Raw genomic sequence first — 461373 nt, 5'->3', positions numbered from 1 at the left:
TTTGAATAGAATTGATTAATTTTACAATAATATTTAGAATTATCATTAATATTTTTTGTAACGATAGAACCTGCTCCAATCATAGCATTTTCCCCTATAGTAACTCCAGGTAAAATAGTAGCATTTGCTCCAATGCTAGCACCTTTTTTAATAATAGTTTTTAAAAATTCTTTAGGATATTGCTTTGATTTTGGATATTTATCATTGCAAAATGTCACATTAGGTCCTATAAATACATTATCTTCTATTTCTATACCATCCCAAATTTGCACCCCGCATTTTATGGTAACATTGTTACCAATTTTTACATTATTTTCTATAAAACAATGTGAACATATATTGCAATTATCTCCAATAATAGCATTTGGTAAAACTACACAAAACTGCCATATGTTTGTATTAACTCCTATGTTTTTACTTTGCACATCTGATAAAGAATGTATCACTTTGCAACCTTTAAAAATTCATCATAGTTATAAATATATTCATTTTTATCATAGTAAGTATTAGCTAGTACTAATAAAATGCAGTCTTTTGAAAAATCATACATTTGTTTCCACAACATTTTATCTAAAAACAATCCTTGTTTTGGATTGTTTAGTAAAAAAATATTTTGTTTGTTACCATCGTCAATTTTTATCTTGCACTCTCCTTTTAGAGCAATAAAAAAGAATTGAGAATTTATGTTTGCGTGATTACCTCTAACGGTATTTTTTGGTACGTCAAAAATATAAAAAATTCTTTTTATTTCAAAAGGACAGTTGATATTCTTTTCACATGCTATTAATGTTGATTTTTTATCGTTGAAATATTCCAAGTCTATAAGTTTAAAAGTCATCTTTAATCCTCTTGAGATATGATTTTAATTAGTTTAGCAGGATTTCCACCTATTAAGGAATTTTCTTTAAACGATTTTGTAACTACGCTTGAATTTGCAACAACACAACCTTTTCCTAACTTAACTCCTTTTAGTATTGTTACATTATTTCCTACAAAACAGTCATCACCAATTATAATATCTGCACTTAAAATTTTTTCTGGATTATTACGATTATTAATAGTAATACCATGAAAATCTGAATTAATTGCTGAAAAATTTGTTCCTATTAAACACCTTTCGCCAATAATAATTTTATGCTTATAAGAAATTAAACTAAAATTATTATTGAGGTATGTATCTCTTTTTATAATGCATAAACCCAAGTCTCTAACATCTATATGATTATAGCAAGAATAAAAATGTGGCGATGGAAAATATCCTAAATTAACATTTTTTTCTATATTAATTTGCCCCATATTAAAACTTTGAAATAATGTTGGAGAATTTATTTTAAATTTACCCTTTATATGTATATTTGACAAAACATATCGATAGAATAATATTCGGCATTTTTGATAAAATTTACCAATAAAGATCATTGAGCGTCCTTATATTTTTCTATATACCATTTTATAGTTTTTTTCAAGCCACTCTCAAAACTTTCTTTTGGTTTCCATTGTAGAGTATTTTTAAGCTTGCTTGAATCTATAGCATATCTTCTATCATGCCCAGCTCTATCTTTTACAAAAGAAATTTGTTCTTTGTATGAGTGTTGTTTTGGTAAAATTGTATCTAAAAATGAGCAAATTTTATAAGCTATGTCTATATTTTGCCATTCTTCGTTTCCGCCTATATTGAATGTATCAAAAAAAGTGTTTTTAGAATTTTTTAAAGCATAGTGTAAAATTTGCTCTATAGCTTCGCAATGATCTTGTACAAAAAGCCAATCTCGGATATTTTTACCATCTCCATATATTGGGATAGAGTTGTCATTTAATGCGTTTCTTATGATGGTTGGTATGAGTTTTTCATCGTGTTGATTTGGGCCATAGTTGTTAGAACAATTTGAGATTATAGTATTTAATCCATAAGTATGATGGTAACTTCTTACGAGCATATCTGAGCTTGCTTTAGAAGCAGAATAAGGCGAATTTGGAGCATATGGTGTTTTTTCTGTGAAATAACCATCTTCTCCAAGACTTCCAAAAACCTCATCTGTGCTAATATGATAAAAAAGAGTTTTGTTAAATTTTGGATTTTTCACAAATGGCTCTAAAAACCAATGTTTATAGGCATTGTGTAAAAGATTAAAAGTTCCATTGATGTTGGTTTTTATAAAAATATCAGGATTTTGTATGGAATTATCTACATGTGATTCTGCTGCAAAATGAATAACTATATTAATAGAATGTTTTTGAAAAATATCACAGACTAGATGTTGATCACAAATATCTCCCTTGTAAAAAGTATAGTTAGGATGATTGCTACTTGCTTGAAGGTTTTGTAAATTTGCTGCGTAAGTTAATAAATCAAGATTGATGATTTTATCTTTTGGATGATGTTGTAAATAATGATTTATAAAATTACTCCCTATAAAACCCGCTCCACCGGTAATTAAGATATTATTCATTTAAAAACCTTGTAAAATTTTTTGAAGATAGCTTCCATAGCCACTTTTTTCTAATAATTTAGCTCGTTTTAAAAGCTTAGTCTCATCAATCCACCCATTTCTAAAGGCTATTTCTTCTAAGCAGGCTATTTTATAACCTTGTCTTAATTCTATTGTTTGCACAAAAGAACTTGCTTCTATGAGACTATCATGTGTTCCGGTATCAACCCAAGCAAAACCCCTTCCTAGAATTTGAGATTTTAGTTTTTTTAGTTTTAAATATTCTATATTTACATCAGTTATCTCTAGTTCGCCTCTTTGACTTGGTTTGATATTTTTAGCTATGTCTATAGCCTGATTATCATAAAAATATAATCCTGTAACAGCATAGTTGCTTTTAGGTTGCTGAGGTTTTTCTTCTATGCTTAAAACTTCTCCATTTTTAGAAATTTCTGCTACCCCAAAACGCTCTGGATCTTTTACATGATATGAAAATATACTTGCATAATGTTTTTTTGCATCTTCTTTTGCGGTTTTAAGTATATCTGTAAAGCCTTGTCCGTAGAAGATATTATCTCCTAAAATTAAAGCTATGTCATCATTTTTTATAAAATCACTAGCAAGTATTAAGCCTTGTGCTAATCCTTCAGGTTTTTCTTGAATACAATAGGATATATCCATCCCAAGCCATGATCCATCTTGAAAAAGTTCTTGAAATTTTACTATGTCTTTTGGTGTAGATATAATTAAAACTTCTTGAATTTGAGCAAGCATTAACACCGAAAGTGGATAATAAATCATAGGTTTATCATAGATTGGAAGTAATTGTTTACATAAAGTTAAAGTACTAGGATATAGTCTTGTTCCAGAGCCACCTGCAAGTATAATTCCTTTCATGTCTTTCCTTAGATGCATCAGTTTTTACTTGTATGATATAAAAATTTTTTTTCTTTTACTAAAACTTCTAATATTTTTTCATTAAAATACTTATATGGAAAAATATTAGCTAATTTTTTAATGTATTTTAAACTTTGTTTTTTATGCTTGTAATTTTGCCATAAAATTCCTTTATTTTTGTTTTCATATCTACCATTTTCATTAAATTCATAGCGGTATATACATTCTCGCGATACAAAAAAACTCTCACTAATTATAAAATTTATATAATTAAAAAGCACATCCTCCCCATAGCAAAGTCTTTCTTTGAAATCAACATATTCAAAACTTTTTAAAATCAAATTTTTTCTATATACTTTTGCCCAAACACTCCAGCAAAAATGCTTTTGATTGAGTAAGAAATTTAAAAAATCATCTTTATTAAAATATTCATCTTGTTTAAATCTATAAAATTTCTTAAATTTCACCCTATGTACATACGCATCAAACACTACCATATCTACATTTTTAATTTTTTCAAGCCCAAGCTCACAAGCATTAAGCTCTAAATAATCATCAGGATCTAAAAACATTATAAAATCTGATTTTGCATTTAATACACCTATATTTCTACTAGCAAAGGTTCCTAAATTTTCTTCATTATGTATGATTTTTATTCTATCATCTTTACTAGCATATTCTTTAGCTATATCTATACTTTTATCATTGCCAAGGTCATCTACTATAATGATTTCTATATCCTTAAAAGTTTGGTTAATACAACTTTCTAATGTTTTAGCAATATATTTTTCCACATTATAAGTTGGTAGTATGATGGAAATTTGACTCATGTTAACTCTTTAAGTAAAGTGATGATACAATTATAGCCTTTATTTTCAGGAGTATAAATGGTTTTTAGTTCTTATGAATTTATATTTATATTTTTACCTATAGTTTTAATTATATTTTATATGCTTAAAAAATTTAATCATATTCAAAGTGCAAAATTATTTTTAGTCTTAGCAAGTTTATTTTTTTATGCTTTTTGGAAGGTTGAATATGTTTTGATTTTATTGCTCTCTATGGGTGTAAATTTTTATCTTGCAAATTTAATTTTACTTAATAGAAAAAAAGTAAAATTGTTATTTTACAGTGGTGTATTTTTTAATTTAGCTTTACTTGCTTTTTTTAAATACACCGATTTTCTTTTAGAAAATTTTAATGTATTTTTTCAAGTAGCCCGACTAGATTTTAATATTCCTTTGCCACATATATTACTACCTTTAGCTATATCTTTTTTTACTTTTCAACAAATTGCTTTTTTAGTAGATTGTTATAAAAGAACAAATATAGAAAGTTTAAAAAGTGAAAATGCATACAAAATAAATATTTTAGATTATGCTTTGTTTATAACATTTTTTCCTCAACTTATAGCAGGTCCAATAGTGCATCATAAAGAAATGATGCCTCAATTTAAGAGTATGCTTTGGAATAATTCTATTCTTATTAATTGGGAAAATATAGCCAAAGGATTATTTATATTTTCTATGGGTTTATTTAAGAAAGTATATATTGCTGATTCTTTTGCGCTTTGGGCTAATGCAGGGTTTAAGATAGTTGAAAATGGAGGTACTTTAAATATTTTTGAAGCTTGGGTAACTTCTTTATCTTATACTTTTCAACTTTATTTTGATTTTAGTGGCTATTGTGATATGGCTATAGGTATAGCTTTATTTTTTAGTATAAAACTTCCTATTAATTTTAACTCTCCTTATAAAGCATTGAATATAAGTGATTTTTGGAGAAGATGGCATATAACATTAGGTAAATTTTTAAAAGATTATTTATATATACCTTTGGGTGGTAATAGGGTTTCTAAGATTATAAATTTAAGAAATCTTTTTATAGTAGCTTTTGTTAGTGGAGTATGGCATGGAGCTGGATGGGGTTTTGTGATATGGGGAGTGTTGCATGGATTAGCTATGGTACTTCATAGAATATATGCTTTTATAACCCCAAATGTAAAATTTAAAGAAAGCATCATTTATAAAATATTTGCATGGTTTGTAACTTTTAATTTTATTAATCTTGCGTGGATATTTTTTAGAAGCGAAAATCTTCAAGGTGCTATAAATCTTTTAAAAGCTATGTTTGGTATAACTTGGATGGAATTGCCTATAAAATGGCATAGAATGAAAGAATCTTTAGTGCAAATTAGTGGTAGTAATGAAACTTTAATTTACATTATCGTTTGTATGATTTTATGTATTGGGTTTAAAAATAGTATCGAAAAGCTTGAAAAGTTTAAAGCTAGTTATATGAATTCTTTATTAGTTATGCTTTTTTTATATATAGCTTTGATAACTTTAGGCATAGTTCCCTATACTGAATTTATTTATTTTAACTTCTAAGGATAAAAATGTTTAAATCATATAAAAAATTTGTAATTTATTCTTTATTAATACCTTTGCCTTTTGTGTTGTTTTTGGGGAGTTTACTTTATGTGTATGATCCATTGCAACTTTATCATGAACCTTGGCTTAGAAAAAAAACATATTATAATGACGTAATTATTAGCGCTAGAGGAATAATTGATTATAGTAATTTTGATTCTTTAATTATAGGTAGTTCAATGCTACAAAATACTTCGTCTGCAGAAGCATCTTCTAAACTTGGGGGACAATTTATTAATTTATCAATAGGTGGAAGTACTTTTAATCAAAGAAAAATTATTTTAGATTATGCTTTAAAAAAAAGAGACATCAAGCATTTGATAATTTCTTTGGATGAATTTGCTATTATGAATATAAAAAATCATGATACTAGAAATTTTGATTTTTTATATGATGATAATTACTATAATGATTTAAAATTTTATCTCAATAAAAAATTTATTTCATGTGCATTGAAATTTTCTAGTAGCAAAAAATGTGTTGGAAGTGATACTGAGTTGGAAAACTTACCAAAGTGGATTAAAAGTCCGATTGCGCAAAAGCAATTTGGAGGGATTAAAAATTGGATTAAAAATATAGAAGAAGGTGTTCGTAAGGATATTGCAAGTATTATTGATTTATATGAAGGAAGATATAAACATAGGGTATCTTATGATAATTTTGATGATTTAAAACAACATATTCAGCTTTATTTAATTAATTATATTGAAAAATATCCAAATATTAAATTTTCTTTAATTTTGCCAACATATAGCAGAATTTATCATAGAATGATGCAAGCTGAAAATCAATATTATAATAAGTGGTCAAAGTTAATAAAATATATTGTTTTGCAGATTAGACCTTATGAAAATGCTAAAATATATGGATTTGATGATTTAGATTATGCAGATGATATTGCAAATTATAAAGATTTAAATCATTATAATATTGATATGAATTCAATTCAACTTAACGCTATAAAAAATCAGACCCATATTATAAATTATCAAAATATCGATAAATATTTAAAAACGATTGAAGATAAAATTGAAATATTAAATTTAAAGCCTTTATACGATCAAATAAAGCAGAATTAACAATTGGAGTCTTATGAATATTTTTATCAACCTTCCTACTTGGCTTGGCGATGCGGTGATGGCTAGTGCGGCTATTTATGCTATAAAAGAAAAGTATCCCCAAGCTAAATTTACTTTTTATGGTTCTTTTGTGAGTACAGAGCTTTTTAAACGCTTTGAAAATGCTCAAATTTTAGTAGAAAATAAAAAACAAAGATATAAGCAAATTTTACAAGCTAGAAAAAACCTTGGTAAATTTGATCTAGCTTTTTCGTTTCGCTCGGCATTTTCAAGTAAGATCATTTTAAATCTAATTAAAGCAAAAAAAAGATTTTATTTTGATAAAAATATTCTAAAAGAAGAACATCAAGTCTTAAAGTACTTAAATTTCATAGAAAAAGCCTTAAATTTTAAAGCCACTTCAAATTCTTTAAAACTCCCTATAAAAGCAAAATCAACTCAAAAAATTTTAGGTATAAATCCAGGTGCACATTTTGGAAGTGCTAAAAGATGGGAGGCGAGTTATTTTGCAAGGGTAGCAAAAGAATTTAGCTCCACGCATCAAATTTTAATCTTTGGAGTAGAAAGTGAGAGAGAAATTTGTGATGAAATTGAACAATTTCTTCTAAAAGAAGGCATAAGGGCAAAAAATCTTTGTGGTAAAACTAGCATTTATACTTTATGTAAAAATATTTCTATGCTTGATTTACTAATCACAAACGATAGTGGTCCTATGCATATAGGCGCAGTTTATGGAGTGAAAACGGTGGCTGTTTTTGGCTCTACTAAATTTAGTCAAACCTCACCTTGGCAAGAAAATGCTAAAATAGCACACTTAAATTTAGTTTGTATGCCTTGTATGCAAAAGGTCTGCCCTTTAAAACATCATAAATGTATGAAAGACTTAAAGCCTGATGTGGTAATAAATTTAGCAAAAAATTTTTCAGGAGTATAAATGGTTTTTAGTTCTTATGAATTTATATTTATATTTTTACCTATAGTTTTAATTATATTTTATATGCTTAAAAAATTTAATCATATTCAAAGCGCAAAATTATTTTTAGTCTTAGCAAGTTTATTTTTTTATGCTTTTTGGAAGGTTGAATATGTTTTGATTTTATTGCTTTCTATGGGTGTGAATTTTTATCTTGCAAATTTAATTTTACTTAATAGAAAAAAAGTAAAATTGTTATTTTATAGTGGTGTGTTTTTTAATTTAGCTTTACTTGCTTTTTTTAAATACACTGATTTTCTTTTAGAAAATTTTAATGTATTTTTTCAAATAGTCCAACTAGATTTTAATATTCCTTTGCCGCATATATTACTACCTTTAGCTATATCTTTTTTTACTTTTCAACAAATTGCTTTTTTAGTAGATTGTTATAAAAGAACAAATATAGAAAGTTTAAAAAGTGAAAATACATATAAAATAAATATTTTAGATTATGCTTTGTTTATAACATTTTTTCCTCAACTTATAGCAGGTCCAATAGTGCATCATAAAGAAATGATGCCTCAATTTAAGAGTATGCTTTGGAATAATTCTATTCTTATTAATTGGGAAAATATAGCTAAAGGATTATTTATATTTTCTATGGGTTTATTTAAGAAAGTATATATTGCTGATTCTTTTGCGCTTTGGGCTAATGCAGGGTTTAAGATAGTTGAAAATGGAGGTACTTTAAATATTTTTGAAGCTTGGGCAACTTCTTTATCTTATACTTTTCAGCTTTATTTTGATTTTAGTGGCTATTGTGATATGGCTATAGGTATAGCTTTATTTTTTAGTATAAAACTTCCTATTAATTTTAACTCTCCTTATAAAGCATTAAATATAAGTGATTTTTGGAGAAGATGGCATATAACATTAGGTAAATTTTTAAAAGATTATTTATATATACCTTTAGGTGGTAATAGAGTTTCTAAGATTATAAATTTAAGAAATCTTTTTATAGTAGCTTTTGTTAGTGGAGTATGGCATGGAGCTGGATGGGGTTTTGTGATATGGGGGGTGTTGCATGGACTAGCTATGGTACTTCATAGAATATATGCTTTTATAACCCCAAATGTAAAATTTAAAGAAAGCATCATTTATAAAATATTTGCATGGTTTGTAACTTTTAATTTTATTAATCTTGCGTGGATATTTTTTAGAAGCGAAAATCTTCAAGGTGCTATAAATCTTTTAAAAGCTATGTTTGGTATAACTTGGATGGAATTGCCATACAGATTTTATTCAAGATGGAAACATACTTTGGCTTCCATCAATGGTAGTAATGAAACTTTAATTTACATTATCGTTTGTATGATTTTATGTATTGGGTTTAAAAATAGTATCGAAAAAACTAATGTTATGAAACCCAATGTATTTTATATTTTAGTTGTTATATTTTTCTTATATACATCTATATTTATTTTAGGTGTAATTCCCTATACTGAATTTATTTATTTTAACTTCTAAGGATAAAAATGTTTAAATCGTATAAAAAATTTGTATTAAAGGTTTTATTTATACCTTTACCTTTTATTTTTTGCTATCTTGTTTATATGTTTATATACGATCCTCTAATGCTTTATCATAAACCTTGGTTTAGAGCAGAAAGCTTTGATAAGGATTCTAGATTAGCTAACCAAGGAATAATTAAAAATTATAGTTTTGATAGTATTATCATAGGTAGTTCAATGCTGGAAAATACTTCTCCTAAGAAAGCCAATACTCTTTTAAACGAACGGTTTATTAATATATCTTCCCCAGGACTTTATTTTAATGAAAGGGCTATTTTTTTAAATTATACTTTTTTAAAAAATAAAAATATCAAACGCGTGATTTATTCCTTGGATCTGACAATGATTTTAGATTTAGCTACAAGAGATACGAAATACTTTGATTTTTTATATGATAATAATTATTATAATGATATATTAGTTTATTTACAAAAAAGATTTTTGTTTTGTATTTTAAATATTAATGATGATTGTTACAAGAACAAAGATTTGGACTCAAGAACTTTTTGGATAAATGATGTGGGGCATAGGTTTGGTGGTTTTGATAATTGGTTGAAATCTTCAAAACACTACAAAGGGACAGATTTTGCCTTTGAAAAAATACGACATTCAAAATTTATAATAAAAAATAATTATAGCGAAACGCAAGTAAAAATGAAACAAATGCAAAATATTTTAAAAGTTTATTTGTTGGAAATAATTGAAAAAAATCCTCAAATTAATTTTGATATTTTAATACCATCTTATTCTCGTCTGTTTTATTCAATTGACAATGGAGACAGGGGATTGTATTTTAGTAGGATCAAATCTATTCTTCATTGGATTGTTTTAGAGACAAGTAAATATCAAAACGTTAAAATATATGGATTTGATGATTTAGATTATGCAGATAATATTGCAAATTACAGAGATTTAACACACTACAATATCGATATGAATGAGATACAACTTATAGCAATAAAGAACCAAACAAATATTCTCACTAAGACTAATATTGAAGAGTATCTTGAAAATTTTGAAAATAAAATTAGAAAATATAATATTGATGAATTTATAAAAGCTGTAAAAAAATATTTTCCAGATGCAAACAACGAAAATTAGTAATTATATGCAAAACCTCTTGCAAAAGCTTGATAAATGTGTTAAACTTAACAATCATTTTTAATCAAGGAGCTTTTTATGACTAAAGCAGATTTTATTTCTCAAGTTGCTCAAACTGCTGGGCTAACTAAAAAAGATGCAACTGCAGCTACTGATGCAGTAATCGCTACTATTACTGATGTATTAGCTAAAGGTGATAGCATTAGCTTTATCGGTTTTGGTACATTTTCTGTAGCTGAAAGAGCTGCTAGAGAAGCTAGAGTACCAAGCACTGGTGCTACTATCAAAGTACCTGCTACTAAAGTTGCTAAATTTAAAGTAGGTAAAAACCTTAAAGATGCAGTTGCTGCTGCTAAAACCGCTAAAAAAGCTAAAAAATAATTCTTTGCGCAAAAGTTTCTAACTTTTGCGTTTTTCTTCATAGATTAAGTATTAATTTTCTTTTGATATTGTTTTTAAAAAATTACAAGGAAAGCAATGTCAGTTTATAATAATATTTTAGATTGTATAGGTAATACTCCGATTGTTTCTTTAAAAGAATTTGCTCCAAATCTTTATGCTAAATGTGAGTATTTTAATCCAAGTCATTCTATAAAAGATAGAGCGGCTGTAGAGATGATAAAACAAGCTTTAAGTGAGGGTAAGATCAATCAAGAAACAACTATTATAGAAGCCACTAGCGGAAATACTGGCATAGCTTTAGCAATGATTTGCGCAAGCTTAAAGCTTAAACTTATCATAGCTATGCCTGAGTCTATGAGTATTGAGCGTAGAAAAATGATGAGTTTTTTTGGTGCAAAGCTAGAGCTTACTCAAACAAGCAAGGGTATGCAAGGAGCACTTGATAGAGCTAATGAGCTTTTGAGTGAAATTCCAAATTCGTTTATGGTAAGTCAATTTGAAAATATCAACAACAAAAACGCACATAGAAAAAATACTGCTTTAGAAATTTTAAAAGCTTTGCCTGACCTTGATATTTTTTTAGCAGGTTTTGGCACAGGTGGGACTATAAGTGGGGTAGGAGAAATTTTAAAAGAACACAATCCTAATATCAAAATCATAGCTTTAGAACCTGCAGCCTCACCACTTTTGAGTCAAAATACCGCTGCAAGTCATAAAATTCAAGGTATAGGTGCAAATTTTATTCCTAAAATTTTAAATCAAAAAATTATAGATGAGATAGTTTGTGTAAGTAATGAAGATGCTATAAATACAGCCTTAGAGCTTGGTAAAAACGGCATAATGGCAGGAATTTCAAGTGGTGCAAATATATATATGGCTAGAAAAATCGCTTTAGAAAATCCCGATAAAAAAGTCTTAACTATGTTAAATGATACAGCAGAGCGATATTTATCAACTGATTTATTTGCAAATTTATAATTTGGAGTATGTATGAGTTACAATAATGAGCATTTTGATTTAGATCTTGAAAGGGCGATTTTAAGTTCTTGTATATTCAGTGAGGATTCTTTTTTTAGTATTTCTTCAGATATTGAGATTAATGATTTTTCACTCAAAGCTCATCAAGATATTTACAAAGCGATTTTAGCTTGTGTGAATGCAGGCGAGCCTATAAGTGCAAGTTTTATAAGAAAACATAAAAAAGTAGATGAGCAAATTTTAGCTGAAGTTTTAGCCACTACCTCCATAGCAGATGTGAGCAAATACGCTTATGAACTAAGGGAAAAGTCCATTAGACGCCAACTTTTAAATTTTGCTTATACTATACCTACAAGGGTAAATGAAGATAAAAGCATTTCTCAAATTTCAGATGAAATAGGCAAAGAGATTTTTAATCTTACCAACCGTGTAAATAGTAATAGTATTAAGGATATGACTATGGTGATGTCTGAACTTATGGATGAGTTTAAAAAGCAAAAAGAAGCAGAAAACAAAGATATTTTGGGACTTGATACAGGTTTTAGTGAGCTTAATAAAATGACAAAAGGCTTTAAACCTGGTGATCTTGTAATCATCGCAGCACGCCCTGGTATGGGAAAAACTACGATTTGTTTAAATTTTATAGAAAAAACACTAAGGCAAAATAAAGGCGTTGTGATGTTTTCACTAGAAATGCCTGCTACACAAATCATGCAAAGATTAATCAGCGCAAAAACCTCTATTCCTTTGCAAAAAATTCTAATCGCAGATTTAAATGATGATGAGTGGAGTAGGGTGGGTGATGCTTGTAATGAATATGCACAACAAAATCTTTATATTTACGATAGCGGTTATGCTAGCATAGCAGATATTCGTTCAATTTTACGCAAAATCAAAGCCCAAGATGAGAGTATTGAACTTTGCGTAGTTGACTACATCGGTCTTATGATGAGTAATTCAGCTTTTAATGATAGGCATTTGCAAGTGAGTGAAATTTCAAGAGGTTTAAAACTTTTAGCAAGAGAATTAAATATGCCTGTGGTCGCTTTATCTCAGCTTAATCGTTCATTGGAAAGTAGAGCAAATAAGCGTCCTATGCTTAGTGATTTAAGAGAAAGTGGTGCTATAGAACAAGATGCAGATACCATTTTGTTTGTATATAGAGATGAGGTTTATAGAGAGCAAGAAGAAAAAGAAAGAGAAAATAAAGCAAAAAATGAAGGCAAAACTTATGAGAGAAAATTTATGCCAAATCCTATGCAAGAAAAGGCTGAGCTTATTATAGGTAAAAATAGAAATGGTCCTGTAGGGCATGTGGATTTGCTCTTCTTAAAAGAAAAATCTTGCTTTATTGAAGCTCCAAAAGAAGATTTTGTGGTTACAAACTTTGAAGGTTAATTCAAAGGGTAACCATAATTTTTATGCATAAAAAGCTCTAAATCCTTAAAATCAATTTTTCCCATTAATTCTTCCACAAGTTGCTTATATACTATTTTTCCGTCTTTGACTACAAAGGCTGCTCTTGCTAATAATCCTGCAAATACACTATCGCCTATTAAAACTCCATAGTTAATACCAAAATCTTTAAAAGCAAAATCACTTGCTACAATAATATCATCAACTCCTTCGGTAGCGCAAAAACGATCCATAGCAAAAGGTAAATCCATGCTAATGGTGATAACCTCAATATTTTTCATTGAAGTTAGTCTTTTGTTGGTTTCTTTGGCTTGCTTTGAGCATACTTGAGTATCTAAACTAGGAAAGGTTAGTAAAATTTGAGTTTTTCCAGGGGGTGCTATTTCTACTGGGGCGAGATTTTTAGTTCTTAGAGTTATTCTTGGAGCATTATCACCAACTTCTAGCTGATCTCCTATGAGTTCTATTTCTTGGTTTTTATATGTGATGCTTGCCATAATTTTCCTTTTTTATAATAAAATCATTTTTGCTAAAAGTAAAAAACTAAAAAATCCCAAACCATCGGTAATTGCAGTAATTACTACACTTGAGCCTACTGCTGGATCAATTTTAAATTTTTTCAATGTTAAAGGTACAAAAGATCCTACAAAGCCTGCTAAAGCTAGATTAATTAACATTGATAATGCTATAACAAGCCCCAAAAGAGCTGTTTTAAACCATATAAAAGCTATGATACTCATAATACTAGCAAATATAAGCCCATTAAGTAAAGAAATTCCACTCTCTCTTAATATAACTTTTTTAGCGTCTTTAAATTCTACTTCATTGAGTGAAAGTTTTCTAACTGTTACTGCTAAAGCCTGTGATCCTGTATTGCCTCCCATAGAAGCTACGATAGGCATAAGTACTGCTAAGGCTACAAGTTGTTCTATTTCGCCTGAAAAAAGGCTAATGATATTAGCTGAGATTAATGAAGTAGTAAGGTTGATCATAAGCCAAAAAGCTCTTGCTTTGGCTGCTTTAAAAGCACTTTCTTCTTCAGCATCCTCATCAACTCCGGCTAAGTTGTAAATTTGCTCTGTTGCATTTTCTTGGATTAAATCATGAATATCATCATAAGTAATTCTACCTAAAAGCACTCCATCATCACTTACAACCGCTAAAACACTCAAATCATAATCTTCTACTATATCGATAGCCTTTTGTATATCTTCATGATCTTTAATGCTATAGCATTTATATTTTTCATTATCATTTTTTATAATATCTGCAAAACTTAGTTTAAAATCCCAAATCAAAAGATCGCTTAAGTTGATAGCATTGCAAAGCTTTCCTTGATTATCTATGATATAAACTTGAAAAATTTGATCCACTTGTCCTGAGTGTTTTAAAATTCTATATCTTTTAATAGCCTTTTCTATACTCTCATCAATAGAAGCTGTGAAAATTTCTGTTTGCATATAAGCACCAGCTGTATTTTCATCATAGTTTTTAAGGCGTAAAATTTCTTCTTTATCTTCTGAACTTAAGCGGTTTAAAATAGCTAAGGTTTTTTGTAGATTTAGTTCTTCAAAACGCTTAATCAAGTCAGTTGCATCATCACTTTCAAGCTCTTCTACCGCTTTTGCGATCTTTATAATGCTTAGGTGTTCTAAAATATCTTCTAATATATGTTCAGGCGTTATAGTAGCTACATTTGCAAGTGTGTAAGTATCAAAAGATTTAAGAGTTTGCAAATAAAGCTCTTCGTTGTATCTTTTGATAGTTTTTAAAGCTTCATTAATTTCATAGGTGCTTTGATCTTTGGGAATATTTTTTAAAAGTTCTTGTGCTTCTAAAAAATCATTCATCATCTCAAAGCTCCATAGAATTTTCTATATTTTGTTCTTTTGGTGGATTTTTATAGTTTTCATCAATGCTTTGCAAGCGGTTTTCATACTCTTTTGCCATTTTTAAAAATTCTTCTTTGTTTTTACCACTTAGGCTTGATTTTGGAATTTTCACTATGGTTTCAGGATTAATTGCTTTGTTATTTAGGTAAAGTCCAAAATGTAAATGTGGCCCAGTGCTCATACCAGTAGAGCCTACATAAGCAATCACTTGACCTTGTTTAACTTTTTGACCACGTTTGATTTTTGCAAAACGACTAAGATGAGCATATAAAGTCATATAACCTGATACGTGTTTTACTTGCACAACTTTGCCATAACCACCTTTTGTCCCAACAAAACTAATCGTTCCATCTCCTGCACTCTTAACTGGAGTACCCGTTGGAGCTGCATAGTCGATACCTAAGTGAGCTCTATAGCGTTTTAAGATAGGATGATATCTTGCTCTAGTAAAGCGATCTGAAATTCTTGTGTATTTAACAGGTTTGGTTAAAAAGAAATTTTCAAGTTCTTTTCCCTGAGCATTATAATAAGAATCTTTATATAAAAACACAGAATATTCTTTACCTCTAATGTTAGCTAAAGCTGCTTGGATGTTAATGTCGCCAAAAAGTCTTCCTAGTCTTCTTTTTTGCTCATAAATTAATACTACGCTATCGCCTTTTCTGACATTTTTAAAATTAACACTATTTTTAAAAGCTCTCACCATAGCTCTTGCTAAGGTTACACTACCACTTTCATCATAAACATCTTGATAAGCTGAGTTGTTAATAGCTACGCGAATGGTTCTTTTTTCTTTAGTGTAAGAAATAGGGGTAAAACTCAATACGAATTTGTTTTCATTATTTTTGTAAATATGAATTTGTAAATCATCACTAATTGGGATTAAAACTTGCTCAAGTTCACCTTGCTCATCTTTTAGCATTTGGTATTTAATGCCACTTGCAATTTCTGCGCTTAGTTCTTTATCTTCGGTGTCAAGATTATAATATAAATTAAGTGGTATAGAATGATCTTGTAAAAAATCAAGTAAAGTTTTGCCATTTTCCCAAGAAAGTTCTTCAACACTTGAAATAGCAAAAAGTTTTATGGATATAAGTAAAGATATGAAAATTTTTTTCATGATAATCTAAAGCCTTCTAAAATTTAAACATAAATTTGTATTTTACTTAATTTTTCTTACAATTTTGTAAGGAAAAAACAATATAATTTATTTTTTACACTTTTTAAGGAGTATAAATTGTCAAGAATTATCTTAGTGCTTTGTTGTTTTTTAGCATTTTTACAAGCTAAAAATTTTGATTTAATACAAACAAAACTTGAAAAAGTAGATGATATTTATGGTTATATAAAAGATGATCCTAGGATTTTATTGCACTCAAGTGGTATAGTTGTACATGAAATTGATACACAAAAATCTATCATTGCAAGAGCTAGTGTGATAGGGCGCGAAAATGGTTTGGTTAAATTACAATTTAAAGTTTTTGATATGCTAGCCCAAGATGCTATGCCTTTACCAAATGTATTGCCACAAGTAGGCGATAAAATAGTTTTGAATTATTTATACGATAGAGCTTTGATTATAGCACCTGATAAAAGTGTGTATGATTTTATCGCACAAAAATTAAATGGAATTTATTTTTTACACCCTGATTTATTTGGTGCTCATATGATACAAGAATACCGCCAAACTCCAAGAAGATCAGATTTTAGATCTTTTTGCTCAAAAAATGCCGTTGGACTTTTGGTGGTAGCTTTGGAAAAGAAAGCTGAGATAGTTGATTGTCAAGATTTTGGTAAGATTGAAGAATTTAACATACCTCAAGCTCAAAGTTTGCAAATCCCATTTTATTCAAGAATTACGGGTTATAAAAGCGATATTTTTAGCTTAAATGATGAAGCAATTGGAAATTATTATGTATATTATGAAAAACTAATTAGCTTAACTAGAGAAAAATAATGCAAGAAATTCATCAAAAATTCTTTCAAGAACTTTTAGGGGTTGAAAATGCACATTTTGATCCTATCCATAAAAGAGCGTATAGCTATGATGCTACTAAAAAGCATTACTTACCCGATGGAGTGCTTTTCCCAAGAGATGAAAATGATATTAGTCAAATTCTAAAATATTGCAATGAAAATAAAATCATCGTTATTCCTAGGGGTTCAGGTAGCGGATTTACCGGTGGAAGCTTGGCTATTAATGGTGGAGTGGTGCTAAGCTTTGAAAAACATATGAATAAAATTTTAGAAATCGATCTTGAAAATTTAGTTGCAGTAGTGCAGCCTGGTGTGATAAATATGGCTTTACAAGAAAAAGTAAAAGAATATGGCTTATTTTATCCACCTGATCCTGCTAGTATGGAGTATTCTTCTTTAGGGGGAAATGTAAGCGAAAATGCAGGGGGTATGAGGGCTGCTAAGTATGGTATAACTAAAGATTATGTAATGGCCTTAAGAGCAGTTTTACCTAATGGAGAAATCATTAGAGCAGGTAAAAAAACCATAAAAGATGTAGCGGGTTATAATCTAGCTGGAATTTTAATAGCAAGTGAGGGATCTTTGGCTGTGCTTAGTGAGATTACTTTAAAACTAGTAGCTTTGCCAAAGTTTAAAAAGACAGCTATGGGGATTTTTAATAGTATTGATGAAGCGATGAATGCAGTTTATAAAACTTTAGCTAAAGGTGTAACTCCTGTATCTATGGAATTTTTAGATCAACTAAGCATACAAGCATTAGAGCAAAAATTCCAAAAAGGCTTGCCTATGGATGCGGGTGCGATTTTAATCGCTGATGTAGATGGTAATGTAGAAGAGGCTTTGGAAGCGGATTTAAAAATCTTGCAAGAAAGTTTTTATGAATCTGGTGTAAGAGAGTTTAAAATAGCAAAAGATGAGCAAGAAGCAGCTAATATTTGGTTTGCTAGAAGAAATTGCTCTCAAAGCATAGCAATGTATGGAAATTTAAAACTTAATGAAGATATTACAGTGCCACGTTCAAAACTACCTGAGCTTTTAAAAGGCATAGCTGAAATTTCTAAAAAATATGGCTTTAAAATCCCTTGTTTTGGTCATACTGGCGATGGGAATGTACATACTAATGTAATGGTAAGTGATAAAAACAATCCTGAATTAGTTAAAAAAGGTTATGAAGCTGTGGAAGAGGTGTTTAAGCTTACGGTCTCTTTAGGTGGGACTTTAAGTGGAGAGCATGGCATAGGCATTTCAAAAGCTCCTTTTATGAAGCTTGCTTTTAGTGAAGCTGAAATGAACTTAATGAGAAATATCAAAAAAGCATTTGATCCAAATAATATACTCAATCCTTTCAAAATGGGACTTTGATGAGTTTTAAAAACTTATTTAAAATTCTTTTAGCTTTAAGAGATAAAGAAATTTTAAATTATGCTGCGGCTTTGAGCTTTTATACCATCTTATCTTTAATACCACTTTTGTTTTTGTGTTTTTGGGTTTTTACCCAAATTCCAAGTTTTGAAATTTATCAAGAAAGAATTAAAAATTTAATTTTTACTTTTTTAATCCCAACTCAACAAGAATTAATCATACAGTATATCAATACATTTTTAAAAAACAGCGTAAATTTAGGACTTATAGGGCTTTTTGCTATGGCTTTGACTTCTTTGGCGTTTTTTTCAGGTTATGATTATGTGATTAATAAGCTTTTAGATGAAGATTCTAAAAGTCTTTGGCACAGTATAAGTTCTTATTGGACTTTAGCAACCTTAACCCCACTTGGGCTTGGAGTGAGTTTTTATATTTCAGGTTTTATACAAAAAACCTTAGACGATTTTAATATTGCTTTAAATTTTTTTGAGATTTTACCTTATGTGATTATATGGGCTTTGTTTTTTGTTTCTTATTCAAGTTCGGTAAGCAAAAAAGGTGATTTAAAAACTTTACTTATTAGTTCTTTTGGTGCTTCTGTAATTTGGTATATTTCTAAGATGATTTTTGTATATTATGCTGTATATAATAAAACTTATTTAAATGTATATGGTTCTTTTTCTGTAATATTATTTTTCTTTTTGTGGATTTACATTTCTTGGATTATTTATCTTTTGGGATTAAAGGCTTATTTGCTTTTAAATCAAGAAAATAAAGGGAATAAACCCAAGAGAAACTACAAAAAGAGCTAAGTATTTATTAAATATAGCGATTAAAGATAAAATTAAATAAATACAATAAAACACAAAAGGTATTGATAGATTAATCGCATGCATTTTAAACTCAAAAAAATGCATTAAATATAAATCTAATAAATTTCCATAAGAAAAAATATGCAAGATCAAAACCAAAGGATAAAATACTACAAAGGCTAAACTTAAAGGTATGGCTAAAAATTGCTGAAAACTAAGTAAAGGAAAAAAGTATAAGACAGGGATAATCATTGCTAAAAAAGTCCAGATATTTAGTAAAAAAACATGAGTAAAATTTGAAAATTGATCTTTAAAATGATTAAGATATAAATAAATATAAAAAACTCCTAAAATAGAAAATAAAAACCCAATGCTAAAAAGAAGTTTTGGAAAAATGCTAATGCAAAATGCTATACTTAAAAATAAAAATTTAAAACTGAGTATTTTAATATTTTTACTAAATAAATAAAAAGCAAAAAGACTCATTAATAAAGCTCTTGTATAAGAAGGGCTAAAGTCTATTAAAAATATATACAAAATTAAAAGCAAGAAAGCAAAAATGCTAATATCAAGTTTTAAACTTCTATAAGGAAAATATCGTTTATGAAAAAAAGCGTATAAAGGAGTAAAAATCAAAAAGCAAAAGCTCAATAACAAGCCCAAATGATACCCGCTAATAGCGATTAAATGTGCGATATTATAAAAATTTACATCATTTCTAAGCTCACTTGATACATTTTTGGCGAAAAATAAAGCTCCATAAAATTCTTTGATCTTTTCATTTTGATGTTGATTTAAAAAATACTTTATTAAGGTATTTTCTTTTTGTGTTTTGGTTTTGTTAAAATCATAACTTGGTGCATAAAAACTTTTGCTAAGATAATCTTTAAAGTTAATATTTTTAGTAATTATTCTAAGATTTATTACATCATTTTTACTTAAATTTAGATCTTTAAAACTAGTGGTGTAAAAAATAAAATCAGAATTTTTAAGTTTTAAAACTTGATATTTTTTACCTTTTTTATTAGTTTTTTCATAAGAAGATAAAATGATGTTATCTTTAAGTAATAAATGCTTACTAAGTTTAAAATTTTGATATTTTTTATACTCATAGATGAGATTTAAACTAAAAATCGCTAAAAAACATAATAATAAAATAAAAAATTCTCTATAAGTTTCTTTTATAGAGAATTTTAAACTCATTTTTTCTTAGAAAAGCGTGATAAATATAACCATATAATAAAAATTAAAGTGATTATAAAAGCAGGAGCTATATAAGGATAATTGGCAAATACTTCAAAAGTTTCTTTTAGGGTATTTCCAAAAATAAAACCAGCATAACCTAAAACAACAGCCCAAATTAAACTAGCTAAGGTATTAATGATAAAAAATCTTACAAAGCTAAATTTACAAAGACCTGCCGCTATAGGAATGATAGTTTTTACTCCATAGATAAATTTTTGCACCACTAAAAGCAAATCCCCGTATTTTTTGATTTTCATCATAGCAAGAGCGATTTTTCTTCTATGATTTTTAAAATAAGGCATTATGTCTTTTTTATAGTATTTTCCCAAGATAAACAACAAGGTTGAACCTATGGTATTAGCTAAAAAGGCTAAAAATATACATAAATGCAAATCAAGTTTAGTAGAACTTGCACAAAGTACTCCTGCAGCAAGTATAGCAACCATACCTCCACCAAAGGAATAAAAAAATAAAATTAAATAGCCATAAGTGCTTAGATTATCTATCATTTCTTGCATGAAAAACCTTATCTTGCAAAATCAATAGCTCTAAGTTCTCTGATGACATTGACTTTTATTTCACCAGGATATTGTACTTTTTCTTGAATTTCTTCAGCTATTTCTTTAGCTAAAAGCACAGATTCATCATCATTGACTAATTTTGCATTAACAATAACTCTAATCTCCCTACCAGCATTAATAGCATAAGCTTTTTTAACCCCTTCTTTGCTCTTTGCTATATCTTCAAGCTCACTCACTCTTTTTAAGAAGGCTTCTAAAACCTCACGTCTTGCACCAGGACGCGCAGCGCTTAGTGTATCTGCTGTACAAACTGCAGCTGATTCTATGCTAATAGCTTCTTCATGCCCATGATGAGCATAAATTGCATTAATCACAACAGGATGTTCTTTATATCTTTTGCAAAGTTCAGCTCCTAAATCTACGTGAGAACCTTCAAATTCATGCGTTAAAGCCTTGCCTATATCGTGTAAAATCCCAGCTCTTCTTGCTAGTTTTTCATCCCCGCCACACTCAGCTGCTATGATTCCAGCTAAATGTGCCACTTCTAAAGAATGCGCTAAAGCATTTTGGCCATAACTTGCTCTATATCTTAATTTTCCTATTAATTTAACAATTTCAGGATGGATATTATTAAGTCCTAAATCCATTACTATAGTTTGACCTTCTTCTAAGATATTATCTTCAAATTCTTTGCAAACTTTTTCATGAATTTCTTCTATTTTTGCAGGTTGTATTCTGCCATCTTCAACTAAAAGTTCAATCACTTTTGTAGCAATGGCGCGTCTATATAGATTAAAACAACTTACTATAATTGCCCCAGGCGTATCATCGATGATAATATCAACACCTAAAACCATCTCTAAGGTTTTAACATTTCTTCCTTCTTTACCTATAATACGACCTTTTAGCTCATCATTTTTGATATTTACTACATTGATTAATCTTTCAGCGGCAAATTCCCCTGCAAATCTTGAAGTAGCCTGCGCTAAAATAAAATTAGCCTTTCTTTTTGCTTCATTTCTAGCTTCTTCTTCGTATTTTCTAACAATATGAGCAATCTCAGCTCTTGAGTTTTCTTCTATTTTTTGTAAAACTATATTTTTTGCTTCTTCTTGTGTAAGACCAGCTGAATGTTCAAGTATTTTTAATACCTCACTAAGCTTTGCTTCATAGTTTTGTTTTAAATTTTCATTTTCCTCATGTAAAGCTTTTATAGCTTGTTGCTCTTTTGCTAATTTGTTTTTATTTTCCTCATGAAGTTTTTCTTGATAATGAAGGTTTTGTTCTTTTTTATTAAGCTCTTCTAGTTTAATAGAATGCTCTTTTTGTAGTTTTTGAATTTTTTCATCAAATTTTTTCTTTGCCGCAAATTCAGCTTCAGTAACTGAATTTTTAGCATCTTTAAGTGTTAGTTCAGCTTCATATTCAATGGCTTTTGCTTTTGCTTTTGCTTGCTCTAAAAAGATATTGAAATTTGCATCATTAATCTTTTTGGCGACTATATACCCAATCCCTCCGCCTATAAAAACGGCTATTAATGCGACTAATATTTCTATCATTGTTTTTAACTTTCCTAAAGTATTTTTTATAAGGGTTTATATAAAAATTTCCTTTTATATCATGATCTTGGCTAAAAAATTGATCAGATTTTGCATCTATCATTTGTGTAAAAATAACCAAAGGTTTTTTATAAGAAATGCTTTCAAAAAACCTATCGTAAAAACCCTGACCATGACCGATTCTTCCTAATTTTGCATCTACACCTATTACAGGGATAATCGCAACATCAATGTGAGTTTGCAAAAAAGAATCTTTTGGTTCATATACCCCAAAGCTCTTTTTTTCAAGAGCTAATCTTAATTTTACTACCTTTAAACTTTTATCTTGCATAAACGGGACGAAAATTTGATATTTTTTTGTTAAAAAATGTCTGAATTTATAAAGATTAATTTCATATTTTAAAGGGATATATATGAGGATATTTTTGCAATTTTTGCATAAATTTAGAATTTTCATTATTTCTTGAAAAACTAAAAAATCCCTTTTGTATTGATACTTTAATTTTAAATACATTTTGGATTTTTGTTTTATTCTAAAATTGTTTTTTATCAAGGCTTTCCTTAAAGTTTTTAACTTTTTATGTTATACTTTTAAGCTTAAAAAATTATAAGGATAAGAATTGAAATTTAAAATTTTTTTAGTAATTTTTATCGCGATATTTTTTATTTCATGCTCGAGCGATAAAGAAAATTCTAGTGCTGAAAATACAAATAATGCAAGTTTGACTCAAAGTGAAAACACTGATTTTACTTTGAAATTTTTAGATGGTAGAAAAATGTATGTGAAATATCATGAGCAAGCATTCAATTTTGATGATACAGCCAAAGCTAAGTTGTTTGTTTTTTTTACAAGTTGGTGTGCACCTTGTAAGGCTCAAATTCCACATTTAAATAATCTAAATAAAAAATATCAAGACAAATTTGAAGTAATAGCGCTTTTTTTAGAAGAAAATAAAGAACAAGAAATATTAACTTTTATAGAAGATGAAAAAATGAAATTTCCAGTGGCTATAGGGGGGAATAATTTTGTTTTTTCCAAGATTTTAAATGTCAGTTCTATTCCAACAATGGTATTATTTAATGCAAAAGGCGAAAAGATTAAAGAGTATTTAGGGGTAATCCCTGAAGAAATGTTAGATATAGATATACAAAAAGCGATAATGTAATGTTTGGATTTTTAAAAAATGGTTTGAAAAAAACCTTAGAAAGTATTCATTTAGTTAAGGCTTCAAATAAAATCATTACTAAAGATTTGCTTGAAGAAATGCTTTTAGAAGCTGATGTGGCGTATGAAATAGTTGAAGAGATTATTTATTATCTTCCTCCAAATGATGAGGTTAAAAAGGCTGACTTAGAGCGTGTTATGGGGACTTATTTTATTTATGATAGACCAGAGCTTGCTAATACCAAGCCTTTTGTGGATTTGATTTTAGGTGTAAATGGGGTAGGTAAGACTACAAGCATTGCTAAAATGGCGCATTTGTATAAAGAAAATGGTGAAAAAGTTATACTTGGAGCTTGTGATACTTTTAGGGCAGGAGCTATAGAGCAGTTAAAATTATGGGCGCAAAAATTAGATATAGATATCATAGCTACTTCACAAGGACACGATCCTTCGGCAGTTGCTTATGATGCTATTTCTAAAGCTTTAGCAAAAAACTATGATAGGGTTATTTTGGATACAGCAGGACGCTTGCAAAATCAAAAAAATCTTGCTAATGAGCTTGAAAAAATCGTTCGCATAAGCAATAAAGCCATGCAAGGAGCTCCTCATAGAAAAATCCTTGTGCTTGATGGTACTCAAGGTGTAGCAGGAATTTTACAAGCAAAAGCTTTTAATGATTTAGTAAAACTAGATGGAGTGATTATCACAAAACTTGATGGAACTGCCAAAGGTGGAGCTTTATTTAGCATAGCAAGAGAGCTTGAACTTCCTATTTTATATGTAGGAGTAGGGGAACAACTAGGACAAATTCATGAGTTTAACCCTAATGAATATGTTAAAACTTTAGTTGAAGAGATTTTTGCATAACTTATGGCTAAAAAACATATTTTATTTGAATGTCAAGCTTGTGGAAATCAGCAAAGTAAATGGCTAGGCAAATGTCCTGAATGTGGTTCTTGGGATAGTTTTGTTGAGTTAAAGCAAGAACAAATTAAGGTTTTAAAAGAGTTAAATTCACTCTCAAACACTCCAAGTTCTGCAGTGTGTATCAATGATGTTATAGCAGAAAATTTCGCACGCATTAGCACTGATGATGATGAGCTTGATTTAGTTTTAGGTGGCGGGCTTGTTGTGGGTTCTTTGGTGTTAATTGGGGGTTCACCTGGAGTTGGAAAATCCACACTTTTATTAAAAATTGCTTCAAATTTAGCTAAAAGTGGTAAAAAAGTACTTTATGTAAGTGGAGAGGAAAGTAAATCTCAAATCAAACTGCGTGCAGATCGCTTGAATGCAAATTGTGAGAATTTATTTTTACTTACTGAGCTTTGTTTGGAAGATATTTTAAGCGAGCTTTCTAAAAAAGATTATGAAATTTTAATTATTGATTCTATTCAAACTTTATATTCTAATAAAATTACTTCAGCAGCAGGTAGTATCACTCAAGTTAGAGAAATTACTTTTGAGTTAATGCGCTATTCTAAGGCTAATAATATTAGCACTTTCATCATAGGTCATATTACTAAAGATGGGGCTATAGCTGGACCTAGAATTTTAGAGCATATGGTAGATGTAGTGCTTTATTTTGAAGGTGATACCAATAAAGAAATAAGAATTTTAAGAGGTTTTAAAAATCGTTTTGGAAATATTTCTGAAGTTGGTATTTTTGAAATGACTTCTAAGGGTTTAATTAGCGCTAAAGATATAGCTAATAGATTTTTTACGCGTGGTAAGGCAGTAAGTGGTAGTGCTTTAAGTGTAGTGATGGAAGGAAGCAGAGCTTTAGTGCTAGAAATTCAAGCCTTAGTTTGTGAGAGTGTTTATCCAAAACGTAGTGCAACAGGCTATGAAAAAAATCGTTTAGATATGCTCATAGCTTTACTTGAGAGAAAGCTTGAAATTCCTTTGGGGCATTATGATGTTTTTGTTAATGTAAGTGGCGGGGTGAAAATCAGTGAAACTGCGGCAGATTTAGCTGTGGTTGCAGCGATTATTTCAAGTTTTAAAAACCGTCCTTTAAGCAAAGATAGTGTTTTTGTCGGTGAGCTTAGTTTGAATGGTGAGATCAAAGAAGTATTTTCGCTTGATGTGCGTTTAAAAGAAGCTAAAATGCAAAAATTCAAAAATGTCATAGTGCCGGTTAAACCTATGGAAGATCTCGGTTTAAAATGTTTTGTTGCCAAGGAGTTGCGTGAGGTTTTAGAGTGGATGTAGAATTTGATGTAATTATTATAGGTTCAGGTCTTGGAGGCTTAAGTGCAGGTGCTTTTTTAGCTAAAGATAAAAAAAGTGTTTTAGTCTTAGAACAGCATTCTTTAATAGGTGGTTGTGCTACTTGCTTTAAAAGAAAAGGCGCTTTGATTGATGCGGGGCTTCATGAGATGGATTGGGGTGAAGCAAAAACTGACATGAAGCATTTGGTTTTTGAAAAACTTGGCATAAAAAATAAAATTGAAATTTTACCTTTACCAAGTGCTTGGAGTATTAAAAGTAAAAATTATAATCTAACTTTGCCTCATGGTATAGAAAAAGTAAAAGAGATTTTGAAAAAAGAATTTCCAAAAGAAACTAAAGGTATAAATAAGTATTTTAAAGCTATAAGATTACAAGCTTATGCTATTCGAAGATTTCCTTGGGATTTAAAATTAAGTGAATTATTATTATTTCCATTTAGCACTTCTTGGATATTTATTAAAAATAGATTGTTTAATAAAAAAGTTTATGATGTTTTAAATGCTTATATTAAAAATGATAAGCTAAAAAAGATTTTAAATGCAAATATGAGTTATTATCATCATGATAGTAAAGAATTTATTTTTTCTTATCATGCTATGGCGCAAAAACATTATTATGATGGCGGAGTATATATTAAAGGTGGTTCGCAAGCTTTAAGTGATGCTTTGGCTGAGGTTATCAAAGAAAATCAAGGGCAGGTTTTAGCTAAGGCTGAAGTTATTAAAATACTCACAAAAGATCAAAAAGCTTATGGAGTAGAATATATCCAAAACAATAAAAAATACACCATCCATGCACAAAATATCATTGCAAATTGTGATCCTTTAATCGTATATAAAGACTTGCTTAAAGATTTAAATTTAACCCAAGAAATTAAAACAATAGAATCTAAAAAGCGTGCTTGTTCTTTGGTAAGTGCTTATTTTATTTATGATAAAGATATTTCTAAAATTTATGAAAATATGGATTATTGTAATTTTATATTTGAAGATGATTTTTTAAATAGTTCATATGAAAATACTAATATTTTGAAACTAGATATCAAAAAAAGACCTATGGCTTTTGTGAATTATTCTAAGATTGATAGTGGCCTAGCTAGCAATAAATATATAGGTGTTGTAGCTTTTAGTTCAAATTATAGTGAGTGGGATTTAAATAAGCAAGATTATAAAACTAAAAAAGAAGAAGTGTTAAAAGCTATAATACAAAGACTAGATGAGATTTTTCCAAATTTAAGTTCACACTTAATCCATCAAGAATTAGCCACTCCAAAAACTATACAAAGATATACTAAAGCTTATGAGGGTGCAATTTATGGATTTTCTCAAGATCAAGAAGGGATTAAATATAGATTACATTATAAAAGCAAAAGTATAGAAAATTTATATTTTGCTAATGCTTTTATATTTCCTGGTGGTGGTTTTACAGGTGCGATTTTGGGTGGATATTTTTGCGCTAATAAAATGAATTTTCATTAAAATATAAGCAATTTTTTTTTATAATATTAGCTTTGAAATATTTATTCTGCTAAGGATTTTTAATGAAAGATTTATTTTTATTTAGTTCTTTTATAGATTCTAGTCACACTTTTGCATACTTTTTTCATTTGGGTATAGTGGTTGTGATTTCTTTGATTTTAGCAAAACTTGCTACAAGATCCATGCAAATTGTCCCAAGAGGTAGTCAGAATTTAGCTGAAGCTTATATGGAAGGCATTTTAAGCATGGGTAGAGATACCATGGGTAGTGATGAGGCTGCTAGAAAATATTTACCTTTGGTTGCAACTATAGGTTTTATTGTGTTTTTTAGTAATATTATAGGAATTATCCCAGGTTTTGAAGCTCCAAGTGCTAGTTTAAATTTTAGTGCAACTTTGGCTATTATAGTATTTGTATATTATCATTTTGAAGGCATTAGAACTCAAGGATTTTTTAAGTATTTTGCACATTTCATGGGACCTGTGAAAATTCTAGCGCCTTTAATGTTTCCTATAGAAGTGGTTTCTCATTTTTCAAGAGTTATTTCTTTATCTTTCCGTTTATTTGGTAATATTAAAGGAGATGATTTATTCTTAGCAGTTATTTTAGCTCTTGTGCCTTGGGTTGCACCACTACCTGCTTATATGCTTTTAACTTTTATGGCATTTTTGCAATCTTTTATTTTTATGATTTTAACTTATGTTTATTTAGCAGGTGCGACTGTAGTTGATGAACATCATTAATTTATAAAAAGCAAAAAATATTTTTTTGCTTTTTTCTTTTTTAATATTCCTCTTTTATTCTTTTTTAAACTCTTTTTGAAATAAAAAACGCTAGAATAATCAAAAAATTCTAAGGAAAATTTTAATGTTTGAAGTTGTTATAGGACTTGAAGTTCATGCACAATTAAATACAAAAACAAAAATCTTTTGCTCATGTGCAACTTCTTTTGGAGAAAAATCAAATACTAATGTATGTCCAACATGTTTAGCTTTACCAGGCGCTTTGCCTGTATTAAATCAAGAAGCAGTGAGAAAAGCTATAGCATTTGGAAAAGCAGTTAATGCAACTATAAATAAAAAAAGTATTTTTAATAGAAAAAATTATTTTTATCCTGATTTGCCAAAAGCTTATCAAATTTCGCAATTTGATATTCCTATAGTAGAAAATGGTGAGTTATTTATCAATGTAAATGGAGAAAATAAACGTATAGGTATTACTAGAGCTCATTTAGAAGAAGATGCAGGGAAAAATATACATGAGAGTAATTTTTCAAAAGTAGATTTAAATAGAGCAGGTACACCTTTGCTTGAAATTGTTAGTGAACCTGAACTTAGAAGCTCTGATGAGGCAGTGGCTTATTTGAAAAAGTTACATTCTATTATAAGATTTTTAGATATTTCAGATGCAAATATGCAAGAAGGTAGTTTTAGGTGTGACGCTAATGTTAGTATTCGTCCAAAGGGTGATGATAAGCTTTATACTAGAGTGGAGATTAAAAACTTAAATTCATTCCGTTTTATCCAAAAGGCGATTGAGTATGAAGTAAAACGCCAAAGTGAAGCTTGGGAAGATGGAAAATACGACCAAGAAGTTGTACAGGAGACAAGATTATTTGATACGGTTAATTTAGTTACTAGAAGTATGAGAGGTAAAGAAGATTCTGCTGAATATAGATATTTCCCTGATCCTGATCTTTTACCTGTAATTTTAGATGATGAAATGCTAAGTCAAGATATACCAGAACTTCCTGATGAGAAAAAAGCTAGATTTGTTAGTGAATTAGGTATTAAAGAAAGTGATAGTGAAGTGATTGTTTCTTCATTAGAGCTTTGTAGATATTTTGAGTATCTAATAAATCAAAAATTAAACCCAAAACTTTGTGTTACTTGGCTTACGACTGAGTTAATGGGGCTTTTAAAAGGCGAATTGACCATAGAAAACTCACCTGTAAAACAAGAAAAATTAGCTATTTTAATCAAACGCATAGAAGAAGGTGTTATTAGTGCTAAAGCAGGTAAGGATATTTTAGCTTATGTGTTTGAAAATACAGAAGTTGAAATTGATGATACTATTGAAAAACTTGGTTTAAAACAAGTAAGCGATGATGGCGCTATTGAAAAGATTATTGATGAAATTTTAGCAAACAATGAAGATAAAGTGACTGAATATAAAAGTGGTAAAGACAAACTTTTTGGTTTCTTTGTTGGTCAAGCAATGAAAGCAGGTAAAGGTGCATTTAATCCTGCTAAGGTAAATGAAATTTTAAAAGCAAAACTTGGTTAAATATGAAAATAGCAGTTGTTGGTGCAGGAAAATGGGGAAGTGCTTTATATGATGCATTGAGTGTTAAAAATGAATGCGTGATAACTTCTTTTCATGAAAAAGATCTTTCTTATTTTGTTAGCACCAAAGAAGCTTTAGAATATGAATATTTAGTTTTTGCTTTATATGCTCAAGGAATACATGAGTGGCTTGCAAATAATTTTAAAGATTTAAATCAAAAAATTCTTGTAGCTTCTAAGGGCATTGATTGTAAAAGTTTAAAATTTATGGATGAGGTTTTTAGCGAGTTTATAAGTAGTGATAGACTTTGTTTTTTAAGTGGTCCTTCTTTTGCAAGTGAAGTGCTAGAAAAAAAACCTTGTGCTTTGGTTGTTAGCGGTAAAAATCAAGCACTTTGCAATCAATTTGCAAGTTTTTTTCCAAATTATATTAAAACTTATACAAGTTCTGATGTTAAAGGTGTTGAGATTTGTGGTGCATATAAGAATGTTTTAGCAATTGCAAGTGGAGTTTGCGATGGTTTAAATTTAGGTAATAATGCAAGAGCTTCTTTGGTTTCAAGAGGCTTAGTTGAAATGCACCGTTTTGGGCAATTTTTTAACGCTAAAGAAGAAACTTTTTTAGGACTTAGTGGGGCCGGAGATTTATTTTTAACAGCTTCAAGCAATCTATCAAGAAATTATAGAGTAGGTTTAAGTTTGGCTAGTGGTAAAAATATAAAAGATATTTTAATGGAACTTGGCGAGGTAGCTGAAGGAGTGCAAACTGCTTATGCTATACATTCTTTATCAAAACAATTTCAAATTTATACCCCGATTGTTAACGAAGTAGTCTTAATGCTAGAGGGTAAGAATGCTTGGGAATCTTTGAAAGATTTGATGTCATCAAAGGAGGAAATATCATGATTATCAAAAATGCAAAAATTTATGGTGAGCAAAAGCTTGATCTTAAAATAGAAGATGGAAAAATCACTCAAATTGCTAATGATTTAAATGATGATGAGCATATTGTTGATATAGAAGGTAAGACTTTACTTCCTTCGTTTATTGATTTAAATGTTAGTTTACTTGATAATGAATTTAGTATAGATAAATTATATAATCTTGAAAAAGCATGTTTAAAAGGTGGAGTGGGGACTATTGTTTTAAAAGATAGTTTAGAAGCTAACACTCAAGGCTATGCGCTTTATTATGATAAATTAAAATCTTTAGATATTAATGTTTTACCTACTATTAATGTATTAGATAAAATAGGAAAATTAAAAAATATTGCTACCTTAATTGATATGGGTGCAAAAGGTTTAGAGCTTACGAGTACTTTAGGTGCAAATTATTTAAGACAGTGTATGCAATATGCTAGTATGAAGTCAAGCCCTATATTCTTAAAATGCTTTGATGAGAGTTTTGATGACCATGGGGTTATGAATGATAGTAAGATGAGCTTTGAATTAGGACTTATAGGAATTAGTGATATAGCTGAAACTAGTGAAGTAGCAAAAATGAAAGAGTTAGTAGAATTTTATGGAAATAATGCTTGTTTTGGTGCTTTAGGTGTTATAAAATCTTTTGAACTTTTAGAGAATTATCAAAGTGAAATTTCAATCCACCATTTAATTAAAGATGAAAATTCTTGTGAAAATTTTAATACTTATGCAAAAATTCTACCTCCTTTAAGATCCAAAAATGAACTTTCATATCTTATAAAAATGCTTCAAAAAGGAAAGATTACTTTTTTAACATCATTACATACACCTAGCAAAAAAGATCTAGCTTTTGATGAAGCAGATTTTGGAGTTAATGCCATAGCTATGTATATGAGTTTATGCTTTACGTATTTAATAAAAGAAAATGTTTTAACTTGGAAAGAATTATGTGATTTTACAAGTTATAATCAAGCGCAATTTTTAGGATTAAATAAAGGAAAAATAGAATCTGGTTTTGATGCTGATTTGGTTGTGTTTGATGAAAATTATTCTTTTAATGGAGAAGGTTTATATATAAATGATATCTTGCAAGGCAAGGTAGAAAAAAGCTTTATAGCAGGAAAAGTTTTTAGCATTTAAGCTAAAAACTTTTATTTATTTTGCATAGCTTGTGCTACTTGAGCAGAGCTATTTCTAATTTTTTCCATACACTCTCTAGCTTCTTTGGCTAAATCTACACTTTGATTTACGCCACTTAAGCCATCTTTGATACTTTGTACTACTTCAGCTGTTACATTTCTAATAGAATTGATCGTAGTTGTGATTTCATTCACTGAATGTCCAGTTCTTTCAGCTAGATTTCTAACTTCATCAGCAACCACAGCAAATCCCCTACCATGTTCACCTGCACGAGCTGCTTCTATAGCTGCATTTAGCGCTAAAAGATTTGTTTGATCTGCTATATCGCTAATGGTTTGAATAATGTTTTTTATTTCCTCTGATTGCTCATTTAATGATGATACAAGATTGCTGCTATTGTTCATCATATCAGCAATGCCTTGAATATTTTGAACTGTATTTTCTATAACACTATCACCTTCTTGAGTTAAATTATCATTTTGTTCTGCTAATTCACTGATGAGTTTTAATTTCTCTTCATCTCTAACTATTTGGTCTGTGATATCTGTTGCAAATTTAATAACCTTATAAATTTCGCCATCATCATTTTTGATAGGATTGTAACTTGCCTCAAGGTGAATTAATTTATTGTTTTTACCAAATCGTATGAATTTTCCTGATTGAAATTTACCACTTCTTAGCTCTTCCCAGAAAATTGTATATTCTTTTGAATTTCTAAATTTTTCTTCACAGAACATACTATGATGTTTTCCTTTAATTTCACTAAGCGAATAACCCATGGTTTGAGTAAAGTTTTCATTTGCATTTAGAATTTCTCCATAAGGGTTAAATTCAATAATAGCCATAGAACGATTAGCGGCATCTATGGTATTTTTTAAATCAAGCATTTCATAGTGTCTTTGAGTGATATCGTTAGCAAATTTAATAACTTTATATACTTCATTATTTTGATTAATAATTGGTAGATAATTAGCTTCAAGATAAATATCTTTTCCACCTTTTGCAATACGTCTAAAAAGACCATTTCTTGATTTACCACTTTTTAAATCTTTCCAAAAATCAACATAACGCTGTGATTTTACAACTTCGGGCAAGCAAAACATACTATGATGCTTTCCTTTGATTTCATCTAGAGAGTAATTCATGGTTTTTAGAAAATTTTCATTAGCACTAATAATAGTCCCATCCGTTTGAAATTCTATCATAGCCATAGTTTTGCTGATAGCATTTAGTATATCCTGAAAAGCTTGATTAGATTGCTCTAATTGAGTAATTTGTTCATTGAATTTTTTCTTACTTGTAAACACAATAACTCCTTAGTTATTTTTATAGTACTTAATTTATAATTATATAACTTTTTTTTAAAATAAATAATTTAATTATATTAGTTTTTTGTTAAATTAGAGAATTTCTTATGTAAAGAATTTCTTATTTTATCGTTTATTTTTTCACTATCATTTAGATATTTTTTATTAAGATTTTCAAGTTCTTTTAAAAAATCAAAAAGAGTTTCTTCCCATAATGCGTTACTTTTTTTACTCAGATTCATAGTTTGAATATGATTAATTTTTCTACTCATGTCGCTTAAATTTTCCAAAAAAATATCTTTGTAATTTTCATTTTGCAGTGTAAAAGTGTTTTGCAAAAGATTATTTTTTATATTTCTTATTTCTTCATTAATGAGATCACAAAATTCCGGGTAAATATTATTTTTTATAGGTTCAAGTAAAGCTTGCTCATCTAATTTTAATGTATATTTTTTAATAGCAAAAAAAAGAATCAAAAAAGCTATTGCACTAATTAAGAGATAAAAAACCATTTTTTAAATTCCTTAAATGGTGCGGTTAGCGAGATTTGAACTCGCACACGCTGAGCGCACCACCCCCTCAAGATGGCGTGTCTACCAATTCCACCATAACCGCATAAAGCCCTAAAAGGGCTTTTATAATCAAGCTGCTACTAATGCTTGGAATGGATTAGCATAAAGAGCAATAAGAGCAATAACAAGTGCATAAATAACTTGAGCTTCAATCATCGCCAAAGCAATAAACATAGTAGTCATTAATTTACCACCAAGACCAGGGTTTCTAGCAGTACCTGCTATAGTTGCTGCTGCAGTGTTACCCATACCGATAGCTCCACCCAAAGCTGCAACACCAAGTCCTAAGCCTGCTGCTAAGATAGAAAAAGAAGCTAACCATTGGTTCATAGAACCTTCAGCTGCAAATGCAAAACCACTTAAAGCTAGCATCAAAAATACGATTTTTTTCATAGTTATTCCTTGTAAAAATTTAAATCCTTTCGGATTGCGTATCCCTACTCGCGATTTATAAAAGCCAAATTATATATCAATATAGCTTTAAAATTATTGAAATTTAAATTAATACATCTATTTTAAAACAAATTAAAGTTTTTTTTAGCTACATTAAAAATTTTTTATAGTTTTATAAATTTTAAGGTTATTTTTATGAATGAAAAATTTTCTAAAATAGGTTTTGTATTAGCAGTGGCAGGTTCAGCTGTTGGGCTTGGAAATGCTTGGAAATTCCCAACTTTGGTAGGACAAAATGGAGGCTCAGCATTTGTGCTTTTGTATTTATTTTTGACTTTAGGTGTAGGTTTTGTAATATTTTTAGCAGAACTTAGTATAGGAAAACTTAGTGAAAAAGACCCAGTGAATGCTTATTATACCTTAGCACCAAAGTATAAAAGAGCTTGGTCTATAGTTGGTTTTTCTTTAATAGGCGCTATTTTGATTGTTTCTTTTTATAGTGTGATTATAGGATGGATTGTTAAATATGCCTATTTTGGATTTTTTCCTTTACCAAAAAGCATAGAAGAAAGTGGTGCTATTTTTGGAAATTTACTTTCTAATGATGTTTTATCTCAATTTATATGTTTTACTTTTGTATTTATAGTGATTTTTTATGTAGTATCAAAAGGTGTTAAAAGTGGTATAGAAAAACTCAATGTTTGGATGATGCCAAGTTTATTTATACTACTTATTTTAATGCTTGGATATTCTTTTAGCATGGATGGTTTTTCTAAAGCGAGTGAGTTTTTATTTTCTCCGGACTTTTCTAAGCTTAGCGTAGGGGCTTTTTTGAGTGCATTAGGACTTGCTTGTTTTTCTTTGTCTATTGGAGTGGGTTCGATTATAACTTATTCTGCAAGTTTATCGGATAAAACAAATTTCATTACAAGTACTATTAATATCATAATTATCAACATAATCATTGGTATCATGATGGGACTTATTGTATTTACTTTTATATTTGAATTTAATGGAGATCCGGCTCAACAAGGCCCAGGTTTGATTTTTGTATCTTTAATGAGTTTGTTTTCAAATATTGATCCAATCGGTTTTTTACCTTTAGGAAATATTTTAGCTGTAGCTTTTTTCATTGCATTGTTTTTTGCAGGGATTACTTCAGCAGTTTCCATGATAGAACCTTTAACTTTTTACTTAATCAATTCTTATAATTTTACAAGAAAAAAAGCTTTGATTTTTATAGCTTTCATTGTATATTTTTTAGGAAGTTTATGTATTTTATCAGGGATTGAGTGGAGTAAAGATTCTTTAGAGTTTTTTGGAAAAAGCTTTTTTGATATATTAGATTTTGTAGCTTCAAATTTAATGATGCCTTTGGGTGGATTATTCGGTGCAATCTTTGTAGGTTTTGTGCTTAAAAAAGAAGCTTTACAAACTTTATTTTATCCTTATATGAGGGGTAAATACTTTGAGTGTTGGTATTTTTTTGTAAGATATATTTCGCCTTTAGCGGTGATTTTAATCATGGTAAAACAATTATTTTTTTAAGGTTAAAAGATGAATGAAAAATTTTCTAAAATAGGTTTTGTATTAGCAGTAGCAGGTTCAGCTGTTGGGCTTGGAAATGCTTGGAAATTTCCAACTTTAGTAGGTAATAATGGCGGATCAGCTTTTGTAGTGGTGTATTTGCTTTTAACCTTAGGTGTGGCTTTTGTGATATTTTTAGCCGAACTTAGCATAGGAAAACTTAGTGAAAAAGATCCTGTAAATGCTTATCATACTTTAGCACCAAAGAACAAAAAAGCTTGGTCATTTGCGGGATTTTTTATGCTTGGTGCTATTATTTTAGTGTCTTTTTATAGTGTTGTTATAGGTTGGATAGCAAAATATGCTTATTTTGGGTTTTTTGAACTACCTAAAGATACAAATGAAGCAGGCGCTATTTTTGGAAATTTACTTTCTAATGATGTTTTATCTCAATTTATATGTTTTACTTTTGTATTTATAGTGATTTTTTATGTAGTATCAAAAGGTGTTAAAAGTGGTATAGAAAAACTCAATGTTTGGATGATGCCAAGTTTATTTATACTACTTATTTTAATGCTTGGATATTCTTTTAGCATGGATGGTTTTTCTAAAGCGAGTGAGTTTTTGTTTGTGCCTGATTTTTCAAAATTAAGTGTTAATTCTATATTAGATGCGCTAGGGCTTGCATTTTTTAGTATGTCTTTGGGTGTTTGTGTGATTTTAACTTATGCAGCAAGCTTGCCCGATAAAACAAATTTTATAAGTAGCGCTTTAAATATTATTATTATTAATACTATCATTGGCTTAATGATGGGGCTTATTGTATTTACTTTTATATTTGAATTTGGAGCTGATCCTACCCAACAAGGTCCAGGGCTTATATTTATATCACTAACTACACTTTTTGCAAAATTAGGATTTTTCGGAAATGTTTTAGCTATAGCTTTTTTTATAGCTTTATTTTTTGCAGGAATTACTTCGGCTATTTCCATGATAGAACCTTTTACTTTTTATCTTATAAATCGTTATCAAATTTCAAGAAAAAAAGCTTTGATTTTTGTAGGTGTGATTGTTTATTTTATTGGAAGTTTATCTATACTTTCTTTTTATCATGTAAGTGCGCCAAGTTTAAATTTCTTTGGAAAAAGTTTTTTTGATATTTTAGACTTTTTCATACAAAATTTATTAATGCCAATTTCTGCTTTAATTACAGCATTTTTTGTGGGTTTTGTGCTTAAAAAAGAAGCTTTACAAATTTTATTTCAACCATTTATGCGCGGGATATATTTTGAGATTTGGTATATCTTTTTAAGATATATTTCTCCACTAGCAGTGATTTTAATCATGGCTAGACAGCTTTTTTTCTAAGGCATTAATATGAATGATAAATTTTCTAAAATAGGTTTTGTATTAGCTGTTGCAGGCGGAGCTATAGGACTTGGAAATGCTTGGAAATTTCCAACTTTAGTAGGCCAAAATGGAGGCTTTGCCTTTGTGCTTTTATATTTGCTTTTGACTATTAGTGTGGGATTTTGTGTATTTTTGGCTGAAATTGCTATGGGAAGATTAAGTCAAAGTGATCCTGTTAATGCTTATAAAAGCTTGGCAACTAAATATGCTCAAAAATGGAAATTTGCTGGATTTTTTATGCTCGGTGGAATTTTTGTATTATCTTTTTATCTTGTTATTATGGGCTGGGTTTTAAAATACATGATAACTTCTATTTATTATCTACCTAGCAATACCCAAGAAGCTGGAGCTTTATTTGGAAATTTAATACAAAATAGTATTTTAGAAAGTAGTTTATATTTTTTAATTGCTTTTTTTCTTACTTTATTTGTTGTTTCAAGGGGGGTTAAAAGTGGCATAGAAAAACTTAATGTTTGGATTATGCCAAGTTTATTTATTATGCTTGTTTTAATGCTAGTATATTGTTTTTTTCAAGATGGTTTTAAGGAAGCTTTTGTTTATTTGTTTTATCCTGATTTTACCAAGCTTAGTTTGAATTCGGTTTTAACGGCCTTGGGTCTTGCTTTTTTTACTTTATGTTTGGGTATAGGTTGCATTACCACTTATGCAGCTTCATTAAAAGATGACACAAATTTAATTACAAGTTCAATTATAATTGTGCTTTTAAATATCAGTATAGGCTTAATGATGGGACTTATTGTTTTTACTTTTATATTTAAATTTAATGCTAATCCCGCAGAAGGTGCTGGACTTGTATTTATATCTTTAACAACTTTATTTTCTAACTTAGGTGCTATCTTTGGGCATTTTTTAGCCTTTTATTTTTTCTTGGCTTTATTTTTTGCAGGAATTACTTCAGCAGTTTCTATGATAGAACCTTTTACTTTTTATCTTGTGAATGAATATAAAATTTCAAGAAAAAAGGCTTTGGTTTTTATAGGTTTTGTGGTTTTTCTTTTAGGAATGAGTTGTATTTTATCTTTTAGTGCTAGTTATGGGGCTAGTTTTAGCTTTTTTGGTCTAAGTTTTTTTGATATTTTGGATAAATTAACTTCTAATTTTATGCTCCCGCTTGGAGCTATTGCTAGTGCTATTTTTGTAGGATTTTTTGCAGATAAAATAAAAATCTATAATTTGTTTTCTAAATTTATGAGTAAAAGTATTTTTGAAATATGGTATTTTTTACTCAGATTTGTTGCACCTATTGCAATTATTATCATTATGTTAAATCAAATTTTATAAATTTATTTTTTAAGAAAGTAGAGTTATAATTGCAAAGATGTAAAAATAAGGAAAAATTATGGCTAAAAAGTTAATTGATGTAATGGACACCACATTTAGAGATGGTTTTCAATCTGTTTATGGTGCTAGAGTTTTAATGAATGACTTTTTACCTGCTTTAGAAGCAGCTAAAGAAGCAGACATTAAACACTTTGAATTTGGCGGTGGAGCTAGGTTTCAAAGCCTATTTTTTTATTTAAACGAAAATGCCTTTGAAATGATGGATAAATTTAGAGCCATTGTTGGAAAAGAAGCAAATTTACAAACTCTTGCAAGAGGGGTTAATACCGTAGCACTTGATACAGGTAGTAAAGAAATTATCGATTTACATGCAAAAATGTTTGCAAAACATAGCACAACCACCATAAGAAATTTTGATGCATTAAATGATGTAAATAATTTAAAATTTAGTGGAGAATGTATAGTTAAGCATGGTTTAAAACATGAAATTACCATTACTTTAATGGATTTACCTCCAAAATGTAAAGGTGCTCATGATGTACCATTTTATGAAAGAATTTTAAAAGAAATTCTACAAGCTCAAATTCCTTTTGATAGTATTTGTTTTAAAGATGCAAGTGGAACTTCAAATCCAAATAAAATTTATGAAATTATTAAAATGGCTAGAAAAAACTTGCCTGAAAATATGCATATAAGATTACATACGCATGAAACTGCAGGGGTGAGTATAGCATGCTATTTAGCAGCTTTAGAAGCAGGTGTTGATGGTATAGATTTAGCTGCAGCTCCTGTTAGTGGTGGTACTTCCCAACCTGACATTTTAACCATGCTTCATGCTTTAAAAGGAAGTAATTTTGATCTTGGTTTGGATGAAGAAAAAATTTTAAAATATGAAGAAGTGCTAAGAGATTGTTTAAAAGATTATTTCTTGCCGCCTGAAGCAACAGCGGTAAATCCTTTAATACCTTTTTCGCCTATGCCAGGTGGAGCACTAACTGCTAATACACAAATGATGAGAGATAACAATATTTTAGATAAATTTCCTCAAGTTATAAAAGCTATGCAAGAAGTGGTAGAAAAAGGTGGCTACGGTACCTCGGTTACTCCTGTATCGCAGTTTTATTTTCAACAAGCTTTTAATAATGTAATGTTTGGACCTTGGAAAAAAATTGCAGATGGATATGGAAAAATGGTTTTAGGATATTTTGGAAAAACTCCTGTTGCTCCAGATCTTGAGGTAATTAAGCTTGCAAGCGAGCAATTAAAATTAGAACCAACTACAAAATTAGCAACAGACATTGCTGATGCAGATGAGAGTAAAAGTATAGCTTATATTAAAAAATTATTGGAAAAAGAAAATTTAGAAACAAGTGAAGAAAATATTTTTATTGTTGCAGCTTGTAAAGAAAAAGGCATAGCTTTCTTAAAAGGCGAAGCTAAGGTTAATGTTAGAAAAAATAGCAAATTAAAACCAAGTCTTGTTAATGAAAATCAATTTACTGTTTCAGTTAATGGTAATAAATACCATGTGGAAGTAAGTGCAGGTTTTGATAGAGATGTTAATGTTAAAAGTGCTGTCAAGGTAAATTCAGACAAAACAGAAGTGAAAAAGGCACAAGTAGATGATAGTGCTAATGCCATCGTTGCGAGTATGAATGCAAATGTATTTAAAATTTTAGTCAAAGAAAATGATAGTGTAAAAGCAGGGCAAGTTGTAGCTGTACTTGAAGCTATGAAAATGGAGATTGAAGTTAGTGCAAGTAAAGATGGAAAGATTGCAGAACTTTTAGTAAATGCTGGTGAGAGTGTAAGTGAAGGCCAGGCTTTAATGACTTATAAATAAGGAGGCAAAAATGATAGGTTTAGAAAATTTAGGTTTAGAAAATATCGGACAAGTTTTTCATAATCTTAGTTATGATGAGCTTTTAAAACACGAAAAAAACAATAATGAAGGTGTATGTACTAAAAATGGTACCTTTAGTGTGGATACGGGAATTTTTACCGGAAGAAGCCCTAAGGATAAATATTTTGTAAAACAAGATCCTTCGCAAAAATATATTGCTTGGGGTAAGATTAATCAGCCTATTAGCGAGGAATTATTTGAAAAACTTTTAGCAAAAGCTAAAAAGCAACTTAGTAATAGTGATATTTATATCCAAGATGCATATTGCGGTGCTTCGTTGAAAAGTCGTAAAGCTGTGCGTTTTGTAACACAAATTGCTTGGCAAGCGCATTTTGTAAAAAATATGTTTATTCGTCCAAAAGAAGAAGAGCTTAGTGAATTTAAACCTGATTTTGTGGTGTATAATGCTTGTAAATGTGTAAATGAAGACTATGAAAAAGATGGTTTAAATTCAGAGGTTTTTGTCATTTTTAACATAGAAAAAAATATAGCAGTAATTGGTGGAACTTGGTATGGTGGAGAGATGAAAAAAGGAATTTTTTCTATGATGAATTATTGGCTTCCACTAGAAAATAAACTTTCTATGCATTGTAGTGCTAATGTTGGAGAAAATGGCGATGTGGCACTTTTTTTTGGGCTTAGCGGTACAGGCAAAACCACTCTTTCAACCGATCCAAAAAGAAAATTAATAGGCGATGATGAGCATGGTTGGGATGATGAGGGTGTGTTTAATTTTGAAGGAGGTTGTTATGCAAAATGTATCAATCTTGACCCTCAAAGTGAGCCAGAAATTTATGGAGCTATAAAGCAAAATGCACTTTTAGAAAATGTAGTTTTAAAAGATGATTTAAGTGTTGATTTTAATGATGGTTCTAAAACTGAAAATACTAGAGTTTCTTACCCGATAGAACATATTTTAAATCACGAATCAAGCCTTAGTGCAGGTCATCCTAGTAATATCATTTTCCTTTCAGCGGATGCTTTTGGTGTTTTACCTCCAGTTAGTAAACTTAGTAAAGAACAAGCAATGTATTATTTTCTAAGTGGTTATACTGCTAAAGTAGCAGGAACCGAAAGAGGTATTACTGAGCCTGTTGCGACTTTTTCAGCTTGTTTTGGGGAAGTATTTTTACCATTACACCCAACTGTTTATGCAAAACTTTTGGGTGAAAAAATCAGCAAGCATAATGTTAATGTTTATCTAGTCAATACCGGTTGGAGCGGTGGAGCTTATGGTGTAGGCAAGAGAATGAGTATTAAAGCTACTAGAGCTTGCATTAATGCAATTTTAGATGGTAGCATACAAAATTGTGAGTTTGAAAACTATGATTTATTTAATCTTGCAGTTCCAAAAGAATTAGCAGGTGTAGAAAGTAAGCTATTAAATCCTATTAATACTTGGGAGAATAAAAAAGCTTACGAAGAAACCAAATTAAAGCTTGCTAAAATGTTCATAGAAAATTTCAAACGCTATGAAGATGTGAAAGAAGGAGCAGAATTTAAATTAGCTGGTCCTGCTATCTAAAAAGAGTTAAGCTCTTTTTAGAATAGTGATTCAGGGTTAATTTGGGTTTCTTTATTTTTTGGAAGCTCAAATCCACCTAACATATGAAAATGTAAATGAAAAACTTCTTGTCCACTATTTTTTCCACAATTTGTGATTAATCTATACCCACTTTTATCAAGTCCTAAAAGAGTGGCTAATTCTTGGATAAATTGTGTCATTTCGCTCATTAACTCAGGTCTTAATTCTTGAAAGTTTTTAAAATGTTCTTTTGGAATGATTAAAATATGTATAGGTGCTTTAGGGTTGATATCATGAAAGGCTAAAAATTTTTCACTTTCTAAAACTTTATTAGCAGGAATTTTTCCTTCTACTATTAGTTCAAATACAGTTTTTTCTCTCATTTGGTAGTCCTTTTTTTATTATTTTTGCTAATTTTAAATAATTTTACATTAGAATGTTTAAAAAAAATTTAGTTGGAGCTAAAATTGCAAGATATGATAGAAAAAATTGCTTCTGCAGATACTTTAGCAGAACTTGAAAATATAAAAGTAAATGTTTTGGGAAAAAAAGGTATTTTGACTTTAGAATTTGCAAAGTTAAAAGATTTGCAAGGTGAAGAAAAAAAAGAATTTGCTAATGGTTTAAATAAAGCAAGAGATGAATTTAATGAAGCTTATCAAATAAAATTAAAAGAATTAGAAGAAAAAGCTTTAAATGAAAAAATGAAACAAGATGTGCAAGATTTTAGCTTTTTTGATGAAACTTCAAATGCAGGTGCTTTACACCCGATTATGCAAACTATGGATAAAATCATAGAATATTTTACAGCTTTAAATTTCAGCATAGAAAAAGGGCCTTTGATTGAGGATGATTTTCATAATTTTGAAGCATTAAATTTACCGCAAAATCACCCTGCAAGAGATATGCAAGATACTTTTTATTTTGAAGATAAAACCTTGCTTAGATCCCAAACTTCTCCAGTTCAAATTAGAACTATGTTATCTCAAAAACCACCTATTAGAATGATAGCACCAGGTGCAGTTTTTAGAAGAGATTTTGATATTACGCATACGCCTATGTTTCATCAAGTAGAAGGACTTGTGGTAGAAGAAGGCGATAAGGTGAATTTTGCAAATTTAAAAGATATGCTAGAGCATTTTTTAAAACATATGTTTGGCGATGTAAAAGTGCGTTTTAGGCCTAGTTTTTTTCCTTTTACAGAGCCATCTGCTGAGGTAGATATTTCTTGTGTATTTTGTAAAGGTTGTGGATGTAGAGTTTGTAAGCAAACAGGATGGCTTGAAGTTTTAGGATGTGGTGTTGTTGATCCTAATGTTTATAAATTTGTTGGCTATAAAAATGTAAGTGGCTATGCTTTTGGTTTGGGTGTGGAGCGTTTTGCCATGCTTTTACACAAAATTCCTGATTTGCGTTCTATGTTTGAAGGTGATTTAAGATTATTGGAGCAATTTAGATGATTATTAGTAGAAATTGGTTAAATGAATGGATTGATTTAAGTGGAATATCAACACAAACTATAGTAAAGACTTTAAATTCTATAGGATTAGAGGTTGATAGTTTCAAAAGTGTTAAAGCTCCTCAAAAAGTTGTAATAGGTAAGGTTTTAGAAAAAGTTAAACATGAAAATTCAGATAAATTAAATATTTGCAAAGTAGATGTTGGGAATGAAATTTTACAGATTGTTTGTGGGGCAAAAAATGTTAATAAAGATCAATTTGTAGCTGTATCTTTAGTGGGTGCAGTACTTCCAAATGGACTTGAGATAAAACCTGCTAAACTTAGAGGGGTTGAATCTGTGGGTATGATTTGCTCTTCTAGTGAGCTTGGTTTTGGAAAAAGCAATGAAGGCATTATGGTTTTAGATGAAAGTATGGGAGAGTTAGTTTTAGGAAAAGCTCTTAATGAATATGATTTATTTAATGATGAATTAATTGAAATAGAACTTACTCCAAATCGCGGGGATTGTTTGAGTTTATATGGTGTTGCTAGAGATTTAAGCGCAGTACTTGATTTAAATTTAAAAGAATTAAATCCTTTAAAAGAAAGTGAAAATAGCGTAGGTATAGGAAGAATACTAAGTGTTAAAAATCAAAGTGATGTTGAAGGGTTTTTTGTTTATAAAGCATTAGAGATTAAAGAAGAATTTAAGCTAAATATTACGATACAAATTCGTCTTGCCTTGATTGAAGCGTATAAAAATAATAACATAGAAAATCTTTTAACTTATGCGACTCATGCAAGTGGGGTAATTTTTTGTGCTTATGATTTTCATAAGCTTTGCAAAGAATGTCAAATTGATGAAAAGATTGTTTTAGAAATTAAAACTCAAAAGCATGGAGAATATGGAGTTTATTACAAAGATGAATTAATTGCTTTAGCGGGTATAGAGCAAGAAGATAAATTTAAAATCAATGATGAAAGTAAAATCATCATTATAGAAGCAAGTTATACTCATCCTCAAACTATAGCAAATGCAATAGCCTTTTATAAAAAGAAAAATGACACCATATACCGTTCTTTAAGAGGTAGTGAGCCTAAGCTTTCTTTGGGAATGGAGTATTTATTTAATGAGTGCTTGAAAATTAGCGCGATGAGTGTTTTTTCTGGAAGTCAACAAGTTTTTAAAGAAAATGAAGCAAATATTATTGGTATTTTTGGTGCAGAGATTGATAAAATCATTGGTATGCCTATAGATAAAAATAATTTAGTAAAAATTCTTAAAAAATTAGGCTTTGAAATAAGTGTAATAAATGATGAGCAATTTAATATCAAAATCCCACTTCATCGTAGTGATATAGCAAATATAGCTGATATTAGTGAAGAGATAGTAAGAATTATTGGCATTGATAATATCCCATCAAAAGCTTTAGAATTTAAAGAAAAAAATCGCTTAAATAAAGTGTATTTTGATTATCAAGAGCTTAAAAATTTAAGATTAAAAGCAAGTAGCAATGGATATTTTGAAAGCGTGCATTATGTTTTAGATAATGAAGAAGAATTAAGTCAATTAGGATTTAAATGTATTAAAAATAAGCTTATCAATCCTATTACCAATGAGCTTAATACTTTAAGAAGTACTTTGATAAATCATCTTTTAAATGCAGCAAGCTTTAATCTAAGAAATTCAAAAAAGAAAATCAAACTTTTTGAATGTGGTAGTGTTTTTGATGAGTTTTCAAATGAGCATGCTAAATTTGCAATGATCTTTAGTGGCTACAAAGAAGAAGCTAAAATCACAAATAAGGCCAAGCCTGTTTTAGTGGATTTTTATACTTTTTTAGCAGAATTAAAAAGCATTATAGGCGAGTTTAGTTTGCAAAAATCAGAATATGCATTTTTAAGTCCATATGAGCAAGCAAATGTATATAAAAATGGCAAGCGTATAGGTTTTGTAGGTAGAGTGCATTTGAGTATAGAAAATGAAAGAGATTTGGTTAAAACTTATATTTGTGAACTTGATTTAGAAGGCTTAAAACAAGACTTTAAAACTGCTAAAGCTTATTCTAAATTTCCATCTATGAGCAGGGATTTAAGTATAGTTATACCTAAGGGTTTTGAATATGAAAAAATCAAACACACTATTGCTAAATTAGATATTGAAAGATTAGAAAGTTTTAGAGTGGTAGATTTATACACAGATGAGAATTTAGGAGATTTTTATAGCTTGACTATTAATTTAGTATTTAGAGATTTTGAAAAAACCTTAGAAGATAATATTATCCTTGAATATATTGATAAAATCATCAAAGCTTTAGATGATGAGCATGGTTTAAAACTTCGATGAAAATCAGTCCTATTAGTTCTTTTACAGCAGAGCTTGAAGATATAGCTTCTGATAAGTCTATATCTCATCGCTTTGCTATCTTTTCTTTGCTTACTCAAGGAACTTGCAAAATTAAAAATTATTTAAAAGCACAAGATACTTTACATACCCTAGCAATCATTCAAGCTTTGGGAGCGGGGGTTGAAGAAATTGATGGATTAATTTGCATTAAAGCTCCAAAATATATAAAATCTCCAAATTGTGTTTTAGATTGTGGAAATTCAGGTACAGCTATGAGACTTTTAATAGGTCTTTTAAGTGCTATTGAAGATGAAATTTTTGTACTTAGTGGGGATTGTTATTTAAATGCTAGACCGATGAAGCGCGTGAGTGAGCCTTTGATGAGTTTAGGGGCTAAAATTTATGGAAGAGCTAATGCAAATTTAGCACCTATTTGTATACAAGGAGCTAAGTTGGATGGTTTTGACTTTAGTAGTAACATTGCCTCAGCTCAGGTAAAATCAGCTTTAATTTTAGCGGCTTTATTTGCTAAAAAAGATAGTTATTTTAAAGAAATTGAGCTTTCAAGAGATCATAGCGAGATTATACTTAATAAAATGGGAGCTTGTATTGAATATTTAAATGAGGAAAAAACTTTTATTAAAATAAATCCTTTAAAAGAAAAATTAAAAGCATTTGAGGTGTGTGTGCCAAATGATCCATCATCGGCCTTTTATTTTGCTTTAGCCGCTTGTATTTTACCTCATTCAAAAGTAGTTTTAAAAAATGTTTTGTTAAACAAAACACGTATTGAAGCTTTTAAAATTTTAGAAAAAATGGGTGTAAAAATCACTTATAGTATTACTAATGAAGATTTTGAAAGTATTGGAGAAATTTGTGTTGAAAGTGCGCCTTTAAAGGCAGTAAATGTGAGTGAAAATATCGCATGGTTGATTGATGAAATTCCAGCTTTGGCCATAGCTTTTGCTTGTGCAAAAGGAAAAAGCACTATAAAAAATGCTAAAGAATTGCGTGTAAAAGAAAGTGATAGAATCAAATCAATTGTATTAAATTTGCAAAAATGTGGCTTAAATGTGAAAGAATTTGAGGATGGTTTTGAAGTAGAAGGTGGTGAAGCTAAAAGTACTAAAATAGAAAGTTTTGGAGATCATAGAATTGCAATGAGTTTTTTAATTTTAGGTTTAAGATGTGGAATGGAAGTAGATGATAGTGAATGTATTAAAACTTCTTTTCCAAATTTTATTGATATTTTAAATCAAATAGGAGCTAAAATTGGAGATTGAACTAGCAAAAAGCTATGGATTTTGTTTTGGGGTAAAAAGAGCTATTAAAAAGGCTGAACAGATTAAAGATGCAGCTACTATAGGTCCCTTAATTCATAATAATGAAGAAATCACAAGACTTTGGAAAAATTATAATGTTAAAACATTAAATGATATCAATGAATTAAGCACGGAAAAAAAAGCCATCATCAGAACTCATGGTATTACAAAGCAAGATTTAGAAAATTTAAAACAAAAAGATATAGAAATTTTTGATGCAACTTGTCCTTTTGTAACTAAACCTCAAAAAATTTGTGAGCAAATGAGTAATGAAGGTTATGAAGTTGTGATTTTTGGAGATGAAAATCATCCTGAAGTAAAAGGGGTGAGAAGTTATGTAAGTACTAAGGCTTATGTAATACTTGATGAAAAAGAATTGCTCGATATTAAATTACCTTCTAAAATTGCAGTGGTATCACAAACTACAAAAAAAGTAGAAAAATTTATGGAAATTGTGAATTTTTTAATGCTTAGGGTTAAGGAAGTACGTGTTTTTAATACCATATGTGATGCAACTTTTAAAAACCAAGAAGCAATTAATGAACTTGCCAAAAAAAGCGATGTGATGATAATAGTTGGAGGAAAAAATTCAGCTAATACTAAGCAGCTCTTTTTGATAGCAAAAAATTACTGCGAAGATAGTTATTTAATCGAAAATGAAAAAGAAATTCAAGAAGAGTGGTTTAATGGTAAAAAAAAATGCGGTATTAGTGCGGGTGCTTCTACGCCTGATTGGGTGATTGATTTGGTTTTGGAAAAAATCAAAGAATACACCAAAATTAACTAAGTTTAAAGAAAACAATACTATAATCAAGAATTAAAATTTAAAACAAAGGACCACGATGAGCGAGGTGAACAAAAAAGTTCAAAACAGACTAGAGGATATTATCATAGAAGAAGATTTTGAGCAAATGCTTGAAGAGTCTTTTAAGTCTGATGAGGAGGCAACTACACAGGGTATAATTGTCGCGATTAAAGGCGATGAGGTATTTGTAAATGTAGGGCAAAAATCAGAAGGTATTTTAGCAATAGAAGAAATTCAAAATGATAAAGGCGATTTTATCTTCAAAGAAGGCGATACATTAGAAGTTGCTATAGTAGGTTCTCGCGGTGGCAGATCTTTACTTTCTCATAAAAAAGCTTTAAGAAAGCAAAAAGTTAAAGAATTTATTGATAACTATAAAGATGATGAAAGTATGTTTGATGTAAAAATCATTGGTAAAAATAGAGGTGGCTTTGTAGCTGTGGATGAAAATGGAGTAGAGTTTTTCTTACCAAAATCACAAAGTAGCTTTAAAGATTCAAACAATATCATCAATAAGACTTTCAAAGTTAAAATCATCAAAATAGACAAAGAAGCTCAAAGTATAGTAATTTCTAGAAAAAAAATAGTAGATGAAGAAAGAAAAAAACGCAAAGAGATTATTTCAAATGTGTTAAATCAAGAAGAAATCATAGAAGGCATTGTCAAAAAAATCACTACTTATGGTATGTTTGTTGATGTAGGTGGTGTTGATGGTTTGGTTCATTATAGTGAAATTTCTTATAAAGGACCTGTAAATCCTAGTTCTTTATATAGCGAAGGTGATAAGGTTCCCGTAAAAGTGATTAAATATGACAAAGATAAAAAACACCTTTCTTTATCTATCAAACTTGCTATGCCTGATCCTTGGGATGAAATTAAAGATGGTTTAGAGGTTGGTGACACCATTAAGGTTACAGTTTCAAATATAGAACCATACGGTGCTTTTGTTGATTTGGGAAATGATATAGAAGGATTTTTGCATATAAGTGAAATTTCTTGGGATAAAAATGCTAAAAATCCAAAAGATTATATTAGTGAAGGTCAAGAGCTTGATGTGGAAGTGATTGAGATTAATGCTAAAGAAAGAAGACTTAGAGTTTCTTTAAAAAATTTATTAACAAAACCTTTTGATGAATTTTTAAAATCACATAAAGTAGGTGATGTGGTAAAAGGTAGTGTTACTTCTGTGACTAATTTTGGTGCCTTTGTAAAAATTGCAAACTTAGAAGGTTTATTGCACAATGAAGATGCTTCGTGGAATAGAAACGATAAATGCAAAGATATGTATAAGGTTGGTGATGTTGTAGAAGTTAAAATCACCAAACTAGATAAAGAAAATCAAAAAATTTCTTTAAGCACCAAAGAATTGCAAAAAAGTCCTGTGCAAGTCTATGCGCAAAAACATCAAGTAAATGATATTATCTCAGGAAAAATTAGAGATATTAAAGATTTTGGAGTTTTTGTAGAACTTGAAGAGGGTGTTGATGCACTAATTCACAAAGAAGATTTAGGCAATATTGACTTTTCAAGTTTAAAAGTAGGTGATACAATAGAGGCTTTAATTGTTTTTATTGATGAAAAGAAAAATAGAATTCGTTTAAGCGTAAAAAGTCTTGCAAGAATGAAAGAAAGAGAAGCGTTAAACGAAATCAATGATAATGATAAAGTAACTTTAGGTGATATTATCAAAGATCAACTTTCATAATAAAAAATGAAAAAATATACCCTTTATGGTATTTTAGGCTTTTTAAGCCTAGTTTTGATTGTTGCTTTTGTTTTTATGGTGAGATATGTAAGTGTTGGAAATTTACCTATCTCACAAAATGTTAAATATTCTTTTGATGAGATAAAAAAAGAATTGCCGCAAACTTGGCAAGAAAAACTTTCAAATCTTAAAATTAATAATTTTTCTCCAGCAGCAAATGAATTTTATATGAGTTTTAATATGGATGATTCTGTAGTAAAGCCAAAACAAAAATTTTATATGCTTGATGTAAATAAAAACGATGTTTATTCTATGTTTTGTTTAAAGCAAACCTTGCATTCTTTTTTTATCAAATACACTTTAACGCAAAGTAAAGATGAGGTGGCTATTTATTTAGATACAAATAACGAAAAAGTTTTAAACGCACTGATTGACAAATTAAAAATTTACAACATAAATGCAAAATTAAAGGAGGTTTGGTTATGAAAAAAATTATTGTATGTGATGCAATATTAGACAAAGGCGTGGAGCTTTTAAGAAAAGCTGATGATGTAGAACTTATTGAAGCGGCACATTTATCTAAAGATGATCTTTTAACAAAATTAAGTGATGTAGATGTAGCTATTACTAGAAGTTCAACGGATGTGGATTTGAAATTTATCAATGCATGTTCTAATTTAAAAGCTTTAGTTAGAGCAGGCGTTGGAGTTGATAATGTTGATATAGATGAATGCTCTAAAAAAGGTATTATAGTGATGAATGTGCCAACGGCTAATACTATAGCAGCAGTCGAACTTACTATGAATCATCTATTATGCTCTGCAAGATCTTTTGTAAATGCTCATAATTTTTTAAAGATACAAAGAAGATGGGAAAGAGAAAAGTGGTATGGTGTTGAACTTATGAACAAAACTTTAGGGGTTATAGGTTTTGGTAATATAGGTTCAAGAGTAGCTGTACGCGCAAAAGCTTTTGGTATGAAAGTTATTGCTTATGATCCTTATGTGGTAGCTTCTAAAATGACTGATTTAGGTATTGAATGTGTAAATTCTTTAGATGTAATCTTAACTCAAAGTGATTTTATTACTATACATACACCAAAAACAAAAGAAACAACAGATATGATTTCTTTTGAAGAAATTTCTAAAATGAAAGATGGTGTAAGATTGATAAATTGTGCTAGAGGCGGTCTTTATAATGAAGATGCTTTGTGTGAGGGGTTAAAAAGTGGTAAAATAGCTTGGCTTGGTATAGATGTATTTAATAAAGAACCCGCAATTAATCATCCATTTTTAGACTTTGAAAATGTTTCTGTTACTTCTCATCTTGGTGCAAATACTTTAGAAAGTCAAGAAAATATAGCTATCCAAGCATGCGAGCAAGCTTTAAATGCTGTAAGAGGAATTTCTTATCCAAATGCTTTAAATTTACCGATTAAAACTGAAGATTTACCAAGTTTTGTAGAGCCTTATATAGAGCTTATTTCAAAAATGGGTTTTTTGGCTGCTCAGCTTGATAAAACCCCTATTAAGGCTATTAGACTTGAAAGTGAAGGGCAAATTGGTGAGTATAATGAATCTTTGCTAACTTTTGCAACAGTGAGTGTTTTAAGAGGAATTTTAGGTGAAAATATTAATTATATTAACGCACATTTTGTAGCTAAAGACAAAGGTGTTGAGCTTTCTTCTTGTATTTTACCAAGTAGTGGCTATAGTAATAAAATTACCATAAAAGTAATTACTGATAACTCTAATCTTTCTATTTCAGGAACTATTTTTGGTGAAAATGAGCAAAGAATAGTGGAATTAAATGGTTTTGATGTAGATTTTAAGCCTAAAGGTAAGATGATTATTTTAAATAATAATGATATACCAGGGGTTATAGCTAATGTTAGTGGAATTTTGGCTAAAAATAATGTCAATATAGCTGATTTTAGACTCGGTAGAAATGGTTTTGGAAAAGCTTTAGCTGTAATTTTGCTTGATACAAAAATTTCAAAAGCTTTGCTTGAAGAATTAAGAGCAGTTGAAGCTTGTATTTTTGCAGAATATGCAGAAATTTAAGGCTTTTTATAAGCCTTAGTTGTTACAATTATTTTTTAATTTTAAAATTAAGGAAAATATATGGCTTCTTATGGAATGGGAGATCTAAAAAAAGGTTTAAAGATAGAAATTGATGGTATTCCTTTTAAAATTGTAGAATATCAACATGTAAAACCAGGAAAAGGTCCTGCTTTTGTGCGTATTAAAATTAAATCTTTTATTGATGGTAAGGTTTTGGAAAAAACTTTCCATGCAGGAGATAAATGCGAATCTCCAAATTTAGAAGAAAAACAAATGCAATATCTGTATGATGATGGTGAAAATTGTCAATTTATGGATACTCAAACTTACGAGCAAGTTGCAATTAGTGATGAAGATGTGGGTGAAGCTAAAAAATGGATGCTTGATGGAACTATGGTAGATGTTTTATTCCATAATGGAAAAGCAATTGGTGTGGAAGTACCTCAAGTAATGGAGCTAAAAATCATCGAAACAGCACCAAATTTCAAAGGTGATACTCAAGGGTCGAATAAAAAACCAGCTACTTTGGAAACAGGTGCAGTAGTACAAATTCCTTTCCATGTATTAGAAGGAGAGGTAATCCGTGTTGATACTGTACGCGGTGAATATATAGAAAGAGCAAACAAATAAGCTAAGTTTATCTTAGCTTATTTAATTGTTTAATCTTTTATTAAGTTGCCACCAGTTTAACTTATAATATAATTCTTGAAATTTTTTGTGGTATTTATCTAAAATAATTTCTTGATTTGTGTTTTTGATTGAAGTGTTACTTTCGAAAAAATATCCCTTGTTTGCAGTATATACACCTTGATTATCAATCCATAATACATCGTTTATTCCAAATTCTAGTTTTTCATTTTCGGTTAAGCCTAACATATTTCTTCCACCCATGCTAATGTATTTTATCTTATTAAGGCTTATGTTGTATAAGGTTGGAAATACATCTTTATGTGATCCTACTCTATTTTTATTATAATTAATATTGTATTGTAGTGCTTTTGGGATATATAAATAAAAAGGAACACCATAAGAAAAGGCTTTTGTATTATATAGGTTATTTTTTAAATCTCTTGTCCTATGATCTCCTGTAGCGGCTATAATGATTTTATCTTTTAACTTACTTTGTTTTATTTTGCTTAAAAATTTTCCAAATTCATTGTTTGCATAAATATATGCTTTTAATATAGCTAGTTGTTTTTTATGATTATATGGAAGAAGTTTTAATAGCTCATTTGGTATTTGATCGTGATTGATTTTTATATTATAATCTAAATATGGTGGATGATTTGATATTGTTAGGGCAATGATTAATGTTTTATGGGGATTATCTTGTAATATCTCATATGCTTTTTTATATAAAAATTCATCAGCTATTCCATAGCCATTTTGTGTTGTTTTGGCTTGAGGATAAGAATTAATTATGCTGTTTTCATCTATAATTTCATCTACTCCTTGTGTTTTTAAATACTCTTTTATATTTTGCCAAGATCCATTTCCTGCACTTATAAAAATAACTTTATAACCCGCTTTTTTATAAATTTCAATAGGAGTAAGAGGCAGTTTTATTGTTTGAAATTTACTAGTTGAAATATTTGAAAATGGACTTATAAATAATAAATTTGTCAAACTAGGTATAGTTCCATTGCTTGATGGTAAAAATCTCTCAAATAAAAAATCTTCCTCAAAATGTTGTTTTAATTCACCTAAAAAGTTTATTTCTTTAGAACTATACTCATTAATTTCTAAACCAAAACTTTCCATTATATTTAAAAAGATACTCGGTTTTATAGTATCTGCTATAGGATTATTTTGACTTATGTCCATATATGGAAACAATTTGCTTTGAATTTCTTTTGCAGTGTTATCGTCAATTGAGGGTATTTTTTGTTCTTCTTTGTATTGTTTATGAGCCCAAGCAAAAGCCATTATAGGATTTAGCATAATATCATTTACAACTTTGAATTCACTAAAAGAATAATTTTGAACATTAATAGCAACATGTTTAAATGGTCCTCTAAGAGCTAAAATGTATATAAAAATTAAAATGATATTTAAAAATAATAAAGTATGAATTTTATAGTTGTTTTTGGTGGTTTTATAATATAAAATTTTTAAATTTAAAAATACACAACATAGAGAAATAAATAAAGCTAAAAGTAAAATTTTTAAGACAGGGTAATCATTATAGATAATATCTAAAATAGTACTAATATTATCATTTTTTATACTAAATAAAAAAATATTAAATTTGTCATTATAAAGTTCATAGTAGTAATATTTTGCAAAAGAAAAAATAACACTTATAATAGCTATAAATGTTATATAAACACTTGAGATAACGCTATATAGTCTATATACCCCCCCCCGCAAATATTACTTTTTTATAGTTAAGATAGGAAAATATCAAGGCAAGAAATCCACAAATTAAAAGTGGTAAAAAAGCAATACTTAAAAATCTTATATCATGGTAAATTCCGTAAAAATACATTTTTACTATATCATAGAAATTACTTTGTATGATTTTTTGAGAAATAAAACCATTTTGCATCAAAAGCCTATTAATAGAAAATATACTTATAAATAAGAAATAAAAGACAACAATTTGTGTGAGTATTTTTTTCATTTTTGCTCCTATAAAATTCTTAGTTTATTAATCTCGTCTCTAAGCATTGCTGCTTTTTCAAATTCAAGATTTTTAGCTGCTTCTAGCATTTGTTTTCTTAGTTCTTTTACTATTTTAGCGCGTTCTTTCGCAGGAATTTTTTCAAGTTCTTTGCCTTTGCGATAAATTTCTCCTTGCTCAAGATCTTGTTTTAAACTCTCTTCTATATTCCTTTTTGCTGAAGTTGGCGTGATATTATATCTTTTATTATAAGATTCTTGCAAGACTCTTCTTTCGTTGGTAGTATCAATGGCTTCTTGCATAGATTTTGTAATTTTTTTGGCAAAAAGCAATACTTTGCCATTTACATTTCTAGCCGCACGTCCCATGGTTTGAATGAGCGCAGTGGTGCTTCTTAAAAAACCTTCTTTGTCTGCGTCCATAATTGCTATGAGAGAAACTTCAGGTAAATCAAGCCCTTCTCTTAAAAGATTAATACCTATTAAAATATCAAAAGCACCACTTCTTAAACCACGGATGATTTCATTACGCTCAATTGCGTCAATTTCTGAATGCATGTATTTTACTTTTAAGCCAAGCTCTAAGTAGTATTTACTAAGCTCTTCAGCCATTTTTTTGGTTAGAACAGTGATTAAAACTCTTTCGTTACGTTCTATAACTTTTTTAGCTTCATCATATAAAATTTCAACTTGATTATCACTATCTTTGACTTCTATTTTAGGATCTAAAAGTCCTGTTGGGCGCATAATTTGATAAAAAATGTTTTTTTTGCTTAATTCTAGTTCCAAAGGTGCAGGCGTGGCTGAAACAAATAAAAATTTGCAATTTTTATTAATAAATTCATCAAACATCAAAGGTCTGTTATCTAAGGCGCTTGGCAAGCGAAAACCATAATCAACTAAAGTTTGTTTTCTACTTCTATCTCCTGCAAACATTCCACGAAATTGCGGTAAAGATACATGGGATTCATCTACAATGACTAAAAAATCTTGGTTTTTAATGGCAAAATAATCAAAAAGAGTATAAGGCGTATCACCGCTTTTAAGTCCTGTTAAATGCAAAGCGTAATTTTCAACTCCTTTACACATGCCAGTGCTTTGAAGCATTTCAAGGTCAAATTCTACTCTTTGTTTTAACCTTTGTGCTTCTACGAGTTTATTTTCATTTTCAAAATAAGCAAGGCGTTCATTTAATTCAGCTTTTATGCCTTTAATAGCTTCTTTAAGCCTAGTCTCACCTACACTAAATTGACTGGTTGGGTAAAGTATGAATTTTTTTAAGTCTTTACCTTTTTTATTTTCTAAGACATTATAATGATACATCGCCTCAAGCTCATCGCCAAAAAACTCAAGTCTAATAGCTTCATCCTCATAATAAGCCGGATATATATCTACTATATCTCCATTTACTCTAAAATCAGCTCTATCAAAGAAATTATCATTGCGTTTATATCCCATATCCACAAGTTTTTTTAAAAGTTCTTTTTGTGAAATTTGCATATTTAGCTCTAAAATTAAAACCATACCTACATACTCACTTGGATTTCCCAAACCATAATTTGCCGAAACACTAGCTATGCAAATAACATCATCATAACTTAAAAGCGAAGCACTTGCGCTTAGTCTTAATCTTTCTAAATCTTCATTAGTAGAGCTATCTTTTTCTATAAAAACATCCGTTCTTGGTATATAAGCTTCTGGTTGATAATAATCATAGTAGCTTATAAAATACTCCACATGATTATTTGCAAAAAAACCTTTAAATTCGCTATAAAGTTGCGCGCATAAGCTTTTATTGTGACTCATGATAAGAGTGGGCATGTTTAAGTTTTTAATGATATTTGCCATAGTGAAAGTTTTTCCACTACCTGTAACACCTAGCAAGGTTTGGTATTTATTGCCTGCTTGAATGCTTTTTACTATACCATCAATGGCTTGTTTTTGATCAGGACTTGGCTTAAAATCACTAGTAAGTTCAAACATAAATTTTCCTAACTTGTATTTTTGCTAATTTTACACAAAATTTTTTGTAAAAATTTAAATTTTAAAACAAAAAGCTATGCAAAATTAAATTTTTTTTTGTTACAATTATGTGTTTAAAATACTCTAAATATAAAATCAATAAAGGCAATAAAATATGTATGATGAAAGAATAATTAACACAATGACAGATAAAGTAAATGAGCTTTTGGCTAAATATAATGAAGTATGTGAAATAAATGAAAATCTAAGAAATGAATTAGTAAGTGTAAAAGCACAAAATGAAGCTAAAAATAATCAAATCACGCGTTTAGAAGAAGAGCTTAAAAATAAAAATATTGAAAGCGAAGATGTGATCAAAAAAATAGAGGCAGTTCTTGGCAAGCAATAATCAAAGAAAAGTTACAATTAATGTCTATGCAAAAGACTTTGTTGTAACATGCAGTAATGAATTTGCAAATCATCTTGAAGATGAGATTGCCTTAATTTCTGGAGGTACAGGTAAGATAGAGCTTGCAAATTTCATTAATGCTTTTGTAAAACTTAGCTACGAAAACTATATCTTAAAAAAAGAACTCAATAAACTTATCAATACTATCGATGAAGAAATAAAATAAATGCAAATAAAAAAAGCTTTTACTTTAATAGAGCTTGTTTTTTGTATGATGATTATTGCTATTCTTAGTGTAATTGCTTATCCGTATTTTTCTTTTGGAAAAAATGATGCTAAACTCATTCAAGTAAAAAGCGAGGTGGAGCTTATCAATGCTTCTTTGTCTTTACTTAGAAATCAGTTTTTGTTTAAAGAAAGTAAGGATTTTCCATCAATTTTAGATGAAGCTTTGATAAATAGTGAAAATCAAAAATTATTTGTATGTTCTAATTCTCAAAATCATAAAAATACAAAACAATGTATCTACAGTGTTTTAGAAAAACCAATCATTTCATCTAAAAAATCATGGATGAAAATAGCAAACACTCAATATAGATTTTTCATAAATACTAAAAATTACATAGATTTTTCTTATAATAGTGAAAAAGTTTTTTTAGAATGTGTGAGTTTAAATTGTAAGGATTATGGGTTTTGAATTTTTATCAACTTGCTATTAAAGGGTATTATTTGGATACCTTAACCTATGAAAGTGAGGAAGAATTTGAGATTTTAGATGAGGTAATAGTTGATCTTGCAAGGAAAAAAAATCTCAAAGCTATAATCTTACAAAAATGTTCAAAGCCTGATTTTAAAACCCAAGCTATAAAAGAAAAAACAGGTTTTAAACTAACACAATACCAATACGAACTTGCTCAATTTATTGCTTATTATTATGCTAGTAAAATAGCTTTTGTTTTGGGTATGTTTGAAGGCATTAAAGAGTATAAAAATGAAAAAATTCATATAGAAAAAGCACCTGGTTTAAGTAAAAATCAACAAGAGGCTTTAGAATTTATAAAAACCAAACAAATTAGTTTGCTATTTGGTGATACAGGAAGTGGCAAAACTGAAATTTATATTAGCCTTATAAAAGAATATCTAGAGCAAGGAAAGCAAGTTTTGCTTTTAATGCCAGAAATCGCTCTAACTCCGCAAATGCAAAAAAGATTAAAAGTGTATTTTGGCGAGCATTTTTTCTTGTGGCATTCTAAAATTACTAAGAAAAAAAAGCAAGAATGCTTGCAAGATTTAGCAAATTCAAAAGCTCTTTTAGTAGCGGGAGCTAGATCAGCTTTATTTTTACCTTTTAAGAATTTGGGTTTGATTATTATTGATGAAGAGCATGATAATTCTTATAAAGCTTCCAATAACCCAAAAATTAATGCTAGAGATTTAGCTTTATTTATAGCAAAAAAAATGCATATAAAAGTTCTTTTAGGTTCAGCTACTCCAAGTGTTGTAAGTTTTTACAAACATCCTTGTTTTAGGCTTAAAGGGACCTTTTTTGAAAGCAAAAAGCAGTTTTTATATGATGAGAGTGAGCTTAGTATTTCATCAAAATTACTTTTAGAATTAAAAATTAGTTTAAGAAATAAAAAGCAATCCGTGGTATTTTTACCTACAAGGGCAAATTTTAGACAAATTTTATGTAAAGAATGTGCTAATACCATCAAATGTCCTTTTTGTTCTATTGCTTTGAGTTTACATAAAAATAAAAATGCATTAAAATGCCATTATTGTAATTTTACTAAAGAAATCGATCAAACCTGCCCAACTTGCAATGGAGTTATGCTTGAAGCTAAAAAAATGGGTACAGCAGAGCTTTGTGAACTTTTAGAAAAAGAATTGGCTGAGTTTAATCCTATCGTAAAAAGATTTGATAGCGATGAGATTAGCAGTGTAAAAAAGCTTGATATGATTTTAAAAGATTTTAATCAAGAAAAAATTGATATTTTAGTAGGTACTTCTATGCTTGCTAAAGGTCATGATTATCACAATGTGGATTTGAGTGTGATTTTGGGGCTTGATGAGTATTTATTTAGACCTAATTTTAAAGCTTTAGAAGAGACTTTGGCTCTTGCTATGCAAGTAGCAGGTCGTGCAGGTCGCAAGGGTGAGGGTAGGGTGCTTTTGCAAACTAAGAATAGATCTTTTTTTGAAAAATATATACAAGATTATGATAGTTTTTTAAAAGATGAATTAAATGCTAGAAACGAGCTTTATCCCCCATTTAAAAGACTTTTAAGACTAATTGTTGAAGATGAGGATAAAAACAAAGCTTTAAATTTGTGTGAATTTATAGCTAATAAAGTTCAAGAATTAAAACAAGTGCAATTAGTAGGCCATGGTACTTGTGGCATTGAAATGCTAAATAAAAAATGGCGTTTTTATGTATTATTACGTGCTAATACCCATCAAGATCTTGTGAAATTTGAGCATTTTGCTTTAAACTTTAAAAATATTACTTGTGATATAGATCCAGTTGATTTTAGTTGATTTTAATTTTTACAAAGTCAAAAAAGTATACAATAAAATAAAAAAGTGAGATTATGATGGGATATCAAAGATACAAAACAAGACAAATAAAAGTGGGTAATGTTTTAATAGGTGGTGATGCTCCTATTTCGGTACAATCTATGCTTTTTACTAAAACAAGAGATATTGAAGGTTGTTTAGAGCAGCTTAACAGACTTTATTTTGCTGGTGCAAATATAGTGCGTTTAGCCTGTTTGGATATGGCAGATGCAAGGGCTTTAAAAGAAATTAAAGCAAAAAGCCCCTTACCTTTAATAGTGGATATACATTTTAATCATAAATTAGCAGTTTTTTGTGCTGAATTTATCGATGGGGTGAGAATTAATCCAGGAAATATAGGATCAAAAGAAAATATCAAAGAAGTGGTGCAAGCTTGTAAACAAAGAAAAATTCCTATTAGAATAGGGGTAAATCATGGTTCTATAGAAAAGCAATTTAGCGATAAATATGGTTATAATATAGAAGCTATGCTCAAGAGCGCTTTATATAATATAAAATTACTAGAAGATTTAGACTTTTTTGATATTAAAATCTCTATGAAAACTTCAGATGTGCAAAATACCATAAAAGCTTATGAAGCTCTAAGACCACTTTGTGATTATCCGTTTCATTTAGGGGTTACTGAGGCAGGAACTAAATTCCACAGTACGGTTAAAAGCTCGATTGCCTTGGGAAATTTGCTTTTAAAAGGTATAGGCGATACAATGAGAGTTTCTATGACAGGGGAGCTTGAAGAAGAGATTAAAGTAGCAAGGGCTATTTTACAAGATAGTGGAGTGCAAAAAAGCGGGGTTAATATCATCTCATGTCCAACTTGTGGAAGAATTCAAAGTGATTTGATTAAAGCGATTAAAATAGTAGAAGAAAAAACTAAGCATATAAAAGAGCCATTAAATATAAGTGTTATGGGTTGTGTTGTAAATGCCTTGGGCGAGGCTAAGGGTGCTGATGTGGCGATTGCTTTTGGAAAAAATCAAGGTTTAGTTATAAGACATGGCGAAGTAGTGGCAAAATTAAAAGAAGATGAGCTTGTGGATAGATTTTTACTTGAAGTAGAAGATGAAGTAAAACTTAGAAAAAAAGATTAATTTTTTTCTAAGTAAGTTTTTTGCGCATTTTGTAATTTTTTAGAAATTTTTACTTTATAAATACTTGAATTTTGAAGCTTTTTTAACTTAAAATTTAAACTATCAAGACTTTTTTTATGATACTTTTTAATATTTTTCAAATTAGGAAGCTCATAAACTAATTTCCCATCTTTAAAAATAATCTCATGTAAATTTTTATATGTATAGCCTTGATAATTTTTGATATTTTCGTCATGTGTGTATAAAACATCAAAACTTGCTTTATTTTCTTTATAATACCTTATAAGTTTTTTAACATGTGGTAAGGTTGTTTTACTTGAGCTTGCACTGATTTTTATTTTAGGGATGATTTGGTTGTTTTTTTCTAATGCAACGAGCTTATAAACAGCTCCAAAAACAGGTGAGCTTGCCGAAGTAATAAGCTTTTCTCCAACACCAAAAGCATCGATTGGGGCTTTGTTTTTTAGTAATTTTTCTAAGATGAACTCATCTAAGGCATTACTAGCTATGATTTTGCATTTTTTTAAGCCAGCAAGATCTAGTTTTTTTCTAATATATTTAGATATTTTAAGCAAATCTCCTGAGTCAATACGGATGGAATAATTAAACATAGAATCTTGCGCATTTAACTCATTAAAAACTAAAATAGCATTTTCAATACCTTTTTTATAACCATATGTATCAATCAAAAGACTTATATTATCTTTATAAATTTGACAATATGCTCTAAAAGCACTTAGCTCATCATCAAACATTTGTACCCAAGCATGAGACATGGTTCCGCTAATAGGAATATTGAATTTTTTTCCAGCTAAAGTACAAGCACTTGCATGAAAACCACCTATAAAAGCAGCTCTAGCACCATTTAAAGCTGCGCTTTCCCCATGAGCTCTACGAGAGCCAAATTCTAAAAGCAATTTTTCTTTTGCAGTTTGAGTAATTCTGCTGGCTTTAGTAGCAATTAAGCATTGATGATTTAGGGTTAAAAGTATGAAAGTTTCTAATAATAAAGCCTCAATTATAGGTGCTTTTATGATCATTAAAGGTGTATTAGCAAAAACACATTCACCTTCTTGGACACTTAGTATATCCCCGCTAAAATTTAAAGTTGAAAGATAGTTTAAAAAATCATCATCAAATTTTTGAGTATTTTTCAAAAAATCTATGTCATCTTTAGAGAAAGAAAAATGGTTAATATGATTTATAATTTGTTCTAATCCACAAAAAACAGCATAAGAAGCATTATCAGGAGCTTTTCTAAAAAAAACTTCAAAATAAACAATTTGCTTATGCATATTTTGTTTAAAATAAGCATAAGCCATACTTAGTTCGTAAAAATCACATAATAATGAAGAATTCATATAAGGATTTTTACTAAAAATTAATCCATTTGGCGACGTAAGAAAGCAGGAACATCAAGCTGAGAAATTACTTCCTCATCAAATCCACCGCTAGCTTTGCGTAAATTCATATAGCTATTTTTTTTACTTTCTTCTTGTTCTTTAGCACTTTCTATTTCAGCTTTATCTTCAAAACCTGTAGCAATGATAGTAACTTCAACGCGATCCCCCATACTTTCATCAGTAGTTGCACCAAAGATTACTTTTGCATTTTCATCTGCTATATCGCTAATGCTTTGAGTAGCTTGTGAAATTTCTATCAATGAGCATTCAGGACCAATTTTATAATGGATAATTACGCCTTTAACGCCTTTCATAGTCATACCATCTAATAATGGAGATTCTATAGCACTTGATAGTGCATCCATAATGGCATTTTCGCCTTCTCCATGACCTACGCCCATTAAAGCTAAACCTCTATGGCTCATAACAGTTCTAACATCAGCAAAGTCAACATTAATATCGCCATCTTCTAAAAGGATAGACACCATACCCCTAACAGCTCTAGCTAAGATATCATCTACTAGTTTAAATGCTTCTTTTATACCTGCTTTTTTTGGAAGTATGCTAAGAAGTTTTTCATTTTGGATTACAATGATAGAATCACTTTCTTTTTTTAATTCAGCCAAGCCAGCTTCGGCTAATTTTTTTCTTTGTTTTCCTTCAAATGCAAAAGGCATGGTCACAACTGAAACAGTTAATGCACCTACTTCTTTAGCAGCTTGTGCTACAACAGGAGCTGCACCTGTGCCAGTTCCACCGCCAAGTCCTGCTGAAATAAATACTATATCGCTTTGACTTAAAGCAGCTTTTACTTCTTCGAAACTTTCTCTTGCGCTTTCTGCTCCAATTTCTGGTTGCATTCCAGCACCTAAACCTTTGGTTTTTTTCTCACCTAGTTGAATTCTAGTTTTTGCTAAAGATTTAGCTATGGCTTGTGCATCAGTATTTGCTGAAATAAGATCAAGATCATGTAAACCCATATTTACCATATGATCTATCATATTACCGCCACCGCCACCGCAACCTATGACTTTTATTTTTGCACCTTTTGCGTGTTGCATTTCTTCTACTAGATATTCGCTCATTGTGTCTCCTATTAGAACTGGTTTATTAATTTATTCCAAAATTTATGCATAAAACCTGATTTTTTATCTTTTTTGGTTTCAGCTTTTGCTAATTCTGTTTTTTCCTCTTCAAAGTCTTTTTGATCTTGGAAAATTTCTTCAAAATCTTTATTTTCTTCTTCGTGCTCTTCTATGGTGAGATTTTGTTTTATCTGCTTATTGATAAATTCAGGTTCTCCTTTGTATCTTAGTTTCTCATTAGAGTCTAATTCATAAGGAGTAAAATGTCCACCACCATATAAGCAAAGACCTATAGCACAGCTATTTTCCGCATCTTCAAAAATTTCTTTAAAGCCATCCATAGTATCTTTTTTTGCGGTCGCTATTCTAACAGCTTTATTATCAAAATAAGCTGAAGCAAGTTTGTCAAGTCCTGCAAATTTTGTCATTCCACCTGTTAATACTATACCTGCTCCTGCTTGATTTGCACAAGCATTATCACTTAGCATTTTAGCTAAAATAATAATAGTTTCTTCAATTCTTGCATAAATAACATTAGATATAACTTCTACTGAAACTTCATTTTTTCTTTTTTCATCACCCATATATGGTATTTGTATGATAGAATTTTCATTTTGCGCTAAAGAAGCGTAGTTTAGTTTTAATTTTTCTGCTTCTTTTGGTGGAGTATGTAAAGCTATAGATAAGTCATTAGTGATATTTACTGATCCAATTTGTAGGCATTCATTATAGCGTATAGAATTACCCGCATGAATGACCATATCACAAACTGCTCCACCCATATCGATTAAAATAGCACCTAATTCTTTTTCGCTATCATCAAAACATGCAATAGAAGAAGCATAACCTGAAAGAACGATATTATCTACTCTAAGATCAGCAAGCTCAACTGCTTTTTTTAGATTTTTTATATGCACTTCTTGTGAGATTACAATATGTGTTGAAACTTCAAGGCGATTTCCGCTCATTCCTAAAGGATCTTCTACATGTTCAAGATCATTGACTTTGAAATTATAAGGCAATACATGAATGATTTCATAACCACTAGGAATATTTGCAGTATGCTTTGCTGTACTCACTGCTCTGTGAATTTCTTTAATACCTATTTCATGATTTGGTATATTAACTACACCTATACTATCCACACTTTTTGCATAAGCACCTGAAATTGATACAATTACTTTATCATAATGCACGCCTGACATCATTTGTGCATCGGCTACTGCTTCTTCTATGGATTTCGAAGCAAGTTCTATATTAGTAATTGCTCCTTTTTTTATACCATTTGATTTTGATTTTCCAAAACCAATGATTTTGAGTCCTTCTTCGCTTTTTTGTGCTAATATGGCACAAGTTTGTATTGAGCCTAAATCAATTCCTAAAATATTCAATTTGTATTTCCTTTGTAATAGCGTTGAATTGGATATAATTCTATAAGTTTTTTTAATAACTCTTCCTTAAGCAAAGCTTGTTTGGTTTGTTTAGCGCTTTGCTCTATGATAAATTTGTAAATTTCTTCCTTATTTTTATTTTCTAAAGTTTGCTTTGTAATTTCATAAACTATTGCTTTATCATCAAACAATACATAAGATTTAGCTTTGTTTGAGTCAAATACATGCATTAAAAACTCGCTAAATTCAGTATCATTCATCATATCACCTACTTTTGTATTTTTGTTTGAATCGCGACTATAAGTTCCTATGTCTATACCTTGGAAATTATCTAAGGCAAGTTTTGCTTTTTCTTCTAATAAGGTTTTGGTTTTTTCTTTGAGATAAAGTTTACTTACCTCGTTTTTAGCCTGCTCAAAAGTCATAGTTTGTATAGGATTTATTTTTATAACTTTTGCAACCATATAGCCATTTTCAAATTTAAAAGGCTTAATAAAATCATTTTCTTTAGCTTTTTGTATATTTTCCAAAGGATAATAAATATCAGCATCGCCGATTGTGATATTTTTATCAAAACTAAGCTCATTTTTTCTTAAAGCTACATAGCTTTCATTGGCTTTAAGTTTAAGTTTAGAAAGTTTTAAGTCTTTGATAACTTTATCTTTGCTTTGTTCTAAGCTTAGAATTTTCCCCGCAAAATCTTTATAATCATTTTTATTTTCTTCATAGTAAGCTTGGATTTCTTTGTCATCAACTTTAATTATATCTGGGTTTAAAAAATAAGTTGCAAGTTCGTAGCTTTTTTGTGTTTTATAAAGCTCTTTATTTTTCTCCCAAGTTTGTTTTAACTCTTTTTCATCAATTGTTATGTTTTTATTGTCAAGTTTTATAGCTTGAACTTTTAAACTATCTTGCATTAAAAAACTTGCACCAAACATATCAAGTTCATTTGGTTTGATTTGTAAATTTAAAATAGCATTGATTTTTTTAAGTAATAACTCATCGTGAATGATTTTTTCATAAGTTTTTGGTGTATAGTTGTTTCTTGCAAGCAGATTATAGTATAAATTTTTGTCAAAAACACCTGAAGCATTATGAAAGATTTTTTGATGTGCTAAATCATAAGCAATCTCTTCCTCGCTTACATTCAAACCTAAGGTTTTAGCATAAGAAAGTAATAGTTTTTCTTGTATAAGCTCATTGATAGCTTGGATGTCTAAGCCATCTTTTTGTGCCTGTTCTTGTGTGTAATTGCCATTGTTTAGCTGAGAATAATAGCCAAATAGTTGAGAATATTTAAGATTAAACTCATCATAACTGATTTTTTCATCGCCTACTTTTGCAACAGAATTTGATCTATCGGTGTTAAAATCATAACTTCCCCAACCAACAAAACCTGCTCCAACAAAAGCAATAACACTAATCCAAATAGTTACAACTAAATATTTTTTATGATGCTGCATCCAAGTGAGCATTTTAACCCCAATCCATAATTAAATAAATTAAACCATAAATTATAGGTAATTTGTGATTAATAAAAAATTAATTTTAAAAGATTATGATAAATTTGTTTCAGCTAAATGGATAATTTTACAAGAATTTTCAATTAAATCTATAATTTTGCCTAATTCATAACTTGTTCTACCATAAGCAAAGATACCATAACCTTTTACAACAACAAAATTTTGTTTTTGCTCTAACATATAGCGATAAATTTCAGTTTGCGATCTATCCTCCCAGTCTTCATAGCTTTTAGGATTATAAACACGAATTTCTTCTAAAAAAATTTCACCAAAATAATCTTGAGGTGTTATAAAATCATGATTTAAACTCATGGATAAGGTATAAGCTGGACAGGCAAAACATATAAATTTAGCTTCAGGTATGTTTTCATATATACTTTTATGGATTTCAGAATCACTGCTAGCTTCATCCCAGCTATAATCTTTTGCAAATTTTAAAATACTTAGATTTTTTTCATCTAGTTGATTTAAAAACGCATTGTTTTTATTGATAATAAATGATCCTTGAGATAATTTAGCTGAAACAGAGCCGTGACAAATTCCAAAAAAATTTTTTTTAAACATTGAAGTAGAAAGTATTTTAATTTGAGAAATGATATTTTCTTTATTCATCAAAAACCTTGTTTTAAACTTAACTAAGATATTATACTAAAAAATATTTTAAAGGTTCATTTTGCAAAGTCCACATATTCCTGTTTTATTGCAAGAAGTTTTAGATGCTTTTGATGATTTTGATACTGGAGATTTTTTAGATTGTACTTTGGGTTATGGAGGACATTCTAAAGCATTATTACAAGCTCATGAGAAACTAAGACTAATTGCTTGCGATAAGGATTTAGAAGCTTTAAATTTTTCTAAAGAATTTTTAAAAAATTTTCAAGATAGGGTAAGTTTTAACCATATAGGTTTTAAAGATATATTAACTCAAATTCCAACGCAAAACTTAAGAGGAATTTTAGCTGATATTGGCGTGTCTTCTTTACAGCTTGATAAAAATGATAGAGGTTTTTCACTAAATTCTGATTTTTTAGATATGAGAATGGATCAAAATAATCCTTTAAGCGCTAAAGAAGTGGTGAATTCTTATAGTAAGGAAGCTTTGGAGCAAATTTTTAAAGACTATGGAGATTTAGCACCTGTTGCTTCAATGCTTGCTCAAAAAATCATCAATACAAGAAGTCAAAAAGAGATTACAAGTGCAAAAGAATTAAGTCAAATTATAGGAAGTGCTAAATTAAAAGGGCGCAATGTGTCTTTGGCTTTGCTTGTGTTTCAGGCATTGCGTATAGAAGTAAATAACGAACTTGGCGAGTTAAAATCCTTGCTTGAAAATATAGAAAAAGCAAAATTAAAAGATTGCAAATTAGTTATTATTAGTTTCCATTCTTTAGAAGATAGAATGGTAAAAAATACTTTTAAAAGATGGGAAAAAGACTGTATTTGTGATGAAAGAGCTATAAAATGTGAATGTGGCAAAAATCATAGTCTTGGGAAAATTTTAAGTAAAAAAGCTATAAGTGCCTCTAAAGAAGAAATAGGTTATAATAGTAGATCAAGTTGTGCAAAAATGAGAATTTTTTATTTTAGGTAAATAATGGTTGAAGATGATTTTCTGAAAGAAAAACAAAATATACGTGAAAAAATGTTGAAATATTCTAGGGCTATAAAAGAAGGTAGGCCTTATGAAGAATATGAGCAAAATTTTAATGAAAGTGATCGTATATTAAAAAATAGAATACAGCGTAAGAAAAGACCTAAATTTACAGATTTTGATGAAGAATATGAAGAAAAACCCAAAAAACAATCCGCTATTTATTTAAAAGAGGATTTGATTAATGTTAAATTAGAAGAAAAAAAGCCTTTCAAGCTTCAACTTAATTTTCTCAAAAAACAAAAAGAAAAATTTGATAAAAAAAATATTGCAAATTCTAAAACGCTTAAAAGTAGCAAATCACCACAAGAAGTAAAAAAAACAGAAAAAAAGCAAGAAAATAAAGATTCTATTCAAATATCTAAAATTCTTACTCAAAGCAATGTTTTTGTCGCTTCAAAATTTCAAGATTTAAAAGAAAAAAGAAAAGAAAAGGCTAAACTCAAGCAAGAATTAAAAGAACAAAAAAAAATCGAACAAGAAAAAATAAGAAAAGCTCAAGAAGAATTAAAAGAAAAAGAAAAATTAGCTAAACAAGAACAAAAAATTTTAGAAGAAAAAGTAAGATTTGAAGAAAACCAAGAATATAATCAAGAGGATAAATACGAGCTTTTAGACAGCATAGTAAGCGAGGAAAATAAAAATTTAAGTCCTAAGAATTTATTATATGCAGGTTTGATGATAGCATTTGCTTTATTGATATTTTTCCCCCAAATTTACATCAGAAATCAAATTTATTATGTAAGTAGAGATATAGCAGATTTAAGATCACAAGAGCTTGTTTTAGACGAAGAAAATAAAGAGCTTAAAAGGCAGCTTGAAGCGCTGTATTTTCAAAATCAAGTTTTAGACTTTTTAGATTAATCTTGTGTTTGAATGATTTTTTCTAAAACATATTGCTCGAGTTGATTTTTTGGAATTTCTTCTTTAATAGCTTGATTATAAATATTTTCTGCTATTTTTGAGTATTTTTCATAAGCAAAGTATGGAAAATGCAAAGCCCAAGCTTTTTTTAATAATCTTTTGCTAATGATTTTCCTAGTATAAATTTTAAAAATATCATAGCCAATAAAAACACAAGCAGTGACAAAAATAGCACTTAAAATACTAATATGAAAATCAATAATTGTTAAAAAATAATGTGTAATTAAAATTAGAGGAATGATAATTAAAGCACAAAAAAATGCATAAATAAGATAAGAATTAAACACCTTAAATTTAAAATTTAATTTCGCAGGATCTATCATCATGCCTTCATTAAGTAAAGCATTTGCTTCTAGTAAATCCTTTAAATTAACAGGTTGGTTTGAAACTTTAAAAATAAAGTTTAAAATAAATTCTTGTATTTTCATTTTTTACCCAGTTAGTTTGTGATTTTTGTGATTTTAACATTTTTGTTTTTAAATAAACTAAAATTTTAAGTCTTGTAAATGAAATCTTGTGATAAAATTTATATTATTTTAATATCAAAACGGAAGAAAAATGGCAGATTCTAGATTTATGATGAATGTAAAAGGTATAGCTAAAAGTTTTATATCTAGAAAAATTTATCAAAATCAATTACAAAATATTTTAAAAGAAATTTTAAATTCAAAAAATATAGATAATATAACTACTCGTTTAAATTATTACAATCTGCAAAATGATTTTTTTGATATAAAAAAATTTGAAAATTACGAAAAAATAGGAAAATTTCCTTTTAAAAAAACTTCCTATGCTTATGATGCTTATGCAATTAGCAAGTATTTTAATGATGATTTTTTATGGATTAAGGGTTTTGGGGATATTAGTTATAATCTTAAATATCCAAGCATAGCTAAATCAAGACCAGTTAAAAATGGTTTTAATAACATCATTTTAAAATTAGATAAAAACAGACATTTTGATTTTATACAAGATAAAAATCAATTTGAAGATAAAAAAGACTTGCTTTTTTTTAGAGGCGCGATTTATCAGCCTCATCGTATTAAATTTTTTGAAAAGTATTTTGATAATCCTCGTTGTGATATTGCTCATGTTGGCGGTAGAAAAATTCAAGCTGAAAAATGGATTAAAAATTTAAATTTTAAAATTAGTAGAGCCTATCAAACCCAATTTAAATTTTTACTTTCATTAGAGGGTAATGATGTAGCAAGTAACTTAAAGTGGGCTATGAAAACAAATTCTTTAGTTTTAGCATCAAAAATGCGTTATGAAACTTGGTTTATGGAAGGAAAGCTAGTTCCAAATGAGCATTTTGCTTTGATTGATGATGATTATGAAAATGTAGAAACTTTACTTGATTATTATTTAGCTAATCCACATAGAGCAAAGGAAATCATACAAAATGCCCATGCTTACATAGAGCAATTTTTAGATGAAAAAATAGAATTTTATATAGGAATTTTAGTTTTAGCTAAGTATTTTTATTATTCTAATCAGCTTGATTTGCCAAAAGATATTGTTGATTTATTCGATTAAAGGAGGACTTATGCAAGAAATGGAAATAGTATTTTTAAATGATGAGTTTGTAAAAGCTAGTGAAGCTAAAGTGAGTGTTTTTGATAGAGGTTTTATCTTTGGAGATGGAATTTATGAAGTAGTTCCTGTGGTAAACGCAAAAATAGCCGATAAGGAAGAATTTTGGGAGCGTTTTGAGCGTAGTTTGGCTCAAATTGAATTAGAAATTCCTTATGCAAAAGAAGAATTTGAAAATATTTTAGAACAATTAATCATTAAAAACTCTCTTAAAGAAGGCGGACTTTATATGCAAGTTACTAGAGGGGTTGCTAGTAGAAATTTTGCTCTTTTAAAGGAGTTAAAACCTACTATTATGGCTTTTGCTTTTGAATGTAAAGTGATTGAGCATGAGCATGCTAAAAACGGGGTAAGCGTTATTTCAACTGCTGATTTAAGATGGAAAAGAAGGGATATAAAATCTATTTCTTTACTAGCTCAATGTCTTGCAAAAGAAGAAGCTATTAAAGCTAAGGTTTTTGAAGCTTTTATGGTAGAAAATGCTTTAGTAACAGAAGCTTCTAGTAGTTCAGCTTTTATTATTAAAGATAAAACTTTAATTACCAAGCCGTTTTCTAACGAAATCTTACCAGGAATTCGCCGTAAAAATATATTAAAATTTGCAAAAGAACTTGATCTTAAAGTAGATCAAAGAGCTTTTAGTATGAAAGAAGTGTATGAAGCTGATGAGGTATTTATTTCCGCAGCTACTTTTTTGATTTTGGGTGTTATAAAAGCAGATAGTAAGGTAATTAATGACGGTAAAGTAGGCTTTTATACCCAAAAGCTAAGAGAAAAATATGTAGAAAAAATTCAAAAAGAGGTTTTTTAATCAAAACCTGCATTTGTAAATTCTTTAGGATTATCAAGAGCGTAGCGGAATTTTTCCCAGTCTATTTGTTTATCCCAAATAGCTACGATTAAAGCTGCTACGCTGTTACCACATAAATTTCCTACTGCACGAATTTCAGACATAAATTTATCCACGCCCAAAAGTATAGAAATAGCAGCCACAGGTAAAACCTCTCCCAAGCTTGCCCCTAAGCCATTATTAGCTTCTGCTATATGCATATTAGATAAAGCCGCCAGCGTACTTCCTAGTATGATAAAACCTGAACCAGTTACACCAACAGCACCTTTTGAGGCTATCATTAGTACGATTAAAATGCTAATTTCATGCATCAAAGAAAGTTCCACATTAAAAGCTTGTGCAAGAAAAATCAAACTCATAGCTAAATAAATATTAGTACAATCAAGATTAAAACTATACCCAGTCGGCAATACTAAACCCACAGTGGCCTTTGAAATTCCTGCTTTTTCAAGTTTTCTCATAAGTGGAGCTAATGCTGATTCGCTAGAGCTTGTAGCAAAAACTATCAAAACTTCTCTTGAAATAAAACGCATAAATTTAAAAATATTAACTTTAGCAATAAAACAAATAAGTCCTAAAACTCCAAAGATAAAAAGCAAAGAAGCAAATAGCATAACAATAAGCAAATATCCTAAATTTAATAAAGAATCAAGCCCATATTTTGCTACTAAAAATGCCATCGCAGAAAAAGCAGCAATAGGAGAAAAATACATAATAATTTCTAGAATTTTAAAAACAAAGCTTTGCATTATTTCTAAGGTTTTTTGTATAGCTTTTCTCTCATCAACCCTCATAAGTGAAACAATAAAAGCACAAGCTAGGGCTATAACTAAGATTTGTAATGTCTTTCCTTCGCTAAAAGCAGTGATAATATCAGTAGGTATAGCATCTTTTAAAATATGTAAAATCTCATTTTGCGCACTTATTTCTATGTTTTTATTAACAAATTGAGCTACGCTATCTTTATCTAAGGTACTTGGATCAAGGTTCATTCCTTTTCCAGGTCCCATGATATTTGCCATAAAAATTCCTATAGCTAAAGCAAAGGTGCTTACTACTTCAAAGTAAAGTAAAGCTTTAGCGCCTATACTTCCAACTTGCTTTAAACTCTCAAGACTAACAACTCCTAAAACAATAGTTAAAAATATAATAGGCCCTATTAAAAATTTTAAAGCTTGTATAAAATAATCTACCCCGATTTTACTAGCTAATGCAAGTTCTTTATCTAACAAACCAAGGCTAATGCCAGCTATTATTCCTATGATTACCCAAAAACCTAAATTTTTTAATATTTTTTTGACTTTACTTGGTTTTTCATGGGTAATTACTATCACAAAAACTCCTTTATAATTTAAAAACGACACATACTAGCAAAGAAAAACTTATTTTTATGATTAAAATAAATAAAAAATAAACAATATTCTTGAAAATAAGAATTTTTTAGTGTATTTTGTATATAAAAGTAGCATTTTATAGTATTTTTATCTGATTTATTATGAAATAAATAATGATAATGTTTATCTAAATTTAAGAAAGCTGGTATTATACTTGCGACTATGATTTTAAAAATGAATATCATTTTTGGAGAAAATAAGTGTTCAGAAAAATAAGTTTATTAATAATCTTTTTATTTTGTTCTATTATTTATGCAAGAGAGATTGATTATCAAAAAGAAGCTCAAGCAATCAAGCAAATTTTAAATGAAAGTATGATTTTATATAAAGAAAATAAAAATTTAGAAGCAAAGAAAAAAGCAGAAGATGCTTATTTTCAGCATTTTGAAACAATGGAAGGATCTATTGGGCGTAATGTTGGCAGAAAAGCCATTGTCATGGAGCGTAAATTTGTTAATTTAAGAAAGCTATATAAAGATAAAGAAGAATTTTCTAAAATAGAAGCTTTAGTTAGTAGTTTGTATTTTGATTTAGATGAAATAGTTCCTATTTTAGAAAAAGGCTTTCAGCTTAAAGCTGAGGCTAGTGATGTAAATTATGATAAAAAAGTAGCTGAAAGTTTATCTTTAAAAGCAGAAAAAGAGCGTCAAGCTCAAGCTGAAGCGATGTTTGCAGCTTTACTTGGAGAAGATATTAAAGAGCAAGCTCCGCAAAACTCAACTCAAAATTTGGTTGCTCAAGAACAAGAAGCTCAAAAAGATGAAACATTGCTAGCCTTGCAAGAAGCTTCGGCTTTGGATGTAAGATTGCAATTTTTAATGGATTCAATGATTTCAAAGCTTGATCAAGCAGCATTGGCTTTTGTAAATAAAGACTATCAAAAAGCTAAAGATCTAATCCAATCAGCATTGTTTGAGGATTATAGAAACTCAAAAGTAGAAGTTTTAGTAGCAAGATACACTAAAGCGGGGATGGATAAAAAAATTCAAACCAAACTTAGAACTATTATAAGAAAAATCAATGCTAATACTTTAGATGAAAAAACTATCAGAGATGAAATTTCAAATATATCAGATTTATTATATGAAGCGTTTTTAGCTTTACCTAAAGAAGAATTAGCTTTACTTCAGGTTAAAGGCTTTAATGAGAGTGCTATGGGTACTAAGAACTATACTAAAGTATATGATGATATGAAAATTGCGCTTAATGATATTTTGCAAAATTATGAGGGATTTAGTTTAAATAGCATTGATGCTTTGCAAAATGTGTATTTGGATATTTTCGAAGCAAGTGGTATGGAAAGTAAAATTGGAGCTATTGATAGTGCTTTAAAATTAAAAATCGAAAGTTATTTTTCAAAAGGTGTTGCACTTATTAAAGCAAGCGCTTCTAAAGAAGAATTAAAACAAAATTTTGACGAGCTTAGTGCCTTGGTAGAAGGCTCTTTGGATAAAATTCAAGAATCCTCGCCTATGTCTTTATTTATATGGGCTTTGGGCATTATTTTAAGAGAGGGTTTGGAGGCTTTAATCATCATTGTAGCTATAGTTTCATACCTAGTTCAAAGTGGTAATAAAAAGCGTTTGAATATAGTATATTCAGCACTTTGGAGCGGGGTGTTTTTAAGTTTTGTAACGGCATTTTTTATTTCATGGATTTTTAAAGAGCAAGCAGGACAAAGCAGAGAGTTTTTAGAAGGTATTACTATGCTTGTGGCTGTTGCATTATTGTTTTATGTGGGTTTTTGGCTTTTATCAAATGCGCAAAATAAAAAATGGGCAAATTATGTAAAAACTCAAGCGGTTGAAGCTATATCAAATAATTCAGCAAAAACCTTATGGTTTAGTGTGTTTTTAGCTGTATATAGAGAAGGTGCTGAAACTATTCTTTTTTATCAGGCTTTATTATTTGATGCAAAAACAAGTACTGATTATAGTTTTATATTTATAGGATTAGCTAGTGGATTAATTATACTTATCATACTTTATTATTTATTAAAAGCTGGTGCTTTAAAAATACCAGTAAAACAATTTTTCTATATAACTTCATACATTATTTTTTACATGGTCTTTGTCTTTACAGGCAAAGGCATTGGTGAGCTCATAGAAGCTAAGGTTATTACACCAAGCTTACTTCCTTTTGATTTTGAAGGAATTTTATGGCTTGGAATTTATCCTTACTATGAGAGCATCATACCTCAGTTTATGGTTTTAATCTTACTCATTATGGGTATTTTTATAACAAAGCAAATTTCAAATAAAAGGGAAAAAATATGAAAAAAACTTTATTAAGTTTAGGCGCAGCAGCTAGTATTTTAGCTAGTTCAGTTTTTGCAGCAGAGGTGCCAATTGGTGATCCTTATGAGTTAAATGGTATGGAAATAGCAGCGGTTTATTTACAACCAATCGAAATGGAGCCAAGAGGGATTGATCTTGCAGCAAGTTTAGCAGATATTCACCTTGAAGCAGATATTCATGCATTAAAGGGCAATAAAAACGGTTTTCCAGAAGGCTTTTGGATACCATATCTAACTATAGCTTATAAACTAACTAATCTTGACAATGGTAAAGTAAAAACAGGAACTCTTATGCCTATGGTAGCAGATGATGGTCCTCACTATGGTGCGAATTTAAAAATGGATACAGGCATAGGAAACTATGAGTTAGTATTTTTAATAGAAAGTCCAGAAAAACAAGGTTTTGGACGCCATGTTGATAAAGAAACAGGTGTTGGTAAGTGGTTTGAGCCATTTTCAGTTAAATATAACTTCAAATACACAGGAAAACCTAAGTGATTTTTTCCCTAGCTTTTTGCTAGGGTTTATTTATGAAATTATTGATTTTATAAATAAATTCTATCAAAGAAGAGCCTATGTCGATTTATTTTGTACATTTTTTTGGAGTATTTTTTTCTTATGCGCTTTTGAGTGCTTTATTTTTTTATAATCTAAAAAATTCTTTAGTGTTTAAACTTGCTTTTGTGGGTTTTGTTTTTTCTTATTTTGCTTTTTTTATTAGTGCTAAAACACTAAGTTATGATTTGTTATATTTTTCTAATGATATTTTATTTGTTTTATTGTTTTTGAGTATTATCGTTTTTTCTTTTATGAAAAATAATTTTTTAAAAGAAAAAATTCAAGCAATATTGCTTTTTTTATTATCTTTTGCTTTTGGTGTAAAATACTTACATATTTCTATAGATTTTCCTATATTAAGCACTAATTTTTTGGATTCTTTAGCCATTAGCTCTTTTGGGCTTATTTTACTTGCTTTTATTATGTGTTTTGGAGCTTATCTTTTTACAAGATGGCTAAGAGAATTTAAATTTAAGTTTTTAAATTTATTTTTATTTATTATCGTGGTTTTTTATCTAAATGAAGCTTTAGCTCAAATTTTATTACACCTTATGAGAGAAGGTGTGATAGAAACAGAAAGCTTGTATTTAAGCTATGTGGCAAAAAGTGTGTATTATGCTAAATTTTATACTTATGTATGGTTTGTGTTATTAGGGCTTTTTATAGTTTTGGCTCTAAAGCAAAGAGTAAGTAAAAATACTAAGAAAAAAGATTTTGATATAGAATTTAGAAAAAATCAAGCAAAAAATTTAACTATAACTAATTTTAGCGCAAGTATTTTTAGTGCTATGATTTTAAGTCTTTGTGTTTTTCTTTTTTATGACTTGCATGCTTCAAGACCGATAACCATAGACGAGCCAACCTATGTAGAGCCAAATGAAAATGATGAATTTGTCTTTGATGTAGCTATTTTAAGAGATAATAACTTACACCGCTTTGCTTATATTAGCGATGAGGGTAAGGTAGTGAGATTTTTCTTAATAAATAAAAGAGAAGATAAAGACTCGCCAGTAGCGGTTTTTGATGCTTGTAGTATATGTGGGGATATGGGATATGTTAAAAAAGGCGGAGAGTTAATTTGTATTTCATGTAATGTTAGGATTTTCTTACCAAGTGTAGGTAAGGCAGGTGGGTGTAATCCTATCCCTATGAAATACAAATTTGAAAATGGCAAAGTTATCATACCTTTTTCAGAAATTTTAGACGGGGTGAATTTTTTCACTCAGGTAGTGGAAAAGAAAGTTTATGATCCTATCGATAGCACTGAATTAATTAATTTAAAAGCACCAAGATCTTATGTTTATAAAGGAAGAACATATTTTTTTGCTAATGAAAAAAACTATGAAGAGTTTAAAAACGATCCTTTAAAATACATCGATATGAATAAAACTTCAAAATATAGAATTCATAATTTATTAGGAAATGACTATGCAAATTAAGATCATAAAAAATTCTATTTTCCAAAATAAAATTCAAAAATCTCTAGCCTTACTAACGATTTTTTTAGCTACTTTACTTATGGCTACTATGTTAAATCTTACTTTGGGTATAGGTAATGAAATCACAAAAGAATTAAGAAGTTATGGATCAAATATTTTAGTTTTACCTAAAGGCGCAAGTTTGAGTGTAGAAGTAGGTAATAAAATCTATGAGCCTTTGAAAAATCAAAATTTTTTAGAAGAAAGCAAACTCCATACTATAAAAGAAATTTTTTGGAGAAATAATATCAACGCCTTTGCGCCATTTTTAGACACCCAGGTAAAAATTCAAACCCCAAGTGCAAATTATGAAAATATCTCTTTAGTGGGAACTTATTTTGATAAAGCTATAAAGGTGCAAGATGATGATGATTTTTATGCAGGTATTAAAGAATTATACAAATATAGTCAAATCAAAGGAAGCTACCCAAAAGATGATAGTTTAGATGAAATAATGCTAGGAAAAGACTTAGCACAAAAGTATGATTTAAAAATAGATGATGAAATCACCCTTGTGCAAAATGATCAAATTTTTAAAACAAAAGTTGTTGGTATTATAGACTTAACTCAAGCCTTTTCAAATAAAATCATTACTTCTTTACTTTTAGCACAAAAACTTTCTAAAAAAGAAGGTTTATTTGCTAAAGCAGAAGTTTCAGCTTTGACTATACCTGAAAATGATTTAGCACAAAAAGCAAGACGTGATGTAGATAGTCTTAATCAGCTTGAGTATGATCAGTGGTATTGTACTGCTTATGTAAGCTCTATTGCTTATCAAATCGCAGAAGATTTTAAAGGTGCTAGCACAAAAGTAGTAAGTGCGATTTCAGATGCAGAAAGTTTGATAGTATCTAAAATTCAATCTTTAATGGCGGTAGTTAGCATTATATGTTTAATCGTAGCTTCCATAGCTATATCATCTTTAATGAGTGCAGATATTTTTAGAAGAAAAAGCGAAATAGGACTTTTAAAAGCTTTGGGTGCTAGCACTTTGCAAATTTATATGATTTTTGTACTAGAAGGGGTTGTGGTAGCTTTAGTTGGAGCAGTTTTTGGTTTTGCTTTTGGCGTTGGGGTTTCAGAAGTTATTGCTCTAAGTATATTTGATCATACTATTGCTATATCTTGGATTATTTTACCAATTTGCTTATTTTTTGCGGTGCTTATAGTTTTTTTAGGATGTTTATTTTCTATCAAAGGAATTTCTAAACTTTCTACTTCAGAGGTTTTATATGGCAAATAATTTTTTTATACAAGAGGTTTTTAAATCTCTTATTTTTTCTTATAAAAGAGTTTGTGTTATTTTTATAGCTGTGTTTATGGGTGCTATGGTTAGTGCTTCATTTTTTAATATTTATTTTGATATTGATACAAAATTATCTAAAGAATTAAAAGCTTATGGGGCTAATTTTATCATCACGCCAAAAGATGATGAGTTTTTAAGCATGGATGAGTTTAATCAAGTCAAAGAAAGCTTAAAAGCAAAAGCTTTAACTCCATTTTTATATGGTTTTTATAATCTTGAAAGTTCAAGTGCGGTAGTGGTTGGTGTTGATTTTGCTAATTTAAAACTTACCAAGCCTTTTATGGAGGTTTTAAAGGGAAGTTTTTCTTTGAGTGATTTTAGTGAAGATAGTGCCTTTGTAGGGGCTGATTTGGCAAAACAATTAGAGCTTAAAATAGGACAAGAATTACAAATTTATAATCCAAGCATTTCTAGAATAGTCAAAGTAAAAATCAAAGCTATTTTAAGAAGCAATGATGAACAAGATGGGGTTTTGATCATTTCTTTAAAAAAAGCTCAAGAGTTAGTGGCTAAAGAAGCGATTAATTATGCTCAAGCTATTTTGCTAGGTGATTATGAAAGTTTAGATCAAAAAGCAAAAGAACTTAGTAAGGGCAATGTAGAAGCTAAAGTTATAACTTCAGTATCTATTAGCGAAGGTGTGATTTTAGAAAAGATCAAAGCTTTGATGGCTTTGATTAGCTTAACGATTTTACTCATTAGCTCTTTGAGTGTAAATACCACTCTTAGCGCAGTGATTTTTTCAAGAAAAAAAGAAATAGCCTTACACCTTGCACTAGGAGCTAAGCATAAGGAAATCATCAAACTTTTTGGAGCTGAAGTGTTTATTTTAAGCTTAAGTGCGAGTTTGCTTGGTGCTTTTTGTGGATATTTTTTAGCAAATATTTTTGGATATTTGATTTTTAATGCAAACATAGATTTTAGATTGCTTTCAGTGTTTTTTGCGGTGTTTGTTTCTTTAATATTTGCTTTTTTTGCAAGTATTTTACCACTAAAAAAAGCTTTAAAAATCAGTGTTTGTGAAAATTTAAAGGGTGAGTAATGAAAAGTATTATAAAAATTTCAAATTTAAATCGTAATTTTAATGAAGTTAAGGCTTTACAAAATATCAACTTAGAAGTAAAGAAAGGTGAATGGATAGCCATTATGGGTCCATCAGGTTCAGGTAAATCAACGCTTTTAAATATACTTTCTTTAATGGATACTCAAAGTAGCGGGGAGTATTTTTTAGATGATAAGGAAGTTGGAAATTTAAGCGAAGAAGAAAAAAGCGTAATTAGAAGGGAAAAAATAGGTTTGATTTTTCAACAATTTCATTTAATACCTTATTTAAATGCCTTAGAAAATGTTATGCTAGCACAGTTTTATCATTCAAGTATAGAACAAAAAGATGCTATAATGGCAATAGAAAAAGTAGGACTTTCGCACAGACTTACGCATTTACCTAGTCAGTTAAGCGGTGGTGAGCAACAAAGACTATGTATAGCAAGGGCTTTAGTGAATGATCCTGAAATTTTATTAGCAGATGAGCCAACTGGAAATTTAGATGAGGCAAATGAAAAAAACATTTTAGAGCTTTTTTGTAAATTAAAACAAGATGGCAAAACTATAGTTTTAATCACTCACAATCCAGACTTAGCCACCTTTGCTGATAGAACTATCATTTTAAGCCATGGAGTAATGAAAAGTGAAAATTAAAAGTATAATCTTAGCTTGTTTGTGTTTGATTTTTTTAAGTGCATGTTTTGAAAACAACAACAAAAATGGTGGTAAAATAGGGTTAAAAACACCAGAAATAGCAGCTAAAAATTTAGAAGGTGAGAAAATTAAATTAGCTGATTTTGACAATCTCATTATTTTAACTTTTGTAGAGCAAGGTTGTGCTTCTTGTTTAAAAGACTTACCGCTTTTGGAAAAACTAGCTAATGAATACCCTAAAAAAATGACTATTTTAGCACTTGATTCTATAGATAAGGGTAAAGATTTTGAAGAATTTGCTACAAAATACAACTATAAAAATATTACATTTTTGCAAGATGATTTAGATATATCGTGGCAAAGATTTAGTGTTTTTGCGGTACCAACAACCTTTATAATAAAAGATGGAGTGGTTCAAGATAAAATTATAGGGGAAAAACCATGGTCGTATTTAAAAGCTTCTATTGCTTCTTGGCTTTGATAAGCATTTTTTTCTTTAGTGCATGTTCAAATAGTGAATTTCAAACATTAAATTCAAGTCAAAACTATACTTTCAAATATGATGGTTTTGAAAAAACCTTAAAAACACAAAATATAAATCAAGCTTATGCTTTATTTTTTTTCACGCAAGATTGTGGTGCGTGTAATGCGCAAATTCCTATGCTTAATGAGCTTTACAAAGAAAGAAATTTTCCTATTTTGGCGGTGTTAAATGGAGTAAAGTCAAAAGAAGAAGCTCAAAAAATTCTTTTAGAAAAAAAATTAGATTTACCACTTTTATATGAAGCTAAAGCAAGCTCATTTTTATCTAAAGCTGTGGGTGGAATTTATGGTGTGCCTGTGATAGTTTTTTATGATGAAAAAGGTAAAATAAATGAAAAATTCATCGGACTTACCCCAAAAAGTGTTTTAGAAAATAAGATTAAATTTTTACAATAGTTATTATTAAAAATATTAATATTGTTATATTTCAGATGTATTTTATCTTAAATATCTTTAAGCTTAAATTTATAAATATAGTATTAACATTTCCAAATTATTATTAATACATTAGTAATGTAATTAAAAAAAAACATTTCATTACTAAAAAACAATAATCAATCAAACACATTAATCATTTTTTGAAAGGACTTTTTCAATGTATATAAACACAGCTAAAAAACGCCTCACGGGGGGGGGATACGATAATTTTCGTTTTAACTCACACTCTTTAAAACGCTATAAAAACTCCAATCTTTTAAAACTTTCTTTACTTACCATTTTTTCACTAAGTTCTTTAGAAGCTGCTACCCAGGCAAATTATGATAAAACTTCTAATGCTTATATAATTAAAAAACACCATTATGAGAACAATGATGTTTATGATTATAATCTTGATACTTATAAATTCTTAAGTGGTAAAAACTTCTATGGTCAAATGGCTACTAATAAAAACCTTTCAAATATCACTTTAATCTATGATAATCCTAAAGATAAAGCTCATGTAAAAATGAATGATTTATACTTTAAACAAGACATACTTACTCCAAGTATTAAAGAAGATATTTTTGTAGTAAATGGTTTTCATAGTTCTAATTCAGACAATACCACCATTAATCAAACTAGCTATATACCTTTTTTAGTTTCTGCTTATACCTTTAATGCAAAAGCTAATAATAATACCTTAGTATTAAAAGCAGGAGAATTATCTTCAGTATATTATCTAAAACCTACTGATAAAGAAGTGATTAATCCTAAAGCTACTGGTTTGGATAATAAATATAATTTTTTAATCACTCCAGCCATAGCTAGAAAAGGTGAAGTAAGTAATAATACTTTAAATTTCTTAAAAGATGCCTATGTCAATATGGGTGTTGAAAACACCTACACCTTACCTTTAAATGGTGCTCCTTATATCTTAGGTGCTTTTGGTGTGGATGCTAATGCTAATAATAATACAGTTGTATTAAATAAAGGCGTAAAGATAGACTTTCATACTACCCCTTATAGACAAAGTGCTTTAGGGAATAATATCTTTGATGAGAGAATGACTCATGTAACAGGAGCCATTACTTATAATGCTAATGCTAAAAATAATAAAGTTATCATAGATGGAGCTTCTTTATTAGTACATGGTCCAAGTGGAGCTTATTCAACATCAGCTGCTACTCACTTAGGAGGAGCTTTTGTGGATGTTAATAATAATCAAAGCTATGAAGTAAGTAATAATAGTGTATTAATCAATGATTTAAAACTAGATTTAAGAGTAGATACTAAAAATACCCCATTAGCTTATAATGCTATCTTAGTAGGGGAAATCTATGGGGGTAAAATCATACAAGGTAATGCTTATAAAAACACTATAGATATAAAAGACTTACAAACCTTATTAGCATTAAATACTAATGTAGAAGTAAAAGCTCTTTTAGACTTTTATGCAGGTATTACTAATAATGGTATAGCTAATGATAATAGTATTAGCATTAATCTAAAAAAACCATTTGAGATTAATTCTAATTTTACAGGTAAAAATGAGTTTAATCTTTATGGTGGGGTAGCTACTAAAGGAGCTAATAGAAATAGTATTCATATCAATGGGGATTTAACCCAAGGCATTACTGTTGAAAACCATCAAGATAAAATTCAAATCATAGCAGCACAAACTCTAAGTTCTAAAGCAAATAACAATAGCATTAATATTAAAAACTCAAACATTGCTATGCCTTTATACTTATATGGAGTAAGCAAGGTTAGTTTAAATGATAAAGATTATTATGCAAGTAGTGCTAATGCTAATAGTATAGTTTTAGATAATGTAAAATCAGGTAGAAATCTCACTGCTATTATAGAAGCAGATAATTTAGAAAAAAACACTATAAAATATAATATGGTGCAATCTTTATCTAATGCTTCTAATATAGATAAAGGTTCTAAAATCATTTTAAGAGCTAATGAAAGTGCTTTAGATAATACTTTAAATATTAAAGATTATTCAAGTGCAGCTAGTTCTAATGTTTATGTTATTAATGCTAATACTGAAAGTGCTAATAATACTTTTATCTTTGATAATCTAGCCCTAGGAACAGCTTCTGATAAAAGAGAAGGGGAAATAGTAATTAGTGCAGGTATAGCTAAAAATACTCATGATAATTATACTCATATAGCTAATTTAAATATAGATGAGTATAAAGATAATTCTACTATCATCATAGCAGCTTCTGGTGTATATAGTGAAAATGATAAAAGCTATAATAATACCTTATATCTAAGTGGTAATACTAATATTTTTAATAATACCAATATAGATGTATTAGCAGGTAGCTTTTTACAAACTAAAGAAAACACTAGCTTTGTATCAAAAGCTCTAGAGCATAAAAATAATACTAATAATCATTTAGTATTAAATACAAGTATAAAAGCAAATACTATTAATAACTTTGATCATTATAGCTTTATCTTAAAAGATGATACTAAAACTTATTTAAGTGCTAAAGAAGCTATTAATCTTTCTAAAGATAGTTCTATTAATGTATATACAAACAATAATATAAAAAATAAAAGTTTTATTTTAATGCAAAGTGAAAAAGGCTTTGTAGATGCAAACAATAAACAACTAAATCAAAAAGACTTACAAAGCTTATTAGAAACTATCACTAAAAACAATCAAAGCTTACATAAAAACATCAAAGCAAAAGTTCAAAAGGCTAAATACACTCTAAGTGTAAGTAAAGACGGAAAAAGCATAGTAGTGAATTTAAATTAAACAACAAAGATAAAACTAAAAAGGATTAATTATGAAAAAGTTAGCAAATCATATCATACTCTCAGGTGTAACGGTATCAATGTTATTTTCTCCACTAATGGCAATTGATCCAAACAAACTACCTAGTGGAGGTAAATTTACTCATGGGACTAGTGGGACTATATCTGGTCCATACTTTGATAAAAATACTGGTAAAAACACTATTGATATCACAGGTAAAACACAAGGTGGAAACCATGTCATACAATGGGGTGGTGGCTTTAGTATAGGTAATAAAGCTCAAGTTAATTTTGGAAAAGGACAAAGTGGGCAAAACTACCTAAACATTGCTCATGGTACAGATAAATCTACCATAGAAGGTGTATTAAATGCAGGTGGTAATAATGTCTTTTTAATTAATCCTAATGGGGTAATCATTACTAAAACGGGAACTATCAATGCTAATCGCTTTGTGGCTTCGACTACTTCTTTACAAGCACAACATTTTGAGGAATTTAAAGCACAAGGTGCTTCTTTTTCCCCTATATTTAAATCACATAAAGCAGGTAATGTAGTAAATATGGGTAATATTAATGCTAATGATGTATTACTTATAGGAAATAAGGTAAGTATAGATGGTGGTAATATCCATGGTAAGCATAATGAAGGTGTTGGTGATGATGCTTTAAAAAATCCAAGTGGTAATACAGCTGATAAAATTCATTTGGTGGGGAATGAAGTCAATATATTAGTAGATGGAATTAAATCAGATTCTATTATAGCTAGTGCTTATGTAAAAGGATCACTACAGCAATCTACTACATCTTATTATAACTATGACAATAATATAGGCAAACTTAACTTTATTACTCAAGAATATGACAACATAGATAAAACAAATTTAGGTAATAAAAAATTAGTAACTAAAGATAAATTTGAAAAACACGCAACTATAGGTTCTGATATAGATTGGTGGCATTTTGCTAAAGGGTGGAATGAAAATAAAAATAATATGAGGGTTTTTTTCGATACCTATAAACTAGTAGATGATATAGATTTTGGGGCTAATTGTAAAAATGGAGTATGCAGTGGTCAAAACTATGCAAATTATTGGGTGGACTTGAACGGTGATGGTGTAAAACAAGATAATGAATTTACTAGTATGATAGTGGGCAATGGGCGTGGTCAATTTGCTAAAACTTTTGATGGACAAGGATATACACTTAAAAATATTAATATAGATATAGATGAGTTAAATTATAATAAAATACTTAATGTGGGAATTTTTGGAGATATCACTGATGGAGCAAGTTTTAAAAATATCAATGTTGATTATATGGGTGGTGGGATAAAATACGATAGTAGTGTCTCAAATAGTGTTTATATTGGAGGATTTATAGGTAGGACATGGTTATCTAGCGATGTATGTAATATAACATTAAAAAATATATCAAAAATTGATATAAATGGTAAAGGTAGACACTATATTGGTGGTTTTGCTGGTGCTTTTGGGGGGAAAATATCTAATGTTTATGTGGAAAATATAAATAGTATTAAAAGTACTTTATCGAGCGGTAATGAGAACCTTACTGGTGGTTTTACTGGTATACTTTATGAAGGAGTATATACAGATATAATAGTGAAAAATATAACAAATATTAGTCAATATAATAAGTTTTCTAATTATGTTATGGCAGAAACAAGTATAGGAGGATTTGCAGCCCTTGCTTATGAAGGAGTGTTAGATAATATATTTGTAAATGTTGGAGATATTTATATGGATCAATATCCAGATAGAGGATATATAGGTGGATTTATAGGCCAACAACTTATATCGTCTGATTCTTCTAATATTTTTAATATAAAATTAGAAATAGGAAGTATTCAATCAGATAAAGCACGTATAGGTGGCCAAGGAGGTTTTATAGGAACTATAACAGCATTAGATGATTACAATGGCCTACCAATATATTTTAAAAATATAGCAATAGAGATTAATAAAGGAATTTTTAATCCATATAGTTTTGGTGCTTTTATAGGTGAGATAAATCCAGATCCGCGTTTTGGTAAAAATGGAAAAATATCAATTGATTTTTCAAATATAAATATATATTTTAATGAAACACCTAATTCTCAATTGACAGGTAAATTTTTTGAAAAACTGAATGATAGGGCAGAATATACTTTTAACAACATCCACATCTACCACCACGAAAACGATTTAACCAATGCAACTAATGATCAAGCTTACTGGAATGATTTTAATAAAAATGGTTATGTTTCAGATAAAATAAACATTCACACTTATAATAACTCTACTCAAAATGGTGCATATGAAGAATTTTTATCTAGGGCAAATACTATAGAAAAACCAACCCCACCAACCAACCCTGATAACCCAAATGATTCTGATGTTGTTTTAGGTAGTGATGATTTATATGAAGATGTTCTTGAAAAAATCATAACTAGTATTAAAAATAACTATATCATTAATATTAATGATAAAGAAAAACTCAAACAAATACTTCAAGCTTATAAAGCTTATAAAGATATAAACAATGATAATAAAGAAGAAAAAGCTAAATTTTTATCTTTGTTCTTATATTCAATGTTAGAAGATACTAATGTTATAGATAAAGAAGAGTTTATGCAAAGTATAGATTTTCTTTTAGCTTATAAAGATAATGGTATATTGAATGAAAACAATGAACATAGATTTGATGATATTAGTGCTTTAAAAGATATAAGAAAAATAATCAATGAACAATTAGATAAATTAGAAAATGATAAGGGGTTAGAGCATTTTATGAGCGAATTAGAAACATTAGTTAAAAATGCAAACGAACAAAAAAAAGAATATGATAAGTTTATTAAAGATCAAGATTATTTTAATAAACTAAACTCTTGGATGAAAGATTATGAAAGTATAGTTAATGATCTTGAAAACAAAGATATGAGCATCCAAGAACAAATGGAAAAAATAGCTAAGTTAGAACAATTAAAAAAAGATATTTTAGATCTTTATCAACAAACAAATGAAAAATATGAACTTGCTAACAATGCTATAGGAAAATTTAATACTCTAAAAGATAAAGCAAATAAGCAAGATAATTTTAAATTACTTGGTGGTTTTATTATTAGTGGAACATTGCCTAATCCAAATAATAGTTTAGTTGATATAGATAAAATAAATATCAAAGATCCTATTGATAAACCTGATATACCAGATAAACCTATTGATCCAATTGAGCCACCAATAGATAATAAACCAGATTTTTCTTTAAGCTTTGAACAAAGTTCTACTTTTAACTCTATAGGTGATGAGGCTATAGATGATGAGGAAGAACAAGAAGAAATAGAAGAAGCTTCATTAAATCAAAAAAATAAAGCTTGTATAGTAAGCGATAATTATAGAACTATGAATCCTTGTGTGGTTGGAGGATTATAAAACACTTTGCTAGGATATAACTATCCTAGCAATAATAATAGTATGAATAAATACTTGCATTAAACAATATTGTGATTAATCAATACAAATATAAAAGCCAAATTAAGAAAAAAAATAAATAAAAATAAAAAAATTAAGGAAAAACCATTATGAAAAAACTCTCTCTTTGCGTTGTAGCACTTAGCTCTTTAGTCTATGCTAATAATGGAAGCATTATCATAGCTAAAAATGATATAGAAAAGGTTATAGAATTATCCCCTGATAGAAACCTCCCTCAAAACAAAGCTATCAAAGAAAATCTAAAAACCAAAGATGATTATATAAAAAGCCAAGAAGCCAAAAAAGACTTTGAAGAAAAAAAGAAAGCTTTAAAAGAAAAACTAAATCAAGAAGATGAAGCTAATAATCAAAGCACTAATACAAACAATGATAAAGCAAATACTAGTGTAAATGATGAAGCTAATAATTCCAACTCAACTAGCAATAATACAAACAATATAAATAATCAAACTAATAATAGTTCTAACACTAACTCTACTAACTCAAGCAATCAAACTAACACTACCACTAAAAAAGTAATAACCAAATATAAATTTGTTATCACTAATGAAAACACTAGCTTTAAAAAACTAGGTATTAAAGAAGAGGATTTACAATTACTTATTAGTGAGTTTAGCACTAGAAAATTTAGCTTGCAAGATTTACAAGATATATCTAATATCATTGCTTATTATTTCCAAGTTAATGGCTATCCTGCAGCAACAGCTTATGTACCCCAACAAGAATTTGAAGATAGTGTGCAAATAAACATAGCCTTAGGAACACTAGGTAAGTATATAATAAAGAATAAAACTACTATAAAAGATCATTTTATAGAAAATAAGCTTAATGAAAGAATCAAAGGTAAAATCATCTCTACTAAACTCATAGAAGATAGTGTGTATAAAGTCAATGAAATGTATGGAGTACAAACCCTAGCAGGTTTACAAGCAGGAGAGAATGTAGGAGAAACTGATGTAGTTATAGAAGTAGTGCCTGATACTAAGGCTAATGTATTATTATATACTGATAATTATGGTATTAAAAGTGCAGGGGAATATAGAGCTGGTATTAGTATGGGATTTAATTCTATATTTAATATGGGAGATTATTATAATTTTTACTTACAATCTAGTGATGAAAGACAAATCAACTATGGAGCAAGTTATACTTTCTTTTTAGGAAATTTAAAAATTACTCCAAGCATATCTCAAGGATCTTATTCTTTAGGTGGAGATTATAAAGAAGTTGGCTTTAGTGGTACTTCTAGAAATATTGGTGTTGATTTTTCTTATCCTGTATGGATTAATACAAATTCCTCTTTATATTTTACTTCTAGTATTTATCATAAGATATTAAAAGATGAACCTTTTTCAAATATATTTGATGATTATAGTATAGATAAACATTCTAATGTAGGTAGTGTAGGTTTAGAAGGTTTATTTAGAGGCTTTGAGAATAATACTTTAAGTTATAGTGCTAAGGTAAGTGTAGGTAAGGTTAATGATGATGGCACTACTATATTTGGAAATACATCTAAAAGTGATGGTAATGGCTTTGGCTGGTTTAGAAAACTCAATGCTAGTGTGAATAATTATTATAGTATTAATGAATACATTACGCATACTTTAAATATAAACTATCAAAAGGTATTAGGGAATTTTGAATTAGATTCTTCTGAGAGTTCATCTTTAGGTGGAGCTTATGGAGTAAGAGCTTATGATAATGGAGAGGGTGATGGAGATAATACCATAGTAGCTAACTTTGGTATAAGAATAAATATACCAAATACGAATTTTTATTTTACTCCTTTTTATGATGTAGGTTATGCTTGGTATGAAAAAGCTTCAGGAAGTAGATTAGCAGATGAGCATTTTTTAGATGCAGTAGGTTTGCAAATACTTTATAATAAGAATAATGCATATTATATAAAGCTTGATGCAGCAAGAGCAGTTCATCAATACAAATATGATGATGATCATAGAATGAAATTATATTTAAGTGGTGGGGTGTATTTTTAACCACCACTTAAAAAATATACTTTGGTGGTTAGGGATTAAACCCCAAAGAAAATTTCAGGTTTTAATCTAAGCATTAAACAATATGCAGCTAAACTAGCTTGTTCTCTTGTGTAGTTTCTTGCCCCTTGTATGTGAATGCATTCTTGTAAAAATGTTCCATCTTTATACATAGCTCCTATATAGATGGTACCTGCTTTGGTATTTTTATCATCTTCTTCACCAGCTACACCACTAAGTGCTAAAGCAAAATCACAATTTGTGGTTTTAAAAATCCCTTTTAGCATAAAATAAATACAACGATCAGAATATTCTCCAACACTTTCTAAGGTATCATTACTCACTCCAAGCCAAGAATTTTTTAAACGATTAGAATAAGTTACCAAAGAACCTTCAAATACGCTAGAAATTCCTGAATTTTCGGCTAATTTTGAAGCGCAAAGTCCAGCTGTGCAACTTTCTGCAAAGGAAATTTTTAAGTTTTTTTCTAAAAGTTTTTTAGCTATAAATTTAATAGGATCATTTCCTAAAAATACTTTACCCGTAAAAAGTTTAAACACTCCTTTTAAAAAGCCTTCTAGTTTGCCATATTGACTAGCGCTTGCTCTAATGCAAATGAGATTATCTAGCAAGGCACTTGAGCTAGTTTGAATTTCAAACGAAGTAGTAAGCGTGCTAAGTAAAATATTTGCACTCATTTCATCTATATCTAAAAGACAAAAATATGCATAATCAAGCTCAGGGTTTTGCAAAATCAAAGGCAATTTTTGCTCTATATTTATATTCAATAAATTAATATGGCATTGTTCAAAAGAGCTTAAAAAGGAATTTTTTTCACGCAAAGCTTTCGAAGGTACTAAAGTATCATTTTCTAAGATTAAAACATCATCATTTAAGGTTGCTATGATTTTAGCTATAGTTGTATAGTATTCGCTAATACTAAAAATGGTTATATAATCATATTCTTTAGAAAGTTTTTCAAGTAAAAAAGGAAGCTCTTTATCAGGTTTGTTTATAAATTTTAGCTCATGAAGTTCTAAAAACTGTTTTTTGTATTCTTCTTGTATATAATGCATATAATTTTCATTAACGATGATTTCGCTACCTATGATGACGATAAGATGTTTCATGATTTTCCTTTTTTTCTTGCGATTATAACAAAAAAATAAGTGCAAATTAAAAGTATTTTAAGTAGAATTTACTATTTTTAAATTTTTCAAGGTGGATTATATGGATTATAAAGATACGCTATTGCTTCCAAATACTACTTTTGCAATGCGTGCAAATTTAGCAGAACTTGAGCCTAAGCGTTTTAGCAAGTGGTTTGAAAACAACTATGCTTATGAAAAAATGAAACAAAAAAGACAAGGGGTAAGTGAGAGTTTTACCTTGCATGATGGCCCTCCTTATGCTAATGGACATTTGCACATTGGCCATGCTTTAAATAAAATTTTAAAAGATATCATCATAAAAATGCATTATTTTCAAGGTAAAAAAGTGCGTTTTACTCCGGGTTGGGATTGTCATGGTTTACCGATAGAACAGCAAGTTGAAGTTAAACTTAAAGATAAAAAGCAAAGTTTAAGCAAAAAAGAAATTCGTGAGTTTTGTAGAGAGCATGCGAGAGAATTTGTAAATATACAAAGAGATGAATTTAAGTCTTTGGGTGTGATTGCTGATTGGGATGAGCCATACTTGACTATGAAAAATGCTTTTGAGGCAGATATTTACAAAGCTTTATGTAAAATCGCTAAAAAAGGACTTTTGTTAGAAAGAAGCAAACCTGTTTTTTGGAGCTGGGCTGCTAAGAGTGCGTTAGCAGAAGCTGAAGTAGAGTATGAAGATAAAGAAGATTATTCTATTTTTGTAGCATTTGAGCTTGATAAAACTTCGGTTGAAAAATTAGGAGTTGAAAAAGCAAAAGCAGTCATTTGGACTACCACACCTTGGACTTTACCAGCAAATCAAGCTATATCTTTAAATCCAAATGAAAAATATGTTATCACTGAAGAGGGTTATATTTTTGCTAAAGCTTTGCTTGAAAATATGATCAATAAAAACTTTACTCAAGGAAAAATTCAAAAAGAACTTTTAGGTTCTGAATTTGAAAATTTAAGTGCTATTAATCCACTCAATCAAAGAAAATCTACTCTTATTCTAGGCGATCATGTTTTAATGGAAGGTGGCACAGGGCTTGTACATACTGCACCAGGCCATGGTGAAGATGATTATTATGTGTGCTTAAAATATGGCATTGAAGTGATTATGCCAGTAGATGATGGTGGGTGTTATGATGAAACACTAAGAGCTAAAGGGCTTTTGTCAGAACACTTGTTAAATGAGTTTATAGGACTTCATATTTTTAAAGCAAATGAGCGTATTTTAGAATTGCTTGGTGAAGCTTTGCTTGAGAGTTCTAAATTTACACATTCTTATCCATTTTGCTGGAGAACGCATAAACCGGTTATTTATAGAGCTACAAAACAATGGTTTATCTTAATGGATGAGAAAAAGTTAGATGGAAAATCTTTAAGAGAGCTAGCACTAGAACAATTAAATAATGTGAAATTTTACCCAGAAAGTGGAGTAAAAAGACTTAGTTCCATGATAGAAAATCGCCCTGATTGGTGTATATCAAGACAAAGAGATTGGGGTGTGCCTATAGCGTTTTTTAGAGATAAGAACACCAAAGAAGTGATTTTTGATGATGATGTTTTAGATCATTTAGTGGGAATTTTTGAAGCAAATGGAGCTGATGCGTGGTGGGATTTAGAAATAAAAGATTTATTACCGCCAAATAGCAAATATGATCCAAATAATTTAGAAAAAGTTTATGATATTTTAGATGTTTGGTTTGATAGTGGTAGTACTTGGGAAGCAGTGTTAAACTCGGCTAGATATGACGCAGGAGAATATCAAGCTTCAATGTATCTTGAAGGAAGTGACCAGCACCGTGGATGGTTTCAAAGCTCGCTTTTAATTTCCACTGCGATTAATCACAAAACCCCATATAAAAACATACTTACTCATGGCTTTACCGTAGATGAGAAAGGTCAAAAAATGAGTAAATCAAAAGGCAATGTGATCTTACCTCAAAATGTAGCTAAAAATTATGGGGTAGAAATTTTAAGACTTTGGATAATGCTTAGTGATTATTCAACGGACTTAAAAATTTCTGATAATATCTTAAAACAAGTAAGCGAGCAGTATAGAAAGATAAGAAATACTATAAGATTTTTACTTGCAAATACTAATGATATGGAATTTTTAGAAACAAAAAATTTCACACTTTTAGATAAGTGGATTTTAATGCGTGCAAAAGTTGCTTTTGAAGCATGTGAAGCTGCTTTTGAAAAATATGAATTTGCAAAAGGCTTTAGTGTGCTTTTAAATTTCTTAAGTGCAGATTTAAGTGGAATTTACTTAGATGTGTGCAAGGATAGATTATATTGTAATGCAAAAGATGATATAAAAAGAGTAAGCGCGCAAAGTGCTATGGTGCTAATAACTAGAAAACTTTTTGCGCTTTTAGCTCCAAGTTTAACTTATACCATAGATGAAGCATTAGAGCATGCAAATGTAGCTATTAAAGAAAATGCTAAAGATGTGTTTGATTTGGTGTTAAAAAATGGATTTGATTATGAATATAAAATCGAGGATGAATTATTTATAAAATCAAGAGAAAAATTCTTTGAGCTTGTTGATGTATTAAAAAAAGACAAAATCATCAAATCAACCCTAGAGTTAAGTTTGCAAACAAGTGCAAATGAGCTTTTGAGTGAAGATATTGAGGAAGTAGCTGATTGGTTTATGGTAAGCTCGGTAGAAAGCTTAGATGATAAAGAAGCTTTGAGTGAGTTTAAAATAGATGATCATAGTTTTAAAATTGTGTGTTCTTCATTGCACAAGTGTCCAAGATGCTGGAAGTTTTTAGCAAAAGAAGAAGAATGTTTATGTCCAAGATGTAATAGTGTGGAAAAAACAAAAAATGTTTGAGCAAGCTTTACCTTTTAGCGTGGTAGTGATTACTTTATTAGGCTTTTTATTTATCACGCTTTTTTTGTTTTATTTGGTTAAAAAATTTAAGGATAAATAATGGTAACTTTAAAAGAAGCTTTAAAATTTTCAAATGAAGAATTAGAAAATCTAAAAAAAGAATTAAATGAAAAAGCATATCAGCAAAAGCATTTAGGTGCTTATGTAGAGCAGTTTTTAAATAAAGACTTAAACACTTCAGGTGTTGGTGTACCAGTAGCTATAAAAGATAATATCAGTGTAAAAGATTGGGAATTGACTTGTGGTTCTAAAATTTTACAAGGCTATGTAGCTCCTTATGATGCAAGTGCTATTGTAAATTTACGCAAAAATAATTTTGCTCCATTTGGAAGATGTAATATGGATGAGTTTGCTATGGGAAGTACGAGTGCGACTTCTTTTTATGGTAAGACTTTAAATCCGCTTGATAATGCTAAAGTCCCAGGTGGAAGTAGCGGTGGAAGTGCTACTGCTGTTGCTGCTGGGATAGCTTTGGCAAGTTTAGGTTCAGATACGGGTGGTTCGGTAAGACAGCCTGCTGCTTTTTGTGGTTGTGTTGGGTTTAAACCAAGCTATGGAAGAGTTAGTAGGTATGGTTTAGCAGCGTATTCTTCAAGTCTTGATCAAATTGGAGTTTTAACACAAAATGTTGAAGATGCTGCAATTTTATATGATGCTATTGCAGGTTATGATGAAAAAGATAGCACAAGTGCAAACATAGTTTTTGAACCAACCGCGCCAAAGCTAAATGCAAATAAAAAGCTAAAAATAGCTGTTATTAAAAACTATGTAGAGCAAACCAATGATGATGTAAAACAAGCCTTATTAAAAACCATAGATATGCTAAAGGCAAATGGCCATGAGATTGTTTATAAAGACTTAATGGATTCTACATTTGATGTTGCAGCTTATTATATCATAGCAGCAGCTGAAGCAAGTGCAAATTTAAGTCGTTATGATGGTGTAAGATATGGCAGAAGAAGCGAAAAATGTGATAATCTTAGTCAAATGTATGTAAATAGTAGAAGTGAGGGTTTTGGAGAGGAAGTAAAAAGAAGAATTTTACTAGGAACCTTTGTTTTAAGTAGTGGGTATTATGATGCATACTATATCAAAGCACAAAAGGCTAGAAGATTTATCAAGCAAAAATATGAAGAAATTTTAAATGATTGTGATTTGATTTTTATGCCTGTTGCTCCAAGCGTTGCTTTTGGTTTTAATGATATTAAAACCCCAGTGCAAATGTATTTAGAAGATGTATTTACTATTTCAGTGAATTTAGCAGGACTTGGTGGTATTAGTGTGCCAGTGGCAAAAAATGAAAACGGACTTAACATTTCTGCTCAACTTATTTGCAAGGCTTATGATGAACAAACTTTATTAGATGGTGCTTTAAGCTTGGAAGAAATGATCAAAAACAAATAAAGGAAAAATTATGAAAATCATCAAACGCGCTTTAACTTTTGAAGATGTTTTGCTGGTTCCTCAATATTCTGAGGTTTTACCTAAGGAAGTAGATATCAAAACAAGGCTTACAAAAAATATTACTTTGAATATGCCTTTAATTTCAGCTGCTATGGATACGGTTACTGAGCATAGAGCAGCTATCATGATGGCAAGACTTGGTGGCATAGGGGTAATCCATAAAAATATGGATGTAGCTTCGCAAGTTAGAGAGATAAAAAGAGTTAAAAAAAGTGAAAGTGGCGTGATTATGGATCCTATTTATATAGGACCTAAAGCAAGTGTGAAAGAAGCATTAGATCTTATGGCTGAATATAGAATTTCAGGAGTTCCTGTGGTAGATGAGAATAAAACTCTAATAGGAATTTTAACTAATCGCGATTTGAGATTTGAAACTAATTTTGATAATCTAGTGGAAAATGTAATGACAAAAATGCCTTTGATTACTGCTAAAAAGGGCTCTACTTTAGATGATGCAGAAAGGATTTTTTCCACCAATAAAGTAGAAAAACTTCCTATTGTGGATGAAAATAACCACTTAGAGGGCTTAATCACTATAAAAGATTTAAAAAAACGTAAAGAATATCCAAATTCAAATAAAGATGCATATGGAAGATTAAGAGTGGCTGCAGCTGTGGGTGTGGGTCAGCTTGATCGTGTAAAGGCTTTAGTGGAAGCTGAAGTTGATGTTATAGTAATGGATAGTGCGCATGGGCATTCTAAAGGGATTATTGATACATTAAAAGCAATTAAGGCTGAATTTAATGTAGATGTGATAGTAGGAAATGTTGCAAGTGCTAAAGCGGTTAAAGATCTGTGTGAGGCAGGCGCAGATGCGATTAAAATAGGTATAGGACCTGGTAGTATTTGTACTACACGCATTGTTTCAGGTGTGGGTGTGCCTCAAATTTCAGCTATAGATGAATGTGCGATAGAAGCAAGTAAATACGGTGTGCCAGTAATCGCTGATGGGGGTATAAAATACTCAGGTGATATAGCAAAAGCTATTGCAGCAGGAGCAAGTAGTGTGATGATAGGTTCACTTTTAGCAGGAACTGATGAGAGCCCAGGTGAGTTATTTACTTATCAAGGAAGACAATATAAGAGTTATCGTGGTATGGGAAGTTTGGGTGCTATGCAAAAAGGTAGTTCAGATAGATACTTCCAAGAAGGTACAGCTCAAGATAAACTTGTGCCAGAAGGTATTGAAGGTAGGGTGCCTTATGTGGGAAGTATAAAAAGTGTAGTGCATCAACTTTTAGGCGGGCTTAGATCTTCTATGGGTTATGTAGGTGCAGTAGATATCAAAGCTTTTCAAGAAAGAGCTGAATTTGTAGAAATTACCGCAGCAGGGTTAAAGGAAAGCCATGTGCATGATGTAACTATCACTGCTGAAGCACCAAATTACAAGGTAAGTAATTAATGGAATTTGAAGATCACATCAAACAAGCTGAGCTTTCTTTGGAAAAACTTAATGATAAAGATTTGGACCTTAAAACCTGCGTAGAAATTTACAAAGAAGGCTTAAAAAGTATCAAACAAGCAAGAATTATGCTTGAAAATGCTAAATTAGAAATCGAGCAAGTAGATGAGTAGTGTTGTAGCTTTACAATTTCCAACTTTGGCTTTGAGTGAATCAAGGCTTGATTATTATCTAAAAGCCGCTAAGGAAAGTGGCGCGAATTTGGTGGTTTTAGGCGAGTATGTTTTAAATAGCTTTTTTAGTGAGCTTAAAACTATGCCAAAAAGTATGATTAAAGAACAAAGTCAAAGCAAAAAAGCAAGCTTGATAAAACTTGCTAAAAAGTATGAATTAAATATCATTGCGCCTTTTATAAGCGTAGAAAATGATGGCTTAAAAAAATTATGTTTAAAAGTAAGCCCACAAAATGTAAAAGTTTATGAGCAACAAATTTTAATGCCTTATACACACTGGAATGAAGAAAAATTTTTTAGCAATAAAAAAACTGATAAGCTTAAACTTTTTGCTTTTACGTATGAGGACTTAAAATGTGCTTTGCTTTTTGGTTTTGAAGCACATTTTGATATCTTTTGGCAAATGATTATGAAAAAAAAGATAGATTTAGTCATCATTCCCACAGCTAGTACTTTTGAAAGCAATCAAAGATGGCTAGAACTTTTAAAAACAAGAGCTTTTTTAAACTCAACAAGTATTTTAAGAGTTAATCGCATAGGCAATTTAAAGCAAGAAAATGATTGGAAATTTTATGGAGATAGCTTTTTTATTAATGCTTTTGGGGAAGTGCAAGAGCAACTCGGTGATCAAGAAGAAATGCTTGTAGTGGAAGTTAGTAAAGCAAATGAAGCTAGAAATTTATGGGGCTTTGATAAGCTTATAAAAAATTACGAAGAATAATCTTTTTAGCAAGAAAATATTATTTAAAGGAGTATAATGAGAAAAATTTTATTACAAATTTTTTCTTTTAGTTTTATTTTTATGGGAATTTTTGCTTTAGTTAGGTTTTTGATGATAAAAAATTTAACTAATGAAAGTGAAAACACCTTAATGGTATATGTATATGGACTAGGTCATGATATGAGAACCTTTAGTACTATTTTTTTACCTTTATTTCTGTGTGGTTTGTTTTCTTATGTAAGTTTGGTTTTTAAAGATAGAAAATATCATACCACGGGGGGGGGTAATCGCTAAATTTTATATTTATCTTTCTAGTTTTTATGTAGCTTTTATAGCTTTTGTTGTTTTAATTTCTGCGTTTATACATTATTATTACTTTCAACTTTATGCGAGTAAAATTGATATTTTTGTTTTTGGCTTAAAAGATGATAATACTAAGGCGATATTTTCTATAGTTTTTTCTGATTATCCCATTGTAAAAGCATTATTATTGGCTGTAATTTTTAGTATATTTTGTTTTTATCTTAATATTAAAATTCTTAGCTTAAAACTAGAGACTATTAAAGTAAGACTAGTATTTTTTTGTTTTATAAACATTTTGCTAATTTATGCTTATATTGTAGCGCTAAGAGGACATTTTACTTATAATGCATTAAGAGCTTCAAGCTATGAATTTAGCACTATAAAAGCTTTTAATGAAATTTCTACAAATCCTTTAATGGCTTTTTCATGGGCATATAAAGAGTATAAAAATCAACAAGAAATTAAAAGCGTAGATATAAAACAGCTAAATCAACTAGAAGAAAAACTTTTTCCTATGTTTGATACTACTTTGACACATCAAAATCATGCTAAAAATCATATTTATATTAATATCATGGAAAGCTTTGGTTTAAATTTAGCTGAGTTTAGCACTGAAAATACTAATCTTTTGGGAAATTTAAAAAAGCACTTTGAGCAAGATATTGTTTTTGCTAGATTTTTATCTAGTGCAAACAATACCATAGAAAGTTTTAATCGTTTAATTTTTTTAAGCCCAAATATTATTTCAAATGGATTGTATCAAAAAGAAAAATTAGCCTTTACACCTTTGCAAATTTATAAAAATGCAGGGTATAAAATAGTTTTTGTTTATAGTGGTAATGCTTCTTGGTATAATCTTGGAAATTATTTTAAAAATCAAGGCGTAGATGAAGTTATAGATGAAAATACACTTATGCAAGATTTTCCACAAGCTAAAAAAACAAAACATAAATATGGTATAGCTGATGAGTTTATGTATAAAAAAATATATTCTATTTTTGAAAATGCTACAAATCCTACGCTTGTTATTTCTCTTAGTATTTCCACTCATAGACCTTATATACACAAAAGCAAAACACAACTTATTAACGAGAATGCTTTAAATGAAAAGGTATTAAATCAATTTATTATCAGTGATTCTATAGGTGCTTTAAATGCTTATGCGTATGCAAATGATGAATTTGGAAAATTTTTAGATTGCATAAAAGAAAGTAGTTTTAGGGAAAATATTATTGTTGCTGCTACAGGTGATCATAGATTTAGAGATATTAAAATGGATATAAAATCCCAAAAAGCTTTTGCTTATAGCGTGCCTTTTTATTTGTATCTTCCAAAGTCTTTGAAAAATGATATTTATTATGATAAAAATCGTGTGGGTTCGCATAAGGATATTTTTCCAACACTTTATAATCTTACTCTTAGCAACACAAAGTATTTAAGCCTAGGTGGAAGAAATATGTTAGCACCTATAAAAAATGAAAAATTAGAATTTGGTTTTAATGAGCTTGTTTGGATTGATCAAAATGGAGTGTATGATGGAAATAATGGTTATTATTTTGAAAATAATACTAGCATAAAAGATACAAATAAAGCTTTTGAGTTAGATTTATATCATAAAAATTTTTCAAAAAAATATAAAGAGTTATTTCAAAAGCAATTAAATTATAGACTAGTCAATCTCAAAATATCAAATGATAGTGATTAGATTTTATCTCTAAGGGCTTTTTATATTTTATTTTTAGTAAATAAATGATAGAATTTTGCCTTAAATTTTCAAAAAATTTGAGGCAAGAATGCAAAAAATTCATTTTATAGGTATAGGTGGTATTGGAATTTCAGCTTTGGCGAGATTTTTAAAAGAGCAAGGCTTTAAAATCAGTGGTTCTGATATCAAAGAAAGTAAAATCACAAAAGAATTAGAAAAAGAAGATATAGATATAAAAATTCCTCATTATAAAGACAATGTCAAAGATGTGGATTTAGTGGTGTATTCAGCTGCTATCAAAGAAGACAATGAAGAATTAATCAGCGCAAAAAAACAAAACATCACAACACTTTCAAGAAAAGAAGCCTTACCTATGATTTTAAAAGACAAAAGAGTTTTTGCAGTTGCGGGAGCTCATGGTAAAAGCACGACTTCAAGCATTTTAGCAAGCTTGATAGAAGCTTCTGTGATTATTGGTGCAGTGTTAAAAGAAAGTGGCACTAATATGCTTTATAAAGAAAGTGAAAATCTCATCTTTGAAGCTGATGAGAGCGATAGTTCTTTTTTAAATTCAAATCCTTATTTAGCTATAGTGACTAATGTTGAAGCAGAACATTTAGATCATTATGGAAACGATCTTGCAAGATTACATAAAGCTTATGAAGACTTTTTGCATTTGTCTAAAATTCAAGTGATTAATGCTGAAGATGAGTTTTTATCAAGTTTAAATTTAAATAACGCTAAAAAGCTTTACCCAAGTAAAGATATCACAAATATTTATATGAAAGTAGAAAATTTTAAGCCAAAAACCTATTTTACGCTTAAAGATTTAGGTGAATTTAGTGTTTTTGGTATGGGTGAGCATGTAGCGATGGACGCTGCTTTGGCTATTTTGGCTGCGAGTGAATTTGTAAATATAGAAGAGCTAAAAACTAAGCTTTTAAAATATCAAGGGATTAAAAAAAGATTTGATATTTTATTTGCAAATGAAAATATGGCTTTGATTGATGATTATGGACACCATCCAACAGAAATCAAAACAACACTTAAAGCAGCAAGTGAGTATGCAAGGCTAGCTGGATATAAAAAAATCATAGCTATTTTTGAGCCTCATCGTTATACACGTTTAAGCGCAAATATAGAGTATTTTAGTAAAGTTTTAGCAAATGTTGATGAGCTTTATATTTTACCTGTGTATGCAGCAGGGGAAACTAAAATAGAAATTAATATGCAAAAATACTTTCCAAAAGCCAAATTTATAAAAGAAATTAAAAGAGAAGAAAGTGCTATTTATCTTGATGATGAGTTGATTGAAAATGGCTTAGTAATTGGCTTTGGTGCGGGAGATATAAGCACAAAGCTTAGGGGTAAGTATGTTTAAGATTTTTTTGTATATCTTAGCTTTTTTTGCGATTTTACTTTTTTTTGTTTTTTTACGTAAAAAAATAGGCAAGATTAGTAATTATCTTTTGATATTAGTATTGATTTTAATGATTGCTTTTGCGATTAAATTTGAGTTAAGTGCCACAAGAAGTGGGGTTTTAAAAAAAGAAACACTCAATGCATTTTTACAAGGACAAAGTTTAATTTGCAAAGATGTTAATGTCACTAAAGAGTATTTTAACTTTGAGCATGGAACACAAAGTTTTATTTCAAATGGCAAAAACAAACAATTTAAAGCCTATGTTTTTGATATAAAAGATTGCAAGGTAAATAAATAATGCAAGAGCAATTTTTTAAAAAGCTAGATTTAGATGGCTATATAGAAGACTTTAGGGGACTTTTTGCAAGAGATAAAGAAATTTTTTTACAAGGTGATAGCAAGCTTCATTATAAAAGGATTAACGAGCTTTCGCTGATTGATTTTAATCCTCCGCCTATGACAGAAGAGTTAAATAGTGCTTTAACTCATCTTAGCAAGCAAGGAATTTTACATTTAAGTCAAAGCTTTGAATTTATTAAAATCTGTATGTATTTTAGATACTTAAAGGGCTTAAAATTTGAAGAAAGCTTAAAAGAATGGCTTTTAAAAATAGAAATTCCACAGGCTATTTTAGAACTTTTTGAGTATTTTGATGAAAAGGGTGAGATTAAAGAAAGTGTTGATGAAAGACTTGTTAATCTAAATTTAGCTCTAAAAATGAAAAAAGAAAGCTTGGTAGCTGAGTTTAAAAAACTTACCTATACTAAAAGTCTTAGTGCGTATTTAATCGATACTCAAATCCATCTTATCAATGGTATGGAAGCTTTGCTTTTACGCGGTGGGTTTAATCATGTCTTAAAAGCAAAAATCATAGGTAGAAGTAGTGGTGGTGGATTTTATGTGGTGCCTTTGAGTGTAGAAAAAATCCAAAGTCAAATAGATGAAATCAAAGATACCAAAGAAGAAATTTTTTATGAATATGCTAAAAAAATCAGCTTGATTTTTTATAAAAATTTGATGTTTTTGAAATTTATCAATAATGCTTTTGATTTATTTGATCATTATAGCGCTAGAGTTTTGATGGCTAAAAAACATGATTATGAGTTTGTTTTAGCTGATAGTTCTAATAATTTAAGTTTATACAACTTCGCACATCCGGCTTTAAAAAATGCAAAAAGCGTTAATATAGAGTTTAATAAAAAAGTTTTAATCATTACAGGTGTAAATGCGGGTGGTAAGTCTATGCTTTTAAAAGGAATTTTAAGTGCAGCTTTACTTGCAAAGCATTTGCTTCCTATGAAGATTAATGCACAAAAAAGCCAAATAGGCAATTTCAAAGAATTTGATGCGATTTTAGAAGATCCACAAAATGTAAAAAACGATATTTCTACTTTTGCAGGAAGAATGTTGCATTTTTCTAAGCTTTTGGGTAAGAAAAATGTTTTATTAGGAGTTGATGAGATAGAGCTTGGGACAGATTTTGAGGAAGCTGCGTGTTTATATACTGAGCTTATTTCTAAGCTTTTAGAGCAAGATAATAAAATCATCATCACAACCCACCACAAACGCCTTGCTATGCTTTTGGCCAAAAATTCACAAGTTGAACTCATCGCTGCTTTGTATGATGAGGAATTATCGCGCCCAAAATATGAGTTTTTAAAAGGCACTATAGGTAAATCTTATGCATTTGAAACGGCTTTAAGATATGGCATAAGTGCAAATTTAGTGCAAAATGCTAAAAAGCTATATGGCGAAGATAAAGAAAATTTAGAAGAAATGGTAAGTAAAAATATCAATCTTGAACTTTCTTTACGTAAGAAAAATCAAGAACTTGAGAAAAAAGAAGCCAAAGTAGATGAAATTTTACTTTCACTCAAAGATCAAAAAGAAAAAAACGATCAAGAATTTAAAAAGCTTATTTCTAATTTAGAATTTAAATATCACAAAGCCATAGAAGAAGCTAAAAAAACGATAAATCTAAAAGATATCAAAGAAAAACAAAGAAGTTTAAACAAAGCCAATGAGCTTAAAAAAAGCATTGCTTTACCAAGTATGGAGCAAAATGAAGAACTTAGAGTTGGGGATTTTGTAAAATATGAAAAAATCAAAGGTAAAATCACTGCAATTTCAAAAAATGATGCGATGATTCAAAGTGATGGTTTGAGTTTGCGTGTGTCTTTAAAGCTTCTTAAAAAAAGCAATCAAACCCCAACACAAAAGGTAAAATCAAGTGTTAGTATAACTCGCCCAAGTGCTTTAAATATGACTTTAGATTTACACGGCTTAAGAAGCGATGAGGCGCTTGAAAGACTTGATAAATTTATCTCTGATGCTTTGATAGTGGGTTTTGATGAGGTGATAGTTTATCATGGTATAGGCACAGGAAAATTAGCTTTTGCGGTAAAAGAGTTTTTAAAAGCTCACAAAAGTGTAAAAAGCTTTAATGATGCGCCAATTAATCAAGGTGGTTTTGGCGCTAAGGTGGTTAAGCTTTAAGTAGAATTATAGTAAAACCTTTAAAATAATAATGAGGTTTATTAAATGAAACAAGTGATGATTTTAAGTGGAGCAGGTTTGTCTGCTCCAAGTGGTATAAAGACTTTTAGAGCTAGTGGTGGGTTATGGGAAGAGCATGATGTGATGGAAGTTTGCTCTGCAACTGGCTTTAGAAAAAATCCTAAAAAAGTTTTAGAATTTTATAATAAAAGAAGAAAAGAACTAGCTAGTGTTAAGCCAAATTATGCGCATAAAATCATCGCTTTATTAAAACAAAAATTTCCAAAACAAATTAGCATTTTAACACAAAATGTAGATGATTTATTAGAGCGAGCAGGCTGTGAAGAAGTAGTGCATTTACATGGCTTTTTACCCGAACTTAGGTGTTTAGAGTGTGAAAATATTTTTAACATAGGCTATGAAAATAGTGATGATAAAATTTGTCCTAAATGTCAAAGCAAAAGTGTAAGGCACAATATCGTGATGTTTGAAGAAATGGCACCAAATTATAAAATTTTATATGAAAAATTACAAAATTGTGATTTATTTGTATGTATAGGCACAAGTGGGCAGGTTTTACCCGTGGGAGAGTATGCAAGAGTATGTAAGCAAAGCATATTAAACAATCTTGATGAGGATAAATATTTAGAAAGCAATTTTACTAAAGTTTATATAGAAGATGTTTGCACAGCCATTGATAAAATCAAAATCGATATAGAAAATTTCTTGGAAGAAAAATGTTAGAAGTAATCTTACAAGGTATAGTTTTAGGTATGGGTGTTGCTGTGCCTTTTGGACCCGTAAATATTTTGATCTTAAATACTGCTTTGTCTTCTTTTAAAAATGCTTTTTGTGTTGGACTTGGTGCTTTAAGTGCTGATATACTTTTTTTGATTTTGATTAATCTTGGGCTTTTAAGCTTTGCAAATAATGAATTTTTTTATAAAATACTAGCAGTTTTTGGCTTTTTCTTTTTGAGTTTTATGGTGTTTTTAATGCTAAGAAAAACAAGAAAAGTCGATCTTAACAAGGTAAATAAAACACATCCTTTAAAGGGTTTTAGCAAAGGATTTTTCTTAAATGTTACAAATCCTTATGTTATAGGTTTTTGGGTGAGTGTAGCAGGACTTAGTATGCAGAGTAAAAACTCTTTTGCCTTGCTTTTTGGTTTGGTAGGTTTTATTGTGTTTTGGATTTTTACTCTATCGTTTTTTGTGTCTAAATTCAAAGCCCTTGTGAAAAATAAACATATATTTTACATTAATCTTTTTTCAGCATTTATTTTAGAGTATTTTGCTCTTTCTATGCTGTATAAAGCTTTTATAGGATAAAACATGCAAGTAGTTGAAATTTTTAAAGAACTAAGTAAATTTAAATCCATCACCCCAGATGATGATGGAGCGTTAAATTATATCGCAGTGGAGTTAAGTGATTTTGAAGCTTTTTTTATAGAAAAAGAAGGTGTGAAAAATCTTTTGCTGACTAAAAAATTTAGTGATGATGGCGAGCATTTAGCTTTTGGCGGGCATGTAGATGTAGTACCTGCGGGAGAGGGTTGGAGTAGTGATCCTTTTGAGCCTTTAGAAAAAGATGGGTTTATTTATGTAAGGGGCGCACAAGATATGAAAAGTGGTGTGGCTGCTTTTATGTGTGCGGTTAAAGAAGTAGAAAATTTCAAAGGAAGAATTTCACTGATTTTAACAAGTGATGAAGAAGGTGAGGCTAAATTTGGCACGCTTGAAGTACTTAAATTTATGCAAGAAAAAGATATGTTGCCTGATTTTGCTGTGGTTGCTGAGCCAACTTGTGATAAAAAATTTGGAGATAGTATTAAAATAGGGCGTCGTGGTTCTATCAATGCAAAATTACTTATCAAAGGTAAGCAAGGTCATGTGGCATACCCACAAAAATGCATAAATCCTGTGCATAATTTTGCTTCTGCTTTGAAATTTTTAGCAGGATTTGATCTTGATCCAGGTGATGAGGCATTTGCACCATCTAAAATCGTTATTACCGATATACGCGGTGGTATGGAAGTGTGTAATGTAACTCCAAATGATTTAAAATTGATGTTTAATGTAAGAAATTCTCCACAAACTAGCTTAGAAGATGTAAAAGCTTATATAGAAAAGACTTGCGAAGGGCTTGATTATGAATTAAGCATAAATCAAAGCTCAAAGCCTTTTTTAACACAAAGTGACTCTAAAATCGTACAAAAACTAAATGAAAGTGTGCAAAAAATCACTCAAGTAGTGCCAGAACTTAACACCAAAGGTGGCACAAGCGATGCAAGATATTTTGCTGAGTTTGGTGTGAAGGTAGTAGAATTTGGTGTGTGTAATGATAGAATTCATGCTATTGATGAAAGAGTGAGTATAGAGGAGCTTGAAAAATTGTATTTAGTTTTTAAAGACTTATTAAAGAATTTTAACTAGGAAAACATGATTATTAATGGACAAAAGCTTGAGTTAAAAGAGCTAAGGTTTATGGATTATGTTAAAGAAAAGCAATTAAAAATAGAGTTTATCGCCTTAGAATTAAACGGAGAAATTATCCCAAGAGATAAATTTAAAAATTTAATTTTAAAAGAAAATGATAAAGCAGAGATTGTTACTTTTGTAGGTGGTGGTTGATGAGAATTAAATTTAATGGTAGTGTGATAGACACGCATTTTAAAAATACTTTGGATTTTTTTCAAAGTGTGAGTAAAAATGAAAATGATGTATGGATAATCAATGGTTTTGCGACAAAAGAAAGTTTGGAGTTAAAAGAAAATGATGAGCTTTTTTGTATAGAAAAAAATACTTTACCACCATATGAAGCTCTTGATGCGATGATGAGGGCAAGACACACTCCAAAGCTTCATAATAAACTTAAAAAGGCAAGTGTAGCAGTGTGTGGGCTTGGTGGACTTGGTTCGCATATAGCTATAAATTTAGCAAGAAGTGGGGTTGGTAGGCTTCATTTGATTGATTTTGATGTAGTTGAGCCAAGTAACCTTAATCGCCAAGCTTATATGGTGGAAGATTTAGGTAAATTTAAGGCTGAAGCTTTAAAAGATCAAATCGCTAAAATTAATCCTTTTATAGAAGTATTTGCACAAGTTTTAAAAATAGAAAAAGAAAATATAGCCGAACTTTTTACAAATGATGATATAGTTTGTGAGGCCTTTGATAGTGCAAAATACAAAGCCCTTTTGGCGCAAAATTTTCACCAATACTATCCTCAAAAAACATTAATTTGTGCTTCTGGTTTAGCAGGATATGGCGATAGCAACAGCATACAAACAAGAAAAATCGCAAAAAACTTTTATGTTTGTGGTGATTTAAAAAATGAGGCAAAAGTAGGCAATGGACTTATGGCACCACGTGTAAATATTTGCGCAGGACATCAAGCAAATTTAGTTTTAGAACTTTTAGCAAGTGAGTAATGGAAAAATTAAAAATAGGAAAATATGAGTTTAATTCTAGGTTTATTTTAGGTTCTGGGAAATTTTCTTTTGAGCTTATAAAATCAGCCATTGAAGAAGCAAAAGTTGAGATTATTACCTTAGCTTTGCGTAGGGTAAATGATAAAGGCATAGAAAATATACTTGATTTTATCCCAAGGCATATTAAGCTTTTACCAAATACTTCAGGTGCAAGAAATGCTAATGAAGCATTGCGTATAGCAAGACTTGCAAAAGAGCTTGGCTGTGGAGATATGATTAAGGTTGAAGTAATTAGCGATAGTAAATATTTATTACCGGATAATTATGAAAGTATAAAAGCAGTTGAACTTTTAGCAAATGAGGGTTTTACACCTTTAGTTTGTATGTACCCTGATTTATACGCAGCGCGTGCTATGGCAAGTGCAGGAGCTGCTGCTATAATGCCTCTTGGAGCTCCTATAGGAAGCAATAAAGGCTTAAAAACTAAAGAATTTATACAAATTTTACTTAATGAAATTAGCTTGCCTATTATAGTAGATGCAGGTATAGGAAATCCTGCACAAGCTTGCGAAGCTATGCAAATGGGAGTAAGTGCAGTGATGGCAAATACTGCCATAGCCCAAGCTAAAGATGTAGCAAAAATGGCAAAGGCTTTTGCTTTGGCTATAGATGCAGGATATAATGCGTATTTAGCAGGCATAGCAAATGAAAGCTTGCCAAGTGCAAGCTCGCCTTTGAGTGGTTTTTTAAGAGATTAAAATGCAAAAATATCCTCATATGCAAAGTATTGAAAGTGAGATTTTAACTAAGGTTTTAAAAGAAGTTGAAAATTTTGATGAAAGTAAATTTAGCGCTTTTGATGTAAAACAAGCTTTAGCTAAAGATTATCTTAACATAGAAGATTTAAAAGCCTTGCTTTCAGGTGCAGCAGAAGATTTCATAGAAGATTTAGCACAAAAATCAAGCAAGATTACTAAAAAATATTTTGGAAATTCCATTTTGCTTTTTACACCTTTATATCTTTCTAATTTTTGCGATAGTAAATGTACTTATTGTGGATTTCAAAAAGGAAATAATATTAAAAGAGCTAAGCTAAATGAGGCTGAAATTTACAAAGAAATGCAAGAAATTAAAAAAAAGTGGTTTGGAAGAAATTTTACTCTTAACAGGCGAGGGCAGGGAATATGCTAGCGTAGAATATCTTGCCAAAGCTTGTGAAATAGCAAAAGAGTATTTTAAAGTCGTTGGGATTGAAGTTTATCCTATGAATGTAGATGAGTATGCACTGCTTCATGAAAAGGGTTGTGAATATGTAAGTGTTTATCAAGAAACTTATAATCAAAAAACTTATTCTAAAATTCATATTGAAGGTGAAAAAAGTGTATTTGAGTATCGTTTTCATGCACAAGAGCGAGCGTTAAAAGCGGGTATGAGAGGGGTTGCTTTTGGAGCTTTACTTGGTATAGATGATTTTAGAAAAGATGCTTTTGCCACGGCTTTACATGCGTATTTTTTACAGCAAAAATACCCTCATGCCGAAATAGCTTTGTCTATCCCTAGACTAAGACCTATTATTAATAATAAAAAAATTCATCCAAAAGATGTAAGCGAAACAAGACTTTTGCAAGTTTTATGTGCTTATAGATTGTTTTTGCCTTTTGCAAGTATTACGATTTCTACGCGTGAAAGAGTAGAATTTAGAGACGGAGTTATTAAACTTGGAGCTACTAAAATGAGTGCAGGTGTGAGCGTGGGAGTGGGTGAGCATCAAGGCGATAAAAAAGGCGATGATCAGTTTCAAATTAGTGATATGCGTAGTGTTGATGAGGTTTTAGCTATGCTAAAAAATGCAAATTTGCAAGCTATAATGAGCGATAGTATTTATGTGGGATAAAAAAATTATTGCTATTAGTGATAGTCAAAATACGCAAGGAGATTTTTTAAATTTTATTGAAAAACTAAGTCAAAGTAGTATTGATGCTTTGGTACTTAGAGAAAAACATTTAGATGAGTTAGAATATGCTAAATTAGCCAAAGAAGTATTAAAAATTTTTAATAAAACTCAAAAGATTTGCTTTTTGCATTATCATTATGAAGCTTGTTTAAAATTAAATCATCAATTTTTTCATGCTCCTTTATTTGTTTTACAAAATTACCCACAAAGCTATAAAAAATTTGAGCTTTTGGGTACTTCCATCCATTCTAAAGAAGAATTAGATTTAGCTTATAAGCTTAAAGTAAGTCATGCTTTTTTTGGGCATGTGTTTAAAAGCTCTTGTAAGACTGATTTAGCTCCAAAAGGTATAAAGAATTTAAAAGATTTATTAGAAGTTTCAAAAATACCCATTTATGCCATAGGTGGCATAAATACTCAAACTATAAACTACTTAAAAGATTTAAATTTAGCAGGTATATGTATAAGAGAAGCTTTGTATAAAAGCGAAAATGTAAAAAAATATATTTTAAGATGTAAAGATCTTTTAGTCCAAAAGGACTAAAAGATTATAACCAGAAGAAATAAGCAATTATTGCAAGGCTAATTGAGCAGAATATATTTAGTATAATTCCTACTCTTACCATTTCTTGTTGTTTAATATGTCCTGTACCAAAAACTATAGCATTTGGTGGTGTAGCAACTGGTAGCATGAAAGCACAAGAAGCACCGATAGCGATGATTAAAGCAAGTCCTAAAGCAGGAACACCTAAAGTATCTGCTATAGAGATAAATAAAGGTACAAGCAAGGCTGCTGAAGCGGTGTTTGAGGTAAATTCTGTTAAAAATACTATAAAAAAGGCTACGATTAAGCCTATAACAAATAAATGTCCATTTTCTATAAATGAAATAATAGTATCAGCCATAACCTTGCTAGCACCTGAATCTTTTAGTACCACACTTAGAGTAATACCTCCACCAAAGAGCATTAATACACCCCAATCGGTATTTTTTTGTATATTTTTCCAATCAATCACCTTAAAAGCACATACTAAAACAGCTGCAAGTAGAGCGATAATCGCATCAAGATTTGCTATTTTATGTCCAAAAATACTTGTAATGATAGGACCTATATTGCCACTAAAAATCCAAGACAATGCAACCACCAAAAAGATTACTAAAGTGATAATTCTAGGTCTTGTAAGTTCTATATTTTCGGTATGTAAATCAACTTGTAGATTAAATTTAGGTTTAAACATAAAATACAAAATTAAAATCATTGCAGGTAAGAAGATTAAAACAATAGGAATACCATATTTTAACCACTGTGCAAAACTAATGTGTAATTGGGTAGCAACAATAGCATTTGGCGGTGTTCCTACTATGGTGCCTATACCACCTATGCTTGCACTAAAAGCTATACCTAAAAGGATAAAAACATAAGTATTTCTATCTTTTTGCGGATCAAGTGAAGCTAGCATACCTATAGCAAGTGGAAGCATCATAGCTGCGGTTGCAGTATTACTCATCCACATAGATAAAAATGCAGTAGTAATAAAAATATACAAGCTTGATAAACCTAAATGTCCTTTTGCTAGGGTTAAAATTTTATGTGCGATCAGTTTGTCTAATTTTTGATGATGCATAGCTGCTGCTAGAGCAAAACCACCAAAAAATAAAAAGATATTTGAATCAGCAAAACCGGTTAAAGCTTTAGCGGTAGGCAATAATCCTAAAATAGCTGCTAAAACAGGTACTAAAATAGCTGTAATAGTAACATGCAAAGCCTCGCTAAGCCATAAAACGGCGATAAAGATTAATAAAGATAAGCCTTGATTTACTTTGGTTTCACCAAAAGGGGAAAAATAAAGTAAAGCGATAAATAACACCAAATCAGCAATGACTATGAGTGTTTTTGTATTTGAACTCATTTAACAACTCCTTTAAAATATTGTAGTTTTGTAACATATTCTAAATGAATTTTCATTTAAATGTCAATTTTTATATAATTTTTTTTATATAAAATTCTTCTTGTGTGAAAAAAAGTAAGTTTTAGTAAATTTTATATGTTTTTGGTATAATTTTTGCTGTTTTAAAAAATTAAGAGATAATTCCTAAAGGAAATAAGATGTTTAAAAAATTATTTGTATTTATCTTGGCTTTGTTTTTTAGTGCTTGTGCCATAAATTCAAAAAATCAAAGTATTGCAAGAGTTAATGAGGTTATAAAAGTTCAAGCAGAGTGCTATGAACCTTCTAATTCTAAGGCCTATGAGGCAAAAATAAAAGGTCTTTTATATATTAGCGATGTTGGGCTAAAATATTGTGGCAACAAAAGAACAATAGACAAAAGTGTTTCTTTGAAAAAAGTATATATTCACAGAGTGTATGATTTAAATGAGAATTTGAAATATGCTTCTTCTAATGGATATAATTATTATATTAATGAAAATTTTAACTATTATTTTTATGTGTTTTTAAAAGAAGAATTAGAAAATAGAGGTATAGTGGTGGTCGAAAATACACAAGATTCTCCTTATGTTTTAAGAGTGGATTTAAGTTTTAACGATTTTTATTCAAAATTTGATTCTAATTCTTTATTTTCAATTATTGCTAGTCAGTTAACATTAAAAGATATTAATACCAATAAAACTATAAATATCAAAACCAAACAGGAAGTTAAAGGTTTTTATAATATTAAAGATCTGCCTTTCTTCACTCAGCTTCTTATTAAACAAGTAGCTAATAAATCTGCAGATATTATCAGTTCTTTGTGAGGTGTTTTAATTGCCATGGATTTTCCTTTGCGAGCTTTTGTCCAGCTTGCAAGGAAGAGCTTTTAGAATATTCTTTGGGTATAAGAGAACTTGAGGGAAATTTTAAAGTTTATTATTTTTATCAATATGAACAAATTAAACATCTAATTTATTTTAAACACAAATTTCAAGGATATTTTGTTTTAAATGCGCTTGCAAAATTAAGCTTTGCTAAATTTAAAGATTTTTTTCAACCTTCTTGTAAAATTAATGCCATAGCCTTAGATGATAAAACATATAAAAACTACTCTCATACTGCTATTTTAACCAAACATTTAAAAACTCAATTTATAAAGCCTATGTATCATACTTTACAAGCTAGTTCGCAGCATAAATATAGTGGAAAAAGTTTGCAATTTCGTAAAGATAATAAAAGAACTTATAAGCTTTTAAAGCGTCCAAAATACCCTGTAATTTTAGTAGATGATGTGGTAACTACGGGTTTAAGTTTGCTTGAAGCAAAAGAGTTTTTAGAAAAAAATAATATCGAAGTGCTTTTTGCTTTAGTTTTAGCTAATGCAAAATTTGATACAATATAGGTATTAATTTTAAGGATTTTTATGGAAAATATTTTTACTAAAGATTCAGATATTGAGAATATAGATATAGAAAGTTCTATAAAAAGTAGTTATTTAGATTATTCTATGAGTGTTATTATAGGCCGTGCCTTACCTGATGCTAGAGATGGGCTTAAACCTGTTCATAGAAGAATTTTATATGCTATGAATGATTTAGGTGTTGGAAGTCGTAGTGCATACAAAAAATCAGCACGTATAGTGGGCGATGTAATCGGTAAATATCATCCACACGGTGATACAGCTGTATATGATGCTTTAGTAAGAATGGCACAAGATTTTTCTATGCGTTATCCAAGTGTAGACGGACAAGGAAACTTTGGTTCTATTGATGGTGATGGTGCTGCTGCGATGCGTTATACTGAAGCTAGGATGACGATTTTAGCTGAAGAACTTTTGCGTGATATAGAAAAAGACACAGTTGATTTTATACCAAATTATGATGATTCTATGAGTGAACCTGATGTTTTACCTGCTAGGGTGCCAAATTTATTACTTAATGGTTCAAGTGGTATTGCAGTAGGTATGGCTACTAATATTCCTCCGCATAGCTTAAATGAGCTTATTGATGGTTTGCTTTATTTAATTGATAATAAAAATGCAAGCTTAGAAGAAATAATGCAATTTATCAAAGGCCCTGATTTTCCAACAGGTGGTATTATTTTTGGTAAAAAAGGTATTATAGAAGCTTACCGCACAGGTCGTGGTAGGGTAAAAGTAAGAGCAAAAACTCATATAGAAAAAAGAGCCAATAAAGATATTATCGTTATAGATGAACTTCCTTATCAAACCAATAAAGCAAGATTGATAGAGCAAATTGCTGAGCTTGCTAAAGAAAAACAAATCGAAGGTATTGCTGAAGTTAGAGATGAGAGTGATAGAGAAGGAATTCGTGTGGTGATTGAGCTAAAACGCGATGCCATGAGTGAGATTGTGTTGAATAATCTTTTTAAATCTACCACTATGGAAAGCACTTTTGGCGTGATTATGCTTGCTATACATAATAAAGAACCAAAAGTTTTTTCTTTAATCGAGCTTTTAAATTTGTTCTTAAATCATAGAAAAACTGTAATTATTAGAAGAACGATTTATGAATTGCAAAAAGCTAGAGCTAGGGCGCATATTTTAGAAGGTTTGAAAATTGCACTAGATAATATCGATGAAGTGATAGCTTTGATTAAAAATTCTCCTGATAATCCAACAGCTAAAAATTTATTGATGGAAAAATTTGGCTTAAGCGAGCTTCAATCAAACGCGATTTTAGATATGAAATTAGGTCGTTTAACAGGACTTGAGAGAGAAAAAATTGACAATGAATTAAGAGAGTTATTAGCAGAAATTGAAAGACTTGATCAAATTTTAAAAAGTGAGACTTTACTTGAAAATTTAATTAAAGATGAGTTAAAAGAAATTAGAACTAAATTTGATGTGCCAAGAATCACCCAAATTGAAGATGATTATGATGATATTGATATAGAAGATTTAATACCAAATGAAAACATGGTAGTTACTATTACCCATCGTGGTTATATTAAACGTGTTCCAAGTAAGCAATATGAAAAACAAAAACGTGGTGGCAAAGGCAAGGTTGCAGTTACTACTTATGATGATGATTTTATAGAAAGCTTCTTTACAGCAAACACACATGATACCTTGATGTTTGTTACTGATCGTGGACAACTTTACTGGCTTAAAGTTTATAAAATTCCTGAAGGAAGTAGAACTGCTAAAGGTAAAGCTGTGGTTAATCTTATTAACCTACAAGCAGATGAAAAAATCATGGCAATTATCCCAACAACTGATTTTGATGAAAGTAAATCATTGTGTTTCTTTACGAAAAATGGTATCGTAAAACGCACAAATTTAAGTGAATATCAAAACATTAGAAGTGTAGGTGTAAAGGCAATTAATCTAGATGAGAATGATGAGCTCGTTACTGCAATCATTGTAGCAAGAGATGAAAATGAAATCGTAAATGTAAATGCAAATGAGAATTTAGAAATAGATGAAAATCTAGAAAATGAAAGCAGTGAAAATAGTGAAGAATTAGAAAATATTACTAGTGGTAAAATGCTTTTTGCGGTAACTAAAAAAGGCATGTGTATTAAATTCCCGCTTGCTAAAGTTAGAGAGATTGGTCGTGTAAGTAGAGGGGTAACTGCGATTAAATTTAAAGAAAAAGATGATGAGGTTGTAGGTGCTGTTGTTATAGAAAATGATGCTCAAGAAATTTTAAGCGTAAGTGCTAAAGGCATAGGTAAGCGTACTGATGCTGGAGAATACAGACTTCAAAGTAGAGGTGGCAAGGGTGTTATTTGTATGAAACTTACTGCTAAAACAAAAGATTTAATTGGTATAGTTATAGTTGATGAAAGTATGGATTTAATGGCATTAACAAGCAGCGGTAAGATGATACGTGTTGATATGCAAAGCATTAGGAAAGCAGGTAGAAATACAAGCGGTGTAATTGTTGTTAATGTTGAAAATGATGAGGTTGTAAGTATCGCTAAATGTCCTAAAGAAGAAGATGAGGAATTAGATGTTGAAACTAATATGGATTTAAATTTAGAATAGTAAAATTTTTGGAATGCTTTTTGCTATTTTAATAAAATCAAATAAATTGAAGGTGTAAAAAATGAAAAAAGTTGTTTTTATGTTTTGTTTGGCTTTGGGTTTTAGTGCATGTGCGCTAGATCAAAGAGGTGTGAATCCAAATCAAACTCAAGCTGCTCAAGCTGCAAATTCTGATGTTGTGATTCAAAAGGTTGATAAAGATGATGTGCGTAATATCATTAGAGAAGAAAAAATGCTTGCAAATGATACAAGTACAGACAATGATCTAACTTTTACGGCAGTAGGTGAAGGTATTGCTCCTTTAAATACAGTTTCAGTTGGTCAAGCTTTGGCTTTAGCTAAAAGAGCAGCAATCACTGATGCTTATAGACAATTAGCTAGTAAGTTATATGGTGTAAGAGTTAATGGTAAAGATACAGTAAAAGACGCAATGCTTAAAAGTTCAACCATCACAGCACAGGTAAATGGTTTGATTAAAAATGCAAGTGTAGTTGATCAAGACTTTAAAGATGGTCTTTATAGAGTAAATGTAGAACTTAAAATCGATGCTGACAAGTGGAAAGAATTGTTTGCTTATTAATCCTTATATTTTTCAATGCCACTGCCCAAGATGAATTTATATTTTGGGCAGAACTCTCTAATAAAAATTTTATCCTCTATCATCAAAATGAAACTATTTCTATGGCTATGACTAAAAGTAAAAATAAAAATTTAGAATATGCTTGTGAGTTGGTTTATACACCAAGTGACTTGAAGTCTTTAGTGCGCAATGATTTTGGTATGATAGATGAAGAGAAAATGACAAAGTTAGATAAATTTAGCTTTTTAAATGCTCATAAAAATGATTTAATTGATTGTTTTTTTAATTCAAAAATAGATGTAAAAGACTTTGTAAAAAGCGAGCAAGCAAGCGCACAAAGTGAAACTTATGTGAGAATTTTGCCTTTAAGATTTATAGTTGAATTTCACAATAATAGCGCCTTTGTATATTATCTTAAATAAATACAAAGCTAGCTTTTATAAAAATCAAGCTAAAATACTTAAAAAAATATTAAGAGTAGAAAATGCAAAAAAGTATCCCTCGTTATTTACTATTTAAATATTTGCGTTTTGATAAAGATCAACCCTTTATCATGCTTTCGAAAATTTTAGCTTTTTTAGGTGTGAGTATAGGGCTTTGTGTGCTTTTAGTTGCAATGGCTATTATGAATGGTTTTGATAAAGAATTTGAGAGAAAACTTTTTACGATGAATTATCCTATAACTATATTGCCACGTTTTGGAGCAAGTATGGATGATAAGTTATTGCAAGAATTAAGAGTTAAATTTCCAAATTTATTATTTAGTCCTTATATTGCTACTCAGGTTATAGCAAGAAATGATTTAAAATTAGAAGGTGGTATGCTTTTTGGTGTTAATTTTGAAGATGAAAAAAAAATTAATGAAGTTGTAGCACAAGCTTTAGAAAATAAAAAATTAGACAATTTTGATATTTTAATTGGCAAGGGTTTAAAGGATGAATTTGGGCTTGATTATAATGAAAAAATAACTCTAATTTTTTCTAATCTTAATGCTAGTGGACTTTCACTTATCCCGCAGGTTAAAAGATTTGATGTTAAGGCTGATTTTTCTTCAGGATTATTAGCTTATGATAAAGCTTATATGTATACAGATGCTAAAGCCTTAGCTAAAATTTTATCATATCCCCAAGGAAATTATGATGGAGTACATGTATATTCAAATAAACCTTTTGAGGATATTAAACAAATTGAAGCTTTTTTGGGTGCAAGGTATGCTAGCATAGGTTGGTGGGAGCAAAATGGAAATTTCTTTGCAGCATTAGCTTTAGAAAAAAGGGCGTTGTTTATTGTGTTGATGTTGATTATTTTGGTCGCAAGTTTAAATATAGTAAGCTCTTTATTGATGATAGTGATGAATAGGCGTAGTGAAATAGCTTTATTGCTTTCCTTAGGAGCTAGTAAATTAGAGATTAAAAAAACCTTTTTTTCTTTAGGGTTTTTAATAGGTGGAAGTGGCATTATAGCAGGTGTGATTCTTGCAGCTATAGCTTTGTGGGTGCTTGGAAATTTTGACATCATTTCATTGCCAAGTGATGTTTATGGTATGAGTAAATTGCCATTAGAGCTTTCTTTTATTGATTTTTGTGCTACGCTTTTTGGTGCTATTGTGATAGTGAGTTTATCTTCTTATTATCCTGCCAAAAAAGCAACGCAAGTAGATATTTTAGATACTTTAAGAAACGAATAAATTGTAAGAATTTATTCGTTTAAGAATTTTTGAATTTCATTGAAAAAGTTTTCATAACTGATATCTTTTATGGTTTTAATAAATTTTCCATTCTCATCAATCAGATAAAATTCGCCACTATGTGCTATAGAATATCCCATAGCAGAATCTTTAAGATTGATTTTTTCATATATCACACCATAATTTTTAGTAACTTTTTCTAATTCTTTTTCATCTTTAGCAACCAAAGCTGTAGAATTTGGATAAAAATATTTTACCCATTGACTAGTTTGAGTTAGATTGCTATCTCTTGCTGGATCTAGTGAGATAAATACCACATGAGCTTTTTCTTTATTTGGCATTTTTTCTAAAACATTAGCAATTAGCGCAAGTTCGCTAGGACAAACATCAGGACAATATGTATAGCCAAAATATACAATTAATTTTTTACCGATAAAGTTTTTTAAACTAAGCATGCCTTTTTCAGAATTTAAGTGAAAATTGTATTTGTTATTTTCAAAATATTGCACTGATATAAAAAATACCCCAAAAATTACTACAATTAGCAAAAAAATATTTATTTTTTTCATATTTCACCTTTTTACATCAAAGTCAAAATAAAAACCTAGTGGAGCTTCATCATCAAAAAGTTCTATTCTAAAACGCATTACATCTAGTGTGCAAGAACTTAAAACTAATTTAGCATGGTAAGTGTTGTTGATTTTTTTAAATTGCGGAACAATATCTCCCATATACATATTAAGTCCATAAACTCTAGCATTTAGTTTTTTAAATTCACCCAAATTAGTGATATTTAAATCAAGCTCATTTAATGTAGCAATAGGCTTTGGATTCAAATTTACTAAGATTTTTTTATCTTTATAGTTATACACACATTCTTGGATATTTAGATCGCATACTAAGGGTGTTAAAGTGGTGATTAATTCTCTTTTTTTTCCAGTATTTGATGAATTAGTATAAACATAAGCCCCGCATATAGCAAAAACTATAGCTAGAGTAAAAATAAGTAGATTTTTCATTATTTTTTAATACTTCTTGACTCGATATCTTTTAGTTCAATCGTGCTGTTATCATCAAAATAAAGCGTCAGATTAGCTTTGGTTTGTGGTGTGATATTTTCTTTGAGATTTAATACCATAATATGCTTACCACCTGGTTTAAGTTCAGTGCTTGAATTAGCTTTTATGGTAATTTGAGGGATTTGTACCATCATTTTTTTACCATTTTCCATGATATGATCGTGAATTTCAGTTGTATCACTTAGTGAGCTTTGAGCTTTTATTAGTTTTATATCTTTATCAGAGTTATTTTTAAGCTCTAAAAAAAATGCTGTGGTTTTAGAATTTGGTGGAGTTTGTCTTACATAAGGAGCATTTATGGTAATTTCATTTGCAATAGCAAAAGCACTTAATATGGTTAAGCTAAGTAATTTTTTCATTATTTTACCTTTATTATTTTTTAATCAATTATAAACATTATACACGGAAAAAATTAAAAATATATTTATTGTAAAAATATTATAATTACTTCTTTGTTGTTTTAAAATTTTGGTAGAAAGGTGAAAATTGTTTAAAATTATATTGGCATTATTCAGTTTAACTATATTTGCAAATGCAAATAATCTTGCAAAAATTTATTTAAATCAAGGTATTGGTGCAGTTGAAAAGGTGCTAGAACAAGAATTAAGTAAAAAAGATTTTTGGCTTAATGAAATAAAAGATAAAAATGTTAGTCTTGGTTATTATGAAGAAAATGTTGCTATTGTTTTAACTAATAAAAGCGATAAAATCATTAGAGTTTATCATTATAACAATGGCAAAGTAGAAAAGAAATTTATTCAAAAAGAAGTTTTAACTGGTTTAGCTGGAGATAAAGAAATAGAAGGGGATTTAAAAACTCCTATAGGTTTTTATGAGCTTGGAAAGAAATTTTACCCTGGAGATCCATATTATGGACCGTTTGCTTTTGCAACGACTTATCCAAATATACTTGATAAAACTTTAGGAAAAACAGGTGGTGGAATTTGGATTCATGGTTATCCTTTAGATGGAACGCGTTTGGATACTTATAAGACTAGAGGTTGTATTGCTGTGCAAAATGATTTGCTAGAAGATTTTAATAAATTAGTGGCTGATAGAAAAACTTATGCAATGACAGAAGAGAAAAATAAAGTCAGGACAAATCATGAAGAAGTAGCTACTTTGTTAGCAAATTTATTTGCTTGGAGAGATAGTTGGCAAAAAAGTGATATCAATAGATATTTATCTTTTTATGATCAAAAAATATTTAAACATCAAAATAAATTTACCTATGAACAGTTTGCAAAAAATAAAGAAAGAATTTTTGCCAAAAAAGAAGAAAAAACTATTAAATTTTCAGATATTAGCATAAGTCCTTATCCAAATGAAAAAAATGAAAAGATTTTTAGAATAGGATTTTATGAAGACTATCGTAGTACTAATTATAAATTCAAAGGGGAAAAAGTTCTTTATGTTAAGCTAGTTGAAGATAAAATGCGAATTTTAGCTGAACAATAATGGCTTATATAAAAATCGATCGCTTAGCTTATGAGTATAATCTTGATTTAATAGCCTCTAAGGCTGGAGGTTATGAAAAAGTAATTTGTGTTTTTAAAGACAATGCTTATGGGCATGGAGCTAAGCTTTTAGCTCCTATAGCTAGAGCAAAAGGTATAAATTTTATAGCAGTAAAAAATGAAGCTGAAGCAAAAGAGTTAGATAGATTTTTTGATAATATTTTAATTTTATCTCATCATCCACATGGTGATGAAAATGAAAAATTTATCTATGTTTTAAATGACAAAAATGATATAAAAAAAATTAAAAAAAATACTAAAATTCATTTATCTATAGATACAAATATGCATAGGAATGGAATTTTACCTGAAGAAATTCAAGAAACTTTGCATGAGTTTAAAAATCATAGTTTGCAACTTCATGGAGTAATGATGCATTTTGCAGGAAGTGATGAAATAGATGCAAGTTACTTTGTGCAAAAGCAAAAATTCCAACATGCTAAAAAAATAATCTATAATTTATTGCAGGAAGAAGCTAAAAATTTAGTGTTTCACTCTCACAATTCTGAAGCTTTGTTTAGAACGAGTATGCTAAAGGATGATGAGTATTGTAGAGTAGGGCTCGTGCAATTTGGTTACGCATATTTTAACAAAAACTTACGTAAGGTTTTGAGTTTATGGGCTGAAAAGTTAAGCCAAAGAGTGTTAAAAAAAGGTCAAAGTGTTGGTTATGGTGGTGTATATAATGCAAAAGAAGATCTTGCAATAGCAACTTATGATTTAGGTTATGCAGATGGACTTTTACGTTATGATGGAAAAAAAGATTTTTTTCTTCCTAATGGAAAAAAAATACTTGGAAAAATGTCTATGGATAGTTTTTCTTGTGAAAATAGTGGTGATGTAATTTGTGTTATGAATGATGCAAATATTATGGCTAATTTTTTTAATACAATTAATTATGAAATTTTAGTCAAACTTTCTCCAAATTTAAAAAGAATTGTAATTTAAGATAAAAAATACTAATATATCTTTAGAAAGGTGAAATATGGCATTTTTAAATTGGGCTATTTTGATTTTATTTTTATTCATAGTGTTTTTGCTGATTAACCGTTATGAAAGAAAAATGAAAATTTTATATAAGAATATAGAAATCTTAAAAAATGAGTGTAAAAAAAATAGCGAAAATATAGAACAAAATAGAATTTTGATAGAAAAAAATAGATCAAAAATTGAAGATATAAAAAATCAAGATTAATAAAAATTAATCTCGAAGTAACTTTGCTATTAATTCTAAAGGGTGTAAGAATTGCGTAGAAATTTTTTCATGCTCTAGCACATTTGAAATTTGCATTCTACAAGCTGAGCATTCTGCGCTAATGATCTCTACATCACTTTTTTGTATGTTTTGAGCTTTTTTTATGCCAACTTGCAAAGCTTTTTCATAATGATCAGTTTGCATGCTAACTCCACCAAAACCACAGCACTCATTTGACTTGATAAGTTCTTTAAAGATATAATTTTGCTTTAGTAAAGCTCTTGGCTCTTTAAAAACTCCTTGCATTTTTCTTGCATGGCAAGGATCATGATATGCAATTTTTGTATTTATTTTTTTCTTTGTTTTTAAGAGTTCTTCTAAATTAGTGTATTCATAAAAATATTTTGTTGCAAGTAATATTTTACTAGAAATATTTTTAGCTCTTATCGCCCATTCTTTATCATTTTGCATATGAAAAAAATGTTCATAATCTATATTAATCATCGCAGAACAGGTCGCTTCTGGGATAATAATATAATCTAGTCTTTTTAATTTTTCCTCAAAATAAATGATATTTTTTTTAGCTAATTTTTCTACACTGTTAAAATCTCCGGTAAAATAATGAGGAGCACCACAACATGATTGATCTTTTAATAAATCAACATTGACTTTAAGATGTTTGCAAATTTCAAGTAAAGCAAAACCTGTATTAGTATAAGAATAATTAGACAAACAACCTATAAAAAGTCCTATGGTTTTTTCACCTTGATTGCTTATAAAATCAGGATTAGAGGCTAAAAAACTTTTTTTAGCTAAAGAAGGAAGCAAACGATCTTTTTTAACTAAAGGTAAGTTAATTTTGGCTTTCATTCCCAAATTTTTGTGTTGCAGACTAAAAGCACAACTTTGAAAAACATAGCCTAATCTTGCTAAAATATCTAAAATCTTTCTGTGTCTTAGAAAAAAGAAAGCAAGCTTTTTATACCATGCTATGCCAAATTTTTGAGCTATATCGAAACGCACTTTTTCAATAGCACTATCTACTCTTAAATGACTTGGACAAACTTCAACGCAATTTGTGCATAAAAAACATGATTCAAAAGTTTTTTTAAGATTTTTATCAAGTTCTAGTTCTTGGTTTTTATAAGCACTAATTAAATCCAAAAAACCACGAGGAGAAGTACTCTCATCGCGGTTTATCTCATGTATAGTACAAACTGGTATGCATTTGCCACATTTTACGCAAGCATTAGAAATTTCATTAATATTTAGCATATTAAACCGTTTTAGAAAATACTTTTTTATCTTCACTAATGCGTTTTAAATATTTATCAAAACACATAGCAATATTACGTATTAAAAGTACTCCTGTTTCATTAACTTTGATATAATTTTCATCTATAGTAACAAATTCGTTAAGTTCTTCAAGTTCTTTTAAATCTTGTTGAAAATATTCAAAAAAATCAATCTTAAATTTATCTTCTATATTTTTTATATTAAGTGCAAAATTACTCATAAGTTCCATAATAACAGCTTTTCTTAATTCATCATCATCATCAAGCATAATACCTTTTTCACAAGGTAATCTACCCTCATCAATAGCTTTTTCATAACTTGGCATGTCTTTGAAATTTTGCATATAATGTCTTTGTCCTTCACCTATACTTGTTAAGCCAATGCCAATTAAATCTGTTCCACCTTTTGTAGTATAGCCTTGGAAATTTCTATGCAAGCTACCATTTTCTAAAGCTTTAAAAAGTTCATCTTGTGGTTTTGCAAAATGATCCATTCCTATCATTTTATAACCATTTTGAGTTAAAAATTTTTCACAGTATTCTAAAATCTGAAGTTTTACATCAGGACTTGGCAATGTACTTTCATCAAATTTTCTCATATTTTTTTTAAGCCAAGGCACATGTGCATAGTTAAAAATAGCAAAACGATCAGGATTGATTAGTAGTGCTTTTTCTAAAGTTTGCTTAAAACTTTCTAGGCTTTGATAAGGAAGACCATAGATTAAATCCATATTTACCGAATTAATTCCCTTTTTTCTTACCATATCTACTGCATTTTTGGTTAACTCAAAAGGTTGAATTCTATGAATTTCCTTTTGAACCTTTTCATCAAAATCTTGCACACCAAAACTAATACGATTAAAACCATTTTGGATTAAAACATCAGCTTGATCTTCATTTAAAAATCTAGGATCAATTTCACAGCTTACTTCGCTATCTTGAGTAAAATTAGGAAAAATACTTTTTATTTTTAAAATCAAACTTTGTAATTGTTTAGCGCAAAAGAATGTAGGTGTACCACCACCAAAATGCATTTGAGTTACTTCTCTTTGAGTGTTGATGATATTTGCTAAAAGATCAAGCTCTTTAAAAAGATAGTTCAGATATCTTTCTTTGCTTTCTTCTTTAGCAGTATATATTACATTACAACCACAAAAATAACAAGCACTTCTGCAAAAAGGCAAATGAAAGTACAAAGATAATTGTGCTTTTTGTTCTTTTAAAATTTGTATATAATCTTCATATTTAAATTGAGTATTAAACTCCACTGCGGTAGGATAGGATGTATATCTTGGGCCCGCTTTAGAGTATTTAATAAAGCTTTTATAATCTTTCATTTTGTTTTACCTTTTGCATCATTTCTTTCATATCAATAAATAAATTAGGATGTTTTATATGAATATTGCTAATTAATTGATCTAAATCAATATTTACTTCTTTTATACCTTTAGCAACTTGATGTTTAATCTCGTCCATAGCAACTGTCCAAACATCGTTAAAATCAATAGGAATTTGTTGATAAATAGCCTTTTCTAGTTTAAGTTCAAAATTATCTTTTTGCATTTCTTTGGCATTTTGTAAAAACTCAATTAAGGTTTTTACAGAAAACATGGTTTTAACATCATCATTTTCATCTACTATAAACCATGGTTCGGGTGCTAATTCATGTCCATTTTTTAGACTTAATTTTTTTTCTTTTTCGTTGATATGAGTTAGATGAAATATAGTTTGATTGTGTTTTTCTATACCTAAATGGCTTGATAATTCGTTGATAATATCTTGAGAACTTTTTTTACTTAGACTACTCAATCTTGCTCCTTATTTGTTTAATAATTTTGCAATTTCTTTTGCGTGATAAGTTATGATAAGCTTAGCTCCGGCTCTTTTAAAAGCAAGCATGGTTTCAAGCACTATTTTTTCATAATCAATCACACCTGCTTTCTGACCTGCTTTTAATAAAGCATATTCGCCACTTACATTATACACACAAAGTGGAAGTTTAGAGTGGTTTGCTATATCTTTAACTACATCTAAATATGCAAGTGCTGGTTTGACCATCAAAATATCAGCACCTTGTTTTTCATCTTCTAAGCTCTCACATAAGGCTTCTTTACCATTAGCAAAATCCATTTGATAGGTTTTTCTATCTCCATAACTTGGTGCAGAATCAGCCACATCTCTAAAAGGCCCATAATAAGCTGAGGCAAATTTAGTAGAATAGGCCATGATAGGTAAATTTTCAAAACCATTTTCATCTAAGGTTTTTCTTAAAGTTTCAATAATACCATCCATCATACCGCTTGGTGCTATCATATCAGCACCATTTTTTGCATGAATTAGGGCTTGTTTGGCTGAAATTTCTAAGGTTAAATCATTATCTACGCTTTTGCTTTTTGGATCAATAATGCCACAATGACCATGATCGGTATATTCACAAAAACAAAGATCAGTAATCACTACTAAATCAGGAAATTTTGCCTTAATAGTTCTTAGACTTGTAGCAATCAAACCATCATTGCTTAATGCATCACTTCCACAGCTATCTTTTTTAGAACTTTCTAGCACACCAAATAAAATAATAGCTTTAATACCAAGATTAATTAGCTCTTCACATTCTTTTAAAATTTCATCTAAGCTCATTTGAAACACACCTGGCATAGATGTGATTTCATTTTTAATATTAGTGCCATTTACGACAAAAAGGGGATAAATTAAATCGTCTAAATATAAGGTATTTTCTTTTACTAGGCTTCTAATATTCTCATTAAGTCTTAATCTTCTAAAGCGTTTAAACATAAATTTCCTTTTTGTTTGTTAAAATTGTTTAAATTCTAGCATATTTTTTATAAAAAGGTAAAGTAAAATAATGACTATTCAAATTTCTGAAATAGCAAAACTTCCCACTCGTTTTGGAGAATTTAATATACAAAGTTTTAAAGAAAATGATAAAGAACATCTTTGTATTTTTAAAGGAAAATTAGAAAAAGAAGTTAATATTAGAATCCATTCGGAATGTTTAACGGGCGATGTTTTGGGAAGTTTAAAATGTGATTGTGGAGAGCAGCTTGATTTTTCTTTAAAATACATTCAAGAACATGGTGGTATGGTAGTTTATTTAAGACAAGAAGGCAGAGGTATAGGGCTTTTTAATAAAATTAATGCTTATGCTTTACAAGATAAGGGTTTTAACACTATAGAGGCTAATCATCAATTAGGATTTAAAGCAGATGAGCGTAGTTATGAAATAGTAGATTTTATACTCAAATATTATAAGATTTCTAAAATTAATCTTTTGACTAACAATCCTGAAAAACTTAGTTCTTTAAAAGGAAAAGTAAATTTAAGAATCCCTATTTTAATAGAAGCAAATCGCTTTAATAAAGATTATTTAGAAATTAAACATACACAAATGGGGCATTTAAATTGAAAAAATATGAAGAGCAATTAAATTTTTTGCAAAATTTCAATAAAGATGATTTTTTCAAAAAAATTACGCTCTATAAAAAAATACTGAAAAAATTTAATGCTGTGCATAATTTAACTCATCTTGAAAACATAGATGAAAATATTATTGATAGTGTTAAAATTTTAGACTTTTATGATTTAAGTGCTAAAAAAAATATTGCAGACATCGGAAGTGGAGCAGGATTTCCAGCGATATTTTTAGCTTGTATTTTACAAGAAAGTGAATTTTTTCTTTTTGAGCCTAGTGCTAAAAAAGCTTCATTTTTAAGGGTGGTTAAAACTGAGCTTAATTTGATAAATGTAAATATTATAAAAGAAAAATTACAAAACCACCATCCCTTTAAAGTAGATTTAATCACTTCAAGAGCTTTGATGGATATAAAACCTTTGATTGAAATTTCAAATGGCTTTTATGATAAAAAAACTTTATTTTTACTTTATAAAGGTAGTGAGGTTTATGATGAACTGCAAGGAATGAAAGATTATAAAATTTTCAACTGTGGTTTTAGAAATTATTGTCTTTTAAAAGTAAAGGAAAAGCTATGTTAATTTTTGGACATCCTTTGATAAATATGCAAAAATTTAGTCATTACAAAAATATTTTTATTAAAACCAATGTGAACTGTTTTGATTATAATGAACAAAATATAAAAAGCGCAAAAGAGGAAAAGGTAGATTTTGCCATATATGTTAAAAACGATGATGAGGTTTTGCTTTCTAATGCTTTAGGGGCAAAATATATTTTAATAGAAGATGAGAATTTGGCAAAAATTGCTTCAAAAATGGCTGAGTTTTATATGTTTGACTCTAAAATTTTATTTTTACTGGATAATTTGGAAAATAATCTGAAAAAAGCATACGAATTAAGCGTAGATGGAGTTTGCTTAAAATCTCACATCAGACAAAGTTAAACCCTTAATGGGTTTAACTTCTCTTAAAACTTCTTCTTCCTAGCATCTTCTAAGATATCATTAGCTATTTTATTTACATTATCAGATATAGTAGCACTATCTTTTGCTATTTTTAAGTTCTCTTGGGTTACATGATCAATTTGAGCTACAGCATCATTAATTTGAGTAATACCTGTAGTTTGTTCTTTAATACTCTCACCCATTTCATTAATAGATTGAACCAAGATATTAGTATTTGCTTCAATCTCACCTAAAGACTTTTGAGTTCTTTCTGCTAGATTTCTAACTTCATCAGCAACAACAGCAAAACCTCTACCATGTTCACCTGCACGCGCAGCTTCAATAGCAGCATTTAATGCAAGTAGATTAATTTGATCAGCAATATCTCCTATAATAGAAGTAACATTTTTAATCTCTTCACTTTGAGCAATTACTTCACTAGTTTTATGAGATACATTTTGCATAGAAGAAGTAATCTCTTCTAATGCTGCTGCTGTTTCTTCTAAAGAAGAAGCTTGGCTAGATGATGAATCTGTTAAGTCTTTAACAGCGCTTTGTAATTTTCCACTCTCATCTGCTAATAAGGAAGCAAATTCAGATGATTGTCTTAGCATAGCTACTATTTCTTGACCTAATACATTAGCGGTTACTTCAACTCCACCTTTAGCGTTTTTAACTTCAGTAGTAAAGTCTAATGCTTTATAGCTATCAAATACACGATTAATTTCATTCATATTAGAACCTACTTTTTGTTCTAAAACACTAAGCATTTCATTGAGATAATTTTTAAGTTCAAGGAGTTGAGGATTAGCAGGAATTGCTGTTATTCTTGCTGTTAGATTACCACTTTCAACTTCTCTTACTGTCTCAACTGATTGTTCTACTGCTTTAGCATCTTGTTCTAATGCATTTTTAGTTTTAGTGATGTTTTCATTGATGGCTTTAGCCATAGCACCAAGTTCATCATTAGTTTTAACATTAATCATAGCTGAGTCTTTTGTTTTATGATTGATAAAATCAAAGAAAGAGTTAAGACCAGTTTGAATGGCTTGAAGTGGAGAGAGATAATAGGAAATGATAAAATAAAGCAGAATGATACTAGCTACACTTGTGAAAACAACAATAGATGTTTGGATATAGGCTATTTTCAAGGCTGGGGTTTCTATGACTTCTATATCTTCTCCTGCACATGTTGTATAACTATCAATTTTTACACATATGCCAAATCTATCTTTGCCTTTTTGTGTAGTATAATTGAAAATATTATAATCTCCAGCTTGCTCATAAGCTTTTGCAACTGTAATAATGTCTGGATTTTTTTCCTTGCTTACTAGTGTTTCATCTGTTGCTGCAAATACATTGAATTCGTGGTCAAATACAAATGTCCTTCCAGGAAGTTCGCTAAATTCGGTTTGTAAGTCTTTTACTAGCACATCAATAGCTAGCACCCCGATAAATTTTCCATCTTTAATTAAAGGCATTGCATAGGTAAAACATGGTAAACCTGTTGTTGCATCAATATAAGCTGCGGTGATATATAAACCATTTTTTTTCTTTGCCTCTATGTAAAATTCTCTTGTTGTAGCATCATAATTATCCGCTTTGCCATAAGTTCCATACTCTAAACCTTTACTATCGCTATCTGGATCACTTACAATTAATTCACCATTAGGTTGAGCAATATAAACAGCTAGGTAATTACCTGCATCTCGAAAAGATTTTAAAAGTTTTCCTGTATTATGCATTAGTTTTTCTTGTGTATCTAACTCTGTATAGGAAAATCTTGCAATAGCTTGAGATAATCTCTCTAGAGAATTTATGTTTGTATTTTTAAAATCTCTCATAGATTTTTCAGCAGCTCTAACATAATTTGTTTCAGCTTTGATAACTTCGTAGTTTAAAGCCTTTTTTGTAAAAATAAAACTAATAACACCTAGAACTATTAGACAGAATATAGCCATAATATTCGCAATAAGCGATAATTTTAATTTAATACTTTTCAATAAAACTCCTTTTTTGATTTTTTAATTTGAAAGCAAAATATTTTCTAATTATAGCAAAAATAAAATTAATTATTTTTAATAGAAAAGATTAAATTAGAGCATGCTGTAGATAGTATTTTATAAGTCTCATCAAAATTTCCACTATACCATGGATCAGGAACTTCATCGTATCCTAATTCTAAAGCATAAGAAGTGATTTTGTGAATTTTGTGTTTAAAATTTGGAAAATTTTTAATTACATCATTATAATTAGAATTATCCATAACAATGATAAGATCGTTTTCTTCGCACATTTTTAAGCTTAATTTTTGACTACAAAATGGTTTTGAGTTGATATTTTTGCTATTTAATATGGATTTGGTTTTATAGTGCATATCCTCTCCGTCATGATAACCTGAAGTGCCTGCGCTAGAAACAACAAATCTATCGTTTAAATTTGCTTTTATTAAAAGATCTTTCATAATAAATTCAGCCATAGGGGAACGACAGATATTCCCTAAGCAAACAAAAATAATCTTAGTCATTTTTTCCTCAAAAGTTGTGTATTTTTTTTCAAAATTATAGCAGTATTTTAAAATATTTTTTAAGATTAATTAAAACTAAGATATAATTTTTTAACGGGGAGCTTTTGCTGAGAGGAAGTTAGACTTCGACCCTTGAGAAGTTTGGTAATGCAAACTTTGAATTCTTGCAAAAACTTTCCTTTTTTATAAAAAAGGATAATAATGATACAAGCAAAAACAAAAACTAAAATTCCTATCTTAACTATAGCAGGAAGTGATTGTAGCGGTGGAGCTGGCATACAAGCTGATTTAAAAACCTTTAGTGCGCATAATTTATTTGGTATGAGTGTAATTTTAAGCGTTGTAGCTGAAAACACTGCAAGGGTGATTTCTTGTTTTGATATGCCAACTAAGATAATAAATGAGCAAATGTTAGCTGTTTATGAAGACATAGAACCAGCTGCTGTGAAAATTGGAATGCTAGGCTCAAAAGAGATTATAATTTGTGTAAAAGAAAATTTATTACGCTTTAAGGCTAAAAATGTAGTGATAGATCCTGTGATGTTCGCAAAAAATGGCTATGCTTTAATGCCTTTAGAAAATTGTCAGTTTTTTAAAGATGAAATTTTATCTTTAGCTGATATACTTACTCCAAATATACCTGAAGCTGAATTTTTATGTGATTTTAAAATATTTAATGAAGAGGATATGAAAAAAGCTGCTATAAAGCTTCACAAAGAAGGTGCAAAAAGTGTTTTGATTAAAGGTGGGCATAGTAAAGATAACACAAACGATGTTTTTTATGATGGAAATGAATTTAGTATTTTCAAAGCAGAAAAAATTAATACAAAAAACACACATGGCACAGGTTGTACTTTAAGTTCGGCTATAGCTAGCAACCTTGCTTTAGGTAAAGAAAAACACGAAGCTATAAAACTTGCTAAAGATTATGTATATGGAGCTATATTAAATTCTTTAGCACTTGGTAAAGGTTGTGGCCCGACTAATCACTTTTTCCAATTTGATAAGGAGTAAAAATGATTATCAAGATAACAAGAGAAAAAAATCCTTTGATCCATCATATTACTAATTATGTTACAGCCAATGATTGTGCGAATGTAACTATAGCAATGGGAGCAAGTGCTGCTATGGCTGATTTTTATGAAGAGCAAGTTGATTTTGCTAAAATAAGCTCAGCTTTAGTATTAAATACAGGCACAATTAATCAGCTTGTAGCAAATTCTATGCTGAAAGCAACCAAAGAATATGCTTTATTAAATAAACCTATAGTTTTTGATCCTGTTGCTTTGGGAGTGAGTAAAGCAAGAGATGGGATTAATTTTGAATTGCTTAATCTAAAAGGCATTAGTATTGTTAAAGCAAATGCGTCTGAAATGGCTAGTGTTATAGGTTTAGATGGTAAAGCAAGAGGGGTTGATAGTACTTTTGTGATTAATGATGAGTTTTTAGAAAAAGCTAGAGAGTACTCATATAAAACTAAGCGTGTTTTGACTATAACTGGAAAAATTGATTATATTATAAACCAAGAATGCATTGCAAAAGTTTATAATGGCTCTATTATGGCTACTAAAATAACTGGTGCAGGTTGTATGTGTGCTTCCTTGTGCGGGGTTTTTGCAGGAGCATTAGAAGATAAATTTCAAGCTAGTTTATATGCTTTACTTAGTTTTGGTATAGCTAGTGAAATCGCCCAAGAGCTTTCTAGTGGAAGTGGTAGTTTTAGAATGAATTTAATTGATGCTTTAAGTAATTTAAATGATGAAGAAATTAAAAAAAGAGCTAAATATGAAATCATTTAAAATTTATCTTGTTGCAAGCAAGGGTGAGAAAAGCGAAAGTGAGTTTTTAAATATTTTAGAAGCTTCTTTGAAAGCTAAGATTGATATTTTGCAACTTAGGGAAAAAAATCTTAGTACTTTAGAATTTTATAATCTTGCTTTAAAAGTTAAAGCTTTATGTGAAAAATACAACACACCTTTTGTGATAAACGATAGAATTGATATAGCCATGGCTGTGAATGCAAATGGAGTACATATAGGACAAAAGGATATGCCTTTAAAAAAAGCAAGGGAACTTTTGGGCGAAGATAAAATCATAGGACTTACGATCAATCATAAAAGTGAACTTGCTAATGCTCAAGGAGCTACTTATCTTGGAGTAGGTGCTGTTTTTGCTACGCCTAGCAAGCAAGATTGTATTGTGCTTGGTATAGATGGGTTAAAAGAAATTACCAGTTTAAGTTCTTTACCTGTTGTAGCTATAGGTGGGATAGATGAGATTAATTTAAATTTGCTTAAAGATTGTAATATACAAGGTATAGCTGTGGTTAGAGCGATAATGCAGGCAAATGATCCTTATATGGCAACTTTAAATTTAAGATCAAATTTTGATAAAACTTTTATAGGAAAATAATGATTTATTTTATAGGTGATAAAGAATTTGATAGTGTTAAGACTATAAGATTAAATGAAATTAAATTTCTTGATTTCGAAGTTAATTTAAAAGAGTTTGATTGTTTAATCATTAGCTCTAAGAATGCATTAAAAGCATTAATGTTAAGTGGAAACAAAATTGATTTTGATATTAAACTTTATGCTGTGGGGCAAAAAAGTGCTGATTTTGCAAAAGAGCTTGGTTTTAAAAATGTCAAATATCCTAGCAAGGCTTATGGTAAAAATTTAGCTAGTGAGTTTTTATTTGAGTTTAAAAATAAAAATTGTCTTTATCTAAGAGCGAAGAAAATTAGCTCAGGACTTGATGAGTATTTGTTAAAAGAAAATATCCCTTTAAAACAATTAATCGTTTATGAAAATATAGCCATAGAGCCTAAAAAAGATGAGCTAAAAATACATCATCCTAGTGTTTTTATTTTTAGTGCTCCTTCAAGCATAGAACAATTTTTGAAATTTTTTACATTAGAAAAAGAAGATAAAGTTGTAGTGATAGGTCAAAGTACGGCTTTAAAACTTCAAGATTTTAACAATTTATATATATCTAAAGAGCAAGATCTAAACTCTTGTTTGAAATTAGCTAAGAGTTTAGATCTTTAAAAGTTTTATATAATAAACAAGAAGCAATAAACACCATAAGAACCTCACTTGCAAAAGAGGCAAGCCAAACTCCATTTAAGCCAAGATAATATGATAATGCCTGTATAAAGATAAAAGGTAATACCAAACTTTGTATGATGGATATAGCTAAAGAAAGCATAGGTTTATCTAGGGCGGTAAAAAAAGATGCACAAAGTTTCCCAAGCCAGCTTAATAAAAAAGAAAAAGAAAACAATACAAGTGCATTTTGTGCTAGATTTGCAAAATTAATATCATTGTTTTTATTAAAGAAAGAAATTATAATTTCGTTGAAAAAAAATGTAAGCAAAAACACAGATATTCCGAATATACTAGATGCTATAAACATTCTTTTAAAAATAGCTTGAATTCTTAATATGTTTTTATATCCATAGTTGTAACTTATAGCAGGTTGCATAGCTTCGCACATTGATAAAATCAAAGCAAAGATAAAGGTGCTTAAATATAGTATAATAGAAAATGCAGCTAATGCTTGATTTCCTGCTATTTTTAATAATATAGCATTAGCTAGTATAGTATAAATAGAACTTGATATATTTGAAAAAAATTCAGACGAGCCATTATAGATGATATTCTTGAGTATTTTTAAACTAATCATAGGTTTTTTAAATTTTAAAGTTAAATTTTTAAAAATAAAAGGCATAAAACCTAAAATAGTACCTAAAAGCATCCCTAAGCAGGTTGCTAGAGCAGCTGAAAACAAGCTCCATTCAAAAATAACTATAAAAAGCCAATCTAAAACTATATTGCTTAGAGCTACTGTGATATTAACTACCATACTATAAAATGTTTTACCGCATATTCTTAAATAATTATCCATAGCAAAAGCTAACATAGTAAAAGGTGCAAAAAGAGCAAAAATTTGCATATATTCGGTAGATAAATTTTGTATGTTTTCATCAGCGCCCATGAGAGCACTTAAAGGTTTTGCCAATAAAAATCCTAATATTCCCATTATGCAAGAGATGATAAAAATAAGAATGATACAAAATGAAAAAATAGCTCTTGCTTTTTCAATTTTTCCTTTGCCCAAGTTAATTGCTATTTGCACTGATGAACCTATAGCTATCATGTCCGCTAAGGCAAAGCTTATCATGATAAAGGGCATTACTAAATTCATAGCAGCAAGAGCATCTGATCCTAGGTATCTTCCAACAAAAATTCCATCAATGATAACATAAAGATATATAAATGCAGCACTTGCCATATTAGGCAGGGCACACTTGTAAAATAATATAGTAGCATTTGTATTAGTATAAAGATTATGCAATGACATAGTTTTCCTTATTAGTATTTATTTTATTATCTTATTTGGTTATTGTATAAATAAAATAAAGCTAATAAAGAGATTCAATACCTTCTATAGTATCTTTAAAATATGGATCTGAAATTTCAATAAAATAATCTTTGAAAAACATAAGTTACCTAAATTTTAAAAATCCTATCATTGATATAGTATAAATATTATATTATAAAAGTCTTTATTTTTGGCTTAATGTTCATTTTATTTTTTTTTATCCGATTTTCACAAACCCACAAAATAAAGGAGCAAGGATGCAAATAAATTCGTATTCTCGTGTGGCAGTGGAGTCGCAGATTAGCAATAGGAAGGCTGATTCGAATACAAAACTTGAAGATGCCAATACTAAAAGTGCTAATAGTATAAAAGATATTGACGAGAATAAGCTTAACAAGCTTGCTAGTATAGGAGGAAAAGGCATAACCGAACTTTATGCTATGAGTTTTATGCAGCAAGTATTTAGTATGAGTTCCTCTAATGGTCTATCTCAAGCGGGAATTTTTCAAGGAACTCAATCTAAGGATTCTTTAACAGCTATTTTATCAAATGTGGATTTTAAAGCCATAGGATATGAAGGTAAAGATATACTTAGTTTAAATGCTGATGAGGCAAAAGAGCTTATTGGGGAAGATGGGTATTTTGGTGTAGCAAAAACATCTCAAAGATTGGCTGATTTTGTTATTAACGGAGCTGGTGAAGATATGGAAAAACTTCAAAAAGGTTTAGAAGGTCTAAAAGCAGGATTTGCGCAAGCAGAAAAAATGTGGGGTGGCAAACTTCCTGATATCAGCTATGAAACAATTGATAAGGCTATTGAAAAAGTAACTCAAAAAATCAATGAAATGGGTGGAAATTCTTTAGATATCAATGCATAAATTTATACCTCTAGTTGTATAAACTAGAGGTATTAGTCTATTTTTAAAACACTTAAAAATGCTTCTTGAGGTAAATGTACTTTACCGATAGCTTTCATTCTTTTTTTACCTTCTTTTTGCTTTTCAAGAAGTTTTCTTTTTCTAGTGATATCCCCGCCATAGCATTTTGCGGTTACATTTTTACCCATAGATTTTACATTTTCTCTTGCAATAATTTTATTGCCTATGCTTGCTTGAATAGCAACTTCAAAAAGCTGTCTTGGGACAATTTCTTTCATCGCTTTTACCAATTCTCTGCCTTTACTTAGTGCTTTTTCATTTGGCACTATAATGCTTAGCGCATCGACATTTTCACCAGCTACTTTTATGTCAAGTTTTACAAGATCGCCCACTCTAAATTCAATAGGCTCATAATCAAAACTAGCATAGCCTTTAGTGAGTGATTTGAGTTTATCGTAAAAGTCCATCACGATTTCGTTTAAAGGTATATCATACTCAAGCAAAACACGCTCAGGAGTGATATAATCCATCTTAACTTGCATACCACGTTTGCGATTTAAAAGAGTGATTAAATTTCCTAAATATTCACTTGGGGTTATGATGGTTGCCTTTACATAAGGCTCTTTTATATGATCGATTTTATTTACCGGAGGCAGTTCACTTGGATTTTGAATTTTTAAAACATTTCCATCGGTTTGATAAATTTCATAAGTAACAGTTGGGGCAGTAGCAATTAAATCAAGGTTAAACTCACGCTCAAGTCTTTCTTTAATAACCTCCATGTGTAAAAGCCCTAAAAATCCAACTCTAAAACCAAATCCTAAAGCAAGGGATGTTTCAGGCTCATAGGTAATAGAACTATCATTAAGTTTTAATTTATCTAAAGCATCTCTTAAATCTTCAAACTTGTCTGTTTCTATAGGGTATAATCCTGCAAAAACAAAAGCTTTGGCCTTTTCAAAACCACCGATAGCTTCTTTTGCTTTATTTTTAGTTAGTGTTATAGTATCGCCCACTTGAACATCAGCAACATTTTTAAGTCCAAGCACGATAACGCCTACTTCACCTGATTCTAATTTTTTAGTTTTTATAGGGCTTAATGGATGAGGATAAAAAAGATCTTGTACGAGATGTTTTTTATCTGTACTCATAACTAAAACTTCATCATTTTTAGCAATATTTCCCTCATAAATTCTAACTAAAGCCAAAGCTCCAAGATAATTATCAAACCAAGAATCATAAATTAAAGCTTTGGTGGGCGCTTCATCATCAGTTTTTGGCGCAGGAATTTTTGTGATGATAGTTTCTATGAGTTCTTTTATACCCACACCCGTTTTTGCGCTAACGCAAATTGCATTAGAGCAATCAATTCCTATAATATGTTCTATTTCGTGTTTAACTTTTTCTATATCAGCCGAAGGAAGATCAATTTTATTGATCACTGGTATGATTTCAAGATCATTTTCTAAAGCTATGTAAACATTGGCTATAGTTTGAGCTTCTACTCCTTGTGAAGCATCAACAACAAGCAAAGCTCCTTCGCAACTTGCTAAAGAGCGACTTACTTCATAAGAAAAATCAACATGACCTGGAGTGTCTATCAAATTTAATACATATTCTTCATTATTGAATTTGTAATTTAAACGCACAGATTGAGCTTTTATGGTTATGCCACGTTCTTTTTCTATATCCATAGTATCCATTACTTGGGCGCTCATTTGTCTGTCACTAATTGCACCACATTCACTAATAATTCTATCAGCTAGCGTGCTTTTTCCGTGGTCAATATGAGCTATGATAGAGAAATTTCTAATATTTTTCATTCAAAAACCCTTAAGATTGTCTCATTTTTCTTTTTGCTAGACCTATTTGCTCATAAGCATCTATTTCTTTTTTTAAAGCCTTATAACGCTTTTTTAATTCATTGTTTAAAAATGAGATGTTTTTCGGAGTGGCGTTAGCGTTAGCTGAAATAGCACTAATAAAATCAAGTTTTCTTTTGGTTGCGCTGTCTTTTGGGTTTGAGCCAAATTTTTGTGAGTTTAGAAATTGTAAAATTAAAGCTTGAATTTCTTGAGAATTTTTTGCCCCATTAGCTTTAGATATAAAATCTTCTATATTGCTTATTTGCGTAGCTTTAATTGTGCTAGTTTTATTTGGTTGCTTGTCTTTGTGAGTAAAAAATAACACTAAAAGAATGCCAAGTATAATAACAACAACTAAAGCTATTATTAAAAATATAAAAAGAGAATTGTTCATTAAAATACTTTCCTATAGCTTTCTTGCGTAAGATCTTTTAAAATAACTTGTTAAACTTAATGCAACCATAAATAAAAATCCCCAATACACATAATCAGGAATTTTTACAGAATCTCCTGCTGCATAAGAGTGCATACCAGTTAAAAAGTAATTTACTCCAAAATAAGTCATAATAATCACCCAATATGCGAACATAGAACACACTGCAAAAATATATTGATTTGCCCATTTTGACACCAATCTAATGTGTAAAATAGCTGCATAAACTAAAATACTAATTAAAGCCCAAGTTTCTTTAGAGTCCCAACTCCAATATCTTCCCCAGCTTTCATTTGCCCATATAGCACCTAAGAAATTTCCAACTGTAAGCAAGCAAAGTCCTAAAATCATAGCCATTTCATTAATTCTTGTAGCCTCTGTAATATTTCTTAAAATATTTTCATTATGTTTGCTATTAATTTTTAGCATACATAGTAAAACAAGTACAAATATACCCAATAATGCGCATAATCCTAAGAATCCATAGCTAGCAGTAATAACTGAAACATGTATAGTGAGCCAATATGATTGCAACACAGGAACTAAGTTGGTAATTTGTGGATCCATTTGACTAAGATGAGCTACGCCTAAAGTGACACCCGCTAAAATAGAAGTTAAAGAAAGTGCAATAGGGCTTTTTCTTGAAAAGAAAATTCCAGATAATGATAAAGCCCAAGCTATATAAACCATACTCTCATAAGCATTACTCCATGGTGCACGACCTGCTATATACCAACGCAGAGCCAAACCTAAAGTATGGGTGAAAAATGCCACAATGTTAAATACATAAACACATTTAAAAATAAAATCAATGCGGATTTTTGGCAGTAGCATTTTGACAAAAACTATAATTAAAAGCAAAAATCCAGCACATAAATAAAGCGGAGCAAGATTTACAAAAATTTGACTTTTATTGAAAAATATTTCTGTGCTAATTTTTTTAGCACTTGGCATAACTTCATGGCCATATTTATCTTGATAGCTCTTGATGATATTTAAATTTTTAGTTGCTTCATCCCAATTATCATGTGCAATAGAATTACTAACCGCATTAAAATAATTTTCTAAAATACTTTTAACTTCTGCACCTTCTGCACCTTTTAAGCCTATATAGGCTTCGCGTGGTGCTACCCATTGATTGTTGGTGCTATTTTGTAAAGGGATAAATCTAAAAATATCACCTGAGAAGATTAAATTTACAATATTAACTCTTTCATCAAGCTTGATGATCTCTTTATCAAAAACACTTCTTCGATTTGGATTTTTTCTATTAGCATTTTCTACATATTTTTGTAGTTTATATGAATCTGTAGTAAAAAAATCTTTAAAGCTAGCATAAGCTTTAGGTTCAATTTCTAAAATTTTAGAAATTTCTTCATTAACCAAGCGACTGCTTGGCATGAAAATGATGTCTTTATCATACCATGCACTCCCATCAAAAATCATTGATATGATTGTTGCTTCTGCGCTTTGATTTTGGAATGTTGTCTTTTTATATATTTTTTCTAAAACTTCCATGGCTAAAGTATTAAAAGGAACCATCCTTCCATCGGGTTTTTGTACTACTAATGAAGCTAGTTCTTTAGCATGTGTCTCATCTACTTTGATAGGTTCATTTGCATAACTATTTTGAGTTATAGAAAATACTAGTATAAATACTAAAATAGCACTTGATTTTTTTAGGGTGTCTTGATTGATTAATTTAGCTAAAGTTCTAAATCTTGAATAAGGATTTAAAATATTTAAAAACATTCCTAGTGTGAGTAAAAAATATCCTATATATGTAGGAATTTTACCTGGATCCTTATTAACTGAAAGTATGGTACCAAGTTCATCTTGATCGTATGAACTTTGGTAAAATCTATAGCCTTGATAATCTAAAACATTATTCATGAAAATTTTATATTCTAGCTTCTTATCGGCATTGTCAATTTCCACATAACTTGCGTAAGACATAGGTGACATTGAGCCAGGATAACGTTCTAATTCAAAGTCTTTTAAGTACATTTCAAATGGCATTTCTATTCCTTTAGGACCCCATCTTAAAAAGAAAGGTTGGCCTGCTACATCAATACGAATAGGTGAGTTGTATTCTACTAGGAAAACTTCTTTGGATTCTCCTTTGTAGCTTAGTTTTAATTTTAAGGCATTGATAGCATTTTCTGAGAGTTGAGTTGGCATATATTTAGTGCTTTGTGCAAAATCTTTAAAACTATTTAATAGGGAATTATTCCAGTATTTTGCATCTCCAAATAAAGAAATCAAAGCATTGCGTCCTAGTTCTATCCAGCTATTAGCAAACCAAGTAAAAAAGCTTTCATCTTGAGCTTGGTTGATACCTTCTAAGGTTTTTTTGCCATGCAATGAGGCAAATTTAACTACTAGGTTAATATCATTAAAAGAGTATAATCTTAAATCTTTGGCTTGAGCTTTTTGATTTGCTTTTAAAGTATTTTCTTTTCCATCGCTCATTGACATGTATTTTAAATCAAAATCAGCACTAAGTTTTAGGTCTTTATCGATTTTTATATAAGGACTTGGAACAGAGTCATTTAAAAATGCTATATTAACACCATTAATATTTTCTATATCTCCTGCTTGAAAAAGTAATTCTTTCGATTCGTTATTTTGTGAAAGCATTAAAGACAAAAGAGGATCAGAGCTATTGTCATCAATATAAATTTCTTTAGCATCTAAGATTAAATTGTCATATGTAACTTGAGCTTTTTCATCGGGTAAGATTAAGTCAAATGAAAAATCATTGACAAAAGGTAGAGTTGCTATATACTCAGATTTTGAAGCACTATACACTTTATCATCTTTTAAAGTTGCTATGTAAATATAGCTTTTTGAAGTTTCAATAATGTTGTTTTTTTCATTTTCTCTAATATGTAAATTTCCTTCAAATCCCATATATCTAGTCATAGCTGAACCTAGTAGAATAAATAAAAACGAGATATGAAAGATTAAAAGTGGTATTTTTTTCTTATTAAACATTTTATATTTAAAAAGAGCCACTAAAAGATTGATTCCTAGTATGAGTTGTATAAAACCAAACCAGGAAGTACCATAAATCATTGCCCAAGCGGTCGAAGTATTATAAGCGCTTTCTATAAAAGTAGCTAGAGCGCAAAATAGGGCAAAAATTAAAAATAAAAAAATAGAAATTTTTATATCACCAAAAACTAAAAGTTGTTTCTTCATGATTTAAGCTCCAAGATATTTTTTTCTAATCTCATCGTTGCCAATAAGATCTTTTGCAGGCGAGTGCATAGCGATTTTGCCATTTTCTAAAACATATGCATAGTCGCTAATTTTTAAAGCTGAAAATGCATTTTGTTCCACTAATAAAATAGTAATTCCTTCTTCTTTTAATTTAACTATAATATCAAAAACTTCTCCGACTATTTTTGGAGCAAGACCTAACGAAGGCTCATCAAGCATTAAAAGTTTTGGCTCACTCATAAGTGCTCTTGAGATAGCTAGCATTTGAGCTTCTCCACCACTTAGAGTTCCTGCTAACGCATTTTTTTTATCTTTTAATCTTGGGAAAAGTTTATACATTTGATTTTTTAAATGCTCATAGTTTTCTGCATTATTAAAAGCACCGATTTTTAAATTTTCTTCTATGGTGAGATTTATAAAAACTCTTCTTCCTTCAGGTACCAAAGCAATACCTTTTTGAACTAGAGTATGCGGCAAGTGCCTTTGAGTATCATAACCTAAAAAGGTTACATCGCCGGTTTTTTTTACGCAATTTAGCATTGCATTAAGCGTCGAAGTCTTACCTGCGCCATTTGAGCCTATTAAACTAACTATACTTCCTGTTTTTATAGTAAAATCAATACCTTTAACAGCTTCTATTAAACCATAATAAACATGTAAATCTTTAACTACTAGCATTAAAATCTCCCAAATATGCGCTAATTACTTCAGGGTTTTGTACTGCATCGTTTGGTTTTCCCTCAAAAATGGTTCTACCATAATCAAGTACCATAACTCTATCGCAAAGTTTATTAACAAATTTCATATCATGCTCGATAAGTAAAATACTAATTTTTTTATTATCTCTTATGTTAAAAATCAACTCAGCTAAATCATCACTTTCTGTAGAATTCATACCTGCTGCTGGCTCATCTAGCAATAAAAGCTTAGGATTTGTTGCCAAAGCCCTTGCTATTTCAACTTTTCTTTGCTGACCATAACTTAAACTAGTAGCTTTTTCATCGGCCAAATGAGCGATATTGAGCTGTTCTAAAATTTCATAAGCTGCTTTTTTTACATTTTTTTCTGCTTTAGAAAATCTTCCCAAATGCAAAAAGGCTTCAAAAATATTATATTTAATACTCTTATCAAAGCCAATCAATACATTTTCTAAAACGCTCATGCTAGAAAAAAGTCTGATATTTTGGAAAGTTCTTGCGATACCTAGATGAACTATCTTATGTGGTTTTAAATGATCAATTTTGTTTCCCAGAAAAAAGACTTCCCCACTACTTGGCTTATAATTTCCTGTGATAATATTAAATAGAGTGGTTTTACCTGCACCGTTTGGGCCTATAAGTCCAAAAATTTCACTTTCTTTAATAGTAAAAGAAGTATTTGTTATAGCATTAACTCCACCAAAATTTTTATGAATTTCTTTAAGCTCTAAAATCATTTTTTCTTCCTTCTAGAAAACTTAAATAAAATATCCGTTAATTCTTTATCACCCATTATCCCTCTTCTTGCAAAAAGCATTACTAAAATCAATATAACAGAAAATACAACCATTCTAAGACCAGGCATAGCAGGAGTTTCATAGCCAAAAATATTCATACTCTCATCTAAAAATCTTAAATACTCACTTCCACCTATTACTAAAATAGCCCCGATGATAGCACCGGTAGTTGAACCTAAACCACCCAAAACAATGATAATTAAAAGCTGGAAAGTAAATAAAAAGTCAAATTGCTCAGGTGAAACTGAGGCTAGTGCACAGGCTAATAAGCCACCGCCAACACCTTCCAAAAACGCTGAAGTGCTAAAAGCTAAGGTTTTAATATTAAAGGTATTTATACCCATTGCTAATGCCGCATCCTCATCATCTCTTACAGCTTTCATAGCTCTACCAAATTTTGAACTAACAATATTTAATATGATAATAACAGAAAAAATAGCAATCCCGCCACTCCAGTATAAGGTAGTATGCTTAGGAATATCATTTAAACCTAAAGAGCCATTTGTAATAGAAGCAAAGTTAATTGCCATTAGTTTAATAATAATCCCAAAACCTAATGTTACAATAGCTAAATAATCCCCTCTAACTCTAAATACTGCAAAAGCTAAAACTAAAGACAAAAGCATAGCACAAAGTCCAGCAGCGAGTAAAGCCACAATAAAACTTGGCGAATGAATCATCAAAATAAAGCCATTTGGATCTTCTAAAGAAAACTGATCGATTTTACTTTCGCTTGTGAGTAAAACTAAAGCTGCAACATAGGCTCCTATAGCCACAAAACCATTTGGTTCTAGTGAAAATTGTCCTGTAACTCCATTGATAAGATTATAACTTACTGCTAAGATTACAAAAATAGCAATATTGCTTAAAATTCCTATTTTATAATCATTGAAAAAATAAGGAGATATAAAAAGAAAAGCAAGTGCTATAATAAAAAAACTTAAATGTGTAATTTTTCTTGCAACCATCTTAAAACCTACTTTTTTCAAAATTAATACCCAAAATTCCAGTTGGCTTAAAAAGTAAAATCAACACTAAAAAGATAAATGCAAAAGCATCTTTAAAACCAGAAAGATCAGGGAAAATAGCAACTACAACAACTTCTGTAAATCCTATAATCAAGCCGCCTAAAACTGCTCCAGCAACCGAACCAATACCACCTAAAACAGCAGCACCAAAGGCTTTAAGTCCTATAAGGGTTCCCATGCTAGGTTCAACAGAAGGATAACTAACAGCCCAAAAAATACCACCAATAGCAGCTAGAGCTGAACCTAGTGCAAATACAATAGCTATAATACGATTTGCATCAATTCCCATTAAATTTACAGTATGTATATCAAAAGCTAAAGCTCTAATAGCAATGCCATATTTGCTTTTATAAAGTATGAGTAAAACCACTAATAGTATAAAAAATGTCAAAATAGGTACTAAAATACTATTAACACTAATATTAATATTATTGAAATTAATCACTGTTTCAAGATAACTTGGCACAGGAAAATATTTTGGTGTTGAACCAAATAAGACATTAAATACATTTTGTATTAAAAAGCTTATACCTATAGCTGTGATAAGTAAAGAAATTCTAGGCGCTTTTCTTAAAGGTTTATAAGCTACCCTATCAATAGCTATACCTAAAGCTGCTGCAAACAACATAGCTAAAGAAAGAGCGCCCAAAAAAGGCACATTCATACTTGTAACACAAAATAAAGCTGAATATGCACCTACCATCATAATGTCACCATGTGCAAAATTGATCAATCTTAAAACACCGTAAACCATTGTATAACCTATGGCGATAAGTGCATACATACTACCTAAGCTAAAACCATTTATAATCTGCTGTAAAATTAAAGAACTATCCATCGAACCTCTTAAAATTTTATTTACGGAATAATCGTATCTTTATAGACTTGTTTTTGATTTTCTATTGATTTTATAACAATTGAACGTGTAGCATTGCCTGTTTTGTCAATGCTAATTACTCCGCTAACACCTTCAAATTTTGAAGTAGTGTGAATATTGTTATTGATACATTCGCTGTTAAAATCATTAATACATTTTTGCATAGCTTCAAAAATCACAAAATATGCATCTGCACCCATAGCCGTGAAATTTGGAACTTCTTTGCTTTGTTTTTCTTTTTCATAAGCTAATATAAAGTCTTTAGAAAGTTGCGTTGGTGGGTTATTATAATCAAAGCTATCGGTAAATAAATATCCTTCTGCTGCATCTTGAGCTAGATTAATAAAAGTTTCATCAGCCACTCCATCTGCTGAACCCATAGGGATATTTATACCCATTGATTTTGCTTGGCGTGCAAATAAAGAAGCTTCTGTGTAATACACTGGAATGTAGATAAAATCAGGTTTTAAATTTTTAATTTGCGAAAGAATAGCTTTGAAGTCTTTATCGCCTGCTGTAATTCTAAATTTATCTAAAATTTTTCCACCTTGTTTGTTAAATTCTTTTTCAAAGGCTCTAGTTAAACCTAAAGAATAATCCGCACTTTGATCACTAACAATTACAGCTTTGGTGTAATTTAGTTTATTTTTTACATAAGTAGCCAAAGATGAACCTTGAAAGCTATCCATAAAACAAACTCTACTAGCGTATAATTTTTTATTTAAAATTTTATCTGCAGTAGCTGCAGGAGCAACCACTGGGATCTTTTTTTCTTCACCAATTCTTATCACTTGTAAGGTGTTAGCTGTTAACATTTCTCCAATTAGCGCATAGGCTTTATTTTGTGAAACCAATCTTGTGCTAGCATTTGCACTTTCTATTTTATCTCCTTTTGTATCTACTACAACTAAATTTACTTTATCTCCATTGTTTAAAATGTTTTTCATAGAATTTGCTATTTTTATACCATCCAAGGCACTTTGCCCATAAGCTGCAGTAGAGCCTGTTAGAGGTAAAACTACGCCAATATTAATTTCTTTTGCTTGTATAATATTGCTAGCTATGATAGATAATATAACTATACTAATTTTTTTCATAGTTTAACCTTTCAAGGATTGATAATAGTTTTATAAACTTGTTTTTGTTCTTGTATTTCTTTTATAACTACAGAACGACTTGCATTGCCACTAGAGTCTATACTTATGACCCCACCTACACCTTCAAAATTATTAGTTGAATGAATTTTTTCATTAATACATTGAGTGTTAAGATTGCTAGCGCATTCATTCATTGCATTTAACATTACATAATAAGCATCAGCTCCCATAGCAGAAAATGCTGGAAGTTCTTTAGTGCCGTGATTTTTTTCATAAGCTTCAATAAATTTTTTAGAAAGAGTTGTTGGTGGGTTGTTGTAATCAAAACTATCGGTAAAGATTACTCCATTTACAGCATCACCGCCAAGTTCAATAAATGTTTTATTATTTACCCCATCACCTGCACTTAAAAGCTTATTAAAGCCAACTGCTTTTGCTTGTCTTGCTATTAAAGCAGCTTCTGGGTGGTAAATTGGCATATAAACAAAATCAGGGTTGATACTTTTAAGTTGAGAAACAATAGCTTTAAAGTCCTTATCGCCTGAAGAAATGGTTAGCTTTTTAAGTACTTTTCCACCATTTTGTTTAAATTCTTTTTCAAAAGCTTTTGCTAAACCTAATGAATATACATTGCTTTGATCAACTATCACAACCACGCTTTTTAGATTTAAATCTTTATAAGCATAATTAGCAAATTTATCTCCTTGAAAACTATCCATAAAACAAACTCTACTAGCGTAGCTTTTTTTGTCTAAAAGTTTATCACCTGAAGCAACCGGAGCTATAGCAGGAATTTTTCTTTCTTCGGCTATAGATAAAACTTGCATAGTATTGGGTGTAACAGCTTCACCTATAAGGCCTAAAACTTTATCTTGAGAGATAAGTCTAGTAGCAGCATTTGCTGCTTCTATTTTATCGCCTTTTGTATCAATAGCTATGATTTTAACGCTATCTCCATTTTTTAAATTTGGATTTAAAGTATTAGCTAGTTTAATACCCTCATATACATCATTACCATAGGCTGCTAAAGTGCCAGTGAGTGGTAAAACAATGCCTATTTTTACTTCTGCGGCATAAATTGAACTAGCACAAAGTAAGCTAGCTAGCAGTAGATTTTTTTTCATGAAAACTCCTTTTTTGTTATTTTAAAAATGTATTATGCTTGGTTTTTGGTGCAGGTTCTTCTTCTAAAAGGTCTTTTTGATTAAGCTCTATAGAAAAATTTTGCCCCTTTAGGTAAGCTATAATGTGATCCATATCACTCCCGCTTAGTTTTTTAGTATACAAACTCATTTGAATGTTATCACTTGATTGATTTTTGAAATATCCATTAGCATAGTCTTTTAAAGTGCCTTTGATTTCTTCTGGGCTTAAGTCTTTAATAGCTCTTTTACCATAAGAATTTTTTTCTCCATTTTCTCCATGGCAAGTATTGCATTTGTTTTTAAAATATATTTCTTTAGCTTTTTCTAAGTCATAACTAATATTATCATTAAAAGTATAAGTAAATAAAGATTTTACATTAAAAGCTAATAGTGAATTGATAAATAAAATACTTACAATAAACAAGCGTAACATAAATATGCCTTTTTAATATAGATAAATCTCGATTATATCTAAAAAAAATAAACAATTTCACTCCACTCTCACTTTTTTAAAAAATTCCAAAACTTTAAGTCATTTTGCAAAAGCTTATAGGGGTAAAATACTAAGAATATTAGCAAGTAAAAATATACATAGCAAAGAAGCTTTGCTTGAAAATCTACCTAATGAATTAAAAATAAAAGAAATTAAAATACAAGGATTAAAAGAAGAGATAATTTTAGATATAGTAAGCTAAGCCTTTTGGCTTAGCTTTTATAATTAGAATTTGTATAGAGCTTCAAGTCTGATGTGTTGATTATCTTTATCATCAACACCTTGCTGATTGAAATCTTCAGTTAGGTAAGAATAGAAGCCACTAAATGTAAGTTTTGGGCTGTATTTATAAGATAATCTTGCAATATATTCATTTTTATCTATATCATAACCAACTTGTTCAGATTTACCACCTACATAGTCAAATCCTACTCTTACAGTTTCAGCAAAAGTGTAACCTAAGCCTGCAAAATAGAAGAAGTTTTCACCAGTATCACCTCTTACATCACTACCTTGAGAATAATAAATTCTTTCACCTGCTTTAATTATTTTACCTAGATCTTCTAATGTTACTATAGTAGCTTTATCTTTTTCACCATAACCAACAATACCTGCTTGGAAATCAAATGCTGAAATTTGGCCTTGTAATTGAGCAGCATAGAAATTACCATTATCAAGACCTAATTTTTCTTTGTCGCTATCTAAGCTATTTCCTAAGTATTGACCTTGGATTTTGAAGTTAGCTACATCATTGAAGCTAAATTTATAGCTAGCATCTACAGCATATAAAAATGCCCAGTTGTTTGAATAAGCAGCCCATAGTTGGAAAGCAAATGGATCAAAATCACCTAATACAGCAGCACCATATAAAGAAGCATCAGCTATACCTAAACCAGTGAAATCGCCATCATCTGTAACGTTAAAGCTGTCAAACCAATAACCAGCAAAAGTTAAACCTTCAATAGAGTTATTGATGATTTTAGCTCCTGTACCGATAGCATCATCAGTCCAAATTGAACCAACTTCCATTTTACCGAAAATTACGCTTGTAGCATAAGCTTCATTAGTATATTCTAAGTATGCTTGTTCAACATCAAAACCTTGAGCTGTGTTTGTTTCAGCTTTAGCAGTTGGGCTATTAAAACCTAACTCACCTGTATTGTCATATTGGAATTGAACGAAAGCTTTGAAGTTATCATCTAAAGCTGCTTTAAAGTTGATTTGCGATTTAAATCTATGTCTGTTTTCTTTAGCACCGTTGTAGCCATTAGAAACAGTGTTTCCTTGTTCTAATCTAGCAGATTCAAATCTGTATCTCATCATTCCTGATACTTCAATATCTTTTATAGCTTCTTCAAGTGAAACAGCATTAGCTGCTGAAAAAGCACCTGCAGCTAAAGCTGCTACTAAACTAAGTTTAACTAGTTTCATGAGAATTCTCCTTATTAAAATTAAAACTATGGCTTGTATTATAGCATAGTTTTATATAAGAATTCTTAAAGTAAATAAAAACAATATAAATATGTTCAAAGACTATGTATTAAAAGTAGATATATCTTTAAAGATCTAGTTTAAAACTAGATCTTTAAAAACTAAGGAGTTATCTATGAATGTTTGCTTTTACAAATGTAATTATGCTCTTTGATAGTTAATGTTTGGAAACTGAGGAAGTTAACATTTTAATTTTTTGATAATACTATCTAATTTTTCACTATCCCCATATTTTAGATTTTCTAAAGCTTCTATAGCTGGAGCAAAATCTTCCATTTCATCAAGATAGTTTTCTAAAGCATTGCGTAAAATTTCAGCTTTTTTCTTTTTAGAAAACTTTGCAGTTTGACTTAAACGTTCATAAAGTTCTTCTGAAAGGGTTAAAGTATATCTTTTATTCATCATATAGCCTTTATTTTAGTCTTATTGCTTCTTGGCAAGTTTTACATTTATAACTTGTGTTGGTTTTTTGAATTTTTTGATGAATTTCGCAAGGTACCTTATGGATTTTATCAGTACATGAGCAAACATACTCATAAAATTCTTGTAAATCTTCTGAAGTTGTTTCATTGTCTTTTTTGTTTAATTGTGCTTGGTGCCATTTTTCTATTTTCATATCTTCTCTTAAAATATGCTCTAAAAGCCATTTTGATGCGATGATATTAAGTTTTTCTTTTAAATCATTAGTGCTTTTGATATTTTGAATTAAATCAATCATAGATTGAATAATGCTTTTGTGAATTTTTTGATGATTAGCAAGTTCAGGATAGCCTATTTTTGCCATATATTTTTCTTCTTCGGCAAAATGCTCTTTCATATAGTTAAAAAAATCTGCAAGTAAAAATTTGATCTGACCCTTATGGATAGGCTTATCTGATATCATCTCAACATTAGCGGCAAGCTCAAAAAGTTTTTGGTGTTGTCTATCTATCTCTTTGTTGTGAATACTATATTTGTCGCACCATTTTGGTAACATACTAATCCCTTTTTATTTGACAGAGTTTTGCAAGAATTATAGTTTACAGTATTTTAAAATATGGTTAATTTTTATTAAATTTCTGTTTTTTCTTTGCATAAAATTAAATTAGCAGAGCACTCTTTACATTTAAATTGTACTTTAGAATATTGTATTTTTAGATGAATATCATAAGGAACTTTATGGGTTTTTCCTTCACATTGACATTGATATAAAAATTTTTTTGGTTTCGGCTTTTCCTCTTCAAAACTTTCTGATGAATTTTTTACTTGTGTGCTTTGTCTCCAGTGTTCTATCATCATATCATGTTGGATGATATGCTCTATAAGCCATGAGTTAACTACTATATATAGTTTTTCTTTTAAGTCGTTCGTACTTTTTATACTTTGTATAAGTTTGATCATTGAGCTAGTGATTTGTTTATGCATGAGCTTGTGTTGGTTTAAATAAGGATAATTGATTTCCGCCATATATTTTTCTTCATCTTGGAAATGAATTTTAATATAATTAAAAAATTCAGCAATGAGTTTTTTGAGTTCTACTTGGTAGATTGGTCTATCAGAAATTTCTTCAACCCTAGCGGCAAGTTCGAAGAGTTTTTGGTGCTGGGCATCAATTTTTGTATTATTGATACTATATTTTTGATCCCATTGAGGTAACATAATAAATCCTAAGTGTAAATTATAAAACAGTTAATATTTTATAAATACTTGGCTTTAAATACGCTAAATTCACGCTCAATTTACATAAAAAAAATATAATGTTTTAAAAAAATATAATAAAGGTTATAAAAATGGCTACACAAATTCTTTTATTAGAAGATGATATTAATTTAGGAGAAATTGTTAGTGAATTTTTAGAAGAAGAAGGTTTTGTAGTTACCTTGGTGGATAATGCTCAAGATGCACAAGATAAAGCTTATGAGAAAAATTTTGATTTATGGATTTTAGATGTAAAAGTTCCTTTAGGAGATGGTTTTAGTGTGCTTAAAAATTTAAGAGAAGCCGGTAAATACACACCGGCTATTTTTATGACTTCGCTAAATACTACTATGGATTTACAAAAGGGTTTTGAAAGTGGTTGCGATGATTATATTAAAAAGCCCTTTGAATTACAGGAGCTAAAAATAAGAATTAACGCTATTTTAAAGCGTTCTTTTGCTCATAAAAATGAAGACTATGAAGATTTGGGAAATGGTTTTAAATTCGCTTTTGTTTCGCAAACTTTATATCAAGATGATAAGCCTTTGACTTTGCCTTTAAAAGAATTAAAGCTTTTAGCTTTGCTTTTAAAAAATAAAGGTAAATTTATAGATACTGCTTGCATTTTTGAAGAAATTTGGGAGTATGATCAAGAGCCAAGCGAACTTAGTCTAAGGGCTTATGTGAAAAATTTACGAAAAATTTTAGGTAAAGATAGTATTGTTAATCAAAGGGGAAGAGGATATTGTTATGTATGAAGCCAAGCGTGTTGCATGGCAAATTCTTTCTTTATACTTGGTAAGCATAGGAAGTGTCCTCATAGTGCTTTTTGGCATATGGTATGCAAAGTTAATAGAGGAGTTAGTAACTGAGCATAGTATAAAATTAAGACAAGAGCACCGTTTTGTAATTTTGCAAATGGAAAAATTACGTTTTGAACCTATAGAAAAAGGTGCTAGACAAATTGCTCAAATTTCTAATATAAAATTTGCAATATTTGATAGAACAAAAGTTTATTTTTCTAATCTTGACTTGCCTGCTCAAACAACTTTTTTTGAGCTTAATAATGCAAATATTTATAATAATAATACTTTAATTTATATAGCTGATGTGAATTTAAATAATTTATTGCTTGCAAACACTCAAGGTCAAAATGCTTTAGAGGTTTTAGGTGATGTTAATCGTTTGAGGGTTTTAATACAAGGTAATGATATTTCTAAGGAACTTGGATTTATAAGATTCAAAGTAGCTTTAGCTATGGTTTTTTCTTTGATTTTTGTAAGTATAACGGGGTATTTAATACTTAATTTTGCACTCAAACCTTTAGAAATGAGGATAAGGTTTTTAAATAATTTTATAAAAGATACCACCCATGAGATTAATACTCCAATTAGTGCAATATTAATGAGTGTAGAAAGTTTGGAAAGAAAAAATAATTTTGAAGAAATCAAGGCTTTAAAGCGTGTAAAAATAGCAGCTTTAACTTTGAGTCACTTGTATTCAGATTTAACTTTTTTAAATTTTTCTCAAGCTTATAAGGCTAAAAAAGATTGGGTATTTTTAAAAGATTTAATCAAAGAAAGAATGGAATATTTTAAGATATTTTTGGAGCAAAAAAATATTAACCTAGAGCTTATCTTGAAAGATGATGGAAAAATTTATGCTAACAAGGAACAGTTTTTTAAAATGTTTGATAATCTTGTTAATAATGCTATAAAATATAATGTAAAAAGCGGCCATATTAAAATAATACTTTTAGAGCAAAGGCTTATAATAGAAGATAGTGGCTGTGGCATAGCAAAGGAAAATTTGGCTAATATTTTTGAACGTTATTCAAGATTTAATGAAAATCAAGGTGGTTTTGGTATAGGGCTTTCTTTGGTTGATAAAATTTGCAAAGATCATAATATTAATATAAAAGTAGAAAGTGAATTAAATAAAGGAACAAAATTTATTTTAACTTGGAAAAATTAAAATTATTTATTGCTCATTTTAGCCTTTTCTTTGGCATTTATAAGTGTTGTGATAAATTTATTTAAATTTTGAGTATCGTTTTGATTTAGAGTTTGTGGGGTATGATTTAGCATTTGAGTGATTAAAACTTCGTTGCTTAAGTCATTATCTCCAAATTCTCTAGCCTTTTGTAAAATTTTTAAAGCAAGTAGATTTTTTACTTCATACATTTTAATCCTTTAAATAAATCACACTAGCAATGCGTTTTGGAGTTTGATCTTTTCTATAAGAAAAAAATCTCTCATCATCAAAAGTGCAAATGTCAATATTAAAAATATCATTAATACCTAATTCTTTTGCCTGAAATTTAACCAATGCTTTTAAATCAAGCTTATTTTCATGTAAAAAAGGTGCAAATTTTTCTTTGCTGTAGTTTAAAACCTCGCCATTAATTTCATAATTTTTAGCACAAATTCCTGCTGAAATGATGAGTTTTAAATTTTTTGTTTGAGTGTTAAAGTTTTTTTGCATTTTCAAAACAGCTTCTTTTAAGATATTTTCAAAACATCCTTTTCTACCTGAATGTAAAGCTGTTACGGCTTTATTTTTATCATCATATAAAAGCAAAGGCAAGCAATCAGCACTTAAAATGCACAAAGCTATATTTTTTTCATTACTCATTATCCCATCGGCATTGAAATGGAAATCTTTATTATAATGAGTGATGATATTAGAATGAATTTGATTTAAGAATACACATTTTTTTATTGAATTTTCCCAAGGGAAAATATTATTGCAAATTTTTGCTCTAAAAATATTATAATCTCGATCAAAGGCTACAAAAGCTTTTGCAAAATCATTTTCTAATAAAGTGATGTAATTTTGTCTATTTGCTGCCATGAAATTTCTTTTTTATAATTTAATTGTCTATGTATGTATCTTGCTAAAAGATCACTTTCTATATTAACGCGTCTTCCTATGGTATAATCCTTAAACAAGGTTTCATTAAAGGTTATAGGAATGATAGTTAAGCGAATGCCATCTTTTAAAACTTCATTGATAGTTAAACTCACCCCATCTATAGCTACACTTGCTTTATTTGCCATATAAATTTGTATATCATCAGGACATTTAATATAAAAATCAACTCCATTTTCTTTTTTAGAAATATTAGTAATTTCACCTATACCATCAATATGCCCTTGCATTAAATGCCCATCTATTCTATCGCCATAAGCTAGTGCAGGTTCAATATGTACATAATCTTTTAAATTTTCAATAGCTATGTGAGTTCTTGTTTCATAAGAAAGTTCAAGATTAAAACCATCATCAAAAAGTTTTGTAACACTCAAACATGCGCCATTAACTGCTATGCTATCGCCTAGTTTTGGTTTGTAGTTTGCTTTTAATCTTAAAGTGTTGTTTTGATATGATTTGACAAAGGCTAATTCGCGGATTAATCCATTAAACATTCAATACCTTTAATTTTTATGAGATTTTATCTAAAACTTTTAAATTTCAAAAAATATTTTTAGTGTTTTATTTTAAAAAATATTATATAATTTTTGCCTTTTTATAAAAATGAGGTCAAAATATGTATGATATAATCGTAATTGGTGGCGGGCATGCTGGAGTTGAGGCTAGTGCTGCTGCTGCTAGAATGGGCAAAAAAACTTTACTTTTAACCACTTTAATCGAGCAAATTGGTGCTGCAAGTTGCAATCCTGCCATAGGTGGTTTAGCAAAAGGACATTTGGTAAAAGAGCTTGATGCTATGGGTGGACTTATGGGGCAAATTACCGATGAGGCTGGAATTCAATTTAGAATTTTAAATGAAAGCAAAGGTGTTGCAGTACGCGGAAGTAGAGCGCAAATTGACATGGATGCTTATAGAATTTGTGCTAGAAATAAGCTTTTAAAACTTGAAAATTTAGAAATTTCTCAAGAGCAAGCTTTGTCTTTACTTATAGAAAATGATGAAGTTAAGGGCGTTAAAACTAATTTAGAAAATACATATTTTGCCAAAAAAATCATACTTACAACAGGAACTTTTTTAAACGGACTTATCCATATAGGTGAAACCAAACTTCAAGCAGGTAGGGTAGGTGAGCTTGCATCTGTAAATTTGGGAGATTACTTAAAACAAAGTGGTTTAAAAGTAGGAAGATTAAAAACAGGAACTTGTCCAAGAGTGGATGCTAAAAGTATTGATTTTAGTGTTTTAGAAATTCAACCTGGAGATGAAAACCCTAAAGCTTTTAGTTTTAAAACGAAAAATTTCAAGCCTAATCAACTTCCATGTTATATAGCAAGAACAAATTTAAAAACACATGAGATTATAAAAAGCAATTTTTACCGTGCTCCGCTTTTTACAGGGCAAATTGAAGGTATAGGGCCAAGATATTGTCCTTCTATAGAAGATAAGATTAATCGTTTTGGCGATAAAGAAAGTCATCATTTATTTATAGAGCCACAAACTAAAGATGCGACCGAATATTATATCAATGGCTTTTCTACTTCGCTTCCTTATGAAGTACAAATTGCAATGTTAAGAAGTATAAAAGGTTTTGAAAATGCTAAAATCACGCGTTTTGGCTATGCTATAGAGTATGATTATATTGATCCGACTGAATTGAAACATACTTTAGAAACCAAAAAGATTAAAAATTTATATTGTGCTGGACAAATTAATGGAACTACTGGTTATGAGGAAGCCGCTGCGCAAGGTTTTATGGCAGGGGTGAATGCGGTTTTAGCAATTGATGAAAAAGATCCTTTTGTGTTAAGGCGTGATGAGGCTTATATAGGGGTGTTGATTGATGATTTGGTGATGAAAGGTACTAAAGAGCCTTATAGAATGTTTACTTCAAGAGCTGAGTATAGATTGCTTTTAAGAGAAGAAAATGCTATTTTAAGGCTTGGAGAATATGGATATAATTTTAAACTTTTAAGCCAAGAAGATTATACATATATTGATAATATAAAACAAAATGTTAGCAAAGGACTTGAGTTTTTACTTCAAACTACATGGACACCAAGTAATCAAAATAATGAATTTTTACAAAGTATTGAAGAGGAAAAAATCACTTCAATAGTGAGTTTGCAAAAAATTGTTGCAAGAGCTAGTTTTAATATAGAAAAATTAAAAGCTTTAGATGAAATGTTTAAAAATATGGATGAGTATTCTTTGAATGAAATTTTAAATGAAGCGAAGTATTATCATTATATTGCAATGCAAAAAGCACAAATTGAAAAAATGAAAAATTTAAATGATTTGAAAATCCCTGAAAATTTTGACTTTAAAAGTGTAAGTGGATTGAGTAATGAAGTAGTAGAAAAACTGCAAAAATTTAATCCACCAACTATTTTTGCTGCTTCGCAAATTAGTGGTATTACTCCTGCTGCTTTGGATATTTTGCATATTTATATCAAAATGAAAAAATGATTTTTTTGATCTTTTTATCGACGCTGATTTTGTTATTTTGGCGTCCTTTTTCCTTGCCAATATGGGTATATTCTATTTTGGGTGCGGTAATTTGTCTTGTAGTGAATAAAGTTAATACGCAAGATATGATTTTTGTTTTTAATATAATTTGGGATAGCTCTTTAACTCTTATAGGATTGATTTTAATTTCTTTGGTGCTTGAGAGAAATGGATTTTTTGATTTTGTATCTATAAAAATTCTACAATTTTCAAAAACAAAAAGAAACAATATAAGTTTAAAAAAACTTCTTTTTTATTTATTAACTTTCACTTCAATTGTAACAAGTTTTTTAGGTAATGATGGGGCTATTTTAGTTGTTACTCCTATAGTCGTAGCTATTATATCTAAATTTAAATTTGATAAAAAAAATGACAAGTATAAATGCATATACTTATTGCTTTTTATCGGTTTTTGTTGCGATTTTTTGTCTAATACTTTGATTGTTTCTAATCTAACTAATATTATTACAGCAGAATATTTTCATATAAATTTTTTTATTTTTTTAAAAAATATGTTAATACCTAGTATTTTAGTTTTTATTATATTTGCTTGGATATGTAATGTTTTAGCTAAAAGAATTTTACCTAAAAATGTATACTTTTTAACCATGAATAACCCTTGTTCTAAAAATATATTTATTCTTAATTTAATTTACTTATTTGTATTTGCTATTGGACTTTTATTTATAGATAAGGTAAATATATCTATGGGTGTTTTTACTTTATCTACTGCTTTTATTCTTATGATATTAAATTATAAGAAAAATATTGATATTAAAATTTTAAAAAAAGCTCCTTGGGGAATTTTGATTTTTAGTTTCGGATTATATGTTGTTGTATATGGCGTTTATAAAGAAATTGATAATGAGTTTGTTTTACAGTGGGTACAATTTTGGAGTAATTATGATTTTGCAGGATTGTTAGTTTTAGGTTTTACTTCGGCTATTTTTTCCTCCATTTTTAACAACTTACCAACTATTATGATTGGAAATTTGGTTTTAAATGATTATTTTAATAATTTTTTTTACTATAAAGAATTAATTTATATTCACATTTTAGGCTGTAATATAGGTTCCAAATTAACGCCAATAGGATCTTTATCTACTTTATTGTGGTTTGGAATATTGTTAAAATATAACATCAAAATCAAACTAAAAGATTATTTTTTATATGCTTTTATATTTAGTATTTTTGTATTGTTTTTTGCAATTTTAGGAATAAAAATTAATATGTATTTATTTTAAAAGTAAAACTTAAATAAAATGTTTTTCAAAAGAAAAAATTTATCATTTTTTAGATAAACTGCTGTGTTTTACATACAAATCAAAAAAAAGGAAGTAAAATGGCTACATCTGAAAGTAGACGAAGCTTTATGGGCTTTGCCTTTGGAACAGTAGCTGCTGTGGGTGGTGCTTTTTCATTAGTTGCAATGAAAAAAACATGGGATCCGCTCCCAAGTGTAAAAGCAGCAGGTATTACTACTGTAGATCTTTCCGGTATGAAAGAAGGCGAACTAAGAACGATTGAATGGCGTAAAAAGCCTATATTTATCTTAAAAAAAGATGCAGATATGGCAAAAGATAGCAATAGAGATGTTGTTGTAGGTGATGTTGCTTATACTGTAGTTATTGGTCTTTGTACGCATTTAGGCTGTATTCCAGCTTATGCTCCAAGCGAAAAATTATTTAAGTGTGCTTGCCATGGTGGTGAATTTGACACTAGTGGTAAAAATGTATTTGGTCCTCCTCCAAGACCTTTGGATATTCCTCCTTTTAGAATTGATGGAACAAAATTAGTATTAGGCGAAGAAGGTCCAGAATATAAAAAAATGATCGCGGAGGCTTAATATGGCACAGATAAAAAAAGCAAACGGTATTGTAGATTGGCTTGATCAAAGATTAGCTGTAAATAAGCTTTTTAATGTTTTAATGGCTCAATATTGGATACCAAAACAAATTAACTTCTTATGGGCGATGGGTGTTATTTTAACCACTCTTTTTGCTATTTTATTTATTTCGGGTTTATTTTTAGTAATGTATTACAAGCCAGATGTAGCTTTAGCTTTTGATAGCGTAAATAAAACTATCATGCAAGAAGTGGAGTATGGTTGGCTTTGGCGTCATATGCATGGTGTGGCTGCTTCAGTTGTGTTTTTAATTATATATATTCACATGTTAACAGGAATTTATTATGGCTCTTATAAAAAGGGTCGTGAGATGATTTGGATTAGCGGTATGCTTTTATTTGTTGTATTTTCAGCAGAAGCGTTTAGTGGATATATGTTACCTTGGGGACAAATGAGTTTTTGGGCTGCTCAAGTTATTACTCAGCTTTTTGGTGGGATTCCTTTTATAGGCGATGCATTAGTTATTTGGATAAGAGGGGATTTTGCGGTTTCAGATCCAACTTTAACTAGATTTTTTATGTTACATGTGTGTTTGTTGCCTATTGTAATTTTAGCAATTATTGCATTCCACTTTTATTCTTTAAGAATTCCTCATGTAAATAATGAGATTTCAGAAGAAATTGATTTTGATTTAGAAGCTGAAAAATATTTAGCAGGCGATACAAAAGGTTCTAAAGTTATTCCTTTTTGGCCAGGATTTTTAGCTAAAGATTTTATGTACATTGCTTTATTTATGATTTTCTTCTTTTATTTGGTATGTTTTAAATTTAATTTTGCAATGGACCCGATCAACTTTGACCCAGCAAATTCTTTAAAAACACCTCCTCATATTTATCCTGAGTGGTATTTCTTATGGAGTTATGAAGTTTTAAGAGGATTTTTCTTTGATGTTGGAAGCATTAAAGCTTTTGATATAGGTCTTGCAGCATTTGGTATAGCACAAATTATTTTCTTCTTATTGCCTTGGCTTGATAGAAGTGATGTTGTAAAACCAGCACACGAAAGACCAATGTTTTTTGTATGGTTTTGGGTATTATTGATAGATTTAATTGTACTAACAGTTTATGGAAAGCTTCCTCCAACAGGAATTAATGCTTGGATAGGATTTTATGCTTCTATGGTATTTTTACTATTATTGTTAGTAGTCTTACCAATTATTACTATCATGGAAAGAAAAAGGGGCTAATAATGAGAGAATTAAAAATATTTTTTGTAGTTGTCTTTTTCACAGGTTTAGTTTATTGGGGAGTTGAGCCTTATGCGCATTCAGTTATGAATCCTCCTTCAACTCCGGTTAATTTTGACTTTGCAAAAGCTGATGCAGAATTTACCAAAGGTGAAGTTGCTTTAAAAGAAAAAGCAGCAATGGATGCTAATGCTTCAGGAAGTGAAAAAGCTATAGCTAATGCTCAAAAAGCATTAGAGCTTGCTAAAAGCCAAGAAGAAGCTACTAAGCAATTATGGGAAAAAATCGCAAAAATCGATTTTACTAAAGGCAATGCTCAAAAAGGAAAAGAGCTTTTTGAAGGAAATTGTATTGCATGCCATGGTGTAAAAGCTGCTGGAATTCCTGCTACTATCACAGATTCTTCTTTAGGTGTAACACCTCCTGATTTAAGTGATGCAGGTGCTATTTATGATGAAAAATTTTTAACCGCACTTATCATTGATCCGGTTAAAGCTTTGCAAATTTCACATAAATTTAATGATGAAAATCCATTCTTAATGCCTGCTTATCCTTTAAGTGGCGATGAAGCACAAGATAGTCAAGATTTAGCAGACTTAATTGCATTCTTTAAAAATACAGCTAGTGAATATGAAAAAGAATTCGACACAAAATTAAAAGCTGATTTAGAAGAAAAATATGCTAAAAATCAAGAGCTTTCAGAGCAAGCAAAAACAGCTTTAATTGCAAAAGAATTTGATTTTGCTAAAAATAAACATACGTTTGAAAATGCTTGCGGAAGATGTCATGATGTAAAATACGATGGCTTTGTTTCAAGCTCAAATATGAGTGATTTAAAAAATTATCTTGGTATGACGCCTCCGGATTTATCTATGATGATTCGTTCTAAAGGCGCGCATTATCTTGAAATTTTCATTAACGAACCTCAAAAGAAAATTCACGGTACTGCTATGCCAAGAGTTGGTTTAAATGAAAAAGCACAAACTCAAGTTATTAATTATCTTGAAAAAGTTGGTGATAGTAAAAAAGAAGAAAGAGAGCAAACAGGAATTTATATTATGATATTCTTTGCTATCTTGAGTATTTTTGCTATAGGTTGGAAAAGATCAGTTTGGTCTAAACTGCACTAATTTACTCAAAGAACGCCTAGTGGCGTTCTTTTTCTTCAATAATAAGCTAAATATAAAATAAAATTTGATATAATATTCTTTCATTTCACACGCATTAATTTCCTTATTAGGTTGCTTATGGGTTAAAGAATGCGGAGGAATAAACCTAATTATTTTATTTATAAGGAGAATTTCATGGTAAGCATGAGAGATTTATTAGAGTGCGGTGTACACTTTGGGCACCAAACAAGAAGATGGAATCCAAAAATGAAAAAATTTATTTTTGGAGAAAGAAAAGGTATTTATGTAATTGATTTACAAAAAACACTTAGATACTTTAGATATACATATAATATCGTTCGTGATGCTGCAGCAGAAGGTAAGACAATTTTATTTGTTGGTACTAAAAAACAAGCTGGTGGTGCGATTAAAGAATATGCTGAAAAATGCGGTATGCCTTATGTAAATCACAGATGGCTTGGTGGTATGATGACTAACTTTGGAACTATCCGCCAATCTATTAGGAAATTAGAAGTTATAGAAAAAATGGAAGAAGATGGAAGTATTAAGCTTTTAACTAAAAAAGAAGCATTAATGCTTACTAGAAAAAAAGAAAAGTTGTTAGCATATCTTGGTGGTATTAGATACATGAAAACCCAACCTGATATGATTTTTGTTATTGATACTGTTAAAGAAAAAATTGCAGTACAAGAAGCTAATAGATTAAAAATCCCTGTAGTTGCTCCGCTAGATACAAACTGTGATCCTGACTTAGTTGATTTCCCAATTCCAGGAAATGATGATGCAATTCGCTCAGTTCAACTTTTCTGCCAAGAAATGGCTGAAGCAATCAATGAAGGTAAAGCATTAAGAGAGCAAGATGGTGAAGTAAATGAAGAACAACCAATCTCTGAAGAAGAAAAAAAAGAAGTTTTAGAGGAAGCTATGAGTGAAGAAGATTTTGAAGGAGATAAAGAATAATGGCTGAAATCACTGCACAAATGGTAAAAGAACTGCGCGAAAGTACTGGCGCAGGTATGATGGATTGTAAAAATGCTTTAAAAGATACAGATGGTGATTTTGAAAAAGCAGTGCAGCTTTTAAGAGAAAAAGGACTTGGAAAAGCTGATAAAAAAGCTGATCGTTTAGCTGCTGAAGGTTTAGTAAGTGTAAAAGTAAGTGATGATTTTAAATGTGCAACTGTAAGTGAAATTAACTCAGAAACTGATTTTGTTGCTAAAAATGAACAATTTATTGCTTTAACAAAAGATACAACAGCACATATTCAAGCTAAGAGTCTTCAAAATGTTGAAGAATTACATTCAAGTGAGATTAATGGTGTTAAATTTGAAGAGTATTTAAAAAGCCAAATTGCAACTATTGGTGAAAATTTAGTTGTTAGAAGATTTGCTACTTTAAAAGCAGGTGCTAATGGCATAGTAAATGGCTATATTCATACCAATGGTCGTGTTGGTGTGGTTATTGCTGCAGCTTGCGATAGCGAAGCTACAGCTAGCAAGTGTGGAGAATTTTTAAAGCATATTTGTATGCATATTGCTGCAATGAAGCCAAGTTATCTATCTTATGAAGAACTTGATATGGATTTTGTAGAAAATGAATACAAAGCTTTAGTTGCTGAGTTAGAAAAAGAGAACGAAGAAAGAAGAAGATTAAAAGATCCTAATAAACCAGAGCATAAAATTCCAAAATATGCAAGTAGAAAACAATTAACTCAAGAGGTAATTCAAGCAGCTGAAGAAGCTATTAAGGCCGAGCTTCAAGCACAAGGTAAGCCAGAAAAAATTTGGTCTAATATTATCCCAGGTAAGCTAAATAGCTTTATCGCGGATAATTCTCAACTTGACAGCAGACTTACTTTAATGGGTCAGTTTTATGTAATGGATGATAAAAAAACTATCGAACAAGTAATTGCTGATAAAGAAAAAGAGTTAGGTGGAACTATTAAAATAGTTGAGTTTATTCGCTTTGAAGTAGGTGAAGGCCTAGAAAAGAAAACCGAAGATTTTGCTGCTGAAGTTGCTGCGCAAATTGGTTAAAAATGGAACTTTTAAAAGCGGAAAATTTAAGCCATGGTTTTGATATTCCGCTTTTTGAAAATTTAAATTTTGCTGTAAATGCAAAAGATTGTATTGCAATATGTGGAAGTAGTGGATGTGGTAAATCCACTCTTTTGCATATTTTATCTACCTTATTAAAACCTCAATCAGGAAAAGTTTTTTATAATAATCAAGACTTATATAGCTTAAATGATGACGCTTTGCTAGAAATTCGTAGAAAACATTTTGGAATTATTTTTCAAATGCATTATTTGTTTAAAGGTTTTTTGGCTTTTGAGAATATAGAGCTTGCGAGTGTTTTAAGCGGACAGAATATTGATTATGAATTATTAAAAAAACTTGATATTGTAGATTTAATGAATCAAAAAATCACAAAGCTAAGCGGTGGACAGCAGCAAAGAGTAAGCATAGCTAGGGTTTTAAACAAAAGGCCAAAGATTATTTTTGCTGATGAAGCTACTGGAAATTTAGATTTTAAAAATGCTTTAAATGTAATGGATATTTTGATTGATTATATTAAAGAAAATAATGCAGCTTTAATTTTTGTTACGCATGATCAAGAGCTTGCTAAAAAATGCGACAAGATTTTTCACTTAAATAATCATGGAATTTGTTAAATATTTAGGCGATGAAAATGTAGTTATTTTCATGCTTTTGTTTGCTAGAATGAGCGGGTTAATAGTTTTCTTTCCTTTTTTTTCTCATAATAGTATACCTTTGGTGGTAAAAACAACCTTAGCTTTATTTTTAACAATGTTTTTATATCCTTTAGCAAAGCTTGAAGGTAATACACCTGATTCTTTCTTTATTTTATATCTTTTAAGTGAAGTGCTTTTTGGTATGATGGCAGGGTTGATTTTGCAAATGACTTTTGCTATTTTACAAATGGCAGGTGAGCAAGTTTCTTTTACCATGGGGTTTTCCATGGCTAGTGTTATGGATCCTACAACTGGCACAAATACACCTGTCATATCACAAGTTTTAAATTTATTAGCTTTACTTGTATTTTTGGCCTTTGATGGGCATCATTTAGTCTTACTTTTTATATCTAATTCGTTAGAATACATTAGTTTAGGTGGGTTTTATCCGCATGAAAATTTAATGCTTTATTTAAATAAAGCCATGGTAAATATTTTTGTACTTGGTTTTTCTATGGCTTTTCCGGTTTTGGCCATATCTTTATTGTCGGATGTGATTTTTGGTATGCTAATGAAAACTATGCCTCAGTTTAATCTTTTGGTAGTGGGGTACCCTATTAAGATATTCTTGTCTTTTGCTGTGCTTATTGCTATTTTGCTTATTATGATGCAGTATTTTAAAAATTTAACAATGAAAAGTTTTGAGCATATGGAATTATTATTTTTTAATATATAAGCAATAAATAATTAAAAATGTTTTAAAATAAGATATTTCTTTAATTTTGGGAGATGACAAATGAAGGTTATGCTGATAAATTCTAATACAGCTGTTTCAAAGCTAATCAGTTTAGGGGTTCAAAAATTAGGTTATGATTTTGAAGAAATTACAAATACTGAGGAGCTTGGAGAATTTTATGATGTTATTATCATAGATCATGATATTGAAGCTAATTTAGATGATTTAAAAAGCAAATGTAATAGATTGATTTGTTTATTACCTAGAAATCAAGAGCAAGTTGAAGGCGTAGAGTGTTTATATAAACCTTTTTTACCGACTGACTTTATAGAGCTTTTGGGTGGCGAAAAAACTTTAAATGAAGATAAAAATAATACTTTAGAAGAAGATGAGTTAAATTTTGACGATGATATTTTAATTGATAAAGATACACCTTTAGACGGAAATGAACTTTTAGCAGGTATTGATTTGTCTGAACATGAAGAGAGTTTAAGTGAAGATGATTTAAGTTTGCAAGAAGAATTTTTTGAAGAGACTTTGGATGATGAGTTAAAAGCTGACAATATACCTGAAACAACAGATGTATTAGTGGATGAAAAAAAAGATGAAGATGATTTGGCATTGCTAGATGATTTACATGAAGAAAATATAGAAGAAAATATAGAAGAAAATATAGAAGAAAATATAGAAGAAAATATAGAAGAAAATATAGAAGAAAATATAGAAGAAAATATAGAAGAAAATATAGAAGAAAATATAGAAGAAAATATAGAAGAAAATATAGAAGAAAATATAGAAGAAAATATAGAAGAAAATATAGAAGAAAATATAGAAGAAAATATAGAAGAAAATCCCGCTGAATTTGATTCTCTTGATGAGTTACCTATGGTCGAGGAAATGGGTGAAAAAGAGATGAGCTTTGATGATTTACCTGAGGATGCTCAATTTATTGGGGAAATAAAAGAAGATGATGGTGTTGTAGAAGAAAATGAACCTTTAGTAGAAGAACTTTTAGAGGATGAGGCTATGGATTTTGAGCCTGAAGAAGAATTAAGCACTCAAGATAAAATAAAAGAAGAATTAGCTGCTATTGATGAACTTGATGAGGAATTAAACGATCTTGATGAGGAAACGATGCAAGATTTTGATACCCAAGAAATAGGTAACGATGAAAATGCACAGGTTCTAGATTTAGAGGAAAATATAGAGGAAAATATGGGCGTAATTTTAGATGATACACAAGATGAGTTTGAAAATTTAAACGAAAATGATATTATGTTAGCTTTAGGAGAAGAACTTGCTCCAGTTATTGTAGAAAAGAAAGAAGAGGGCAAGGTAAATACAGAAGAAAAGGCAGAAAATTTACAAGAAGATGAAATGGTAAATGAACTTAGTAAAAGCATAGCTCAAACTATTACTTCAAGTATTACTGATGATACTTTAAAAGCAGCCTTAAAAGGCATGAAAATGAATATAAATATTAATATAAGCTTTGATGAGGATAAACGTTGAGCGGTCAAATTTTAATCATCTCAGGACCAAGTGGAGCAGGGAAGAGCACCTTGCTTCAAAGGCTTTTTAAAGAAAAAGATAATATTTATTTTTCTATTTCAAGTACAACAAGAACTCCTAGAGAAAATGAAAAAAATGGAGTAGATTATTTTTTTATCAGTGAAGAAGAATTTAAACAAGGTATAGAAAAAGGCGATTTTTTAGAATGGGCTTTAGTGCATAAAAATTATTATGGCACCTCATTAATCCCTGTAAAAAAAGCATTGCAAGAGGGTAAAAGTGTCGTTTTTGATATTGATGTGCAAGGTTTTTGTATAGCTAAAGAAAAAATGTCTGAATATATAACTTCTGTTTTTATTACAACCAAAAATAAAAAAGAACTTGAAAAAAGATTGCTTAAGCGAAATACTGATAAAATAGAAGATATTAGCAAAAGATTAGAAAATGCTAGTGATGAAATGGCTTATTTGGATCGATATGATTTTTTAATCATAAATGATGATCTTGAAAAAAGCTATAGGGAGTTAGAGGCAGTTTTTGAAGCTTCAAAATTAAAAAGTAAAAAACACGATTTAAAAAAAATTCAAAATCAATGGAATAAAGGAGAATAAAATGCATATGCCAAGCGGAACTCAATGGTTGATTATATTGCTTATTGTAGTGTTACTTTTTGGTGCAAAAAAAATTCCAGAGCTTGCTAAAGGCTTAGGAAAGGGTATTAAAACTTTTAAAGATGAAATGAACACAGAAGATGATAAAAAAATTGTTCAAGAAGATGCACAAAAAATTGAAAAAATCAATGAAAAAGATGTGCTTGTAAAAGAAAACAACGAAGAAGTAAAAAAAGCTTAAGGTAAAACATTGAAAACTTTAGTTTATAAAGAAATTAAAGAAAAACTAGGAAGAGATTTTATCTTAGAAAATCCTAAGAATAAAAATCTAGCTCATTTTGCCACGCCTTTGGCTTTTTCTTTGGCTAAAGAATTAAAGCAAAATCCCATGATAATTGCTAATGGTATTGTTGCTAAGTTAAAAGATTGTGATTGTTTTGAAAGGGTAGAAGCTTTAAATGGTTATGTAAATTTTAAGCTTTCAAGAACTTTTTTAAATTTTTTAGCTACACAAGCTTTGAGCGATAGTGAGAATTTTGCAAAAGATGAGACAAAAAACGAAAGTTTTTTACTAGAGTATGTTAGTGCTAATCCAACAGGACCTTTGCATATAGGACATGCTAGAGGAGCTATTTTTGGCGATACTTTAACTAGGGTTGCTAGACATTTAGGATATAAATTTGATACAGAATATTATGTTAATGATGCAGGTAATCAAATTTATCTTTTAGGTCTTTCTATATTACTTGCAGTAAAAGAGCATTGTTTAAATGAGCAAGTTCAATATCCTGATGAGTATTATAAAGGCGAATATATCATAGATGTAGCAAAAGAAGCTTTTGTTGAATTTGAAAAAGGTTTCTTTGTAGAAGAAAACATTCCGCAATTAGCACTTTGGGCTAAGGATAAAATGCTTAAAATTATCAAGAAAAATTTGGCTGATGCTAAGATATTTATTGATGCTTATGTGAGTGAAACAAGTTATTATAATGAATTAGAAAATACCTTAAAAGCTTTAAAAGAGCATGGTGGTACTTATGAGCAAGATGATAAAATATGGCTTGCATCAAGTGCTAAAGGTGATGAAAAAGATCGTGTGATTATCAAAGATGATGGAAAAGGAACTTATCTAGCTGCTGATATAGTTTATCATAAAGATAAAATGAGCCGAGGTTATGATAAGTGTATTAATATATGGGGAGCTGATCATCATGGCTATATAGCTAGAATGAAAGCTGCTATGGAATTTTTAGGTCATGATAGTGAAAATCTTGAAATTATTTTAGCGCAAATGGTTTCATTGTTAAAAAATGGCGAGCCTTATAAAATGAGTAAAAGAGCAGGAAATTTCATCTTAATGGGTGATGTTTTAGAAGAGCTTGGTAGTGATGTGCTAAGATATATTTTTATTAGTAAAAAATGTGATACACATTTAGAGTTTGATGTAGATGAGTTTAAAAAAGAAGATAGCTCTAATCCTGTGTATTATATTAATTATGCTCATGCGAGAATTCATCAGGTATTTGCTAAAGCAGGTAAGAGTGTAGATGATGTTATGCATGCTAAATTTGAGAGTTTAAATGAAGATGGTATGAATCTTTTATTTGAAAGTTTAAATTTAAAAGCAGTACTTAATGATGCGTTTGAGTCAAGAGCTTTGCAAAAAATTCCTGATTACTTAAAAAATTTAGCTTCTTTATTTCATAAATTTTATAATGAAAATAAAGTAGTTGGCTCAAGTAATGAAGATGAGCTTTTAAAACTTTTTGCCATATGTGCTTTGAGTATTAAAACAGCTTTTGCGCTTATGGGAATAGAGGCAAAAAATAAAATGAATCACGATTGATTTTGATCGTGATTTTTACTTTTTTTAATACTTCTTGTCATCATAAAGCTTTGTTCAAAAAACAAAAGTAAAGTTACACTTACTCCTACTGCTAAAGCTAATGTTACTGAAAGTGTTGTGAAAAAATGATCGAAAAATTGAATCAAGAAATTGGTTTTTTCGCTAATATCCTCTGAGCGTATAAAAGAAATTAAATACAATATAGCTTTATATGCATAAATTCCAGGTATCATAGGAATGAGAGCAGGAAAAGCTATAATTTCAGCAGGTGTTTTAAAAATCTTAGCTAAAAACAAACCAAGACAACCTATGCTAAAAGAAGCTATAAAGGTCGCAATAGCTAAGGTTTGAAAACCAAAATATCCCATTAAAGTAAAACGCATACCATGGGCTATGGCAGCTAATATGGCTGAGAGTATGAGTGTTTTAAAGGGTGGATTACATACATAAGCAAAGCCAAATCCTGTTAAAGCCGCAAAAAACATATCCCAAAGTATAGAAGAATAATCAATCATCTTAAAATCCCAAAATCACTAATGCTAAGAGTAGTATAAATTCCAATGGCAATACAGCATACCAATATCGCCACACTTATAATGCGACTAAGTCCCATAAGTATATGATCTTTTAAAATATCTATAATGGAGTTTATAAAATATACTCCAGGAATTAAATACAATATACTAGAACCCAAAGCAACATTAGCTTCTTGCACGAGTTTTAAATCTACCCCAAAAAATACAATGAATGAGGATAAAAAAGAACAAATAATGTATTGAATTCTTAAATCAATTTTTATTCTAGTAAGTAAAACTCTCAGGCTAAAACCTACTAAAGTAGCCAAAAATACAAATAAACAGCCGTAAAAATCCCCTCCAAATAATTTACAAAATGCTGAGTTTGCTACTGAAACTAAAAATAAATTAGCTAAAAAAGGATTTTTTGTGCTTTGTTTGAGTTTTAAAAGAGAAAATTTAGCTTCTTCTAAGTTGTATTTATGATCATGAATTTGCCAACTTAACGCACTTAGTTCTAAAATCAGTTTAAAATTAATATGATTGTGCTTATTAGGTATGATATAGGTTCTTTGTATGGAATTATCACTTTTGTCAAAAATATTTAGTGTGGTATGGTGAAAGAAAAAATTCATATTAATCTCATAACCATATGCATTAGCTATTCTTCCAACGCACTTTGCCACTCTTGCTGTGTAAGTTCCAGCACTTAGAAAAACACTAATGTATTCGATTAAAAAATCCGTTAAATTTTGAATTGATGGTTTTTCCATAGTATTTTCTTTGAAATAATTTATAGGATTTTATCAAATTTTAAATATAAAATATTATAAAATTAATGATAATCTAAAAAAAACTGCGGAAAATCATTTTCATTTTTCGAAAAAGTATAAAGTAAATTTTCACTTGGGTAGGTAATTTTTTTAACTATTGTTTTTTTCTTTTGCTTGGAGATTTTTTCTAATATTATTGGCAGTTCTTTATTGATTAGCATTTTTAAGGACATACCCATACCATGTTCAAGATTTTTTATAAATTTTCCATCAACTTGACTTTCTTTTTCAATTATTGTTAAGTCAGCATCAAAGCCAAGTTTTTTTAGTGTTTTATAAAGTTGAATTTTATCTTCAGGTGGAGCAAATCTCAAATCTTGCATGCTATGGTAAGATCTATAAATGGTTTTTGGAAATTGTGCTTGAATTTGTAAATGCTCTTCGTCTAAGATATTACGTATTCTTCTAAAGGCTTTTGAAAAATAATAGGGTGAGTTAGGATTACTTGTAAAATGCGTTTTAGTAAAAGCATTAAATTTTAAATTTTTATATTTGAGATCAACAAAAGAAGCTTCAAAATATTTTACAAAATCTATTTCTTTGGTGAAACCAACTAAGGGTAGAAAAACTTTAGCGTAAGATGAATTATCTATAATCCCATCAATTTCCCACGGCATTAATTTTGCCATTAGATGCGATACATATCCACCGTGAGAGCTTCCAATAAGAATAATTGGAAGTGTTGAGATATCCCCCCCCCTCTCTCTACATCTGTTTAATTTAAAGAGATTATGATTTGTTTTGATATAAGATAATACTTGCAGACAATCTAGTGCTTGCATTATACCAAAATTTTGATATTCGCTATTTGGTGGTTCACAGGTTACAGAAATATCAATAAGTTTGTCTTTTGGTAATTTATCATTTGTTTTTAATTTTTCAATTTCTAAATTTAAAAAGTTAAAAACATCTTTATAAGTTTGGAAATATTTATTAGTAATATTTATATTGTAAGTATTACAAATAGAAGCGATAATATTTTGATCAAAGTTATCTAATATTAATTTAGCACCATTTTGTGGTCTACATTGTATACAAAAATAATTCACGCTCAAGCAGATTACATTATGATTTTCTAAAACTCTATAAATAAGTTTATTTTGGTATGCATCATTGATATCACTCCCTAAGCCAGGTAAAAGAAATACAATAGCTTTGATTTCTTTTTCATCATCATAATCAATTCTAAAATCTAACAAAGATTGTCTTTGTATATTAAGTTCTATATCATCAAAAGATGGAATTTGGAAAAATTTAGTTTGAAGCATGGTTTTTCCTTTTTTGAATATAGATATAAATAGCTACAATCATAGTGGTAAAAATAATACAAGCTATAATAACAAAATGTAAATATTCTTTGATTAAATCTTCATTTTTACCTAAAATATAACCTAATATAAGCAAGATTAAACACCAAATTCCAGCCCCCAAACTAGTATAAAATATAAACTTTTTCAAATTCATTCTTGCAAGTCCAGCGGGTAAAGAAATATATTGACGTAAACCAGGGATTAATCTACCGCTAAAGGTCGATATTTCACCATGTTTATTAAAAAAAGCTTCAAATTGAGCAAATTTTGCTTCATTAACTCCAAAATATTTGCATATTTTTAAAACAATATTGCGCCCTAGAAAATAACATAAATAATAATTAAGCAAAGCTCCTATAAGTGCTCCAAAAGTCCCACAAAGCAGGCATAGCCAAAAGTTAAGTTCGTTTTGATGGGCTAAATATCCAGCAGGTATCATCACTACTTCGCTAGGAAAGGGAAAAAAGGAACTTTCTATAAACATAAGAAAAATAATCCCCCAATAACCCCAATCTTTTGCAAGAGTGAGTAAAAAATCTATAATATCACCAAGCATAAATAACCTTTATTTTTTAAGCTAATGATATAAGTTTAGTTTTAATGTTTTAAAAATATAACATGGCTTTTGCACAAATGACTATTAAAATACATAAAATCAATGCAATCAAGTGAGATTTTAAAGGGTCTTTTCTTTTTAAAACTTTTATAAAAAATAAAGAGTAAAAAGTCAAAACTAGCATTGTTATTAATAATAAAAGCTTGATAAATAAAAATATGCCAAAATTGCTTGCAAAAAAATCCCAAAAAGAGTTAATTTCATAAAAACTTAAAAGATAAAATCCACTCAATAAAAGCAAGATAAAAATACTAGCAAAGATAACAATGCTTGATTTAGTATAGGCTTTTTTTATTTTATCGCAATCTTCTTTGCTTTGGTGCTTATAAGCAAAGCGATAAACACATACATCAAAAAACACATAAGCTATAAAAAATATAGCACAAATAAGATGAATACAAATAAAAATAAAATGCATAGTTAATCTCCTTAAAAAATCATAGCACAATTTTAAGGAGATGTAAAATTAAAGTTTTTCTAAAATTTGGATAGTTTTGATTTTATCTCCTGCTCTAATGCTATCTAGTACTTCTAAACTTTCTTTATCTTCAGGATTGATTTGTCCAAAGATAGTATGCACTCCATCCAAATGAGGTTGTGGGCTATGACAAATAAAAAATTGTGATCCACCTGTATCTCTACCAGCATGAGCCATAGATAAGCTACCTCTTAAGTGCTTGTGTTTTTGATTGTCGCATTCGCACTCTATCTCATAACCAGGACCACCTGAACCTATACCATAAGGGCAACCACCTTGTATTACAAAATTTGGAATCACACGGTGAAAAACAAGTTCGTTGTAAAAACCATCATTAGCTAGGTTGGCGAAGTTGCATACAGTTTGTGGTGCTTCATCAGGAAATAATTCTAATTTCATATCACCTTTTTCGGTGCTAATAATGGCAAAATTGTATTTTTTTGCATCTTTTATGTCGATTTTTTTAAGCATTTTTTTACTCCTATTCTATGTTGGTATAAACTGCTTGCACATCATCATCATCTTCTAATTTATCAAGCAATTTTTCAATATCAAGAAGTTGTTCTTCGCTAAAACTTACAGGATTGTTAGCAAGATACTCAAGTCCTGCTTTTTTAAGCACTAAACCTTTTTTTTCTATGGCATTGCTAAGTTCTCCAAAGGCAGTGTAATCACCTATAACTAATAATTCTTCATCATTTTGCTCAAGTTCTTCAAGCCCTGCATCAATGAGTTCAAGCTCAAGTTCTTCTAAATCTCCATCATATTTTTCAAGATGAAAAACAGCTTTGTGTGAAAACATAAAAGTTAAAGAGCCATTTTGTAAAATTTCTCCGCCATTTTTGCTAAAAATAGCTTTTACATTTGCTACTGTGCGTGTAGGATTATCACTCATGCACTCAACGATGATTAAAGCTCCATGTGCTGCTTTTCCTTCATAGTGGATATTTTTAATATCAGCGCTATCTTTTCCACTTGCTCTTTTAATAGCTGCATCAATATTATCTTTTGGCATATTGTTAGCTTTTGCAGTAGCTATGGCACTGCGAAGCTTTGGATTCATGTCAGGATCAGCTCCGCCTTCTTTTGCTGCTACTTGTATAGCCTTTGCAAGTTTTGGAAAAAGTTTGCTCATTTTATCCCATCTTGCTTCTTTAGAGGCTCTGCGATATTCAAACGCTCTTCCCATAAATTCTCTCTTTCTTATATTGTTTTAAAGTTAAAAGTATAAACTAAGAAGTCTAAATTTGATTTTAAAGGAGTAAAAGAGTGATTAGAAAAGCTAGAAAAGATGACGCTAAAAAATGCATACAATTGCTTGCCTTGGCAATGGATCATTTTATTTATAAACTTAGTGGTTATGATGAGTATCAAAAAGCCATAGAGGTTTTGGAGAATTTTTTTATCCAAGAGAACAATCGTTTGAGTTATGAAAATGTGTGTGTATATGAAGAAAATGAGGAAATTTTAGGTGCAATTTGTTTTTATGATGGAGCTTTGGCAGATGAGCTAGATAAGCCTTTAAATGAGCATTTAGAATTTTTAGGAATTAATGAAAAAGTTTTAAAAGAATGCGAAGATGAGTTTTATTTAGACAGTATTTGTGTAGATGAAAAAGTAAGAGGAAAAGGTATTGCTAAGAAATTGATTGAATATGCTTTCAATGAAGCTTTGGATAATGGTAAAAAGCTTTCATTAATCGTAGAAGATGAAAATATAAATGCAAAAATGCTTTATGAAAAAATGGGCTTTAAATTTATAAAAAATAAAATTTTTCACTCTCATAAATATGAATACAGAGAAAAAGGAGAATAAATGATTATAAAAACTAAAAATATTAATTGTCAAAGTTGTGTCAATTTAATCAAGGCTTCATTGGAAGATGAATTTGGTACTATGCAAATAAATGTTGAAAATAAAAGCATAGAGATTGACTTAAAAGCAGAGCAAGTTGAAGAGTTTAAAAAACAATTACAAGAATTAGGTTTTGAAATAGATAATGCATGAAGTAAAATTAAAAATAGGCAATATGACTTGTGTTAATTGTTCTAATGCTATAGAAAAAGTTTGTGCAAAAATTGATGGAGTAGAAGATGTAAGTGTTTCTTATGTCAATTCTAGTGGAGTGTTTTTGCTTAAAGATTTATCTTTGGAAGCAAAAATCAAAGAAAAAATCAAAGCTTTGGGTTTTGAGATATTGCAAGAAGAGCAAAATTTATACGAGTTTAAACTCAAAGAGCTTAAAAATATGAAAATAAAGCTTATCATGAGTATAATTTTGAGCTCTATTGTGATGTATTTTGAAATGTTTGTTCAAGGAAATGTTTCTGCTTTAATTCAAATGTTTTTATCTATGATAGCGATTTTTTATTGTGGAAAAGGTTTTTTTATCCATGCTCTTAAAGGATTAAGACATAAAAATTTAGATATGAACACCTTGATATCCTTAGGCGCTTTTACTTCTTTTGTATATTCTTTTTTTGTGTATTTTGAGGTATTTAGTAAAGATGGTTATTTATATTTTAGTGGCGGAGCGATGATTATAAGTTTTGTTTTATTGGGTAAATACTTAGAAGAAAAGGCTAAATTTAAATCCTTAGAATATCAAAACAAATTAAAAAGCATAGATATTAAAAAAGCTAATATAATCTTAGAAGATGGAAGTATAAAAAGCATACCTAGTGCTTTTGTAAAAGAAAATGATGTGATTTTAGTAAAAGAGGGTGAAAGCGTTGTTGTTGATGGGGTAATTATAGCAGGCGAAGCTGAGGTTGATGCGAGTTTTTTAACAGGAGAATTTTTACCATTTTTGAAAAAGCAAGATGATGAAATTTTAGCAGGAAGTGTGTTGATTAATGGAAGTTTAAAGATTAAGGCTAATAAAAAGGCGATCGAAAGCTCATTAGAACAAATCAAAGATCTTGTTTTTAAAGCAGGCAGTATCAAAACACCTTTGGCAAATTTAGCTAATAAAATTTCAGCTTATTTTGTAGCTTGTATTATTGTTTTATCGCTTTTTGTGTTTGCTTTTTGGTATGTTAAAGAAGGAATTAATGCAGCATTTTTACACGCTTGTGCTACGCTCTTAATCTCTTGTCCTTGTGCTTTGGGTTTAGCAACTCCTATAGCTATAGTTAGTGCTTTGGCAAATGGGGCAAGAAATTTTATCTTAGTAAAAAATCCAGTGGTATTAGAGAATTTATCTAGTATAAAACTTGCTATTTTTGATAAAACAGGTACTTTAAGTCAAGATGATTTAGATGTTTATAAACATAATCTCACTCAAGAAGATTTTCAAAAACTTACGCAAATTGAAAATTTAAGCTCCCATCCCATTGCAAAGGCATTTGCTAAAGAACTGAATGTAAAATTAAATTTACAAGGAAAGCTAAGTGTTTTAGTAGGTAGCGGTTTGTTTTATCAAGAAAATAAAGATGAATATTTAATAGGCAATGAAAAACTAATGCTAGAAAATGGTATTAATATGCAAAAAAGCAAACAGTTTTTACAAGAATTTGAAGATCAAGCACCCGTGTGTTTGTATTTTGCAAAAAATAAAATTTGTCTTGGTGGAGTTTGTTTACAAAATAAACTTAAAAACGAAGCTAAGGATTTGATAGTAAAATTAAAACAAAAAGGTGTAAAAAGTGTTATTTTAAGTGGTGATAATGAAAAAAGTGTTGCTAAAACGGCAAATGAATTAGATATCGATGAATATTATTCTAACTTAAAACCTGAGCAAAAGCTTAATTTTATAAAAGAAAAAATCAAAAAAGAAAGAGTTCTTTTTATAGGAGATGGTATTAATGATGCGCCTGCTTTAAATTTAGCCAGTGTGAGTATAAGTTTTTCTAAAGCAAGCGAGCTTGCTAAAAAAAGTGGAGATTTGATTTTAATAAAAGATGATTTATCTTTAATAGCTTATTGTTTTGAGCTTTCTCAAAGAACTAAAAACATCATTAAGCTTAATCTTTTTTGGGCTTTTATTTACAATGCTTTATGTATTCCTGTCGCAGCAGGTTTTGTACCATTTATAACTCTTAGTCCACATTTAGCAGCATTAGCAATGTGTTTTAGTTCAGTAACAGTTGTATTGAATTCTTTAAGATTACGTTATATATTTTAGTTTTGTTTAATATTTATTATATTATATTAATATAGTTTTAACAAAAAGGAGTGTCATAATGAATTGCAATTGCGGTTTTTCTATAATGAGTATAGTAAGATATTCTAAAATGATTATATTGCTTACAGTTGCCTCTTTAGCGGCTATTGTTGTTTTTGGTAATATAACTGATTATAATTCAAATTTTCAGTTTGTAAAGCATGTTATGAGTATGGATACCAAACCTGATTATTTAGGTAATGCTATTGTCTATAGAGCCATTACAAATCCTACTATTCATCATGTTGCTTATATTTTTATTATCTGTTTTGAAGCTTTTATTATGCTAACTGCTTTAAAAGGTGCTTTGGATATGTTTAATGCAAGAAATTCGGATGCAAAAACTTTTCATGAATCTAAAAAATTTGGAATTATTGCTCTAACTTGCTGTTGTTTGCTTTGGTTTTTTGGTTTTCAAGTAGTGGCTGCAGAATGGTTTGGTATGTGGATGAGTAAAACTTGGAATGGTTTGCCTGATGCTACTAGATTAGTAAATTATATGCTTTTAGCTTTAATTTATATTAGTATCAAAAATGATGATTGATTTATCAAACTCCTAAAAGGAGTTTGATTTTAAAATTCATTAACGGCACGATATGCTTGATCGATTGCTGAATGCATATAAGCTGACCAATCAGAATCTGAATTTGCTATAACGATGTTGCCAAAAGGTTTTCTCGCAAGTTCTATAGTCTTTTGTGCTTCTTCGCTATCATCAAAAAGACTATTTTCTGTATATGAATAACAATGCCCCCAACGATTTACAACTATAGCCTTAATATCTTTTTCATGATTAAATCCAGCTGAACCTAGCATACCTTGGAGTTGATCGCGAATAATTTTCTCATGCTCTTCAAAACTCATGGTAAATAATAAATTTCTACCTACTCTAGCCCTATCTCTTGCATCCATTCCATTAAGATCAATCCCTTGGATGTTTGCAAAAGCCAAAGGAGAGCAAACCATATGAACACAAATAGGCTTTTTAGGATCTCTTGGGTGATGATATCCTCCCATATCCACAGGATAATCAAGTTTAGTTCTAGCATAAGGCATTTTTGGCGAATAAATTTCGTGCACTCCAAGTTTTATAAATGGTTCCCAGTTGCTTATGATAACTTTAGTATGTAAAAGAGAAGTTTTTACGTTTTTACTCAAAGCATCTTTTTGCTCTTGTGGCATACTTGGCACTATATATGGAATCATACTATTGTAATTTGCCATTACAACTTTTTTAGCTTTTACTCTATAATTTTTACCTTTATTAACATAAGTTACTAAAGCTCCATCCTTTGTATTTTCTACATTTACAACAGTGCTATTTAATCTTAAACGTACTTTGTTTTTAGCAAGATCAAGTTTAGAATAATCAAAATGAGCTAAGGTAATTTCATCCATATCTTTACCTTTTTTAGATACATCAGGAATTAATCTTCTAACCATTAATCTAGCAACAGTGGCATTACCATCAGCGCAGTGATGGATATATGGTTCTTCCATTTCAGCCAATGCTTCTCCTTCGATTGGATCAAGTCCAAGTTTATCAAAACCAGGCAGGAAAGAAACTCTAGCATCTTCACAAGAAACAGCATCAATTCCTAAAGCTAAAAAGTCATCTGTCATACCTTCAAAAAATTTTATAGCTTGCTGTGAAAGTTTAACTTTTTCTTCTAAGAATTTTTTATAACTTGTTTTTGCTACATACTTATCTCTTTGCTCTTTATTCATACCTTTTAAATAGTCTTTTTCGCTTTTAAACAAAGCAATAAGATCTTTTTTATCCTTATCATTAAGTGGAAAATCCCCTATAAAGGCTTCAATGCTTCTTCCGTTGCTTTTTTCTTCAGGAATATCATCACAAATTACTTTTCTAGGATTACCATTTACAACTTTGTCTACTCCAAATTCAGCCTTAGAAAAATACACACCTCTGCTAAGTTTTAAATCAGGGTAAAAATTTACATCAAAACGTTTAGCAAGCTCATCAATATCCACACCTAAAGATGATAATAAATCTACTACTTCTTTAGAATATAATGCCTTTGGTGATTGAAATGTTTCACTACCACCATAACTTAAAATAGTACTATCTTCTAGTTCTATTTCATTTCTTCTAGCGTGTCCACCAAAATCATCGTGATTATCAAGGATGAGAATTTTTTTATCTTTTCCAAATTTATTTTGATAAAAACAAGCAGCTGCTAAACCACTAATTCCAGCTCCAACCACAACTAGATCATATTCTTGTTTAGGTTTGATAGCGCTAAAGTCAAATTTTTCACCATCTCTTAACATATGTGCAAACTCATAACTTGCATTGTTGCTACCCCTTAGTCCAAGCCACTTTGGCGGGTAGTATTCTTTAGTGAAATCTTCGATTTTGGCTTCTTTACCGTATAATACCTGCAAAGGAGTCATTCCTGCAAGTATAGTTAAAGCCATTCCATTTAAAAAGTCTCTTCTTTGCATGATTATCCTTAAAATAAGATATATTAACTCTTATTTTAAGGATAACTTTATATCTTTTTTCTTAAAAAATGTGTATTTTTGAAAAAAATTACAAAAAAGTTACTTTTTTTCTCTTTTTATATAGTTTAGTAAGTAGAAAAATCAAAGCTAGGCTTAAAGCTAAAAAATGTGGAACTTGTGGTATTTTTGCAGATAAAAAATAATGCCAAGATACTAGTAAAAAACAAAAATAACCAAATTTTCTTATTTTACTCATTTTTTTAAAAAACTTAAAAGAACTTATAAACATAAGTGTGAGTATAAAAAAGCTTACAAAACCACTAAATTCTAAATTTTTACTAAAAACATCTTTGAAAAAAAGCATTAGATCTAAATTTTTACTAAAAGCAAAGTAATTAAAAAAGTGAATCAAAGTCCAAAAAAATGCATAAAAACCTAAAATTTTAGGGTAATCTTTTGTGTGTTTATACTTTAAAAGTGAAAAAAATAGGCTTAATCCAAAAAAGATTAAGCCAAATATACCACTATAAAAATACACAGATTTTACAATATCAAATTCTTGCAAGATTTGATAAATACTAAAAATAATACTTAAAGCAAAAGCTAAAAATCCACCGATATTATAAACGTTTTTGCTCATTAAAAATTAACCTTTAAGTCCATATCTTTATACAAATGTGCTACTTCTTTTTCATAACCATTAAACATTTGCGTAGGCTTAGTGAAAAAATCTCCCAAAGGACGCTCATTTGCTTGAGACCATCTTGGATGAGAAACATTTGGATTAACATTAGCATAAAAACCATATTCTCTAGGGTTTGCTAACTCCCATGTAGTTTTAGGTTGTTCTTTAGTAAATTCTATTTTTACAATAGATTTTATACTTTTAAAACCATACTTCCATGGAACTACAAGGCGAATCGGTGCCCCATTTTGTCCTAATAAAGGCTTTTTATACATTCCTACAGCTATAAGTGTTAGTGGATGCATAGCCTCATCTAATCTTAAGCCCTCCACATAAGGATAATCAAGGGTTGGGAAAAATGAAGCTTGATCAGCAAATTGATTTTTATCAAAAAGAGTGGTAAATTTTATAAATTTAGCCTCACTTTTTACTTTACATTTTTCTATTAAGGCACGTAATTCAAAACCAACCCAAGGCACCACCATAGACCAAGTTTCAACACAACGAAATCTATAAATTCTCTCTTCTAAAGGAAAGGCTAATAAATCTTCCATAGTCAAAATCAAAGGCTCTTCAACTTCCCCACTAACTTCTATTTTCCAGCCCTTTGTATTGAAATTTTTTGCAAGCTCAACAGCTCTTTTTTTATCAGTAGAAAATTCATAAAAATTAACATAATTAGTCGCAATTTTTTCATCGCTAAGTTTTAATTTTTCATTGTTAGGATCAGGAAAGAAATTTAATGCCATTAGTTCAGATTGAACTAGGGCTGAACTAACTAAAGCTCCAGCACCTAGCTTTAAAAAATGACGTCTTTTGTTATATAATTGCTCATTTGTGATATTCATAAAAGTCCTTTATATATTTTGCAGTATTAAAACATATAAAGGAAAATGAAAGAATAATTTTTATTATTTTATAAAAAATATTTTTAAAAAATTATCTCATTATTTTCAGATAGAGCAGGGTTGTTTTTTGGAAATGGAGAAATATTAGTGTAATACTCTCTTTGTTTTTCATAAATTCCTTGATAAACTCCTTTTGGAATGGTAAATTTTCTAGCACTATCAGGATAAAGTTCTAAGTATTTTGTTAAAAATTCTTTAAAAACTGGAGCAGCAGTTCTTGCGCCACCTTCGATTTGTTTCATAGGTTTATTATCATCATTACCATACCAAATGATAGCTTCTATTTCAGGAGTTAATCCGCAAAACCATGCATCTATGCTTTTATTTGATGTACCAGTTTTACCTGCTATCTCAATCCCTTCTACTCTAGCATTACGCCCAGTGCCTTTTTTAACAACATTTTGCATCATATTATTAATCAAAAAGGCTTGTTCAGGTTCGCTGATTTTTCTTTCTCCAGAGTTAAATTCTACCACTATTTTGTCATTTTTATCTATCACTCTTTTAATGAGTATCAAATCTTTTTGCACTCCATAATTTCCAAATACTGTATAAAGTTTAGCATAATCATAAATAGAAATCCCAAAGCTACCTAAGACTATAGATAAATCAACCGGTATATTTTTAAAACCCATAAAACTAAGTTTATCATGGATTACATCAAGCCCTAAAGCAAGAGCTAAATTTATAGTAGCCAGGTTTCTTGAGCCAGTTAGTGCTTCTTTTAAGCTTATAAGTCCTAAAAATTTTCCACCATAATTTTTAGGTTTCCAATCTTTTTCATCTTTTTTAGTGCTTTCAAAGATTCTTGAAATATCAGCAACCTTACTCATAGGAGAATAGCCCATATCAATGGCAATTTGGTATAAAAAAGGCTTAAAAGAACTTCCAGGCTGTCTTAAGCTTTGAGTAGCGCGGTTAAAATTACTTTTTGCGTAATTTACCCCACCTACTAAAGCTAATATATCTCCATTTTGATGATTTGCTACTATCATAGCTCCATTAAGTGTACTTAAATTCGCATCTTTATCTCTTTTAACTATTTCATCATAGCCAAATTTTAAAGCCTCTCTTGCAATGTTTTGCACATCAAGATCAATAGCAAGTTCTATTTTGTAACCACCGCTTTTTAAATCTTTAATTCCGCTTAGTTGTTTTAAAACTTCTTGAGTTACATAAGGAGCTGCATTTTGTGTTAGAGTGTCATCATATACTTTTGGAATTTCTTTTAAAGCATCTTCATATTCTTCTTTAGAAATCCAACCAAGATTATACATTCTTTGTACTACGCTATTTGCCCTAGCTAAAGAAAGATCTAAATGTCTAGTAGGATCATAAGCGCTTGGAGCTTTTGGCATACCTACTAAAATGGCAATTTCTTTTAGACTAAGCTCATCTAAATTTTTTCTAAAATATCCAAGTGCAGCAGTTTTTACTCCATAATATCCATGTCCAAAGAAGATGAAATTTAAATACCTTTCTAAAATTTGCTCTTTAGTTAAAGTACTTTCTATCTTATATGCAAGCAAAGCTTCTTTTAATTTTCTACTCAAAGTGCGCTCTGGGGTTAATTCTGTGTTTTTTATAAATTGTTGTGTAAGGGTGGAAGCTCCTTCCATGGTTTTTCCACCACTTCTTATAATTTTAATGGCCGCTCTAAAAATCGCATCTATATTAACCCCGCTATGTTCAAAAAAACTAGTATCTTCAATAGCCACCAAAGCTTCTATAAGTCTTGGTGGAAGTTCTTCATAGGGAGCATAAAAGCGGTGTTGCTCAAAAACATTTGCAACTAATTTCCCATTTTTATCAAAAATTTGTGTTGTAAGAGGCGGTTTGTAATCTTTAAAGGTGTATTGATTTAAATCAGAATCAGAAAACAAATATGCAATAAATATAAAAACTCCAACTGCACATACTATACAAAAAGAAAGAAATATTTTTAAAATTTTTATCATAAAAATGCTCTCAAAAGTTCTATATTAAGCCCTAGTGCTGTACTTTGATGGCCTATGATTTTTTTAATGTATTTTTTATGAAATCCCTCGCACATCACAGCTCCGGCTTTTCCTTCATATAATTTCGAGTCAATATATTCTTGCATATCTTTTAAATCAAATTTATCTAAAATCAAATCACACTTACTAAGATTAAAAATCTTTTTATCTTCTAAAACTAAAATCATAGCACTTAAAACGCTAATGCTTTTGCCACTTTGCAAATTGAGCATATTAAAAGCCTCATTATCGCTTTTAGCTTTAGTAAGAATGATATTTTGAGCACAAACTATGCTATCAGCAAATAAAACATTTTTTAAATCAGGATATTTTGTAAAAAACTGCCTTTCTTTTTCTAAAACAATTTTTTGCACATAAGAGCCCGGATTATCTTTTTTTACCAAACTCTCATCATAATCTATAATAATTTGCTCAAAAGTGATATTTGCTTCTTTTAATAAAACAACGCGTGAAGGCGAACTTGAAGCTAGATAAAGCATTAAGCAAGACTTTCTTCTATGATTTTTCTAGCATGATCGAGTGCTTGTTCTATTTTGCTTGTATCTTTACCACCAGCTGTTGCAAAATCATCCCTACCACCACCATTTCCATCAAGCATTTGTGCAATTTCTTTTACCAAAGCACCAGCTTTCAATGAAGCGTCTTTAACGCCTGCTGCGATGATGATTTTGCCTTCTTTTTCTTGTAAAAGTAAAATTACAGCTTTGTTAAATTTGTTTTTAAACTCATCTATCATAGTTTTTATATCGCCATTATCTATTTTTTGCACACAATATTGAATGCCGTTTAGTTCTTTAGGGTTTAATTCTGCTTTGTTTGAATTTTTTAATTCATTTTTTAAACTAGCTATTTCATTTTTTAATTTTGCCACATAGCTTAAAATATCATGAGTTTTTAACTCTTCTTTGGTTTGGTTTAGTTCTTTTAAATTTTCATTAACATAATCAAGTGCGGCTTTGCTTACTACTGCTTCTATCCTTCTAACCCCAGCACTAACACCACTTTCTTTGATGATGTAAAAACTTCCTATTTCAGAGCTATTTTTCACATGGGTACCACCACAAAGTTCTTTGCTAGCTCCTAGGGTTAAAACTCTTACTTTTTCTTGATATTTTTCACTAAATAAAGCTATAGCACCACTTTTTTTAGCTTCATCTAAAGCTAAAATTTCAATTTTAGCTTCATTTGCTTGCATGATGTAAGTATTTACCAAAGCTTCTATTTGCTTTAATTCTTCTTTATTTAGGGCTTTTGGATGAGTAAAATCAAATCTTAATTTATTATGTTCTACCAAAGAACCTGCTTGGCTAATGTGTGAGCCAAGAATTTCTCTTAAAGCATGGTGTAATAAATGTGTCGCACTATGATGTCTTGCGATTTGTTCTCTTTTTTTAGTATCTATGCAAGCCAATACTTCATCGTTTGTTTTAAGATCTTGTTTTAATTTCACTTGACTAAGATTAACATCAAAGAATTTTTGCGTATCTAAAACCTCATTCTCATTGATAAAACCTATATCAGCGCTTTGTCCTCCACTTGTTGCATAAAATGGAGTTTTTTCAAGCATTAGCCATGCTATATCTCCTGCTTTTGCTTTGGTTACGATTTTAAAATTTTCATCTAAAATAGCCATGATTTTAGTTTTTTCTTCATAATTTTCATAACCACTAAAAGTATTTTTGCCAAATTTTTCTAATAAAACTTTAAAGTCCCCACTAACTGCTTTATCCCCGCTTCCTTTCCAAGAAGCTTTGGCTCTATCTTTTTGTTCTTGCATAAGCTCATTAAATTTAGCCTCATCTACACTAAGATTTTTTTCTCTTAGCATATCTTGGGTTAAATCAAGCGGAAAACCATAAGTATCATAAAGTTTAAAAGCTACTTCACCACTAAAAATATCTTTAGTTTTTTTAAGTTCTTCATTAAAAATTTCTATACCATTTTCAATGGTACTTAAAAATCTTTCTTCTTCTAGTTTGATTTGTTCTTTGATAAATTCTTTTTTTTCATTTAAGTAGGTATAATGCCCACCCATTAACTCACACACTACATCTACAAGCTCATACATAAAAGCTCTTTTAAGACCTAGTAAATATCCATGTCTTAAGGCACGGCGCATAATTCTTCTTAAAACATAGCCTCTGCCTTCTTTATCAAAGCCAACTCCTTGGGCAAGTAAAAATACGCTTGATCTAATATGATCAGCGATCACTCTATAACTAGCCCCGCTTTCATAGGCATAAGTTTTGCCACAAAGTTTAGCAATACTCTCAATAATAGGCATAAATAAAGAACTATCAAAATTACTAAATTTTCCTTCTTTTATAGCGCTAACCCTTTCAAGTCCCATGCCTGTATCAATACTTGGTTTTGGCAATGGAGTAAGCGTGCCATCAGCGCTTCTTTCATACTGCATGAAAACGAGGTTCCAAATTTCTAAGAATCTATCTCCATCTCCGCCCATATAATCTTCGCTAGAATTAAAATGCTCAGCACCTTGATCATAAAAAATTTCACTACAAGGCCCGCATGGTCCAGTATCACCCATTTGCCAGAAATTATCTTTATCACCAAATTTATAAATTCTTTCTTTTTCTATGTGTTTTTGCCAAAGCTCATAGGCCTCATTATCACTTTCATGCACAGTTACATATAGTCTTTCTTTAGGTAGTTTTAAAACCTCAGTTACAAATTCCCAAGCATAAGCAATGGCTTGTTCTTTAAAATAATCTCCAAAACTAAAATTTCCAAGCATTTCAAAGAAAGTATGATGTCTTGCTGTGTAGCCTACATTGTCTAAGTCATTATGTTTTCCACCAGCTCTTATACAAGTTTGACAACTTGTTTTACGCGGAGGATTAGGGCGTGGTACTTCTCCGGTAAATATACTTTTAAAAGGCACCATACCTGCATTAGTAAAAAGTAAAGTTGCATCATCAGGAACTAAAGGGCTTGAAGGAGTGATTTCATGTCCTTTTGACTTAAAAAATTCTAAATATTCTTTTCTTATATCCATAGATTTTCCTAGCTAGTTTTTTGCTTAAAATAATACCAAAAATACTTTAAATTAAGTAAAACTATCTTATAATCATGATTTTAAATTAACTAAGGTAATACAATGAAAATTCCTTTTATAGACTTAAATGCTCAATATAATGCTTATAAAAATGAAATTGATGAGGCTATTAGTGAAGTTTTACAAAGCACTTCTTTTATAGGTGGTGCAAAATTAGAAGAATTTGAAAACAATTTATCTAAATATGTAGGTATTAAACACGCAATAGGTTGTTCAAGTGGCACAAGTGCGTTATTTTTAGCCTTGATGGCTTTGGGTGTGGGTAGGGATGATGAGGTAATAGTGCCAAGTTTTACCTTTATAGCTACGGCTGAAATGGTTGCTCTAATTGGTGCTAAACCTGTTTTTGTAGATATTGATTTTAAAGATTATAATCTTAGTTTAGAAAAAGTTCAAAGTGTTATTACGCCTAAAACTAAAGCTGTAATTGCTGTGAGTATTTTTGGGCTTATGCCTGATATGTTTGCTCTAAAAGAGCTTTGTAAAAGTCAAAATATTGCTTTGATAGAAGATAGTGCACAAAGTTTTGGAGCTAGTCAAAAAGGCATAAAATCATGTGCTATAGCTGATATATCTTGCACAAGTTTTTTTCCGTCTAAGCCTTTAGGTGCTTATGGAGATGGTGGAGCGATTTTTACTCAAGATGATGAATTAGCGCAAAAAATAAAAATTTATTTAAACCATGGACAAGTGCAAAGATATAAGCATAAATACATCGGTATTAATGGAAGGCTTGATACCATCCAAGCAGCTATTTTAAATGTGAAATTAAAATACTTAGATGAAGAGATTAAAAGAAGAGAAGCAATAGCAAAAGTATATGATGAAAATTTAAAAAATTGCATTTTACCACCAAGAAAAGATGGTTTTATGAGTGCTTGGGCTCAATATAGCGTGCGTGTAGAGAATAGAGAAATTTTCATGCAAAAATTACAAGAGCAAGGCATACCTACTGCTGTGCATTATCCTTTAGGGCTTCATTTACAAGAGGCTTTTGATTATCTTGCTTATAAAAATGGTGATTTGTCAAATACAGAACTTTTAAGCAATGAAATTTTATCCTTACCTATGAGTGCGTTTTTAAAAGAAGAGCATCAAGTTAGAGTGATTGAGGCTTTTAAATGAAAATAGGGCTTATAGGCCTTGGTAAAATGGGTAAAAACCATTTAAGAGAACTTGAGCGTAATTTGAAAGTAAAAGAAATTCATCTTTATGATCCTTTTTGTAAAGATGAATTTAAACACTTTTTGCATAAAAATTTTGATGATTTTTTAAAGCAAAATCTTGATGGTATTATCATTGCCACGCCTACAAATACGCATTTAGACATAGCTTTAAAGGTTTTTCCTAAAATAAAAAATGTTTTGATAGAAAAGCCTTTGGCGTTAAATGTTGAAGAAATTTTAATTTTAGAGCAAAAAGCTAGAGAAAATAAAGTCAGAGTAGGAGTGGGCTTTTGTGAGAGATTTAATCCTGCTATTTTAACTTTAAAAGAAAAACTTTTAGAAGATGAGATTATAAGTATTAATATACAAAGAATTTCACCTTACCCACAAAGAATAAATGATGTAGGTGTTTTAAGCGATCTTGGTGTGCATGATATTGACTTAGTTAGATTTTTAAGTCAAGAACAAATTTTAAAAGCAAATATTTATAAAAGCTTTCATCATGATAAATTTGAAGATGAGGTAATGATAAGCTTGAAATTAGAAAATATCTTAGCAAGTATCCATGATAGCTGGAATGGACAATGCATTATAAGAAAGATTACGCTTTTAGGTAAAAAACATACCTATGAACTTGATCTTAAAAATTTTGAACTTTTTATCAATATGCAAAAATTTCCAAATTTATATGACAATTCTCCTTTATATGCTGAACATGAAGCTTTTTTTGAGTTTTTACAAAATGGAGCTTGTAAGAATTTAGCTAGTATTGAAGATGCTTTGAGAGTGCAAGAAATTTTAGAAGGTGTTTGATAGTGAAATATGTCTTTTTTCTAAATATGGGTGGGGTTAATAAACTTGAAGAGTGTGAAGTTTTTTTAAAAAATATGTTTAACGATCCTTATATTTTAGGGATAAAAAATGTTTTTTTAAGAAAATTTGTAGCCTTTATGATAAGAAAATCAAGACTAAAAGCTATGAAGCAAAACTATGAAAAAATGGGCGGGAAGTCCCCGTTGACTGAAATTACGCAAAGTTTATGTGATAAATTAAATTCTAAAACTAGAGAATATAACTTTGATTTTATCAGCTTATACGTGCCACCCTTTGCAAATGAGGTTTTTTCAAAATATGATTTTCAAAAAAATGATGAAATCATTTTATTTCCTTTATACCCCCATCATTCTAAAACCACTGTAATTAGTTCTTTAGAAGTAGTGGAAAATGAGCTAAAAAATTTCCTAAATCAAGCTAATGTAAAAGTTGTTGATGTTTTTTATAAAGATGAACTTTACAATGAAATGATTATAAAGCATATTTTAGAACAAAAGAAAAAGTATAATTATAAAACTTTGATTTTTTCTGCTCATTCTTTACCACTTTCAGTGATTAAAAAAGGTGATTTGTATGAAAAACATGTACAAGAGCATGTGAGTATTTTAAAAGAAAAACTTAAAAATGAATTTGATCAAATCATTTTATCCTATCAATCAAAACTAGGTCCAGTAAAATGGCTTGAACCGAATACAAGTGATATTTTAGAAAATTTAGATCAAAAAGCTTTGATTTATCCAATATCTTTTTGTATAGATTGTTCTGAAACGATTTTTGAGCTTGGAATAGAGTATAGACACTTAGCAAAAAGTGATTATGAGCTTATTGCTTGCCCTAATGATAGTGATGAGTTTATAGAGTTTATTTTAAATAAAACAGATATTTAATGGCTACATTCGTATAAAAAGAAATCAGATTGGTTGTTGTTTGTAAGAGTTTTTGAAAAAGAAAAATAAGAATTTATTTTTGTAAAACCAACTTCTTTTAAATAATCTTCCATTTCTCCTTGTCTATATAAATGTATTTGAAAATCCATATATTCACTTTTTATTAATTTATCTTCATCGTATAGTTCATATATGCTAGGATAAAATTGAGTTTGTGTTTTTTCATCAAAGTAACTTTTATTTTTCAACACAAGATTGAAGCCGTTATGAGTTGATACCGATGATGTTATTTTATAGTTATCGTCATTATAGCTTTTTGCGTTTATGTTGTCTACCGCAAATACAAATACTCCATCTTTCTTTAATGCGTTTTTTATGTTTTTTAAAACAATCTTGCATTCTATGATATTAGTAAACAGAGAAATTGATCCTGATGGGATAAATATATAATCATATTTTTCTTTAAAATTATACTTTAAAAGATCAGCGCAAAATGTTTGTGCAAGAGGATATTTTTGTTTTAGTTTTTTTAACATTTCCTCAGAAGAATCTATTCCTATGATATCAAAACCTTGAATTAAAAAAGGAATCATAAATCTTCCATTTCCACATAAAGGTTCTAAAATTTTATATTCTTTTCTGGCATATGATAAATAAAAATCTAATTCATCTTGAGGTGCTTTATTATGTAAAATATCATACATTTCACTACAAAGATTATTATAATAGTTAATTTCCATTAATTAATCCCTATTGATCCGGTTTTAAATAACTTTCTTTTATCATAAGATTTACTGTATCTTTAAACATAGGTAAAGCACTTTGTGCAGCATAATAGCTATAAGCTTTAGTGGGATTTCTTACTAAAACTCCTATGGTGTAATTATTTTTCCCATCATTTGCAAAGCCAAAAAATGAAGCATTATAGCGATTTGAAGTATAGCCTTTTCTTTCAGCAATTCTAGCTGTACCTGTTTTACCGCCTATGACAATACCTTTAGTTTGTGCTTTTTTGCCTGTTCCTTTTTCTATAACATTGATTAAAATTTGTTGCATTTCTTTGGCAGCTTTGCTTGAAAGTATCTTTTCTTTTTTAATTTCATCATCAAGTTTTATTAAACGTCCATCTTGATAAATTTTATTTGCAATTTGTGGTGTGATATAAATTCCATCATTGTTAAATACATTATAAGCAGCTAGAAGTTGCATAAAAGTTGTTTTTAAACCGTAACCATAGCTTAATACTGATTTTTCTACTTCTCTTAATTTTTTTGGATTTGGTATTTCTCCTTTTTGTTCATAAGGAAGATCAATGCCACTTTTTTCTCCAAAACGAAAAATTCTAAGTCCTGAGATGATTTCAATATTGCTTAATCTTTGGGCAATTTTAATCATACCAACATTTGAAGAGTAGGTAATAACTTCTTCCATGGTCATTTTATCTTTTTTATGATCATCGCGTATAGTAAAACGACCAAGCTTATATTGGCCACCTTGGGTGTTGATGACTTCATTAACTTTGATTTTGTCAAGCATTAAAGCAGTGGTAAATATAAAAGGCTTTATAACAGAACCTGCTTCATAGCCATATTCTATCGCACTTGCATTAAGCACAGAAAGATCTTTTCCGCGATTTTGTGGATCGTATCTTCTTGAACTAGCAAGGGCTAAAATTTTTCCACTTTTGCTTTCCATGATAGCAACTATAATTTCATTAGCTTTTAGATCTTCATTTCTTTTATCAATAGCTTTTTCTAAACCTTTTTGAAGTTTTAGTGAAATATTTAAGTATAAATTGCAACCATCTATTTTGCGCTTTTCATAAGAGCGTGAATTTAATATAATATTACCACCTATATCCCTTAAGCCTTGAATTTTAGCGTTTTGTAAAGGATTTAAACAATCATTGTAGTATCTTTCTAAACCTTTTATACCTATATTCTTGAAAATTCCACTTTGCTCATCCATATAAGTTCTTGTATAACCTATAATTGGAGTGAGCGAGTCTTTTGGCATATACACACGATCTTCTTTATGTTCTATGATGTCAAGTCCTCTTGTTTCAACCCTGCCATTACTATTTGTAAAAGACTTAAAAAATCCTTGAGTATAAAGTTTTTTGGCTAATTCTTTTAAGTAGCTTGCATCTTTTGAATTAATATCTTGGAGTAAAATAAAATTATGGCTTCTTTTTTTCTTTGCAAACATTCTTTTTTTTATATCTTGCATTTGGCTATCACTAGCACCACTATAAATTTGAAAAAGAGTTAAAAATAAATCTTTTTTATCAGGATTTAAGCTTCTTAGATCAATTTCAGCTCTATAAATTTGTCTACTTGAAGTTACAGTGAAATTATCACTTGTTATAATGTTGCCTCTAAGAGCAGAAAAGTATTGTTCTTTTTGAGTGTTTGGTATATGGCGTTTTGAGGTTAGAAAAAAAGTAGAAAGTAAAAACAAGGTCATAAAAAACAGAGCCATACAAAAAGCAAAAGCTACTTTTGAAACTCTATTTTTAATGGTGTTTGAAAGCATATATTAAATTTGAGTTCTTGAAATTTCTTTATATGCGTTTATGGCCTTATTTCTAACTTCAAGCATAAATTTCATATTTGATTCAGCTTTACTAATTGCAATTGCTGCTTGATGCAAGTCTTTTACTTCGCCTGTTGCGATGTCTACCATAGCAGCTTCAGCAGTTTCCTGGGTTTTATTAAGGTTATTGATGGAATTTTTCAATAAGCTCGAAAACTCATCGCCTATACTTGTATTGTTGTTATTATTGTTTTTGTTGTTAGCATTATTAAATTGATTTATACCATTGATAGTGTTCATTTATTAGCCTCTTAATAAATCTATCGCACTTTGTGCTATAGTTTTGGTGCTTGTAAAAGCACTTACATTTGCTTGATAAGCTCTTGTTGCTTCTATTAAATCAGCCATTTCAATTACCGGGTTTATATTTGGAAAAGCAACATAGCCTTGCTCATTCGCATCTGGATGAGATGGATCAAATTTCATGCGAAAATCTTTATCATCTCTTACAACTTTATCAACCACTACACTCATTATAGCAGGTTTTGCATCTTTTTGAGAAGCTGGATCATTTAAAGGATTTTCATATTCTAAAAAATTATTATCTTTAGCAATTTGTTTATTTAGCAATTCATTAAAATCAGTTGCTTTGAAAATCACTTCTCTTCTTCTATATGGACCACCTTCTGCTGTTCTAGTAGTATTTGCATTAGCTATGTTTGAGCTAATTACATTCATTCTAAAGCGTTGAGCACTAAGTCCATATCCACTAATATCAAAATCACTTAAATAAGCCATTATTTTTCTCCTAGCCTAATTTAGAGCTTGTATCTATGATGGTTGAAAAAATATTACTTTGTCTTCTTAAAACACCATCTAAAGCAGTAATCATCATAGTATTTTTACTCATTTCAGTAGTTTCTACATCAAGATCTACTGTATTTGCATCATTTCTTGCTAAATGTCCATCTCTTAAATAAATAGTTGATTTATTAGGATCTGGAAATTTCCAAGGTTTTTGATGATTAACATTTGTGCTTGCTAATTCAAGCTCCTTGGTATCTTTTTTTTTGAAAATTTCATTTGCTCTATTAACCAAAGCAGTTTCAAATTCTATATCTCTTGCTTTATAAAAAGGAGTATCAACATTTGCAAGGTTAGAGTTAATCATTTGACTTCTTAGATTTCTTCCTGCTAAAGCATCGACAATAAGTTCTTTTGATTTAAAAGGGCTTATCATAATTTTTCCTTTAAAATAAAGCTTTTATAGACTAAAAGCAAAAATCATTCCAAAATATTTATGCAATTTTGTTTATATATAAGTATATCTTTTTATAGTAAATTTTTGAAATTTTTAAAGCCACTTTCAAGTGAAACTTTTTTTTCTAGTGTTTTTAAAAAATCTTTTTTTGTCATTTCTTTAGCACCCATAAATTTTAAATGCTCATTAGGTACTTGACAATCTATTAAAAAATCATATGGTTTTAAAAACTCACAAAGTCTTATTAGGGCTACTTTTGAGGCATCTTTTTTAAGACTTATCATGCTTTCGCCAAAAAATATTTTGCCTATAATAAGTCCGTATAAACCACCGATTAAAACATCATTTTCATAAACTTCAACACTGTGAGCTAAATTTTGATCAAAAAGCTTTGTGTAAATTTGTATAAATTCTTGACTTATCCAAGTTTTTTTTCTTTTTGCACAATGACTTATAAGCGAGTTAAAATCAAAATCAAGTCTTATTTCATAAGTTTTCAAAGCTTTTTTTATGCTTTTTTGTATGCGGACTTCATCAGGTAAAAGCACCATTCTAGGAGAAGGACACCACCAAGTAACAGGATTGCTAGTCCATGGAAAAAGCCCTAGGCTATATGCATAAGGTATAAAATCTACCTCTAATTTTTCACTGATAAAAACAGGAGCATCATCAGGGCTTTTTAAAAGTTTAGAATACAAATTCGATTTTTTCATTTTTTGAAAGTTTGAGTTTTAATTTACCGCCATTTTTTAATTTTCCAAATAAAATTTCATCACTTAATCTCTCTCCTAATTCTTCGGCAATAATGCGTTTTAATAGTCTGACTCCAAATTCTCTATTATTAGTTTTTTTAGCAAGAAATTCTTTTACTTTTTTATCAGCTTCTATAGTAATATTGTTTAAATTTTTTGCCATTAAATCCAGTTCTTTTTGAACGATTTGTTCTAAAATTTCTTGATCTAAGTCATTAAAATGAATGATTTTGTCAATACGATTGATAAACTCAGGCGTAAAGAAATCTTTTATAGCTTTATTACTTTTTTCTTTATCATTACTTAAAAAACCAAGCTCATTGCTTTCTTTGAGGCCTAAATTTGAAGTCATAATGATAATGGTGTTTTTAAAATCAGCTTTTAATCCACTATTATCTGTCAAGCTTGCATTATCAAAAATTTGTAAAAAAGTATTAGTTAAATCAGGATGAGCCTTTTCTATCTCATCAAATAAAACTACACTAAAAGGATTTTTTCTAATACTATTACTAAGCAAGCCACCATCTTCATAGCCCACATAACCTGCTGAAGTTCCTATGAGTTTGCTCACATCATGTTTTTGTGAGTATTCACTCATGTCAAATCTTTCAAGATTAAGATTTAAAATTTGTGCTAAATTTTTAGCAAGTTCAGTTTTACCAACCCCGCTTGAACCGGTAAATAAAAATACACCTTTTGGGGTATTTTTACCTTTTAATCCTGCATAGCTTTGTTTTAAAATAGAACATAAAGCTTTAATAGCTTCACCTTGTCCAAAGATGTTTTGTTTTAAATCATGCTCTAAGTTCTTAAGAATTTTACCTTGATCGCTTTCATAAATTTTATGAGAATGTGTCATTCTTGCTAAAGTATTTTCTAAGTCTTTTACTTTTACTATTTTTTTACTTTTTTTATCTTCTAAAGCAAAGCTTGCACCAAGCTCATCGATTAAATCAATCGCACTATCGGGTAAAAATTTATCATGTAAAAATTGTTTAGCTAGTTTTATACTTGTTTGTAAAATTTCATCACTGATTTTGATTTTGTGAAAATTTTCGTATTTGCTTTTTAAGCCTTGTAAGATTAAAAAGCACTCTTCTTCGCTTGGCTCATCTATATCAATTTTTGCAAATCTTCTACTTAGAGCTTTGTTTTTATCAAAGGTATTTTTGTATTCTATAAAAGTAGTTGCTCCTATGCATTTGATATTGCCATTGCTTAATGCAGGTTTTAATAAATTTGACATATCTGCATGACTTTCATTGCTTGCGCCAGTTCCTACTATGGTATGAATTTCATCTATAAATAAAATAGCATTAGGGATATTTTCTAATTCTTTAATGATATCTTTTAGTCTTTTTTCAAAATCACCTCTGTATTTTGTCCCTGAAAGCAAGCTTGCCATATCAAGACTATAAATTTTTGAGTTTTTTAAGTGTTTTGGTACTTTTTCTTCAGCTATAGCTAGTGCTAGCCCATCTATAACAGCGCTTTTACCAACACCTGGTTCACCAACTAAAATAGGATTATTTTTCTTACGACGGCTTAGAATTTGCATCATTCTTTCAAGTTCAAATTTCCTACCTATAACAGGATCGATTTTGCCTTTTTTTGCAAGTTCAACTAGCTCTATGGTATGGGTTTTTAAATTTTCAAATTCAGCATTTTGCAACAATTCTTTTATTTTTTCTTCTTCTATTAGGTGTTTTTTTAAAATATTATAAGAATAAGCTTTTTCTTCTTTGCAAAGTGCGATGATAAAATCAATCACACTTGTTTGGTTTTTTGCATTTAGCTTGTGCAATATATTTTCCAAGATTACAGAAAAAATAGGTTCTATTTCTTTTTTTAAAATTTCGTTATTTTTAGCCAAGTAGTTTTTTAATTCATTTTCAAAGCCTTGTAAATCACCATCTCCGATTTCTTCAAGTAGATTTTTAAAATCATTGCTAAGCTTAACTAAAGCAAAAAGCAAATGCTCGCAAGTGATAAATTCATGATGATTGATAAAGCTTAAATGTCTTGCATTTGGTATAAATGAGTCAATTAGTTCTTTATATTTCATTGTTCTTCTATCCTTGTTTGGAGTGGAAAATCATTGTTTTTTGCTGCCGTGTCAACTTGCTGTTTTTTGCTAAGTGCAATTTCTTCTGTGTATATACCACAAACTCCACTTCCTTGATGATGGATTTCAAGCATGATCGCACTTGCTTTTTCAAAATCATGATGAAAAATATTCATTAAAATTTCAATTACAAAATCCATAGTGGTAACATCATCGTTTAAAAGCAAAACCTTAAACATTTTAGGTTCTGCTAGTTTTTGTTGCTCTAAAATTTCACTTTTTAGACCCATTTAATATCCTATTAATATCTTCTTGCATAATCTCAGTAGAAACTTTCCCAAGATAATATTTCACATAACTTTTTGAGTCTTTATTCCAAAAGTCTGTTAAATCTTGATAAACACCATCTTTTAAAACTACTTTAAAAGGAAGTTGTTCCATACTTTGATAGTTGATATCTTTTAAAGCTTGTGCGACAATTCTATCATTTTCTTTAGAATTGCTTAAGAAATAATATGCCCCATATTTGATAGCAAAATCTTTTACGGCTTGATCACTTACATTTTCAAAATGACTAAGCCCTATGATGATAAAATTATCGGTATTTTTTTGCCATAAGCTTGTCAGATGAGTAGCTTCTTCTTGGCAAGGTGTGCAAAAGGTTCCAAAAAAATCAAACATTAAAATTTTATTCTCTTCGCCCTTTACCACAAAACCATTTTGTGTTCTTACTAAGGTTTTTTCACCGCCATTGACGCTTTTTAAAAGAATTTCATCACCCATTTTATACTCAGCAAAAGCAAATTCATTTTCGATTTTTTCTTCACTTGAACAAGCACTTATTAAAAATGCAAAAGCAAATGTAAAAAATAAATAAGCAAATTTTTTCATCAAAATCCTTTTTTAATAATGATTTTTTATAGCAGCTCTTGCTTCAAGATCTGCTTGTTTTTTCTTTAAGCTTTCTCTTTTATCGTGCAAGTTTTTTCCTTTGGCTAAGGCTATTAAGACTTTTACTTTATTTTTTTCATTAAAATAAAGTTCTAATGGCACTATAGTAAAACCTTGAGTGCTAATTTTGCCAAAAAGCCTATCGATTTGCTTTTTATGCATTAAAAGTTTTCGCGCACCTTTTTCATCATGCTTATAAAATGAATGTGTAGTACTAAGATGAGATATATGAGCATTAAGTAAGAAAATTTCACCTTTGATAATACGCACAAAAGAATCTTTTAAATTTGCTCTACTAGCTCTTAATGCTACCACTTCAGAACCTTTTAAAACAATACCTGCTTCAAATTTTTCCAAAATTTCATAATCAAAAAAAGCTTTTTTGTTTTTTACTATAGTTTTTTTCATCATTTAGCCTTAAAAACTCCACTTCCACTTCCACTTAAAAAATAAGCTTCATTAAGAAAAGTTTGCATTTTAGGATAAATTTTTACACAAGGGGCAAATAAGTCGTTTAAATCAGTATTTTTATATTCTAAAATCTCACTTGTTTTAAGTGTTTTAAGTGTTTTGGCTAAATTTAAATTTGCTGTTAAATCGTATGAGCTTTCATCAAATGCTTTATATACTTTTGCGCTTGAGCATTCAATAGCTGGAAAAGTAAAATCAAGTTGGGTAAAATCATCTTCAAAATACTCTACAATCTCACCACAACCGCTAACATTTGCACTATCATATCCGTTTAAAAAAAAGATTAAATCAGAGCCAAGTTTTTGGCAGATTTGTTCAAGTTGTTGTTGGTTAAGTTTTAAATTTAAAGCTTCGTTGATCATAAGTAAAAATGTCACCGCATCAGTGCTACTTCCACCAAGGCCTCCACCTATAGGAATGTTTTTGATAAGCTTTAAACTTTTGTCTTTAAAAAATTCATTTAATTCATTAGAAAAACCTAAATTTTCTAATTCTTTATAAGCTTTGTGTATGATGGTATCTTGGGTAAAATTTCCAGTGATTTCAAATCCTTCTTTAGTTTTTTCATCACTAAAGTTTAACTCATCAAAAATATCTTTTATTAAAACAAAGCGTGATTGTAATAAATGATAAGATCTTGAATCAATTCCTATGATTTTTAAAAAAATATTAGCTTTTGCGTAAGCTTTCATTTTTTAAGCTTTTTACTCAGGTCATCAAGTTTTATTGTTTCATCGCTAATTGCATGTAAATTTTCACTTTTTACTTGCTCGATGAGTTCTTTGCGTAGTATCATTAAAGATTTTGGAGCTTCGATACCTATTTTAGCATAACCTTTGCCTGTCTGAACTACTTTAATTTCTATATCATCTCCGATTTTTATGCTTTCATTTTCTTTTCTTGATAAAATTAACATTTTAATACCTTATTTAAATAATATTGCACTTGATTATCTTGGATAGAAATGATAGAAAAAAAATCTTTTTCTTCTAAAATATAGCTACCTTCTTCTTGAATTTCCAAATCGTCCAAAAATATTTTTTGTCCATTGTATAATTTTTGGGGATATTTTATCGTATTTTTTCTAAGATTTAAATAAGCTAAAGGATTTAACTCTTTTTCATTCTCATAAAAAAACTTTCCCTCACTTAAACGCTCTAATGAGCTTAGTGTGGCTTTAATGCCAAGTTTTCTAGCAAATAATTCACAATAAGAGCGTATATAAGAACCCTCACTAACTGCTATTTTTATGGTTAAAAAGGGGTGGTTATAGTGTAAAATTTTAGTATAAAAAATTTCCATAACGCAGGGTTTTAAATTGACTTCAAAACCTCTTTTTGCAAGCTCATAAGAGCGCACCCCATCTATTTTTTTTGCACAATATGCGGGCGGGGTGTAGGTGATTTTACCTAAAAGTTCATTTTTAATTTGTTCTAAAATTTGCTCATCAAAAGTATTTATAAGATTGATCTCTTTGATATTTTGATTATCAAGGCTTAGTGAATGTGCACCTAGCCAAAGCGTTGCTTTGTAAACTTTTGGATTTTTATCAAAAAAACGAAAAAGTTTTGTATATTGATCAAAAGCTATTAGTAAAACACCTTTTGCAAAAGGATCAAGTGTTCCTGAAAAACCTGCTTTTTTGTTTTTATATTTTTTCTTGAGTTTGCCTAAAAAAGCATTAGAACTTATACCACTTGGTTTGTAAGCTACAAAAAGTTTATTCATATCACTTTTTCCACAAAACTTGACATTATCATTCTTTCTATACCTCCAAAATTAATCGTGAGTTTTTCTTCAGCGCCTATTTTACTTACCCCAGTGACTCTGCCTATGCCAAAAATTTTATGTTTGATTAAATCGCCTTTTTTATAGCAATTTTTTTGGTGATCTAGTGTTAATTCTTTTTTGATTACATTACTCTCGCCAAAAAATCTACTTTTTTCTAATCTTGTGCGACTTCCTTTATAAAATCTAGAATTAGCATAGCTTAAGTAAAGTTTTTTCTTGGCTCTAGTGATTGCTACATAAGCAAGTCTTCTTTCTTCTTCTATATTGCTTGATTCGCTAGTGAGTGGAAAAAATCCTTCTTCTAAGCCTATGATAAAAACATAATCAAACTCAAGTCCTTTGCTTGCATGAATACTCATAATACAAATACTTTCTTTATCAAGTCCATCTTGCTCATTGAGTAAAGAAATTTCATTTAAAATATCATCTAAGCCATTATAATTTCCATGAGTGATTTTATCTTTTAAGTTAGCATAAAGTTCATCTATGTTTAAAAGTTTATCTTCGCTCTCTGGGTTATCTTTATAAAATTCTTTGATTTTAAATTCTTCTTCTAAGGCTAAAATCATTGCAAGTAAATCATCTTTTTCTTTGATTTTGTGTATGCTTAGTATGAATTTTTCTAATTCTTTGTCTGTTTTTTTGCTAAAAAATCCACTTCCTTGCAAAGCACATAGACTTTCAAATAAAGATAAATGATTTTCTTTGGCATAATTTTCTAGCTTTTCTAAACTTGCATTACCAAAATTTCTTTTAGGGCGGTTGATAATACGTTTAAAAGAATAATCATCATTTAAATTTGAAAGTAATCTTAAATAAGAAATAATATCTTTAATTTCAGCTCTTTCATAAAAACGAATTCCGCTTAGCAATTTAAAAGGAATTTTTTCTTTACTAAAAGCTTCTTCAAGAGCACGAGATAGAGCATTTACTCTATAAAGTATGGCTATTTCACTAGGATTAATTCCTGAGTTTAAAAGTTTTAAAACTTCTCTTGCGACCTTAAAACTTTCAATTTTTTCATCATCATTTTGTAAAATTGTAATTTCTTCGCCTTCATCTTTGGTGCAAATCAAAGTTTTTCCTAATCTTTTTCTGTTATGCTCTATAAGCTCATTTGCAGCTTGCAAAATAGCGCTAGTTGAGCGGTAGTTTTGCTCTAATTTGACTAATTTTACATTGTTAAATTGCTCTTTGAAATTTAAGATATTTTCTATTTTAGCCCCACGCCAACCATAAATACTTTGATCATCATCACCCACCACGCAAATATTTTCATGAGACGTGCAAAGTTTTTTTAGAATTTGATATTGTAAAGCATTGGTATCTTGATACTCATCTACTGTTATATAAGTATATTTTTGACTTTGCTCTTTTGCAAATTGTTCATCTTCTAAAATTTTATTAGTTAGCATGAGTAAATCATCAAAATCCATAAAATTATTTTGGATTAAAAAATATTCATATTGTTCATATAAATGAATGATTTCTTCGTAATTTTTGTTTTTTTCATCTTTTAAAAATTCTAATTCTTTGCGTATTTCTTGAGCACTTTTGCTTTGATTTTTAAAATTTGAAATATAAGCACCTATGCTTGCTAAAGAGCTTTGCAAATTTTCACTAGCTAAATCTTTTAGTATTTTCTTTTTATCATCTGTATCAATAATGACAAAATTATTTGCCCTATTAATTCTTTCGCTATAAAGTCTTAAAAATAACAAGCCAAATTTATGAAAAGTGCATAAAAGGGGATTGTGTAAATTTTGATCTTGTAAAAGCGCCAAGGCTCTTGTTTTCATTACATTAGCAGCTTTATTTGTAAAGGTTAGTGTAAGGGTATTTTGCGCAGGAATGCCTACATGGTCGATTAAATAAGCAAGCCTAGTGGTGATGGTTTTAGTCTTTCCACTACCTGCGCCTGCTAGTATTAACATGGCTCCATCAATATGCATGATAGCTTCTTTTTGGCTATCATTTAAACCTTCAAAAAAGCTCATTTTTTAAATAAATCTTTATTGTTAGGATTATTTAAAAAAGCATTCATAGACTTTTCTTTTAATTTTTGATCATTTTGCTTTTTGAAATAGTTTGAAAAATTGACAAAAATAATATTATCTTCAACTTGAATTTGAGTAATTGCCCCTAAATCTACCTTCACAAAAGTTGCAAAATCATCAGGTCCAAAACCTGCATGAAATTCTATATGTTCATTTGTTAAAACTATAGATTTAAAAGTATAACCACCAAGTGCAAAAATACAATAAGGATTTTTACTCACTACATCTAATTCTGGAGGCAAAGGAGGTTCGAGTGTAACAAATTTAGTATTTACAATGATATTAAACTCAATATCTTCTCGGATTAAAATTTGCAAACATTCATAAATGCTTTTTTGCATTAAACTTATAAAATTTTTATTATTTAAAATTTTATCAATCATTGCTTAGCCTTAAAAATTCATCTACTAGTATCCTAACTTGCTCTAAGCCTATATTCCAAAACTCATCGCTTTCTATATCAAAGCCAAACATAGCTACAAGTTCTTTTGGACTTTTGCTTCCCCCGCTACTTAAAAACTCAATATAAATTGAAGTAAAATCAATACATTTACCACTTTTATATAGACCATAAAGTGCTAAAACTAAAAGTTGTGCATAAGCATAAGCATAGCAGTAAAATGGAGAGTGTATAAAATGCGGTATATAAGAATACCAAAGGCCATAATTTTTGGTTAAAACTACGCTATCTTGAAACATTTTTCTTGATTCTTCAAGCCAAATTTCACTTAGTTCTTGAGCGTTTAGTTCTTCTTTTTTAGCATGAAATCTGCGTTCAAAGGTAGTAAAATTAATTTGTCTATAAAGAGTAGCAAAAATATCTTCAATTTTTGCTGCATATAAAGATAAAAGCTCTTCTTTGTCTAAATTTTCTTTAATATAATCAAAAATCAACATCTCTGCGAATACTGAAGCAGTTTCTGCTGTAGTTAGAGGTGTATCTTGATTTAAAAAACTTACTTTATAAGAAAGTTTTTGATGTATAGTGTGGCCTAGCTCATGTGCTAGAGTGAAAAGATCACGTCTTTGGTTGGTATAGTTTAAAAGTATAAAAGGATGGCTTAGTGACGTGCTTGAGTGAGAAAAAGCACCACTTTGTTTAAATTCTTTAGGATAAACATCGATCCAATTATTCTCAAAAGCTTCTTTTGCTATCATATAAAAATCTTTAGAAAATTTTTCGAAGGCTTTTAAAACTATATCCTTTCCTTGATCAAAATCAACTTGCATTTCTTTTCCAATAGGCGCATATCGATCATAATCTTTTAACTTTTTATACCCTAGAATTTTTTTCTTTGCATTATAAAATTTAGAAACAATATCAAAGCTATTCTCACTAGCACTAATAAGCGCATCAACACTTTTTTTAGAAATTTGATTTCTTATGTGTCTTGGAGTTTCTGGGCTTTCATAAGATCTTAACTCGCAAATACTAGTAAGTTCGCTTTTAATCATATTGAAAATATATACTAAAAGCTTATTTTGCTTTTTTAAAGTTTTACTAAAGCATTTTGAAGCTTTTTTTCTAATGCTTCTATCTTTATCATAAAGCTTGCTTAGAATTTCTTCTTCGCTTAATTTTTGCCCTTCAAAATTAAATTTTAAAGCACTAAATGTCTCATCAAATAATCTTGCAAATGCATTTGAACCTGTACTTGATAGAGCTAGGATAACTCTTTCTTCTTTTTTAGAAAGATTGTGTTTTTTGTGTTTGATAAGATTGTTTAAATAAAACTCATAATCTTTGCAAAATGTGATGAAAGTTTTGCTTTTTTCTTCTTTTAATTCGCAAAATTCAAGTTCAAAAAATAAAAGATTTTCTTCTATTTTTTTACTTAAATTTTCATATTTTGCATAAAAAGCACCCTTGGTAGTATCTTGAGCAAAATTTAAATACACATAGGTTAGTATGTGAGAAAGTTTTAAGATTAATTCTTCATAGTTTTTTAAAGCTTGCAAGAATTGCTCATTGCTTAAACTATGAAGATTGTTTTCATATTGTTTTTTAAATTCACAAGCTTCATCTTGGGTTTTTTGTAAAAAAAGATTTAATTCTTGCTCATCTTTAAATAATGTACTTAAGTTCCAATTTTGCATGATTTTAACTTTCTAAAATGAGTTTTTTTAATACAGCCATTCTAATGGCAACGCCATTTTTAACTTGAGTTAAAGCCTTACATCTTTTATCAGCCATTACTTCATCGCTAATATCGATATTTCTATGTACAGGACCAGGATGTAGGATAATGAGATTTTTATCTTTTATTAAATCTTTACTAATGCAAAAATCATTTGCATAATCTTTAAGCGATGCATAGGTTGGAATATTATGTCTTTCAGTTTGCGTTCTAAGACTCATGATAATATCAATATCATCAATAACTTCTTTTAGTTTATTTGTTTTTTTAATAGGATAATTTGGCATAAAATGAGGCGGGGCTACTAGGGTAATGTCTATACCAAAACGAGGTAATAATTCTAAATTTGAAGCAGCAACGCGTGAGTTTTTAATATCTCCTACTATTGCTATTTTTTTACCTTTAATATTATAATCAAAATGTTCCATTATAGTAAAAAGATCAAGTAAGGCTTGAGTAGGATGAGCATGTTTGCCATCGCCTCCATTAACTATAGGACAATGAGTATAATTTGCTAAAGTATGAGGCACACCTGAGTTTTTGTGTCTAACTATAATAGCACTTGGTGCCATTGCATCTAAATTTGCAGCAGTGTCAAAAAGTGTTTCGCCCTTACTCGAGCTACTTCTTGAAACATCTAATTTTAAAACTTTAGCACCTAGTCTTCTTGTGGCTGTTTCAAAGCTTGATTGGGTGCGTGTTGAATTTTCAAAGAAAATTGTTGTAACACTTTTTCCTTCTAAAAATGTACGTGGTTTTTCATCTAAAAATTCTTTTGCTTCTTTAAATAAAGCCAAGATTTCATCATTGCTAAAATCCTTTGTAGTAATTAAATGCCTCATAAACCCTCCTTAAATTTTTAAATTAAGCTCATTATCCGAACAAATAGCACTAAATAAAACATCTGTTGAGCTATTTAATGCAGTTTCAACACTATCTTGAATAACTCCTATGATAAAACCAACTGCAACTACTTGCATAGCTATGTCATAATCAATATTAAATAAAGAACAAGCAAGTGGTATAAGTAAAAGCGAACCACCAGCAACCCCGCTAGCCCCACAAGCTGCAAATGCGGCTAAAACACTCAAAAGCATGGCTTGTAAAAAATTTATTTCAATACCTACTGTATGAGCTGCTGCAAGACTTAGTATAGCTATGGTGACAGCTGCTCCTGCCATATTAATCGTAGCTCCTAGTGGAATGGAGATACTGTATAGGTTATTGTTGATATTTAATTTAGAGCAAAGCGCCATATTTACAGGGATATTTGCCGCAGAACTTCTTGTAAAAAATGCGAAAACAGCGCTATGTTTTAAACAAATAAAAATCAAAGGATAAGGATTTTTCTTTGTGTAAGCAAAGACAATTAAAGCATTAATCACAAAGGCTACAAAAAACATAGTTAAAACTAAAATTATTAATAATTTAATATAACTTAAAAGTCCTGCCGCCCCTGTTTGAGCAACTGAATTTGCTACAAGTCCAAAAATTCCAAAAGGAGCAAGTTTGACTATAAATTTAACGATTTTTAGTACACCTTCGTTGATGTCAGTAAAAAGTTGCTTTGCATCATTTGAGCAATGTCTTAGAGCAAACCCCCCGCCTATAGCCCAAGCTAATATGCTTAAATAATTTCCTGAAGATAAGGCATGAATAGGATTGTCTACTATTTGAAAAAGTAGTGTTTTAAATACTTCACCTATGTGCGCAGGGCTTGTAGTGGATGCTTTTTCAACATCACTTAATACTAATTCTACAGGAAAAATAAAACTTATGCTAACTGCGCTTAAAGAAGCTAAGAAAGTTCCAAATATATATAAGAAAATGATATGTTTTATTTTCTCACTTCCGTGGTTAAATTCTTTTGTGCAAATGGTTGTTAAGATTAAGATAAAAACCAAAATCGGCGCTATGGCTTTTAAAGCTCCTGTAAATAAAGCACCAAAAATATTTGCAAAAATAGCTAAATCTTTAGAAAATACACCTACTAAAATTCCTAAAACAATGCCTATGCAAATTTGCAAAATAAGATTTCCATTTTTATAGCGTTTGATTGCACAAGAGAATAAACCCATTTTTTACCTTTTTTTGTAGTGATAAATTTTTAATTTATTCTAACAAAGTAAAGCTTAAATAAGCTTTTTGATTTTTAAGCTAGTATGTGATAAGATATTGTAAAAAATTATCCAGTAAGGAATATATAGTATGTATTTATTTACCTCTGAAGTTGTTAGCGCAGGACATCCTGATAAATGCGCTGATATTATAGCTGATTCTATAGTAGATGCTTTTTTAACTCATGATAAAGACTCAAGGGTCGCTAGTGAGGTTTTTGTAGCAGGAAATAAAGTAGTAATTGGTGGTGAGATTAAATCAAAACATAAGCTAGAAAAACAAGATTATGAAAATATCGTAAAAAAAGCTTTAGCGGATATTGGTTATGATGGACATCCACATTTTAGTAAAAAGCAATGTTTACATCCTGATGATTTAGATGTGATGGTATTTTTAAATGAGCAAAGTCCTGATATTAATCAAGGTGTTGATCAAGAAGATGGAGAAATTGGAGCAGGTGATCAGGGGATAATGTTTGGTTTTGCAAGTAATGAAGCAAAAGAATATATGCCAGCAGCTATTTCTTATGCTAGAATACTTTGTGATAAAGTATATGAGTTTGCAAAAAACAATCCTGATAAACTTGGGGTGGATATTAAAACTCAGGTTACAATTGATTATGTAAATAAAGAAAATTTTGAAAATTGTAAACCTCAAAGCATTCATACTATTGTAGTTTCAGCTCCTTGTGTTGAAAGTATGAAAATAGAAGATTTAAGAGCTTTGGTGATGGAGTTGATTTTAGATTCGAATTTACCAAAAGAGCTTTTTTGTCCAGAAAAGACAAGAATTTTAATCAACCCAACTGGAAAATATGTAAACCATAGTTCTTTACATGATAGTGGTTTAACAGGAAGAAAGCTTATAGTAGATAGCTTTGGTGGCTATGCTCCAATAGGAGGAGGAGCACAATCTTCCAAAGATTATACTAAGGTTGATAGAAGTGGACTTTATGCTGCAAGATGGCTTGCTAAAAATATCGTAGCAGCAGGGCTTGCTAAAAAATGTATAGTGCAACTTTCTTATGCTATAGGTGTAGCTAAACCAACTTCTGTAAGTGTAGATTGTATGGGAACAAATACAAGATTAAATGATGATATTTTAAGTGATTTTGTGATGAAAACTTTCCCATTAACTCCAAATTGGATTAAAAATAAATTCAATCTTGATAAACCAAGTAAAGATACTTTCATGTATGCTGATGTAGCTGCTCGTGGTCAAGTGGGTCAGGCTGATTATCCTTGGGAAAAATTAGACGCACTTGATGAATTTAAAGCATTATAAAATGAAGCTTTTAAGCTTCATTTTGCTTTAAAAACCTATCCTTTATCTTTAAAATCAATATCTCTTTTGGCTTAATTACTGCATTTTCTTTTCCATTAACTGCATGATATATGCTTACATTATAGTTATTTGCATAAAAACGCATTAACAAATTTTGTAATTTATACTCACTTGAAAAATTAAACCAAGCATTATTTGAAATAGCTATGATGATCTTTGAGTTCTTGTAAAGTTTTTCTTTAGTTGCTTCAAAGCAGATAGCATTAGTGATGAGTTGATTATTTAGAGTGTATTGATTTAATTCTTTTCCTTTTGAAAATTCATCAATATTTAAAAAGTATTTTTTAAAAAAGTTTTTAAATATAGGAATTTCTTCTCCAAAAGGCACAAGATAATGTTTGTTAAAAACTTGTATGTTACCATTATCAAATACATAAGTGCTATTGTATAGATGATTAGGTGTGGTACTTATAGCACCTGTGATGATGGTGATTTGTTTTGATAAATCGTTTAAGGCTTGCAAATAACTTGGTGCTTTATTTAAAGCAAAGGCAAAAGCTGTTTCAGGAAAAACAATTACTTCTTTACCTTCTTTTATGGCCTGATTGATTTGGTAAAATATATCTTTAGAATGAGTTTGTAAATTTTCTTGTATGAATTTTTGATCTTGAGAGATATTAGTTTGGATTAATTTATAGTCTAAATTTAGTGTTTGTGGTTGTTTTTGATTGTATTGAGCTCCGATTAGAATAAGGATTAAAATAATTGCCATCTTATAATATCTTGAAATGTATTTTTCATAATAAAAATAAGCAATCAAAAACATAGCTATAATGCCTTGATAACTTGCATCAAAGATTCCATATACACTTAAAACACCCCAATTTAGCCAATCAAAACCAAAAGGATGAATAAAACTAAGTAAAAAAATTCCACAAAGCCTTAAAAAATCATATTTAAGAAAAAAACATACTAAAAATAAAAATCCATAAATTAATCCTATTAAGATAATTTCTAAAGGAATTAAATAAGCTAAATCAAAATAAATTGATGATAAAGCTATCCACCAAAACCATAAAATTCCTACAAAAAATCCGGTATAAAAATATCCTACTTTACTTTTATTTCTTAGTAATAAAACCAAACCATATATACTTAAAAATGGTGAAATAAATTCAAAAAGTAAATTTTCAAAAAAATAAATAAAATTTGACAATAAAAGTGCAGAAAAAAAGGCTTTTATTATTTTAAAAGTGGTAGAATTAGAATTTATGAACTTTAAAAAAAGGGGAAGAAATGGCAGAAAACGGAAATATTTGGACTTCATTGTTGCCTCTCATTGTGCTTTTTGCGATTTTTTATTTTTTGGTTATTAGACCACAACAAAAACAAGCAAAAGACCACAAATTAATGGTTTCATCTTTAGAAAAAGGAGATAAAATCATCACAAATGGTGGGATAATTTGCGAGGTGGTAAAACCAGAAGAGGATTTTATCAAAGTTAAGCTTAATGATGAAAATGTAGTTGTAAAAATTTCTAGAGATTTTATAGCAAAGAAAATTGATGCGTAGTGGAAAAATTACTTATAGAAGTATTATTTTCTTTGTAGTTTTTCTTATAGGATTAGTTTTTTCCATACCTTCTTTTATGCAAACCCAAAGTGGTGCTAAGATCAACCTAGGACTTGATTTGCAAGGTGGTTTGCATATGTTATTAGGTGTAGAAGTAGAAGAGGCGGTTAAATCAAAGGTTAAATCCATAGCCTCTTCTCTTAGTTATTCTATCAATAAAGAAGATATTATTGTTGATAAAATCAAAGTAAATGATACTAGTATTGAATTTAGTTTATTAGATGAAAATGATGTAGCTAAGGTTGATTTGTTATTAAAAGACATTAAAGGCTTGGTTATTACACACGAAAATTTACACTACACACTTTCTTTAACCCAAGAAGAAATCAAATTAACTCACGAACAAGCTATTTTGCAAGCTGTAGAAACCATTAGAAACAGACTTGATCAATTTGGGCTTGCAGAGCCAAATGTAGCAAGATCGGGTGAGGATAAAATTTTAGTCGAACTTCCAGGTATTAAAACTGCTGCTGATGAGGCTAGAGCTAGAGAGCTTATCGCAAAAGCTGCACATTTACAATTAATGGAAGTAGATGATGTTAGAATGGATCAGGTAAATAATCTTACTCCAGGTCAAGCTGCTGAATATGGAGATTTGATTTTTGAAGATGCAAAAAATCCTCAAATTAAATATCTAGTAAAATCTATACCTATTCTTGATGGTTCTATGTTAACAGATGCAAAAGTAGGTTTTGCACAAAGTAATAATCTTCCTGTGATTAATTTTACTTTAAATTCAGAAGGTGCGAAAAAATTTGGAGACTATACAGGAAATAATGTAGGTAAACGCTTAGCTATAGTTTTGGATAATAAAGTATATTCAGCTCCAAGAATTAATGAAAGAATAGGCGGGGGTAGTGGCCAAATTAGTGGTAGCTTTACTGTTGAAGAAGCTCATGATGTGGCTATTGCTTTAAGAAGTGGGGCGCTTTTAGCGCCGGTTAAAATGCTTGAAAAAAGAAGTGTTGGACCATCTTTGGGTGCTGATAGTATTAAAATGAGTATGATAGCCCTAGCGGGTGCTTCTGTATTAGTTATTGCATTTATGGTGATGTATTATGGTATAGCAGGAATTTTTGCTAATATTGCTTTAGTGGCAAATATTTTAGTGATTATTGCTGTAATGGCTATGTTTGGTGCAACCTTAACTTTACCTGGTATGGCAGGACTTGTGCTTACTGTAGGTATGGCAGTAGATTCTAATGTTATTATTAATGAAAGAATTAGAGAATTATTGCGAGAAGGTGCTAGTATAAGACAAAGTGTTGAAAATGGCTATAAACACGCAATGAGTGCGATTTTAGATTCTAATATTACTTCATTAATTACTTCAGTAGTACTTTATGCTTATGGAACAGGTGCGGTAAAAGGTTTTGCAGTGACTTTAAGCATAGGAATTTTAGTTTCGATGATTACTTCTATTGTTGGAACTCATGGTATGTTTGAAATGTTTATGAACCGTATGGAAAAAAGCAATAACACAAGATTATGGTTTGGATATAGGAGACCTTAATGCAATTTTTTAGTCAAAAACATGTTTATGATTTTATGAGAATGAGATTTGCAGCCATCTCTTTGTCTTTTATTTTATTTTTTGGTTCTATTTTTATCCTTTTTACTAAGGGTTTGAATTTTGGTATTGATTTTACCGGTGGAACTTTGGTGCAACTTCAATACGAGCAAAAAGCTCCTTTGGCTGAAATTCGTAAAGCTTTAGCTATCAATGAAAATTTAAAAGGTGCTAGCGTTACTGAATTTGGCAGTGCAAATGAAGTGATTATTCGTTTTTCAGGAAGTAGCGATAGTTTGGGAAATGACATTGGAGTAAGCATTACAAATTTATTAAAAGATACAGGTAAATTTGAAGTGCGCCGTGTGGATGTAGTAGGTCCAAAAGTAGGAGATGAACTGCGTAATAAAGGTCTTATGGCAGTTGGAATTTCTTTGATTGCTATTTTGATTTATTTGGCAGTAAGATTTGAATGGCGTTTTGCTATGGCTTCTATTGTGTGTGAAATTCATGATATAGTCATTACTTTAGGTGCTATTGCGTTATTTGAAATAGATGTAAATTTAGATATTTTGGCGGCTGTTTTAACCGTGCTTGGATATTCTTTAAATGATACGATTATTATTTTTGATAGGATTAGAGAAGGTGTTAAAACAAGCAAAAAATCAAAACTTGATCTAATTATTAATGAATCAGTTTCTGCAACTTTATCAAGAACTACTTTAACAACAGGCTTAACATTAATTACCGTTGTAGTGCTTTATTTCTTTGGTGGGTCTATGATAGAAGGTTTTGCTTTAACGATGATAGTGGGTATTATAGCAGGTACTGCAAGTTCTATATTTGTAGCAAGTCCAGCGCTTTTATGGTTTAAATTTAGTGTTACGCAATACCGCCAAAAAGAATTAGAAAAAGTAAAGAAAAAACAAGACAAAGAAAAATTAAGATCGATGTATGAAAAAGGAACGGTGTAAAAATGAATTGGGGTAAGGTTGTTTATATCTTTTTTGCTCTAATGAGCTTAACTACAACTGCGGGATTTTTATATGATCAAAATGAAGTTGCGTTATTTATCGCAGCTTGTGTGAATTTAATTTCTACTTTATTGAAAATCGGAGTTAGAAATTTTTTAGCAGCTGAATTGTTTGCTAGCTCTTTGGTGGCTGATTTGCATTTAATCCCTGCCTTTGCTTTGATACAAATTAATCCAGAAGCTAATGTTATGGTTTATACTTTAGCAATTGGTGCTTTGATAGCTAATATCTTTTCGATGATTTTAGTTATAGTAGATTCAGTAAAAAATCAAGAAGAAAATTAGGAGTTAAAATGGCATATGAAGCAGGTAAAATAGAAAAAAAATGGCAAAAAATTTGGCAAGAAAAAGAATATTTTGAACCAAAAGATGATTTTTCTTTGCCAAAAAAATACATTTTATCTATGTTTCCATACCCAAGTGGTAGAATTCATATGGGGCATGTGAGAAACTATAGCATAGGTGATGCTATGGCTAGGTATTATAGAAAAAAAGGTTTTAACGTCTTGCATCCTATAGGTTTTGATAGTTTTGGTATGCCTGCTGAAAATGCTGCGATTAAACATGGTATCCATCCCAAAAAATGGACTTATGAAAATATTGATTATATGCAAAATGAGCTTGCTTCTTTAGGCTTTTCTTTTTCCAAAAAAAGAATGCTTGCTACTTCTGATCCTCTATATACTAAATTTGAGCAAGAGTTTTTCATCAAAATGTATGAGAAAGGTTTGATTTATACCAAAGAAGCTGAAGTTAATTGGTGTGAGAATGATAAAACAGTTTTAGCTAATGAGCAAGTTGAAGATGGTAAATGTTGGCGTTGCGGACATGAAGTCATTAGAAAAAAAATGCCAGGATATTATGTAAAAATTACCGCTTATGCAGATGAATTATTGCAAGATCTTAAAAAATTAGAAGGAAAATGGCCAAGTCAAGTTTTAACTATGCAAGAAAATTGGATAGGTAAAAGCACAGGGCTTAGTTTTGATTTTGATATAGAAGAAAATGATAAGCTTAGCGCAAAAAAAATCAATGTTTTTACCACAAGAGCTGAGACTATTTATGGAGTATCTTACATCGCTTTAGCACCTGATCATGAAATAGTAAATGAATTAATTGATAAAAAATTACTAGATCAAGATGTTATAGCTAAAATTCAAAATATACAAAACCAAACACCTCGCCAAAGACAAGCTGCGCCAAAAGAAGGATATTTTTTAAATCTTTATGTAATCCATCCGCTAAGTAAAGAAAAAATTCCTTTATGGGTAGCTAATTTTGTTTTAAGTGATTATGGTAGTGGCGCTGTTATGAGTGTGCCTGCTCACGATGAAAGAGATTATGAGTTTGCAAAAACTTATAATTTGGCTATAAAAAAAGTAATTTATAAAGATGAAAATGATGCGCAGTGCTATACTTTAAAAGAAGGTGTTTTAACTAATAGTGGGGAATTTGATCAAATAGAATGCAATGAAGCTAGAGAAAAAATTAGTTTAAAAATTGAATCATTAGGTATTGGTAAAAGGGTTACTAATTTTAAAATTCGTGATTGGGGTGTTTCTAGACAAAGATATTGGGGAGCTCCTATACCAATGATTAAGTGTAATTCTTGTGGTATAGTTCCTCAAAAAATAGAAAATTTACCTATTACCTTGCCCGAAGATGTGGTGATAAATGGAGAAGGAAACCCACTTGATAAGCATGAAGTATGGAAAGAATGCATTTGTCCAAAATGTGGTAAAAAAGCACAAAAAGAAAGTGATACTTTAGATACTTTCTTTGAAAGTTCTTGGTATTTTGCGCGTTTTGCAAGCGATGATAAAACATGGCAAGAAAAAGCAGTAGATGAAAAAAGTGTCAATTATTGGATGAATGTTGATGAATATATTGGTGGGATTGAACATGCGATATTGCATTTACTCTATGCTAGATTTTTCCAGAAAGCACTTAGGGATTTAGGCTATTTAAAAGATGATGAGCCTTTTAATAGACTTTTAACCCAAGGAATGGTCACTAAAGATGGTGCTAAGATGAGTAAGTCTAAGGGTAATGTAGTTGATCCTGATTATATTATAGAAAAATATGGAGCAGATAGTGCAAGATTGTTTATATTGTTCGCTGCACCACCTGCTAAAGAACTTGAATGGAATGACAGTGCATTAGAAGGTGCGTTTAAATTTATCAATAGGCTTTATGAAAAAGCTATGAGTTTAGAATGTGGAAAATTGCAAGAGATTGATCATCAGGGTTTAAATAAAGAAGAAAAATATGCTAGATTAAAAGTATATGAGGCTTTGAAAAAATCTTTTGAGGTTTATGAAGAAAGTTTTGCCTTTAATACCTTAATAGCTGCATGTATGGAAGCTTTGAATGCCTTAAATGCTATAAGTCATAAAGAAGTTTCAAAAGAAGCTTTTTATATTATTTTAAATATTTTAGAGCCTATTATCCCTCATGTTTGTTTTGAACTTAGTGAGTATTTATTTAAATGTGAAAATTTTAAAGTATTAAAAACAAAAGAAGAAGTTTTTGTAAAAGACAGTTTTAATATAGCTATTAGTGTTAATGGTAAAAAAAGAGCACAGATTGAAATAAATTCAGAAGCTAAAGAAGATGAGATTTTAGTTTTAGCTAAAGAAAATGTTGCAAAATGGCTAGAGGGTAAAACTATAGTAAAAGAAATTTATATTGATAAAAAATTGGTAAATTTGGTGATTAAATGAAAAAATATCTAGTGCTGTTTTTTGCTTTTTTTATCATGGCTTGTGGGTATATTCCATCTTCGCAGATGGCAAGTAGGGTTTTAGGTGAAAATGTATTTTTAAAAATTAACATTAGTAAGCAAGATCCTGAGAATAGTGTTTATATAACAGATATTTTAAGAGAAGCTATGCTTAATAAACTTGGTAGAAAAATCACAGATGAATATAATGCAGATAGCTCTATTATAGTTACAATGAAAAAATTAGAATTTCGTCCTATGGTTTATGATAAAAATGGTTACGTAGTTAACTATAAAGCAGAGCTTTATTTGGAGTTTATATTGCGTTATAAAAACGGCAAGGAAGAAATTGTAAATACTAAAGGAAGTTATAATTTTGATATTAATCCAAACTCTATCATTAGTGATCAAGCAAGATTTGAAGCGATTAAAAACGCATCAAGTGAGGCTTTTGACGAATTTGTATCTATTATAGCCATTAGAGGTTATAAATAAAATGGCAAGTCATATCAATGAAATTGCAAAAGAAACATTGATAAAATTAAAAGAACGCAAATTATATCCAACACCTGAAAATTATAGTGAGGTATTTGAAGAATGTGCTAAAAAAGCAGGGGTTATGAGCTCTAATAAAGCTAGAATAGAAAAATATACCAATCTTTTGGATGATTCTTATAAACAAGAACTAAAAGGAAAGAGTATTCGAACTATTGATGAGTTTTTGATGTTTTTGGTTTCTAGACTCAATAGACAGGTAAGTAGAAAATATGAAGATGTTTATGCTTTGCTTGGTCTGATCATTCAACAACTTAGCATTAGTAAGGATAAAAAAATCAAAGAACTTGCTCAAATTACTCAACACAGATTATCTCAAGCTATGGATTTAGAAACTATATATCTTTTAAGAGCTAAATGGAAAGAACTTGAAAAATCTTATGAAGACCAAGAATTTTTAAAAAAATTAGAAGAATTTAACATCCGAGCATTTTTGGATTTTCATGCTTTAGTAGAAAAGCTTATCATTATGCTAAAAGAACGCTCTTATGAAAAACAAGCTGAACTTTTATTAGCTTCTTTAGAGCCTTTATTTGGTGAGAGTAAAGAAGTAGAACAATTTAAGCAAAATTTAAAAGAAAATCCTAAATTAATTTCTAGAAAAGAATTTGCACATGAATATTGTTTGATGCTACAAAAAAAGGAAGCAATAGATAAATACTATATACAAAAAAATCTTTCTTTTTTTAATCAGCATTTGGAAAGTCTAAATGAAATGGTGTCAAAGCTTTATGATAATAGTCAAGAAGATGTGAAATTTATTAATGCTTTGGCTAAAGATGAAAATGGCAATGTGCAGATTAATTTTGATACATTAAAAGATAAACTTTTATATGCAAATGAGCAAATAGCCCAAATTAAAACACAAATTCAAGCTACAAGCGATGATGAGCAAAGAGAACAATGGAATCTCGCTCAAGAGCTTAAAAAACTTGACGAAAACTATAAGCTTTATGCGGTTAATTATGCTTTATCTTTCTTTAAAATCAACAATATAGAATATATTATTAATGCTTATGGTATCGATAGTTTTAAAACCATCAGTGGAAAATTTAAAAAAATTCTTAAAGATTTATGTAGTAATTTAGCTGAAATTTGGATTTTGGATGAAAATTCTTATTTGATTATATTTCCAGGTAAAAATTTAGAAAATGCTCAAATTTTTACAGAAAAAGCCTTGAAGCTTATAGATGATTATAAATTTATTTATAAAGAAGAAGTGGTTAAGCTTGTTTTATCATCTTCTTGTATAGAAAAAAAAGAATTTCCAGAAGGTGATATATTAAAAGAATTAATCCAAAAAAGTTTAGTATGAAATTTCAACAAACACTTTCACAAAAAACCATGTATGTGCAAAAAATTAGTAGATTTTTTATGTTTGGTATGTATGAAAAATATAAAAAAATCATCCCAAAAACTAAAAATATTCAAATTATTGGTACTAATGGTAAAGGAAGTACAGGTAGGTTTTTAGCGCTTTTGCTTTTAGGGCAAGGATATAAAGTAGGGCATTATACTAGTCCGCATATTTTCGATTTTAATGAAAGATTTTGGTTAAATGGTAAAATTGCAAACAATGAGCTTTTAGAAAAAGCACATGAAGAATTAGAAAGTATTTTTTTAGAAGATGTGAAAAAACTCAGCTATTTTGAGTATGCTACTTTTTTAGCTTTTTTTGTTTTTAAAGATTGTGATTATGTGGTTTTAGAAGCTGGAGTAGGTGGAGAGTATGATGCTACAAGTGTTTTTGAAATAAATTTTAGTGTTTTTACTAAAATAGGTTTTGATCATCAAGATTTATTGGGTAAAAATTTAGAAGAAATAGCAAGAACAAAATTAAAAGCCATGAGTGCTAAAGCTTTGATTAATCATAAGCAAGAAACAAAAGTATTAAATTTGGCTCAAAAAATAGCAAATTTAAAACAAGCTAGTCTAAATATTAGCTCGTTAGATAAAAATACAATTGTTTATCCTTATGTACAAGAATATATTCAAAAATATAATTTAGCGAGTTTTTTAAAAGATAATCTTTTTTTAGCTTTAGAAGCTTTTTCTAAAATTTGTGCCAAAAATAAAAAAGAATTGATTCAATGCATTAGTAATTTGCCAAAACTTGACTTAAAAGGAAGATGTGAGCAAGTAAGTCAAAATGTTTTTGTTGATGTAGGGCATAATGAAATGGCAGCTTTAGCTTTGGTTGAAATTTTCAAGGAAAAAAAAGTTCATTTAGTCTATAATTGTTTTTTAGATAAAGATTCTTATAAAATTTTAAGGGCTTTAAAGCCTATGATAAAAATAGTTGAAATTTATGAGTATGAAAGTAAAGATAGACCTTTGGCAGGTTCTGTTTTACTAGAAAATTTAGAAAAATTAGATATTGCTTATCAAAGATTTGAACAAATAAAAAAAGATGAGTTGTATTTGGTTTTTGGTTCTTTTGTATTAGTAGAAAATTTTTTAAGAGGCTATAATGAAAGATAAATTTACGCTAACTATCACAGATGTAAATGGCTCTAGACATTTTTTATTAAGTCAGATTATAAAAAAAGTAATAATTTATTTTACTTCTTTTGTTTTTGTTGTTATAGTTTTGGGTGCTTTATATATTAATTATTTAGCAGACAAGCGTTCAGAGCTTTTAAAAGAACAAGAAGCATTATCTTCAAAAAATACTAAATTATTTTCTCAAAATGAAAGCATGCAAAAAAGTTTAGAGGAAAAAACAGCCTTATATGATGAACTTCAAACCCAACTTGCAGACATTGAAGAAAATTTAGGCTTAAAGCAGGATGAGAGCTTAGATATACCAGAAAGATTGGAAAAAGTTAAACTTACCAATGATCAAGCTTATTTATTTTTAACACAAATTCCAAATGGACATGTGATAGAAGATAATGGCGTCACAGGTAATTTTGGATGGCGTCATCATCCTATATTAAATAAAAAAGAATTTCATCCAGGTATTGATTTAAGAGCGGCTTTAAATACCCCAATTTACGCACCTGCAAATGGAGTGGTTGAATATGCTGCATATAGTAACAATGGTTATGGCTATTCGGTAATTTTAATCCATAATTTTGGTTTTAAAACAGTATATGCACACATGATGCGTAAAGATGTTGTCAAAGCAGGGCAATTTGTAAAAAAAGGCGATTTGCTAGGATATACAGGAAATACAGGGCTTTCTACGGGGCCACATTTACATTACGAGGTTAGATTTATTAATAAACTTTTAGAACCGAAGATTTTTATAGATTTAAACCGAAAAAATTATGAACAAATTTTTGAAAAAGAAAGGAGAGTTCCATGGCAATCTTTAATAAAGGCTCTATTGCTACAGTATCCGAAACTACAGTCATTTCAAACGGAGCAAAAATAGAAGGAAAATTTTATTTTGATTCTATGCTTCATTTAGATGGAGAAATTACAGGGGTAATTAATTCTTCTAATGTGATAGTAATAGGTAAAAGCGGTGTTTTAAAAGGACAAGTTAAGGCAAGCAAGATAGTGATTAATGGGGTTTTTGAAGGCGAAATGCAGGTTGATTCTTTAGAAATTTTATCTGGTGGTGTGCTTAATGGTAACATCATAGTTAAACAATTGAGCATTGAAAATGGTGGAAAATTTAATGGAAGTAGTAAAATCATTGAAAAAGATGAAGAACTTGCAACTATAGATGTGAGTATAGAAAATTCAGAAAATGCAAGCTAAATTATATGAATATTTATTAAGCAACAAAACTGAGTTAATAGTTTGTGAGAATGATAAAGAAGCAGATGAATTAGCTCAAGTTTGTCTATTTTTAAATTTTAAAACCTTTGTTTTGCCTGATTTTAGAGCAGAATTTGGTAGTGATTTGCGCTCTTTTTCTAAAGAGCTTTTTGAAATTTGTAAAGTATTAAATGCTTATCATAAAGAAGATGAAAATAAAATTTTAATTTCTCCTATAAAAACAATCTTGCAAAAACTCCCTGGAAAAAAGCATCTAAAAAACATTATTCTTAAAAGAAATTTGTTTCTTGTTTTAGAGAAATTTAAAGAAGAAATTTTACATAGTGGGTATGAGTTTGTAGATATAGTTCAAGATAAGGGTGAAGTTTCAATACGTGGGGATATTATAGATATTTTTGCGATTAATGAAGAACAACCTTTTAGAATTTTGCTTTTTTCAGATGAGATAGAAAGTATAAGATATTTTGATATTCATACACAAAAATCAATTCCAAATGAACTTTCAAAAATTGATATTTGTCCTTTTTTGAGTGCTTTTAATCAAGAGCAATATGAAAATTTACAAGAAAAAATTCAAAATTTTCAAAGTCAAAGCATTATAAATGATGTTAATTCTTTAGGTTTTTGGTGTGTTGATGATTTTTGTGATTATTTAGATTTAAAATTTGTAAGTATAAAAAAATTTGATGTAAATGATTTTGAAGAAGATATTAGTAAAATCAATCAAAATATTTTACCTGAACCAAGATTTTATAAAGATTTAATAAGCTCTTATAATCACGATTTTTTCACTTTTCATAAAGATAAAAAAATTACTATTTTAGCAAAGAATGAAGCTTTGTTTAAAGCTTTAAATTTACAAGAATTTTCAAATATTAAATTAAAAATATCTCAAGAAAGAATTAATTTAAGCACTCAAGATGAGCTTATCATCTCTTTAAATAAAAAAGAAAAAAGCAAAAGAGTTAGAAAAGCAAGTTTAGTAATAGATGAGCTTAGGGTTGGAGATTTTGTTGTACATGAAGATTATGGTGTAGCTAAATTTTTAGGTCTTGAGATAATTGCAATAGCAGGAGCAAAGAAAGAATTTGTCGCTCTTGGGTATTTAAATAACGATAAGCTTTTATTGCCTGTTGAAAATTTATATATGATTGATAAATATATTGGAGTAAGTGGTGGTATACCTTTGCTTGATAAGCTCGGAAAAGGAAGTTTTCTAAAAATCAAGGAAAGATTAAAAGAAAAATTATTTGCCATTGCCTCAAATATAGTTTCTTTAGCAGCTGCTAGAGCTTTGATAAAGGCAAAGGAATTAAAAATTTCTCAAGAATTACAAGATGAATTTATCAATAAGGCAGGATTTTTTTACACTAAAGATCAAAGTCAAGTTTGCCAAGAAATCACTCAAGATTTAAAAAGTATGCAGGTGATGGATAGGCTTTTAAGTGGCGATGTAGGTTTTGGTAAAACAGAAGTTGCTATGAATGCTATATTTACTTGTGTAAAAAGTGGCTATACGGCTTTATTTTTTGTGCCAACTACTTTGCTTTCAGCTCAGCATTTTAAAACCCTAAAACGAAGATTTAATTTTTTTAATATAGAGGTTTTTAAGCTAGATCGTTTTACTAGCGCCAAAGAAAAAAAACAAGTTTTAGCATTTTTAAAAGAAAATAAACCTTGTGTAGTGGTTGGTACGCATTCTCTTTTGGGAGTTGAGTGTGAAAATTTAGGTTTAGTTGTAATAGATGAGGAGCATAAATTTGGTGTAAAACAAAAAGAAAAACTCAAAGAATTAAGTAAAAACTCACACATTCTTTCTATGTCAGCTACGCCTATACCAAGAAGCTTAAATCAAGCTCTTAGTTCTTTAAAATCATATAGTGTTTTACAAACTCCACCTGAGGATCGTTTGGATGTGCGTACCTTTGTTAGGGAAAGCAATGATGCTTTGATTAAAGAAGCTATTTCAAGAGAACTAAGAAGAGCAGGACAGATTTTTTATATTCACAATCATATAGCAAGTATTGATGGGTGTAAAAAATATCTTTTAGATTTATTTCCAAATTTAAAAATTTTGATCTTGCATTCTAAAATCGATGCAAAAACTACTGAAGAAGAAATGATTAAATTTGAAAATAAAGAATATGATTTGTTGCTTTGTACTTCTATAGTTGAAAGTGGTATTGATTTGGCAAATGCAAATACTATTATAGTAGAAAATTCAGATCGTTTTGGTATGGCTGATTTGCACCAACTTAGAGGAAGAGTAGGGCGTAGCTCTAAGCAAGGGTATTGTTATTTTCTTATTGAGGATAAGGAAAAAATCACAAAAGATTCTTTGAAAAGGCTTACGAGTTTAGAGAGTAATTCTTATTTAGGCTCAGGAAGCGTGCTTGCTTATCATGATTTAGAAATTCGTGGTGGTGGAAATTTATTAGGCGTGGATCAAAGTGGGCATATAGAGCAAATTGGTTATAGCTTGTATCTTAAAATGTTAGAAGATGAGATTAATAAGCTAAGTAAAAAAGAAGAAATTAAAGAGAAAAAAATAGATCTAAAGCTTAATATTAATGCTTTTTTAAATAGTGAGTATATTAGTGAAGATCGTTTGAGATTAGAACTTTATAGAAGACTTAGTAAATGTATGAGTGTTAATGAAGTCTATGAGATAGAAAGTGAGATGAATGATCGTTTTGGCAAGCCTGATATTTTTACTAAGCAGTTTTTGGATTTAATCATCATAAAAATTTTAGCTAGCGATCATTATAAACTAGTGAGCAATTATGAACAAAATATTTGTTTTGTAAAAGATGATGAGAGCAAGGAAGTCATTAAAGCAAAAAGCAAAGACGATGATGATGTGATTGAGGCTATTTTGACGTATTTAAGAAAGAGTGAAAAAGTATGAGTGGATATGAAATTTTTAAAGCTTTAGTTAATGCAAATATTGACTATAACGATTTTGAGTGGCTAGAAAATAAAACTTTAAGTGAGTTTGAAATTTTAATTTCTGTAGTTTTAACTCAAAATACAAACTGGAAAAACGTATTAAAAGCTTTGACAAATTTAAAACAAGCAAATATTACCAAGATGGAAGATTTATTAACTTTAAGCACTCAAGATTTAGCGTTTTTAATAAAACCAAGTGGATTTTATAATACCAAGGCAAAATATATTAAAAATTTCACTCAAAAATATTTCCAATATTTTAATTCTTTTGAACTTTTTAAAGAAGAAGTAGATAGAGAATGGCTTTTGAGTATTAAGGGTTTTGGTCAAGAAAGCGCAGATGGAATTTTAAATTATATTTGCAAAAAAGAAGTTTTAGTAGCTGATGCTTATAGTGCAAAAATAGCTAATTATTTAGGCTATGAGTGTCAAAGTTATGATGATTTAGCAGATTTTTTAAAAAAAGACATAGTTAAAAACCAACAAGAATTGTGTATTTTACTAAAAAAAGAATGTAAATTATACGAGCTTTATCAAATTTTTCATGCTTTAATTGTTTCTTTTTGTAAAATGCATTTTCAAGGTAAAAAACTTTCAGCAGATGGTGTGCTTATTTTAGATCCCTTAAAATTTTAAATTTATTTTTTGTTTAAAAAATTAATTTTTTTTACGATTAAAGTGTTATAATGTATTTAACTTCATAAAAAGGAGAAGTAATGAATACAAGTATAGTTGGAAAACAATTTGAGCTAACTGAGTCTATAAAAGAGTATGTGGAAAAAAGCTTTGATGCTTTAAGTAAATATGGCTTAGATGTGATTTCTGCGCGTTGTGTTATAAGTGCTGATGAAAGGCATGGAAAGAAAGGATTTTGGGCTGAATTTAGCATTAACCTAGCTGGTATTAATACAGTGGTTGTAAAACAAAAAGATAAAGACTTATATGCTGCTATAGATTTGGCTATTGATAGAATTTCTAAGGTTTTAAGAAGATTGCATGATAAAAATATTACCCATAAACATCAAGATGAGATAAAAGAAAATTTAGTATTACCAAGCGTGATCGAGGAAGATGAGATAGTTCCAATGGAACTTGAACTATATAAACCTTTAGAAATTGAAGAAGCATTAGAAAAGCTAAAAGCAAGTAAAGATGTATTTTTAGTTTTTAATGACATAGATGCAAAAATGAGAGTGTTGTATAAGAAAAAAGATGGTAAATTTGGTTTATTTTAAAAAATCTAGCCTTTTTTAAGGCTAGATGTATTAGAAGAGTTTGTTAAAGATTTTATCTATTGCTTGATCTACTTTTTTACCCGTATTTTTAGCGCCATCACTAGCATTTCCACCTATGGTATTAACAATAGAATTTACAACACTTTTAGTATCAAGACTTACTTTAGGATCTTGTGTTGTTCCTTTTATAATTCCTTTGAAATTTGCTCTATCAATGACGATATTAAAAGGAATGTTTAGTTTGGTACTTTTTGTATCAACTTTACCTTTACTGATGTTTATATTGCTCCTATCAGCCACTAGGTTTAAATTTAAATCTATAAGATTTTTGTTGATATTTATTTTAGCTTCACCGTTGCGATATACATCTTGAGTGATATCTTTTTGTAAAAGCAGCATTAAAGCACTTGTAATGAGATTTTTCTTAAGCTGTCCATCGGCTAAGTTCATTAGCACCGCGCCACTTTCTTTTAAAAGATTATAATCGATACTTAAATTTGATTTTGCTTGATAATAATCAGGCAAATCTAAGCTTTGAGCTAAATTTGAAAGATCGGTATTTAGCATTTTAGCGTTAAAAATATTATTTTTTAAAGTGGCATCTAATGAGCCATTAAATATATTTTTGCTATTAATGCTTGCATCTATTAAAGCGTTTTTAAAATCAAATTTTCCTTCAAAATCAGCCTTGCCTTTTAGGTTTCTATCGACTAAAAATCCTAGCTTAGAAAAATCTTGCAATGAAATATTATAAGTGCTTGCTAGAGCCATTTGATTAAGATCAAATTTGCCTTTTAATGAATTAATATTTGCAAATGAACTTAGAGCTTTAGCATTAAAATCAATGATTGATCTAGAAATTTTTCCATCAAGATTGATTTTTGCTGAAGTATTCTTTGGAAATTTTTTCTCTAAAAGCTTAGATAATTCTATTTCATTAAAAGAAGAATTAATGATTGCTTTAAAATCACCATTAATATTGTTAAAATCAAGTGTTTTTAAATCAATGTCAGCATTTATATCTCCATAAGCTAAAACTTTTTGTCCTATTAAAGGAAAAAGTTGTTCTAATTTTATATTATCAACCTTTGCTTGTAAACTTTTTCCATTAGATTTTGCATTGATAAGCCCTTGCATGATTTTAATATTTGCATCAAGATTTTGAATTTGATTTGCCTTGAGATCAACTTTGGCATCTAAATTTAAAGGCCCATTGAGATCTTGTTTGGTTAAAGGCTTTAATTTGTTAAGATTATCTACAAAAGCACTAATTTGTGCATTTAAATCTTTGTTTGTAAGATTATAAGAGCCTTTTAGTTGAGGTATTTTTGCTATGTTTGAATCAAGTAAAGCTTCATAATCAATCAAAGAATTTTTCGCATTTGCTTTAGCTCGTAGATTAAAAGTTGTTTTTGGAAAATCGAGATTACTTAGTTTTTTAAATTCTATAACATTTATATTTGCATTATTTAATCTAGTATTTAGATTGAAATTTTTAAAATCAAGCCCTTGTGCTTTTAAATCTAAAATTAATTTAGAATTAATAAAAGCAGGCATAGAGATAGTCTTTAAAAGCTCTGCTACTTCTATATTAGTTGTATTGATATTAAGATTATTATTTTCTAAAACAGCTTTTAAGCTACCACCAAATCCAAGTAAGTTAGCATCTAATTTTTGCAATTGATTGCTTGCAAAAAGTAAATTACCTTGAATTTGACTTTTACCTTGGAGTTTCATTTTGGCTAGAGATGAAAATTGATTAAAATCATCTATTTTGATATCAAAATCGCTAGTTAAGCTTTGTTTTGCTATATCATAAATACTTTTTTGTGTATAAAGTTTGAAGAAGTTGCTTAAAATTTCACTTTTAGAAATAACTTCATTGTTTTGGATTAAAGATCTTATCTCACCTTTTATATAACTTTGTTTTGGCAAGCTTAGATTAAAATCTTTTTCAATGAGAGTATTATTGATAGAACTTGTGTAAAAATTAATCAAAGCATTACCATTTGGTTTTAAATCTTTAGCTTGTATATCGCTTATAATACTAATTTTTCCTTGAGCATATCTTGGTAGATTAGCAAAATCTAAAATTTGAGCTAAATCTATATTTTTTCCAATAAATTCAAGATTTATAGGGGAAAAATCAACGATTTTTGCATCTAAACTAAGATTAGAATCAAACAAAAATCCATTTCCTTTTACTGAAAAATCACTACTTTTACCTACAACATTACCCTTGAATGTAAAATCTTTATCGCTTTTTAAGCCAAGATTTTGAATATAATTTTGTTTAAGTCCTAAAAGATAATTTAAATCAAATCCTAGTCTTAAAGGTGATATACCACCTTCTATATTAGCAAAAAATTTATCATCAATATTTGCTTTAATGTCAAGTTGTGAAAAACTAATTTTAAAATTTTCAAATTTAACATTCATACCGCTTTTTTGAGCAATAATCGTTTCGATTCTTGGCTTTAAAAAAGCATTGCCTATACTTGTAAATAATAATGTATATATGGCTATCAATGCTACGCATACTACACCTAAAAGAACGTAAAGAATTTTTTTCATAAGAAACCTTTATAATAATATATCATATAAATTTAGTGTAATAGACTAAACTTATATGATATATTTTACTTAGTTTATTGACAATTAACTTTCTTTAATGTATAATTCTATCACTCAAAAACAAAGAGTGCTAAAAATGGCACATTTTAGAAAGGATAAAAAATGAATTTTCAACCTCTAGGAAAGCGTATTTTAGTAAAACGCTTAGAAGAAATGAAAACTACTGCTTCTGGGATTATTATACCAGATAATGCTAAAGAAAAACCACTAAATGGTGAAGTTGTTGCAGTAAGCAAAGAAATAGAAGATATTAAAGTAAATGATAAAGTAATGTTTGCAAAATACGGTGGGACTGAAATTAAACTTGATAATGAAGAGTATTTAGTTCTTAATGTCGAAGATGTTTTAGGGATTATTAAATAAAAAAGGATAAAAAATGGCAAAAGAAATATTTTTTTCAGATGAAGCAAGAAATAAACTGTATGAAGGCGTTAAAAAACTTAATGATGCAGTAAAAGTTACTATGGGGCCACGTGGTCGTAATGTATTGATCCAAAAAAGTTTTGGTGCTCCTGCTATCACAAAAGATGGTGTGAGTGTGGCTAAAGAAGTAGAATTAAAAGATTCTTTAGAAAATATGGGTGCTTCTTTAGTTAGAGAAGTAGCTAGTAAAACAGCTGATCAAGCAGGTGATGGAACAACAACAGCAACAGTTTTAGCGCATGCTATTTTTAAAGAAGGTTTAAGAAATATTACAGCAGGTGCTAATCCTATCGAAGTTAAAAGAGGTATGGATAAAGCTTGCGAAGCTATAGTGGCTGAGCTTAAAAAACTTTCTCGTGAAGTTAAAGACAAAAAAGAAATTGCTCAAGTTGCGACAATTTCTGCAAATTCAGATGAGAAAATCGGAAATTTAATTGCTGATGCTATGGAAAAAGTCGGAAAAGATGGTGTTATCACTGTTGAAGAAGCAAAATCAATCAATGATGAATTAAATGTAGTTGAAGGTATGCAGTTTGATAGAGGATATTTAAGCCCATATTTCATTACAAATACTGAAAAAATGACAGCTGAATTACAAAATCCATTTATTTTGTTATTTGATAAAAAAATTGCTAACTTAAAAGATTTATTACCAATTTTAGAACAAATTCAAAAAACAGGAAAACCACTTTTAATTATAGCTGAAGATATTGAAGGCGAAGCTTTAGCAACTTTAGTTGTAAATAAATTAAGAGGTGTTTTAAATATTTCAGCAGTTAAAGCTCCTGGCTTTGGCGATAGAAGAAAAGCTATGCTTGAAGATATTGCTATTTTAACAGGTGGTGAAGTGATTTCTGAGGAACTTGGAAGAACTTTAGAGAGTGCTAGTATCCAAGATTTAGGTCAAGCTTCAAGCGTGATTATTGACAAAGATAATACAACTATTGTAAACGGTGCAGGCGAAAAGGCAAATATTAATGCAAGAATTAATCAAATCAAAGCTCAAATTGCTGAAACAAGTTCAGATTATGATAGAGAAAAATTGCAAGAAAGACTTGCTAAATTAAGTGGTGGTGTAGCGGTAATTAAAGTTGGTGCTGCCACTGAAACTGAAATGAAAGAGAAAAAAGATAGGGTTGATGATGCATTAAGTGCTACAAAAGCTGCTGTTGAAGAAGGTATAGTAATAGGTGGTGGTGCTGCATTAATCAAAGCAAAATCAAAAATAAACTTAAATTTAGAAGGTGATGAAGCTATTGGTGCAGCTATTGTAGAAAGAGCTTTAAGAGCACCTTTGAGACAAATTGCTGAAAATGCTGGATTTGATGCTGGTGTAGTTGTGAATACAGTAGAAAATAGCAAAGAAGAAAACACTGGTTTTGATGCTGCAAAAGGTGAATATGTAAATATGCTTGAAAGTGGTATTATCGATCCTGTCAAAGTAGAAAGAGTGGCTTTACTTAATGCAGTTTCGGTAGCTAGCATGCTTTTAACAACTGAAGCTACAATTAGTGAAATTAAAGAAGACAAACCTGCTATGCCTGATATGAGTGGCATGGGCGGTATGGGAGGCATGGGTGGTATGATGTAATACCATCTAAAATTTTTAACTTCCTTTGGAGTTGCTTTTTTCTTCAAGAGCAACTCTTCTTTCTATATTTTAATTTCTTACTTGTGTTTTTTGTTATAATAGATGTAAAAAATAATAAGGATTATATATGAAAAATTTACAAGAAGAGCAATTTTCTAACTCAAAATATATTAAACCAAAAAGATATACTTATATAGGCAAGGATAATAAAAAATATACTTGGGATTTTATAGAAGCATTGGATAGTGTTTCTATTTTTTTATATCATACTCAAAAAGATTCTTTTGTTTTTGTAAAACAATTTAGAATCCCCTTGTGGGATTATCATAAACGTAATAATTTGCATTTAGATGAAATAGGATTTAGTATAGAACTTTGCTCAGGACTTGTTGATAAAAAATTGAGTTTGGAGGAAATAGCCAAAGAAGAATGTATAGAGGAACTAGGTTATGCACCTAAATATATAGAAAAAATAGGGGAGTTTTATACAGGTCTTGGCTCAGGTGTTAGCAGGCAGTTTTTATTCTATGCTGAAATTAGTGAAGATGATAAAATTGGCTATGGTGGTGGAATTGAAGGAGAAGATATTCAAGCGGTGTGGATAAAAAGAAAAGATTTTGAGCAATTTTCAAAAGAAAATCCTATTAAGACTCCTTTGCTTGAATATGCGTATTTGTGGTTTAAAGGTAAGAATTAAGCTTACCTTTTATTTTTCATTTTTCTTCTTTGTGTTCAATGTTTGGATCTTTTTCATTAAGCATTTCTTTAAAGATTTCGAACAAATCATCTGAAGCTTTTTCAGCATTTGAACATTTATCTAAAATTTGATTTTGAACTAAATTGTTATTTGTATCTTCTTCATGTGCTAAAGCGATAGCTTGGTTGATGTTTTCATGTACTTTTTGGTGAGGTAAATTTAATTTTCCAAAAGCTCTTCCACTAGAAAATCTTTCTTTACCTATACCTGCTATCCATTTTGCAAGTCTACAGCTTAAATGATCTGCTAATGTTTTACCTGAAGTATGAATAATTTCATTGTATCCATTTAATTTAAAAGCAATATGATCTAATTTAGCTAATGAAATAAATATTTCTGATGTAATGCTTTTGGCATGAGAGCTGGTAGAATTTGCATTGGAAATCAATTGTGTGAATTTGCTTGAAAATTGTACAATATGTTCATTAGATTCAAGTGATACTTTTTCTACCTGCTCGCTTTGTCCATACATTTCATCAGCATTTTGTTTTAATAAATTAATATTTAATTCAACTTCCGAGGTTGCTTTTTGAGTTTTTTCAGCAAGTTTTCTTACTTCATCAGCAACAACAGCAAAACCTCGTCCATGCTCTCCTGCACGTGCAGCTTCAATTGCAGCATTTAAAGCTAAAAGATTGGTTTGATCTGATACATCTTTGATCAAGTTGATAACATTGGTAATCTCATCAACACTACGGTGTAAATTTCCAGCTGTATCTCTAGAACGATTGGCTGATTCGATAATGCTTTGAAGAGATGATATGATCGAGTGAGTTATGGAATTTAATTCTTGCATATCTTCCAATGATGAGTCTGAGTATTGAGAAATCATTTCTGCTTTATTTACATTTTCTTGCATATCGCCTTGAACATTTGCAATACCTTTCAAAACACCAGCTAATAGCATTTCCAAAAGATGTGTTTCTAGATCAGTTTTTCCGCAATTATTTTGAAGTTGATTTTCATACTTATTAATTAATTCTTGTTTTTCTGAAAGAAGTTTTTTATTTTCTTCTTCTAGGAATTGAATTCTATCTTGTAAATTCTTAAGCTCATTGTTTTTATTATTTTTTCCAAACATGTTTATCCTTAAAATTAAAGTATAGAGTTATTTTTTATATTTTGATAAGTAAGTATTTAACTCATCTTTTAATTTTAATTTTTCTTTTTTCAAATTTGCTATTTCAAGGCTATCTAGGTGAATTCTACCTTCTTCTGCATCTTTAATTTTATGATCTAATTCATTATGTTCTTCAAATAATTTATCAAAGTGCTTGTCTTTGCCCTTTAACTCAGTGATTAAATCTCTATATTCATGTAACATTTGTATCTCCTAATTTAAAATTTCCTAATTAAATTATACTTTAGATTATGTTAAATATATTTTAACTCATCAGGTTTTTGTTTATTTTTGATAATTTTTTTAGCTATTTTTATGCTATCAGCTGTACCAACAAGTAATAATTTTGCTCCAGTGCTTATTAGAGTATCGCCTCTTGGCATGGGAGTGAATTTTTTATTTTCTATAATTCCTACTATACTCACATTTGCCATATCTCTTAAGTGAATTTCTTTTAATCTTTTAAATCTCACCCATGATTCATCAGGTATTTTTATTTCTTCTAAATCAATAGGGCTATTTTTTTTGTAAAGATAATTTTCTAATAAATTTTCCATATCTGGTCTTGCTGACATAGCGCTAAGTCTTTGCGCGACTAATTTTGCAGCAGAAACTATAGAGTTAGCTCCAAGCTTTTTGAGTTTTTCGGTTTCATCTTCGTTGCTTGAACTAGCTAATATAAAATAAGGATTGATTCTTTGTAATTCCTTTTCAAATAGTCTTACTGAAGCAATGATAGCTATATTATCCGCTATGTTGTCACTGAGAGTTATTACACCTTTTGCGCTAGAAAGATTGGCTTTTAAAAAAGCTGTATTAGTATGAGGCGCGCTTTCTATATAGTAAGGATAGTTGTATTTTTCAGCTATTTCGCTGAAATTTTCAATTTCATCAACTACAACAAAAGGAATGTGATTTTCTCTAAATTGCTGTGCTAATTCAATCGTAAAATCATTATGATAGCATATTACAAAATGATTTTTTAATCTTGCAACTTTATGAAGCATTCTTCTTTCCTTGATAATCTTAGACAAAACACCTTTTTTTACTATTTCTATTACCAAACCCATGCAAAAAGTAAATATTGTAAAAGTCAATAATACATATACAACAGTAAAAATTCTACCTGCTGTTGGTATGGGGTTGACTTCAGTATAACCTAAAGTGGTAAAAGTCATGCCAGCTTGATAAATAGCATCGTTAAGGTTGTAATTGCTTGTGAGCATATAACCAAAAGCTCCAATTAATGTCATCATTACAACAGCAATAAGAGGGATTCTTAAAAATTTAAGCTGCTCGTAAAGCTCGTCGTTAAGATTAATCGAAGGTTTTGGAGAAGGGGACCAGTTGAGGAATTTCTGTAGCTTTTTCAAAAAAGACATAACAATTCCTCGTTTATATTTAAGGGTTATTTACTGCTTTGTTTTTTAAGTGTTCTTAAAGTTGAGGCAGCTACTCTAACTTTTCTAGTGGTTCCATCTTCTAAAGTGATACGAACTGTTCTTAAATTTGGCAAAAAGCGTCTTTTTGTTTTATTGTTAGCATGGCTAACATTGTTACCTACCATAGGTCCTTTTCCTGTAATTTGGCAAATTCTTGACATAAATTTTCCTTATGAAATAAAAATAATTTTTAGCATTGTATCTAAAACAAGCTTAAAAAAATCAAATATTATCAAAAATACATAAAGAAAATTTGATAATAAGTATGATAAAATTGTTTTTTACTTTTACTGGAGATATAAAATGTATGTAGCACCAAGTTTATTGTCTGCAAATTTTTTAAATTTAGAAAATGAGATTAAAGAAGTGTGTGAAGCAGGAGCTGATTTATTGCATATTGATGTGATGGATGGACATTTTGTACCAAATCTTACTTTTGGTCCTTGTGTGATTGAAAATATTTCTAAAGTTACTTCAGTGCCTTTAGACGTGCATTTAATGGTGCATAATGTAAGTAGCTTTGTGGACTTGTTTATTCCGATAAAGCCAAAATTTATTAGCTTTCATGCAGAGGTTGAAAATCATCCTATTAGGGTATGTGAGTATATAAGAAAAAATGACATTCATCCTGCTATTGTTTTAAATCCACACACCCCAGTTTCAAGCATAGAATATATTTTAGAATTTGTAGATATGGTGCTTTTAATGAGTGTTAATCCAGGCTTTGGTGGACAGAATTTTCTACCGTTAGTATATGATAAAATTCGCCAATTAAGAGAAATGATAGATAGAAAAAATCTAAAAGTTTTTATAGAAGTAGATGGTGGGGTAAATGGCTTAAATGCGCCTGATTTGGATGAAGCGGGAGCTGATATTTTAGTCGCAGGTAGTTATATCTTTTCCTCGCAAGATAAAAAAATAGCAATTAATTCTTTAAAGCTTGAATTTTGAGTCAACAACAAATTGATGATTTGATCATTAAGCTAGGCAAGGAAAATAAACCTTTTCCTTGGGTTTTAAAAGAGCTTGCAAAAATAGAAGAATTAAATCACTATGATTTTGATTTATATCTTTTTGAGCTTTTAGGACTAGGAGTCGAGCTTAATGCACAAAATTGTTTGTGTTTAAAAAGTAAAAATACAAAAATAAAAGATGAGATTTTTTGTGTTGTAGATATTGAAAGTACCGGTGGAGTAAAAAGTGGTCAAATTTTAGAAATAGGTGCGGTAAAAATTCAAAATTATAAAGAAATTGATAGATTTGAGAGTTTTGTAAAAGTAGAAAGTATACCTGAAAATATTACAGAATTAACAGGGATTAGTTTAGATATGGTAGAAAATGCTCCTTCTTTAAAAACTGTGTTAAGTGATTTTAAGTTGTTTTTAAAAGACAGTATTTTTGTGGCACACAATGTACGTTTTGATTATCATTTTATATCTAAAGCTATGTATGAAAATGATTTTGGAGTGCTTTTAAATAGAAGATTATGTACAATTGATTTAGCTAAAAAATGCATTGAAAGTCCTAAATACGGCCTTGATGCTCTAAAAGAGTTTTTATGTATTGAAAGTAAACATCATAGGGCTTTAAGTGATGCTTTAGCTGCAAGTGAAATTTTAAAATACTGCCTTAAAAAAATTCCTTTTTATATAAAAACCACTGAAGAGTTGTTACATTTTAGCAAGCAAGCTAAAAATCAATCTAAAAAATAAGCTTTGTTATAGATTTATCACTATATACATTTGCATAAATGATGGGAGCTTGTGATACAGGCTGAGAGTAAGCTAAAAGCTTAAGAACGCACCAGAACTAGATAATGCTGGCGTTGGAATAATTTATCAACTGCTCACATATCCTTCGTTTATCCAAATTTATTTTAAAGATAAATTCAATTGAAAACTCAAATGTCTTATGTAAAAGAAGGAATTTTCACAAAGCAAATGTGAATTTTTACATAAAAAAATCAAGTAAGTGAAGATTTTTTACTAGAAAATATAGTATATGAAAAAATTATTATTCCTGCAAATATCAATCATAAAGTACTAGATTCAAACAGTATTGACTATGGACTTAAAACATCAATTTAGGTGTTTTAAATGATTGTGTAGATTATAGCGAAGAGATGAAAAAGATAATTAGCTTATAAAATTAATATAGAAGCTATTATGGATCTTAGTGATATGATAACTAGTCTTTTAAGAGATGAGCTAATTGCTGTTTTAAAAGCTATGATAGGCACTGTATCTATTTATGATGTGTAAAAAAGATTTAAAAGATATCAAGGCAAAATATTTTTTAGAAGTAGTATATCATCATGCTAAAAGCGGAGTGGATTTTATGACAATTCATGCAAGGATAATTCTTGCACTGCTAGGGTTTTTAAGGAGTGTGATAGAATTGCTAATATAGTTAGAGGAGGCTTAGTTCTTTATGCTTGGATGTAAATGAGTGATGCTGAAAATCCATTCTATAAATATTATGATTTACTCGCTACATGTAAGGAATTTGATGTAACACTTTCTTTGGGTAATGCGCTAGACCAGGTTGCACTCATGATACAAGTGATGGTGCTCAAATTGTTGAACTTATAGAACTTTCGTTATTAACTAAAAGAGCATAGGTTCAAGATGTGCAAGTAATGATAGAATGACATGGCCATGTGGTTATTAATGAAATAGAAGCTAATGTGTAACTTGAAAAAAGATTTTGCAAAGGAACTTCGTTTTATATCTTAGGATCTTTGGTTGCTGATATATACATAAGATATGAACACATAAATTTGGTAATTGGTGGAGTAGTTGTAGCAGCAGCTGGTGTTGACAAGCTTTACTATGTAATCACTGCTGAATATTTAAGACTTTTAAATTTAGAAGATATAAGAGATGGTATAGTAGTGACAAAATGGTAGCTCATGCAGGAGATATAGCTAAACTTCCTAATAAAGAAAATAGATGATGTAATGAGTAAAGCTAGATAAGAAGATATTAATTGGGAAAAAATGTTTAAACTAGTAATTGGTAGAGAAAAGGATGAGAAAATGTTTAATAAAAGAAAGTCTAAAGAACTTAATTCTTGTTCAATATGTGCTATGAATACTATGAATAAAATTTTAAAAGGTGAGAATATTAGTTTGATAAAAGAATAAACCCTCGATTATGAGGGTTTATTTTGATTAATCTATCACTTTATAATTATAAGGTTTTAGATTTTTATCATCTTCAAGAAGTTTTGCTGGTGGATTACCATTTACCTCTTGATGTTTATAGTAACGATCTCCTGCTTTGTTGCCGTTTAGATCTACTTTATAATGAATTTCACCTGGATTTAATTTTTGAATATCTTCAAAACCTAAATTTGAAGTTTTAAAATCTTTAATACCATTTTTAGCTGCAATTTCTACCAGTTTAGTTTGTCCTTGTCTTGACATATCAACTGATTGTAAAAGCATTCTTGAAGCTTCTCTAGGATTGTGGAAGCCTGTTGAGTTTTCAGCACCCACAAAATCTGCTCTTACTTGAGATTTTCTATGTAGTTCTAATACTTCTTTTAATTCAGCTGAAATTTTAGCATCATCTGCTTTGCCATTAGTTTGGAATTTAGGCATTTTTCCAAGCTCTGCGCGAATGGTTTCTACATCTTTAATCAAGCTTACTAAAGAATATTCAGCTGTTCTTAAATCATGAGCTACTGAATTTTGAATATCTTTTACTTGTTTAGCTAAATAGCCTTCGCTTTGAGTATGGCAAGTTTTGCAAGCTGAGTTGATATCAACTAAAGGTGAAGTGATGTTGTGGTTAGTAACTTTCTTTGCACCTTTTCTAATATAAGGCATATGGCAATCTGCACAACTTACACCATTTGCAGCATGTACCCCGCCACTATAAAGTTCGCTTTCAGGGTGTTGAATTTTTAGCATAGGTGCTTTGGTAATTTTATGAACCCAATCGCTTGGGAATTTTTCTCTATTTTTCTCATAATAATCATCAAACATTTCTATTCTAAATGGCTCACCTTTTTTCCATTCACTCCAAGGAAATGCTAGCTCTATACCATCAACTTCAATTTCAATTGGTTTGTTACCATCTCTCCAAGAATCAAATTCATCATAAGTTTTTTGAGTACCATTCCACCATTTTTTAGAAGTATCATTAGCTATGCTTTCTCCGATAGTTTTTACTTTGGTACCTGTTGGTTTGAAGTAGTATTCAACGTGACATTGAGAGCACACTAAAGTTCTCATTTCGCTTCTTGAAGCTTTAACACCTTGTTTTTCATCTGCTTCATAACCTCTTGAAATTAATGCTTTTATTAAAGCTGGTCTTGTAAGTCTTAAACTCATATCTGTTGGGTTGTGGCAATCCGCACATGTTACACCCATTCTTTTTCCACCATGAGGTCCGCTGTGCTCAGGCGAGTTTTCTTTAGCTCCATTTACTGCAGGAACTGTTTTAATCATAGTCCAATATTTTGCAGAGTTAAATGCTACCCAATCACCTTTTGCAGTGTTGTTTAAAAGCCAAGGGGTCCATCCGCTATGACAATTCATACAAGCTGTTGGTTGGCCACCAAATCCTGCAAAACCATGTGCATTTAAGAAATCTTTATTGTTTCTAGCTGTATCCATTTGATCTACTTGGACCCAAAAGTGACCTCTTTCTTCATTGGCATCAATACTGAATGGATAGCCAGCCCAAAGAACAGTTAATTGTGGATAGCGAATTAGTTTTGAATAAGCTAAATTCCCGCCAAATTCTGTTGCATTAGGTGCTTGTTTTTCCACTGTTGTGTGCATATCTAAATAATCAGGAAAATTCTTTCCCCAATAATCAAAAGTAGGGTTTTCATCGCCAAGTTTTACAATTTCTTGAGAGATGATCCCACCTACTGAATCGTTTGTTTTGGCTGTGATATCTTGATTTAACCACAATACGCCCGCAATAGCTACTATAGTAGCACTAATAGCACTATATAAAATGCCTTTGTTATTCATTAAATACTCCTTTCATTTAAAATCCTCTCTTATGGCCAACACCTTGATGACAAGACACACAACTTAAAGCATTATCTTTATGTGGATCTAGAGTAGGGTTGATAGTGTTACTCGCAATTTCTTTGTGGCATTCTATGCAGTTATTTTGGACTATTTCTTTACTTTTTGCATTTGCACTCAAATGCGTAGGCAAAGAATCAAGTTTAAAAGTAAATGCATAAGCATGTCCTAAGCCACTTTGAGCTTTAGCAATCCATTTTTCAAAAAAGCTATGTGGTAAATGACAATCATTACAAGTTGCTCTTGGTTTACCATCAACTTCTTTAGAGTGTGAAGCTTTTAAATAATCATTATAAACCTCGTTCATAATGTGACAATTATTGCAGCTTTCACTAGCATCACTAAAATAAGAAGTGCCTTTAGCATTATGGAAAGTATACATTCCCACGCCTGCTAAAATTACAAGTAAGAAGAGGAAAACAGCAAAAAGTTTTGAGTTTGCTTTTTTCAAAGTCTCTCCTTTGAATGAAGTTTAAGTTATAAGAACTTAAGTGCAATTATATTACACTATAAAACCTAAAAAGTAAATATAAGTTTATTAATTATTTATTATTTTTTTAATAAGAGAAAAAAAGTATTATTTTTTATATAATTTTATTTACTATTATAAAAATAAAATAAATTTTAATAAAAGAAATACTAAAATATTAAATACTAGAAAATAAGGTAGGTGTATTATGCAAATTCAACCATCAATGTATATTAATAGAGAACTTTCTTGGCTTGCATTTAACTCCCGTGTTTTAGATCAATGTTCCAAAGATCTTCCTTTGCTCGAAAAACTTAAATTTATTGCTATATACTGTACAAATTTAGATGAGTTTTATATGATAAGAGTGGCTGGATTAAAACAGCTTTTTGTAGCAGGGATAAGCACGGCAAGTAATGATGAAATGACCCCACTTGCGCAACTTAAAGCCATTAGAAATTATTTACACGAAGAAAAATATGTAGTAGAGCAGTATTTTACTAAAATAACTCAAGATTTAGAAAAAGAAAATTTATTTATTCGCTCTTATGAAGAACTTGATGAGGACTTAAAGCAGCAATGTAATGAGCATTTTTTTTCTAATATTTTTCCTGTGATAGTGCCTATTGCGGTTGATGCAACCCATCCTTTTCCGCATTTAAATAATCTTTCGTTTTCTTTGGCGGTAAAGCTTTGTGATCCTATGCATCCTGAACTTTTAAAATTTGGTATGATACGCATACCTAGGGTTTTACCAAGATTTTACCAAGTAAGTTCGAATATTTATGTGCCTATAGAAAGCATAGTACGTCATCATACAGAGCATATTTTTCCTGGCTATAAGCTTTTATCTTCTGCTGCTTTTAGGGTAACTAGAAACGCAGATATGGAAATAGAAGAAGAAGAGGCTGATGATTTTATGTTGATTTTGGAGCAGGGTTTAAAGCTTCGTAGAAAAGGTGCTTTTATACGCTTACAAATAGAAAAAGGCGCAGATGAGCAGTTGATCGAATTTTTAAGCTCTCATATGAATATTTTTCATAAAGACATTTACGAATACAGTATACTTTTAAATTTACCATCATTGTGGCAAATCATTTCTAATAAAGAATTTACACACTTACTAAACCCTGTATATACACCAAAGATTTTACCGCCTTTTGGAGATAATGTGTCTATTTTTAGCGCAATTGATAAACAAGATATATTGGCTATACAGCCTTATGAGAGTTTTGAGCCTGTGTATCAATTTATCAAAGAAGCAAGTAAGGATCCTAAGGTTGTTTCTATAAGAATGACTCTTTATAGGGTAGAAAAAAATTCAAACATAGTTCAAGCTTTAATTGACGCAGCCAGTGATGGTAAGCAAGTGACTGTAATGGTAGAGTTAAAAGCACGTTTTGATGAAGAAAATAACTTACACTGGGCAAAATCATTAGAAAATGCAGGAGCTCATGTAATATATGGCATTACAGGTTTTAAAGTGCATGCAAAAGTAGCTCAAGTGATTAGAAAAGAAGGGGAAAAATTAAAAATTTACAATCATTTAAGTACGGGTAATTATAATGCAAGTTCGGCTAAAATATATACTGATGCGAGTTATTTTACTTCTAAAGAAGAATACTCTCAAGATACCACAACTTTTTTTCATATACTTTCAGGATATAGTAAAAGTCGCCGTTTAAAAACTTTATCAATGAGCCCAAAGCAAATCAAAGAACGAATTTTAGATATGATAGCTACTGAAGCAAGTCATGGAAAAGAAGGGGTAATCATAGCTAAAATGAATGCTTTGGTAGATGGTGATGTGATTAAAGCTTTATATGAGGCTTCAAATAAAGGTGTTAAAATAGATCTTATTGTGCGTGGAATTTGTTGTTTAAGGCCTGGTGTAAAAGGGTATAGTGAAAATATAAAAGTTAGAAGCATAGTAGGAAAATATTTAGAGCATGCTAGAATTTTATATTTTAAACACACTGAACCAAATTATTTTATTTCAAGCGCTGATTGGATGCCAAGAAATTTAGAAAGAAGATTAGAATTAATGACTCCTATTTTTGATGAGCATTCACGTGCAAAGTTAGCTCAAATTTTAAAATTACAATTAAGCGATAATGATTTGGCTTATGAGTTAGATAGCGAAGGAAGATATCGCAAGGTTGCTTTAAATGAAGCAGAAAAAATTAATAATTCTCAGCAAATCTTAGAAGAATATATTAGTAGAATTTTCAATACCTTGAAAAAAGATACTGATCATAGTAGAGCAGCGCATTTAGCAACGAAACTTTTTAGAGATAGCTAATCCTTGCTTTTTTAGCAAGGATTATTTCCAACCTTCTATGTAATTTTTAAGTTTTCTACCAACTTTTGGATGTTTAAGTTTTTTGATTGCTGAGCTTTCTATTTGTCTTACTCTTTCTCTTGTAACATTTAATTCTTTGCCGATTTCTTCTAAGGTTCTATCGCTTTCATCATCCATTAAACCAAAACGCATTCTAATAACAGCTTTTTCTCTATCATTAAGCTGGTCTAATACTTCATCAATTTGTTCTTTTAAATCATCTTTTAAGATATGATCCATAGGAGAAATTGAAGTTCTATCTTCTACAAAGTCTCCAAATTTACCATCATCTTCATTGCTAATAGGTGCTTCTAGAGAAATTGGTTCTTTAGTGATTTTAATCACTTGCTTTACTTTATCTACGCTAAGTCCTACTTCTTTGGCAATAATGCTTACATCAGGCTCTTTGCCTTCTTTTTGTAAATATTCGCGAATGATTTTATTGATTTGATTAATAGTTTCTATCATATGAATAGGAATTCTAATCGTTCTTGCTTGATCAGCAATTGCTCTTGAAATGGCTTGCCTAATCCACCAAGTTGCATAGGTTGAAAACTTATAACCGCGTTTGTATTCAAATTTATCTACCGCTTTCATTAAGCCTATATTGCCCTCTTGGATCAAATCTAAAAACGGTAATCCGCGGTTAGTATATCTTTTAGCAATGCTTACAACCAAGCGTAAATTTGATTTTGCCATTCTGGTTTTAGCTTCATCAGATATTTTTTTACCACGTTTGATTTGCTCTAGAATTTCTTTTAGTTGATCTTTTTCTAAATCAAAAGAATTTTGGCTGGCCTCTTTAGTTTGAATGAGTTTTTTTATTTCCATATAAGTGCTTACCATTGTAGTTTCTAATGCGCGTTCAGCAATTTCTTCTTTGCTAAGTTTAGTAATATCTTTTAAGATATCTTGGTGTCTTTGTTTTAGTTCTTCTGAAAACATTGGCAAACGATATTCTAAGCGTTTTAATTCTTTGTCAAATTCCTCATCGCTTTTTAAAGATGTTTCCATGGATTTTACGATTTCAGAGATGAGTTTTGAGGTTGGACCCAAATCCATTAGTTTTTCTTTTAGTATATTTTTCTTAAAAGCAATTATGAGTTTATCTAATAATTCATCATCATTTTTTTCTGCATTAATAGTAGATATGGTTTTTAACCATTCTTTTTTTGCTTTTTCTAAGGCTTTAAAACTTTCTATAACTTTCAAGGTTCTTTCATCTTCTTTTTTGCTTGTTTTTTTAGGTTTTTTTTCGCTTGAGTTTTCATTTTCCTCATTTTCATTTTCCTCTTCAGAGTCTATTTCATCATCGCTTTTATCATCATCGCTTTTATCATCATCTTCAAAGCTTTTAAAAAGCTCTTTTACTCTTCTTTCTCTATTAATCAAAGGTTCTTTGTAATCAAGTATAAAGTCAATCAAATAAGGCACAGAACAAAAAGCATCAATGATAATATCTTCGCCTAGCTCAATTTTTTTAGAAATTTCAACTTCTTCATCTTTGTTTAAAAGAGCAATTTGCCCCATTTCTCTTAAATACATTCTCACAGGCGAGTCTGATCTACTCCATTCTAATAAATCATTTTCATTGGCTAAATCAAATTCATTTTCTAAACTTGTATCTTGTAATTTTTGTTTTTCTTCTTGTAGTTTTTTTGCTTCTTCTAAATTTCTTTTTTTGGCAATTTCTGCTGAAGAAATTAATTCTACTTTGTATTTATCCATTAAATCACGGATTTTTTTTGCGCTTGTTGTATTTGGAAGCTTTGCAAAATACTTGACAAGTTTTTCATATGTGATATAATCTTTAGAATTTTCTTTGAAAAGTTCTTCTAAAACATTGGTTTCATTAGCCATGGATACCCCTTGTATTTAAGTAATGAGTGTAAAACTAAATATTATGCCTAAAGATTAATTAAAAACAAATAAAAACATTTTGGAACAACTTTTGCTTTGTTAGTTAAAAATTAAGATTTTAGTTAGGAAAAACAATGCAAAATGGGTATTATCAAGCCACTGGTGCTATGGTTACGCAGTTTAATCGCTTAGATGTTGTAACTAATAACCTAGCAAATGTAAATACAAGTGGCTATAAAAGAGATAATGTTGTTATTGCAGATTTTAAAAGGATTTTTAAAGAAACTCAAGATGAGTTACCTATACAAAATCACACAAGAGATGCTGCAAGATTTGTAAATACAACTATAGATAGAGTTCCACAAGTTAATCACGTCTATACAAATTTTAGCGTAGGTTCTATGAAAATGACGCATAATCCTTTGGATTTAGCTCTTACTCGTGAAGATACTTTTTATTTAATTAAAACAAATAATGGCGAAGTAAGATTAAGCCAAGATGGAAATTTCCAGCTTGATGATGAGGGATATTTGGTAAATCGTCAAGGATATAGAGTCTTAAGCAGTGATTATTTTAATAATCCTGAAAATGATGGCATACGCATAGGAGATTCTACTTCTTTTATTAATGTAGATAAAAATGGAATCATTAGTGCGTCTAATCAAGATATAGCAAGATTATTCGTTGCACAAGTTGACGATTTAAGAGATTTGCAAAAAGATGGTGATAATATGTACAAAATTGATACTTTAAGCAAAATTAGAGATTTGCCAAATTCAAATGCCATAAAGCAGGGTTTTACTCAAGGATCAAATGTTAATCCAGTTACAGAAATGGTAGGATTAATAGAAGCAAATAGGATGGTTGAGATGTATCAAAAAGTTATGACATCTCATATGGATGATTTAAATCAAGAAGCTATTAATAAATTAGCAAGTACTAAATAAAACTAAGGATAGATAAAATGTTAAGATCATTATACACAGCAGCATCAGGGATGATATCGCAACAAACACAAATTGATGTAACTTCAAATAATATTTCAAATGTTAATACAGTAGGTTATAAAAAATCGCGTGCAGAATTTGCAGATTTGATGTATCAAACGATGAAATATGCAGGTACTTCAACCTCAAGCACCACAAAACACCCAAGTGGTATAGAAGTGGGTCTTGGTTCAAGAGTGACAGCTGTGAGTAAAATTTTTAGCGAAGGTAGTTTAAAACAAACTTCAACTTCAGGTCTTGATATGGCAATTGCTGGTAATAATGGCTTTTTCCAAATTCAAATGCCTGATGGAACTATAGCTTATACTAGAAATGGTCAATTTACCAAAGATGCTGAAGGAAATATTGTAAATTCAGATGGCTATAGACTTTTGCCGGAAATGACTATACCTGAGGATGCTACAGCTATTAACGTAGCAAGTGATGGAACGGTTTCAGTAATGCAGCCAGGAAATACAGCTGAAACCCAAATAGGTCAAATTGAACTTGTAAATTTTATTAACCCAGCAGGCTTGCATGCTTTAGGAGATAATCTTTTAGTAGAAACTGATGCAAGTGGCGCACCAATTGCAGGTATAGCAGGCGAGAATGGATTTTCTGTTATCAAACATGGGTTTGTAGAGCTTAGTAACGTACAACTTGTAGAAGAAATGACTGATCTTATTACAGGACAAAGAGCTTATGAAGCAGGCTCAAAAGCTATTACTACAAGTGATGATATGCTTGGAATTGTAAATCAATTAAAACGCTAGAATTAACTAGCGTTTTTAATATGCAAACAAATATTAAAAAATACTAAAAAACTCCTATTTATAAATACTTATAAAATATTCTTTATTATAATTTAGATTTAAACTAATCATAGTAATATTATATTTATGTATTCTTTATATACATAAATAAACAATAACGAGGGATATAATGAACAGAAGAGACTTCATTAAAAATACCGCTATTGCTAGTGCTTGTGGTGTTGCAGGTCTTAGTGCTCCAAGTAGTGTGCTTGCAAATACTGAGAATAAATGGCGTTGGGATAAAGCTGTTTGTAGATTTTGTGGTACAGGCTGTGGAATTTTAGTTGCAAGTTTAGATGGTAAAATTGTTGCCGTAAAAGGAGACCCAGCAGCTCCAGTAAATCGTGGATTAAATTGTATTAAAGGTTATTTTAATGCAAAAATCATGTATGGAGAAGATCGTTTAGTAACACCTTTACTTCGTGTAAATGCAAAAGGTGAGTTTGATAAAAAAGGAAAATTCCAACAAGTTTCTTGGCAAAGAGCTTTTGATGAAATGGAAAAACAATTTAAAAAAGCTTATAAAGAAAAAGGTGCTGAAGGTATTGGAATTTTTGCAAGCGGTCAATATACTATACAAGAAGGATATGCTGCTGCAAAATTAGTAAAAGCTGGTTTTAGATCCAACAATATAGACCCAAATGCACGCCATTGTATGGCTAGTGCTGTTGTTGGTTTTATGCAAACTTTTGGAGTTGATGAGCCTTCTGGTTGTTATGATGATATAGAGCTTACTGATACTATTATTACTTGGGGTGCAAATATGGCAGAAATGCATCCGATTTTATGGTCAAGAGTAAGTGATAGAAAATTAAGTAATTTAGATAAAGTTAAAATCGTTAATTTATCTACTTTTTCTAATAGAACCTCTCATATAGCAGATACTGAAATTATTTTTAAGCCAAATACTGATTTAGCTATTTGGAATTATATCGCTAGAGAGATTGTTTATAATCATCCTGAAGCTATGGATAAAGAATTTATTGAAAAACATTGTATTTTTACAACAGGTTATGCTGATATTGGTTATGGAATGAGAAATAATCCAAACCATCCTAAATTTAAAGCAAGTGAAAAAGATACTGTAGCAAAACAAAATGCTATTATTGTAGATGAAGAAGAAGCAGTATCTTTGGCTTATTTAGGGGTAAAAGCAGGCGATAAATTTGAAATGAAACACCAAAGTGTTCCTGATGCACATTGGGAAATTTCATTTGAAGATTTCAAAAAAGCTTTAGAGCCTTATACGCTTGATTATGTTGCTAAAGTTGCTAAAGGCAATGAAGATGAAAGTATAGAAGAATTTAAGAAAAAACTTCAAGAATTAGCAAATTTATATATAGAAAAAAATAGAAAAGTTGTAAGTTTTTGGACTATGGGCTTTAATCAACACACAAGAGGTACTTGGGTGAACGAGCAAGCTTATATGGTGCATTTTTTACTTGGTAAACAAGCAAAACCAGGAAATGGTGCGTTTTCATTGACAGGGCAACCAAGTGCTTGTGGAACCGCAAGAGAAGTAGGGACTTTTTCACATCGTTTACCTGCTGATATGGTGGTTGCAAATCCTAAACACAGAGAAATTAGTGAAAAAATTTGGAAAGTTCCTGCAAAAACAATCAATCCTAAACCAGGTGCTCCATATTTAAAAATCATGAGAGATTTAGAAGATGGAAATATCAAATTTGCTTGGGTGCAAGTAAATAATCCTTGGCAAAACACTGCTAATGCAAATCACTGGATAGCAGCAGCTAGAGAAATGGATAATTTTATCGTTGTGAGTGATTGTTACCCAGGAATTAGTGCTAAGGTGGCAGATTTAATTTTACCAAGTGCTATGATTTATGAAAAATGGGGTGCTTATGGTAATGCTGAAAGAAGAACTCAACACTGGAAACAACAAGTATTACCTGTGGGTGAAGCTATGAGCGATACTTGGCAAATTATGGAATTTGCAAAACGCTTTAAAATAAAAGAAGTTTGGGGTGAAACTAAGGTAAATGATAAACTTACCTTGCCAAGTGTTTTAGAAGAAGCCAAGGCTATGGGTTATAGTGAAGATGATACTTTATATGATGTATTATTTGCTAATAAAGAAGCAAAATCTTTCAAAGCTAAAGATAGTATCGCAAAAGGATTTGATAATTCTGAAGTATTTGGCGATGAGAGAAAAGTTATAGGCAGTGATGGTAAAGAATTTAATGGATATGGATTTTTTGTACAAAAATATCTATGGGAAGAATACCGCAAATTTGGTTTAGGTCATGGGCATGATTTAGCTGATTTTGATACTTACCATAAAGTAAGAGGTTTAAGATGGCCTGTGGTAAATGGTAAAGAAACCCAGTGGAGATTTAATACTAAATTTGATTATTATGCTAAAAAAGCCGCTCCAAATTCAGACTTTGCGTTTTATGGTGATTTTGCCAAAGAATTACCAAAAGGAGATTTATTAGCTCCACAAACTAAAGAAAAATATAGTTTAAAAAACAAAGTAAAAATTTTCTTTAGACCATTCATGAAAGCACCTGAAAGACCAAGCAAAGAATATCCATTCTGGTTATGTACTGGTAGGGTTCTAGAACATTGGCATAGTGGAACTATGACTATGAGGGTTCCTGAACTTTTCCGTGCGGTACCTGAAGCACTTTGTTATATGAATGAAGATGATGCTAAGGCTATGAAAATCAATCAAGGCGACATCGTATGGGTAGAATCACGCCGTGGTAAAGTAAAAGCTAGAGTAGATTTTCGTGGTAGAAATAAACCTTCTAAAGGCCTTGTGTATGTGCCTTGGTTTGATGAAAATGTATATATAAACAAAGTTACACTAGATGCAACTTGTCCATTGTCTAATCAAACAGATTTCAAAAAATGTGCCGTAAAAATTACTAAAGCATAAAAATGAAAAATAGAAGAGAATTTTTAGCCTTTGCTTTTAAGCTTTTATGCATAGGAAGCGGAAGTGCATTTTTGGCAAGTTTAGCATTTAGCTCAAACCAGGAGTATTTTTTAAGACCTCCTGGAGCAGATGATGAAAAAGAATTTTTATCAAAATGCATACGATGCGGACTTTGCGTAAAAGCCTGTCCTTATGATGTTTTAAAGCTAGCAAATTTAAAAAATAGTGCTAAAAATGGCACACCTTTTTTTGTAGCAAGAGAAAATCCTTGCAGGTTATGTGAGGATATACCTTGTATAAGAGATTGTCCTACAAATGCTCTAGATCATAAATATCTAGAGCAAAAAGATGGAATTTATAAAACAAAAATGGGTATAGCTATAATTGATAGTGCAAGTTGTGTTGCTTATTGGGGAATTCAATGTGATGCTTGCTATAGAGCTTGTCCTCTAATGGATAAAGCATTAAAACTTGAAACAAAACACAATGAAAGAACAGCAAAGCATGCATTTTTACTACCTGTGGTAGATCATGAAGTGTGTGTTGGATGTGGGATTTGTGAAAAAGCTTGTATAACACAAAAAGCAGCCATTAAAGTTTTACCTAGAGAATTTGTTTTAGGAAAAGCTGGGGATAATTACATCAAAGGTTGGGATGAAAAAGATGAAAAACGTTTACAAGATGTAAACACAGATAAAAATTTCAATAAAAATAAGGCTAAAGATTATCTTAATGATGGGGAATTGCTATGAAGTATCTTATTTTAAGAAGAATAGTGCAATTGTCTATTTTAACTTTTTTTTCTTTTGGTGTATTTAATTTTATATTAAAAGGAAATTTAAGCTCTTCGGTTTTATTTTCTTCGGTGCCACTAAGCGATCCTTTTGCATTTATTCAACTTGCTTTAGCAAGTTTGCAAGTAGATTTAATGGCTTTAAGTGGTGCTTTGATAGTGTTTTTATTTTATGCTATTTTTGCTGGAAGAGCTTTTTGTGCTTGGGTTTGTCCTGTAAATATCATTACTGATTTTGCCTATTTTATTAGAAATAAATTAGGCTTTAATCAAGCAAGAGTTTTTAATGTAAATAAAAATTTGCGTTATTATGTTTTGGCTTTTGTTTTGATCTTTTCTTTTCTTTTTTCTTTTCCTGTTTTTGAGGAATTTTCTTATATAGGAATAATCCAAAGAGGGATTATTTTCGGTGGTATTTCTTGGCTCTTTGTAGCTTTGATTATTTTTTGTATAGATACATTTTTTAGTCCAAGATTTACTTGTTCGTATTTTTGTCCTTTAGGGGCTTTTTGGGCTTTAAGTTCGCATTTTTCATTGCTAAAAGTAAGATATAACTTACAAAAATGCACTAAGTGTTATAAATGTCTTGGAGTATGTCCTGAAAAGCAAGTACTTTGGATGATAGGTAAAGAAAATCAAGATGTAAAATCAGGTGAATGTATTAGATGTGGGAAATGTATTGATGTTTGCGGTGATGATGCTTTAGGTTTTAGTATAATAAATTTAAGGAGAGAAAATGAAAAATAAAATCTTTTTATCCTTAGCAGCAGCTGTTTTAATAAGTGCTTGCGGGCTTGCTGTTAAAAGTGTTGATTCAAAAGATATAGGTTTAAGAAAAACAAGTTTAGAAAGTGAAAATGTAGAGTTGTTGGATGCTAAATACTCTCAAGCTTTAGCTGGCGAATCTGTTTTGATTGAGAGGTCATTTGAAAACGCTCCGCCATTGATTCCACATACTTTAGAGGATATGCTTCCAATTACTAAAGATAATAATATTTGCTTAAGTTGTCATGATAAAGCAGTAGCAAAAGACTTAGCTGCGACAGCACTTCCAAGTAGCCATTATTTTGATTTAAGAAAAAATAAATCTACTAAAGATATGGTAAGTGATGCAAGATTTAATTGTACGCAATGTCATGTACCACAAAGTGATGCTAAACCTTTAGTGGGAAATAGCTTTGAAGCTAAATTTAAAAGCGAGGAATCAAAGAAAAAATCTAATTTCTTAGATGTTTTAAATGAAGGTGTAAAATAAAATTATGAAAAAAATATTTTTAATCTTGTTAGTGAGTATTTATGTATTTAGCTATGAGCTTAAACTTGATTCAAATTTAAATGCTTTAAAACTTACTGATAATAGTTTGCTTATAGGACTTGATAATGGAGAAATAAACCAATATTTCATTAAAGATAAAAAAATGCAAAAAATTACTCAACTTGATAAGATTAAAAATTTTTACGAAGAAAATCTTAGCCCTAGAATTTATAGTATTGATTACTTAAATGGGGCTATTTTGATTTTAAGTGAAGGTGATTTTGGAAGCAAAAAATTACATGTTTACAAAAATAAACAACTTTTAAGCTATGATTTAACTAATGATGGAGTAAAAAAGGCTTTGTTTTTAGATGATAATACTATTTTATTGGCCTTGCTAGGTTCTAATATAGAGCTTTTTGATCTAAAAACAAAAAGTGTTGTAAAAAATTTTACTTTTTCTAGTTCAAGCTTAAGTGATGTGGTTTTAAATGAAACAAAAACTCAATTAGTGGCAGGTTTTGAAAGTGGCGAAATAATACTTTTTGATGTGAAGAAATGGCAAAAAATAAAAAATTATAAGGGTATTCATAAGGATAATATCTATCAACTTGATTTTAAAAACACAATTATTGCAAGCTGTAGCACTGATAGAAAATTAGGTATAGTGCAAAATGACCAAGAAAAAAATATAGAAAGAGATTTTTTAATTTATACTTGTGCTTTAAATAAAGATGGCTCAATAGCAGTTTTTGGAGATAATGAAAAAAATATTATAGAACTTATAGATACTAAAAATTTAAAAACGATAAAAAAATTCCAAAATAAAGATTTTTTGCTAGAATATCTTATATTTTTAAACGAGCATGAGTTTATTAGCGCAGGTTATGAAAACAAAATTATATTTTGGAGTATAGATGAATCTTTCTAGTGTGTTGATTTTAACTAAAGAAGAAAAATTAGAAAAACTCAAAGAGCAAATTCAAAAAACACCTTGCTGTAGCGTGGAATTAGCTCAGGATGAAAAAGTTATAGTAGTAATAGAAAGTGAAAATTTAGATGATGAGCTAAAAGCATATAAACAATTAGAACAGCTTGATGGGGTAGTGAGTATTAATATGGTTTTTTCTTATCAGGATTTAGACGAAGAAAGAGAAAAAATTTTAAAAGCAAATTTTGAGGCAAATACTTTTGATGAAAATTTAAAAAAAGATAATATAGAATACTATGGTAATGTCTTTAGAAAGTATTGATTATGATTTTTTTAATACCTTTGATAGCGATCATATCTTCTATTTTTATTATTGATCATTTTTATTTTTCTAAGGAAAATGAAGTAGTAAAAGAACAAAAGCAAATAAAACAAAAAGATACTAAGCAAGATAAACAAAAATACCTTGAAAATATATTAAATCAAAAATAATCATGCATACACAAATTTCATATAAAAAATTCTTTTGGATTAATATTTTAGTTGTAATTACCCTTGCTTTAAATTTAAGAGCACCTGTAACCTCTATAGGTCCTATGATAGAATATATCCAAGAATATTACAATATCAATTCTACTTTAGCAGGTATGCTAACAACCTTACCTTTAATAGCTTTTGGTCTTATATCGTTTTTTGTAGCGTATTTTTCGCAAATTAAAGCTTTGTTTTTCGCCTTAATTTTGATTGTTTTTGGAGAGTTTATTAGAAGTTATGGGGGTAATATAGGTTTATTTTCTGGGGTTTTTCTAATTGGAGCGGGTATTGCAATAGCTAATGTTTTATTACCTTCTTTTGTAAAAGAAAAATTTGTAAAAAATACTTATAAAATAATGGGTTTATATGGATCTATCATAGGTTTATCTTCAATTGCTGGTGTAGCTTTATCACTCCCTTTACTTAAAATTTTTGAAGTACCTCAGGCTATGTTTTTCTGGGTTGTTTTAGCTTTGATTGCTTTGATTTTTTATTTTCCGCATTTAAAAAATAAAAGATTATTGCGTCCTAAAAAGAAAAATATCAATAAAATAAATCTTTTTTTAAATTTAACAGCTTGGAAAGTTACCATTGTAATGGGGCTACAAAGTTTCTTATCTTATAGTCTTTTTGCTTGGCTTAGTGTGATGATAAGTGAAAAAGGTTTTGGAATTGATTTTGGTTCTAATGTTTTATTACTTTCTCAAATCATAGGTATGCCTGTGGCGTTTTTATTGCCTATTGTTTTAGGAAAACTAAGAGTTCGTGCTAAGAGCTTTGTTATTATAATATTGGGTTTTTTATATGTTTTAAGTTTTGTTTTGGTGTTTTTTTGTGATGTAAAATTAGCGTTGTTGTTAGCAGCTATTTTTTTAGGTTTTGCATCTAGTGGCGTTTTTACAATTTCATTATTGTTTATTGCTATAAAAAGTTCAAATTCTTTTATAGCAGCTAAACTTTCTGCTATGTCACAAGGTATAGGGTATTTAATAGCAGCTCAAGCACCTTGGATTATAGGCATGCTTCATGATAGCTTTGGAAATTTTACTTTAGGCTTTATCATGCTTATGGTTGTAGCTATAATACTTAATATTTTTGTATTTTTAGCATATAAAGCTCCTGTAATTAAGTAAAAATTAAAATAAATTAAAGTCTTTTTTGTTAGAATTTTGGCATTTTATTTTTTGTGAGTTGATAATGCGATATACAGTAACAGAAGCTTCTATTTATGAAGCACAAGGTTTAAAAGATGAAGCTTTGGATATTTATAAAAATATACTAAAACAAGATCCACAAAATAAAAACGCTATTGATGCTATAAGGCGTTTAAGTGGCTTGCGTTCCAATCATGAAGATTTAAATTACGATATGCTTGATTTTTTTGTCAATATGAAAAGTGAAGAAGAAATTAATGAATTTAAAAGGTGGTTGATAAAGCTATGAATATAGAAGATTTAGCAAAAATGGCTATTAGTGAAGTTAATTCAGAATTAGATAATAAAAAAAGTAAAAATGATGAATTTGCTCCTATGGTAGAAGAAATTACTCAGGAAAAAAGTGTTAATGTGCAAGAGAAAAAAATCAAAGAAGAAATTAACAAGGTTGCTCAAGAGCTAATTCAAGAATTAGATGATTTAGAAGTAAAAGTAAAAGATGATAAACAAAATGTCGCTATTAAGGTTGAAGCTTTAGAGAAAAAAGAAGAAAGTATTATAAACAATGAAGAATTTTTCTTAAAAAATCTCAGAGAGCGTATTTTGGTTTTATTTGAAGGATTGAAAAATACCAAAGATGAACATATAGAAAAAAGACTAGATATTACAATTACCTTTTTAGAGTTTTTACTTGCAAAGATTGAAGATAGACTTAAAAAATGATCAAGATTTTTTAAGAATTAAAAATGTATTTAAACCTTACACGCAAAGAGCTTATTTGGTAGGTGGTTGTGTAAGGAATTCTTTTTTAGATTTATCTAGTGATGATTATGATATAGAAATTTATGATATTGAGCCTAAAATTTTTGATGATTTAATGCAAAAACTTGGTGCAAATGGAGTAGGAAAAAGTTTTTTTGTATATAAATACAAAAAATTTGATTTAGCTCTAGCACGTTATGAAAATAAAATTTCTACAGGCCATAGAGGTTTTGAGGTTAAAGTTTGTAATGATGAACAAGAAGGAGCTAAAAGAAGGGATTTTACCATTAATGCATTAATGATAAATATTTTCGATTTTGAATTTTTAGATTTTTTTAATGGTTTGCAAGATTTACAAGCAAAGATTATAAGACATATTGATGATAAAAGTTTTGTTGAAGATAGTTTAAGAGTACTTCGTGGAATTTCTTTTGCATGCAGGTTTGATTTAATAATTGCAAATGAAAGTTTAAAATTAATGCAAACTATGGATATAAGTGATTTATCTAAAGAACGCATTAATAATGAACTTTATAAAATTTTTAAAACTTCAAGATTAAATAAAGCTTATGAGTATTTTAAAATTTTAAATTTAGAAGAAAAAATCTTTTTTCATCAAAATTGCAATGAAGAATTTGAAAGGCTATTAGAGCAAAGTCAAAAGTTAATTTGCAATGAGGCTTTGTTTTTGTATTTGTATTTGAATTTTTTTCATATAAATAAAGAGGAATTTTTTAAAAAAACAAAATTAAAAAAAGAACTATTAAAAAAATGTGAACAAGAGTTTATTTTAGGTAAAATTGATGATTTTAATTTAGCTAAAATTGCTTTAAAAATACCACTTTGCAAATGGCTTGGACTTTGGGATAATGAGCGTATAACACAAGCAAAAAATTTAAATTTATATCATCGTGCTTTTGAAAGTAAAATTAGTGCAAATGATTTACTAAAGGAAGGATTTAGTGGGAAAGAACTTGGGATTGAGCTTGAAAAAAGAAGATTGCAAGAATTAAAAAACTATATAAAGGAGTAAAAATGAATGAATATATTTTAAAAATTTCAAGTAGTGATGAAAAAGGATTGATTTATAGAATTTCAGATGTTATTTTTAAATACAGAATCAATATTATAAAAAATGATGAATTTGTTGGAGAGGATCGTTTTTTCTTTAGGGCGCATTTAGAAGGTGAGCTTGATATAAAAGCTTTTAAAGGAACACTTGAAGCTATGCTTCCTGATAATGCACAAATTGAAATTACACCAAAGAGAAAAAAAGATATTATTGTTTTAGCTACTAAAGAAACTCATTGTTTGGGTGAGTTGCTTATCCGTCAATTTAGTGGCGAATTTAATGCAAATATTAAAGCAGTTATTGCAAATTATGAGATATTAAAACCTTTAGTGGATAAATTTAACATACCTTTTCATACTATTTTGGCACAGGATTTAAGCAGACAAGAGCATGAAAAAAAATTACTAGAGTGTTTAAAACAGTATGAGTTTGACTATATTGTTTTAGCAAAATATATGAGAATATTATCTCCAACTTTTGTGGAGCATTTCGAAGGAAAGATTATTAATATCCACCATTCTTTTTTACCTGCATTTATAGGAGCTAATCCTTATAAGCAAGCTTATGAAAGAGGAGTGAAGATTATAGGTGCAACAGCACATTTTGTAAATAATAACTTAGATGAGGGACCAATTATCACCCAAGATGTTATACCGGTTACTCATGAATATTCTTGGCAGGCTATGCAACAAGCAGGTCGTAATGTGGAAAAAAATGTTTTTTCTAAGGCTTTAGACTTAGTATTTGATGATAGGATTTTTATACACGAAAATAAAACAATAGTGTTTTAAATTTTTGATGCCAAAAAGGCATCAAAAATTAGCAGGAATAACAAGTTTTAAACTCATATGCAGTTGGTCTAGCTTCTACAGGCCATACTTGAGTTTCAAATTTCATATGTTGATAATCATCAATAAACACATCACTCATAACAGGTTTTAAGAAAGCATTTTTTCTAATGAGTGCTTCTAAAGATCCTCTTAAAGTATGAGGTAATTGTTCTATACCTTTTTCTCTAATTTCATCTAGGGTTAGTGCAAATAAATTTTCATCCATAGGTCCAACTGGTATGGTTTTATTTTTAATGCCATCAAGTCCTGCCATAAGTAAGCTTGTAAAAGCTAGGTAAGGATTAGAAGTACTATCAGGGAATCTTATTTCAACTCTTGCGCTTTTTTCATTAATACCATAAGGCACGCGACAACTTGCAGAGCGATTTTGACAAGAATAAGTTAATATACAAGGTGCTTCAAAACCTGGAACTATTCTTTTATAAGAATTTGAACTAGGATTGGTAAATGCTGCAACACTTCTTGCATTAGCTAAAATTCCACCAATGTAATTAATGGCACATTCACTTAGCTTTCCATAGCCTTCTTTATTATAAAATAAATTTACTCCATCTTTCCAAAGACTCATATGTACATGCATACCACTCCCATTGTCTCCATAAAGTGGTTTTGGCATGAAAGTTGCTGTTTTTCCGTTTAAATGCGCTACCATTTTTACTACATATTTGTAAATTTGCACATTATCAGCAGCTTCAACTAAATTTCCAAATTCTACACCAATTTCAGCTTGTCCTTGTGCTACTTCATGGTGATGTACAAAGGTTTTTAAACCCACTCTTTCTAAAACTTGCACCATTTCAGATCTAATATCCACGCTCGAGTCAATAGGACTTACAGGAAAATATCCACCTTTATTTCTTGGACGATGTCCACTGTTATAGCTATCTGTAAAATCTTTATTGTCGTTCCATTCACCCTCTTCAGTATCAACTTCATATTTTGCACAATGAGAAGAATCAACTATTTTTACATTATCAAAAATAAAAAATTCATTTTCAGGACCAAAATAAGCTGTATCAGCAATATTACTCGTACTTAAGTGTTGCATTGCTTTTTTAGCAATACTTCTTGGACATTTTTCATACATTTGTTCTTTGTAGATATCATATACATCACAAATTACTATAATAGTAGGATCTGCTGTAAAAGGATCTAAAAACGCACTTTCTACATCGGGTTTTAAAATCATATCCGATTTTTCTATCGGTTGCCAACCATGTAAAGAACTTGCATCAAAAGGAATCCCATTTTCAAAAGTATTATCATCAATTGCTTTTATATTGTAAGTGATGTGATGCCAAGTACCTATCATATCGGTAAATCTAAAATCAACAAACATTACTTCGTGCTCTTGACAATAACTAAAAAATTCATCAATATTATTTACAAATTTACCCATTTTATCTCCTTTTTAAATATGTTTTAATTTTTAAGATTGTAGTATATTTTTTTTAAATTAAGTTTAAATTAATATTTTTTTTATAGTCAAATGTAAAAAAATAAATTTATATAATTAATTAATAAAATTAATATTGGTTTATATTTTTTTGTAATATAATCTCGCATTAGTTTTTATTATTAAAAAAGGTGTGACAATGACTCAAGAAGAATTAGATGCTTTAATGAATAGCACTGAAGACTTAGATCTTGACTCTGTGGAAGATGTGGAAGCAAAATCTGAGACAGATTATGAAGATGAAGCAAAAAATCAGCAAATTGTAGAAGAAATGATTAATGGTGATTATAAAGCAAGAGCAGATATGGCTTGGCCACCACCACCACCTAGTAAAGAACATAAAGTTGTACATCAACTTGATGATGTTACAAGAGATAGTGAAATCAAAGCTACCGAAATGATGGAAAAACTAGAAGCTATTAATGATTTTTTTGCAAATTCAGAAAATGAGCTTTGTGTAATTAGTGACGCTTTGAACAAAAATATAGAAATTTTTGAGAAATTAAATGCAAAATTTCCTAATGTTGCAAGTTTTAAAGAGGCTATAGAAACTAATAACAATGCCAAAAATATTATAGATGAAATTACAGGTTGTTTGCAAACTGGACAAGATGAGGTTATGATGGCAATGGATGCTATGCAATATCAAGATATTCATCGTCAAAAAATAGAGCGTGTTATTAATGTCATGAGAGCTTTAAGTAGATATATGAGTAGTTTATTTGAGGGTAAAATTGATGATGAAAAACGCGTTGGATCGGCTGTGCATATCCAAGGTGATACAACTGCAGATGTTGTAAGCAATGATGATATTGAGGCATTAATCGCAAGTTTAGGAAAAAAATGATTATTCCTGAAATAGTAGCTCCTGCGGGTAATTTTACAAAATTAAAAATAGCATTAGCTTATGGGGCTGATGCTATTTATGCAGGAGTGAGTAATTTTTCACTAAGAGCAAGAACTGCTAGAGATTTTAACTATGAAACTTTTAAAGAAGCTATTGATTACACTCATGCAAGAGGAAAAAAAATTTATGTAACTATTAATGGTTTTCATTTTAGTTCACAAATTGAGGGTTTAAAAAGGCATGTTTTGAAATTAAAAGAGATGAAACCTGATGCTTTTATAGTAGCTTCTGTAGGTGCTATGCGTTTGGTTAGGGAGCTTGCACCTGAAATTAATCTTCATGTATCTACTCAAGCTAATATTTTAAACTATTTAGACGCTCAAGTTTATAAAGATATGGGAGCTAAACGTGTTGTTATAGCAAGGGAGCTTGGCTTAAAAGATGCAAAAGATTTAAAAAATAATTGTGATATCGAACTTGAAAGTTTTGTCCATGGCTCTATGTGTTTTGCATATTCTGGTAGATGTTTAATAAGCTCAGTACAAAGTGGACGTATGAGTAATCGTGGATCGTGTGCAAATGATTGTAGATTTAATTATGAGCTTTATGCAAAAAATCCAGAAACAAATACGCTTTTTAGATTAGAAGAAGATGAAAACGGCACGCATGTGTTTAATTCTAAAGATTTAAATTTAAGCTCATATATTCAAAAAATTATGCAAGAAAATTGTATTCATGCTTTTAAAATAGAAGGAAGAACAAAAAGCGAGTACTATGTAGCTTTGACTACAAGAACTTATAAAATGGCAGTGCAAGATGTATTGCAAGATACTTTTGATGCGAGCAAATATGAAAAAGAAATTCATACTTTAAAACACAGAGGTTTTACAGACGGATATTTAGTTTCAAGGGCATATGAAAAAACAGATTCTATTAATCATGATACAAGCATAGAAGAAGGAACTCATCAAGTGCATGCCATTAGTGAAGATGGCGAGTTTTTTAAATGTAAAGGCAAAATAGAATTAAACAAAGAATATGAAATTTTAGCCCCGGTTAATTCTAATATAGAATTAGGAGAAAATAAATTAGGCTTAATTTATGAAAATGATGGTAAAAAAATTATAGTTTTTAAGCAATTAGTAGCTAAAAGTAATAAAGAATTTAGTGAAATTCATAGTGGCAATGAAAACGAAATTGCTTTGCCATTTAAGCTTCCAGAATTTAGCTTTTTAAGAAGGAGTGTTGAATGAAATTTGTTTCTATATTAATGGGAAGCAAGAGTGATTATGATGTGGTAAAAGAAGCTTTGGGAATTTTGGAAAAATTTGATGTTAAATATGAAATCTTAATCACTTCAGCTCATAGAAGTCCCCAAAGAACCCAAGAATACATTAAAAATGCAGAAGAAAAAGGTGCTAAAGTATTTATCGCCGCAGCGGGCATGGCGGCACATTTAGCAGGAGCTGTTGCAGCACACACAACAAAACCTGTTTTAGGTATACCTATGCCAGGAAGTAATTTAGCAAGCATGGATTCTTTATTTTCAACTGTGCAAATGCCAAGTGGAATTCCTGTGGCAACTGTAGCTATAGGTAAAGCAGGAGCTATTAATGCAGCTTATTTAGCTGTACAAATTTTAGCAATAGATGATGAGTCTTTAGCGCAAAAATTATTAGAAGATAGACAAAAACAACAAGAAAAATTAATCCAAGATTCTAATACAATTGAAGTTTTTCTTTAAGGAGCATATATGCAAACTTACTTGGAATTAAAAGAATTTTGTCAATTGGTGCATTTATCTGAAGATGTTGTAAAAGGAATGATGGCAAATGGTGCTTTAAATTTCAAAGAAGAAGAGGGTAAAATTTATATAGAAGCCAACCAAGGAACTTTTAGTGTGGTACCTATGAGCTCAAAACAACCTGCTATGGTAAACTCTATGACTTTAGCAGGAGAAAGTTTTGTAGAAAAAACCATAGGAACTATTTTAAATTTACATGAAAAAGTTCTTGATGCTAAGGATGAGACCTTAGAAGCTTTAAAGGGTGAGAATAAATTTTTAAAAGATGCTCTTTATTCTATGCAAGAACTTTATGATGAGGATAGAAAAACTATAGAAAATCTTAACGAGCAACTTAAATATGCGCGCAATGAAGTAGAATTTCTAAAAAGAAAATATAAAATGATGTGGAATAAAACAGTAGAATTGTATGCAAATTCGCCTGAAAAGCCAGAAGAAATAAAGGATGAAAAATGACCTTTTCTCAAATGATATTAAATTTGCAAGAATTTTGGCAAAAGCAAGGTTGTGCTATTATGCAACCTTATGACTTTCCAGCAGGTGCAGGGACTTTTCACCCGGCAACTTTTTTAAGAAGTTTAGGAAAAAAACCATGGGCAACTGCTTATGTGGCACCAAGTAGAAGACCAACTGATGGAAGATATGGTGAAAATCCTAATAGACTAGGTGCTTATTATCAATTTCAAGTTTTGATTAAACCAAGTCCTGATAATATCCAAGAATTATACTTAAAAAGTTTAGAAAATTTAGGTTTTGATTTAAAATCACATGATATTCGTTTTGTTGAAGATAACTGGGAAAGTCCAAGTTTAGGTGCTTGGGGTTTAGGTTGGGAAGTTTGGCTTGATGGTATGGAAGTGACACAATTTACTTATTTTCAACAAGTTGGCGGTATAAGCGTAGATTTAGTAAGTGCTGAAATTACCTATGGTTTAGAAAGACTTGCAATGTATTTACAAGATGTAGATAATGTGTATGATATAGTTTGGAATGAATTTAACGGTGAAAAAATTACTTATAAAGATGTTCATAAGCAAGGTGAGTTTGAATTTAGTAAATATAATTTTGAAGTAAGTGATGTTAAAACTTTAAATGTGCAATTTGAAAATGCTTATAATGAGTGTAAAAATGCATTAGAAGCAAAGCTTGCTTTACCCGCATATGATTATTGTATGTTAGCAGCGCATACTTTCAACTTGCTTGATGCAAGAGGAGCTATTTCAGTAACTCAAAGACAAGACTTTATGCTTAAAATTAGAGAATTATCTAAAAATTGTGCCTTGGTGTATAAAGAAAGTTTAGATGAAAATTAAAGAAATTTATGATTATTTGGATACTATTAGCCCATTTAACACGCAAAGTTCATGGGATAATAGTGGCTTATTACTTGGAACTTTAGATCAAGAAGTAAATCAAATTTATCTTGCTCTTGATGTGGATATGCATTTAATTGAAAATGCACGTGAAAATTCACTTTTTATAGTTCATCATCCTTTGATTTTTAAAGGTTTAAAAAACTTAAGCGGGGTGTTTTATCCGCAAAATATTCTTACTAAAATGATACAAAAAAACATAGCTTTAATTGCTATGCATACGAATTTTGATTTAAGTCATTTAAATGCTTATTTTGCTCGTGAAATTTTAGGATTTAAAATCAAAGAACAAAATGAGTTTTTAATTTATTGTGATGTTGATTTTAAATTTAGCGATTTAATTAATCATGTAAAAAAAAGTTTAAAGCTTGATTGCATAAGAGTTGTAAACGCAGGTAATGAGAAAATTAAAACTTTAGCAATATGCACAGGCAGTGGTGGAGATTTAATTTCTAGTGTTAAGGCGGATTGTTTTTTAAGTGGAGATTTTAAATATCATCAAGCTTTGGAAAGTTATCATAATAAACTTAGTTTGATTGATATAGGACACTATGAAAGCGAATCTTGCTTTGGTAAAATTTTAGCAAAAGATTTGCAAAAATTTCATTTAGAAGTTATAATATCAGTTTCAAAAAATCCATTTCAATATTTTTAAGGAAAATTTCAATGAGTAAATATTTAGAACAACTTATAACTTTATCACAAATTGATAAAGAACTTGATGGTTTTACAAATAAAGTAGAAGATGCTACAAAAGATTTAAAAGAAAAGCGTAATTTACTTGATAAAACTGAAGAAGAAATTGCTAGTTTTGAGAAAGATATTAAAGATATAGAAAATCAAAAAATTCAAAACAACAATCATATTGCAGAATTTGGTGTAAAAATAAAAGAAATAGCCAAAAAAAGTGCAGCAGTAAAAACTGAAAAAGAAGCAAATGCTTTAAAAATTGAAGAGGATATAGCTAAAGAACAACTTGATGCAGCAAATGAAGAAATTGAAAGATTGGATAAAATTTTAGAAAATAAAGAAAAATTCATACAAGAATTACAAACTAAAAGAAACGAACTTGAAAATGAAGTGGATCAAATTGATGCTCAAACTAGAGCTGTATTAGTAGATATTGAAAAAGATAGATTGCAAATTTATGATAAGAAAGTTAAACTAATGGGTGAAATAAATCAAAAAGTTTTAACTTTTTATGAAAAAATTAGAAAATGGGCGGGAAATAGCGCTGTAGTACCTGTAAAAAAACATGCTTGCTATGGTTGTTTTATGAGAATTTATGATAAAACTTATTTGGCTGTTTTAAAAGGTGATGAAATCATAACTTGCCCACATTGTGGAAGAATTTTATACAAAGAAAAAGAAGAAAATTAAAATTGATTTTTTTTTATTATATTTTTACTGTGATTATATATGTAATCACAGCTCCTTTTTTATTGATTTTAAGTTTTTGCAAGGAAAAGTATAAAATATCATTAAAATCAAGATTTTTTCTTTACAAAAATTTAAAACAAAAACAAGGTGATGTGTATTTTCATGCTTGTTCTTTTGGTGAAATTAAAAGCCTTGTCCCCTTAATAAAACTTTTTCCAACTTGTAAAATTTCAACTATTACTCAAACTGGATTTGATGAAGCTTTAAAGTATTCTAAAAATGTAAATTTTTTTCCATTTGAAATTTTCATACCTTTTTGGATGAGACCTTGTAAAGTTTTGGTTATTTTTGAAGCAGAGCTTTGGCTTGTACTTGTGTTTATGGCTAAATTTTATAACGCAAAAGTGATTTTGTTAAACGCTAGAATTAGTGATAGATCTTTAAAAAATTACAAGCGCTTTAGTTTTTTTTATCGTTTGATTTTTAAATATATTGATGTTGTATTTGCACAAAGTCAAAAAGACAAAGAAAGATTAGAGTGTTTGGGTGCTAAAAATGTTATAGCATATAAAAATATCAAAGTTAATATAAAACAAGAACAAGCGAAAAACTATTCCAAACCTAAAGCTAGGATTATTATATTTGCTAGTACGCATGAAAATGAAGAGCAATTGTTGCTTGATGAGATTAAACTAGAAGAAAATGATAAATTGGTTATTGCCCCAAGACATCCAGAACGTTTTAGTAAAGTTGAGGGAATTTTAAAAGATTTTTGTCATAAAAACCACTATAATATGCAAAAATTTTCAGACTTTGTTTTAAGCGAAAATGATTTTGCAAATTTTTTTAATGCTAAGTGTTTATTGCTAGATACTTTAGGTGAGCTAGAAAGTTTTTATAAGATTAGTGATGTAGTTTTTTTATGTGGCTCTTTTGTAAATAATATAGGTGGGCATAATCCTATAGAAGCAGCTAGATGGAATAATGTTATTATCTCAGGGAAATATTTTTTTAATCAAGAAAGTTTATATCAAGAAGTTTATGGTTTGTATATTTGTGAGAATGTAAAAGATATAAATGATTTTTTAAAGCAAAAATTATTACAAGCACAGCTTAAAGAACAAAGTGATTTAAGTGAAGTTATATTAAGTATAAAAGAAGGTTTAGATGCAAGAAAAAGCTTATAAATTGCTTGCAATGCAAGAAAAAATTTCTAATAATGCAGCAAAAGACTTGATTGACAAAGGCTGTGTTTTTGCTATGGGTAAAAAGGTTGTTATAGCTAGAGCTTTGATGAGTTCTAAAACAAGATTTGTTGTGCAAAAAATCAAGAAAGCAAAAATACTTTTTGAAGATGATAAAATCATATCCTTAAATAAGCCTTATGGAGAAATTAGTGAGAATTTAGAAAGTGTTTATAATGCTAAATTAATCAATAGACTTGATAAAGAAACAAGCGGGGTTTTACTTTTAAGTAAAGATGAGGAATTTAGACTAAGATGTATTCAAGAATATAAAAAGCAAAATGTTTATAAAAGTTATTTAGCTATTGTTGATGGGGTAATCGCTGAAGAACTTGAAATTTGTGAAAAAATAACTACTATAAAAAATAAATCCGGAGCCTTTAGTAAAATTGATAAATTTGGCTTAGAAGCTCATACTCAGGTTATACCTTTAATGGTAAATGCTAAAAAAACTTTAATAAAAGCGGTCATTAAAACAGGTAGAACACATCAAATCAGAGTGCATTTAAATCATATAAAACATGGCATTATTGGCGATGAAAAATATGCAAAAATTAGCTCTTCTAGGATGTATTTGCATTCTTATGAAACGCATATTTTTGATTATCAATTTAAAGCTTTGCTCGATGAGAGCTTTAATGCATATGGTTTTGAAGTAAAAAATTTAAATTTTTAAAGGCGTTTAAAGCTAAAAGGGTTTATAATTTAGCTTTTTAAAATTTTAATAAAGGGAAAATAAAGTGTTTGAAATAGTTAGTGAGTCATTTAAATCCGCGGTTAATAAACTTCGTTTTGTTGATGATGAAAAAGCTTTAAAAAACGCTCTTGACACTTTAAAAAAAGCCCTTTTAAAAGCAGATGTGCATCATAAAGTTACTAAAGAATTGCTTACTTTAGTAGAAAATGATGTGAAAACTAATGGTATAGGTCAAAAACAATTTTTAGATTCAATTAAGAAAAATTTAGAAGAAATTCTTAGTATTAAAGGTAAAAATCAAGGTTTTGTGTTTGCTAGTAAGCCACCTACGGTTGTTTTGATGTGTGGTTTACAAGGCGGTGGTAAAACTACTACTACGGTAAAAATTGCTAATTACTTAAAGCTAAGAAATAAAAAAGTGCTAATTGCTGCATGTGACTTACAGAGATTAGCTGCAGTAGAACAGCTAAGACAACTCACTCAAGCTAATGAGCTTGATTTGTTTTTTATAGAAAATGAAAGTAATCCTTTGAATGTAGCTAAACAAGCTTTAGAAAAAGCAAACAATTCTATGTATGATGTTTTGCTTGTAGATACTGCCGGCCGTTTAGCAATCGATACAGCTTTGATGAATGAGCTTAAAGAAGTAAAAGCTATTTTAAATCCTGATGAAGTGTTTTATGTAGCTGATGCTATGAGTGGTCAAGATGGTGTTAAAACTGCAAGTAGCTTTAATGAAGCTTTAGAAATTACAGGGGTTATTTTAAGTAAATTCGATGCAGATACTAAAGGCGGTGTTGCACTAGGCATAGCAAAGCAAATTGGTGTGCCTCTAAGATTTATTGGTGTTGGTGAGAAAGTAGCTGATTTAGAAGTGTTTATCCCTGATAGAATTGTTAATCGTATCATGGGCGAGGGCGATTTAGCGACTTTAGCTGAAAAAACCGCAGCGATTATTGATGAAAAAGAAGCAAAAAAACTGAACAAAAAAATTAAAAAAGGCGAATTTAATTTTAATGATTTTTTAAATCAAATGGAAAGCGTTAAAAAACTTGGTAGTATGAAATCAATCATTGGTATGATACCTGGCTTATCGTCTATGGCAGCAAATATTAAAGATATTGATTTAGATAATTCTAAAGAAATTATTCATATCAAGGCAATGATTTCATCAATGACACCAAAAGAAAGAGAAAATCCTGATTTACTAAACAATGCAAGAAAGCGTCGTATCGCAGAGGGTGCTGGTTTATCTCAAATGGAAGTAAATCGCTTTTTAAAACAATTTAGTAATGCAGCTAAATTGGCAAAGAAATTTTCAAATAAAAAAGGAATGGAAAACTTTATGAATATGTTGCAGCAAGCTAAAAGACCGCAATAATTAAAGCTTTTTTATGGATATATGAGTTAAAATATCTATAACAAAATTTTAATTTTTTTAGGAGTATTAAAATGACAGTAATCAGACTTACAAAAATGGGACGTAAAAAAAGACCATTTTATCGTATAGTTGTAACTGATAGTAGAAAAAGACGTGATGGTAGCTGGATAGAAAGCATTGGATATTATAATCCTATGGTTGAACCTGAAGTGGTAAAATTTGATGCTGAGCGTTTAGCTTATTGGAAAAGCGTAGGTGCTAAATTGAGCGATAGAGTAGCAGCTATTACAAGCAAATAAAAATGGTTGAAAATTTTTTAAGAGAATACGCAAAATTAATTGTTGATTTTCCTGAAAAAGTTGATATACAAAGACAAAATTTAGAAAATAATTTTGCTGAAATTATCATTTATGTCGATCCATCTGATACTGGTAAGTTGATCGGAAAAAATGGAAAATTAATCAACGCAATAAAAACAGTCATTATGGCTTACAAAGTTAAAGATGCAACTTCATATCGTATAACGGTAAAAGCCATTGAAGAATGATTTGGTCCAAGTTGCTAAACTTGGGAAAAGTGTTGGTTTAAAAGGTTATGTAAAATTACATAATCTTAGTGATTTTTATGAGCAGTTTAAAATAGGTGCTAAATTTTTTGATATTAATCAAAAAATTTACACCATAAAAGCTTTTGATAAAACTAGATCTTTGGTTTTATTTGAAGGCTTTGAAAGTGTTGAGATTGCCAAAACATTAACCAATATTATTCTTTTTCAAACTATTGAAGCTACAAAAGAAACTTGCAAATTAAAAAAAGATGAATATTTTTATTTTGACATAATTGGATGCGATATTATTGAAAATGAGCAAAAATTAGGTATAGTTGAAGACATTTTGGAAAATGGAGCAGGATTTTTATTTTGTATAAAATGTGATGAAAAACTACAAACAAAGGTTAAAAACTTTTATATTCCCTATGTTGATAAATATATTCAAAAAATTGATATAGAAAATAAAAAAATATTCACGCAATCTGCTTTAGATATTTTAGAAAATTCATGAAATATACTTTTGTAAGTTTATTCCCAGAGCTTATTGAGCCTTATTTTCAAACTTCTATTTTAGCAAAGGCAAAAGAAAAAGGAATATTGGAATTTGCTTTTATTAACCCTAGAAATTTCACTATAAACAAGCATTTAAAGGTAGATGATTATAAAATAGGAGGAGGTGCAGGGCTTTTGCTGCAAGCTCAGCCTTTGTATGATTGCTTAAAGCATATTAAAAAGCAAGATAAAAATATTCATTTTGTTTTTCTTTTGCCCTGTGCTAAGACTTTTAAGCAGGCTGATGCTAAAAGATTAAGCAAAAAAGATCATATCTGCTTTGTAAGTAGTAGATATGAGGGCTTGGATGAACGTATTGTGGAAGAATTTGCCAATGAGGTTTTTTCTATAGGTGATTTTATACTTACAGGTGGAGAGTTAGCGTCCTTGGTGATGTGTGATGCTATTAGCAGAAATATTCAAGATGTTCTTGGAAATAGTGAAAGTTTAAATGAAGAAAGTTTTGAAAATGACTTATTAGAAGCTCCATCGTTTTCTAAACCTTTTATTTTTGAAAAGGAAAATAAAAAATTTTATGTGCCTTCAGAGTTTTTAAAGGGAAATCACGCTAAAATTACAGCTTTAAAAACTACTTTGGCGTCTTGCAAAACGAAATACTTTCGTCCTGATTTGTATCAAAAGCATGAACGCAAATTTTAAGGAATATCGTTATGAAAAATAAATACATTGAGCAATTTGAGCAAAAACAAATTGAAGGTAAAAATGTTCCAGAATTTCGTGCTGGAGATACTTTAAGACTTGCTATTCGTATTAAAGAAGGCGATAAAACAAGAATTCAAAATTTTGAAGGTATTTGTATAGCACGTAGAGGAAATGGTGTAGATGAAACTTTCATCGTACGTAAAATCGGCGCTAATAATGTAGGCGTTGAAAGAATTTTCCCTATTTATAGTGAAAGTTTAGAAAGTATTACAGTATTGAGAAGAGGTCGTGTACGCCGTGCTAGATTATTCTATCTAAGAGATAGAAGAGGTAAAGCCGCTCGTATTAAAGAACTTAAAAAATAAAAGTGAAATTTAGAACTCAAATATATGAAACAATTTCTTGGGAACAAGAAATTCAAAATGGCATAAATATATCTAATAAAATAGAAAATGCTTATGCTAAAGAAATCTGCATAACTATGTCAAAAGATAGCTTTATGAAAGATCATAAAGCACCTTTTGATATTACCATACAAGTGTTAAAAGGCTCCATTGATTTTGGAGTTTTAAATCAACAAATTCTACTTAAAGCACTAGATAGTATAAGTTTAAAAGCTCATGAAATCCATAATCTTTTAGCGCTAGAAGATTCTATAGTGCGCTTAACTTTATATAAGCAAGATAGTCTTGAACGCGTTGAAAGTGTTTTGAAATCTTAATTTAAGCCTTATTTTGTATAATTTTAGCTTACTAAAATGAGGAAGTTAAGCTATGAAATGGACTAAAAATTCTTGGAAAAATTATAAAATTCAGCAACAACCACAATATCCTGATGAAAATGAATTGCAAAATGTTGTTAAAAAATTAGAAAAATTACCACCGCTTGTTTTTGCAGGTGAGGTGGATAAATTAAAAAAATCCCTTGCTAATGTTGTAAATTCTCAAGCATTTTTACTTCAAGGAGGAGATTGTGCGGAGAGTTTTGTAAATTTTGGCGCTGATAATATAAGAGATATGTTTAAAGTTATGCTTCAAATGGCTATAGTGCTTACTTTTGCAGGATCTTGCCCTATAGTTAAAGTAGGGCGCGTTGCAGGACAATTTGCAAAGCCAAGAAGTAGTGATTTTGAAGAGGTAGATGGGGTAAAACTTCCAAGTTATCGTGGGGATATTATCAATGGTTTTGAGTTTAATGAAAAATCAAGAATAGCTGATCCTAAAAGAATGCTAGAAGCGTATTATCAAAGTGCTACAACTTTAAATTTATTAAGAGCTTTTTCAAGAGGTGGTTTAGCGGATTTAAGAGTAGTGCATAAGTGGAATTTGGGTTTTTTAAAAAAAGCAGAGCTTGGGAGAAAATATGATGAACTTAGTGAAAAAATCACTCAAGCCTTAGCCTTTATGCAAGCTTGTGGCATCACCGATACTCCAAATCTTTCTCAAACAGCCTTTTATACTTCTCACGAAGCCTTGCTTTTGCCTTATGAAGAAGCTTTAACTAGGGTAGATAGCTTAAGCGGAGAAATTTATGATTGTTCGGCACATATGCTTTGGATAGGTGAGCGCACTAGAAAAATAGATGAGGCACATGTACATTTTTTAAGTGGAGTAAAAAATCCTTTGGGTGTAAAAATTAGTGCTAATTATAATTCAGATGAGATTAAAAAGTTAGTAAGTATTTTAAATCCGCATAATGAAGCAGGAAGATTAAATTTCATCATTCGTATGGGATGTGATAAGATAAAAAATTCCTTGCCAAAATTATTTAAAGAGTTAAAACAAGAAGGATTTAATATACTTTATAGCATAGATCCTATGCATGCAAATACGGTTAAATCGGGTAATTTTAAAACAAGAGAATTTGATAAAATCATCCAAGAAGTGCGTGCATTTTTTGAAATAGCTATGAGTGAGGGAGTATATCCTGGTGGGGTACATTTGGAAATGACAGGGCAAAATGTAACAGAATGTGTGGGAGGTTCTTTAAATATCACTCAAGAAGAACTTTCTAAACGCTATGAAACACAATGTGATCCAAGATTAAATGCTGATCAAGCTTTAGAATTAGCATTTATCATAGCAGACTTAGTTAAAAAGGCAAGAAAATGTTAAAATTTTATGGTATTAAAAATTGTAATAGTGTTAAAAAAGCTATGGATTATTTAAATTCTAAGCAAATTGAATTTGAATTTTTAGACATTAAAAAGCTAGATGAGGAGACTTTAGATTTTTGGCTTAGTAAAAGGAGTGTTTTAGAGCTTGTAAATACAGCGGGTATGAGTGCTAGAAAATTAGGGTTAAATAAAGAAAAACTCCAAAATTTAAGCCAAGATGAGATTAAAGTGATGATTTTACAAAATCCAACGCTTATAAAACGCCCATTAATTGTAAAAGATGATGAAGTTTTTATAGCTAAAGAATATGAAAGTTTTTAAAATGCTAGAGTTTTTACTCTAGCATCTAAGGAGTTTCTCAAAATTTTTAGAATTTATATTTAAAACCTACTTGACCACTTACATAAGTTTCATTTTTACCATCTGTTTTACCAGCTAGTATTTGTTTAGCTCCAATACCTGCATTAAGGCTAAATTGTTCATTGATATCAACATTACCACCTATAATGATTTGTCCATATGTTTTTTTCTTATCATTACTTTTTACACTAGGCAATGCTACTCCGTTTAAACTTGCCACATAATCATCTCCATTATTCATTACGTATTGTTCTATTTTTGGAGTGATAAATAAATATGATTCTTCACTCATATATTTTCTAAATTCAGTACCTAGTTCTAGTGATATAGAATTGTTACTAGCACTATTGACATCTTTTCCTGCTATTCCACTTTCTTTATAGTTTGGAGTGTGTGCATAGTAGTAGTTTGCTCCAGCAAAAGGTTTGATAAATAAAGTATTATCACTAAAATCAAAAACATATCCCATATTAGCACTCAAACCAAAGAATTTTCTATTAAAATCAGCACTATTTGTAGTGTTAAATCCTCTATTTACAATATCTTGATCTGTCGGAGAAATTTGAGCATATGCTTTAACATTAACTTCTACTTTTGGACTTATATAGATATTAGAATAAGCACCAAATTGGAAGTTATCTGATTTTTGGGTTAAAAGATTATCTTTTATTTCAGCATTTGCATAAGTAAAATAAGCTCCAATAATAACATCATCATTGATTTTTCTATCCATACCTATAGTAGCTCCATATAAAGCACCGCTATCTCCATCTATGATATTTGCACCACCTATTACATTACCCCAAATGCTGTTTTTATAATTATCTACATAATTTCCTCTATAATCATTAGCAGCAAATCTAATTTGAGATAATTTTGTAGCATAATTTCCATAAGGATTATTTAACATAGCCACACGAGAACCTATAGATACATCATTAGAAACATTGATGGTCGAGTTTATACCTGATGAGGCTTGATTTACATTCGAGATAGATTTAGCTGAATCTTTTATATCATTTGCTACTTGCTCCCCGACTTTATCAAATTTAATACTACCTATTGCATTAAAATCTCCACCGATTTTAAGCCCGTCTAAAATTTTAGAAACAAAGTCTTTATTAGAAGCTGAAACACTAGAATCATTTTTAATATAATCATCATTGGAGATTTCTCCACTTCCAGCATTGCTAATCATATCTTGAATTTGTTTTATTTGTTCATCAATTTTTGCAATAGCTTCATCTATTTTTTCTATATTAACACCTTCTTCATCTTTGGCATCTTCTAAATCAGTTTTAATTAATTCTAGATATTTTTTATCACTTTCTAAAATCATCTTGTTGTTATTTACATTTTCATTTGCACCACCACTAATTAAAAGCTTATTATCTTTTGTAGAAAGTTCATATTTAACAAAATCTTTTACATCTATAGCTCTTACAACTTCATAATTAAGTCCTAAGTCTTTGCTGCTCATACCTACAATGTTTTCAAAACTTTTACTCATATTTGCACTAGCTTTGTTTGAGTCTATTATATCTTCATTAAATCCTTCGCTTGCACTCATGAAAACATAGTTATTTAAAGCTAAATCACCAAAACTTGTTGTTCCTATGGAAAAGTTTGAATTTGTGATATTTGCTTTACCATTTACTTGTATGTGATTTTGACTTTTATTACCACCTATGGTAAATAGAGTAGATTTATCTGCTGTGAAATTTCCATTTACTTCAAGAGAACCTTGCAATCCATGTCCATCAGCGATTAAAATAGCTGAAGATTTTACATCATCTAAAACACCCTCTACAAGATTAGATGAACCTTTTATGCTAAAGTCTCCATTAACTATAGACTTTCCATCTAAGCTTTGAAATATCACATCTGTAGCTTCGGTTTTTTTAGCATTAATGGTATAGTTTGTTACATAACTAGCACCTTCAGAAGTATTCTTAAAAGTAAGATTGTTAGAACCCATGTTTATATTTACTCTTGAGAGGTCTTTATATTCATCTTTAGCTATAGCGTTAGCTAGGTCTGTGTAGTAAAGATCTAGAGTTAAATCACTATTTGTATAATCTTTTTTTAGGTTGAAATTTCTACCATCGCTAGCTTCAAAATACTGATTCATAGTGCTATCGTAGATAGTTATCTCTTGTGCTAAAGTAGCACTGCTTAATAAAGCACTAATGCTAACTCCCATTAAAACTTTACTTGTATGATAAGAAAGTTTCATTTGATTACTCCTTGTAAATTTAAACTAAAAAAAGCATTATACCCCCCCCATAAATTTAAGTTTAAAGTAAATGAGAAAATTATAAATGTTAGACTATTACAAGGTAAGAAAGTTTTTAAGTAGCTTTTTGCCATTTTGACTTAGTATGGCTTCAGGATGAAATTGGATTCCATAAATATCGTATTTTTTATGTTTTAAAGCCATGATGATATTATCTTCACTGTGGGCTAAAATTTCACATTTTTTACCTATATGGCTAACATAAAGAGAATGATATAAGCAGATTTTAAAATTTTGCTCAAGATTTTTAAAAAGAGGGCTTGGTTTAAAATCTATAGTTTTTACCTTACCATGAGTTGGATTTGGAAGTTTGGAAATTTTACCACCAAAAACATGTGCTATACATTGGTGTCCTAGACAAATTCCAAGAATTTTTTTACTCTTTTTGAAGTATTTTATAGCTTTTAAGCTTAACTTTGATTCTTTTGGAGAATTTGGTCCAGGGGAGATTAAAAGATGGGTAAAATCATATTTTTTAAGCTTTTTTGGATTTTTAAATTTATCGTTTTTAATGATTTTATAAGTAATGTTTAATTCTTTTAAATAAAAGGCTATGGTATAGGTAAAAGAATCATAATTATCTATAATCAAAACTCTCACAAAAACACCCTTTTTAAGCCTCTTAAAGAATTAATAGTATAAATTTCTTTAGCGTTTAAAAACTCATCTTTAGTGATATCTTTTTCTTTGATGAGTTTATGTTTTAAGAGTGCTTGTCTATAAATGCCATTGAGGCAGTTTTTAGCATAAGGAGTAAAATACTCATCATTTAAATTTATGATAATATTAGTTCTTGAACCCTCACAAAGTATGCCTTTCTCATCAAAAAAAACTATATCATAGCAAATATTTTCTTTCCATAGATGCGAATTTGCTTCATATAAACTACGCAGAGAAGTTTTATGGTGTGTTAAAAGATTTACTTTTACGATGTCTTTACTTATGAGTAGTTTTTTACTTGAATTTTCTTGTATATTGCTAAAATCAAACTCATAAAGGCCGTTTTTGAAAAGTTTTAGTTTAATAGTCTTTGAGCCTTTTTGAGTAAAATTACTTTTTGTAAAAAAATGATGATGGTTGAAAACAAAATTGTTAAAATTTTGTAAAGATTTAAAATGGAATTTTTTATCTTTACTCTCTAGTATATTTTTAAAATCATGTATTAATTTTTGAGTATCAAAGCCAAAAAAATTAGCCGAGTTTAAAATTCTTTGTAAATGTTCTTTGAAAAATAAAATAGAATGATTTTTATAATACATCGTTTCAAACAAATAAAAGCTAGATTCTAAAATTTTGCTTTTTAGTTTTAATTCTTCAAATTCATCTTGTTTTTGTGAGTCCCACACAAGTCCGCTTCCCACGCCATATCTTAAAAAATCATCATTATTTTTTTTCTCTAAAGTGCGTATGGCTACGCTAAATTTTGCTTTATCTTTATGGATTAAACCTATCGCTCCACAATAAATCCCGCGTTTTCTTTGCTCTAAATTTTCTATGAGTTTGATGGTTTCTAGTTTGGGCGCACCTGTGATAGATCCACATGGAAAAAGGGCTTTGAAAATTTTAAAATAATCATTTTTTTGCTTTAATTTTCCGCTTATTTTTGAAATGAGTTGGTGTAAGGTAGGGTAGGTTTTAACCTTAAAAAGTTCGCATTTTAAAGAATGCTTTTTAATAAGTTTTGAAATATCATTACGCAGTAAATCAACTATCATTACATTTTCACTAATAGTTTTTTCATCACATTTTAAAAAGTTTTTTAGATTTTCATCTTCTTTTGGATTATTTGAGCGTTTGATTGTGCCTTTCATGGGTTTTGTGATGATTTTTTTATTTTTGATTTTAAAAAAAAGCTCAGGTGAAAATGAAGCTAGTTCTAAAAATTCATTTTTCATATAAGCTTTATAAGGGGTGTTTTGCTTAGGATAAAGGCTTAAAAAACTCTCGTATAAATTAAGATTTGATTGTAAATGTAATTCTTGAGTAAGATTAACTTGATAACTTTGACCTTTAGCTATAGCATCTTTGACTTTGTCAAAGTTTTCAAAATACTTTTCTTGGTTTAAATTAGATGAAAAACTTGGGTAAAAGTCTAAATTTTTTTCTTCACTTGTAAAGATTTTTTTTGATTTAAAAGCAAAAAAATACAAAAAAGGTTCTTTGCTTTTATAGTTTTTATCTTCTAAGTATTTATAAAATTCATATTGAATGTAACCTAAGAAATAATAATTATTTTTATATTTTTCTATGATTTTAAAAGCTTTTTTACTTTCTTTTTGAGTGTGAGCTTTAAGAGTGAAGGCAAGATCATCATAAAGATATTTTCCAAAGATAGCAAGTGGCATTTGCATCCTTCTTAGGTTAAAAAATACACCCAAATAGGCAAAGAAATAAAGGCAAATACTATACCAAAAGCCACAGAACTAACTGCTAAATTTGTATCAAGCTTAGCTTTCATAATCATAGCTGCCATCATAGTCATGGTTGGCATAGCTGATTCAAGCAAGGCGATGATAGAGCTAGGATTTAAATCAAAATTTAAAAGTTTTAAAAGTGCTAAAAATATCAAAGGGGTAAGTATCATTTTACCAAAAATGACTATTGAAGTAGCCTTATAAGAAGTTGTAATGGAACTAAAACCTAAGTTTAATCCTATAGCAAATAAAGCTATAGGTGTAGCACTAGATCCAAGTAATCTTAAAGGCTCAAAGACAAATTCAGGGAGTGTGATTGGTTTAAAACAAATTCCTAAAATCAAAGCAACAAAAGGTGGAAAAGTAAAGACTTTTTTTAGAATTTGTAAAAAACTTACCTTTTGTTCGCTAGCTAAAGAAATAACAAAAGGGGCAAGCAAAGCCACAGGAAGTGAGGTCGCAAGAGCATCATAAAGGATAATTTCTCCTAAAAAATAAGCTTCTTTATAAATTCCACTAATGATGGGTATGCCTACAAATAAAGTATTTCCAAAACTAGAAAGTAAAAAAATACTTACCAGGGTGTTTTTGCTAAATTTAAAAAAGAAACCTAAAAATGTACAAAATAAAGCTGAAAAAAGAGCTGAAAATAGACCAATTAAAATGATAACAATTAGAGAAAAATCAAAATTTAGATGATAAGTTCTTTCAAAAATCAAACAAGGTAAAGCAAAAATAATAGCAAAATCAAGAAAAGCTCTTGCTTGTTTTTGTTTTAAAATTTTGATTTTTTTGGCAAAATATCCACCAAAAAGTAAGCAAAATATACTAAATAAAGAGGAGAAAACATACATATCTAGCTCTTAAATTATTAAGTTAAAAAACTTTTGACTAAATTTTGTATGAGCAAATTCCATCCATCTACTAGCACAAAAATAAGCAGTTTAAAAGGCATGGAAATCATAACAGGCGGTAGCATCATCATACCCATAGACATTAATACAGAGCTTACCACCATATCAATAACCAAAAATGGCAAGAAAAGCAAAAAGCCTATTTCAAAAGCAGTTTTAAGCTCACTTATCATAAAAGCTGGTACTAAAACCGTTAAAGGCACATCATCTATGGTCTTTGGATTTTCTAAATTTCTAATTCTATAAAATAGTGCTAAGTCTTTTTCTCTAGTATTTTTAAGCATAAAATCCTTAAAAGGTTTAACGCCTTTAGCAAAAGCTTCTTCATAGCCTATTTGTTCAGCAATATAAGGTTTTATACCTTCATTGTATGATTTTGTAGCTACAGGTTCCATAATGAAAAAAGTTAAAATTAAAGCCAAAGTTATTAATATAGTATTTGGTGGCATAGTTTGAGTGCCAAGAGCGGTTCTTAGAAAAGAAAAAACCACTATAAGTCTTAAAAATGAAGTCATTACAAAAATAATAGTTGGAGCAAGAGCTAGTATAGTTAAAACTATAACTATATTTAAGGTTGTTACAAGTTGTTGAGGACTATTTGGAGCACTAAGGCTTAAATTTACAGTTGGTATGGTTGCTTCAGCACCAAAAAGAGTTAAACTTAATAAAAATAAAACTAACAAAACTCTCAAAATTTTTCCTTAGTTAAAATTAGAAGCAATATTTTAGCAATTTTACTCTTAAAAATGCAATTTATATGATCGAATTAATATTTCATTTTTAAAATGCTAGAGTTTTTACTCTAGCATCTAAGGAGTTTCTCAAAATTTTTAGAATTTATATTTAAAACCTACTTGACCACTTACATAAGTTTCATTTTTACCATCTGTTTTACCAGCTAGTATTTGTTTAGCTCCAATACCTGCATTAAGGCTAAATTGTTCATTGATATCAACATTACCACCTATAATGATTTGTCCATATGTTTTTTTCTTATCATTTCCTTTGATGATGAAATTCGAACTTGAGCCAACAAATCCAGCTACATAATCATCTCCATTATTCATTACATATTGTTCTATTTTTGGAGTGATAAATAAATATGATGTTTCACTCATATATTTTCTAAATTCAGTACCTAATTCTAAAGATATAGAATTATTTGTCATGCTTTGAACTTCTTTTGCAAACATACCACTTTCTTTGTAGCTTGGAGTGTGTGCGTAGTAGTAATTTATACCAGCAAAAGGTTTGATAAATAATGATGATGAATTTGGATTAAAAATTCTACCAGCATTAGCGCTTAAGCCAAAGAATTTACTATCAAAATCAGCATTACTATAATCACTTAGCATTACTACGCTTTGGTCTGTTGGAGAAATTTGTCCATAAGCTCTTAGGTTGATTTCCCATTGATCATTTGGATTAATCAAAGAATAAATACCAAATTGATAGTTATCTGATTTTTGTTCCATAACACCATCTTTGATAGTTGAATCAGCATAAGTAAAGTAAAAACCAAGTAAAGCATTATCATTGATTTTTCTATCAGCACCTAGGGTAAATCCATATAAAGCACCACTATCTCCATCTATGATATTTGCACCACCAAAAACATTACCCCAAAAGCTATTATTAAATGAAGAATTTCCATAGTAATTATAAACATCACTTGCTAGTGCTGCTATATGTGTTGTGGCAAATTTTTCCACTAAAGCTTTATCTTGATAAGGATTTGAAAGTTTTGCTACCCTTGTTCCAATGGCTAGATCATTTGCTACGCCTATAGATGAATTAACAGAAGAATTTTGAGCATTATTTACTATAGCTTTTGCACTTGCTTTTGTATTTGTAGTAAGTGTGTTTAGATTTTTTCCTGTGGTATCTAGAGTGAGTGCTGCGATAGCATCATTGCTAAGTTTAGAATCTAAAATACTATTTAGCATATTTACAGCTAAATTTTTATTTTCTAAGCTAATATCTTTCATGTTTTCAACTAAATCACTACCATCAGGTTTTCCGCCATTAGCTTCTATGTCTTTGATTTGTTGTTCTAATTTTTTAATTTGTTCTTGTAGTTCTTTTTCTGCTTGAGCTATGGCTTCAAGCATAGCATCATCGCCAATATATCCTGGTTTTTGGTAGGAATTTTTGTTATATTCTTCATCATATTTTATATTCTTTTTTATATTCTCAAAAGTATCTAAAGCTTCTTTTCTAATATCGATTTCAGATTCTAATATCATTGCTAAATCTCTTACATTTTTATTAGCACCACCGCTAATTAAAAGACTTTTGCCATCATTAGAAACACTAAGTTTATAATCTGTAAATTTAGCTAAATCAGTATCTTCAAAAAATACATTTTTTGGTAGCAAATTGCTTGTTTCAAGCATGCTCGTTATATCTTTAGTATATAGTGCCGTTACCATGTTTTTATCTATATCTTGGTTAAAATTGCCTGTAGTTTTTATAGCTACATAGTTATTTATACCTAAATTTGAAACACTATTTGTACTTATACCTATAGCCGAATCTTTTATATTTACATCTCCATCTACAGAGATTAAACCACCTTTTTTATTTGCATCATATATACCAATAAAAGAATTATTTACATTTAAATTTCCTTGTATATTCATATAGCCATCTTTTTCGCCATATCCATTCCATACATCTAAACTAGGTCTATCAAGCTCCCAATCATTTATATTGTCACCTGTTATAGGTGAGCTACCATTAAGTGTAACATTTCCCTTTATATTAAAGGCTTTATTTGCTTCTAAAGTAGCTCTATCAGAATTTAAAATGATTTCTTTTGCTTCTAAATTAACGCTATATAAATCATATTTTGCTTCATTGGTCGAAGTGCTACCTACATCTATCCAATTATCTCCATCTCCAATAGTTAAAATACCATTTGTTTTGATATTAAATTCTTTTATAGGTTTATCGTGATTTTCTCCACCATAGTATGATTGAATATCTGAAGGGGTTATTTTTAATTCTATATTTTCTTTAGAATCTAAACTCCAAATTCCATCTTTATAGTTAAAATAATCAGATAAATTTATATAATTTATCTCTTGTGCTAAGATAGCATTGCTTAATAAAGCACTAATGCTAACTCCCATTAAAACTTTACTTGTATGATAAGAAAGTTTCATTTGATTACTCCTTGTAAATTTAAATTGAAAAAAGCATTATACCCCCCCCCATAAATTTAAGTTTAAAGTAAATGAAAATCTGTAAAAAACAAATAACAACTAGTAATAATTTTTACTTTAGCTTGTTAAAATAAGCAATAATTTTTAAAACAAAGGTAAATTATGAAAATTTCTGTGCTTATTTTGGCTGCTGGACTTGGCACGCGTATGAAATCACAAAATCCAAAAGTGCTTCAAAAAATTTGCTCAAAAGCAATGATTTTACATATTTTAAAACAAGCATATAAGATTAGTGATGATGTATGTGTGGTGCTTTCTCATCAAAAAGAAAAGGTTGAACAAGTTGTTTTAGAGCATTTTCCAAATACACGCTTTTTGGAACAAGACTTGCAAAATTTTCCAGGTACTGCAGGGGCTTTAAGGGGTTATGAGAGTAAGCATGAAAAAGTATTGATTTTATGTGGTGATATGCCTTTGGTTAAGGCAGATGATTTAGAAAAAATAGCTTTAAATGAAAGTAATTTTAATGTGGCAGTTTTTGAGGCAAAAGATCCAAAAAGTTATGGAAGAATAGTATTAAAAGAAAATAAAATTCAAAAAATAGTAGAAACAAAAGATGCAAATAAAGAAGAACTTGCTATAAATATTTGCAATAGTGGTGTTTATGCTATAAAAGCACAAATTTTAAAAGAAGTATTGCCTTTGATAAAAAATGATAACAAAGCTAAAGAGTATTACTTAACCGATGCGGTTTATTTAGCGAAAGAAAAGGGCTATGAAATCGATGCAGTGTTTGTAAATGAGCAAGATTTTATGGGGGTAAATGATAAAGTAGAGCTTTGCTTGGCTCAAGATCTTATGCAAGAAGCGATTAAAAAAGAATGGATGAGGCAAGGGGTGATTTTTCACATGCCTGCGACGACTTTTATTTCAGATGAGGTTGAGTTTGTAGGTGAGTGTGAAGTGTATGAAAATGTGCGTATAGAAGGAAAATCAAAAATCATTAATTCTATCATTAAAAGTTCAAGTGTGATTGAAGATAGTATAGTGGAAAATAGCGATGTAGGGCCTTTAGCGCATTTGCGTCCAAAATGTCAGCTTAAAAATACCCATATAGGAAATTTCGTAGAATGTAAAAATGCTTTATTAAATGGAGTTAAAGCAGGGCATTTGAGTTATTTGGGTGATTGTGAGATAGATGAGGGAACTAATATAGGTTGTGGTACTATCACTTGTAATTATGATGGGGTTAAAAAGCATAAAACCAAAATAGGTAAAAATGTTTTTGTAGGTTCAGATACGCAATTTATCGCTCCGGTTGAGATAAAAGATGAGGTAATCATCGCAGCAGGAAGCACTGTATGTAAGGATGTAGAAAAAGGTTCTTTGCATATCAATAGGGCAAAAGTGCAAATCATAGAAGATTTTTACTATAAAAAACTAGGTAAAAAATGAAAACAATCTTACTAGCAGTAAGTGGAAGCATAGCTTTTTATAAAGCTTATGAGCTTATTTCTTTATTAAAAAAAGAAGGTTTTAGGGTTAAAGTTTTGCTAAGTCAGGGAGCTTTAAAATTTGGCACTAAGCTTAGCTTTGAAGCCTTAGTGGATGAAATTTTATGTGAAGATAATGAAAGTTGGCAAAATACTAATAATCATATAGCTTTTAGTAAGACTTGTGATTGTGTGCTTTTTGCGCCTGCTAGTATAAATTCTATCAATAAATTAAACCATGGTATAGCAGATAATTTATTTATTCAAACTTTAATAGCAGTAGATAAAAATAAACCATTTTTAATCGCACCCGCTGCAAATACAAACATGTATTTACATTTTAGCACTCAAAATTCTTTAAAAAATTTAAAAGAGCAAGGCTATATTATCATCGATCCTATAGTTAAAACTCTAGCTTGTAAAGATGAGGGTTTAGGAGCTTTGGCTGAGCTTGATAGCATTATAAATACTTTAAAAAGAAGCTTAATGCAAGAAGATTTTTTTAAAGATAAAAGTTTTGTTATAAGCGGTGGTGGAACTAAAGAAAAAATTGATGATGTAAGATGTATTAGTAATTTTTCAAGTGGAAAAATGGCAAAGGCAGTTGCTGATGCTTTATATTTTTTAGGTGCTAAGGTGGCGTTAGTTAGTTCAGTAGAGTTTAAAACACCTTATAAATTAGAAAAATTTGAGTCTTCTTTAGAGTTAAAAGAAAAATTGCAAAAATATAAAGATTTTGATGCTTTAATTATGGCTGCTGCTGTGAGTGATTTTACTCTAAAAGCTTATAAGGGTAAGATTAAGAAAAATGAGCATTTAAATGGACTTGATTTAAAATTAAAGCTTAATGAGGATATCTTAAAAAATTTAGATTTTAAAGGCAAAAAAATAGGCTTTAAAATGGAATTTGATACGCAAAATGCACTAGAAAATGCTAAAAAATCTTTAGTTAGTAAAAATTTGGATATGGTATGTTTAAATGTTTTAAATGAGCAAATGAACTTTGGAAGCGATGAAAATAGTATATGTTTTATCACTAAAGATAGCATCTCTCAAAGTTTTAAACAAAGCAAAGAAAAACTTGGCTTTATTTTGGCACAAGAATTAAGGAAATTTTGGTGAATATCATCAACTCAACCTTACCTGTAAGAATGCAAATTTTAGAAAAACGCGCATATAATCGCTATGTATTGCTTTTAAACACTAAAAAGCTTGAAACAAAAAGTATGATAGAGCTTGAAGTAGGGGAGGAGTATTTAGCTGAAGTTTATGAAGATAAAGGCGTGATTTCTTTTAAAAATCTTTTGAAAAAGCCTAAAATTAGACTTTTTGAAGAGGGAGCTGAACTCATAGAAAAGCTTTTGCAAGAAGGTGATGAAAAAGCTTGGTATAAAAAATTCATTATCCAAAGACTTATGGAAAGCAAAAGTGCGTATGAGTTTGAAATTTATAAGGAAATGTTTTTTGCATTTTTTGAAGGAATTTATCATATACCTTTTGTTTATGAGGGAAATAGGGCTTTGTTTGAAGCTAAGAAAAATGGAAATATTTTAGAGGTGTATTTGTATTTTGAAATTTTTGGTGCTTTAAAAATTATAATTGATAATGGTAAAATCACACGCATACAAACACCTTTTGCCAAAGTAGCACATTTTTTAAACGAGTATTTTAAATTTGAAGTAGTTAATACGCTCAATCCTATGTTTGTTTTTAAAAGATTGATGGATATAAAGGGATAGAATGAATGAATTAAAACATCTTGCTGTAGTAATGGATGGTAATAGGAGATGGGCTAGGAAAAATGGACTTTTAGAAAAAATTGGTTATAGTCAAGGTGCTAAAGTAGTTGAAAAAATCATAGAAGTATGTATAGATGAAAAAATTCAAAATCTAACTCTTTATGCATTTAGTACAGAAAATTGGCAAAGACCAAAAGAAGAAGTAGAATTTCTTTTTAAGTTATTAAACAGATATCTTGATGAGTCTTTAAATAAATTTATAGCTAATGAAGTGCGTTTTAAGGCTATAGGAAATTTAAATCTTTTGGATGAGTTAACCTTAAAAAAAATACAAAATTTTCAAAAACAAACTAAAAATTACACAAAATTATGCGTTAATTTAGCTATTTCTTACGGAAGCAAGGATGAAATAGTTAGAGCGGTTAAAAAGGTGATTGAAAAAAATCTTGAAATTAATGAAGCAAATATACAAGCAAATCTTGACTTAAGCGAGGATGTAGATTTGTTTTTAAGGGTAGGGAGTGCTAAAAGAATTTCAAATTTTTTATTATGGCAGTCAAGTTATGCAGAAATTTATTTTAGCCAGACTTTGTTTCCTGCGCTTACTAAAAAAGAAATCGCAAATATTATTACTGAGTTTAAAAAACGCAAAAGAACCTTTGGTAAATGATATTTTTCTTTTTATTACTAGGGCTTTGTGTGGGTTCTTTTGTTAATGTTTTGATTTTAAGAACGATTAATAAAGAAAGCATAATAAGTCCAAGATCAAAATGTCCTAAGTGTTTTAAAACTTTGAAATTTTATCATCTTTTTCCTTTGTTATCTTTTTTATTTTTAAAAGGTAAATGTGCTTTTTGCAAGGAAAAAATTTCTTTGATTTATCCTTTTAATGAATTTATTTGTGCGTGTTTGTTTGTTTTTGCTTTTTATTTAATCGAAGATGTTTTTCAAATTTTAATTTTTGCTTGTATGTTAGCTATATTATTAGCACTTTCTTGGATGGATTATTATTTAAAAGCAGTGAGTGAGCTTTGGCTTTGGATTTTATTTGTTTTAGCTTTTTGTTTTGATTTTTTACAAAATGGCTTAAATTTAGAGGATTTTCAAGATAGCTTTTTATTTCGAGTGTGTTTTGGGGCGGGGTTAATTTTTATACTAAAAAGTGTGATTAATTTTATTAAAAATTTTAAAAAAAGAGATGAAATTTTAGAAAGTTTAGGGGAAGGTGATGTTATAATAATAGCTTTGATTTTTGGAATTTTTGGCTATGAAAAAGGCTTTTTGATTTTATTTATTGCAAGTTTTTTAAGTCTTTTTATGTTTATAAAAATATCTAAAAAAGATTATCAAATGCCTATGATTCCTTTTTTATTTTGTGGAATTTTGATTAATCTAAGTATAGAAAGTATATTATGAAACTAGTTTATAAGTATTTGCTTAATCAGTTTTTAAGCACAATGTTGTCTTTATTTTTTACTTTATTTATTATTGTTTCGATTATATTTTTTATCCAACTTGCAAAAATTACATCTTATATAGAAATATCTTTTTTTGAACTTTTAAAATTATATATATATCTTTTGCCAAAAACATTGGCATTTACTTTGCCTATATCATTTTTTATTGCTTTGACTTTATCTTTTTATAGATTATCAAGAGAAAATGAAAGCACGGTTTTGTTTGCTTTGAGTATAGCTCCAAGCATGATAGCAAGTTTTTTTATAAAAATTGCTGCTTTAGTTAGTGCTTTTATGCTTGTGGTGGTTTTAGTTTTCATTCCTATTTCTTTTGAACTTTTTGATAATTTTGTAGATTATAAAAAAATTAGTGCTAAAGTAAGCATAAAAACAGGGGAATTTGGACAACGATACGGAGATTGGTTAGTTTTTATTGATGCTAAAAATTCTGATGAAACTTATAAAAATATTATAATGTATTATCCAAAGAAAAATCCACAAGATAAAGAACGAGTGATTTTAGCTAAAGAAGGAAAGTTGGATACAAATGAGGGAGTAATTACCTTTAAGCTAGATGAGGGAAAAACCTATGAGATTAAAAATGAGGATTGGCATATTGCTAGTTTTAAAAAACTATTGATTAAAAGCAAGATTTCCTCTAGAGAATTAAACACTAAAAATTTTTATGATTATTGGTCTGATGTAGCAAGCAATAAAGAAAAAGCAAAAGAATTTGTCATTTATGTATTGATTGCTTTATTTCCTTTAGCAAGTGTATTATTTGCATTATCTTTTGGTATAGTAACATATCGTTATGAAAAAGGTTTTGCTTATTTTGGAATTTTTATAGTTATTTTTGCTTATTTTGGTCTTTTGATAAGCTTTTATAATCCGCCATTTGTAGCTGTTGGAACGATTTTTTCAATATTTTTTCTTGTTTCAAGCATTTATTTTAAGATTAAAATTACAAATAAATATTAGATGTTTTTAAAATTAACTTTTTCTTATGATGGGTCTAAATTTCAGGGTTCAGCTACCCAGCCACATAAGCTTAGTGTGCAAGATACTTTAGCACAAGCTTTGTCGCATTTGGGTATTTATGAAAAACCTTTATTTGCTTCAAGAACTGATAAAGGTGTGCATGCATTTAATGCAGTCGCTTGTGTAAAAGCAGGAGAGCATTTTAAAGATTTTGCATATTTGAAAAATAAAATCAACCATTTTGCACACCCATTTATACATATAAAGCATATCCAAAGAATGCAAGAAAATTTTCAAGTACGTTTTGATGTGCAAAAAAGAGCATATCGCTATATTATAAGTCATGAAAAATATAATCCTTTTTTAGCCTCTTATGTGCATTTTTATCCAAAAATAAATATTAAATTAGCCAAAGAAATTGCTTTTTTATTTGAAGGAGAGCATGATTTTAAACTCTTTCAAAAAGAAGGCTCTGGTAATAAAACAAGTATAAGAAAAATGTATAAAGCCAGGGTTTATGCTTATAAAAATTACACTGTGTTTTATTTTGAAGCAAATGGTTTTTTAAGATCGCAAATTAGAATGATGATAGCAAGTATTTTAAAAGTATTAGAAGGAAAAATAAGTCAAAATGAGCTTTTAGAACAAATCAGCGCCAAAAAAGCTCATTGTAGATTTTTAGCTCCTGCTAGTGGTTTGTATTTGAGCAAGATTTCTTATTATAATAATGCATGATTTTTTTATGTATAAAAAATGAAAAAAGAATGATTAAAGTCCCCATGCAAAAAGGTAGTAACTCTACATCTACTCCAAAAATACTCATATTGATAAAAATACTTATAGGTATAATGGCATTATTCATCAAGGCTAAAACCCCACTATCTACTTCAGTTGAGCCTTTATTCCATAAAAAATATCCAAGTCCTGAAGCAATAGTCCCAAGATAAATCAAAGCTATCCAAGAACTTAAATTGGATGGTAAATTATTATAATTTCCAAAAAATAAAAAAGCAGGTAAAGTTATACTGGTTGCACCTAAATAAAAATAAGCAAAAGCTTCTTTTTGGTTTAAATTTGTATTTTTTTCTAATAAAATTTTATAAAAACTTTGCCCAGCTCCAAATACTAAATTAGCTCCTTGAATAAGTAAAAAGCCATATAAAAAATTAGAGTTAATATTATCAAATTTAACCACAAAAGCACCCATAATACATATAAAAATACTTATGAAATATAAATATCTAAGGTTTTTTGAAAAAAATCCATAAAAAAGCACAACATAAAAAGGCGTAAAGATGGTAAAAAGTGCTACTTCGCTTACACTTAAATATAAAAAAGAATGATAATAAAACAAATTCATCACACCAAGTTGTAAAGCTCCGATGCTTATGAGTTTTAGTTTTAAATGCAAATTTAGCTTAAAATTTAAAAAAGGTAAAAATACCAATAAAGACAAAAAAACTTTTACAAATGCTGCAAAAAAACTATCCATTTCTAAGGTGATAAAATGCCCAATTAATGGAAAAGAAAAAGCCCAAATAAAACTTGCTAGTAATAAACTTGGCATTTTAAAACACACCCTCTAATTTAAGTAAAGCTTCTTTGATAAATAAACCACCATTATATCCACCTAAGTGATTTTTAGCTACCACTCTATGGCAAGGTATAAAAATTGCAAGTTTGTTTTTAGAATTTGCATTACCTACTGCTCTAAAAGCTTTTGGATGATTGATAAAAGAAGCAATTTCTTGATAAGTTTTAGTTTGTCCGTAAGGAATTTTTACCAAAGCCTTGTATACCTTCTGTTCAAATTCACTTCCCTGAAGAGCTAAGGGTGTGTTAAAAGCAAAAAGTTTTTTGTTAAAATAAAGGTCTAGCTCTTCTAAGGCTTGATCTAAAACAGAGTGTTTATCTTTGGTAAAACCTGGCTTATATGTAGTAAAGTCAACATTAATAAGCTTATCTTTACTACTTTGTAAAAGAATATAAGCAAAGCCAGCTTTATAAAAACTTTGATACATATTTTTCCTTATATTAAAAGCATGCATTGTATGAATTTTAAATTAATTAATTGTTATTAAAGCAAAAATTTAGTTAAAATAGTGATTTAATTTATATTCAAGGAAAATATTTGAAGATTTTATTATTTAGTTTGATTCTAAGTTTAAATGCTTTAGCTTTGGATTATAGTTGTGAGTATGTTAAGGAAAATAGGACTGATTTTTTCAAAGAATTTAAGCCAAAAAATACACAAGATTTTGCTCAAGTGGATTTAAATTGTGCCTTTTCTTTAAAAAATCATCAAATTACAAAAAGATTATACGAGCTTGCTAATGAAATTAGAGGAAGTAATAGTGCTTGTATGGGTGGAGAGTATTTTAGTGATTTGAGAAAATTTGATTTTAAGTTATTAGAAATTGCACTTGATCCGCAAGGTTATCAAAAGACTTTGCAAGATCCTATAATACTTGAAGAAAAATTTGCAAAATTAAAAGCGTATTTTAGATTTTGGGCTTATCAAAGCATTGGAAATTTTAAGCTTTTTAAGGAATTTTGGAAAGAGTATAATAATGCGATTAATCCTTTAACAATATATTTTCAAGAGGAATTTAATCTAGATAAAGCAAGTGCTATTTATTTTGCTAGTAATGCTTTGAATGAATTTTTAAACTGGGCGGTTGGCGAGACTAAAATTTTTAAAGACATTTCAGATTTTGAAAAATTTGTAGCTAATAAAAATAACTCTTTGGAGCAAATTAAAGAGTATATTTATACTAAAAAAATTAGCAATTTAGAATTAAACAATGGCTTTAAATCAGCTTTGTTAAATAATAGAGAAAGTGAAATTATAAGAGAATTTATAAAATTAGGTGTAAAAATAAATGAAGGTTATGAGTCTGCATTATTTTTTGCACTAGATAGTGCAGAAAATATCAAGGTTTTGCTTGAAAATGATGCTGTGGTTGATTATAAAAATTCTTTTGGTAAAACACCTTTGTTTTATGCTGTTGAATATAACAACTATAAAGTTGCCAAGCTTTTGCTTGAAAATGGTGCAAATGTAAATCAAAAATACATTAATGACAATGAAAAACTTTCTATTGCTAGCATAGGAAGTAACACTCCATATTTTATCACTTTATGTGCGCTTGAACATACTTCTAAAAATATTTTTATGCATGGGGCAAATTATGCAGATGTAAAAATGCTTAAGTTGCTTATAGATTATAAAGCAAATTATAAAGAAATAGATGATTTAGGATTTAATGCACTTGATTTTGCCATCACTGCAAAAAAAGAACAAAATATTAATTTTTTAAAAAAACTTGGTTTAAAAGAAAATGAAAATTTAATGTTATATGAAGAGGAGTAACTGTGAAAACTGCATTAATAACAGGAGCAAGCTCGGGTTTTGGGTTAGAGAGTTTAAAAGCTTTAATAAATCTTGGCTATAAAGTCATAGCTATAGCAAGACGCAAGGATAGATTAAATGATTTGCAAGAGCTTTACGGGGATAAAATTTATCCTATAGTGCTTGATGTTAGAGATAAGCAAGCAGTTTTTTCAGCAATTGAAAATTTACCTCAAGATTTACAAAACATTTCTTTACTTATTAATAATGCAGGTCTTGCTTTAGGTTTGAATGAGTTTGATTCTTTGGATATTGAAGATATTGAGACTATGGTAGATACTAATATCAAAGGCTTTTTATATGTAGCAAGAGCTACTTTACCCTTGCTTAGAAAGGCAAAAAACGCTCATGTAATTAATCTTGGTTCAATTGCAGCAAATGTGCCTTATTATGGAGGCAATGTATATTGTGGAACTAAGGCTTTTGTGGCACAGTTTTCTAAAGCTTTAAGAACAGATTTACGCGGAAGTAATATAAAAGTAACCAATATCGCTCCAGGGCTTTGTAAAACTGAATTTAGTGAAGTAAGATTTAAAGGTAATATTAAAAAAGCTGATGAAGTTTATGAAAATACTAAATATATTAAAGCTGAAGATATAGCAAAAATTATTACTTTTATTATTAGCTTACCTGAACATATTAATATCAACGAAATAGAACTTATGCCTGTTACTCAAACATGGGCAGGAACTTTTAGTGAAAAAATATAAAAAAACTTAAGGAAAAATATGAAATTTTTTTATTTACTATTAACTCCTTTAATGTTGTTTGCTGATGCACAAGCAAATGCAGAACTTTTTGGAGTTTGGACGCTTTTGCCACCAGTGATAGCTATTATCTTAGCTTTTATTACTAAAGATGTGGTGCTTTCGCTATTTATTGGTGCATTAAGTGGTACTTTTATGCTAGGACTTATCGAAAATAGTATTTATCATGCTATTATAGCTTCTTTTACAGGCTTTATTTCTAAAGTGGTAAATGCTATGGCAAGTCCTGGTAATGCAGGAATTTTATTACAAGTTTTAACCATAGGCGGGGTTGTAGCTCTTATTACCAAAACAGGTGGTACTAAAGCTGTGGCTGTTTGGCTTTCTACTAAAGCTAAGCAAGCAAAAAGCTCACAATTTGCTACTTGGTGTATGGGGATTTTTATTTTCTTTGATGATTATGCTAATTCATTAATCGTAGGTCCTATCATGCGCCCAGTGACAGATAAATTTAGAGTAAGCCGTGAAAAACTTGCTTTTATTATGGATGCAACTGCAGCGCCAATCACTGGTCTTGCTATCATTTCTACTTGGATAGGGCTTGAAATTTCTTTAATTCGTAGCGGATATGATCTAATTGATAATGCGACTTTTGCACATTTGGGTATAGTGAAAGAAGAAATCAATGCTTTTGAAATCTTTGTGCAAACTTTACCTTATAGATTTTATAATCTTTTTATGCTGATTTTTGTTATTTTAACTATTTACACAGGTAGAGAATTTGGACCTATGTTAAAAGCCGAACTTAGAGCTAGAGCGGGTAAATTTTCTCATGGTCATGAGCAAATTGACAATATAGAAGATAAAGTTTTAGAGCCAAAAGAGCATGTGAAATTGCAAGCTTCTAATGCTATTATACCTTTGGCTGTTTTGATTGTATTTTCATTTATAGGTTTTTATTTTAGTGGTTATAATGCTTTAGATGATGTAAATATTAAAGCACAAATTGATGCAGCACCGCTTAGTTTATTTGCTTTTAGAGAAACTTTTGGGGCAGCTGATGCTTCTGTAGTATTATTTCAAGCAGCGCTTTTAGCTACCATAGTAGCTATTATTTTAGGAATGTATAGAAAAATATTTACTTTAAAAGAAGCTATTGCAGTTTGGACTCATGGTTGGAGAACTATGATTATGACTGTGATTATTTTACTTTGTGCATGGTCATTAGCTTCTGTAATTAAAGATTTAGGAACTTCTAAGTATTTAATTGATTTATTTTCAGATAAAACACCTATTTACTTGCTTCCTACGGCAATTTTTATTTTTGCTTCAATTATTTCTTTTTCAACAGGAACTAGTTATGGGACTATGGGCATTTTAATGCCTTTAGCTATTCCTTTAGCTATGGCTGTTGGGGTTCATAATGAATTAAGTGGAGTAGAATTGCATCAATATATGATTATTAACATTTCAGGGGTTTTAACAGGAGCTATTTTTGGAGATCATTGCTCGCCAATTTCTGATACTACTATACTTTCATCTATGGGAAGTAAGTGTGATCTTTTAGCTCATGTTAGCACGCAAATGCCTTATGCTTTGAGTGTTTGTGCTATTAGTATACTTTGTGGTTATCTACCAGTAGCACTAGGGCTTAATGTATGGCTAGGACTTGTTTTTGGAATCTTAGCTATGATAGCTTTACTTTTTGTAGTTGGCAAAAAGGTAGATGCGTAAATGCATTTTGAAGAAAAGATTGCTTTAAACAAAGCATTGTTTTCTTCTTTATATAATGGAGAAATTCAATGCTTCAAATCACCTTTAAAAGCTTATAGAACTAGAGCAGAATTTTCTATATATCATCATGAAAATGGGAAAATTTCTTATGCAATGTTTGAAAATAAGAAAAAAATTCCTATTGAAAAATTTGATATAGCAGATGAAAAAATTCAAGATTATATGCCTATTTTACTAAACAATCTAAATGAAAAATTAAAACATAAGCTTTTTGGAGTAGAGTTTTTAGCTACAAAATTAGATTTAAGTGTAACTTTACTTTTCCATAAAAATATAGAGCTAATTGCACAAGATTTGCAAGAATTAGCAGTAAAACTAAATCTCAAACTTATAGCAAGAAGCAGAGGTAAAAAACTTGTGTATAATGGAGAAAATCTAAGGCAAGTTTTAAAAATCAATACAAATGAATTTTTATACGAGTTTAATAATGATTGTTTTATCCAACCTAATACTTATATCAATGAAAAAATGATTGAATGGGTAGTATCTTGCATAGAGGGTGATTTTAAACAAGATTTATTAGAGCTTTATTGTGGTTATGGAAATTTTACTATAGCCTTAGCAAGAAATTTTAAAAAAGTTTTAGCAACTGAAATTTCTAAAAAAAATATAGAGTTTGCTTTAAAAAATTGTGTTTTGAATTCTATTGAAAATATAGCTTTTACAAGGCTTTCTAGCGAAGAGTTAAGCCAAGCTTTGAAAAAAGAAAGAGAATTTAATCGCTTAAAAAACATAGATTTAGATAGCTTTAAAATATCTCATGTCTTGGTTGATCCTCCAAGAGCAGGGCTTGATCTAAGTGTGATTGAGCTTATTAAGAATTATGAAAATATCATTTATATTTCATGTAATCCTATCACTTTAAAAGAAAATCTTGAAATTTTATGTCAAAGTCATGAAATTTCAAATTTGGCCTTTTTTGATCAATTTGCTAATACTCATCATCTTGAATGTGGGGTGTATTTAAGAAAAAAAGCTTAGTATAAGTTAGAATTTATACAAGCTTTGTTATTATAAAAATAGTTGATTTAATCAATTAATTTTTATAAAGGATTTCTCATTTTATTTCAAAAAATTACCTATACAAATAGAAAAATACTCTATAAAGTCAATGAAATTTTAAAACCCTTTGGATTAAAATCAAGTGATTGGAGGGTTTTTGTATATTTAAATCAGCATGGTTATAGTGCTTTGGCTCCGATATGTGAGTTTTATCAGATGGATAAAGCTATACTTTCTAGAGTTGTTTCTAAATTAGCAAAACTTGAATATATAGAGTTTTTAAAAGCAGATGATAAAAGAGAAAAAATCATTAGCTTAAATACTAAAGGCAAAGAAATTTTTTTAGATGCAAATACTTGTATAAGAAAATACGAAAAAGAGATTTTGGATATCTTAGATGTAAAAGATCAAGAAATACTTTTAAAATTACTTGATTATATCAATGAGAAAATTTAAAAGGTTTTTCATGGGCTTAAGTAAAAAATATAACTTATTTAATATAAATTTTTTATGTATTTTTGGGATAAATTTTGCTATTTGTCTTGTTTTTTATATGAGTACTATTTCTAGTACAGATTATGTTTTAGGTGTTTTAAACCTTCAAACTAGCACCGCAGGTCTTATCATGGGAGCTTTTGTTATAGGCGCTTTACTTTCTAGACTTTATTTTGGTTCTATAATCGATGATGTTAATATAAAAAAGGTTATAGTGTTTTCGCTTTTGTTTTATCTTTTTGTTAATTTAATGTATTTGAAATTTTATAATGTATATTTTTTGATTTTGATACGCTTTTTGGCTGGGATTTGCTATGGAATTTGTTCTTGTGCGTGCGGGGTAGCTATTGCTAGGATAATACCTAGCAATAAAAGAGGAGTTGGTATAGGATATTATGCTACAAGCGTTGTTTTAACTTCAGCTTTAGGCCCTTTTTTGGCCATAAAACTTGACTCTATCAATCAATTTTGGCTCAGTTTTTTAATAGCTTGTTTGAGTATTGTCTTTGCATTAATCTTATCTATTTTTTTAAAAGTAAGAAGATTTAAAAAACATCATCATATAAAGAGAAAATTTAGTATTTATAATTATTTTGAAAAATCAGTTTTAAATTTAGCCTTAGTGACCTTTTTGCTTGCATGTCCTTTTGGTGCTATTATAGCTTATATGAGTGCTTATACCCAAAGTTTAAATTTAGTTTTTGCTGGATCTATGTTTTTTGTGGTATATGCTGGATTTTCTATGATTTTTAGACCACTTGCTGGTAAAGTGTTTGATAAATATGGTGCTAATATTGTGATGATTTTTTCTTTTTTGAGTTTTATAGTATGTTTGCTTTTACTTGCTTTTGCATTAAATTTTTATATGATTATTTTAGCTGGAGTTTTTTGTGCGTTAGGTTATGCTAATGCTACTTCAAGTGCTCAAGCTTTAGCTATAAAACTTGCACCTAAAGAAAAAATGGGCTTGGCTAATTCTACATTTTTTACGGCCTTAGATTTTGGTATAGGAGTGAGCCCTTATTTGCTAGGCATTATAGAGCCAAGTATAGGTTTTGCTAATGTTTATGCTTTTTGTGCTTTATTGGTTATAATAGCTTTGGTTTTATATTGTTTATTGATTGTAAAAAAAGCTTCTTGTTAATTTGATTTTAGATACAATGCTTTAAAAAGGAAAAAGCATTGCATGATAGTCATAAAATACTAAGTTCTATGAAAAATATAGCCATCATAGGGCTTAGCCCTAATCAAGATAAACCTTCGCATTTTGTAAGTAAATATTTACAAGATTTAGGTTATAAAATTTATCCCATCTATCCTAAAGAAGATTTTATTTTAAATGAAAGAGTTTATAGAAACTTAAAAGAAATTCCTTTCGAAATTGATACGGTTGTAATGTTTAGAAAAGCAAGTTTTGCAAATGAAATTTTTGAAGAACTTTTATTTAAAAATATTAAAAATTTTTGGATGCAACTTGGTATTATCAATGAAGAAATAATGCAAAAGTGTAAAAAATATGGTATAAATTGCGTTCAAGATTGTTGCATTAAAATAGAACTACAAAAAGGATAATCATGGTTGAATTAAATAAAATTTATCAAGCAAAACAAAAAATCGCAGATTTTGTACTAAAAACCCCTTTTGTGCACTCTTCTTTTTTGAGTGAGTTTTTAGAAACTGATGTATTTTTAAAATGTGAAAATTTGCAAAAAACAGGTGCTTATAAAATCAGAGGGGCTTATAATGCAATAGCTAATTTAACTAAAGAGCAAAAACAAGCAGGCGTAATAGCTGCAAGTGCCGGAAATCACGCACAAGGAGTAGCAATTAGTGCTAAAAAATTTGGTATAGAAGCTGTGATTGTTATGCCTGAAGCTACGCCTTTGTTAAAAGTAAGTGCGACTAAAAATTTAGGTGCAAAAGTGATTTTAAAAGGAGATAATTTTGATGAAGCTTATGCTTATGCGCTAAATTATGCCAAAGAACATCATTTAAATTTCATTCATCCTTTTGAAAATGAAAGCATTATAGCAGGGCAGGGTACTTTAATGCTTGAAATGCTTGATGAAATAAGTGATTTAGATATGATTTTAGCTCCAGTTGGTGGGGGAGGTTTGATTAGTGGTGTGGCAAGTGCTGCTAAGCAAATTAATCCTGCTATAAAAGTCATTGGAGTGAGTGCTAAGGGAGCTCCTGCGATGTATGAGAGTTTTAAAAGTAAAAAAATGATTAATTCAAAAACTGTTAGAACTATAGCTGATGGTATAGCAGTGCGTGATGTGAATAAAATTAATTTTGATATTATTCTTGAATGTGTTGATGATTTTATTCAAGTTGATGATGAAGAAATAGCTAATGCGGTATTGTATTTACTTGAAAAGCACAAAATAACAGTTGAAGGAGCGGGAGCATCAGCAGTTGCTGCTCTTTTGCATAAAAAAATAGATTTAAAAAATCATAAAAAAATTGGTGTGATTTTAAGTGGTGGAAACATTGATGTACAAATGTTAAATATCATTATAGAAAAAGGTTTATTTAAAGCTTTTAGAAAAATGCTTATTAATGTTACTTTGATTGATAAGCCGGGTGCTTTGAGTGCTTTGAGTGATGCGATTAAAGAAGCTCAAGCTAACATAGTTAAAATTGATTATGATAGATTTTCAACTAAGCTTGACTATGGTGATGCGATGATTTCAATCACTTTAGAAACTAAAGGAAAAGAGCATCAAGAATTAGTTAGAAAAATACTTTATGACAAAGGTTTTAATTTTAATGAAATTTTATAAAAAATAAAATATAATACTTTATAAATAAATTATAAGCCAAGGGAAAATATGTCACAAGAAAAGATTTTAGAACCAGATACTTTGATAACCTCTAAAACCGATTTAAAAGGGGATATTATCTACGCTAATGATGATTTTTTAAAATATGCAGGCTATAAAATGGAAGAAATTTTATATAAGCCTCACAATATCGTGCGTCATCCTGATATGCCTAGAACTGTTTTTAAATGTTTGTGGGATTATATACAAGATGGAAAAGAAATTTTTGCTTTTGTAAAAAATAAAACTAAACAAAATGATTATTATTGGGTTTTTACTAATGTTACAGCCTCATTTGATGAACAAGGAAATATTATAAATTATTATTCAGTAAGAAGAAAGCCTAAAAGAGAAGCTATACCAACCATAGAACAAGTTTATAAAATTCTTTTAGAAGCAGAAAAGAATGGCGGTATAAAAGCAGGAGTGGAGGAGCTTATTAAAATAGTTAATTCCTATGGTATGAGTTATAATCAGTTAATTTTAGAGCTTCAAAAACAGTGAGGTAGGTAATGAAAAAAATAATATATAGCGGAATTATTTTAAACATTTTGGCAATACTTTGTGGTTTATATTTTAAAGAATATTTTTCGATAGTATTTTTCGTGCTTTTGTTGTTAGTATTTGTTTTTGGTGCTTATTTAGAAAACACAAACGAGCAATTTGTGGATAAAATTTTAAACCTAAGCAAAGAATTGAAAAATGGAAATTTTGATGGACGTATAGTTTATATTAAATGTCGTGATAAAAAACTAAAAGAAGTAGCAGATAATCTTAATAATACAATAGATGGCTTGGAGGCTTATTTGAGAGAAATTAATACCTCTATTGCTTGCTCGCAAAATGGAGAGTATTTTAGAAGGGCTATACCTGAAGGTTTAAAAGGAATTTTTGTTCATAATATTAAATTTATTAACAAGGCTTTGGATGATATAGAAAAAACGGGGAAATCTGTTTTTAAAAATGCTTTATCAAGAAAACTAATGGATATAAGTTTAAATAATCAAAATCAAAATTTAATTAATGTATCTAATGCTCTAAATAACAATATAAAGCTAATGAGAGAGGTTTTTGGAGATATTAAGATTATTTCAGATACTGCTCAAAAAAACGGTAAAGAGGTTGATGAGCTTAAATCCTCGGTAGATATGATGATGGAAGTTGCTGAAGAGAGTAAAGGCGTTATTAACACCTTTGTTTCAAATTCTCAAAACATTAATTCTATTGTAGGTGTAATTAGAGATATAGCAGACCAAACGAATTTACTTGCTTTAAATGCAGCTATTGAGGCTGCTCGTGCGGGTGAACATGGAAGGGGTTTTGCAGTAGTTGCAGATGAAGTAAGGCAACTTGCGGAAAAAACCCAAAAAGCAACAGGTGAGATTACTTTAGCAATTCAAGTAATGAATCAAGAAATTGGCTCAATACAAGAAAATAGTGAAAAAGTATATGATATTGCTAATTCTTCGGATACTAAAATTTTAGATTTTAGTAAAGCGTTTAAAGAACTTGAGGATAAAAGTTTGCATTTAGGAAGAGAGTTTGTGGGTTTTGCTTCTAATTTAACTCTTTCTGCTATGAAGATAGATCATATTTTATATAAATCTGATGTGTATTTAACACTTAATGGATCACAAGAAAAACTTCAAAATTTAGATCCTATTTCTACTTTATGTAAAGATGAAGATGCTCAAAGTGTATTTTGTTCGCTTGTTTCACCTAGGGAATTAGATATCAAGCGTGAATTGATACAAAATAAAGCTAATACAGCGGTTGAGCTTTCTAAAAATGAAAATATTGATAAAGATACATATAATGCAATAGTTTGTGATATACAAGAACTAGAAAAAGAAAGTAAGGCTATTATGGATAAACTAGAAGCTTGATAAGCTTCTAGTTTTTAAGCAAGAGCTATTTTTAGCACCTCGTTTAAAGTTTTTACCCCGATTATTTTCATATTTTTTGCTACTTCTTCTGGGATATCTTTTAAATCTCTTTCATAGTTTTTATGTGGGATGATTGCTGTTTTAATATCAGCTTTATAAGCAGCGATTAGTTTTTCTTTTAAACCACCTATTGGTAAAACATTACCCATTAAGTCAATCTCTCCTGTCATTGCAACATCAGATCTTACTTTTTTGTTGCTAAAAACAGAAGCAATAGCTGTGGTGATTGTTATACCTGCGCTTGGACCATCTTTTGGGGTAGCGCCATCTGGCACATGAATATGAAGATTATATTGATTATAAACACTCTCATCTTCTTTGTAAAAAAGATTCTTTGGTGTTTTAATTTGATTTTCATCAATTAAATTTTTAATAAGACTTTGAGCAATTTTTGCTGATTCTTTCATCACATCACCTAAACTTCCTGTAAGAGCTAATTCGCCTTTGCCTTTGATTTTAATGACTTCTATTTTTAATACATCTCCGCCTACTGCAGTCCATGCAAGTCCATTTACTTGACCAATTTTGTTTTCTTTTTCATGCTTTTCTATCTCAAAGACTTTCTTACTTAAAAAATCTTTTAAATTTTTAACATTAATCCTAATACTCTTCGTATTTTCATCTAAAAGAAGTTTTTTGACGCATTTTCTGCAAACTTCAGCAATCTTTCTTCTTAAATTTCTTACACCTGATTCTCTAGTATATTCATTGACTATTAATTCTATAGCTTCATTATCAAAGCTAATTTCTTTTTCTTTAAGACCATGTTTTTTTATTTCATCAGGAATGAGATAATTTTTGGCTATTTGGAATTTTTCTTGAGGAGTGTAAGAGCTAAGTTCTATAAATTCCATTCTATCTTTTAAAGCAGGGGGAATTAAACTTGCATCATTTGCTGTGGCTATGAAAATGATTTTGCTTAAATCGATGTTGAAATTTAGATAATAATCTCTAAATTTAGTATTTTGTTCAGGATCTAAGATTTCAAGCAAAACTGCACTTGGATCTCCTCTGTGATTACGACTTAATTTATCAATTTCATCAAGTACAACAACAGGATTGCTTTGTTTTGCCTCTATAAGTCCTTGTATAATGCGACCTGGCATAGCTCCTATATAGGTTCTTCTATGTCCTCTTAATTCATTTACATCTTCTAAACCACCTAAAGCTATGCGCACTAATTCCCTTTTTAGTGCTTTTGCAACTGAATTTGCCAAAGAAGTCTTACCAACACCTGGAGGTCCAACTAAACACAAGATAACTTTTGCACCATCTCTATCTTTTATTTTGCGTTTTTCTAAAAGTTCTTTAACTGCAAAGTATTCTTCAATACGCTCTTTTGGTTTTTCTAGAGCATAATGATCACTGTTAAGCTGTAAAGATACATCCTTTAAATTAAGTTTTTTCTTTGAAGAGTGTTCAAAAGGTATATCTAAAACTGTTTCTATGTAAGTTTGTACCATAGATGCTTCTGAGTTATCTTGATGAATTCTTTCATATTTTTGAATTTGTTTTTTGATTTCTTTGTAAGCTTCTTCATACATGAAATCTTTTTTCTTCTCTAGTTTTTTATTATATTCTTCTACTTCACTTTCTTTTTGTATATCACTTCCAAGTTCTCTTTGAATTTGCTTGAGTTGTTCTTTTAAAAAATATTCTTTATTAACTTTGTCTATTTTAGAATGAACTTTATTTTTGATCTCTTTTTGGATTTTATTTGCTTCAATTTCTTTAGCTAAATAATCAATTAAATTTAAAAGTTTTGTTTCCAAATTTGTTTCAATAAAAAATTCATATGCTTGTTGTTTTTTGATTTTGATGGAATTTAGTATCAAATCACAAATTCTACTAGGCTCAACATCTTCTTCTATGGTTCTTAAAAGATCAGGTGGAAAATAGTGACTCACAGTAGATAAAGCTTTAGCTTTTTCTCTTACTACTTCAATAATAGCTTCTTTTTTTGTATTACAAATTGGCTCTTGATGAATTAAATCAACTAATGCAAATAAAGGATCATCCGAGATCTTCTCAATAATTTTAGCTTTAGCATAGCCTTGAAATAAAATTTTAATACGGCCATCAGGCAGTGGAACCTTTCTCATTATAGTCCCTATTACCCCGCAATCATAAATATCATCAAAACCGCGTCCGCCTTCAATTTTAGATGGTGCTACAAAAATCATGCTTTCATTTTGCAAAGCAGTATCTAAGGCTTTGATATTTTGCATGTCATTTAAAAAAATCGGTGTTATCATAAAAGGATATAAAAAAAGCTCATCTTCCACAAGAACAGGAAGTTTTGTTGGATAGTTTTGAGTATTTTCTAATTTCATTACATTATACCTTCTTCAAATATTTTTCTATACCATGGAAGCTCTGGTTTAATCATATCAATTTTATTAAAATCGGAATTTTCTATTTTTTGCTTATAAATCTCATAGCTTTGTTCTCTATTTTTTTTCTCGTATAACTCTGCTATGCTTGTATCAAGGTAAAAAATTGCAAAATTAAATTTAGTAAGCATGGTGTCAATTAAATCATTATATTGCACATTAGGGTAATTTTGATTATATTCGTTGATTTCTTCTATTGTTTTTAGCATTAGCACTTGGTTGCGATTTGGTACAGCAAAAGAGTCAAATTTGGCTTTGATTTTTAAATATCTTATATAAGCTACATTTTTTGAGTCACCAAATTTGTTTAAATATTCATCAAGATAATAATTTGCCATTTCATATTCTTCTTCGCTTATATGAGCTTGAGCTAATATAAGTAAAGTTTGTTCTAATAATGGATTAGCAATATGCTCAGCTGCCATTGAAGTATAATGTTTATCAGCTGCTTCAAGATTTTTTTCTTGTAAATCTTTTATAATTTGTTGATACCATTCCATTGAACTTAGATTATATAAATCTTCAGCCTTTTTTGAGCTGCATGCTCCTAAAAATAAACCTGCAATAATAAACGATAAAAGAAAAATTTTTTTCATGATGTTACCTTATAAATTTATATAGTTTATAATTATAGTGTTTTTATGTTTATGAAAATGTTAATTTTTAAATTAAAATTATAATCAAAAAGTTTTAATTAGTGTAATTTAAAAAGTTGGAACTAAAATTGCTTTATGAGTTGTAATTTCTTAGTCAATAGATTTTAGGAGGCAAAATGAACTTAGAAGTTAAATGTCCTATTTTGGGTTTTGAAGATACCAAAAATATGAATTTTTATAAAATAGACGAGGTTTTTTATAGACTTAAAAGCCTTGATGGTAAAGATTTTTCTTTTGTGATGATTGATCCTTATATGATCCGTCCTGATTATGATTTTGAAGTACCTGATTATTATCAAGAATTATTAGCTTTAAATGAACAAACTAATTTTGGTGTATTTGTTATAGTGGCTATTAATGAGCCGTTAGAAGAATCTACGGTTAATTTTTTAGCACCTGTTGTGATGAATTATGATAATAATTCTTTAGTGCAAGTGATTTTAGATACAAGCAAATATCCTAATTATTTTCAATCTGAAAAGATTTCAGCTTTTATTAAACAAACAAAATAATGTCTGAAATTTATATTTTAGGAAATGGCGCTATGGCAAGTGCTATAGCTAAAGGTTTAAAAGATACTTATAAAGTAGTTATTGTTGCTAGGGATTTAAAAAAAGCTAGTAGCTTAAATTTAGAAGTTTTATCTTATGAAGAATTTGATTTAGAAGATAAAAATGTTATTTTAGCATTTAAACCTTATGCTTTAGAAGAAGTAGCTGTTAAATTAAAAGGCAAGGCAAGATGGCTTATTTCAGTTTTAGCAAATACTACTTTTGAGCAACTTCATTGTATTGATGCGCAAAATTATATAAAAATCATGCCAAATACAGCAGCTGAATTTAAAGCCTCAGCGACTGCATATTTGATGGAAAATGATTCATATAAAGATGAAATTTTATCTTTGTTAAATACTTTTGGTAAAGCCATAAGTTTGCAAAATGAAAAAGAATTTGATGTGGCTATGGTTTTAAGTGGTTGTGCTCCTGCGTTTTTGGCTTTGGTGGCAGAAAGTTTAGCAAATGCAGGTGTTAAAAATGGTTTAAAAAATGAGCTTAGTTATGAGTTTACTCGTGCAAGTTTTGAAAGCTTTAGTGCTTTGTTTAACCATACACATCCTGCTATTATTAAAGAAAAAATTTGTTCTCCAGCAGGGGTAACTATAAGAGGAGTTGAGGCTTTAGAAAAAAGAGCTTTGCGCGGTGCTTTTTTTGAAGCTTTTAATGCAAGTTTAAACAAATGAAGCAAGCTTTTAGTCTCCTAGAGCTTGCTTTTTGTATTATAATTTTATCTTTTGTTTTTGGATCTTACTATATTATATTTGCAAATAAATCTTTAAATGTTATATGGCAAAATCAAATCCTTTTTAATGAAGAAAAAGATTTATTTATGCAAAATCCTTCATATAAGGCAAAAGAAATCAATATAAATACTTATAACTTTTTAGAATACACCAGTGATGAGTTTAAACTTAAATCTTTAAAAATAAAAGATTTATCCTACAAAGAAGCTTTTATAGATGAAAAAAGCTTTTAGTTTATTAGAGCTTGCACTAAGCATTGTTATCTTGGGTGTATTGATTACTATCTTAAGCAATCCGGCCATACATCTTTATAATCATAGTTATAAAATTAAAAATTCCAACACAGTATTTTTAAATTTAAACCAAACTTTGCTTAGTATGGAAAAAATTTATCATTCTTGTTTAAATGCGACATTGACAAGTAGTTCTTTTGAGTGCTACATGAGTGCAAATGATGATATTTTTTATGATTTATCATTGGAAAAATTAAACTTTAGTGGCATTATTTTAGAAAACAATGAAAGTTTTTTTAGTCCAAAAAGCAATTTGCATTTTATAGAAAATGGAATTTCCAAAGGAATTTTAAGTAATTATAAAGATATGCATAGAGAAAAAAAGTTAAAAATATATGCTAATGATTATATGTATTTTTATGATATAAAAAATTCAAAAATTTATAAAGCATTAGTGAATGATAGGGAGAAAATCCATTTTCTTAATGAGAAATTTGGTGGATTTTATACTATTTTATATGCTTATGTTAGAGTATATTTAGAAAATGAAAATATTTATATGCAAATAGATGATTTAAATTATAACAAACGATCTTTTTTATTAGCTCAAAATATTTCAAAGCTTATTTTCAAACAAGATGATAAGGCGCTAAAAGTTTTAATATGTGATAAAAGTCAAAATGAATGCTTATCTAAGTGGATGTTTTTATGAAAAAATCTTTTGCTATGGTTTATACAATATCTTTTATTTTATTTATCTCTTTTGTTATGGTATTTGTAATAAAAATTTCTTCATATTCTCCAAGAATTATGAAAGATTTAACTCTTTATACTCAAGGAAAGATTTTACTTCATGATGCAAAAGAGCTTTCTAAATATTTTTTATATCAAGCCTATTTGGAGGGTAAGGAATGCTTAAATGAATATAATTTTGAATATAATAATATAAAAATACGAATTGATTATGCTTATCCTTTGGGTGAGTGTAAAGGATATAAATTGATAGCAAATAATGCTAATGCAAAAAGTATTGTAGCCGTAAATATTAGTGTGTTGCTAAATGGTAATAAAGCGGTAAATGAAGAAGTGTTTTTACAAAAAAGTTTTTTTGTTTATCCTAAATTGGATTGAATGTAAGTTTGAATTCCAATAGCTATCATTTTTACTCCCATAGCCATAATAAAAACTAAAGCAATACGTGAAAAAACATAAAGCACAAGCTTTCCTATGACTTTTTCAATAGTAGCTGAAAAGTGGAATAAAGCAAAAATAAAAGCAAAGGTAAGCAATACAGAAGCTATAGCTATAGCTAAATTTTGATCTTCTGAAATAACCACTATAGTAGAAAGTGTCCCAGGACCTACTAGCATAGGAAATGCCATTGGCACTATACTTTTTTTCAATAATTCTTTATGGCTTAATCCTTGATAATGTTGAAATTGAGAACTTGATGGAGTAAAAAGTAAGTTTTTAGTGCTCATGATGATTAAAATCAAACCACCTGCAACTCTTAAATCATTAATATCTATTTTAAATAAATATTTCATGATAAATGGTCCAGAAAGTAAAAAAACTAAAACAATACAAAATGCAGTATAAATGATATTTCTAAAAAGTTTTTTTCTTGTATCGGCATCTAAGCCCTCAGTCATTGCGAGAAATTGAGGAAGATTTCCAAAAGGATTTAAAACTGCTATAATGGTAACAGAAGCAAGTAAGATAATATAAATTTCAGATTCTATATCTGAAAACATAAAACAACCTTTTATTTTCCCAAGCTAAAAAGCTTGGGATTGATTTAATTATAGTCCTTCAAAAGGATTAGTAACAACTTCTTTTCTATCTACGATGTAAGGGATAAGTGCTACATGTCTTGCGCGTTTAATAGCAACTTCAACCATTTCTTGGTGTTTTTTGCTAGTACCTGTTAAACGGCGTGGCATGATTTTAAATCTTTCTGATAAAGCATGTTTTAACAATGCTGTGTCTTTATAGTCGATGAAATCAACTTTAGCTTCAGTATATTTGCAATATTTACGTGAATATTTTCTTTTTTCTGCCATGATTTTTTCCTTTAAAATGGTAATTCTGTGTCATCATCATATTTATCAATATCAATTTCCTTCATAGGGGGTTCTTTTTGAGGATTTTGATAAGTATTAGATGGGTTTGTTTTGGTTTGTACTTGAGCATAAGGATCAAAGCTTTGTTGTTGATTAAAATTTTGATTATAACCATAATTTTGATTGTCAAAATTGTTTTGTTGGTTATTTTGTACAGTTGAACCTAGCATTTCTAAATTCTCAACTTGAATACTGTGCTTTGATCTATTTTGTCCATTTTGATCGCTCCATTGCTCAAATCTCAAACGACCTTCAATTAAAACTTTACTACCTTTGTTAAGATATTGATTAGCAATCTCTGCTGTTCTACCAAAAAAACTAATGTCGATAAAGCAGGTTTCTTCTCTTTTTTCTCCTGTATTTGTATTAAATCTTCTTGTTACAGCTATAGCAGAAGAGCCTATTGCGCTACCTGATGGAGCATAACGCATCTCTATATCCCTTGTAAGATTCCCTACTAAAACGACTTTATTAAACATTAATTAGCCTTCTGTATTTTCACTAGCTTTGATTTCTTTTTTATTTTGTTTGACACCTTTGCTTAGTTTTTCCCAAGCTGCAATTTCTTTTTTATTTTCATATTTTACGATTAAAAATCTAATTACTTCTTCAGTGATTCTTAATACCCTTTCAAGCTCTGCAATTAAATTTGTAGGAGCCTTGAAATAAATCACAAAATAAGTTCCTCTTTCGTATTTTTTAATTTTGTACGCAAGTTTTCTTGTTCCCATTGGAACCACGCTTTCAATTTCTGCGCCATTTTTTGTAAGGACTTCTTTTACGAATTCCAACTTAGCACTTACTTCTTCTTCTGTAAGTGTTGGTTTTAATATGAATAAAACTTCATAATGTCTCATTTAATTTCTCCTTATGGATATAAAGCCTAAAATTTTTTAGGCAAGGATTTTGCATAAAATGCAAATTTTATTTTACCATAAGTTTTCTTAATTTAACTTTTCAATATGGAGCTAAGTTGTAAAAGTGTTGCGATTAAAAATTCTTTTTTTTCTATTTTAGAATTCTTTTTTAATTCATATTCGCAATTACAAAGTATTAAAAAGATATTTTTATATTGTGATATTTTGATCGTAAGAGCTTGTTTTTGAAGATTTTGTGCCACAGAAATAGGCGGAGCATAGCCTAAAATTTCTTTTAAATCTAAATTTCCATAAATTTTAACATGTAATGCAATTTTAAAAAGTCTAGAAAAATTTGCATATAAGGCGTTAATCAGTGCTATTTCATTATAATTTTCTAAAATATTTTCAAGTTCATTTCTTAAATCTTGTTTTTGCATCAGTTTATCAAAAAAACTTTCAAAACTAATGGTACTTAAGCTATAACAATGCTCTTGAATGATTTTTTCATCGATATTTAAACCATTAAATTTATTTAACTCATTAGCTGCTAAATATAAATTTTCATTAAAATTATAAAAAAGAGCATAAAGGGCATTTTGAGTGATGTTAATATTTAACTCTTTAGCTTTTAAAGCTAATAATTCCATACCTTCTTTAGCTGAATTTACTTTATAAAATCTACAAAAATTATTAGCAAAAATTTTCTCCGCTTCACTTTGCTTGGAGCCTTCATCATAAATTTCAAGTAAAAAATAGTTATCTTGCGAATTTTGGCAAAGTTGTAAAAGTTGCTTGAGTTCTTTACTTGGGATTTTCTTTTGAGTTTTGATTTCTAGTAGTTTTCTCTCGCTAAATAAAGAAGCACTAGATAAATAATCATAAGCTTGCTTAAAATCATATTCTTCAAAATAAAATCTTAAACTCTCATCAAAAGAGTATTTATCTTTAATAAATTTAGCATAAAGCTCTATTTGGAAATTATCTGCTCCATAAAGTAAGAAAAAATTAGGAAAACTATTACTATTAAGTAAGCTTTGGAGTTGATTTTTATACATTTTGGTTTCTTTCTAAACTAAAATGCTTGGTGATTTTGCCAAAAATTTTAGCACTAACAATATCTACTTCAGTGATTTCTATTTCCACATTTTCTAATAAATTTGCCCTTGAACCTATGATAGTAATCAAAGCTCCTTTAATATCATCATTTAATTTTACTTGTAATGAACTTTGGTTTTCTACCACCAAAGCTTTAAATCTTTTTCCTATATTTTCTTTTGCCCATCTTGCAAATTTTCTATCCATGAAATGCCAAGCAACTTTATCTGCTTCTCTTTCTAGTAAGCTTAATTCCTCACAAGTACTTTGTATATTTAAAAGTAAATAATTAAACATTTTTTCATCATTGTTGATTTTAGCCTTTAAAAGTCTATGCAAAATAAGATCAGAATATCTTCTAATAGGGCTTGTAAAGTGGGTATATTTATCAAAACCTAAGCCAAAATGTCCCGCATTTTCACTAGAATATTCTGCCTTTTTTTGTGCTTTGATGATGAGTTTATCTACTTCTTCTCTTATATTTAGCTCATTTGCTAAGACTTGAATGTCTTTAAATAATTCTATGACATTATTTTTAGGATTAATATCTATACTAAGTGTTGAAAGATCAGCTAGTAATTGATCTATTTTTTTATAATCAGGACTTAAGTGATTTCTAAAAACTCCTATATCAATGAGTTTTGCTGCAGCTTTATTAGCTAAAAGCATGCAATCTTCGATTAAATTATGCGAGGCTGTGTCATTTTCAAGGCGTGTTTTTATGAGTTTATTATTTTCATCTAAAGTCATTCTTAGCTCTTGGGTTTTAAACTCACAAGCATTTTTTAATCGTTTTTTTCGTAAATTTTGAGTGATTTTAAAAACCTCATAAAGCCAATTGATTGCGCCTAAATCTTCTTGTGTTTGTAAATACTCATCAACTTCATCATAATTAAAACGGCGTTTTGAGTTAATAATAGCCTCAAAAAGCTCCTCTTTAACCACTTCATTATTTTGATCTAAACTTATTTTAAAACAAAATGCCAACCTATCTTCATTAGGTTTTAGTGAGCAAATATTTTCACTCAAAGCTCTTGGTAGCATAGGTATAGCAATATGAGGAAAATAAATCGAAAAACCCCTTGATCTTGCTTCTTTATCAATAGCACTATAAGCATGCACATAAGCGCTTACATCAGCTATAGCTACATAAATAGCATGCTCATTTTTATCATAATAAATTGCATCATCAAAATCTTTTGCATCAATTGGATCAATGGTGCAAAAATTTAAATTTCTAAGATCTTTTCTTGATGGATACATACTTGCATCAACTTTATCTCCATAGGCTTTTGCTTCATTTTCACATAAATTATCAAAAATTGCATTTTTATTAAAAAGTGCTAAGGAAATTTTTTCATCTACAAAATCATCATCAATATGCCCTATCACTTCAGTGATATTATTATCATGATTTTCTATTTTTAAAATAGTTCCTAAAGGCAGAGCTTTTAAAGATTTTTGAGAGGCTTTTAAGACACATGTAAGTCCTGTTTGAATATTTACTCCAAGGACTGCTTCTCCGTATTTTTTAGTCATAACCAAAGAAGTTTCGTGGGCTCTTTTAAGTATTAAAATAACTTTAGCGCTTGGGCGCTTTTTTTTAAGAGGGAGTAATTTTGCCACAACTATATCAGCATAATTTGCTCCTTTTAAATTTTTATTTTCTATGAGTAAATCACGCTTAAAAGCAGGATCAAAACTTTCTAAAAATCCTGTTCCATTAACAGAAATATCAATCTTACCAAAAGTAAAGCCATCTTTTAAATAGTATTTATTTTTATAAAATTTAATAATATCACAAGTTAATAATTCTCTAATGATTTGCTTGTTTTTATTGGTAATTTCATTGGCATTTAGACCATAACTTAGTTGATTAAATAATTCTTTCATAAGACTCTTTATAGTAATTTTTCAAAACTTAAATTTTATCATAAAAGGATTAAATTTATATTTTTTAGTTATAATCTTTGCTTTAATTTTAATTTTAGGAGTGCATAATGGCTGTATCAATTTATTATGATAAAGATTGTGATATTAATTTAATAAAATCAAAAAAAGTAGCTATTATAGGTTTTGGCTCTCAAGGTCATGCTCATGCTATGAATTTAAGAGATAGTGGTGTAGAAGTGATCATAGGCTTAAAAGAGGGTGGACAAAGTTGGGCAAAAGCTCAAAAAGCAAATTTTATAGTAAAAAGCGTAAAAGAAGCCACTAAAGAAGCAGATTTGATTATGATTTTAGCTCCTGATGAAATTCAAAGTGAAATTTTTAATGAAGAAATTAAGCCTGAATTAAAGGCAGGTAAAACTCTAGCATTTGCACATGGATTTAATATCCACTATGGACAGATTGTTGCTCCAAAAGGCATAGATGTGATTATGATAGCTCCTAAAGCTCCTGGTCATACTGTAAGACATGAATTTAGTATAGGTGGGGGTACTCCTTGTTTAATTGCTATCCACCAAGATGAAAGTAAAAATGCTAAAAATTTAGCTTTAAGTTATGCTAGTGCTATAGGTGGTGGTAGAACAGGTATTATAGAAACGACTTTTAAAGCTGAAACTGAAACAGATTTATTTGGTGAGCAAGCAGTGCTTTGTGGAGGACTTAGTGCTTTAATCCAAGCTGGTTTTGAAACCTTAGTTGAAGCAGGGTATGAACCTGAAATGGCGTATTTTGAGTGTTTACATGAAATGAAATTAATTGTGGATTTGATTTATCAAGGCGGTATTGCTGATATGAGATATTCTGTTTCTAATACAGCTGAATATGGAGATTATATCACAGGGCCTAAGATTATTACCAAAGAAACTAAAGAGGCTATGAAAGGTGTTTTAAAAGACATACAAAATGGAAGTTTTGCTAAAGATTTTATCTTAGAAAGAAGAGCGAATTTTGCAAGAATGCACGCAGAGCGTAAATTAATGAATGATTCTTTGATAGAAAAAACAGGACGCGAACTTCGCGCTATGATGCCTTGGATTAGTGCTAAAAAATTAGTTGATAAAGACAAAAACTAATTTGAAAGCTATAAATAAAAAATACAAAGTGCTTCTAGTGCTTTGTCTTATCGTGTTTGGAATTTTTCTTTTTGCATTTGGAGCTTTGTTTTTAAAAAAAGAAGAAAATAAAACCTTAGACTATAATCAAACCATAATTAAAAAAGAACCATTGCCACCCACAAAAGAGCAAGAAAGCAATTTTAGTTTTAATGATATAAATTTGACTTTAGAAAATGAAAAATTAGAATTTTTAGATAAGAATATTAGTGAAATTTTAAATTTAAATCCTATAAATACAGAGTTAAATCAAACTAAAGAGGATAATCAAACTTTAATTTTAGAAGTAATAGATCAAAATGCAAGCAAAGAATTAAACAACGAAGAGCAAAATATATCAGATAAAAACGAGGATAATAAAACTCAAATCCTAGTGCAAAAAAATACCAAGCCTCGTCTAGCAATTATTATAGATGATATGGCAAGTCACACTCATGTAGATATGCTTAAAAAAACAAATTTAAAATTAATCCCATCTTTTTTTCCACCTGATAAACGCCATCCTTATACGGCTGAGTTTGCAAGAGATTTTGACTTTTTTATGGTGCATTTGCCTCTTGCTGCTATAAAATATGACAAGGCAGAATTAAATACTTTACACCCTAGTGATGATATGCAAAAAATAAGCAAGCGCGTAGCTTTTGTAAAAGAGCAATTTCCAAAAGTAAAATTTATTAACAACCATACAGGAAGTTTATTTACTGCAAATAAGCAAGCTATGGAAAAATTATTTAGTGCTTTTAAACAAAATGATTTTATTTTTGTTGATTCAAGAACCATAGGAAATTCTAAAGCTAAAAACTTAGCAAGTCAGTTTAATCAGCCTTATATAGCTAGAGATGTTTTTTTAGATAATGAAGATAATATAGCATATATTAAAAACCAACTCAAACAAGCAATAGATGAGGCAAAAAAGAAAGGTTTTGCTATCGCTATTGGTCATCCAAGAGAAAAGACTTTTAAGGCCTTGGTGCAAAGTAAAGATTTGTTAAATTCAGTTGAGCTTGTGTATTTAAATGAAATTTATTGAGAATATTGAAGATTTTAAAAATCTTTTAAATCCGCCTTCAAAGATTTATTATAAAGGCAATTTAGAGCTTTTAAATGCTAGAAAAGTGGCTATTATAGGTTCTAGAAAAATGAGTGTTTATACTAAAAATTGTCTTGTTGAATTAGTGACTTTGTTAAAAAAAGCTAAGGTTTGTGTAGTAAGTGGCGGGGCTTTAGGGGTGGATATCCAAGCAGCTAAAATAGCCTATCCTCAAACCATAGCTATATTTGCTAATGGGCTTGATGAGATTTATCCAAAAGCAAACACAAATGAAATTTTAAATATTTATGAAAATGCTTTGGCTTTAAGTGAAAATGAAGGAAATTATAAGGCAAAACCCTATGATTTTTTATTAAGAAATAGACTTGTTATAGCTTTAAGTGAGGTTGTTATAATAGCACAAGCTGATTTAAAAAGTGGTTCTATGCAAAGTGCAAGACTTGCTTTAGGTATGAATAAACCTATATATGTATTACCTCATAGGAAAAATGAAAGCGAAGGAACAAATTTGCTTTTAGCAACAAAAAAGGCAAATTTAATTCATGATTTTGATGAATTTGTAAAAATGTTTGGAGGGCTTCATTGTGAGGAAGGTTGTGATGATTTATTAAGTTTTTTAAAACATGAAGATGATTTAGAAAAAGTTTTAAAAAAATTTGGTGATAGAGTTTATGAATATGAACTTGAGGGTTTGGTAGAAATATCTGGAGTGAAAATAAGAGCTTGTTTATGAAAACTTTAGCATTAGATATAGGTTTAAAACGCATTGGTGTTGCTTTGTGTATTAATAAAAGTATAGCTATGCCACTTGAAGCTATTATTAGAAAAAATCGTAATCAAGCAGCAAATGAAGTAAAAAAATACATCAAAGAGTATGATATCAATACTTTAGTAGTAGGAGTTCCTTTAGGTGGATCTAGTGAGGATGAAATGCGAAAAAGGGTAGAACATTTCATATCTTTACTTGATTTTGACAAAGAAGTTTTTTTTGTCGATGAGAGTTTTAGTTCTAAAAATGCACAAGAACTTGGCATGGTGAATTTAAAGAAAAAAGATGGCAAGCTTGATTCTTTAGCTGCGTATTTGTTTTTAAAGGATTTTTATGGCCTTGCTTGATTTAAATACAGCTTTAGATGAAATTTATACAAAAGAGCAAAAAGAACAAATCCTTCAAAGTTTTAATCAAGAAAAATATATTAATATTTTTAGAAATTCCTTGCTTATTGATAATGATGAATTAGAAGAAATTTTAAATAATGAAAATATAGAATTTGAAAAAATTGATCTGAATTGTTATAAAATTCCAAGTATCTTCAAAAGCAAACTAAGCTCAATGAAAGCTTTTAATGAGGGTAAGTTTTATATACAAAATTATTCTTCGTATTTATGCGCTAAAACTTTAGGTGTTAAGGCTGGTGAGAATGTATTAGATATGTGTGCAGCTCCTGGTGGTAAAAGCCTAAATTTGGCTAATTTTATGCAAAATGAAGGTTATTTGGCAAGTTGTGAATTATCCAAAACACGCTTTTTTACATTAAAAGCTACTATGGAAAATTATCAAGTTAAAATTGTAAAATGCTTTTTAAAAGATGCACGCACTATAGGCAAGGCTTGTCCTTTGAAATTTGATAAAATTTTACTTGATGCGCCTTGCTCAACTTTTGCAAAAATGGGTTTTGAAATACAAAAAAATACAAAAGAAATTAAGCAAATTGCAAATTTACAAAAAAAACTTTTACACTCAGCATTGCTAGCTTTAAAACATGGTGGAGAATTAGTGTATAGTACTTGTACATTTTTAAGAGAAGAAAATGAAGCAGTTTTAGAAAATGCATTAAGAAATGAAAAATTTAATTTAGAATTACTTGATTTTAATTTGTCTAATGTTAATTTTATATGTGCAAAGAGTGATGAATTTGATTTATCATTTGCCAAAAGAGTTTTGCCAGATGACTACGCGGATGGGTTTTTTATAGCAAAAGTGAAAAAACATTAAAAATCAATAAATTTAAATGTGAAAAATATTTTTATTTATAAAACTTAAAGTACTATTTTTAGGTGCTTAGATGCTAAATTCACACTGTGAAACTCTTGTGAATAAAGTATCAAAATTTTGAAAGCTTAAATTAAAATAGTAGTAAATAAATAAAACAAAAGATATATAAGAGATAAATAAGCGCTAGGCTTATTTATCTCTTAAGTTTAATTCGCTGATTAATTTAGAATAAGCTTGATAATCTTTTCTTTTTAGATAAGATAAAAGTCTTTTTCTTTGACCAACAAGCTTTAAAAGACCTAAACGAGAAGAAAAATCTTTTTTGTAGATTTTTAAGTGTTCTGTTAAATCTGAAATTCTTGCACTTAAAAGTGCGATTTGAACTTCTGGAGAGCCTGTATCTCCTTCTTTTCTAGCAAATTTTGCAACTATTTCTGCTTTTTTAGCCGAATCTAAAGCCATAATAGACCTCCTGAGCGGTATTATTAGATTAAAAGCTGTAATTATAACTAAAAAACCAAAAAAAATGCTGAATTTTAAAAAATATGAAATTTAATATTTATCGATACTTATTTTTGATATAATAAAAATTTTTATCAATAAATCAAATAATATATTATATTTATAACTTGAAAGGAACAAATGTTATTTACCAAAGCTAGCGAATATGCTTTATTGTCTTTAATTTATATAGCAAAATCTCAAGAACCACAAGATGTAGATACTATGTCAAGTGTTTTGGATATTCCTAAAAGTTTTTTAGCGAAAATTTTACAAGCTCTTGCTAAAGACACACTTTTGAAATCCTATAAGGGTGCTAAAGGTGGATTTATGCTTGTTAAAAAGCCAAGTGAATACACTTTAAAAGAAATTATTAATAGCGTAGAGAAAAAATCCATTAATGTTTTTGAATGTAGCAATGGAATTTGTCCTTCTCAAAAAGAAGATAATTGCAAAATTATGCCTGTTTTAGTGAAACTTCAAAATAAAATAGATGATTTTTTAGTTTCTATTACTTTAGAGGATATTATTCAAAATAATGGCTAAAAGAGATATTTTTAGCTTGGTATTGCCTTGGGTTGCTCCGCTTGTTGCACCTATTTTAAAGGCAAAAAGTTTAACCATAGTAGCTGTAATAATTGCTATTTTAGCAATTATTATAGTACCTTTGCCGAGTATGGTTTTAGACTTTTTTCTTGCTTTAAGTATTGCGATTTCGGTTTTAATTATTTTAATTTCTTTATATATTCCAAAGCCTACGGATTTAACGACTTTTCCAACGCTGATTTTGATTATCACACTTTTTAGACTTTCACTTAATATTGCTACAACACGTATGATTTTGAGTGAGGGTCATCAAGGTCCAACTGCTGTTAGTGATATAGTGGCAAGTTTTGGAGAATTTGTTGTTGGTGGTAATTATGTTATAGGTATGGTTGTTTTTTGTATTTTGGTTTTGATTAATTTTATGGTTGTAACCAAAGGTAGTACAAGGGTTTCTGAGGTTCAAGCAAGATTTACCCTTGATGCAATGCCAGGTAAGCAAATGGCTATTGATGCGGATTTAAATGCAGGTTTGATTGATGAAAAAACTGCACGCGCAAGACGCCAAGAAATCATAGCTGAAGCAAATTTTTATGGAGCGATGGATGGTTCTTCTAAATTTATAAAAGGGGATGCTGTTGCTGGGATTATTATCACCATTGTAAATTTAATTGGTGGATTTATGATAGGTTATTTTCAGCATGATATGGAGCTTGGAGAATGTGCTTCAACTTATACTATATTAACAATAGGTGATGGACTTGTTTCTCAAATTCCTGGACTTATCACTTCAACAGCAACTGCAATTATTATTACGCGTGCTAGTAAAGATGAGGATAATTTTGCTGAAGGTTCTATTAATCAGCTTTTGGGAGAATACAAAACACTATTAATTGTAGGCTTTGTTTTATTTATTTTTGCTTTAGTACCTGGTTTACCGCATTTTTCTTTGGGCTTTATGGCTTTAGTGTTTTTAGGACTTGGTTATATGATAAAGCAAGTGCAAGAAGGTAAAATTCAAATCAATACAATTTCGGCTAAAAAATCCCAAGAAGCTGATGAGCAAGAGCAAACTAAGCCTCAAAAACGCAGCGAGGAAGAAATTTTAAAAGAAGAAGAAAACAAAATCACAGATATTTTAAAATTAGAAATTTTAGAACTAGAATTAGGCTATGGACTTATTAAATTAGCAGAAAGTGAATTAACAGAGCGTATTAGATCAACAAGACGCAATATAGCTCAAAGTTTAGGCTTTTTAATGCCAAAAATTAGAATTAGAGATAATTTACAATTAAAACCAAATGAATATACTTTTAAACTCAAAGGTGTAGGTATAGCTAGTGCTGAAATTTATCCAGATAAATATCTAGCTATGGATAGTGGATTTATCACTGAACCTATCGAGGGTATAGCTACTAAAGAACCTGCCTTTAATTCTGATGCTTTATGGATAGAATCATCTTTGAAAGATGAGGCAACACTAAATGGTTATATTGTAATTGATCCAGCAAGTGTGATTTCAACCCATATGAGTGAGCTTATAAAAGCTAATGCTTCAGAGCTTTTAACTAAACAAGAGGTACAAAATTTATTGGATAAAATCAAAAATGATTATCCTATTGTAGTAGATGATTGTTTAAGAGTTGCTAGTATAGGTTTGATTCAAAAAGTTTTAAAAGCTTTACTTAAAGAGCATATTCCTATTAAAGATATGCTTACGATTTTAGAATCAATTAGCGATATAGCTGAAGTAAGTAAGAGTTTGGATATGATTATTGAGCATGTAAGAGCTTCTTTAGCAAGAGCAATTACAAATTTATATGTGGATGAAAAAGGACAAATTAGTTTTTATATTTTTGATGCTGCTGCGGCTGCAAAATTAATGGAGCATGTGCAGTTTAAAGATGGTTCGTATCATTTAATGATAAATGTAGCTCAAACTGGCGCTTTAGTAGAAGCTTTAAAAGCTGAACTTGCAAGTGTGGCAAATACGAGAATTAAACCTTTCTTGCTTTGTGTTGAGCCGCAACTTAGAAAATTCATTGCTGATATTTGTTCTAATTTTGGTATCAATATTACGGTCTTAAGTTTTGCTGAGATTGCAGAAAATACCAAATTTGAAACAGAAGGTATCATAAAAGTTGATAATTTATAAAGGAAAAATATGAAAATTTATCATCTTTCACATACGGATTTAGATGGCTATGCTTGTCAGTATGTGCTAGATTTTTATTTTAAAAATTGTTATTTTTATAATTCTAATTATGGTAAAGAGATTAATGAAAATTTTAATGTAATTTTTAAAAATATAGAGGAAGATTTAAAGCAAAATCCTAATGATGAGTTTGTGATTTTAATCACAGATTTAAATTTAACATTAAGTCAATGTGAAGATTTTCAAAAAGCCATAGAAGGCAAAAAAATTAAACTTTTACTTTTAGATCATCATCAAAGTGGATTAGAGTGTATGCAAAAATATCCTTGGTATTTTTTAGATGACAAAAGATGTGCCACTAAGATTGTTTATGATTTTTTTAGTAAATGTTACGGTGAAGATAAGGCTTTATCGGAATTTGTAGATGTAGTAAATGCAGTAGATATTTGGTTGAGTGAAGATGAGAATTTTGAACTTGGAAAAGTATTACTTGGTATGGTTTCTGGTGCAAAAGAAATCAATAGAGTAATGTTTGCACAAGAAAATATCAAATATCTTTTTTATCTTTTTGATGTTTGTAGAAAATATATTCATCAAAAAAATGCTCATATTAATCTAGATGATGATTTGCATGGCTTAAAAAAATCTTTTTTTAAAAAAGAAAATGATGACACCTTAAGCAATTTAATTTCTAAATTCGTAGTAGAAAAACTAAGTGTAAATAAAGAAAAATTTAGTGTATTTTATAAAGGAAGTAAAGGTTTATTAACTTCAAATATAGGCAATACTTCTGTAATTGGAAATGATTTTTTAATGCAAAATCCTGATTTTGATTTTTTTGTTGATCTTAGTTCAAGAAAAACCTTAAGTTTTAGAGCAAATAATAAAATTGATGTGAGTTTGATGGCTAAAAACTTGGTCAATGGGGGAGGGCATAAAAATGCTAGTGGTGGATTATTTACTACATACAAAGATAGCTCTAATTATGATTTCATAAAAGCACAATTTGTTGATTTAATTAAAAGCAAAGAATTAAAGGAAAATAATGAAAACAAATCATGATTTTAAAGAAGAAATAGAAAATTTACAATATGAATTAAGCATAGTTTTAGAGGCAATGCTTTTGTTTGCCGGGGTAAAAAGAGCAAAATTAGAAAAAGCAATTGGACTTTATATTGATTGTATTGATGAGGTTTGTCAAAATACTCAAAAAGAAGGAGTTGATGAGATCTTAGAAGTAGTAGAATACTTAAAAAATCATCATAAAGATTTGTTTGAATGAAAATTTTATTATTGCTTTTTGTGGGAATTTTTTCTTATGCAAATATCTATGAAGATTTAAGTGATTTTGCTTACAATAAACAAAACACGCTAAATTTAAGTTCAAGTCAAGCTTTATTTTTAGAATACAAACAAAATAAACAAGCTTGTGTGGATATAGTGCTTACTAAAGATAAGGCTTATGTGGTTAAAATTTATCCATTGTGTGAAAATTTAAACGAAAAAAGTCTAAATGAGTACTTAAATACGCAATTTATAAGTTTATACACTAAAGATTTATCAAAACTAAAAAAAGAAATTGCTGATATTAAAAATATTATGCGCGATTTTATGATTTATTATACTTTACATCAATCTTTTGCAAATGAAATTAAGAAAATGAGTAAAAACGATAAATTGCAAGCATATGAACTAGATGAGAAAAAAGGTGGAAAAATTCTTTATAAGGTTAATGATCAAGCTTGCGTAATTTTTGATTTATATTTAGATGAAAATTTACAAGCTAGTATGCAAATAAGCGGAATGGAAAATTTGGATAAAACTTGTATGGAGTTAATCTCATCCCCTGATTTTAAAGACTTATCCTTTACAAAAGAGGGTATGAGAAAATATAAATTAAAAAACTAATCTAAAAAATCTTAAATAATATAACTTTAAAATTCTACTTAAAGCCATTTTTTTTCTTTCTATGTTAGAGAACACATAAGCTTCAAGATCTTGCTTTTCTCTTAAAGTAAGATTTTTCATTATTATAAACCTTTTAAAAAATATTGCTAGATGTAATTATATTATCTTTTCTTTTAAAAAAACTGAAAAATAAGTTTTTATATATTATATGTAAATGGCTAAATAAACTTTAGTTATATAGACTAAATAATTTTAAATATTTTTATTTAAAAATAACTTGACATTATTATACTAAAGTTGTATAATTATTTTGTCACTTAAAAACATTGAGTGCTAAAATAAATAACTAAGGTTTTGTAGTGAAGTCTTATAGTAAAAAAGATTTAATTTTAAAAACCATCATTGAGACCTATCTAGAGGGTAATAATCCTGTGGGTTCTAATGAGTTAAATCATAAAGTTAGCATACCTGCTTCTACTATAAGAGTTTATTTTAAAAAATTAAGTGATGAAGGTGTATTAACACAACTTCATATTAGCAGTGGTCGCATACCAACTTTTAGTGCTATGAAGGCTTATTGGTATGAGCAACTTTGCGAAAATGAGATTGTGATTAATGATCTTGCCTTGTTAGAGTTTTTGCTTGATAAGTTTGAAATTTATACCTTAGTTTATGGTGGCGATGAGCTTATTTTGCAAGATATTGCCAAGGTTAATGATAAATTTATCATACTTGATTTTGGACAAAATGAGTTGGTTTTAAGATTTAGTCAAGATAGTTTGATTTTTTTACAAAGACTTGTAGGACTTGATCTAAAAAGTATTGAAAATTTGGCTTTTAAGGTTGAGTTTAAAGAGTTGTTAAAGAAAATAACTATGTTAAAAGAAGCTATGGTTTATTATAGATATAATGAGAGTAAAGCTTATCAAATTTATCAAAATGATGAATTTGCTAAGCTTTTATCTCCCCAAATTGGATTTTATTTTAACGATAAATTGCAATTTGATCCTTTATTTGAAGAGGGTTTTATGGGGTTAAAGCTTAAGAGTACATTTTTAGGTAAAGAATCTAATGTGGTTTTTGCCGGTAGTGTGTATTCTGATTTTAAAACAATGTTAAATATTATAAAGGAGGCTGCGTGAGCGAAGAAAAGCAAAATGAGCAAATACAAGAAGAAGCAGTGGAAAATTCAGAAAGTCAAAACAATGAATTAGAAAAACTTCAAGCAGAGTATAATGAGTTAAAAGATACTTATTTAAGAGCAAATGCTGAATTTGAAAATATCAAAAAAAGAATGGAAAAAGAAAAAATTTCAGCAACAATTTATGCAAATGAAAGTTTTGCTAAAGATTTGCTTGATGTAGTTGATGCGTTGGAGGCGGCTATTAATGTAGAAGCTAATGATGAGTTAAGTTTAAAAATCAAAGAAGGGGTTCAAAACACTTTAGACTTGCTTTTGAAAAAACTTGAAAAACATATGGTTAAAGTTATAGAAACAAATGGTGAGTTTGATCCAAATTTGCATGAAGCAATGTTTCATGTTGAAAGTGCTGATCATGAAAGCAATCATATCGTCCAACTTTTACAAAAGGGCTATATGATGAATGATAGGGTAATTAGATCAGCAAAAGTTAGTGTTGCAAAATAAAATTTAATAAAAAGGATAAAAAATGGCAAAAGTTATAGGTATAGATTTAGGTACAACAAATTCTTGTGTGAGCGTGTATGAAAGAGGTGAGAGTAAAGTTATCCCAAATAAAGAAGGTAAAAATACTACTCCTTCGGTAGTTGCTTTTACAGATAAAGGTGAAGTTTTAGTTGGAGATAGCGCTAAGCGTCAAGCTGTGACTAATCCTGAAAAAACTATTTATTCTATAAAAAGAATTATGGGTTTGATGATCAATGAAGAAGCAGCAAAAGAAGCTAAAAATCGCTTACCTTATCATATCACAGAAAGAAATGGAGCTTGTGCGATTGAAATAGCAGGTAAAATTTATACTCCACAAGAAATTTCAGCAAAAGTTTTAATGAAATTAAAAGAAGATGCAGAGGCTTTCTTGGGTGAAAAAGTAGAAGATGCGGTTATTACTGTTCCTGCGTATTTTAATGATGCACAAAGAAAAGCTACAAAAGAAGCAGGGCAAATTGCAGGATTGAATGTATTAAGAATTATTAACGAACCAACTGCAGCAGCTTTGGCTTATGGACTTGATAAAAAAGAAAGTGAAAAAATTGTAGTTTATGATTTAGGTGGTGGTACATTTGATGTTACCGTGCTTGAAACAGGTGATAATGTTGTAGAAGTTTTAGCAACTGGTGGTAATGCATTTTTAGGTGGTGATGATTTTGATAATAAATTAATCGACTTTTTAGCAAATGAGTTTAAAGATGAAACAGGTATTGATCTTAAAAACGATGTAATGGCTTTACAAAGATTAAAAGAAGCAGCTGAAAATGCCAAAAAAGAATTAAGTTCAGCGAATGAAACTAATATCAACTTACCATTTATTACAGCTGATGCAAGTGGTCCAAAACACTTAACTAAAACTCTAACAAGAGCTAAATTTGAAAGTATGATTGATGGTTTGGTCGCTGAAACTATTAGTAAGATTAACGAAGTAGTAAAAGATGCAGGACTTGACAAAAGCGAAGTAAAAGAAATTGTTATGGTAGGTGGTTCTACTCGTGTTCCACTAGTACAAGAAGAAGTTAAAAAAGCCTTTGGAAAAGAGCTTAATAAATCAGTAAATCCTGATGAAGTTGTTGCAATAGGTGCGGCAATTCAAGGTGCGGTTATTAAAGGTGATGTTAAAGATGTATTATTGCTTGATGTTACTCCACTTTCTTTGGGTATTGAAACCTTAGGTGGGGTGATGACTAAAATCATCGAAAAAGGTACAACTATACCAACTAAAAAAGAGCAAGTTTTCTCAACTGCTGAAGATAATCAAAGCGCAGTTACTATCAATGTTTTACAAGGTGAGAGAGAATTTAGCCGTGATAATAAATCTTTAGGAAATTTCAATCTTGAAGGAATTCCACCAGCACCTCGCGGTATGCCACAAATTGAAGTAACTTTTGATATTGATGCAAATGGTATTTTAACAGTTAGTGCAAAAGATAAAGCTACAGGTAAAGCTCAAGAGATTAAAATCACAGGTTCAAGCGGACTAAGTGAAGAAGAAATCAACAACATGGTAAAAGATGCAGAGCTTCACAAAGAAGAAGATAGAAAACGCAAAGAAGCAGTAGAAGCTAGAAATGCTGCTGATAGCTTAGTACATCAAGTAGAAAAATCCTTAAGTGAGCTTGGAGATAAAGTAGGTGATGATGATAAAGCAAATATTCAAAAAGCTTTAGATGAGTTAAAAGAGACATTGAAAAATGCTAATGCTTCTAAAGAAGAAATCGAAGGCAAAATGAAAGCTTTAAGTGAAGTTTCTCATAAATTAGCAGAAAATATGTATAAAAAAGAAGAACCAAACGCTCAAAAGAAAAAAGACGATGATGTAATCGATGCTGAAGTTGAGTAAAATTTAAGTGCACATTCTTGTGCACTTAAAAACTTCCAACCACACAAGGATTCATAGTTCTATAATTATCGCTTACTATACAGGTTTTACCTTTTTGATTCATAGAAGCTTCTTCTATTTCTTCTTGTTCTTCCTCATCATCTAAACTATCATTACCTATAGAGTTAAAAGTAGAACTTTGTTCAAAACTTAAAGAAAAATCTGGTTTATTATCTATTGGTGGCTCAATTGGATCAATAGGTTTTTCTGGCTTATCTATTTCACCACTACCATTGTTATTATCTTTGATAGAAGCTAATATAGGATAAGGTATATTTAAAGCTTGCAAATCTCCTTCAACAATAAAATGTCCGTTAGATTTTTCACTTGCTTGTGTTTTTAAACTTTCAAAGCTATTAATTAATTCTTCTATAGTTTTGGTTTCACCTTGTGCTTGAGCTATTAAAGCAAATAATTTATTGCTAATATCTTTAAAAGCTTGATCATTTTTATTTGCTAAACCTTTATTGATTAATTCTACATATTTATTATAAGCTAAGGCTAATGTATTGATTTCTTCATAGTAGTTTTTCTCACTAAAATTCTTATTAGCCTCGTTGATTGAATTTACCTTGTTGTTCAAAGTAGTTTGGATAAAGTGATTTACTTGGTCTTTATTAGCATTAGTTTGATTATAAACTTCAACAACTTTACTTGTGACTTCAATGTTAGTGTCTTTAGTATCTTTGTTTGCAAATTTATCATCACTAGCTTCACTTAAGCCATTATCTTGATAAGCTAGTAAAAAGTCTAAGCTTTGAATCATAGAATGAGCTATATCAAGTCTTTCTTTATCATCTGGATATTTATCTTTACTTAAAAGATAATTAGCTAAAAACTCTGCTTTAGAAGTAGGATTGTTTTTATCAATCTTGCTATAAGCTTTTAATAACTCATCTAAGATATTTATATTCACTATATAGAATTTATCTTTTAAATCAGCTATGATTTGTTCTTCTAAATCATTTTTGCTTATAATATCATCCGTATCTAAAGTGGCTTGTTCATTGATAATATCTTCTATTTTAAAATCATTTGTAAAAACTAAACATTTCCTACCAGCACCGCAATCTATTTCCTTTAGGCCATTTAAAGCTGCCAAAGTCGCTGTTTTAAAATCTATATAACCTTGATTATTATCATCATAAGGATGGAGTTGGATTTCATTGCCCCAATATTTTTGATCAGCTGTTGCATTAGTTAAGTCTTTTTTGTGATGATAAATGCGAATCTTAGAAATATCTGGGTTTGTATTATTATTACTCACACTAATTCGACCTGCAAATTTACCAGCATAGTTTTCATTAAGCTTACTTTCTGATTTAATAATAGAGTTAGGAGTAAAATACATATAAATATTATTAAATTTAGAATCATGATTATAAAGATTAAGACCAATATAACCGATAAATCCACCCGCATGAGAACCACTACTTTCAATGTCACTTCCAGAATATTGAGCATTATTAATAGCGTGAATATTTTTTACATCGTATATAGATATATTCTCAAGATTTCCTTGATAAATCCGCCCAGTAAAACCTCCAGCATTTACTTGTTTTGCAGACCATTCATATTCATTTTCTGGAGTATATGAGCTTTTAATATTTTGAATATGATTTAAAGATATCTTGTTAAATTTTCCACTATAAATACTTCCAGCAAACCCACCAGAATTAACTTCCCCCCATGTAGATTTACTATTTGCTGTAATGTTTTCTATATTATTTAGTGTTATAGATGAAAAATCAGAATTTGCGCCAGATATATCTCCAGCAAACCCACCTGCCGATAATGTACTTCCATAATTCTTCAGTGAATCAAAACGATGTGCTATAATTTCATCTACACCCATAACTGCTATATTATTATATTTACCACCACCAATCCATCCAGCAAACCCACCAGAAATACCATTATACGTACTTATTGCTATAATTTCATCTACACCCATAACTGCTATACTATTATATTTACCACCACCAATCCATCCAGCAAACCCACCAGATGAAGTAGTAGGTACATTAATACTATCACTTTCAGATTTTATTGAGTCTATATTGTTTATAATTATTTGTTCAAAATAAGGATTACTATAATTTATCCATCCAGCAAACCCACCTGTAAAAGACTCTTCTCCTGTATTATATATTTTATTGATTTTATTTATACTAATATTGCAAAATGTTCCTTCATTAATCCATCCAGCAAACCCACCTACAGAAGTAGTGTATGATTTATCATTATTATTAATTTCTTTTATGTTGTTTATAGTTATAGAACTATAAATACCACTATCTATAATGCCAATAAACCCACCTACATAACTACTACTTGCATTTATTCCACCATTCATATAATCAATATTAATATTACTAAAGCTTGCTCCTTTAGCAAGACCAAATATACCTACATATAGAGGCTTGTCTTTAATTTCACCTACAGTTGTATCTATATTAATATTACTTAAAGTATACCCTTGTCCATCAAATGTTTTGGTAAATGGACTATCATAAATTCTACCAACTATCATACTAGTGCAACCAAGTCCATCTATGCAATAATTTGCATAGTTTTGACCACTGCATACTCCATTTTTACAATTAGCCCCAAAATCTATATCATCTACTAGTTTATAGGTATCGAAAAAAACCCTCATATTATTTTTATTTTCATTCCACCCTTTAGCAAAATGCCACCAATCTATATCAGAACCTATAGTTGCGTGTTTTTCAAATTTATCTTTAGTTACTAATTTTTTATTACCTAAATTTGTTTTATCTATGTTGTCATATTCTTGAGTAATAAAGTTAAGTTTGCCTATATTATTGTCATAGTTATAATAAGATGTAGTAGATTGCTGTAGTGATCCTTTTACATAAGCACTAGCTATAATAGAATCTGATTTAATTCCATCTACTAATATATTGACTTCATTCCCCACCAAATGAATTTTATTAGCTGTATTACCACTTGGATTTTTTAAAGCTTCATCACTAACACCATCATTATGTTTGCCATTGATATGGCCACCATCTATACTTACCTTATTTCCTATAAGTAATACATCATTAGCATTAATATTACCCATATTTACTACATTACCTGCTTTATGTGGTTTAAACACAGGGGAAAAAGTATTATAAGCAAGTTTTCCATCTGCAAACTCTTGCATACTTCTACTATCCATCGACGAAGTCGAAGCCACAAAGCGATTAGCATTGATAGTTCCTGTTTTAGTAATGATTACTCCATTAGGATTAATTAAAAAGACATTTTTGCCATTTGCATTTAATAACCCTTCTATAGTAGATTTACTTGTTCCATGAGCAATGTTTAGGTAGTTTTGGCTTTTACCTCCAAAATTTACACTTTCACCCTTACCTATATTAAAACCACCACCCCATTGTATGATAGAGTTTTTTCCATTACCTATGATATTCATAGTTTTATCATTTGGTTTGTTTATACTCCCACTAGTGCCATGAGTAAATTTACCTCCACTAGGTAAAGCAAAAGAAGATGAAAAGAGCAAAGATGCTACTATATTTGAAAGAAGAATTTGTTTTGAAAGTTTTTTACAAGAAGAAGTTAAATCAAAATTATTCGATTCCCCCCCCCCGTGGAATAAATATTAACATAATAAATCCTTTAATAAAAATTTATGTATATTAATATTATATTTATAAAGAAGTGCTTAAGTGAATGGTGCTAGTATTTGATATATTTTCTACAATCTTCCTTAAAATAATTTCTATCAAATCTTGCAAAATTATCATTATTTGGCACTTTATAGCATTCACTGAAATTTTTAGCCTTAAGAATTTTGACATAAAAACTAGGAATGGCTATGTTGTTTTTAATGCGTTTTGGCTTATCATCATAAAGTACTAAATTTAAGACTTCTAATTCTTTATTTTTCTTTGCTAAATATCTTTCTCTTTGTTCGATTTCATTCCAAATTTCTGCATTGATATCTTTTTTTTGCGGAGTTATGTTACTCATTAGAAAAGTGCTAAGTTGGGCTTGTGGGGTTGCATTCATGGATTGATTTGGCACGACATGCCCTCTTGTATAACCACTTCTTAGATAATCTTCCCAATAAGTTCTGTATTTTTTGGGTATGTTGGTATCATCTTGAAATCTTGGACGTTTTTTGATGTGTCCTTGATTTAAAATTTTAGCTTCTAATTTATAAGCAATAGCCTTAGTGCCTTTATAATTATAATCATAACAATTAATATAATAATATTTATCCATCAATAAAGAGCAATCTTTAAAATACTCTTTAAAGCTAGGGTGTAGTTCATATTGAGTATAAGCAAAAGAGCTTAAAGCTAAAGCACAAAGTGTTAGAAATTTTTTCATGCTAAAAGCTTTCTTACCATTTCATTAAGTCTTTTACCATCAACGCTTGCACCAAAAATTACTTTAGCTTCTTTCATTAATATACCTTGTTCTTTTAAAGAGCTAATTTGTAATTTTTCTATAAGTTTTTTAAGCTCACTTTCTAATTCCTCATCACTAAGTTGTTTTGGTAAATAAGTACTTAAAATAGCTACTTCTTGGAGTTCCTTTTGTGCTAAATCTTCTCTAGAGCCTTTGCTAAAAGCAAGCGCAGCTTCGTTTCGTTTTTTAATCTCACTCGCAATGATTTTATATATTCTTTCATCATCAAGTGTGATTCTTTCATCAACTTCTATTTGTTTAAAGCTAGCATTAAGCGTTCTTAAAGTGTTTCTTTTAAAATCATCTTTATTACGCATAGCTTCTTTAATATCTTCTAAAATTTGATCTTTTAAACTCATTTTTTCTCCTTTAAAATTTGATATTTTTAAAATGTGCTATACACACACCTTCTCTAACACCATCATCAATTACAATGAGCTTTTGTTTATTAAATAAAGCAAAAAGTATCATTGAGCCTGCTATGAGGTATTTTTTTCTGTTTTCTCCAAGGTAAATTTTAGCTTTTTCTTGTTCTAAATTCCAAATTTTTAATGCAAAATCAAAAAAATCTTTACGTTTGAGTATTTTACCATTTACACTTTCTTCTAAGTAATCTTTGTATTTTATGTTTTGTTTATATGCACAAAGTGTAGTAGGTACTCCTGAATTTAGTATGAAAAAATTTCCTTTTAATTTTAAATCTTTACTAAGATCAAAAGCTTTTAAGGCAAGTTGCTTTAAATGTGCAGGGTAGGGGCTTAGATGAATTTTTAATTTTTCATCTTTAATACGCGCAAGATTTTGCGGGTATTTTTTAAAAAATCTTACATAAGCACTTGGTTTTATGGCTTTAAAATGCATTCTTTCATAAAAACTAATAATTCCAAAATCATAACTTTTGCTAAACTTATCATTTGAAATTTCACAAGAAGCACCACCTAAATCACAATAGTTTAAGTCTTTTCTAAAAAGTTTAAGAGTTTTAAGACGCTCTTGCATACCTAAAATACTTAGTTTTGCTTCGGTTTTTGCATCGATTAATTTTACATTGAGTTTAAATTCTTTTTGAATTTTTTCAAAAATAAACTCAGTATTTTTTGCTTTTCTAAAAGCAGCTGTAGCAACTGCTTTGGCTTGACTTAAGTTATAGTTTTTTTCTTTTAAGATTTTTAAAGCATTAAAAATTCTTTCTATGGCTTCATCGCTAATGATATCATTTTGCATATTTTTAGCTGCCCCTATGATAAATTCTTCACTTTTTAGTTTATTAAATTTCTCATCCATTAAAACAGCTCTTAATGTATTTGAACCCATATCAATACCTAGCACTAGCTCTCCTTAAAAAATTTAAAGTATAATAGCAAAAAACTTATAAGGAAAACTTATGCTTTTAGGGGTTAATATTGATCATATAGCAGTTTTAAGAGAAGCTAGAAAAGTAAATGATCCTGATTTACTTGAAGCTGCTATTTTGAGTGCAAATTTAGCTGATCAAATTACTATTCATGTAAGAGAAGATCGTCGCCATGCTAATGAGTTTGATTTAGATAATATCTTAAAATATTGCAAATGTGTAGTGAATTTAGAATGTTCTATTGATATGATAGAATATGCTTTAAAATATAAGCCTTCACGCGTTACTTTAGTACCTGAAAAAAGACAAGAACTTACAACAGAAGGTGGTTTAAATTTAGATAATGAAAAACTACAAGAAGCTATTAAAGCTTTAAAGCAAGAGCAAATCGAAGTTTCTTTGTTTATTGATCCAAATTTAGAAGATATCAAAAAATCATCTTCTTTAAATGCTGATTTTATAGAGCTTCATACAGGTTTGTATGCCAATATTTATAATGCGCTATATACCAATATTAATCAAACTTCTTATGCATTGCCTGAATTAATTTTAAGTAAAAATGAACTCAAAAAGCTTTTAGAAAATGAACTCCAAAGATTAAGAGAAAGTGCAAGTTTGGCTAAGAGTTTAAATTTAAGAGTGGCGGCTGGACATGGACTTAATTATAAAAATGTAAAAAATATTGTAGATATTTTAGAAATAGAAGAGTTAAATATAGGCCAAAGTATAGTTGCAAGATCGGTTTTTGTAGGCTTAGAAAAAGCTATATTGCAAATGAAAGCTTTGATTAAAAGATGAAAAAAATTGCTATAAGCATAGGGGATTTAAATGGCATAGGTATGCAAATTTTATTGGCTTGTCATGATGAGCTAGTAAAAATTTGCGAGCCTTATTATTTTATACATTATGAATTATTTCAAAAAGCAAATAAGCTTTTGAAAATAAATCCTAAAACTAAAATCAATTTAGTTGAAATTTCTAATGCTTCAAAACCACAATTTAGTTTCAAAGAAGAAAAAGAAAATTTTTTAATTTATGAGTTTTCATATCAAGCTAGTAAAATTATTGATTTTGATTTTGAGTTAAATCCTGCAAATTTAGACGCTAAAAGTGGAGCTTATTCTTTTTTAAGTTTTGAAGGAGCTAGTTATTGCACGCATTTGTTTTTAGATGCTTTAGTAACTTTACCGATTAATAAAAAAACTTGGCAAATGGGGGGAGTGAGCTATAAAGGTCATACTGAGGCACTAAGAGATTTTTTCAAACAAGATGCTATTATGATGTTAGGGTGTGATGAACTTTTTGTGGCTTTATATACTGAGCATATGGCTTTAAGAGATGTTTTTAAAGAGATTAAGGCTTTTGAGCTTGCGCAATTTTTAATTAATTTTTATCAATGTACTTTATTTAAGAAAATCGGAGTTTTGAGTTTTAACCCTCATGCAAGTGATAATGGCGTAATAGGTGGAGAAGAAGAGATAGAGATAAAAAAAGCCATAAGAATAGCAAATGTATTTTTAAAAGATTGTGCATTAAATTTGCAAAATTTAGAAAATGAAGATTTTTTAAGTCAAAAAGAAAAAGAACTTTCTTGTAAGGAAAATATTTATTTAAGTGAGCCTTTAGTGGCTGATAGTGCTTTCACTCCTTTTGCGTTAAGTAAATGCAAGTATTTAGTCAGTATGTACCATGATGTAGGCTTAGCACCTTTAAAGGCTTTGTATTTTGAAAAAAGTATTAATGTGAGTTTAAATTTACCTATAATTCGTACTAGCGTTGATCATGGAACAGCTTATGATAGGGCTTATAAAAATGAAAAAATTAATTTACAAAGTTATATGCAAGCAGTGAAATCTGCTTTGCAATTTTTAAAGATCAAAGAAAAAACTAAGTAAAAGTTACTAAAATTAATTCATTAAAATAAATTCTTAAGGAGAATGCTTGAGTAAAGATAATGCTATTGCATTTTTTATTTTTATTATGAGTGTTTTATGTTTTTTTGTTTGGGGGTATAATTATATTCCTAATAATTCCATGATATTATTTATCCTTGCTAGTGTATTTGGTATTTTCATGGCCTTTAATGTCGGCGGTAATGATGTCGCAAATTCATTTGGTACTAGCGTGGGTGCTAAAACAGTTACTATAAAACAAGCTTTGATTATTGCAGCAGTATTTGAATTAAGCGGGGCTGTATTTGCAGGAGGAGAAGTAACAAATACTATAAGAAGCGGTATAGTAGTTTTACCTGATGGAATTAATCCTATGGTATTTGTATGTGTAATGCTCTCAGCTTTGCTAAGTTCAGGAATTTGGCTTTTTGTAGCGACTAAAAAAGGACTTCCAGTTTCTACTACTCATAGTATTATAGGAGGTATTGTAGGTTCAAGTATTGCTATGGGCTTTGTATTTTTTGATCAAGATCAAGCATTATCTATGGTAAATTGGAATGGTATTTATAAAATAGCTATGAGTTGGGTTATTTCGCCTTTGCTTGGCGGGCTTGTGGCGTATTTAATTTATGCTTATATTTATAAAAAAATCCTAAAGCCATCAGAAGAAATAACTCTTGTGGTAAAAGAAATTAAAAAAGAAAAAAAAGCATTTAAAGAAGAATATTTTAAAAATTTAAAAAACAAAAGCCAAGAAGAGCAAATCAAAGAACTTAGCGCTATTGTTTTAGATGATGATGAAAAAAGAAGTGAATATAAGTTAAAAATCAAAGAATTAAAAGAAAAAGAAAAAAATATAGATGTTTTCTCAAGAATGAAATTTCACGTTCCTTTAATAGCAGGTGTAGGTGCATTGACTATTGCTTCCATGTTTTTATTTAAAGGTTTAAATAATGTTTCTACTTTAGATGTAATGCAAAATTTATGGATAGTTTCGATTATTTCTATTTTTGCTTATATTGTTACTTTAGCGGTTGTGAGACTTATGAAAAAAACGCAGGTTAATAAGACCATAGAAAAGATTTTTTCATGGTTTCAAATTTTTACTGCTTCAAGTTTTGCTTTTTCGCATGGAGCTAATGATATAGCTAATGCTCTTGGGCCATTTGCTGCTATTTTAGATGTACTTAAAAACAACACCATTAATCCTAGCTCACCAGTGCCTTTTGCTGTAATGCTTATGTTTGGTATAGCTTTAGTTATTGGGCTTTGGTTTTTAGGTAAAGAAGTTATTCAAACTGTGGGTTCAAAACTTGCTGAAATTAAACCAACAACAGGTTTTAGCGCTGAACTTGGTGCAAGTATTGTTATACTTTTAGCTACCCAACTTGGAATTCCAGTTAGCTCAACTCATATTTTAATCGGTGCTATTTTAGGTATAGGAGTGTTCAATAAAGATGCTAAATGGGCTATGATGAAACCTATTGGTTTAGCATGGGTGATTACTTTGCCAGTTGCTGGAATTCTTTCAAGTATTATTTTTATTATCTTTGTAAATACAATCTTATGAGTTTAAACTCATAAGATATTTTTTAGCCTCATTTAAATTAGAACTATTGATAAAATAATCAATTTTTGCAGGTTTTTTATATACTTTATCATAATATTCAAAAAGCATTTTTACACAAAGTTCTAAATTGTTTTCTTCATAATTTTGACAAAGTTCCATTTTGAAATCCTTGCTGATATAAGGTGATATTTTTTCAACACATTGATAAAATACTTTTTTATCCATTGGAGTGTAGTTTTTCAAAACTCTTTGAATGCGTAAATTCATATCACACTCGCACCAAATTTTCTTAGCTTTTTGCATGCTATTGTATAAATTTAGCGGGATAGTTAAATTGCCAATTTGTCTGCTTTCGGCTTCTATAAAACAAGTTTTATAAGTATAATCTTTTAAAAAATAAAACAACTCATCTTCAAAAGCTTTTTGGCTTGGTTGTTCTCCATAAATTTTACCAAAACTTGATCCTTGATGATTGGCTAGTTTTTCTAAATCTAAAGCATTGTCTAAAGTTTGGATTAAATCACTTTTACCACTTGCTGTATTGCCACAAAGACATAAAAACTCAATATTTAAATCTTTAGTAAAAAACTCACTCACATAGCTTCTATAAGCTTTGTACCCACCTTCTAATCTTACAACTCTATAACCAAGTTCAGCTAAGATTAAAGCAATAGCTTTTGATCTTTTACCACCTCTTGCGCAATAAATTCCCACCAAAGAGCCTATTTTATAATTTTGATAAATTTTATTAATATGCTCGCTCATATTTTTGCAAATATAACTTGCACCTTTTGCTTTAGCTAAGCCTTTGTTTTTCTTATAAAGTGTGCCTATTTCTTTAAATTCATTATCATTGAGCGCGTAGTAATTTTGCGCAGATTTTATATGAGCATAGTTGTATTCTTTAGGGCTTCTTGCATCAATTAAAAGATCAAAATTAAATTTTAAAAAATTTTCAAAATCAACTTCTTTATACATAGTCTTTAAAAGCTTTGCATAAGGTGGTATAAACTTTTTCTAAATCACTCCCACAAACTCTAGTTTGTCCTATGGTAGTGATAAAATTTGTATCACCTTGCCATCTTGGGATTAAATGATAATGACAATGTGGTGCTATGCCAGCTCCTGCTGCGCTGCCTAAATTCATACCTATATTAACACCCTTAGCGTGAAAGTTTTCTTTTAAAATTTTAACTCCAATACGTACAAAATGGCTGATTTCTAGCCATGTATTATTACTTAAATCTTCTATATTTTCTAAATGCTCATAAGGGATAATCATAAAATGACCCGGACTATAAGGATATTTATTCATAATGCCAAAACATTCTTTAGCTCTAAAAATCACTCCAAGTTTTTCATCTTCATTAAGTTCATGCTTACAATGACAAAAAGGGCAAAAATTTTTATCTTTATTGTTAAAATAAACATCCCTCCAAGGCGCGTATAAATACTCCATTAACTCTCCTTTATGCAAGCATGTAGATTTTTAATATTTTTACTTATAAGAGCTTTATTTTTTGGTATCAAAGGTAATAGCTTTTCATCTTCTAATAAAAAAATTCTAGCTCCCGCTAAAATAGCATTATTAAGATTGCTTTTGTTTTCAATGTAAAAAATGGCTTCTAAGCCAAGATGTATTGCAAAATTATAAAGTTTTTTTAGTTGCATAGTTTTTAACATTTTAGGAAATACAATAAACGCATCAGCTCCATATACCAAGCTTTCTAAAATTTGATATTCATCAAAAATAAAATCAAATCGCACAATAGGTTTTTCATGATAGCGTCTAAAAAGGCTTAAATTTTGTATGTCTTGATTAAGCAAAGGGCTTGTTGGTAAGATAATGGCATCAAAATTTTCATGATTAAAATTTAAATCTTTAGAATATAAAAAATGTGAAAGTTTTCCTTCAAGTAAAAGTGTATAAATATCTTTAGGATAAAAGGCATTAGAAGCTAGGCTTCTACCTAGCATATCATAAGGAAAAATTTCTTTTTTACTTTCAAGAATTTTTTGTGTTTTTGAAAAATGATTTTTTAAATCTATTGTTTTAAACATTTTTCGATGGCCTTTAAATGTTCTTTACTTTCATCTGAGCTTGAAAATTCTTTATCGTGAAGTGTTTTTTGCAAAATCTCATAAGCCTTTTTACAATCTTTAAGTTTATAATAACCCCAAGCTAAAGAATCAAGATAATAAAGATTTTGTGGTTCTTGTTCAAGCGCCCAGCCTACTAGCTCTATACCTTTGGCTATATCAATATCATATTCAATCAAGGCATAGCCATAGTAGTTTTGATATAAAGCATCGCTACGCACATCTACGCTTTGTTCAAATTTTTTCATGATAGAGGCTAGAATTTTTGGGTCCGTGACTTTTTTACTTTTAGGATCCATATGAATTTCAAATTCCAAAACGCCTGCCATAGAAAGATATTTTTTATCTTTGCTAAGTTCATAGTGCTTTAAAGCTATTTCATAAGCTTTTTTATAATCTTTTGTTTGTGTGTATAAGAAAATTTTAGTATCAGGGTCTATGTTGTATTTTTGGGTTAAATTTAAAGCCTGAGTATAATTTTTTTCTTGCACTAGTAATTCTATCATAGCGTATATATATTTAATATCATTGTTGAGTTTATATAGCTTTTCAAGGGTTTGAATACTTGCTTTATGATCTTTTTGTTCTTGATAAATTTTTAAAAGTAGGGTGCATGTTTTAAGGGTACAATGTGAGTTTTTTACAAATTCTTCTAAGGCCTTTTTGGCTTGGTTGATATTTTTATTTTTGATATTAATTTCAACTATTTTAAGTAATAAATTTTCATGTCCAAAAAGCTTATAAGCAAGATTGTATTGTTCTAAAGCTTTAGTATATAAGGCTTTTTTAGCAAAAATATCACCTAATATTTCATAATTTCTATAATCTTGTTCTTCTTTGATGAGTTTATAAAGTATAGCTTCAGCTTGCTTATAATCTCCTATTTCAAAAAAATATAAAGCATTTAATCTTGCAATAGTTGTGTATTCTAAAAAGTCTTTAGAAGCTTTTAAAAGCTCATCTTTTTGTTTTAAATTAGCACTTAAAGCTAAAAGTAAAGCCTTTTGTAAATAAATACTTTCATTGTTTTCATGAAATAAATTTGTATAAATATCACATGCTTTTTGAAATTGTCCGTGCTCTTCATAAATAAGTGCTTGTAGGATTTTATCTTCACCTTTGGCTAAAGCAAGGCTTGTTAGGATAAAAACTATAATTAGTGAAAGCAAACCCCTATACATTCTTTTTTTAACTCCTCTTTGTGTGTTTTAAAATACTCCCAAAATGGAAAAGTTCTACATTGCTTTGGTCTATGTTTGTAAATTAAACATTTTTTATACATTGTATCAAAAAAAATACAACGATAGCCATTTTCATACTTTGCTTCTTTAAAGCTATATTTAAATCCAACCTTGATGAGGTATTGTTCTTTAAAGGCTTCAAAGCTTAAATTTAAAAAACTAGCAATAGCCTCTAGCTCTTCTTTGCTAGCATAGATATACCCGCTTTCTCCAGTGCAACACTTCCCGCCGCATTTTTCACAAGCACTTTCATCAAAAGAATAATCAAAACCTTTTTCACACATCATAGCTTATAGTTCCTGTATTTTCATAAATTTCGCTAATTTTTGGATTTAAAACATCATTTTCATACATAAAAAGCGTAGGCATTATAGCGCAAGGACTTTTGCTATTTTTTTTAATATGCATTAAAACAAGTCTTGCGTTAGCTTGTGTATTAGTATGAACACATTGGAGTGAAACTAGTTTTAGTTTAAATTGTTTTAAATAAGCGCAAATTTCATCTAAAAAACTTGCCTCATAACACATAAAAAAACTACCATTTGGCTTGATTAAAGTATTTATTTTAGCAAACATCTTCTCAAGTGGCATAAATTCTTGATATCTTGATATACATAAATGCAAATCTTGACTTTTTTGTGTATTTTTTTTATAAAATGGAGGATTAGAGATTAAAAAATCAAATTTTATATCACTTCTATAGTTTAAAAAGTCTTCACAAATGCCTTGAATTTCAAGTTTATTTTCTTTAGCATTTTTATAACTTAGTTTGATATTTTGCTCTTGGATATCTAGTAGATAAACATTTGAATTTGGAAATTTTTGCTTTGTTAAAAGTCCTAAAATTCCACAACCACATCCTATATCAAGGATATTTCCTTTTAAATTATTTTTAGATAAAAAGTCAAAAAGCAAAAGGCTATCGTTATTATAACGATAGCCTTTTGAATATTGAAAGAGTTTTAGCATTTATAAAGATGATCGCAGATTTTAAACGAATCATTTAAACCTACTATAATAGAAGCTCCGTTTTTACTCGCTATATCACCTGCTACGAATAATCCTTTTACATTACTTTCTTTGTTTTCATCAAAGCTTGGCACACCTTTTTCATCAACTTCTATAGAGCATTTTTGTAAGAAATCAAGTGGAGTTGAACCGCCAATAGCATAAATAATACGATCATAAATTTCATTTGTATTGTTAGTGAAATTTACTTTAGCTTTGCCATTTTCATCTTCAATGCTAGTTATATCTATACCAAGTTTTGCTTTTACACTGCCTTGCTCAAAAGCTTTTTGAATATCTTCTAGATTGATATCGTTTAATCTTGAGAAAGTTTCTCTTCTATAGCAAAGTGTTACATCATTATTTTTAGCTAAATCTATAGCGTATTCTGCTGCTGAATTTCCACCACCTACAATTAAGATTTTTTCACCTTGGCTTGTTGAATTTGCATTAAAATTAATGATTTTTGTTAAAGTTATAGGTAAAGTATAGCTAGGCTTGTTTGGCTTGCCCATTCTACCTATAGCAATAATTGCATTTTTGCAAATATAATTTTCGTTTGCAGTGCTAACGATGAAATTTTCTCCATCTTTTTTAACACTTTCAACTTCACTAGAAAGCTTCACTTCAAGATTATGCTCTTTAATAGCATTTTTGAAAGTTTCTATCGTGCTTTCTCTAGTTCCATCTTCAAAATTTATATGACCATGATTTGTGCTATCGCAGCCTTTATAAGCTTTATCTACTCTTTTACCTTCTTTATAAAATTTTACTAAGGTTTGACAAATCGTATCAGCTTTTTCTAAAACAACTACTTCTTTATTTTTTATTTTAGCTTCTACTCCTGCTGCAATACCTGCAGGGCCAGCGCCGATAACTACCATATCAAAAATTTTCATTATTTCCCTTTTTTAATATTTTTAATGTGTAAATGTATCAAAAAAATGATAATGAAATATAAAAATTATGGATATTTTTTATATTTCATAGATTTTTTATCATAATTATATTTTATTTAATTAATAATTTTTTTTAAAAAATATCTTAAATGTGTAAAAAAATATATCAATTTTTAATTTTTATCTAAAAATATTTATTTTTGAATAAAAAAATAAAAAAATCATATATAGTATAAAAAAGGAGGTTGGTTGATGTATCAAAATGAAAAGCAAAGTTTAAAAAATAACTTTTTTACACTTTTACTGTTATCTTTTTGTGGATCTATTATTTATGGTTTGCCTTATTTTAGAAAATATTATTATGATGATTATATGAGTCTTTATCATTTAAATAATTTTGAAATGGGGCTTTTGGGCAGTGCTTATGGATTGCTTGGTTTGTTTTCTTATGCTTTAGGAGGTTATTTAGCAGATCGTTTTGCACCAAAAAAATTATTGATTATTTCTTTAATTGCTACAGGACTTGGTGGTTTGTTGCATTTATATTTTACTTCTTTAAATGCACTTTTGATTATTTATGGAATTTGGGGAATTACTTCATTATTAACTTTTTGGCCTTCTTTGATGAAAATAGTAAGAAGTTTGGCAAATTCTAAAGAACAAGCAAAAGCTTATGGAATTTTTGAAGGTGGTAGGGGTGTTGTTGGTGCTGCACATTTGGCTATAGCTACAAGTATTTTTGGATATTTTCAAACAAAAGCTTTAGCTGCGCAAGGTATAGAAATGGTTATTATTTTTTATTCTGTAGCTCCTATTGCAAGTGCTGTTTTATTATTTTTTCTTTTAAAAGATGAGGTTAATGAACAAAGCGAGAAGATTAAAATTAAAGATTTAGTTTTTCTTTTGAAAAATTCTGCTCTTTGGCTTGTGGTTGCTATTACTTTTTGTACCTATTTTTTTAATATGAGTTTTTATTATTTTACTCCTTATGCAAGTAATGTGATAGGAGCTTCTGCTGTTTTTGCAGCTATTTTAACAGTATTAGCTCAATACATTCGTCCTGTTTCTTCTGTGGTAGGTGGGTTTATAGCAGATGGATATGGAAAGGCTAAAATAATGATGATAGGCTTTATTTTGATGGGAATTGGTGTTGTTTTTTTAATGCTTAGTTCAAAATTAAATGGATTTTTACAAATGAGTGTTTTAACTTCTGCTTGTGTGGTAATTTATGTAGCTATGTATTCTAATTTTGGAATTTATTATTCTTTACTTAGTGAGGGAAAAATTCCTATTCATTTAGCAGGTATGGCCATAGGTATTGTATCTACTTTTGGATATTTGCCTGAGGTTTTTGCACCTTTGCTTGCTGGGGATTTATTAGATAGATATCCAGGTGTAAAAGGTTTTCATATATATTTTACTATTATGATAGCTATGGCTATTTTGGGTGTAATGTTTTGTTTGATTTGGATTAAAAAATACAATAAAAAGGAGATGAAATGAAAGAAATTATTCTTGATTTTAAAAACAAGGTTAAAGTGATAGAAAATGAATGGATAGTTTTAAAAGATGGCACCAAGCTTTCATCACGAATTTGGCTTCCTCAGGTAAAAGAAAAAGTTCCTGCTATATTAGAATACATTCCTTATAGAAAAAATGATGGAACAAGAGGTAGAGATGAGCCTATGCATGGATATTTTAGCGGTAATGGCTATGCGGTTGTTAGAGTTGATATTAGAGGAAGTGGGGAATCTGATGGTTTATTAGAAGATGAATATTTAAAGCAAGAACAAGATGATGCTTTAGAAGTTATTGAATGGATAGCAAAGCAAGAATGGTGTGATGGGAATATTGGTATGATGGGTAAATCTTGGGGTGGATTTAATTCTTTACAAGTTGCAGCAAGAAAACCTAAAAATTTAAAAGCCATTATAGTAGTAGGTTTTACTGACGATAGATTTAATGAAGATATTCATTATAAAGGTGGATGTTTGCTTAATGATAATTTTTGGTGGGGTAATATCATGCTTGCATATCAATCACGCTTTGTTGATCCAAAAATTGATCCAAATGGTAGAAATAAATGGCTCAATAGGCTTGAGAATATGCCTTTATGGCCCACATTGTGGCTTGAGCATACTTTAAAAGATGACTATTGGAAGCACGGATCTGTTGGAGAAAATTATGATGATATACAAGTTCCTGTTTTTGCATTAGATGGGTGGGCTGATTCTTATACTAATCCTGTTTTTACTCTGATGAATGGTTTAAAAGTTCCAAAAAAAGCTATCGTTGGTCCTTGGGCTCATGTTTATCCTCATGATGGCTTGCCTTTACCTGCAATGGGCTTTTTACAAGAAGCACTTAAATGGTGGGATAAATGGCTTAAAAATGAAGAAAATAATGTGCTTGAAGCTCCTATGATACAAGCATATATTGAAAATAGTTCTAAGCCAAATTCAAAAACAGAGAAAGTAGAAGGTCGTTTTGTTGTTTTAAATGATTTTAAAAATGATATTAGCTATAAAAAATACTATTTAAATCCGTATAAACTAACATGCAAAAAATCAAGTGAATTTATCAAAATCAACACTCCATTAAATCATGGGCTTTTATCTGGAGAGTGGATGGGGGCTGGTGTTTTAGGAGAAAGCCCTAGTGACCAAAGGTTAGATGATGGGATGGCAGTTGTTTTTGAAAGTGATTTTTTAGAACAAGATTTAGATATTTTGGGTTTTCCAATTTTAAATATAAAAATTGCAAGCGATCAAGAAAAAGCTATGCTTTTTGCTCAACTTAGTGAAGTTAGAGCTGATGGTTTTGTAAAAAGAGTAAGTTATGGAGTGATCAATCTTGCATTAAGTGATGATAAAGAGCAATTTATACCTTTAAAAAAAGATGAATTTATTCAAAAGCAAATCAAACTTGATGCTTGTGGATATAGATTTGCTAAGGGTTCTAAGATAAGATTATCATTAGCAAATTCTTTTTGGCCTATGTTTTGGCCTATGCCAAAAATTTCAACCTTAACTTTAGATTTAAATGAGTGTGAATTTAATTTACCATGTTTTAGTGGTCAAGATAGCGATAAAATAAATATGCAAGCACAAAGTGCTCCTTTAACCCCAATAACACTTTTAGAAGAAGGTAGGGTAGATAGAAGCATTTCTTATGATATTTTAAACGATACTTGGACTTGTATTACAGATGGTGTTGGTGGAGTTTTTGGAGAAGGTGTTTATAGATTTGATGAGGTTGATGTTTTAGTAAAGCACAATTTAAAAAGAGAGTTAAAACTTCAAAATGAAAACCCATTAAGTGCAGAATATACTATTATTCAAACAATGCAAATAGGACGTGAGGGTTGTATGATGGAGGCAGATATAATCTTAACACAAACTAGTGATTTGGAGTATTTTTATATTAAGGGAAAAATAGCAGTTAAAGAAAATGATAAGCTTGTTTTTGATAAAAAATATGATTATAAAACTAAAAGAAATAGTTTGTAAAATTTCCCAAAGTAAAATTACTTTGGGAATTAATTTTCTTGTAAGATTTTAGCTAAATCTTTAGCGCCTTTTAAATCCACTTTACCAGAACCTAAAAGTGGAATTTGTTCGACTTTAAAATATTTACTTGGTTTAAAAATAGCAGGCATGGTAGAGTTTTTAATTGCTTCGCAAATTCCTTCAAAGTCTTGATCTTGGCATTCTATTAACAAGCACACCATTTCGCCTTTTTTATCATCATCTAGTGCCACTGCGCAAAATTTCACTACATCAGTGTTAATAAATTTAGCAATTTCCTCTTCTAAAGCCCCTAAAGATATCATTTCTCCGCCAATTTTTGCAAAACGAGAATAACGATCTACTATATATAAAAAGCCATCCTCATCTACATGACCTTTATCACCAGTATTGTACCAGCGTATGCCATCGATTTCTTTGATAACTTCATCGGTTTTTTCTTTATTGTTTAAATAACCTACCATAACCTGATGGCCACCAATGAGTATTAATCCATCTTCTCCATGATTTAAACTTTCATAAGTAGATGGATCTACTATGCGTATAGCACTTCCTGGTAAAGGCATACCTACACTACCTTCTTTATTTGCACGATGTAAAATCCAATAATCAGGATCAAATTTATTTGGTAAATTCACACTTGCAACCGGAGTGGTTTCAGTGGCCCCATAGCCTTCAAAAATAGGTTTTTTAAATTTTATTTCAAAGGCGCTTCTTACTTCGCTTTTGAGTTTTTCAGCACCTGAGACGATAATTCTTAAGCTTTCAAACATGATTGCATCAAGTTTTTTATTTCTTGCATAAATACCTAGAAAAGTTGAAGTAGCACACATAATGCTAACATTATTTTTTACTATAGCTTTTGCTACACCTAGCGCATCTGTTGGATCAGCATGTGTTATGCTTTTAATCCCTTCTAATAAAGGCATAAAAGTAGTTACGGTTAATCCAAAAGCATGGAAAGGTGGTAAAGAAGATAAAACAACATCTTCATTTTTTGCACATAATACATCTGAAATTTGAGCTATATTGCTTAAAATATTGCGATTATTTAGCATTACTCCTTTAGGCGTTCCCTCGCTACCACTACTAAATAATATAGCAGCTATGGCAAGATTTTGTTTATTAGGTGCAAATAATGCTTTTATTAAACAAGTAGGTAAAATACTTACTAAAGCAAGCATAGAAAAGATTTTGAGTTTTTGTTTTTTAAAGCTTGTGATAACATCTTCCATAAAAATGATTCTAACATGCTCTTCAAATTCTAGTTTTATACCTTTATTTTCTAATTTTTCCATAAATTTTCTAGAAGTATAAATTTGTTGAATTTGAGAACTTTGAATGGCTTGATTAATCGCTTTTACACCTGCTGTGAAATTTAAATTTACCACGATTTTATTGGCAAGTAATACAGCTAGATTACAAAGAGAGCTAGCCATAGAAGCAGGGAGTAAAATTCCCACGCATTCTTCTTTTGGGGTATAGCTTCCTTGGGTAGGTTGTATATTTAATTCATGCGATTTATTTTTTATGAAAGAGCTAAAAACCAAGCTTAAAGCAAGCATTTTTCTATAGGTAATGCCACCTATTAAAGGATCAACAATAGCTATTTGACTTAAATTTCTTTTAGCGCTATCTATCCAAGCTCTGGCTATAGTATGCATACTTTCACATTGAGATTTCCAAGCAATAAATGAAAGTTCAAAAACCTTTGCTTTGACCACTTCTTTTTTAGTGTGTATTGGTAAGCTTTTTCCAAAAGCAATGGCGATTTTTCTTTTGCTTATTTTGCGGTTTCTTGCTGAAAATTCTTCATCGCTTCTTGAAAAAGCACTTCCCCAAAGTCCTCTAATATAAAAAGGCAAAATCACTCCATCTTGTTCTTCTAATTTTGAGCAAACTAACTCAAATCCGCCTTTAAATTCATTAAGCTGCCCATGGCGTGAAAGTACTCCTTCTGGGAAAAGGCAAACTAAATTTCCGTTTTTAATATGCATAGCAATAAGCTCTAAGCTTGATTTACTAGAAGCACTTGAAACAGGAATAACTCCAAATTTATCAAGAAAAATTTTAATATACCACTTAGAATAAATGCTTTTTTCCATAACAAAATAAATTTTTCTTGGTATGGCCATTTGTACAATAGCCCAATCTATAAAAGATATATGATTACCAAGTAATAACGCTCCACCTTTTTCAGGAATATTCTCAAAACCTTCTACTAATAAACGGTAGCGTTGAAAAAACGCTATACTCATTAATAAACGCACTAAAGAAAAAGGCAGTTTACTTAGCACATAAACGCTTCCAAAAAATGCCACAGTGATGATAAAATAAAATAAATTTATCACTTCAAATTCAGCATAAGCAGCAAAAGTAGCTAGTGCTAAAAAGCCTAACATAAAAATATTTTGTATGAAATTATTTCCTGCTAAGACTTTTCCTAGTTCATTTTCTTTTGCATGAAATTGTATGAGAGAATTTAAAGGTATGATAAAAAATGCACCACTTAAACCAAAAATAAAAAACACCACGCTATAACTTAGTAAATTTTCTAAAAATGGCATTAAAACGCTCATTAGAAAAATCCCTAAAGCACCTAGTGGTATGAGGCCTAATTCGATGTAATTTTTAGAAAACTTACCACTAATAAGCGATCCTATAATCACTCCTATACCAGAAAAAGCTAAAGAGCATTGTACATAAAATGTATTTTCTATGAAAAGATCGTTTTTTGCATATACAGGAAAACTCACTAGATAAAGTTGTGATATGGCCCAAAAAAGTGAAATTCCTACAATACAAAGCCAAATGATTTTATGAGAAAATATTGTTTTTAAATTAGAGGCTAAAAGCTTTCCTTGGAAATATTGTTTTTTATCAAAACTTAAACTTTTATCTTCTTCTTTTAAGCTAGGAAGTTTATAAGCTAAAAAAAGTTCCAATAAAGCAAAAGCTATTAATACAAAACCTAAAGGCGCAATTTGTGTTAAAATGTCTGAAGGGGTGTTAAAATTTGGCTCAAAAAGCATTTCAAAGCTTAGAGAAAATACCGCCATACCCGCTAAAATAGCCACAATGCTTACCGCATTTACGGCTCCATTTCCCATAGCTAAAAGCTCTTTTCCTACTAATTCTTTTATAAAACCATATTTTGCAGGAGAGTATAAAGCAGATTGCACTCCCATGATAAAAGTCATTACAAAAGCAAGCCAAAATGCTCCAAGATAATAACACAAACAAATAATACAAGTTAATATTACCGAAAATAATGCAGATATTTTCATGATTTTATTTTTAGGAAATTTATCTGCTAAAAATCCAGATGGTGAAAGCATAAGGATAAAAGGTAAAAGCATTAAGGCATTAACAATAGCAGTTAAAAAAAGTTGAGTACTATCTTCATAAAATTTATAGATAGTGTTTTGTATAATGATTTTGTGTCCTAAATCCACAAAAGCATTAATAAAAGCTACTGCTAAAAATGGCAATACGCCAAAAATCTTTAAAAAATTTCCTTGCATTTAAAACTCCATTCTATTTTAAAAATATTATTTTATTATATAAAATTTAAATGGAGTTTTGATATTTGATTAATCTTTAAATTCTACCACTTCATCAAATGCAAAACGAGCTTTTTCTACGCTAGTATTTTCTTGGGTATGTCCTAAAGTAATAAGCATGGATACTCTTTGCTTGGTAGTGTCTAAATCTAAATATTGATTGATTTTATCTTTATCAAAGCCACCGATAATACATGAGCCTAAATTTAAACTATAAGCAGCATTGATAATATTTGCAATAGCAAGATAACTTTGTTCTTTTGCATAAATAAAACTTTGTTCTAAATTCATTGCGTCTAAAAATGGCTTATAAGTTTGTAAGCGTTTATTTAATTCTTCTTGGCTTAAGCCACGCTTTTTCAGTTTTTCTTCAAAATAATCTTTAAAATCAGCCCTTGAAGTTACAACAATAATAGCAGCACAATTTGCTACATGGCTTTGATTGTTAGCTATTTTAGCAATTTCTTTTTTATGTTCATTTTTTTGAAAAACTAAGAATTTCCAAGGTTCAAGTCCTAAGGAACTAGGAGACAATCTAGCACATTCTAAGATATATTCTAAATTCTCTTTAGAAATTTTTTCTTGGGTATAAGTTCTAATCGAAGAGCGATTTTGCATTAAATTTAAATAATCTTGCATTATTTTTCCTTTTTTTGATTTATCTTATATCTTATAAGCTTTAAAATTGTTAAAATTATATTTTATTGTTACAATTTTATTTTTACTTTATACAAATGTTTTATTATATGATTTTAAAGGATTAAAATGAAAAAAATAATTTATTTAGGCGTATTTTTGATTATACTCATTATAGGAGTGTATTTTTTCTTTTTTGCAAACAAAGAAGAATATAATTATCTAACTTATGAAGTTAAAAAACAAGATATTACTCAAAGTATAGAAGCAATTGGCGAAGTTTATGCAAAAACCCAAGTTGATGTTGGTGCGCAAGTTAGTGGGCAAATTACTAAACTTTATGTAAAATTAGGTGATCATGTTAATGAAGGTGATTTAATTGCACAAATTGATAAAGATAAGCAACAAAATGATTTAGATATTACCAAAGCTCAACTTGAAAGCGCAAAGGCAAATTTAGAAAGTAAAAAAATTGCCCTTGATATAGCTACTAAACAATACCAAAGAGAGCAAAAGCTTTATGCCAAAAAGGCTACTTCCTTAGAAAATCTTGAAAATCTTAAAAATACTTTTTATGCTTTAAGAGCAAATGTGGCTGATTTAAAAGCTCAAACTACTCAACTTGAAATTTCTTTAAAAAATGCTCAAAAAGATTTAGCTTATACTACTATAACTGCACCTAGTAAGGGTGAGATTATTAATGTAGCGGTTGAAGAGGGTCAAACTGTAAATGCAAACCAAAATACACCAAGTATAGTGCGTTTGGCTGATTTAAGTGAAATGGAAATTCGTATGCAAATAGCTGAAGCTGATATTAATAAAATCAGTGTTGGTAAAAAGGTTAAATTTAGCATTTTAAATGAACCTGATAAAAAATACGAAGCAACTATTTCGAGTATAGATCCAGCAAATACTACTATAAGTGATGCAACAAGTAATACAAATTTAAACTCAAACTCAAGTACTAGCACTAGCGCTGTGTATTATTACGCAAGGGTTTTTGTAAAAAATAATAATAATTTTTTACGCATAGGTATGAGTACAGAAAATGAAATTGCCATTAAAACAGAAAATAATACCTTAGTTATACCAACTTTGGCTATAAAAAGCGATACAAAGGGATATTATGTAGAAATTTTAAAAACAAATAATATAAGCGTAAAAACACCTGTTAAATTAGGTATTAAAGATAGTTTAAATACTCAAATTTTAGATGGTATTAATGAGGGTGATTTAGTTATTATAGGTAAAAATAAAAAATGATATGCTTAGAAAATATACAAAAAAAGATTAATAATACAACTATTTTAGAAAATATTAATCTTTATATTCAAAAGGGAGAATTTGTAGCCATTATAGGACAATCAGGTAGTGGGAAAACTTCTCTTTTAAACATCATAGGCACGCTTGATGAACCAAGTAGTGGAAAATATTTTTTAGATGCACATGAAGTAACTAATTTAAGTAAAGATGAAAAAGCAAGAATTAGACGTGAAAAAATCGGTTTTATTTTCCAAAGATATAATTTGCTTAGTCTTTTAAATGCTAAAGATAATGTTGCTTTGCCTGCTGTTTATGCGGGTAAAAACAAACATGAAAGATCACAAAAGGCTAAAGAATTACTTTCTTTCTTAGAGCTTGATCATAAAGAATTATCAAAGCCAAATGAACTAAGTGGTGGGCAACAGCAAAGAGTTTCTATAGCAAGAGCTTTGATGAATGGTGGTGAGCTTATTTTAGCAGATGAGCCAACGGGTGCGCTTGATTCTAAAAGTGGTAAGATAGTTTTAGAAATTTTAAACAAACTAAACGAGCAAGGACATACTGTAGTTTTGGTAACTCATGATAGAGAAATAGCTGCTAGAGCAAAAAGAGTTATAGAAATTAAAGATGGTAAAATTATAAGTGATAATGGTGCAAAAAAATCAGACGAAATAAAAACTAAGTTAATGCCAAAAGAGAAAAAAAGCTTTAATTTACTTAAAAATCAGCTTTTTGAAAGTTTGAAGATGTCTATAGCTTCCATTGTAGCACACAAACTACGCTCTTTGCTTACTATGCTTGGTATTATTATAGGTATAGCTTCAGTAGTTTGCGTGGTTGCTTTAGGACTTGGAGCTCAACAAAATATACTTGCTTCTATTAGCTCTATTGGTACTAATACCATAGAAGTTGTTTCAGGGCGTGGCTTGGGAGATATTCGATCAGGTAGAACAAGGCTTAATTTAAGTGATTTAAAAACTTTAAGTTCTTTGCCTTATTTAGAAGCAGTGGAAGCAGATGTAGGCAAAGTGGGGGTTGTAACTTATAAGAATAATTCTTTACAGGCTAGAATTCATGGAGTAGGGCCAAATCATCTAAGACTTAGAGGTTTTGTAATGGTGGATGGTAGATTTATTAATAATGAAGATATAAAAGATAATACTAATATTTGCATTATAGATGAAAATGCTTTAAGAATTTTATTTGATAGTATCAGTGCTAAAGATGTTTTAGGTAAAAGTGTGATTTTTAACAAACAGCCTTTAACCATAGTTGGAGTTTTAAAAAAAGAAAGAGATAATAAAGGCTTTAGGGCTGATGAAAATACTATTAAAATTTATACTCCTTATTCTACTTTGATGAATAAAATCACAGGGGATAAACAAATAAGAGCCATAGTAACTAAGGTAAAAGATGAGATAAATCCTGCTTTAGCTGAAGAGGCTATGGTAAAAATTTTAGAGATTAAACGCGGAAAAAAAGATTTTTTCACTATAAATTCTGATGCAATTAAAAATGCCATTGAGGAAAATACTGCTACTTTGACTTTACTTATTTCTTCTATTGCAGTGGTATCTTTGATAGTAGGTGGTATTGGTGTGATGAATATCATGCTTGTTTCAGTAAGTGAGCGTACAAGAGAAATTGGAGTTAGAATGGCTATTGGGGCTAGAAAAGAGGATATTTTGATGCAATTTTTAATCGAAGCTGTATTGATTTGTTCTTTGGGAGCTATTTTTGGAGTAATGCTTTCTTTTATTATCATTGAAGTATTTAATTCTTTAAATTTTGGTTTTACGATGATACTTTCGTTAAATTCAGTATTTTTAGGGCTTTTAAGTTCGGTTTTAATCGGAGTGGTTTTTGGATTTTTCCCAGCAAAAAATGCAGCAAATTTAAATCCTATTAGTGCTTTATCAAAGGAATGAGATGAGAATATTTTTATTATTTTTTGTAGCCTTTTTTTTAAATGCTTGTGTAGGTGTAAAATTAGAGCAAGTATCTCAAGATCAAATAAAAAAAGAATATTTTGAAGATTTTAATGCAAGTAAGGCTTGGTGGGAAAAATATAACAATCAAGATTTAAATAATATCTTAAAAGCTATTATGGATAATAATAAAGATTTAAATGTAGCAAGGGTTAATTTTTTAAGCACTTTAGCTAGATATAAGCTTTTAAATTTAGATCTTTATCCTACTTTAAGTGGAAATTTAGGTGCAAATATAAGAAAAAATTTAAACAATGGTGCAAAAACACATAGCTTTTCAAATGGCATTATGTTAAATTATGAGCTTGATATATATGGCAAAATTTCAGATCAAGTTGCTAGTTCTGAATTTTTAGCAAAAGCAAGCGAATATGAGTTACGCTCTTTAGAGCTTGATACGATTAATTTAGCGATTAATAGCATTTTTGAATTGATTTATTTTAATGATGTGGATCGATTACTAAACAATCATTTGAAAAATCTTGAGCAAATGCTAGAAATTTATACTACTAAATTTAATTATGGTAAGGTTGAGTATATTGATCTTTTAAATATTAAAAAGTCTTTATTAAATACTAAACAAAATATCATCACAAATTTGCAAAATAAAGACTTAACACTTAAAAATATAAAAGATTTGCTAGGCAAAGATGATGAGCGTTTGATTAATAAAATACTAAATTATACTCTCGAAGATTTTTCATTGCAAAAAATTAATTTTAATATAGAGTTAAAAATGCTTGCTTATAGACCACAAGTTCAAGCAAAGCTAAATCAACTTATGGCTTCTTATAAAGATTATGCAAGTGTGCAAAAAAGCATTTTACCTAGCATAAAAATATTGGGAAATTTAGATGGGGGTGATAAAAAATTTGATGAGAGTTTTAAATTTTTAATCTTAGGTGGAAATGTTGTTATTGATTTACCATTTTTGGACTTTTATAGAGTAAGACAAAATGTAAAAATTTCTGAATTTGCATACCAAGTACGCTTATATGAGTATAAGGATGCATTGCAAAGAGCTATTCATGAGTTTCAGCTTTGTTATGAAAATGATAAATACTATAATGATTTGTTAAATTTAGTAAAAGACATTAATACTAATCAAGCAAAAATTACACAATTATATTTTGAAAAATACGAATTAGGGCGTAATGAGCTAAAAGATTATCTTGATGCGGATGCTTTGCTTATTAATTCACTTCAAGAACTTAATAGAGCGAAACTATCTTTGCTTAAAAATGTTAATTTATATCATAATATAGTCTTGATTTCAAAGTAAAATAAACTTAAAAGTGTTTCATTTTGTAATATCTTAGTAAAGAGTAGTGTTTATTTGCGTTGTTTTTAAAGTCATTTAGATTACAATTGATAAGTAAATCAAACAAAGGAGAGGTATGAAATTTGATTTTTATGCAACGCTAGTTACTATGGTTATAGTACTGCTTTTGGGCGTTTTTGTCATTAAAAGGGTAAAATTTCTTCGTGATTATAATATCCCTGAACCAGTTGTTGGTGGTGGAATAGCTGCGATTATTCTTTTAATCTTACATAGTTCTTTTTCATTAGACATTAAATTTGATGAATCTATGAAAGATCCACTAATGCTTGCATTTTTCTCAAGTATTGGTTTGTTAGCTGATTTTGCTTCATTAAAAAAAGGTGGTAGAAAATTAGCGATTTTTTTGGTGGTAGTAGTTGGCTTGCTTTTTGCACAAAATATAGTTGGTATAGGTGTTGCAAGCGCTATGGGGCAAAATCCACTAATGGGGCTTATAGCAGGTTCTGTTACAATGAGTGGTGGTCATGGTACAGGTGCAGCTTGGGCGGCTGAATTTATCAAAGAGCCTTATTTGTATTCTAGTGCAACTACTGTTGCTATTGCTTGTGCTACTTTTGGACTTATCTCAGGTGGTATCATAGGCGGTCCTGTTGCAAGATATTTGGTTAATAAGCATAAATTAGTGGTTCCAAAACAAAATGATGATAAAGATGCAATTTTGAATTTCCAATCTCCAGAAAAAGAAAGATTAATCACTCCATCTTCTTTTATAGAGTCTTTAGCATTGATTGCTTTGTGTTTATTAATAGGTAGTGCTTTATCTACTTATATTAAGACAAATACAGGTTTTACTTTACCAACTTTTGTATATTGTCTTTTTGTAGGTGTTGTTTTAAGAAATGTTTTATCAGCTACAAAAATTCACCATGTGTTTGATAGAGAAGTATCAGTTTTAGGTAATGTAAGCTTGTCTTTATTCTTGGCTTTAGCATTAATGACTATTAATCTTTGGGATCTAGTTACCCTTGCTCTACCGATGTTAGTAATTTTAGTAGTGCAAGTTGCTATGATGGCTGCTTTTGCTATATTTGTAACCTTTAGGGTATGTGGAAAAGACTATGATGCAGCGGTTTTGGCAGCAGGTCATTGTGGTTTTGGTTTAGGCGCTACTCCAACAGCTATGGTAAATATGCAAACTGTAACAAATCACTATGGTATGAGCCATATGGCATTTATTATTGTGCCTTTAGTAGGTGCGTTTTTTATAGATATAGTAAATGCCTTAGTGATTAATGCTTTCTTGTATCTACCATTCTTTCATTAAATTAATCTAGCACTAAATTAGTGCTAGATTAATTTTTTATCTTTACTCTTGCATAAATGTTTCAAAAAGCACTCTTTACATAAAGGATTTTTAGCCTTACATGTATAGCGTCCAAAAAGCACCATAGCTTGATGAAGATAGTTTAGGTTGTCTTTAAAAATTTTAGTTAAGTCTTTTTCAGTTTCTTCAGGGGTTTTGGCTTTGCTAAGATTAAGTCTGTGTGAAACTCTAAATACATGTGTATCTACAGCCATGCAATTAGCCCCGCACCATTCTATCATCACTACATGTGCAGTTTTTTGTCCTACTCCTGCTAGAGTCTTTAAATCATGCTCATTCATGGGGATCTCACCATTAAATTGCTCACAAACTGTTTGAGCCATTTTGATTAAATTTTGTGCTTTATTATTATAAAATGAGCAAGAATTAATCAAAAGTTTCAAAGATGTTAAGTTTGCCTTAGCTAAATCTTGTACACTAGGATAAGCTTTAAATAAAGCCGGTGTGATGAGATTAACCCTTTTGTCAGTGCATTGAGCTGAAAGCATAACACAAACTATAAGCTCGTAAGCATTACTAAAAACTAATTCCGTTTTTGCTTGTTCAAAATGCTCTAAAAATAATTTTTTAATTTCTAAATTTCTTTTCATAAACTTATTGTATGTTAATCGGCTTTAAATAAAGTTTAGATATAATAAAATCAACAAAATTATTTCAAAAGGAAAAACAATGAAAAAAATTTCTTTAGTTGCTGCGGCTTTATTAACAGGTTTAAGTTTAAATGCTGCGGTGGTTGCAACCCTTGATGGAAACAATATCAGTGATACAGAAGTGAATGAGTTTTTTGCTCCTATGTTAAGAGGTGCTAAAATCGCTGATTTGCCAGCTGAGCAAAAAAAAGCAATTATTGATCAATATATCGTTCAACAACTTGTATTAAAAGATGCTAAAGCTCAAAAAATAGAAAATGATCCTTCATATAAAGAAGAATTAGAGCGTGCTAAAGAAGCTATTTTGGTAAATATCTATCAAAAGAAAATTTTTGATTCAATTAAAAATAATGATACTAAAGCTAAAAAATTCTATGAAGCAAATAAAGATAAATTCACTAAACCAGCTCAAGTAAAAGCTAAGCACATCTTAGTAACTAGTGAAAAAGAAGCTAAAGATATCATCGCCCAACTTAGCAAATTAAGTGGTAAAGCTTTAAATGATAAATTTACTCAACTTGCAAAAGAAAAATCAATCGACAAAGGTTCTTCAGCTCAAGGTGGTGATCTTGGTTGGTTTGCTGAATCAACTATGGTAAAACCATTTGCCGATGCAGCTTTTTCTATGAAAAAAGGTACTATTTCTAAAACACCTGTAAAGAGTGATTTTGGATATCATATTATCTTAAAAGAAGATGCTAGAGCAAAAAGTACTATGAGCTATAATGAAGTAAAAGCAGGTATTGAAAGCAATATCAAAATGGAAGAATTTAAAGAACTTATGAATAAAAAAGCTCAAGAACTTCTTCAAAAAGCAAAAGTGGAATATAAATAATGGGTGTATTAGATCTTGTTAAGCCAGGTGTTTTGAGTGGCGATGATCTAAATATCGTATATAATCATGCAAAAAAAGAAGGATTTGCTATCCCTGCGGTAAATGTCGTGGGGACAAACTCTATCAATGCGGTTTTAGAAAGTGCTAAAAAAGTTAATTCACCTGTGATTATTCAGTTTTCAAATGGAGGAGCCAAATTTGTAGCAGGAAAAGCTTGTCCAAAAGCTGATGTGCTTGGTGCTATAAGCGGTGCAAGACATGTGCATTTAATGGCAAAAGCTTATGGAGTTCCGGTGATTTTACACACAGATCATGCTGCTAGAAAACTGCTTCCTTGGATTGATGCTTTGATTGATGCAAATATTGAGTTTAAAAAAGAAACAGGCAAGCCTTTGTTTAGCTCTCATATGATTGATTTAAGCGAAGAGGATTTAGAAAGTAATCTAAGCACTTGTGAAAATTATTTAAAACAAATGTCTGAGCTTGGGATTTCTTTGGAGCTTGAGTTAGGATGTACAGGTGGTGAAGAAGACGGGGTGGATAATACTAATATTGATAATGCAAAATTATACACTCAGCCTGAAGATGTAGCTCTAGCTTATGAGAGACTTTCTAAAATTAGCAATAGATTTTCAATTGCAGCTAGTTTTGGTAATGTACATGGGGTGTATAAACCAGGAAATGTGATTTTAAGACCAGAAATTCTTAAAAACTCTCAAAATTATGTAAAAGAAAAATTCAATCTTGGCGAAGAAAAACCAATTAATTTTGTTTTCCATGGTGGTAGTGGTAGTGATATAGAAGATATTAAAGCTGCGCTTAACTATGGTGTGATTAAGATGAATATTGATACAGATACACAATGGGCTTTTTGGGATGGTGTTAGAGAATATGAGCTTAAAAATAAGGCTTATTTGCAAGGACAAATTGGTAATCCTGAAGGCGATGATAAGCCAAATAAAAAATACTATGATCCAAGAGTATGGCTTAGAGTGGGTGAAGAAAGTATGATCAAACGCTTAGAATGTGCTTTTAGTGATTTAAACTGTATTGATAGAAACTAAGAGTTTTATAACTCTTAGTTGATTTTCCTGTGAAGATTTCAAGTTTTTAGAGTAAAATTAACAAAGGTTTATAAAATGGAAGTTAAAACAACTGATGATTTTTCTGATCTTGTATTGCCTGAGGGAAAAGGTAGTACAGGAATTGTTGCTTATTTAAAGATTATATTTATCCCTGCTATATTATATATTTTAGTACTTTTAGGATATTTTGGAAAGATTGATTTTAAAGTAGAATTACATAGTGTTGTAATGATAGGGATTATCTTTTTGGTGGCTTTGATCTTTGCTAGACATAGTGCTGATTATGCTTCAAGTATTTTTGAGCAACAAAAAGATGAGTTTAAGCTTATATTAAAACGTTATATTATGAAGCATTTTTTAGTTATAGGTAAAGAAACAAAATCAAATGCTAGTTTTGATGATTTTGCTTATGCTTATGTGAAAGATTTAAGAAATGAAAATTTTGCTTCTGTAGGTGCAGCTATTTTTCCTATGCTTGGTATTTTAGGAACTTTCATAAGCATAGCTATGTCTATGCCAAATTTTAATTCAAGCGATACAGCAGGCTTAGAACAAGAAATTTCAGTTTTATTAAATGGAGTAGGAACAGCCTTTTATGTATCAATTTATGGAATTTTCTTAGCACTTTGGTGGATATTTTTTGAAAAATACGGCAGTAGTAAATTTCAAAAACTTCTAAATCGTCAAAAAAACGCAACAAGCGATTTTTTCTGGTCTAAAGAAGAAATTGATAGAAAGTATCTTCAAGAAAGTTTGCAACATTTTGAAAAAATAGGCACGATTTTTGAACATGTAAGCAATGAGGAATTTTTTAAAGAATTAGATAATACAATAGATAGAAAATTCAAAGTTTTTCAAGAGCTTGTAAATGCTGAGGAAAAAGCTGTAAGATTAAGCAGTGAGCATGTAAAACAAACTATGAGTGATTTATCTAAAACCCAAAGAGAGCAAAAAGATATAGTTAAAACTTACAGCGAGATTGCAAATGCAGTTAATATGCTAAATTCAAACATAAAAGATTTAACTTTAAGAATTTCAGAACAATACAACAGGCTTTTAGATGTGAGCTCAGATAAGATTGTGCATTTAGATAAAAGCGTGAGTGCTTTAGATGAAAAGGTGAATAATTTTTCAAATAATATTGAAAAATATCAAAATCTTATGCTTGATAATCAAACTAAGCTTTTTGAAGGCTTTAGAGCAAGTATTATAGAAGGTATGCATACTTTTAAAGAAGCATATGAAGATGAAAAAAATATTGATGAAAAAATTTCACTAATGCAAGAATTTAAAGAAGAAAGCAAAGAATTAGATGAGCAAACTACACAAGTTATTGCAAAGCTTGAAAATCAAAAAGAAGATGAAAAAATAGATGATAAAAAATAATTCTAACAATGAAGAAAATAATTTTTGGATAGCTTATGCAGATTTAATGGCGGGCTTGCTTTTTGTATTTATTTTGCTTATTGGAGCTATAGTTGTTAAGTATGTTTTAACTCAAAGTGATTTACAAATCATAAAAGAAAATCTACAAAAACAAGAAGAGCGCTTAAGAGAAAACAAAGAGGAATTAAACCAAAAAGAAGATATTTTAAAAAATCTTAGCCAAAAATTAAATAATACTTCAAGTACGCTTGATGATGTTAATAAGCAAAAACAGGCTTTAGAGGCTAATATTACTAAACTTAATCAAGATTTAAATTCAAGTTTAGATGAAAAAGATCAGCAAATTTTTGCTTTGCTTGAGAGATTAAACAAAAAAGATGAAGAAATCAAAGAATTAGAGCGTAATTTTGATGAGGCAAAAAGTAAAATCAAAGAACTAGGTTTAATCAAAGAAAATACTATTAAAAATCTTCAAGCTAAATTTGATACTAATATTACCCTAGATTCTAACACAGGGGCGATAGTGTTACCTTCTGAAGTGCTTTTTGATACAAATTCTTTTACGCTAAAAGCTCAAGCAAAAGAGAATTTAAAAGCGATTTTAACGCAGTATTTTGACAATATTTTAAAAGATGAAAACATCTTAAATAGCATAGAAAACATAGTCATAGAAGGTCATACAGATAGTGCAGGTTCTTATATATATAATCTTGATTTATCGCAAAAGAGAGCTTATGCTGTGATGAGTTTTATACACTCATTTTATAAAGATCCAAGATTGCAAAAACTTTTAATGGCAAGTGGTAGGTCTTATTCTGATGTGATTATGAAAGATGGTAAAGAAGATAAAGAAGCAAGCCGTAGAATAGAGATTAAGTTTAATATCAATACAAATAATGCTTTAGAAAAAGTTGAAAAATACCTTGATAGCAAGTAGAATTGATGTTTTAAAATACAAAGATTTTGAATTTTTACTCAAAAGAGATGATTTACTAGGTTATATTAATGGAAATAAGGCTAGAAAACTAGCCTTATTTGAAAAAAATAAACATTTATTTAAAAAAGGACAAAGATTTATTTCTTTTGGTTCTTCTCAAAGTAATGCTTTAGTTGCTTTAGCTAAGTTTTGTTACGAAAATGATTTTTCACTTATTTTTGTTTGTGAAAAAATAAGCTCTTTTTTAAAAGAAAATCCCCATGGAAATTTAGAATTTGCATTAAAACACAATGTGGAGTTGATAGAAAATATAAATTATCCTACAAGAAGATCGCAAGCTTTAGCTTTAAAAAAAGATGGTGATGTTTTTATAGAAGAGGGTGTGGCTATAAAAGAAGCTGAATTTGGATACCAACAACTAGCCTTAGAGCTTAGTGAACAGTTGAATGAAAATGTAAGTATTTTTTTACCCTCAGGCACAGGAACTTCTGCGGCTTTTTTGGCTAAATATAGTAAATTTAAAGTTTTTACATGTGCTTGTGTGGGAGATAGTGTGTATTTAAAAGAACAAATTTTAAACTTAGAGCCAAATTATGATTTTAATAATTTAACCATACTAAATCCACCCAAAAAATATCATTTTGCTAAGCCTTATTTGGAATTTTATGAGCTTTATAGGGATTTAAAAAAAGAATGCAGAGTGGAGTTTGATTTGCTTTATGATATGGTGGGTTTTAAAACTTTATTAGCTCATAAAGAGCAACTTGGTGGAAAAATCTTATATATCCATCAAGGAGGCCTTGAAGGAAATATAAGCATGTTAAAGCGTTATGAGTATAAATTAAAAAATTCCAAAATAAAAAATCACTAAGATAATCAAAGGTATGATAAACTTAACATAGTAATACCATAATTTAAAAATATTTCCTTTTAGGGTATTTTGATTAGAAAGTTCATAAATAGCATCTTTTTTAAGTATCCAACCTACATAAATACAACAACAAAATGCAGTTAAAACAAAGAATATATTTCCACTAATAAAATCAAAGCTATCAAAAATATTTTTTCCTTTTATGATGGTAATATCTCTTAAAGGACCATAGGTAAGTATGCATGGTAAATTTCCCAAGACAAAAATACTTCCAAGTGTTAGATTGATGGCGGTATTTTTAGCTAGTTTAAATTTTTCCTCCAAAACACTAATGATTACTTGATAAATTGGCAAGCTTGTGGTAAGTGCAGCGATGATTAAAAGCAAAAAGAAAAACACGCAAATTATACTTCCAAAAGGTATATGTGAAAATGCAACAGGTAGGGTTTTAAAAACCAAAGATGGCCCACTATCAGGGGTTAAACCTACGCTAAATAAAGCTGGGAAAATCATAAATCCAGCAAGCACTGCTATAAGAGTATTTAAAATTCCTGTATAAACAGAAGTTTTGATTAAATTCTCATTTTTTTTAAGGTGAGATGATAAGGTTATCATTACACCAAAACCCAAAGATAGGGCAAAAAATACTTGTCCTAAAACATCTATAAACAACTTAGGAGTGATTTTGGAAAGATCAGGAGTAAGGTAAAATTTCACACCCTCACTTGCTCCTTCAAGAGTTAAATTACGTGCAACAACAACCAAAAGACAGATAAATAAAAACGGCATAAGGTATTTTACTGACTTTTCTATGCCATCAATCACACCTTTTTTTAAGATAATCCAGTTAATTATTACGAATATAGTAGTAAAAATTCCTATTAACAAAGGATTATTTTCTATGGTAGAGTTATAAAATTCGCTTGTATATTGAGCATTAATGGGACTTGAAAGATTAAAATCACCTATGATAATTTTAAAAATATAAGCTAAAACCCATCCGCCTATTACCATATAATAAGCCATGATTCCAAAACTACCTAAAAGCCCCATGTAGCCAACACCTTGCCAAGAATTGGATATTTTAACCCCATCACTTGTTTTTCCGCCAAAAGCATCGACTGAATTTAGCATTCTGCGTCTTCCTATAACATTTTCAACCAAAATCACAGGAATTCCTATAAAAATCATAGCTATACAAAAGGCTAAAACATAAGCACCGCCTCCATTTTCACCTACTAAGTATGGAAAACGCCAAGTGGCTCCAAAACCAATAGTCGCTCCTGCTACTGTAAGGATATAAGTTAGCGTATTGCTCCAAGTTTGTCTTTGCATACTTTTTCCTTGCTAAATTTAAATAAAAAATATTTTAAGATAAAAAATAATACCATTATGCCAAATTTTTATTTATTTTTTTATCAAATTAAAGGAAAATCCATGCAAAAAAAGAAAATTTTGTTTTTAGGTGCAGGATATGCTACTTTATCGGCTATAAAAGCCTTACCTGATGAGTTTTTTGAAAAAGCACAAGTGAGTTTGATTAATAACAATTCTTATCATTATCATACTATTTTACTACACAAAGTAGCTTCCAATGAAGATATTTATAGTTCAAAATATGATCTTTTGCCTTTATTAAATCCAAAAATTAACTTTATCCAAGATGAAGTTTTAAAAATTTCTAAAGATAAAGTTTTTACTAAAAATAATGAATTTGACTTTGATATTTTAGTATGTGGGCTTGGTTTTGCTAAAGAAACTTTCGGTATTAAAGGTATGCAAGAATATGCTTTGAGTATAGATAATTATGAAAATGCTTTAAAAATTAATGAAATAATATATGAGAAAATAAAAAATTATAAAACCACTCAAAATGAAGATGATTTAAAAATCACAGTTTGTGGTGGGGGCTTAAGCGGGGTTGAATTTGTAGCTTCTTTAGCTAAAGAGCTTAAACTCTTTTGTCAAAAAGAGCAAATTGCTTATGAGAAATTAGAGCTTTCTATTATTGAAGCTATGGATCAAATTTTACCTATGTTTGATAAAAGTTTGGCTTTAAAAGCAAGGCAAAGACTAGAAGCACTTGGTGTGAAAGTATATGAAAAATCTAAAATCATAGAATGTGAAAAAAATGGTATAAGACTTGATGGGGGAGAATTTATTAAAGCTAATACTATCATTTGGACTGCAGGGGTTAGAGGTAATAGTGTTATAGAAAATAGCTCTGATTTTCCAAATGCAAGATCGCGTATAGAAGTAGATGCTTTCATGCATCCTTTAAATATTGAAAATCCATCAAAATACTTTTTTATAGGTGATAATAGTTTATTTAAAAATCCTAAAACCAATACCCCTTATCCTCCAACAGCCCAGCTTGCATTAAGAGAAGGAGCTTATGTAGCCAAAGCTTTAATGGCTATGATTGATGAGAAAGAATTTAAGCAAGAATTTTCTTTTATAAGTGGGAATACTGTTTGTTCTATCGGAAATGATTATGCAGTTGGAACGGTTTTACATAAGCCAATTAGTGGCTTTTTAGCAATAAAACTTAAAATTTTTATAGAAAAGCTATGGCAATATCAGCTTATAGGAATTAAAGGTTTTTTTAAATAAACATGTAAGAATTATCATAAGTATGATTTAATCTAGCATAAATACTTTCTTTCCATCCTTTTGCTAGGGTGGAAATTTTTTCTAATTTTTCTAAAGAGTTTAAATTTTCAAAAGGATTGAAAAATAATTGATTTAATTCCATAATACTTAAGTCGGTTTTATCTTTTTGTAAAATTTTGATTTTCTCATTTTTATTTATTATTCCTTCTTTTAAAACTCTATAGTACCAGCCTGTTTTTCCACTTTTAAAAATTTCTTGAGTAAAATTTGAGTACTTATGTATGCTAGAAATCTTAAAACAAGGTTTACGTGGTTGACTTACTTGTAAAATACAAGTACCTATTTCATGTATATCTCCACAGCAAACTTTATTTTCATCTAAACCTTCAATACTTAAATTTTCTCCCATTTCTCCAAAATTTAAGTATTTGTTTAAATAATTATTCCATAAAGTATAATTTTCAACACTATTTGCAAAAACAACTTTTTCCAAATTTCCATGATGAATTTTATCAGCTATTTCGTTATCAAGAATATGATCTGTGTAGATTTGTAAAGAATTTAAATAGATATCTTTAATAAAAGCTGAATGAAATGTGTTGTAATTTTTGATTTTGCCAATTTGTAAAGATTTAATGGAACTCATCGGGGAATTTTATTTAAAAACTCATTTGCATCCACATAGCCTATAATGCGTCCTTTTTCTTCGCCTTTGTTAAAAAATATCATTACAGGAGGTCCAAAAACTCCAAATTCTTTCATAAGAGCTAAATCTTCTTGGTCATTATGTGTTACATCTGCTTTTAAAAGTGTGTAATTAACAAGTAAATTTTGTACTTTCGTATCTGTAAAAGTGTATTCTTCTAAAAGTTTGCAGTTTTCACACCAAGTAGCTGTAAATTCAAGCATGACTGGTTTAGTAGAATTTTGTAATTCTTGCTCAAGCTCTTTTAAATTTTTGATGGTTTTAAAACTTAAACTAGAGCTATTTTCTTTTGAAGCAAGGTTAAACTCAAGAGGTTTTAGCAAGCTTTTTGAGCCCATTGAGCCACCTAAAATTAGACTTAAGCTATAAGCTAAAATTAAAATCATACTTGCTTTTTTAAATTTATCAAAATTAGTTTTTGCTTCATCAAATAGCCCCATAAAGCTAGCAAAAAATACCCCTATAACCCCATAAAGCATTAAAATGATGTTTGCACTAAGTATTCTTTCTAGCATCCAAACTGCCATGATGAGCATGATAAATCCAAAGAAAATCTTTATCTTAAGCATCCAAGCTCCGCTTTTTAAAAAACTTCCTCCAAGTCCTATTAAAAGTAAAGGCATACCCATACCAAAACTCATCACAAATAAAGAAAGTCCTCCTAAAAATACATCGCCACTATTAGTAATATAAAGCAAAGCCCCTGCTAAAGGTGCAGCCACGCAAGGTCCTACAATTAGAGCTGATAAAAAGCCCATGATAGCTATACCAAAAACCCCGTTTTTGCCTTCTATTTTTTTATTGATAAAATTTTGAAATTTAAGTGGCAGTTGTAATTCATAAAGACCAAACATAGAAAGTGAGAGCAATACAAAAATACTTGCAAAAGTAATGATAATCCAAGGTTGTTGTAATAAACCTTGCACATTAGCTCCTGCAAGTCCTACTAAAGCACCTGCTATAGCATAAGCTAAAGACATAAAAAAGACATAGATAAAAGATAAATAAAAGCTATGTTTTTTAGATGGTTTATCTTTGAGTTTCATTGCGATTAATGAAGAAAGAATAGGTATCATTGGTAAAATACAAGGAGTAAGTGCTAATAATAAGCCATAACCAAAAAAAGTTAAAAGTGTGATAAATATATTTTGCGTGCTTAAATCATTGGCAATTTGCTCATCTTCATTTTGCTTTTTAAATTGATCTTTGGTCGATTTTATAGTATAAATTCCATTTTGTCTATCAAGTTCATAATTTACATATACAGGACGATAGCATAAACCTTCTTCTGAGCAACCCTGATAAGCTAGGGAAAGTTTTGCCTTGTTATTTTTAATAAAATCATCTAACAATAATTGAGGTATGAAAAGTTCGAGTTGGCTGAAAATTACTTCTTTGTTTTCTCTAGTTTGAGTTTGTGGGAAATTTAATAAAGAAGTAATGTTATTAGAGTCTAATTCTACTTTGATTTGATCTTTGTAAAGATAAATTCTATCTGCAAGATTGATTTTTAAAATAATTCCTTGGTTATTACTATAAGAATTAAGCTTAAAGGCTTCATTGAGTGATAAAACTCCATTGTTGGCAAAAATGAAATTAAAAAAAAATAAAAATACTATTAAAAAACGCATTTTTTCCTCAAAAATAAAATAAATAATATGATATTTTACTTATTTGTGGTAAATTTAAGTTAATAATTATCCTAAATTAAGAGGTTTGCCATGGATAAAAAATTTACTCTCATCAAGATAAAAAAATCAACTCTTGAATATGAAAGTGAGCTTAAAAGACTACAAATTGAACTTTTAAAATTTCAAAATTATGTTAAAGATAAAGGTTTAAAGGTTTTGATTTTAATCGAAGGGCGCGATGCGGCAGGAAAGGGTGGTGCTATCAAAAGATTAATTGAGCATTTAAATCCTAGAGGTTGTCGTGTGGTAGCGCTTGAAAAACCAAGCGATGTGGAGAAAACTCAGTGGTATTTTCAGCGTTATGTGACGCATTTGCCCGCTGCTGGTGAAATAGTAATCTTTGATAGATCTTGGTATAACAGAGCAGGAGTTGAACCTGTGATGGGTTTTTGTACTCCAAGTGAGCATAAAAAATTCCTACGCGAAGTAGCTTCTTTTGAAGAAATGTTACTTGATAGTGGGATTTTATTTTTCAAATTTTATTTTTCAGTTTCTAAGCAAGAGCAAAAAAGGCGTTTTGAGCAAAGAAGAAAAGATCCTCTTAAGCAATACAAACTTTCTCCTGTTGATGAGAAATCCCAAGAATTGTGGGACAAATATACCCTAGCAAAATATTCTATGCTTTTAGCTTCCAATACTCCAAAATGTCCTTGGGTGATTATTAATTCAGATAATAAGAAGAAGGCAAGAATAAATTTATTTAAATATTTGTTAAGTATTTTAGAATATCCAAATAAAATTAAAGATAAGTATTTTAAATACGATAAAAAATTAGTGCGTAGTGGTGAGGAGGAAATTCGTAAAATGGAGCTTAGCTTAAATGATGAAAAACTTAAAAAATTTGATAAAAAATAAGGGATAGAATTGAGTTATCTTTTTATAGTACATAGCAAATTTAATGAGCATAAAAAAATTAGTCTAAAAGTATTTTTATTTAATGCTTTTTTGTTGGTTTTTTTATTTTTTTTATTTTTTTATTTGTCTTTTTTAAGTGCTAGTTATAATTTTGATTTTGGGGCAATTTATGAATATAAAGACAAAATGATACAAGGTTTTTTTACCAGTTTTTTTATTAGTATTTTGTCTTTGATTACGGGTGTGGTTTTTGCTTTGATTTTGTGCTATATGAGTCTTTGTAAAATTGTGCTTTTTAATATGTTCGCAAGAGTTTTTATAGAACTTATTAGGGGCACGCCTTTGCTGGTACAAATTTTATTGATTTATTACATTTTTGCAGATAATTTGGGGCTTGATAATCGTTATGTTTGCGGAGTTTTGATTTTAGCTTTATTTGCTAGTGCTTATATTTGTGAGATATTTAGAGCAGGGATTTTAAGTGTTGATAAAATGCAATATGAAAGTGCTAAAGCTCTAGGTTTAAGTGAGTTTGAAATTTATAAAAGCGTGATTTTTCCTCAGGCTTTAAAAAATATCTTAGCACCACTAAGTGGACAGCTTGGTAATTTGATTAAAGATAGCTCCCTTTTAAGTGTTATAGCTATTTCAGAACTAACGCAAAACGCTCAAGAAATCAATGCATTCACTTTTTCAACTTTAGAAATTTACATTCCTTTAGCACTTTGTTATTTGATTTTAACTTTACCTATTTCTGTGTTTTCAAGAAAGCTTGAGAAGAGTTTTTCTTAAAAGAAAAACTCAAGCTTTTGTTCTTTGAAAACTTCTTGCATATCTTTGAGGTATTTTTGACTTAGTTTATCAAAAAAACCATTTTCTTTAGATTTTAAAATAAACTCATTGAGCTCTTCTTTTAATTTGGTATTGTTTTTATTCAAAGCTATGGCCCATTGCTCAGGTGTTTTTTCAAAAGGAGTAAAAATAGCTTTTGTTTGCTCAGGATGTTTTTTCCATGCTTTATAAATGCTCATTTGATCATAAATAAAAGCATCAGCTTTTGCTTGAATGACTTCTAAAATAGCCGCATTTTCTTTATCAAATACTAAGATTTTTGCATTTTTAAGATTTTTTTGAGCATACAAATGCGCACTTGAACCTCTTTTTAAAGCAAGGATTTTCCCTTTTTGATTTAAATCTTCTATGGAATTAATATTTGATTTTTTAGCGCTTAATATCGCTAAATTTGCCTTAGCATAAGGCAAGGTAAAATCTATTACTTTTTTTCTTTGTTCGCTTATACTCATAGAAGACATGATGAGATCTATTTTTTGAGTTCTTAAAGCAGGTATAAGTCCATCCCAAGCTATGTTTTGGATTTTTAAATCATAGTTTTTTTCTTTAGCAAAAGCTTGTAGAAACTCTACACTAATACCACTTGGGTTACCTTTAGTATCGCTCATTTCAAAAGGAGGATAAGCTAATTCCATACCCACGATTAATTCTTTTGCATTGAGTGTAAAAAACAATGTAAGTAGTAAAATAATTTTTTTCATGTTTTTTCCTTAATTTAGTTTTTTTATAAAACAAATAATTTTATTAACTTCTTTGAAGCCACATTGCATATGAAAATCAAAACTATCAACATTTTGTAATTCACAATCACTAGCAAATTCACTAATTTTTTGATTTAAAATCCATTGTTCGCAATATGTTAGTAATTTTTTTGCATAATATTTTTTTCTAAAATTTTCTCTAATGTAAATTCCTTCTAAATATCCTACTGGAGCACTAGAGCTACCTTCTACATAATCATACCTTATACTAACATATGCTAAGCCTATACACAATTGCTGTATTTTAAGTAAAAATACAGCATATTTTTGATCTTTTAATATATTTTCAAATTCATACTTTAATTTTACAATGGGTTTATTAAATAATAAACTTGCTAATATTAATACATCTTCTAAATCATTAATGTTTGCTTGGTAAATTTTAAAATGATCCAAATTTAGCTAAAGCCCTTTCGTAATCTTCTTTTGTATCTATACCTATGCTTTGACTTTGTATTTTTAACATTTTGATTTTTTTGCCATTTTCTAAGGCTCTTAATTGTTCTAATTTTTCACATTCTTCTAAAGCTGAGTTTTTCAAAGTACAAAATTCTTGTAAATTTTTAACCCTATATGCATAAATTCCAAGGTGAGCTTTGAAATTTTGTTTATAATTTGCTCTTTCATAAGGAATTTTAGATCTTGAAAAATATAAAGCATAATCATTATTATCAGTAACTACTTTAACTAAATTAGGATCATCGCAAGCTTTTGCATCTACTTCTTTATAACAACTACTCATAAAACAAAACTCATCTTCAAAAGCTTTTTGGCTAAATTCCTTAAAATCTTTAATATTTTGTGTTTCTATAAAAGGCTCATCAGCTTGGACATTAATGATTAGCTCATTTTCATTTAGTTTTAAAATTTGACAAGCTTCATTGATCCTATCAGTGCCACTTTCGTGATTTTTACTTGTTAAAACTGCTTTTACATTATGTTTTTGCGCTATTTTTAAAACCTCTTCATCATCAAGTGCCACATATACTTCATCAACTTCTTGCATTTTTTTAGCTGTATAAATAAACATAGGTAAATTATTAATCTTGCATAAAATTTTATTTTCAAAACGACTTGATTTTAATCTTGCTGGTATGATTATCATTGTTTTATCCATTCTATAATAGTTTGTTTTAGATTTTTGAGTTTGCAAACTTGATTTTGCTTTTGTGTACTTGTAAATAAGCTTGCAATATTTGGATGAATTTCTTGCTTAAATTCTTTTGCAAGTTCTTGCATGCAAGCTTGTTCATCTTGGCATTCTTTATTATAAATTGCTTGATACATACTTGGGGTAAATTTACTCCATTGTGCTGTGGAAGTGATAAGCGTAGTAGTGTTAGAATCAAGCATTTTAAAGCAAGTGCAAGTGTGAGGGTCTAAAAGTCCTAAGTGGCTGTATTGTTTGATATATTGCATACACTCATCATCATTGCAAAAATCAGCTTCAAAGTCTTCTTGTAAAAGCTCTAGCTCTTTTTGGCTAAGCTCATAATATTTTTCATTCTTTAAAGCTTGCATTAACTCTTTGGTGCGCTCATCTTTAAATTTATCAAAAAGCAATCTTTCTATATTTGATGATATAAGTATATCCATAGCAGGAGAAATAGTCTTTTGCAAGCTTTTATTTCTTAAATCATATTTGCCTGTATTAAAAAACTCACTTAAGATATTGTTTGAATTGGAAGCAATTTTAATTTTACCTATATTTGCTCCCATTTTTTTAGCATAATAAGCTCCCAAAGCATCGCCAAAATTTCCACTTGGAATGATGATATCTATTGTTCTATCGATTTTTAAACTAGCATAGTAATGATAGATGATTTGAAAAAGTATTCTTCCAAAATTAACTGAATTTGCTGCACTTAGACTTAACTTTTCTTCTTTTAAGGTATTTTTAAAATCTTCATCATTTAAAAGCGCTTTTAGAGCATTTTGCGCATCATCAAAATTACCTTCTATGGCTATGGATTTTAAATTGCTTGCATTTGAATGTGTCATTTGTAAAGCTTGAGTTTTACTTGTACCTTCATTTGGGTAAATACAAACTACTTTTATGCCTTTTTTATTTTCAAAGCTTTTTAGCGTAGCAGGTCCTGTATCGCCACTTGTAGCACACATAATTAAAAAATTATCATCTTTTTTTAAGTGTTCTAAAAGCACGCCAAAAGGCTGTAAAGCCATATCTTTAAAAGCTCTTGTTGGCCCATGGAATAATTCATTAATATAAAGCTTATCATTGATTTTTTTCAAATTAATAGGGCAGGTTTTATCATCAAAACTCTCATAAGTTTTCAAAGCTTTTTCAAAAATTTCAAGCTCTAAATCAAAATCAAAAGCTGCGATGATTTTTAAAGCTAATTCTTTGTAGTTTAAATTTTTTAAAGCTTCATTATCAAGCTTTGGTAGATTAAGTGGTGCATATAAAGCATTATTAGGTGCACTAGGGCTAAGTAAGGCCTTTGAAAAGCTTATTTGGTGATTTTTATCTTGGGTTGAGTGTAGCAACATTTTCTTCCTTTTTGTTAAATTTATCAATATAATCTTGCAAAACTTGCCTAAAGCTATCTTTTAAAACAATATCAAGATGAATAAGTTCAGTTTTAAAGCCAAAATCTTTTACTTTCACATAGTCTTTAAAGGTTAGCATTAAGGTGTCGCAATTGTGTTTTTTTAAAAGTTTTTCTAATTCTTCTTTTTTGAAAATATAATGATCGGCAAAAAAATAACAAGCCCTTGCTTTGATAAAATGCTCATACAACCTAAAAGGTTTTGCAATAGAGCTTATTAAAACTGCTTTTTGATTTTCTTTTACATGAGAATAACGCACAAAGTCTTCATTTTCTTTAGCTATAAAATCAGCCCTTTTAGCAAAAGATTTTGGCAAACGATAAGCCCCGCTAGGTAGGGTAAAATCAAAAAATGGCTCATCTTTACTTTGCAATAAAATATTAAGTTTTTTAATATGAAATTTAGAAAAAGCATCGTCTAAAAGTATGATTTTTGCTCCAAGTTCGATAGCTTTTTGTATGCCTTTAACCCTATCTTCGCTTACTATCACTCCACTAATGTACTTTGTAAGTGCATACTCCATAGCTTCATCGCCACTTTCTTTAATATTACATAAAATTTCATCTTTATGTTTAACGATGATTAAGCCTTTACTTTGTCTTTTATAGCCTCTTAAGATGATAAAACAATTTTCAAACTCAGCTGCTATGGCTTTACAAATGGGAGTTTTTCCATTGCCTCCTAGGGTTAGATTACCTATGCTTATAATGGGTAAATTAAAATCAAGTTCTTTTTTAAATTTAGTATTTAAAATAGCTATAATCATATATAAAAAGCTAAAAGGCAAAAGCAAAAAGGCTAGAGTTTTTTGCAAAAAATTAGGTTTAAAAAAATAGCGATCAAGCCAAGTCATATGTATTCTTTAATGTTGTTGGAAGTGTTCTCTTAAAGGCATTATTTTGCACACGCTCTAAGACTAAATTTTTTAAATTCTCATCAAATTTTTCCAAGCTTTGATTGTTTTCTAAAGCTTTTAAAACTTCATCTAAAACTTCATATTTATAGCCAAGATCTTTTTCATCGCTTTGATTTGGCCAAAGATCAGCACTAGGGGCTTTTTGTATGAAATTTTCATGCACGCCCATAAATTTAGCAAGCTCAAAAACTTCACTTTTATAAAGTGTAGCCAAAGGATTAAAAGCACAAGCTAAATCTCCATAAATAGTCCCATAACCAAGCATAAGCTCACTCTTATTAGAAGTACCTACTACCAATGCATTATGTAAAGCCGAATAATCATAAAGCAAACTCATACGCACTCTTGCAGCTAAATTTCCAAAGCGTAAAGGGTTTAAGTCTTGACAAATTTTTTCATAAGCACAAAGTACTTCATCAATATAAATGATCTTATGATGAATTTGCAAATCTTTACAAAGCATTAATGCATCATCTAAATTTTCTTTTTTAGAATGTTTTGTAGGCATTAAAAGCACAAAAAGTTTTTCGCCCACTGCTTTTTTGCAAAGATGAGCTACTAAAGCTGAATCTATCCCACCGCTTAAACCTAAGATGAGATTTTTATCTCCTGCTTGTTCTTTTATAAAATTGATCAATAATTCTTGTAATTTTGTATAATTCATAAAAAATCTTTAAATATTAATTTTTTAAAATTATATTTGATTTAGTTAAAAGGAAGTTTATATGCATATTTTAAAACAACCATGCGGAATGTATGAAACAAATTGTTATATTATAGATCACAATAATAAGCAAATCATCATCGATCCAGGTGAAAATGCTTATGAGTTTATCAAAGAAAACGCAAGCAAACCTTTGGCTATTTTAAATACTCATGGTCATTATGATCATGTTTATGATAATGCTAAAGCTAAAAAGGTTTATGAAATTCCACTTTTTATCCATAAAGATGATGCTTTTATGTTAAAAGATCCTTTTAATTATGGTTTTGAGCATTCAAATGCTGATGTGTTAATAGAAAATGAAAATGAATTTAGTATAGATGAGTTTAAGTTTAAATTTCATCATTTTCCAGGGCATACTCCAGGGTGCTGCATGATAGAACTTGTGGGTGAAGATGTGCTTTTTAGTGGAGATTTTTTATTTTACCGTAGTATTGGTAGATGGGACTTTCCTTACTCAGATGCAGCTAAGATGAAAGAGAGTTTATTAAAAGTTTTAGCTTATGAAAAAGATTTTAGATTGCTTCCAGGGCATGGAGAAGAAAGTTCTTTAAAAGAAGAGCAAAGTGCAATTCCTGCTTGGTTAAGGTATTTTCACTAATGGATAAGGTTTTATATTTTTTAAGTTTTTTGCTGATTTTAAGTGCGGTTTTGAGTTTTTTTAAACCCAAAGAAGCAAAAAAGAAATTTTTTCACAAATGCCCATGTTTTAGAGCGGTGGAAAATGGTTTAATGAGTAGAATTTGTATTTATGCGGGAAGTTTTGGTTTTATGTATTCTGTGCTTTATATAGGATTTGGAGTGTATGATAAAAAGCTTTTTATGATTTTGCTTTTATCTTTTGCGATATGGTATTTTGCTTGGGTTTTAAAAAAAGAGTAAAAAACTATCATTAAAAATGTTAAAATACTTTTTTAATTATCAAAAAGGGTATCAAAATGAGAAAAAGCATAGCAGAATGGCAAAAACAAGAGCTACTTTTACTTTCCTTGCCTCATGAAAATAGCGATTGGAAGCCTTATTTAGAAGAGATTTTGCAAAGCTATGAAGAATTTGTTAAAGCTGTGGCAAATTTTCAAAAAGTTTTACTTATAGCACCAAGTGAAAAAGACTTTCAAAGATTTAAGCATATAAAAAACGTTGATTTTTTTAAGTGCGATACTAATGATACTTGGATTAGAGATTTTGGTGTAATTGATGTGTGTGAAGATGATAAACTTATAGGGCTTGATTTTATTTTTAATGCTTGGGGTGATAAATTTCAAAGCACTTTAGATAATGCGGTAAATTCAAAACTTTTTGCACAAAAATTATCTGGAAAATTAGAAAAAATTGATCTTATCTTAGAAGGTGGGAGTATTGATTTTAATGGGCAAGGAGTAATGCTTACAACGAGTGCTTGTTTATTAAATGAAAATAGAAACTCACATTTAAATAAAGAGCAAATTGAAGCCAAGTTAAAAGAAATTTTTGGCTTAAAACAAATTATATGGTTAAATCATGGCTATATTAAAGGCGATGATACCGATCATCATATAGATACTCTAGCAAGATTTATCAATGAAAAAACCATTGCTTATTGTGTGTGTAAAGATGAAAATGATGAGCATTATGCACCTTTAAAGGCTATGGAAGAGGAGCTGAAAAAAACAGGATTTGATTTATTAGAGCTTCCTTTACCTAAGCCTTTGTATTTTGAAGGTAAAAGACTTGGTGCTACTTATGCAAATTTTGTTTTTGTTAATGGTGGCTTGATAGTGCCAACTTATAATGATGCAAATGATGTTTTGGTATTAGAAAATTTACAAAAAGCATGTAAAGATAGAAAAGTAGTAGGGGTTGATGCAAGAGTGTTTTTAAGACAAAATGGTTCTTTGCATTGTTCTTGTCAAAACCGCTATGAAGGTCAAAGATGAATTTGCAAAAAAGCGCAACCATCATCGCAAGTGTTTGTGCTGTTTTTTTAGCTATTGTTAAATTTATAGTAGGTTTAGCTTCAGGTTCTGTTGCGGTGCTTTCTAGTGCGATTGATTCTTTACTTGATTGTGTGATTTCGGGTTTAAATTTTTTAGCTTTGAAAAAAAGCTCTCAAGGATCTAGTAAAGAATATAATTTTGGCCTTAGTAAAATTGAAGCCTTAATGGGGCTTTTTGAAGGTCTTGTGATTAGCGGGATTGGGGTTTATATTTTTTATGAGAGTGTTTTAAAAATTCACAATCAAGAAAGTGTAGAAAAACTTGATCTTGGAATTTATGTCATGGCTTTTGCTATGGCTGTGACTTTGTGTTTGGTAGTTTTTTTAAATTATGTTGCCAAAAAAACAAAAAGCTTGATTATAAAAGCTGATAGCTTACACTATAAAATAGACTTTTTAACTAATGCTCTAACGCTTTTAGCACTTGTGATTATAGCTTTTACAAATTATCATTTTATTGATGGTTTGTTTGGTATAGCTATAAGTTTATATACGATTTTTTCAGCTTTTAAAATTATAAAAGAAAGTTCTAAAATTTTATTAGATGTGGCAATTGATAAAGAGCAAGTTGAAGTGATTAAGCAAATTATAAGTGCAAACAAAGAGGTCAAAAGCTTTCATCATTTAAAAACTAGAAAAAGCCCTGATATACTTTATGTTAGTGTGCATTTAGTTTTTGAACCTACAATATCACTTTTAAAAGCTCATAAAATCGGTGATGAGATTGAAGATAGTATAAGGGAGTATTTTAAAGATGATTTTTGGAATATCCATATACACTTAGACCCTTATGATGATTCAGAAGAAGAAAGGAGTAAAAATGAAATTAGCACTCATACAGCAAGAATTTAAACAAAATAAAGAAAAAACTATAGAAAAAACATGCGAACTTATCAAACAAGCAGCAAAGGAAAAGGCTGAGCTTGTATGCTTGCAAGAACTTCATCAAACGCAGTATTTTTGTCAAAGTGAAAATACAAACTTTTTTGATTTGGCAAATGACTATGAAGAAGATGTTAAGTTTTGGTCTAATGCGGCTAGGGAAAATAAAGTTGTTTTGGTAACTTCTTTATTTGAAAAAAGAAGTGCAGGGCTTTATCATAATACTAGTGTGGTATTTGAAAAAGATGGCTCCATAGCAGGTAAATACCGCAAAATGCATATTCCTGATGATCCTTGTTTTTATGAAAAATTTTATTTTACTCCAGGTGATTTGGGTTTTGAACCTATACAAACAAGCGTTGGAAAGCTTGGAGTTTTAATATGTTGGGATCAATGGTATCCTGAAGCTGCTAGGTTAATGGCTTTAAAAGGGGCTCAAATTTTGATTTATCCTACTGCTATAGGTTGGTTTGATAAGGATGAAAAAGAAGAAAAACAAAGACAGCTTGAAGCTTGGATAGGTGTGCAAAGAGGCCATGCTATAGCTAATGGCTTGCCTGTAGTAGCTATTAATAGAGTGGGTTTTGAAAAAGATGAAAGCGGTGTGGAAGATGGCATAAGATTTTGGGGGAATTCTTTTGTTTTTGGGGCTCAAGGCGAAGAGCTTTTTAGAGCCGATGATAAACAAGAGCTTTGTAAAATCGTTGAAATTGATATGCAAAGATGTGAAAATGTGCGTAGATGGTGGCCGTTTTTACGCGATAGACGCATAGAGTATTTTCATGAATTAAATAAAAGATTTATTGACTAAAAGGAGGAAAAATGAAAAAAGTTTTAGTGCCTTTGGCAAAAGGTTTTGAAGAAGCTGAATTTATAGGTATAGCTGATGTTTTAAAAAGAGCAGGAGAAGCTAGTGGAAATTTAGAAGTCATTATTGCTTCACTAGATGATGAGCTTTTAGTACAAGGAGCTAATGGAATTAGCATAAGGGCTGATATGAGTTTAGCTAGTGTTGATCAAGAAAATTTAGACGCAATTGCTTTGGCAGGTGGATTTGAAGGTATGATGAATTTAAAAAACAATCGAGCTATCATAAAAATCATACAAGATTTACATGCTAAGAAAAAAATCGTAGCGGCTATTTGTGCTTCACCTATGGTATTGGCAAAAGCAGGGGTAATTAATGGAGAGTTTTCTTGCTATCCTGGTTGTGAAGTAGGTATTGAAGGTGTAAGAGTAAATAAAGCAGTTGTGGTAAATGAAAATGTCATCACAGCAGCTGGGCCTGCTACGGCTATTTTATTTGGTTTGGAGCTTGCTAAGCATTTATGCTCAGAAGAAATTTATCAAAAACTTTATGAAGGTATGCTTGTTCCTTTGACAAAATAAACCCTCGCTAATGAGGGTTTAGCTTACATTTGTTTCATAAGCTTGGTGATTTCACCCTCATGAGGAAATCTATCTACTTCGCAGTTAAATAAGTCTTTTTTAGAGTAAATGATTTTGCCATCTACTTCTACTATAAAATGACCACCACCTTTTTCTATGGTAGAAATTTGCGCATCTTTGAATTCATTTTGTATTTCTTCTGCAACCCTTGCAGCTTGTGGTTTGTAATTTCAAAGATTACAATAATAAATTTTTACTTCCATTTTTTACTCCTTTTTTGAAAGTAAGCTATTATACATTTTTTATGCTTGTAAGTTTTAAATTTAAGGTTTTTTTTTATAATAATAAAAAAATACAAGGGAAAATATGAGCCAATTTACACATTTACATTTACATACAGAATATTCTTTACTTGATGGAGCAAATAAACTCAAAGAGTTAGCTAAAACGCTAAAAGCACAAGGTGCAACAAGCGTTGCTATGACTGATCATGGAAATATGTTTGGGGCTATTGATTTTTATAAAACAATGAGAGCTGAAGGGATTAAACCTATTATAGGACTTGAAGCGTATTTGCATAATCACGATGATTTAAGTGATAAAAGCTCAAGACAACGCTTTCATATTTGTTTGTTTGCTAAAAATGAAATTGGCTATAAAAATTTGATGTATTTAAGCTCGCAAAGCTATATACATGGCTTGTATTATTACCCAAGGATTAATAAAAAACTTTTAGAAGCTCATAGTGAGGGTTTGATTTGCTCTTCTGCATGTTTGCAAGGTGAGGTTAATTGGCATTTAAATACCAAAAATGAAAGAAATTTAAAATTTGGCGCAAAAGGTTATGAAGGCGCAAAAGAAGCTGCGCTTTGGTATAAAAAGGTTTTTGGAGATGATTTTTACCTTGAGATTATGCGTCATGGTATTGACGATCAAAAATTTATCGATGATTCTATCATCAAACTTGCTAAAGAGCTTGATATAAAAATCATCGCAACTAATGATACGCATTATACTTTTAAAGAAAGAGCAGCTGCACATGAAGTATTTATGTGTATAGCTATGGGTGTTAAGCTTGATGATCCAGGGCGTTTAAGACATGAAGTGCATGAGTTTTATGTAAAAACACCAGAGCAAATGAGTGAGCTTTTTGCTGATATTCCTGAAGCTATTGAAAATACTCAAGAAATAGCTAATAAATGCAATCTAGAATTAAAACTAGGTGATCCTACCCCACCAAATTTTAAATTTACCCGTGAATATGCAAAAAAATATGGCTTAAGTTTAAGTCAAGAAGATCAAGAATTTAGCTTTGATAATGATGATATAGTTTTTGAATATCTTTGTAAAAAGGGCTTAGAAGAAAGACTTCAATTTATCGATGAGAGTAAACATCAAGAATATAAAGATAGACTTGATTTAGAAATTAGTATTATTAAAAATATGAAATTTTCAGGTTATATGTTAATCGTTCATGATTTTATCGCTGCAGCTAAGGAAAAAGATATACCAGTTGGACCAGGGCGTGGGAGTGCTGCGGGGAGTTTGGTTTCGTATTGTTTGAAAATTACAGATTTAGATCCTATACCTTATAATCTTCTTTTTGAGAGATTTTTAAATCCTGAGCGTGTATCAATGCCCGATATTGACGTGGATTTTTGTCAAGATAGAAGAGGGGAAGTGATTGATTATGTTATTGATAAATACGGAGCTGAAAAGGTTGCGCAAGTCATTACCTTTGGTAAGCTTTTAGCAAAGGGAGTAATCCGTGATGTAGCTAGGGTTTGTGATATGAGCATACCTGATGCGGATGCTTTGGCAAAATTAGTTCCTGAAGAGCTAAAAATCACTTTAGAAAAAGCTTATGAGCAAGAACCAAAAATCGCTGAATTTGTAAATTCTCATCCAAAGGGGCGTCAAGTTTGGGACTTTGCTAAGGCACTAGAGGGTTTAAATAGAAATGCAGGTATGCACGCAGCCGGAGTTGTGATATCTAATGAAGCTTTGTGGAATAAAGCTCCGCTTTTTAGACAAAGCAAAAACGATGAGCGTCATTTAGTTACGCAGTATTCTAAAGAATATCTTGAAGATGTAGATTTAATCAAATTTGACTTTTTGGGTTTAAAAACTCTTACAGTAATTGATAATGCGATTAAGCTAGTAAAAAAGCGTTATGGTAAAGATGTAATTTGGGAAAAGATTGATATGAATGATCCTAAGGTTTATAAAACCATACAAAGTGGAAATACCTTGGGCATTTTCCAAATAGAATCAGGTGGTATGCAAAGTTTAAATGCTAGGTTAAAGCCTGAAAGATTTGAGGATTTAATCGCGGTTTTAGCTTTATATAGACCAGGACCGCTTGATAGTGGAATGGTGGATGATTTTATTGATATTAAGCATGGTAGAAAGGCTGCAACATATGCATTTGATGATTTAAAACCTATACTTGAAAACACTTATGGGGTTATAGTTTATCAAGAACAGGTTATGCAAATAGTGCAAAAAATCGGTGGTTTTTCTTTGGGCGGGGCTGATAATGTGCGCCGTGCTATGGGTAAGAAAAAAAGAGAAATTTTGGACAATCTCAAAGCAGAGTATTTAGAAGGAGCTAAAAAACAAGGCTATGATGAGAAAAAGGCTGATGATTTGTTTGAGCTTATTTTAAAATTTGCTGAATATGGTTTTAATAAATCTCATTCAGCTGCTTACGCACTTATAACCTTTCAAACAGCGTATTTAAAAACTTATTATCCAAGTGAGTTTATGGCTGCACTTTTAACAAGTGAAGAAAGCAATGTAGATAAGGTTGCAAAATACATTGAAGAGATGAAAAGAATGAACATCAAGCTTTTGCCACCAAGCATTAACAAAGCCCAAAGAGAATTTAGCGCAACTAAGCTTGAAGATGGTTCTGAAGCTATTATTTATGGGCTTGGAGCGATTAAGAGTGTGGGAATTCCTGCAATAGAAAATATCATGGCAATTCGTAAGGAAGAAGGTTTTAGTGATTTTGATGATTTTATAAGCTCGATTGATCCTACTAAGATTAATAAAAAAACCATAGAAAATTTAGCCAAATCAGGTGCTTTTGATGAGTTTGGTTATACTAGAAAATGCTTGGTGGATAATCTTGAGCTTATTTCAGAAACAAGTAGGAAAATTGCTGAAGTTAAAAGAAACTCTACTGCTTCACTTTTTGGAGAAGAGGAAATAGCTGCAGATATCAAAGTAGGGCTTCATGATAGTAAAATTGAATTTGAAATAATGGAAAAACTAGGCTATGAAAAAGAAATCTTAGGAATTTATGTATCAGGCCACCCTTTAGATAAATTTGCAAGTCAAATAGAAAGTATAGAGTATTTTAAAAGCATGGACTTTGAAACACTCAAAGGCGAAGGTGAGCTTTTGGTTGTAGGAAAGATTGAAGATTTTAAATCAATGATGAGTAAAAGTGGGAAAAGATATGCTAAGGCTGTGGTTTTAGACTTTTACTCTTCTTTTGATATGATTATTTTTGAAGCTCAGGTGGAAAAAGTCGAAGCGCTTTTTAAAGAAAGCAAGGATGAAGCCTTTGCTTTTTTACTAAGATATAAAAACAATGACAATGACTTAAGCTTTAGTTTAAATGAAATTTATACCCTAGAAGAAGCAAAAGAAAATGAGCTAAAATCTTTTAGTAAGAAAAAAAGCTTTGTAAAAAAAGAAAACAAAGAAGAATTTACCCAAGAGCCTATGAAATTTGAAGAAAATATCATAGAACTTGATATTAACAAGCTTAGCAAAGATATGGTATATGAAATTTATGATCTAGCTAATACAAGACATAACCCAAAAGATACTAATAACAAAAAGCTTGTGCTAAAAGTACTTGATATGGGTAGTTGCTTGCTTTATCATACAAATTTTGTTCTCTCACAAGAAGCTATGGATGTGATAGCTCAAAAATGTAAAGGTTGAGGTAAAATAAATAGCTAGTATATTTTTGGTTTTTATTATGATATTGAATATATATGAGGTTTTAAAAATCGAATTTTAATCCATAGCTTAAAGCTATGGATTAGCTAGTAAGATTTTCTAAATGTTTTATCGCTAAAGTATCAAGTTTGCAGTATTCTAGCAAGACTTAGCGGAGAGCTTTTCTTTTCATCTTCATTTTGCATAGTTTCAAAACTTTTCATAGCTTCGCCTCCATTATGGACTAAATCTAAATTTTTATAAGCTTGCTCTATATCAGGGATTAGAGCTGGTAAGACTTTTTTTGTAGAATAACTCCCTTACATTTTATACAGATTTTAAAGCAAAAAGATTTTATCCTGCTAATTATTCTAAAGGCTATATTGCAAGAAACTATTTATACATGAGTAAAACATATAATACTAGATTATCAGATTAAGAAAGAAAACTTATGGAATCTTGGAACAAACAATATCCTATGAGTGAAAAAGAAAGGATTATAAGAGAAAAGTCTAGTAAATAATAATTTATTTAACAATAAACTAAAGTAAAAAATATAAAAAAAATCTTAAACTATATAAAAATGAAAAAGTTTAAAGAAACTTTTATGTAAGAAATTTTCCTTTTAAATATAATTTGGTAATTTTATTTAAAAAGGAGATACTATGAATGAGATTATAGCTTTTGTAATTGCTTTAATCACCATCATCTTAGTTATTAAAAACTAAGACGAGAGCTTTCTTCAAAACAAAACCATTCTTTGAGATTAGCTTCGCTTAGCTGAATGTGTGCTGTTGTTTTCTAAATTTTTAAGCCCTAAAATGACTTTATTAGCATCTTCTATACTTAAATACCAAAGATATAAAGGTCGCTTTTTAATGATATTATTAATAAATTCTCTTAAAGCCCATTGTGTAGGATTTTTAGCATTTTTACTCCAAATAGCTTGTATCATATTAAGCTGTTTTTTTGTAGCCCTTCCACTTTTGGTATTTTCATTTTTAAAATATCTTGCTTTTTTAGTATTTTTTAAAAACTTTTCATCATACCCCAAAGCTATAACAAAATCTCTAAGCTCCTCAATGATTAAATCTTTGGATGAGCTTTTACCATATCTTTCGTTTAATACCCAGCGATAGCTTTCATCATCGCTTAAATGAGCGTCTTTTCTTAGGGTATGAATTATTTTTATAAGTTGTTTTTTAAGATTTTGCATTCAGATCCTTTTTAATATTGTTTTTTATAATAATTTGAAGTTCTAAAAATTTTTCTTTTAAAACATTATCGTGAATATGAAAGTTTCCCGTGCTTTTTTCAATAAAGATTTCTTTTTTAAAAACTTCTTTTTCTTGCGTGTTTTTTAAAATTATAAGCTCTGCTTTTATATCCTTAAAGATAAGCATATAATTCTTATAAAAAAGTTCAAAATTTTGTTTGTAAATAATCCTTAATTGAGCTTTTATCAATTCTTTTTTTGCGTTAAATTCCATTAAAGCAGTGGTATTTGTAAAATAAAAACCAAAATTTTATTTTTTATCACAGCCTGTTTAAAGAATTTTTGTATTAAAAATTTTTCTAAACTTTGTCTAGACATATTTTGTAAGGCTTGATAAGCTCTTAATTTTACAAAAAACACACTTTCATCATTAAAAGACTTTGAAGTGAGAAATTTCACAAACCATCCTTTAAAAACTTAATCGAACCCATTAAATCAATGGACTTTGTTAAATTTTAAAAATCTAATAACACCGCTTGGGTCAATATCTTTATCTTTAATAGTAAAATTTTCTAATTCACTCTGATATAAAACCCAAGCAATAATATTGCTAAGTTTCATTTTTCAATCTCCAAATTTTCAATACGAGGTTCTATTCTAAAATTATCTTTTACCACTCTTTTAAGACCAAGCTTTACTAAAGTGCTATCTTCAAGCCCTACAATAACATCTTTATTAAGCTCTTCTTTGTAGCTAATACATTCATTAAGCCCATAACTTTTAAAAGCTTTTACAAGAGCTTCTAACTTTTCTTTTACTCTTGGTAAAGGCACACTCTCGCTTATACGATAGCCAATTTTTCCAAAGGTAAATTCTTTAGATCTTTTTTCAGTAAATTCATGCTTGTTGTTTTCACAAAAGGTGCTAATACATTGTTCCATATATTTAAGCTCATCGTTTAAAACTTTAATTTTACCCGCATGAGCTTTTTTAATCTCATTACAAGCTAAAGTTACATCACCATTAATCTTTTCTATCTTTACACTAAGTTCAGCTATTTTTTTAAGCGCTAAATTGACATCTTCAAAACTTTTTATTTCCATTTGTTCTCCTTTAAATTGTATTTTCTAATTTGGTAATCCCAAAGAACCACGCCATACCTTAAAAGTATCGCGTGTTTAATTCTTTTTCTAGCTATTCTCAAACCCTTTTTATAAGGGCAAATCCAATGTTAATTCTTTAATGCCAAGCTTTTTAGCTAATGCTAATTCTTCTTGCATACCTTGTGAATGCTTAGCATCTTCATGAGTACTCATATAAATATAATCACTTGCTTTTAAAAGCTCTAATCCCATTTTTAAAGCTATTTCTCTGTGTTTTTCTTCATCTAAATAGCTAAATTGTAAAATAGTGAAACAGGTGTAAAGCCTTCACATTCACGCATGATTTTTAAGCATTCTTGCGTTGCTATGCTAATAGCTTGTGCTTTTCTTTGACTTTCTCTTACAGCTAAAGCTTTATAAGGGGAAGCTATATAAACTATTGCCATGAATTTTCCTTTCTAATAAATTTAAGTTTTAAAAAACTTAATCAAAGTGCTTTAATTAAGCACCTTTGTTAAGCTTTTTGCTTTTTTCATGATTGATTATTTTTAAGGCAATATGATCAGGATAGATTCCTTTTAAAATATCTATAAATGCACCACTTTCTTTGTAAACAATACTTGCACCTTTTACCTCATATAAAGAAGCACTATAATCAGCTCTTTCGCCTCTAATCATTCTTCTCATTTTCTTTCTCCTTGCATTAAATTTTCTTTTTTTACTCTTTGCTCTTCTAAAGCTTCTAAGGTATCCATAATCTCTTTCCATTTTTCTTTGTTTTTTGGATGAGCTAGCTTTTTTAAGGCGGATTTATATATTTGTCCAACTCTAACTCTTGAGATATTTAATTCCCTAGCTATTTCTTCAAAATTCATTCTTAACCTAATAGCAAATATCCAGCTGCAGCTTCAATATGCTTTATTTCTATACTTTTACCATCAGCAAAATCACTGGCTCTTTTTAAAAGCTTTTCGCTTTTTCTAAAATTACCTCTAGCTAGATTAAAAACCAAATCTATTGCTTTTTTATCTACTAAGGAAAAATAATCGCAAAGTGCTTTTAAATCATCATTTTTTAAGCCCTCTTTGTTTTGATAGCAAAGTCCTTTTAATTCCCATTTTGCACCAATTCTAGAGCTAAGCTGTCCATATTCGTTATAATCATTTCTACCAACACCTGTAAGATTGTTTTTAAGTTTTTTAGTTCCTACTAAAATCAAAGCAGTGTTTGAAAAATCATATATGCGTCTTAAGCACTCAAGTGCTCTAAAAGGTAAGTGTTCGCTCTCATCTATAATTAAAACTTTTGAAGTTCTTGATAACTCACTAGCTATGCCTCTAATCTTATCATCAAGTGAGCCTTTAAAACACACATTAAGTTTGTTTTCAAGACCGCTTAAAAGCATTCTTTTGCTAGTTTCAGTAGTAGCTTCAAACAAAACTACCCTTGTGCCATTTTTATTAGCATATTCTTTAATAGCTCGGCTTTTACCAGTTCCTGCTTCGCCTATGATAACCCCCATTTCACGATTACACATAGCATTTTCTATAGTTACATTAATTGCTTTTACATCTTTTGTAACTATAAAAGGTGTTTGTAGTTCTTTAATGCTCTTTTCTTCTACGAAGCTTTTTATATACTTTTCAAGCAATGGTTCTACTTTAGTAGCATATTTATAAGCACTACCTTCTTTCATGTATCCAACCATATAGCTTTTATTAATACCTAAGCGATCAGCTAAGTTGTTTTGAGAGATGTTTTGTGTATTTAAAAATCTCTTTGTTTGTTGGGCTAAATCCATTTTTCATCCTTTTGTTTTTTGCTAAGTTTTTAGATTTTAAAAACTCTTTAAAACTTAAATTATTTAAGCTTTAAACAATTTTTAACCAGCAAAATATTTTCTATCCATAAAAGCTTCCATGTCAAATTCGCTTTCATTGTTTGTGTTTTCTTTTTTAGAGTTTAAAATAAGCTCATCAGCACTGGTATCGTTTTTAATTTTTTCAAGTTTTCTTTGTGTTGTTAAATTTTCTTTAGCAAGTGATTTTTGTTGTACTTCTTTAGCTTTTATAAGTGAGTTTTCAAAAGCAACTTGTAGATCTTGTAAGTCTTGTTTAATATTAAGTTTAGTAAAGGCTGCAATTTCATCTTTTTTAAGCACCTCTTTGATAGCTTTAACTTCGCTTTCATAGCCTTTTTTAAGTATTTTAAAGCTTTCTTTGCTAAGTTTAGCGATACTTTCATCAAGTGCTAAGCAAATAAATTTTCCCATCATATCATAGATGAAAAGTTCTTTGATATTATCGATATTTTGTACTCATTTAACCTTTGTTCCAACACTTGGCATTAAGGCACTTTTATAAACTCTACCTTCAAAGTTAATACCTTTTTTGCCAACAACTCTAAGCTCCTTATTACCTGCATTAAATAAAAATTCTTCATAAGATATTTTTACTATAGCTCTATCACATGAGTTTCAAAGTTCAAGTGGAGTTTTAACACCTTTTTTGCGACGCACTTTAACATATTCCATTTAATTACTTCAGCTTCTAAAAATTCACAAGCCTCATTAAAGGTATGAAGTAGTTTTTGATTAGTCTTTTTAATAAAACCATATTCATCTTTAGCATGTCGTTCTTTTTTAGGAGTTTTTTGCTCAATAGCTTCTCTTTTAGCTAAATTTGATCCTATTGCTCCATGAAATAAAGAAATACCAGCATGCTGAAGTGTTCCAAATCTTCTTTCAACTAAAGCCTTTTGTTCTCCCGCATAAGCAATAGCTGCATCGTAAGTTATATTAAGACCATCAAGTAAGCTTTGAAAATCTTTTGAAAGATAATCTTTATCATTATACCCTTTAATCATATCAGGCTTACCAAACCTTTTAATTACTTTCCATAAAAGGCATATTAAGCTTAAAGAATTAGATTTTTTTACTAAAGTAGCTACTCCCATACCACTAAAGACATCAACGACACTTAAAATATGAGGGCGGAAAGGCTCGAAAGTTTCATCATCTCTAACTATAAAATCAGCTGGAGAGCTATCGATTTGCCAGCACATATTTTTCATATCATAAAGCTCTCTTTGATTGCCAAGTGCAGGTAGAAACTTACTTTTTGCTTTATCTAAACCCTGAGTAATAATACAATGTTCTAATGGTTTATCTTTATAGTAGTTTTTAATAAAGTTTTGCAAGGTTTTTACACTAAAAAGTGGTTTTACCTCTCCTAAATCAAAACCTATAAAATCATAATTTTCTTTTTGTGCTGCTTCTTTATGAATTTTCCACCAAAGCTCAGTGAAATTAAAACCACCTGCTGCAAAGGAGCGATACTCTCTTAAAGCATACTCTTGTATCCAGGTGCTAAGTTTTGTTTTATCTTTGCGGTGAAGTCCGCGAGTGTCGATAAGACCTAGAATGCCATGAGCTTTGAAGGATTGTTGCCATTTTATAAAAATATCTTTTTTAATATTTAATATTTCTAAGGCTCTTTTTTGTTTTAAACCACCTTCAATATATTTTTCCACTTGCTTAAGTAGTTTTACTTTGCTTCTCGCATCTTCTTTAAGCTTATCACTTAAATTTTCAAATTTTAAATTTAAAACAGCCAAATCATTGTCTATTTTTGGCTCTGTTAAATTTAAATTTTTCTCTTCAATAATGCAATTTGTATTATTTTCACTTATAATCCCACTCAATTTAACTTCTTGCATTTTTTCATCATAAATTAAAGTATTTTTACTGATTAATTCTTGGTTAAAGGCGGTTAAAATCTGCTCTTTACTTATTTTAAATAGTAGTTTTTTGCCACCTCTGCCACCATTAGCATTATCTACTTTCAACCACTCATATTTATTTGATTTTCTAGTTACTGCAAGTCTTAAGGCGCCTTCACTTACATTAAAAATTTGTGAAGCTTCTTTAGTTTCTAAGAAGTAAATCATGAACAAGCCTTAGGCATTTCATTAATGATTTTAAGCTCTAAGAGTTTTTCATAAACCGCTCTAGTATTTTTTTCGCTCTATATTTTCCTAAATATTCACCTTTTATAACACGAATAGTGCTTAAATAATCAAGATTGTGTTTTTGTGCGAATTTTTTTATATTTATACCATTATCTTCAAAGTATTGTTTTAACATTTTTTTCCTTTAATTTGATATTTTTATATCAAATTGAGTTATTTTAAGATACAATTTGCTATTAAAATATCAAATTATAAGACAAAATGCGAATTAAGTCAAGATATTTTATCGCATTTTGTGAATTTTTTAATAAAAAAAGGCTTATAATGCATAAAACAGCAGACATTTTGAATAGAGTTTATGCTCTGTTAAATATCACCGATGATAAAGAATTTTGTGGAATTTTTGAAGTAAAACCCAATACATTAAGCACTTGGAGAACTAGAAATACCATTCCCTACGATTTATTAATGAAAATTTCAAAAGAACACAATATTTCACTTGATGCTATCTTTTTTGACAAAATGCGAATTAGAGATGATATTTTGAAATTAAGATATTATACAGATGTAGCAGCAGCCGCTGGATATGGTGCTATAAATAGTCAATTAGAATATACTGAGATAGCAATAAGTAAAAAATTTGCCTGCGAAGCCTTAGGATTACCGCCTTTAGCTAAACTCGATATTATTAAAGTTATAGGAGATAGTATGGAGCCTTTTATCCATAGTGGAGATGTTATAGCTATTGATGTGAGCAAAAATAAACTTGACCTTGTTAAAAATGGAGATATTGTGGTTATCAACCTTGATGGTGAAATTTACTGCAAAAAGCTTTTAAAACAACCATTTGTAAATGAAATTGTATTAAGCTCTATGAACTCTTTTTACAAAGATATTGTTGTTAATATTGAGCATATTAACAACGCTGAAATTATAGGCGTTGTTTGTAAGGCAATATCAATTAAAACTTTTGAAAATGCTATTATAAAGTACGAGTGATGTTATATTTTATTATTACAATATTGATTGCAACAATTGGTTTATTTGTTTATTCTGGTTTTAGAATAAAATCAAAATTAATAAAAATAGCAAACGGTACTCTTACTAAAGAAGATTTAAAAGAAATAGAAGTGATATCTAAATATTATGAAATTCCTTTAATAGAAGCTGCAAAAATTCATTATGGTAAAGCTATTATTACAGAAGAAATGATTAAAAGATTAGAAAGACCTTATCGAGAATTATATGAGAAGTGTAAAAATTTTTCTACAAATAAACAAGAAAAAATTTCACGTTATCTCTCTTCAAATAATCAGGATAATTATTTAGAGGCAATAAATTTTATCTTAATCGCAGAAGAAAGCGTTGATATAGCTTTAAAATCAAAAAATAAAGATGTTGCAGAAGGTAGAAAAAAACTTGCATTAGAAATGCAAGAAAAAATACAAAAAAAGACACCCTAAAGCTTATGGTTTAATTACTGATATTATTCATCTTTTAGAAGATAATTACGATGTAAGTCTTTTTGAAAATCAATGTATTAAGTATTATGAAGAAGCTCAAAAATTAAAAACCATTAAATCCAAGCAAAAAAGAATTGATTGTATAAATAATTTAATAAAAGAAGCTGAAATAAATCCTAAAATTAGTAAAAAGATTGTCGATTTTTGGAAAAATAAAGTAAAAGAAATATGATAATCAAATTTTAAGTTTAAGGTTTGTAGAAAAATAAAATGGCCACTTTTATGGACTTTTTATTTTTCCGCCGACATTTTCCTTTAAAGTGTGTGTAAAAAATAATTTTTTTAATTGCACATACTTTTGCACATATTTTTTGATTTGTCAAAAGATTTTAATTAGTGATAATTAGTGATAATTAGTGATAATTAGTGATAATTAGTGATAATTAGTGATAATTAGTGATAATTAGTGATAATTAGTGATAACTAAAATCTTTCCAAAGTGCTTATTTATCGGATTTATTTTGATAATTTGCAATAATTTATGAGAGTTTATGATAAAAGTAATGGTGCCCGAGGTCGGACTCGAACCGACACAAGGTTGCCCTTACCAGATTTTGAGTCTGGCGCGTCTACCAGTTTCACCACTCGGGCTTTTTAAGATTTTAAATTAAAAATATAGAATGTGAAATTATACTAAAAAAAAATTAAAACAATATAAAAATATTTATATAGAAAATTAAAATATATTTAAAATTGGAACTTTTTTTGCTTGTAGATAATTAAAAAATTTATTTGCGGAGCAAAATAATGAGAATCAGTAACCAGTATAACTACTACACTTCTATACAAAATTACACGGATGGTCAGTCTTTACTTAATAAATATAATTTGCAATTGCAAACAGGTCAGCTCATACAGCACTCTTGGGAAAATGCTAATATTTATATTAATGGTTCAAGATTAGAATATGAGATGGCAAATATAGGTCAGATTATTCAAGGCACTCAAGCAGCGCAAGAAATGGCAAAAAATACAGACACAGCTTTAAAAAACATTACCGAGCTTTTGGAAAAATTTAAAACACTTTTAGTAAAAGCTTCTAGTGATGGAAATTCTCAAACTTCAAGAGAAGCTATTGCAAAAGAGCTTAAACTTGTAAGAGATTCTATTGTAAATATTGCAAATACTAGTATTAATGGGCAATATTTATTTGCAGGATCTAATACAGCCACAAAACCTTTTGACAAATATGGAAATTATACTGGTAACAAGGATAATATTTTCGTAGTAAGTGGTGCTGGAACTCAAATTCCTTATAACATACCTGGTTGGGATTTATTTTTTAAACCTGATTCAAATATTAGCAAGATTATCTCTACAAATGTATCTATGATAGATGGTAGATACGATGTTAATTCTAATCCTGAGCAAAAAAAATATTTAGATGAAGAATCTAAATTTTCTTATCTTATAGGTCAAAATTATGTTCAAAATGGCCCTTTAGATCCAGATAAAGATTTTGACTATGCAGATAGCAAGCTGCCTTTTCCAAGCTCATCTATGTATATTCAAGGTGTCAGACCTGATGGAACAAGCTTTAAAGCAACTATTAATATAGGGCCTGAAGATAAAATAGGTGATGTTTTAGAAAATATTGGTAAATTATATGGCAATACAGATGCAAATAAAGTTGTTGAAGTAACTATGAATGATAGTGGCCAAATAGAAATTAAAAATTTGCAAGAAGGTAATAGTTCTTTAGATTTTCATGCAGTTGCTATGACGCCACAACTTCAAGATGCAGATCAAATTAAAGCTTTAAGTGAAGCTGCTGCTGCTGAGGGTATTAGTATGGATGAAGTGACTAATCGTATCATGCAAGCAGCACATGGTGGAGATTTGAATAATACTAAAAGTCCAGTTACTATTGAGGTAAATGGTGAGCAATTTACTGTAGATATACATAAAACAGATTTTATAAAAAGTAATATCAATGGCAATAAAACCAATGGAGCTGATTTTGATGTGCCTTTTGAAAAAGATGGTAATACTGTTTTTGGTAATGTTTCTCAAGTGATTAAAGGCACCAGTGAGTATGCTACTGATAGTACAAAACTTAGTGAAGTTTTAGCAAATGCTAATGGGGATATGAAGGGTCAAAAACTTGAAATGGAGATTACTTCTAAAAGTGGTCAAAAATATAAGGTTGAAATAGACTTAGAAAATTCCAAGGTTAGCTACCAAGATCCAAATGATCCTACTAAAACTATAAGTTTTCCTATTACCCATTCTCAATATAATGAAGCAACAGGAACTTCAGTAGGTATGCAAACAAGACCTGAGGATATTACTTATGGTCAATTAAATGATATTATAGGTATGTTTGCAAGTGATAAGGTTCCAACTACTACAATTAATGCAAATGCAAACGGAACAATAAATAATGGTGATTTTCAAACTATTCAACAAAATATAAATGATTCTAAAGATTTTGTAGAAGTTAGTATGGATTATAAGGGTCGTATAAGTATTACTGATAAATTTTCAACTAATACAAATATAGGTCTTACTTTAAAAGATTCAAATTCAAACAGTGGTTTTCCTCCAGCAGGCGAGGTAAGCAATGGTTCTGGTTTTGTATTTAGCGCAAATAATTCTTTAACTATTGATGACCCAAATATTGATTTAATTAAAGATTTAGATGATATGATAGATGCTGTTTTAAATGGTAATATGAGAGCTGACTCAGAAGGAAGTGATCCTAGAAATACAGGTTTACAAGGAGCCTTAGAAAGAATAGATCATTTGCAAGATCATGTTAGAAAAATGCAAACAACCATAGGTGCTTACACTAATAATATAGAAGAAACAAATAAAAGAATGACTTTTTTAAATATCAATGTAGCTTCTATAAAAAGTGGTGTAACTGATGCTGATTATGGTCAGACTTATATGCAGTTTATGCAAACTATGGTTTCTTATCAAGCTATGCTTTCAGCAACCTCTAAAATTTCTCAAATGAGTTTATTAAACTACTTATAATTTTTTGATATAATAGCTTTTTTCTTTATAAAGGATATGTTATAAAAAAAGAAGCTATTTTTATTATTTTTAATATTTTAATTTTTTATTTTTGCTTAAGTTCTTTGATACCCGATCAAGCCTTGGTAAGTATTATAGGGTATTCTTTAGCAAAACTTAGTTATTTTTTATTTGGATCATTGACTAAATTTTATCCTTTTGTCTTTTTTTGGTTTAATTATCTTTTGTATAAAAATGATTATAATTTTGAACTTATTGAGCGTAGATTTAGTGTGGCTATTTTTGCTTGTATTTTTGCTTCGCTTGTTTTTGCGTCGGCATTTTTACAAGATAAAGGTTATATAGCTTCTGCTATGTTTGTGATCTTAGATGGACTTTTTGGAAAAATAGGAAGTTTAATCTTAGTGATTTTGCTTTTAGCTTTTGCTTTTAGTATTTCTTTTCCGCAAATTATCAAAGAAGTATTTAAAATAGAGCTTGATTTTGATTTTTATTTAAAACTTGAAACTTTAATTAAAAATAAAATTTTTGGATTTTTTGGTGGTGATAAATACGAAAATGAAACCAAAGAAGAACAAGAAAAACTCAAGCAAGAGCTTTTAATCAAAGAAAAAAAAGAAGAACTCATTGAGAAAGAAGAGTTGCCAAAACAAGAGGTTCAAGAAAGTAAAAAATTCAATCTTGAAGATTTAAAAAATCAAGAATTAGAAGAAGTGGTAATTAGCGAAGAGGATAAAAAGTTAAGTTCAAGCTATATTCATGAATTATCAGAACCTATTGCAAGTTTTGCTCAAAAAGCTAGTCAAATAAATATAAAGGAAGATGAAATGACCCCTGAAGAGTATTTATTAAAATACAAAAACAAAAGTGAAGATATTTATACTCAAACCTTAAAAAGTAAAAATTTAGATGAACCAAGCTATAAAAGACGTAATATAGATTTAAATGAAAATAAAGAAGAAACAATAGAAGAAAATTCCTTATTTGCCAAAGAGCTTAAAGAGCGTGAACAAATGCTACAAAAAGCTAAATTACTAGAAGAGTATAAAGCCTTGCAAAAAGAAAAAATTTTAGAAGAGCTTAATGAGGATTTTAAAAAAATTGAAGAATTAAATGCTATAGAAGCGCAAAAAGAAGCTGAGTTTAAAAAAATTCAAAACAAAACTAGCTTTTTAGGGGTGAAAGATTTTAAAGATGAGGATTTTATCCCGCAAAATGAAGTAAAAGAATTAGATTTTAGTGAAGATGATTTTAATAAGCCTGTTAGTATAGAAGAGTTAAGAAGTAAAAAAAATTATGAAAGTCCTTTTGTAGTAGAAGAAGTGCAAAATGAATTTAAAGAAGAAAAAGTTCCATTTGAAATTACTCAAGAGCCTATGGTAGAAGTAGTAGAAAATAAAACACACCATTCTATCGCTAATGAGGTGAGTGAAAATAAAGCCTTATTAAAAGATCTTGACTTTGGAAATTTTGAAAAACCAAAAGATTTTTCTTTGCCACCTTTGGATTTTTTAACCATGCCAAAAGAAGGCAAAAGCGAGATAAACGAAGAAGAGATTGATAGAAAAATTTATGACTTGCTTGAAAAGTTAAGACGCTTTAAAATAGGTGGAGATGTAGTTAGAACTTACACAGGACCTGTTGTAACTACTTTTGAATTTCGTCCTGCAGCAGATGTTAAAGTGAGTAAAATTTTATCTTTACAAGATGATTTAGCTATGGCTTTAAAAGCTCAAACTATCAGAATTCAAGCTCCAATTCCAGGCAAAGATGTAGTAGGGATTGAAGTACCAAATGAAAAAATTGATACGATTTACTTAAGAGAAATTTTAGAAAGTGAGGTATTTAAAAATTCTAGCTCACCTTTAACCATAGCTTTGGGTAAAGATATAGTAGGCGATCCTTTCATTACAGATCTTAAAAAACTTCCTCATCTTTTAATAGCAGGAACTACAGGAAGTGGTAAAAGTGTGGGAATTAACTCTATGCTTTTGTCTTTGCTTTATAGAAATTCACCAAAAACCTTAAGACTTATGATGATAGATCCTAAGATGCTTGAATTTAGTATTTATAATGATATACCACATTTACTTACACCGGTAATTACTGATCCTAAAAAGGCAGTAAATGCTTTATCGAATATGGTAGCTGAAATGGAACGCAGGTATCGTTTGATGGCTGAAGCAAAAACTAAAAATATAGAAAATTACAATGAAAAAATCAAAGAGCAAGGTGGCGAAATCTTACCATTTATTGTAGTGATTATTGATGAGTTGGCTGATTTAATGATGACTGCGGGTAAGGATGTAGAGTTTTATATAGGTCGTTTAGCGCAAATGGCAAGAGCAAGTGGAATTCACTTAATCGTAGCTACACAACGCCCTTCAGTAGATGTTGTTACTGGGGTTGTAAAAGCAAATTTACCAAGTAGAATTTCTTATAAAGTAGGACAAAAGATAGATTCTAAGGTTATTTTGGATTCTATGGGTGCTGAAAGCTTACTAGGGCGTGGAGATTGTTTATTTACCCCTCCTGGTATGAGTGGTTTGGTGCGTTTGCATGCACCTTTTGCAAGCGAAAATGAAATAGAAAATATAGTAGAGTTTTTAAAAGCTCAACAAGTAGTAGAATATGATGAGAGTTTTTTAAAAGATGATAGCCAAGATGGAACTTATAAAAGAAGTGAAATTGATGATGGGGATTTAGATGAGCTTTATGAAGAAGCAAAGGCTGTGATCTTAGAAGATAGAAAAACCAGCATTTCTTATTTACAAAGACGTTTAAAAATAGGCTACAACCGTGCAGCAAATATCATAGAACAACTTTCACAAACAGGTGTTTTAAGTGAACCTGATGCAAAGGGGCAAAGAGAAATTTTATAATTAATTTCTTATTGCCTTATTATGATCTTTTAAAGTAGAGGTAAAAATATGCTTATTGGTTTTTTTATCTCTTACAAAGTATAAATATTCTGTTTTAGCAGGAAAAATAGCTGCCTTAATAGCTTCAAATGAAACATTACACACAGCTTCTTTTGGTATGCCATTAAATTTATAAGTATTATAAGAACTATTATCTGATCTTATTCTTTGTGGAGTAATTTTTTCATGAGAGTATTTTCCATAATTTAATGTTCCATCCATTTGAAGCTTCATACCTTTTCTTAAACGATTTCTAATCACAGATGAAACTATAGGCATTTCTTCATTACTTGCTGCTTCTTTTTGTATAATGGACGCTATGATGATATATTCATGCCATTTTTTTTCATTATATTCTCTAAAAATTTTATAAGAAAGCTTTTTAAATTCATTTGTAGAATAAGCTAAAAGATATTTTACCAAAAGCTCTTCTGTGATACCTTTTGGAATTTTGTAAGTTTCAGGAAAAAGCATACCTTCTTTAAAAGGACTTTGTTTATAAAATTCCTGCATTAAGGTTTTAGCGTTTAAATTTAACTTCGGTGCTAGTTCTTCAAAGAAAATTTCAGTCGTTTCTCCAGGAATTAAAGTAATAGTTTCAAGCGCTGCTTTAGCAACGGTAAGCTTATGTAAAAATTCAACTCTATTTAGTTCTTTTGTGCCTATATTTATCCAGCCAGATTGTGGATGGCCTAAAAAATATAAAGTATATTTATCAATACTGCTCATTTTATAGTTATTTTTATCTAATTGCGTTATAATCTTACCAACAGAACCTTGTGGTATAAAAACTACAGAGTTTGTTTTTATGGGTAAAAGTAGATAGTAAAAAATGGATAAAAGAAAAATTAAAATCAAATCACAACATATTAAAAAAACTCTTAAATTTTTAGCATTACCTATGATACTTTTCATTGCTTTGTTTATTTACCTCAAAAATGGAATTTACATAGAAAAATTAGAATTTTCTTCTATTAATTTGGAGAAATTATATATTAAATTAGATAAAAAACTCATTTTAAATGCTAAAAAAGTCGTGGTAAATTCTCAAAGTCAAAGCGTTCAAAATGAAACTAGCGCAAGTAAAGCTGTGCAACTTATTAAAGTTGTAAAATATATTTATTGGTTTTTTCAAGAAATCAATATTGATGAAATGCTTGTTAATAACTATCCTGTGGAGCTAATTTATAAAAATAATCTATTTTTTGTAAATAGTAAAAATCTTTTAGTAAAAGTGAATTTAAAAATTAGTGATAAAAATATACAAGCTAATATTGATAATTTTCTTTTAAAAGATCACAATCTTAGTGTAGTTGGATCTTTACTCATCAATCCTAAGACAAAATTTTATACTTTCAAGGGTAAAATTGATAGTGATTTTTTAAAAAGCGATGTTAAATTTTCACTCAAAAGAGAAGAGATTGCTTATGAATTAGAAAATATAAGCTCAAATAACATTTCGCAAATTTTTGATATTTTAGTAGAAAATGGAGTGGATTTACCTTCTAATCTTGCTCTTTGGGTGGGTGGTAAGGTAAAGGCTGATTTTTATTTTATAGAAAAATTAACCGGTTTTGTAGATTTTGGAAAACATAGATATTATTTAAATGATATCAACGCTAAAGGTTATGTAAATAACTTAAAAGTAGTTTTAGATAAAGGCATAGATCCTATCGTAAGTCCTTTTGTAAGGCTTGAATTTGCTAAACAAAGACTTGATTTTATTTACGATGAATTGCGTTTTAATAATTATGATTTAGCTCAAAGTCAAATTTATATAGATAATATGCTAAATGAAAAAGCAGGAATTTATATACGCATTAAAAGTAATAATGCTAGAGCTGATTACAGGGTTAATAAAATTTTGCTTTTATATGATATAAAATTACCATTTTTGCAAAATAATGGTGTTGCAAAGACTGATTTAACACTGAAAATTCCTTTTGAACATCCTGAAAAAATTACTTATAATGGTAGTTTTAATATTATTAATTCAAATATAAATATAAGTGATTTTAAGATAGCTCAAGCAAGTGTTACTTTGAAAAAAGATAAGTTAGATATACAAAATGCAAGTGTGCAAAGTAGTATAATTAATGGTGATTTTAATGCAAGTGTTAATTTAAAACAAAAAAAAGGCGATTTTAAAACCTTTATAACAAACTTGGAATTACCACAAGATAGCTTAAAAATGGAAAATAAATTTCTTGATTTAAGTCTTGATTTTGACAAAAACATTAGTTTATATAATAAAGAATTTACCACAACTTTAAATTTTGATCAAGGTATGTCTGTTTATGTTGAAAAACTTGCAAAATATAAAAATTATTCTAAATTAATGCAAAAAAATAAAGTACATGATGGGGAATTATCTTTAAATACTTTAAATTTTCAAGATTTTAATGTAGATATTAATAATACTACTTTTGAATCTTTTTTGCTTTATAAGAATAATAACCCTTATGAATATGATAGTTTTAGTATAAAAATAAAAGGAGATGATTTTAATTTAACTAGTGCAAGTGGTAGTGTTTTTGCGCAAAAAGATAATGAAGATGTGAATATTACTTTAAATAATATTAATTTGTTAATTTCTCAACAAGATACAGAAAATACTTTAGATACTCTTGAAAATTCAACTTATAATATTAGTGGGAAAAATATAGATTTGATTTTGAAGGATTTTAATAAAACTTTAGACTTTGATCAATTTAATGCTAAAATTAAAAAAGATTATGTGAAAGCTTGGGCAAATAGAAATGAATCTAGATTTGATTTTTTGCTTAAAGAAAATCAAATGCAAGTTAGAGCTTTAAAAATGGATGATGATTTTCTAAACACCTTTATGCGCCAAAATGTTTTTGAAAAAGGCGAGTTTAATCTTTATGTAGATGGTAATAGCATTGATTTTTTCAAAGGTAAGTTTTTATTTAAAGATACTTATTTAAAAGATTTAAAATTTCATCAACAGCTTTTAAGCTTTATTGATACCATACCTAGTTTAATTTTATTTAAAGCACCTACATTTAATGAAAAAGGTTTTAGTGTTGAAAATGCTGGTATAAGTTTTAACCGTAAAAAAGATCTTTTTGAGATAGACGCACTTAATTTTAATGGCGATAGTGCAGATGTGCTAGGTCAAGTTAAAATCAACTTAAGAAATAATCAAGTGGATGGTTTGTTAGAGCTTAGAACGTTAAAATCAGCAAGTTCAGTTATTTCTAAAGTTCCTATCATTAATCAAATTATATTAGGTAAAGATAGACAAATTAGCACGCAAATTAAATTAAGCGGAACAGTAGAAAACCCTGAGTTTAAAACTCAGCTTATTGCGCAAAGCTTGCAACTTCCTTATCATTTAATTAAAAATATTTTTGAATTGCCGGCTAATTTAGTGAAATAAATACAAAAAGGAGTAAAAATGAAAATCACCATCATAGGTGCAGGAAATGTTGGTGTAAGTACTGCTTATGCTTTGATTTTAAGAGAGTTAGTTGATGAACTTGTTTTAATAGATATTAATAAAGATTTGCTTTTTGCTAGAGAATTAGAATTAAGTCAGAGTATAGCTGCTTTTAATTTTGATATTAAAATAACTTGTACAGATGATTATGCACATTCAAAAGATTCTCAAGTGGTTATTTTTAGTGCGGGAGTAGCTAGAAAAGAAGGTCAAAGTAGAGATGAGCTTTTTGCTATTAATTCTAAAATTATGCTTGAGTGTGCAAAAAATATTAAAAAATTTAACAACGATCCTTTGTTTATCATAGTAAGTAACCCTGTGGATTTTTTACTTAATGCTCTTTATGAAAGTAAATTATTTTCATCAAAAAAAATCATTGCCATGGCAGGTGTTTTAGATAATGCTAGATTTAAATATGAAGTGGGTAAAAAACTAAATATAAAAACTTCTTATATAGATACTAAGCTTATAGGTTTTCACAATGATAGCATGGTTTTAGTAAAATCTCAAAGTAAAATGCAAAATAAGGCATTAAATGAGGTTTTAAATGAATATGATCTTGCTCAAATTGAACAAGAAGTTAAAACCGGTGGTGCTAAAGTTATAAAATACTTAAAAACTTCAGCATATTTAGCCCCTGCAAGTGCTTGTGTAAGAATGATAGAAGCTTTAAAAAGTGGAGAATTTTTACCAATATGTGTGATTTTAGATGGAGAATATAATATAAAAGAAAAAGCTTTTGGTGTTATGGCAAGGATTAGTCTTGATGGGGTACTTGAAATTTTGGAGTTAAAATTAGACAATCAAGAACAAATTGCATTAGAAAATTCTCTCATTCAGTATAATTACAAATAATTTTTAGGAGTTTTTTACTCCTAATGTTACTTTGCGTTATAAATACTTATTTGTTTTGCTTTATATTTTAAATAATATTTACTCATATTATAAATTCGCTATAATAAAAAGTTTGTTTTAAAGATAACTTTTAATAAAAAATCATTGAAAATAACAAAAATTAGAAAGGAATTTTAATGGTAGCCCCAGAAAATACACCGGTTTGGGTTGATGAAACAAGATGTAAAGCTTGTAATATCTGTGTTAGTTATTGTCCAGCTGGAGTTTTGGCAATGAGAGATGAAATCAGCGCAGTTTTAGGACAGATGATAGAAGTGGTTCATCCTGATTCTTGTATAGGCTGTAGTGAATGTGAAAGTCATTGTCCTGATTTTGCAATTTTTGTTGCTAAAAGAGATGAATTTAAATTTGCAAAACTTACACCAGAAGCTAAAGAAAGAGCACAAGCTATTAAAGAAAATAAATATAAAAAATTAAACGCATAGGAAAAATAATGAGAGAAGTGATATCAACAGGTAATGTTTTAGTAGCAAAAGCTGCGATTGATTGTGGCTGTAAATTTTTTGGTGGTTATCCAATTACTCCAAGTTCTGAAATAGCACATGAACTAAGCCATATGCTACCAAAAAATGATGGTACTTTTATACAAATGGAAGATGAAATTTCAGGTATTAGTGTGGCTTTGGGTGCTTCTATGAGTGGAGTAAAATCCATGACAGCAAGTAGTGGGCCCGGAATTTCTTTAAAAGCTGAGCAAATTGGTTTGGGTTTTATAGCTGAAATTCCACTAGTAATTGTAAATGTTATGAGAGGTGGTCCATCAACTGGTCTTCCAACAAGAGTTGCACAAGGAGATTTATTTCAAGCAAAAGCTCCAACACACGGAGATTATGCAAGTATAGCTTTAGCTCCTGCTTCACTAGAAGAAGCTTACACTGAAACCATTAGAGCCTTTAATTTAGCTGAAAAATACATGACCCCAGTATTTTTACTTTTAGATGAAACCATAGGACATATGAACGGTAAGGCAAAATTACCTGATTTAGAAGAATTAGAAATTATTAACCGTAAAAAATTCACAGGCGACAAAAAAGATTATAAACCTTATGCGGCAGGGGAAAATGAAGCTGCTACGCTAAATCCTTTCTTTGAAGGTTATCGTTATCATATCACAGGACTTCATCATGGAGATATAGGTTTTCCAACTGAAGATGGAGCGATAGTAGATAAAAATATGAAAAGATTGTTTGGTAAGATTAAAAATAATACAGATGAAATTTGTACTTATGAAGAGTTTATGTGTGATGATGCGCAGTTTTTAATCATTGCTTATGGTAGTGTTGCAAGATCTGCTAAAGAAGCTATCTTAAGACTTAGAGAAGAGGGTTTAAAAGTAGGGCTTTTTAGACCAATCACACTTTATCCAGTAGCTGAGAAAAAAATAGCTCAAGTAGTATCTAAATTTGAAAAAGTTATGGTAAGTGAGCTTAATATGGGGCAATATTTAGAAGAAATTCAAAGAGTAAGCAAAAGAGATGATTTTATTAGCTTACACCGTGCAAATGGTCGCCCTATAACCCCAAGTGAAATTATTGCTAAAGTAAAGGAGAATATGTAAAATGGCTTTTAATTACGATGAATATTTAAGAGTGGATAAACTTCCAACACAATGGTGCTGGGGTTGTGGGGATGGAGTTGTTTTAAAAGCTATTATTAGGGCTATTCAAAAACTTGGCTGGAATATGGATGATGTTTGCTTAGTTTCAGGTATAGGTTGTAGTGGTAGAATGAGTTCTTATGTAAATTGTAATACAGTACATACTACCCATGGTAGAGCTATTGCTTATGCAACAGGGATTAAACTGGCAAACCCTAAAAAACACGTAATTGTAGTAAGCGGGGATGGTGATACTTTAGCAATTGGTGGAAATCATACCATCCATGGATGTAGAAGAAATATAGATTTAACTCATATTTTAATTAATAATTTTATTTATGGTCTTACAAACTCACAGACTTCACCAACTACCCCACAAGGTTTTTATACTGTTACTGCTCAAGCAGGTAATATAGATCCAAATTTTGACGCTTGTGAACTTACTAAAGCTGCTGGGGCTTCTTTTGTAGCAAGAACAAATGTTATTGAGGCAAATAAGCTTGAAAATATCATTTTTAAAGCTTTATCACACAAAGGTTATAGTTTTGTAGATGTATTTTCAAACTGTCATATTAATCTTGGTAGAAAAAATAAAATGGGCGAAGCTGTAAGCATGCTTGATTGGATTAAAAATCGTTGTGTAGATAAGTCTAAATTTGAACAATTAGACTATGAGCAAAAAGCAGATAAATTTCCTACAGGAATTTTACACCAAGATGAAAGCAAGGCAGAATATTGTGAAGCTTATGAAGAAGTTAGAAGAGCCTTGAAAGAAAAAAGAATGGTTGATTTAGGAGCATTAAAATGAAATATCAATTAAGATTTTGCGGTGAAGGTGGACAAGGGGTTATCACTGCAGGTGAAATTTTAGCTAAAGCTGCCATTAAAGAAGGGCGCAATGCTTTTAAAGCTTCTACTTATACTTCTCAAGTTAGAGGTGGACCAACTAAGGTTGATATTATCATTGATGAAAGTGAAATCTTTTTTCCTTATGCAGTAGAAGGTGAAGTTAGTTTTATGCTTTCAACTGCTGATAAGGGGTATCATAGTTTCAAAGATGGTGTTTGTGATGGCGGTGTTATAGTTGTAGAGCCAAATTTAGTTCACCCAAGCAAAGAAGATTATGCTAGATGGAAAATTTTTGAAATTCCTATTATTACTATAGCTAAAGAAGAAGTAGGGAATGTAGCTACTCAATCAGTCGTTGCTCTAGCTATAGCTGCTTATATGAGCAAATGTATTGATATTGATGCATTAAAACAAACTATGCTTGATATGGTACCTGCAAAAACTAAAGAAGCAAATGCAAAAGCTTTTGATTTAGGTATAGAATACGCTAAAAAAGCACAAGTAGTTTCTTGATTTTTCAAGAAACTCTCCTTATAAAATAATATTTATTAAATTATCGTTATAATATTTTCCATTTTAAGCAAAAAGGTAAAATAATGAAAGAGCTAAATGGCTCGCAAATGATTTGTGAAGCATTAAAAGAAGAAAATGTTAAAGTAGTTTTTGGTTATCCTGGTGGTGCGGCTTTAAATATTTATGATGAAATTTATAAGCAAACTCATTTTAAACATATCTTAGTTAGACACGAGCAAGCAGCCTTGCATAGTGCTGATGCTTATGCTAGAATGAGTGGTGAGGTTGGTGTGGCAGTAGTTACAAGTGGACCTGGTTTTACTAATACAGTTACAGGTTTAGCTACTGCTTATAGTGACTCTATACCTTTGGTTTTAATTTCAGCTCAAGTTGCAAATTCTTTAATAGGAACTGATGCCTTTCAAGAAATCGATGCTATAGGTATTTCAAGGCCTTGTGTAAAGCATAATTATTTAGTAAAAAATATCAAAGAATTACCTAAAATTTTAAAAGAAGCTTTTTATATTGCTACAACAGGTAGAAAAGGGCCTGTGCATATTGATATACCTAAAGATGTTACTGCAGCTATAGGTAAATGGCATTATCCTAAAGAAATTTCTATGAAAACTTATAAGCCAACTTATAAAGGAAATATCAAGCAAATTAAAAAATTAGTAAGTTTGATTAAAAATGCTCAAAAACCTTTATTTTACCTAGGTGGAGGTTGTATAGCTTCTAATGCTAGTGATGAATTAAGAGAATTAATTCATTTTTGTCAAATTCCTGCAGTTGAAACCTTGATGGCTTTAGGAACTTTAAGAAGTGATGATGAGCTTAATTTAAAAATGGCAGGTATGCATGGGAGTTATTGTGCAAATATTGCTTTAAGTGAGTGTGATTTACTCATTGCTGTGGGTGCTAGGTTTGATGATAGGATTACCGGTAAAACAAGTGAGTTTGCCAAGGGTGCAAAAATCGTTCATATTGATATAGATCCAAGCTCTATTTCTAAAATCATCGAAGCACATTTTCCTATAGTTGGGGATATTAAAAGTGTTATTTTAGATACCTTAGAAGAATTAAAAAAAGAAAGTTTTGATAATACAAAATACCAAGAATGGTTTAAAACTTTACAAAGATATCAACAGTTATATCCTTTAATCTATGAAGATAGTGATGAAGTTTTAAAACCTCAATGGGTTATAGAAGAATGTGCTAGATTAGCTCCTGATGCAAGAATAATTACCGATGTAGGGCAGCATCAAATGTGGGTAGCGCAATTTTATCCTTTTAATTATGCAAGACAACTTGCAACAAGCGGTGGACAAGGAACTATGGGTTATTCTTTACCAGCTGCGCTTGGAGCTAAATTAGCTGTGGGTAAAGAAGTGGTGGTAAATTTCGTAGGCGATGGTTCTTTTTTAATGAATATACAAGAGCTAATGACAGCAAGTGCTTATGGAATTAAAGTGATTAATATCATTTTAAATAATTCTTTTTTAGGCATGGTAAGACAATGGCAAAGTATGTTTTATAAAGAAAGATTTTCTAATACAGATTTAACAAGTCAACCTGATTTTATTACTATTGCTAAAGGTTTTCATTGCGAGGGTTGTAATGTCTTTAACAAAGAAGAATTTCAAAAAGCTTTCAAAGCAGCCTTAGAATCTAAAAAAACTTACATTTTAAATGTGGCTATAGATCGTTATGAAGATGTATTACCTATGGTGCCTGCAGGTGGAGCTATTTATAACATGATTTTACCTAGCTATAAAAACAAGGATAAAAAATGAAAAGAAGAGTAATTTCTGTCATTGTATTAAATGAGCATGGGGTATTATCACGCGTTGTTGGGCTTTTTTCGGGGCGTGGTTATAATATAGAATCTCTTACTGTTGCACCACTTGATGATAAAGAATTCTCAAGGATAAATATCGTTACTTTAGGCGATGAAAAAGTTTTCGAGCAAATCATAAAACAACTTCATAAACTCATACCTACTTATAAGGTAATTGATTCTAGTGATTTTATAGAAAAAGAAACAGCTTTAGTAAAGATTGCTTTAAATGAAAATTTTGCAGGCTTAGATGCTATATTAAAAGCTTATAATGGCAGTGTAACTTATAGTGATGATGAGTTTATCATAGTAATGGCAAGTGATGATGCAAAAAATATCGATAACTTTTTAAAAACTATGAAAAAGTATAATCCTATTAGTGTAGTTAGAAGTGGTTCTATTTTAATGGAGGTAAAATGAAAATTAGTGAAATTGCTAAATTTTTGGGTATAGAATATTGTGGAGAAGATATAGAAATTACAGCTTTAAATTCTTTGAATAACGCAAGCTTTACCGAACTTAGTTATTGTGATGGAGAAAAAAACTCTAAAAAAATAGCAAGCAGTGGAGCTGGGGCTATATTGATCTCAAAAGAATTTGAAAATTTAGTTTCAAAAGATTGCATTAAGCTAGTCGTTGATAACCCACATTTATCTTTTGCGCTTTTAAGTAAGCTTTTTGCAAAACCTTTAATCTCTAGTGAAAAGAAAAATTCTAAAATCGCCAAAAGTGCCAAGATTATGCCAAATGTTTATATAGGCGAAAATGTTCAAATAGCTGATCATGTAGTGATAATGGCAGGTGCTTATATAGGTGATAATGTAAGTATAGGTGAATATACTATAATTCATCCAAATGTTGTGATTTATAATGACACTAAAATAGGTAAAAAATGTCATTTGCTAGCAAATTGTGTTATAGGTAGTGATGGCTTTGGTTATGCGCATACAAAAAATGGCGAGCATTATAAGATTTATCATAATGGCAATGTTATTTTAGAAGATTTTGTAGAAGTTGGAGCTTGTACGACTATTGATAGAGCGGTTTTTGAAAGTACTATCATAAAGCAAGGCACAAAGATTGATAATCTTGTTCAAGTAGGGCATAATTGCGAAGTAGGGGAAAATTGTCTTATAGTAGCTCAAAGTGGAATTTCAGGTTCGAGTATTTTGGGTAAAAATGTTACTATGGGTGGACAAAGCGCTACAAGTGGACATTTAGAAATAGGAGATTTTGCTACCATAGCCGCAAGAGGTGGAGTTACTAAAAATTTAGAAGGTGCTAGGGTTTATGGTGGTTTTCCTATTATGCTTCAAAAAGATTGGTTGAAATTTCAAGCAAAAATTATCACAGCTTTTAGGGATAAACATGAGTAAAAAAATATTTAAAACTATAGAATTACATGGTAGTAAAAGTGGAGAAATAAGCCTTTGTAATCTTTCTAATCCTTATGGTATAGGAAGTAATGATGTGTTAAGTATAGGTGTGGCATTAAAAAAGGAAAATGGGATAGATTGGAAAGTTCATATTCCTTATGAAAATTTAAAAGATCTTATTCTAGCACTTCAAGAAATAGAAAAAAGCAAAGCCTAGTTTAAAAACTAGGCGTATTTAAATCTCGTTTTCTCCCTGCACTTATAATTAAAACAAAATTAAGCACAATCAAAACATACACAAAAGTTGGTATAGGAAAAGCATCACCATTTGCATAAGAATGAAGCCCAGAGAGATAAAAATTTACTCCAAAATAAGTCATTAATATGCTATAAAAGGCTAAAACACTAGCACTTGTAAAAACAAAAATAAAATAAGTTTTAAAAATAAATCTTAAGTGTAATACCATAGTATAAACTACAATAGAAATCAAAGCCCAAGTTTCTTTTGGATCCCAACCCCAATACCTTCCCCAGCTTTCATTGGCCCAAACTCCGCCTAAAAAATTTCCTATTGTAAGCGTTGCAAGTCCTATTATCATAGACATTTCATTAACGCAGTGTAGTTTGATGATATTTGAATCTATATTTTTATTTTTACCCCTTAAAGCAAAAAGAATTAAACTTAAAATACCTATAATAAAACATAGTGCTAAAAATCCATAGCTTGCCGTTATAATAGACACGTGAATATTAAGCCAATAAGATTTTAAGACAGGTACTAAATTTCCAATTTGAGGATCCATGAATCCAAGATGAGCTACAAAAAGTGAAATACCTGCTAAAAAGCTCGCGCCACATAGAGCTAAAAGAGATTTTCTAAAAAATATCACAGCACTTATCGCGCAAGCAAAAGCTATATAAATCATACTTTCATAAGCATTACTCCAAGGAGCGTGTCCACCTACATACCAACGAATGATTAAAGCTAGTGCATGTATGATTACACATATGCTTAAAATGATGTAAAAAAATCTATATACAAAGGCAGATAAAGAAATATTTTTTAATATAGTATAAAAACTTAAGAAGAAAAATACTAATGCAAAGCTAATATAAACAAAAGTTAGATTATCAAAGATATTATAATGATTAAGCAATATTTCAAGATCTAATCTTTCTTTTGGCGGTAAAACATTGCTTCCATAATGATTTTGAAAGTCTTTTAAAGATTGTAAAATTTCATTTGCATCTTGCCATTGATTATTTTCAATACCATTGCGAACTTGTAAAAAATAGCTAACTAAAAGCATTTGCAAACGTTCTACATCTTCTTTTGCAAAAGGTAAAATTTGTACCGGTGAGTACCATTTTAAACTTTGCTCATTAATATCAGGAAAAATAGTTAAAGCTTGACCACTATAAATATAATATGCATGATTTATTTTTTCATCTAAAGCTAGCAAATCTTTATCAAAGCTAGTTCTTAGCGAGGGCTTTTTGCGGTTAGCTTCCTCTACATAATTACTAAGCTTATATACCCCATTATCAAACACATCATCAAATGCTATGTATTTTTCATTTATATCTGTGCCTATTAATTCTCTTAGCTTGCTTGTTTTTGTAGCTATCATTTTGATTTTTCTAAATTCTTTAGGATAAATCATCATTGCTAGAAAAATTTGATCATAGTGAAGATTTAAAAATTTTTCTTTTTGAGTGATTTTATAAACAAATTCCATTGCCAAAGTATCTAAAGGTTTGATTCTACCATTATGATCTTGCGCAAGTAATCTTGCAAAATTTAAAGAATGCTCATAGGAATTCTTTTGCAAATTCGAGATTAAATTTAAAATTTCATTTTTATTTTCTTGTGCAAAAAGTGGAGTTTGTAAATTTGCAAAAAGCAAAATAAACAATACAAAACTTTGACCTTTTTTTAAATAAATGCTTAAACGATGAAATCTTGAGTTTTTGTCAAATAAAACCCATAAAAATCCTAAAATCAATAATGTATAACCTATATAAGTAGGGATTTTACCAGGATCTTTATTGACTGAAAGTATAGTGCCTTGCTCATCTTGATCATAAGAACTTTGAAAAAATCTATACCCGCCATAATCAAGAACATTATTCATAAAAATATCATAATCTAATTTAATATTATTTTGCTCATCTATGATTTGAATTTTTGAAGTATAAGAAGATGGACTCATAGAACCTAAATAGCGTTCTAGTATAAAATCTTCTAAAAGTAATGCAAAAGGAAGCTTAATTTCTCTTGGCCCCCAGTTGATACCAAAATTTTTACCTTGTATATTAAATTGCATTATTTCTTTGCCGGTGAAATTTGGATTTAAAACTATATGTTTATTTGTATTTTTATAATGGATATTTAATTCTAAGCTAGCAGGAGTAATAGAGTCTTTTTGTGGGGTATAGCCAGTAGAGCTTATAGTTAGTTTTTGGTCGCTTAAATCAATGATTTTTTCAAAATGTTTTTGAGTAAGTGGTGTGAAGCTAATAGGAAATTCTAAACTTGAATTTGTATCAAAATCTATTATTTTTATAAATTCTTCCCTAGTAACTATAGTATTAGAAATTCCTCCTTCTCTAATATGCATACCGCCTTCTAAACCAAAATATCTAGTAAGTCCAGCACCTATTAAAATCACTATAAATGATAAATGTAAGAGTAAAATTGAATATTTTTTCTTTTGAAGAAGTTTATTATATAATATTACTCCGATCAAATTTAAACCTAATAATAAATGTAGCATATCAAACCATGCATTGTTGTAAATCAAAGCTTTAGCAGCACTAATACCAAAATCATTTTCTATGAAAGTTGCTACAGCACAAGCTATAACATATATACTCATTAATAAAAAACTCATTGCAAAAGAAAAAAAATAACGCATCAATATCCTTTTTACTAAATATTATTTTCTTTATAATAATGGATGAGTTTTTGTCCTATTGTTTGCTCATCTAAATCTTGATTTTCCTTTTGATTTAAAAACTCCATTGTAGCGCTAAGTCTTTTAGCGCTAATAAATCCAGGATAGTTGAATAATGTTTGATATTTTTCATTAAGTATTATTATAGTAGGTGTGGCTACTATATTGTAAATATTTGAGAGTTCATTAGTGCTTAAATCACTTTTATGGTTTTTATAAAATGTATGAATTTTTTTATAACTTATATTAATATAATAAGAACTATATTCATCTTTTATAAGTTCTTGTAATTTTTTATTGTTTTTGATTTCTTCTTTTAATTTATCACAGTATAAGCAGTGGTTTGCACTAAAGATAATTAAAATATTTTTATTATTACTTTTTATATTTGTATTATCTTTAAATAAATGAGCTATTTCTTCATAAGATTTTTTGTCTAAATCATTTGCTTTTTGTGAATTTTCTTTTGTATATTGAGTGCCATTTGAGATTAAATTAGAATCAATTTTTTCTTCATTAGAACAAGCTATGAAAAAAATACTTAAAATACTAAACAAGAATATTGTTTTAAACATTATAAAATCCTTAAAAATATTCAGGATAAAAAAGTCCTTATTCGCTATTATAGCGAATAAGGTTATAAGATGGTGTTAAAGAAAGTATAAAGCATTAAAAATAAAAATACCAAACCAGTGATTAACATTGCAAATCCTGCAAGTTTTGCCAACCATTGGTATGTTTTGAAGTTACTTTTATTTTCATATAAACTGCTTAATTTTCCACTTTCTTTTAAGCGTTTATACCATACGCTTCTTTCTTGTTTGATTTCTTCTTCGCTAATACTTCCTGAGAAAATCACCATATCCATAGGGAAGCGATCTGCTCTAAAATGAGTATTAAAGAAGTGAATAGCAAAAATAAACCCTGTTGCAAGTAAAGCTTCATCGGAATGGAGCAGAGTTGCTAAGTTGATTGCCTCACCTGGTAAAAATTTACCAAAGAAAGCAGGAAACCATAAAATAAGCCCTGAAATACCAATAATAAACATACCCCAAAATACTGCCAAATAATCAAATTTTTCCCAATAAGTCCAACGATCAAATTGAGGTCTTGGACCAAAACCAAAGAACCATTTAAAATGATCTTTCATATCTCTAAGATCTTGTAAATTAGGCATTAAAGAATCAGGACCAAAAGTAGCTTTTAATACTTTCATAAAGCTTAGTTTTCCGGTGACAGGATCTCTTGCTACATCACGACGTTTCCAATTTACAATAATAATTTCACCAATATGTGAGAAAAATACTGCAAACATTATAATAGCAGATATATGGTGAATAGTAGCTGCATTAATAATATCACCACCCATTAAATCAATCATAGGTTTAGCCCAAGGTGCATCATAGAATTTTTGTGGTAATCCTGAAAATGCAAGACCCAAAAAGCTAGTTGCCATAAAGAAGTGTTGAATTCTATGGAAAGTACTAAATCTTCTTACTTTGATTTTATCTTCATGTGCTGCTTTTCTTGCTTCTTTCCATTCTTTAGGATATTTTACACGCATAGCTATTAAACGCAAACACCAAAGTATGGTATGAGCTCCAAAAAATACAAATACAGAAATCACCAAAGCTGTCATAAAAATATAAGCTCCGTGTAATCCTGGATAATTTTCTCCATCACTATGATCAGCATGTGCCATCCAATTTGCAAAATTTTCATTAGAATTTGGGTGACATGATTTGCAGGTTTCAACGCGATTGATTGGTGAAAGTGTTGAATTTCTTTCGCTAGATTTTAAAATATTATGCTTGCCATGACAATCAGAACATGTAGCAACGCTTGGAGTTTCACCTGGAGTGCTTAAAACCATGCCTTTACCATGAAAAGTCATATGGAAAGTTTGAGTTTTTTGTTTATGACATTGTGCGCATTTTTGATCTACTAGTTGTTTTTGAGAAAAAATTCCTGAATGCTTTGGTGTTACATGCACTGAGTGACAAGTTGCACAAGATGGCTTTTCTTTTTTCTTTTCTCCATTTTGAGCAGGCAAGAAATTTTCAATTCCATGCGCACTTTTTGCTAAAGCACTGCTTGCTTTTTCATGACATGTGGCACATTTTTGATTAATTAAATTTTTACTCGCAGCAATATCTGCTCTAATACCTTTACCTTTTTGAGCATGACAATCACGGCAAGATGGAGTATCACTAAATTTAAACCTTGAATGGATAGTATCTTTAAATTCTATCACATCTTTAGCTTTTTCCCATTTTACAGTGTTTATTTTTTCCACTTTTCTTCCAGATGTTGCCCATGATTCTATACCATCAAGCATAACAACTGAATTTTTATAGCCAAGCTCTATGGCTACTGCTGCTGCTTGTGAAGCTTCAAATCTAAAACGATTTAAGCCATAAAATACTAAATTTGCATTTTTGTCACTAGGTAGCAAACTTTCCCAATTTTCTACATAAGTTGATATAGAATTAGGTATATATCCATTAGCTTGTCTATCTTGCTCTGAATTTACATCGAAAAAATAAGTATTGTTTTGATCAAGCATATCTTGAGCTTGAGCTAAACTAATTGTTTTAACACCTTCTATTGACCCAATTTCTCCATTAGCTTCAGCAAATAAAAATCCTGATGGTGTAAAAAGAGTAAAAAGAACAATAAAAAGTCTAGTGATTAAATTTTTCAAGACCAACTCCTTATTTACAAGGAAGAATAAAAATTCTTCCTATTTTTATTTACCTAGGATGTTTTGTGCTTCTTGGATATAAATTAAAGCTTCTTCTATGATTTTTTTAGAATAAGCAGGTCCGTGAACACCCCAAGATCCATCTTTTGCTAATCTATCTGCTATAGCTTGAGCTTGATTAGTAAGATTTAAAACTCTTGATTTTTGCTCTACTGAAAGTTTTGTTTTTTCAGCAAATGTCTTATCAATATCTGCGATACCTTTTCTAATTTTTTCATAACCTTCTTTAACAGGATTTTGCCATTCCATTACTTTATCATAAATCATTTCTTGATTTGTAAAATGTAGTTTCTCAGGCAATGTTGATTGAACTGCACTATGACATCCACTGGCTCCTGGTCCCATTAAGTTGATATCACTAAAACTTGTTCTACCACAACTCCACATTAAGTCAAGGAAGAATTTACCTTCATCATCTCTAGCAATAGTCCATCCTCCAACTTTAGGTGATCTTTCTTTGCCTTCTGGTGGATTAAGAGTTTTAGCAGTTTTATCTACTTTAATATTCCAAATATGAGAAGCTCTAACATTATCAAAACCACCTTTATCTGGATTTTGAACAGCACCAAAATTTTCACAACTCATCATATTCGGCATATGGCAAGCTGTACAGTTATCTTTTGCATGAATTCCGCCTTTTTTAAAGAAACTTGCTTGTGTCTCGTGGCAATCTTTACAAGTTTTTTTTAGTTTGGTTTTTGTATATCCACTTTTCCAATCATTAAAAGTAACTTCATGTGGATCATGGCAAGTATTACATCTCATACCTTTATCATAGTGTGCTGAAGAATACATTTGAGCCCCCTCAGTTCCACATGCTGGACAGCTTGATTTAAAATACGCATTGAAAGGTTTTCTAGGATTGATTTTTGCATCAGTTTCGTTATAAGAAAATCTTTGATGACATCTTTCGCAATTTGATGGCATACCAGCACCTCTTGCACCATAAAGGTGAGCTCCAGCTCCGTGACACTCTTCACAAGTAATACCTTTTGAAATAGTATGTTTTTGAAGCTCTTGAGGATTGCCTAAAGCTTTATAAAATTCATCTTTGCTTTTAAAGTCAAATTTGAAAGTATGGCAAGTTTCACAATATGCTGTTGCGGGTTGAAATACAGCTTTTTCTTTGTATGTAGCAGCATAAGAGTTTGTTCCCCAAACTTGTGATCCATTTCCACCAAAATCTTCCATTTTTGTTGGAAATCCCGGAGCAAAAGCAGCTATTTTTTGTGCCATTTCAGGAGTTAAAAACTCACTCCAAAGTCTTGAAAATTGGTTACCACCAGCAGTTAATTTACCAGTTAAGTCACTTAAATTTCCATCTTCAACATGATAAGTTCCACGCACAAGCCATTTATCTATAAAACCATATTTTGTTCTTGGTGTTCCAATGAGAGCATAAACATCATTTGGATAAATTCCATCAGGTAAAATAGTAGCTTGAGAATTATACATAGGTTTTTTTAAGCCATCAGCTCCTCCAACTTCTTCCATTTCATGTGGAAAACGTACGGTTTTTGCGTGGCGAGAACGTTCCCAAGAAGCATACTGAGCAGGGTGGCATTCACCGCATTTTTTTGGACCAACAAATTTATTTGGAAAGTCCAAAAAAGACTCATAAGGTAGACGATAGGTAATAGAAGCTTGTTTTAAACCATGCTCCTTAGCAAACTTAGGTCCATTTTGATTCTCAACCCAGTTTTCCATTCTATCACTATGGGTAAATTTACCCACCAAGCGTCCTTCTTTTTCATATTTGAAAATAGGATGATTTTTGTAAAGATAATCAAAAAAAGCATCTTCTTGACTGACATAACCATCAAGAGTTCTCGGTTCTGAAGATGCAAATGATTGAGTAGCTAAACCAACCCCTAAAGCCAAACACGCATATGTAGCAATTTTAGCCAATTTGTGTTTCATAACTTCCCTTTCCTGTGAAATATTAACAGATAAAAACTCTCTTATTTTCTATCTATTAACTTTTAAAGTATAATTATGAACTTTTTTTTATAAAAAAAAGCTTATGTTATTAATAATTAGTTAATAATATTAATAATTTTTCTTAATTAGCTAAAAAAATATAATAATTATTAAATTCGACTTATAGTTCCAACTACTTTACCAACAATTAAAAAATCTCCATTATGATAATGAACATCAGCATAACTAAGATTAAATGAATGCAAATAAACTCCGCCTTTATTGCTTTTAAAAATTTGTTTGATAAACAAACCATCTCGAGTATTTACTGCAAAAACTCCACCTTCTTTAAAGCTTTTGCTTTTATCTACTAAGCATAAAGAATCATCTTTGATTTCAGGTTCCATGCTATCACCTATACAAGGGATAATATCGCAATCTTTAGAGCCAAAAAAATCACTTAGCTTTTCATCTATAATCACTTCTGAAAAACTTACATTATCATTTAAAGCTCCACCTCCCATAGAAGCATTAACATCATAATATTTTAAAACATTATAGTTTAGATCAAGCGATGGAGTATTGCTCTCAAGAGAATCTTCATAAAAAAATGCATTGATGTTGATGTTTCTTTCATTTAAAAAATGAAGTATTTGTTTATAAGGTATGGAATTTCTAAATTTCATACTATAAAAGGTATCTGGGTTAATATTTAGCATTTTAGCTACGTCAGAATCTTTAGCGTTTTTTATACCTTCTTTTTGGAGTATAAATTTAAGTTTATCGGCAATTTCATTCATTTGCATAAAAATCCTTTTAAATAAAAAGTATTTTAGCAAATTTACTTTTATTTTGCAAGAATTCTTTTAAATTAAAAGATATTTAGCTTCCAAATTCATGGAAGCTAAAAAATTATTTATTAATTAAGCTTTTGATGTATTGATCTACCATGTATAAGCCATTGCCATTATCGCTTATGAGTTTGATTTTATCTACTATACCTCTAAAAAGTGCTTCTTCTTCGTGTTGTTCGCTTACATACCATTGTAAGAAGTTAAAGGTAGAATAATCTTTACTTGAAAGCATAAAATCTACAAGATTATTAATAGAAGCAGTGATACTTTGCTCATGCTCGAAAGTTTTTTCAAATACATCAAGTAATGATTTAAATTCACTATTAGGTTTTTTAACTTCTTTTAATTCTACTTTAGAATCAGTTTCATTTAAATAAGTGATGAGTTTTCTTGCATGATCGCTTTCTTCTCTTGCATGTTCAAACAAAAAAGCCCCAGCACCATCAAAGCTATGCTCATAGCACCATGAACTCATGCTTAAATACAAATTTGCTGCATACATTTCTTTGTTAATTTGCTCATTTAATAAAGCCACTACTTCTCTAGAAAGCATTTTTTCTCCTTGTAAATTATTTTTGTTATATTAATTGGAACTATATTAAAAATACATTAATATGTATATTTATACAAATCACAAATTAATACCAAAAGAAAAAACACTACCTTTTTGTGGGCTAGATTGAATTTTTAAAGAACTTTTGTGTAAAGTGAGTATTTTTTTAACTAAAAACAATCCTAGTCCAAAAGAGTTGTTTTGTGTTGAGTTTGCTTTGTAGAATTTTTTTGTTATAAATTTAAGGTATTTTTCTTCTATGCCTATGCCTTGATCTATGATAGTAAAATTTTGATTTTCTACAATGATCAGCACCTCTTTTTTACTGTATTTTAGGGCATTGTCTATTAGATTAATGATAACTTGCTCTATGAGAAATTTATCCGCTTTGATAAAGCTTATTTGGCCTTGAATTTTCAACCTATCATCTCTAAAACTTTCTAATAAATTTTTACTTAAAGCACATAAGTCGAATTTTTCTAAATTTAAAGAATTAAAATTAAGATTAAAAACAAAATTGAGTTTGTGTGTTAGTTGGTTGATTTTTACGCTTTGTTTGTGAATTTTTTCAAGTAAAAATAATTTCATATTTTCATCATTAGCTTCTTTTAAAGATTGCAAGCTCAAATCTATAACGCTTATAGGGTTTTTAAGTTCATGTGATATAGCGCTGATTACATTACTAAGTTGAGTATTTTTAGTTTGAATTTTTTTAGCTTGTTTTTTGTTTTTTAATTCTTGCTTGATGAGTAATTTTTTAATTTTCAATAAGCGTAAATTTAAATTTTTTAATTCATAAACGAAATTATATTTTAAAATGAAATTAGTATTTGATTTGATACTTTTAACAAACAATAATAATTCTTGAAAATAATTTTTAAAAAAATTAAACACAACAAAATAAAACATAACAAGTACAAGCAAAAAGAAAGAAAAAATAATAATATTTTTAATCCAAAAATTTTGCACCAAAGAGTGTATTTTAGGATATACAATGATGATGTATTGATAGTTTTTATAGGTATAAGCTTTAAAATAAATTTCTTTTTGCTTATAAAAATCATGGGTAAAATTAGACTTAAAATGATTTAGAAAATAAGAATAATCTTTTAATGATGAAAAAATATCATCATCTTGTTTGATGATAAAATCTGCTCTGGTATTTTGAGCAAATTGCTTGATATTATTGGAATTTAGTGTATCTAATAACTGAAATTGTAAAACATCATTAAGTGTTTTTAGTTTTTGTTCATAAGTGTTTTTTACCGTAGTATTGATATAGCTTTCATTGAAAAAATAAAACAATATAAAAAAAGCAATACAAAAAAATCCAAGTATAAAAAGGAAAAAAGTTTTTATTTTTAGCACAATTTATAGCCCACCGAACGCACTGAAATGATATTTTCCTTAATTTGTGGAATTTTTTGTTTTAATCTTAAAATAGCTGTATTGATTGTCTTATCGCTTGTTGTGTCATTTTTCCATACTTGCTCGCTTAAAAATTGACGGCTTAGAAGTTGATTTTTGTGATTAAAAAAACACTTGAGTAATTCCACATCTAGGGTTGATAAATTTTCAAATGTATTTGTTTTATAGGTTAATTTTCTCTCTTCTATATATAAGGTAAAATCTTGATAAGAAATTTGTTCTTTTGGAGTTTTATTTCTTTTAGTTACGGCTTTGATTCTAAATAAAAGCTCATTAAAATCAAAAGGTTTACATATATAATCATCACAGCCTTGCTCAAAACCTTCTAAAATATCTTTTTGTAAAGTCTTTGCACTAAGAAAAATCACAGGCTCCATATAACCTTTTTTTCTTAATTGTTTTATCATCTCTACACTATCACCACTTGGTAAATTTCTATCCATGATGATTAAGTCTATTTCATTGGTATCTAAAAAAGTTTCTAAGTCAAAAAAATCAAAATAACTATAAATTTTTATATTTTCTTGGCTAAGTCTTAGTGTGATTAATTCGTTTAAGTCTTTATCATCTTCTATCAAAATAATATTTAACATATAAAAATTATATCAAAAAATACATGTATCCAAAATGTTTCCAAGTTTTTTTAAATTTTCATTACTTTTTAACTAAGGAGATAAAATGAAAAAACTTTTAGCTTTAAGTGTGGCTTGCTTTGTTGGTTTAGAAGCAGTAGAATTAAAAATAGCAGGTTCATCCACTGTCTACCCTTTTACTTCTTTTGTTGCTGAAGAATATGCTGTTATAAAAAATACAAAAACACCTATAGTTGAAAGTCTTGGTACAGGCGGTGGTTTTAAAGTGTTTTGCGAGGGAATTACTGACATTTCTAATGCTTCAAGAGCAATCAAACCAAGTGAATTTGAAACTTGTAAAAAATCAGGCGTGAGTGATATAGTCGGGATTATGATAGGTTATGATGGTATAGTTTTAGCTCAAAATAAAATCAATACCCCATTAAATATAAGCTTACATGAGTTATTTTTAGCTTTGGCTAAAGAAATTCCACAAGATGGAAAATTAGTCCCAAATCCTTACACAAATTGGCAACAAATCAATAAAAATCTACCAAATAGAAAAATTACAATCTATGGTCCTCCATCAAGTTCAGGAACAAGAGATAGTATAGAAGAGCTTGTTATGGTAGATATTTCTAAAAAAATTCCTGAATATAAAGGTATATATAAAACTATACGCCAAGATGGAGCATTTATACCAAGCGGTGAAAATGATAATTTAATTGTTTCAAAACTTTCTATTGATAAAGAAGCTTTTGGGCTTTTTGGATACGGATTTTTAGCTAGTAATGATGATAAGATTAATGCTGCCTACATTGATGGTGTAAAAGCTAATGAGAAAAATATTTCTGAAGGAAAATATAAACTAGCTCGTTCTTTGTTTATATATATGAATGCTAAGAAAAATCCAGAAGTATTTGAATTTGCAAAAATTTATATGAGTGATGATTTAGCTAAGAGTGGAGCAGAATTAGAAAAAATAGGATTAGTTCCTTTGGATGAAAAAACATTAAAACAAACCCAAAAACATATAGAAGAAAAAGGTTTATTAACTGATGAGCTTGTTAAATCAGGGAAAGTTTTTTGATTTAGGACGAAAAATTGATAAAAGAAAAAATAATAAAATTAACGCTTTTTCTTTGTGCTTTTGTTAGTGTAGTAGTAAGTTTTGCTATTATGCTAACGATTTTAATTGAAGCATTAAATTTTTTTCAAAAAGAAAGCGTATTTATTTTTTTATTCTCAAGCCAGTGGGCAGCAGATGCTGCATTTGTAGGTGCTGATGGAAGTAGCAAGCATGGTGTTTTTGGTGCTTTGAGTTTATTTTGGGGAACTTTTTATATTTCACTAATAGCAATGCTAACAGCCTTACCTTTAGGTGTAATGTGTGCTATTTATCTTGGAGTATTTGCGGGTAAAAAATCTAAAAACTATTTAAAGCCTATTTTAGAAATCATAGCAGGAATTCCTACCGTGGTTTTTGGATTTTTTGCAGCTATAGTTGTAGCTCCATTTATAGTATGGTTTTTCTCTCTCTTTGGCATAGAAGCTAGTTTTCAAAGTGCTTTAGGTGCAGGTTTTATCATGGGTATTATGATAGTCCCTATAGTAGCTTCACTCTCGCAAGATTGCATTGAAGCTGTAAGTTTAAAAAGAATCAATGGAGCTTATGCTTTAGGTATGACTAAAAAAGAAGTCGTTTTTGCAGTGATTTTACCAGAAGCAATGCCAGGTATAGTTGCAGCTTGTCTTTTAGGACTTTCAAGAGCTTTAGGAGAGACGATGATTGTTGTTATGGCTGCTTCATTGCGTCCAAATTTAACAATGAATTTTTTAGAAGATATGACAACAGTGACTGTAAAAATAGTAGAAGCATTAAGTGGTGATCAAGCTTTTGATAGTTCTTTGGCTTTAAGTGCATTTTCTTTAGGGCTTGTGCTTTTTATTATCACATTAATCATTAATATTTTTAGCGTTTATTTGATAAATCGCTTCCATAAAAGGAAAAATTTATGAAAAAACTTTTCAAACAAAGAAAAAAAGCTTCAAAAAATTTCAAAAGATTCTGTAAAATAGGGCTTTATATAAATCTTATTTTTCTTTGTATTTTTTTATCAAGTGTAGGGTATCTTGGAGTAGGAGCTTTTAAGCAAACTTATATTTATGTAGAGTCTGATAGAAATAGCCCTTCATATGAGCTTTTATCGCGCGCTGAACAAAGGAAAATAAGAACTGGTCAAATCAAAGAAAAATCTTGGCTTTTAGCAAATTCTGAAGTTGATCAATATATGAAAAAAAACTACAATAAACTAAGCGATGAGCAAAAAAAATTAGTCGATGAATTAGTTCAAAAACAAGAAATCAAACTAAGTTTTAACACGAATTTTTTCCTTAATGGAGACTCTAAATCACCTGAAAATTCAGGAATCTTTGCTTCTGTGGTTGGAACTTTGCTTGTGATGATAGTATGTATGGCTGTGAGTATCCCAATAGGAGTTGGAGCAGCTATTTATTTAGAAGAATTTGCTCCGCAAAATGTATTTACGCATTTTATAGAAGTGTGTATAAATAATTTAGCTAGTATTCCTAGTATTTTATTTGGACTTTTAGGTCTTGGAGTGTTTATTAATCTTTTTGGCATGCCTCGTTCTAGTGCTTTAGTTGGGGGACTTACTTTAGCTATTATGAGTTTGCCTATTATTATTGTTTCAACTAAAGCTGCCTTAAAAAGTGTGGATATTAATATGAAAAATGCAGCATATGCTTTAGGCATGACTAAAATTCAAATGATAAAAGGCATTATGCTACCTTTGGCAATGCCTATGATTTTAACAGGTTCTATTTTAACTCTAGCAGGGGCTATTGGCGAAACCGCACCTTTGATGATTATAGGTATGATAGCTTTTATACCTGATGTAGCAAACTCAATTTTTGCGCCAACAAGTGTTTTACCTGCTCAAATTTTTTCATGGTCAGCTATGCCAGAGCGTGCATTTTTAGAAAGAACAGCAGCAGGGATTATAGTGCTTTTATCTCTTTTAGTGATTTTAAATTTAGCAGCAATACTTTTAAGAAGATATTTTCAAGGAAAATTAAAATGATAGCAAAAACAACAAATTTAAATTTATTTTATGGTAAAAAACAGGCTTTATTTGATATTAATATCGAAATTCAAAAAAATAAAATAACAGCTTTAATAGGTGCTTCAGGCTGTGGAAAATCCACATTTTTGCGTTGTTTTAATAGGATGAATGATAAAATAGCAAAAATCGATGGTCTTGTTGAGATTGATGGGAAAGATGTTAAAAATCAAGATTTAGTTGTGCTTAGAAAAAAAGTTGGAATGGTATTTCAACAACCTAATGTTTTTGTAAAAAGCATTTATGATAATATTTCTTATGCACCAAAACTCCATGGAATGATCAAAAGCAAAGATGAAGAAGATGCTTTGGTGGAAGAATGTCTTAAAAAAGTGGGTCTTTTTGAGGAGGTAAAAGATAAACTAAAACAAAATGCTTTAGCGCTTTCAGGTGGTCAGCAACAACGCCTTTGTATAGCAAGAGCTTTAGCTATAAAGCCAAAATTATTACTTTTAGATGAACCAACTTCTGCACTTGATCCTATATCTTCAAGTGTTATAGAAGAACTTATTAAAGAATTAAGTCATAATCTTTCTATGGTTATGGTAACGCATAACATGCAACAAGGTAAGCGCGTGGCTGATTATACTGCGTTTTTTCATTTAGGAGAACTTGTAGAATTTGGAGAGAGTAAGGAATTTTTTGAAAATCCTAAAGAAGAAAAAACAAAAGCTTATTTAAATGGAGCTTTTGGGTAATTTTTATCTATTTAGAAATTTTGATGATATAATTAATCAAAATTTCTAAAAGGCTTAATATGCTCATAAATCAAATCTATTTCATAGACTCTTGCGATGATGTAGAATTAAATATAAAAAGAGAAAGTAAACTAGAATATAAAATCACTTATGATAATAGTAAACAAATGAAAGCTATTGTTTGCATTATTTCTGGATTTGGAGATGATGTAAATAGTGATTATAGAAGACATTTAGCTGAAACCATATGTAGTAATTTTGATGTAATTGTACTTAGTGTTGAGTATCACTGTATTGGTTCAAGATTGAATAATGGTGCAAAAATAATATTTGATAATATAGATAAATTTATACTAGAACATTCATGTAAAGCTTTTGGCATAAAATGGAAAGATTTTGCCTATGATGATTTAAAATATATAGACCAGCAGATGATTGAATTAAAATCAACAAATAAAATTCACAATCAAAGTAAAATTCAACTTAGTGCCACTTTAAAACCAACTAAAAATGAGTATCAAAATTTTGGCATCATGCAAGCAATAGATATATCTAATGCTATATTACATGTGCAAAAAAATATGAGTGGGGGGGGGATATACCAGTAATTTTAGTCGGTAGCTCCCATGGAGGATATTTGGCAAATTTATGTGCTAAAATAAGTCCTTGGATTATAGATGGCATAATAGATAATTCTTCTTATGCACAAACACCTCTTGCGTATTTAGGTTTTTCTAAAGAAATTGATTATACTAAGAACTGCGAATTTTATATAAATTACTCTGAAAATATTGATTTATTTTTGTTTACTAAAAGTTTTTGGACATCTAATCAATATTCTCCTTGTTATTTTTCTAATGCAAGAAAAAGCATTAGAGATATTTTAAATTATGAACATTTAAAACTTCAATCAAGTTATAGAAAAATTCCTTATATTAGCTATCATAGTATATATGATACCATAGCGCCGTTTAAGAACAAGAAAGAACTGTATGTGTTTTTGAGTGAATTAGGATTTGATGTTTGTTTGTATGAAATTAATTGTGAAAAACAAATAGATGGTAGATTAGTTAAAAATTTAAATCACGGATTAGGAATGTCAATAAAAACTTTAATCAAAAAACACTTACCGCAAATTCTACAAGAATCTTTAAAAGATAAAACTTGTAAAAAAGAAATCTCGTATAAATGTGATGATTTAATATATACTTTTAAAGAGAAAAATGAGCAAATTGTTTTAAGTATAATAAATTCAATTTGATATTATTTATTTTATAAAAAGTAATTTTTAAGTAAAATTACTTTTTTACTTTCAAAAATTTATTATCAAAAAGAGTATTTATGGCAAGCAAACAACTTTCACTCAAGCATCTTAGTATGCCTATACTACTTGAAATGTTTTTAAGATATTTTTCTTTGATTATTAACACCGTTATGGTTTCGCAGTATTCTAACTTTTTAGTTGGGGCTATGGGTGCTGGTAATCAAGTAGCAGATTTATTTATTATTATTTTTAGCTTTTTAAGTGTGGGTTGTAGTGTGGTAATTGCTCAAGCTTTAGGAGCTAAAAATTACACTTTAGCTAGAAAAGTAATCCATCAAAGTTTATTTTTAAATGGCTTAATTGGACTTGTGTGTGGAAGTTTGATTTTATGGCATGGAGAGCTTTTGCTTTACCTTTTACAAATTCCAAATGAACTTTTAAAAGATAGTGAAATTTACTTGCATATGCTTGGAATTTGTTTATTTTTTGATGCCATGGGTATAGTTTTGGCTGCTATTATTAGAGTATACAACATGGCTTATTGGGTTATGTTTGTAACTTTATTGATGAATGTTGTAATATTTATAGGAAATTTTTATGTATTGCATTTTACCAAATTAGAGCTTTTTGGAGTAGGGCTTAGCAATATATTTGGGCGTTTAGTAGCTTTTGGCATGCTTGTGGCAATACTTAGTTTTAAACTCAAAATTCATCTTAAAATTAAAGAGATGATAAGCCTTGAAAAAGCTGTACTTAAAAAGATTTTAAATATCGGTGGATTTGCTGCCGGCGAAAATTTAATATGGTTTATACAATACACCATAGCCTTTGCTTTTGTAGCAAGTTTAGGTAAAGAAAACTTAAGTGTTCAAACGATTTATTTTCAAATTTCTTTACTTATCATGTTGGTAGGACAAGCTATAAGTGTGGCAAATGAAATTATCATAGGTAAATTAGTCGGTGCAAAATACTTAAATGTAGCCTATAAACATACCTGGATAGCCTTGTATTTTAGTGTAGTTGTAAGTGCTTTTGTAGCTTTGTTAAATTTTGTTTTGCAAGATTTTACCATGGGTGTAATAAAACTTGAGGAAAATTTAAAAGAACTTATGATACCACTATTTGCACTTTCGATTTTCTTAGAAATTTCAAGAACATTTAATATAGTCATGGTAAATTCATTAAGAGCAAGTGGTGATGCGAGATTTCCATTTTTAAGTGGAGTTGTATTTATGCTTGGAGTTTCTTTGCCTGTGGGCTATATACTTTGCTTTTATGCTGGACTTGGAATTTTAGGAGTTTGGATGGGTTTTTGCGCAGACGAGTTTTTACGCGGTATAGTTAATTCATACAGATGGAAAAGTAAAAAATGGCAAGGCAAAGCACTAGTATAAAAGGAATTTTAGAATTTAAAGAATTTCGTTTTGCTTTTGAAAAGAAAAAACTTAAATATCTAAGACTTAGAATAGATAGAGATTTAAATTTCAAGCTTAGCATACCGCTATATTATGAGCAAAGAGATGTTTTAAGATTTTTAGAAAAAAATGAAAGTTGGATTAGAGCCAAAGAAAAAGAACTTTCTTTAAAAAGGGTAGTTATAGCAAGTGATGAGCTATATTTTTTAGGTAGAAAATACAAGTTAGTCTTTGATGAAAATTATAAAAAAGTATTTATTAAAAAAGGTAAAATCTTTGCAAAAAATCAAAAAGCCTTAGATCTTTTCTTAAGGCGTAGTGCTAGAGTGATTTTTGAGTTTTATATAAAAAAATGGGAATTTGCTTTTGAAAGAAAGGTGCAAAGAATTTGTATTAAGGAAATGATTTCAAGATGGGGTTCTTGCAATCATCAAAAAGCATACATAAACTTAAATTTAAAACTTATGCAAAAACCTATAAAAGCTATAGAATATGTGATTTTGCATGAACTTACACATTTAATTTATCCACATCATCAAAAAGAATTTTATGATTTTTTGTATAAATTAATGCCTGATTATAAAGCATGTGAAGCTCTTTTAAAAAGTTTTATTTATTAATAAAAATTTATTTTATTTTAAATAATTATTTATTAAAATAAATAGTTTTTAAATATTTCTTTAAAGGAGAAACAATGAAAAGAAGAAGTTTATTGAAAGTAGGTGCTATTGGTTTAGCTGCTATGCTTTTTAGCGGGGTAGCTTTAAATGCTAATGATGTAGTTAATTTCCCAAAAGATAAACAAAAAGCTTTATTGCTCTCAAGTTCAGGTTATAAAGATACTGGATATTTAAATCATGCTTTACCTTGGCTTAAAGAATTTGTTGAAAAAAACAACTTAAAAGGTAAAAAAGTAGCTTTTATACCTTATGCAGGTGTTAGAAAAACTTATGAGCAATATGAAGCACAAGTTGCTAAAGCTTTAGAAAGCTTAGGACTTCAAATAGTTAGCGTACATAGGGGTAATGCTGCTGATATTGTTAAAAGTGCTGATGCGATTTTTGTAGGGGGTGGAAATACTTTTGAATTAGTTAATCAGCTTTATAATAATAACCTAGTAGAACTCATCGCAAAAAGGGTAAGTGAGGGTGTGCCTTATGTTGGTTGGTCAGCAGGCTCAAACGTAGCAGGTGCAACTATGATGACAACTAATGATATGCCTATAGTTGAACCAAAATCATTCAATACTTTTAATATCTTCCCTCATCAAATCAACCCACATTTTATCTCAGGTAAACCAGTAGGACACAATGGTGAAAGCCGCGAAGAAAGACTTGAAGAGTTTTTGATTGTAAATCCTAAAGTAGTTGTTTATGCTTTACCAGAAGGTGTTGCATTGTTACTTGATGGCAAAAAAGCAAAAGTTTTAGGTGTAGATAAAAATGCTCCACTTTTAAAACTTGAAAATAAAAAAGAAATTCAAAAAATCGCCATTGGTTCTGAATTTAACTACTAAAATAACAAGCTATCTATATTTTAGATAGCTTTTTTAAGCTTTCCTTAGAATTAAAATTGCTATATTTATACTTTTGAAATTTAATTTTAAGGTTTTAAACTTGCTTTTAGAAATTACTTTTGATTATAAATCTAAAAACGATATTTTTGAGTATTTGTTAGCTTATTATACTAAGGATTATGTGTATGATTATGAGCAAAAAGATGAAAAAATCATCATTAAAGTTAAGGGTGAAAAAGATGAAATTCAAGCCTTTTGTTCTAATTTAGAAAATATTAGCCATAGTGTTTTTTTAAACAAATTTGACTTAAAAGTTATAGAAGAAGATTTTACACCCATAAAAAAAGAAAAAACCTTCACTAAAAGAAGTTTTTTAACAAGACTTAATGCAAACGCTTATACCAATGGTGAACTTTTAGAAAATGAATGGGGTATTTTTGTAGAAGAAGAATTTAAAATAGAAGAGAATTTTATAAAAATCACTAAAGAAAATTTTCATGATAATCTAAAAAAAGCCTTAGAAAAATTAAAAAACAAAGAAAAAATACATTTTAAAAGCTCAAAAGGAGTATATACTTTTGAAATTTTTAATGAAGCATTAGATGATTTTTTAATGCCTTGTGATCCAAAACATATCAATGCATTTTTTTCCTGTAATAACGAGCAGTTTAAAATCTTAGCAGGGGTTGAAAAACCTCTAATGAAACTTAAATTTAATGCTATTTTTAGACAAAATCATCAATTAAATCATGAGTACTTTAAAATAAAAATATATGATAATCTTTTCTTGTTTGCCTTATGTTTTGAGTTTGAAAAAGAAGGAATTAAGTTTTTAAATTTTAAAAAGCTAGAACATTTTGAAGATGATTTTGAAGTGGCTTTAATCGAAAATGAACTAGTAGTTTGCAGGGGTTATGATTATATTTTACCTGAGTTTAAAAATTTGATTTTTCAAAAAGAAGATAAAAATTTTGCAAGAATTTCTTGTATATTGTCTGATTTTAAAGACAAAAAGCCTTTGCTTTTAGAACTTAGCAAAAGAAATGATGATATTATCTTACTTGATAAAGAGCTAAATCTTTTAAAACTTAGCTTACCAAAAAGCTTTGATGAGTTTTATGAAACTATAAGTCAAGATGATGTTGCTAAGAGATTACTGGCTAATTATGAAAAAGAATTTACCCTAGTGCGAAAAGAACTAAATATGGCTAATAATTTTTTTAATCTTTTTGGCATGGTAGGGATGATTTTAGAACTTGATGAAGATGTACAAAGTGCTGCATTAGCGCTTTTAGCCTTAGCAGATGAGAGTAAAATGGCAAAAGGTGTTAGGATAGACTTTAAGCTTAATAAGCAAAAAGAATTTGATTATACTAAAACACTAAGAAGTGTGATGAGTTTTAAGCTTGCTGGAGTAGAAAATCAAATCATAGCCTTAGGTGTTGTTGAGAGTTTGGCGTATTTTTTAAGGGATTTATTTGATGATTTAAAAGCTAAAGAGCAAGTTGATTGCGCCGTGCTTAGTGGGAGCTTGTTTGAGCACAAAAGCCTTAGTAAAAATGTATTCAAACACATACCATTTTTTAAGTTAAGCGATGTCCCGCTTTGGATATGAAATTCATATTAAAGGGCTAGTGCAAGGCGTTGGCTTTCGTCCTTTTGTGTTTAATATAGCCAAAGAGCTTAATTTAAAAGGTGAAGTTTATAATAATAGCTTAGGTGTTATTATAATCCTTGAGTGTAGCAATGATGAATTAGAAATTTTTAAAGAAAAACTCTTAACTAACCTACCATCTTTGGCTAGGATAGATGATTTTGATTTTTCATATAAAAAACTTCAAAAAACTTATAATGATTTCAGCATAAGCGCTTCACAAGATAGTGAAAAATTTAGTCCTATTTTGAGTGATTTTGCTCTTTGTGAGGATTGCTATAATGAATTTTATGATGAAAAAAATCCGCGTTTTAAATATCCTTTTATTACTTGTACAAATTGCGGACCAAGATTTTCTATTATAAAAAAACTTCCATATGATAGAGTTAATACGACTATGGATGAGTTTAAAATGTGTTCTTTTTGTCAAAGCGAATATGAAGATCCTACTAATCGTCGCTTTCATGCTCAACCACTCTCATGTCCAAAATGTAAAATTACTATTTTTTTAAAAGATAAAAATCAAAATATTTTAGCCAAAGATGAAAAAGCTTTTATCTTACTTGCAAAGCTTTTAGGAGAAGGTAAAATCATAGCTTTTAAAGGTATGGGTGGGTTTCATTTAATTTGTGATAGCACAAATGAAAATGCTATAAATGAACTTAGAATACGCAAAAATCGCCCTAAAAAGCCTTTTGCTATTATGGTAAAAGATCTTGAAATGGCTCAAGAATTAGCTTTTATCAATGAAGCTGAGGCAAAACTTTTAACTTCAAATTTAAAACCCATAGTTATTTTAAATAGCAAAAATATCCATAAAAGCTTAGCACCAGATACCAATAAAATAGGCATTATGTTAGCTTATATGGGAACGCATTTAATGCTTTTTGAGCATTTTAAAAAACCTATCATTGCAACAAGTGCTAATCTAAGTTCACAAAGCATTATTTATGAAGAAGCAAAACTTTTAGAGCAACTTAGCGATGTATTTGATTTTTATCTTGATTATGATAGAGCAATTTATAATTCAAGCGATGATAGCATTGCTCAAGTTATTAGCGAAAAAACTATGTTTTTAAGGACTTCAAGGGGTCTTAACCCGCTTTATATTAACACAGTAGATATTTTTAATGTAAAAGAAAATATTCTCGCTCTAGGGAGTGAGTTAAAAAATGAATTTGCATGTTTTTTTAAAAATCAAATTTTCATTTCTCCTTATATAGGTGATATGAAAAGTTTAGACATACAAGAGAGATTTTTTAAAATTTTAACTTTCTTTCAAAACTCTTATAAACTAAATTTTGATCAGATTTTAAGCGATAAACACCCACAATTTAATTATGTAAAAGAATTTAAAAATTATAAAAATTTTCGCGTGCAACATCACTATGCGCATTTGTGTGCTTGTTTATTTGAACATAAAATTTATAAAAACGATGTTTTGGCCTTTATTTTTGATGGAACAGGTTATGGAGATGATGGAAAAATTTGGGGTGGGGAAATTTTTAAAGCGAATTTAAAAAACTATGAAAGGCTAAATCATTTTAAAAATTTCAAACTCATTAATACAGATATTAAAAATATCGCAAATTTAGCTTTAGCTTTGATCTTTGATTTTAATTTAGAAAGCAAAGCTAGCGAGTTTTTGGCTAAATTTTCTCAAGTAAAATTAAACAATCTTAAAAAAATTCATGCTCAAAGCTCTTTACATACGAGTTCTCTTGGTAGGATTATTGATGCTTTTGGCGCTTTTACTTTTGATATACAAAAGCTTGATTATGAAGCACAAATTGGACTTTTAATGGAAAAATATTATGATAAAAATCTTGATTATAGTTACAAATTTGATATCCAAGAAAAAGAAATTTGCTTTAAAAATGCCTTTTTACAAGCTTTAGAAGATAAAGATAAGGTTAAAATTAGTACAGGTTTGCTTAATGGCATTGCAAATTTAATTATAGAATATTCAAAAGATTTTAAAGAAGAAGTACTTTTATGTGGCGGGGTATTTCAAAACAAAACCTTACTTGAAATTTTAGATCGAAAAAATTTTGCTTATAAAACTTCTTTACAATATCCTTGTAATGATAGTTCTATTGCACTTGGGCAACTTGTACATTATTTATCTTTAAAAACTTAATAAAACTCATATTTTTTTAATACTTTTTTATATACAATAAAATAAAAATATAAAGGAAAGATTATGTGTAAAGATTGCGGTTGTTCTATTAATGGACATGAACATCATCATGATCACCATCATGAAAATCCAGCTTTAAAAGATGAAAAAACTATTAATGTTATTAGTAAAATTTTATCAAAAAATGATCATCAAGCAGCTCATAATAGAGAACATTTTAACGAATACAATACTCTTTGTATTAATCTAATGAGTTCTCCAGGAAGTGGTAAAACAACGCTTTTAGAAGAAACTATAAAAACTTTAAAAGACGATTTAAAAATAGCCGTGGTTGAAGGGGATTTGGAAACTAACAATGATGCAAATCGCATTATTAAAGCAGGGGGCTTAGCTCATCAAATCACCACAGGACAAACTTGTCATTTAGATGCTTTTATGGTGCATGAAGCTTTACATCATTTTAAACTTAGCGAGCTTGATATAGTTTTTGTTGAAAATGTGGGAAATTTAGTATGCCCTGCCAGTTATGATTTGGGTGAGCATCTAAATGTAGTTTTACTTTCAGTAACAGAAGGTAGCGATAAGGTAGAAAAATACCCAGTGATGTTTAGAAAAGCTGATTTATTGGTCATTACTAAAGCTGATTTGGCTCAGCATTTTGACTTTGATTTTAAAGCAGCTTCCATGGCAGCTAAAAGATTAAATCCTAAAATAGATATTATGATTTTAGATAGCAAAACAAAAACAGGATTTGATCTTTGGATAAATTATCTAAAAATGAAAAAGGAGCTTAGTTAATGTGTCTTTCTATACCTTCTAAAATTTTAGAAATTGATGAGCTAAATTCAGCCATAGTAGAAACTTTAGGGGTTAAAAGAAGAGTGAGTTTAGACTTGATAAGCGAGCCCTTAAAAGTAGGTGATTATGTGCTTATACATGTGGGTTTTGCGATGGAAAAAATCGACACTCAAGCTGCGCAAGAGAGTTTAAAAATTTATACTGATATAGCAGAGAAAATGCAAAATGGGCAAATTGATGAAAACGAAGGCGATATGGGGCTAAAAAATGGATTTAATTAATGATTTTAGAGATAAAGAAAGAATTTTAGCCCTAAAAGAACTTATTGCTTCTAAAATTACCAAGCCTATTAATATCATGGAAATTTGTGGTGGACATACGCATAGTATTATGAAATTTGGTTTACCCGATTTATTGCCAAAAGAAATTAATTTTGTGCATGGCCCAGGTTGTCCTGTGTGTGTTATGCCAAGAGAGCGTATTGATGTAGCTTTAAAACTTGCGAGTATGTCAAATACTATTTTTTGTGTATTAGGTGATATGCTTAAAGTACCAGGAAGTTATGAAAGCTTAATTGACCTTAGAGTCAAAGGAGCTGATGTTAGAGCACTTTATACGCCTTTGGATGTGATAGATATAGCTTTAAAAAACCATGAAAAAAATATAATCTTTTTTACCATAGGTTTTGAGACAACTACGCCTATGAGTGGGGTAATTATAGAAAAAAGCATAGCTTTAAATTTAAAAAATTTATTTTTTCATATTAATCATGTTTTGGTTCCACCTGCAGTAGAAGCTATCATGCAAGATGAAAATGTAAAAATTGACGCCTTTTTAGGGCCTTCTCATGTAAGCGTTATCACAGGATCAAACATTTATGAACCTATTGCTAAAAAATATAAAACTCCTATAGCAGTGAGTGGTTTTGAGCCAGTTGATATAATGCTTAGCGTGTTAAATATAGTAGAGCAAAAGAATGTAAATACTTTTGAAGTTTATAATGAATATCACAGAGTAGTTAGCAAAGAGGGTAATTTAAAAGCTAAAGCTTTAGTAGAAAAATACTTTAAGCCTTGTGATTTTGAATTTAGAGGTCTTGGAGTAATTGCAAATGGTGGGCTTTGTTTAAAAGATGAATTTGCGCACTTAGATGCTAGCAAAGTGTTTGATTGTAAAGTGCAAAGTAAAGATGAAAGCAAAGCTTGTATTTGTGGTCAAATTTTAAGAGGCTTAGCTAAGCCTTATGATTGCAAGGTATTTGCAAAAGCTTGTACTCCAAAAAATCCAATAGGTAGCTGTATGGTTTCTAGCGAAGGAGCTTGTGCGGCTTATTATAAATATTATCAAGATAAGGCATAAAATGAAGCAAATTACTTTAGCCCATGGTGGCGGTGGCGAAGAAATGAATGCTTTGATAAGTGAAATTTTTTCTGTTTTTGAAAATGATGTTTTAAAAGAAGCAAATGACGCTGCTATTTTAGATGATTTGGCTTTTAGTACTGATTCTTTTGTGCTAAATCCTATCTTTTTAAAAGATACAAATATAGGAAAACTAGCAGTTTGTGGTAGCGTAAATGATGTATTAATGGTGGGAGCAAAACCGCTATATTTGTCACTAGCCTTGATTTTAGAAGAGGGTTTTGAGATAGAAAAGTTAAAAATCATACTAAAATCTATAAAAGAAGAATGTGATAAAGCGGGAGTAAAACTAGTTTGTGGGGATACTAAAGTTGTTCCTAAAAATAAAGGCGATGAAATATATATTAACACTTCATGTATAGGAAAAAATATACAAAAAATTAATACAAAAGACTTAGAAAGTGGTTGTAGTATCTTAGTTTCAAGGGATATTGGAGCTCATGGTTGTGCGGTTTTGGTTGAAAGAAATAATTTAGAGGCAAATATCCAAAGTGATTGTAAAAATTTAAAAGATGAAGTTTTAACACTTTTGAATGCAGATATTTCCATAAAAGCAATGCGCGATGCTACGCGTGGTGGACTTAGCGCGGTTTTAAATGAATGGGCTAAATTAAGTAATTTAGAGCTTTTGATATATGAGGAAAAAATTCCAGTTTGTGATGAAGTTTTAGGGGTTTGTGAGCTTTTTGGATATGAGCCTTATGAGCTTGCAAATGAAGGAACTTTTATTATTTGTGTAGATAAAAAAGATGAGCAAAAGGCATTAGAAATTCTAAAACAATTTAATACTAATGCAGCCGTTATAGGTGAAATCACAGCTAATGAAAAAGCAAGAGTGGTTTTAGAAAATGCTTATGGAGCAAAACGCATTTTAGAAGCTCCAAAGGGCGAACTTTTACCAAGAATTTGCTAATGCATGAGTTAAGTATTACAGAATCTTTGCTAGAGCTTTGCGAAGAATACGCTCAAGGAAAAATTATTGAAGAAGTACATGTGAAAATAGGGCGCTTAAGCGGGGTTGAACCTCCACTTTTACAAAGAAGTTTTGAAACTTTTAAAGAAAATAGTCCTTTGTGTAAGAATGCTAAATTTGTTATACATATTCAAGAAATAGTAGTTGAGTGTCAAAAATGCCATTTTAGTGGAGTACTTGAAAATAATATCTTTTGGTGTCCAAAATGCGAAGATAAAGATTTAAAAATCATAGATGGAGAAGAACTTTATCTTATGCAACTTGTTTTAAAAGAAAACGAGGATTTAGAAAACAATGACAAATAAAGAAATCATTTTAGGTGCGGGTTGTTTTTGGTGTACTCAAGCTGTGTTTGATGAAATTAAAGGCGTAGTTTATACAGAAGTAGGTTATAGTGGTGGTAAGCCAAATCCAAGTTATGAAAGCGTGATAAATGGTGATGGAAATATAGAAGTAGCTAAGATAATTTATGATGAAAAACAAATTTCATTAGAAAAAATTTTAGAAATTTTTCTCAAAATGCATGATCCAACAAGCCTAGATAAACAAGGTGCTGATAAGGGGATACAATATAGATCAGTTATTTTTTATCAAGCTAATGAGGAGTTAAAAACCATTAGTGATTTTTTACAAAAAGTACAAAAATATTACGCTAAAGCCATAGTTACACAAGTTTTAAAATTAGAAAAAATTTTATAGGGCTGAGGATTATCATCAAAAATATTTTAAAAATAATCCCAACCAAGCTTATTGTAGATTTATATCATCGCACCAAAGCTAGAAAAACTAGCAAATCATTCTAATTTTTCTTTTTAGAAATAGGGCAAACCCCAAGTGGACAAGCTTGTTTTCCACTAAGCACTCTTATAGGACAAACAGCAAAAATACCTGTTAATAAAGGAATTAAACCCAATAATCCCCACCAAGTTGAAAAATAAACTCCTAAAGAAAACGCCACTATGGCTAAAGCTATTCTTAGAACTCTTTCTAATTTACTCATAATTTCTCCTTTTTGTTGATATTATAAATAAATTTTAAAAGTATTTCTGTGATAAAGTTACAAAGAAATTAGTATTATTTTAGATCTTTCAAGTTTGATTTTACCTTCTTTTTCTAATTCTTTTAAAATTCTTGAAACAGCTTCTCTAGCGCTTCCTAAGTGATTAGCTAAAGCTTCATGGGTAATTTTTAAAGTATTATTACTAGCATTTTCTTTTAAAAAATCACAAATTCTAGAAGATAAAGGCATAAATAAAGCTTGCTCTAAAACTTTGATTAAGGTATTAAAACGCTTGGTAATTAAACTTAAAACATAATTATTAATTTTTGGGTATTTTTCTTTTAAAATTTGAAAAATTGATGAGGGGATGATGGCTATACTTGTATTTTGGGTACTTTGTATAAAAACATCATAAGATATACCATCCATATTACACTCAGAGCAAATAACGCATTCATCATTTTCTTTAAGGTGAAAAAGTGTTATTTCTTTTGCATTTGGAGTTAGAATAAAAGCTCTAAGCTCGCCTTTTAAAATTTTTATAAATCCTAAACATTTATCATTGACCTTAAAGTCTTTTTCAATGTTTATTATTTGTAAGTGCTCTTGTATAAGTTTGAGATCTTGTTTTTCTATTTCAAAATGAGAAAGAAAATTTTCCATATTTTTAAGTTTTAAAAGCCTATAAAAGGCTTTTAAATTTTAGTGGCAACCACAACCACCACATCCACAACTTTGACCAAAGAAGCTTTCTAGAGCTTGCATATTTGGAAGTTCGGTGATCTCATCTACTAATTCCTTATAAACTACAACACCATCTTTAACTACAAAAACAGCCCTAGCTAAAATTCCCTCAAGTGGACCATCAGCCATTAAAACACCATATTTTTCACCAAATTCTTTAGATACAAAATCACTAGCAACGCTTAAATTATCTATGCCTTCAGTTGAGCAAAAACGACCCATAGCAAAAGGTAAATCCATGCTTACAACAATTACTTCAACACCACTTGCCGCCGCTCTTTTGTTAAATTCTCTGGCTTCGGTTGCACATACTGGAGTATCAAGACTTGGTACGCTAATGATAACTTGTGTTTTTCCTTTTGGAGCAATTTCAATACCCGAAAGATCTTTAGCTTTTAAAGTGATATTTGGAGCCATATCACCAACTTGGATATTATTTCCTTTTAAATTTACTTTATTTCCTTTGAATAATACACTATTCATTTTTTCTCCTTTTAATGGTTTTTATTAATCATAATATAAAAAGATTAATAAAGTCTTATTTTTGTTCTTCTTTACACATACCTGCTTCGATTAGAAAACATGAAGGTTGATAAGTGCTTTTTTTAATCTTATCATATTTTGCATAACTTAAGTACAAAGTATCTTTAGCTCTAGTTACTGCTACATAAAAAAGTCTTCTTTCTTCTTCCAAACTTCCACCCATACTCATGAGCTTTTGATTTGGAAACCTTCCTTGTGCAAGATCAATTACAAATACAAGTTCAAATTCAAGTCCCTTGCTTGCATGTATGCTTAAAAGATTAACCCCATTACCACTACTCATTTCACTAGCACCAAGAGTAAGGAAATTATAGTATTTGTAATTATCACTATAATTTTTTGCAAGTTCTTTTAATACAAACATTTTTGCATTAATTTTTTCTAAAATTTCACTTTTTTTGTTTAAATCTACATTAGAATTTTTGTTGGTTGCTTTTTTGGTTGCTAAAATATCACAAATTTCTTTGAAATAATCATTTTCTAAAATCAAATTCACAAGTTGAGTTGAAATTTTACATTCACTTGCCTTTTTTATAAAAAGATAAATTTTTTCAAGATTTTTCGCGCAAATATCATTGATTTTAGGCAAGCTTAAAATAGGGTGGGTGTTAAATTCACTTTCTAGGTTAAACCTTGATGGAGAAGCTAGTTCTTCAATATCATCAAAAAGTCCTAGTTGATAGCTTTGCTTTTTATATTTTTTTAAACTTACACTAACATCAGGATTTAAAAAGCCTTTAATCAAACTAGAATGTCCCAGTTTTAATAAAGCATCAAAAATATCTTTTGCTAAAACCCCGCCAACTCCTTTAGTGTATTCAAGTAAGTGTATAAAAGCCATGATGTCTTTTGGATTAAGCACAATTGCGAGCATAGAACAAAAGTTTTTTACCTCTAAACTTTCAAAAAAGCTTCCCCCGCCTTTTCTTTTACTTGCTATGCCAAGTTCTCTTAAGGCAACTTCTACTCCATCTGCACTAGAGTTATTTCTAAAAATCACAGCAATTTCATCAAGATTAACCCCGCTTTGTAAGATTATTTTTGCTATAGTAGAGTATTGATCAAATAATTCATTAAAAGTTAGCAAACTTGGAGCTTTAAAATCTCCTTCTCTAGTTACAATTAATTCTTTAGGATATAATCTTTCATTGTTTAAAATTACTTTATTGGCTAGTGCAAGTATATTTTTACTAGAACGATAGTTTTTATTTAAAGTAAAAATATTTGCATCAATAAATCTATCTTTAAAACTTCCTATAATAGAAATATCAGCTCCATTAAAAGCATAAATACTTTGATCATAATCTCCTACACAAAATAAACTTTTACTTTTAAAAGCATCAATAAGCGAGCCTTGTAAAGTATTAGTATCTTGGTACTCATCTACTAAAATTTCATCAAATTCAAAATGATGTGAAGCTAAAACATGTTTTAATTTTATCAATAAATCATTAAAATCCACATAGTTAAAGCGCGCTTTTTCTTCTTCGTATTCTTTTAAAATATCTTCATAAATTTCAGCATAAACAGCTTGCTCATCATAGTTTTGACAAAACCAATTATAAAATTCATCTAAGTTTGCATTGGTATTTTGAAATAAAGAATACACATCATACAAATAGCTTGGCATATAAGGTTTAGTGTCACTTAAATGATGAAAAGTGCGTTTTTCAAAAATAGAACGCAAAAGAATTTTAAGCTCACTTGCAGGTTTTAAAATAATATCATGATTTAATTCTTTAAGCAAAGTGTAAGCGGTGCTATGAAAGGTTCCTGCTGTGATTTTTGAAGTAATACTTTTATCAAAATACCTACCAAGTCTTTCTATCATTTCTTTACTAGCTTTGTTTGTAAAGGTTAAAAGCATAATTTTTTCAGGCTTTATACCATTTTGAAGTAAAAAAGCTATTCTTGCAACTATGGTTGAAGTTTTGCCTGTGCCTGCACTTGCTATGATTAGGTTGTGTCCAAAAGGAGCACTAGCAGCTTTATATTGTTCTTCGTTTAAACGCGATAAGGGCATGAATTTCCTAGTTTAAAATTATATTTTGTATATCATTAAAATAAAAATGGTTGATACCATCTTTATATTCATAATAAAGCGTAAGTTTATGAGAATCTAAAATAGTCTTAACAATGTATAATCCAAGTCCAAAACTATCTTTATTTTTCTTGCCTTGTGTAAAGGCTTGAGTATAGTATTTTAAGTCTTTATCTAGGGCTTTTCCTTTGTTTTTAAAGCAAAGATAATCTTTAGTTATTTCTATGGTAACGCAATTTTCATCAGAATATTTTGTCGCATTATCTATCATGTTTTTCATTGCTGTGGTAAAAAGTTTAAAATCCACATTAACACTAAAACTTTCTTTGATGCTAATTTTTACCTTTTCATCATCGCTCATAGCTATATCTTTAGCTTCATCTAAAAGATCTAAGATATTGTATTTTTTTAAATTAATCAAACCAGCACCTGAAGTAATTTGTTCAATGGCTGCAAATTCATTAATCAAAATTTCCAAACGATTAAAAGCACCTACTAATCTTTCTTTATATTTGCTATCTTCAAGCATTTCTAAAGTGATTAAGCCTTTAGTAATAGGGGTTTTTAATTCATGCATAATATTTCTTAAGAAAAACTGCCTTGAAGTATTTAGTTTTTGAATTCTTAAAATAGATTCATAAAAGGCTGTTGCTACTTGGGAAATTTCATCATTGCCTTTGCTAACATTTTGAATTTCACTGAGTTTGTTTTCGCCAAATTTATCTATTTGCCTTTTTAAAGCTCTAAGTGGTTTTAATTTTCTAATGATAAAAATATATAAAATCAATAAAACCATTACTACTATACTAGCAATAAGTTTAATCACAAAATAACGATAACCTTGATATTCTAAATCTTTATACAAATAAAGTTTACCATCAAAGATGATTTTTAAATATACATTATCTTCTAAAGTGATGATTTCAACCACACCTGTGCTAGTTTGAGCACGTGCTATAGTTTCAGCTTTATAGATGATTTTTCTTATAGAAGATGGCGCGGTTAGTTCTATCATTTTGTAATTTTTTGTTTGTTCATAAAATTCTTTTTCGCTAATTACACGATTAAAATATAATAATCTTACATTAGCTATAAAAGAATATTTTGCATTAAGCTCATTAGTGTAATTTTGCTGATCATATTTTATAAGCCATAAAAATGCTAAAATCACACTAACACTAGCAAGCAAGAAAACAAAGGTTATAGTATAAAAAATCGATGATTTATTCATTGAGTTAGTTTATATCCTATGCCTCTGATTGAATGAATATATTTTGGAGTTTTAGGATCATCTCCGATTTTTTGTCTGATTCTGCTAATGATTACATCTATACTTTTATTGCTAGAGTCTTCACTAATAGAACTACAATTATACACAAGTTCTTCACGGCTTACCACTCCACCTTCTTTTTTAATTAAATAACTTAAAATATCAAATTCAGCATTTGTAAAGCTAATTTCTTGATCTTTCATAGTAATAGTATGTTTGTATTTATCATACACAAGATCTTTTTTAACTTGAGCTTGAGCGGTTTTAGTATTTGAAATTCTTCTTAAATGACTTTTAATCCTTGCTTGAAGCTCTTGAGGGTTATAAGGTTTTGGTAAATAATCATCAGCGCCCAAATCAAGTGCTGCAACCTTATCACTAATGTCATGTCTTGCACTTGAAATGATAATAGGTGTATCATATTTTTTACGAATTTCCTCACACACTTCAAGTCCATCAAGTCCAGGTAAGCTTAAATCCAAAATGATTAAATCATAAGGATTTAAAGCAAGTCTTGAAAGACCTATATAAGGCTCATGAGCAATATCTACCTTCATGTCAAATTGCTCTAAATATTCAGCTATAATCTCGGCTAATTCTAAATCATCTTCTATCATTAAAATATTTGTCATTATTTTCCTTTCTTAAAAAAGTAAAGCTCTAACCATACCGCCTCTATTAATCCAAATTTTAACATATTCTTTGCCTTTGTTTAATTCTAAAGCCTTAGATAATTCTTTAAAATTTAAAACTTCGTATTGATCAATACCTATAATAATATCACCTTGCTCAAAACCTATTTTTTCTGCTTTTGATTTTGGAGTAACTTCAGTAATTAAAATACCACTAATATTTTCAGGTATGCGGTATTGTTGTTTATTTTTAGAATTAAGTTCTACTAATTTTAAACCATCAATATAACCTTTTTCATATTGTAGCGATTTTTCATCTGTTTTGAGCATAAATTTAGCTGTTTTGACTTTATTATCTCTTTCATAAGTTACTTCTATAGCTTGTTTTGGATCGATGCTTCCTATATAATTTTTTAAATCCATAGGACTTTTAATTACAGTTTTATCTACTTTTATAATCAAATCACCTCTTTTTAATCCCGCATTATAAGCTGCTGAATCTTTTTGCACTTCAGTGATTAAAGCTCCTTCTTGATTAGTATAAGCTTTTTTGATATCTTGAGTTAAAGCTCCTATGACTACACCTAAATAACCTCTTTCTATTTTTCCATGCTCAATGAGTTTTTGCGCAATAGATTTTGCCATATTAGAAGGGATTGCAAAGCCTATACCATTATTTCCACCACTTCTTGAAAGTATGGCCGAATTTATCCCAACTAAAGCTCCTCTACTATCTACCAAAGCTCCACCTGAATTTCCAGGATTAATAGAAGCATCGGTTTGAATGAAATTTTCATATTGATTTAAACCTATATTATTTTTATTTAAGGCTGAAATAATCCCACTTGTAACACTGCTTCCAACACCAAAAGGATTACCTAGAGCAAATACCACATCACCTTCTAATAATTTATCCGAATCAGCAAAAACCACAGCAGGTAGATTTTTTGCTTCTATCTTTATCACTGCTAAATCTGTTTTAGGATCAGCACCGATTAATTTAGCTTTATATTCAGTACTTGAATCAGGTAAATTTACAGTGATTTTTTCTGCACCCTCTATAACGTGATTATTTGTTATGATATAACCATCACTTGAAATAATTACGCCAGACCCAAGCGAACTTACTACTTCTTTTTTATTCTTTTTATTTTTTGGAGCTTGTGGAAAATCAAAACCAAAAAATTGCTTAAAATAAGGATCATTGAAAAAATCATCAATCCCAAAGGAATTACTTTGAACGGTTTTAGAAGTTGAAATATTAACAACTGAACTTTTGACTTTTTGTATAGAATCATGATAAGAAAGTATAGTGTTTTGATTATCAGTTGGTAAGGATCGTTGTGTATTATTATCTGCTTGTTTAAAATCAATACTAGTACCAAAAAGAGTAGTTGCTAATGCCACAGAGAGAACTAGAGTTTTTTTCATATATTATCCTTTGTAAAATTAATTTACACAAGTATAAAATTTTATTTTTACGCAATTGTAAATAAAACCTTTAGTTTTAAAACTTATAAAAGTTGATTGACTAAGACTAAAGTTTATGATATAATCTTATAAAAAATAAGGGATAATAAATGAGTAATAGTTTATATGAAACACTAGGTGTTTCGCAAAATGCTAGCGCAGATGAGATAAAAAAAGCTTATAGAAAATTAGCAAGACAATATCACCCAGATATCAATAAAGAAGCAGGTGCTGAAGAAAAATTTAAAGAAATCAATGCCGCTTATGAGATTTTAAGTGATGAGAAAAAAAGAGCTCAATATGATAGATATGGTGATTCTATGTTTGGCGGGCAAAGTTTTCATGATTTTTCAAGAAATGCAGGTGGAGCTGATATTAATGATATTTTGAATAATATTTTTGGTGGAGGATTTGGGGGTTTTGGCAGAGGTTTTAGCTCTAGTAATAGTTTTAGAAGTGGTTTTGGAGGATTTGGGGGGTTTGAAGAGGATTTAGACTTGCAAGCAAGTGTTAAAATTCCTTTTGAAAAAGGAATTTTAGGTGGCGAACATACTATAAGTATCAATAATGAACAAGTTAAAATCAAAATTCCACATGGAATAAAAGATGGCGAAAAGCTACGCATACGAGGCAAGGGAAAAAGCTTTCAAGGGCAAAAAGGAGATTTGATTTTAAAAGTTGAGCTTGAAAAAAGCGATGAATATGAAAGAGAAGATGATGATTTATACAAAAAGGTTGAAATTAGCTTAAAAACAGCACTTTTTGGAGATAAAATCAGCGTGTATACCCCAAGAAAAGAAGTTAAAATCACCATACCGCCAAATTCAAAAAACAATCAAAAAATCAGACTTAAAGGTTATGGGGTACAAAATAGAAAAACAGATCTTTATGGGGATATGTATTTAATTTTGAATGTAAAAATACCTGATATTAATAGTCTTGACCCTGAAATTATAAAAATTTTAGAAGAAAAATTACCTTAAAAGGAGCGAGTGATGGAGCATAGTTATGATGAACCAGTATATCTTATAAGTGTTGTTGCAAAGGTTTTAAGCATACATCCACAAACTCTAAGACAATACGAAAAAGAAGGTTTGGTTGAGCCAAGTAGAACTGATGGCAAAATGAGACTATATTCTCAAAAAGATATAGATAGAATTAAAATGATTTTACGTTTAACAAGAGATCTTGGAGTTAATTTAGCTGGTGTTGATGTGATTTTGAAACTAAAAACAAAAATTGATGAATTTGAAAATACTATCGAAGAATTAAGACTAGAACTTGATAGAAGAGATAATCCTTCAAAATCAAGAGCAGTGGTTAAACACAGAAGTAATTTTGATTTAATTTTTTTAGAAAAAATGAAATAATAGAATAAAAAAGGCTAATTAGTGGAAGAGTTTTTAAATGTCTTTTTAGTTGCAGTTGCTTTTGCTGTAATTTTAAATGTAATTTTAAAAAAATTTGGTATTCCAACTATTATAGGCTATATAGCTACAGGTTTATTTGTACGTGAATTTTATGGTTTTAGCACCAATGAAATCATTATCCATGTAGCTGAGTTTGGTATAGTTTTTTTAATGTTTACCATAGGGCTTGAATTTTCATTTAAACATCTTTTAGCAATGAAAAAAGAAGTGTTTTTAAATGGAAGTTTGCAAATGCTAACTTGTGGCTTGGTTTGTACTTTACTTGTAACTTATATTTTAGGTATAGCAAACCATATAGCAATGATAGCGGGTTTTGCTCTAGCTTTATCATCCACTGCTATAGTTTTAAAAATACTTAATGATAGCGGTGATATTAATGAAGAATATGGTAGAAAAGCTTTGGGAATTTTACTTTTTCAAGATATTGCCGTAATACCACTGCTATTAATGATTGATATATTTAGCTCTCAAAATGCTGATATTTCAAAACTTTTACTTACAACCTTAGTCAGTGCTATGATTTTGCTTGTTTTGCTTTATTTTATAGGTAAATACCTTTTTACTTATGTTTTAAAATTTATCATTAAGACTAATGCAAATGAAATTTTCATTGCTACCATTCTTTTTACTGTTATAGGAGCAAGCTTTTTAGCACATACTTTTGGTTTTTCATACTCGCTTGGAGCATTCATAGCTGGAGCTTTGATAGCTGAAACTAAATATAAACATAAAATAGAAGCAGACTTGGTTCCTTTTAGAGATTTACTTTTAGGATTTTTCTTTATTAGCGTTGGCTTGCAAATTGATTTTTACATAGTTTTTGAAAATTGGTTTTTGATTTTTGTTTTTGTAAGTTTAGTGTTGTTGGTAAAATTTGTTGTAATTTATGGACTTTTAGCTCTTTATACAAGAAAAAGAGTAGCTTTAAAAACCGCCTTGAGTATCTCTCAAATTGGAGAATTTGCACTAGCAGTGTTTTCACTAATGCAAGTTAATTCATTATTAGATGAAAAAACAGCACAAATTTTTATTATAGTTTCTATCATCACCATGGTTGCAACCCCTTTTATTTTAAATAATCTTAGAAAAATAGCCAATGTAGCTGAAGGCGAACAAAATGATATGGCTAAATTTTATCTATGCGATCAAAAAATGAAAGATCATTTTATTATTTTTGGTTATGCAAGATTAGGCCAAGAAGTAGTGCAAAAGATTAAAAAAACAGGTATTCCATATCTAGTTTTAGAAAGTGATTTAAATTTAGTTGAGCTTGGGCGTAGTAGAAATGAAAATGTATTTTTTGCAAATGTTGCACAAGTAGAAACACTAAAGGTAGCCAATATAGAAGAATGCTCAGTTGCTATTATAACCATAAGCAATGAAGCTAAACTTGATATGCTTTACCAAGTGCTTTCTAATTTTAACAAACCTATACAAACGGTTTTAAAAACAAGTGGTACAGGTGCTAAGATCATTTTCCCACATACTGATAAACATTTGCATATTGTAGATGCTGAAGCTTCAATTGCTAGAAATTTAGTACAAGAAGCATTGCAATGTAGAATTAATACAAGTGCAGCAGAATGAAAAACGATGAAAAAGCTTTAAGGGTTAAATATGTAAGAGCTTTAGAAAAATTTGCTAATTCTGCTGTAAGTGCTTTAAAAAGGGAAGATTTTGATTTAACACTTTTTAGAGAAAGAGTGCAAAAAAATGCTAAAATCTTTGAAAAAGTTCAAGCAGTGTTTTTGGATTCTACCTATACTAAGGCTTTGGAGCTTTTTGTAAATGAATGCTTAGATGAGAGTTTAGATCAAAAAACCTTAGCTTCAAAAGCTAATGCCTTATATAAGTTAAAAAATAATCAAAGTTACAAAAAAGACAAACATAAAATTAAATTTAAGGATGAATATTGATAAATGTGATTTTTGATATGGATGGCACGCTTATAGATAGTGCCAATGCCATAGTGTGTGCAGTAAATGAAATAAGAGCAGATTTAAATTTAGAACCTTTAAAAAGAGAGTTTGTTTTAGATACTATCAATACTCCTGGACAAAATTATGCTAAGATTTTTTACGGGGTTGATACTTACTCACATACTAGTTTTAAAGAAGGTTATGAGAAGTATTTTATTAAGCATTATAATCAAAGTGTTGTGCTTTTTGATGGTGTGCTTGAAGTTTTGGAATTTTGTAAAAAAAATGATTGCTATTTAGCTATAGCTACTAATGCACCTCAAGAAAGCTTAGTGCCTATTTTAAAAAAACAAAACATTCTTTCATATTTTGACAAAATATTAGGTGTTAGTTATGGTATAGAAGCCAAACCTGATCCTATGATGCTAAGATTAATCGCAGATGAAGCAAAATATGAAAAAAGTGTTTTTATAGGCGATAGCTTAAAAGATAGACTTTGTGCTAAGAATGCTAAAATGGATTATATACATATTTCTTGGCATAAAGAAATTAAAAACTTAGATGAAGCTAACGATAAAACCACTTTAATAGAAAAAATTCAAACTCACATGAAAGGTTGAAAAATGGATATTTTTGATGAAATGTTTGCAAAAAACCCTAAAGAAAAATTTATCGAAACAATAAAATATGCAAATTTAGGGGCATTGGAAAATGTTTTAGAAAAATTATTAGCCGATCATATTGCTATGATAGAGCTTTTAGAAAAAAATAATTTAAATGAAGCTGATGTAGCGCAATTTCAAATGGAAAATTCACTCTTAATAGATGAGAGAAAAAATGATTTTTATATAGGTTTAAGTGCTGAAATTTTAGGGCATGAGGGTTGATTTTGCGTTTATTTTTATCTTTATTTTTGATGCTTAATTTTTTAAAGGCTGAAGTATTTTTTGATTATACTTATAAATTTACTTTAAACAAAGATGAAAAAGCAAGTGTAAAAATAAAAGAAATTGACTATCCTGATGAGATTTATTATTTTGACTTTTCATGGACTTTGTTTGATCAAACTAATATCATTGTTCATTCAAGATATAAAAAATACCCTAGACAATTTGTGATGTCTTTAAGAAGAAATTTAAATTGGGTTGATCAAACCTTAGTGCCTGATTATAAAAACCCTCATATAGATAGAGCAAGACTAATACTTGAATTTAGTGATTTTAAAAAAGGTGAAGCTATTTTTACTATATATATAGAAGATAGAGATAAAAGATTAGAAATAGAATTTTTAGACCCTAGAAAAGCTAATCTTAACCAAAACTAAAGTAAAATTTAATAAAATACAATTATAAGAAAACTAAGGAAAACATGGTGCAAAAGATCGATCAATATATGCATGAATTTTTATCCGAGCTAAACTACAAGCCTATTTTAATCATGAGTTCAAAACTTCAAGGTGGTAAAAAATTACGCTCAAAATTACTTTTAAAAATAGCTGGAGAAAGTGATATTAGCTATAAAATCTGTGCTATTATAGAGTTAATTCATGCTGCAAGTTTATTGCATGATGATGTGATTGATGAGGCAAAATTAAGAAGAGGCGTAAAGTCTATTAATGCACAATTTGGAGCCAAAAATGCCATCATGCTTGGAGATATCTTATATTCAAAAGCTTTCTATGAACTTTCTTTGATTGATTTAAAATTAGCAAAAATTATCTCTAATGCCGTTGTAATGCTTTCTGTTGGCGAGTTAATGGATGTAAATTTAAGTGAAACTTTCAATACTGATAAAAATGCTTATTTGCAAATGATATATAATAAAACAGCGGTTTTAATCGAAGCTAGTGCAAGATGCGGAGCAATACTTGCCGGTTTAGATGAAAATGATTTTGCAGAATATGGTAAAAATTTGGGTTTGGCTTTTCAAATTGTAGATGATATTTTAGATATTAAAGGCGATGAACAAACCTTGGGAAAACCAGTTATGAATGATTTTAAAGAAGGTAAAACTACTCTTGCTTATATGTATTTATGTGAAAAATTAAATCCACAAGATCAAGAAATACTTAAGTCTTATTATAAGAAAGATTTAAGTGCGGATGAGCTTAATTGGATTAAAAATAAAATGCAAGAATATGGAATTTTTAATCAAGTTGGCCAAGAATTAAATACTTATGCAAATAACGCCTTAAACGCTATAAAAAAATACAATATAAAAGTTTTAGAAGATATTATCAAAAGTATGATAGAAAGGGAATTTTAATGCATTATTATTGTATCAGTTTTACACATAAAAATACAGATATTGCTACCAGAGAAAAACTTTCCTTTTCTAATGAAGATAAAAAAAGAGAGTTGTTAAAGTTAATCCATACTAATAATAAAATTTTAGAAAGCCTAGTACTTAGTACTTGTAATAGGGTTGAAATTTTTCTTTTTGTTGGGAATATTGAAAGCATTAATGAGCATATTTTAAAAACACTTAGTTTGCTTTGTGGAGTTGATAAAGAAAATTTAAGCACTAAGGCTGATTTTTACGAAGACAGTGGAGCTATTCATCATTTATTTTCCGTAGCAAGTTCGCTTGATAGTTTGGTTATTGGTGAAACACAAATTGCTGGACAATTAAAAGATGCTTATAAATTTGCCCTGCAAGAGCAAAGATGTGGTGTGCATTTAACTAGAGCGGTGCATTATGCTTTTAAATGTGCAGCAAATGTTAGAAATCAAACCGAAATTTCTAAAAATCCTATTTCAGTTGCTTCAGTAGCAGTAGCAAAAGCCAAAGAACTCCTAAATTTAGAAAATAAAACTGCAGTTGTAGTAGGTGCAGGGGAAATGAGCGAACTAGCCTGTAAGCATTTATTAAATGCTAAGGCCAAAGTATTAATATTAAATAGAGATATACAAAATGCCCAAAAGCTTTGTGAGGATTTGGGTGAAAATGCAAGTTGTGAAAGTATTGCAAATTTAAAAGAAGCATTAAATCAATATGAGATATTTTTTAGCGCCACAAATGCTCCGCATGCTATTATAACTAATGATTTATTAGAAGAAAAAGATTATAAAAGATATTTTTTTGATATAGCGGTGCCTAGGGATATTGATGTAAAAGCAAATGAAAAAAATATAGTCTATGCTGTTGATGATTTAGAAGAAGTTGTAAGAAAAAATTTAACTCTAAGAGAACACCAAGCCCAAATCGCTTATTCTATAGTAGGAACTATGACAAATGAATTTTTTCAACATCTAAGCAAACTAGCAACCTTACCTTTAGTGAAACAACTACGTTTACAAGCTGATAAAATCGCTAAAGAACAATTACAAAAGGCTATAGATAAAGGATATTTAAAACACTCAAACCATGAAGAAGCAAGAAAGCTTATAAGACAAGTAATGAATGCCTTTTTACATCATCCTAGTGTAAATTTAAAAAAGCTAAGTGGAACTATGCAAAATGATTCAGTAGTTAATGCTATGCGTTATGTGTTTGATTTAAAAAATGAAAATATGGAAGGTTTAAACCTTTATAAATGTGAATTTAATTTGGAGAATAATCATGAAATTTAGTAAATTTTATGCCATAAGTACAAAAGAAAATCCAAAAGACGCTACTTTACCAAGTCATATATTTTTAGTTAAAGGTGCCTTTGTAGAACAAATTGGAAGTGGTTTGTATAATTTTTTACCTTTAGGAAAAAGAGTTTTAGATAAGATTAAAAATATCATCAAAGAAGAAATGGATAAAGCGGGAGCTTTAGAAGTAAATTTAAGTTTTAATACTCCAGCTGAACTTTGGAAAGAAAGTGGAAGATTTAATGTTTTTGGCAAAGAGCTTTTACGCTTTAAAGATAGAAAAGAAAATGATTTTGTCTTAGGGCCAACTCATGAAGAAGCTATGGTGGCTTTAGTAAGAAATAAAATAAATTCTTACAAACAACTTCCTTTACATTTATATCAAATAGGACTTAAATTTAGAGATGAAGCTAGACCTAGATTTGGACTTTTAAGATGTAGAGAATTTTTAATGAAAGATGGTTATAGTTTTCATGCTAATGAAGCTGATTTAGACAAAGAATTTAATCTTATGTATGAAACTTATAGTAAAATTCTTACAAGATTAGGACTTGAATTTAGAGCTGTTGAAGCTGATAGCGGGGCTATTGGTGGAAGCGGTTCAAAAGAATTTATGGTTTTGGCTAAAAATGGCGAGGATGATATATTATTATGTGAGCATTGTGATTATGCTGCAAATATTGAAGCAGCAAAAAGAGCTAAAAAAAGTTGCGAAGATGAAAGACCAGAAGCTGACTTTGCTACACAATTTCACACTCCAAATGTAAAAACTATAGAAGAATTAGCAGAATTTTTTAAAATTAACCCTTACTATACTATTAAAGCTATTGCTAAAAAAGCTATTTATGAAAATGAAGAAAAAATTGTAGTATTTTTTATACGCGGTGATGATGAATTACAAGAAGTTAAAGCACTAAATGCGGCAAATGCACTAGAATTAGTTGATGTAAGTGAAGAAGAATTAGAAAAAGCAGGTTTAGTGCCAGGATTTATCGGTTTTGTAGGATTAAATGGAGTTGATTTTTATATTGATCATGAGCTTGAAAATGAAACAAATATGATTATTGGAGCAAATAAAAAAGATTATCATTTAGTCGGAATCAATGTTGTAAATTTAAATAAAGAGCGCTTTAAAGATCTTGCGGCAGTTAAAGAGCATGATCTTTGTCCAAAATGCCAACACAAGCTTAAGCAAAGCAAAGGTATTGAAGTAGGGCATATTTTTAAACTTGGAAATAAATACTCAAAAGCAATGAATGCAAGCTATTTAGATGAAAATGGTAAAGCTCAATTTTTCACTATGGGTTGTTATGGTATGGGTGTTAGTCGTTTGGTTGCGGTTGCCATAGAAGCAAGCCATGATGAAAAAGGCTGTATTTGGAATAAAACTTTAGCTCCTTTTGTTTTAGATATCATCGTTTCTAATATAAAAGATACAAAAGCTATGGAATTTGCTGAGCAAATTTACACTCATTTTAGAGATAAAGAAATTTTATTTGATGATAGAAATGAGCGTTTTGGTGTAAAGATTAATGATTTTGAATTAATGGGCTTTCCTTATGCTTTAGTTATAGGCAAAGGCTTAGAAAATAATGAAGTAGAGTTAATCCATAGAAATACCTTAGAAAAACAAGTTTTAAAAACCCAAGAAGTAATTTCACACTTAGAGAAAATTCTATGATAGCAAGAATAAATATAAGTGCATTTTTGATTTTAGAATTAATTGCTAGTATTTTATTTATAGCCTTTTTTGGTTTTTTAAATTTTTTTATGATAGTTTTTGCAAGTATGTTTTTAGGAGCAATGTTTTTAGCAAAGACTTGGACAAATCTCATTACTATGCAAAATACTAACACGAATTTATTTGGTATGATTAAATTATTTTCCTTAACTATAGTAGGAATTTTACTTTTAATACCAGGAATTTTAAGTACATTTTTAGGAATTTTGCTTTTATTTTTTATGATGGCACTAAAACTTTTTACAAAACAAAAAAGAAAATATCATCATCAAACAAATAATGAAGAAGAAATCATAGATGTAGAAATCATACAGGAGCATAAAAAATGCAATTAATTATCGCAACAAGAAAAAGCCAACTTGCATTATGGCAAAGTGAGTATATAAAAAATAAACTATCACAAACACATTCTGAATTAGAAATTTCTTTAGAGGGTTTTAAAACTAAAGGTGATGTTTTACTTGATTCACCTTTAGCTAAAATAGGTGGAAAAGGACTTTTCACAAAAGAGCTTGAAGAAAGTATGTTAAGAGGCGATTCGCATTTAGCTGTGCACAGTTTAAAAGATGTGCCTAGTTTTTTCCCAAAAGGTTTGGTTTTAGCTGCTATTTCAAAAAGAGAGGTAGTAAATGATGCTTTTTTGAGTGAATATTATGAAGACTTAAATGCCCTTCCAAAAGGTGCAAAAGTAGGTACAACAAGTCTTAGAAGAAGAATGCAACTTTTAGCACTAAGACCTGATTTAAACATCATTTCTCTAAGAGGTAATATTAACTCACGCTTAGAAAAACTTAAAGCCAAAGAATTTGACGCTATTATTTTAGCTTTAGCTGGTATTAAACGCTTAGGTTTGGATAAAGAAATAAAATACATTAGGGCTTTTGAACTTGATGAGATGATACCTGCTGCTTCCCAAGGAGCCTTAGGCATAGAAAGCATTGATGATAAGAAAATTTTAAAATACCTTGAATGCTTAAATGACGAAAATGCCTTCATAGAAACCCATATAGAAAGAGATTTTATAAAAACTCTAGAAGGTGGCTGCCAAGTACCTATAGGAATTAATGCAAAAATCATTGATGAAAAAATAGAAATTCGCGCCATAGTAGGCTTACCTGATGCAAGTAAAATTCTCAAAGAAAAAAGAGTGATTAATAAACAAGATTACGCAAATACAGGCGAGCTTTTAGCTAAAGAAATGATAGCAAAAGGCGCAAAAGAAATTTTAAAAGAAGCAGAGAGTATGATATAAATGCAAAAATTCATAGAGCTTTTAGAAAAAAATAATTTATTAAAAACCATCCATGAACCTGTTGATGTTGATCTTGAAATGGCACATTTAGCTTATATAGAAGTTAAAAAAGAAGATTCAAAAGCCTTACTTTTTACTAATGCAGTAAAAAATGGTAAAAAATACGATTATCCCGTACTTTTAAATACTTTTTGTAATAAAAAAGCTTTAAATTTGGCATTTGGGAAAGACTATGAGGAAGTAGCTAAAGAAATTAGTTCTTTACTTAAAATGCATATACCACAAAGTTTTGGAGCAAAATTAAATTTTTTCAAAACCTTACTTGATTTAAAAAATATCCCACCAAAACGCATTAAAAAAGATGGAGAATTTAACTACAAAAGCTTAAATTCTTTATATGATATGCCTATTTTAAAAACTTGGGAAAAAGACGCTGCGCCTTTTATTACCATGGGGCAAGTTTACACTCAAAGCTTAGATGGAAAACAAAATAATCTTGGAATGTATCGCTTGCAAGTGGTTGATGAAAAAACCTTGCTTATGCATTGGCAAATTCATAAAGATGCGAGCCATTTTTTTCATGAGTATAAAAAAGCAAATCAAAAAATGCCAGTAAGCATAGCTATAGGTGGAGATCCTTTATATATTTGGTGTGCTCAAGCACCTTTACCAAAAGGAATTTTTGAACTTTTACTTTATGGTTTTATCAAGAAAAAACCTGTAATTTTGGCAAAATGTAAAAGCAATCATCTTTATGTGCCTTATGATAGTGATTTTGTGATTGAAGGCTTTGTAGATCCAAATGAATTTGCACCTGAGGGACCTTTTGGAGATCATACGGGTTTTTACACTCCGATTGAGCTTTGTCCTATTTTAAAAGTAGAAAAAATCTTTGCTAAAAAAAATGCGATTTATCAAGCTACTGTTGTGGGAAAACCACCTTTAGAAGATAAATACATGGGGCTTGGCACAGAAAGAATTTTTTTACCTTTACTTCAGACAAACGCGCCTGATTTGATAGATTATAACATGCCTGAAAACGGGGTTTTTCATAATCTAATCTTGGCTAAAATAGAAGCAAAATACCCAGCTCATGCAAAACAAGTCATGCATACTTTTTGGGGAGTAGGGCAAATGAGTTTTGTAAAACATGCTATTTTTGTTGATGAAAATGCACCTTACTTGCAAGATTATGACAAACTCATACCTTATATACTTAATCGTTTTGATGAAGAAAAATTACTTATTAGTGAAGGAATTTGCGATCAGCTTGATCATGCTTCAAGTACTTATTGTTATGGTGGTAAAGCAGGGCTTGATGCGTGTGGTGATGAGAAAAAAGTCGAGCTTGAAATTCTAAGCGATGAAACCTTGCTTTCGCTTTTTAAAGAAAAAGATCAAAGTATTTTAAAATTAAAGCAGTTTTACACCCAAACCTTTGCTCCAATTTGTGTAATTTTAATTGATAAAAAAGAAAAAATTACTCAAATTTTTGAAAAATTACAAACTTGTAAAAAACATTTTAGAATCTTAGTTTTCTTGGATATAGATGCTATTTTAGAAAATCCTTATATGCTAATTTGGCGCGTGGTAAATAATATTGATGCAAAAAGAGATATATTTATTAAAAAAGATTGCATTGCAATCGATGCGACAAATAAAGGATTATTAGAAGATTACCATAAAGAATGGCCTTTAATGACAAATTGCTCCAAAGAAGTTATAGATAGACTTATTGCTAAAAATTTACTTCCAAATGATGAAAAATTATTCAAAAAGTTTGAAATTTTTTAATTTTAAACTTTTTGAGAACACTTTTTGCTTATCAAGAAAATATAGATTTTTAATCTAAATATTAAGTTTTTTAAAATTATGTCGATAGAGTATTTTAAAGTCTTTTAAAAAGGAGTTTAAAATGGACATTGGAAACAATATTCAAAGAGATGCAAATGTAACTCATTTTAATACAAAAAGTATTGAAAAAGCACCTCAAGAGAATAAGCAACAAGTTAATTTAAATAATCAAGATGAGAATTTAAATGAAAAACTAAAAAATGCAACAGAAAAACTTAATAACCAAATGGAAACACTAGGAACAAATGTTCGTTTTGCATTTAATGATAAAATTAATGAAATGTATATAAATGTAACTGAAAAAGATACTGGAAAGCTGATACGTAAAATTCCTAGTGAAGAAGCAATGAAATTAATAGAACATTTTAAAGGTGTTATAGGTACTATTTTTGATAAGGAGAGTTAATCATGGCAGTAGGTAGTTTAGGAAGCTTAGGGATAGGTTCAGGTGTTTTAACAAGTGATACGCTAAATAAACTTAAAGAGGCGGAAATGAATGCGAATTTGAAATTTTATAATTCGCAACTTGAAACTAACGGTTTAAGACAAAAAGACTTAGCAGAACTTGAAGCTAAACTACTTGCATTTCAAACTGCTGTAAATAGTCTTGGCGATGCAACACAATTTAATCAAAAAAAAGTTTCTCCTAGTGTAAGTGGCGATAGTGCTGCTGCTAGTTTAACCGTAGGATCTTTATCTAATCTTACCAATATGAAAGTTATTGTGGATCAACTTGCTCAAAAAGATGTTTATCAAAGCAATGGTTTTAAAGATAAAACTTCTTCTGTTATGCAAAGTTTAGGATTGCAAGGAGGAAATACTTCTTTTACCATAACTCAAAATGGAAAAGAATATAAAATTGATATAGATCAAAGCACAACTGTAGCTCAACTTGCTGAAAAAATAAATTCTGCAACAGGAGGTAAGGTAGAAGCTAAAATAGTCAATACCGGAGATAGAGAAAATCCATATCGACTAGTTGTGCAAAGCAAAGATACAGGAACTCAAAATAATATTTCTTTTTCAGGCAATGAAGATCTTTTAAAAGGTTTAGGTTGGGAACTTGATAAAAATAGCATTAGTGCTGGCGGTTTGTTTGGTTTTAGAGAACAAGGAAATTCGGATAAGACACAAATTAGTGGGAATATAAGTGGTCAAACCTCTGATAAACTTCTCAACCCTGGAGAAAAAACTTCTTTAACTTTTGTGGTTAAAAATGGTGATAATTATGATAAATACACCATAGATATTGATGAAAATACTACCTATGAAAGTTTAGCCGAGCAAATTAGCAAAAAAACTAATGGTAAAGTTAATCTTGAATTAAAAGATGGTGCAGCAACATTTAAAACGACTAATGGTGCTGAACTTGGTATTTTTGATGGTGGTTATGCAGTAGATGAAGATGGTAACATCGATCAAACAAATTACACTAGAGATGAAAAGGCTACAAATTTATTAAGCAGTAAATTTGGAATCACTTTAGATACTAGTACTCCACAAGGTTATAATGTAAAAGCAGATAATGAAAACCATATACAAAAAGGTATGGATGCTATTTTTAGCGTTGATGGTGTTAAAATGACTAGACCAACTAATACCATTACAGATATAGCTCCTGATGCTACTTTAGAATTAAAGCAAAAAGGTGAAATTAGCTTTAATATTACTCAAGATACTGCTGCTATTTCAGAATCTTTACAAAATTTAGCAACTGCCTATAATGATTTAATGTTGAATATCACAGCAGCTACAAAATACGACCCTGATGCGGGAACAAAAGGAAATTTTGTAGGTGTAAGTTCAATCTATAACATAAAATCAGAAATTAATAATATATTACTAAAAACTATCACTGTAGATGGAACTATAACAGTTGGTGATAGCGACACTTCAGAAGGGACGAAAATATCATCTAAAGTTAGTTTGTCTTTGGCTGATTATGGGCTTACTATATCTAATGGAACTATGACTTTTGATTCTTCTAAATTTAATACCAAATTTAGTGAAGATCCAGAGATGGCTGAAAGATTTTTTGTAGGAAGCAATGGTTTTGAAGATATAAACTTAAGTGGGGAAAAAGTTGGGGGTTTTGCAAAAGACAATCCAAGCGGAATTGATTTTACTGATTCTGAATTTAAAATTATATATAATGATGAAACTATAGATTTAACCAAAACTAAAAACGGAGATCCATTTATATTAACGGGAGATACTGATGAGGAAATGGCTCAAAATCTTATAGATCATATTAATAGTTTTGGAATAGAGGGTTTAGAAGCTAGCTTTGAGATTATTAATCAGGGAAGTTCTGATCAAAAAATTCAATTTAAAATCAAAGGAACTTCAGGGAGTGATTTGGAAATTCAAGGCAAAGAAGATTTTTTAAAGCAATTTGGCTTAAGTCCTAAAACTATGTATTCAAATTGGAAAGAAGAAACTGGAACTTTTGGTGTCTTAAAAAATACTATGAGAGAAATGATGAGTTCTGAAGGATCTTTTGGTGGATATAAAGCTTCCTTAACAAAAGAATCAAAGAATTTAAATGAAACCATAGAAAATACAAAAAGCTCTATTGATACAAAATATGACACTATGTGGTCAACATGGGCAGCGTATGATAGTATTATTTCTAAATTAAATAATCAAGCAAGCGTTATTGCTAATATGATTAATGCAGCAAATAATCAAAATTCTTAAAACAGGAAAGGATTTAAATGGTAAATAGTGCAGTTTACAATGCATATTCACAAAGTCAAGCAGGTGTAGAATCTCAAGAAAAACTTATAGAAATGCTATACGGAGGAATTTTACGCTTTGCTAGTAGAATAAAAATAGCCATACAAAATGAAAATATTGAAGAAAGAGTGTATTATGTAAAAAGAGCCAGTGCTATTTTTATAGAACTTATCAATTGTCTTGACTATGAAAAAGGTGGAGATGTGGCACATTATCTAAGTGGTTTATACACTAGAGAATTACAACTTCTTTCTTTAGCCAATATAGAAAACAATGAGGCTAGAGTAGATGAAGTAATAAATGTAGTAAAAGGCTTATTAGAAGCTTGGAGGGAAGTACATCAAAAATGAGCGAAAAAAAGTGGATAGATGAATTTAAACTAGCTGTATATACTGAAGATGTGGAAAAAATAGTTAAACTCATCGAAAAACCTGATTTTAAAGATTATCCTAATGAGGCTTTAGCACTTACTAATGAAGCAATAGCTTTCATGAAAAAAAAGCAAGATGAAGTAGCTATTAATTTACAAAAACTCAAAAAAGCTTCTGCTTATATGAAGTAAAACATGGCTATAAGCCGAGTTCTGTCAAGAGCGATCATTTATCTAGACTTGTTTTTGCAAACAAGTTCAAGCGAAGGGTTATATTATAAGACTAAAACCACCCCTTCTTGCTGCAGATTGGGTTTACATAGCTAGCTTTGTTACCAAAGCTACTGGTAGGCTCTTACTCTACCGTTTCACCTTTTCCATATAAAATATGGTAGTTTTCTTTCTGTTGCACTTTCCCTTAGGTTACCCTAGCCATCCATTAGATGGAATCTTTGTCTTATTGCAGCTCGGACTTTCCTCTTCAAAAGAAGCGATCGCTTGCCATGTTTAGATAAATTCTACCAAAAAAATTATTTTTATACCAGAGCAAAAATAAGATTTAGTGTAATTTTTAATTTATTTTCATATTTTACAAGTTCTAAATTTTTAACTTTTATATATGGATCTAGTTTTTGTAAAAATTGCATTAAAAAAATAAAATCGCCAACAAAACTTAATCTTAATTCATAATAAGCAAAATATCCATCTTGATTTTTATAGCTTTGAATTTGCAAAGATTGCACCCCAATAAGATTCTTTTCTATATCCTTTAAAATACTTTGATAATCTTTATTTATGCTTAAAAACGAGCGATCATTATAAGATATATTTTCATCTTCTTTTAAATCAGAAATCACTTCTTGTTTTTGCTCGTATTTTGTTTGTAAAACATATAGTTCATCTTTTGACAACTTCATTTGTTTTTCAAAATAGTCAAAAACACCCATATAAACCATGAAAAAACCAAAAACAAAAACAACTATCAAAGACAATACAAATTCACGCCCAGATAACCTAGTAAAGATATTTTCTAAATTTTTATAAAGATTTTTCAAAAACAAGAGTAATTTTTCCATGATTAATTTCTTTATTTTTTAATACAAAATGATATTTTTTAAGATCTTCATAAAATTCATAGTCATTTTTAAGTTCTATAATAAAATCATTATTTTTAACATGTAAAGCTTCTATATAAGCTTGATGAGAATTTAAAACTCTTAAAAAATCATAAAAATCTTTATAACAAAGTGTATTTGTATAAAATTTTTGCAACAAATCAACCTTTAACTCATTTTCTTCTTGTAGTTTTTTAAGTTCTTGATTTTGTTTTTGATTTATTTTTATCTGTTCTAAAATAACATCTTGATTTTTTATTAAATTTTCATATTTTATTTTCTCATTTTCATAAAATGATTTTTGTATATATAAATATAAAGGATAAGCTAAAGCTAATAAAACTCCACAAACAAAAGCCAATAAAATCTTAAAACTAAAAGATTTTAAATGATTTATTTTTTCTTTGTTGGTAAAATTAATCTTGAATTGATCCCAATTTTTTAACAATTTTTGATAAAAAATATTACTATTAAATTTATCAAAACTGCTAAGATTTTGAGTATCATCTATGCTTATAATGTGCTTATAGGTATTTTTTAATTTTTCTTCATATTTTTTATCATAAACATTTAATGGTATAACTTTACAATTTTGAAATTCATATCCTAAATACTCCACTAAAACTATGTATTTTTCCTTAAACAATAATGCAAGATTTTCACTATTTGTATTATTTTTAAAATACACTTCAAAAAGTAGGGGTTCTGGGATTATATAATCAATATCTAGAATATCTTCATATTTGCACAAAAATACATGAGTAAAAGATTTATCTTGAAAATACTTTAACTTATAAGAAAAATCATCTTTAAGACCAAGCTCTTCAAAACTCTTTTTTAAAATTTCATCTTCGCTAATAGGATTTGCAAATTTAATATACAAAAGCTTTTCATAAGCAAGAAAATCTTTTAGAATAGTTTTCTTACCCATCATAAAGTATTTTCTTAAGGTTTTGCTCGTTTTTGTGCCAATTTTTCTCAAGCTGAACGAACAGTTTTAACATTACCTTTTTTTGTGCTAATTTTTCTATTTTCACTCTAGCTTCCTTACCTATACGCTTAATTGTAGCACCATCTTTACCTAATATCATTCCTTTGTGAGAATTACTATCTGTAATGATAGTGGCATTGATATAATAAATTTGCTCTAGTTCTTTGATTTTTTCTATTTTGACTTCAGTGCTATAAGGAATTTCATCACTTAAATTTTCATATATGGCTTCTAAGATAAAATCTCTATAAATATCCTTTTCATTTGTAGTAGTAATAAACTCAGGATCAAAATAATACGGGTGCTTGGGCAAATACTTAATCATCTCATCTAAAAGAATTTTTTTATAAAATTTTTGCTTAGCAGAATAGGGGATAATAGCACTAAAATGCGAGCTAAACTGAGAATACTCGCTTAATTTTTTAAGCAAAACTTCTTTTTTTACCAAATCAACCTTATTGATTAATACTATATGTGGCACTTTAGGGTTTAAACTTAAAAAATTTTCATAATCTTTAATATCATCATAAATACTAGCTACAAATAAAATCACATCACAATCAGCAATGCTTTTAATCGCTAAATCAATCATAAGTTGATTCATAGCTTTAGAACTTGCGTGCAAACCTGGCGTATCTATAAAAATAAGCTGATGGTTTTCATGCATTATGATCGCATTAATTTTTCTTCTTGTAGCATTTTGCTTATGAGAAACCATAGCCACTTTTTCTTCCAACAAAGAATTTAGGATAGAACTTTTTCCCGCATTAGTTCTACCCACTATGCTTATAAAGCCGCTTTTCACAAGATATACCTAGCTAAATCTTTATTTTCTATGATATCTCCAAGTTTAACTTGCACTTTAAAATCATCTATTTTATATACTTTACCTGCATATTCATCTGCTTCAAAACTAATATCTTCCAAAAGTTTTTCCACTACTGTATGTAAGCGTCTTGCACCAATATCTTGCATTTCTTCATTAGCCTTACTTGCTATTTTTGCTATTTCTCTAATAGCCTCATCTTCAAAAACAAGCTCTACATTTTCAGTTTTTAAAAGCTCAATATACTGCGTTAGCAATGAATTTTTAGGTCTTGTTAAAATAGCATATAAAGCATCCTCATCTAATGAATCAAGCTCAACTCTCAAAGGAAAACGCCCTTGAAGTTCAGGGATTAAATCACTTGGCTTACTTAGATGAAAAGCACCTGCTGCAATAAATAAAATATGATCAGTTTTTAAAGGACCAAATTTAGTTTGTATAGTGCTACCTTCAACTATTGGAAGCAAATCTCTTTGCACTCCTTCTTTGCTTGGATCTTGGCGGTTTGAATTTGAGCTTGAAACTGCTACCTTATCTATCTCATCGATAAAAATAATCCCTTCATTTTCAGCTCTTCTTAAAGCCTCGCCTTTAATACTTTCCATATCAAGAATTTTCTCACTTGCTTCTTGAGCTAGAGCTATTCTTGCATCTTTTACTTTCATTTCTTTTTTAACTTTTTTATTACCCACACCAATAACTTTTACTATATCTTGCATAGCGCCCATTTCAGGTGGTAAATTTGGATTAGTATCAAATACACTTTGTGAAATTTCAACTTCTATTGTGCTATTATCTAAATCACCAGCTTTTAATTTCACGCGCATTTTTTCTAAAGAATTTTGATACTCTTCTTGTTTTTCTTCGCTAACACCTTTTGGTAAGGGCGGTAAAAGTTTTTCTAAAATCTTATTTTCTATAAATTCATTAATCTTTTCTTTATTTTTTTCTTTTTCTTCATTTTTTACTAAATTTAAAGCAGCATTAGCCAAATCTCTAACCATACTTTCTACATCACGCCCAACAAAACCAACTTCAGTATATTTACTTGCTTCAACTTTTACAAAAGGAAGTCCCATCATCTTAGCAAGGCGTCTTGCAATCTCTGTTTTACCAACTCCAGTTGATCCTATCATTAAAATATTTTTTGGCATGATATCATCTTGAAGTTCAGGACTAAGCTGCATTCTTCTATAACGATTTCTTAAAGCAATTGCTATGATTTTTTTGGCATTTTTTTGTCCAATTACATAATCATCTAAAAATTTCACAATCTCTTTTGGAGTTAAATTCATTTATCATCCTCAATTACATAAGTTTTAATATTTGTATTTGTATAAATGCAAATTTCACCAGCTATTTGCAAGCTTTCTTTAACTAATTCTTCCTCATCTAAACTTGAGTGTTTAGCTAAAGCTCTTGCAGCAGAAAGCGCGTAGTTGCCACCACTTCCAATAGCTGCTATAGCGCCATCTTCAGGCTCAACTACATCTCCAGTTCCTGAAAGTAAAAATATATGATTTCTATCTAACACTAGCATCATTGCTTCAAGTTTTCTTAGATATTTATCCTTACGCCATTCTTTTGAAAAATCTATTGCAGCTTTTAATAAATCACCCTTAGAACTAGAAAGTAGTTTTTCAAACATATCAAAAAGATTAAAAGCATCAGCAGTGCTTCCTGCAAAGCCTGCTAATACTTTTCCATTGTTTAACTTTCTAATTTTAACTGCATTATTTTTTAAAACAGTATTTCCAAAACTTACTTGTCCATCTCCACCAATTACAGACTTATTTTTACCTTTATAAGCTAAAATTGTAGTTGCGTGAAACATTATTCTCCTTTAACTTCTAGCTTAAATACAGCATGAATTGCATGGCCTAATTTTGCTGAAATTTCATGCACACCAAGTTCTTTTATAGTATCACATTCTAAGCTTTTTTTATCAAGCTCTATGCCTTTTTGTTCTTTTAGCGCATGAGCGATTTCATCTTTAGTAACCCCGCCAAACAAGCTTCCATTAGCTCCTACAGGCTTAGCTATACAAATAGTGATTTTAGATAATTCTTCTTTTAATTTTTCCAAATTTGCAAGCTCAAATCTTAAATTTTCTGCCTTTTTCTTTTGCTCTGCTTCATATTGTTTTAAAACTTCATGTGTAGCAGCTTTAGCAAAACCTTTGGCAATTAAAAAATTTTGCCCATATCCATCTTTTACTTCTTTAACTTCTCCTGCTTTTCCTAAGCTTTTTACATCTTTGATTAATAATACTTTCATTGTTTTCCTTTTTTAAAATTTTCTTCCATTTTTACCTGCGATAATAAATCTTAAAGCATTTAATCTTATAAAACCTGCTGCATCTTTTTGATCATACACAGCATCTTCTTCAAAAGTACAATAAGCCTCACTAAATAAACTATCATTCGCACTTTCTCTGCCTATTACCATCACATTACCTTTATATAATTCAAGTTTAACTTTACCATTTACATATTTTTGTGACTCATCAATTAAGGCTTGAAGCATTAATCTTTCAGGTGAGAACCAATAGCCATTATAAATCAAACTTGCATATTTTGGCATTAATTCATCTTTTAAATGTGCTGCTTCTCTATCAAGAGTGATACTTTCTATAGCACGGTGTGCTTTTAAAAGTATACTTCCACCTGGAGTTTCATAACAACCTCTACTTTTCATACCAACATAGCGATTTTCAACAATATCAAGACGACCTATACCATGTTTTACACCAAGCTCATTAAGTTTTGCTAAAAGCTGTGCAGGAGACATTTTTTCTCCATTAATAGCACACAAATCGCCTTTACTAAACTCAAGCTCTATCACTTCACTTTCATTTGGAGTTTCTTTTAAATCTTTCACCCAACGCCACATATCTGCTTCGGGTTTAGCCGCAGGATCTTCAAGCACTAAACCTTCATAAGAAATATGCAATAAATTTGCATCCATAGAATAAGGTGATTTACCTGGCTTTTTAGCTATATCAATGCCATGTTTTTGCGCATAAGCCAAAAGTTTTTCACGGCTATTTAAATCCCATTCTCTCCAAGGAGCAATGATGGCTAAGTTTGGATTTAGTGCCAAAGCACCTAATTCAAAACGCACTTGATCATTTCCCTTACCAGTTGCTCCATGGCTGATGGCATCTGCACTTGTTTTATTTGCTATTTCTACTAAAGCTTTTGCTATCAAAGGTCTTGCTATGCTTGTACCCAGTAAATATTCTCCTTCATAAATAGCATTTGCTCTAAACATAGGAAATACATAATCTTTTACAAATTCATCTTTTAAATCTTGAATAAAAATATTTTCTTCTTTTACGCCTAAAGAAAGAGCTTTTTTTCTAGCAGGCTCAAGCTCTTCACCTTGTCCAATATCTGCTGTGAAAGTTACCACTTCACATTTATACTCATCTTGCAACCATTTTAAAATTATACTTGTGTCAAGTCCACCAGAATATGCTAAAACCACTTTTTTGATATCTTTTTTCATTGTCTTTCCTCTTTGTAAAAATAATTTTAAAATTTAACGAATTTAGCTTAATATAATGTAAAATATTTAGACATTTTATAACATTTTCTTGTATTTTTTGATAAAATATTTTTATGAGAATAGATAAGTTTTTAAATGTAGTTAATATTACTAAGCGTCGTGCTATTTCAGAAGATATGTGTAAAAGTGGCGTAGTAAGTATAAACAATCAAGTGGTTAAAGCTAGTAAAGAAGTAAAAATTGGTGATGAAATAAGCATTAAATTTATAGAATATACTAATATCTATAAAGTCTTAGACATACCAACAACTAAAAGCATACCAAAAGCTATGCAAGAAAAATATGTGGTAAAAATTCAATGAAAGAAATGATTTTAAGTCAAAATGAGCTTTATAAGCTTTGTGAAATTTTACCTAAAAATGGAGTTATTTTACTTCAAGGGGAATTAGCAAGTGGTAAAACCACTTTGGTTCAAAATTATGCTCAATTTCTTGGAGTAGAAAAAACGCTTAATTCTCCTACATTTTCTATCATGCAAGAATATGATTTTCAACAAGGCAAAATGTATCATTATGATATTTATCAAGAAGGTTTTGATGGACTTTTAAAAAATGGTTTGATTGAAAATTTTTTTGAAGAGGGTTTGCATTTAGTAGAATGGGGTGATGAAAAATTAAAAAAATACTTAGATAAATATCAAATTTTTAATATAATTTTACAAATCATTCCTTATGAAAATAAAAGAAAGTATATAATACATGAGTAAGCTAGAAGCTAGAAATTTAGAAAAAATCATTAAAAAAACTAAAATCATACACGATGTTTCACTAGAAGTACAAAGCGGGGAAGTAGTAGGACTTTTAGGGCCTAATGGAGCAGGAAAAACTACAAGTTTTTATATGATATGTGGGCTTATTTTACCAACAAGCGGGCAGGTGTTTTTAGACTCACAAGATATCACGAAAGAACCGCTTAATAAAAGAGCAAAGCTTGGTATTGGGTATTTACCTCAAGAAAGTAGTGTTTTTAAAGATTTAAGTGTGGAAGAAAATTTACTTTTAGCCGCCCAAGTAATATATAAGGATAAAAATTTATTAGAACAAAAGATAGAGCAAATGCTAGAATTACTTAGCATAGAACCTATTAGACATAGAAAAGGTATGAGTTTAAGTGGGGGTGAAAGAAGGCGTTGTGAAATCGCAAGATCACTTATGTGTGATCCTAAATTTTTACTTCTTGATGAACCATTTGCTGGGGTTGATCCTATCGCAGTGAGTGAAATTCAAAGTTTGATTAATGATTTAAAGGCTATGAATATAGGTGTTTTGATCACTGATCATAATGTAAGAGAAACTCTAGCAATTTGCGATAGAGCTTATGTGATTAGAAGCGGAAGGTTGCTAGCTAGTGGCAATGCTAATGAAATTGCACATAATGAAGATGTTAAAAAATACTATCTTGGAAGTGAGTTTAGACTTGAATAATGCTTAAACAAAAAACCTCTATAACACAAAAAGCAAAACTATCACAAACCTTAAGATCTTGGCTTCCTATATTGCAAGCTAATATTGAAGATCTAAAAGAAAGCTTAGATGAATTTGCTAAAGAAAATCCTTTTATAGAGATTAAAGAAAACTCAAGCATCACAAACAATCAAAACAAATATTATCAAGAATATTTTAGCAAAAACACCACAACACAAATGATTGATGCAAAAAGCTTGGAAGTAAAAAATGTATATGAACTTTTAAGCGAGCAAATCATACCACCATTTTTTCCTACTAGAAAATCCCAAACCATTGCTGAAAAAATCATAGAATGTTTAAACCATGAAGGTTATTTTGAGTATGATGAGGAAATTTTAGGCGAATTTGATCCTTTAGAAGTGGAAAAAATCAGACAAAGATTTAAATACCTTGATCCTGTTGGAGTAGGGGCAAAAGATAATCAAGAAGCTTTTATTTTTGCATTAGAGCATTTTGACTTAGATGATGAACTTTACGAGTTTTGCAAAATGCTAATTTTAAATTTAGAAAATGCAAAAGATTTTATCAAAGATCCTTTGTATAAAAAGGCTATAGCGATAATTAAAAAAATCTCCATTCCGCCTTTTTTGGAGTATTTTGAAGAGAGCATGGAAATCATTCCTGATATATTTATTTATCAAGAAAATGGTGAAATTAAAATTAAAATCAATGATGATTATTACCCTGAAATTGCTTTTGAAGCAGATGGTTTAGATCATGAGTTTTTAAGTGCTTATTTAAAAGATGCTAAAAATTTAATCGATGCGCTAGCTATGCGTAAAGCTACCCTTTATAAACTAGGGCTTATGATTATAGAATATCAATATGATTTTTTCATGGGCGGGGATATCAAACCTATGCAGCTTAAAGATTTAGCACAAGATCTTGAAAGAAATGCTTCTACTATCTCAAGAGCAATTGCAAATAAATACTTAAGTTGCGATAGAGGTTTAATACCTTTAAAATCTTTCTTTACCACTGCAGTTGATGATGGTGAAACTTCTAATGCGACTATTAAAGATTTTCTTAGTAATTTAATTAAAAAAGAAAATCCTAAAAAACCTTTGAGTGATTTGAAAATTCTTGAACTCACTCAAAAAGAATTCCCAAGTGTGCAACTAGGGCGTAGAACTATCACAAAATACCGTATGCAACTTGGTATAGGAAGCTCAAGTGAGCGTAAAAAATTATATGAATTGATGTAGGAAAAGATGAATTTAGAAAGTATTTTTGAAAAAACCATAAAACAAAATGTGCGTTTAATAGCAGCTAGCAAATATGTTCAAGATGAGCAAATTCGAGAGCTTTTTAAGCAAGGTGTTGTAGAGTTTGGAGAAAATCAAGTCCAAGCTTTAGCTTTAAAAAAAGAAAAACTTCAAGATTTAGAAATCAAATGGCATTTTATAGGCAATCTTCAAAGCAATAAAATCAATCTTTTAATCAAACAAAACCCATTACTTTGGCAATCTTGCAATGGCTTAAAAAGTGCCAAAGCTGTAGATAAAAGACTTGATTATAAATTAGATACTTTATTGGAAATTAATACAGCCAATGAAAGTTCTAAAAGTGGCATAGAGCAAAATAAGGCTATAGAAGAGTATTTGCAAATACAAGAAGAGTGTAAAAATTTAAATCTAGTAGGCATTATGTGTATAGGCTCTATGAACGAAGAAAAAGTTCAAGAAAGTTTTGAGCAAACTTTTAAAATCTATGAAAATTTACAAAAACACGGGGCAAAAATTTGCTCTATGGGCATGAGCGGGGATTTTGAGCTAGCTATAAAATGTGGCTCAAATATGGTACGTTTGGGGAGTATTTTATTTAAATAAACCCCATTTGTTTTGCTTTTTCTATCATAAAATCTGCACCATTTTCACTTTTTAATTCTTGCAAGGCTAAAGATTTTTCTTCTAGTGAGAAATTTTCCACTAAGTTTAAAAATTTATGTTTTTCTTCTTGGGTTAAAATTTCACATAAATTACGCTCTTTTAAATACAAAGCATTAAAATACTGGTGATTTTTAGCTGCATATGGATAAGGTATGAAAATACAAGGAAGTAAATTTGCACTAAGCTCAAAAAGACTACTTGCACCTGATCTTGATATGGCTAAATCTGCTTTAGAAATTTTATCTATAATGTTTTTATCAAAGTCAAAAAGATCTGTATTGACATTTAAATCCTCATAAGCTTTTTTACATCTTTCATAATCATTCTTACCACATTGGTGAATGATATTTATGCCTTTTTCTTTAAAATATAAAGCATTTTCTAAAGCAAGATCGTTTATAAATTTAGCCCCTTGAGAGCCGCCAAGAAAAATAATATTTTTTAATTCTTTTCTTACTCTTGCTTTTTGAGAAAAAATCTCGTTAATAGGATAAGGACAAAAGAAAGTATTTGCTTTATTAATTTGATCATCAAAAGCAGTAAAAAAAGCTTTAGAAAAAGGCTTTAAAAGTGAATTTAAACTTCCCGTTTTTGAGTTTTGCTCATGGATTAAAAGCGGGATATTTGCCATTAAAGCACCAAAAGCACCTGGAGCACTGCTATATCCACCCACACTAAAAACTGCTTTAATATTATGTTCTTTTAAAATTTGTTTTGTTTTTCTTGCAAGTTTTATAATATGCAAAAACGATTGAACCTTAGCTAAGCCTTTTTTATTAACAACGCCTTGAGAGCTTAGAAAATATTTTTTATAAAAACCATCTTCATTTTCAAACCAAAGTCTATCTTGACCATTTTCACTTCCTATGTAAATACATTCTATGCCTTGTTTTCTTGCACTTTGCAATAAACATCTAGCTATAGCTAAATGCCCTCCCGTGCCTCCACCTGTAATTGCTATCATTTATCCTCTTTATTTAGCTTTTCTTCTAAAATAGCAAGCCTTGCTTCTAATTTAGCAATTTTTTCTTCATAATTAATCTTACCATGTTCTTTGATATAGGCAGGTATACCAATAGCTGTTAAATTTGCCTCAACATCTTTTAATACAACTGCATTTGAGCCTATTTTGGCGTTTTTACCTATGGTGATATTGCCTAAAATTTTAGCACCAGAACCTATGATCACGCCATCTTCTATAGTGGGGTGTCTTTTGGTATTTTTATCTAAACTCGTTCCACCTAAAGTAACACCTTGATAAATCAAAACATCATCACCTATAATAGAAGTCTCGCCAATCACAACACCACTTGCATGATCTATAAATATCCTTCTACCCAAATGCGCCCCAGGGTGTAAATCAACTCCGGTAAGAAACTGCGAAATTCCACTAATAATCCTTGCTATTTTTTTAAAACCTTTTTGGTAAAAAAAATGCGCAAAGCGATAATTTACCACAGCCCAAACACCAGGATAGTTAAAAACTAATTCCACCCAAGATCTATATGCAGGATCTTTTTGTTTTGGCATAGAAAAATCTTCTTTGATTAATTTAAAAATACTCATTTAGAGCCTATGCTTTTTAAATATCCATTATCATTTAAGAATAAATAAATTTCACCCAAAATATGTTTTTTTTGATTTTCATTAACAAGTTTTGAAGCATAAATTTTTTCATTAATATTATCCATAATTGCATGAATATCATAGTCAAGATCTTCTAAGGTATCTAAAATAGATTGAGCCTCTAGCACACTTTCTATTTCAAAACCCTTTTCATTGATACTTATACAAGCTTCAGTTGGATGTGTAAAAAGATTATGCTTCATACCAAGGACTTCTTGATAAGCTCCCACTAGGAAAAATCCTAAAAAATAATCTTCAGCTTCTACATCAATATCGTGTAAAAATAAAGGATTATCTTTGGAATAAGAAATTTCTCCATCACTATCGCAAGTTATATCCCATATGCTTGCGCTTCTTGTAGGTTTTTTATTAAGTCTATCAAGTGGCATGATAGGGAAATTTTGCTCTAAACCCCAAAAATCAGGCAAAGACTGAAATACTGAAAAATTCACTAAATATTTTTCTTGTACTTCATTTTGCAAACTCGATAAATCAGCTTGATCGCCCACTAAAGAAATAGCTTTTCTCATAATCAAATGCACTAAAATTTCACTATTAGAGCGATCTTGTAAATCTACATAACCCAAATCAAACAAGGTTAAAATACTCTCCATATGATCGATACTATCATGTAAATACTCAAGTGCATTAGAGGCTTTAATGTTTTTATACAAATCATAAAGTTCATCTATAAGTTTTGGATTTTTATCTTTTAATAAAAGCTTACTTTCTGTGTATTCTTGAGAAAAAAGCTCTAAAACAGGCGCTACTAAAACAGCATGATTAGCTGCTACAAAACGCCCACTTTCTATAAAAATATCAGGCTCTAAATCTTTTTTATGTTCTGCAATACTTTTTAAAATAAACACAACATCGTTTGCATACTCACTTAAGGTGTAATTTCTACTTGTTTCATTTTTAAACTGAGAGTATTCTACTGCTAAACCCCCACCAAGATTAATAGCTTTTAAATTTTTTGCCCCCATTTTTCTAAGTTCGGTGTAGATATTACCCGCTTCATTTAGAGCTTTTTTTAAAGGATGAATTTCAGTAATTTGTGAGCCTAAATGAAAATGTATCATAGTAAATTGATCTAAAAGCTTATTGGCTTTTAAAAGATTTACTGCTTCAATAAGCTCAGTAGATGTTAAACCAAATTTTGAATTTATACCACCACTTTTTGCCCAAATTCCTACTCCAGCTGAATGCAAACGCACTCTTAAACCTATATTTGGCTTTGGTTTAAAACGATTTTTAGCAATTTCAATCATTGCTTCAAGCTCATTAAGCCCTTCCATAGTTAAAGTGATATTGTGACCCATTTCACACGCTATAAAGCCCATATTTATAAGTTCTTTATCTTTAAAACCATTAACTGTTATAGGAGCGCCTTCATTATTATAAGCCATAGCTAGTAAAAGCTCAGCCTTGCTTCCTGCTTCTAAGCCATAGTTGTATTCTTTGCCTAGATTAACTAAATTTTTTACAAAACCTGGATATTGATTAACTTTTAAAGGATATACAGCGTTAAAAGAACCTTTGTAGTTAAATTCTTTTTTTGCTTTAGAAAATTTTTCATAAATTTGCTCAATTTGCTTATGGATTAAATGAGGAAAACGAAGCAACAATGGCCCCTTATAACCATCATCACGCAAAGTATTTACTATATCTATAATGGCAGGTTTTTTACCATGATTTACACATACTTTGCCATTTTCGATGATAAAATTATTTGCACCCCAAATATTAATACCATAATCAATCATAACTCATTCTCCAAATTTGCTAATTTTATATTTTTAGTATCTTTATTTTCCAAATTTTTATAAAAAATCTCTTCTTTTTGTATCTCATCTTCACCTATACACAAAAATATTTTAGTATTAGCATTATCTGCTTGGTTTAAATGCTTTGCAAGTTTTTTTGCTTCATAGCTTAAATATACTTTATGTTTTTTTCTTAAAGTATTTGCTAATTTAAAAATAGTATCTATATAAGCTTCATCCATAGCACAAAGATAAATTCCTTCTCTTGATTTTACGCTTTGTTTTTGCTCTAAAATAGCCATAATCCTTTCTATACCCATAGCAAAACCCACACCATAGCCACTTTTACCATCTAAGTATTCAATCAATCTATCATATCTTCCACCGCCTGCTATGGCAGCTTTTGCACCGATTTCATCACTAACAAACTCAAATGCACTTTTAGAATAATAATCAAGCCCACGCACTAATTTCTCATCACACTCAAACTCAACATCATTTTCTTTTAAAAGTTTTTGTAATTTTTCATAATCTTTCTTACAACATGGACATAAATTTTCACTTAGTTTTGGCGCATTTTCGATTAAACTTTGACAATGATCATTTTTACAATCAAGCACTCTAATAGGATTTAAGTCTTTTCTTCTTAAACAATCCTCGCAAAAACCTTCTTTAGAATTTAAAAAAGCTATGAGTTTTTCTTTATATACACCCATACATTCTTTACAACCTAAAGAATTAATTTTCAAACTTGTATAAATTTCTAAACGTCTAAAAATTTCATTTAGCATTAAAATAATACTCGCGTCCTCATATACACTTGCTATACCAAAGCTTTCTACTCCAAATTGATGAAATTCACGCAATCTTCCTTTTTGTGGCCTTTCATAACGAAACATAGAACCATGGTAAAACCATCTTTTAACACTTTGAGCCTTATCCATTTTAGCTTCTATATATGATCTTACCACCCCCGCTGTCCCTTCAGGCCTTAAACATACATCATTGCCTGCTTTATCAACAAATTCATACATTTCTTTACCAACTATATCAGAGCTTTCTCCAACACTTCTTTTAAAAAGCTTAGTAAGTTCTAAATGCGGACAATTAATAAAAGTAAAACCATAGTTTTTAGCTACTTCTTCACAAGTTTTTACCACTTTTTCATAAAGAGTAGCTTGATCATCTTGTAAATCTTTCATTCCCTTTAAAGCATTAATCATCTATAAATTCCTTAATTTTTTCATGTAAAATTTCAATACTTAAAGAAGCATCTAATTTTAAAATTTTTATATCTATCTTAGTTTTTAAAAACTCTAAAGTTTCTTCTAAAGCTTTTTGTATGTTTAAAAAATACTCTATCCCTCTTTTTTCAATACTATCTAGATCTTTTTTAGAAAGTCTTTGTGCAATAAGCTCTTTAGAGCCATGCAAAAATATAATCTTTTGTGGAAAAATCCCACCTGTGGCAAAAGAGTTTAACTCAAATAAAATATTTTGATCAAAATCACATCTTGCATAAGCTATATTAGAAATAAAACTACGATCTGAAATGATAAGTTTGTTTTTATTTTGCGCTAAATGTATATCGATTAAATTTGCTCTATCTGCTAAAAAAAGCAAAAGCTCAGCCTTCTTAGAAAATTGTATTTTACTTTCTAATAAAATTTTTCTCAAATACACTCCAAGTTCACTTCCGCCTGGTTCTTTGGTAAAAAATGCATTATGAAAATATTTTTTTAAAAGTTCTATTTGCGTGCTTTTACCTACACAATCAACCCCTTCAAAAGCTATATACAATCTCTCTCCTTTAATAAAGGTATAATTTCTTTTGGCACAAGCTTACTCACATCACCATTATGCACACAAATAGATCTTACTATGGAACTTGAAATAAAAGAATTTTTTAAATTTGGCATAAGATATATAGTTTCAAAATCTTCCCAAAGCATGTGATTTGCATAACCAAGTTGTAATTCATACTCAAAATCACTCACCGCTCTTAAGCCTCTTATAATGATATTTATTTGCAAATTTTTAGCAAGATCTACTAGTAAGTTATCAAAAGCTATAATTCTAACATTTTTTAAGTCTTTTGTAGCAATTTTTACCATTTTTTCTCTATGCTCTAAGCTAAACATAGGTCTCTTACTCTCACTTTTAGCTATGGCAATGACTACTTCTTCAAACAACTTACTAGCTCGAATAATCACATCTAAATGTCCATTAGTGACAGGATCAAATGTCCCTGGATATATACAACTAGCCATCATTGCCACCTTTGGTATAAATTATGCTCAATATTTGCTAAATCAAGCCATTTTCCTACGATAAATTCATATAGTTTTTCTAAATTATCAATCTTAGCATAACTTGCCATTACAGGAGGAGCGATGATAACTCCATAGCTAGAAAGTTTAGCCATTTGCTCTAAATTTAAAGTAGAATAAGGCATTTCCCTTACTCCAAGTATGAGTTTTTTGCGTTCTTTTAAAGCCACTCCTGCAGCTCTTGTAAGCAAACTATCATTTATACCACAAGCAATTTTTGCTAAAGTGTTAATCGAGCAAGGTGTGATAAAAGTCGTTTCTACGCCAAAAGATCCGCTTGCAACACATTGACCAATATTTTCATTATCTAAAAAAATTACATGTTCAAGTTCAAATTTATCTTTTATATATTGTAAAAAATCTATCTTTTCTAAAAGAGAGTTTTCTTTCATATAACTTATTTTTGCATTTTTACTCACAATGGCATAAATTTGTCCTTTTTCTTTTAAATGCTTTAATAATAAAAAACCAAGTTCACAAGAACTAGCTCCGCTAATACCTACTAAAATTTTTCTCATTTTAGCTCCACATAATTTTTACTAATGACTTTACCATGCACGACTTTTCCATCTTTGTTTTTAAGGCGAATTCTTTGGTTTAAATTCCCACTTTGCAAGGCTTTTAACTCTATTATCATGCTTAAATCTCCATCTTTGATAACCCCATAAACAGAATCATTTCTTTGTATAAGGGTTTTGGTTTTAAACATATTATATTTTAAAATCATATTTTCTCTTATATTGCTTTTGGCTATTAAATTTGCGATTTCATCTTTTTTTAATACACCTTGCGGAGCTTTATCGAAAGGAATTTTTAAAATTTTAAAACTAGCAGGACTTAAATTTTCATTACGCGAAATAGGGCGCGTGGTTTGCAAAACTTCTAATTTTGCCTTTAAAAAATACTTAAAAAATATATTTTTTTTAAACTGTTCTGGAGTTTTAAATTCAGCCTTTACAAAACCATCTGCTCTATCAAAATTATGATTACCTAGTTTTAAAAAAATATATTGGTTAAAATCAGCAGGCAAACTTGATTGAGTGTTAAGATCTAAAGAAATGATTTCTAGCTGTGGATAATTTGTCTTAAATTCTTTAATCAAAGCTAATTTTACTTCATCAAAATTCGAAGCAAAGTTAAAAGTATAGAAAAATAAAATTAGAATGATTTGTTTAAAAAACAATACAGCAACCTTTATATTGTAATTTTGAAATATTATAATACAATGAAAATAAAATAAGGGTTATAATAGTGATTAAAATTATAATTTTTCTTTGTATTTTTAAATATTTTATTTTCAAAACCATCTTAAGAGCTTCTTAAAATATATCATAATACTTATCATTATTTTGATATTGAAAAACCTATATTTATTACCCATCACAATGTAAGATATAAAATTTTATTACAAAAAGCAAAAATGCAAAATAAAATTTAAAAGTCTTATATTTATTAGATAACAATTTGTTTTTTTCCAAGATTTTTAAATCTGTAATAAGAATATACTTAAAGATAAATTATTAATTACTAGGAATTAGATGCAACTCACTTTTGGTTTTTGATACCAAAAAACAAATAAAATATTACTCTCCAAAAAGGTTTCCCAAGAGTAATTTAAACAAGATGGTGGCAATAAACAATTTTTATCATTTTTACAAGAAAACTTAATGCTATTTATAGATAAAAAATATTCCATCAATAATAATTTTATGGGTATATTTTGTCATTAATTTGTAGGTCTATTTACATTAAATGTCTTTTGCAAGACAATAATATATTTTCCCATTATTTTATAATTTCTCCATCTTTATGATGGGGTGAAGGTTTCTTTCTTATCTAAAATACTAAAACTAAAAAGTTGTTCGATAATATTTTTAGCAATAGGAACAATGAAAAAGCCAAAAATTTAAAAACAAACATTAATATCAGCCATTTTTATTAGAAATTATTTTCAGATAATTCTTGTGAGGTTAATTTTAAATATTCAAAAATCAAATATATAGTAGTGTTATAGAAAAAACATTGTACGAAATCAAAAATATTTACCTAAATAATAATTAATTTTATATATTTTGATTTTAAATATCATAATTAATATAAAATTAAGAATATTTTTAATAGTATTTCAATTTTGATAATTAATATTATTATAATTGGTTTTGTATTATGATTAAATATTTATTTGGAATTAGTTTTTTAATACCTACATTAATATTTCTATCCTTGATTAGTCTTTTTGTAGGCGTTAAAGATATTTCTATATTTAATATTCTATCTTTAACTCAAGAAGAAAAAGAAATTTTAACAATTGTTAGACTACCAAGATTAATTTCCATTATCATTACTGGAATGAGCTTGAGTATATGCGGTTTGATTATGCAGCAACTTACTCAAAATAAATTTGTATCTCCTACAACCGCAGGGACTATGGATTGTGCTAAATTTGGAATTTTAATTTGTATGTTATTTTTTAGTGGATTTAATTTTATTTATCAAATTTTTATAGCTTTTATTTTTACTCTTATTGGTAGTGTTATTTTTATCCAAATACTTCAAAAAATAAAACTAAAAGAAATTGTTTTTGTTCCTTTGATTGGATTAATGTTTGGAGGTATTATTAACTCTATTACGACTTTTTTTGCTTATGAAAACAATATGATACAAAATATTCAAGGCTGGCTACAAGGTAATTTTTCATCTATCATGATAGGAAATTATGAAATATTATTTATTAGTATTCCTATTTTTATCATTGCATATTTTTTTGCTAATAAAATCACCATTGTTGGCATGGGTAAAGATGTTTCCTTAAATTTGGGCATCTCATACAATACTATTTTATATATAGGGTTAATTATAATTTCCATTGTGGTTTCTATTGTGGTTTTAACAATAGGAGTAATACCTTTTTTAGGTCTTGTTATACCAAACATAGTTTCAATATATAAAGGTGATAATTTAAAAGCTGTTCTTTTTTATACCGCAATACTTGGAGCCGTGTTTTTATTAGTATGCGATATTTTATCAAGGACTATTATTTATCCATTTGAAATTCCTATAAATTTAACCGTTGGCATTATTGGAGGTATTTTATTTGTTTGGATTTTACTAAGAAAGAAAACAAATGCGTAAAATATTTTATTTGTTAATTTTCATGGTATGTTTTTTGTCTCTTGTATATATAATGATTGATTTTGATTTTTCTATATATATTTTTAAAAAAAGGATTTTGGAATTATTTTCTATCATATTAGTATCAATTTGCATTTCAGTTTCAACAATTATTTTCCAAACAATTACAAACAATAAAATTTTAACTCCTAGCATCATAGGATTAGACTCTTTATATATATTAATACAGACTTTATTAGTATTTTTCTTAAGCTCTAGTAATATTAGTGTTATTAATCAAGAAGTTAATTTTTTCATCAGTCTTTTTTGTATGATGGTTTTTACACTGGTATTTTATAAAATTTTATTTAAAAGTAATGCGAATATTTATTTTATATTATTACTAGGACTTATTTTTGGAACTTTATTTTCATCATTATCTTTATTTTTTGAAGTTTTAATTGACCCAAATGAATTTATGGTAGTGCAAGGTCGCATGTTTGCTAGTTTTAACAATATTCAAGTTGAACTTATTTTATTATCTTGTACAATGTTATGTTTTGTTCTATTTTTACTATTGAAAGATTTTAAATATTTAGATGTATTATCACTTGGAAGAGATAATGCTATTAATTTGGGAATTTCTTATGATTATTTTGTTAAAAAAAATCTTATTTTTATAGCTATTTTAATATCTATTAGCACAGCCTTGGTTGGTCCTATTACTTTTTTAGGACTTTTAGTGGTAAATATCACTTACGAAGTAGCTAAAACATACAAGCATTCAATATTAATCCCTCTTACAATACTCATTAGTATTTTTGTTTTAATAGCTGGAGTTTTTATCACTTCTAAAATATTTCATTTTAACACAACTATTAGTGTAGTTATAAATTTTCTAGGTGGAATTTATTTTATATATTTGGTACTAAAAGGACATAGAATATGATAGAACTAAAAAATATCGAAAAAAAATACAATAATAAAATAATCGTAAAAGATATTAATGTTAGTTTTGAAAAAGGAAAAATAACCTCTATAATAGGTTCTAACGGGGCTGGAAAAAGTACTGTATTATCTTTAGCAAGTAGATTGATGAAAGCAGATAAAGGGGAGATTATTGTCAAAGGGAAAAATATTAGTACCTACAAAGAAAATGATTTAGCTCAAATACTTTCTATACTCAAACAGCAAAATAATTTAAATATCAAATTAACAGTAGAAGAATTAGTATCTTTTGGCAGATTTCCTTATTCTCAAGGAAAATTAAACACTAAAGACAAAGAAAAAGTCAATGAAGCTATAGAATATATGAATTTGCAAGATATTAAAGACAGGTTTTTAGATACTTTAAGTGGTGGACAAAAACAAAGGGCTTTTATTGCAATGATTATTGCACAAGATACAGAATATATATTTTTAGATGAACCATTAAATAATCTTGATATGAAGCATTCAGTTTCAATTATGAAAATTATTAAAAATTTAGCAAAAGAGTATAACAAAGGCATAATAGTTGTTTTACATGATATTAATTTTGCTTCTATTTATTCAGATTATATTATAGCTATGAAAAATGGAGAAGTGATTAAAAATGGTAATACTGATGAAATCATCAATACACAAATATTAAAAAATATTTTCAATATGGATATTCCTATACATTCTATAAATAATAAAAAAATTTGTATGTATTTTGGAGAATGATTTTCAATTAAAAAAGGAGGAAAGCAGGCTATTTAATTAAATTAATTGCATTTTATATAATTCAAACAAAAGGATAAAAATGAAAAAAACTATTTTTTGTATATTAGCGATGTTTTTAATGTTTGGCTGTTCTAAAGAAGAATACACCAAAGACTCCAATGCAACATTGTTAGAAATAAAACACGACTTAGGTAGCACTAAGGTGGTGAAAAATCCTAGCAGAGTCATTGTCTTTGATTATGGTATTTTAGATTCTTTAAAAGAATTAAATTTAAGCGACAAAATTATTGGTGTACCATTAAAAAATTTACCCAAATATTTAGATAGTTTTAAAAATGTTGAAAATGTTGGTGGTGTTCAAGAACCAAATTTTGAAACTATATATAAATTAAAACCTGATCTTATTATCGTTTCAGGAAGACAAGCTAAAAATTTCAAAAGTTTTGAAGAAATAGCTCCTACTCTTTATTTGCCGGTAGATACAAAGGATTATTTAAATTCTTTTGAGAAGAATTTAAATATTTTAGGAGATATATTTGATAAAAAAGATCTAGTAAAAGAAAAATTTAATGCTTTATTGCAAGATATTAATCATTTCAAATCACAAATTAATCCAACTAAAAAAGGTTTGATTATACTTACTAATGCTAATAAAATGTCAGCTTTTGGATCAAAATCTCGCTTTGGAATTATACACGATGTATTAGATGTTAAAGTAGCAGATGAAAATATATCCGTAAGTACTCATGGAAAAAACATATCACCTGAATATATTCTTAAAATTAATCCAGATTATATTTTTGTCGTAGATAGAGATGCCATAGTAGGTGGCGAAGGAAATGCTAGAAAAACCATTGAAAATCCTATAGTTAAAAAAACAAATGCATATAAAAACAATCACATATTTTATATAAACCCTGAATATTGGTACCTTTCAGGTGGCGGATTAATATCTATAAAAATTATGTTGGAAGAAATAATTAAAGACATAAATAAGGATAAAAAATGATTTTTAAAAATACTAGATTATATATGTTATATCTTGCATTATTTTCACAAAGTTCTTTAGTAGCATCAGAGCAAGTAACACTCGATGAGTCAGTTATATCTGCAAGCGGTTATGAACAAGATTTAGTCGATGCACCAGCTTCTATTTCTGTAATTACAAAAGAAAAATTACAAACACAACCTATCAAAGACATAGGTGAAGCCATAGCAGATATTCCAGGTGTTGATATTACTATGAACAAAACAGGAACATATGATTTTAGTATCAGGGGATTTAGTAGTGCATATACTCTTGTTTTAATAGATGGAAAAAGACAAAGCGTTGCTAATGGTTTTTATGAAAATGGTTTTAGTGGAAGTGAGTCAGGATACCTTCCTCCATCTTCAATGATAGAAAGAATAGAAGTAATAAGAGGTCCAGCATCAACATTATATGGTAGCGATGCAGTAGGTGGCGTGATAAACATCATTACTAAGAAAAATCCCGACAAGGTCGAGGCAAGTATAGAATTTAATACTTTATTACAACAACATTCCAAAAAATATGGAAACGCTGGAGGATTTAATGCTTATATAGCCTCTCCTATTATAAAAGACAAATTATCTTTTTCAGCTAGATTTAAATATTATGATAAACAAGAAAGTGATTTAAAATGGCCAACTCCAGTATATGATAACACTGGAATTCAAAAACCAAATAATTATCAAATAGCTTCGCACAGTCCAGGATATTTCACAAGCTTAGGATTTGGTGGTAGATTAAATTACACTATTGATGATTACAATAATGTTTATTTTGATATAGAACGCTATGTTAATGAAATATCTGTTAATTCTACAAGTAGCAAAGCAGTAAAAAGCGAAAGACAATTATTCAAAGATAATATTATCTTAAATCATGATGGAAGTTATGATTTTGGTACAACTAATACTTATTTACAATATGGCAGCACAAAAGATCCTGATTTACATAGTCAAATATGGGTAGGAGAGAGTAAAGTTATTTTACCATGGGATTTAAAAAATTATGGTAATTTAGTTACAAGCATTGGCACTAGAATAGATTATGAAATGCTAAAAAATGATAGCTCTAGTGCAGGTAGCCAAATAAAAGGTAAAAATTTAGATCAAACTACCTTAGCTCTATATGGAGAGGGAGAATATTTTATCACAGAAGATTTAATATTTACAACAGGATTGCGTTATATTTATAGTGATTTATTTAACTCTAAATTA

At 29.4% G+C, this 461373-nt stretch carries 449 protein-coding genes, 2 tRNA genes, 1 other RNA gene and 14 pseudogenes (2 of these 466 cut by a window edge); 279 read left to right on the top strand and 187 right to left on the bottom strand.

All coding sequences use genetic code 11. The annotated features are described in order from the left end of the window. The 6 genes in view from EL235_RS06195 to EL235_RS06170 are tightly spaced (at most 17 nt apart) and all read right to left on the bottom strand, a layout consistent with a single transcriptional unit that may run on beyond the window. Nucleotides 1–446, bottom strand: the 5' portion of a protein-coding gene (locus EL235_RS06195) for an N-acetyltransferase (protein ID WP_126341044.1). Its footprint begins 4 nt before the window's first position; only the first 446 of its 450 coding nucleotides appear in the window; its start codon is at nucleotides 444–446; its stop codon lies beyond the left edge, outside the window. Beyond that, on the bottom strand, nucleotides 443–838 hold the full coding sequence (locus EL235_RS06190) for a sugar 3,4-ketoisomerase (RefSeq protein WP_126341043.1): 396 nt from the start codon (nucleotides 836–838) through the stop codon (nucleotides 443–445). Before EL235_RS06190 ends, EL235_RS06195 begins: the two co-directional genes overlap by 4 nt. A gap of 2 nt (nucleotides 839–840) precedes the next feature. Continuing rightward, a complete protein-coding gene (locus EL235_RS06185; RefSeq protein ID WP_126341042.1) occupies nucleotides 841–1419 on the bottom strand; it encodes an acyltransferase in 579 nt (192 codons plus the stop codon). Beyond that, nucleotides 1416–2450: a dTDP-glucose 4,6-dehydratase gene (gene rfbB, locus EL235_RS06180; protein ID WP_126341041.1), complete on the bottom strand. Its 1035-nt coding sequence runs from the start codon at nucleotides 2448–2450 to the stop codon at nucleotides 1416–1418. The genes EL235_RS06185 and rfbB overlap by 4 nt, the downstream gene beginning before the upstream one ends. Beyond that, nucleotides 2451–3326 carry a glucose-1-phosphate thymidylyltransferase RfbA gene (gene rfbA, locus EL235_RS06175; protein ID WP_126341040.1) on the bottom strand — a complete coding sequence of 292 codons (876 nt, stop codon included), beginning with the start codon at nucleotides 3324–3326 and terminating at the stop codon, nucleotides 2451–2453. Between the two features lie 17 nt (nucleotides 3327–3343). Then, nucleotides 3344–4156, bottom strand: a complete 813-nt coding sequence (locus tag EL235_RS06170; protein WP_126341039.1) for a glycosyltransferase family 2 protein — start codon at nucleotides 4154–4156, stop codon at nucleotides 3344–3346. A 57-nt stretch (nucleotides 4157–4213) separates the two neighbouring features. Here EL235_RS06170 and EL235_RS06165 point away from each other — a divergent pair, with 57 nt between their 5' ends. From EL235_RS06165 to EL235_RS06130, 8 genes are all read left to right on the top strand, one after another. Further along, nucleotides 4214–5716, top strand: a complete 1503-nt coding sequence (locus EL235_RS06165) for an MBOAT family O-acyltransferase (protein WP_126341038.1) — start codon at nucleotides 4214–4216, stop codon at nucleotides 5714–5716. 8 nt (nucleotides 5717–5724) lie between these two features. Then, entirely contained in the window at nucleotides 5725–6837 is a 1113-nt protein-coding gene (locus EL235_RS06160; protein WP_126341037.1) for a hypothetical protein, read from the top strand. 13 nt (nucleotides 6838–6850) lie between these two features. Then, nucleotides 6851–7771: a lipopolysaccharide heptosyltransferase II gene (waaF, locus tag EL235_RS06155; RefSeq protein WP_126341036.1), complete on the top strand. Its 921-nt coding sequence runs from the start codon at nucleotides 6851–6853 to the stop codon at nucleotides 7769–7771. Beyond that, entirely contained in the window at nucleotides 7772–9277 is a 1506-nt protein-coding gene (locus EL235_RS06150) for an MBOAT family O-acyltransferase (RefSeq protein ID WP_126341035.1), read from the top strand. Nucleotides 9278–9285: 8 nt separating this feature from the next. Further along, entirely contained in the window at nucleotides 9286–10422 is a 1137-nt protein-coding gene (locus EL235_RS06145; RefSeq protein ID WP_126341034.1) for a hypothetical protein, read from the top strand. 78 nt (nucleotides 10423–10500) lie between these two features. Then, nucleotides 10501–10803: an HU family DNA-binding protein gene (locus EL235_RS06140; RefSeq protein ID WP_039619003.1), complete on the top strand. Its 303-nt coding sequence runs from the start codon at nucleotides 10501–10503 to the stop codon at nucleotides 10801–10803. A 96-nt stretch (nucleotides 10804–10899) separates the two neighbouring features. Further along, nucleotides 10900–11802, top strand: coding sequence for a cysteine synthase A (cysK, locus tag EL235_RS06135; RefSeq protein ID WP_126341033.1), 903 nt, complete (start codon nucleotides 10900–10902; stop codon nucleotides 11800–11802). 12 nt (nucleotides 11803–11814) lie between these two features. Next, nucleotides 11815–13200, top strand: a complete 1386-nt coding sequence (locus EL235_RS06130) for a replicative DNA helicase (protein WP_126341032.1) — start codon at nucleotides 11815–11817, stop codon at nucleotides 13198–13200. Here the strand turns inward: EL235_RS06130 and tpx (EL235_RS06125) are convergent. The 3 genes from tpx (EL235_RS06125) to EL235_RS06115 are packed head-to-tail and all read right to left on the bottom strand — an operon-like array spanning nucleotide 13197 to nucleotide 16230. Further along, the gene (gene tpx, locus EL235_RS06125) at nucleotides 13197–13715 is read right to left on the bottom strand and encodes a thiol peroxidase (RefSeq protein ID WP_039626849.1); all 519 of its coding nucleotides are present in this window, start codon (nucleotides 13713–13715) and stop codon (nucleotides 13197–13199) included. The two genes, EL235_RS06130 and tpx (EL235_RS06125), sit on opposite strands and share 4 nt — an antisense overlap. Before the next feature lie 12 nt (nucleotides 13716–13727). Next, entirely contained in the window at nucleotides 13728–15071 is a 1344-nt protein-coding gene (gene mgtE, locus EL235_RS06120; RefSeq protein ID WP_114640563.1) for a magnesium transporter, read from the bottom strand. 1 nt (nucleotide 15072) lies between these two features. Next, nucleotides 15073–16230, bottom strand: coding sequence for a peptidoglycan DD-metalloendopeptidase family protein (locus EL235_RS06115; RefSeq protein WP_114640562.1), 1158 nt, complete (start codon nucleotides 16228–16230; stop codon nucleotides 15073–15075). A 126-nt stretch (nucleotides 16231–16356) separates the two neighbouring features. On the opposite strand from EL235_RS06115, the gene EL235_RS06110 reads away from it, so the two are divergent. The 3 genes from EL235_RS06110 to EL235_RS06100 are packed head-to-tail and all read left to right on the top strand — an operon-like array spanning nucleotide 16357 to nucleotide 19261. Continuing rightward, nucleotides 16357–17067: a plasminogen-binding N-terminal domain-containing protein gene (locus EL235_RS06110; RefSeq protein ID WP_414973607.1), complete on the top strand. Its 711-nt coding sequence runs from the start codon at nucleotides 16357–16359 to the stop codon at nucleotides 17065–17067. Beyond that, complete coding sequence (locus EL235_RS06105) at nucleotides 17067–18449, top strand: FAD-linked oxidase C-terminal domain-containing protein (protein WP_126341030.1); 1383 nt, start codon at nucleotides 17067–17069, stop codon at nucleotides 18447–18449. Before EL235_RS06110 ends, EL235_RS06105 begins: the two co-directional genes overlap by 1 nt. Next, the gene (locus EL235_RS06100) at nucleotides 18449–19261 is read left to right on the top strand and encodes a ribonuclease BN (RefSeq protein ID WP_039626840.1); all 813 of its coding nucleotides are present in this window, start codon (nucleotides 18449–18451) and stop codon (nucleotides 19259–19261) included. The genes EL235_RS06105 and EL235_RS06100 overlap by 1 nt, the downstream gene beginning before the upstream one ends. Here the strand turns inward: EL235_RS06100 and EL235_RS06095 are convergent. Genes EL235_RS06095 through EL235_RS06080 form a run of 4 tightly spaced genes read right to left on the bottom strand, consistent with a single transcriptional unit; the run spans nucleotide 19208 to nucleotide 23139 of the window. Continuing rightward, on the bottom strand, nucleotides 19208–20464 hold the full coding sequence (locus tag EL235_RS06095; protein WP_039626838.1) for a ComEC/Rec2 family competence protein: 1257 nt from the start codon (nucleotides 20462–20464) through the stop codon (nucleotides 19208–19210). The genes EL235_RS06100 and EL235_RS06095 overlap by 54 nt on opposite strands. After that, nucleotides 20461–21024 (bottom strand): DedA family protein, encoded by a 564-nt coding sequence (locus EL235_RS06090; protein ID WP_114640557.1) that lies wholly within the window; start codon nucleotides 21022–21024, stop codon nucleotides 20461–20463. The genes EL235_RS06095 and EL235_RS06090 overlap by 4 nt, the downstream gene beginning before the upstream one ends. An 8-nt stretch (nucleotides 21025–21032) precedes the next feature. After that, entirely contained in the window at nucleotides 21033–22586 is a 1554-nt protein-coding gene (gene rny / locus EL235_RS06085; RefSeq protein ID WP_039626834.1) for a ribonuclease Y, read from the bottom strand. Further along, entirely contained in the window at nucleotides 22510–23139 is a 630-nt protein-coding gene (locus tag EL235_RS06080) for a 5-formyltetrahydrofolate cyclo-ligase (RefSeq protein ID WP_126341029.1), read from the bottom strand. The genes rny and EL235_RS06080 overlap by 77 nt, the downstream gene beginning before the upstream one ends. 67 nt (nucleotides 23140–23206) lie before the next feature. On the opposite strand from EL235_RS06080, the gene EL235_RS06075 reads away from it, so the two are divergent. The 8 genes from EL235_RS06075 (at nucleotide 23207) to EL235_RS06040 (ending at nucleotide 31809) form a co-directional block, all read left to right on the top strand. Further along, on the top strand, nucleotides 23207–23752 hold the full coding sequence (locus EL235_RS06075; protein ID WP_126341028.1) for a TlpA family protein disulfide reductase: 546 nt from the start codon (nucleotides 23207–23209) through the stop codon (nucleotides 23750–23752). Continuing rightward, the gene (gene ftsY, locus EL235_RS06070) at nucleotides 23752–24618 is read left to right on the top strand and encodes a signal recognition particle-docking protein FtsY (RefSeq protein WP_126341027.1); all 867 of its coding nucleotides are present in this window, start codon (nucleotides 23752–23754) and stop codon (nucleotides 24616–24618) included. The genes EL235_RS06075 and ftsY overlap by 1 nt, the downstream gene beginning before the upstream one ends. 3 nt (nucleotides 24619–24621) lie before the next feature. Next, a complete protein-coding gene (gene radA / locus EL235_RS06065; RefSeq protein ID WP_126341026.1) occupies nucleotides 24622–25962 on the top strand; it encodes a DNA repair protein RadA in 1341 nt (446 codons plus the stop codon). Beyond that, nucleotides 25953–27461, top strand: coding sequence for a phytoene desaturase family protein (locus EL235_RS06060; protein ID WP_126341025.1), 1509 nt, complete (start codon nucleotides 25953–25955; stop codon nucleotides 27459–27461). The genes radA and EL235_RS06060 overlap by 10 nt, the downstream gene beginning before the upstream one ends. A 62-nt stretch (nucleotides 27462–27523) precedes the next feature. Next, complete coding sequence (locus tag EL235_RS06055; protein WP_114640552.1) at nucleotides 27524–28204, top strand: F0F1 ATP synthase subunit A; 681 nt, start codon at nucleotides 27524–27526, stop codon at nucleotides 28202–28204. Between the two features lie 124 nt (nucleotides 28205–28328). Continuing rightward, complete coding sequence (gatB, locus tag EL235_RS06050; protein WP_126341024.1) at nucleotides 28329–29747, top strand: Asp-tRNA(Asn)/Glu-tRNA(Gln) amidotransferase subunit GatB; 1419 nt, start codon at nucleotides 28329–28331, stop codon at nucleotides 29745–29747. Between the two features lie 2 nt (nucleotides 29748–29749). Further along, entirely contained in the window at nucleotides 29750–30652 is a 903-nt protein-coding gene (locus EL235_RS06045; RefSeq protein WP_039626823.1) for an NAD(P)H-dependent glycerol-3-phosphate dehydrogenase, read from the top strand. After that, complete coding sequence (locus EL235_RS06040; protein WP_126341023.1) at nucleotides 30649–31809, top strand: metal-dependent hydrolase; 1161 nt, start codon at nucleotides 30649–30651, stop codon at nucleotides 31807–31809. Before EL235_RS06045 ends, EL235_RS06040 begins: the two co-directional genes overlap by 4 nt. An 11-nt stretch (nucleotides 31810–31820) precedes the next feature. On the opposite strand, the pseudogene cetZ (EL235_RS08120) reads toward EL235_RS06040, so the two are convergent. From cetZ (EL235_RS08120) to EL235_RS06020, 5 genes and pseudogenes are all read right to left on the bottom strand, one after another. Next, nucleotides 31821–32246, bottom strand: a pseudogene (gene cetZ, locus EL235_RS08120) (energy taxis response protein CetZ); the annotation flags it as partial. Between the two features lie 102 nt (nucleotides 32247–32348). After that, a pseudogene (cetZ, locus tag EL235_RS08115) lies at nucleotides 32349–33014 on the bottom strand (energy taxis response protein CetZ); the annotation flags it as partial. Nucleotides 33015–33193: 179 nt separating this feature from the next. Beyond that, nucleotides 33194–33628, bottom strand: coding sequence for a hypothetical protein (locus tag EL235_RS06030; RefSeq protein ID WP_114640548.1), 435 nt, complete (start codon nucleotides 33626–33628; stop codon nucleotides 33194–33196). Nucleotides 33629–33645: 17 nt separating this feature from the next. Then, nucleotides 33646–33731, bottom strand: a tRNA-Leu gene (locus tag EL235_RS06025). A gap of 26 nt (nucleotides 33732–33757) precedes the next feature. Beyond that, a complete protein-coding gene (locus EL235_RS06020; RefSeq protein ID WP_012661906.1) occupies nucleotides 33758–34081 on the bottom strand; it encodes a F0F1 ATP synthase subunit C in 324 nt (107 codons plus the stop codon). A 195-nt stretch (nucleotides 34082–34276) separates the two neighbouring features. Between EL235_RS06020 and EL235_RS06015 the strand changes: the two genes are divergently transcribed. The 5 genes from EL235_RS06015 to pckA are packed head-to-tail and all read left to right on the top strand — an operon-like array spanning nucleotide 34277 to nucleotide 41748. Beyond that, complete coding sequence (locus EL235_RS06015) at nucleotides 34277–35629, top strand: sodium-dependent transporter (RefSeq protein WP_126341022.1); 1353 nt, start codon at nucleotides 34277–34279, stop codon at nucleotides 35627–35629. Nucleotides 35630–35638: 9 nt separating this feature from the next. Next, entirely contained in the window at nucleotides 35639–36976 is a 1338-nt protein-coding gene (locus EL235_RS06010; RefSeq protein ID WP_126341021.1) for a sodium-dependent transporter, read from the top strand. A 9-nt stretch (nucleotides 36977–36985) separates the two neighbouring features. Beyond that, nucleotides 36986–38320, top strand: coding sequence for a sodium-dependent transporter (locus EL235_RS06005; RefSeq protein ID WP_126341020.1), 1335 nt, complete (start codon nucleotides 36986–36988; stop codon nucleotides 38318–38320). A gap of 58 nt (nucleotides 38321–38378) precedes the next feature. Next, the gene (locus tag EL235_RS06000; RefSeq protein ID WP_126341019.1) at nucleotides 38379–40163 is read left to right on the top strand and encodes a biotin/lipoyl-containing protein; all 1785 of its coding nucleotides are present in this window, start codon (nucleotides 38379–38381) and stop codon (nucleotides 40161–40163) included. A gap of 10 nt (nucleotides 40164–40173) precedes the next feature. Beyond that, entirely contained in the window at nucleotides 40174–41748 is a 1575-nt protein-coding gene (pckA, locus tag EL235_RS05995; protein ID WP_126341018.1) for a phosphoenolpyruvate carboxykinase (ATP), read from the top strand. A gap of 17 nt (nucleotides 41749–41765) precedes the next feature. Here the strand turns inward: pckA and EL235_RS05990 are convergent, their stop codons facing one another. After that, on the bottom strand, nucleotides 41766–42131 hold the full coding sequence (locus tag EL235_RS05990) for a histidine triad nucleotide-binding protein (RefSeq protein WP_114640543.1): 366 nt from the start codon (nucleotides 42129–42131) through the stop codon (nucleotides 41766–41768). Between the two features lie 84 nt (nucleotides 42132–42215). Here EL235_RS05990 and pheS point away from each other — a divergent pair, with 84 nt between their 5' ends. Genes pheS through efp form a run of 8 tightly spaced genes read left to right on the top strand, consistent with a single transcriptional unit; the run spans nucleotide 42216 to nucleotide 52060 of the window. Beyond that, complete coding sequence (gene pheS, locus EL235_RS05985; RefSeq protein ID WP_126341017.1) at nucleotides 42216–43208, top strand: phenylalanine--tRNA ligase subunit alpha; 993 nt, start codon at nucleotides 42216–42218, stop codon at nucleotides 43206–43208. Further along, on the top strand, nucleotides 43205–45535 hold the full coding sequence (gene pheT, locus EL235_RS05980) for a phenylalanine--tRNA ligase subunit beta (RefSeq protein WP_126341016.1): 2331 nt from the start codon (nucleotides 43205–43207) through the stop codon (nucleotides 45533–45535). Before pheS ends, pheT begins: the two co-directional genes overlap by 4 nt. Continuing rightward, a complete protein-coding gene (gene aroA / locus EL235_RS05975; RefSeq protein ID WP_126341015.1) occupies nucleotides 45532–46818 on the top strand; it encodes a 3-phosphoshikimate 1-carboxyvinyltransferase in 1287 nt (428 codons plus the stop codon). The genes pheT and aroA overlap by 4 nt, the downstream gene beginning before the upstream one ends. Further along, nucleotides 46808–47644 carry a 4-hydroxy-3-methylbut-2-enyl diphosphate reductase gene (locus tag EL235_RS05970; RefSeq protein WP_126341014.1) on the top strand — a complete coding sequence of 279 codons (837 nt, stop codon included), beginning with the start codon at nucleotides 46808–46810 and terminating at the stop codon, nucleotides 47642–47644. The genes aroA and EL235_RS05970 overlap by 11 nt, the downstream gene beginning before the upstream one ends. Nucleotides 47645–47699: 55 nt before the next feature. Then, entirely contained in the window at nucleotides 47700–49367 is a 1668-nt protein-coding gene (locus EL235_RS05965; RefSeq protein ID WP_039626799.1) for a 30S ribosomal protein S1, read from the top strand. 6 nt (nucleotides 49368–49373) lie between these two features. After that, the gene (locus tag EL235_RS05960; protein ID WP_114640538.1) at nucleotides 49374–49853 is read left to right on the top strand and encodes a hypothetical protein; all 480 of its coding nucleotides are present in this window, start codon (nucleotides 49374–49376) and stop codon (nucleotides 49851–49853) included. Next, on the top strand, nucleotides 49850–51430 hold the full coding sequence (locus EL235_RS05955) for an alpha-ketoglutarate reductase / D-3-phosphoglycerate dehydrogenase (RefSeq protein WP_039626795.1): 1581 nt from the start codon (nucleotides 49850–49852) through the stop codon (nucleotides 51428–51430). The genes EL235_RS05960 and EL235_RS05955 overlap by 4 nt, the downstream gene beginning before the upstream one ends. Before the next feature lie 60 nt (nucleotides 51431–51490). Next, the gene (efp, locus tag EL235_RS05950) at nucleotides 51491–52060 is read left to right on the top strand and encodes an elongation factor P (RefSeq protein ID WP_039618934.1); all 570 of its coding nucleotides are present in this window, start codon (nucleotides 51491–51493) and stop codon (nucleotides 52058–52060) included. A gap of 21 nt (nucleotides 52061–52081) precedes the next feature. On the opposite strand, the gene EL235_RS05945 is transcribed toward efp, so the two are convergent. Genes EL235_RS05945 through uvrB form a run of 3 tightly spaced genes read right to left on the bottom strand, consistent with a single transcriptional unit; the run spans nucleotide 52082 to nucleotide 56035 of the window. Then, the gene (locus EL235_RS05945) at nucleotides 52082–53800 is read right to left on the bottom strand and encodes an LTA synthase family protein (protein ID WP_232017385.1); all 1719 of its coding nucleotides are present in this window, start codon (nucleotides 53798–53800) and stop codon (nucleotides 52082–52084) included. Then, nucleotides 53781–54053, bottom strand: a complete 273-nt coding sequence (locus tag EL235_RS08110) for a hypothetical protein (RefSeq protein ID WP_232017384.1) — start codon at nucleotides 54051–54053, stop codon at nucleotides 53781–53783. Before EL235_RS08110 ends, EL235_RS05945 begins: the two co-directional genes overlap by 20 nt. Nucleotides 54054–54061: 8 nt before the next feature. Beyond that, nucleotides 54062–56035 carry an excinuclease ABC subunit UvrB gene (gene uvrB / locus EL235_RS05940; RefSeq protein ID WP_126341013.1) on the bottom strand — a complete coding sequence of 658 codons (1974 nt, stop codon included), beginning with the start codon at nucleotides 56033–56035 and terminating at the stop codon, nucleotides 54062–54064. A gap of 154 nt (nucleotides 56036–56189) precedes the next feature. Between uvrB and EL235_RS05935 the strand changes: the two genes are divergently transcribed. From EL235_RS05935 to ispG, 5 genes are read left to right on the top strand one after another with little or no spacing between them, the layout of a single operon-like run. After that, on the top strand, nucleotides 56190–56423 hold the full coding sequence (locus tag EL235_RS05935; RefSeq protein ID WP_039626791.1) for a hypothetical protein: 234 nt from the start codon (nucleotides 56190–56192) through the stop codon (nucleotides 56421–56423). Next, the gene (locus EL235_RS05930; RefSeq protein ID WP_039626790.1) at nucleotides 56410–56649 is read left to right on the top strand and encodes a hypothetical protein; all 240 of its coding nucleotides are present in this window, start codon (nucleotides 56410–56412) and stop codon (nucleotides 56647–56649) included. The genes EL235_RS05935 and EL235_RS05930 overlap by 14 nt, the downstream gene beginning before the upstream one ends. Then, nucleotides 56650–57120: a type II secretion system protein gene (locus EL235_RS05925; RefSeq protein ID WP_039626789.1), complete on the top strand. Its 471-nt coding sequence runs from the start codon at nucleotides 56650–56652 to the stop codon at nucleotides 57118–57120. Then, the gene (locus EL235_RS05920) at nucleotides 57117–58961 is read left to right on the top strand and encodes a primosomal protein N' (protein ID WP_126341012.1); all 1845 of its coding nucleotides are present in this window, start codon (nucleotides 57117–57119) and stop codon (nucleotides 58959–58961) included. Before EL235_RS05925 ends, EL235_RS05920 begins: the two co-directional genes overlap by 4 nt. Before the next feature lie 56 nt (nucleotides 58962–59017). After that, nucleotides 59018–60088, top strand: a complete 1071-nt coding sequence (gene ispG / locus EL235_RS05915; RefSeq protein WP_126341198.1) for a flavodoxin-dependent (E)-4-hydroxy-3-methylbut-2-enyl-diphosphate synthase — start codon at nucleotides 59018–59020, stop codon at nucleotides 60086–60088. Here ispG and EL235_RS05910 read toward each other — a convergent pair. The 5 genes from EL235_RS05910 to EL235_RS05890 form a co-directional block, all read right to left on the bottom strand. Continuing rightward, nucleotides 60085–61449 (bottom strand): nicotinate phosphoribosyltransferase, encoded by a 1365-nt coding sequence (locus EL235_RS05910; protein WP_126341011.1) that lies wholly within the window; start codon nucleotides 61447–61449, stop codon nucleotides 60085–60087. The two genes, ispG and EL235_RS05910, sit on opposite strands and share 4 nt — an antisense overlap. Before the next feature lie 20 nt (nucleotides 61450–61469). Beyond that, a complete protein-coding gene (ftsZ, locus tag EL235_RS05905; protein WP_039626779.1) occupies nucleotides 61470–62576 on the bottom strand; it encodes a cell division protein FtsZ in 1107 nt (368 codons plus the stop codon). An 11-nt stretch (nucleotides 62577–62587) separates the two neighbouring features. Further along, complete coding sequence (ftsA, locus tag EL235_RS05900; RefSeq protein ID WP_039626778.1) at nucleotides 62588–63967, bottom strand: cell division protein FtsA; 1380 nt, start codon at nucleotides 63965–63967, stop codon at nucleotides 62588–62590. Further along, nucleotides 63964–65442 (bottom strand): peptidylprolyl isomerase, encoded by a 1479-nt coding sequence (locus EL235_RS05895; RefSeq protein WP_126341010.1) that lies wholly within the window; start codon nucleotides 65440–65442, stop codon nucleotides 63964–63966. The genes ftsA and EL235_RS05895 overlap by 4 nt, the downstream gene beginning before the upstream one ends. An 81-nt stretch (nucleotides 65443–65523) precedes the next feature. Then, on the bottom strand, nucleotides 65524–66102 hold the full coding sequence (locus EL235_RS05890; protein WP_039618916.1) for a class II aldolase and adducin N-terminal domain-containing protein: 579 nt from the start codon (nucleotides 66100–66102) through the stop codon (nucleotides 65524–65526). A 61-nt stretch (nucleotides 66103–66163) separates the two neighbouring features. Between EL235_RS05890 and rsmH the strand changes: the two genes are divergently transcribed. Next, the gene (gene rsmH, locus EL235_RS05885; RefSeq protein ID WP_039626776.1) at nucleotides 66164–67081 is read left to right on the top strand and encodes a 16S rRNA (cytosine(1402)-N(4))-methyltransferase RsmH; all 918 of its coding nucleotides are present in this window, start codon (nucleotides 66164–66166) and stop codon (nucleotides 67079–67081) included. 3 nt (nucleotides 67082–67084) lie between these two features. Beyond that, the gene (locus tag EL235_RS05880; protein ID WP_126341009.1) at nucleotides 67085–68005 is read left to right on the top strand and encodes a hypothetical protein; all 921 of its coding nucleotides are present in this window, start codon (nucleotides 67085–67087) and stop codon (nucleotides 68003–68005) included. Here EL235_RS05880 and EL235_RS05875 read toward each other — a convergent pair. Further along, entirely contained in the window at nucleotides 68002–68493 is a 492-nt protein-coding gene (locus EL235_RS05875) for a hypothetical protein (RefSeq protein ID WP_039626774.1), read from the bottom strand. The genes EL235_RS05880 and EL235_RS05875 overlap by 4 nt on opposite strands. Nucleotides 68494–68623: 130 nt before the next feature. Between EL235_RS05875 and EL235_RS05870 the strand changes: the two genes are divergently transcribed. After that, nucleotides 68624–69601, top strand: coding sequence for a glycosyl transferase family 90 (locus tag EL235_RS05870; protein ID WP_039626773.1), 978 nt, complete (start codon nucleotides 68624–68626; stop codon nucleotides 69599–69601). A gap of 10 nt (nucleotides 69602–69611) precedes the next feature. Beyond that, nucleotides 69612–70469: an aminotransferase class IV gene (locus tag EL235_RS05865; RefSeq protein ID WP_114640532.1), complete on the top strand. Its 858-nt coding sequence runs from the start codon at nucleotides 69612–69614 to the stop codon at nucleotides 70467–70469. Here the strand turns inward: EL235_RS05865 and EL235_RS05860 are convergent. Then, nucleotides 70466–71842 (bottom strand): cation:dicarboxylate symporter family transporter, encoded by a 1377-nt coding sequence (locus tag EL235_RS05860; RefSeq protein WP_039626771.1) that lies wholly within the window; start codon nucleotides 71840–71842, stop codon nucleotides 70466–70468. The two genes, EL235_RS05865 and EL235_RS05860, sit on opposite strands and share 4 nt — an antisense overlap. Nucleotides 71843–72102: 260 nt before the next feature. Here EL235_RS05860 and EL235_RS05855 point away from each other — a divergent pair, with 260 nt between their 5' ends. From EL235_RS05855 to EL235_RS05805, 11 genes are all read left to right on the top strand, one after another. Continuing rightward, complete coding sequence (locus EL235_RS05855; protein ID WP_126341008.1) at nucleotides 72103–74178, top strand: FTR1 family iron permease; 2076 nt, start codon at nucleotides 72103–72105, stop codon at nucleotides 74176–74178. After that, entirely contained in the window at nucleotides 74175–74696 is a 522-nt protein-coding gene (locus tag EL235_RS05850) for a ferrirhodotorulic acid transporter, periplasmic binding protein (protein ID WP_012661874.1), read from the top strand. The genes EL235_RS05855 and EL235_RS05850 overlap by 4 nt, the downstream gene beginning before the upstream one ends. A 77-nt stretch (nucleotides 74697–74773) precedes the next feature. Beyond that, a complete protein-coding gene (locus EL235_RS05845; protein WP_126341007.1) occupies nucleotides 74774–76195 on the top strand; it encodes a Fe-S-containing protein in 1422 nt (473 codons plus the stop codon). Beyond that, a complete protein-coding gene (locus EL235_RS05840; protein WP_126341006.1) occupies nucleotides 76185–77477 on the top strand; it encodes an ABC transporter permease in 1293 nt (430 codons plus the stop codon). The genes EL235_RS05845 and EL235_RS05840 overlap by 11 nt, the downstream gene beginning before the upstream one ends. Then, complete coding sequence (locus EL235_RS05835) at nucleotides 77467–78582, top strand: ABC transporter permease (RefSeq protein WP_039626767.1); 1116 nt, start codon at nucleotides 77467–77469, stop codon at nucleotides 78580–78582. Before EL235_RS05840 ends, EL235_RS05835 begins: the two co-directional genes overlap by 11 nt. Next, nucleotides 78582–79238: an ABC transporter ATP-binding protein gene (locus EL235_RS05830; RefSeq protein ID WP_039626765.1), complete on the top strand. Its 657-nt coding sequence runs from the start codon at nucleotides 78582–78584 to the stop codon at nucleotides 79236–79238. The genes EL235_RS05835 and EL235_RS05830 overlap by 1 nt, the downstream gene beginning before the upstream one ends. Continuing rightward, a complete protein-coding gene (locus EL235_RS05825; protein ID WP_126341005.1) occupies nucleotides 79228–79719 on the top strand; it encodes a TlpA family protein disulfide reductase in 492 nt (163 codons plus the stop codon). Before EL235_RS05830 ends, EL235_RS05825 begins: the two co-directional genes overlap by 11 nt. After that, the gene (locus EL235_RS05820) at nucleotides 79710–80177 is read left to right on the top strand and encodes a TlpA family protein disulfide reductase (RefSeq protein WP_232017383.1); all 468 of its coding nucleotides are present in this window, start codon (nucleotides 79710–79712) and stop codon (nucleotides 80175–80177) included. Before EL235_RS05825 ends, EL235_RS05820 begins: the two co-directional genes overlap by 10 nt. Before the next feature lie 199 nt (nucleotides 80178–80376). Beyond that, on the top strand, nucleotides 80377–82980 hold the full coding sequence (locus tag EL235_RS05815) for a hypothetical protein (RefSeq protein ID WP_126341004.1): 2604 nt from the start codon (nucleotides 80377–80379) through the stop codon (nucleotides 82978–82980). Between the two features lie 31 nt (nucleotides 82981–83011). Continuing rightward, a complete protein-coding gene (locus EL235_RS05810; protein ID WP_126341003.1) occupies nucleotides 83012–86407 on the top strand; it encodes a two-partner secretion domain-containing protein in 3396 nt (1131 codons plus the stop codon). Nucleotides 86408–86556: 149 nt separating this feature from the next. Continuing rightward, entirely contained in the window at nucleotides 86557–88467 is a 1911-nt protein-coding gene (locus tag EL235_RS05805) for a ShlB/FhaC/HecB family hemolysin secretion/activation protein (RefSeq protein ID WP_126341002.1), read from the top strand. 35 nt (nucleotides 88468–88502) lie between these two features. Here EL235_RS05805 and EL235_RS05800 read toward each other — a convergent pair whose 3' ends face one another. Next, nucleotides 88503–89594 (bottom strand): CinA family protein, encoded by a 1092-nt coding sequence (locus tag EL235_RS05800; protein WP_126341001.1) that lies wholly within the window; start codon nucleotides 89592–89594, stop codon nucleotides 88503–88505. A gap of 100 nt (nucleotides 89595–89694) precedes the next feature. On the opposite strand from EL235_RS05800, the gene ileS reads away from it, so the two are divergent. From ileS to EL235_RS05710, 18 genes and pseudogenes are all read left to right on the top strand, one after another. Continuing rightward, on the top strand, nucleotides 89695–92460 hold the full coding sequence (gene ileS, locus EL235_RS05795; RefSeq protein WP_114640524.1) for an isoleucine--tRNA ligase: 2766 nt from the start codon (nucleotides 89695–89697) through the stop codon (nucleotides 92458–92460). A gap of 99 nt (nucleotides 92461–92559) precedes the next feature. Continuing rightward, nucleotides 92560–93924: an Asp-tRNA(Asn)/Glu-tRNA(Gln) amidotransferase subunit GatA gene (gatA, locus tag EL235_RS05790; protein WP_039626757.1), complete on the top strand. Its 1365-nt coding sequence runs from the start codon at nucleotides 92560–92562 to the stop codon at nucleotides 93922–93924. A gap of 10 nt (nucleotides 93925–93934) precedes the next feature. After that, nucleotides 93935–95386, top strand: coding sequence for an IMP dehydrogenase (gene guaB / locus EL235_RS05785; RefSeq protein ID WP_126341000.1), 1452 nt, complete (start codon nucleotides 93935–93937; stop codon nucleotides 95384–95386). Continuing rightward, the gene (gene xseB, locus EL235_RS05780) at nucleotides 95386–95559 is read left to right on the top strand and encodes an exodeoxyribonuclease VII small subunit (RefSeq protein ID WP_039626753.1); all 174 of its coding nucleotides are present in this window, start codon (nucleotides 95386–95388) and stop codon (nucleotides 95557–95559) included. The genes guaB and xseB overlap by 1 nt, the downstream gene beginning before the upstream one ends. Continuing rightward, nucleotides 95552–96340 (top strand): carbon-nitrogen hydrolase family protein, encoded by a 789-nt coding sequence (locus tag EL235_RS05775; protein WP_039626751.1) that lies wholly within the window; start codon nucleotides 95552–95554, stop codon nucleotides 96338–96340. The genes xseB and EL235_RS05775 overlap by 8 nt, the downstream gene beginning before the upstream one ends. Before the next feature lie 36 nt (nucleotides 96341–96376). Next, nucleotides 96377–96634 (top strand): hypothetical protein, encoded by a 258-nt coding sequence (locus EL235_RS05770; RefSeq protein WP_114640521.1) that lies wholly within the window; start codon nucleotides 96377–96379, stop codon nucleotides 96632–96634. Nucleotides 96635–96830: 196 nt separating this feature from the next. Beyond that, nucleotides 96831–98348 (top strand): LTA synthase family protein, encoded by a 1518-nt coding sequence (locus tag EL235_RS05765; RefSeq protein ID WP_126340999.1) that lies wholly within the window; start codon nucleotides 96831–96833, stop codon nucleotides 98346–98348. A gap of 88 nt (nucleotides 98349–98436) precedes the next feature. After that, a complete protein-coding gene (gene murC, locus EL235_RS05760) occupies nucleotides 98437–99729 on the top strand; it encodes a UDP-N-acetylmuramate--L-alanine ligase (protein ID WP_126340998.1) in 1293 nt (430 codons plus the stop codon). Continuing rightward, on the top strand, nucleotides 99722–100069 hold the full coding sequence (locus tag EL235_RS05755) for a hypothetical protein (protein WP_126340997.1): 348 nt from the start codon (nucleotides 99722–99724) through the stop codon (nucleotides 100067–100069). The genes murC and EL235_RS05755 overlap by 8 nt, the downstream gene beginning before the upstream one ends. Continuing rightward, on the top strand, nucleotides 100069–102267 hold the full coding sequence (locus tag EL235_RS05750) for an endonuclease MutS2 (protein WP_126340996.1): 2199 nt from the start codon (nucleotides 100069–100071) through the stop codon (nucleotides 102265–102267). Before EL235_RS05755 ends, EL235_RS05750 begins: the two co-directional genes overlap by 1 nt. Before the next feature lie 45 nt (nucleotides 102268–102312). Continuing rightward, nucleotides 102313–103011, top strand: coding sequence for an SIR2 family NAD-dependent protein deacylase (locus tag EL235_RS05745; RefSeq protein WP_039626743.1), 699 nt, complete (start codon nucleotides 102313–102315; stop codon nucleotides 103009–103011). Further along, nucleotides 103005–103598: a LysE family transporter gene (locus EL235_RS05740; protein WP_126340995.1), complete on the top strand. Its 594-nt coding sequence runs from the start codon at nucleotides 103005–103007 to the stop codon at nucleotides 103596–103598. Before EL235_RS05745 ends, EL235_RS05740 begins: the two co-directional genes overlap by 7 nt. Before the next feature lie 3 nt (nucleotides 103599–103601). Beyond that, nucleotides 103602–104702 (top strand): succinyl-diaminopimelate desuccinylase, encoded by a 1101-nt coding sequence (dapE, locus tag EL235_RS05735; RefSeq protein WP_126340994.1) that lies wholly within the window; start codon nucleotides 103602–103604, stop codon nucleotides 104700–104702. A 6-nt stretch (nucleotides 104703–104708) separates the two neighbouring features. Continuing rightward, on the top strand, nucleotides 104709–104900 hold the full coding sequence (gene thiS / locus EL235_RS05730; RefSeq protein ID WP_114640512.1) for a sulfur carrier protein ThiS: 192 nt from the start codon (nucleotides 104709–104711) through the stop codon (nucleotides 104898–104900). After that, nucleotides 104897–105697, top strand: a complete 801-nt coding sequence (gene thiF / locus EL235_RS05725; RefSeq protein ID WP_114640511.1) for a thiamine biosynthesis protein ThiF — start codon at nucleotides 104897–104899, stop codon at nucleotides 105695–105697. Before thiS ends, thiF begins: the two co-directional genes overlap by 4 nt. Then, nucleotides 105697–106455 carry a beta/alpha barrel domain-containing protein gene (locus EL235_RS05720; protein ID WP_126340993.1) on the top strand — a complete coding sequence of 253 codons (759 nt, stop codon included), beginning with the start codon at nucleotides 105697–105699 and terminating at the stop codon, nucleotides 106453–106455. Before thiF ends, EL235_RS05720 begins: the two co-directional genes overlap by 1 nt. Nucleotide 106456: 1 nt before the next feature. Further along, nucleotides 106457–107591: pseudogene (gene thiH / locus EL235_RS05715) on the top strand (2-iminoacetate synthase ThiH). Next, nucleotides 107581–108195 carry a thiamine phosphate synthase gene (locus EL235_RS05710; protein WP_039618864.1) on the top strand — a complete coding sequence of 205 codons (615 nt, stop codon included), beginning with the start codon at nucleotides 107581–107583 and terminating at the stop codon, nucleotides 108193–108195. The pseudogene thiH and the gene EL235_RS05710 overlap by 11 nt, the downstream one beginning before the upstream one ends. Nucleotides 108196–108199: 4 nt before the next feature. On the opposite strand, the gene EL235_RS05705 is transcribed toward EL235_RS05710, so the two are convergent. After that, nucleotides 108200–109561, bottom strand: coding sequence for a DASS family sodium-coupled anion symporter (locus tag EL235_RS05705; RefSeq protein WP_114640508.1), 1362 nt, complete (start codon nucleotides 109559–109561; stop codon nucleotides 108200–108202). A gap of 197 nt (nucleotides 109562–109758) precedes the next feature. Between EL235_RS05705 and mapA the strand changes: the two genes are divergently transcribed. The 6 genes from mapA to EL235_RS05675 all read left to right on the top strand — a co-directional run bounded on the left by mapA (nucleotide 109759) and on the right by EL235_RS05675 (nucleotide 115861). Next, entirely contained in the window at nucleotides 109759–110406 is a 648-nt protein-coding gene (gene mapA, locus EL235_RS05700; protein ID WP_126340992.1) for an outer membrane lipoprotein MapA, read from the top strand. Further along, nucleotides 110403–110984: a ComF family protein gene (locus EL235_RS05695; protein WP_039626725.1), complete on the top strand. Its 582-nt coding sequence runs from the start codon at nucleotides 110403–110405 to the stop codon at nucleotides 110982–110984. Before mapA ends, EL235_RS05695 begins: the two co-directional genes overlap by 4 nt. A 21-nt stretch (nucleotides 110985–111005) precedes the next feature. Next, nucleotides 111006–113594: a DNA gyrase subunit A gene (gene gyrA / locus EL235_RS05690; protein ID WP_126340991.1), complete on the top strand. Its 2589-nt coding sequence runs from the start codon at nucleotides 111006–111008 to the stop codon at nucleotides 113592–113594. A gap of 61 nt (nucleotides 113595–113655) precedes the next feature. Beyond that, nucleotides 113656–114174, top strand: a complete 519-nt coding sequence (locus EL235_RS05685) for an LPP20 family lipoprotein (RefSeq protein ID WP_039626718.1) — start codon at nucleotides 113656–113658, stop codon at nucleotides 114172–114174. Further along, nucleotides 114150–114596 carry a hypothetical protein gene (locus EL235_RS05680; protein WP_126340990.1) on the top strand — a complete coding sequence of 149 codons (447 nt, stop codon included), beginning with the start codon at nucleotides 114150–114152 and terminating at the stop codon, nucleotides 114594–114596. The genes EL235_RS05685 and EL235_RS05680 overlap by 25 nt, the downstream gene beginning before the upstream one ends. Nucleotides 114597–114658: 62 nt before the next feature. Further along, nucleotides 114659–115861 carry an ABC transporter permease gene (locus EL235_RS05675; protein ID WP_126340989.1) on the top strand — a complete coding sequence of 401 codons (1203 nt, stop codon included), beginning with the start codon at nucleotides 114659–114661 and terminating at the stop codon, nucleotides 115859–115861. An 11-nt stretch (nucleotides 115862–115872) separates the two neighbouring features. Here EL235_RS05675 and EL235_RS05670 read toward each other — a convergent pair whose 3' ends face one another. From EL235_RS05670 to EL235_RS05660, 3 genes are read right to left on the bottom strand one after another with little or no spacing between them, the layout of a single operon-like run. Beyond that, nucleotides 115873–116430 carry an SCO family protein gene (locus tag EL235_RS05670; RefSeq protein ID WP_126340988.1) on the bottom strand — a complete coding sequence of 186 codons (558 nt, stop codon included), beginning with the start codon at nucleotides 116428–116430 and terminating at the stop codon, nucleotides 115873–115875. Between the two features lie 3 nt (nucleotides 116431–116433). Then, nucleotides 116434–116880 carry a hypothetical protein gene (locus EL235_RS05665; protein WP_126340987.1) on the bottom strand — a complete coding sequence of 149 codons (447 nt, stop codon included), beginning with the start codon at nucleotides 116878–116880 and terminating at the stop codon, nucleotides 116434–116436. Further along, nucleotides 116880–117299 carry a copper chaperone PCu(A)C gene (locus EL235_RS05660; protein WP_039626707.1) on the bottom strand — a complete coding sequence of 140 codons (420 nt, stop codon included), beginning with the start codon at nucleotides 117297–117299 and terminating at the stop codon, nucleotides 116880–116882. The genes EL235_RS05665 and EL235_RS05660 overlap by 1 nt, the downstream gene beginning before the upstream one ends. 127 nt (nucleotides 117300–117426) lie before the next feature. Here EL235_RS05660 and EL235_RS05655 point away from each other — a divergent pair, with 127 nt between their 5' ends. The 3 genes from EL235_RS05655 to EL235_RS05645 are packed head-to-tail and all read left to right on the top strand — an operon-like array spanning nucleotide 117427 to nucleotide 119652. After that, entirely contained in the window at nucleotides 117427–118398 is a 972-nt protein-coding gene (locus tag EL235_RS05655; protein ID WP_039626705.1) for a L,D-transpeptidase family protein, read from the top strand. Next, complete coding sequence (locus EL235_RS05650) at nucleotides 118398–119405, top strand: alanine racemase (protein ID WP_126340986.1); 1008 nt, start codon at nucleotides 118398–118400, stop codon at nucleotides 119403–119405. The genes EL235_RS05655 and EL235_RS05650 overlap by 1 nt, the downstream gene beginning before the upstream one ends. Nucleotides 119406–119442: 37 nt before the next feature. After that, nucleotides 119443–119652, top strand: coding sequence for a hypothetical protein (locus tag EL235_RS05645; protein WP_039618841.1), 210 nt, complete (start codon nucleotides 119443–119445; stop codon nucleotides 119650–119652). Nucleotides 119653–119658: 6 nt separating this feature from the next. On the opposite strand, the gene EL235_RS05640 is transcribed toward EL235_RS05645, so the two are convergent. From EL235_RS05640 to hemB, 4 genes are read right to left on the bottom strand one after another with little or no spacing between them, the layout of a single operon-like run. After that, a complete protein-coding gene (locus tag EL235_RS05640) occupies nucleotides 119659–120927 on the bottom strand; it encodes a (Fe-S)-binding protein (protein ID WP_126340985.1) in 1269 nt (422 codons plus the stop codon). 1 nt (nucleotide 120928) lies between these two features. Then, complete coding sequence (gene hemN, locus EL235_RS05635; RefSeq protein ID WP_039626699.1) at nucleotides 120929–122284, bottom strand: oxygen-independent coproporphyrinogen III oxidase; 1356 nt, start codon at nucleotides 122282–122284, stop codon at nucleotides 120929–120931. Beyond that, nucleotides 122271–122756 carry a DUF2603 domain-containing protein gene (locus tag EL235_RS05630; protein ID WP_039626696.1) on the bottom strand — a complete coding sequence of 162 codons (486 nt, stop codon included), beginning with the start codon at nucleotides 122754–122756 and terminating at the stop codon, nucleotides 122271–122273. Before EL235_RS05630 ends, hemN begins: the two co-directional genes overlap by 14 nt. Nucleotides 122757–122765: 9 nt before the next feature. Beyond that, nucleotides 122766–123743, bottom strand: a complete 978-nt coding sequence (gene hemB, locus EL235_RS05625) for a porphobilinogen synthase (RefSeq protein WP_126340984.1) — start codon at nucleotides 123741–123743, stop codon at nucleotides 122766–122768. Between the two features lie 70 nt (nucleotides 123744–123813). Here hemB and ribA point away from each other — a divergent pair, with 70 nt between their 5' ends. The 3 genes from ribA to EL235_RS05610 are packed head-to-tail and all read left to right on the top strand — an operon-like array spanning nucleotide 123814 to nucleotide 125323. Then, a complete protein-coding gene (gene ribA / locus EL235_RS05620; protein WP_039626692.1) occupies nucleotides 123814–124374 on the top strand; it encodes a GTP cyclohydrolase II in 561 nt (186 codons plus the stop codon). Next, nucleotides 124371–124961: a 16S rRNA (guanine(527)-N(7))-methyltransferase RsmG gene (gene rsmG / locus EL235_RS05615; protein WP_114640499.1), complete on the top strand. Its 591-nt coding sequence runs from the start codon at nucleotides 124371–124373 to the stop codon at nucleotides 124959–124961. The genes ribA and rsmG overlap by 4 nt, the downstream gene beginning before the upstream one ends. Beyond that, nucleotides 124955–125323 (top strand): hypothetical protein, encoded by a 369-nt coding sequence (locus EL235_RS05610; RefSeq protein WP_039626690.1) that lies wholly within the window; start codon nucleotides 124955–124957, stop codon nucleotides 125321–125323. Before rsmG ends, EL235_RS05610 begins: the two co-directional genes overlap by 7 nt. A gap of 23 nt (nucleotides 125324–125346) precedes the next feature. Here the strand turns inward: EL235_RS05610 and EL235_RS08185 are convergent, their stop codons facing one another. From EL235_RS08185 to EL235_RS05600, 3 genes and pseudogenes are all read right to left on the bottom strand, one after another. Further along, nucleotides 125347–126804 carry a methyl-accepting chemotaxis protein gene (locus EL235_RS08185; protein ID WP_503487509.1) on the bottom strand — a complete coding sequence of 486 codons (1458 nt, stop codon included), beginning with the start codon at nucleotides 126802–126804 and terminating at the stop codon, nucleotides 125347–125349. Beyond that, nucleotides 126796–127068 (bottom strand): annotated as a pseudogene (locus EL235_RS08100) (PDC sensor domain-containing protein); the annotation flags it as partial. The pseudogene EL235_RS08100 and the gene EL235_RS08185, both read right to left, overlap by 9 nt. 323 nt (nucleotides 127069–127391) lie before the next feature. After that, nucleotides 127392–127850 (bottom strand): low molecular weight protein-tyrosine-phosphatase, encoded by a 459-nt coding sequence (locus EL235_RS05600; protein WP_039626686.1) that lies wholly within the window; start codon nucleotides 127848–127850, stop codon nucleotides 127392–127394. Nucleotides 127851–128054: 204 nt separating this feature from the next. On the opposite strand from EL235_RS05600, the gene thiD reads away from it, so the two are divergent. From thiD to EL235_RS05580, 4 genes are read left to right on the top strand one after another with little or no spacing between them, the layout of a single operon-like run. Beyond that, nucleotides 128055–128864 carry a bifunctional hydroxymethylpyrimidine kinase/phosphomethylpyrimidine kinase gene (gene thiD, locus EL235_RS05595; protein WP_197719684.1) on the top strand — a complete coding sequence of 270 codons (810 nt, stop codon included), beginning with the start codon at nucleotides 128055–128057 and terminating at the stop codon, nucleotides 128862–128864. Between the two features lie 2 nt (nucleotides 128865–128866). Beyond that, a complete protein-coding gene (thiM, locus tag EL235_RS05590; RefSeq protein ID WP_126340981.1) occupies nucleotides 128867–129649 on the top strand; it encodes a hydroxyethylthiazole kinase in 783 nt (260 codons plus the stop codon). Continuing rightward, nucleotides 129636–130262 (top strand): thiamine phosphate synthase, encoded by a 627-nt coding sequence (thiE, locus tag EL235_RS05585; protein WP_039627515.1) that lies wholly within the window; start codon nucleotides 129636–129638, stop codon nucleotides 130260–130262. Before thiM ends, thiE begins: the two co-directional genes overlap by 14 nt. After that, nucleotides 130259–130900, top strand: a complete 642-nt coding sequence (locus EL235_RS05580; RefSeq protein WP_308400913.1) for a uroporphyrinogen-III synthase — start codon at nucleotides 130259–130261, stop codon at nucleotides 130898–130900. Before thiE ends, EL235_RS05580 begins: the two co-directional genes overlap by 4 nt. Here the strand turns inward: EL235_RS05580 and EL235_RS05575 are convergent. Continuing rightward, nucleotides 130881–132209 carry an MATE efflux family protein gene (locus tag EL235_RS05575; protein ID WP_039627513.1) on the bottom strand — a complete coding sequence of 443 codons (1329 nt, stop codon included), beginning with the start codon at nucleotides 132207–132209 and terminating at the stop codon, nucleotides 130881–130883. The genes EL235_RS05580 and EL235_RS05575 overlap by 20 nt on opposite strands. Before the next feature lie 284 nt (nucleotides 132210–132493). On the opposite strand from EL235_RS05575, the gene EL235_RS05570 reads away from it, so the two are divergent. Further along, nucleotides 132494–133114, top strand: coding sequence for a hypothetical protein (locus tag EL235_RS05570; protein ID WP_039626681.1), 621 nt, complete (start codon nucleotides 132494–132496; stop codon nucleotides 133112–133114). 32 nt (nucleotides 133115–133146) lie between these two features. Here EL235_RS05570 and lepA read toward each other — a convergent pair whose 3' ends face one another. From lepA to EL235_RS05495, 14 genes are all read right to left on the bottom strand, one after another. Next, on the bottom strand, nucleotides 133147–134937 hold the full coding sequence (gene lepA / locus EL235_RS05565) for a translation elongation factor 4 (protein ID WP_126340980.1): 1791 nt from the start codon (nucleotides 134935–134937) through the stop codon (nucleotides 133147–133149). A 10-nt stretch (nucleotides 134938–134947) separates the two neighbouring features. Further along, complete coding sequence (locus tag EL235_RS05560) at nucleotides 134948–135373, bottom strand: Z-ring associated ZapG family protein (protein ID WP_052243301.1); 426 nt, start codon at nucleotides 135371–135373, stop codon at nucleotides 134948–134950. A 12-nt stretch (nucleotides 135374–135385) separates the two neighbouring features. Further along, nucleotides 135386–138616, bottom strand: coding sequence for a c-type cytochrome biogenesis protein CcsB (gene ccsB, locus EL235_RS05555; RefSeq protein ID WP_126340979.1), 3231 nt, complete (start codon nucleotides 138614–138616; stop codon nucleotides 135386–135388). 3 nt (nucleotides 138617–138619) lie between these two features. Then, complete coding sequence (locus EL235_RS05550; RefSeq protein ID WP_039626675.1) at nucleotides 138620–139315, bottom strand: high-affinity branched-chain amino acid transporter, ATP-binding protein; 696 nt, start codon at nucleotides 139313–139315, stop codon at nucleotides 138620–138622. Then, nucleotides 139302–140072, bottom strand: coding sequence for an ABC transporter ATP-binding protein (locus EL235_RS05545; protein WP_126340978.1), 771 nt, complete (start codon nucleotides 140070–140072; stop codon nucleotides 139302–139304). The genes EL235_RS05550 and EL235_RS05545 overlap by 14 nt, the downstream gene beginning before the upstream one ends. After that, nucleotides 140069–141100 (bottom strand): branched-chain amino acid ABC transporter permease, encoded by a 1032-nt coding sequence (locus EL235_RS05540; RefSeq protein ID WP_039626671.1) that lies wholly within the window; start codon nucleotides 141098–141100, stop codon nucleotides 140069–140071. Before EL235_RS05540 ends, EL235_RS05545 begins: the two co-directional genes overlap by 4 nt. 1 nt (nucleotide 141101) lies before the next feature. Further along, complete coding sequence (locus tag EL235_RS05535; RefSeq protein WP_039626670.1) at nucleotides 141102–141998, bottom strand: branched-chain amino acid ABC transporter permease; 897 nt, start codon at nucleotides 141996–141998, stop codon at nucleotides 141102–141104. Nucleotides 141999–142018: 20 nt separating this feature from the next. Then, nucleotides 142019–143134 (bottom strand): ABC transporter substrate-binding protein, encoded by a 1116-nt coding sequence (locus EL235_RS05530; protein ID WP_114640490.1) that lies wholly within the window; start codon nucleotides 143132–143134, stop codon nucleotides 142019–142021. Nucleotides 143135–143145: 11 nt separating this feature from the next. Next, the gene (locus tag EL235_RS05525; protein WP_126340977.1) at nucleotides 143146–144258 is read right to left on the bottom strand and encodes an ABC transporter substrate-binding protein; all 1113 of its coding nucleotides are present in this window, start codon (nucleotides 144256–144258) and stop codon (nucleotides 143146–143148) included. A 16-nt stretch (nucleotides 144259–144274) separates the two neighbouring features. After that, nucleotides 144275–144712, bottom strand: coding sequence for a c-type cytochrome (locus tag EL235_RS05520; RefSeq protein WP_126340976.1), 438 nt, complete (start codon nucleotides 144710–144712; stop codon nucleotides 144275–144277). 285 nt (nucleotides 144713–144997) lie between these two features. Then, nucleotides 144998–146203 (bottom strand): major outer membrane protein, encoded by a 1206-nt coding sequence (locus EL235_RS05510; RefSeq protein ID WP_126340975.1) that lies wholly within the window; start codon nucleotides 146201–146203, stop codon nucleotides 144998–145000. A 240-nt stretch (nucleotides 146204–146443) separates the two neighbouring features. Further along, nucleotides 146444–146665, bottom strand: coding sequence for a YlcI/YnfO family protein (locus EL235_RS05505; RefSeq protein ID WP_126340974.1), 222 nt, complete (start codon nucleotides 146663–146665; stop codon nucleotides 146444–146446). Between the two features lie 10 nt (nucleotides 146666–146675). Then, nucleotides 146676–147239: a bacteriohemerythrin gene (locus tag EL235_RS05500; protein WP_039626659.1), complete on the bottom strand. Its 564-nt coding sequence runs from the start codon at nucleotides 147237–147239 to the stop codon at nucleotides 146676–146678. A gap of 74 nt (nucleotides 147240–147313) precedes the next feature. Then, nucleotides 147314–147901, bottom strand: a complete 588-nt coding sequence (locus EL235_RS05495; RefSeq protein ID WP_039626657.1) for a bacteriohemerythrin — start codon at nucleotides 147899–147901, stop codon at nucleotides 147314–147316. A 131-nt stretch (nucleotides 147902–148032) separates the two neighbouring features. Here EL235_RS05495 and dccR point away from each other — a divergent pair, with 131 nt between their 5' ends. Together dccR and EL235_RS05485 are read left to right on the top strand one after the other, a co-directional pair. Beyond that, nucleotides 148033–148698: a two-component system response regulator DccR gene (gene dccR, locus EL235_RS05490; RefSeq protein ID WP_039626655.1), complete on the top strand. Its 666-nt coding sequence runs from the start codon at nucleotides 148033–148035 to the stop codon at nucleotides 148696–148698. Further along, a complete protein-coding gene (locus tag EL235_RS05485) occupies nucleotides 148661–149914 on the top strand; it encodes a sensor histidine kinase (protein WP_164717497.1) in 1254 nt (417 codons plus the stop codon). Before dccR ends, EL235_RS05485 begins: the two co-directional genes overlap by 38 nt. A 2-nt stretch (nucleotides 149915–149916) precedes the next feature. Here EL235_RS05485 and EL235_RS05480 read toward each other — a convergent pair whose 3' ends face one another. Genes EL235_RS05480 through ribE form a run of 3 tightly spaced genes read right to left on the bottom strand, consistent with a single transcriptional unit; the run spans nucleotide 149917 to nucleotide 151365 of the window. Continuing rightward, nucleotides 149917–150123: a hypothetical protein gene (locus tag EL235_RS05480; protein ID WP_126340972.1), complete on the bottom strand. Its 207-nt coding sequence runs from the start codon at nucleotides 150121–150123 to the stop codon at nucleotides 149917–149919. Nucleotide 150124: 1 nt separating this feature from the next. After that, the gene (pgeF, locus tag EL235_RS05475; protein ID WP_126340971.1) at nucleotides 150125–150793 is read right to left on the bottom strand and encodes a peptidoglycan editing factor PgeF; all 669 of its coding nucleotides are present in this window, start codon (nucleotides 150791–150793) and stop codon (nucleotides 150125–150127) included. Further along, nucleotides 150757–151365 carry a riboflavin synthase gene (ribE, locus tag EL235_RS05470; protein WP_114640486.1) on the bottom strand — a complete coding sequence of 203 codons (609 nt, stop codon included), beginning with the start codon at nucleotides 151363–151365 and terminating at the stop codon, nucleotides 150757–150759. Before ribE ends, pgeF begins: the two co-directional genes overlap by 37 nt. Nucleotides 151366–151487: 122 nt before the next feature. On the opposite strand from ribE, the gene mnmG reads away from it, so the two are divergent. From mnmG to argS, 13 genes are all read left to right on the top strand, one after another. Then, complete coding sequence (gene mnmG / locus EL235_RS05465; RefSeq protein WP_126340970.1) at nucleotides 151488–153338, top strand: tRNA uridine-5-carboxymethylaminomethyl(34) synthesis enzyme MnmG; 1851 nt, start codon at nucleotides 151488–151490, stop codon at nucleotides 153336–153338. After that, nucleotides 153335–154621 carry an ArsB/NhaD family transporter gene (locus tag EL235_RS05460; protein ID WP_126340969.1) on the top strand — a complete coding sequence of 429 codons (1287 nt, stop codon included), beginning with the start codon at nucleotides 153335–153337 and terminating at the stop codon, nucleotides 154619–154621. Before mnmG ends, EL235_RS05460 begins: the two co-directional genes overlap by 4 nt. A gap of 98 nt (nucleotides 154622–154719) precedes the next feature. Continuing rightward, nucleotides 154720–155223 (top strand): ubiquinol cytochrome c oxidoreductase, 2Fe-2S subunit, encoded by a 504-nt coding sequence (locus EL235_RS05455; RefSeq protein WP_039618773.1) that lies wholly within the window; start codon nucleotides 154720–154722, stop codon nucleotides 155221–155223. A 1-nt stretch (nucleotide 155224) separates the two neighbouring features. Continuing rightward, nucleotides 155225–156469, top strand: coding sequence for a ubiquinol cytochrome c oxidoreductase, cytochrome b subunit (locus EL235_RS05450; protein ID WP_039618771.1), 1245 nt, complete (start codon nucleotides 155225–155227; stop codon nucleotides 156467–156469). A 2-nt stretch (nucleotides 156470–156471) separates the two neighbouring features. Next, a complete protein-coding gene (locus EL235_RS05445; RefSeq protein WP_039626642.1) occupies nucleotides 156472–157599 on the top strand; it encodes a ubiquinol cytochrome c oxidoreductase, cytochrome c subunit in 1128 nt (375 codons plus the stop codon). Between the two features lie 174 nt (nucleotides 157600–157773). Further along, nucleotides 157774–158559: a 30S ribosomal protein S2 gene (rpsB, locus tag EL235_RS05440; RefSeq protein ID WP_039626640.1), complete on the top strand. Its 786-nt coding sequence runs from the start codon at nucleotides 157774–157776 to the stop codon at nucleotides 158557–158559. After that, nucleotides 158559–159635 carry a translation elongation factor Ts gene (gene tsf, locus EL235_RS05435; RefSeq protein WP_126340968.1) on the top strand — a complete coding sequence of 359 codons (1077 nt, stop codon included), beginning with the start codon at nucleotides 158559–158561 and terminating at the stop codon, nucleotides 159633–159635. The genes rpsB and tsf overlap by 1 nt, the downstream gene beginning before the upstream one ends. A 2-nt stretch (nucleotides 159636–159637) precedes the next feature. Further along, on the top strand, nucleotides 159638–160273 hold the full coding sequence (locus EL235_RS05430; protein ID WP_126340967.1) for an ABC transporter ATP-binding protein: 636 nt from the start codon (nucleotides 159638–159640) through the stop codon (nucleotides 160271–160273). Next, nucleotides 160260–161030 (top strand): flagellar biosynthetic protein FliR, encoded by a 771-nt coding sequence (gene fliR, locus EL235_RS05425; protein WP_039618763.1) that lies wholly within the window; start codon nucleotides 160260–160262, stop codon nucleotides 161028–161030. Before EL235_RS05430 ends, fliR begins: the two co-directional genes overlap by 14 nt. A 69-nt stretch (nucleotides 161031–161099) precedes the next feature. After that, nucleotides 161100–162542 carry a hypothetical protein gene (locus tag EL235_RS07885; RefSeq protein ID WP_164717496.1) on the top strand — a complete coding sequence of 481 codons (1443 nt, stop codon included), beginning with the start codon at nucleotides 161100–161102 and terminating at the stop codon, nucleotides 162540–162542. Then, nucleotides 162539–163153 carry a deoxyguanylate kinase / guanylate kinase gene (locus tag EL235_RS05415; RefSeq protein WP_039626632.1) on the top strand — a complete coding sequence of 205 codons (615 nt, stop codon included), beginning with the start codon at nucleotides 162539–162541 and terminating at the stop codon, nucleotides 163151–163153. The genes EL235_RS07885 and EL235_RS05415 overlap by 4 nt, the downstream gene beginning before the upstream one ends. Nucleotide 163154: 1 nt before the next feature. After that, nucleotides 163155–163394 carry a twin-arginine translocase TatA/TatE family subunit gene (locus tag EL235_RS05410; RefSeq protein ID WP_039618758.1) on the top strand — a complete coding sequence of 80 codons (240 nt, stop codon included), beginning with the start codon at nucleotides 163155–163157 and terminating at the stop codon, nucleotides 163392–163394. A 9-nt stretch (nucleotides 163395–163403) separates the two neighbouring features. Beyond that, entirely contained in the window at nucleotides 163404–164999 is a 1596-nt protein-coding gene (gene argS, locus EL235_RS05405; protein WP_126340966.1) for an arginine--tRNA ligase, read from the top strand. On the opposite strand, the gene EL235_RS05400 is transcribed toward argS, so the two are convergent. From EL235_RS05400 to EL235_RS05370, 7 genes are all read right to left on the bottom strand, one after another. Beyond that, complete coding sequence (locus EL235_RS05400; protein ID WP_012661791.1) at nucleotides 164990–165514, bottom strand: threonine/serine exporter family protein; 525 nt, start codon at nucleotides 165512–165514, stop codon at nucleotides 164990–164992. The genes argS and EL235_RS05400 overlap by 10 nt on opposite strands. Beyond that, nucleotides 165511–166287, bottom strand: a complete 777-nt coding sequence (locus EL235_RS05395) for a threonine/serine exporter family protein (RefSeq protein WP_126340965.1) — start codon at nucleotides 166285–166287, stop codon at nucleotides 165511–165513. The genes EL235_RS05400 and EL235_RS05395 overlap by 4 nt, the downstream gene beginning before the upstream one ends. Nucleotides 166288–166349: 62 nt before the next feature. Beyond that, complete coding sequence (locus EL235_RS05390; protein ID WP_126340964.1) at nucleotides 166350–167615, bottom strand: DUF2920 family protein; 1266 nt, start codon at nucleotides 167613–167615, stop codon at nucleotides 166350–166352. Then, nucleotides 167602–168213 (bottom strand): DedA family protein, encoded by a 612-nt coding sequence (locus EL235_RS05385; protein WP_114640478.1) that lies wholly within the window; start codon nucleotides 168211–168213, stop codon nucleotides 167602–167604. Before EL235_RS05385 ends, EL235_RS05390 begins: the two co-directional genes overlap by 14 nt. A gap of 49 nt (nucleotides 168214–168262) precedes the next feature. After that, complete coding sequence (locus tag EL235_RS05380) at nucleotides 168263–168691, bottom strand: trehalose-6-phosphate synthase (RefSeq protein WP_126340963.1); 429 nt, start codon at nucleotides 168689–168691, stop codon at nucleotides 168263–168265. Between the two features lie 48 nt (nucleotides 168692–168739). Then, a complete protein-coding gene (locus tag EL235_RS05375; protein WP_126340962.1) occupies nucleotides 168740–169222 on the bottom strand; it encodes a peptidylprolyl isomerase in 483 nt (160 codons plus the stop codon). A gap of 10 nt (nucleotides 169223–169232) precedes the next feature. Continuing rightward, nucleotides 169233–169940: a YebC/PmpR family DNA-binding transcriptional regulator gene (locus EL235_RS05370; RefSeq protein ID WP_039626618.1), complete on the bottom strand. Its 708-nt coding sequence runs from the start codon at nucleotides 169938–169940 to the stop codon at nucleotides 169233–169235. Between the two features lie 80 nt (nucleotides 169941–170020). Between EL235_RS05370 and EL235_RS05365 the strand changes: the two genes are divergently transcribed. From EL235_RS05365 to EL235_RS05350, 4 genes are read left to right on the top strand one after another with little or no spacing between them, the layout of a single operon-like run. Continuing rightward, entirely contained in the window at nucleotides 170021–170566 is a 546-nt protein-coding gene (locus EL235_RS05365) for a GNAT family N-acetyltransferase (protein WP_126340961.1), read from the top strand. Further along, nucleotides 170567–170758, top strand: coding sequence for a heavy-metal-associated domain-containing protein (locus tag EL235_RS05360; RefSeq protein ID WP_039618742.1), 192 nt, complete (start codon nucleotides 170567–170569; stop codon nucleotides 170756–170758). After that, nucleotides 170751–172877 carry a heavy metal translocating P-type ATPase gene (locus EL235_RS05355; RefSeq protein ID WP_126340960.1) on the top strand — a complete coding sequence of 709 codons (2127 nt, stop codon included), beginning with the start codon at nucleotides 170751–170753 and terminating at the stop codon, nucleotides 172875–172877. The genes EL235_RS05360 and EL235_RS05355 overlap by 8 nt, the downstream gene beginning before the upstream one ends. Before the next feature lie 58 nt (nucleotides 172878–172935). Continuing rightward, nucleotides 172936–173460 carry a DUF2165 family protein gene (locus tag EL235_RS05350; protein ID WP_039626610.1) on the top strand — a complete coding sequence of 175 codons (525 nt, stop codon included), beginning with the start codon at nucleotides 172936–172938 and terminating at the stop codon, nucleotides 173458–173460. 29 nt (nucleotides 173461–173489) lie between these two features. Here the strand turns inward: EL235_RS05350 and EL235_RS05345 are convergent, their stop codons facing one another. The 6 genes from EL235_RS05345 to alaS all read right to left on the bottom strand — a co-directional run bounded on the left by EL235_RS05345 (nucleotide 173490) and on the right by alaS (nucleotide 182012). Further along, nucleotides 173490–175385: an NAD(P)/FAD-dependent oxidoreductase gene (locus EL235_RS05345; RefSeq protein WP_126340959.1), complete on the bottom strand. Its 1896-nt coding sequence runs from the start codon at nucleotides 175383–175385 to the stop codon at nucleotides 173490–173492. A gap of 88 nt (nucleotides 175386–175473) precedes the next feature. Beyond that, nucleotides 175474–176025, bottom strand: coding sequence for a cytochrome b family protein (locus tag EL235_RS05340; RefSeq protein ID WP_114640472.1), 552 nt, complete (start codon nucleotides 176023–176025; stop codon nucleotides 175474–175476). Beyond that, nucleotides 176025–176918 carry a protein-methionine-sulfoxide reductase catalytic subunit MsrP gene (gene msrP / locus EL235_RS05335; RefSeq protein WP_126340958.1) on the bottom strand — a complete coding sequence of 298 codons (894 nt, stop codon included), beginning with the start codon at nucleotides 176916–176918 and terminating at the stop codon, nucleotides 176025–176027. Before msrP ends, EL235_RS05340 begins: the two co-directional genes overlap by 1 nt. Nucleotides 176919–177001: 83 nt before the next feature. Next, nucleotides 177002–178933, bottom strand: a complete 1932-nt coding sequence (locus EL235_RS05330; RefSeq protein ID WP_126341196.1) for a PBP1A family penicillin-binding protein — start codon at nucleotides 178931–178933, stop codon at nucleotides 177002–177004. After that, nucleotides 178933–179475, bottom strand: coding sequence for a septum formation inhibitor Maf (maf, locus tag EL235_RS05325; protein ID WP_039626603.1), 543 nt, complete (start codon nucleotides 179473–179475; stop codon nucleotides 178933–178935). The genes EL235_RS05330 and maf overlap by 1 nt, the downstream gene beginning before the upstream one ends. Continuing rightward, entirely contained in the window at nucleotides 179475–182012 is a 2538-nt protein-coding gene (gene alaS / locus EL235_RS05320; RefSeq protein WP_114640470.1) for an alanine--tRNA ligase, read from the bottom strand. Before alaS ends, maf begins: the two co-directional genes overlap by 1 nt. A 108-nt stretch (nucleotides 182013–182120) precedes the next feature. Here alaS and EL235_RS05315 point away from each other — a divergent pair, with 108 nt between their 5' ends. From EL235_RS05315 to hemH, 3 genes are read left to right on the top strand one after another with little or no spacing between them, the layout of a single operon-like run. Then, nucleotides 182121–183197, top strand: coding sequence for a DegT/DnrJ/EryC1/StrS family aminotransferase (locus tag EL235_RS05315; protein WP_232017412.1), 1077 nt, complete (start codon nucleotides 182121–182123; stop codon nucleotides 183195–183197). Beyond that, nucleotides 183194–184051 (top strand): Gfo/Idh/MocA family protein, encoded by an 858-nt coding sequence (locus EL235_RS05310; protein WP_114640468.1) that lies wholly within the window; start codon nucleotides 183194–183196, stop codon nucleotides 184049–184051. Before EL235_RS05315 ends, EL235_RS05310 begins: the two co-directional genes overlap by 4 nt. Before the next feature lie 2 nt (nucleotides 184052–184053). Then, the gene (gene hemH, locus EL235_RS05305; protein ID WP_126340956.1) at nucleotides 184054–184959 is read left to right on the top strand and encodes a ferrochelatase; all 906 of its coding nucleotides are present in this window, start codon (nucleotides 184054–184056) and stop codon (nucleotides 184957–184959) included. Here the strand turns inward: hemH and EL235_RS05300 are convergent. The 18 genes from EL235_RS05300 to sstT all read right to left on the bottom strand — a co-directional run bounded on the left by EL235_RS05300 (nucleotide 184956) and on the right by sstT (nucleotide 201058). Continuing rightward, nucleotides 184956–185699: a class I SAM-dependent methyltransferase gene (locus EL235_RS05300; RefSeq protein ID WP_126340955.1), complete on the bottom strand. Its 744-nt coding sequence runs from the start codon at nucleotides 185697–185699 to the stop codon at nucleotides 184956–184958. The genes hemH and EL235_RS05300 overlap by 4 nt on opposite strands. A gap of 10 nt (nucleotides 185700–185709) precedes the next feature. Next, entirely contained in the window at nucleotides 185710–187494 is a 1785-nt protein-coding gene (locus EL235_RS05295; RefSeq protein ID WP_039626591.1) for a cell division protein FtsI/penicillin-binding protein, read from the bottom strand. A 3-nt stretch (nucleotides 187495–187497) separates the two neighbouring features. Continuing rightward, nucleotides 187498–187794 (bottom strand): flagellar hook-basal body complex protein FliE, encoded by a 297-nt coding sequence (fliE, locus tag EL235_RS05290; RefSeq protein ID WP_039626589.1) that lies wholly within the window; start codon nucleotides 187792–187794, stop codon nucleotides 187498–187500. A gap of 3 nt (nucleotides 187795–187797) precedes the next feature. Beyond that, the gene (gene flgC, locus EL235_RS05285; RefSeq protein ID WP_039618718.1) at nucleotides 187798–188292 is read right to left on the bottom strand and encodes a flagellar basal body rod protein FlgC; all 495 of its coding nucleotides are present in this window, start codon (nucleotides 188290–188292) and stop codon (nucleotides 187798–187800) included. Nucleotides 188293–188302: 10 nt separating this feature from the next. Then, nucleotides 188303–188734 (bottom strand): flagellar basal body rod protein FlgB, encoded by a 432-nt coding sequence (gene flgB, locus EL235_RS05280; RefSeq protein ID WP_039626587.1) that lies wholly within the window; start codon nucleotides 188732–188734, stop codon nucleotides 188303–188305. Nucleotides 188735–188826: 92 nt separating this feature from the next. Further along, nucleotides 188827–189468 carry a leucyl/phenylalanyl-tRNA--protein transferase gene (gene aat, locus EL235_RS05275; protein WP_126340954.1) on the bottom strand — a complete coding sequence of 214 codons (642 nt, stop codon included), beginning with the start codon at nucleotides 189466–189468 and terminating at the stop codon, nucleotides 188827–188829. Then, the gene (locus EL235_RS05270; protein ID WP_126340953.1) at nucleotides 189443–191572 is read right to left on the bottom strand and encodes an AAA family ATPase; all 2130 of its coding nucleotides are present in this window, start codon (nucleotides 191570–191572) and stop codon (nucleotides 189443–189445) included. The genes aat and EL235_RS05270 overlap by 26 nt, the downstream gene beginning before the upstream one ends. Then, the gene (locus EL235_RS05265) at nucleotides 191569–191862 is read right to left on the bottom strand and encodes an ATP-dependent Clp protease adaptor ClpS (RefSeq protein ID WP_039626581.1); all 294 of its coding nucleotides are present in this window, start codon (nucleotides 191860–191862) and stop codon (nucleotides 191569–191571) included. Before EL235_RS05265 ends, EL235_RS05270 begins: the two co-directional genes overlap by 4 nt. Continuing rightward, entirely contained in the window at nucleotides 191846–192463 is a 618-nt protein-coding gene (locus tag EL235_RS05260) for a thioredoxin domain-containing protein (protein ID WP_126340952.1), read from the bottom strand. Before EL235_RS05260 ends, EL235_RS05265 begins: the two co-directional genes overlap by 17 nt. Before the next feature lie 12 nt (nucleotides 192464–192475). Continuing rightward, nucleotides 192476–192931: an SsrA-binding protein SmpB gene (gene smpB, locus EL235_RS05255; protein ID WP_039626577.1), complete on the bottom strand. Its 456-nt coding sequence runs from the start codon at nucleotides 192929–192931 to the stop codon at nucleotides 192476–192478. Next, nucleotides 192931–193686: a 4-(cytidine 5'-diphospho)-2-C-methyl-D-erythritol kinase gene (locus EL235_RS05250; RefSeq protein ID WP_039626575.1), complete on the bottom strand. Its 756-nt coding sequence runs from the start codon at nucleotides 193684–193686 to the stop codon at nucleotides 192931–192933. Before EL235_RS05250 ends, smpB begins: the two co-directional genes overlap by 1 nt. Beyond that, nucleotides 193683–193910, bottom strand: coding sequence for a carbon storage regulator CsrA (csrA, locus tag EL235_RS05245; protein ID WP_012661763.1), 228 nt, complete (start codon nucleotides 193908–193910; stop codon nucleotides 193683–193685). The genes EL235_RS05250 and csrA overlap by 4 nt, the downstream gene beginning before the upstream one ends. Continuing rightward, on the bottom strand, nucleotides 193904–194722 hold the full coding sequence (locus tag EL235_RS05240; protein WP_114640460.1) for a pseudouridine synthase family protein: 819 nt from the start codon (nucleotides 194720–194722) through the stop codon (nucleotides 193904–193906). Before EL235_RS05240 ends, csrA begins: the two co-directional genes overlap by 7 nt. Further along, complete coding sequence (locus EL235_RS05235) at nucleotides 194719–196782, bottom strand: ATP-dependent helicase (protein WP_114640459.1); 2064 nt, start codon at nucleotides 196780–196782, stop codon at nucleotides 194719–194721. The genes EL235_RS05240 and EL235_RS05235 overlap by 4 nt, the downstream gene beginning before the upstream one ends. Beyond that, nucleotides 196779–197225, bottom strand: a complete 447-nt coding sequence (locus EL235_RS05230) for a hypothetical protein (RefSeq protein ID WP_039626570.1) — start codon at nucleotides 197223–197225, stop codon at nucleotides 196779–196781. Before EL235_RS05230 ends, EL235_RS05235 begins: the two co-directional genes overlap by 4 nt. Further along, nucleotides 197218–198939, bottom strand: a complete 1722-nt coding sequence (locus tag EL235_RS05225; RefSeq protein WP_126340951.1) for a M3 family oligoendopeptidase — start codon at nucleotides 198937–198939, stop codon at nucleotides 197218–197220. Before EL235_RS05225 ends, EL235_RS05230 begins: the two co-directional genes overlap by 8 nt. A gap of 4 nt (nucleotides 198940–198943) precedes the next feature. Next, entirely contained in the window at nucleotides 198944–199822 is an 879-nt protein-coding gene (locus tag EL235_RS05220) for an aspartate carbamoyltransferase catalytic subunit (protein WP_039626566.1), read from the bottom strand. A 9-nt stretch (nucleotides 199823–199831) separates the two neighbouring features. Then, on the bottom strand, nucleotides 199832–201058 hold the full coding sequence (gene sstT, locus EL235_RS05215) for a serine/threonine transporter SstT (RefSeq protein ID WP_114640456.1): 1227 nt from the start codon (nucleotides 201056–201058) through the stop codon (nucleotides 199832–199834). A gap of 130 nt (nucleotides 201059–201188) precedes the next feature. On the opposite strand from sstT, the gene metK reads away from it, so the two are divergent. Further along, nucleotides 201189–202382, top strand: coding sequence for a methionine adenosyltransferase (gene metK / locus EL235_RS05210; protein WP_039626562.1), 1194 nt, complete (start codon nucleotides 201189–201191; stop codon nucleotides 202380–202382). A 10-nt stretch (nucleotides 202383–202392) separates the two neighbouring features. Here metK and EL235_RS05205 read toward each other — a convergent pair whose 3' ends face one another. Then, nucleotides 202393–203709 carry an apolipoprotein N-acyltransferase gene (locus EL235_RS05205; protein ID WP_126340950.1) on the bottom strand — a complete coding sequence of 439 codons (1317 nt, stop codon included), beginning with the start codon at nucleotides 203707–203709 and terminating at the stop codon, nucleotides 202393–202395. Here EL235_RS05205 and yajC point away from each other — a divergent pair. The 13 genes from yajC (at nucleotide 203679) to hpf (ending at nucleotide 217750) form a co-directional block, all read left to right on the top strand. Next, nucleotides 203679–203954: a preprotein translocase subunit YajC gene (gene yajC, locus EL235_RS05200; protein ID WP_039618686.1), complete on the top strand. Its 276-nt coding sequence runs from the start codon at nucleotides 203679–203681 to the stop codon at nucleotides 203952–203954. The two genes, EL235_RS05205 and yajC, sit on opposite strands and share 31 nt — an antisense overlap. Continuing rightward, the gene (gene secD, locus EL235_RS05195; RefSeq protein WP_126340949.1) at nucleotides 203947–205527 is read left to right on the top strand and encodes a protein translocase subunit SecD; all 1581 of its coding nucleotides are present in this window, start codon (nucleotides 203947–203949) and stop codon (nucleotides 205525–205527) included. Before yajC ends, secD begins: the two co-directional genes overlap by 8 nt. After that, the gene (secF, locus tag EL235_RS05190; RefSeq protein WP_039626556.1) at nucleotides 205527–206498 is read left to right on the top strand and encodes a protein translocase subunit SecF; all 972 of its coding nucleotides are present in this window, start codon (nucleotides 205527–205529) and stop codon (nucleotides 206496–206498) included. The genes secD and secF overlap by 1 nt, the downstream gene beginning before the upstream one ends. 2 nt (nucleotides 206499–206500) lie before the next feature. After that, the gene (locus tag EL235_RS05185) at nucleotides 206501–206842 is read left to right on the top strand and encodes a DUF6394 family protein (RefSeq protein ID WP_039626554.1); all 342 of its coding nucleotides are present in this window, start codon (nucleotides 206501–206503) and stop codon (nucleotides 206840–206842) included. 8 nt (nucleotides 206843–206850) lie between these two features. Beyond that, the gene (gene leuS, locus EL235_RS05180) at nucleotides 206851–209280 is read left to right on the top strand and encodes a leucine--tRNA ligase (RefSeq protein WP_126340948.1); all 2430 of its coding nucleotides are present in this window, start codon (nucleotides 206851–206853) and stop codon (nucleotides 209278–209280) included. After that, nucleotides 209277–209774: an LPS assembly lipoprotein LptE gene (lptE, locus tag EL235_RS05175; protein ID WP_114640452.1), complete on the top strand. Its 498-nt coding sequence runs from the start codon at nucleotides 209277–209279 to the stop codon at nucleotides 209772–209774. The genes leuS and lptE overlap by 4 nt, the downstream gene beginning before the upstream one ends. 1 nt (nucleotide 209775) lies before the next feature. After that, entirely contained in the window at nucleotides 209776–211149 is a 1374-nt protein-coding gene (locus EL235_RS05170) for a hypothetical protein (protein WP_039626548.1), read from the top strand. Next, nucleotides 211146–212315 carry a Mur ligase family protein gene (locus EL235_RS05165; RefSeq protein ID WP_126340947.1) on the top strand — a complete coding sequence of 390 codons (1170 nt, stop codon included), beginning with the start codon at nucleotides 211146–211148 and terminating at the stop codon, nucleotides 212313–212315. The genes EL235_RS05170 and EL235_RS05165 overlap by 4 nt, the downstream gene beginning before the upstream one ends. Then, nucleotides 212302–213213 (top strand): M23 family metallopeptidase, encoded by a 912-nt coding sequence (locus EL235_RS05160; RefSeq protein WP_232017411.1) that lies wholly within the window; start codon nucleotides 212302–212304, stop codon nucleotides 213211–213213. Before EL235_RS05165 ends, EL235_RS05160 begins: the two co-directional genes overlap by 14 nt. Then, nucleotides 213141–213545 carry a bactofilin family protein gene (locus tag EL235_RS05155; RefSeq protein WP_039618668.1) on the top strand — a complete coding sequence of 135 codons (405 nt, stop codon included), beginning with the start codon at nucleotides 213141–213143 and terminating at the stop codon, nucleotides 213543–213545. The genes EL235_RS05160 and EL235_RS05155 overlap by 73 nt, the downstream gene beginning before the upstream one ends. Next, complete coding sequence (gene mfd, locus EL235_RS05150) at nucleotides 213535–216474, top strand: transcription-repair coupling factor (protein ID WP_126340946.1); 2940 nt, start codon at nucleotides 213535–213537, stop codon at nucleotides 216472–216474. The genes EL235_RS05155 and mfd overlap by 11 nt, the downstream gene beginning before the upstream one ends. Then, nucleotides 216471–217151, top strand: a complete 681-nt coding sequence (locus tag EL235_RS05145; protein WP_126340945.1) for an endonuclease III domain-containing protein — start codon at nucleotides 216471–216473, stop codon at nucleotides 217149–217151. The genes mfd and EL235_RS05145 overlap by 4 nt, the downstream gene beginning before the upstream one ends. 80 nt (nucleotides 217152–217231) lie before the next feature. After that, on the top strand, nucleotides 217232–217750 hold the full coding sequence (gene hpf / locus EL235_RS05140; RefSeq protein ID WP_039626540.1) for a ribosome hibernation-promoting factor, HPF/YfiA family: 519 nt from the start codon (nucleotides 217232–217234) through the stop codon (nucleotides 217748–217750). A 30-nt stretch (nucleotides 217751–217780) separates the two neighbouring features. Here hpf and EL235_RS05135 read toward each other — a convergent pair whose 3' ends face one another. After that, nucleotides 217781–220324: a translocation/assembly module TamB domain-containing protein gene (locus tag EL235_RS05135; RefSeq protein ID WP_126340944.1), complete on the bottom strand. Its 2544-nt coding sequence runs from the start codon at nucleotides 220322–220324 to the stop codon at nucleotides 217781–217783. 162 nt (nucleotides 220325–220486) lie between these two features. Between EL235_RS05135 and groES the strand changes: the two genes are divergently transcribed. The 3 genes from groES (at nucleotide 220487) to EL235_RS05120 (ending at nucleotide 223095) form a co-directional block, all read left to right on the top strand. Further along, the gene (gene groES, locus EL235_RS05130) at nucleotides 220487–220747 is read left to right on the top strand and encodes a co-chaperone GroES (protein ID WP_039626536.1); all 261 of its coding nucleotides are present in this window, start codon (nucleotides 220487–220489) and stop codon (nucleotides 220745–220747) included. Between the two features lie 13 nt (nucleotides 220748–220760). After that, a complete protein-coding gene (gene groL, locus EL235_RS05125) occupies nucleotides 220761–222398 on the top strand; it encodes a chaperonin GroEL (protein ID WP_126340943.1) in 1638 nt (545 codons plus the stop codon). A gap of 127 nt (nucleotides 222399–222525) precedes the next feature. Continuing rightward, entirely contained in the window at nucleotides 222526–223095 is a 570-nt protein-coding gene (locus EL235_RS05120; protein WP_126340942.1) for an NUDIX hydrolase, read from the top strand. Nucleotides 223096–223111: 16 nt separating this feature from the next. On the opposite strand, the gene EL235_RS08095 is transcribed toward EL235_RS05120, so the two are convergent. From EL235_RS08095 to rpmB, 5 genes and pseudogenes are all read right to left on the bottom strand, one after another. Then, nucleotides 223112–223543: a CZB domain-containing protein gene (locus EL235_RS08095; RefSeq protein ID WP_373274434.1), complete on the bottom strand. Its 432-nt coding sequence runs from the start codon at nucleotides 223541–223543 to the stop codon at nucleotides 223112–223114. A gap of 18 nt (nucleotides 223544–223561) precedes the next feature. Beyond that, a pseudogene (locus EL235_RS08090) lies at nucleotides 223562–223843 on the bottom strand (methyl-accepting chemotaxis protein); the annotation flags it as partial. Nucleotides 223844–224263: 420 nt separating this feature from the next. Continuing rightward, nucleotides 224264–224479 (bottom strand): HP1242/YdcH family protein, encoded by a 216-nt coding sequence (locus tag EL235_RS05110; RefSeq protein ID WP_039626528.1) that lies wholly within the window; start codon nucleotides 224477–224479, stop codon nucleotides 224264–224266. A 50-nt stretch (nucleotides 224480–224529) separates the two neighbouring features. Then, complete coding sequence (locus tag EL235_RS05105; RefSeq protein ID WP_039626525.1) at nucleotides 224530–225657, bottom strand: potassium channel family protein; 1128 nt, start codon at nucleotides 225655–225657, stop codon at nucleotides 224530–224532. A 26-nt stretch (nucleotides 225658–225683) separates the two neighbouring features. Further along, on the bottom strand, nucleotides 225684–225878 hold the full coding sequence (gene rpmB, locus EL235_RS05100; RefSeq protein WP_012661734.1) for a 50S ribosomal protein L28: 195 nt from the start codon (nucleotides 225876–225878) through the stop codon (nucleotides 225684–225686). Between the two features lie 142 nt (nucleotides 225879–226020). On the opposite strand from rpmB, the gene rpe reads away from it, so the two are divergent. From rpe to EL235_RS05085, 3 genes and pseudogenes are all read left to right on the top strand, one after another. Further along, nucleotides 226021–226668: a ribulose-phosphate 3-epimerase gene (gene rpe, locus EL235_RS05095; RefSeq protein WP_126340940.1), complete on the top strand. Its 648-nt coding sequence runs from the start codon at nucleotides 226021–226023 to the stop codon at nucleotides 226666–226668. Next, nucleotides 226665–227429: a 3'-5' exonuclease gene (locus tag EL235_RS05090; protein WP_126340939.1), complete on the top strand. Its 765-nt coding sequence runs from the start codon at nucleotides 226665–226667 to the stop codon at nucleotides 227427–227429. Before rpe ends, EL235_RS05090 begins: the two co-directional genes overlap by 4 nt. Before the next feature lie 234 nt (nucleotides 227430–227663). Continuing rightward, a pseudogene (locus tag EL235_RS05085) lies at nucleotides 227664–228862 on the top strand (phosphomethylpyrimidine synthase ThiC). A gap of 27 nt (nucleotides 228863–228889) precedes the next feature. On the opposite strand, the gene EL235_RS05080 reads toward EL235_RS05085, so the two are convergent. Further along, entirely contained in the window at nucleotides 228890–230707 is a 1818-nt protein-coding gene (locus EL235_RS05080; protein ID WP_126340938.1) for an ammonia-forming cytochrome c nitrite reductase subunit c552, read from the bottom strand. A gap of 16 nt (nucleotides 230708–230723) precedes the next feature. Further along, nucleotides 230724–231218: a cytochrome c nitrite reductase small subunit gene (gene nrfH / locus EL235_RS05075; RefSeq protein ID WP_039618639.1), complete on the bottom strand. Its 495-nt coding sequence runs from the start codon at nucleotides 231216–231218 to the stop codon at nucleotides 230724–230726. A 226-nt stretch (nucleotides 231219–231444) separates the two neighbouring features. On the opposite strand from nrfH, the gene EL235_RS05070 reads away from it, so the two are divergent. Then, nucleotides 231445–233538 (top strand): RNA degradosome polyphosphate kinase, encoded by a 2094-nt coding sequence (locus EL235_RS05070; RefSeq protein ID WP_126340937.1) that lies wholly within the window; start codon nucleotides 231445–231447, stop codon nucleotides 233536–233538. Nucleotides 233539–233559: 21 nt separating this feature from the next. Here the strand turns inward: EL235_RS05070 and rpoD are convergent, their stop codons facing one another. Continuing rightward, nucleotides 233560–235437: an RNA polymerase sigma factor RpoD gene (gene rpoD, locus EL235_RS05065; RefSeq protein ID WP_126340936.1), complete on the bottom strand. Its 1878-nt coding sequence runs from the start codon at nucleotides 235435–235437 to the stop codon at nucleotides 233560–233562. Between the two features lie 134 nt (nucleotides 235438–235571). Between rpoD and EL235_RS05060 the strand changes: the two genes are divergently transcribed. From EL235_RS05060 to purU, 14 genes are all read left to right on the top strand, one after another. Then, nucleotides 235572–236384 (top strand): flagellar hook-basal body protein, encoded by an 813-nt coding sequence (locus tag EL235_RS05060; protein WP_126340935.1) that lies wholly within the window; start codon nucleotides 235572–235574, stop codon nucleotides 236382–236384. Between the two features lie 17 nt (nucleotides 236385–236401). Further along, complete coding sequence (gene flgG / locus EL235_RS05055) at nucleotides 236402–237196, top strand: flagellar basal-body rod protein FlgG (protein ID WP_039628507.1); 795 nt, start codon at nucleotides 236402–236404, stop codon at nucleotides 237194–237196. A gap of 169 nt (nucleotides 237197–237365) precedes the next feature. Further along, entirely contained in the window at nucleotides 237366–240140 is a 2775-nt protein-coding gene (gene napA, locus EL235_RS05050) for a periplasmic nitrate reductase subunit alpha (protein WP_126340934.1), read from the top strand. 2 nt (nucleotides 240141–240142) lie between these two features. Next, entirely contained in the window at nucleotides 240143–240892 is a 750-nt protein-coding gene (gene napG, locus EL235_RS05045) for a ferredoxin-type protein NapG (protein WP_126340933.1), read from the top strand. Beyond that, nucleotides 240889–241680, top strand: coding sequence for a quinol dehydrogenase ferredoxin subunit NapH (napH, locus tag EL235_RS05040; protein ID WP_126340932.1), 792 nt, complete (start codon nucleotides 240889–240891; stop codon nucleotides 241678–241680). The genes napG and napH overlap by 4 nt, the downstream gene beginning before the upstream one ends. After that, nucleotides 241670–242188, top strand: coding sequence for a periplasmic nitrate reductase, small subunit, cytochrome c550 protein (locus EL235_RS05035; protein ID WP_039626505.1), 519 nt, complete (start codon nucleotides 241670–241672; stop codon nucleotides 242186–242188). The genes napH and EL235_RS05035 overlap by 11 nt, the downstream gene beginning before the upstream one ends. A gap of 4 nt (nucleotides 242189–242192) precedes the next feature. Next, on the top strand, nucleotides 242193–243119 hold the full coding sequence (locus EL235_RS05030) for a WD40 repeat domain-containing protein (RefSeq protein ID WP_126340931.1): 927 nt from the start codon (nucleotides 242193–242195) through the stop codon (nucleotides 243117–243119). Further along, nucleotides 243106–243441, top strand: coding sequence for a chaperone NapD (locus tag EL235_RS05025; RefSeq protein ID WP_039626501.1), 336 nt, complete (start codon nucleotides 243106–243108; stop codon nucleotides 243439–243441). Before EL235_RS05030 ends, EL235_RS05025 begins: the two co-directional genes overlap by 14 nt. A gap of 2 nt (nucleotides 243442–243443) precedes the next feature. After that, nucleotides 243444–243611, top strand: a complete 168-nt coding sequence (locus tag EL235_RS07880; protein WP_164717495.1) for a hypothetical protein — start codon at nucleotides 243444–243446, stop codon at nucleotides 243609–243611. Nucleotides 243612–243613: 2 nt separating this feature from the next. Then, nucleotides 243614–244786 carry an MFS transporter gene (locus EL235_RS05020; RefSeq protein ID WP_039626500.1) on the top strand — a complete coding sequence of 391 codons (1173 nt, stop codon included), beginning with the start codon at nucleotides 243614–243616 and terminating at the stop codon, nucleotides 244784–244786. 61 nt (nucleotides 244787–244847) lie between these two features. Continuing rightward, complete coding sequence (locus tag EL235_RS05015; protein ID WP_114640779.1) at nucleotides 244848–245096, top strand: hypothetical protein; 249 nt, start codon at nucleotides 244848–244850, stop codon at nucleotides 245094–245096. After that, the gene (gene ciaD, locus EL235_RS05010; RefSeq protein ID WP_039626498.1) at nucleotides 245093–245530 is read left to right on the top strand and encodes an effector protein CiaD; all 438 of its coding nucleotides are present in this window, start codon (nucleotides 245093–245095) and stop codon (nucleotides 245528–245530) included. Before EL235_RS05015 ends, ciaD begins: the two co-directional genes overlap by 4 nt. Beyond that, nucleotides 245499–246602 (top strand): tRNA nucleotidyltransferase/poly(A) polymerase family protein, encoded by a 1104-nt coding sequence (locus tag EL235_RS05005; RefSeq protein WP_232017382.1) that lies wholly within the window; start codon nucleotides 245499–245501, stop codon nucleotides 246600–246602. Before ciaD ends, EL235_RS05005 begins: the two co-directional genes overlap by 32 nt. A 2-nt stretch (nucleotides 246603–246604) precedes the next feature. Then, on the top strand, nucleotides 246605–247432 hold the full coding sequence (purU, locus tag EL235_RS05000) for a formyltetrahydrofolate deformylase (protein WP_126340930.1): 828 nt from the start codon (nucleotides 246605–246607) through the stop codon (nucleotides 247430–247432). 28 nt (nucleotides 247433–247460) lie between these two features. Here purU and glnA read toward each other — a convergent pair whose 3' ends face one another. Continuing rightward, nucleotides 247461–248891: a type I glutamate--ammonia ligase gene (gene glnA / locus EL235_RS04995; RefSeq protein ID WP_039626492.1), complete on the bottom strand. Its 1431-nt coding sequence runs from the start codon at nucleotides 248889–248891 to the stop codon at nucleotides 247461–247463. 196 nt (nucleotides 248892–249087) lie between these two features. On the opposite strand from glnA, the gene EL235_RS04990 reads away from it, so the two are divergent. From EL235_RS04990 to EL235_RS04905, 18 genes are all read left to right on the top strand, one after another. Next, nucleotides 249088–249795 (top strand): hypothetical protein, encoded by a 708-nt coding sequence (locus EL235_RS04990; protein ID WP_039626490.1) that lies wholly within the window; start codon nucleotides 249088–249090, stop codon nucleotides 249793–249795. Continuing rightward, nucleotides 249792–251048 carry a peptidase U32 family protein gene (locus tag EL235_RS04985; protein WP_126340929.1) on the top strand — a complete coding sequence of 419 codons (1257 nt, stop codon included), beginning with the start codon at nucleotides 249792–249794 and terminating at the stop codon, nucleotides 251046–251048. The genes EL235_RS04990 and EL235_RS04985 overlap by 4 nt, the downstream gene beginning before the upstream one ends. Then, nucleotides 251045–251539, top strand: coding sequence for a 5-(carboxyamino)imidazole ribonucleotide mutase (gene purE / locus EL235_RS04980; protein ID WP_039626488.1), 495 nt, complete (start codon nucleotides 251045–251047; stop codon nucleotides 251537–251539). The genes EL235_RS04985 and purE overlap by 4 nt, the downstream gene beginning before the upstream one ends. Nucleotides 251540–251548: 9 nt before the next feature. Then, the gene (locus tag EL235_RS04975; protein WP_039626486.1) at nucleotides 251549–252055 is read left to right on the top strand and encodes a DUF3972 domain-containing protein; all 507 of its coding nucleotides are present in this window, start codon (nucleotides 251549–251551) and stop codon (nucleotides 252053–252055) included. Next, a complete protein-coding gene (gene glyQ, locus EL235_RS04970; RefSeq protein ID WP_039618598.1) occupies nucleotides 252052–252912 on the top strand; it encodes a glycine--tRNA ligase subunit alpha in 861 nt (286 codons plus the stop codon). The genes EL235_RS04975 and glyQ overlap by 4 nt, the downstream gene beginning before the upstream one ends. After that, the gene (locus EL235_RS04965; protein WP_039626485.1) at nucleotides 252902–253627 is read left to right on the top strand and encodes a Nif3-like dinuclear metal center hexameric protein; all 726 of its coding nucleotides are present in this window, start codon (nucleotides 252902–252904) and stop codon (nucleotides 253625–253627) included. Before glyQ ends, EL235_RS04965 begins: the two co-directional genes overlap by 11 nt. 11 nt (nucleotides 253628–253638) lie before the next feature. Further along, nucleotides 253639–254352, top strand: coding sequence for a zinc ribbon domain-containing protein (locus EL235_RS04960; RefSeq protein ID WP_126340928.1), 714 nt, complete (start codon nucleotides 253639–253641; stop codon nucleotides 254350–254352). Between the two features lie 2 nt (nucleotides 254353–254354). Further along, nucleotides 254355–255539 carry a lipid IV(A) 3-deoxy-D-manno-octulosonic acid transferase gene (gene waaA, locus EL235_RS04955; RefSeq protein ID WP_126340927.1) on the top strand — a complete coding sequence of 395 codons (1185 nt, stop codon included), beginning with the start codon at nucleotides 254355–254357 and terminating at the stop codon, nucleotides 255537–255539. Further along, entirely contained in the window at nucleotides 255520–256272 is a 753-nt protein-coding gene (locus tag EL235_RS04950) for a 23S RNA-specific pseudouridylate synthase (RefSeq protein WP_039626482.1), read from the top strand. The genes waaA and EL235_RS04950 overlap by 20 nt, the downstream gene beginning before the upstream one ends. A 64-nt stretch (nucleotides 256273–256336) precedes the next feature. Continuing rightward, nucleotides 256337–257674: a signal recognition particle protein gene (gene ffh, locus EL235_RS04945; RefSeq protein ID WP_039626481.1), complete on the top strand. Its 1338-nt coding sequence runs from the start codon at nucleotides 256337–256339 to the stop codon at nucleotides 257672–257674. Between the two features lie 71 nt (nucleotides 257675–257745). After that, nucleotides 257746–257973, top strand: coding sequence for a 30S ribosomal protein S16 (gene rpsP, locus EL235_RS04940; RefSeq protein ID WP_012661702.1), 228 nt, complete (start codon nucleotides 257746–257748; stop codon nucleotides 257971–257973). Nucleotides 257974–257975: 2 nt separating this feature from the next. Next, complete coding sequence (locus EL235_RS04935) at nucleotides 257976–258221, top strand: KH domain-containing protein (RefSeq protein WP_012661701.1); 246 nt, start codon at nucleotides 257976–257978, stop codon at nucleotides 258219–258221. After that, nucleotides 258211–258735, top strand: a complete 525-nt coding sequence (gene rimM, locus EL235_RS04930) for a ribosome maturation factor RimM (RefSeq protein ID WP_126340926.1) — start codon at nucleotides 258211–258213, stop codon at nucleotides 258733–258735. The genes EL235_RS04935 and rimM overlap by 11 nt, the downstream gene beginning before the upstream one ends. Further along, nucleotides 258732–259436, top strand: coding sequence for a tRNA (guanosine(37)-N1)-methyltransferase TrmD (gene trmD / locus EL235_RS04925; RefSeq protein ID WP_039626476.1), 705 nt, complete (start codon nucleotides 258732–258734; stop codon nucleotides 259434–259436). The genes rimM and trmD overlap by 4 nt, the downstream gene beginning before the upstream one ends. 11 nt (nucleotides 259437–259447) lie before the next feature. After that, a complete protein-coding gene (gene rplS, locus EL235_RS04920) occupies nucleotides 259448–259804 on the top strand; it encodes a 50S ribosomal protein L19 (RefSeq protein ID WP_012661698.1) in 357 nt (118 codons plus the stop codon). A 2-nt stretch (nucleotides 259805–259806) separates the two neighbouring features. Next, entirely contained in the window at nucleotides 259807–260160 is a 354-nt protein-coding gene (locus EL235_RS04915; RefSeq protein WP_232017381.1) for a cupin domain-containing protein, read from the top strand. A gap of 52 nt (nucleotides 260161–260212) precedes the next feature. Next, nucleotides 260213–261553, top strand: coding sequence for a class II 3-deoxy-7-phosphoheptulonate synthase (locus EL235_RS04910; RefSeq protein WP_039626474.1), 1341 nt, complete (start codon nucleotides 260213–260215; stop codon nucleotides 261551–261553). Then, entirely contained in the window at nucleotides 261547–261876 is a 330-nt protein-coding gene (locus EL235_RS04905; RefSeq protein ID WP_039626471.1) for an arsenate reductase family protein, read from the top strand. Before EL235_RS04910 ends, EL235_RS04905 begins: the two co-directional genes overlap by 7 nt. 46 nt (nucleotides 261877–261922) lie before the next feature. On the opposite strand, the gene EL235_RS04900 is transcribed toward EL235_RS04905, so the two are convergent. From EL235_RS04900 to EL235_RS04875, 6 genes are all read right to left on the bottom strand, one after another. Next, nucleotides 261923–264151 carry an autotransporter outer membrane beta-barrel domain-containing protein gene (locus tag EL235_RS04900; protein WP_126340925.1) on the bottom strand — a complete coding sequence of 743 codons (2229 nt, stop codon included), beginning with the start codon at nucleotides 264149–264151 and terminating at the stop codon, nucleotides 261923–261925. A 96-nt stretch (nucleotides 264152–264247) separates the two neighbouring features. Next, a complete protein-coding gene (locus EL235_RS04895) occupies nucleotides 264248–264811 on the bottom strand; it encodes an anthranilate synthase component II (protein ID WP_126340924.1) in 564 nt (187 codons plus the stop codon). Continuing rightward, nucleotides 264808–266556 carry a chorismate-binding protein gene (locus tag EL235_RS04890; protein ID WP_126340923.1) on the bottom strand — a complete coding sequence of 583 codons (1749 nt, stop codon included), beginning with the start codon at nucleotides 266554–266556 and terminating at the stop codon, nucleotides 264808–264810. The genes EL235_RS04895 and EL235_RS04890 overlap by 4 nt, the downstream gene beginning before the upstream one ends. Before the next feature lie 11 nt (nucleotides 266557–266567). Further along, nucleotides 266568–267479 carry an AEC family transporter gene (locus EL235_RS04885; RefSeq protein ID WP_039626462.1) on the bottom strand — a complete coding sequence of 304 codons (912 nt, stop codon included), beginning with the start codon at nucleotides 267477–267479 and terminating at the stop codon, nucleotides 266568–266570. 17 nt (nucleotides 267480–267496) lie between these two features. Continuing rightward, nucleotides 267497–268231 carry a flagellar type III secretion system pore protein FliP gene (fliP, locus tag EL235_RS04880; protein ID WP_039626461.1) on the bottom strand — a complete coding sequence of 245 codons (735 nt, stop codon included), beginning with the start codon at nucleotides 268229–268231 and terminating at the stop codon, nucleotides 267497–267499. Between the two features lie 138 nt (nucleotides 268232–268369). Continuing rightward, nucleotides 268370–270706 (bottom strand): autotransporter outer membrane beta-barrel domain-containing protein, encoded by a 2337-nt coding sequence (locus tag EL235_RS04875; protein ID WP_126340922.1) that lies wholly within the window; start codon nucleotides 270704–270706, stop codon nucleotides 268370–268372. A gap of 162 nt (nucleotides 270707–270868) precedes the next feature. On the opposite strand from EL235_RS04875, the gene glmU reads away from it, so the two are divergent. The 7 genes from glmU to truA are packed head-to-tail and all read left to right on the top strand — an operon-like array spanning nucleotide 270869 to nucleotide 277111. Further along, a complete protein-coding gene (gene glmU / locus EL235_RS04870; protein ID WP_114640427.1) occupies nucleotides 270869–272161 on the top strand; it encodes a bifunctional UDP-N-acetylglucosamine diphosphorylase/glucosamine-1-phosphate N-acetyltransferase GlmU in 1293 nt (430 codons plus the stop codon). Further along, entirely contained in the window at nucleotides 272158–273321 is a 1164-nt protein-coding gene (gene coaBC, locus EL235_RS04865) for a bifunctional phosphopantothenoylcysteine decarboxylase/phosphopantothenate--cysteine ligase CoaBC (protein WP_039626455.1), read from the top strand. Before glmU ends, coaBC begins: the two co-directional genes overlap by 4 nt. Continuing rightward, complete coding sequence (locus tag EL235_RS04860) at nucleotides 273318–273938, top strand: hypothetical protein (RefSeq protein ID WP_039626453.1); 621 nt, start codon at nucleotides 273318–273320, stop codon at nucleotides 273936–273938. Before coaBC ends, EL235_RS04860 begins: the two co-directional genes overlap by 4 nt. A 1-nt stretch (nucleotide 273939) precedes the next feature. Further along, entirely contained in the window at nucleotides 273940–274608 is a 669-nt protein-coding gene (gene uppS / locus EL235_RS04855; RefSeq protein WP_114640426.1) for a polyprenyl diphosphate synthase, read from the top strand. After that, a complete protein-coding gene (locus EL235_RS04850; protein ID WP_114640425.1) occupies nucleotides 274605–275354 on the top strand; it encodes a prepilin peptidase in 750 nt (249 codons plus the stop codon). The genes uppS and EL235_RS04850 overlap by 4 nt, the downstream gene beginning before the upstream one ends. Next, the gene (locus EL235_RS04845; RefSeq protein ID WP_114640424.1) at nucleotides 275351–276376 is read left to right on the top strand and encodes an LptF/LptG family permease; all 1026 of its coding nucleotides are present in this window, start codon (nucleotides 275351–275353) and stop codon (nucleotides 276374–276376) included. Before EL235_RS04850 ends, EL235_RS04845 begins: the two co-directional genes overlap by 4 nt. After that, complete coding sequence (gene truA / locus EL235_RS04840; protein WP_126340921.1) at nucleotides 276377–277111, top strand: tRNA pseudouridine(38-40) synthase TruA; 735 nt, start codon at nucleotides 276377–276379, stop codon at nucleotides 277109–277111. Here truA and EL235_RS04835 read toward each other — a convergent pair. Together EL235_RS04835 and EL235_RS04830 are read right to left on the bottom strand one after the other, a co-directional pair. Further along, complete coding sequence (locus EL235_RS04835; protein ID WP_126340920.1) at nucleotides 277065–277943, bottom strand: EamA family transporter; 879 nt, start codon at nucleotides 277941–277943, stop codon at nucleotides 277065–277067. The two genes, truA and EL235_RS04835, sit on opposite strands and share 47 nt — an antisense overlap. A gap of 1 nt (nucleotide 277944) precedes the next feature. Continuing rightward, nucleotides 277945–278397 carry a methylated-DNA--[protein]-cysteine S-methyltransferase gene (locus EL235_RS04830; RefSeq protein WP_126340919.1) on the bottom strand — a complete coding sequence of 151 codons (453 nt, stop codon included), beginning with the start codon at nucleotides 278395–278397 and terminating at the stop codon, nucleotides 277945–277947. Nucleotides 278398–278507: 110 nt separating this feature from the next. On the opposite strand from EL235_RS04830, the gene EL235_RS04825 reads away from it, so the two are divergent. The 10 genes from EL235_RS04825 to EL235_RS04780 all read left to right on the top strand — a co-directional run bounded on the left by EL235_RS04825 (nucleotide 278508) and on the right by EL235_RS04780 (nucleotide 288497). Then, nucleotides 278508–279749: an ankyrin repeat domain-containing protein gene (locus tag EL235_RS04825; protein WP_039626442.1), complete on the top strand. Its 1242-nt coding sequence runs from the start codon at nucleotides 278508–278510 to the stop codon at nucleotides 279747–279749. A 2-nt stretch (nucleotides 279750–279751) separates the two neighbouring features. After that, nucleotides 279752–280498: a short-chain dehydrogenase/reductase, subgroup 5 gene (locus EL235_RS04820; RefSeq protein ID WP_039626440.1), complete on the top strand. Its 747-nt coding sequence runs from the start codon at nucleotides 279752–279754 to the stop codon at nucleotides 280496–280498. An 18-nt stretch (nucleotides 280499–280516) separates the two neighbouring features. After that, nucleotides 280517–282229 carry a Na+/H+ antiporter NhaC family protein gene (locus tag EL235_RS04815; protein WP_126340918.1) on the top strand — a complete coding sequence of 571 codons (1713 nt, stop codon included), beginning with the start codon at nucleotides 280517–280519 and terminating at the stop codon, nucleotides 282227–282229. Continuing rightward, entirely contained in the window at nucleotides 282230–283270 is a 1041-nt protein-coding gene (gene trmA / locus EL235_RS04810; protein WP_126340917.1) for a tRNA (uridine(54)-C5)-methyltransferase TrmA, read from the top strand. It abuts the gene before it with no gap. Between the two features lie 237 nt (nucleotides 283271–283507). Continuing rightward, nucleotides 283508–283747, top strand: coding sequence for a MarR family winged helix-turn-helix transcriptional regulator (locus EL235_RS08180; protein WP_126340916.1), 240 nt, complete (start codon nucleotides 283508–283510; stop codon nucleotides 283745–283747). Between the two features lie 10 nt (nucleotides 283748–283757). Beyond that, the gene (locus tag EL235_RS04800) at nucleotides 283758–284930 is read left to right on the top strand and encodes an MFS transporter (protein WP_164717494.1); all 1173 of its coding nucleotides are present in this window, start codon (nucleotides 283758–283760) and stop codon (nucleotides 284928–284930) included. A 68-nt stretch (nucleotides 284931–284998) separates the two neighbouring features. Further along, nucleotides 284999–285358, top strand: coding sequence for a CoA-binding protein (locus EL235_RS04795; RefSeq protein ID WP_052243335.1), 360 nt, complete (start codon nucleotides 284999–285001; stop codon nucleotides 285356–285358). 2 nt (nucleotides 285359–285360) lie between these two features. After that, complete coding sequence (ilvA, locus tag EL235_RS04790; RefSeq protein WP_039626428.1) at nucleotides 285361–286572, top strand: threonine ammonia-lyase; 1212 nt, start codon at nucleotides 285361–285363, stop codon at nucleotides 286570–286572. 48 nt (nucleotides 286573–286620) lie between these two features. Then, a complete protein-coding gene (locus tag EL235_RS04785) occupies nucleotides 286621–287115 on the top strand; it encodes a PAS domain-containing protein (RefSeq protein ID WP_039626426.1) in 495 nt (164 codons plus the stop codon). Nucleotides 287116–287123: 8 nt separating this feature from the next. Beyond that, the gene (locus EL235_RS04780) at nucleotides 287124–288497 is read left to right on the top strand and encodes an MCP-domain energy taxis signal transduction protein (protein ID WP_039626424.1); all 1374 of its coding nucleotides are present in this window, start codon (nucleotides 287124–287126) and stop codon (nucleotides 288495–288497) included. A 14-nt stretch (nucleotides 288498–288511) separates the two neighbouring features. On the opposite strand, the gene lon is transcribed toward EL235_RS04780, so the two are convergent. Further along, entirely contained in the window at nucleotides 288512–290890 is a 2379-nt protein-coding gene (gene lon, locus EL235_RS04775) for an endopeptidase La (RefSeq protein WP_039626422.1), read from the bottom strand. Next, on the bottom strand, nucleotides 290890–291546 hold the full coding sequence (gene bamD, locus EL235_RS04770) for an outer membrane protein assembly factor BamD (protein WP_126340914.1): 657 nt from the start codon (nucleotides 291544–291546) through the stop codon (nucleotides 290890–290892). The genes lon and bamD overlap by 1 nt, the downstream gene beginning before the upstream one ends. A 176-nt stretch (nucleotides 291547–291722) precedes the next feature. Here bamD and fliW point away from each other — a divergent pair, with 176 nt between their 5' ends. Genes fliW through EL235_RS04745 form a run of 5 tightly spaced genes read left to right on the top strand, consistent with a single transcriptional unit; the run spans nucleotide 291723 to nucleotide 294270 of the window. Next, complete coding sequence (gene fliW / locus EL235_RS04765) at nucleotides 291723–292118, top strand: flagellar assembly protein FliW (RefSeq protein WP_012661666.1); 396 nt, start codon at nucleotides 291723–291725, stop codon at nucleotides 292116–292118. Continuing rightward, the gene (locus tag EL235_RS04760) at nucleotides 292118–292846 is read left to right on the top strand and encodes a pyrroline-5-carboxylate reductase (RefSeq protein ID WP_114640413.1); all 729 of its coding nucleotides are present in this window, start codon (nucleotides 292118–292120) and stop codon (nucleotides 292844–292846) included. Before fliW ends, EL235_RS04760 begins: the two co-directional genes overlap by 1 nt. Beyond that, on the top strand, nucleotides 292843–293139 hold the full coding sequence (locus EL235_RS04755; RefSeq protein ID WP_039626416.1) for a hypothetical protein: 297 nt from the start codon (nucleotides 292843–292845) through the stop codon (nucleotides 293137–293139). The genes EL235_RS04760 and EL235_RS04755 overlap by 4 nt, the downstream gene beginning before the upstream one ends. Continuing rightward, nucleotides 293123–293851, top strand: coding sequence for a type II secretion system protein (locus EL235_RS04750; RefSeq protein ID WP_126340913.1), 729 nt, complete (start codon nucleotides 293123–293125; stop codon nucleotides 293849–293851). The genes EL235_RS04755 and EL235_RS04750 overlap by 17 nt, the downstream gene beginning before the upstream one ends. After that, entirely contained in the window at nucleotides 293848–294270 is a 423-nt protein-coding gene (locus tag EL235_RS04745; protein WP_039626414.1) for a hypothetical protein, read from the top strand. Before EL235_RS04750 ends, EL235_RS04745 begins: the two co-directional genes overlap by 4 nt. Here the strand turns inward: EL235_RS04745 and EL235_RS04740 are convergent. The 6 genes from EL235_RS04740 to EL235_RS04715 form a co-directional block, all read right to left on the bottom strand. Then, on the bottom strand, nucleotides 294252–294893 hold the full coding sequence (locus tag EL235_RS04740; protein ID WP_039626413.1) for a MarC family protein: 642 nt from the start codon (nucleotides 294891–294893) through the stop codon (nucleotides 294252–294254). The genes EL235_RS04745 and EL235_RS04740 overlap by 19 nt on opposite strands. Nucleotides 294894–294941: 48 nt before the next feature. Next, on the bottom strand, nucleotides 294942–295202 hold the full coding sequence (gene rpsR / locus EL235_RS04735; RefSeq protein ID WP_039618521.1) for a 30S ribosomal protein S18: 261 nt from the start codon (nucleotides 295200–295202) through the stop codon (nucleotides 294942–294944). Nucleotides 295203–295213: 11 nt separating this feature from the next. After that, on the bottom strand, nucleotides 295214–295741 hold the full coding sequence (locus EL235_RS04730) for a single-stranded DNA-binding protein (protein WP_126340912.1): 528 nt from the start codon (nucleotides 295739–295741) through the stop codon (nucleotides 295214–295216). Nucleotides 295742–295744: 3 nt separating this feature from the next. Further along, complete coding sequence (gene rpsF, locus EL235_RS04725; protein WP_039626409.1) at nucleotides 295745–296119, bottom strand: 30S ribosomal protein S6; 375 nt, start codon at nucleotides 296117–296119, stop codon at nucleotides 295745–295747. A gap of 92 nt (nucleotides 296120–296211) precedes the next feature. Next, nucleotides 296212–297177 carry a DNA polymerase III subunit delta gene (gene holA, locus EL235_RS04720; RefSeq protein WP_126340911.1) on the bottom strand — a complete coding sequence of 322 codons (966 nt, stop codon included), beginning with the start codon at nucleotides 297175–297177 and terminating at the stop codon, nucleotides 296212–296214. After that, the gene (locus EL235_RS04715; protein WP_126340910.1) at nucleotides 297170–299110 is read right to left on the bottom strand and encodes a VacB/RNase II family 3'-5' exoribonuclease; all 1941 of its coding nucleotides are present in this window, start codon (nucleotides 299108–299110) and stop codon (nucleotides 297170–297172) included. Before EL235_RS04715 ends, holA begins: the two co-directional genes overlap by 8 nt. A gap of 107 nt (nucleotides 299111–299217) precedes the next feature. Here EL235_RS04715 and ilvC point away from each other — a divergent pair, with 107 nt between their 5' ends. From ilvC to EL235_RS04690, 5 genes are read left to right on the top strand one after another with little or no spacing between them, the layout of a single operon-like run. After that, a complete protein-coding gene (ilvC, locus tag EL235_RS04710) occupies nucleotides 299218–300240 on the top strand; it encodes a ketol-acid reductoisomerase (protein ID WP_012661655.1) in 1023 nt (340 codons plus the stop codon). Between the two features lie 37 nt (nucleotides 300241–300277). After that, a complete protein-coding gene (locus EL235_RS04705; protein ID WP_232017380.1) occupies nucleotides 300278–301309 on the top strand; it encodes a divergent polysaccharide deacetylase family protein in 1032 nt (343 codons plus the stop codon). Then, entirely contained in the window at nucleotides 301296–302063 is a 768-nt protein-coding gene (locus EL235_RS04700) for a DNA-processing protein DprA (RefSeq protein WP_126340909.1), read from the top strand. Before EL235_RS04705 ends, EL235_RS04700 begins: the two co-directional genes overlap by 14 nt. Then, entirely contained in the window at nucleotides 302060–302446 is a 387-nt protein-coding gene (ruvX, locus tag EL235_RS04695; protein WP_126340908.1) for a Holliday junction resolvase RuvX, read from the top strand. The genes EL235_RS04700 and ruvX overlap by 4 nt, the downstream gene beginning before the upstream one ends. Continuing rightward, nucleotides 302433–303326, top strand: coding sequence for an RsmB/NOP family class I SAM-dependent RNA methyltransferase (locus tag EL235_RS04690; protein ID WP_126340907.1), 894 nt, complete (start codon nucleotides 302433–302435; stop codon nucleotides 303324–303326). Before ruvX ends, EL235_RS04690 begins: the two co-directional genes overlap by 14 nt. Nucleotides 303327–303515: 189 nt before the next feature. Here EL235_RS04690 and rpsO read toward each other — a convergent pair whose 3' ends face one another. Beyond that, nucleotides 303516–303788: a 30S ribosomal protein S15 gene (rpsO, locus tag EL235_RS04685; RefSeq protein WP_012661650.1), complete on the bottom strand. Its 273-nt coding sequence runs from the start codon at nucleotides 303786–303788 to the stop codon at nucleotides 303516–303518. A 180-nt stretch (nucleotides 303789–303968) separates the two neighbouring features. On the opposite strand from rpsO, the gene EL235_RS04680 reads away from it, so the two are divergent. Genes EL235_RS04680 through EL235_RS04660 form a run of 5 tightly spaced genes read left to right on the top strand, consistent with a single transcriptional unit; the run spans nucleotide 303969 to nucleotide 308433 of the window. Further along, nucleotides 303969–304373 (top strand): Rrf2 family transcriptional regulator, encoded by a 405-nt coding sequence (locus EL235_RS04680; protein WP_039626396.1) that lies wholly within the window; start codon nucleotides 303969–303971, stop codon nucleotides 304371–304373. Then, nucleotides 304366–306525, top strand: a complete 2160-nt coding sequence (gene flhA / locus EL235_RS04675; protein WP_126340906.1) for a flagellar biosynthesis protein FlhA — start codon at nucleotides 304366–304368, stop codon at nucleotides 306523–306525. The genes EL235_RS04680 and flhA overlap by 8 nt, the downstream gene beginning before the upstream one ends. 9 nt (nucleotides 306526–306534) lie before the next feature. After that, nucleotides 306535–307587, top strand: a complete 1053-nt coding sequence (locus tag EL235_RS04670) for a DHH family phosphoesterase (protein WP_039626392.1) — start codon at nucleotides 306535–306537, stop codon at nucleotides 307585–307587. Next, nucleotides 307571–307807, top strand: a complete 237-nt coding sequence (locus EL235_RS04665) for a hypothetical protein (protein WP_039626390.1) — start codon at nucleotides 307571–307573, stop codon at nucleotides 307805–307807. Before EL235_RS04670 ends, EL235_RS04665 begins: the two co-directional genes overlap by 17 nt. After that, nucleotides 307804–308433 carry a hypothetical protein gene (locus tag EL235_RS04660; protein ID WP_126340905.1) on the top strand — a complete coding sequence of 210 codons (630 nt, stop codon included), beginning with the start codon at nucleotides 307804–307806 and terminating at the stop codon, nucleotides 308431–308433. The genes EL235_RS04665 and EL235_RS04660 overlap by 4 nt, the downstream gene beginning before the upstream one ends. On the opposite strand, the gene EL235_RS08005 is transcribed toward EL235_RS04660, so the two are convergent. Beyond that, the gene (locus tag EL235_RS08005; protein WP_256374638.1) at nucleotides 308422–308553 is read right to left on the bottom strand and encodes a hypothetical protein; all 132 of its coding nucleotides are present in this window, start codon (nucleotides 308551–308553) and stop codon (nucleotides 308422–308424) included. The two genes, EL235_RS04660 and EL235_RS08005, sit on opposite strands and share 12 nt — an antisense overlap. 239 nt (nucleotides 308554–308792) lie before the next feature. Here EL235_RS08005 and EL235_RS04655 point away from each other — a divergent pair, with 239 nt between their 5' ends. The 3 genes from EL235_RS04655 to dnaK are packed head-to-tail and all read left to right on the top strand — an operon-like array spanning nucleotide 308793 to nucleotide 311966. Further along, nucleotides 308793–309575: an HrcA family transcriptional regulator gene (locus EL235_RS04655; protein ID WP_126340904.1), complete on the top strand. Its 783-nt coding sequence runs from the start codon at nucleotides 308793–308795 to the stop codon at nucleotides 309573–309575. After that, entirely contained in the window at nucleotides 309572–310081 is a 510-nt protein-coding gene (gene grpE, locus EL235_RS04650; protein ID WP_039626385.1) for a nucleotide exchange factor GrpE, read from the top strand. Before EL235_RS04655 ends, grpE begins: the two co-directional genes overlap by 4 nt. A 22-nt stretch (nucleotides 310082–310103) precedes the next feature. After that, on the top strand, nucleotides 310104–311966 hold the full coding sequence (dnaK, locus tag EL235_RS04645; RefSeq protein WP_114640400.1) for a molecular chaperone DnaK: 1863 nt from the start codon (nucleotides 310104–310106) through the stop codon (nucleotides 311964–311966). A 25-nt stretch (nucleotides 311967–311991) separates the two neighbouring features. On the opposite strand, the gene EL235_RS04640 is transcribed toward dnaK, so the two are convergent. The 4 genes from EL235_RS04640 to EL235_RS04625 form a co-directional block, all read right to left on the bottom strand. Continuing rightward, nucleotides 311992–315540, bottom strand: coding sequence for a two-partner secretion domain-containing protein (locus EL235_RS04640; RefSeq protein ID WP_164717493.1), 3549 nt, complete (start codon nucleotides 315538–315540; stop codon nucleotides 311992–311994). A 176-nt stretch (nucleotides 315541–315716) separates the two neighbouring features. Beyond that, nucleotides 315717–316373 (bottom strand): DNA/RNA endonuclease G, encoded by a 657-nt coding sequence (locus EL235_RS04635; protein WP_039626378.1) that lies wholly within the window; start codon nucleotides 316371–316373, stop codon nucleotides 315717–315719. After that, a complete protein-coding gene (locus EL235_RS04630; protein WP_039626376.1) occupies nucleotides 316370–316813 on the bottom strand; it encodes a GatB/YqeY domain-containing protein in 444 nt (147 codons plus the stop codon). Before EL235_RS04630 ends, EL235_RS04635 begins: the two co-directional genes overlap by 4 nt. Nucleotides 316814–316823: 10 nt before the next feature. Next, nucleotides 316824–317783 carry a Ppx/GppA phosphatase family protein gene (locus EL235_RS04625; RefSeq protein ID WP_114640397.1) on the bottom strand — a complete coding sequence of 320 codons (960 nt, stop codon included), beginning with the start codon at nucleotides 317781–317783 and terminating at the stop codon, nucleotides 316824–316826. Nucleotides 317784–317838: 55 nt separating this feature from the next. Between EL235_RS04625 and EL235_RS04620 the strand changes: the two genes are divergently transcribed. Genes EL235_RS04620 through EL235_RS04610 form a run of 3 tightly spaced genes read left to right on the top strand, consistent with a single transcriptional unit; the run spans nucleotide 317839 to nucleotide 321270 of the window. After that, nucleotides 317839–318606, top strand: coding sequence for a pyridoxine 5'-phosphate synthase (locus EL235_RS04620; protein ID WP_114640396.1), 768 nt, complete (start codon nucleotides 317839–317841; stop codon nucleotides 318604–318606). Next, nucleotides 318603–319703: a 4-hydroxythreonine-4-phosphate dehydrogenase gene (gene pdxA, locus EL235_RS04615; protein ID WP_114640395.1), complete on the top strand. Its 1101-nt coding sequence runs from the start codon at nucleotides 318603–318605 to the stop codon at nucleotides 319701–319703. Before EL235_RS04620 ends, pdxA begins: the two co-directional genes overlap by 4 nt. Nucleotides 319704–319749: 46 nt before the next feature. Continuing rightward, nucleotides 319750–321270 carry an inorganic phosphate transporter gene (locus EL235_RS04610; protein ID WP_114640394.1) on the top strand — a complete coding sequence of 507 codons (1521 nt, stop codon included), beginning with the start codon at nucleotides 319750–319752 and terminating at the stop codon, nucleotides 321268–321270. On the opposite strand, the gene mnmH is transcribed toward EL235_RS04610, so the two are convergent. From mnmH to EL235_RS04575, 7 genes are read right to left on the bottom strand one after another with little or no spacing between them, the layout of a single operon-like run. Continuing rightward, the gene (mnmH, locus tag EL235_RS04605) at nucleotides 321265–322248 is read right to left on the bottom strand and encodes a tRNA 2-selenouridine(34) synthase MnmH (protein WP_126340902.1); all 984 of its coding nucleotides are present in this window, start codon (nucleotides 322246–322248) and stop codon (nucleotides 321265–321267) included. The genes EL235_RS04610 and mnmH overlap by 6 nt on opposite strands. Continuing rightward, nucleotides 322241–322729: an HIT family hydrolase, FHIT branch gene (locus EL235_RS04600; RefSeq protein ID WP_039626364.1), complete on the bottom strand. Its 489-nt coding sequence runs from the start codon at nucleotides 322727–322729 to the stop codon at nucleotides 322241–322243. The genes mnmH and EL235_RS04600 overlap by 8 nt, the downstream gene beginning before the upstream one ends. After that, nucleotides 322729–323331, bottom strand: a complete 603-nt coding sequence (locus EL235_RS04595; RefSeq protein ID WP_052243293.1) for a beta/alpha barrel domain-containing protein — start codon at nucleotides 323329–323331, stop codon at nucleotides 322729–322731. The genes EL235_RS04600 and EL235_RS04595 overlap by 1 nt, the downstream gene beginning before the upstream one ends. Beyond that, entirely contained in the window at nucleotides 323316–324551 is a 1236-nt protein-coding gene (locus EL235_RS04590) for a tetratricopeptide repeat protein (protein ID WP_126340901.1), read from the bottom strand. Before EL235_RS04590 ends, EL235_RS04595 begins: the two co-directional genes overlap by 16 nt. Beyond that, nucleotides 324527–324898 carry a YkgJ family cysteine cluster protein gene (locus tag EL235_RS04585; protein WP_039626360.1) on the bottom strand — a complete coding sequence of 124 codons (372 nt, stop codon included), beginning with the start codon at nucleotides 324896–324898 and terminating at the stop codon, nucleotides 324527–324529. The genes EL235_RS04590 and EL235_RS04585 overlap by 25 nt, the downstream gene beginning before the upstream one ends. After that, nucleotides 324888–325580 (bottom strand): tRNA1(Val) (adenine(37)-N6)-methyltransferase, encoded by a 693-nt coding sequence (locus EL235_RS04580; RefSeq protein ID WP_114640390.1) that lies wholly within the window; start codon nucleotides 325578–325580, stop codon nucleotides 324888–324890. The genes EL235_RS04585 and EL235_RS04580 overlap by 11 nt, the downstream gene beginning before the upstream one ends. Next, nucleotides 325574–326518: an NAD(P)-binding domain-containing protein gene (locus EL235_RS04575; protein ID WP_039626356.1), complete on the bottom strand. Its 945-nt coding sequence runs from the start codon at nucleotides 326516–326518 to the stop codon at nucleotides 325574–325576. Before EL235_RS04575 ends, EL235_RS04580 begins: the two co-directional genes overlap by 7 nt. A gap of 252 nt (nucleotides 326519–326770) precedes the next feature. Between EL235_RS04575 and EL235_RS04570 the strand changes: the two genes are divergently transcribed. Together EL235_RS04570 and EL235_RS04565 are read left to right on the top strand one after the other, a co-directional pair. Continuing rightward, complete coding sequence (locus EL235_RS04570; protein ID WP_039626354.1) at nucleotides 326771–328021, top strand: MFS transporter; 1251 nt, start codon at nucleotides 326771–326773, stop codon at nucleotides 328019–328021. Beyond that, nucleotides 328018–330027, top strand: a complete 2010-nt coding sequence (locus tag EL235_RS04565; protein ID WP_126340900.1) for a CocE/NonD family hydrolase — start codon at nucleotides 328018–328020, stop codon at nucleotides 330025–330027. Before EL235_RS04570 ends, EL235_RS04565 begins: the two co-directional genes overlap by 4 nt. A 29-nt stretch (nucleotides 330028–330056) precedes the next feature. Here EL235_RS04565 and EL235_RS04560 read toward each other — a convergent pair whose 3' ends face one another. Continuing rightward, the gene (locus tag EL235_RS04560; RefSeq protein ID WP_126340899.1) at nucleotides 330057–333569 is read right to left on the bottom strand and encodes an acyl-[ACP]--phospholipid O-acyltransferase; all 3513 of its coding nucleotides are present in this window, start codon (nucleotides 333567–333569) and stop codon (nucleotides 330057–330059) included. Nucleotides 333570–333638: 69 nt separating this feature from the next. Next, complete coding sequence (locus tag EL235_RS04555) at nucleotides 333639–334247, bottom strand: nitroreductase (RefSeq protein WP_039626348.1); 609 nt, start codon at nucleotides 334245–334247, stop codon at nucleotides 333639–333641. Nucleotides 334248–334373: 126 nt separating this feature from the next. On the opposite strand from EL235_RS04555, the gene EL235_RS04550 reads away from it, so the two are divergent. The 4 genes from EL235_RS04550 to gltS all read left to right on the top strand — a co-directional run bounded on the left by EL235_RS04550 (nucleotide 334374) and on the right by gltS (nucleotide 340101). Next, nucleotides 334374–335507 (top strand): efflux RND transporter periplasmic adaptor subunit, encoded by a 1134-nt coding sequence (locus EL235_RS04550; protein ID WP_126340898.1) that lies wholly within the window; start codon nucleotides 334374–334376, stop codon nucleotides 335505–335507. Further along, a complete protein-coding gene (locus tag EL235_RS04545) occupies nucleotides 335504–337435 on the top strand; it encodes an ABC transporter permease (RefSeq protein ID WP_114640385.1) in 1932 nt (643 codons plus the stop codon). The genes EL235_RS04550 and EL235_RS04545 overlap by 4 nt, the downstream gene beginning before the upstream one ends. 1 nt (nucleotide 337436) lies before the next feature. Next, a complete protein-coding gene (locus tag EL235_RS04540) occupies nucleotides 337437–338777 on the top strand; it encodes a TolC family protein (RefSeq protein ID WP_039626342.1) in 1341 nt (446 codons plus the stop codon). 115 nt (nucleotides 338778–338892) lie between these two features. Next, the gene (gene gltS, locus EL235_RS04535) at nucleotides 338893–340101 is read left to right on the top strand and encodes a sodium/glutamate symporter (protein WP_039626340.1); all 1209 of its coding nucleotides are present in this window, start codon (nucleotides 338893–338895) and stop codon (nucleotides 340099–340101) included. Between the two features lie 23 nt (nucleotides 340102–340124). Here the strand turns inward: gltS and nth are convergent, their stop codons facing one another. Beyond that, the gene (gene nth / locus EL235_RS04530; protein WP_126340897.1) at nucleotides 340125–340751 is read right to left on the bottom strand and encodes an endonuclease III; all 627 of its coding nucleotides are present in this window, start codon (nucleotides 340749–340751) and stop codon (nucleotides 340125–340127) included. A gap of 79 nt (nucleotides 340752–340830) precedes the next feature. On the opposite strand from nth, the gene EL235_RS04525 reads away from it, so the two are divergent. The 5 genes from EL235_RS04525 to EL235_RS04505 all read left to right on the top strand — a co-directional run bounded on the left by EL235_RS04525 (nucleotide 340831) and on the right by EL235_RS04505 (nucleotide 345925). Beyond that, nucleotides 340831–341646 carry a major antigenic peptide/PpiC-type peptidyl-prolyl cis-trans isomerase gene (locus tag EL235_RS04525; RefSeq protein WP_039626336.1) on the top strand — a complete coding sequence of 272 codons (816 nt, stop codon included), beginning with the start codon at nucleotides 340831–340833 and terminating at the stop codon, nucleotides 341644–341646. Next, the gene (gene fbaA, locus EL235_RS04520) at nucleotides 341646–342710 is read left to right on the top strand and encodes a class II fructose-bisphosphate aldolase (protein WP_126340896.1); all 1065 of its coding nucleotides are present in this window, start codon (nucleotides 341646–341648) and stop codon (nucleotides 342708–342710) included. The genes EL235_RS04525 and fbaA overlap by 1 nt, the downstream gene beginning before the upstream one ends. A gap of 75 nt (nucleotides 342711–342785) precedes the next feature. Further along, entirely contained in the window at nucleotides 342786–344117 is a 1332-nt protein-coding gene (locus EL235_RS04515) for a MotA/TolQ/ExbB proton channel family protein (RefSeq protein ID WP_039626332.1), read from the top strand. After that, nucleotides 344104–345054, top strand: a complete 951-nt coding sequence (locus EL235_RS04510) for an OmpA family protein (protein WP_039626330.1) — start codon at nucleotides 344104–344106, stop codon at nucleotides 345052–345054. Before EL235_RS04515 ends, EL235_RS04510 begins: the two co-directional genes overlap by 14 nt. After that, nucleotides 345041–345925: a pyridoxal-phosphate dependent enzyme gene (locus EL235_RS04505; protein ID WP_039627497.1), complete on the top strand. Its 885-nt coding sequence runs from the start codon at nucleotides 345041–345043 to the stop codon at nucleotides 345923–345925. The genes EL235_RS04510 and EL235_RS04505 overlap by 14 nt, the downstream gene beginning before the upstream one ends. On the opposite strand, the gene EL235_RS04500 is transcribed toward EL235_RS04505, so the two are convergent. Beyond that, a complete protein-coding gene (locus tag EL235_RS04500) occupies nucleotides 345896–347260 on the bottom strand; it encodes a sodium-dependent transporter (protein WP_039626328.1) in 1365 nt (454 codons plus the stop codon). The genes EL235_RS04505 and EL235_RS04500 overlap by 30 nt on opposite strands. 102 nt (nucleotides 347261–347362) lie before the next feature. Here EL235_RS04500 and EL235_RS04495 point away from each other — a divergent pair, with 102 nt between their 5' ends. Further along, the gene (locus EL235_RS04495) at nucleotides 347363–348538 is read left to right on the top strand and encodes an NAD(P)/FAD-dependent oxidoreductase (RefSeq protein WP_164717492.1); all 1176 of its coding nucleotides are present in this window, start codon (nucleotides 347363–347365) and stop codon (nucleotides 348536–348538) included. Here EL235_RS04495 and EL235_RS04490 read toward each other — a convergent pair. Together EL235_RS04490 and dsbD are read right to left on the bottom strand one after the other, a co-directional pair. Beyond that, nucleotides 348531–349184 (bottom strand): MOSC domain-containing protein, encoded by a 654-nt coding sequence (locus EL235_RS04490; protein WP_126340894.1) that lies wholly within the window; start codon nucleotides 349182–349184, stop codon nucleotides 348531–348533. The genes EL235_RS04495 and EL235_RS04490 overlap by 8 nt on opposite strands. Further along, nucleotides 349181–350875 (bottom strand): protein-disulfide reductase DsbD, encoded by a 1695-nt coding sequence (dsbD, locus tag EL235_RS04485; protein WP_126340893.1) that lies wholly within the window; start codon nucleotides 350873–350875, stop codon nucleotides 349181–349183. The genes EL235_RS04490 and dsbD overlap by 4 nt, the downstream gene beginning before the upstream one ends. Nucleotides 350876–350965: 90 nt before the next feature. Between dsbD and ppk2 the strand changes: the two genes are divergently transcribed. Together ppk2 and EL235_RS04475 are read left to right on the top strand one after the other, a co-directional pair. After that, complete coding sequence (ppk2, locus tag EL235_RS04480) at nucleotides 350966–351790, top strand: polyphosphate kinase 2 (RefSeq protein WP_052243291.1); 825 nt, start codon at nucleotides 350966–350968, stop codon at nucleotides 351788–351790. A 9-nt stretch (nucleotides 351791–351799) separates the two neighbouring features. Then, the gene (locus tag EL235_RS04475) at nucleotides 351800–352582 is read left to right on the top strand and encodes an amino acid ABC transporter permease (RefSeq protein ID WP_114640376.1); all 783 of its coding nucleotides are present in this window, start codon (nucleotides 351800–351802) and stop codon (nucleotides 352580–352582) included. On the opposite strand, the gene EL235_RS04470 is transcribed toward EL235_RS04475, so the two are convergent. Genes EL235_RS04470 through EL235_RS04445 form a run of 6 tightly spaced genes read right to left on the bottom strand, consistent with a single transcriptional unit; the run spans nucleotide 352579 to nucleotide 357554 of the window. Continuing rightward, nucleotides 352579–353343 carry a transporter substrate-binding domain-containing protein gene (locus tag EL235_RS04470; RefSeq protein ID WP_039626322.1) on the bottom strand — a complete coding sequence of 255 codons (765 nt, stop codon included), beginning with the start codon at nucleotides 353341–353343 and terminating at the stop codon, nucleotides 352579–352581. The two genes, EL235_RS04475 and EL235_RS04470, sit on opposite strands and share 4 nt — an antisense overlap. A 9-nt stretch (nucleotides 353344–353352) precedes the next feature. Then, on the bottom strand, nucleotides 353353–353799 hold the full coding sequence (aac(6'), locus tag EL235_RS04465) for an aminoglycoside 6'-N-acetyltransferase (RefSeq protein WP_052243289.1): 447 nt from the start codon (nucleotides 353797–353799) through the stop codon (nucleotides 353353–353355). Then, nucleotides 353786–354508 carry a 3-deoxy-manno-octulosonate cytidylyltransferase gene (kdsB, locus tag EL235_RS04460; RefSeq protein WP_126340892.1) on the bottom strand — a complete coding sequence of 241 codons (723 nt, stop codon included), beginning with the start codon at nucleotides 354506–354508 and terminating at the stop codon, nucleotides 353786–353788. The genes aac(6') and kdsB overlap by 14 nt, the downstream gene beginning before the upstream one ends. Further along, nucleotides 354505–355914, bottom strand: coding sequence for a threonine synthase (thrC, locus tag EL235_RS04455; RefSeq protein WP_126340891.1), 1410 nt, complete (start codon nucleotides 355912–355914; stop codon nucleotides 354505–354507). Before thrC ends, kdsB begins: the two co-directional genes overlap by 4 nt. Next, nucleotides 355889–356827 (bottom strand): tetraacyldisaccharide 4'-kinase, encoded by a 939-nt coding sequence (locus tag EL235_RS04450; RefSeq protein ID WP_126340890.1) that lies wholly within the window; start codon nucleotides 356825–356827, stop codon nucleotides 355889–355891. The genes thrC and EL235_RS04450 overlap by 26 nt, the downstream gene beginning before the upstream one ends. Beyond that, a complete protein-coding gene (locus EL235_RS04445; protein WP_114640370.1) occupies nucleotides 356814–357554 on the bottom strand; it encodes an NAD+ synthase in 741 nt (246 codons plus the stop codon). The genes EL235_RS04450 and EL235_RS04445 overlap by 14 nt, the downstream gene beginning before the upstream one ends. 61 nt (nucleotides 357555–357615) lie before the next feature. Between EL235_RS04445 and EL235_RS04440 the strand changes: the two genes are divergently transcribed. From EL235_RS04440 to EL235_RS04415, 6 genes are read left to right on the top strand one after another with little or no spacing between them, the layout of a single operon-like run. Beyond that, the gene (locus EL235_RS04440; RefSeq protein ID WP_126340889.1) at nucleotides 357616–358215 is read left to right on the top strand and encodes an MBL fold metallo-hydrolase; all 600 of its coding nucleotides are present in this window, start codon (nucleotides 357616–357618) and stop codon (nucleotides 358213–358215) included. Beyond that, on the top strand, nucleotides 358215–358496 hold the full coding sequence (locus EL235_RS04435; protein WP_012661606.1) for a hypothetical protein: 282 nt from the start codon (nucleotides 358215–358217) through the stop codon (nucleotides 358494–358496). The genes EL235_RS04440 and EL235_RS04435 overlap by 1 nt, the downstream gene beginning before the upstream one ends. Before the next feature lie 56 nt (nucleotides 358497–358552). Next, complete coding sequence (locus EL235_RS04430) at nucleotides 358553–359530, top strand: agmatine deiminase family protein (RefSeq protein WP_126340888.1); 978 nt, start codon at nucleotides 358553–358555, stop codon at nucleotides 359528–359530. Then, nucleotides 359527–360441, top strand: coding sequence for a cation diffusion facilitator family transporter (locus EL235_RS04425; RefSeq protein ID WP_126340887.1), 915 nt, complete (start codon nucleotides 359527–359529; stop codon nucleotides 360439–360441). The genes EL235_RS04430 and EL235_RS04425 overlap by 4 nt, the downstream gene beginning before the upstream one ends. Continuing rightward, nucleotides 360410–361282: an N-carbamoylputrescine amidohydrolase gene (locus EL235_RS04420; RefSeq protein WP_126340886.1), complete on the top strand. Its 873-nt coding sequence runs from the start codon at nucleotides 360410–360412 to the stop codon at nucleotides 361280–361282. The genes EL235_RS04425 and EL235_RS04420 overlap by 32 nt, the downstream gene beginning before the upstream one ends. Nucleotides 361283–361293: 11 nt before the next feature. Beyond that, nucleotides 361294–361860: a DJ-1 family glyoxalase III gene (locus tag EL235_RS04415; RefSeq protein ID WP_126340885.1), complete on the top strand. Its 567-nt coding sequence runs from the start codon at nucleotides 361294–361296 to the stop codon at nucleotides 361858–361860. A gap of 23 nt (nucleotides 361861–361883) precedes the next feature. Here the strand turns inward: EL235_RS04415 and EL235_RS08000 are convergent, their stop codons facing one another. Further along, on the bottom strand, nucleotides 361884–362123 hold the full coding sequence (locus EL235_RS08000; protein ID WP_257396702.1) for a SelT/SelW/SelH family (seleno)protein: 240 nt from the start codon (nucleotides 362121–362123) through the stop codon (nucleotides 361884–361886). Nucleotides 362124–362226: 103 nt separating this feature from the next. Here EL235_RS08000 and dnaE point away from each other — a divergent pair, with 103 nt between their 5' ends. Then, nucleotides 362227–365820, top strand: coding sequence for a DNA polymerase III subunit alpha (gene dnaE, locus EL235_RS04405; protein ID WP_126340884.1), 3594 nt, complete (start codon nucleotides 362227–362229; stop codon nucleotides 365818–365820). Between the two features lie 325 nt (nucleotides 365821–366145). Continuing rightward, nucleotides 366146–366340 (top strand): annotated as a pseudogene (locus tag EL235_RS07955) (endonuclease); the annotation flags it as partial. 243 nt (nucleotides 366341–366583) lie between these two features. Here the strand turns inward: EL235_RS07955 and EL235_RS04390 are convergent. From EL235_RS04390 to EL235_RS04350, 11 genes and pseudogenes are all read right to left on the bottom strand, one after another. Beyond that, nucleotides 366584–367033 (bottom strand): phage protein GemA/Gp16 family protein, encoded by a 450-nt coding sequence (locus EL235_RS04390; RefSeq protein WP_232017379.1) that lies wholly within the window; start codon nucleotides 367031–367033, stop codon nucleotides 366584–366586. Beyond that, the gene (locus EL235_RS07875) at nucleotides 367020–367220 is read right to left on the bottom strand and encodes a hypothetical protein (RefSeq protein WP_164717482.1); all 201 of its coding nucleotides are present in this window, start codon (nucleotides 367218–367220) and stop codon (nucleotides 367020–367022) included. The genes EL235_RS04390 and EL235_RS07875 overlap by 14 nt, the downstream gene beginning before the upstream one ends. Nucleotides 367221–367306: 86 nt before the next feature. Next, entirely contained in the window at nucleotides 367307–367492 is a 186-nt protein-coding gene (locus EL235_RS04385; RefSeq protein WP_126340883.1) for a hypothetical protein, read from the bottom strand. Nucleotides 367493–367528: 36 nt separating this feature from the next. Then, nucleotides 367529–367654 carry a hypothetical protein gene (locus EL235_RS07995; protein ID WP_269471416.1) on the bottom strand — a complete coding sequence of 42 codons (126 nt, stop codon included), beginning with the start codon at nucleotides 367652–367654 and terminating at the stop codon, nucleotides 367529–367531. Beyond that, the gene (locus tag EL235_RS04380) at nucleotides 367651–368136 is read right to left on the bottom strand and encodes a host-nuclease inhibitor Gam family protein (RefSeq protein ID WP_126340882.1); all 486 of its coding nucleotides are present in this window, start codon (nucleotides 368134–368136) and stop codon (nucleotides 367651–367653) included. The genes EL235_RS07995 and EL235_RS04380 overlap by 4 nt, the downstream gene beginning before the upstream one ends. Before the next feature lie 108 nt (nucleotides 368137–368244). Beyond that, a pseudogene (locus tag EL235_RS04375) lies at nucleotides 368245–368582 on the bottom strand (DUF7768 domain-containing protein). A 55-nt stretch (nucleotides 368583–368637) separates the two neighbouring features. After that, nucleotides 368638–368823, bottom strand: a complete 186-nt coding sequence (locus EL235_RS04370; RefSeq protein WP_126340881.1) for a hypothetical protein — start codon at nucleotides 368821–368823, stop codon at nucleotides 368638–368640. Continuing rightward, entirely contained in the window at nucleotides 368820–369011 is a 192-nt protein-coding gene (locus EL235_RS04365; RefSeq protein WP_126340880.1) for a sigma factor-like helix-turn-helix DNA-binding protein, read from the bottom strand. The genes EL235_RS04370 and EL235_RS04365 overlap by 4 nt, the downstream gene beginning before the upstream one ends. Nucleotides 369012–369013: 2 nt before the next feature. Beyond that, the gene (locus EL235_RS04360; protein WP_043019833.1) at nucleotides 369014–369937 is read right to left on the bottom strand and encodes an AAA domain protein; all 924 of its coding nucleotides are present in this window, start codon (nucleotides 369935–369937) and stop codon (nucleotides 369014–369016) included. Nucleotides 369938–370018: 81 nt separating this feature from the next. After that, nucleotides 370019–372084: pseudogene (locus tag EL235_RS04355) on the bottom strand (Mu transposase C-terminal domain-containing protein). Continuing rightward, a pseudogene (locus EL235_RS04350) lies at nucleotides 372081–372280 on the bottom strand (hypothetical protein). The pseudogenes EL235_RS04355 and EL235_RS04350 overlap by 4 nt, the downstream one beginning before the upstream one ends. Before the next feature lie 149 nt (nucleotides 372281–372429). Here EL235_RS04350 and EL235_RS04345 point away from each other — a divergent pair. Then, nucleotides 372430–373104 (top strand): LexA family transcriptional regulator, encoded by a 675-nt coding sequence (locus tag EL235_RS04345; protein WP_126340879.1) that lies wholly within the window; start codon nucleotides 372430–372432, stop codon nucleotides 373102–373104. Next, nucleotides 373104–373800 (top strand): annotated as a pseudogene (locus tag EL235_RS04340) (hypothetical protein). The gene EL235_RS04345 and the pseudogene EL235_RS04340 overlap by 1 nt, the downstream one beginning before the upstream one ends. A gap of 332 nt (nucleotides 373801–374132) precedes the next feature. On the opposite strand, the gene EL235_RS04335 reads toward EL235_RS04340, so the two are convergent. Beyond that, a tRNA-Leu gene (locus EL235_RS04335) sits at nucleotides 374133–374219 on the bottom strand. Nucleotides 374220–374375: 156 nt separating this feature from the next. Between EL235_RS04335 and flgL the strand changes: the two genes are divergently transcribed. Continuing rightward, nucleotides 374376–376610, top strand: a complete 2235-nt coding sequence (gene flgL / locus EL235_RS04330; RefSeq protein ID WP_039626152.1) for a flagellar hook-associated protein FlgL — start codon at nucleotides 374376–374378, stop codon at nucleotides 376608–376610. Nucleotides 376611–377971: 1361 nt separating this feature from the next. Further along, a pseudogene (locus EL235_RS08085) lies at nucleotides 377972–379492 on the top strand (DNA translocase FtsK); the annotation flags it as partial. On the opposite strand, the gene mltG reads toward EL235_RS08085, so the two are convergent. Beyond that, entirely contained in the window at nucleotides 379493–380446 is a 954-nt protein-coding gene (gene mltG, locus EL235_RS04320; RefSeq protein WP_052243279.1) for an endolytic transglycosylase MltG, read from the bottom strand. Between mltG and EL235_RS04315 the strand changes: the two genes are divergently transcribed. The 10 genes from EL235_RS04315 to EL235_RS04270 all read left to right on the top strand — a co-directional run bounded on the left by EL235_RS04315 (nucleotide 380433) and on the right by EL235_RS04270 (nucleotide 390298). Continuing rightward, the gene (locus tag EL235_RS04315; protein ID WP_126340877.1) at nucleotides 380433–382934 is read left to right on the top strand and encodes a YhdP family protein; all 2502 of its coding nucleotides are present in this window, start codon (nucleotides 380433–380435) and stop codon (nucleotides 382932–382934) included. The two genes, mltG and EL235_RS04315, sit on opposite strands and share 14 nt — an antisense overlap. Before the next feature lie 18 nt (nucleotides 382935–382952). Next, on the top strand, nucleotides 382953–383849 hold the full coding sequence (locus tag EL235_RS04310; RefSeq protein WP_039626150.1) for a malate dehydrogenase: 897 nt from the start codon (nucleotides 382953–382955) through the stop codon (nucleotides 383847–383849). Nucleotides 383850–384019: 170 nt separating this feature from the next. Beyond that, a complete protein-coding gene (locus tag EL235_RS04305; RefSeq protein WP_114640339.1) occupies nucleotides 384020–384334 on the top strand; it encodes a 4Fe-4S binding protein in 315 nt (104 codons plus the stop codon). A gap of 8 nt (nucleotides 384335–384342) precedes the next feature. Continuing rightward, entirely contained in the window at nucleotides 384343–385467 is a 1125-nt protein-coding gene (locus tag EL235_RS04300; protein WP_039626148.1) for a 2-oxoglutarate synthase subunit alpha, read from the top strand. A 1-nt stretch (nucleotide 385468) separates the two neighbouring features. Continuing rightward, a complete protein-coding gene (locus EL235_RS04295; protein WP_039626147.1) occupies nucleotides 385469–386314 on the top strand; it encodes a 2-oxoglutarate ferredoxin oxidoreductase subunit beta in 846 nt (281 codons plus the stop codon). Next, nucleotides 386311–386868, top strand: coding sequence for a 2-oxoglutarate:acceptor oxidoreductase, gamma subunit (locus tag EL235_RS04290; protein ID WP_039626146.1), 558 nt, complete (start codon nucleotides 386311–386313; stop codon nucleotides 386866–386868). The genes EL235_RS04295 and EL235_RS04290 overlap by 4 nt, the downstream gene beginning before the upstream one ends. An 83-nt stretch (nucleotides 386869–386951) precedes the next feature. Further along, entirely contained in the window at nucleotides 386952–388661 is a 1710-nt protein-coding gene (locus EL235_RS04285; protein WP_126340876.1) for an acetolactate synthase large subunit, read from the top strand. Then, nucleotides 388658–389125: an acetolactate synthase small subunit gene (ilvN, locus tag EL235_RS04280; protein ID WP_039626144.1), complete on the top strand. Its 468-nt coding sequence runs from the start codon at nucleotides 388658–388660 to the stop codon at nucleotides 389123–389125. Before EL235_RS04285 ends, ilvN begins: the two co-directional genes overlap by 4 nt. Beyond that, a complete protein-coding gene (lpxD, locus tag EL235_RS04275; RefSeq protein ID WP_039626143.1) occupies nucleotides 389122–390081 on the top strand; it encodes a UDP-3-O-(3-hydroxymyristoyl)glucosamine N-acyltransferase in 960 nt (319 codons plus the stop codon). Before ilvN ends, lpxD begins: the two co-directional genes overlap by 4 nt. Next, nucleotides 390074–390298 (top strand): hypothetical protein, encoded by a 225-nt coding sequence (locus EL235_RS04270; protein WP_052243278.1) that lies wholly within the window; start codon nucleotides 390074–390076, stop codon nucleotides 390296–390298. Before lpxD ends, EL235_RS04270 begins: the two co-directional genes overlap by 8 nt. 1 nt (nucleotide 390299) lies before the next feature. Here the strand turns inward: EL235_RS04270 and EL235_RS04265 are convergent, their stop codons facing one another. The 8 genes from EL235_RS04265 to EL235_RS04230 all read right to left on the bottom strand — a co-directional run bounded on the left by EL235_RS04265 (nucleotide 390300) and on the right by EL235_RS04230 (nucleotide 401150). Continuing rightward, nucleotides 390300–392999, bottom strand: a complete 2700-nt coding sequence (locus EL235_RS04265) for a cytochrome c biogenesis protein (protein ID WP_126340875.1) — start codon at nucleotides 392997–392999, stop codon at nucleotides 390300–390302. A 14-nt stretch (nucleotides 393000–393013) separates the two neighbouring features. Further along, nucleotides 393014–393613: a SoxW family protein gene (locus EL235_RS04260; protein WP_039626137.1), complete on the bottom strand. Its 600-nt coding sequence runs from the start codon at nucleotides 393611–393613 to the stop codon at nucleotides 393014–393016. Nucleotides 393614–393675: 62 nt separating this feature from the next. Beyond that, on the bottom strand, nucleotides 393676–395742 hold the full coding sequence (locus tag EL235_RS04255; RefSeq protein WP_126340874.1) for a rhodanese-like domain-containing protein: 2067 nt from the start codon (nucleotides 395740–395742) through the stop codon (nucleotides 393676–393678). A gap of 45 nt (nucleotides 395743–395787) precedes the next feature. Next, nucleotides 395788–397722 (bottom strand): multiheme c-type cytochrome, encoded by a 1935-nt coding sequence (locus EL235_RS04250; protein ID WP_232017377.1) that lies wholly within the window; start codon nucleotides 397720–397722, stop codon nucleotides 395788–395790. Between the two features lie 170 nt (nucleotides 397723–397892). After that, entirely contained in the window at nucleotides 397893–398528 is a 636-nt protein-coding gene (locus tag EL235_RS04245) for a S24 family peptidase (protein WP_039626133.1), read from the bottom strand. Nucleotides 398529–398634: 106 nt separating this feature from the next. Next, nucleotides 398635–399129 (bottom strand): non-heme ferritin, encoded by a 495-nt coding sequence (ftnA, locus tag EL235_RS04240; RefSeq protein WP_126340873.1) that lies wholly within the window; start codon nucleotides 399127–399129, stop codon nucleotides 398635–398637. Nucleotides 399130–399207: 78 nt separating this feature from the next. Further along, nucleotides 399208–400434 carry a sensor histidine kinase gene (locus EL235_RS04235; RefSeq protein ID WP_232017376.1) on the bottom strand — a complete coding sequence of 409 codons (1227 nt, stop codon included), beginning with the start codon at nucleotides 400432–400434 and terminating at the stop codon, nucleotides 399208–399210. A gap of 56 nt (nucleotides 400435–400490) precedes the next feature. Then, complete coding sequence (locus EL235_RS04230; protein WP_039626130.1) at nucleotides 400491–401150, bottom strand: response regulator transcription factor; 660 nt, start codon at nucleotides 401148–401150, stop codon at nucleotides 400491–400493. An 85-nt stretch (nucleotides 401151–401235) separates the two neighbouring features. On the opposite strand from EL235_RS04230, the gene EL235_RS04225 reads away from it, so the two are divergent. The 16 genes and pseudogenes from EL235_RS04225 (at nucleotide 401236) to msrA (ending at nucleotide 416965) form a co-directional block, all read left to right on the top strand. After that, entirely contained in the window at nucleotides 401236–402219 is a 984-nt protein-coding gene (locus tag EL235_RS04225) for a substrate-binding domain-containing protein (RefSeq protein WP_114640333.1), read from the top strand. A gap of 14 nt (nucleotides 402220–402233) precedes the next feature. Then, nucleotides 402234–403148 carry a phosphate ABC transporter permease subunit PstC gene (gene pstC, locus EL235_RS04220; RefSeq protein WP_114640332.1) on the top strand — a complete coding sequence of 305 codons (915 nt, stop codon included), beginning with the start codon at nucleotides 402234–402236 and terminating at the stop codon, nucleotides 403146–403148. Continuing rightward, nucleotides 403145–404233 (top strand): phosphate ABC transporter permease PstA, encoded by a 1089-nt coding sequence (gene pstA, locus EL235_RS04215; RefSeq protein WP_114640331.1) that lies wholly within the window; start codon nucleotides 403145–403147, stop codon nucleotides 404231–404233. The genes pstC and pstA overlap by 4 nt, the downstream gene beginning before the upstream one ends. Next, nucleotides 404230–404970, top strand: coding sequence for a phosphate ABC transporter ATP-binding protein PstB (gene pstB, locus EL235_RS04210; protein WP_114640330.1), 741 nt, complete (start codon nucleotides 404230–404232; stop codon nucleotides 404968–404970). Before pstA ends, pstB begins: the two co-directional genes overlap by 4 nt. 59 nt (nucleotides 404971–405029) lie before the next feature. Further along, nucleotides 405030–406231 (top strand): annotated as a pseudogene (locus tag EL235_RS08080) (DUF2920 family protein). Nucleotides 406232–406311: 80 nt separating this feature from the next. Next, nucleotides 406312–407628 (top strand): MATE family efflux transporter, encoded by a 1317-nt coding sequence (locus EL235_RS04200; RefSeq protein ID WP_114640329.1) that lies wholly within the window; start codon nucleotides 406312–406314, stop codon nucleotides 407626–407628. After that, nucleotides 407604–408269 (top strand): M48 family metallopeptidase, encoded by a 666-nt coding sequence (locus EL235_RS04195; protein ID WP_126340872.1) that lies wholly within the window; start codon nucleotides 407604–407606, stop codon nucleotides 408267–408269. The genes EL235_RS04200 and EL235_RS04195 overlap by 25 nt, the downstream gene beginning before the upstream one ends. 74 nt (nucleotides 408270–408343) lie before the next feature. Then, a complete protein-coding gene (gene pepE / locus EL235_RS04190; protein WP_126340871.1) occupies nucleotides 408344–409165 on the top strand; it encodes a dipeptidase PepE in 822 nt (273 codons plus the stop codon). Between the two features lie 100 nt (nucleotides 409166–409265). After that, nucleotides 409266–410780 carry a hypothetical protein gene (locus EL235_RS04185; RefSeq protein WP_126340870.1) on the top strand — a complete coding sequence of 505 codons (1515 nt, stop codon included), beginning with the start codon at nucleotides 409266–409268 and terminating at the stop codon, nucleotides 410778–410780. Beyond that, entirely contained in the window at nucleotides 410761–412959 is a 2199-nt protein-coding gene (gene hypF / locus EL235_RS04180; RefSeq protein ID WP_126340869.1) for a carbamoyltransferase HypF, read from the top strand. Before EL235_RS04185 ends, hypF begins: the two co-directional genes overlap by 20 nt. A 63-nt stretch (nucleotides 412960–413022) precedes the next feature. Continuing rightward, a complete protein-coding gene (gene hypB / locus EL235_RS04175; RefSeq protein WP_115645554.1) occupies nucleotides 413023–413757 on the top strand; it encodes a hydrogenase nickel incorporation protein HypB in 735 nt (244 codons plus the stop codon). Further along, nucleotides 413757–414038, top strand: coding sequence for a HypC/HybG/HupF family hydrogenase formation chaperone (locus EL235_RS04170; protein ID WP_039618343.1), 282 nt, complete (start codon nucleotides 413757–413759; stop codon nucleotides 414036–414038). The genes hypB and EL235_RS04170 overlap by 1 nt, the downstream gene beginning before the upstream one ends. Beyond that, nucleotides 414025–415116 carry a hydrogenase formation protein HypD gene (hypD, locus tag EL235_RS04165; protein WP_126340868.1) on the top strand — a complete coding sequence of 364 codons (1092 nt, stop codon included), beginning with the start codon at nucleotides 414025–414027 and terminating at the stop codon, nucleotides 415114–415116. Before EL235_RS04170 ends, hypD begins: the two co-directional genes overlap by 14 nt. Nucleotide 415117: 1 nt before the next feature. Further along, on the top strand, nucleotides 415118–416089 hold the full coding sequence (hypE, locus tag EL235_RS04160; RefSeq protein ID WP_126340867.1) for a hydrogenase expression/formation protein HypE: 972 nt from the start codon (nucleotides 415118–415120) through the stop codon (nucleotides 416087–416089). Continuing rightward, the gene (locus EL235_RS04155) at nucleotides 416089–416454 is read left to right on the top strand and encodes a hydrogenase maturation nickel metallochaperone HypA/HybF (RefSeq protein ID WP_039626107.1); all 366 of its coding nucleotides are present in this window, start codon (nucleotides 416089–416091) and stop codon (nucleotides 416452–416454) included. The genes hypE and EL235_RS04155 overlap by 1 nt, the downstream gene beginning before the upstream one ends. Continuing rightward, a pseudogene (gene msrA, locus EL235_RS04150) lies at nucleotides 416444–416965 on the top strand (peptide-methionine (S)-S-oxide reductase MsrA). Before EL235_RS04155 ends, msrA begins: the two are co-directional and overlap by 11 nt. Here the strand turns inward: msrA and EL235_RS04145 are convergent. The 7 genes from EL235_RS04145 to EL235_RS04115 are packed head-to-tail and all read right to left on the bottom strand — an operon-like array spanning nucleotide 416949 to nucleotide 423810. Next, nucleotides 416949–417149, bottom strand: a complete 201-nt coding sequence (locus EL235_RS04145; RefSeq protein ID WP_012661495.1) for a YgaP family membrane protein — start codon at nucleotides 417147–417149, stop codon at nucleotides 416949–416951. The pseudogene msrA and the gene EL235_RS04145 sit on opposite strands and share 17 nt — an antisense overlap. A 57-nt stretch (nucleotides 417150–417206) precedes the next feature. Continuing rightward, the gene (locus EL235_RS04140; RefSeq protein WP_039628336.1) at nucleotides 417207–417812 is read right to left on the bottom strand and encodes a Crp/Fnr family transcriptional regulator; all 606 of its coding nucleotides are present in this window, start codon (nucleotides 417810–417812) and stop codon (nucleotides 417207–417209) included. A 39-nt stretch (nucleotides 417813–417851) separates the two neighbouring features. Further along, nucleotides 417852–418376, bottom strand: coding sequence for a thiol peroxidase (gene tpx, locus EL235_RS04135; protein ID WP_126340866.1), 525 nt, complete (start codon nucleotides 418374–418376; stop codon nucleotides 417852–417854). Between the two features lie 55 nt (nucleotides 418377–418431). Continuing rightward, complete coding sequence (locus tag EL235_RS04130; protein ID WP_126340865.1) at nucleotides 418432–420459, bottom strand: ATP-dependent helicase; 2028 nt, start codon at nucleotides 420457–420459, stop codon at nucleotides 418432–418434. Between the two features lie 7 nt (nucleotides 420460–420466). Beyond that, a complete protein-coding gene (locus EL235_RS04125; protein ID WP_039626096.1) occupies nucleotides 420467–421708 on the bottom strand; it encodes an ArsS family sensor histidine kinase in 1242 nt (413 codons plus the stop codon). Beyond that, nucleotides 421705–422379: a response regulator transcription factor gene (locus EL235_RS04120; protein ID WP_039626094.1), complete on the bottom strand. Its 675-nt coding sequence runs from the start codon at nucleotides 422377–422379 to the stop codon at nucleotides 421705–421707. The genes EL235_RS04125 and EL235_RS04120 overlap by 4 nt, the downstream gene beginning before the upstream one ends. A gap of 12 nt (nucleotides 422380–422391) precedes the next feature. Further along, a complete protein-coding gene (locus EL235_RS04115) occupies nucleotides 422392–423810 on the bottom strand; it encodes a DegQ family serine endoprotease (RefSeq protein ID WP_039626092.1) in 1419 nt (472 codons plus the stop codon). 149 nt (nucleotides 423811–423959) lie between these two features. Here EL235_RS04115 and EL235_RS04110 point away from each other — a divergent pair, with 149 nt between their 5' ends. From EL235_RS04110 to EL235_RS04030, 17 genes are all read left to right on the top strand, one after another. Beyond that, nucleotides 423960–424832, top strand: a complete 873-nt coding sequence (locus EL235_RS04110; protein ID WP_126340864.1) for a DnaJ C-terminal domain-containing protein — start codon at nucleotides 423960–423962, stop codon at nucleotides 424830–424832. A gap of 12 nt (nucleotides 424833–424844) precedes the next feature. Then, nucleotides 424845–425219 (top strand): heat shock protein transcriptional repressor HspR, encoded by a 375-nt coding sequence (locus EL235_RS04105; RefSeq protein WP_039618318.1) that lies wholly within the window; start codon nucleotides 424845–424847, stop codon nucleotides 425217–425219. A 21-nt stretch (nucleotides 425220–425240) separates the two neighbouring features. Further along, entirely contained in the window at nucleotides 425241–426866 is a 1626-nt protein-coding gene (locus EL235_RS04100; protein WP_114640318.1) for a cation:proton antiporter domain-containing protein, read from the top strand. Further along, nucleotides 426863–427195: a hypothetical protein gene (locus EL235_RS04095; RefSeq protein ID WP_039626086.1), complete on the top strand. Its 333-nt coding sequence runs from the start codon at nucleotides 426863–426865 to the stop codon at nucleotides 427193–427195. The genes EL235_RS04100 and EL235_RS04095 overlap by 4 nt, the downstream gene beginning before the upstream one ends. Continuing rightward, nucleotides 427192–427818 (top strand): HAD family hydrolase, encoded by a 627-nt coding sequence (locus EL235_RS04090; protein WP_114640317.1) that lies wholly within the window; start codon nucleotides 427192–427194, stop codon nucleotides 427816–427818. The genes EL235_RS04095 and EL235_RS04090 overlap by 4 nt, the downstream gene beginning before the upstream one ends. Nucleotides 427819–427821: 3 nt before the next feature. Further along, entirely contained in the window at nucleotides 427822–428085 is a 264-nt protein-coding gene (locus EL235_RS04085) for a DUF2018 family protein (protein WP_039626083.1), read from the top strand. 29 nt (nucleotides 428086–428114) lie between these two features. Then, nucleotides 428115–428522, top strand: coding sequence for an exporting protein (locus tag EL235_RS04080; protein ID WP_069106963.1), 408 nt, complete (start codon nucleotides 428115–428117; stop codon nucleotides 428520–428522). 47 nt (nucleotides 428523–428569) lie between these two features. Continuing rightward, on the top strand, nucleotides 428570–429463 hold the full coding sequence (locus EL235_RS04075) for a polyprenyl synthetase family protein (RefSeq protein WP_114640770.1): 894 nt from the start codon (nucleotides 428570–428572) through the stop codon (nucleotides 429461–429463). Continuing rightward, complete coding sequence (hemA, locus tag EL235_RS04070) at nucleotides 429463–430770, top strand: glutamyl-tRNA reductase (protein ID WP_126340863.1); 1308 nt, start codon at nucleotides 429463–429465, stop codon at nucleotides 430768–430770. The genes EL235_RS04075 and hemA overlap by 1 nt, the downstream gene beginning before the upstream one ends. Continuing rightward, nucleotides 430757–432457, top strand: a complete 1701-nt coding sequence (locus tag EL235_RS04065) for a proline--tRNA ligase (RefSeq protein WP_126341192.1) — start codon at nucleotides 430757–430759, stop codon at nucleotides 432455–432457. The genes hemA and EL235_RS04065 overlap by 14 nt, the downstream gene beginning before the upstream one ends. After that, complete coding sequence (locus tag EL235_RS04060; RefSeq protein WP_087684698.1) at nucleotides 432454–432852, top strand: FxsA family protein; 399 nt, start codon at nucleotides 432454–432456, stop codon at nucleotides 432850–432852. The genes EL235_RS04065 and EL235_RS04060 overlap by 4 nt, the downstream gene beginning before the upstream one ends. Continuing rightward, nucleotides 432843–433769: a hydroxymethylbilane synthase gene (gene hemC, locus EL235_RS04055; protein WP_126340862.1), complete on the top strand. Its 927-nt coding sequence runs from the start codon at nucleotides 432843–432845 to the stop codon at nucleotides 433767–433769. Before EL235_RS04060 ends, hemC begins: the two co-directional genes overlap by 10 nt. Next, nucleotides 433770–435563, top strand: a complete 1794-nt coding sequence (locus tag EL235_RS04050) for a menaquinone biosynthesis decarboxylase (RefSeq protein ID WP_126340861.1) — start codon at nucleotides 433770–433772, stop codon at nucleotides 435561–435563. Between the two features lie 121 nt (nucleotides 435564–435684). Further along, nucleotides 435685–436029 (top strand): flagella length regulator FlaG, encoded by a 345-nt coding sequence (gene flaG / locus EL235_RS04045; RefSeq protein WP_126340860.1) that lies wholly within the window; start codon nucleotides 435685–435687, stop codon nucleotides 436027–436029. Between the two features lie 2 nt (nucleotides 436030–436031). Next, nucleotides 436032–438323 (top strand): flagellar filament capping protein FliD, encoded by a 2292-nt coding sequence (fliD, locus tag EL235_RS04040; RefSeq protein WP_126340859.1) that lies wholly within the window; start codon nucleotides 436032–436034, stop codon nucleotides 438321–438323. Between the two features lie 17 nt (nucleotides 438324–438340). Beyond that, on the top strand, nucleotides 438341–438712 hold the full coding sequence (fliS, locus tag EL235_RS04035) for a flagellar export chaperone FliS (protein ID WP_039626068.1): 372 nt from the start codon (nucleotides 438341–438343) through the stop codon (nucleotides 438710–438712). Next, nucleotides 438709–438924, top strand: a complete 216-nt coding sequence (locus EL235_RS04030; RefSeq protein ID WP_039618292.1) for a hypothetical protein — start codon at nucleotides 438709–438711, stop codon at nucleotides 438922–438924. Before fliS ends, EL235_RS04030 begins: the two co-directional genes overlap by 4 nt. On the opposite strand, the gene rnpB is transcribed toward EL235_RS04030, so the two are convergent. The 8 genes from rnpB to EL235_RS03990 form a co-directional block, all read right to left on the bottom strand. Further along, an RNA gene (gene rnpB, locus EL235_RS04025) (RNase P RNA component class A) lies at nucleotides 438919–439242 on the bottom strand. The two genes, EL235_RS04030 and rnpB, sit on opposite strands and share 6 nt — an antisense overlap. 26 nt (nucleotides 439243–439268) lie before the next feature. Continuing rightward, a complete protein-coding gene (locus tag EL235_RS04020; protein WP_126340858.1) occupies nucleotides 439269–439808 on the bottom strand; it encodes a hypothetical protein in 540 nt (179 codons plus the stop codon). Continuing rightward, nucleotides 439771–440781, bottom strand: coding sequence for a hypothetical protein (locus EL235_RS04015; RefSeq protein ID WP_126340857.1), 1011 nt, complete (start codon nucleotides 440779–440781; stop codon nucleotides 439771–439773). Before EL235_RS04015 ends, EL235_RS04020 begins: the two co-directional genes overlap by 38 nt. Beyond that, a complete protein-coding gene (era, locus tag EL235_RS04010) occupies nucleotides 440771–441643 on the bottom strand; it encodes a GTPase Era (RefSeq protein ID WP_126340856.1) in 873 nt (290 codons plus the stop codon). The genes EL235_RS04015 and era overlap by 11 nt, the downstream gene beginning before the upstream one ends. Further along, nucleotides 441640–442959, bottom strand: coding sequence for an ATP-dependent protease ATPase subunit HslU (gene hslU, locus EL235_RS04005; protein WP_126340855.1), 1320 nt, complete (start codon nucleotides 442957–442959; stop codon nucleotides 441640–441642). The genes era and hslU overlap by 4 nt, the downstream gene beginning before the upstream one ends. Beyond that, nucleotides 442956–443498: an ATP-dependent protease subunit HslV gene (gene hslV, locus EL235_RS04000; protein ID WP_039618282.1), complete on the bottom strand. Its 543-nt coding sequence runs from the start codon at nucleotides 443496–443498 to the stop codon at nucleotides 442956–442958. Before hslV ends, hslU begins: the two co-directional genes overlap by 4 nt. Next, nucleotides 443498–443941 carry a 50S ribosomal protein L9 gene (gene rplI, locus EL235_RS03995; RefSeq protein WP_114640308.1) on the bottom strand — a complete coding sequence of 148 codons (444 nt, stop codon included), beginning with the start codon at nucleotides 443939–443941 and terminating at the stop codon, nucleotides 443498–443500. The genes hslV and rplI overlap by 1 nt, the downstream gene beginning before the upstream one ends. A gap of 12 nt (nucleotides 443942–443953) precedes the next feature. Further along, nucleotides 443954–445174 carry an argininosuccinate synthase gene (locus EL235_RS03990; protein ID WP_126340854.1) on the bottom strand — a complete coding sequence of 407 codons (1221 nt, stop codon included), beginning with the start codon at nucleotides 445172–445174 and terminating at the stop codon, nucleotides 443954–443956. A gap of 113 nt (nucleotides 445175–445287) precedes the next feature. On the opposite strand from EL235_RS03990, the gene EL235_RS03985 reads away from it, so the two are divergent. The 5 genes from EL235_RS03985 to EL235_RS03965 are packed head-to-tail and all read left to right on the top strand — an operon-like array spanning nucleotide 445288 to nucleotide 448529. Beyond that, entirely contained in the window at nucleotides 445288–445536 is a 249-nt protein-coding gene (locus tag EL235_RS03985) for an RNA-binding S4 domain-containing protein (protein ID WP_039618276.1), read from the top strand. After that, on the top strand, nucleotides 445533–445940 hold the full coding sequence (gene tsaE / locus EL235_RS03980; RefSeq protein WP_126340853.1) for a tRNA (adenosine(37)-N6)-threonylcarbamoyltransferase complex ATPase subunit type 1 TsaE: 408 nt from the start codon (nucleotides 445533–445535) through the stop codon (nucleotides 445938–445940). The genes EL235_RS03985 and tsaE overlap by 4 nt, the downstream gene beginning before the upstream one ends. Then, nucleotides 445933–446658 carry an LPS export ABC transporter ATP-binding protein gene (gene lptB / locus EL235_RS03975; RefSeq protein ID WP_039618272.1) on the top strand — a complete coding sequence of 242 codons (726 nt, stop codon included), beginning with the start codon at nucleotides 445933–445935 and terminating at the stop codon, nucleotides 446656–446658. Before tsaE ends, lptB begins: the two co-directional genes overlap by 8 nt. After that, nucleotides 446658–447905 (top strand): RNA polymerase factor sigma-54, encoded by a 1248-nt coding sequence (locus EL235_RS03970; RefSeq protein ID WP_039626054.1) that lies wholly within the window; start codon nucleotides 446658–446660, stop codon nucleotides 447903–447905. The genes lptB and EL235_RS03970 overlap by 1 nt, the downstream gene beginning before the upstream one ends. A gap of 6 nt (nucleotides 447906–447911) precedes the next feature. Continuing rightward, nucleotides 447912–448529 carry a YggS family pyridoxal phosphate-dependent enzyme gene (locus tag EL235_RS03965; protein ID WP_126340852.1) on the top strand — a complete coding sequence of 206 codons (618 nt, stop codon included), beginning with the start codon at nucleotides 447912–447914 and terminating at the stop codon, nucleotides 448527–448529. Here EL235_RS03965 and murG read toward each other — a convergent pair. From murG to flgA, 8 genes are read right to left on the bottom strand one after another with little or no spacing between them, the layout of a single operon-like run. Beyond that, complete coding sequence (murG, locus tag EL235_RS03960; RefSeq protein WP_126340851.1) at nucleotides 448522–449553, bottom strand: undecaprenyldiphospho-muramoylpentapeptide beta-N-acetylglucosaminyltransferase; 1032 nt, start codon at nucleotides 449551–449553, stop codon at nucleotides 448522–448524. The two genes, EL235_RS03965 and murG, sit on opposite strands and share 8 nt — an antisense overlap. Next, the gene (gene cysE, locus EL235_RS03955) at nucleotides 449550–450155 is read right to left on the bottom strand and encodes a serine O-acetyltransferase (protein WP_126340850.1); all 606 of its coding nucleotides are present in this window, start codon (nucleotides 450153–450155) and stop codon (nucleotides 449550–449552) included. The genes murG and cysE overlap by 4 nt, the downstream gene beginning before the upstream one ends. Continuing rightward, on the bottom strand, nucleotides 450152–451981 hold the full coding sequence (gene speA / locus EL235_RS03950) for a biosynthetic arginine decarboxylase (RefSeq protein ID WP_126340849.1): 1830 nt from the start codon (nucleotides 451979–451981) through the stop codon (nucleotides 450152–450154). Before speA ends, cysE begins: the two co-directional genes overlap by 4 nt. Beyond that, the gene (gene hisS / locus EL235_RS03945) at nucleotides 451978–453204 is read right to left on the bottom strand and encodes a histidine--tRNA ligase (protein WP_126340848.1); all 1227 of its coding nucleotides are present in this window, start codon (nucleotides 453202–453204) and stop codon (nucleotides 451978–451980) included. The genes speA and hisS overlap by 4 nt, the downstream gene beginning before the upstream one ends. Continuing rightward, a complete protein-coding gene (gene tmk, locus EL235_RS03940; RefSeq protein WP_039626042.1) occupies nucleotides 453197–453781 on the bottom strand; it encodes a dTMP kinase in 585 nt (194 codons plus the stop codon). The genes hisS and tmk overlap by 8 nt, the downstream gene beginning before the upstream one ends. Next, nucleotides 453772–454251 (bottom strand): pantetheine-phosphate adenylyltransferase, encoded by a 480-nt coding sequence (coaD, locus tag EL235_RS03935; RefSeq protein ID WP_080750157.1) that lies wholly within the window; start codon nucleotides 454249–454251, stop codon nucleotides 453772–453774. The genes tmk and coaD overlap by 10 nt, the downstream gene beginning before the upstream one ends. After that, entirely contained in the window at nucleotides 454251–454829 is a 579-nt protein-coding gene (locus tag EL235_RS03930) for a UbiX family flavin prenyltransferase (RefSeq protein WP_126340847.1), read from the bottom strand. Before EL235_RS03930 ends, coaD begins: the two co-directional genes overlap by 1 nt. Then, entirely contained in the window at nucleotides 454826–455494 is a 669-nt protein-coding gene (gene flgA / locus EL235_RS03925; protein ID WP_069106955.1) for a flagellar basal body P-ring formation chaperone FlgA, read from the bottom strand. Before flgA ends, EL235_RS03930 begins: the two co-directional genes overlap by 4 nt. Nucleotides 455495–456474: 980 nt before the next feature. Here flgA and EL235_RS03920 point away from each other — a divergent pair. From EL235_RS03920 to EL235_RS03900, 5 genes are all read left to right on the top strand, one after another. After that, nucleotides 456475–457443, top strand: a complete 969-nt coding sequence (locus EL235_RS03920) for an ABC transporter permease (RefSeq protein WP_232017408.1) — start codon at nucleotides 456475–456477, stop codon at nucleotides 457441–457443. Next, nucleotides 457436–458371 (top strand): iron chelate uptake ABC transporter family permease subunit, encoded by a 936-nt coding sequence (locus EL235_RS03915; RefSeq protein WP_039626034.1) that lies wholly within the window; start codon nucleotides 457436–457438, stop codon nucleotides 458369–458371. Before EL235_RS03920 ends, EL235_RS03915 begins: the two co-directional genes overlap by 8 nt. Continuing rightward, nucleotides 458368–459129 (top strand): iron ABC transporter ATP-binding protein, encoded by a 762-nt coding sequence (locus tag EL235_RS03910; protein WP_039626032.1) that lies wholly within the window; start codon nucleotides 458368–458370, stop codon nucleotides 459127–459129. Before EL235_RS03915 ends, EL235_RS03910 begins: the two co-directional genes overlap by 4 nt. 79 nt (nucleotides 459130–459208) lie before the next feature. Further along, on the top strand, nucleotides 459209–460138 hold the full coding sequence (locus tag EL235_RS03905; RefSeq protein WP_039626029.1) for a siderophore ABC transporter substrate-binding protein: 930 nt from the start codon (nucleotides 459209–459211) through the stop codon (nucleotides 460136–460138). Nucleotides 460139–460161: 23 nt separating this feature from the next. After that, on the top strand, nucleotides 460162–461373 hold the 5' portion of the coding sequence (locus EL235_RS03900; protein WP_321968542.1) for a TonB-dependent receptor domain-containing protein. 831 nt of this gene lie beyond the right edge of the window; the window shows 1212 of its 2043 coding nt (coding positions 1–1212); it begins with the start codon at nucleotides 460162–460164; its stop codon lies off the right edge, out of view.

Origin of the sequence: Campylobacter lari, assembly GCF_900638335.1 — a bacterium.
GTDB lineage: Bacteria > Campylobacterota > Campylobacteria > Campylobacterales > Campylobacteraceae > Campylobacter_D > Campylobacter_D lari_E.
This window is presented reverse-complemented; position numbering and strand designations above follow the sequence as displayed.

Coding starts and splice junctions, on each gene's coding strand:
- ruvX (WP_126340908.1), top strand. CDS start 302,060: ATGAAAACTTTAGCATTAGATATAGGTTTAAAACGCATTGGTGTTGCT.
- hemC (WP_126340862.1), top strand. CDS start 432,843: ATGCAATTAATTATCGCAACAAGAAAAAGCCAACTTGCATTATGGCAA.
- EL235_RS04425 (WP_126340887.1), top strand. CDS start 359,527: ATGAATTTGCAAAAAAGCGCAACCATCATCGCAAGTGTTTGTGCTGTT.
- EL235_RS04665 (WP_039626390.1), top strand. CDS start 307,571: ATGAAAACAAATCATGATTTTAAAGAAGAAATAGAAAATTTACAATAT.
- EL235_RS05685 (WP_039626718.1), top strand. CDS start 113,656: ATGAAAAAAGTTGTTTTTATGTTTTGTTTGGCTTTGGGTTTTAGTGCA.
- fliS (WP_039626068.1), top strand. CDS start 438,341: ATGGTAAATAGTGCAGTTTACAATGCATATTCACAAAGTCAAGCAGGT.
- EL235_RS06185 (WP_126341042.1), bottom strand. CDS start 1,419: ATGATCTTTATTGGTAAATTTTATCAAAAATGCCGAATATTATTCTAT.
- EL235_RS06005 (WP_126341020.1), top strand. CDS start 36,986: ATGAATGATAAATTTTCTAAAATAGGTTTTGTATTAGCTGTTGCAGGC.
- EL235_RS05060 (WP_126340935.1), top strand. CDS start 235,572: ATGCAAAATGGGTATTATCAAGCCACTGGTGCTATGGTTACGCAGTTT.
- mnmH (WP_126340902.1), bottom strand. CDS start 322,248: ATGTATAAAGAAGTTGATTTTGAAAATTTTTTAAAATTTAATTTTGAT.
- EL235_RS04985 (WP_126340929.1), top strand. CDS start 249,792: ATGATTATTCCTGAAATAGTAGCTCCTGCGGGTAATTTTACAAAATTA.
- lepA (WP_126340980.1), bottom strand. CDS start 134,937: ATGAAAAATATTAGAAATTTCTCTATCATAGCTCATATTGACCACGGA.
- EL235_RS05675 (WP_126340989.1), top strand. CDS start 114,659: ATGCAAAAAAGTATCCCTCGTTATTTACTATTTAAATATTTGCGTTTT.
- EL235_RS04905 (WP_039626471.1), top strand. CDS start 261,547: ATGTTAAAATTTTATGGTATTAAAAATTGTAATAGTGTTAAAAAAGCT.
- EL235_RS05350 (WP_039626610.1), top strand. CDS start 172,936: ATGAATTGCAATTGCGGTTTTTCTATAATGAGTATAGTAAGATATTCT.
- EL235_RS04560 (WP_126340899.1), bottom strand. CDS start 333,569: ATGCAAGGAAATTTTTTAAAGATTTTTGGCGTATTGCCATTTTTAGCA.
- EL235_RS04370 (WP_126340881.1), bottom strand. CDS start 368,823: ATGAGAAGAATGATTAGAGGCGAAAGAGCTGATTATAGTGCTTCTTTA.
- hypB (WP_115645554.1), top strand. CDS start 413,023: ATGTGTAAAGATTGCGGTTGTTCTATTAATGGACATGAACATCATCAT.
- EL235_RS04130 (WP_126340865.1), bottom strand. CDS start 420,459: ATGCCCTTATCGCGTTTAAACGAAGAACAATATAAAGCTGCTAGTGCT.
- EL235_RS04290 (WP_039626146.1), top strand. CDS start 386,311: ATGAAATATCAATTAAGATTTTGCGGTGAAGGTGGACAAGGGGTTATC.
- EL235_RS05345 (WP_126340959.1), bottom strand. CDS start 175,385: ATGCAAAGAAGAGACTTTTTAAATGGAATGGCTTTAACTATACTTGCA.
- EL235_RS05560 (WP_052243301.1), bottom strand. CDS start 135,373: ATGAACAATTCTCTTTTTATATTTTTAATAATAGCTTTAGTTGTTGTT.
- lptB (WP_039618272.1), top strand. CDS start 445,933: ATGAGTAAGCTAGAAGCTAGAAATTTAGAAAAAATCATTAAAAAAACT.
- EL235_RS05505 (WP_126340974.1), bottom strand. CDS start 146,665: ATGAATAAAAGATATACTTTAACCCTTTCAGAAGAACTTTATGAACGT.
- EL235_RS05660 (WP_039626707.1), bottom strand. CDS start 117,299: ATGAAAAAATTACTTAGCTTAACCATATTAAGTGCTTTTGCTATTGCA.
- EL235_RS03990 (WP_126340854.1), bottom strand. CDS start 445,174: ATGAAAAAAGATATCAAAAAAGTGGTTTTAGCATATTCTGGTGGACTT.
- EL235_RS05510 (WP_126340975.1), bottom strand. CDS start 146,203: ATGAAACTAGTTAAACTTAGTTTAGTAGCAGCTTTAGCTGCAGGTGCT.
- EL235_RS04690 (WP_126340907.1), top strand. CDS start 302,433: ATGGCCTTGCTTGATTTAAATACAGCTTTAGATGAAATTTATACAAAA.
- ftsZ (WP_039626779.1), bottom strand. CDS start 62,576: ATGAGCGAATATCTAGTAGAAGAAATGCAACACGCAAAAGGTGCAAAA.
- rfbB (WP_126341041.1), bottom strand. CDS start 2,450: ATGAATAATATCTTAATTACCGGTGGAGCGGGTTTTATAGGGAGTAAT.
- EL235_RS04555 (WP_039626348.1), bottom strand. CDS start 334,247: ATGCAAGATTATTTAAATTTAATGCAAAATCGCTCTTCGATTAGAACT.
- EL235_RS04295 (WP_039626147.1), top strand. CDS start 385,469: ATGGCTTTTAATTACGATGAATATTTAAGAGTGGATAAACTTCCAACA.
- EL235_RS03910 (WP_039626032.1), top strand. CDS start 458,368: ATGATAGAACTAAAAAATATCGAAAAAAAATACAATAATAAAATAATC.
- fliD (WP_126340859.1), top strand. CDS start 436,032: ATGGCAGTAGGTAGTTTAGGAAGCTTAGGGATAGGTTCAGGTGTTTTA.
- EL235_RS05705 (WP_114640508.1), bottom strand. CDS start 109,561: ATGAGTTCAAATACAAAAACACTCATAGTCATTGCTGATTTGGTGTTA.
- EL235_RS03965 (WP_126340852.1), top strand. CDS start 447,912: ATGAATTTAGAAAGTATTTTTGAAAAAACCATAAAACAAAATGTGCGT.
- EL235_RS04495 (WP_164717492.1), top strand. CDS start 347,363: ATGCAAAAAAAGAAAATTTTGTTTTTAGGTGCAGGATATGCTACTTTA.
- EL235_RS04715 (WP_126340910.1), bottom strand. CDS start 299,110: ATGAAAGAATTATTTAATCAACTAAGTTATGGTCTAAATGCCAATGAA.
- EL235_RS05205 (WP_126340950.1), bottom strand. CDS start 203,709: ATGAAGTCCAAATATTTCCGTTTTCTGCCATTTCTTCCCCTTTTTTTA.
- EL235_RS03930 (WP_126340847.1), bottom strand. CDS start 454,829: ATGAGAAAAATTTTAGTAGGTATTAGCGGAGCTAGTTCTTGTGAACTT.
- EL235_RS04730 (WP_126340912.1), bottom strand. CDS start 295,741: ATGTTTAATAAAGTCGTTTTAGTAGGGAATCTTACAAGGGATATAGAG.
- EL235_RS04500 (WP_039626328.1), bottom strand. CDS start 347,260: ATGCAAAGACAAACTTGGAGCAATACGCTAACTTATATCCTTACAGTA.
- EL235_RS04960 (WP_126340928.1), top strand. CDS start 253,639: ATGAGTAAATATTTAGAACAACTTATAACTTTATCACAAATTGATAAA.
- mapA (WP_126340992.1), top strand. CDS start 109,759: ATGTTTAAAAAATTATTTGTATTTATCTTGGCTTTGTTTTTTAGTGCT.
- EL235_RS04015 (WP_126340857.1), bottom strand. CDS start 440,781: ATGATGGGTAAGAAAACTATTCTAAAAGATTTTCTTGCTTATGAAAAG.
- EL235_RS04435 (WP_012661606.1), top strand. CDS start 358,215: ATGGATAAGGTTTTATATTTTTTAAGTTTTTTGCTGATTTTAAGTGCG.
- rpsR (WP_039618521.1), bottom strand. CDS start 295,202: ATGGCAGAAAAAAGAAAATATTCACGTAAATATTGCAAATATACTGAA.
- EL235_RS04195 (WP_126340872.1), top strand. CDS start 407,604: ATGGCAAGGCAAAGCACTAGTATAAAAGGAATTTTAGAATTTAAAGAA.
- EL235_RS05550 (WP_039626675.1), bottom strand. CDS start 139,315: ATGCTAGTAGTTAAAGATTTACATGTTTATTATGGTTTAATAGAAGCT.
- EL235_RS05960 (WP_114640538.1), top strand. CDS start 49,374: ATGAAAAAATATACCCTTTATGGTATTTTAGGCTTTTTAAGCCTAGTT.
- EL235_RS04585 (WP_039626360.1), bottom strand. CDS start 324,898: ATGATGTGTGAAAAAGGTTTTGATTATTCTTTTGATGAAAGTGCTTGT.
- EL235_RS05750 (WP_126340996.1), top strand. CDS start 100,069: ATGCAAGAGCAATTTTTTAAAAAGCTAGATTTAGATGGCTATATAGAA.
- EL235_RS05395 (WP_126340965.1), bottom strand. CDS start 166,287: ATGGAAAAACCATCAATTCAAAATTTAACGGATTTTTTAATCGAATAC.
- EL235_RS04890 (WP_126340923.1), bottom strand. CDS start 266,556: ATGCCACTTGCTATCTTTGGAAAATATCTTTATGATGATCTTGCCTTC.
- EL235_RS05500 (WP_039626659.1), bottom strand. CDS start 147,239: ATGTTACCAAAATGGTGCGACAAATATAGTATTCACAACAAAGAGATA.
- EL235_RS08110 (WP_232017384.1), bottom strand. CDS start 54,053: ATGAAAAAAATACTCACACAAATTGTTGTCTTTTATTTCTTATTTATA.
- EL235_RS04345 (WP_126340879.1), top strand. CDS start 372,430: ATGCATAAAACAGCAGACATTTTGAATAGAGTTTATGCTCTGTTAAAT.
- rplS (WP_012661698.1), top strand. CDS start 259,448: ATGAAAAATAAATACATTGAGCAATTTGAGCAAAAACAAATTGAAGGT.
- EL235_RS08185 (WP_503487509.1), bottom strand. CDS start 126,804: ATGCCTTTAATTAAAGATGGAAAATTTATCGGGGTGCTAGCTATTGAT.
- EL235_RS05020 (WP_039626500.1), top strand. CDS start 243,614: ATGCATACACAAATTTCATATAAAAAATTCTTTTGGATTAATATTTTA.
- rny (WP_039626834.1), bottom strand. CDS start 22,586: ATGATAGAAATATTAGTCGCATTAATAGCCGTTTTTATAGGCGGAGGG.
- alaS (WP_114640470.1), bottom strand. CDS start 182,012: ATGGATATAAGAAAAGAATATTTAGAATTTTTTAAGTCAAAAGGACAT.
- ribE (WP_114640486.1), bottom strand. CDS start 151,365: ATGTTTAATGGATTAATCCGCGAATTAGCCTTTGTCAAATCATATCAA.
- hemA (WP_126340863.1), top strand. CDS start 429,463: ATGCATTATTATTGTATCAGTTTTACACATAAAAATACAGATATTGCT.
- EL235_RS04270 (WP_052243278.1), top strand. CDS start 390,074: ATGAGTAAAAAAATATTTAAAACTATAGAATTACATGGTAGTAAAAGT.
- cysE (WP_126340850.1), bottom strand. CDS start 450,155: ATGAGTATTTTTAAATTAATCAAAGAAGATTTTTCTATGCCAAAACAA.
- EL235_RS05540 (WP_039626671.1), bottom strand. CDS start 141,100: ATGGTTGCAAGAAAAATTACACATTTAAGTTTTTTTATTATAGCACTT.
- EL235_RS05385 (WP_114640478.1), bottom strand. CDS start 168,213: ATGCTTGGTGATATTATAGATTTTTTACTCACTCTTGCAAAAGATTGG.
- EL235_RS08180 (WP_126340916.1), top strand. CDS start 283,508: ATGGATAAAGCTATACTTTCTAGAGTTGTTTCTAAATTAGCAAAACTT.
- guaB (WP_126341000.1), top strand. CDS start 93,935: ATGAAAATCATCAAACGCGCTTTAACTTTTGAAGATGTTTTGCTGGTT.
- rpoD (WP_126340936.1), bottom strand. CDS start 235,437: ATGGCTAATGAAACCAATGTTTTAGAAGAACTTTTCAAAGAAAATTCT.
- EL235_RS04900 (WP_126340925.1), bottom strand. CDS start 264,151: ATGAAACTTTCTTATCATACAAGTAAAGTTTTAATGGGAGTTAGCATT.
- thiM (WP_126340981.1), top strand. CDS start 128,867: ATGATTATCAAGATAACAAGAGAAAAAAATCCTTTGATCCATCATATT.
- EL235_RS05030 (WP_126340931.1), top strand. CDS start 242,193: ATGAAAAAAATATTTTTAATCTTGTTAGTGAGTATTTATGTATTTAGC.
- rpsO (WP_012661650.1), bottom strand. CDS start 303,788: ATGGCTTTAGATTCGGCTAAAAAAGCAGAAATAGTTGCAAAATTTGCT.
- EL235_RS06115 (WP_114640562.1), bottom strand. CDS start 16,230: ATGAAAAAAATTTTCATATCTTTACTTATATCCATAAAACTTTTTGCT.
- nth (WP_126340897.1), bottom strand. CDS start 340,751: ATGAAAAGAAATTTAGAAATTAAAAAATTATTTTTAGAGCATTTTGAA.
- ilvN (WP_039626144.1), top strand. CDS start 388,658: ATGAAAAGAAGAGTAATTTCTGTCATTGTATTAAATGAGCATGGGGTA.
- EL235_RS05080 (WP_126340938.1), bottom strand. CDS start 230,707: ATGAATAACAAAGGCATTTTATATAGTGCTATTAGTGCTACTATAGTA.
- EL235_RS05250 (WP_039626575.1), bottom strand. CDS start 193,686: ATGAAAGCTTACGCAAAAGCTAATATTTTTTTAAAAATCATAGGAATT.
- EL235_RS05300 (WP_126340955.1), bottom strand. CDS start 185,699: ATGGAAATTAACTATTATAATAATCTTTGTAGTGAAATGTATGATATT.
- EL235_RS05270 (WP_126340953.1), bottom strand. CDS start 191,572: ATGAAATATAAAGAACTAATTGACTCATTTATACCAAATGCAAGACAT.
- EL235_RS05990 (WP_114640543.1), bottom strand. CDS start 42,131: ATGAGAGAAAAAACTGTATTTGAACTAATAGTAGAAGGAAAAATTCCT.
- EL235_RS05810 (WP_126341003.1), top strand. CDS start 83,012: ATGAAAAAGTTAGCAAATCATATCATACTCTCAGGTGTAACGGTATCA.
- smpB (WP_039626577.1), bottom strand. CDS start 192,931: ATGAAAAAAACTATAGTAAAAAACAAAAAAGCTTTTTTTGATTATGAA.
- EL235_RS04250 (WP_232017377.1), bottom strand. CDS start 397,722: ATGAAACACAAATTGGCTAAAATTGCTACATATGCGTGTTTGGCTTTA.
- yajC (WP_039618686.1), top strand. CDS start 203,679: ATGGCAGAAAACGGAAATATTTGGACTTCATTGTTGCCTCTCATTGTG.
- tpx (WP_126340866.1), bottom strand. CDS start 418,376: ATGAATAGTGTATTATTCAAAGGAAATAAAGTAAATTTAAAAGGAAAT.
- ribA (WP_039626692.1), top strand. CDS start 123,814: ATGACTATTCAAATTTCTGAAATAGCAAAACTTCCCACTCGTTTTGGA.
- EL235_RS05650 (WP_126340986.1), top strand. CDS start 118,398: ATGGCTTATATAAAAATCGATCGCTTAGCTTATGAGTATAATCTTGAT.
- EL235_RS05770 (WP_114640521.1), top strand. CDS start 96,377: ATGAGAAAAATTTTATTACAAATTTTTTCTTTTAGTTTTATTTTTATG.
- EL235_RS06190 (WP_126341043.1), bottom strand. CDS start 838: ATGACTTTTAAACTTATAGACTTGGAATATTTCAACGATAAAAAATCA.
- EL235_RS04830 (WP_126340919.1), bottom strand. CDS start 278,397: ATGTATCAAAGTTTTTATAAAGCTGGCTTTGCTTATATTCTTTTACAA.
- EL235_RS05025 (WP_039626501.1), top strand. CDS start 243,106: ATGAATCTTTCTAGTGTGTTGATTTTAACTAAAGAAGAAAAATTAGAA.
- gatA (WP_039626757.1), top strand. CDS start 92,560: ATGGTAACTTTAAAAGAAGCTTTAAAATTTTCAAATGAAGAATTAGAA.
- EL235_RS05530 (WP_114640490.1), bottom strand. CDS start 143,134: ATGAAAAAAATTAGTATAGTTATATTATCTATCATAGCTAGCAATATT.
- cysK (WP_126341033.1), top strand. CDS start 10,900: ATGTCAGTTTATAATAATATTTTAGATTGTATAGGTAATACTCCGATT.
- EL235_RS05360 (WP_039618742.1), top strand. CDS start 170,567: ATGATTATAAAAACTAAAAATATTAATTGTCAAAGTTGTGTCAATTTA.
- lpxD (WP_039626143.1), top strand. CDS start 389,122: ATGAAAATTAGTGAAATTGCTAAATTTTTGGGTATAGAATATTGTGGA.
- EL235_RS04470 (WP_039626322.1), bottom strand. CDS start 353,343: ATGAAAAAAATTATTTTACTACTTACATTGTTTTTTACACTCAATGCA.
- EL235_RS05775 (WP_039626751.1), top strand. CDS start 95,552: ATGAGTAGTGTTGTAGCTTTACAATTTCCAACTTTGGCTTTGAGTGAA.
- EL235_RS05220 (WP_039626566.1), bottom strand. CDS start 199,822: ATGAGGCATTTAATTACTACAAAGGATTTTAGCAATGATGAAATCTTG.
- glnA (WP_039626492.1), bottom strand. CDS start 248,891: ATGGGTAAATTTGTAAATAATATTGATGAATTTTTTAGTTATTGTCAA.
- gatB (WP_126341024.1), top strand. CDS start 28,329: ATGTTTGAAGTTGTTATAGGACTTGAAGTTCATGCACAATTAAATACA.
- glmU (WP_114640427.1), top strand. CDS start 270,869: ATGAAAATTTCTGTGCTTATTTTGGCTGCTGGACTTGGCACGCGTATG.
- flaG (WP_126340860.1), top strand. CDS start 435,685: ATGGACATTGGAAACAATATTCAAAGAGATGCAAATGTAACTCATTTT.
- secF (WP_039626556.1), top strand. CDS start 205,527: ATGCAATTTTTTAGTCAAAAACATGTTTATGATTTTATGAGAATGAGA.
- EL235_RS05105 (WP_039626525.1), bottom strand. CDS start 225,657: ATGTCTTTTTTGAAAAAGCTACAGAAATTCCTCAACTGGTCCCCTTCT.
- EL235_RS04975 (WP_039626486.1), top strand. CDS start 251,549: ATGCAAACTTACTTGGAATTAAAAGAATTTTGTCAATTGGTGCATTTA.
- EL235_RS05355 (WP_126340960.1), top strand. CDS start 170,751: ATGCATGAAGTAAAATTAAAAATAGGCAATATGACTTGTGTTAATTGT.
- holA (WP_126340911.1), bottom strand. CDS start 297,177: ATGTATAAAAATCAACTCCAAAGCTTACTTAATAGTAATAGTTTTCCT.
- fliR (WP_039618763.1), top strand. CDS start 160,260: ATGGAATTTGTTAAATATTTAGGCGATGAAAATGTAGTTATTTTCATG.
- EL235_RS04965 (WP_039626485.1), top strand. CDS start 252,902: ATGAAAATTAAAGAAATTTATGATTATTTGGATACTATTAGCCCATTT.
- EL235_RS04420 (WP_126340886.1), top strand. CDS start 360,410: ATGAAATTAGCACTCATACAGCAAGAATTTAAACAAAATAAAGAAAAA.
- tsaE (WP_126340853.1), top strand. CDS start 445,533: ATGAAAGAAATGATTTTAAGTCAAAATGAGCTTTATAAGCTTTGTGAA.
- hslV (WP_039618282.1), bottom strand. CDS start 443,498: ATGTTTCACGCAACTACAATTTTAGCTTATAAAGGTAAAAATAAGTCT.
- kdsB (WP_126340892.1), bottom strand. CDS start 354,508: ATGATAATCATACCAGCAAGATTAAAATCAAGTCGTTTTGAAAATAAA.
- EL235_RS05535 (WP_039626670.1), bottom strand. CDS start 141,998: ATGGATAGTTCTTTAATTTTACAGCAGATTATAAATGGTTTTAGCTTA.
- EL235_RS06165 (WP_126341038.1), top strand. CDS start 4,214: ATGGTTTTTAGTTCTTATGAATTTATATTTATATTTTTACCTATAGTT.
- EL235_RS05110 (WP_039626528.1), bottom strand. CDS start 224,479: ATGTTACATGAATATAGAGATTTAATCACTGAGTTAAAGGGCAAAGAC.
- EL235_RS06055 (WP_114640552.1), top strand. CDS start 27,524: ATGAAAGATTTATTTTTATTTAGTTCTTTTATAGATTCTAGTCACACT.
- EL235_RS05740 (WP_126340995.1), top strand. CDS start 103,005: ATGTTAGAAGTAATCTTACAAGGTATAGTTTTAGGTATGGGTGTTGCT.
- thrC (WP_126340891.1), bottom strand. CDS start 355,914: ATGTTGCTACACTCAACCCAAGATAAAAATCACCAAATAAGCTTTTCA.
- EL235_RS05070 (WP_126340937.1), top strand. CDS start 231,445: ATGCAAATTCAACCATCAATGTATATTAATAGAGAACTTTCTTGGCTT.
- EL235_RS04600 (WP_039626364.1), bottom strand. CDS start 322,729: ATGGAGTATTTATACGCGCCTTGGAGGGATGTTTATTTTAACAATAAA.
- EL235_RS06145 (WP_126341034.1), top strand. CDS start 9,286: ATGTTTAAATCGTATAAAAAATTTGTATTAAAGGTTTTATTTATACCT.
- thiS (WP_114640512.1), top strand. CDS start 104,709: ATGATTATTAATGGACAAAAGCTTGAGTTAAAAGAGCTAAGGTTTATG.
- EL235_RS05240 (WP_114640460.1), bottom strand. CDS start 194,722: ATGAATAAACTTTTTGTAGCTTACAAACCAAGTGGTATAAGTTCTAAT.
- flgB (WP_039626587.1), bottom strand. CDS start 188,734: ATGATAAGCCCTTTTAAATCAAAAGAACTTATTGTCGATGCTTTAGCA.
- EL235_RS05925 (WP_039626789.1), top strand. CDS start 56,650: ATGCAAATAAAAAAAGCTTTTACTTTAATAGAGCTTGTTTTTTGTATG.
- EL235_RS04570 (WP_039626354.1), top strand. CDS start 326,771: ATGTATCAAAATGAAAAGCAAAGTTTAAAAAATAACTTTTTTACACTT.
- EL235_RS04635 (WP_039626378.1), bottom strand. CDS start 316,373: ATGAAAAAATTTCTAACACTTTGTGCTTTAGCTTTAAGCTCTTTTGCT.
- EL235_RS05035 (WP_039626505.1), top strand. CDS start 241,670: ATGAAAAATAAAATCTTTTTATCCTTAGCAGCAGCTGTTTTAATAAGT.
- EL235_RS05875 (WP_039626774.1), bottom strand. CDS start 68,493: ATGAAAATACAAGAATTTATTTTAAACTTTATTTTTAAAGTTTCAAAC.
- sstT (WP_114640456.1), bottom strand. CDS start 201,058: ATGGGTTTATTCTCTTGTGCAATCAAACGCTATAAAAATGGAAATCTT.
- EL235_RS05520 (WP_126340976.1), bottom strand. CDS start 144,712: ATGTTACGCTTGTTTATTGTAAGTATTTTATTTATCAATTCACTATTA.
- dccR (WP_039626655.1), top strand. CDS start 148,033: ATGGCTACACAAATTCTTTTATTAGAAGATGATATTAATTTAGGAGAA.
- EL235_RS06100 (WP_039626840.1), top strand. CDS start 18,449: ATGAGTTTTAAAAACTTATTTAAAATTCTTTTAGCTTTAAGAGATAAA.
- EL235_RS04440 (WP_126340889.1), top strand. CDS start 357,616: ATGCATATTTTAAAACAACCATGCGGAATGTATGAAACAAATTGTTAT.
- EL235_RS05600 (WP_039626686.1), bottom strand. CDS start 127,850: ATGACTAAGATTATTTTTGTTTGCTTAGGGAATATCTGTCGTTCCCCT.
- EL235_RS04755 (WP_039626416.1), top strand. CDS start 292,843: ATGAAGCAAGCTTTTAGTCTCCTAGAGCTTGCTTTTTGTATTATAATT.
- fbaA (WP_126340896.1), top strand. CDS start 341,646: ATGGGTGTATTAGATCTTGTTAAGCCAGGTGTTTTGAGTGGCGATGAT.
- EL235_RS05390 (WP_126340964.1), bottom strand. CDS start 167,615: ATGCTTCAAACTAAATTTTTCCAAATTCCATCTTTTGATGATATAGAA.
- murC (WP_126340998.1), top strand. CDS start 98,437: ATGCAAAAAATTCATTTTATAGGTATAGGTGGTATTGGAATTTCAGCT.
- EL235_RS05965 (WP_039626799.1), top strand. CDS start 47,700: ATGAGCGAGGTGAACAAAAAAGTTCAAAACAGACTAGAGGATATTATC.
- EL235_RS05165 (WP_126340947.1), top strand. CDS start 211,146: ATGAAATTTCAACAAACACTTTCACAAAAAACCATGTATGTGCAAAAA.
- EL235_RS05170 (WP_039626548.1), top strand. CDS start 209,776: ATGGCAAGTCATATCAATGAAATTGCAAAAGAAACATTGATAAAATTA.
- EL235_RS05230 (WP_039626570.1), bottom strand. CDS start 197,225: ATGATTGATAAAATTTTAAATAATAAAAATTTTATAAGTTTAATGCAA.
- coaBC (WP_039626455.1), top strand. CDS start 272,158: ATGAAAACAATCTTACTAGCAGTAAGTGGAAGCATAGCTTTTTATAAA.
- rpmB (WP_012661734.1), bottom strand. CDS start 225,878: ATGTCAAGAATTTGCCAAATTACAGGAAAAGGACCTATGGTAGGTAAC.
- hemB (WP_126340984.1), bottom strand. CDS start 123,743: ATGTTTAAACGCTTTAGAAGATTAAGACTTAATGAGAATATTAGAAGC.
- tsf (WP_126340968.1), top strand. CDS start 158,559: ATGGCTGAAATCACTGCACAAATGGTAAAAGAACTGCGCGAAAGTACT.
- EL235_RS03905 (WP_039626029.1), top strand. CDS start 459,209: ATGAAAAAAACTATTTTTTGTATATTAGCGATGTTTTTAATGTTTGGC.
- EL235_RS04300 (WP_039626148.1), top strand. CDS start 384,343: ATGAGAGAAGTGATATCAACAGGTAATGTTTTAGTAGCAAAAGCTGCG.
- EL235_RS04545 (WP_114640385.1), top strand. CDS start 335,504: ATGATATGCTTAGAAAATATACAAAAAAAGATTAATAATACAACTATT.
- EL235_RS05755 (WP_126340997.1), top strand. CDS start 99,722: ATGTTTAAGATTTTTTTGTATATCTTAGCTTTTTTTGCGATTTTACTT.
- EL235_RS06160 (WP_126341037.1), top strand. CDS start 5,725: ATGTTTAAATCATATAAAAAATTTGTAATTTATTCTTTATTAATACCT.
- EL235_RS04200 (WP_114640329.1), top strand. CDS start 406,312: ATGGCAAGCAAACAACTTTCACTCAAGCATCTTAGTATGCCTATACTA.
- flgL (WP_039626152.1), top strand. CDS start 374,376: ATGAGAATCAGTAACCAGTATAACTACTACACTTCTATACAAAATTAC.
- EL235_RS04120 (WP_039626094.1), bottom strand. CDS start 422,379: ATGACAAATATTTTAATGATAGAAGATGATTTAGAATTAGCCGAGATT.
- EL235_RS04380 (WP_126340882.1), bottom strand. CDS start 368,136: ATGGAAATAAAAAGTTTTGAAGATGTCAATTTAGCGCTTAAAAAAATA.
- lptE (WP_114640452.1), top strand. CDS start 209,277: ATGAAAAAATATCTAGTGCTGTTTTTTGCTTTTTTTATCATGGCTTGT.
- bamD (WP_126340914.1), bottom strand. CDS start 291,546: ATGAAAAAAATTTTTCTTTTATCGTTTATTATTGCAGGTTTATTTTTA.
- gyrA (WP_126340991.1), top strand. CDS start 111,006: ATGGAAAATATTTTTACTAAAGATTCAGATATTGAGAATATAGATATA.
- EL235_RS05955 (WP_039626795.1), top strand. CDS start 49,850: ATGAAAAAAATTATTGTATGTGATGCAATATTAGACAAAGGCGTGGAG.
- mnmG (WP_126340970.1), top strand. CDS start 151,488: ATGTATGATATAATCGTAATTGGTGGCGGGCATGCTGGAGTTGAGGCT.
- ispG (WP_126341198.1), top strand. CDS start 59,018: ATGGGATATCAAAGATACAAAACAAGACAAATAAAAGTGGGTAATGTT.
- EL235_RS05295 (WP_039626591.1), bottom strand. CDS start 187,494: ATGCTTTCAAACACCATTAAAAATAGAGTTTCAAAAGTAGCTTTTGCT.
- EL235_RS04415 (WP_126340885.1), top strand. CDS start 361,294: ATGAAAAAAGTTTTAGTGCCTTTGGCAAAAGGTTTTGAAGAAGCTGAA.
- EL235_RS05710 (WP_039618864.1), top strand. CDS start 107,581: ATGTGGGATAAAAAAATTATTGCTATTAGTGATAGTCAAAATACGCAA.
- EL235_RS07875 (WP_164717482.1), bottom strand. CDS start 367,220: ATGCTTATCTTTAAGGATATAAAAGCAGAGCTTATAATTTTAAAAAAC.
- EL235_RS04750 (WP_126340913.1), top strand. CDS start 293,123: ATGAAAAAAGCTTTTAGTTTATTAGAGCTTGCACTAAGCATTGTTATC.
- hypF (WP_126340869.1), top strand. CDS start 410,761: ATGTCCCGCTTTGGATATGAAATTCATATTAAAGGGCTAGTGCAAGGC.
- truA (WP_126340921.1), top strand. CDS start 276,377: ATGTTTTTAAAATTAACTTTTTCTTATGATGGGTCTAAATTTCAGGGT.
- ilvA (WP_039626428.1), top strand. CDS start 285,361: ATGGTTGAATTAAATAAAATTTATCAAGCAAAACAAAAAATCGCAGAT.
- hisS (WP_126340848.1), bottom strand. CDS start 453,204: ATGATTAATGCTTTAAAGGGAATGAAAGATTTACAAGATGATCAAGCT.
- EL235_RS04565 (WP_126340900.1), top strand. CDS start 328,018: ATGAAAGAAATTATTCTTGATTTTAAAAACAAGGTTAAAGTGATAGAA.
- EL235_RS04595 (WP_052243293.1), bottom strand. CDS start 323,331: ATGTTTAAAACAATAGATTTAAAAAATCATTTTTCAAAAACACAAAAA.
- pstA (WP_114640331.1), top strand. CDS start 403,145: ATGAAAAAACTTTTCAAACAAAGAAAAAAAGCTTCAAAAAATTTCAAA.
- EL235_RS05610 (WP_039626690.1), top strand. CDS start 124,955: ATGTTAATTTTTGGACATCCTTTGATAAATATGCAAAAATTTAGTCAT.
- uppS (WP_114640426.1), top strand. CDS start 273,940: ATGAATGAATTAAAACATCTTGCTGTAGTAATGGATGGTAATAGGAGA.
- EL235_RS05670 (WP_126340988.1), bottom strand. CDS start 116,430: ATGAAAAAAATAAATATTTTTTTGCTAATTGTAGTAATTTTTGGGGTA.
- EL235_RS06040 (WP_126341023.1), top strand. CDS start 30,649: ATGATTATCAAAAATGCAAAAATTTATGGTGAGCAAAAGCTTGATCTT.
- EL235_RS05840 (WP_126341006.1), top strand. CDS start 76,185: ATGCAAATTAAGATCATAAAAAATTCTATTTTCCAAAATAAAATTCAA.
- EL235_RS05155 (WP_039618668.1), top strand. CDS start 213,141: ATGGCAATCTTTAATAAAGGCTCTATTGCTACAGTATCCGAAACTACA.
- EL235_RS05450 (WP_039618771.1), top strand. CDS start 155,225: ATGGCACAGATAAAAAAAGCAAACGGTATTGTAGATTGGCTTGATCAA.
- EL235_RS04050 (WP_126340861.1), top strand. CDS start 433,770: ATGCAAAAATTCATAGAGCTTTTAGAAAAAAATAATTTATTAAAAACC.
- EL235_RS04125 (WP_039626096.1), bottom strand. CDS start 421,708: ATGAATAAATCATCGATTTTTTATACTATAACCTTTGTTTTCTTGCTT.
- flhA (WP_126340906.1), top strand. CDS start 304,366: ATGGCTAAAAGAGATATTTTTAGCTTGGTATTGCCTTGGGTTGCTCCG.
- EL235_RS05910 (WP_126341011.1), bottom strand. CDS start 61,449: ATGAATTCTTCATTATTATGTGATTTTTACGAACTAAGTATGGCTTAT.
- EL235_RS05570 (WP_039626681.1), top strand. CDS start 132,494: ATGCAAATAAATTCGTATTCTCGTGTGGCAGTGGAGTCGCAGATTAGC.
- uvrB (WP_126341013.1), bottom strand. CDS start 56,035: ATGTTTGAACTTACTAGTGATTTTAAGCCAAGTCCTGATCAAAAACAA.
- hslU (WP_126340855.1), bottom strand. CDS start 442,959: ATGAATTTAACTCCAAAAGAGATTGTGAAATTTTTAGATGATTATGTA.
- EL235_RS05480 (WP_126340972.1), bottom strand. CDS start 150,123: ATGTATGAAGTAAAAAATCTACTTGCTTTAAAAATTTTACAAAAGGCT.
- trmD (WP_039626476.1), top strand. CDS start 258,732: ATGAAATATACTTTTGTAAGTTTATTCCCAGAGCTTATTGAGCCTTAT.
- EL235_RS04245 (WP_039626133.1), bottom strand. CDS start 398,528: ATGCAAATGAATGAAATTGCCGATAAACTTAAATTTATACTCCAAAAA.
- flgC (WP_039618718.1), bottom strand. CDS start 188,292: ATGGCTTATTTAAGTGATTTTGATATTAGTGGATATGGACTTAGTGCT.
- EL235_RS05850 (WP_012661874.1), top strand. CDS start 74,175: ATGAAAAAAACTTTATTAAGTTTAGGCGCAGCAGCTAGTATTTTAGCT.
- ccsB (WP_126340979.1), bottom strand. CDS start 138,616: ATGAAGAAACAACTTTTAGTTTTTGGTGATATAAAAATTTCTATTTTT.
- EL235_RS04935 (WP_012661701.1), top strand. CDS start 257,976: ATGGTTGAAAATTTTTTAAGAGAATACGCAAAATTAATTGTTGATTTT.
- gltS (WP_039626340.1), top strand. CDS start 338,893: ATGAAATTTGATTTTTATGCAACGCTAGTTACTATGGTTATAGTACTG.
- lon (WP_039626422.1), bottom strand. CDS start 290,890: ATGAAATTAGAAAATACTCAAAACTATCCAACAAAACTTCCTGTTCTT.
- EL235_RS05645 (WP_039618841.1), top strand. CDS start 119,443: ATGGCATTTTTAAATTGGGCTATTTTGATTTTATTTTTATTCATAGTG.
- EL235_RS05745 (WP_039626743.1), top strand. CDS start 102,313: ATGAAACAAGTGATGATTTTAAGTGGAGCAGGTTTGTCTGCTCCAAGT.
- aat (WP_126340954.1), bottom strand. CDS start 189,468: ATGAAAAAATCGAATTTGTATTCTAAACTTTTAAAAAGCCCTGATGAT.
- EL235_RS04430 (WP_126340888.1), top strand. CDS start 358,553: ATGAGAAAAAGCATAGCAGAATGGCAAAAACAAGAGCTACTTTTACTT.
- dnaK (WP_114640400.1), top strand. CDS start 310,104: ATGGCAAAAGTTATAGGTATAGATTTAGGTACAACAAATTCTTGTGTG.
- napA (WP_126340934.1), top strand. CDS start 237,366: ATGAACAGAAGAGACTTCATTAAAAATACCGCTATTGCTAGTGCTTGT.
- EL235_RS05340 (WP_114640472.1), bottom strand. CDS start 176,025: ATGAGCAAAAACGTTTATAATATCGGTGGATTTTTAGCTTTTGCTTTA.
- EL235_RS04225 (WP_114640333.1), top strand. CDS start 401,236: ATGAAAAAACTTTTAGCTTTAAGTGTGGCTTGCTTTGTTGGTTTAGAA.
- EL235_RS04085 (WP_039626083.1), top strand. CDS start 427,822: ATGGATATTTTTGATGAAATGTTTGCAAAAAACCCTAAAGAAAAATTT.
- ftsY (WP_126341027.1), top strand. CDS start 23,752: ATGTTTGGATTTTTAAAAAATGGTTTGAAAAAAACCTTAGAAAGTATT.
- EL235_RS04490 (WP_126340894.1), bottom strand. CDS start 349,184: ATGAGTTCCATTAAATCTTTACAAATTGGCAAAATCAAAAATTACAAC.
- EL235_RS04230 (WP_039626130.1), bottom strand. CDS start 401,150: ATGTTAAATATTATTTTGATAGAAGATGATAAAGACTTAAACGAATTA.
- EL235_RS03915 (WP_039626034.1), top strand. CDS start 457,436: ATGCGTAAAATATTTTATTTGTTAATTTTCATGGTATGTTTTTTGTCT.
- mltG (WP_052243279.1), bottom strand. CDS start 380,446: ATGAAAAGTATCATAGGTAATGCTAAAAATTTAAGAGTTTTTTTAATA.
- ilvC (WP_012661655.1), top strand. CDS start 299,218: ATGGCTGTATCAATTTATTATGATAAAGATTGTGATATTAATTTAATA.
- speA (WP_126340849.1), bottom strand. CDS start 451,981: ATGATTGATTATGGTATTAATATTTGGGGTGCAAATAATTTTATCATC.
- tpx (WP_039626849.1), bottom strand. CDS start 13,715: ATGGCAAGCATCACATATAAAAACCAAGAAATAGAACTCATAGGAGAT.
- EL235_RS06015 (WP_126341022.1), top strand. CDS start 34,277: ATGAATGAAAAATTTTCTAAAATAGGTTTTGTATTAGCAGTGGCAGGT.
- EL235_RS04845 (WP_114640424.1), top strand. CDS start 275,351: ATGAAACTAGTTTATAAGTATTTGCTTAATCAGTTTTTAAGCACAATG.
- EL235_RS04745 (WP_039626414.1), top strand. CDS start 293,848: ATGAAAAAATCTTTTGCTATGGTTTATACAATATCTTTTATTTTATTT.
- xseB (WP_039626753.1), top strand. CDS start 95,386: ATGGAATTTGAAGATCACATCAAACAAGCTGAGCTTTCTTTGGAAAAA.
- EL235_RS05895 (WP_126341010.1), bottom strand. CDS start 65,442: ATGCTCACTTGGATGCAGCATCATAAAAAATATTTAGTTGTAACTATT.
- EL235_RS05185 (WP_039626554.1), top strand. CDS start 206,501: ATGAATTGGGGTAAGGTTGTTTATATCTTTTTTGCTCTAATGAGCTTA.
- thiE (WP_039627515.1), top strand. CDS start 129,636: ATGAAATCATTTAAAATTTATCTTGTTGCAAGCAAGGGTGAGAAAAGC.
- waaF (WP_126341036.1), top strand. CDS start 6,851: ATGAATATTTTTATCAACCTTCCTACTTGGCTTGGCGATGCGGTGATG.
- hypD (WP_126340868.1), top strand. CDS start 414,025: ATGGATTTAATTAATGATTTTAGAGATAAAGAAAGAATTTTAGCCCTA.
- maf (WP_039626603.1), bottom strand. CDS start 179,475: ATGCTTTATCTAGCTTCAAGTTCGCCTTCACGCGTTGTTTTATTAAAA.
- EL235_RS05805 (WP_126341002.1), top strand. CDS start 86,557: ATGAAAAAACTCTCTCTTTGCGTTGTAGCACTTAGCTCTTTAGTCTAT.
- EL235_RS04800 (WP_164717494.1), top strand. CDS start 283,758: ATGGGCTTAAGTAAAAAATATAACTTATTTAATATAAATTTTTTATGT.
- EL235_RS06000 (WP_126341019.1), top strand. CDS start 38,379: ATGGCTAAAAAGTTAATTGATGTAATGGACACCACATTTAGAGATGGT.
- EL235_RS04795 (WP_052243335.1), top strand. CDS start 284,999: ATGAAAAATATAGCCATCATAGGGCTTAGCCCTAATCAAGATAAACCT.
- EL235_RS04680 (WP_039626396.1), top strand. CDS start 303,969: ATGTTATTTACCAAAGCTAGCGAATATGCTTTATTGTCTTTAATTTAT.
- EL235_RS05865 (WP_114640532.1), top strand. CDS start 69,612: ATGCAAGAAATGGAAATAGTATTTTTAAATGATGAGTTTGTAAAAGCT.
- EL235_RS05815 (WP_126341004.1), top strand. CDS start 80,377: ATGTATATAAACACAGCTAAAAAACGCCTCACGGGGGGGGGATACGAT.
- EL235_RS06140 (WP_039619003.1), top strand. CDS start 10,501: ATGACTAAAGCAGATTTTATTTCTCAAGTTGCTCAAACTGCTGGGCTA.
- EL235_RS04670 (WP_039626392.1), top strand. CDS start 306,535: ATGAAAATTTATCATCTTTCACATACGGATTTAGATGGCTATGCTTGT.
- EL235_RS04850 (WP_114640425.1), top strand. CDS start 274,605: ATGATATTTTTCTTTTTATTACTAGGGCTTTGTGTGGGTTCTTTTGTT.
- EL235_RS05430 (WP_126340967.1), top strand. CDS start 159,638: ATGGAACTTTTAAAAGCGGAAAATTTAAGCCATGGTTTTGATATTCCG.
- EL235_RS04060 (WP_087684698.1), top strand. CDS start 432,454: ATGATAGCAAGAATAAATATAAGTGCATTTTTGATTTTAGAATTAATT.
- EL235_RS05235 (WP_114640459.1), bottom strand. CDS start 196,782: ATGAGCTTTTTTGAAGGTTTAAATGATAGCCAAAAAGAAGCTATCATG.
- EL235_RS04950 (WP_039626482.1), top strand. CDS start 255,520: ATGCAAGAAAAAGCTTATAAATTGCTTGCAATGCAAGAAAAAATTTCT.
- fliE (WP_039626589.1), bottom strand. CDS start 187,794: ATGAACACTATCAATGGTATAAATCAATTTAATAATGCTAACAACAAA.
- EL235_RS07995 (WP_269471416.1), bottom strand. CDS start 367,654: ATGAAACTTAGCAATATTATTGCTTGGGTTTTATATCAGAGTGAATTA.
- pdxA (WP_114640395.1), top strand. CDS start 318,603: ATGAAAAAAATTGCTATAAGCATAGGGGATTTAAATGGCATAGGTATG.
- napG (WP_126340933.1), top strand. CDS start 240,143: ATGAAAAATAGAAGAGAATTTTTAGCCTTTGCTTTTAAGCTTTTATGC.
- EL235_RS06030 (WP_114640548.1), bottom strand. CDS start 33,628: ATGGTTTTTTATCTCTTAATTAGTGCAATAGCTTTTTTGATTCTTTTT.
- mgtE (WP_114640563.1), bottom strand. CDS start 15,071: ATGATGAATGATTTTTTAGAAGCACAAGAACTTTTAAAAAATATTCCC.
- EL235_RS04630 (WP_039626376.1), bottom strand. CDS start 316,813: ATGAGTTTAAAAGATCAAATTTTAGAAGATATTAAAGAAGCTATGCGT.
- EL235_RS04575 (WP_039626356.1), bottom strand. CDS start 326,518: ATGAAAATTTTTGATATGGTAGTTATCGGCGCTGGCCCTGCAGGTATT.
- purE (WP_039626488.1), top strand. CDS start 251,045: ATGAAATTTGTTTCTATATTAATGGGAAGCAAGAGTGATTATGATGTG.
- EL235_RS07880 (WP_164717495.1), top strand. CDS start 243,444: ATGATTTTTTTAATACCTTTGATAGCGATCATATCTTCTATTTTTATT.
- EL235_RS05145 (WP_126340945.1), top strand. CDS start 216,471: ATGAGTGGATATGAAATTTTTAAAGCTTTAGTTAATGCAAATATTGAC.
- EL235_RS06095 (WP_039626838.1), bottom strand. CDS start 20,464: ATGAGTTTAAAATTCTCTATAAAAGAAACTTATAGAGAATTTTTTATT.
- EL235_RS04140 (WP_039628336.1), bottom strand. CDS start 417,812: ATGGAAAATTTTCTTTCTCATTTTGAAATAGAAAAACAAGATCTCAAA.
- EL235_RS05665 (WP_126340987.1), bottom strand. CDS start 116,880: ATGAAAAATCTACTTATTTTTACTCTAGCTATAGTTTTTGCTATATGC.
- rpsF (WP_039626409.1), bottom strand. CDS start 296,119: ATGAGACATTATGAAGTTTTATTCATATTAAAACCAACACTTACAGAA.
- EL235_RS05310 (WP_114640468.1), top strand. CDS start 183,194: ATGAAAATAGGGCTTATAGGCCTTGGTAAAATGGGTAAAAACCATTTA.
- ciaD (WP_039626498.1), top strand. CDS start 245,093: ATGAATATAGAAGATTTAGCAAAAATGGCTATTAGTGAAGTTAATTCA.
- EL235_RS04700 (WP_126340909.1), top strand. CDS start 301,296: ATGAAATTTATTGAGAATATTGAAGATTTTAAAAATCTTTTAAATCCG.
- EL235_RS04360 (WP_043019833.1), bottom strand. CDS start 369,937: ATGGATTTAGCCCAACAAACAAAGAGATTTTTAAATACACAAAACATC.
- EL235_RS04550 (WP_126340898.1), top strand. CDS start 334,374: ATGAAAAAAATAATTTATTTAGGCGTATTTTTGATTATACTCATTATA.
- EL235_RS04910 (WP_039626474.1), top strand. CDS start 260,213: ATGAAATGGACTAAAAATTCTTGGAAAAATTATAAAATTCAGCAACAA.
- EL235_RS05455 (WP_039618773.1), top strand. CDS start 154,720: ATGGCTACATCTGAAAGTAGACGAAGCTTTATGGGCTTTGCCTTTGGA.
- EL235_RS04660 (WP_126340905.1), top strand. CDS start 307,804: ATGAAAATTTTATTATTGCTTTTTGTGGGAATTTTTTCTTATGCAAAT.
- EL235_RS04740 (WP_039626413.1), bottom strand. CDS start 294,893: ATGTTTTCAGATATAGAATCTGAAATTTATATTATCTTACTTGCTTCT.
- msrP (WP_126340958.1), bottom strand. CDS start 176,918: ATGAATATCACAAATGAGCAATTATATAACAAAAGACGTCATTTTTTA.
- EL235_RS05400 (WP_012661791.1), bottom strand. CDS start 165,514: ATGATTGATTATTCTTCTATACTTTGGGATATGTTTTTTGCGGCTTTA.
- dapE (WP_126340994.1), top strand. CDS start 103,602: ATGCAAGTAGTTGAAATTTTTAAAGAACTAAGTAAATTTAAATCCATC.
- EL235_RS04990 (WP_039626490.1), top strand. CDS start 249,088: ATGACTCAAGAAGAATTAGATGCTTTAATGAATAGCACTGAAGACTTA.
- coaD (WP_080750157.1), bottom strand. CDS start 454,251: ATGGCTAGTTGTATATATCCAGGGACATTTGATCCTGTCACTAATGGA.
- EL235_RS04835 (WP_126340920.1), bottom strand. CDS start 277,943: ATGCCAAGTTTATTACTAGCAAGTTTTATTTGGGCTTTTTCTTTTCCA.
- EL235_RS04580 (WP_114640390.1), bottom strand. CDS start 325,580: ATGCTAAAACTCTTTCAATATTCAAAAGGCTATCGTTATAATAACGAT.
- rfbA (WP_126341040.1), bottom strand. CDS start 3,326: ATGAAAGGAATTATACTTGCAGGTGGCTCTGGAACAAGACTATATCCT.
- rpsB (WP_039626640.1), top strand. CDS start 157,774: ATGGTAAGCATGAGAGATTTATTAGAGTGCGGTGTACACTTTGGGCAC.
- EL235_RS05525 (WP_126340977.1), bottom strand. CDS start 144,258: ATGAAAAAAAATCTACTGCTAGCTAGCTTACTTTGTGCTAGTTCAATT.
- ftnA (WP_126340873.1), bottom strand. CDS start 399,129: ATGCTTTCTAGAGAAGTAGTGGCTTTATTAAATGAGCAAATTAACAAA.
- flgG (WP_039628507.1), top strand. CDS start 236,402: ATGTTAAGATCATTATACACAGCAGCATCAGGGATGATATCGCAACAA.
- EL235_RS04525 (WP_039626336.1), top strand. CDS start 340,831: ATGAAAAAAATTTCTTTAGTTGCTGCGGCTTTATTAACAGGTTTAAGT.
- EL235_RS06045 (WP_039626823.1), top strand. CDS start 29,750: ATGAAAATAGCAGTTGTTGGTGCAGGAAAATGGGGAAGTGCTTTATAT.
- leuS (WP_126340948.1), top strand. CDS start 206,851: ATGGCATATGAAGCAGGTAAAATAGAAAAAAAATGGCAAAAAATTTGG.
- metK (WP_039626562.1), top strand. CDS start 201,189: ATGTATTTATTTACCTCTGAAGTTGTTAGCGCAGGACATCCTGATAAA.
- EL235_RS04080 (WP_069106963.1), top strand. CDS start 428,115: ATGCTTAATTTTTTAAAGGCTGAAGTATTTTTTGATTATACTTATAAA.
- EL235_RS04590 (WP_126340901.1), bottom strand. CDS start 324,551: ATGTATAGGGGTTTGCTTTCACTAATTATAGTTTTTATCCTAACAAGC.
- EL235_RS04540 (WP_039626342.1), top strand. CDS start 337,437: ATGAGAATATTTTTATTATTTTTTGTAGCCTTTTTTTTAAATGCTTGT.
- EL235_RS06020 (WP_012661906.1), bottom strand. CDS start 34,081: ATGAAAAAAATCGTATTTTTGATGCTAGCTTTAAGTGGTTTTGCATTT.
- EL235_RS05370 (WP_039626618.1), bottom strand. CDS start 169,940: ATGGGAAGAGCGTTTGAATATCGCAGAGCCTCTAAAGAAGCAAGATGG.
- EL235_RS05260 (WP_126340952.1), bottom strand. CDS start 192,463: ATGAAAAAATTTGCTTATTTATTTTTTACATTTGCTTTTGCATTTTTA.
- EL235_RS05800 (WP_126341001.1), bottom strand. CDS start 89,594: ATGAAACATCTTATCGTCATCATAGGTAGCGAAATCATCGTTAATGAA.
- EL235_RS06010 (WP_126341021.1), top strand. CDS start 35,639: ATGAATGAAAAATTTTCTAAAATAGGTTTTGTATTAGCAGTAGCAGGT.
- EL235_RS04885 (WP_039626462.1), bottom strand. CDS start 267,479: ATGTATGTTTTCTCCTCTTTATTTAGTATATTTTGCTTACTTTTTGGT.
- EL235_RS04020 (WP_126340858.1), bottom strand. CDS start 439,808: ATGGAAAAATTACTCTTGTTTTTGAAAAATCTTTATAAAAATTTAGAA.
- EL235_RS04875 (WP_126340922.1), bottom strand. CDS start 270,706: ATGAAACTTTCTTATCATACAAGTAAAGTTTTAATGGGAGTTAGCATT.
- EL235_RS03985 (WP_039618276.1), top strand. CDS start 445,288: ATGAGAATAGATAAGTTTTTAAATGTAGTTAATATTACTAAGCGTCGT.
- napH (WP_126340932.1), top strand. CDS start 240,889: ATGAAGTATCTTATTTTAAGAAGAATAGTGCAATTGTCTATTTTAACT.
- EL235_RS04760 (WP_114640413.1), top strand. CDS start 292,118: ATGTCTGAAATTTATATTTTAGGAAATGGCGCTATGGCAAGTGCTATA.
- ileS (WP_114640524.1), top strand. CDS start 89,695: ATGGATTATAAAGATACGCTATTGCTTCCAAATACTACTTTTGCAATG.
- EL235_RS04115 (WP_039626092.1), bottom strand. CDS start 423,810: ATGAAAAAAACTCTAGTTCTCTCTGTGGCATTAGCAACTACTCTTTTT.
- EL235_RS07885 (WP_164717496.1), top strand. CDS start 161,100: ATGCTGATAAATTCTAATACAGCTGTTTCAAAGCTAATCAGTTTAGGG.
- EL235_RS04620 (WP_114640396.1), top strand. CDS start 317,839: ATGCTTTTAGGGGTTAATATTGATCATATAGCAGTTTTAAGAGAAGCT.
- EL235_RS05935 (WP_039626791.1), top strand. CDS start 56,190: ATGTATGATGAAAGAATAATTAACACAATGACAGATAAAGTAAATGAG.
- EL235_RS06170 (WP_126341039.1), bottom strand. CDS start 4,156: ATGAGTCAAATTTCCATCATACTACCAACTTATAATGTGGAAAAATAT.
- EL235_RS05880 (WP_126341009.1), top strand. CDS start 67,085: ATGGTTGAAGATGATTTTCTGAAAGAAAAACAAAATATACGTGAAAAA.
- EL235_RS04170 (WP_039618343.1), top strand. CDS start 413,757: ATGTGTCTTTCTATACCTTCTAAAATTTTAGAAATTGATGAGCTAAAT.
- EL235_RS04155 (WP_039626107.1), top strand. CDS start 416,089: ATGCATGAGTTAAGTATTACAGAATCTTTGCTAGAGCTTTGCGAAGAA.
- EL235_RS04105 (WP_039618318.1), top strand. CDS start 424,845: ATGGAGCATAGTTATGATGAACCAGTATATCTTATAAGTGTTGTTGCA.
- efp (WP_039618934.1), top strand. CDS start 51,491: ATGGCTTCTTATGGAATGGGAGATCTAAAAAAAGGTTTAAAGATAGAA.
- EL235_RS04390 (WP_232017379.1), bottom strand. CDS start 367,033: ATGCAAAATCTTAAAAAACAACTTATAAAAATAATTCATACCCTAAGA.
- murG (WP_126340851.1), bottom strand. CDS start 449,553: ATGATAGCAATTACAGGTGGAGGCACGGGAGGGCATTTAGCTATAGCT.
- pheT (WP_126341016.1), top strand. CDS start 43,205: ATGATTATTAGTAGAAATTGGTTAAATGAATGGATTGATTTAAGTGGA.
- groES (WP_039626536.1), top strand. CDS start 220,487: ATGAATTTTCAACCTCTAGGAAAGCGTATTTTAGTAAAACGCTTAGAA.
- EL235_RS05225 (WP_126340951.1), bottom strand. CDS start 198,939: ATGCAAAATTGGAACTTAAGTACATTATTTAAAGATGAGCAAGAATTA.
- fliW (WP_012661666.1), top strand. CDS start 291,723: ATGAACTTAGAAGTTAAATGTCCTATTTTGGGTTTTGAAGATACCAAA.
- EL235_RS05870 (WP_039626773.1), top strand. CDS start 68,624: ATGGCAGATTCTAGATTTATGATGAATGTAAAAGGTATAGCTAAAAGT.
- EL235_RS04815 (WP_126340918.1), top strand. CDS start 280,517: ATGAAATTTTTTTATTTACTATTAACTCCTTTAATGTTGTTTGCTGAT.
- EL235_RS04265 (WP_126340875.1), bottom strand. CDS start 392,999: ATGCGTTATTTTTTTTCTTTTGCAATGAGTTTTTTATTAATGAGTATA.
- EL235_RS08005 (WP_256374638.1), bottom strand. CDS start 308,553: ATGAAAAATCTTACTTTAAGAGAAAAGCAAGATCTTGAAGCTTATGTG.
- groL (WP_126340943.1), top strand. CDS start 220,761: ATGGCAAAAGAAATATTTTTTTCAGATGAAGCAAGAAATAAACTGTAT.
- dsbD (WP_126340893.1), bottom strand. CDS start 350,875: ATGCGTTTTTTAATAGTATTTTTATTTTTTTTTAATTTCATTTTTGCC.
- EL235_RS05845 (WP_126341007.1), top strand. CDS start 74,774: ATGTCGATTTATTTTGTACATTTTTTTGGAGTATTTTTTTCTTATGCG.
- trmA (WP_126340917.1), top strand. CDS start 282,230: ATGCATTTTGAAGAAAAGATTGCTTTAAACAAAGCATTGTTTTCTTCT.
- radA (WP_126341026.1), top strand. CDS start 24,622: ATGGCTAAAAAACATATTTTATTTGAATGTCAAGCTTGTGGAAATCAG.
- pstB (WP_114640330.1), top strand. CDS start 404,230: ATGATAGCAAAAACAACAAATTTAAATTTATTTTATGGTAAAAAACAG.
- pepE (WP_126340871.1), top strand. CDS start 408,344: ATGAAAAGAAGAAGTTTATTGAAAGTAGGTGCTATTGGTTTAGCTGCT.
- EL235_RS05265 (WP_039626581.1), bottom strand. CDS start 191,862: ATGGGTCTAAAAAGTGAAATTTTAGAGCAACAAAAACTAGCAGAACCT.
- EL235_RS05545 (WP_126340978.1), bottom strand. CDS start 140,072: ATGATTTTAGAGCTTAAAGAAATTCATAAAAATTTTGGTGGAGTTAAT.
- EL235_RS06090 (WP_114640557.1), bottom strand. CDS start 21,024: ATGCAAGAAATGATAGATAATCTAAGCACTTATGGCTATTTAATTTTA.
- EL235_RS04785 (WP_039626426.1), top strand. CDS start 286,621: ATGTCACAAGAAAAGATTTTAGAACCAGATACTTTGATAACCTCTAAA.
- hypE (WP_126340867.1), top strand. CDS start 415,118: ATGAAGCAAATTACTTTAGCCCATGGTGGCGGTGGCGAAGAAATGAAT.
- ppk2 (WP_052243291.1), top strand. CDS start 350,966: ATGGATAAAAAATTTACTCTCATCAAGATAAAAAAATCAACTCTTGAA.
- EL235_RS06150 (WP_126341035.1), top strand. CDS start 7,772: ATGGTTTTTAGTTCTTATGAATTTATATTTATATTTTTACCTATAGTT.
- EL235_RS05380 (WP_126340963.1), bottom strand. CDS start 168,691: ATGCATTTTATTTTTATTTGTATTCATCTTATTTGTGCTATATTTTTT.
- EL235_RS05835 (WP_039626767.1), top strand. CDS start 77,467: ATGGCAAATAATTTTTTTATACAAGAGGTTTTTAAATCTCTTATTTTT.
- EL235_RS03970 (WP_039626054.1), top strand. CDS start 446,658: ATGCTTAAACAAAAAACCTCTATAACACAAAAAGCAAAACTATCACAA.
- EL235_RS05410 (WP_039618758.1), top strand. CDS start 163,155: ATGCATATGCCAAGCGGAACTCAATGGTTGATTATATTGCTTATTGTA.
- mfd (WP_126340946.1), top strand. CDS start 213,535: ATGCAAGCTAAATTATATGAATATTTATTAAGCAACAAAACTGAGTTA.
- secD (WP_126340949.1), top strand. CDS start 203,947: ATGCGTAGTGGAAAAATTACTTATAGAAGTATTATTTTCTTTGTAGTT.
- EL235_RS04450 (WP_126340890.1), bottom strand. CDS start 356,827: ATGACTTGGCTTGATCGCTATTTTTTTAAACCTAATTTTTTGCAAAAA.
- EL235_RS04510 (WP_039626330.1), top strand. CDS start 344,104: ATGATAAAAAATAATTCTAACAATGAAGAAAATAATTTTTGGATAGCT.
- EL235_RS04110 (WP_126340864.1), top strand. CDS start 423,960: ATGAGTAATAGTTTATATGAAACACTAGGTGTTTCGCAAAATGCTAGC.
- EL235_RS04285 (WP_126340876.1), top strand. CDS start 386,952: ATGAAAGAGCTAAATGGCTCGCAAATGATTTGTGAAGCATTAAAAGAA.
- rpe (WP_126340940.1), top strand. CDS start 226,021: ATGTATGTAGCACCAAGTTTATTGTCTGCAAATTTTTTAAATTTAGAA.
- EL235_RS05445 (WP_039626642.1), top strand. CDS start 156,472: ATGAGAGAATTAAAAATATTTTTTGTAGTTGTCTTTTTCACAGGTTTA.
- EL235_RS04145 (WP_012661495.1), bottom strand. CDS start 417,149: ATGAGTAAATTAGAAAGAGTTCTAAGAATAGCTTTAGCCATAGTGGCG.
- EL235_RS05135 (WP_126340944.1), bottom strand. CDS start 220,324: ATGAAAAAAATTCTTTACGTTCTTTTAGGTGTAGTATGCGTAGCATTG.
- EL235_RS04445 (WP_114640370.1), bottom strand. CDS start 357,554: ATGAATTATACAAAATTACAAGAATTATTGATCAATTTTATAAAAGAA.
- glyQ (WP_039618598.1), top strand. CDS start 252,052: ATGACCTTTTCTCAAATGATATTAAATTTGCAAGAATTTTGGCAAAAG.
- EL235_RS06130 (WP_126341032.1), top strand. CDS start 11,815: ATGAGTTACAATAATGAGCATTTTGATTTAGATCTTGAAAGGGCGATT.
- EL235_RS05460 (WP_126340969.1), top strand. CDS start 153,335: ATGATTTTTTTGATCTTTTTATCGACGCTGATTTTGTTATTTTGGCGT.
- hemN (WP_039626699.1), bottom strand. CDS start 122,284: ATGAAAGATTATAAAAGCTTTATTAAATACTCTAAAGCGGGCCCAAGA.
- dnaE (WP_126340884.1), top strand. CDS start 362,227: ATGAGCCAATTTACACATTTACATTTACATACAGAATATTCTTTACTT.
- pckA (WP_126341018.1), top strand. CDS start 40,174: ATGATAGGTTTAGAAAATTTAGGTTTAGAAAATATCGGACAAGTTTTT.
- purU (WP_126340930.1), top strand. CDS start 246,605: ATGAATGAATATATTTTAAAAATTTCAAGTAGTGATGAAAAAGGATTG.
- EL235_RS05720 (WP_126340993.1), top strand. CDS start 105,697: ATGGAAAAATTAAAAATAGGAAAATATGAGTTTAATTCTAGGTTTATT.
- EL235_RS04095 (WP_039626086.1), top strand. CDS start 426,863: ATGAAAAACGATGAAAAAGCTTTAAGGGTTAAATATGTAAGAGCTTTA.
- EL235_RS05890 (WP_039618916.1), bottom strand. CDS start 66,102: ATGAATAAAGAAAATATCATTTCTCAAATTAAAATACTTTCTACTTCA.
- EL235_RS05830 (WP_039626765.1), top strand. CDS start 78,582: ATGAAAAGTATTATAAAAATTTCAAATTTAAATCGTAATTTTAATGAA.
- EL235_RS05120 (WP_126340942.1), top strand. CDS start 222,526: ATGAAAAATTTACAAGAAGAGCAATTTTCTAACTCAAAATATATTAAA.
- hpf (WP_039626540.1), top strand. CDS start 217,232: ATGAATACAAGTATAGTTGGAAAACAATTTGAGCTAACTGAGTCTATA.
- EL235_RS04260 (WP_039626137.1), bottom strand. CDS start 393,613: ATGTTTAAAACAATATTCTTGTTTAGTATTTTAAGTATTTTTTTCATA.
- csrA (WP_012661763.1), bottom strand. CDS start 193,910: ATGTTAATTTTATCAAGAAAAGAAAATGAAAGCATAAAAATCGGAGAT.
- EL235_RS04780 (WP_039626424.1), top strand. CDS start 287,124: ATGAAAAAAATAATATATAGCGGAATTATTTTAAACATTTTGGCAATA.
- EL235_RS04365 (WP_126340880.1), bottom strand. CDS start 369,011: ATGAATTTTGAAGAAATAGCTAGGGAATTAAATATCTCAAGAGTTAGA.
- pgeF (WP_126340971.1), bottom strand. CDS start 150,793: ATGGCAGCAAATAGACAAAATTACATCACTTTATTAGAAAATGATTTT.
- EL235_RS05640 (WP_126340985.1), bottom strand. CDS start 120,927: ATGCTAAATATTAATGAAATTTCTAATGCTTGCGTAAAATGTGGCAAA.
- EL235_RS04030 (WP_039618292.1), top strand. CDS start 438,709: ATGAGCGAAAAAAAGTGGATAGATGAATTTAAACTAGCTGTATATACT.
- EL235_RS06105 (WP_126341030.1), top strand. CDS start 17,067: ATGCAAGAAATTCATCAAAAATTCTTTCAAGAACTTTTAGGGGTTGAA.
- EL235_RS04515 (WP_039626332.1), top strand. CDS start 342,786: ATGGAAGTTAAAACAACTGATGATTTTTCTGATCTTGTATTGCCTGAG.
- EL235_RS04310 (WP_039626150.1), top strand. CDS start 382,953: ATGAAAATCACCATCATAGGTGCAGGAAATGTTGGTGTAAGTACTGCT.
- EL235_RS04315 (WP_126340877.1), top strand. CDS start 380,433: ATGATACTTTTCATTGCTTTGTTTATTTACCTCAAAAATGGAATTTAC.
- aroA (WP_126341015.1), top strand. CDS start 45,532: ATGAAAATCAGTCCTATTAGTTCTTTTACAGCAGAGCTTGAAGATATA.
- rpsP (WP_012661702.1), top strand. CDS start 257,746: ATGACAGTAATCAGACTTACAAAAATGGGACGTAAAAAAAGACCATTT.
- EL235_RS05375 (WP_126340962.1), bottom strand. CDS start 169,222: ATGCTTAAAAAAATCGACATAAAAGATGCAAAAAAATACAATTTTGCC.
- EL235_RS05495 (WP_039626657.1), bottom strand. CDS start 147,901: ATGTTACCTCAATGGGATCAAAAATATAGTATCAATAATACAAAAATT.
- rplI (WP_114640308.1), bottom strand. CDS start 443,941: ATGAAAGTATTATTAATCAAAGATGTAAAAAGCTTAGGAAAAGCAGGA.